The sequence below is a fragment of the Truepera radiovictrix DSM 17093 genome, assembly GCF_000092425.1.
Lineage (GTDB): Bacteria > Deinococcota > Deinococci > Deinococcales > Trueperaceae > Truepera > Truepera radiovictrix.
Window position 1 is genome coordinate 1,636,782 of the sequence record NC_014221.1, and the last position, 456,902, is coordinate 2,093,683.

The window sequence follows — 456,902 nt, forward strand, 5'->3', positions numbered from 1 at the left end:
CGGCGTGGAGGCGTACTGATGGCCCGTCGGCTCCTCGTCGCGGCCCTCAAGTACGGTGCGCTGCTGCTCGGCGCCGCCCTGATGCTGCTCCCCTTTTTGGAGATGTTCGTCGGTGCGCTCCGCACCCCCGCCGAGCGCTTCGCCCGCCCCCCCGTGTTCTGGCCGAGCGATCCGCAGTGGGGGGTCTACGCGCGGGTCTTTAGCGAGTTGCCGATGGGGCGGTGGTACCTCAACAGCCTCATCGTGTCGGTGAGCGTGACGGCGATCCAGCTCCTAACGAGCGCGGCGGCGGGGTTCGCGCTCGCCAAGTACACCTTTCGCGGCCGCGCGCTCCTCTTTCGCACCATCTTGTCGGCGCAGATGTTCCCCTTTTTCCTCTTTCTCATCCCCATGTTTTTCCTGATCCGCTACTGGCCGCTCGCGGGGGGCAACGACCTCTTCGGGGGGGGCGGCAACGGGCTACTGGGCACCTACGCCTCGCTGATCCTGCCCTTTACGATCACCTGGTACGGCATCTTTTTGATGCGGCAGTTTATGGTGACGATCCCCGACGAGCTTCTCGACGCCGCCCGCATCGACGGCTGCTCCGAGTGGCGCATCTTTTCGCACGTCGTCTTGCCCCTCGTTAAACCGGCCCTGGCGACCTTGGGGATCTTCTCGTTTATCTACCAGTGGAACGAGTTTATCTGGACGGTGACGGTAACCCGCACCGCCCCCCAGCTGCAGACGCTGCCCGTGGGGATTTTCCTGATGAGCGGGGCTTACAACACGGTCGCGCAGGAGTCGTTTCGGCAGGCCGCGCTCGCTGTCTCTATCGTCCCGTTGGTGGTGCTCTTCTTGTTGCTGCAGCGCTTTTACGTCAAGGGCGTGGTGATGTCGGGGCTCAAGGGGTAGCTGCGTAGCTGCAGACGCCTGCGCGGCGTACCGGTGGTGCACCATAAAAGCGTGGCCTCCCCGACCCCCGACACCGAGCTCTCCCCCGGGCGGATCCTCCGCTACCTAGGTTCTGTTGACACTTTAACGAGCGTAGATGCTAGAAATAGGTATGAGCACGGTAGAACTCAGGCAAGACCAGTGGCGAAAAATCCTCAAGTTTCTACGCGAGCACCCTCGGGTACATGTGGGCAAAGCGCGTAAGTGCAAACGCTTTATCGAGGCTGTGATGTGGATGGACCGCAGCGGCGCACAGTGGCGCTTGTTGCCAGAGAAGTATGGCAGTTGGAACAGCGTCTACAAACGCTTTGACCGCTGGAGCGAGCGGGGAGTCTGGCATGAGATGTTCGAGCATTTTGCCGCCGACCCCGATATGGAAAGCGTAATGATTGACAGCTCAGTGATTCGCGCACATGCTTGTGCTGCGGGCGCACCCAAAGTAAAAGGGGGCAAGAAGCGCAAGCCCTCGGTTACAGCAGAGGTGGGTTCAGCAGCAAGATTCACGTAACCGTCGATGCTTTGGGCAATCCTTTGCGTCTCTTGCTCACGGCAGGTCAAGCGCACGAGGCACCTCACGCTGAGGCCTTGCTGACGGGGTACGAAGCCGACTTCGTTCTTGGCGACAGAGGCTACGACGCCGAACACATCCGCACCACTATCGCCGAGAACGGAGCACAAGCGGTTATTCCACCCAGGTCAAATCGCAAAGACCCCAGCGCGTATGACCCGGAGCTTTACAAAGAACGCCACCTCATCGAATGTTTCATTGGCAAGCTGAAACACTACAGACGTTGCTTCTCGCGCTTCGACAAGCTCGCTCGCAATTACCTCAGTTTCCTCCATTTTGCCTCTACCCTCATCTGGCTACGGTGAAACGTCAACAGAACCTAGACACCTTCGTCAGCCTGGTCTTCTTCGCCAAGGTCGGCAACGTCGTGTGCGCTCGCGACCGGCTCGCCTGCCTCAAATGGGGTAGCTGCTGCGTTGGGAGCGGCTCGACGGTAGGTAGGTTTAGTGATTTATTTCACGACACTCCTGCTCGTGAAAATTTTGTCTTCTACGCTTCGAGCACCACCGCCTCCGCCGCGGTTGCAACGTAACCGACGTCCCCTTCGCGTAAGGGGCACACCGGGCCCGTGTGGACGGTCAGCACGCACGGCTCTTGGGCGCCGACGAGTTGGCACGTGTAGGTGAGGTCGTGGCCCTTAAAGGCGCGGCTCAAGACCCGCACGGGGGCGCCGCGGGCACAAAACTGGAGGCATTCGGGGCGCAACGAGAGCAGTACGGGCCCTTGGGCCGGGCGCGAAAGCTCGAGCGGCCCGACCGGCGTGTGCGCCACGCTGCCCTCGGCGATCCCCTGCAGCAGGTTCGTCGCCCCCAGAAAGCTCGCCACGAAGGCGTTGCGCGGGGCGCGGTAGACCGCTTCGGGCGCGCCCATCTGCTCCAAGCGCCCCTGGCGCATGATCGCTAGGCGCTCGGCAAACGTCATCGCCTCCTCCTGGTCGTGGGTCACCAGCAGCGCGCTAGCGCCGCTCGCTTTGAGGATGCGGCGCACCTCGCCCCGGGTCTCCTCGCGCAGCGCGGCGTCGAGGTTGCTAAAGGGCTCGTCTAACAGGAGCACCTCGGGCTCCGGGGCGAGCGCGCGCGCTAGGGCCACGCGCTGCTGCTGCCCGCCGGAGAGCTGGTGTGGGTAGCGGTGGCCGAAGTCCTGCAGGCCGACGAGCGCCAGCACCTCCTCCACGCGCGCCCGGCGCTGCCGCCGCGGGAGTGCGCGGAGACCGAAAGCCACGTTGTGCAACACGCTGAGGTGGGGAAACAGGGCGTAGTCCTGAAACACCACCCCGAGGCGCCGCGCTTCGGGGGGGAGCTGGCGCTCGGGCGTCGCCACGACCGTTCCAGCGACCGCGACCTCCCCCTCGTCGGGCACCTCGAAACCCGCGAGCAGCCGCAGCAGGGTCGTCTTACCGCACCCCGAGGGTCCCAGGAGCGCGACGAGTTCCCCCCGCGCGACCTCGAGGTCGACGCGGTGCAGAGCGGGCGGTTGGGAGGCGCTGTAACGCTTGGAGAGGTGGCGGACGGCGAGCACGGGCGCTTCCATGGGGGGCAGTCTACCAGATATCCGAGTGTTTTGCTGCAGTTTTAAAGATGCGTGCTGCAGCGGCTTCTCGCCACTTCGTCGGCGCAAGAGGGGTTGACACCCCGAGGGAACGGCTGCTAGAGTCCAGGTGCCCAATATCCGACCTTTCTACTCGGGTATTGGCAGATCTGATAACACGCCGCACCGCACGGTGTCGGCGCGAGGAGGACACGCATGCCGCTTTTTCGGGTGACGACCGCCGTAGTGCTCGGGGCGCTGTTGGGCGCCGCGCTGGCCCAGGACCTGACGGTCTACTCGGGCCGCTCGGAGGACTTTATCGCCCCCTTGGTCGAGCGCTTCGAGGCGGAGACGGGGTTACAGGTCGACGTGCGCTACGGCAACACCGCGGAGCTCGCCGCGACGCTCCTCGAAGAGGGGGCCAACTCGCCCGCGGACGTCTTTTTCCCGCAAGATGGCGGCGCGCTCGGGGCGGTCGCGCGCGAGGGGCTCTTCGCCGAACTGCCCGGTGAGCTGTTGGAGCGCGTCGACGCCCGCTTCCGCTCCCCCGAGGGGCTCTGGGTCGGGGTCACGGGCCGCGCCCGCGTGCTCGCGTACAACACCGACAGCGTCAGCGAGGACGAGCTGCCCGCGAGCGTCTTTGAGCTCACCGAGCCCCAGTGGCAGGGGCGCGTCGGTTGGGCGCCGACGAACGCCTCGTTCCAGGCGTTCGTCACCGCCATGCGGCTTTTGGAGGGCGAGGCGCGCACCCGCGAGTGGCTAGAGGGGATGCTCGCCAACGGCGTGCGGGCGTACGAGGGCAACACCCCTATCCTCGAGGCGCTCGGCCGCGGGGAGATCGACGCCGGCATCACCAACCACTACTACCTCTACCGCTTTCTAGAGGAGCAGGGCGAGAGCTTCCCGGTGCGCAACCACCTCTTCGAAGGCGGCGACGTCGGCTCGCTCATCAACGTCGCCGGCGTCGGCGTGCTCGCGAGCAGCGACCAGCGCGAAAACGCCGAGGCGTTCGTGGCCTACCTTTTAGAGGACGACGCGCAGACCTACTTTACCGAGACCGTGTTCGAGTACCCGCTCGTCCCCGGCATCCCGACCAACGAGCTTCTGGTACCGCTCGAGGAGATCGAGACACCCGAGATCGACCTCTCGAACCTCGACGACCTCGAGGCGACCCTGGAGCTCCTCGAGGAGGTCGGTGCCCTTTAAGCGCGGGAGCATCAGGAGCGGGCGGCGTGCCGCCCGCTTTCGCCTTGCGCTGAAGCGGGGCAGCGCTGACGTCGGTACCCACACGGGCGCCCGCGTCAAGTGGGGGGCGTTGTGAACACCCCGTCACCCGTTAGGGCGCGCCTGTGGCCCGCCGGAGCGCGCCGCCCCCCCCTGGTGCTCCTCGTACCGAGCCTGCTCGTCACGGCGCTTATGCTCCTGCCGCTGCTCTACCTGCCGCTGCGCGCCCAGGACGCCTCGGGGGGGATGCTCGCCTACCTCACCCGACCGCGCACCTTGCAGATCCTGTGGAACACGCTGCTGCTGGTGACCAGCGTGTCGGTCGCGAGCCTCGTCATCGCGCTGCCGGTTGCCTGGCTGACGCTGCGCACCGACCTCCCCGGTCGGCGGGTGTGGCTGGTGCTGGCCGCCTTGCCTTTGGTGATCCCCAGCTACGTCGGGTCGTTTGCCTATATCTCGGCGTTCGCCACCGGCGGGCTGCTCGCTTGGCTCCCCGTGAGGCTCCCCGCGCAGGGCTTCTGGGGGGCGTTTACCGTCCTTACACTCTTTAACTACCCCTATCTGCTGCTCGCGCTGCGCGCCGGGATGCAGGGGCTCGACCCGAGCTTGGAGGAGGCGTCGCGCAGCCTCGGGCACACCCGTTGGGGGGTTTTCTGGCGCGTGACGCTGCCGCTGCTGCGCCCAGCCATCGCCGCGGGCACGGTGCTCGTCGCGCTCTACGTGCTCTCGGACTTCGGCGCCGTGGCCATGCTGCGCTACGACACCTTTACCCGCGCCATCTTCGTGCAGTATCAAAACTCGTTTAACCGCGCCAACGCCGCGCTGCTCGCCCTCGTGTTGGTGGCGCTGATGGTGCTGATCCTGGCGGCCGACCAGCTTGTACGCGGCAGCAAGCGCGTCGCCCGCGTCGGGTCGGGGGTGCGGCGCAAAGCGGCGACGGTGCCGCTCGGGCGCTGGAAGCTGCCCGCGCTGCTCCTAATGACGCTGCTCGTCGGTACGGCGCTCGTCGCCCCGCTCTCGGTCGTCGGGGTGTGGTTCTGGCGGGGCGTCGCGGGCGGCCAAGCGCTCACGTTTAGCTGGCCGAGCGTGTGGAACACGGTGGGCGTAAGCGCCGCGAGCGCCCTTTTAAGCGTCGTCGCGGCGCTCCCCATCGCGGTGCTCGCGGTGCGCTACCCGTCGCCCTGGAGCGCGCTCGTCGAGCGGCTCTCGTACGTCGGCTTCGCCCTCCCCGGGGTGGTCGTGGGGCTCGCCTTCGTGTTTTTCGGGGTGCGTTACGTGCCCGCGCTGTACCAGACGCACGCGATGCTGCTCACGGCCTACCTAGTGCTCTTTTTGCCTCAGGCGGTCGCCAATGTGCGCGCCTCGCTCGTGCAGCTAAGCCCCAACCTCGAGGAGGCCGCCCGCAGCCTCGGGCGCAGCCCCTGGCGCACGCTCGTCGAGGTGACGCTGCCGCTCATTCGCGCCGGGCTCTTAAGCGGCGCGACGCTGGTCTTTCTGACCACCATGAAAGAGCTCCCCGTCACCCTGATTTTGCACCCGACGGGTTTTGAGACCCTGGCGACCAACGTGTGGCAAAAGACCTTCGGCGCCTTTTTCGCGCAAGCCGCGCCGTACGCGCTGGCGATCGTCGCCGTGTCGGCGGTGTCGGGGGGGCTGCTGCTCTGGCGTGAAGGGCGGTCGTAGCGCCCCCGTCAGGGGGCGCCGCGCGGCGGGTCGCCCTCGGCGGCGAGCTGCTGCAGCTCGTCGTCGGTAAAGAGCCGCGAACGGATCAAAAAGCGCACCCCTTCAGGCGCTTCGACGGAAAAGCCGCTCCCGCGCCCCTTGACGACGTCCACCGTGAGGTGGGTGTGCTTCCAGTAGGCGTACTGCGAGGCGCTCATGTAAAAGGGGGTGCCCGCGACGGTGCCCAGAAAGACGTCGGAGCCGCCCACCTTGAACTCGCCGCGGGGGTAACACATCGGCGAGGAGCCGTCGCAGCAGCCGCCCGACTGGTGAAACATCAGGGGGCCGTGAAGCGCCTCGAGCCGCCTCAAAAGCGCCGCCGCCTGCGGGGTGATGGCGACGCGCTCCAAGCGTCGGGGGGCGGTTGCACCCTCTGCACTAGCCATAGTCCTCCTTTTCGGCGTCTCGCTTACACGCGCCTAGCCGTTACGGGGTGTGTGGCCCGTAACCCACACACAGGCCACACGCCCGTAGAGGCTAGAAAAAGCCGAGCGGCTGCTCGCTATAGGAGACCAGCAGGTTCTTCGTCTGCTGGTAGTGCGCGAGCATCATCTTGTGGGTTTCGCGCCCGACGCCCGACTGCTTGTAACCGCCGAAGGCCGCGTGTGCGGGGTAGGCGTGGTAGTTGTTCACCCACACGCGCCCCGCCTGGATCCCCCGCCCCATCCGGTAGCAGGTGTTGGCGTCGCGGCTCCACACCCCGGCGCCGAGGCCGTAGAGGGTGTCGTTGGCGATCTCGAGCGCTTCGGCCTCGTCTTCGAAGGCGGTCACCGAGACGACCGGGCCGAAGATCTCCTCCTGGAAGATGCGCATCTGGTTGTGCCCCTCGAAGACGGTGGGTTCGACGTAGTAGCCCCCCTCGAGGTCGCCCTCGAGCGTCGCGCGCTCACCGCCGGCGAGCACCTTGGCGCCCTCTTGTTTGCCGATGTCGAGGTACGAGAGGATCTTCTCGAGCTGGTCGTTCGAAGCCTGCGCGCCGAGCACCGTGTTGGGGTCCAGGGGGTTGCCGGGGCGGATCTTCTCGACGCGCGCCAGCGCCCGCTCCATAAAGGCGTCGTAGATGCTCTTTTGGATGAGCGCCCGCGAGGGGCAGGTGCAGACCTCGCCCTGGTTAAGGGCGAACATCGCAAAGCCCTCCAAGCACTTGTCGAAGAAGGCGTCATCCTCGCGCATGACGTCCTCGAAAAAGATGTTCGGCGACTTGCCGCCGAGCTCCAAGGTCACCGGGATGAGGTTTTCCGAGGCGTACTGCATGATCAAGCGGCCCGTGGTGGTCTCCCCCGTAAAGGCGACCTTGCCGACGCGCGGGGAGCTCGCCAGCGGTTTGCCGGCCTCGACGCCAAAGCCCTGCACGATGTTGAGGACCCCGGCGGGGAGGAGGTCGGCGACGAGTTCGGCGACGTGCATGATGCCCACGGGCGTCTGCTCGGCGGGTTTGATGACGACGCAGTTACCCGCCGCGAGCGCCGGCGCGAGCTTCCAGGCGGCCATCAAGATGGGGAAGTTCCAGGGGATGATCTGCCCGACCACGCCGATCGGTTCGTGGAAGTGGTACGCCACGGTGTCGTCGTCGATCTGGCTGATCCCCCCCTCTTGGGCGCGAATCGCACCGGCGAAGTAGCGGAAGTGGTCGATGGCCAGGGGCAGGTCGGCCGCGAGCGCCTCGCGGATCGGTTTACCGTTGTCCCAGGTCTCGATCTTGGCGAGCGTCTCGAGGTTCTCCTCGAGGCGTTCGGCGATCTTGAGGAGCACCGCAGCGCGTTCGGCGACCGAGGTCTTGCCCCAGGCGCCCTTCGCGGCGTGCGCCGCGTCGAGGGCCCGCTCGACATCCTCGGCGGTCGAACGCGCCACTTCGCAGAACACCTGGCCGGTGATCGGGGTCGGGTTCTCGAAGTACTGGCCCTTCGCGGGGGGGACGAACTCGCCCCCGATAAAGTTGTCGTAACGCTTTTTAAAGGTGACGGGGGGGGAAACGCGGCTCTCGACATCCTGGATCATGGGGACCTCCTTCGGTCCAAAGGCGAGGACTTCTCGGGCGACCCCCTCTCCCAGGGGGCGCCGCTCGCACCTTGTTGCCGGCGTTCGTTTAGACCTTCTAGTATAGCGCCAACGCCGGGCGCGGGTGTAAGGGTCAGACCTGCAACACCACGCGGCCGCTGATCTTGCCGGCGCGCATCTCGTCGAACACCGCGTTGACGTTCTCCAGGGGTTCGGTGCGGATGTTCGCCTTGACCTTGCCCGCGCCGGCGAACTCGAGCGCCTCGTTGAGGTCGCTGCGCGTGCCGACGATCGAGCCGCGGAGCGTGATGCCTTTTAGGACGACGTCGAAGATCGGAACCGGAAAGCTCCCCGGCGGCAGCCCGTTAAAGGCGATCGTCGCGCCGCGGCGCACGGCCCCGAGGATCTGCTCGAAAGCGCGCGCCGACACAGCCGTCACGAGCGCGCCGTGCACCCCGCCGAGGTCGCGTTGAATGCGCTCGGCGGGGTCGGCGTCGCGGGCGTTAACCACGTAGTCGGCGCCGAGGCGCGACGCGAGCTCGAGCTTGTCGTCGGCGACGTCGATGGCTGCGACGTTCATCCCCATCGCTTTGGCGTACTGCACCGCCATGTGCCCGAGCCCCCCGATGCCCGAGACCGCCACCCACTGCCCGGGGCGCACCTCGGTCGCTTTGAGCCCCTTGTAGACGGTGACGCCCGCGCAGAGCACGGGGGCCGCTTCGGGGAAGTCGAGCCCGTCCGGCAAATGCCCCACGTAGTTGGGGTCGGCGAGCACGTACTCGGCGTACCCCCCGTCGACCGAGTAGCCGGCGTTTTGCTGCTGCTCGCAGAGCGTCTCGCGCCCGCTTAGGCAGAACTCGCAGCGGCCGCAGGCGCTGTAGAGCCACGGCACCCCGATGCGCTCCCCCTCGCTGATCCCCTTGACGCCCGCCCCGACGGCGGCGACGTAGCCGACCCCCTCGTGGCCGGGGATCAGCGGCAGTTTGGGTTTGACCGGCCAGTCGCCCTCGGCGGCGTGCAGGTCGGTGTGGCACACCCCCGAGGCGACGACTTTCATCACGATCTGCCCCGGCCCGGGTTCGGGCACCGGCACCTCGTCGATCGTCAGGGGTTGGTGAAAGGCGTGCACGACGGCAGCTTTCATCGTTTGGGGCATCGCGTCCTCCTTCCTAGGGGCTAGGGTGCAGCTCGCGGCCACGCCCGGCAGCGGCCGACGAGCCCGCTCGGCGCTGGCGACCTCCTCTCCGGCAAGCCCAGCCAGGAGCTCCCCAGCGAGGCCCGCTTCACGCTTTGGTGTGAGCTGAAGTGTAGCGCGGCGAGGTTGGTTTTAGGTTGGTGCGCCGAGGCGGCCGCTCGGGAGCGCGGTGTGGTGGTGTAGCTTGGCGAAGCTACACCACGGGGGCGTGTAGCGCCCGGGCGATTACACGGCCCCTCGGCCGCGCGCGGCTGGGCATACTGCGGCCTAGGAGGTGGCATGTGACGGTTGAGGTACAGGCCAAAACGCCAGAGGCGGCGCAGACGGTCTTGAGCCCAGGGGCGCTCGAGTTTTTAAGGGCGCTCCAGCGCGAGTTTGGCACCCGGCGCCGCGAGCTCTTGGCGCGGCGCGCGGCGCGGCAGCGGGCCTTTGACGCGGGGGAAGACCCCGACTTTCTCCCCGAGACGCGCGCGGTGCGAGAGGGCGACTGGCGCGTCGCGGAGGCGCCCGCTGACCTGATGGACCGCCGCGTCGAGATCACCGGCCCCGCCGAACCCAAGATGATCATCAACGCGCTCAACTCGGGCGCAAAGGTCTTCATGGCCGACTTCGAGGACGCGCTGTCGCCGACGTGGCACAACGTCTTAGCGGGGCAGCGGGCGCTCGCCGCGGCGGTGCGGCGGACGCTCGTGCACGAAGCGCAGGGCAAGACCTACCGGCTCGGGGAGGCTTTGGCGACGCTCGTGGTGCGCCCCCGCGGGTGGCACCTCGAGGAGCGGCACGTGCACGTAGACGGCGCGCCGATCTCGGCGAGCCTCTTCGACTTCGGGCTCTTCTTGTTCGGCAACGCCCACGAGCTCCTCGAGCGCGGTTCGGGCCCTTACTTCTACCTGCCCAAGCTCGAGAGCCACCTCGAGGCGCGGCTCTGGAACGACGTCTTCAACTTCGCCCAGGACTACCTAAGAATCCCGCGCGGGACGATTCGGGCGACCGTCCTGATCGAGACGCTCCCCGCCGCCTTCGAGATGGACGAGATCCTCTTCGAACTCAAAGACCACGCCGCGGGGCTTAACGCCGGGCGCTGGGACTACATCTTCTCGTTTATCAAGACCTTCCGCGCGCGCCCCGACAAGCTCTTGCCCGACCGCGCGCAGGTCACCATGACGGTGCCCTTTATGCACGCCTACACGGAGCTGCTCATTAAAACGTGCCACAAGCGCGGGGCGCACGCCATGGGCGGAATGGCGGCCTTTATCCCCAACCGCAAGGACCCCGAGGTCACCGAGCGGGCGCTCGAAAAGGTGCGCGAGGACAAACGCCGCGAGGCTAGGGCGGGGTGCGACGGCACCTGGGTCGCCCACCCCGACCTCATCCCGGTCGCCATGGCCGAGTTCGACGCGGTGCTTGGGGACGCCCCCCACCAGAAGGCGCGCGGACGCGAGGAGGTCGCGGTGCGCGCCGAGGACCTCGTCAACGCCGACGTGCCCGGGGGGGCGGTGACCGAGGCGGGGGTCAGGAACAACATCAACGTGGCGCTGCAGTACCTCAGCGCGTGGCTCTCGGGTACGGGCGCCGCCGCCATCCACAACCTCATGGAGGACGCCGCGACGGCCGAGATCTCGCGCGCGCAGCTCTGGCAGTGGCGCACGCACGGGGCGACGCTCGAGGGAGGCGAGCGGGTCTCCGAGGCGCTCTACCGGCGCCTCAAAGATGAGGAGCTGGCCAGCCTTCAAGGGGCGCACCTCGAAACGGCGGCCGAGCTGCTCGATCACCTCGTGCTAAACCCCGAGTTCGAAACCTTTTTGACCCTGCGCGCTTACGCGCACCTCGACTAGGCCCGTATCCCCCACCCCCCACGCACCTCGCGCCAGGGAGGCGCGAACGCGAAAGGAGAGCCCATGTCGCAGCCCCAAACGACCCAAGACGCCCAAACCCTAGCGAGCCTCTGGTCCACCGACCCGCGCTGGAGCGGGATCGAGCGGCCCTACAGCGCCGAGGAGGTGCTCGCCCTGCGCCCCTCGGTCAAGGTCGAGTACACCCTCGCGCGCCGCGGCGCCGAAAAGCTCTGGGACCTGCTGCACACCGAGCCCTACGTGAACACCTTCGGCGCGCTCACCGGCGCCCAGGCCGTGCAGATGGTCAAAGCGGGCCTTAAAGCCATCTACCTCTCGGGGTGGCAGGTCGCCGCCGACGCCAACCTCGCCGCCCACACCTACCCCGACCAGAGCCTCTACCCCGCCAACAGCGTCCCGGCCGTGGTGCGGCGCCTCAACAACGCCCTCATGCGCGCCGATCAGATCGACAAGCTAGAGGGCAACACCGCGACCGACTACTACGCGCCCATCGTCGCCGACGCCGAGGCGGGTTTTGGCGGCCCCCTCAACGCCTTTGAGCTGATGCGCGCGATGATCGAAGCGGGTGCCGCCGGGGTGCACTTCGAGGACCAGCTCGCGAGCGAGAAAAAGTGCGGCCACCTAGGCGGCAAGGTGCTCGTACCGACCGGCACCTTTATCCGCACGCTGGCCGCCGCGCGCCTCGCCGCGGACGTCATGGACGTGCCGACGGTGCTGATTGCCCGCACCGACGCGCACGCCGCCACGCTCCTGACTTCTGACGTCGACGAGCGCGACCACCCCTTCCTCACCGGCGAACGCACCCCCGAGGGGTACTTCTACGTCCGGCCGGGGCTCGAGGCCTCCGTCGCGCGGGCGCTCGCCTACGCCCCGTACGCCGACCTCATCTGGATGGAGACCTCGACGCCCGACCTGGAAGAAGCGCGGCGGTTCGCCGAGGCGGTCCACGAGCACTTCCCTGGCAAGGGGTTGGCCTACAACTGCTCGCCCTCGTTTAACTGGCGGCGCCACCTCGACGACGCCACCATCGCCGCGTTCCAGCGCGAGCTGGGCGCCATGGGGTACCGCTTCCAGTTCATCACCCTGGCGGGGTGGCACACCCTCAACCTGCGCACCTTCGAGCTCGCGCGTGGCTACGCCGAATCCGGTATGAGCGCCTACGTCGCGCTCCAAGAGGAGGAGTTCGCCCGCGAACGCGACGGCTACACCGCGACGCGCCACCAGCGCGAGGTCGGCACGGGTTACTTCGACCGCGTGCTGCAGACCGCCACCGCCGGGCAAGCGTCGACCGCCGCGCTGGTCGGCTCGACCGAAGCGGAGCAGTTTCACTAGCGCGCCGCTCGAGCCTTCGCCAACGCTCAAAGCCCTCGCAAGGGGGCTTTTTGGCTAGGCCACCCTCTCGGCGGGCGCGGCGCTCGGCGCGCTCGCCAGACCGCCGTGAAAGCGCAGCGCGAGCGCCTCGGGCAGCGCGAGCGTCGGGTTGGCGTGGGGGTTGAGCCAGCGCTCGGCGAGCGCCTCCTGGCCCCGCTCCACGAGGCAGCGCCCCCACACGCGGCCGAGCTGCGCCCGAAAAGCGCGCGGCAGGGTGAGCGCCTCGGCGATCACGTCCCCGGCCGTCTCACCCTGACCGAGGTCGAGCAGCAGCTCGGCCTCGAGCGCCGCGCGCCAGGCGCGCAGACCGGGGTCGGGGGGGAGGGTGCGCAGGCGGGCGAGGTAGGAGGCCGCCTCCGCCGTCTCGCGCCCGCGCAGCAACGCTTCGGTAAGCGCGAGGCGCAAGGTCACCTTGAGGTAGTCGGGGACCGCGTGCTCGAGCCCGCGCAGCACCGCGAGCGCCTGCGGCGCCGGCAGCACGAGCGCGAGGGCGCGGGCGACGTCGAGGTGGAGCGAAGCGTAGCGGTCGGCGCTCCCAGCGAGCGGCGCGACCTCGTCTAAAAGCTCGCGCAACAACCCCTCGGCGCGCTCGGTCGAACGCAGCGGGCTCTGCACCCCCCGAAAGGGTGGGCAGTAGGGGTCGCCGGTGGCCCACACGAAGTAGGCGACCGCGAGGCGGTAGCGCGTCCGGCGCGCCCGGTAGCGTGCCTCCTCGAGCCGGGTGGTCGCCGCCTCGAGGTACCCCCGGTAAAAGGTGTCGGCCGCGGCCGCGAGCTGCAGCGCCTCCCACGGCCGCGCCTGCGCCGACTCGACGACCGCCGCTTCGGACTGCACGCGCGCTTTGGTAAAGGGGTCGGGGGCCGCCGCGAGCGCCGCCGAGAACTGCGCGCGCGCCTCCGTAAAACGGCCGCTAAGGCGCAACGCGGTCCCCAAACGGGCGAGCACCCGCGCGCGCTCCTCGCTAGACACGCTGCTCCCGAGCCGCTGCAGCGCCTCCGAGATGGCGCGCACCCCCCCTACCGGGTCGCCGAGGCGGGTGCGCAGGTCCCCCTCCTGGTAGCGGGCGCGGCCGACCAAAAGCGGGTTGTGAGCGACCTGTGAAAGGCTCTCGAAGGCCTCGTCGAAGCGCCCCGCGTCCTTGGCCACGAGCCCGCGCCAGAGCCGCGCGCGGTCCTCCAAAAGGGGGGGGATGGGTAGCTTGAGCGCCCTCTGCACGTGCGCTTCGGCCTCCGCGTAGGCGCCGCGCCAGCGCGCGAGCGCCGCGCGCACGAGCAGCAGCTCGGCGGCGGCCTCACCCGAGAGCGGGGGCAGCGCCGCGATCAGCGCCGCCGCCTCGGTAAAACGCCCCTCGTCGATGCGGGCTTCGGCCATCTTGACCCGCGCCCACGCGCTCGCTTGCGGGTCGTGAGAGCTCGAAAGCCGCGCCAGCGCGCGCTGCGCCTCGGGGTGGGTGTAGTCGCCCAACACGGCGCGGTAGCGCACGACCGCAAACGCGAGCCCGATCTGCGCCTCGGGAGGCCAGCTTTGCGCCTCCTCCCACAACCCTGGCAGGAGCGCGAGGCGCGAGGGGTCTTCGTTAAGGAGCGCGACGAGCTCGTCGTAAGCGCCCGCCTCTTTGGCGTGGTAGAGCCAGCGGAAGCGGTTGGGACCGCCGCGGTAGAACGCCAACGCGCGCCGGTGCAGCTCCCTAGGGACCGCTTGGGGTAACAGCGAGCGCAGCGTCACCTTGACGAAAGCGCCCTCTAGAGGCTCGATGAGCGCCGCTTCGGCTTGCGTCAGCGCCGTCAGGGGGCGCCCCAGGAGCGTTTCGAGGAGCGCCACGGGAACCGCCGGGTCAGCCTCCGGCGAGAGCGCGGCGAGCGCCTGGAGGAGGGGTTGGAGGGCGGGGTCGCGCTGCAACCGCCCCTCGCCGCCCGCGCCCGCGCGCGAGCGCTCGAGCAGCGCGAGCCGCGACAGCTCGCCGTAGTTGAGCCCCGCGCGGTTGAGCAGGCTCTCCAACAGGTCGCTCGGAGCGCCCGGCAGCCGCTCGCTCAAAAAGCGGCGCGCTTCGCGGCGGCTCGGGGGGCGTAGCGGTTTGTACGGGAGGTGCTGCGGCGGTTCGGAGAGCGCGGCGAGGTAGGGCACCTTGAGCGCCACGAGGAACGGCTCGAGCCACGTGGTGAGCGTCACCTCGGCGCCGTCGGCGCCGCGCAGCGCGACCCCGGCGAGCGTCGCGCGCGCCTCGGCGCGCAGCAGCAGGGGGCGCTGGGCAGCGTTAAGGTGCGCCGCGAGCTCCCGCCGCAGGTGCTCTTGCAGGGCTGCGCTCTGCGCAAAGGGTTGCTGCGGCGAGAGCTGCGCGCTCAGGCGTTTGTAGCTGCCAGTGACGCCGAGGGTCTCGGCGAGGACGAAGAGCGCCGGCGAGAGGTCGCGGGCGAGGTTGAGCACCAAGCTCTCGGGGAGCGCCGCCTGCACCCCCTCGAGCAGGACGCTCTTGCCGGTCGCCGCGCCGCCGACGACGACGAGCTGCGGCCGCGCCCCCGCGCGCACCTCGCGCACGAAGCGCGCAAAGTGCAGGCGTTTGTCACGCCCCAAAAGCCGCTTTGCCCCCGCGCTGCGGAGCGCTTCGGGTTCGTCGGGCGTGGGGAGGCCCGCCTCGGCGTAGAGCTCGCGCAGGAGGTCGAAGAGCCGACGCTTCTCCTCGAACGACCCGAGGTCTTTGTAGAGAATGTTGCGGACGCTCCCCCCGCGCCCGCCGCGCGCCACCACAGCCCGCTCGAGCCAGCGCAGGCTCCCCTTTTTTCCCCAAGCGTCGCGCGTCCCCAGGCGCTCGCGGAGCGGCGCGAGCAGCGCGAGCCAAGGGGTCTCCTCGGCGGGCGCAGGGCGCTTTTGCATCTGCGTGGTCATAGCCGTATCATGGCGGCTTTGTGTAGTGACGTCCTCTGTCTACCTCGAGCGGAGTACACCGCTAGACCGCACGGCGCGTCGCTCTGGCGGCCGATGTGGTACCCAAATACTTAAAGCACCAGTACCCCTTTCTCTACTCATCCCCCCCTCCCCCTGCTTTAATAGGGCGTATGCTACGTTTGGGGTTGGAGCGTGCTCCAACCAGGGCCGACGGGATAAGGAGGAAGTTGTGACGCCAAAACAGCTTGCCAAGTTGCGTGCGCGCAACGAAGCCGACGTCCGGACCATTCGTAGGCTGCTGTGCGAATACCGCCTGACCGGCGACCGCGAGATGGCGGAGTTCGTCGAGCACTACACCCGCTCGCTCGAGCTCGACTTTGAGCTCGCCGCCGCCGAGGGGGAGCACGGGCACCTCCAGCGGATCGCCGAGGACATCGAAGCGCTGCGCGACGACACCGCCCAACGCGTCGAGCGGGCGCGGCTCGGGCGCGCGGCCAGCAGCTCACGGCCGCTCGTCTGCTGACGCCCGCCCCGTAGCCTTCACCCCTGTGCTGTGACGACACGCCCGCGGGGTTCGAGCATTAAGGCTTCGTGAAGCCCAAGATTGTAAGCTGGGCTTTACACACCTCTGCGCCCTGCTGTATACTTAGCGCAAGCTTTGAGGGTAGAGCTCCACACCCGCTGCCCCCCGGTGGAGATCCTCTCAAAGCTTCTTTTTTTGCCCGCCGTGACCAGGTCTTCGCGGGGCGCGCCGCTAAGGCACCCCTAACCGCGCTCACAGCGCCGACGCCACGGCTCAGCACGGGAGTGACACGGCGTTTTTCGGTTGCCCGCAGTTGTTGGTTACCCATCGTGCAGAGCGCCCGCGCGTCGCTGGCACCCTGTAGACGCCCCCCTCGGCTGAAACGAAACGCGAGTAGCTGGGCCCCGCCACCGGAGGAGGCGGCTACTCCTCGGCGTAACCCTGTTTGCGCGCCCACACCACCGCCTCGGCGCGCGAGTGCACCCCGAGTTTGTCTTAGATGCGCGAGATGTAGTTGCGCACGGTCTGCTCAGCCAGGTCGAACTCGGCGGCGATGCGGCGGTTGTCCCAACCGCGGGCGATGCCCACAAGCATCTCGACCTCGCGGGGGGTGAAGTCGGTCGGGGAGGGCGCCCGATCGTTGCCGTCGACGAGCTTTTGCACCACCGCCCGGCTGAAATAGGTGCCGCCCCGAGCGAGCGCCGTCAGCGCCTGGAGCAGCGCCTCGGTGGCCTCGTCTTTGAGGAGGTAGCCGTCGACCCCCGCGCTCACCATCCCGCGCACATAGGTGTCGTCGTCGTAGGCGGTGAGCACGAGCACGCGGGTGCGGGGGGCGCGGGCGCGGACCGCGGCGAGCGTCTCGAGGGGCGAGGGGCCGGGCATGCTGAGGTCCAGGAGCAGCACGTCCGGCTGCTGCGCGGCGCAGAGGCGCTGCGCCTCGAAACCGTCCGTCGCCTCACCGACGAGCTCGATGTGCGCCTCCCCGGCGAGGGTCGCTCGGATGCCGGAGCGCACGAGCGGGTGGTCGTCGGCGAGGAGCACCCGCAGCTTGCGCGGTGCAGGACTGGATGTCGGGGCGCCGTCGCCCGTTTCGCTCACGCTGACCTCCTTGCGCTACTCGCTGCCGCAGCCCGCGCCCCCGCACCCGTCGTCGTACCCGACCCGTAGTCGCCCCTCGCGGCGACGAAGCGTGGCGCTGGGCGCTCACGGTACGGTCTGTCGTCCCCGTATCCCCCGCCCACACACCACGACCCACACCACGGCGGACAACGCGCGCGTCTCGGCGTGATCCAAGCCGTGCGCGAGGCGCTGCTGCAGCGCCTCGAGTTGCGTGCAGGGCGACGCTCTTTAGCGTGCAGCCGACCAAATGATACCCACTCTCGCAAGGGGTGGCAACCGCCGCGAGGCTACGGGAGCGGGCGCACCCGCCCCTGGAGAGCGTGAAGCCGCCCATAGGCGTCGCGCACGCGCAGCCGCCCGTGGGCGTCGACCCCGTCGGCGACGCCGGTGACCTCGCCGCGCGGCGTGCTCACGCAGACCCGCCCCCCCGCGAGGAGGTCAAAGGGGGCGAAGGCGCTCGGGAGGTCGAAGTGCGCGTCGTTAAGGTGCTCTAGGCCGCGCTGCAACCCCTCGAGCACGACCGCGTGCACCGCCTCCAGGTCCCACCCACGTAACCCGACCGCCCCCGGCGGTACGGGGTTGTCGACGTTGAGGCCGACGCCTATGAGCAGGTGCCCGCGCAGCGCCTCGACGAGCAGACCGGCGAGCTTTTGGCGGCGGTAAAAGAGGTCGTTGGGCCACTTGATCTGCACCCGCGCGCCGTAGCGCGGCAGCGTCTGCGCCAGACCGAGCGCCAACACGAGCGCAGCGTACGAGGGGGGGTGGGGTGCCAGGTAGCGCACCGCGAGCGTCTGGTACGACCCTCCAGCGGCGCTCGCCCAGTCGCGCGCGCGCGACCCGCGCCCGCTCTCCTGGACGCGGGCGCGCACCACGAGCCCGTGAACCGCTTCGCCCGCCTCGAGCCGCCGGCGCAGCTCGTCTTGGGTCGAGTCGAGGCGGTCGAAGGCGAGGATGCGTAGCGCCAGCTCCTCCACAGTCTCGTCCACAGCCCCCTTAAGCCGCCCGCTCGCGGCGGATGCTAAAGACGCGGCTCACCCCGCGCTCGGTCGTCACCCCCCAGAGCGCCCCCGCCGTCTCCATCGTCGCTTTCTGGTGGGTGATGAGGATAAACTGCGTCCCGCGGCGCGACAGCTCCGACAAAAAGGTGCAGAAGCGGCGGATGTTGGCCTCGTCGAGGGGGGCGTCGACCTCGTCGAGCACGGCCAGCGGCAGCCCCGCGGGTCCTGAACCCGGTTGCGGAGCGCAGAGGGCGAACAAAAAGGCAAGCGCCCCCATCGTCCGTTCGCCGACCGACAGCAGCGAGAGCGAACGCGTCGTCTTACCGGGGGGTTGCAGCGCGAGCTTGAGCCCGCTCGGCCGACCATCCTCCCAGAGGAGCTCGGTGCTGGCGGCCGCGCCGCGCCCGAAGAGGTGTTCGGCGTAGCGCGCGAAGTCCTCACTGAGCTGCGCCGCGCCCGCTACTAGGCGCGCTCTCACCGTCTCGTCGAGTTCGGCCACGACCGCGTGCAGCTCGCGCACAGCGCGCTCCCCCTCGCCGCGCTGCGCGTCGAGCGCCGTGAGGCGTTCGCGCAGCGCGGCGAGCTCGGTGGCCGCGCGGTGGTTGACCGGCCCGAGCGCTGCGAGGCGCGCTTCGGCCGCCGCGAGGCGCTCGCGCAGCGTCCGCGCGGGCGCCTCCAGAGGCGCGAGGCCGGGCGGAAACGCTGCGAGCTCCGCCTCGGCGGCTTCGAGCGCCGCCTCGCGGCGCGCCACGGTGAGATTGAGCGCCTCGAGCTCACCCCTTTGCGCCGCCTGCTGCTGGCTGAGGTGCTCGAGCGCCCCCTCGGCCTCCCGCTCGCGCGCGCGCGCCGCCGCAAGCGCCACGTGGGGGGCGTCGGGGTCGGTGGGCAGCGCCGCGCGGGCGGCCTCCAAGGCCGCTGCGGCCTCCGCCTCGGCGTCTGCGGCCGCCGCCTGCGCGGCGCGGAGTTCGGCCGCGCGCGCGCGCAGCGCGCCGAGCCGGGCGCGCGTCTCGTCGAAGTGGCGCCGCGCCGCCTCGTAGCTCGAGCGCCGCTCGAGCCACACGGCGAGCGCCCGCTGCGCCTCAGCTACCGCGCGCTGCGCCGCCGAAGCGCCCTCGCGCGCCCCTTGCAGGCGCGCTGTGGCCGCCTCGAGCGCCCCCTCCAGGGCGCCGAGGTCACCCCCCGGCAGCGGCGGCGGCGGCTCGAGCCCACGGGTCGCCGCCTCCAGGGCGCGGCGGCGCCGCTCGAGGTCGGCCTCGAGCGAGGCGCGCGCGGCCGCCGCCTCGCGCAGCTTGGCGTCCTCGGCGCGCGCTGCCTCGAGCGCCCGCTCGGCGCGCTCGCGCGCCTCGCGCAGCGCCCTTAGCGTCCCCTGCTGCGCGACGAGCGCCGCCTCGGCCTCCGCCGCCGCCCCTTCGGCGGCCGCAGCCTCCTCCTCGGCACCTTTGAGCTCAGCCGCCGCCCCCAAGACGAGGCCCGCGGTCTGCGGACGCCCGCCGGAGAGGGCGCCGTAGGCTTCGAGGACGTCCCCTTCGAGGGTGACCATGCGCGGCCGCTGCGGGTAGCGCCGCGCGAGCGCGACCCCCGCGTCGAGGGTCGTCACGAGCAGCGTCGCCCCCAGCAGGTTTTCCACCACCGCCGCGAAACGCGCGTCACAGCGAACGAGCTCGCTGCAGCGGCCGATCACCGCCCCTTCGGCGAGCAGCTCGGGGGCGACGCGGGTGCTGCGCGCCTGGATGAGGTCTAAAGGCAGCACGGTGACCCACCCCCCCGCGCGCCGGACGTGCGCGAGCACCGCCTGCGCGACCTCCGCAGAGGCCACCACGACGTTTTCGGCGCGGCGCCCGAGGGCGCTCGCGAGCGCGACGCGGTAGCGCTCCGGCACCGCGATGAGGTCGGCGACCGACCCGAAGACGCCCGCGATCCCCGACGTCAGGGCGCTCTTGGGGCCCTGGGTGTAGCCGCGGCGCGCCTCGAAAGCGGCGCGCAGCCGCGCGGCGGCCGTGCGCTTCGCCTGGTGCTCGGCGACCGCCGCCGCGTGCCGCCCCTGCAGCGCTACGACCGCCTCCTGGGCGGTGGCGAGCGCGCGCAGCGCGCGTTCGCGCTCGGCCTGCGCCGCTTCGAGGGCCGCCGCGGCGTCGCCCTGCGCCGCCTGCGAGGCCGCCGCGCGCGCCTCGAGGGCGGCCTCGTCGGCGGCGAGCGCCGCGCGCTGCTTTTCGAGCGCCTCGAGCTGCGCTTGGTAGCGCGAGCGCGCCGCGCGCGCGTCGGCGTCGCGGCGCTGCGCCTCGCGGAGCGCCGCCGCTCGGGCAGCGACCTCCTCCTCCAACGTGGCGAGCGCCGCCTGTGTCTCGGCTGCCTGCGCCTCGGCCGTTTGCAGGCGGTCGCGCAGGGTCGCTTCGTCCCCTTCGGGGGGCTCGGGCGGGGTGAGCGCCTCGCCGGCGGTGACGTCGCGCGCGACGCGCGCGGCCTCTTCGGCGAGGGCGGCGCGGCGCGCCCCGAGCGACGCCAGCCGCTCCTCGGCGAGGCGCACGTCGGCGCGCCGCGCCGCGTGCTGCGCGACGGCGGCCCGCAACGCCGCCTCGGCGGCCTCCGACGCCGCGCGCGCCGCGCGGCGCTCAGCCTCGGCCTCGACGAGCGCTTCGCGCCCCGCCGCGACAGCCTCCTCGAGCTCGGCGCGGCGCGCGCGCAACCCCTTAAGCTCCTCCCGAAGCCCCCGCACGCGGCCGTGGGCGAGCGAAAAGCGCACCTGCAAGCGCTCGCGTTCGGCCGCGGCGGCGCTCGCGGCGTCGGCGGCCTCGCGCTCCAGACCCGAGAGGCGCGCCGCGAGCTCGCCGCGCAGATCCCCTAAACGCGCGAGGTGCTCCTGCGCCTCGGCGAGGCGCGCCAGGGTCGTCTCGCGGCGCGCGGCGAGGCGGGCGACACCGACGCTCTCGGCGAGGAAGGCGAGCAGCTTGGGCGGGTCAGCCATGAGCACGCTGCCGACCTCCCCTTGCCCGATGACCGCCAATGCGCCGCGCCCGAGCCCGCTGCCCGCGAGCGCCTCCTCGAGGTCCAAAAAGCGCGCCGCGCGCCCCCCGAGGCGCAGCTGGCTCTCACCGCTACGCAGCAGCGTGCGCGACACGCAGAGCGTCTCGCCCTCGCGCTCGAACTCGAGCTGCACCTCGGCGAACCCCAAGCTGCGTTTGCCCGCCGAACCGTGAAAGATGAGCTCGGTCTTGTCGCCCGCGCGAAACGCCTCCGCCCGCCCCCCACCGGTCGCCCAGCGCAGCGCGTCGATCAGGTTGGATTTGCCCGAACCGTTGGGCCCGACGATCGCCGTGACCCCTTCGGTGAACTCCAAGGTGGTGCGGTCGGCGAAGCTTTTAAAACCCTGCAAGGTGAGCGAGGTCAGGCGCACGGGCCCCAGTGTAACAAGCCGTAGCCCCGACGCGGCCGCCAGGCGCGCCTACGGCGACTGAGGCCGCGGCATTTAGGTGAAAGTATTCACAATACTCTTGCTCGTGAAATCTTTGTTTGATCTCACCCTCTAAAGCGCTTCTCAAAGGAACCTGGTACGCTGGCGCCATGCTTCGGCCCTCTCGATCCAGGCTGCGCCTCGGCGGCGCCCTGCTCCTGCTCCTCGCGGGGTGCGGCGGCGAACTCGACTCCCCGGGGGAGGCGCTGCGCCTCTTTTCGTCCTCGTTAGACCCCGCCTTCGTCGGCGAGGCGTACAGCTTCGACCTCGTCGTCACGGGCGGGCTCGCCCCCTACCGCTTCGAACTCCAAGGGGGCAGCCTCCCCCCCGGCGTGACGCTGCAAAACGGCACGCTGAGCGGGGTGCCGACGCGCGAGGGGCGCTTCGACTTCTCCGTTTCGGTGAGCGACGCGCGGCTCTCGCGCACGGTGCAGGACTTTTCGCTCGAGGTCACCACGCCCCCCCCCGCCGAGCTGGTGCTAAACGTCCCGCCGACCGAGGTGCGCGACGTCGTCACGGTGCCCATTAGCGTCCGCGGGGGGCGCAACCTCCAGGCGCTGCGCACGCAGCTTCGCTGGAACGACGCGCGCTTCGAGCTCGTACCGGGGAGCGTGCGCGCCGCGCGCGGCAACCTCGCGCTCTTGCAGCGCGCGCAGGCGGGGGAGCTGAGCGTGGACGTGGCCTTTTTGGGGCCCGCTCTCACCGGCGACGCGCAGCTCTTTACCTTCGACCTCCGGCCCGTTCAGCCGAGCACCCTGCGGCTCACGGCCCGCACCGAGTACCGCACCCGGGACGGCGAACACGGGTTTTCGGCAGCCGAGGCCGGTACCGAACCGGTGGAGGAGGCAGAGGTGGAGGAGGCGGAACAAGGGGCGCCCGAACCGGAGCCCGACCCCACGGAGGAAGACGACACCACCGGCGGCAGCGACCCCGAGGATGGGGGGGGCTTATGACGCGCGCCCATTGGGGAGCGTTCACACCGCACGGGAGCTTCGGCTGGCTGAGCGTCCTTTTGCTGCTCGGCTTGGCCCTCAGCGCCTCTGCAACCGCGACGACCTTTCGCGAGCGGTCGCTCGACGAGCTTTTTCGCGCCGCGGAGATCGGCTTTTACGGGACGGTCCGCGAGCTCAGCACCGAAAACCGCGGCGGCGACCCCTACACGCTTGTCACTTTCGAGGTCGCGCGCGCCTTTCGGGGGGTGCCCGAAGGGGCGGCCGGGGAGGCGCCGACCGTGCAGCTGGCCTTTTTAGGGGGCACGCTGCCGAACGGGCAGACGCTCTCGGTCGCGGGGATGCCCGAGTTTGCGCTCGGCGACGAGGTGCTCGTGCTCGCCTACGACGCCCCCTACTACTCCCCCATCGTGGGGTTTTCGCAGGGGCTGTGGCGGCGCACGCCCTCGGGGCTCGTCGACCCCTTTAACCGCACGCTCGCGCTTAGCGCCGCGGGCACGCTCGTCCGGGGCGGTGACGACACCGACGTGCAGGCGGTTCTGGCGGCCGTGCAGCGGCGCCTCTCGGGGGCGCCGTGAGGCGGCTTTGGGGCGCGCTCGCCGCCTCCACCCTGATCGTCGGGGGCGCAGCGTTCGCGGTCGACTACCGCCTCAACGCCGAAGGGGGCCCGGGGGACCTCGGTGAACGGGTCGCGCGCGCTTTCGAGCGGTGGGCGGCGGTCGAGGGGGGCGAGGTACGCTTTAACGAGGACCCGGCCGCGCCCGCCGTCATCCGCTACGGCGACGGGACCCGCTTCGGCCCCGACACCCTGTCACTCACCGTGCAGCGCACGCCGGAGACCGAGACGCGGGTGCTCTTAAACCCGACCGCACCCGACGAGCGCGCCCTGCTCCACGAGGTCGGGCTGCTCTTGGGGCTCGCGCCAGCCCCGCTCACCCAGAGCGTGATGAACCCCCTGCTGGGGCCCGGTGCGGGCGCCGAGCTCACCCCCGCCGACGAAGCTGCGCTGCGCGCGCGCGTCGCGTTTGCCCCCGAGGACATCAACCAAGATGGGGTGGTGGACTTTTACGACCTCGCCGCCCTCGCCGCCGCCTACGGCTCGAGGGGGGTGAACTTGCCCGAAGACATCACGGGCGACGGCGTGGTCGACGGCGCCGACCTCGAGCGCCTGCGGGCGGCTTATGTGTTCGGCGCCCCCGCCGAGGTGCCGCCGGAAGCGGCGGTTGAAGGCGACCCGGAGGCGATGACCGGTGGCGCGATGACGGGTGGCGCGATGACGGGCGGGGCGTTGACGGGTGAAGAGGGGCGTGCGGACGTTGCCGGTGGCGGCGAGGCAGACGCCGACGCGCCCGACGACCTCGACGGTGCGGACGACGCGGCGGAGGGCGGCCTCTAGGCGCAGCGAAGCGCGTCTCGCGCACCGGCGCCAAACCCGACTCCGGGAGCTAACGCCGGCAGCGGCGGGAGTGCTATGCTCAGCTCCCAAGGCGCTAGCGCGGGTGCGCGGCACCCGCGCGCTGCACCGCCCGCCGAGCGCCAGTGCCGCGCTCTCAAGGAGACCGCTATGAACCGCCGTTACCGCTCGATGCTCGTGCTCCTTATCCCCCTCCTCCTCCTCGCAGGCTGCCGCAACGAGACCCAAAACCGCATCCGGCGTGAGATCCAAGACTTCACCGGTCAGCGCATGTTTATCACCGTCTACGCCTTTGATGGCACGCCGGTGTACGAGGGGCGCACCAACGGCCAGGTGACGCGCTCGGTCTCGAGCGTCGTTAACGGCGCCCCCACCGAGCTCGCCTCGTACGTCTACTGGTTCGACGAGACGGGGCGATACTTTCAGACCAACATGCCCTATTTGCTCTCCTCAGCGCCCCTCACCCCCGCTCAGGGCGGCGGCGCGTCGACCACGCCGACGGCCCCTTGAGGCGGCGGCGCGTCGCCTTTCACTGCGGGGTCAGGGGCTGCTTGTGAAACTTTTCTTCTTTGTGTGAAGCTTTCGTGGAGGCCTCCCCGCGCCGCTGCGCCCCGAAAGCTTGCTACACTAGCGCCATGAGCCGCTACCGCGTCACCTTCGTGGCCCTTTTGGCCCTCGTTTTAGGTGGATGTACGGTCTACGTCCGCCCCGACACCACCCCCCCCGTACGCCCCGTGCCGGTCAGCGTCGAGGCGATCCGCACCTTTGAACCGACGCGCGGCGCGGGGGCGGTCTACGACCTCGGCAGCACGATCTCCTTTCGCCTGCTCACCACCCAAGACGGCTACGTCACGCTGACCTCGTTCGGCGCGGGCGGGGTGGTGCGCGTGTTCGAGCGCAACGTCTTCGTGCGCGCCAACACCCCGGTCGAACTGCCCGGGGACGTGCGCAGGGTCGCCTACGAGGTCTCGCCGCCGCGCGGCGAACGCACGGTGCGGGCCTCGTTTAGCCCCGAACCCTTCCCCGATGAGCTCCCCGAAGGGGCGCTCGACGAAGCCGAAACGACCTTTTTCGTCCGTTGAAGCTCCCCGGGGCGCGCTTCGCGCTCACCGTGATCCTGTGGGGGACGCTCGTGGGCGCCGCCGTTCGTGCGGCCCCCGCCCCCTACCCCCCGCTCCCCGCAGACCCCACCCTCGAGGCCGAGCTGCTAAACCTCACCAACGCGGCGCGCGCGCGCGAGGGGCTCGGCGCGCTCGTCCCCGACGAGGCGCTCGCGCTCGCCGCGCGCCACCACGCGCTCGAGATGCGCACGCTGGGGTTTTTCGCGCACACCTCGCCGACGCCGGAGAACGCCACCCTAAGCCGGCGGGTCGCTCGCTCCGGGAGCTTTGCCCGCGTGCTCGGCGAAAACCTCGCCTGGATCCGGGGTGGGGCGGTCGCCGCGGAGAGCGTCGCGGGGTGGCTGAGCTCCCCCGGCCACCGCGCGAACCTGCTCAGCCCCGACTTTACCCACGTCGGGTTCGGGAGCGCCGCCGCCGAAGACGGCCGCACCTTCGTCGCGCAGGTGTTCGCCTACCTGCCCGCGCCCCTCGAGGCCGCAGAGGTCGTCGCCACCCCGGAGCAGGTCACCCTCACGGCGGTGCGGTTCGAGCTCACCCGGCCCGCCGAGGTCGCCCTCTTTTACGAGGGTGACCTCGGCGGCGCGCACACCCCGGTGACGGCCCTGGAGGCGGGGGAGCACACCCTCACCACCGAGGCGTTGGGCGCTGGGGAGGCGGTGCACCTCCAGCTCGGCGTACGTGCGCCGGGCGCGAACGGGAGCTTTTCCGCGCAGGACGAGGGCTGGCTCGAGGCGGGCAGGTGGCGGGGGGGCGGGGGCGCGCCGCGCGACGGCGCGCGCCTCCTGCAGGTCACGCAGCGGCGCCAGGAGCGGCGCACCGAGGAGGTGCAGCTGCGCTTCGCGGGGCGCTTGCCGAGAGGGCTCGGTGGGTGGTGGGGGGAGCGGTTTTTCGCGCCCACCCTCGAGGAGACGGCCGTGGGGACGGTGCTGCGCGCGACCGTCCCCACCGCGGACGGCGCCGAAGGGCCGCCCGTTCTGCTTTTAGGGGAGCCGGACGGGGCGGGGACGTACCGGGTCGTGTACGGTTTTCAGCTCCTCCGGGAGGGTGACGCGCCGCGCCTCGTCCCCGCTCCCCCCGACGCGCCGTAGGCGCTACGCCACCGCGTCAAAGGGGGCTACGGGCCGGAGGGTCTCCTCGTCCTCGGGGTGCCCCGCGTGGTAGCGCCCGTCGAAGCACGCCAGACAGGTTGAGGCGAGGCCGATGGCGCGCGCGAGCCCCCCTTCGGAGATAAAGCGCAGCGAGTCCGCCCCGATGCGCTCGCGGATCTCCTCTAGGGTCATGGTGGCGGCCGCGAGCTCTTTGCGCGCCGCCGTGTCGATGCCGTAGTAGCAGGGGTACTTGATGGGGGGCGAGGAGACGCGGAAGTGCACCTCGGTGGCGCCGGCGCTCCGCAGAAGCTGCACGATGCGCCCGCTCGTGGTGCCGCGGACGATGGAGTCGTCGACCAACACCACCCGCTTGCCCGCGACCGAACTCGTGGTGGCGAGCTTGAGGCGGACCTTAAGCTCGCGCAGGCGCTGGGTGGGGTTGATAAAGGTGCGCCCCGCGTAGGGCGACTTGTAGAGCCCCAGGTCGAAGGGGATCCCCGAGGCGCGCGAAAACCCCACCGCCGCCGCCAAACCCGACTCGGGCACCCCGACCACCACGTCGGCCTCGGCGGGGGCTTCGGCGGCCAAAACCTCGCCCATCCGCACCCGCGCGGCGTGCACGTCGACGCCGTCTAGAGCGCCGTCGCCGCGCGCGAAGTAGATCCACTCGAAGGCGCAGGGGGTGGGGTTGGGCGTCAGCACCTGCCGCGAGTGGAGGCCCTGGCTGTCGGCCACCACGAGCTCCCCGGGCCGCACGTCGCGCACGAAGGTCGCGCCGACGACGTGGAGCGCCGAGGGCTCGGAGGCGAAGACGTAACCGCCACCTAGTTCGCCGATCACCAGCGGCCGCACCCCGTTGCGGTCGCGCAACCCCAGGATCCGGTCGCGGTCCATCAAGACGACCGCGAAGCCCCCCTGGAGCTCGCCCATGACCCGCGCGGTGGCGTCCTCCAACGAGAGCCGGCTGTAGCGGGCGATGAGGTTGAGCATCACCTCCGAGTCGTTGGTGGTGTTAAAGATCGCCCCCGCCTCGAGCATCTCCCGGCGGATGCGCCCCGCGTTGGTGAAGTTGCCGTTGTGGGCCAGAGCCAAGATGCCCTTGTTCGAGCGCACCGTCAGGGGCTGCGCGTTAAAGCGCAGCGACGCGCCCGTGGTGGCGTAGCGCGTGTGCCCGAGCCCCACGCGCGCCCCGGGCAGGCGGAGCTTGTCGAGGCGCGCCTCGGTAAAGACCTCCGCCACGAGCCCCATGTCCTTTTCGATAACGAGCTCCTCGCCGTTCGAGACGCAGATGCCGCACGACTCCTGGCCGCGGTGTTGGAGCGCGAAGAGCCCCAGGTGACACAGCGAGGCGACGTCGGCGGGTTCGGGGAGCCGCACGGCGAAGACGCCGCACTCCTCGCGGGGTTTGTCCAGAGCGTGGGGGTGGCTCACGATAGGGCCGCCTCCAGCGGCGCGCGGTAGGCGCGCCCGAGCGCGCTTAAGGGGAGCGTCACGGTCCGCGCGGCGGCGCGCAGCTCGAGCGTCACCGCCTCCCCCCCCACCGCGCCGAGGCGCCGCACGGGGAGCCCGTAACCCGCTAGGTGCGCCGTCACCGCCGCCACGCGCGCCTCGGGCACCGCGAGCAGCACCCGCGAGGCCGCCTCGCCGAAGAGCAGGGCGTCGGGGCGCAAAGGGTCGTCCAGCGCGACCCGCGCCCCCATCCCCCCGGCGAGCGCCATCTCCGCGAGCGCCACGGCGAGGCCGCCCTCCGAGAGGTCGTGGGCGGTGTCGCAGAGGCCCCTTTGGATAAGGCTCGAGACGCCGTCATGGAGGGCCCTGGCGCGCTCGAGGTCGAGCCGCGGCGGGCGCCCGCGCTCGAGCCCGTGGACGCGCGCGAGGTACTCCGAGGCGCCGAGCTCGTCCGTGTTGTCGCCGACTAGGAGCACGGCGTCGCCCGCGCGTTTAAAGGCGAGCGTGGCGCGTTTCGTCACGTCCGGCAGGCGCCCCACGAGCCCCACCGTCGGCGTCGGGTGCACCGCGCGCACCCCCCCTGGCGCCCGGTACTGGTTGTAGAGGCTGACGTTGCCCCCCGTCACGGGGGTCCCGAGCGCGAGGCAGGCGTCGCGCAACCCCTCGACGGCCCGCGCCATCTGGTGGTAGACCTCGGGGCGGGTCGGGTTGCCGAAGTTGAGGTTGTCGGTGATCGCCAGCGGCGTCGCCCCGACGCAGGCGACGTTGCGCGCGGCCTCGGCGACGGCGTGCTTGGCCCCCTCGTAGGGGTCTAGGTAGCAGTAGCGGGGGTTGCAGTCGGTGGTCGCAGCCACGCCCAGGGTGGTCCCCTTGACGCGCAGCACGGCCGCGTCCGCTTCGCCGGGCAGCACCACGGTGTTGGTCATCACCTGGTGGTCGTAGCGCTCGTACACGGGGCGCTTCGAGGCGACCGTGGGGCTCTCTAGGAGCGTCAACCAGGCGCCTTTTAGGTCACTCGGGACGGGCACCTCCAGGGGCACCTCGCGCGCCGCGCGCACCGCCTCGTCCTCGCGGCCCTCGCGCGTGTAGCTCGGCGCCTCGTTGAGCGCCGCGACCGGCAGCTCGCCGACGACGCGGCCGTGCTCGAAAAGGCGCAGAGCGCCGTGCTCGGCGACCTCGCCGATCGCCACCGCGTCGAGCTCCCAGCGCGCCAAGAGCGCGAGCAGCTCGGGTTCCTGGTCGGGGCGCGCGGTGAGCACCATCCGCTCCTGCGACTCCGAGAGCATGACCTCGAGGGGGCTCATCCCCGGTTCGCGGCGCGGCACCCGCTCCAGGTAGAGGTCGACCCCCCGCCCCGCGCGGTAGGCCATCTCGGCGACGCTGCTCGACAACCCCGCCGCGCCCATGTCCTGCACGCCGACCACCAGCCCCGCTTGGATCGCCTCCAAGCACGCCTCCAAGAGGAGCTTCTCCATAAAGGGGTCACCGACTTGCACCGCCGGCCGGTCGGCGTCGCTCGCTGCGGAGAGGTCGGCCGAGGCGAACACAGCCCCGCCGAGGCCGTCGCGACCCGTTTTCGACCCCACGTAGATCAGGCGGTTGCCGACCTCGCCGACGGTGCCCGACTGCAGCGCCTCGTGGCGCAAGAGCCCGAGCGCCATCACGTTGACCAGCGGGTTCTCCGCGTAGGAGGGGTGAAAGACGATCTCGCCGCCGACCGTGGGCACCCCGACCGCGTTGCCGTAGTGGGCGATGCCCTCGACCACGCCGCTCAGCAGGTAGCGGGTGCGGGCGCCCGTCTCGGGGTCGTCGGGGTCGCCGAAGCGCAAGGAATTAAGGACCGCCACCGGGCGCGCGCCCATGGCGAAGATGTCGCGCAAGATCCCGCCGACCCCCGTCGCGGCGCCCTGCACGGGTTCGACGGCGCTCGGGTGGTTGTGCGACTCCATCTTAAAGGCCACCGCCCAGCCCTCGCCCACGTCCACGACGCCCGCGTTCTCCCCCGGCCCCTGCAGCACCTGCGGGCCCTCGGTGGGCAGGCGCTTAAGCAGGGGCCGCGAGTTTTTGTAGCCGCAGTGCTCGCTCCACAGGGCGCCGAAGACGCCCGCCTCGAGCGCGTTCGGTTCGCGCCCCAGGTGCGCGGTGACCCGGTCGAACTCCTCCGGGGAGAGCCCAAAGGTCGCCGCCCGGTCGCGCAGGCTGCGCGCCCCGGGTGGCGCCGAGCGCGTCACGCCGCCCCCGCCAGGGCGCTCAGGAGCGAGGCGAACACCCCGACGCCGTCTTCGGAGCCGAGCAGCGCCTCGACCGCCCGCTCGGGGTGCGGCATGAGCCCGAGGACGTTGCCGCGCTCGTTTGTCACCCCCGCGATCGCGTTCAGGCTGCCGTTGGGGTTGGCCTCTGCGGTGACCTCCCCTGCGGGGGTCGCGTAGCGGAAGACGACCCGCCCCTCACCCTCGAGCCGCTCCAAGGTGGGGACGTCGGCCACGAACCGCCCCTCGCCGTGCGCCACGGGGAGCGCCAAGACCTGCCCCGCGCGGTAGGCGTTTGTAAAGGGGGTGTCGGCGCGTTCGACGCGCACGAAAGCGCGTCTGCAGACGAAGTGCAAGCCCGTGTTGCGCGCGAGCGCCCCCGGCAAGAGGCGCGCTTCGGTGAGCAGCTGAAAACCGTTGCAGATGCCCAAAACAGGGCCGCCGCGCGCCGCGAAGCGCGCGACCTCGCTCATGACGGGGCTAAGGGCCGCCATCGCGCCGCTGCGGAGGTAGTCGCCGTAGGAAAAGCCGCCCGGCAACACCACCGCGTCGCTGCCCTTAAGGTCGGTGTCGGTGTGCCAGACGCGCCGCACCCCGAACCCCAGGTGCTCCAGGGCGAAACAGGTGTCTTCGTCGCAGTTCGAACCGGGAAAGCGCACGACGGCGACCCTAAACGCCGCTGCGGGGCGGGGCTTCGGGGCGGTAGGCGCGGTTGTGGCGGCTGTCATGGCGTGGGTCCAAGGGCCGAGGCGTTCACCCCTGTAGCTTAGCATCCCCCCCGACAGGGGGGGGCTAGCGCACCTTTCACCGGGGCCGCCGCGCCCTACACGGCGCGTGGTACACACCCCAACGTCAGCTAAGCGTAAAATGCCCAGCGACGACGCCCTCGGGGGATCCCCCGAGGGCGCTACCGGGGGCGCGCAACCACGGTGGGGCCTCGGGTGGCGCACCCCTTGGCGGCGGGCACGCCGAGGGGTAGAATGCACCCTTAAGTGTTCGTGAAAGCTCCCTAAAGCTTCATGAACGGGCTACGAAACCGTGGCATTCGCGCGACGACCCGCGGGCGCACCACGCGCTCTCCCGAGGTTTTGGTGCGTAGTTGGAGGGTCTTTTGTCAGACGCCTTGGAAAACGTGATCGAATCGGGTTCGGCGAGGCGCGCGGAGCTCGAGCTTTTAGAACCCCAACCGGACGCACCGAGTAGCCCCTGCAGGGCGGTTCAAGGAGAGAAGCCCAACGGCGCGTCGCGGCGCGGTGACGTCTTCGACAAAGCGTTCGCTTTTACCCGCGCCGACGAGGCCGAGGCGGCGGGGATGCACCCCTACTTCAAACCCATCGCCGAGCAGCACGGCGGCACGGTCGTCGTGGGTGGGCGCGAGATGGTGATCACCGGCTCGAACGACTACCTGGGGCTCACCCAAGACCCGCGGCTTAAAGAGGCCTCGCGGCGGGCGCTCGACACCTTCGGCACCTCGTGCACCGGTTCGCGGTTTTTGACGGGGACGCTGACGCTCCACGAAACGCTCGAAAAGCGCCTCGCCGAGTTTTTACGGGCCGAGTCGGCGCTCACCTTTAGCGCCGGTTTCCTGGGTTCTTTGGCCGTACTCAGCGCGCTCACCGGTCGCCAGGACATCCTCTACTTCGACCGCGAAAACCACGCCTGCTTGTATGACGGCGCGCGCCTCTCCTACGGGACGCTGCGCAAGTACGAGCACGGCAACCTCGCCGACTTAGAGCGGCTGTTGCAGCGCGACCGCGACAAACCCGGCGGCCGCATGATCGTCACCGACGGGGTGTTTTCGATGACCGGGCACGTCGCCGATCTGCCGGGGATCATCGCGATCGCTAGGCGTTACGGCGCGCGGGTCGTGGTCGACGACGCCCACGCGACGGGGGTCTTGGGCCCGACGGGGCGCGGCACCGCCGAGCACTTCGGGCTCGAGCGCGAGGTCGACCTCATCCTCGGGACCTTTTCGAAGTCGTTCGCTTCGGTCGGGGGGTTCGTCACGGGCCCGCGCGCGGTGGTGAACTTTATCAAGCATAAAGCGCGCCCCTTTATCTTTACGGCGGCGCTGCCGGCGATGCAGATGGCGGCCGCCTTGGCGGCGCTTGAAATCATGGACGCCGAACCCGAACACCGGCAGCGGCTCTGGGAGAACGTCGCGGTGCTGCGCACCGGGATGAACGAGCTCGGCTTCGACACCCTCGGCTCACAGACCCCCATCGTACCGGTGCTTATCGGCGACGACGAGCTCACCATGGCGGTCTGGAAGGGGTTGTGGGAGGAGGGCATCTTCACCACCCCGGCGCTGCCGCCGAGCGTGCCGGTCGGGCAGGCGATCATCCGCACCTCGGTTAACGCCAACCATACCCCGGAGCAGCTGGAAAAGCTGCTCACGGCCTTCGGTCGGGTCGGGAAGCGCTTCGGCGTGATCTGAGCGGCCCTCACAGCGCCTTGAGACCGCGACCGAAAGCCCCTCCCCAGAGCCCCGCGACCGGCGGCGAGGGCGCGCGCGTGACGCTGCGGGCGCGCGGGCACACCCACCCCGGGCAGGGGCGGGCGTGAACGTCCGCCCCGTCGTCTCGAGGCGCGACCTGGCGCGCTTTATCGAGCTGCCCTACGCGCTGCACCGCGGCGACCCGAGCTGGGTGCCGCCCCTGCGGCTCACCGAGCGGGCGCGCTTCTCGCGCAAAAACCCCTTTTTCGAGCACGCCACCATGCAGCTCTTTTTGGCCGAGGATCGCGGGCGCACCGTCGGCCGCGTCGCCGCCATCGACGACCGGCTCCACAACGACACCCACGGCGACAACCTCGCCTTCTTCGGCTTTTTCGAGGCGCTCGACGAGACGAGCGCGCTCGCGCTCCTCGCGGCGGTCGAGGCGTGGGCGCGCGCGCGGGGGCGCGCCGCCGTGCGCGGCCCCGCCAACCCCTCGATGAACGACGGCTCGGGGTTTCAGATCGACGCTTTCGGCACCCCCCCGTACGTGATGATGCCCTGGAACCCGCCGGCCTACCCGCGCTACCTGGCGCGGGCCGGTTACACCAAGGTCAAGGACCTCTACGCCTGGCTCTTCGACCACCACAGCGCGGCAGTCTCGCGGCTCGAGCGGCTCGCGGCGCGCGTCCAGAGGCGCTACCCCGTGCGGGTGCGCCCGGTCGACCTCAAACGCTTCGAGGCCGAGCTGGCGATCGTCGAGCGCCTCTACAACGGCGCTTGGGAGGAGAACTGGGGGTTCGTGCGCTACACCGAGGCCGAGTTTCGGGCGCTCGCGCGCGAGCTCAGGCTCATCATCGACCCCGAGATCGCCGTCTTTGCCGAGCTCGCCGGGGAGCCCGTCGGCCTCGCGCTGGCGCTGCCCGACATCAACCAGGTGCTCAAAAAGATGAACGGGCGCATCGTGCCGTTTGGCTTCGTTCACCTTCTGCGGCGCCGCCAGCTCATCGACCAGGCGCGGCTGCCGATCCTGGGGGTCGTCAAGGAGCACCGGCACAAGGGGTTCGAGCTCGTCTTGATCCACGAGATCATCCGGCGTTCGCGCGCGCGCGGCTACCGGCGCGGCGAGTGCTCGTGGATCTTGGAGGACAACGAGGCGATGAACAAGGGGATCGCGGCGGCGGGGGCGGAGCGCTACAAGACCTACCGGCTCTTTCAAAAGGCCCTCTAGGGGGGACGCCGCGCCCGCGTTCCCGGTAAACTCTCCTCGTGCTCTCCCCCCTTGCCTCGCTCAAGCTCGTCTTCGGCGACCTCAGGGCGCTTTTACAGCCCCCCAAGCTCGCGCTCTACCTCGCGGCCGGCCTCGCGCTCCAGGCGGCCTACTGGACCCTCGGGAGCCCGGGGCCGCAGCTCGTGGGGGGCGCGCCGCGCGGGCTCGGCAGCGCGCTGCAGAACGTCGCGTGGGCGCTTGTGCTCCTGCTCGCCCTCCCCGCGCTCCTCATGCGCGCGCTCGGCGACGACCCCAGGCGCGCGGGGCTCACGCGCGGCGACCTGCGCTTTGGCCTCTCGCTGCTCGTGGGCGCGCTCCTCGTGGCGCTCCCCGTGCTCTTCGTCGCCGCCGCGTCGCCCGCGCTGCAGGCGGTCTACCCGTGGGCGGGCGACTGGCCGGGGCGCAGCCCGCTGCACCTGGTCGTCTGGCTGGGGGTGTACGGGCTCTACTACCTCGCGTTCGAGTTTTTCTACCGCGGCTTTATGCTGCGCACCCTCGAGCCCCACTGGGGGCTCCCGGCCGCCATCTGGGCGCAGACGCTCGCCTCGACCCTGGTCCACCTCGGCAAACCCCTCCCCGAAACCTTGGGCGCTATCCCCATGGGGCTCCTTTTCGCGCTGGTCGCCGTGCGCGGCCGCTCGCTCGTTCCGGCTGTCGCCCTGCACCTGTTGATCGGCGCCCTGACCGACACCTTCGCCCTCTGGCACCAGGGCCAGCTCTTCTGGTGAGGGCGCCGTGAAAGTTCTCGTCACGGGCGCGCACGGCTTTATCGGCAGCCACCTCACCCGGCTGCTGCTCGAAGAAGGGTGCGCGGTGCGGGCCCTGGTGAGCCCGTGGGGGCGACCGGACAACCTGAGAAGCGTGCTGGAAAACCCGCGGCTCGAGCTCGTGCGCGCCGACGTCACCGAGCCCCACACCCTCACCGGCAGCTGCCGCGACGTCGAGGTCGTCTTTCACGCCGCCGCGCGGGTCGCAGAGTGGGGGCCGTGGGGGCCCTTCGAACGGGTCAACGTGCGGGGCACCGAGAACCTGCTGCGCGAGGCCGAGCGCGCCCGCGTGCGGCGTTTCGTGCTCGTCTCGAGCGTCGCCGTGCACCGCTACACGGGTTTTCGGCACGCCGACCCACGCGCGCTGCCCCTAGACGGCGACGTCAACGCCTACGCCCGCTCCAAGGCGCTCGCCGAGGCGCTGGTGATGCGCGCAGGGGGGCTCGAGCCCGTCGCCGTGCGCCCCGGCCTGCTCCCTTTCGGCGCGCGCGACCCCAACTTGGCGCGGCAGGTCGCGGCGCTGCGCTGGGGCGGCGTGCCGCTCGTCGGGGGGGGCCGGGCGGTCTTTAACACCGCCTACGTCGGCGACCTCGCGCGCGGCCTGCTGCTCGCGGGAACCGTGGGGGCCGCCGCGGGCCGCGTCTACGTCATCGGCGACGCGGGGATGACCTCGTGGCGCGACTGGTTCGGGACGCTCGCGCACCTCGCCGGCGCCCCGCGGCCCCGGCTGCACCTCCCGGGTGATGCGGCAATGGCGCTCAGCAGCGGGGTCGAAAGGGTGTGGGCGCGCCTCGCCCCGCGCACGCCGCCCCCCCTAAGCCGCTACCTCGCCTACGTGGTGCGCCGCGACGTGCACTTTTCGCTCGCGCACGCCGAGCGCGAGCTCGGCTACCACCCCCGCTGGCGCTGGCCGGAGGCGCTGGAACGCACCCTCGCCGAGATGGGGGCGCTTAGGAGGCGCGAGCAGCGGTGAAACCTCACCTCTTTTTCGCCACCCTCGCCGCCGGCGGCGGGCACGTCGCCACCGCGCGGGCGCTCGCGCAGGCCGTCGAGCGGCACTATCCGGGGCGCTTTACCCCAATCGTCTCGGACTACATGAGCGACCTCGGCTTTCACGCCGAGGACGAGCGCCACAAAGCCCTCTGGCGCTGGATGCTCGCGCACCCCTGGAGCGCGCGTTGGGGGCAACGCCTTATGGACCGGCTGCCGACGCTGACCAACCGGCTCCACCGCCGCACGCTCGACGCCGTCGCGAAGGCCGCCGCCGCGCACCTCGGCGCGCTCCGCCCCGCGCTGGTCGTCGCCAACCACGGCTGGCTCGCCGTCGCGCTGACGCGGGCGCAGCGGCGCTACGGGCTCCGCGCGCGGGTGCTCACCTTCGCCACCGAACCGCTCGACGCCTCGGCGCTCTGGGCCGAAAGGGAGGCCGAGCGCTTCGTGGTGCCCTCCTCGGGGGCGCTCGCGGACCTCGTGCGCTTCGGCGTCCCCGAAGCCCGCATCGACCTCATCGGCTACCCCGTTCAGGACGCTTTCCTGCACCCGCCGGCGCAGGCCCAAGCGCGGCGGGCGCTAGGCCTTGGCGACCGCCTCACCTGCCTCGTCTCGCTGGGCGGGGAGGGGGTCGGCCGGGAGGCGCAGCGGGTCGTCGAGACGCTCGCAACCCACCCCACGGCGCCACAAGTGGTGGTCGTCACGGGCCGCAACGCGGCGCTGCGGGAGCGCCTCGAGGCCCGCGGGGGCGTTCACGTCTTCGGCTTCGTCGACACCATGGCCGAACTCGTCGCGGCCGCCGACGTGGTGGTCGGCAAAGCCGGTCCCGCGTCGGTCATGGAGGCGCTCGCGGTCGGCCGCCCGCTGCTCCTCACCGCCTACGCGGGGCTTAACGAGCAGAAGCTCGTGCGCTTCGTCAAGGCTAGAGGTTTTGGCGACTTCGTCCCGACGCCCGAGGCGCTCGGGCGCTCGCTCGCGCGCTACGCCCAACCCGCGGTGCGCGAGCGCGTCTTTACCGAGAGCCGCCGCTTGGGTTTTGACGCGATGACGCGTCACCTCGCCCACTACCTCGCGGCGGCGGCAACCCAGGGCTTCCCCACGCGACCGGTGCGGGAGCGGGGGCTGGCGTAAAGGTCAAGGCCCCTGTGGGGCGCGCCGCACCCTCAAGGGTGGCGTGAGATGGGCTATACTCATGCGCTATGGCCCCAGGCTTCGACTACCTCATCGTAGGGGCGGGTTTTGCCGGTAGCGTGCTCGCCGAGCGCCTCGCGTCGGTGCGCAACCGCCGCGTGCTCATCATCGACCGCCGCGCGCACCTCGGCGGCAACGCTTTTGACGCCTACGACGAGCACGGCGTCCTCGTTCACCGCTACGGCCCCCACATCTTTCACACCAACTCGGAGCGCGTTTTCGCGTACCTGTCGCGTTTTACCGCCTGGCGCCCCTATCAGCACCGCGTGCGCACGCTCGTCGACGGCCGCCTGCTCCCCTTTCCCATCAACCTAGACACCATTAACGAGCTCTACGGGCTAAGCCTCAGCAGCCTCGAGCTCGAGCAGTTTTTCGCCGAGCGCGCCGAAGCGCGCGAGGTCGTCGCCACCGCCGAAGACGCGGTGGTCACCAAGGTGGGCCGTGAGCTCTTCGAGAAGTTTTTTCGCGGCTACACCCGCAAGCAGTGGGGGCGGGAGCCGAGCGAGCTCGACGCCTCGGTGACCGCGCGCGTCCCCGTACGCTTGAACCGCGACGACCGCTACTTCACCGACACCTACCAGGGCGTCCCCAAAGAGGGCTACACGCGGCTTTTTGAACGTCTGCTCGCGCACCCCAACATCAAGGTGATGCTGCAGACCGACTTTTGCGAGGTCAAGGGGTTGATCCCGTACAAGCACCTCGTCTACACGGGGCCCATCGACAGCTTTTTCGGCTTTTCGCTCGGCCGCCTCCCCTACCGCTCGCTGCGCTTTCACCAAGAGGTCCTCGACACGCCGGAGCAGGGCCTCGTGCAGCCGGTAGCGACCATCAACACCCCCAACGACACGCCCTACACGCGCGCGACCGAGATGCGGCAGCTCACCGGGCAGAAGCACCACAAGTCGGTGGTCATCTTCGAGGAGCCGCAAGCCGAAGGCGACCCCTACTACCCCATCCCCTGCCCCGACAACCAGGCCCTTTACGAGGCGTATCGGCAGCTCGCGAGGGAGCGTAAGGACGTCACCTTCGCGGGGCGGCTGGCGAGCTACCGCTACTACAATATGGATCAGGTGGTCGCACAGGCCCTTAAGCTCGCCGACACGCTGCCGGACGTTTGACGTGGCGCCCCGCGTAACCCCGCTAGCGCGCCGCGCCGCCCCATGGAGAGGCGTCCCGTGAAGAGGCCCATCAAAGGTGCCCCCCTCCGCCGGAGCGCCCCTGGCGGCTACGTGTGGCGAGCGGCCCTCGCCTCGGCCCTCTTCGGGCTTTTGGGGCTCGCTGCGGCGCTCTTTTGGTTCGGCGAACCCGGCGACCTGCGCGCGCTCGGCACGCTGTCGCCGGGGGCGCTGGCCACCTCCCTGGCGCTGCTCGGCCTCTCCTACCTCTGCGGCGGGCTGCGCGTCGCGCTCCTCGCCCGCGTGCTCGGCTACCGGATGCGTTTGCGGAGCGCCGTGCGGGCCCACATCCTAGGCCTCTTTAGCGCGGCGGTGACCCCCTCGGGGAGCGGTAACGCGCCCGCGATCGCGCTCATGCTGATCCGCGACGGCGTCACCAAACCGCACGCTTGGTCGGTCGCCTTTTATACGGGGGTGGTCGACGTGCTGCTTTTCGTCTGGGCGCTGCCGCTCGCCCTCGTTGCGCTCACGAGAAGCCCCTATCTGCCCCCGGGGCTGCTCTGGTGGGGGTTGCTCTTTAGCCCGCTCCTCTTGGGCCTCTGGTACGCTCTGGCGTTTCGCTTGGGCAGCACCCTGGCGCTCCTCGAAAAGCTCTTCTACCTGCGCCCCTTGCGCCGCTACCGGGGGCGGATGCGGCGCTTTCTCGAGGGCTTCGGCGCCGCCGTGATGCTGCTCTCGCGCGAGCTGTCGTGGAACCGGCTGCGGTTTCTGGTCGCGCTGCAGCTCCTTAGCGCCGGGATGCACGGGAGCGTCTTCGCCATCTTTTTGGTGGTCGCCTCGAGCCTCGCGCTGCACGTCGACCCCGCGGCGACGCTCGCGCTCTTTCTGGTCGTATCCGTGGCCTCGTTTCTGGTGCCGACCCCCGGCGGGAGCGGTTTTTTAGAGTTTGCCCTGCTCGGTTTGATCGCCGCGCGGAGCGAAGCGGCGCTCGTCGCCCCCGCGCTCCTCGTCTGGCGCGCGCTGTCGTTTTACCTCGTCTTTATCCTCGGCCCGCTTTTAGGCGGCGCGGCGCTCCTCAAACCCTCCTCCGCCCCTCTCACCCCGCAGCCCACCGCGAGCGACGACTAGCCCCCCGTCAGCACCCCCTGGGCGCTCACGGCGTACAATGGCAGAGCCCTAAACTGCTCTGGGGGGTGCTATGAAACTAGGGACGCTAGGGGGCGAGAGGCTGCTCTTTACGCTGCGGGGGGTCGGGGTCGTTCAGCTCGAGCCCGACACCGACCGGTTCGTGTGGGCGAACGCGACCTTTTGCGAGCTGGTGGGGCGGAGCGAGCGGGAGCTGCAGGGGTGCGTTTACGGCGACCTCGTCCGCCGCGACGACGGTGGGCTCGGCTACAGCGCCGCGCCCACCGTCGGGCGCTGCGTGCGCCAAGACGGCTCGGTGGTGTGGCTCGAGCGGCACGACACGGCCCTCACCGAAGGGGGCGAAGAGGTCACGTTCGCCGTCGTCACCGACGTCACCGAGCACGTCCGCGCCGAGGCCGCGCGGCGCGAGGCGCAAGAGGGGCTAAGTATCGCCCTCGAGGCGGCGCAGATGGGGGTGTGGCACCTCGACCTGACGCGCGACGTGGCGCCGCGGCGCTCGCTGCGTCACGATCAGATCTTCGGTTACGAGACGCTGCAGGAGACGTGGGGCGAAGAGGTCGCCAAACGCCACGTCGTCGCGGCCGACCGGCCGATCTTCGACGCGGCTTTCGCCGAAGCGCGTCAGACGGGGCGGCTCGAGTTCGAGGTGCGCATCCAGACGCCGGGGGGCGAGGTGCGCTGGATGGCGGCGCGCGGGCGCTTTTTCTTCGACGAGGCGGGGCGGCCGGTGCGCGGGGCGGGCGTCAACTTCGACATCACCGAGAGCAAGCGGAGTGAGGCGGAGCGGGAGCGGCTGCTGGGGGAGCTCAGGGCGCTTAACGAGACCCTCGAGCAGCAGGTGACGGAACGCACCGAGGCGCTCCGGCGCAGCCAGGCCCGCTTCGCTCAGGCGTTTCACCTGGGTCCCGTCGCGGCGTGCATCACCACCCTGGCGCGGGACGCGCGCCACGAGACCTTTTTGGAGGTCAACGGGATGTTTACCGAGCTCACGGGGTACACCGCCGACGAGGTCCTCGGCCGTACGGCGCACGAGCTCGGCATGTGGTCGTCGCGTGAAGACCAAAGCAAGGTGCACGCGGCGCTCGGTGCGGGGAGCGGGTTTCGCAACCTCGAGCTGCAGGTCGAGACCAAAGCCAACGGCCTGCGCGACGTGCTGCTCTCGGCCGAGACGATCACCTTAGGGGGTGACGCGGGCGACGAGCGGGGGCTGCTCAAACTCTTTTACGACATCACCGAACGCAAAAGGGGTGAGGAGGCGCTTTTTCGGGCGCTGCAGGAGGTGATGTCGGACACGGCTTGGTTTTCAACCCAGGTGATGGAGCGCCTTGCGCAGATCCGCGCGGGTCGCCCCAAAGCCGCGCCGAGCGTGGCGCTCACCGAGCGCGAGCGGCAGGTTTTGGCGCAGCTCGCGCAGGGCAAGAGCAACGAGGCCATCGCCGCCGAACTCGGGCTCGCGCGGCAGACGGTGCGCAACTACATCTCGGTGTTGTACGACAAGATCGGCGTGCATTCGCGCGCCGAAGCGGTGGTGTGGGCCAGGGAGCGGGGGATGACGGGGCTCTAGCGCCGCGCGTTACGACACCACCCGCCCGTCTTTATAAAAGCCCACGTACCAGAGCACCCGCCGGAGCGTGCGGTAGCTGATAAGGGTGCTCAGCGTCGTGCCGTGAAACGCGGCGACCCCGCGCCGCATGGCGCGCTTTGGGAGCGGGCGGCGCTCCGTGCGGCGCTGGTAGCTGCGCAGGTCGCGTAGAGCGCGGGAAAAGGCGCCCCGCGCGCCCCGCCCGAGCGACGCGAGGAGGATAAACCCCGTCACGAAGCGCCCCAAGACGATGTCGTAGTAGCGCCAACCGTGGTAGTAGCGCCAGGCAGTCTGCAGGTCGTTGCGCAGCCCATAGAACACGTGGGGCAGCGAAAACCCCTGCTGCCTCGAGGGCATCTTGTGAAACACGCGCGCCTGGGGCAAAAACTCGATGTCGAAGCCGTGCAAAAACACCTCGGCGGCGACCGGCGCCTCGTTGGCGTAGAGGAAAAAACCCTCGGGGTAGCCGCCGATAGCGCGCAGGAGCGCCGCGCGGATGAAAAAGCCGCACCCGACGAAGCAGTGCCAAGGGCGCGGGCGGGTGCCGGCGCGGCGCGGCAAGTAGGCCATGTCCCAGCGCCGCGCGCTGCCGGGTTCGATGATGTCGGCGGCAATCAGCCCCACCTCGGGCCGCTCGGCAAAGCGCGCGACCGCCGCCCCGATCGCCCCCGGCTCGGGCCAGGCGTCGTCGTCGAGCACCAAGATGATCTCGCCGGCGGCCGCCCGGAAGGGGGCGTTGAGCGCCTCGATACCGAGGTTGTGCGGGTGCGCGAAAAGCTTCACCTCGGGAAAGTCGCGCGCCAGCATCGCCTGCGTGCCATCTTCTGAGGCGTTGTCGGCGACCAGCAGCTCGAGCGTCCCGTAGGGGTCGCGCTGCAGCTGCCTCAACGTAAAAGCGAGGTCGTCGCGGCGGTTGTAGGAGAGGATGCACACGCTAACGAGGGGGCGGCCCATATCTCCGGTACGCTAGCATAGCGCGGCGCGCCCCATCACCTAGCACCCATGGAGGCTTTGATAGACTAGCTGGATATGCACCCGCTCTTTCGGCTCGCCCTGCGCAACCTCTTTCGCTACCGCAGCCGCACGCTCGCCACCACCCTCGGGGTGGCGCTCGGCATCGCGGCGGTGCTCGCCACCCTGTCGATCGGCGACAACGTCGAGGCCAACGTCCGCGGCGCGCTGCAAGCGGCCGCCGGACGCGCCAGCTTGCTCGTCACGCCGGGCGCCGAGGGGCGCGCCGTCTTCCCCGTGGCCGAGGTGCTGCCGAGCGTCCAGGCGACCCCCGGGGTGTCGCGGGCGTACCCGGTGCTCAACGTCCGCGCCGAACCGGTGCGCGACATCCAGGTGCAAGCGGACTCGGTGCTGCCGGGGGTGGACTCGGGGTTTCAGCTCTCGGGCCGCCGCACCGACGCCCCCGAAGACCTCCCCGCCGAGCTCGCCGAGGGGCGGCTGCCGGAGGCGGGTTCGATGGGCGTCGCGCTCGCCGAGGGGTTCGCGCGCAGCCGCAACATTGCCGTGGGTGACCCCATCACCTTCGCCTCGCAAGTCGGCGAGCTGACCTTTACCGTCACGGGCCTTTTAGACGACTCGCTCGGCTACCCGACGACCAACGGCGGGCGCGTCGGCATCGCCGCGCTGGCCGACCTGCAAGAGGCGCTGCGCCTACCTGGGCGGGCGTCGTTTATCGAGGTCATCACCGAACCCGGCGCCAGCACGCAGGTGCAAGAGGCGCTGCGCGCGCGCCTCGGCGAGGCCTACGCCGTCACGCTCCCCGCCGGCAGCGGCAACCTCGCGACGGGGGTGGTCGACACCCTGCAGTCGGGGTTGCAGATCCTCGCCGCGACGCTTATCGCCTTAGGCGGCTTTATGGCCTACAACACCTTTTCGGCGAGCGTCGTCGAGCGGCAGCGCGAGTTTGCCCTCTTGCGCACCGTCTGTTTGACGCGCGCGCAGGTGCAGCGCCTCGCGCTCGCCGAGGCGCTCCTGGTGAGCTTTCTGGGTATCCTCGTGGGGCTGACTATCGGCGTCGCCCTGTCGGCGGCCATCACCTACCTCAACGCGCTCACCCTGGGCTTCGAGTTCCGCACCCTCGTCGTGCCCGTGACGAGCGTCGTCGTCGCCAGCCTCGTCGGCGTGGGCGTGTCGCTACTGGCGGGGCTCCTGCCCGCCCGCACGGCCTCGAACACCCACCCGCTCGCGGCGGTGCGGCAGTCGAGCGAGCTCCCCTCCCTGCGCGCCCCCCTCTGGGGGTGGGGGCTGCTCGCCGCCGGCGTCGGCGCCTCCCTCGCCCCCTGGGAAGGGCGGCTCGCCGTCCTCGGCGCGGCGCTCGCCATGGGGCTCCTTTTTGCGGGCGTGAGCCTCACCGCGCCGGCGCTGCTGCGGCCCACGCTCGCGCTCATGACCCCTTTGCTGCGGCGCCTCTTCGGCGTCTCCGGCGCGCTCGGCTCGAGCTTTGCGCTGCGCAACGCGGCGCGTAACGGGGTGGCGGTCGGCGCGGTGGTCGTGGGGATGGGGCTGACTATCGGCGTCGGCGCGATGGTCGCGGGGATCAACACGGCTATTCGTTCGTGGGTCGACACCACGGTCGTCGGCGACCTTTTCGTCACCGCCCCCGTCAACTTCCCGCAGGACTTTCCCGAGGCGGTGCGCGCGCGCGTCCCGCAGATCGACGAGGTGAGCGGCGTCGGGCTGCGGGTGGTGCGCTTTATGCCCGAAGCGGAGCCCGAGGCGGCGGGCGAAAGCAGGGGGCGCGCGCGCGGCGCTGCGGGCCGCTCGGTGGCGCTCGTTTTGGTCGACCCCGAGCGCTTCAACCCCGAGAGCGGCTTCGGCCGCTTTCAGTTCATCCCCGGTCAGGGGGACGCGGCGAGCGCCTACGCCACCCTTAAAGCCGGCGGCCAGGTCCTCGCCGCGAACACCATGCTCGACCGCTTTGGGGTGTCTCAGGGCGACGAGGTCACCTTGCGCACCAACGAGGGGCTCCGCGACTTTCGCGTCGGCGGGGTGGTCGTGGACTTTACGGGGGGCGGCGAGGCGTTCGTCGCCAGCCTCGCCGACGCCGAGCTCTTCGGCGGCGGCACCCCCGACCTCTTCGTCATGACGCTCGTCCCCGGCACCGACCCCGAAGCGGCGCGCGAGGCGCTCGTGGCCGCTTTTCCCGAGCTCTACCTCGACGTGACGTTGAACCAGAACTACCGCCAGCGCATCCTCACGCTCACCCAACAAACCTTTTCCACCACCAACGGCCTCCTGGCGCTCGCCATCTTTATCGCCGCTTTGGGGGTGGCCAACACCCTGGGGATGAACCTCGCGACCCGTCAGCACGAGATCGCCGTGTTACGCACCCTCGGGCTGAGCCGCCGTGGCGTCGGCCGCCTCGTCACCGCCGAGGGGATCGTGATCGTCACCTTGGGAACCGTTTTGGGCGTCCTCGCGGGTGTGCTCCTGTCGTCGGTGATCACCGCCGGTGCGGGCGCCCTGACGGGATTTCGCATCGAACCGGTCTACCCCTGGCGGCTCATGGCCGTGGCGCTCCTCGCGTCGCCTTTCGTCGGGCTCTTCGCCTCGCTCGCCCCCGCGCGCCGCGCCGCGCGCCTCTCCCCCGTAGCTGCCATGGGCGGCGCCTAGCTCCTCTGCCGCGCCCTCTGTACGCTGCGTAGCCCCTAAGCTACTTCGCCCTCTGGAGTTGACCTGTGAGTAGATCCCTGACCCCCGCCCGACCGCGACGGGAGGCGCGCCCGAGCACCCCCGAAGACCGCACCCCTGCCCTACGCGCCTACGGCCTCTGCAAACGCTACCGCCTCGGCGACGAGACCATTGAAGCGCTCGTCGACCTCGAGCTGAGCGTCTACCCCGGCGAATTCGTCGCCGTGATGGGCCCTTCGGGGAGCGGCAAGAGCACCCTGCTGCACCTTTTGGGGCTCCTCGACGAAGCTGACGCCGGCGAGATCGAGCTGAGCGGGCAGCGCACGGCGGGGCTTTCGGACGACGCGCTGACGAAGCTGCGGCGCGAACGCCTGGGGTTCGTCTTTCAGGGCTTTGAGCTGATCCCCAACCTGAGCGCGCGCGAAAATATCCTCCTCCCGGCCGAGGTCGCCGGTCGGGGCCGCGAGGCCGAAAAGGCCCTGGGGCCCCTCGCGCGCGCCCTCGGCATCCATGAGCGGCTCTCGCACCGACCCGCGCAGCTTTCAGGCGGCCAGCAGCAGCGCGTGGCCCTGGCGCGGGCCTTGATCAACGACCCGGTGGTGATCCTCGCGGATGAGCCGACCGGCAACCTCGACTCGGCGACCGGCGAGGAGGTGCTCGCGCTCTTGCAGCGCGGCGTGCGCGAGCAGGGGTGGACGGTCGTCATGGTCACCCACGACGCCAAAGCGGCGCTGCACGCCGACCGCATCATCTTTTTGCGCGACGGGCGCATCGTCGGGGAGACGCGCACGGCTGACGGGGGGGCGCGCGCGGCCATTGAGCGCTTTGTCGGCGTATGATGGGCTTCTCTAGAACGCACGCCCCGGGCGGACCCGCGCGCGCGCGCAGAGCCGCTCAGCTTCCGGAGGACCCCGACGTGAACGCCCCCCTTCTCCCCGTCTCGCGCCCCTTGGAGCGTTGCAGCCGTGTTTAGGGCCATCGGCGCCTTTGTCAGCCGCTACCCGCGCCGCGTGCTCCTCTTCTGGGCGCTACTCATCGCCCTCTGTTTGCCGCTCGCCGGGCGCGTCGGGGAGGTGCTCACCACCGACGCGGGGATCGCCCCCGGGTCCGAAGCCCAGGAGATCCGGCGCACGTTGCTGCGCGAGTTCGCGGGCAACAACAACCACCAGCTCTTGATCGTCGCCGACGCCGACCCGGAGGCCCCCCCCGAGCAGCGCGAGCTTTTCCGCGAGCGCTTCGCGGCGGCCCTTGCGGAGATCGCCGCGCAGCCCTTTGTCGCCAACATCCTAGACAGCGCCACCCAGGGGCCGCTGCCCCTGCCCGAGCTGGGCGAGGAGAACGCCTCGAGCGCCGCGCTCATCACCCTCAACGCGCAGAACAAAGCCCGCGTCGAGACCATCACCAGCTGGGTGCGCGAGACGCTGCCGGCCTTTGAAATCGAGGGGCTCGAGCTGTTTGTCACCGGCAGCGTCGCCGTCGAGCAGGAGATCAACGCCATCAGCGCGCAAGACACCGCGCGCGCCGAACGCTTCGGGTTGCCCCTAAGCCTCCTCGTCTTGGCCGTCGCCTTCGGCGCGCTCGTCGCCGCCAGCTTGCCCTTGATCGTCGCGGTCATCTCCATTACGCTCTCGCTCGCCGCGCTTTTCGTCATGGGGCAGGTTTTCACCTTCGCGACCTTTGCCCAGATCGTCGTGACGATGCTGGGGTTGTCCACGGGCATCGATTACGCGCTCTTTATGGTCAACCGCTTTCGCGAGGAGCTCGAGCTCGTGGGCGACCCCGTGCGGGCGACGCGGCGCGCGGTCGAAACCGCCGGCAAGGCGCTCACCTTCAGCGGTCTGACGGTGCTCGTGGCGCTCGCCGCGCTGCTCGTCCCCCCGCTGCAGTTCGTGCAGTCGATCGGCGTCGCCAGCATGGTGGTCATGCTCTTTAGCGTGCTCGCCTCCCTCACCGCGCTCCCCGCCGCGCTCACGCTGCTCGGCCCGCGGGTGAACGCCCTGCGGCTCACCCGCCTGGTCCCCGGGAGCCGCAGCCGCCACTTCTGGCGGCGCCGCGCGGAGGCCGTCACCAGGCGCCCGCTGCTGTGGACGCTCGTCGGCGTCGCCGTGCTCGTCACCCTGGCGCTCCCCGCGCTGCGGATGCAGGTCTCGTTCGCGGGGGTTCGCGGGCTCACCCAGGAGACCGACACGCGGCGCGCCCAGATGGTGCTTGAAGACCTCGGGCTCGACAGCCTGCTGCAGTCGTTCGACGTGCTCATCGACTTCGGTGAGCGGGGCTTTTTCCATCCGTCGTCGGTGCGCGCGACCTCCGAGTTCTCGCGCCGCGCGAACGGCCTCCCGCTGGTGTCGCAGGTGCTCGCCCCCACGGAGACGGGCGGGTTCCCGCCGCTGCTGCTGTCGGGTTACTACGCCACCCAGGAGACCGCCCTAGCGAGCCCGCTCGCCGACCTCGTCAGGGCGACCGTGAGCTTAAACGGCCGCTACGCCCTGCTGCGCGTCTTTCCCGAGAGCGGGATCACGCCCCTGCAGGCGCAGACGCTCGAGACGCGCCTGCGGGATCTCGTGCGCCAGAGCGACCTCGACGCGACCATCGGCGGGGGCTTTGTCATCGAACGCGAGTGGGCCAGCGTCCTCTACCGCTCGTTCCCGTGGGCGGTGGCGCTCGTCTACCTAGCGACTTTCGTCCTGCTGGGGCTCGCCTTCCGGTCGATCGTCATCCCCTTGAAAAGCATCTTGACAAACACGCTGACCGTCAGCGCGGCCTTCGGGGTGATCACCGCGGTCTTTCAGTTCGGGTGGGGCGCCCCTTTGATCGGCCTCGGCGGGGGCTTCGGCTTCGTCGAGACGAGCGTACCCATCTTTATCTTCGCCATCGTCTTCGGCCTCAGCATCGACTACGAGGTCTTTTTGGTCTCGCGGATGGTCGAAAACCACGAACGCGGGCTAAATGACCGCGACGCCATCGTCCACGCCGTGAGCGCGACCGGCGGGGTGATCACCAGCGCCGCCCTCATCATGGGGGTCGTTTTCGCGGCGTTTTTGTTCTCCAACGTCGTGCTCATTAAAACGCTCTCGCTGGGGCTCACCGCGGCGGTCTTGTTTGACGCCACGCTCGTGCGCCTCGTGGTGGTGCCCACGGTCATGCTCCTCGCGGGCCGGTGGAACTGGTGGCTGCCCAGGGGCTTTGCGCACCTCGCGCGGCGGCGGCCCGACTTGGGGCACGACTGACCCGCCGAGCCACGCGCGGGCGGCTACCTGTCGACGCGCGGCGGCCCCTTCGACGCGTAGCGGGGTACACTAAGGGTCTAGTACACCGGGTCTGCAGAAAGACCTTAGCAGCTACGCTCGAGGTGGGCCGAGGAGCCCACCACAGGGGGAGGTGACGGGATGACCCCGTTTGTAGAGGCGCTGCAGGGGCGTTTGCCGGGCAAGGTGCGCGCCGACAGCGCCGCTTTGGACACCTTTCAGACAGACGGGCTCACCGCCTTTCACGAGCGGCCGCTCGCGGTGGTGTTCGCCGAAACCCAAGCGGACGTCGTTCAGGCGGTGCGGCTCTGCTTCGAGAGCGGCGTGCCCTTCGTCGCGCGCGGCTCCGGCACGTCGCTCTCGGGCGGGGCGGTGCCCGTAGCGGGGGGGGTGGTGATCGCGCTCAACAAACTCAACCGCATCCTCGCCCTCGACCCGCGCGCGCGCACCTGCGTGGTGGAACCGGGGGTCATCAACGCGCAGGTGAGCCGGGCCGCCGCCCCCTACGGCCTGCACTACGCCCCCGACCCCTCCTCGGGGCCGGTCTGCACGATCGGCGGCAACGTGGCGTTTAACTCGGGCGGGGCGCACTGCCTCAAGTACGGGATGACCGCCAATCACGTCCTGGGGCTCAAGGTGGTGCTGCCAGACGGCGAGGTGGTGCACTTGGGCGGGGCGTCGCTCGAGCCCGCCGGGGCCGACCTCGCGGGCTTTTTCGTCGGCTCCGAGGGGCTTTTCGGGATCGCTCTAGAGGTCACGCTGCGCCTACTGCCCAAAGTCGAGCGCTACGCGACCTTTCTGGCGGCCTACAAGAGCCTCGAGGCGGCCGGGGAGGCGGTCGCCCAGATCGTCGCCGCGGGGCTCTTGCCGGGGGCGATGGAGATCATGGACCGGCTCGCCATGGACGCCGCCGAGGCGGCGGTGCACGCGGGCTACCCCGCCGACGCGCAGGGGTTGCTCATCGTCGAGTTGGAGGGCCCCGCCGAGGAGGTCGCCGCCGAGACGCCGCGCCTACTAGCGCTCCTTAAAGCCTCCGGCGCGTACCGCACCGAGGTCGCTAGAGACGAGCGCGAGCGCGCGCTCTTCTGGAAGGGGCGCAAAAGCGCCTTTTCGGCGGTCGGCCGGCTCAGCCCCGAGTACCTGGTGCAAGACGGCGTGGTACCCAGAACCCGCCTCGGCGAGGCGCTCGCCGCCATTCACGCGCTGAGCCGCCGCTACGGGCTCCGCGTCGCCAACGTCTTTCACGCGGGCGACGGCAACCTGCACCCGCTGATCCTCTTCGACGCGCAGGCGGGCGAAGCGGCGCGCGCCGAGGCCCTCGCGGGCGAGATCCTGCGGCTCTGTATCCAGATGGGGGGGTCGATCACCGGCGAGCACGGCGTGGGGCTCGAAAAGCGCGCCTACTTGGGCGAGCAGTACGCCGAGGCCGACATGGACGCTATGCTGCGCCTACGCCGCGCAATCGACCCGCGCGGCGTAGCCAACCCCGGCAAGATGCTCCCCGGCGGCCCCGGACCGGCGCCTATCGGCGAGCCGCCCGCGCGCGCATGACCCAGCCCACCCAGCACGAGGTGGTGAGCGCGCACCTGCGCGAGCACGCGCAGGCGCTGCGGGAGGCCGTGCTGGGGCGCCCCACCGTGCGCGTCGTCGGCGGCGGCACCAAGGGGGCGCTCTCGGGTGACGGCACGCTCTCAACAGGGTCGCTCTCGGGGGTGCTCGAGTACGACCCGCAGGAGTACACCCTGAGCGCGCTCGCGGGCACGCCGCTGCGCGAGATCGCCGCGCAGCTCGCCGAGCGGGGCCAGTACCTCCCCTTCGACCCGCCCTTCGCGGCGGCCGGCGCCACGGTGGGCGGCACCGTCGCGGCCGGGCTCTCCGGCCCTGGCCGCTTCCGCTACGGCGGCGTGCGCGACTTTATCCTCGGCGTGACCTTTGTAAGCGGCAGCGGCGAGCTCCTCACGGGGGGCGGCAAGGTGGTCAAAAACGCCGCCGGTTTCGACCTCCCCAAACTCATGGTCGGCTCGCTCGGGCAGTTCGGGGTGCTCGTGGCGGCGACCTTCAAGGTCTTCCCGCAACCCGAACGCTACGCCACCCTGGCGCTGGAGACGGCGCATCTAGACGAGGGCGTCGCCCTGATGGAGCGCCTCGCGCGTTCGAGCTTCGAACCGCACGCCCTCGAGCTCGAACCCGCGCCGAGCGGCGGGGCGCGCTTGTGGGTCCGCCTGGGGGGGCGCGCCGAGGCGCTCCCCGCGCGCGTAGCGAGGCTGCAGGCGTTTACGCGCACGGGCGACGTGCAGCCCCGTCAGAGCGAGGTGCTCACGGACGAGGCCGAGGCGGCCTTCTGGGAGGAGGCGCGGGCGTTCGCCTGGGTGCCGGCGGAGCACGCGCTCGTCAAGGTCGCCCTCAGCCCGGCCGAGCTCGCGGGGCTCGAGGGGGCCCTCGTGGGGCTCGAGGAGGCCGTAGGCGCCCCCTTGAGGCGGCGCTACGGCGTCGGCGGCAACGTCCTCTACGTGGGGTGGCCGGCGTCTGCGCCCCCCGCGGCGCTAGCGGGGGCGCTGCAGCGCCTCAAGCTCCCCGGCCTCGCCCTGACGGGGCGCTGGCCCACACCGCTTTTAGGCCACCACCCGGGCGGCGCCCTGTTCGAGCGCGTCCGCTCGGTCTTCGACCCCCAAGGCCGCTTCCGCCTCACGGCACCCAGGGAGAGCCATGCAGCATAAGATACCCACCCACGAACTCGGCCCCTTGGCCGAACCGATGGCGGCGGCCGTCGAGGCGTGCGTCCACTGCGGCTTCTGCCTGCCGACCTGCCCGAGCTACGTCGTCACCGGCGAGGAGATGCACTCCCCGCGCGGGCGCATCCTGCTGATGAAAGAGACCCTCGAGGGCACCCTCCCCTTGGCCGAGGCGACCCCCTACTTAGACACCTGTCTGGGGTGTTTGGCGTGCGTCACGGCGTGCCCCTCGGGGGTTAAGTACGGCGAGCTGATCACCCCGTTTCGGCTCGAGACCGAAACGCAGCGCGCCCGTCCGGTCGGCGAGCGGGCGCTTAGGCGCCTCGTGTTGGAGACGCTCCCCTACCCCGAGCGCTTCCGCGCCGCCGCCACGGCGGGGCGCGCGGCGCGGCCCCTACAGAGGCTTTTGCCGGAGCGCCTCGCGAGGATGCTCGAGCTCTTGCCCGAGCGCCTAGAAGCGGCCCCCCCGCTGCCCGCGTTCGCCCCCGCGCAGGGGCGGCGGCGGGCGCGGGTCGCCCTCCTGGCGGGCTGCGCGCAGGGGGTGCTCTCGCCCGAGATCGGTTGGGCGGCGCTGCGCGTGCTCACCCGTAACGGCGTCGAGGTGCTCGTCCCCGAGGGGCAGTCGTGCTGCGGCGCGCTGGCCGCCCACACGGGCGTCAAGGCGCAGGCGCAGCGGTTCGCGCGGAACAACCTGCGGGCGTTCCCCGATGACGTCGACGCGATCATCACGACGGCGGCAGGGTGCGGCTCGGGGATGCACGAGTACCCGCTCTGGCTCAGGGGCGAACCGGAGGAGGGGGCGGCGCGGGCGTTTGCGGAGCGCGTGGAGGACGTGAGCGTCTTTTTGCACCGGCTCGGCCTGCAGAGCCCTCCGCCGCTCCCCGAACCGCTGCGCGCGGCTTACCACGACGCCTGTCACCTCGCGCACGCGCAGCGGGTGACGGCGCCGCCGCGCGCGCTGCTCGCGCAGCTGGGCGGGCTGACGCTGCTCGAGCTGCCCGAGAGCGAGCTCTGCTGCGGTTCGGCGGGGACTTATAACTTGGAGCACCCCGAGATCGCCCGGCAGCTCGGCGCGCGCAAAGCCGAGCACATCCTCGACGCGGGCGCGCAGCTCGTCGTAAGCGGCAACATCGGCTGCATCACGCAGCTCCAGAGCCACCTGCGGGCGCAGGGGGCGGCGGTGCCGGTGCTGCACACGGTGCAGCTTTTAGACCTCGCCTACCGCGGCGCGTAGTGGGGGGTGTGGTTTGTGGCTTGTAGCCCGTGGTCACCCCACGAGCCACAAACCACACGCCACAAACCACGAGCCACGCGCCGTCACGCGATCCCCGTCGGCGTCAGGGCGACCTCGAGCCGGCCCAGGGCGTAGTCCGCCAAGAGCGCCAGGAGCGCGACCGGCACCGCCCCCTGCAGGACGTAGGCGAGGTTGCCGGTTGTGAGCCCCGCGATGATCGGCACCCCGAGCCCCCCCGCACCGATGATCGGCGCGACCGTCGCCGTGCCGACTGTGTAGACCGTGCTGGTCCGCACCCCCGCCAAGATGACGCGCGTCGCGAGGGGCAGCTCGAGCCGCCAGAGCCGCTCCCAGGCGTTCATCCCCATCCCCGAGGCGGCCTCCTTGAGGGTCGCCGGCACCGCCTCGAAGCCGGCGATGGCGTTGCGCGTCACCGGCAGGAGCCCGTAGGCCACCAGCGCGATCAGCGTTGGGCGGAGGCCGAAGCCGAAGGCGGGGAGCGCGAGGGCGAGCACCGCAATGGGCGGAAAGGTCTGCCCGACCGACAACAGCGACGAGGCGAGCGGCAAAAAGGCGCGCCCCTGCGGGCGGGTGAGCCACACCGCGAGCGGCAGGCTGATAAGGAGGATGAGCGCGAGCGAGAGCCCCACGATCTCGAGGTGCTGCAGGCTCAGCTCGAGCAGACTCGCGCGCTCGAACATCACCGACCGCTGCCCCGGGAAGAGCGCCCGCAGCGCCCGCTGCCACCACACCTGCTGGGCGAAAAGGGCGAGCAGCCCGACAAACGCGAGCGCCGCGAAGGCGACCCCGCGCCAGGCGCGCGCCTTCGGGCGCCGCGCGCCCGCCGTGCGCGCGCCCGTCGTCGCGGCGCTCACGCCACCTCCCGGGCGCTCGGGGCGGCCTCCGAGACGCTCGCCTCGGGTTCGTCGACCATCTCCCCCGTCACCGCCAGGATGCTCGGCAAGTTGAGCAGCCCGATGGGCCTCCCCGCGCCGTCGACCACGGGCAGTTCGGCGACCCCCTGCCCGAGCATCTTGGCGAGCGCCCCGCGCACGTCGTCGCCCTCGCGGACGCTGTAGCTCTCGGCGCTCACCTCGGTGTAGGCGCTCTCGACGTCGGCGTCGCCCGCAAACGCCCGCCGGTCGAGCCACCCCGCCAAGCGGCCCTCGCGCGTCACATACACCGTCCGGTGCCGCGCCAGGGCCTCGCGCGCCGCCTCGCGCGAGGCGCCCAGGTCGAGCGTCGGCACCGCGCGCATGAGTTCGTGCGCGCGCACCCGCGAGAGCCGTTTGAGCGCCCGGTCGGCCCCCACGAACTGCCGCACGAAGCGGCTTTTGGGCGCCGACAGCACCTCCTCGGGGGTGCCGAACTGCTCGACCACGCCGACGTTCATCACGCACACGCGGTCGCCGAGCTTGATCGCCTCGTCGATGTCGTGCGTCACCATCACGATGGTCTTTTGCAGCTGTGCCTGCAGCTTTAAAAACTCGTCTTGCAGCCGCTCGCGCGTCAGCGGGTCGACCGCTCCGAAGGGCTCGTCCATGAGCAGCACGGGCGGGTCGACCGCGAGCGCGCGCGCCACCCCGACGCGCTGCGCTTGCCCCCCGGAGAGCTCTCTGGGGTAGGCCGCCGCGTAGCGCTCGGGGGGGAGCCCCACGAGCTCCAAAAGCTCGTCGGCGCGCGCCGCGCTCCTCGCCTTCGGCCAACCCAGCAGCCGCGGCACCACCTGGATGTTCTCGCGCACGCTCATGTGCGGAAACAGCCCGATGCTCTGGATCACGTAACCGATGCCGCGCCGCAGCTCCTGGGGGTTGACCTGCGTGACGTCGCGCCCGCCGATATAGATGCGGCCGCTCGAGGGTTCGATAAGCCGGTTGATCATCTTCAGGGTGGTCGTCTTGCCGCACCCCGAGGGGCCGATAAGCACCACGAGCTCGCCCTCGGGGATCTCGAGGGTGGTCTCCTGCACGGCCACGGTCTCCCCGTAGCGTTTGCTCACCCGCTCGAGGCGGATCATCGCGTCGGCCATCCGGCCCTCCTTAAGGTGTCGGGGCGAGGCGTCGGGGCGCCTCACGGCCGCACCCCGCGCGAGGTGAGGAGCACCCCAACCCCCCGAAGCAGCGCGTCGGCGGCGAGCGCCAAGAGAATAATCGGCAGCGCCCCCAAAAGGATCAAGTCGGGGACCTGCTGCGCGATGCCGCGTTCGATAAAGGTGCCGAGCCCCCCCGCCCCGATCAGAAAGGCCACCGTGGTGATACCGACCGTCAACACCGCCGAGGCGCGCACCCCCTCAATGATCAGCGGGAGCGCGAGGGGGAGCTCGACGCGGCGCAGGATCTGGCCACCACTCATCCCCATCCCCCGCCCCGCCTCGACGGCCGCGCGCGGCACCTCTTTAAGGCCCGTATAGGTGTTGCGGACGATCGGCAAAAAGGCGTAGAGCGTCAGGGCGATCAGCGCGGGCGCGGTGCCGATGCCGCGCACGCCGAGGTTGGAAAGCGGCGCCGACAACGACCCCGGCAGGCTGAAGCCGCCGAGGTTGAGGCTCAGGGCCGCGACGAAGAGGTCGTTGAGGACGACCGCCACCATCACCGTCAGCAGCGCAGCGGGGGGGGCGGCGACGAGGAGCGCGAGGAGCACCAAAACGCCTCGCTGCGCGCGCTGCGCGAGCCACAGCAGCGCGCCACTCGCGAGGAGGCCACCCCCACCCCAGAGGAGCGCCTCCCCGATCGTCAAGGCGCTCCCGAGGCGCGCGAGCGGGAGCAGCATGAGGCCGAAGAGCGCCAGCGAGGGGAGCGTCTGCAAAAACGCGGCCGTCGGCAGCACCACGCGCGCAGCCAGAGGCGAGCGCGCCGCCCAGATGGCCGCCGGGATCCCGATCAGCGCAGCGAGGAGCACGCTCGTCCCGGACAGGGCGAGGTGCCGCAGGACCTCCGCGCGAAAGTCACCCCCTTGGCTCGTCAGCTCGCGCGCCAAAGCGACCTCGTTAAGCAGCCCCGCGAGGAGGATGCCGAGCGCACCGCCCAAGCCCGGGACGAAGACGAGGGGGCGCCAGCGGCTCCCTGCGGGGAGCTCCTCCAGTGCGCTAAAGGCGCCGACCACGTAGGCGAGCAGGGTGACCCACACCCCCCCCTGGAGGGAGACGCGGGCGCGCTCCGGGTCGGGCGCCTCGGCCAGGAGCGCCGCCGTCCCCGCGCTCGTCAGCAAGAGCGCCGCGAAAAGCGCCGCGGAGGCGAGCAGGGCGAGCGCCCACGCGCGCCCCCGAAAGCGCACGAGGCCCGCGAGCGCGAGCAGCCCCCAACTGGCGAGCAGCACGGGTGCCCAGGGGGTCTCCAGCGCGAAAGCGCCGTAGGCGTCGCCGGCGACTAGGCGGTTGGGTTTGAGGAGCAGCCAGCTCGGTACGGTGAGCGCGAACACCCCCAGCGCGGCGGCGAGCAGGGCGACGGGGTTGACTTTGGACACGGTCACGGCGGCCTCCGGTTCCGGCGGGGTCTACGGGGTGGGCGTGCGGGGCGAAACCTAGCGGCGCCCCGAAACGTAGCGACCAGGAGCTCAGCGGCCTCTTGGAAGGTGCGGGGCGACCTACGGAAGCGCGTGGCCGACCGGACCTGCCAAGAGAAACGCGCAGCGCGGGCCGCTGCCCCCGCTGCGCATCCAAGTGTGCCCTTGGCCGCCGCTACTCGAGGAAGCCCGCGCCCGTGAGAAAGTCCTGCGCCACGTCGGCGGGGTTTTCGCCGTCGACCGCGACGCGCCCGTTGAGCTCCTGGAGCGTGGCTTCGTCTAGAGCGGCGAAGACCGGGTCGAGGATCTCGGGAAGCTGCGGGTAGGCCTCGACGACCTCCGTGCGCACCGCCGGGAAGGGTTGGTAGATGGCGACCGCGTTCTCGGGGTCAGAGAGCGTGACCATCCCGAGCGCGCCGATGATGCCGTCCGTGCCGTAGGCCATCGCCGCGTTCACGCCGTCGGTGCCGTTAGCCGCCGCGGTCACCGTCTGGGTGGTGTTGCCGCCCGCGAGGATGACGAGCTGGTCGCCTGAGACGTTAAAGCCGTAGGTCGCCTCGAACGCGGGGAGCGCGTCGGGGCGGTCGACGAACTCCTGGCTGGCGGCGAGCCGGAAGGCGCCACCCTCGTTGATGTAGTCGGCGAGGTCAGCCATGCTCTCTAGACCGTGCTCGTCGGCGAGCGCCTGCGGCACGGCGATCGCCCAGGTGTTGTTGGCGGGCGAGCGGCCGAGGTAGGTCACGCCGTTTTCCGCGTCGAGCTCCCTAAGCGTCTCGTAGAGCTCGTCGGGGCGCGTCGCGAGGTCCTCGTCGAGCCCGGCGTCGGGGAAAAAGGTCAGCGCGGTACCGGTGTACTCGGGGTACATGTCGATCTCACCGGCGAGGAGCGCCTCACGCACGACCGAGGTGGTGCCGAACCCCGAGCGGTCGACGACCTCGATGCCATTACTCTCGAGCATGAGCCGCATGATCTGGGCCAGCACCGACCCTTCGGTGTCGACCTTCGAGCCGATGGTGACGGGCTCCCCTTGAGCTGCGCCAAAGCTTAGAAGCGCGAGAAGAAGCGAGAGCACAAGCCTTTTCATGGTGGCCTCCTTGAGCCTACGGCAGCTTGCCGCGACCGTCGCCCTACCGAACCCGACGTGAGGGCCCCGGTGGGGGCACGTCCCCGGTAAGCGGCAGCGTGCGTAGAACAACCCCGAGTAAAGCACATCCGCCCCGCGCGCAGTGTCGGTCAACCCACGAACGGCGCTACAAGGGGTGGTACAAGGGGTACAGACGGGGGGAGCGTACAACCGTCCCAGGACAGCGCCCACGCCCCCCGAAGCCTTAGAGTGAGGCATGGCCGAACTGCTCACCCACGACCACCCGCTGCCCGAGGGCGCGTGCGTGCGCGTCCTGACGCTCAACCGCCCGGAGCGCCGCAACGCGCTCTCGCCCGCGCTGCAAGAGGCGCTCCTAGCGGCCCTCGAGGCGGCCGAAGCGGCCGCTCACGTGCGGGCGCTCGTGCTGACGGGCGCCGGCGACGCCTTCTGCTCCGGGCTCGACCTGGGCGCGCTCAAGGACTTAAGCCGCCGGAGCACGGAGGAAAACCGCCGCGATTCGGCGCGCTTCGCCCGGCTTTTGGAGCGCCTCTACACCCACCCCAAACCGGTCGTCGCGGCGCTCAACGGCCCCGCGGTCGCGGGCGGCGCGGGGCTGGTCAACGCCTGCGACCTCGCGGTGATGGGTGCAGGCGCCCGCATCGGCTACACAGAGGCGCGTATCGGCTTCGTCGCGGCCCTCGTCGGGGTTTTTCTGGTGCGTCAGGTCGGCGAAAAGCGCGCCAAAGACCTTCTGCTCTCGGCGCGCCTCGTCGGCGCCGAGGAGGCCGAACGCATGGGGCTCGTCAACGAGGTGTGCGCCGCCGAGGCGGTGCTGCCGCGGGCGCTCGAGCGCGCCGCGGCGCTCGCCGCCAACGCCCCGTCGTCGCTGGCGATGACCAAGCTGCTGCTCGCCGGGGTGCCGAGTCTAGGGCTCGCCGAAGGGTTGCGCTACGCGGGCGAGCTCAACGCCCTCGCGCGGACCACCGACGACCTCAAAGAGGGGGTCGCGGCGTTTTTGGAGAAGCGCGCCCCGCGCTGGGGGCGTCCCCAAGGCGCGACCCGAGGCTAGGCTCCCGCACGGCGCAGCCCTAAGCCCTTGAAGTTCGCCACCGCACCGCGTAGGCTGACGCATGAGGTCTTCTATGTGTAAGTTACACACACCTAGTCGGAGCGGCCGCCCCAGGGTGCTGCTCCTCTGCGGCGGCCGCTCCGACGAACACGAGGTGTCGCTCGCCTCGGCGCGCTCCGTGTTGGCGGCGGCGGGGTCAGCGTTCGCCGTGACGCCCCTGGTGATCGGCCGCGACGGGCGGCTTCTGCCGGAGGCGGCCTCGCGGCGCGTTCTCTGCACACCGGTACCGGACACCCCACCGGACGCGCTCACGGCGACCGGCGCGCTCGAGCTGAGCGCCCTCGAGCCGGGCGCGTTCGACGTCGTCTTCCCGCTGCTGCACGGCCCTTTCGGCGAAGACGGCAGCGTGCAGGGGCTGCTCAAGCTCCTGGGGCTCCCCTTCGTCGGTTCGGACGTTTTGGGGAGCGCTGTGGGGATGGACAAGGGGATGATGAAGGCGGTTTTCGCCGCGCACGGGCTGCCGCAGGTGCCCTACCGGCTCATGACCAGGAGCGCGTGGCGGCGCGACCCCGAAGGGGTCCTGGCGTCCCTTATGGATTTCGGCCTGCCCGTGTTTGTCAAACCCGCTAACCTCGGGTCGTCGGTCGGCATTAGCCGCGCGGACGACCCCGAGGGGCTGCGCGAGGCGCTCGAGACCGCCGCCCGTTACGACCGCCGCGTGCTCGTCGAACGGGGCCTCGCCCGCGCGCGCGAGCTCGAGGTCGGCGTCTTGGGCAACGACGCCCCCCGGGCGAGCGTCGTCGGCGAGATCCGCTACGAGAGCCTCTTTTACGACTACAGCACCAAGTACACGGAGGGCGAGGCGGAGCCCCTGATCCCCGCCCCCATCCCGCCCGAGCTCGCCGCGCGCTGCCAAGCGCTCGCGCTTGAAGCGTTTCGGGCGGTCGACGCCGCCGGCCTCGCCCGCGTCGACTTCTTCCTCGCCGGCGGCGAGCTCTACCTCAACGAGATCAACACCATGCCCGGCTTTACCCGCACGAGCATGTTCCCCAAACTGTGGGAGGCGAGCGGGGTGCCCTACGACGCGCTCATCACGCAGCTCATCGCGCTGGCGCTCGAAGCGCGCTAGGGCGCGTCGACGTGGCGGTGACGAACGCGTGACAAAAGTGCGCTATACTCTCCCTAGACGCCTTTGACACCCCCCGGCCCCCTTTCGTAGAGGAGAACGACCGCCAAACACGCCCGGTTTACCTCGAGCGCTCCCCCCGGCCGCTTCGACCCGCTCGACCCCTTCGGCGAGGACGACGCGCTCGCGAGCGCCCCACGAGACACGTCCGCTACGAGCGCCATCGCCAACGTCTACGCGACCCGGGTGCTCATCCTCAACGCCTCGTACGAACCGCTGCACGTGTGTTCGGTCAAACGGGCCGTGGCCCTTCTCATGCACGACGTCGCCGAGCGCGTCGAGGACTCCGACAAGGTCCTGCGTTCGCCCAGCCAGGTCTTTCCGGTGCCGAGCGTCGTGCGGCTTAAAAAGTTCGTCAAACGCCCCCCGCGCCACCGCGTCGCTTTCAACCGCAAAAACGTCTTTCGCCGCGACGACCACACCTGCCAGTACTGCCTGTCGCGCGAGAGCGACCTGACCCTAGACCACGTGCTGCCGCGCAGCCGCGGCGGCGCGACGAACTGGGAGAACGTGGTCGCCTGCTGCCGCCGCTGCAACGCGCGTAAGCGCGACCGCACCCCCGAAGAGGCGCAGATGACCCTCAAGCGCCGCCCCTACGCGCCGCGCTTTATGTTCTCGTCGGCCTACGGCATCCTGCCCAACATCGACCCCATCTGGGAGAAGTACCTGCCTAAAGGGAGCTGAGCCCCGGGTTTGGGCAAAGGCTCGTAGCCCGTCGGCATGTTCCAGCCGCTCTCATCCGCGCGCGTTATGCTACGCCATGAACGCTGCGCGCCCTTTGTACCTCGCCACCCTCGCCGCTCTTCTCAGCGCGTGCGCTACCGTCACCGCCCCCCGCATCACCACCTTCGAGGCCTTTCCCCGCACCATCAGCGCCCCCGGGCAGCGCGTCACCCTGAGCTGGACGCTCGAGGCCGAAAGCGCTACCATCGTCACCTTGAGCGCCGAGCCGGAGGGCGGCGAAGCGAGCACCACCGAGGTCAGCGGCCAGACGCTCGTCACCGTGACGCCGACCGCCACGACCACCTACACGCTGCGCGCCCAGAGCGTGGGCGGCAGCGACAGCCGCACGGTCACCGTCACGCTGGTGCCCGAGACCGACTAGACCCCAAGCGACCGGCCGAGAGCGCCACCACGCACCCCGAGGCGCACGATGCCCAAACCGCAGGACCCACCCCCCACCCCGCCGCGGCTGCCGCCGCCCGCCGACACCCTCGCGGTCGCCGCGGGCGGCGCGCTCGGGGCGCTGTTGCGTTACGCCTTCGTGCTCGCTTTCCCAGCGCACGCGGGCGCCTTTCCCAAGGTCACCTTTTACGAAAACCTCGCGGGCGCCTTTGTCCTGGCCTTCGTCCTCACCGCGCTGCTCGAGCGCTGGCCGCAGCTCGGGCGCCTGCGCGCGGCGCTCTGCACCGGCGTGCTCGGCTCTTTTACCACCTTCTCGACCTTTAGCTTAGAGCTCCTAGCGCTCGGCTCGAGCGGTGGGCGGCAGACCGCCTCGCTCTACGCGGTGCTTAGCGTGACGGGCGGGCTCTGCGCCGCCGCCTCGGGGCTGTGGCTCGCGCGGCGCTACGTGGTGGGTCGGCGGTGAAACCGGCCTTTTTCGTTGCTTTCGCGCTCGCGGGCGCGCTGGGGGTCACCGCCCGCTACCTGCTCGACGTCACCCTCACGACGCGCCTGCGCACCCCCTACTGGAACTGGGGGGTCTTGAGCGTGAACCTCTCGGGAGCGTTTTTGCTGGGGCTGCTCGTAGACCTCAGCGCGCGCCACCCCCTCCTTGAAGGGTACCGCGTCCTGCTCGGCAGCGGCTTTTTGGGGGCGTACACGACCTTTTCCACCTGGATGTACGACACCGTGCGGCTGCTGGAGCGCGAACGTTGGCGCGCCGCCTACTTTAGCGCCGCCCTCGTGCCGCTGCTGGGGGTGGCGCTGATCGCGCTCGGGTTTGCGCTCGCGGCGCAGGGTTCGGGTTGGGCGGGTCTCGGTTAGATGGGCCGAGCGCTTTACCCCCGGCCCACGAGGGCGCTACACTAGGGTCGGGCGCTCCGGCTCGAGCGCCCGACAAACGGTCGTGGCGATGGGTCCCGCCCTCAACCGCCCCTCGAGGCTGATGGTCCCTACGTCGTTGGCGTAGGGGCCTTTCGTTTGCCCGCGTGCGGCCCCTAGCGCCAGGTGAGGAGAACAGGATGCGACATGACGTTACCTTCGGCGCTCTCGAGCCAGAGCTACCCCGGCAGACGGGGCATCACGCGGTAGCGGCGCCGGGAGGCCCGACGTGCTAGCGAGCGCGCTGCTCATCTTGCTGGGCGGCTTTTTCTTCGGGCAGCTCGTCAAACGCCTCGGCGCCCCCCCGCTCGTCGGGATGATCGCCGCGGGGGTGCTCCTCGGCCCGCAGGGGCTCGACCTGTTGGGCAGCGCGGTGCTGGGGAGCGCCGAGGCGCTGCGCACGGTCGCGGTGATGGTCATCTTGATGAAAGCGGGCCTGGGGCTCGACCGGCAGAAGCTCAAGGAGCAGGGCACGGTCGCCGCGCGGCTGGGGTTTTTACCGGCGGCCTGTGAGGCGGTGGTGGTGGCGCTGGCCGCGCGCTACCTCTTCGGCTTCGACCTGCTCACCGGTCTGCTCTTAGGCGTCATCTTGAGCGCCGAGTCGCCGGCGGTCATCGTCCCCGGCATGCTGCGCCTCAAAAGCCTCGGTTGGGGCGTGCAGAAGGGCGTCCCCGACGCGATCATGACCGGCAGCGCGCTCTCGGACGTGCTGGTGCTGCTGCTCTTTAGCCTGCTGCTGGGCTTTGCGGGGGGTGAGGGGGCGCACGGCCTGACGCTCGGCGCCTTGACGCTCACGCCGCTTCAAGCCCTGCCGCTGCGGGTACTTGTCGAGATCCTCTTGGGGCTCGCCGTGGGGTGGCTTGCGGCGCGGCTCACCGTGCACCTCTTGGTCAAACAGAACTGGACCGAGAGCGCCGTGCAGGACGTGATCGTGACCGCGAGCTTGGCGCTCGCGCTGGTGCTCGGGGCGACCGCGTGGCCCGTCTACTCGGGGTACCTGGCCGTCATGGCGATGGGTTTTTTTCTGGTGCTCTATAGCGCCCCCTTTGCGCGGCGCGTCCGCGGGGAGTTCGACGGGCTCTGGACGGTCGCCGAGATCGTGCTCTTCGTGCTCTTGGGGGCGACCGTCGACCTCTCGGTGCTGGGCAGCGTGCTGCTGCCGGGGCTCGCCCTTTTAGCCGTCGGCCTGCTGGTCGGGCGGATGCTCGGGTGGCTGCTCTCGACCTGGGGGAGCAACTGGACCTGGGGGGAGCGGCTCTTTCTGCTCCCCGGCAACATGGCCAAAGCGACCGTGCAGGCGGCGATCGGCGCCCTGCCGCTCGCCGCGGGCGTCGCGGGCGGCGAGGTGATCCTCGCGCTCTCGGCGCTCGCCATCCTCGTCACCGCCCCCTTGGGGGCGTGGCTCACCCAGCTGACGGCACCTTTGCTGCTCCAAAAGGGCGAGGTCGACCCGACGAAGGTCGCCGTCGCCACGCAGGCGCTCATCTTGGCCGCCGTGGACACCTCGAGCTTGGCCGACGAGGTGCTGCGCAAGGCGGCGGCGCTCGCGCGCCAGAGCGACGGCAAGGTCACCGTGCTGCACGTCGCCGAAGACACCTCACCGGCAGCGCTCGAGGCGCTTAGCGCGCGCGTCACGCAGAACCTCCTCGACGTCCGGCACCGCTTCGTCACCGCTGCGGGCCCCACCGCCGAGGCGATCTTGCGCGAGGCGGAGGCCCTTAACGCCACCGAGGTCGTGGTCGGCAAACGCGGCCACCGCCCCGCGTGGCAGGTCCCCATCGGTTCGGTGTCGCAGGCGCTTTTGGAGCGCAGCACGCTCCCCTTGATCGTCGTCGAGGGGGCCGCGGAGGCGCCGCGGCGGGTCGGCGTCTTTCGCGCGCGCCGAGGGCGCCCCTAGGGCCTCGGAGGGCCGCGCTCGCCCCCCAGGGGTGGGCGCACGATACCTTGACATCTGAGCAGATGTTCATACAATGGTGTCATGACCTGCCCGACCTGCGCCCCCGACGCCCCCTACCCGGAGGCCGATGATGTGAGCGGCTCCACGAACCGTCCCCGCCGACCCCGGAGCCGGCATCGTCTCGCGACGTGCGCACAGGGCGACGCTGCTACCCGTGAGAGCGCCGCCGAGCAGCTGACCCCCGCCACGCCTTGGTACCGGACGGGCGCGGGGGGGCACGCGCTCTGCGTAGGGGTGCTCTTCGCGATGGCCGTCGCCCTCTCGCTCGCCCTCCCGGAGAGGGCCCCTTGGGCCTACGCGCTCACGACGCTCGTCGGGGCTTGGCCGCTCGCCCGCAAGGCGGCCTCGGGCGCCCTGGCGGGCCGCCCCTTCGGCATGAGCACCTTGGTGAGCCTCGCCGCCCTCGGCGCGCTGCTCATCGGCGAAGCGGCCGAGGGGGCCCTGGTCGTCACCCTCTTTCTCCTCGGCGAACGCTTGGAGGGCGTCGCGGCGGCGCGCGCGCGGCGGAGCGTGAGCGCCCTCGCCGCGCTCACCCCGAAGACGGCGCGGGTGCTCGAGGCGGGGGGCGTGCGGGTGCTCAGCGCGGCCTCGTTGCGGCCGGGGCAGCGGGTGCGGGTCGCCCCCGGCGAGCGCATCCCCGCCGACGGGGTGGTGCTCGAGGGGGCGTCGACCGTCGACGAGAGCCCCCTCACCGGGGAGAGCGTGCCGCGCTCTCGGGGGGTGGGTGAGGCGGTCTTCGCGGGGAGCGTGAACGGCGAGGGCGCCCTGACCGTCGCGGTGACGCGGCCCGGCGACGACAACCTCCTCGCGCGCACCCAGCGCCTGGTCGACGAGGCGCAGCGGCGCCGCTCGCGATCGGAGCGCCTTATTGACCGCTTTAGCCGCCGCTACACCCCCGGCGTGCTCGCCGCCGCACTCCTCGCGGCCCTCCTCCCCCCGCTCGTGGCGGGGGCGGCTTGGGAGACCTCGCTCTACCGCGCGCTCGCGCTCTTGCTGATCGGCTGCCCCTGCGCGCTGGTGCTGGGCGTCCCGGCGGCGATGACGAGCGCCCTCGCCGCGGGCGCCCGCCGCGGCCTGCTCGTCAAGGGCGGCGCGGTCTTCGAGGCTTTAGCGCGCGTGCGCACCGTCGCTCTCGACAAGACCGGCACGCTCAGCCAAGCGCGGCTCGAGGTCACGGACGTCGTCCCCTTGGGGCGCTCGGCCGAGGCGGTGCTCGAGCTCGCCGGGGCCGTCGAGGCGACCTCCGCCCACCCGCTCGCCCAGGCCATCACGGCGCACGCCCGCGCGGCGGGGCTCTCGCTCCCGGAGGTGAGCGCGGCGCAGGCGCTGCCCGGGAGGGCGGTCGCGGGGACCGTGGGGGACGTTCGGGTCGTGGTCGCCTCGCCGCGCTACGCGGCGCTCCTCACCCCGCTCGGTGGCGCGGTGAGGGCGCGCGTCGCGGCGCTCGAGGCGGCCGGCAAGACGGTCGCCGTCACCCTCGTCGGTGGCGAGGTCGCGGGGCTCATCGCGCTGCGCGACGCGGTGCGCCCCGAGGCGCGGCGCGCTACCGAGGCGCTGCGGGCGCTCGGCCTGAGGGTGGTGGTGCTCACCGGCGACAACCGCCGCGCGGCGGCGGCGCTCGCGGCCCCCCTCGGGCTCGAGGTCCGCGCCGAGCTCCTCCCCGAAGCCAAGCTCCGCTTGGTCGAGCGGCTCGGGCCGGGCGTCATGATGGTCGGCGACGGCATCAACGACGCCCCCGCCCTCGCCCGGGCGGACGTCGGCGTCGCCATGGGCGGCGGGACGGACGTCGCGCTCGAGACCGCCGACGCCGCCCTGCTGCGCGCCGAGCTCACCGGCGTCGCCGACCTCGTCGCGCTCGCGCGCCGGGCGCTGCGCACCGTCCGCGCAAACATCGCCATCGCTCTGGGGCTTAAAGCGCTCTTTTTGGCGACCACCCTCCTGGGCGTGACCGGCCTGTGGGCCGCCATCCTCGCCGATACCGGTGCGACCGCTCTGGTCACGGCCAACGCCCTGCGGCTCCTGCGCCCTACAACTGCCCCCCGCCCCGGCGGCCGTTAGGATAGAGGGGTGAACGCCCCCACCGAACCGGAAACCCTTGCGGACGCCTGCGACGTGCGGTGCGTGCATCCGGAGGCGGTCGCGCGGGCGCGCGCCGCGCAGCCCGCGGCGGCGCGCGTCGAGGCCGCGGCGCTCCTCCTTAAAGCGGTCGGCGACCCCACGCGCCTAAGGCTCCTGAGCGCCCTCGCCACCACCGAGCTCTGCGTCTGCGACCTCGCCGCGGTGCTCGGCCTGAGCGAGTCGGCCGTCAGCCACCAGCTCCGGGTGCTGCGCGTCAGCCGCCTCGTGAGCTACCGCAAGGCGGGCCGCGTCGCCTACTACCGCCTCGCCGACCACCACGTTCAGAACCTCCTCGAGGACGTTCTCGCGCACGCCGGTGAGGTCGCGCCCACGTAAGCCGCCGCTGACAAAATCCAGGTCTACGCGCTAGGTCTACTCGCCTCGCTGCACGCCGTCCGGCGGGAGCTCGAGCGCGTCCGCTAACGCGACGTGTCCTAAAAAGGTCGCCGGTGCGCGGCCGTTGACGAGCAGCGTCACCTCGCGCACCCCCTGGCGCGCGGCGGTGCGGCGCAGCGAGGCGATAAGCTGCGCTTCGGCCTCGGCCGAGAGGTCGGGGGGAGCGCTGAGCGGAAAGTCGAGCACGGCGTGCGTCGGGACGGGGAGGAACACGCGCGGCGCGCCGAGCGCCTCCGGCCACCCCCCTTCGTCGCGGAGCCACGCGCGCAGCGCCCGCAGGGTTGCGGCGAGCTGCGCCCCCGGCTCCGGGTAGCTCTGCAGCGACACCGTCTCGCGCACCTCGCCCGTCGCCGTGACCCCGACGAGCGTCGCCTCGAAGGGCGACGCGGGCGCCGCTACCAGGGGGACCTGCGGCGGCGGGGCGAGGGGGGGCGGGCTGCTGCGCACGAACGCGACGATGCCAGCGAGCAGCACGAGCGCCCCCAAAAGCGTCGGGAGGGGTTGGGGGCGGGTCACGGCAGCGTAGCGAGCCCCGTCTCGGCGGCGAGGACCGCCGCGAGGCTCTCGGCGAGCGCTGCGACGAGGCCCGGGGTCGTGGGCACCGCCGTACTCAGTTCCAGCATGACCCCCCGCCCCGCCGCCCCCGACAGCGCGAAGAGGGGCGCCTCCACAAGGCGCGGCTGCAGCCCGGTGCGCGCCTTGAGGGCCGTCCCGAGAAGGCGCGCGACCCGCTCGCCCAAGGCGAGGTCCAGAGGGAGCGCCGCGAGGCGTTCGCGCCCCGCCTCGCTTAAAGGCGCCTCGGCCCCCGCGCGCAAGGGCGCCTGCAGCAGAGCGCTGGGCGTCTCCGGCGCGAGGTAGTAGAGGTTGACGCGCCCTGGCCCCAAGGGTGCGCGGCTCAACGTGACGAAAAGGGGCGCCCCGACCCCCGAGCGCGCCCGCACCTCGGGGGGCGCGGGGTCTTGCGTCCACGTCAGCTCCGCGTTCACCCCGCGCGCCCCGAGGAGGCGCTGCAGCTCCCCGGCGAGCGCCGCCGTCTGGCCCGAGGGGTCGAGGATGAGCGTCGGGGCCTCCGCGTTCACCTCCCCCCCCCGATCCCCGCGCGCGAAGAGGTCGAGCACGACCCGCTGCCCCGCCCCTGCGGGTTCGCTAAAGAGGCTGTAGTCCTGCCCCGCACGCAAGGTGAGGTTAAAGTCCAGATAACCGACGTCGGGGACGAGCGCTGCGTCGCTAAAGTGCGTCCCGCTAAAGCGCCCCGTCGCCACCCCGTCGCCGAGCAGCGCCCGCGGAAAGCGGAGGCGCAGCACGCGCAACGAGGGTTCGTAGAGCGGCTCGACGGCCACGGGCGCGCTAAACTCGAGCACGAAGCGCTCGGCCCGTCCCCACACACCGGGGGAGCGCACCGCCGTAAGCTGTGGTCGCGGAAACACGACCGTCACCACCTGCGTCGCCCCCCCCGCGACCTGAGCGGTGTGCCCCCCGAGCGCGGCGACCACCCCTTTAACCGGCAGGTAGGGCTCCCCCGCCACAACCACGGCTCCCGGCCCGGGCGCCTCGCGGCCGTCGACCCAGAGCGCCCCCTGCGCCGCCGCTGCCGCTTCGGGCGCCCCGAAGGCCCGCAAGCTGAGAAAGCGGCCGCCAAACTCGAGGCTGAAAAGCCCCCCTTCGGCGTCGAAGCGCCAAGATGCGCCCAACGCCGCCGCGAGCGCCGCGGCGGGGGCGTAGGTCGTCCCCGGTACGAGCTCGGTCGTCGCACCGGCGACCTCGTAGCCGTTGAGGATGAGCTGCGTGGCGCGCGGCCCCTCGGCCTCCGCGGGCGTTTGGGCGAGCGCACGCGGCGCGGCGACCGTGAGCGCGCCAAAGACCCCCAAAGCGAGCAGGAGCCGCCGCGCGACGGCTAGCGACGGCGGCACGGGGCGCCTCTTGACAGGGAGCACCAACGCCTCCACCCCGTCGCCGCGCTCACCGTTTGAGCGCCCGCTCGATCTGGCGCTGCGCGTCGCGTTTGGCGGCGTCTTGGCGTTTGTCGAAACGCTTTTTGCCACGCCCCAGGGCCACCTCGAGCTTCGCCCAGCCGTTTTTGAAGTAGAGCTTCGTCGGCACCAGCGTGAGCCCCTTGCGCTCCAGGGCGCGCTGGACCTCGGCGATCTCGCGCGCTCTAAGGAGCAGCTTGCGGGGGCGCCGCGGTTCGTGGTTGTTGTAGCTCGCCTCTTTGTAAGGGGGGATGTAGAGGCCCTCGAGCCACACCTCCCCCCCGCGGACGCGGGCATACGCCTCCCCCAACGTCACCCCCCCTTGGCGCAGCGCTTTGACCTCGCTACCTGTAAGCACGAGCCCCGCTTCAAAACGTTCTAAAAGCTCGTAATCGAAGCTTGCACGGCGGTTCTGGATCATCGTTCACCTGCTTTCGGCCCCTGACGGCCGTACCGAGAGCGTTCCCTGCTACGCGCTTTGCGCCGGCAGCCCCACGAGGGGCGGGGCGCCCTGCCCGCCTAGGGGCAGCGAGATGGCTTCTCGCCGAGCGTCCTCCGGCCCTACGCGCCCTCGGGTTCGTCAAACCGGGCATCACTCATATCACTCAGTTGTACCGCGCCGCGCGCTGCAAAGCGCCACCCTCCCCGACAGCCACCCCGCTGCAGCCTTCCTGCGGCTGTCGTCATTTAGTGCAAATTTTCACAACACTCTGGCTCGTGATTTTCTTATCTACTAAAGGAGAGGCACCGCGCCCCCCGAGGCGCCCCCACCTTAGTCGAGAAACCCCGCCACGTCGCGCGGGTCGACGTCGATCCGTACGCGGGCGGCGCCCTGGTACGCCAGCGCCGGAGCGAGGGCGCTCGTCAGCCGCTCCGGCTCGGTGCGCACGAAGAGGTGGTAGCTGTAGAGGTTTTTAACGCGCGCCACGGGCGCCGGGCTCGGACCGAGGAGCTCGTCAGCGGCGACGCCGGCGGTGCGCAGCGCCCCGGCGAGCCAGGCCGCTTCGCGCTCCGCGACCGCGCTCTGGCGCGCGCTGATCTGGACTTTGGCGAGCGCCGCGAAGGGCGGGTAGCGAAAGCGCCGGCGCCGCGCCAGGAGCGCCTCCAAAAACGCCTCGTCCGCCCCTTGGGTGTAGGCCTGCAAGAGCGGGTGGTCGCTCTGAAACGTCTGGATGAGCGTGAGTGGGCGCCGAGCTGGCGCCAGCTCGGCGAGGTTGAGGAGCAAGCGGTACGCCTCCTCCTCGGCGCGAAAGTCCCCCATGTTCAAAAACGCGTCGAGCAGCGTGACGGCGACCAGGGAGACGTTCGGCAGCGGCGGGGCGCGCAGCGCGGCGGTCGTCGCCACGAGCACCCCCGGCGCGCCGGCGAGCAGCGCCGAGAGGTCGTCGCGCTTGTCGGCGTCAAAGCGGCGGATGAGAAACCCCGGCAGCAGCTTGGCGACCTCCGCAGCGACCCACTGCGTCCCCGCCGCGCGCGTCGGGCTTAGCGCGGGGCTACCGCACGACGGGCACGTGTCGGGGGCGCGCTCGGCGTGCGCGCACTGGTGGCAGCGCAGCACGTAGCGTTCGCGGTGGTAGCGCAGCGGCAGGTCGCAGTTGGGGCACATCGCGAGAAAGTCGCACGCGGCGCAGCGCAGCGCCGCCGAAAAACCGCGGCGCGGAGCGAGCAAGACCGCTTGGCGCTCGCGCTCGGCGACCTGCTTGAGGACCCGCACCAGGTCGGTCGAGAGCGGCCAGCCGCCCCCTTCGCGCAGGTCGACGAGGTGCACCCGCGGCGGCCCCTTGGGGAGCGTCAGGCGCGCCTGCGCGGCGGTCTTGAGGTGCGTCTCCGGCGAGGCGAGGGCGTCGGCGAGCACCAAGGGCACCGCGGCGGCCTCAGCCAGAAAGCGCGCGGCGGTCGGCACGAAGGCGCGGCAACCGCTCGCGAGCTTGTACGCGCCGCTGCTCTCCTCGAGCACCACCACCCGCGCGAGGTGGCGCAGCGGCGCGAAAAGCGCGACGTAGGTGCCCAACAGCACCACCGGTTCACCGCGCGCGCACGCCTCCCAGACGCGCGCACGCTGCGCGTCTGGGAGCTCCCCGGAGAGCGTCAGGACGGGTAGGTAAGCGCCCAAACACGCCCCGGCAGCGTGCAGTAGCGCCCCTTCGGGCGCCAGCACGAGCACGCTGCCACCCGCCGCGAGGTCGGCCCGGAGCTGCGGGACGAGGCGCCGCAGCCGCGCCTCGCGGCTGCCCCCCGAGACGCTCACGAGCGGATCGCTCGGCAGCGTCTCGGCGCCGAGCGGTGCGCTCGGCGCCTCGGCGGCGACGGCGTACGGGAGCGGCGGCGGGGGCGCCGGGAGCGCTCGGTAGCCCGCGTACCCCTTTTTGACAAGCGCGCGCACCGCGCTCTCGGGGGCGTCCGCGTCGCGCGCCAGGGCGGCGGCGCTCTCAGCGGCCCCCAGCGCCCACAGGGCGGCGAGCGCGCGCCGCTGCGCCTCGCGCGGCTTACCGGCGAGCTCGGCGTCCGCGCGCTTGAGGGGGACGAGCCGCTGCACCTGCGGCGGGCTGACCCGGACGCGCTCCTCCAAAAGCCCCCCGCGGCGCAGCGCCTCGAGCGTGTGCGGCGGCACCCCCCGCGCGTCGCACCACGCCTCCGTGAGCCCCGCTACCCCCCCCGCGACGGGGGCGAGCAACCTCACCTCGTGCTGCAACGCCTCGTGCAGGCCCGTCGGTAAAAAGTTGGCGAGCACCGTCCCGAGGGGTGCGCAGGTGTGCTCGGCGAGGCGCGTCAAGACCGCTAGCGCCACCTCGGTGACGAAGGGGTGCGGCTCCAAGGCGCCGATCAGCTCGCGCAGCTCGAGCCCCGCCCCCCCGCGCAGCGCTTCGTAAGCGACGACGAGGCCGACGCGCACCCCCCCCTGCCAGGGCACCGCGACCCGGCTCCCGAGCGCCGGCAGCGGCGCGCCGTGCGGCGGCAAAAAGGAAAAGGGCGGCAAGGGTAGCGGCAGCGCGACGCGCAGCGCCACCTCGGCGCGCACTGCGGAAGCGGCCTGCGGGAGCGTGTTGCGGGGGGGAGCGGGCACCACGCCATGATACCGCCCCCGCGCTAGCGGCGGGCGCTGGGGCGTTAGAGTAGACGCATGGCCCCCTCCAAACCCACCCCAAGCTCGGCTCACGGCTCAGCGGACGCATCGGCTTACAAGGACGCGGGCGTCGACCTCGGCGCGAGCGCCGAGGCGCTGCAGCGTATGGCGAGCGCCGTGCGGGCGACCTACACCCCCGCCGTGCTCGCCGGCCTCGGCGCGTTCGGCGGCGCCTTCGACGCGCTTTCCCTTAAAGAGCTGCGCGCACCCGTGCTGGTCGCCTCGACCGACGGCGTCGGGACGAAGACGGAGGTCGCGCGCGCGCTCGGGCGCTTCGACACCGTCGGCGCCGACCTCGTCAACCACTGCGTCAACGACATCTTGGTCGGGGGCGCGCGGCCGCTCTTTTTCCTCGACTACGTCGCCTCGGCGCGGCTCGAGCCCGCGACCATCGCCGCGCTCGTCGGGGGCGTCGCGGCGGCCTGTCGCGCGCACGCCATCCCCCTCCTGGGCGGCGAGACCGCCGAGATGCCGGGGGTCTACGAGGCGGGCGCGTTCGACCTCGTGGGGACGATTATCGGCGTCGCCGAAAGGGACGCGGTGCTCACGGGCGAGCGCGTCCAGGCGGGCGACGTCGTCTTCGGGCTCGCCTCGGGCGGGCTGCAGACGAACGGCTTTAGCCTCGCGCGCAAGGTTCTCGGGGGTAGCCTCCACGAAGCTTTTGGCGCGAGCACCGTCGGCGCGGCGCTGCTCGCGCCGCACCGCTCGTTTTTCGGGGCGGTGTGGCCGCTTCTAGAGGCGGGGCTGGTGCGCGCGTGCGCCCACATCACGGGGGGTGGGCTGCTGGAGAACCTCCCGCGCGCCCTCCCCGCGGGCTTGGGGGCGCACCTCACCCCGACGTGGCCCGTACCGGAGATTTTCACGCTCATTCAAAAGCGCGGGGGGGTCGGCGCGGCGGAGATGTACCGGGTCTTTAACATGGGGGTCGGTTTCGCCCTTATCACCGCGCCACAGGACGCGGCGGCGGTGCGCGCGCGCCTCCCCGAGGCGTTCGTCATCGGGGAGGTCGTACCGGGCTCGGGGGTGCGTATCGAGGGGGTCGCCGAGAGTTAGACCTGCGCCGCTTTGGCCACGCGGGGGCGCGGCACCGGCAGCGCCCCCGCTTGCGGCGGGGCCGGCAAAAAGACGGTGAAGACGGTTCCCTCCCCCACCTTCGACTCGACCGTCACCTCGCCGCCATGCTGCTCGACGATCCACTTGACGATGGCGAGCCCCAGACCACTGCCGTTGCCGCGGGTGCTGCGGGCGCCGTCGACGCGGTAAAAGCGGTCGAAGAGCTTCGGGAGCGCGCCCTCGGGGATACCGGGGCCGTTGTCGAGCACCTCGAGCCGCGCCCGGCGACCCTCTAACGTGAGCGACACGTCGACCTGCGTCGCGCCGGCGTTGAGCGCGTTTTGCACGAGGTTTAAAAGCACCTGTTTAAGGCGCCCCGCGTCGCCCTCGATCTCTAAAAGGGGCTGTGGCGAAAAGGTGCGCAAGCTCGCGCCGCCCAAAACCGGCGCGAGCTCCTTTTTCACCTCCTCGACGACCTCGACGAGGTTAAAGGGGACGCGGTCGACCGAAAAACCGGCGTCGGCTCGAGCGAGCTCCAAAAGGTCGTTTACAAGCTTGCTCATCCGCGCCGCCTCGCTCCGGATGATCTTTAACGACTCCTCCTGTTCGGGGGTCGGGTTGGTCCGCCGCAACAGGTACGAGGCGTGCCCGGCGATCGCCGTAACGGGCGTACGCAGCTCGTGGCTGGCGTCGGCGGTAAAGCGGCGCTGGGTCTCGAAGGTCTCCTGCAGGCGCCCGAGCATCCGGTTGAGCGTCAGGGCAAGCTCGCCGACCTCGTCGCGGGTCGGGGGGGCGGGGACGCGCTGCGAGAGGTCGTGGCTGCTAATCCGCGAAGCGGCCTGGGTGACCTGCTTGAGGGGCGCTAGCACGCGCTGCGCCAAAAACCACACCCCGAGCGCAAAGCCGACAAACGCCACCACGATCGTCTGGATGAGGTTGATGCGGAGCTGCGACAGGGTGTCGGTCGACACGGGCAGCGCCACCATCATCGCGGCGGGGACCTCTAAGTTGCTCAGGTTAAAACGCTCCAAACGCCCCTCGACGTACCACGTCCGCCCCCGAACGTCGCGCACCACCTGGCTTAGGGGTTCACCGCTAAGGAGCCGCTGCAGGTCCGCGTCGCCGAGGTACTCGCTCAGCGCCTCGCCGCCGGCATCTTTGACGACGTACATCTGCGGAACCCGCTCGAAGGCGAAAAAGGGCGTCGAGCGCGCCGAGAGCTGCGGCTCGGGGAGGTAGATGTTGACAAACAGCTGGGTGTCGCCCGAGAGGTTTTGCACCCAACCGCCGCGCGTCGAGGAGTCCAAGGCGGGGTTTTGGCGCATCGCCTCGAGCGCGTTGCTGTACTCCTGCTCCGCGCGGCTCGCCACCGTCTCGAGGATCGAGCGCTGCGTGAGCCCGTAGACCACGACCGCGACGACGATCAAGACGAGCGCCAGAAAGGCCGTAAAGACGAGCGTCAAGCGCAGCTGCAGCGACACCCCCCGCAGGCCCCGCACCCCCTTTCGGGGGCGGCTCGGTGGTTCTTGACCCGGAACGTGTGGCGCTGTCGAGATCTGCATATGTGATGAGCTCACCCCGGTAGACGAGTCTGGGTGCGTTGCGGACAAAAGCGGCGCGGAGACCGCGACGCACCCGTATCCAAAGTAGCCAAGGCGCGCTGCGCGCGTCTACGCCACGCGCGACACGGGCGCAGCTGCCCTTAGGGTGACGCAGGCGCTAGTGAGAGAGGTGACAGCGCGCTGACGAAGCGGGGCGCTACTCCTCGCGCAAAACGTACCCGACGCCGCGGACGGTGTGGATTAAACGGCGCTCGCCGTCGTGCTCGAGCTTGCGCCGCAGGTACCCGACGTAGACATCGACGACGTTACTCCCCCCGGTGTATTCGGGCCAGACCTTCTCCTCGATCTCGAAGCGGTTAAAGACCTTTCCAGGGCTGCGGGCAAAAAGCTCCAGGAGCTCAAACTCCTTGGCCGAGAGCTCGATGCGGCGCCCGTCGCGAAAGACCTCGCGCCCATCTAGGTTCATCACGAGGTCGGCGACGCGCACCTCACCCGTGACCGCGGGGTTGACGCGCCTTAAGTGCGCGCGCACCCGCGCCAAAAGCTCCTCGATGGAGAACGGTTTGACGAGGTAGTCGTCGGCGCCCGAGTCGAGGCCCAAGACCTTGTCGTCGACGCTGTCTTTAGCGGTCAGGATGATAATCGGCGTGTTCGAGGTTTTGCGCACCCGCCGCGCGACCTCGAGCCCGTCTAGAACGGGGAGCATGAGGTCGAGCACGACGAGGTCGGGGTTGAGTTCGCGAAACTTGGAGAGCCCCGTGACCCCGTCGTAGGTCACGACCGTCTCGTACGACTCGGCTTGCAGCTCGAGGTCGATAAACTTGGCGATCTCTTTTTCGTCCTCGATGATGAGGACAAGGGGTTTGCGGTCCATAGCGAGAAGTATGAGGGGGGCCTAGGTGAGAGACCTAATGAGAAGATGAGAATAGGCCGCGACTTTTTCTCAACTTTTTCTCAGATTATGCCTCGGGGGTGGCCTAGGCCTAGGTCACCGTCACGGTCTCCTGAACGCGGATGTCGTTTTCCAAGATGCTCCGCGCCCACGCCTGCGCCCCTGGGAGCGAGTGGTCGCGGTAGTTGCCGCACGCGCGCTCGCTGCACCCAGGGATCTCCCCCTGGTGAGCGACGACGGCGTGCAGCGCGCGCGTCAGCGCCTGAGCGATGTCGGCCTCCGCCGGTTGGCCGAGCACCGTGAGGTAAAAGCCCGTGCGGCAGCCCATCGGGCTCGCGTCGACGAGCTGCACCCCTTCAAGGCCCTCGAGCGCGCCCCGCAAGTAGCCCGCGAGCAGGTGCTCGAGGGTGTGCAGCGCGGCCGTGGGCAGCTCCGCGCGGTTGGGTTGCACGAGGCGCAGGTCAAACTTGGTGACCGTGTCGCCGCGCGGCCCTCGGTAGCGCCCCGCGAGGCGCACGTAGGGCGCGCGCACCTTCGTGTGGTCGAGGTCGAACGAGGCGACGCGCTTGGCCTCGAGCGGCGCCTCGGCGGAAGCCGTTGCGAGCGTGTGGTGAGACTCCATGACCCCAGCCTAACGCCAAGCCCTCCTTTTGGGCGCGGCGTCACGACACAGGCCGAGCCGACGCTGCACCGAGCGCCACCCGGCTCGGCAACCCAGCAACCGTGATGTAAGGCGCGATTGCGGGCACAGCTACATACCCCGCCGCGCGAGGCCGGTAGCTTAGAAATGTTAGAAGCACGCTACCCGCAAGCAGTGCAAAGGGGGGAAATACAATGGCTGACAAACGCTCCGTTCACGTCTACGGCGATGATCCCGAACGCAACGCGACCGAGCGCGATACGCGCGCGGTCGGTCAGGAGGTCATCGGTGGCGTCGGGGCGGAACCGGCAGCGCCCGTCGACGCGCCCTACACCTCGCCCGACGTCGCGCCGGAGAGACCGCTCACAGACACCTACGACGCCCAAGGTGGGCCGCGCCGCGACGCCGCGCCCGCTAGCCGCCCGGGTTGGCTCTGGCCGGTCCTCATCATCGCCCTCATCATCTTGCTGCTTCTCATCATCTTTTAAGGAGGCGCCGTGACCTGGATAGCCGTGACCGACCAGGAGGGACGTCGGGTCAGGACCAAACTGCTCTCTGAAAGCGAAGACGGGCTGCAGCTCGGCCTCGAGGACGGCCGCAGGCTCATCGTGCCGCAGGAGCTGCTCGTCAAGGAGAGAAACGGCGACTACCTCCTGCTCGCCGATTGGTCGGAGCTCGAGGCGCAGCTCGAGGGGTTGCGCGCGGACGCGCCAGCTGCCGCGAGCGAACCGCGCGAGGGCGAGAGGACCGAGGTCGGGGCCGGCGAAACCCAGGTTCTGCAGCTCGCCGCCGAGGTGCTCAAGGTCGGTAAGCGCCAGGTCGAACGGGGGCGCGTGCGCATCCGGACGCGCGTCGTCGAGACCGAAGAGACCGTCGACGAACCCCTCGTGCGGGAAGAGGTCGACGTCGAACGGGTCCAGGTCGAGCGCCTCGTCGAACAACCCGAAGGCGTCCGCCAAGAGGGGGACGTCACCGTCATCCCGCTCTACGAAGAGGTCTTGGTCCTCGAAAAGCGCCTCATGCTCACCGAGGAGCTGCGCGTGCGGAAAAAGCGCACAGAACGGCGCAACCCCCAACGGGTCACGCTGCGGCGCGAGGAGGCGGTCGTCGAGCGTCTGGACGCGCGTGGGGAACCCGTGGAGGGGGGGGAGCCAGATATGTAAGTCCAAGCCTCGTAGCGCTCCCGCCCCTGCAGCGTGGGAGCACACCGCGCATCAGCGCCGCAAATGAAAGCAAGCTTACGAACGCCCGACAAAGGGGTAGCGTACAACGAAGTAAGCCGTTCCGCTGACCCCAGGTCAGCACCCAACACGGAAGGGGAGCAACATGGCAAACAACGTAATCGGACTTTTTGACAACGAAAACGTCGCCGACCAGGTCGTCAGCGACCTCAAAGCTGCGGGCTTTAGCAGCAGCGTCATCCACCGCTACGTCGGCGGCGACCAGGGCATCCACGACGAACTCCTGCGCGAGGGTATCCCCGACGACGAAGCGCGCTACTACGTCGACGGGCTCAACCAAGGGGGCGCGCTCGTCTCGGTGCACGCCGAAGAGGCGGAGACCGACAAAGCCGTCGACATCATGAACCGCTACGCCAACCTGGGCGAGGACACCAGCGCCGACTACGCTGCCGGCACGGCGCCCGCTTACGACACCGCGGCGAGCACGGCCGACACGGAAGACCGCACGGCTTACCGCGACGATCGCAGCTACCGCGATGAGCGCGCCGCAACCGGCAGGGTCGACGGTGACGAGCGCCTCGAGGTCGTCGAAGAGCAGCTCCGCATCGGCAAGCGCCAGGTTCAGCGCGGCGGGGTGCGCGTGCGCCGCGTCGTCACCGAAACGCCCATCGAGGAGCAGGTGACGCTGCGTGACGAGACCATCAACGTCGAACGGCAGCGGGTCGACCGTCCGGTGAGCGGCCGCGCCGACGACCTCTTTACCGAGCGCACGATCGAGGTGACCGAAACCGACGAAGAGGCCGTCATCGCCAAAGAGGCGCGCGTGGTCGAGGAGATCGCGGTCGGCAAGACCGTCGAGGAGAAGACTGAAACCGTGCGCGACACCGTGCGCCGCGCCGACGTTGAGGTCGAGCAGATCCCGGGTGGGGGGACCTCCGAGGTCTACGACGAGACCGGCCCGGCCTACACCTACGGCCAGACGCTCGCCAGCGACAAGCGCTACACCGGCCGCGAGTGGAACGACATCGAAGCCGACGCCCGCCGCGACTGGGAGACCAACTACCGCGAGCACGGCCGCTGGGAAGACTTTAGGGACAGCGTTCGCAACTCCTGGGAACGCGCCCGCGGCCGCCGCTAGCGGCTTGCGTCTACACGCCGACCCCCTGCCACGAGCGGGGGGTTTTTTGTGGCCTCCAGCGCCGGCTGCGCTCGGCGCGACCCGGGCTGTTGTCGCCGGCGCGCCGAAGCCCTCTTCCTATTTTTGTAACCGGGCAGTACACTGATGAGGGTCTAACCTATTTCAGCTGAGGAGCCCTATTTTGGTAGAGCGTGTCGCTGTATTTATCGACGGCAGCAACCTGTATAACGGCATGCGCGACAACCTGACCGGGACGCGGGTCAACTTGCAGGAGTTCGTCGCGCAGCTCGTCTGCAAACGCCACCTCGTCCGCACCTACTACTACAACGCCCCGCTTACCGACGACTACGATACCGAGAGGCGCGAGGGGCAGCAGCGCTTTTTCGAGTCCCTCAGCCGCATCCCTTACGTCACGGTGCGTCTGGGGCGGTTGCACCGCCGCTTCGACGGCACTTTAGTCGAAAAAGGGGTCGACGTCGCCATCGCCGTCGAGTCGCTGTCGCTCGCCTACGAAAACGCTTACGACACCGTGCTGCTCGTCTCCGGCGACGGCGACTACGTGCAGCTCGTCGAAGCCATTAAACGCAAGGGCAAACACGTCGAGTGCGCGATGTTTCGCAACCAGTCAGCTGGCGTGCTCATCGAGTACGCCGACGTGTTCCACCCGCTCGACGACCTCAACTGGTCGAAGATCCTCTTTTAAGTATCTCCTGGTTGAGCTTTAGATCAACCCGAGCGGAGCGAGTCAGGAAGAGAGTACGTCTCGGCGGTAATGGAGAGCTTCAGCGTTCTTTGCTGAAGCTCGAAATGTTAGCCGGGAGGTACTTAGCTGCTCTCAAGGGCGAGGGCCTCCTCCCCCAGGCGCGCCGCTAGAAGCGCCGCCAACCCCGCTTCGTCGAGGACGGGGACCCCGAGCGCGCGCGCCTTGTCGAGCTTTGAACCGGGGTCCTCACCCGCGACGACAAACGAGGTCTTTTTGGAGACCGACGAGGCGACCCGCGCCCCGAGCGCCTCGAGCCGCTCCTTGAGGCGGTCGCGCGGCTCGCTCAGCGTCCCGGTGAGCACGAAGGTCAACCCTTTAAGCCGGTCGCTGCGCGGCGCCGCCGCACCCCCGCCGACCCCCCGCGCGCGCAGCTCGCCGATGAGCGCGCGCAGCGCCGGCTGCTGCAGCGCGTCGTGGACTGCTCTGGCGGTCGTCTCACCGACCTCGGGGAGCGCCGCGAGGTCGGCGGTGTCGGCCGCCTGCAGCGCCTCGAGCGACCCGAAAGCCCGCGCCAAGAGCTGCGCGGTGCGCGCCCCGACGTGCGGCAACCCGAGAGCGACCAGCAGTCGCTCCAGGGGTTGCGTCTTTGAGCGCGCGATCGCCGCCACCAGGTTCTGCGCCGAACGCTCGCCAAACCCCTCCAGGGGCGTCAGCTGTTCGGGCGTGAGGTCGTAGAGGTCGGGGATCGTCCGGATAAGCCCTTTGTCCAGAAGCTTTTGCAACGTCTTGGTCGACAAGCCGGCGATGTCCATGGCGCCCCGCGAGGCGTAGTGGCTGAGGCGGGCCAGCACCTGAGCGGGGCACGCCAGGTTGACGCAGCGCACGTTGGCGCCGTCTTCGATAAGGGCCTCGCCGCACGCCGGGCACGTCTCCGGAAAGACGTACGGGGGCAGCTCGGCGGTGCGCGCTTCGGTGAGCACCCGGATGACCTCGGGGATGATCCCCCCCGACTTGTGCACCATCACCCGGTCGCCGACGCGCAGGTCCAGAGCGGCGATAAACCCCGGGTTGTGCAGCGTCGCGCGGCTGACCTCGGTGCCCTCGATAAGGCGCGGCTCGAGCTCGGCCACTGGGGTGATCTTGCCCGTGCGCCCGACCCCCAAGCTGACGCCCAAAAGGGTCGTCTCGACCTCCTCGGCGGGGAACTTGTAGGCCACGGCCCACCGCGGCGCGCGCGCGGTGCTGCCGAGCTCGTCGTGCAGAGCGAGCTCGTCGACTTTAACGACCACCCCGTCGGCTTCGTAGTCGAGCGTGCTGCGCAGCGCCGTCCAACGCGCGATGAGGGGTTCTAACGCGGCGATCCCGCGCGCGCGCGCGCGCAAGGGGTTGGTGCGAAACCCCGCCGCGGCGAGCCAGTCGAGCAGCTCCGACTGGGTACGCACGCCTAACGCGCGCGGCTCGGCGACGCCATAAAAAAACACCTGCAGCTTGCGCCCCGCGCTGACCCGTGGATCGAGCTGCCGGATGGTACCGGAGGCGGCGTTACGGGGGTTTTTAAAGGGGGGCTCGCCCGCCGCAGCGCGCTCTTCGTTGATGCGCCGGAACTCGGCGCGCGACAAGTAGAGCTCACCGCGCACCTCGAGCACCTCCGGCACCCGCCCCCCGCCCGGGAGCGCCTCCGGTAACCGCTGCGGCAGTCCCGGCACCCCGAGCACGTTAAAGGTCACGTCCTCCCCCGTGACCCCGTCACCCCGCGTCGCCGCCCACACGAGCACGCCCCCCTCGTAAAGGAGGTTGATCGACAGGCCGTCGATCTTCAGCTCGGCGAGGTAAGCGATCTCCTCGTCGGTGGCGAGCACGCGCTTAAGGCGCGCCTCGAACTCCTCGAGGCCGGCGAGGTCGAAGGCGTTGTCCAGCGACAGCATCGGGTGCGGGTGGCGCACGGCGGCGAACGACGCCTGCGGCGGCGCGCCGACGCGCTGCGTGGGGGAGTCGGGGGTGCGCAGCTCGGGGTGGGTCTCCTCGAGGCGCTTAAGTTCGTGAAACAGCCGGTCCCACTCGGCGTCGGAGAGCTCCGGGTCCTGAAGCACGTAGTAGCGGTAGTTCGCCTCGCGTAGCGTGGCGCGTAGCGCTGCGGCCCGCGCGGCGAGGGCGCGAAGGTCACTCACCCGCCGAGTATACCGCCACCCGCCCGCGCCCCTGACGGCTCTCGGGGGCGCTACCAGGGTGCTATACTCGCTCTCGGGTCACCCCCACTACGTTTCAGGAGGACGCATGCGTAAAGTTGGTCTGCTACTCGCCCTGCTCGCGCTGCCTTTGGCAGCCGCCCAAGACTACGTCTTCGGCATCACCTTCGACGCGGGCGGCAAGTTCGACGGCTCGTTTAACGAGGGCACCTGGAACGGCCTCACGCAGGCCGTGAGCGAGCTCGAGGAGGACGAGGGGCTCGTGATCGACGTGCTCGAGTTTGAAGGTACCCCCGACACGGCCGCCGAGGGCTTGCGCAACATCGCCGCGCAGGGCGCCGAACTCATCCTCTCCCCCGGCTTTTTGCAGGCCGACGCCGTCGCCGCAGCCTCGAGCGAGTTTCCCGACACCTTCTTTGTGCTTATCGACGCCGAGGTCGACAACCCGAACGTCCGCAGCGTGCTCTTTAAGGAGCACGAGGGGAGCTACCTGGTCGGCTACTTAGCGGGCATGATGACCCAGACCGGTACGGTCGGCTTCGTGGGGGGGATGGACATCCCGCTAATCCGCGCCTTCGACCTCGGTTATCAGGAAGGCGTTCGCGCCGCCTGCCCGGAGTGCCGCATCGTGTCGAACTACGTCGGTTCGACCCCCGCCGCCTGGAACGACCCCGCGCGCGCGCGCGAGCTCGCCACCACCCAGCAGGCGCAGGGGGCCGACATCATCTACGCCGCCGCCGGCGCCTCCGGCAACGGGGTCATCGACTTCGTCACCCAGACCATGTGCTACCAGCCGCAGGGGGAGCTGCGCGCGTCGCCGCTCGCCGAGGTGCTCGCCGAGATCGAGGTCTCCTCGGCCTACGCCCAGCGCTGCGGCGAGGGGAGCCAGCCGCTCTTCTTTATCGGCGTCGACTCGAACCAGAACTTCCGCGGCGACACCGACGACAACCCCGAGACCCTCAACCACGGCCTCACCAGCATGCTTAAGCGCGTCGACGTGGCCGCTTACAACGCGGTCTACGACGTCGTCGAAGACACCTTCGAGGGGGGCACGCAGGTCCTGGGCTTGGCCGAGGACGGAGTCGGTTACGCGCTCGACGAATTTAACGAAGCGCTCATCCCGCAGAGCGTCATCGACGAGCTCGAGAGCGTCCGGCAGCGCATCATCGAGGGTGAGGTCGTCGTACCGGACTTCCGCGAGCAGTAACCACGCTTGCCCAGTGAGGAGCCCTCGCCCAGCGGGGCTCCTCTTTTCGTACACCTCGTTTGTGTACACCTCTTCGTACACCGCGGATTTTTGTGCGCGTCGTTCGTGCACGCGCGCCTCACACCCCCACGCCACACCCATACGTCACACCCCTACGTCGCTCTCGCACCCACACGCGCCGCACCCGACAACCAGCCGCCGCTGCGGCCTAGGGGGCCCCCGCCGCCTCGCACTCGCCCCGCGCCGAGCGCGCCGAAGCCGCTGCTCTCAAGCACCGCCCGACCACCTCGTGAGGGCGCCGCGGGCGCAGCCGCCATTTCGCCTTCAAGTCGCCTTGCGCCGCGTGATATAATGACCTCTTGCGGTGAGAGGGACCTGATCGCGGCTTGGCTGGGCAACTGGCTTTGCTGAGGAAAGTCCGGGCTCCGCAGGGCAGGGTGCCAGGTAACACCTGGGCGCGTAAGGCGACGGCAAGTGCAACAGAGAGCAGACCGCCCGGATGGGGAGCACCCACGGATCGGCGCGACGCGTGTCGCGAACGTGCTCACGTAGCGCGTCGATGTCGGGATGCTACCTTCCGGGTAAGGGTGAAACGGTGCGGTAAGAGCGCACCAGTGCCTTTGGTAACAAGGGCAGCTAGGTAAACCCCACCCGGTGCAAGGTCCGATAGGGAGAAAGAGCTTGCCCGGCTCGTTAACATCTCCGGGTTGACCGCTCGAGGCGTCTGGCGACAGACGTCCCAGATAGATGATCAGGCGCCCGCAGCCAAGATGTGAGGTTTTTTACATCCTGGCTGCGCGGCCGACAGAACCCGGCTTATCCCCTCTCCCGCACCCTATTTTTGCCCGTTCTTGAGGCGGTCTCAAGCGGCTGCGCGCGGCGCGTGCTACGCTGAGGTCGCCTTTTTTGTCGGCGCGCCCCTCGGCGCGCGACGCGTCACCGACCCCAAGCCAACAGAGCCCCCGAAGGCGTCAGTGGGACGCGCGTGGAAGACTTGCGCCCGCTGACCCCTTTTTGGTGGGTAGCGGTGGGAGAGTGTGGGAATTCGTGGTAGAAGTGTGATACACTGCCCCGCAGCATAAGGCGTGTACATCGGCACCTCGGCAGCTAGCGCCGAGACGGCGTTTAACAGAAGGTGGGGGATAGGTGGAGAATGCCCTTCGGCGAGTTTCAGTATTCGGTGGACGACAAAGGACGGGTGATCGTCCCGCCACCGTTTCGCGAATTCGTCGAAGACGGCATGGTCGTCACGCGGGGGATGGAGGGGTGCTTGTACGTCTTTCCGCTCGCCGCGTGGCGCCGCATCGAGGAGAAGCTGACCAACTTGCCCCTGACCGACCACGCCTCGCGCAACTTCGTCCGTTTTTTCTACTCGGGGGCGGCCAAGGCCAAGATCGACGGGGCGGGCCGCATCACCATCCCCACCACCTTGCGCACCTTCGCTGGGCTCGACGGCAGCGTCGTCGTCGCGGGGGCGCCCAACCGCCTCGAGATCTGGAACGAGGCGCGCTGGCTCACCAACCTCACCGAGGTCCAGAGCCAACCCCCCGCCCCCGAGCTGCTGCGGGAGCTCGTCGGATGACCCGGATCCCTGGCGCCGCGCCACACGCGCCCGTCATGCTGGCCGAGTGCCTCGCCCACCTCGCCGTCAAACCGCAGGCGTGGTACCTCGACGGCACCTTCGGCGCCGGCGGCCACACCCGCGCCCTGCTCGAGGCGGGGGGCAACGTCTTGGCGCTCGACCGCGACCCCAGCGTGACGCGCTTTCTCCCCGAGGACGCGCTCGCGAGCGGGCGCCTCAGGTTCGTCGAGGGCAACTTCGACGCCTTGGACCGCCACGCGGCGGCCGCCGGCGTCGGCCCCCTCGCCGGGGTGCTGCTCGACCTCGGCGTCTCGTCGATGCAGCTCGACGAAGCCGAACGCGGCTTCTCCTTTCGCCACCCGGGGCCGCTCGACATGCGCATGGGGCCCACCGGCCTCTGCGCCGCCGACCTCGTCAACAGCGCCTCCCAAGAGGAGCTCGCCAGCGTGATCTTCCGCTACGGCGAGGAGCGCTACAGCCGCCGCATCGCGCGGCGCATCGTCGAAGCGCGCGCCAAAGCCCCCATCACCACCACCGACGAGCTCGCCGAGATCATCGCGCGCGCCTACCCACCGGGGCCGCGGCGCGACCATCCGGCGCGGCGCACCTTTCAGGCGCTGCGCGTCGCTGTCAACGACGAGTTGGGCGCTCTGGAGCGCGCGCTCGCGGCGGCCGAACGGGCGCTCGCACCCGGCGGCCGGTTGGTGGTGCTGACCTACCACTCGCTCGAGGACCGCATCGTCAAACGCGCGTTTAAAAGCAGCGCGCTCCTGACGCCGCTCACCAAAAAGCCGCTCACGGCGAGCCCCGAGGAGGTGGCCGCCAACCCGCGGGCGCGCGCCGCCAAGCTGCGCGCCGCCGAGCGCGTACCAAACGGCGCCGCTGCGACCGACGCGGGCTCCGGCGCGAACGCCGCGGACGACGCGGCCCGTGCCGGGCGCTTTACGCGGGGGGCGCTTGCGCCCCCCCACGCGACCCCTGACTCGACGTTGATAACGCTCTGGGAGGACCGATGACCCGACTCAGCCAGCGTCTTTTCATGCTCTACCTCGCGCTCTTGCTCGCGCTCGCCGCCCTCGGCGCCCACAACCAGGTGCGCCGCAACCTCCACGCCGACTTGCTCAGCGACAAAGCGGCGCTGCAAGACCAGCTGGGCAGCCTCCGCCGCAACGCCGCCGAAGTCACCGGCGCGCTCGCCGTCCGCGCGTGGGCGCACGCGCGCGGGATGGTCCCCGCCCCCGAAGTCGCTAACGTCACCCACATCGCGCCAGCCGCCCCGCCGGAAGCGGCGGCGCAGCCGAGCGGGCTGGAGGTCTACACCGTATGGCGTTAAGACACGTTACCGGCAGGTTCGCCTCGAGCGCAGCGCCCCGAGAACGCGTGCGCCGCCAAGAGGCCCCTTCGGCCGCCGCGGTCTACCCTACCGCCGGCGCGCCGCGGCGCGACGCGCGGACGCCGCAAACGCGGCGCAGCGCAGTGGCCCCGGCGCACCTGCAACTGCATAAACGCCTCCTGCTCTCGGCCGCCCTCGTCGTACCGCTCTCGGCGGCCGTCGTGGGCTTTTCGAGCCTCGGCCTGCGGCTGGGCGCACCGCCCAGCGTCCTCCGCGAGGCGCCGCAGCGCGGCCGCATCCTCGCCGCTGACGGCACCGTGCTCGCCGAAGGGGACGCCGAAGCGCGGCGCTACCCCGAGGGGCGCCTCGCCGCGCAGCTTATCGGCTTTAGCGGCGCGCGCCAACCGGGGGGCAACTTCGGCCTCGAGGGGCTTGAATTCACCCTCGACGCGCGGTTGCAAGCCGGTGAAGACGTGCGGCTCACCATCGACCCCGAGCTGCAGGCGATCGCTCAGGGCGAGCTCGCCCGCGCCGCCCGCGAGCACGGCGCCGAAAACGGCGCGATGGTCCTGCTCGAGGCCGGCAGCGGCCGCGTCCTGGCTGCCGCCTCGTACCCGCAGTTCGACCCCAACACCCACCGCAACTTGCGCGACCGCACCGGCGTCGCCAACCGCGCCTTTTTGCAGCAGGTCGAACCGGGGTCGGTGATGAAACCCTTTCTGATCGCGGCGCTTATGCAGGCCGGACGCCTAGAGGCCGACGAGGTGCTCGAGGTCGAGAGCACCATCCGCGTCGGCAACCAGACGTTTCGCGACGTCGCGCCACACGACCTCGAGCTCTCCATCGCCGAGATGCTGCGCTACTCGTCGAACGTCGGCATGATCAAACTCGGCGAACGCTTCTCCTCCGCCGAGCTCGCCGCGTGGTACCGGCACTTCGGCTTCGGCAAAGACGTCGGCCTCAAACACCTCTTTACCCAGACCGGTCAGATCAACGACCCAGCCACCTGGGTGCCGCAAGACCACGCCTCGGCGACCATCGGCCAGAGCGTCTCCGCGACCGCGCTGCAGCTCGCCGCCGCCTACAGCGTGTTCGCCAACGACGGGGTCTTCGTACCGCCGCAGATCGTCGAGAGCGAGGTGCTCTACGAAGACGGGGTGCGCGTCGGCGCCGAGCGCCTCCTCTCCCCCGAGGTCGCCGAGGCGGTCACCGAGATGCTCGTCTACACCGTTGAAAACGGTTCGCTCACGGTCGCCAAGATCCCCGGCGTCACGGTCGCGGGCAAGTCCGGTTCGGCCGACCTCTTCGACACCGACAAGGGCGTCTACATCAACGCCGGAACGCTCTCGTTCGCGGGGTTTTTCCCCGCTGATGACCCCAAAGTCACGGCGGTCGTCTATTTGCAACGCGTCGACCCCAACCGGGGCTCGCTCAGCGCGCTTGTCGCGGCGCCCGTCTTTCGCCGCGTAGGGAGCGAGGTCGTCGCGCACTGGGGGGTACCCGAAACGGCCGCGCCGAGCACCCTAGCCACCGCAGAGGGCGCGCTCACCGCCACCACGACGGGTCTTCAGCGCACCCGTTAGGCGGGTATAGTGGGCGCTATGCAAAGGCCCTCCTACCCAGAGCGACACGCCCCTCGTGGAGCGCGAACGTGAGGTCGCTCCCCGCAACCCTACTCGCCGAACTGAGCGGGGTGCCGGCGACCGAAGCGCGGGCGCTGCCAAGCGCCCGCGGCGTCGCCTTTCACAGCGCGCGGGTGCGCCCGGGCGACGCCTTTTTCGCCCTCCCCGGCGCCTCGAGCCACGGCCTTAGGTACGCCGACGCGGCTTTGCAGGCGGGGGCGGCGTTTATCGTCTCCGACCGGCCGCACCCGCGCGGGCTCACCGTCCCCGACCCCGCGCGGCTCCTTTTACAGCTCGGCCGCGTCGCGCGCGCGGCGCTGCAGGGGCCCGTCATCGGCGTCACGGGGTCGGCGGGCAAGACGAGCACGCGCGCGCTGCTCGCCGCCGCGCTCGGGGCGCACGCGACGCGCGGCAACTTCAACACGCCCCTGGCGCTCGCGCAGACGCTCGTCGAGGCGTGGCTGGAAGATCGCACGGGGGCTCACGACCGGCTCGTGCTCGAGCTCGGCATCGACCACACCGGCGAGATGGACGAGCTCGTCGAGCTTACCCGCCCGACGCTGGGCGTCGTGACCCTTATCGCCCCCGCCCACCTCGACGGCTTGGGCAGCGTCGAGGGGGTCGCGCGCGAAAAGTTCAAACTGCTTACAGGCGTGCGCCACGCCTGGGTGAGCGCGCAGGCCTATCCCTTCCTCACCCCCGCCCAGCGCGCGGCCTTGCAGGGGCGGCTGACGGTGTACGGCCTAGACGGCCGAGAAACCCCCACAGGAGGTGAGGCCAAACGCGTTACGGGACACTTCGCCTCCGCAGCGGGCGGCGGGGCGCTCCACGCCCTTGGCCTGCGCGTCCCGCTCGCGCTGCCGAGCCCGGCGCTCGCCGAGAACGCCCTCTGCGCGCTCGCGGTCGCCGCGCACCTCGGCGTCGACCCCGCAGCGGCGGCCGCGCGGCTGCAGGGCGCGGTGCTCGAGCCCGGCCGTCTGCAGCGCCACCAGCTCGGCGCGCTCACGCTCCTCGACGACGCCTACAACAGCAACCCGGCGTCGGTGCGCGCGGCCCTGACGGCGCTCGCGGCGCTGCCGCGGCCGCACACCGCCGTTTTGGGCGACATGCTCGAGCTCGGCGCGGCCTCGGCCGAGCTCCACCGCGCGCTCGCCGAGGACACCGCGGCGCTCGACGCCGTCGTCGCCGTCGGCCCCGCCATGCGCGCGCTCGCCGAGGCCGATCCGCGCGCGGTCTACCTCGAAGCGTTCGACCTCGAGGCCCTCCTAGCGCTCGTCCCAGAACGGGGGACGCTGCTCGTCAAGGGGTCGCGGGGGGTGCGGCTCGAGCGGCTGACGGAGGCGCTGCTTAGGCGTTACGCCGAGCAGCACGACAAGCCGCCCGAACACCCCGAAGGGGCGCGCGGATGACCGTCCTCGTCGCCGCGCTGCTCTCACTCTTCGCCGTCGGCACCTTTGTCCAGCTCGCCAAACGCCGCGGTTGGGGCAAGGCGGTACGCCAAGACGGGCCCACCACGCACCACACCAAAGCCGGTACGCCGACGATGGGCGGCGCGGCTTTTCTGCTCGCGGCCCTTTTCACCTGGCTCCTCTTCGGCCCGACCGAGAGGAGCGCCGCGGTCGCCCTGCTCACCGCGGCCGCCGCCCTGTTGGGGCTCTACGACGACCTCGCGGCGCTGCGGCGCAAACGGGCGGTACCAGCTGTTCGCACCGTCCCCGCGCCCGACGAAGCGCCCCCGCAGCGGGTGAGCGTCCACGCCGAACCCCAAGAGGGCGCGGCGAACGCGCGCCCCGCGCCCGACGCGCCCGACCTCACGACGGGCGTGCTGGCCCGCTACCGCCTGCTGATCCAGAGCGCTGCGGCGCTCGTCTTCGCGCTCTACGCGGTGCGTAGCGGCCAGGAGCTCTTCGGCGCGCCCGTGCTCGACCTTTTAGGCTTCGCCTTTATCGTCGTCGGGAGCATCAACGCCTTTAACTTTACCGACGGGCTCGACGGCCTCGCCGCCGGCGTCACCGCCCTCGTGCTGCTGCCCTTCGTGGGCGCCCCCTTCGTGGGGGCGCTCCTGGGGGCGCTGTTGGGCTTTTTATGGTTTAACGCCCGTCCGGCGCGCGTCTTTATGGGCGGCGTCGGCTCCGAGGCGCTCGGCGCGGCGGTCGCGGGCACCGCCATCTTGGCCGGTTGGGCGTGGTGGCTGCCGCTACTCGCCCTCATCCCGGTGCTCGAGGTCCTCTCGGTGATCGCCCAGGTGAGCTACTTCCGGCTGACCAAGGCGCGGCGCGGCGAGGGCCAGCGGCTTTTCAAGATGAGCCCTTTGCACCACCACTTCGAGCTCTCGGGGTGGTCGGAGGGGCAGATCGTGGTGCGGATGTGGCTCGTGACGGCGGTGTGCGTGGCGCTCGCCTGGAGCCTGCGCGGCGGGGCGGCGTGAACGTCCTCGTCTACGGCCTCGGGCGCAGCGGGGGCGCGGTCGCGCGGCTTCTGCGCCGCCAAGGGCACGCGGTGTGGACCTTCGACGCGCAGCACCCGCAGGGTGAGGACCTCGCGGCGCTCGGCTGTCGCGCTACGAGCGCGCCCCTAGAGGTCCCGGCCGAGCTCTGCATCGCCGCCCCCGGCGTGCCCTGGGACGCCCCCGACCTCGCCGCGCTGCGCGCGCGCGGGGTCGAGACCATCGGTGAGGTCGAGTGGGTCTACCGCACGGTCGACGCCCCCATCCTGGGCATCACCGGTACGGCGGGGAAGACGACCGTGACGCGCTGGCTCTCGCACACGCTGACCCTTGCCGGCCTCGACGCCCCCGCCGGCGGCAACGTCGACCCCGCGCTCGCGGCCGTCGCCGCACCCGGCCGGGTGCTGGTGACCGAGCTCTCGTCGTTTCAGCTCGAGCGCTGTCCGAGCCTGCACCCCCGCGTCGCCGTGGTGCTCAACCTGGGCCGCGACCACCTCGACCGCCACGGCTCGCTGGCGGCCTACCACGCGGCCAAAAAACGCCTGATCGCCCACCTCACCCCGGAGGACACCTTCGTCTACAACCACGACGACCCCTTGGTGCGCGCCTGGGCCGAGGCGTCGCCCGCGCGCACGTGGGGGTTTTCGGCCGCGCCCACGCCCGGGAGCGCCGCCCACCTCGCCGACGGGATGCTCACGCTCCACGGCCGGCCGCTTGTAGCGGTGCGCGCGCTGCAGCTCACGGGCCAGCACCACCGGCTCAACGCGCTCGCCGTCGCCCTCGCGGCCGCCGCCTGGGGACTAGGCGACGAGGCGATCCGCGCGGGGCTCGAGAGCTTTTCGGGGGTGCCGGGGCGCTACAGCGTGGTCGGCGAGGTGGCGGGCGTGCGCTTCGTCGAGGACTCCATCGCCACGCGCACCCTGGCCGTCCAGGCGGCGCTCGCCGCGACCCCCGCCCCCGTGGTGTGGCTTCTAGGTGGGCAGGACAAGGGCGCGAGCTTCGCCGAGTTGGAGGCTTTGGTGCGCGACAGGGTCGTGCTCGCCCTCTGCTTCGGCGAGGCGGGCCCGGCGTTCGCCGCGCAGCTGTCGGCTTGGACCGAAACCCACGTCATCCCGGACCGTGACGGCGAGGCGGCGCTGCGACGCGCCACCGCGCTCGCCGCCGAACGCTTGAGGGGCTCCGGCGGCACCGTGCTGCTCGCGCCGCTCGCCGCCTCGTTCGATCAGTTTGGCAACTACCAAGCGCGCGCCGAGGCCTTTCGGCGCGCCGTGACCGCGCTGCACACGCCCAAGGAGGCGCTATGGACTGGCTTCTCTTCCTCGCGCAGCTGAGCCTCGGGGTGCTCGGGGTGCTCGGCGTCGCCACGAGCTCGCCGGAGACCTGGCCCGAGCACCTCGTGCGCGTCACCATCGCGCTCGCGCTCACCGTCGTGGTCTCGCGCGTGTCGCCGCAGCGCGTCGTCAAGGTGAGCCCCTTTTTCTACGTCGGGGTGCTCGCGCTGCTCGCGCTGGTGCTCGTCATCGGCATCTCCCCCGAGGGGAGCGATTCGCGGCGCTGGCTGCTCATCGGCAACTTTACGCTGCAACCCTCTGAACTCATGAAAGTCGCCGTGATCGCCTATCTCACCGCGTTTTTCCACAACCACCTGGGCAACTGGCAGATCTGGCGCCCGATGCTCGTCATGGGGCTCGCAGTCGGCCTCATCATCGCCGAACCAAACGTCAGCACGGCGGTCTTTATCTTTCTGCTGGGGCTTTCGGTGATGGTCGCCGCGGGCACCACCATCGTCCGTCTGGTCAGCATCGGCGCCGCGGCGGGCCTTATCGCCGCGCTCATCGCCGGCCCCTACCTCCGCCAGTTCCCCTACATCAGCGCGCGCATCACCGGTTTTCGCGACCTCTGGGGGGCGCGCGCCGATACCCTCGGCGACACCTACCAAGCCGACCGCGCCCAACGCATCATCAGCGAGGCGGGGCTTTTCGGCCTCGGCTCGGGGCAGCCGGTCAGCATCCCGGCGGCGAGCACCGACATGATCGCCGTGTCGCTCGCGCACGCGCTCGGGCTGATCGGCGTGCTCACGCTTATCGCGCTCTACCTCTTTATCGTGCTGCGCGGGCTCGAGATCGCCGCGAGCCTCAAAGGCCCGGGGGCGCTCCTCGCCGCCGGGGCGAGCGCCTACGTGGGCGGCCAGGCCGCCCTCAACCTCCTCGTCGCCGCCGGGTTGCTGCCGGTCACGGGGGTGCCGCTGCCCTTCGTCTCAGACGGCTTTAACAGCCTGCTCTCGGTCGGCATGGCGATGGGGCTTATGCAGAGCGCCTACCGCGAAGCGCGCCGCAGCGCCCCCGCAGCCGCGGCGAAAGGTCCCGCTCTTAGCGGATGAAACCCGTGCTGCTCGCTACCGGCGGGACCGGAGGCCACATCTACCCGGCGCTGGCGCTCGCGCGCGCGCTCGCCGCTTGCGGCTACGAGGTCGCGTTTATCGGGCAGCAGGGGGGGCTCGAGGCCAAGCTCGTCCCCGATGCGGGCTTCGCCTTTTGGGGGGTGCGCGCCGGCAAGTACGACCGCAGCCGCCCCGACCCGCGCCAAGCCGTCCGGGCGGCGCTCGGTTTAAGCGACGCGCTCGCCGCTCTGCGCCGCCTCCGCCCCGCGCTCGTGGTCGGTTTCGGCGGCTTCGCCGCCTTTCCGGGGCTCGCGGCGGCGCGCCTGTCGGGCGTCCCCTGGGCGCTCCACGAACAGAACGCCTATCCGGGCCTCGTCACGCGCCTTTTCGCCCGCGGCGCGCGCTTTATCGGGGTCGCGCAGCCGGGCGTTGCCGCGCACCTGCCGCGCGCGGCGCGCGAGCGCGTCGTCACGGTCGGTATGCCGGTGCGCGAAGAGCGGCTGCCTAAGAGCGAGGCGCGCCGCCGCCTCGGCCTCCCGGAAGCGGTGACGCTGACGCTCGTCCTCGGGGGGAGCCAGGGCTCCGCGCTCCTCAACCGCGCGGTCCCCGAAGCGTTCGCGGCGCTCGGCGCGCAAGCCCCCCACTGGGTGCTGCATAGCAGCGGCGCGGCGCACCTGGAGACGGTACGGGCGCACCTGCAAAGCTGCCTCAGCCCGAGCCAGCGGGAACGCTACCGGGTAGCACCCTACCTCGACACCGTGTTAGCGTGGTCTGCAGCCGACCTCGGCGTGACGCGCGCGGGCACGGGGACGCTCGCCGAAGCCGCCTTTCACGGGGTACCGCTCCTCATGGTCCCCTTGAGCACGGCCGCCGACAACCACCAACTCCACAACGCGCGGGCGGTGGCGCGCGACCGCGCGGGCACCGTGGTTGAGGAACGCGACCTCCAACCGGTGACCCTAGCCGCCGCGTGGCGCCACCTGCTCGAGCCAGAGACTAGGGCGCGCGCCGCGGCGGCCGCCCGCGAGCGCTCCCCCGCCGGGGCTACCGCGCGCCTTTGCGAGCGGGTGGTGCAGGAGCTCAACCCCCCACGAGCGCCGAGGTCACCGCGCACACTGGGGGAGCAGGAGACCGCATGAAACCGCATCTTCACTTTATGGGCATCGCGGGCGTCGGGATGAGCGGGCTCGCCCGCTGGTACCTCGCCGACGGCTACCGCGTGTCGGGCTGCGACGCGCTTGAGAGCCCCGAGCTGCACACGCTGCGGCGCCAGGGGATCGAGGCGCACCTCGGCCACGACCCAGCCCACGTCGCACACGCCGACCTGCTCGTCACGAGCACCGCGATCCCCGAAGCGCACCCCGAGGTGCAAGCCGCGCGCGCGCAGGGCAAACGGACGCTGCGGCGCATCGAGCTCCTCGCCGAGCTCTTAAACCGCCGGCGCAGCGTCGCCGTGACCGGCACGCACGGTAAAAGCACCACCACGGGGATGATCGCCACCTTGTTTTTAAAAGCGGGCTGCGACCCCTCGGTCTTGGTCGGTGGGCACCTCGCCGCGCTCGGCTCGAACGTCCGCTACGGCCACGGGGCGTGGATAATCGCCGAGGTCGACGAGTCCGACCCCGGCTTCGCCGCCCTCCCCTCGGAGCTCGCCGTCGTCACCAACTTAGAGGACGACCACATCGCCGGCGACTTTAGCGAGCGGCGCAACTACCACGCCTCACTCGAGGCGCTCGAGGCGGCCACCGCGAGCTTCGCCGCGCGCTCAGAGCGCGTCCTCTTCTGCGCCGATTGGCCGTCGCTGGGGCCCCTGTTGGGCGGGCTGCCGAACGCGGTCACCTACGGGCTCAGCGAGGGGGCGAGCTACCGCGCGTCGGTGTGCGCGCTCTCGGCCGCGGGCAGCCACTTTACCTTTCACGCCCCCCACACCCCACCCGTCGAGGTGCGGCTCCTCGTGCCGGGGCGCCACAACGTCCAAAACGCCGCAGCGGCGCTCGCCGCGGCCCACCTAGCGGGGCTCGACCTCAAGGCGGCGGCCGAGCACCTGAGCACCTTCGGTGGCGTCGGCCGCCGCTGGCAGCGGCGCGGCAGCGTGCGCGGCGCGCTCGTGATCGACGACTACGCCCACCACCCGACCGAGGTGCGGGTCACCCTCGAGGCCGCGCGCCACACCGGTCGGCGGGTGCGGGCGGTGCTGCAACCGCACCGCTGGGTCCGCACCGCCCGCCACTGGCCCGCCCTGGCCGACGCCGCCGCTTTGGCCGACGAGGTGCTCGTCTTGGAGGTCTACGGGGCGGGCGAGGCGGCCATCCCCGGCGTCTCGGCGCGGCGCATCGTCGAGCGCCTTCAAGCGGCGGGCACACCCGCGAGCTTTCATAGCGCCGCCTCGGCGCAGAGCTACTTAGCCGAGAGCTTAGAGCAGAACGACCTGGTGATCACCCTGGGGGCGGGCGACGTCTGGGAGGTCGCCGAGGGGGTCGTCGCGCTCGCCGGGGGGGACGATGGCAGCGCCTAAGGTGGTGCCGCTCGCACCGCTCACCACCTTGGGCGTCGGGGGGCCGGCGGAGCTGTGGGTGGTCGAGTCGCACGCCGAGCTCGTCGAGGCTACCCGCGAACCCTTCCGCGTCCTCGGGGGGGGGTCCAACCTGCTCATCGCCGACGCCGGGGTTCCCGAGCGGGTCATCAAGCTCGGCCGCGCGTACAACGACGTGCGCGCCTTCGGCCCCGCAGCGGCGAGCGCCGCGGGGATCTGGTTGGGCGGCGCGACGCCGCTCCCGGGGCTCGTGCGCCGCGCCGCCGCGCTCGGGCTCTCGGGGCTCGAGGGGCTCTTGGGCGTCCCCGCGACCCTAGGCGGCGCCGTGGTGATGAACGCGGGCACCCGCTTTGGCGAGATGGCCGACACCCTGCAGGAGGTCGAGGTGCTCTTAGAGGGGCGACTCGAGCGCCTCAGCGCCGCCGAGCTCGGCCTCGGTTACCGCACGAGCGCCTTGCCACCAAAGGCGGTGCTCACCCGCGCGCGCCTGCGCCTTAGCCCCTCGAGCCAGACGCGCGTCAGGGCGCGCCTCGCCGAAGTCGACGCCGCGCGGCGGGGGCAACCCAAGGCGAAGTCGGCGGGGTGCGCCTTTAAAAACCCCCCCGGCGACAGCGCGGGGCGGCTTATCGACGCCCTCGGCCTCAAGGGGTTGCGCGTCGGCGGGGCGATGATCTCGCCCGAACACGGCAACTTCGTCGTCAACCTCGGGGGGGCGACCGCAGGGGACGTCGTGGCGCTTTTGGAGCGGGTGCGGGAGCGCTCGAGCGTACCCTTGGAGACCGAGTGGGAGCTCTGGGGGTTCGGGCCGCGCGAGGAGGCGCTATGCGCCGCCCCCTAGTGCTGCTGCTCCTTTTGTGTACCGCGCTGCTCGTCGGCTCACGCTTCTACCCACGCGTCCGCTACGTCGACGTCGCCGGTGCCGCGCACTACACCGCCGCCGAGCTCGCCGCGCTGGCGGGTCTAAAACCCGGCCAACCGCTCTTGTGGGTCAGCACCTGGAGCCTCGCGGGGCTGACGCGCGACCCCTGGGTCGAGAGCGCCCGCGTCGTACGCCGCTGGCCCGAGCGCGTGCTGCTCGAGGTGACCGAACGCACCCCCGCCTTTCGGTACGGCGAGAGGGTCTACGCCCTAGATGGTACAGTCTTACCCGGTGCAGACCCGCTGGCGGCGCCCGTGACCCTGACGGGGTGGGGCGCGAGCCGCTTAGAGGAGGCCACAGAGCTTTTGCGCCTCCTCGCCGACTTTCAACCGGAGGTGTTAAGCTATTCGCCGAGCGGCTTTACGGTTTTTTTCGCCGATTCCACCCTCTACACCCCCGACGTCGCGTCTTTGCGAGCACACTGGTCGGGGTTTGTGGAACACCGGGGTTTCAGCGTCGCCGTCTACCCTTGGGGAGTGAGCGTACAACCATGATAGAGGGCGCCATGCGCGTACAGGGTCAACGGAAACAGGAGCAGCTAGGGCAGTGGGCGTGACAGACGAACGGATCGTCGTCGGGTTAGACATCGGCACCACAAAGATCTGCACGGTGATCGGTGAGGTCGCCTCCGACGGCGTGCTCGACATTATCGGCGAGGGCACGGTGCCCTCAGACGGCCTGCGCAAGGGGGTCGTGGTCAACCTCGAGCGCACCATCGCGTCGGTGCGGCAGTCGGTCGCCGCCGCCGAACGCGTCGCCGGCGTCGAGGTCAAAGACGCCTGGATCGGCGTCGCCGGCACGCACCTGCGCGCCTTTACGAGCCACGGGATGGCGGCCATCCGGCGCGGCCAGCAGATTAGCGAGGCCGACGTCGAACGCACCATCGAAAACGCGCGCGCCGTGCCCCTAGAGGCCAACATGGACGTCATCCACGTGATCCCGCAGGAGTACGTGGTCGACGGCCAAGACGGCATCAAAGACCCGGTCGGGATGAGCGGCGTGCGTTTAGAGGTCGACGTGCACATTATCGCCGGGGCGCAGGGGCCGCTGCAGAACCTAAGCCGCTGCGCCCGCGACGCCCACGTCGAGGTGAGCGGGATGGTGGTGCAGGCGCTCGCCTCGGGCCTCGCCGTGTTGGACCGCAACGAGCGCGAGCTCACCACGGTGTTGATCGATATCGGCGGCGGCACCACCGACGTCGGCGTCTTTCGCCGCGGCACGCTGACCGACTCGGCGGTGATCCCGTTGGGCGGCGACCACATCACCCAAGACATCTCGCAACTGCTGCGCATCCCCCCCGACGAAGCCGAGCGGGTCAAGAAAAAGTACGGCGTCGCGGTACCTGAGCTCGCCGACCGCGAGGTCGCTCTGGAGGTGTCGCACCCGAACTACACCGCCTCGCTCTCGACCTTTGAACTCGCGCAGGTGATCCGCCCGCGGGTGGTGGAGATTTTAGACTTCGTCAAACGCTCGGTCGAACAGCGCCTGGGCGCGATGGAGCTGCTCGCCGGCAACGTCGTCATCACCGGCGGGGCGTCGCTCATGCCCGGGATCGAACAGGTCGCCACCGAACGCTTTCGCCTCCCCGTACGGATCGGCAAACCCGTGGAGGTCTCGGGTTTGGTCGACGTCGTCGCGAGCCCTGCGCACGCGACCGCCGTCGGTTTGGTACGCTACGGCGTCCTGCAGGGGCACGCGCTCGCCCCCTCGGGGAACCGGCCGCGGCTGATGCAGAGCGCGGGGCAGTCGGTGGGGGGCTGGTTCCAAAATATCCGCAACTTTTTGAAGGATTTCTTTTAACCGTGATACGTAAACACCCAACGTTGAGGGAGCACACCATGGTCGCGAGCACGTCGGAAAACGCCGTCATTCGGGTTATCGGTCTAGGCGGTGGGGGGAACAACGCGGTCAACCGGATGATCGAGGCCAAGCTCGAAGGGGTGCAGTTTATCGCTGCAAACACCGACGCGCAGGTTCTGGCCACCTCACTCGCGGAAAACCGCATCCAGATGGGCGATCACCTGACCAAGGGGCTCGGCGCGGGGGCAAACCCGGAGATCGGTGAGAAAGCGGCCCTAGAGGACCGCGACCGCATCGCCGAACAGCTGCGCGGCTCCGACCTCGTCTTTATCACCGCCGGGATGGGCGGCGGTACGGGGACCGGCAGCGCCCCCGTGGTCGCCGAGATCTCGCGCGAGCAGGGCGCCTTGACCATCGCGGTGGTCACCACCCCGTTTCAGTTCGAGGGCCCCAACCGGATGCGCCAAGCCGAAGAGGGGTTGCGCAAGCTCGAGGACAAGGTCGACGCGCTGATCGTCGTTGAAAACCAGCGCCTCTTGTCCGCTCTAGACCGCAAGGTCAAACTCGGGGACGCCTTTCGCGTCGCCGACCGGGTGCTCTACTACGGCGTCAAAGGCATCAGCGACGTGATCAACAAACCGGGGATGATCAACGTCGACTTCGCCGACGTGCGCGCGCTCCTCTCGGGTGCCGGGACGGTCCTTATGGGCATCGGCTCGGGGCGCGGCGAGGGCCTGGTCGAGGAGGCCGCGAACAGCGCCACGCACTCGCCGCTGCTCGCGCGCGGGGTCGAGGGGGCGCACCAGCTGCTTATCAACATCACCGGCTCGGAGGAGCTGACGCTCTTCGACGCCCACGAGATCGTCGAAAAGATCAGCGAGGCGACCGAGGTCGAGGATCCGAACGTGCTCTTTGGCGTCGCCTACGACGAAGCGGCTGGCGACGAGGTGCGCGTCACGGTGATCGCGGCCGGTTTCGACCACGCCCCGCAACCCAAGATCTTGCGCCCGACGCAGTTTCGCGCGGCGGTCGGGGGCGGTCGGAGCTATGACCCCTCGAACTACGACATCCCCGCCTTTTTGCGTTACAACCCCGACGATCAGTAGGCGTCGCGAGGCGCCGAGCGGCCGCGCGTTACCGTGAACACGCCTTTAATGTCCGACGAGATCCTCTTTGAGGGGCGCGTTATCCGCGTCGCCAAACGCAGCGGGCGTTGGGAGGTCGTCTTTCACGCCCCCGCCGTCTGCGTGCTCGCGCTGCGCGGCGAGCGCGGCCGCGAGGAGGTGCTGCTCGTCGAACAGCTGCGACCGGCCGTCGGGCAGGTGACCTGGGAGCTGCCCGCTGGGCTCGTCGACCCCGGCGAGACTCCAGCGGCGGCGGCGCGGCGCGAGCTCGCTGAGGAGGTCGGGCTCGCCGGCACGCTCACCCAGCTCGCCGAGGTGTACTCGAGCCCCGGTTTTACCGACGAAAAGGTGACGCTCTTTATGGCCACCGACCTCCATACGGTCGCGCGCGCGGGGGGTGACGAGGGGGAGGAGGTCGCCTTCGCGTGGCGCCCGCTGCGCGAGACCTGGGCGCGCGTCGCCGCGGGTGAGGTCGCGAGCAGCGCCCCTACGCTCCTCGGGCTCACCTACGCCCTCGGCCGTGCGGGGGCGCTCGCGGAGCCCTCGTGACGCGCCCTCTAGACGCCACGGCGCGCGGCGCCGCGCCCCGCGTCGTCAGTTCCCCCTTGGCGCTCGAGCTTCGCGGCGTGGTGCTCTGCATCGGCAACTTCGACGGGGTGCACCTGGGCCACCAGCTCCTGTTGCGGCGCCTTCAGGAGGCCGCTACAAGCTTGCGGGCGCCGAGCGTGGTGCTCACCTTTTTCCCCCCGGCCAAGGTCTTTTTCCAGGGCAAACCCTACCTCACGAGCGCCGAAGAGAAGCTCTTCTTGCTCCGCCGCTTCTCCCCCACAGCGGTCGTCATGACCCCCTTTGACCACGACTACGCGCGGACCCCCAAAGAGGCCTTTTTGGAGCAGCTGCAACACCTCGCGCCAAAGCTGCTGATCGTCGGCGAGGACTTTCACTTCGGTTACAAACGCAGCGGCGGTTTGGACGACCTGCAGCACGTGACCGAAAGGCTCGAGGTCTTTTCGCTGCGGCGCCTCGAAGAGGAGCCCATCAAGTCGTCGCATATCCGCGAGCTCCTGCGCACGGGGGAGGTCGAGCAGGCGCGGCGGTTTCTGGGCTACAGCTACCTCGCTATCGGCGAGGTCACCGCGGGCGACCGGCGCGGGCGCACGGTGGGCTTCCCCACGGCCAACCTCCAGCTCGCACCGGAAAAAGCCCTGCCCATCGGCGTCTTCGCCGTTTGGGTCGAGACGCCCTACGGCACCTTCGGCGGGATGGCCAACGTCGGCCCACGCCCCTCCTACCCCGACGCGCCCCCCTCTTTGGAGGTGCACCTCTTCGACTTTGACGGCGACCTCTACGGCAAGACGATCCGCGTGTCGTTCGAACGCTTTTTGCGCGCGCAGCGGCGCTTCGCGGGGCTTGACGACCTCAAAGCGCAGCTCGCAGCTGACGAACAGCGGGCGAGGGCCGCTTTGCAAGCGCTCGGCGACCCCACCCACCTCTCTAGCCCCAAGCGCTAGCGCCCCCACCACACCCACCAAAAGGTGGCTAGAGGGGGCGCGTCAGAGCACCCCCTCAGTCCACGTGAAACCGCTGCCGGTAGCGTCTCCTGCAGCGTGTAGGGCGGCCGTGCGAGGCGGCCAGGCTTCCTAAAGCTGCACCACCGCAGGAACCTGCCGAGGCTGGACCTTATACTGACCCATGCTCATCTACGGCAAACAGGCAGTTGCGGAGGCGCTGCGCGAGGGCGGCGTGCTGCGCCTTTTCGTCGCCCACGGCGTGCAGCCGGGGACCGTCAAACAGTTTGAGGCCCTCGCGCGCAAAGCCGGCGTCACGCTCGAGCGTGTCCCCCGCACCCAACTCGACCAAGCGCTCAAAACCACCCGGCATCAGGGCGTCGTCGCCGAGCTCCCCGAGCTCAGCTACGCCGACCCCGAAGCGCCTTTTACGCGCGCCGCGCGCCGCGGCGAAAAGCCCCTCCTGGTGCTTTTAGACGGCATCACCGACCCGCACAACTACGGCGCCATCATCCGCAGCGCCGAGGTCTTGGGGGCGCACGGCGTCGTCACCGAGGAGCGGCGCAGCGCCCCCCTCTCGGCCGTGGTCGCCAAGGTCTCGGCGGGGGCGAGCAGCCACCTGCCGCTCGTACAGGTGAAGAACCTGCCGCGCTACATGGAGGCGTTAAAGGCGCGCGGCGTCTGGCTCTACGGCGCCTCGGGGGACGCGGCCGCACTGCCGCAGCAGCTCGATTGGGACCGCCCCGCCGCGCTCGTGATCGGCGCCGAGGGCGCGGGTATGCGGCGCCTCGTGCGCGAGACGTGCGACGAGCTCGTCGCCATCCCGATGCGCGGCCAGGTGGCGTCGCTAAACGCCTCGGTCGCGGCGGGCATCTTGCTCTACGCGGCGCTCAGCTCGAGGTCCACTTGACGCCCTGACGCCTTGGGCAGGGCGGCGCGCGCCTGCGGGGTATAACGGGGCATGGCGAAAAAACTCAAGGCCAAAAGCCTCTTCGACCTCACCTTTGTCTCCGACGCGCGGCTTAGCCCCAACGGCCGACGGGCGGTAGCGGTGCACACGACCATCCAGACACCGCCCAAGGACCGAGAGGAGGCCGCTCCCGACGCCAACGCCGAAGCGGCACCCCGCTACGTCAGTCACCTCTTCCTCTACGACACCGCCGCAGCGGGACGCGCGCAGCAGCTCACCCAGGCGGGCGACGCCAACACGCACCCGCGCTTTAGCCCCAAAGGTGACGCCGTCGCCTTTTTGTCTAAGCGCGGGTCGCCGGGCGAGGCGGAGGGGGCGCAGCTCCACCTGCTGCCCCTTGCTGGCGGCGAGGCGCGGCGGCTCACCGACCTGCCAGCCGGCGTCACGGAGTTCTGCTGGCACCCTGGCGGCGAGCTGCTCGCGCTCGTCTCGCAAGGGGAGCGCGACACGGCCAAGGGCCGACCCAGGGTCATCGACCGGATGTTTTACAAGGGCGACGGCGTCGGTTTTCGGCCCTCGGGGAGCGCGCAGATCTACCTCTGCGACCTGAGCGGCGAGGTCACGAAGCTGACCAAGCTGCAGAGCAGCCCTAGCGGGCTCGTCTTCACGCCAGACGGCGCGGCGCTGCTCTTTACCGCCGCCGAGGACGAACGCGCGGCGGACGCCTGGCAGAGCCTCCTCTGGACGCTCCCCTTAGAGGACGCCAAGGGGGGTGGTTACAAGGGGGGCAGACCCACCCCCGTGGTGAGCAACCTCACCCGCGTCGCCGCGCCGAGCCCGAGCCCCGACGGCCGCTTCGTCGCCCTGCTCTCCCCTACCGATCAACGCAACTTCGGCACCCCGACGGGCCTATGGGTCGCGCCGCTAGCGGGCGGCGAGGCGCAGCTACTAACGGGGGACTTCGAGGCCACCTCGAGCGTCGCCGGCGACAGCCGCTACGGGGCCCTCCCCGAAACCCCCTGCTGGGACGGCGAGAGCGTCCTGGTCAACCTCAACCGCGAGGGGCGCAGCGGTTTGGCGCGCGTGTCGCTCTCAGGCCGCGTGCGCGCGCTGCACCGCGAGGGGCGCGCCGTCACCGGTTTTCACGCCCTCGGCGGCCGGGTGATCTTTACCGCCGAAACCCCCACCGAACCCGGTGAGCTGTTTTTTCGCGACGCGCGCGGCCAGGAGACGCGGCTCAGCGACGTCAACCGCGCCTTTACCGACGCGTACCGGCTGAGCGCGCCGAGCCCGGTGCAGCACGCCCGCGCCAAGGGGGGGCCCAGGGTCGCGTACTGGACCCTCGAGCCGCACAAGCCGCGCAAGGACCGCGCCTCGGTGCTGCAGGTGCACGGCGGCCCCCACACGAACTACGGCTACGGCTTTATGTTCGAATTTCAGCTGCTCGCCGCGCGCGGGTACCGGGTCGTCTACGGCAACCCGCGCGGCTCGTCGAGCTACGGCGCGGCCTTCGCCACCGCCCTCCAGGGGCGTTACGGGAGCGTCGACGCCGACGACGTGCTCGCGGTCGCCGACGCCGCGCAGCGAAGCCACGCCGACCCCGAAGCGCCCCTGCACCTCACCGGCGGCTCGTACGGCGGCTTTATGACCAACTGGCTGCTCGGCCACACGAACCGCTTCCGCTCGGCGGTGACGCAGCGCTCGATCAGCAACTGGACGTCGTTTTACGGCACCTCCGACATCGGCTACCAGTTTGCCCCCGTGGAGGTCGGGGGGGCCCCCTGGGAGAAGCTGCAGGCGCTCTGGGACCAGAGCCCCCTCAAGTACGTCGCCAACATCCAGACGCCCCTGCTGATCCTCCACGCCGAAGCCGATCACCGCTGCCCCATCGAACAGGCCGAGCAGCTCTACATCGCCCTCAAAGCGCTCGGTAAACCGACGCGCTTTATCCGTTTCCCCGACGAAGGGCACGAGCTGTCGCGCTCGGGGCGCCCCGACCGCCGCGTCGCGCGGCTTGAAGCCCTCCTCGAGTGGTTTGAAAGCCATCCCTAGGGGGGTGGCGGCTGGCGCGGTGACGCAAGGCCGCAGCGGGGTGTGACGGTTTTTTTAACGCGCTTTAACGAGACCGCTACACTACCCGCTATGGAACCCAAACTCCGCCGCGGAACCGCTGGGGCGCGCCCCGCACCCCACCCCGCCCCGAGCGCCCCCCGCACCCCGCCGCGCAGCGCCTGGCGCCCTCCCGCCCAGTCCGCACCGAGCCTGCCGCTCATCGTCGAGGCGCCGCAACGGCGGCGCGTCACGATGTTCTCGAAAAACCTCCTCGGCGGGGGCGCGGAGCGGGTCGCGGTAAACCTCCTGCAGGCGCTGCCGCGCGAGCTCTTCGACCTCGAGCTCGTCCTCGTCGAGGCGTGGGGGGCGTTTTTGGACCGCGTCCCCAGCGACGTGCCGCTCACCGACCTCGCCAAGGGCAAAGCCGTCTCGAAAGCGATCGTGCCGCTCGCCCGTCACCTGCAAAAGCACCGCCCCGACGTGCTGTTGTCGCACCTCGCGCACGCGAATGTCGCGGCGGTGTTGGCGCGCGAGCTCGCGCGCGTGCCGACCAAGGTAGTCTTGGTCGAACACAACGACCTCTCGAGCTTGGCGCACAAGCAGCGCTCGCTGCCGAGTCGGCTGCTGCAGCGCTTTAAGGCGGACGTCTACGGGCGCGCCGACGCGGTGATCGGCGTTTCCCGGGGCGTCTGCAGCTACGTCGAGCGCAGCTTCGGGGTCGCCGACGAACGCCTGCACACGATCTACAACCCCGTCGTCAGCGATGAGCTCATCGCCAAGTCGTACGAGCCCGTCACCCACCCCTTTTTCGCGGCGGGCGGCCCGCCCGTACTGCTCGCGGCGGGCCGGATGAGCGAGGAGAAAAACTACCCGCTGCTCCTAAGGGCCTTTCGGGCGCTCCGGCAGCGGCGCGCGTGCAAGCTCATCATCCTGGGTCAGGGGCGCCTCAAAGCGGCGCTCGAGGCCGAGGCGCGGGCGCTCGGGCTAGAAAGCGAGGTCGCTTTCCCGGGTTTTGTCGCCAACCCGTACGCCTACATGCGCCGCGCGAGCGCGCTCGTCGTCTCCTCCGACCGCGAGGGGCTGCCGACGGTGCTCATCGAGGCGATGGCGTGCGGCTGTCCGGTGGTCTCCACCGACTGCCCAAGCGGGCCGCGCGAGATCCTCGAGGGGGGGCGTTGGGGGCCCTTGGTGGCGGTCGGCGACGCCGAGGCGCTCGCCGAGGCGACCCTAAGGACGCTCGCGGACCCCGTACCCGCAGAGGCGCTCGAGCGGCGCGCGGCGGCCTTTTCGTTCGACAACGCCATCACCGCCTACACCGCCCTCCTGCGGGCGCTGTGAGGTGCGCGTGAGCGGGCTTTACGGGGGCGCCTCGGGCCTCTTTTGGCAGCTCCCTTATGGCCTGCGCCGCAACGCCGCGCGCGTCGCCTTCCCGCGCCGCTACGCGGCGCTGCAGCGGCTGCGCTCGCCCGAAGCGGGGGGGGCGTTGGCGCCCTTTTTCAGGCACCGCTGCCTCTTTATCCACGTGCCGAAAGCCGCGGGGCTCTCGGTCGGCAAGGGGCTCTTCGGCGCGGCGACCGGCCACCACCGCACGGTCGCCGGGTATCAGCTGCTCCTTAGCCGCAGCGAGTTCGAGGCCTTTTTCAAGTTCGCCTTCGTGCGCAACCCCTGGGACCGCCTCGCCTCCGCCTTTTTCTTCCTTAAAAGCGGGGGGCTCCACGACACCGACGCGCGCTGGGCGGCCGAGCACCTCGCCCCCTACGCCACCTTCGAGGCGTTCGTCACGGGTTGGGTCAACCGTCACAACGTCCACAGCTGGGTGCACTTTAGGCCGCAGCACCACTACCTCTGCCTCCCCGGACGACGGGAGCTGCTGCTTGACTTCGTGGGCTTTTTTGAAAACCTGGCGAGCGACTACGAGCTCATCCGTGCGCGCCTCGGCACCGGCGAGCCGCTGCCGGCCGAGAACGTCACCCGCGCGCGCCGCGACTTCCGCGAGCTCTACACCCCCGAGATGCGCGAGATCGTCGCGCGGGTCTACCGCGAGGACATCGCGCTGTTGGGCTACACCTTCGACAACAGCTCGCTCGCGGCGCAGCTCGCTCGGCGCCCCGCGCTTTAGGGATCCCCTTGGAGCGCCTCCGCTTCCCCGTAGAGGGTCGCTACGAGCGTGCGGGGGCCGCCGCGGTTGCGGTGCTCACAGAGGTAGAGCCCCTGCCACGTGCCCAGCGCCAGGCGCCCCTCAGAGACCGGCAGCAGGAGCGAAAACCCCATGAGCGAGCCCTTGAGGTGCGCGGGCATGTCGTCGGGGCCCTCGAGGGTGTGCTCGAAATAGGGCGCTTCGGGGACCAACACGTTGAGGTGCCGCTCGAAGTCGCCGCGCACCTCCGGCGAGGCGTTTTCGTTGACCGTCAAACTCGCCGAGGTGTGCTGGATAAAGAGGTGCAACAGCCCGACGCGCAGCGCCCTGAGCTCGGGGAGCTGCGCGAGAACCTCGTCGGTGATCAGGTGAACCCCACGGGGCTTGGGGGCGAGCGCGAAGCGCTTTTGCGTCCAGGTCATAGCCGAGGCTAGCACGGCGGCGCGCTGCGGGCTAGAGCTTGCGCAGATGCACCGCCTGCACGCGGTGGTCCGCCCCTTTGCGCAGGATGAGCCGCGCGCGCTCACGGGTCGGGGCGATGTTTTCGCGCAAGTTCACCAGGTTGATCTCGCGCCAGATGCTCGAGGCGACCTCCCGCGCACGCTCATCCGAAAGCGACGCGAGGTGGTGAAAGTACGATTCGGGGCGCCTAAAGGCCGTCTCTTTAAGTTTCAAAAAGCGCTCGGTGTACCAGCTGTGTAAGAGCGCCTCGTCGGCGTCGACGTAGATGGAGAAGTCGAAAAAGTCGGAGACGAAGGCCCGCTCCGCCCCGCCCCGCTGCAGCACGTTAAGCCCCTCCAGGATCAAGATGTCGGGTTTTGACACGGTGATCACCTCGTCGGGCACGATGTCGTAGCTGAGGTGTGAATAGACGGGCGCAGTGACCCCCTCGCGGCCCGACTTGATGTCGGCCACGAAGCGGAGCAGACGGCGCTGGTCATAGGACTCCGGAAACCCCTTGCGGCGCATGAGGCCGCGCGCCTCGAGCACGCGGTTGGGGTAGAGAAAGCCGTCGGTGGTCACCAGGTCGACCTTGGGGTGGTCGGGCCAGCGCGACAGCAGCGCCTGCAGCACGCGCGCGGTGGTGCTCTTGCCGACCGCCACGCTGCCCGCGATACCGATGACGAAGGGCACCATCGCCGCCGGTTTGCCCAAAAACGCGTCGGTGACCCGAAAGAGCTCCTGCGCTTTGGCGACGTAGAGGTTGAGAAGCCGCGACAGCGGCAGGTAGACCTCGGCGACCTCGTCTAAAGAGAGCGCCTCGTTGAGGCCGCGTAGCTGCGCGACGTCCTCGGCCGAGAGCGTCAGCGGGGTCGCGTTACGCAGCTCGGACCAAGCCGCGCGGTCGAAGTGCAGGTAGGGGGAGACGGGCATAACCAAGCCAGCTTATTATGAGGCGCGCCACCTAGAGGCTGTTTGGACGTTTGCAGGTTCTGCGAACGTCTTATCCCCTTCGGCTTCCGCGTGAGCCGCCGGGGGGCTGGTAGCCTGTAGCTCGTGGCCTGTGGACCACGAGCTGCACGTCAGTAGGTGACCGGCTCAGCCCGGGCGCCCAGCTCATAGGGGCGCTGCCCTCGCGCAGCATCCCCACCGGGGGACGCCTCTAGTGAGGCTGAGTGCTCATAGGGGCGCTGCCCCGCCTCTAGTGAGGCTGAGTGCTCACAGGGGCGCTGCCCTCGCGGGGCGCCCCCTTCGCGTAGCACTCCCTCCGCAACAGCAGGTCCATTGGGCCAGGGCGCCGCCTCCTATGCTGGCGGACGCTTCGCTCGGCACGTCGTGACGCTCCGGGGAGCAAGGGCGCCTCTCGTGAGGTTGAGTGTGGCGCTGAGCTCAGGCTACGCGCTTGCTGGACGCCAGACCAGCGGTTTGACCGAGCACGCAGGTCAACAGAACCTATCGCCCCTAAGGCGCGCCAGCAGCGTTCGGCCCTGCGACTCGAACGCCACGTCGGCGTGCGCGCGCGCCCACACCACGGTTGAGAGCGCGTGGAGCGCCGCGAGGCGCGCCACAAGGGCCTCCTCGAGCGCCGTCAGGGAACGGCCATAGCCCACGAAAAAGCTCCGGGCCAAGTCGGGGCGCGCCCACCACGCCGTGCACCAGAGCTTTAGCACGTCTGTAAGCCAGAGGTCGGCTTTGGCGTGCTCGAAGTCGATGACGTAGAGCGCGCCGCCCGAAACGAGCCAGTTGCGCGGGGTAAAGTCGCCGTGGGTGGGCACGCGCGGGATCGCCGCCGCGCGCGCGAGCCCGGCGGCCTCGGCGGCTTGCGCGCGCACCCAGTCCACCAGCTCCGCCTCCACGAGCCCGTGCGCGCGCTCGCACCACGCCTGGGCGCGCCGGCGCAGCGCCTCGGCGAGCGGCATGGGGTCGTGCTCCACCAAGGGCTGGGCGTGCAGCGCGCGCAAAAAGGCCCCGGCCTGGCGGTAGAGCGACGCCTCCTCGTCCGGCGTGAGCGCCGCGCTCTGCACGAGGGCACCGGGCCTGGCCCCCAAGAGGAGCGCGGCCGGCGCCTCGCACACGGCGATCAGCTCAGGAACCCACTTCTGAAGCCCCGGCAGGTACGCGCGGTAGGCGCGTTCCTCCTGGCGGAACTTGCGCGGCTGGTGGTAGGCTTTGAGGAACGCGCGCCGCCCGCTCGCCTCGAGCACCCACACGCTGGACTCGGCGTGGTCCCACCCGCAAAAGCGCGCCCGCAGCCCCTGGCCGAGGTGAGCAGCGGCAAACGCCTCTAAAGCGGGTGGCAAGCAACGAGCGGGCACCCTTCCAGCTTACCCGCCGGCCGGCCCCTCGGCTGCCGTTCGCCGTCCCCCATTTGCAAGCCAGCGTTTGAAGCGCGCCCTGGCGCCGTGTTAGAGTAGAACGTTAGGTGCAGCTTAACAGCTGCACCTAAGTACGGGGAGCGCGGTCCCCCCACCCTATCGGGGTGCGGCTGCTCTCTGCCAGAAAGAGGCTATCTATGGCGTTAACGAAAGAGCGAAAAACGGAGCTTGTGAGCGAGTTCGGCGGCAGCGCGCAGAACACGGGGTCGACCGAGGTGCAGATCGCGCTCCTTACCGAGCGGATCAACAGCTTAAGCGAACACCTCAAGGTCAACCGCAAAGACCACCACAGCCGCCGCGGGCTCCTCATGATGGTCGGACGCCGCAAGCGTCTCCTTAAATACCTTGAGCAACGCGACTTCGAGGGGTACAAGGCGCTCATCGGGCGCCTCGGGCTGCGCCGCTAGGTTGCGACACCTCCGGACGCGCCACAAGCAGCCGTCTAGAGGTCGCTAGGCTGTCGTGGGCGAGGCCGCTGGGGTCTCGCCCCGCTTTTTTTCATCTCGTTCATCTCGCGCCCCACACTGGCCAACACCTGCTGCCAGGGGTTTTTAGACGCTATAAATAAAGACGCCACAACGCGCGGCGCGTCACAGGAGCGCCCGAGGGACAAACGAGGAACTTTGCCGGACCCGCCCCGCATCACGGCTGCCGGCACAACACGACGAGGAGACGATGTGAACATCCCCACCGCCAAACGCTACAGCACCCTCTTGGGAGGGCGCGAACTCATCATCGAGACGGGCAAATACGCCAAGCTCGTCGCGGGGAGCGTCACCGTGCGCTACGGCGACACGGTGGTGCTGGTGACCGCGCACATGTCGGACACCGCCGCCGACACCGACTTTTTACCCCTCACCGTCGAGTACGAAGAGCGCCACTACGCCATCGGTAAGATCCCGGGCTCGTTTCAGCGCCGCGAGGGGCGTCCCGGGACCCAAGCGACGCTCAACGCCCGCATCACCGACCGGCAGATCCGCCCGCTCTTCCCCAAGGGGTTGCGCAACGAGGTGCAGGTGATCATCACCGTGCTCTCGGCCGACCGCGAAAACGACCCCGCGATGATCGCCGCCATCGGCGCCTCGGCGGCGCTCTCGATCTCCAACATCCCCTGGGACGGCCCGACGGCGTGCGTCAGCGTCGGGTATGTGGACGGCCAGTACGTCCTCTACCCGAGCCTGCAGACGCTCGCCGACTCGCAGCTCGAGCTGACCGTGGCCGCCTCCGAAGACGCCGTGTTGATGGTCGAAGCGAGCGCCGACGAACTCCCCGAAGACACTATGGTCGGCGCGATCACCTTTGCCCAGCGCGAGATGCAGGGCGTGATCGAGCTCATCAAGCGGATGCGCGCGGAGATCGGTCAGGAAAAGCTCCCCGTCGAACCCCCGCTGAGCCCCTCGGAGGAGGACAAGGAGCGCCTGTACCAAGAGGCGGTCGCCGCGGGTCTTAAAGAGGTGCTCTTAACCCCCAGCAAAAAGGAGCGCAGCGCCAAGACAAAAGCCCTTCGCGACGCGCTCATCAGCAAGCACGTGCCGGAGGTCGCGAACGAGGAGGACGCGCGGCGCGTCGCGCTCCTTAAGGAGGCCTTTGCGAGCGCGGTGCAGCGCGAGTCGCGGCGGATGATCCTCGAGGAGGATCTGCGCGCCGACGGTCGGGCGCCAGAAGACATCCGCCCCATCTGGATCGAGGTCGGCGTGCTCCCCAAGACGCACGGCAGCGCCGTCTTTACCCGCGGCGAGACGCAGGTGCTGGGCGTCACCACGCTCGGCACCGGCAAAGACGACCGCTTGATCGACGACCTGGGGCTCGAGACCAGCGAGACGTTTATGCTGCACTACAACTTCCCGCCCTTCTCGACGGGGGAGGTCAAGCGGCTCCGGGGCGTGTCGCGGCGCGAGCTCGGCCACGGCAACTTAGCGCGGCGCGCGCTCGAGCGGATGATGCCCTCGCAAGACACCTTCGGCTACGTCGTGCGGGTCGTCGCCGAGACGTTAGAGAGCAACGGTTCGTCGTCGATGGCCTCGGTCTGCGCCGCGACGCTCTCGATGATGGACGCGGGCGTACCCCTCAAAAAGCCGGTCGCCGGTATCGCCATGGGGCTCATTAAAGAGGGCGACACCTACAAGATCCTCTCCGACATCCTGGGCTCCGAAGACGCGCTCGGCGACATGGACTTCAAGGTCACCGGTACCCACGACGGGGTCACGGCGCTGCAGATGGACATCAAGATTAAGGGCATCACCCCCGAGATCATGCGCGCGGCGCTCGAGCAGGCGCGGGTGGGGCGGCGCCACATCCTGAACCTCATGGACGAGGTTTTAAGCGCGCCGCGGAGCGAAGTCTCCAAAAACGCGCCGCGCATCCTCACGGTGCAGATCCCGGTCGACAAGATCGGCGCCGTGATCGGGCCCGGCGGCAAGCAGATCCGCGAGCTCGAGGCCCTGGGGGTGCAGATCGACATCGAAGAGAGCGGCCTCGTCAAGATCTACTCGGAGGAGGCGAGCGCCGCCGAAGCGGTCAGGGAGCAGATCGAAGCGCTCACCGCTACCCCCGAAGTCGGTAAGACCTACGACGGTCGGGTCGCCAAGATCACCGAGTTCGGCGCCTTCGTCACCCTCTTCCCCGGGACCGACGGGCTGCTGCACATCTCGCAGATCGCCGAGGAGCGGGTGCACAACATCGAGGACTACCTCAAGGTGGGCGACACGCTCAAGGTCAAAATCGCCGGCATCGACAGCCGCGGCAAGCTCGACCTCGTGCGCCCCGAACTCGAGGGCAAAGTGCCCCCCCGCGCGGGTCGCACCGGGAGTCCGCGCGGAGGCCGTCCCGACGGCCGTAACGGCGGTGGGCGCCGCTAAGGGCGCCCACCCACCGCGTCACGTCGCGTGACCCGCAGGCCGCCCCACCCCCCTCGAGTGGGGCGACCTGCCGTCACGACCTTAGCGACATCACCTTGCCGGGCGGCTGTGAGCGCTTTAGGCAACCCCGCAGCGCGCGAACGCGCGGCGCGGGCTCGAGGGGCCGTAACACCCTACGGTATCCAAAGGAGCACGATGAACCGAACCCGTAAACACCCCGCCGGCGCGAAGGGAAGCGCCGGGCGGAGCACCGACAAAGAAGCCGCGCAGAGCGCCCCCAAAGCGCTCCGCATCATCCCCTTGGGGGGCATGGGCGAGATCGGCAAAAACATGTTCGCCGTCGAGTACGAAGATGAGATCCTGCTCATCGACGGCGGCCTCGCGTTTCCCGACGCCGACATGCTGGGCGTCGACATCCTGGTACCCAAGATCGACTACGTGGTCGAAAACGCCGCGCGCGTCAAGGGCTGGGTGCTGACCCACGGTCACGAGGACCACATCGGCGGCATCCCCTACATGCTCAAACTGCTCCCCAAGATCCCCATGTACGGCGCCAAGCTGACCCTGGGGCTACTGCGCGGCAAGTTCGAGGAGTTCAAGCTCAAAGAGAGCGACGCCGATCTGCGCGAGATCTCGACCGATGAGCGCATCAAGATCTCCAAGTACTTTACCGTCGACTTTTTCCGGATGACGCACTCCATCCCCGACAACTCGGGGCTGATTATCCACACCCCCTTGGGCCGCGTCGTGCACTCGGGCGACTTCAAGCTCGACTACAACCCCGCCGACGGCAAGACGAGCCACCTGCACAAGCTCGCCCAAGCCGGGCAAGAGGGGGTCTTGGCGCTCATCTCGGATTCGACCAACGCCGAACGCCCCGGTTACACCCCGAGCGAGCGCGACGTGATGAACGGCTTTGAGCAGCTCGTCAAAGACGCCAAGGGCCGGGTGATCGTCACCACCTTCGCCTCGCACATCCACAGGTTGCAGAACTTTATCCGCGTCGCCGAACGCTACGACCGCCGGGTGATCGTCGAGGGGCGCTCGATGGTCAAAAACACCCGCATCGCGCAGGAGCTCGGCTACCTAGAGACCAAACACCCCCTAGCCAGCCCCGACGACCTCGCCGAACTCGCCGACGACAAGATCCTGTTTCTCTGCACCGGCTCTCAGGGGCAGCCGATGGCCGCCCTTTCGCGGCTCGCCGCGGGCACCCACAAGAAGATCAGCCTCAAACCGGGCGACACCGTGATCCTGTCATCGAACCCCATCCCCGGCAACGAGGAGGCGGTCGGGCGGGTCATCAACCAGCTCTACGCGCGCGGGGTCAACGTCTTCTACCCCCCCACCTACCGCGTGCACGCTTCGGGGCACGCCTCGCAAGAGGAGCTCAAGCTCATCTTGGACCTCACGAGACCCAAGTTCTTTATCCCGTGGCACGGCGAGGTGCGGCACCAGCTCAACCACCAAAAGCTCGCCGCGGGGATGGCGACGCCGCCCCTAAAGAGCGTCATCGCGGAAAACGGCGACATCTTGGAGCTCACCCGCAACGACCTCAAAAAGGTCGGGCAGGTCGACGCCGGCGTGCTCTACATCGACGCGGTCGGCAAGAGCAGCGAGGAGATCACCGAACCGATCATCCGCGACCGGCAGACGCTCTCCTCGGAGGGCGTGGTGGTCATCATGGCGCTCGCCGGGCGCAACCCCTCGGTCGAGGTCATCACCCGCGGGGTGTCGCAAAACCACCGCGAGCTCAACAGCGAGATCGAAAAGATCGCGCTCGAGAACCTTAAGCGCGGCGTCCGCGAAAAGCGCACCCTGTCCGACATCCGCGACGACATCTTCTACCCCGTGCGCCGCTATTTGCGCAAGACCACGGGCCGAAACCCGCTCATCGTACCGACGGTGATCGAGGGCTAAGCTGGCTCAAGGGCGACGACACGGGAGGCGGCGCGTCCGCCTCCCGTTTTTTCGCGTGCCCCGTTTGAGCTTAAGAGCAGCAGGCGTCCTCGAAGCGCCCCCTTGCGCCGTAAGGCGGGGCACGTCCAGGCTCCGCACTCAGCCGCCCTTTGAGCTCGTGGAGGTCCCGCCTGAGGACCGCCGCCACGAGGTTAGCGCCCTCCTCGGGGAGGGTACCGCGCTCGCGCTCGAGCGCTTTCAGGGCGCCCTCGAGCCGCCACACCTCGCGCCTAAGCGCGAGGCGCCTCCAGAGGTTGATCGGTCGCGGCGATAGCCTCATCGGTCGTCCCGTTTTCCCGTCACCGTCAGGCATCTCCCCCTTCCCGTACACCTCGCGCTTAGCGCCCGGACATCCGGTTCAGGTGTTCGGGATAGCGGTCCCCTTGCACGCTCACCGTTGCAAGCGCGCCCTCTAAAGCCTCTACGTCCTCGGGCGTCAAGGGCACGTCGAGCGCGCCGAGGTTTTCGTCGAGGCGCTCGAGCTTCCGCGTCCCCGGGATCGGCACGATCCACGGCCGCTGCGCCAGGACCCACGCCAGGGCGATCTGGGCCGGCGTGGCCCCCTTCTCCCGCCCGAACTGCGCGAGCAGCGCGATCAGCGCCCGGTTGGCCTTACGCGCTTCCGGGGAAAAGCGCGGGAGCTGGTTGCGGATGTCAGCGGCGTCAAAGGTCGTGGTCTCGTCGATCTTACCCGTCAGGTAACCCCGCCCCAGCGGGCTATAGGCCACCAAACCGATACCGAGCGCCTCACAGGTCGGGAGCACGTCCGCTTCTACCTCGCGCCACCACAAGGAGTACTCACTCTGCACCGCGGTGACCGGCTGCACGGCGTGGGCGCGCCGGATGGTCTCGGCGCTCGCTTCGGAGAGGCCGAAGTGCTTGACCCACCCGGCCTCGATCAGCTCCTTAACGGCCCCCGCGACGTCCTCGATGGGCACCTCGGGGTCGACGCGGTGCTGATAGAAGAGGTCGATGGCGTCGACCCGGAGCCGCTTCAGCGACGCTTCGGCGACCCGCCTAATCCTCTCCGGCCGGCTGTCGAGCCCGACCTCGGGGCTCGGCCCCGTCTCGGGGTCGTGTTTGAAACCGAACTTGGTGGCGATGACGACCTCGCCCCGGAAGGGCTCGAGCGCTTTGCCCACGAGCGCTTCGTTGGTAAAGGGGCCGTAGACCTCGGCGGTGTCGAAAAAGGTGACGCCGCGCTCGACGGCCGCGCGCAACAAGGCGATCATCTCCCCCTCGTCGGGCAGGACGTCGACGTGATGGGTCATCCGCATGCAGCCGAGGCCGAGGGCTGAAACCTCCAGGTTGTTACCGAGTTGCCGCGTTTGCATCGTCTCTCCTAACGGCGTTGACGCCATAGACCTTGTGAACGACAACCTTGTGAACGACCGGCGCGCGGCGCTACCGGTGGCCGACGACCGCGTGCGGCACGTACGGCTCCTCGAGGTACGTGACCTCCTCCGGGGTCAGCTTGACCGCGAGCGCACCGACCGCGTCCTCGAGGTGGCTGAGCTTCGTCGCCCCGACGACGGGGGCCGCTACCGGTTCTTTGTGCAAAAGCCAGGCGAGGGCGATTTGCGCGCGCGGCACCCCGTGCCCCGCGGCGACCTCTGCGACCCGCGCCACGACCTGTCGGTCGGCGTCTTCGGTGGCGCCGTACTTGCTTTTGGCGATCTCGTCAGTTGCGGCGCGGAGCGAACTGTCCGCGCTCCAGTCGCGGGCCAGGCGGCCGGAGGCGAGCGGGCTGTAGGGCGTCACCCCGATCCCCTCGGCGCGGCAGAGGGGCAGCATCTCCCGCTCCTCTTCGCGGTAGAGCAGGTTGAGGTGGTTTTGCATGGAGATAAAGCGGGTGAGGCCGCGCTTTTCGGCGACGTAAAGCGCCCGCTGAAACTGCCACGCCCACATGGCCGACGCCCCGATGTAGCGGGCCTGACCCGCTCGCACCACGTCGTGAAGCGCCGCCATCGTCTCCTCGATGGGGGTCTCGTCGTCCCAGCGGTGGATGATGTAGAGGTCGACGTAGTCCGTCCCGAGCCGCTCGAGGCTCCTTTCGATCTCGCTTAAGATCGCCTTGCGCGACAACCCGCCGCCGTTGGGCCCGTCGCGCATCCTGCCGTGCACCTTGGTAGCGATCACGACCTCGTCGCGCTTGGCGAAGTCTTTAAGGGCGCGCCCCAAGATCTCCTCGCTCACCCCGAGGGAGTAGACGTTGGCGGTGTCGAAAAAGTTGACGCCGAGCTCGAGCGCTTTACGGATGACCGGCCGGCTGCTCTGCTCGTCGAGCACCCACTTGTGTAGCCAACGCGTGGCGTCCCCAAAGCCCATGCACCCGAGGCAGATGCGCGACACCTCTAGGCCGCTACGGCCGAGTTTCGTGTAGTCCACGCGCGCTTCCCCTTTCATCACCAGCTACGGCCATGGCTGCTGTGAGCCAGTTGACTCGTAGCGAAAACGGCTCACGTGTCGCGCCTCGCTCTTCCCAGCCGCTTCACGACCTCCGGGTCGCGGTGGTCGAAGAAGCTGCTGGTCTTGGTGTCGAGCGTCCCGATCGCCGCCATGGCTTCCGGGTCCAGGTCGAAGTCGAACACGTCGAAGTTCTCCTCGATGCGTTCCTTGCGGACCGACTTGGGGATCGCCACGACCCCGCGCTGGGTCAGCCAACGCAGAATGGTCTGCGCCACGGTTTTGTGATACTTGCTCGCAACGGAGCGCAACACCTCGTTGTTGAACACGTCGTGCTTGCCCTCGGCGAAGGGTGCCCAGGCCTCGAGCTGTACCCCGTTGTCCCGCAAAAACTGCTGCGTTTCGACCTGCTGATGAAAGGGGTGCGTCTCAATCTGGTTTACCGCCGGGACGATCTCGTGGTGTATGATCAAGTCCATCAACCGATCAGGGTAGAAGTTGCTGACCCCAATGGCGCGTACCCTACCCTCCCGGTAAAGCTCCTCCATCGCCCGCCAGGAACCGTAGACGTCCCCGAAGGGCTGGTGGATGAGATACAGGTCGAGATACGCTAAGCCCAGACGCTGCAGCGACCGTTCAAACGCCGCCTTGGTACGCTCATACCCAGCATCTTGAATCCAGAGCTTGGTGGTGACGAACAGCTCGTCTCGGGCTACGCCACTGCGTTTGATGGCGTTACCGACCGCCGCCTCGTTGCCGTATGCGGCGGCGGTGTCGATCAGGCGGTAGCCTGTGCGTAGTGCCGCATAGACGCTCCTTTCGCACACCTCGGCGTCCGGTATCTGAAAAACACCGAAGCCCAACAAAGGCATCTCCACACCGTTATTGAGGGTTACCGACGGGGTCGTTGACACGTCCACATCTCCTTGTCGAACCTGTTGGAGCGCCGTTGGCCTCGCGAGGTCGGCAGGACTTTTGGCGCTGTGCAGCCCCGCCCGGGCGGCTCTAGACTGACTGCGCTCAGCAAGATTACCGCGATACCGCAGCCCCCTCCCCTTGCGCTTCCGGCCTCGTCAACTGCGCCTTCGACGCTCTTAACGCGTCGCGAACCGAACGGGCAGCTTCACCGACGGCGCGCGCCCGCTCGAGGTCGCCCGCCTCGACCGCCCGCCAATAGGCGATCTTGGCGTCGATGTAGCGCCGGCGCAGCTCGAGGTTGCGGGCCTCCTCCTCGAGCCGCTGCTTGTAGCTCTCGAAGAGCTCGAGCTGCGCCGGCGCCGCACCCCTGCCCCCTTCGCGGCGGCGCAAGTAGGCGCGCATGTCCTCGATCGACATGCCCATGGCGCTCAGGCAAGCCACCGAGACCGCGTGGTCGATGTCGGCCTCCGTGTACCGGCGGTGCTTGCTGCTCGGGTCGCGGCCGACGGGCCCCATGAGGCCGATCGCCTCGTAGTAGCGCAGCGTGCTCTCGGGCAGCCCGCTCAGGCGAGCCGCCTCCCGGATCGAATAGCTCGGGTCCCTCGTCGGCGTGCTCATGCGCCCAGGGTAGCGAACTTAAAGCGCTTGAAGTCAAGACCCCCGGAGACCTGGGGAGCGCTCAGGCGTCCTCGAGCGCGACCTCGTACGCCCCATCGCGCTCGCGCAAAAAGGCCTCGAAAGCCGACAACGGCAGCGGCTCCGGCAGCGGATAGCGCACCTCGGTGAGCGCTTTAAGCTCCGTGTAGTAGCGGACGTAGGTCGCGAAGTCGCGCGGGTACGCCGCTGGGTCGCCGCCGAGAAAACGCCCCTCACGGCGGGCGTGGTCAAGGAGCGCCCGCCACCTCTCGGGGGAAACGAGCCCCACCGACTCCGTCCCGTGCGAAAAGAGCGTCAGGTGGATGTCGTCGAAGGGGTCGCGCGCGCTCAGGTAGCGCTCGAGCGCGCGCGCCGAGGGCTCTTTGTTAAAGACCAGCCAGAAGGGTACCGAACCCGTGCGCAGCGCCCAGTAGGGGGAGTGCAGCGCAAACGACTCCACCAGGAGCCGGTTCGTCGGGACCCCCCAGGCGCGGTAGCGCTCGCGGTAGAAGTCGGCGACGAGTGGGCTTAAGTGCTCGGGCTCCTCAAAGATAAGGCGCTTGACGCGGAAACCGTGCTCGCGGGCAAAGCGCAGCACGTCCTCGCGCAAGGTCGGCTCGAAGCCCCACTCGGCTTCCGGGCGCACGCCGTCGGGTTCGGGCGCGTCCCAGCTGCGGCGGTGCGACTCGTAGCGCGCCAGAAAGTCCTCGACGCGCGCGCTCCCCGTCCGGTACTCCTCCGGCGGGAGGCCGCCCAAGCCGCCGTGCTGAAAGATGTGGCGCTCGCCGACCCGCACCGTCGGCCACGGGAGCGTGCACTCGACCAGTAGGAGCGTGCCGCCGGGTTCTAGCGCCGCCTTTAAAAAACCCTCAAAGGCCCTTCCTAGCGCGAGGCGTTTAAGCCGAAAGAGCGTCATGTACTGCACCATCAGGCGGTCTTGGTTGCCGTCTTGCATGTGGTGCAGCTGCACCTCGGGGTTGGCCTCAAGCAGCGGCCCGGCGACCTCGCGACCGAAGGCCAGGTCGTCTTTGGGCTCGTCCGGATGGACGCCGGAGCGGCTGACGGGCACCAAGAAGGTCTGCGGCAACCAGGGGATCCCCAAAGCCGCGTAGAGGTGCGTCGCCGCGCCGTTCGAGGAGCCGATGGCGACGGCCGGAAACCGCCGCTGCGGAAACTCCGAGACCATCCACCGCGCGACGTCCTCGGCGCGCACCGTGCGGAGCTTTCTGGGCGGGAGCGACTCCGTCCACCCGCTGAGGGCGTAGAGCTTGTCGCGCACCCCGGCGGGCAGCTTGTTGATCCCGCCGACGACCGGCTCTAGCGCGTGCGCGAGCCACTTCGGTCCCATACCCATCATCGGCATGTCCTGGCCGCGCAAGTAGCGCGCGGTGGACTGGAACATCGCCGAGGCGGAGTCGAAGCCGGCGAGGTACGGTGGGCGCTTCACACCCCACCGCCATCGTCCGCACGAGGCACGCTGCCACGGCTTGTCAAAAAAGGCTGAACACGTAACATCCTGCCCTCCTACCTCAACCATGCCCGAGGTGCAGGGACGCTTCTGCGGAGTGTCCTACAGACCCCAGAGCGGGGGCGTGCAAAGCCCCCCACACGCGCCAACGGCCTGTGGGCTAGGCCCCGCTAGCTGCCCAGAGCGTTTGCAGCCGCCGCAGCACCTCCAAGACGCCCTCGCGCGCGGGCGCGATGAGGTCCGCCGGGGTCAGCTGCGCCGCTAGCGCGCGACCGGCGGCGTCGACGCCGGAAACGCGTAAGGGGGTGCCGCGCCCGTAGAGCGCCACGGCGCCCGCGAGCGGCAACGCGTAGAGCGCCGACACCTCCCCCGGGTGGGGCGTGTAGCTCGCTAGCGGGGCGTCGCGGCGCAGGAGGTAGGTCTCCTGAAACTCGCGGTCGGTGGCGTGCGGGTAGGTGCGCGCGGCGCTTAGGCAACCCAAGTAGCGCAGCTCCCCGAGCGACACGGTGAGCCCCAGCTCCTCCTCGACCTCGCGCAGCCCCGCCGCCACCCCCTCCCCCGAACGCAGGTGCCCGCCGACCGCCACGTCGAGTTTGCCCGGCTCGAGGTCTTTGTGGGGGCTCCGGCGCTGCATGAGAACGTGCGGCTCCCCCGAGTGCACGCTCAGGATCCAGAGGTGAAACGTCCGGTGCCAGAGGCCTTCGCGGTGTACGAGTGCGCGCGGCTTGCGCGCGCCGGTCGGTCTGCCAAAAGCGTCGAGGACGTCGAGGAGTTCGGCGGATTCGGGGGTGCTAGGCGCGTCCATGGGCACGCCACTATACCGGTTCTCGTCGCACAGCTCTGGTTTCGGGAAGAAGCCTGTACCGGATGACCCCGCGTAGGGGCCAGCACGGCGTAAACTAAAGGAACGTGAAGCGAACGCCACTCCCCCCCCCGACGCCTGCAGCGCCGCGGCTCTGCGCCCCCCCTTTGGCGGCGCCTCCCTTGGGGCACCGCGCCCGACGGTTGCGGCTTTGCTGGCGACGCTGGTCGAGGTATGTAGGGCTCGCCGCCCTCCTGCTCCTTAGCGCCTGCGGCGTCAGCGAACCACCGGGGCTCGCCCACGCCCGCGATTTCGCCCTCGTCATCCCCATCTACAACGACGCCGGGCTCGCCCACGCCCGCTCGACGCTGCGGCCACACATCGGGCGCTCGGACGCCTTCATGATCGTTTCGGGCAACAACGAGGGGGAGGCCAACGTCGCGTGGCTGAACCGCGCGGGGGGCTTTTTGCGCGACACCTACCCCGAGGCGCGCCTCTTTGCCGCCACGAGCGGGTTGGAGAACGTCGCGCGCGTGGCAGCGGGGCTCTCGGAGCTTTTCGAGGGCGTCGTCTACGTCTACGAACCCAACTTCCCCAACCAACCCGAGTTCAGCTGGGAGTTTGCAGCCACCCTCGAGCAGTTTGCGGCGGCGGCCGAAAAGGTGCGCGCGGCGGGCTTTCGCATGGTCGGCAAACCGACCGGGCGGCCGATTCTGCAGGCGAACCTGCAGCGCTACAGCTGGAACTACGGCGAGCTCGCCAAGACGGCCGACGAGCTCTTTATCCAGACCCAGACCTACTGCCGCGACAGCGTGCGGACCTTTTCGCGGGCGCTCGACACGGTGATCGCGCAGTACGGCCCCCTCGGGGACACCCTGCGCTGGGTGCCGCAGGTGACCGTCGACCCCGAAGCGCCCAACGGCACCTCGGTGGCCCAGGCGCGCGCCTGCGTCCGGGCGGCGCAGGCGCGCGGGCTACCCGGCGCGACGCTCTGGTGGTCGCCCACGTACGCGGCGCGCGCGGTCGACTTTCTAGAGGCCCTCAACGCCGACGCGGCGGCCCTTCCAGCGCGATGACGTTGGGGTTGGGCGGCTCCGGCGCGCGCCCCAAGGGGAGCGTAAAGAGCATCTCGAGCGAGAAGTAGGCGCGCAGAAGCCGAAACGCGGCGTATAGGGGGGTAAAGGGCAGCAGGTCGAAGCGGCGGTAGGCGAGCAGCACCCCGACGCTCACCAAAAAAGGCAGGCCGACGATCACCGCGAGCACCGCCGCGCCACCCCGTAAAAAGAGGGCGGAGGGCTCGAGCAGCGCCACCGCGCCGGCGTAGACGAGCACGGGCACCATGAGCGAGCGCCGCACGGTCTGCACGAGCGCCCACGGGAGGCTAAAAACCCCCCGCACCCCCTGGCGCCGCCGGATCGCCGAGCGGTTGCGCGCCGCCACGTGAAAGGTCGAGCGAAACCACCTGAGGCGCTGTTCGCGCAGCGCCGAGAGCGACCCCGGCACCTCCGAAAAGACGTGGATCCTGGGGTCGTTGACCAGGCGGTACCCGAGGCGTCCGATGCGCAGCACGATGTCGGTATCCTCACCGTTGATCCCCTCGGCAAAGCCGCCGACGCGGTCCAAGCAGCTCCGGCGGTAGGCCGAGAAAACCCCCGTCATGCTCAAAATCCCGTCGATCGCCCCCATCCCGAGGCGCACGAAGCCCTGGTTCAAGTAGACCTCGGCGGCGCGCAGCTTGCCTAAAAGCGTCCCCCCCGTAAGCGGCAGCGGCAACCCGCTCACCGCCCCAACCGCGGGGTCGGCGAAGTGCAGCACCGTCTGCGTCAGCAGCGTCGGGGCGACTTGCGTGTCGGCGTCCACGCGCACCACGAGGTCCTCTTCGATGTGTTTGAGGCCGGCGTTGAGCGCTTTGGACTTGCCCGGTTCGCGGCAGACGAGCACGTGCCCCTTGAGCGCGCGGCAGCGTTTGAGCTCCGCCTCGGCGAGCGCGCGGGTGAGGTCGCGCGAACCGTTGTCGACCAAGTAGAGCGTGCAGACGCGGCCGTAGCGCTCGGCGGCGCGGTCGAGCGAGCGGATGCAGGCGGCGACGTTGTCGGCTTCGTTGAGTGCAGGCACCAGAAAGGCGACCGAAAAGCGCGCCCCCTCACCCTTGGCGCGCAGCGAGAGAAACTCGGTGACGGCGAGCGTGGCGACAAAGAGCGGAAAAAAGAGCACCACCCCGGGCCCCAAGCCCCCCAAGAGCCCGACCCCGCGCAACCCCTCGAGCACGGTCCCGAGGTAGCGGCTCGAGAGGGCCGCGAGCGCCCCGCTCAGAAGGGCCGCGGACGCAAAGCGCAACGCAAAACGCCTCGGGCGCCGCCGCACCGCCCCAACCCACACGTCTTGCGGGAGCGCACCTTGGCGTAGCAGCGCCCAGGCGAACAGGACGAGCGCGGCAAAACCCACGGCCACGTTGGCGAACACCACCGTCAGCGGCGGCCCCAAAGCGCCCCGAAGCGCGCCGAAGAGGAGGTCGAGGGTTAGGGTGGCGACGCCGAAGCCCAGGGTGAGGGTGACGAGCAGTTTGAAGCGGCGCCCCCACGAACCGGCTACAAACAGGACGAAGGTCCAGAAAAACGCGAGGAAAAAGGGGCGTAAGCGGAGCGAAAAGGACGCCTCCGGTACCCCCAAGAGTGCCGCGAGCAGCGCGCGGTAGCGCGGCGCCGCGTCGGGTAAAAACGCGAGCAGGGCGGTTGACACGAGCGCGAACACCCCTAAAAAGGCGGGGGTCAACCACGCCGGGCGCTTGACCGAAAAGTGCGAGGGGTGGCTGTCGGCGGTGTAGAGCTCGAAGTCGGCGAGCAGCGCCGCCTCATCGCCCTCGCCCCCCCTCGCTGCTCGCCGCGTCCGCTCAGCTCGAGCCGCCGCCCGCGGCTTTATCGACCACACGGTTGCACCCGTCGTGGCTGCATCGTGACGTGTATCATGATTCAACTCCCACCGAGGCGTGAACCCCACGCCTCAAGTTAGGCTGCGTGACGGCGCGCCGCCCCCTACGCGCGTAGAGACCCATACACGCCGCACCCCGAGATCTGGGCGCGGCGCAAGCCCCCGAACCCTCACTATACCGCGCCCCCTTTTACCTCGTGCCGGAGCGCCTTGAAAGGGGGGCAGCGCTTTCGGTAGACTTTTTGTAGCCTCTGGCTTCGCGCGCCCGTAGCTCAGCTGGATAGAGCGGGGGACTCCTAAGCCCTAGGCCATCCGTTCGAATCGGATCGGGCGCACCAAAAAGCGGCACCCATGCGGGGTGCCGCTTTTTTTAGGCGAGCTGCGGGGCGTGACCTACTGGCCCTGACCGAGCGAGTAGCCGGGTTCACCGTCAAAGGTGTAGAGGTGCTCGGTCTTGATAAAGTCGAGCCCTTCGTCGGCGAGGCGGCCTAGCAGCGACGCCACCGTCTGGTGCGTCAGCGTCTGCCCCTCGGGGACGAGGAAGCGGCAGCGCCAGTGGTCGGTGCAGAAGGTCTCGGGGAGCCCTTCGGGCCAGACCTTGACGCCGCGGTTGGTGATCATCGCGAGCGGCACCTCCCCCGCCGCCGAACGCAGCCGCTCGGCGAGCACCTCGGGGTTGCGCTCTGCGTCGCGCCACGCCACGAACACGTCGACCCCGACGAGCCGCTTTTCGGCCTCCGGCCGCGCGGCGGGTTGCGGCAGGGCGAACGGTTCGCGCGCGGCGTACGAAACCCGCTCGAGGCGCTCGGGGACCTCGCCCAGTCGGGCGATGACCGCGTCCGCAAAGGCGCTCGTCCCCACGCGCTCGCGGCTCACCCCCTCTTTAAAGATGTCGTAGGTGTGCACGCCGTCCTCGAGGGTGCGGAGCCAGGCGTTGTGCACGCGCTCGGCGACGTCGCCCTGGCCGATATGCACGAGCATCATCACCGCGCCCAGAAGCAGCCCCGAGGGGTTGGCGACGTCTTGGCCCGCGCGGCGCGGCGCGGAGCCGTGGATGGCCTCGAACATGGCGCCGTGCTCCCCGATGTTGGCCGAGCCCGCGAGCCCCACCGAGCCAGCGATCTGCGCCGCCACGTCCGAAAGGATGTCGCCGTAGAGGTTGGGCAGAACCACCACGTCGAAGGCTTCGGGGGTGTCGGCGAGCTTGGCCGCCCCGATGTCGACGATCCAGTGCTCGTTCTCGATGTCGGGGTAGTCGGCCGCCACCTCCTCGAACACCTTGTGAAAGAGCCCGTCGGTCAGCTTCATGATGTTGTCTTTCGTGAAGCAGGTGACCTTTTTGCGGCCGTTCGCTTTGGCGTACTCGAAGGCGTAGCGCACGACCTTCTCGGTGCCGGGGCGCGAGATGAGCTTGAGGCACTGGTAGACCTCGTCGGTCTGGCGGTGCTCAATGCCGGCGTAGAGGTCCTCTTCGTTTTCGCGGACGATCACCACGTCCATGACGGGGTGCTTGGTCGCTACGAAGGGGCTGTACGAGCGGCAGGGGCGGACATTGGCGTAGAGCCCTAGCCCTTTGCGGATGGTGACGTTGAGGCTTTTAAAGCCGCCCCCCTGCGGGGTGGTGATAGGCGCCTTTAAAAACACCTTGGTGCTGCGCAGCGAGTCCCACGCGCTCGGCTCGATCCCTGCGGTGTGACCGCGGGCGTAGACGCGCTCGCCGATCTCGATGACGTGCGGTTCGATCTGCGCCCCCGCTGCCTCGAGGATGCGCAGGGTGGCCGTCATGATCTCCGGGCCGATGCCGTCGCCGTAGGCTACGGTGATGGCGGTCTTCGTCCCCGCCGCGGGGGCTTCGCTCAGCTTCTGTACCACGTATAACCTCCTTGGGGCAGTGTAGGGGGGGAGTAGCGGCGCGCGCTGCAGTTGCCGAAACGGTGCGCGCCACCGTACACTGCACATACTGTCGCCCGATACAGCCTAACGCAAACTGTCCCCTGACCCCCAACCCTATTCGGCGGCGCGCTCGCGCCCCTCGCCGAGGCGCGCGAGCGCGCGGCTGATGTCCGCCGTCCACGCGTCGATAATCTCCCAATCGCGGTAGTCGCCCTCGAGGGCGAGCAGCTGCGGGTTGCGGCGCCGGTCCTCGCGGGAGAGCCGGGCGTGCTCGAGCTTACCGCCAAAACAGATGACGCCGCGCGGCTTGAGGGCGCGGCTAATCGGCCGGAGCTTGGTGGGCAGCCACACGCGGCTCGAGAGCCCCAACGTCATCAGCACGCCGCTCGAAAAGAGCCACAAGGGGCGCGCGCCGAGCACGTCGAACTCGCGCGCCAAAAACGCCTCCGCCTCGGGGAGCCAGTTCTCCTCGTAGACGGCGCTGCCGAGCACGACCGCCTCGAAGGGCGCGAGGTCGGCCACCTCACTAAGCGGCGCCACCGTCGGTCGGTGCCCTGACGCCTCGAGGCGCTCGCCGATCTCCTCGGCGATCTCCACCGTGCCGCGGTGCCTGCTCGCGTAGCCCACGAGCACCGACGCCGCGTAACCGGTTGCGTCCGCTCGGTCTTGCCTCGTCATCGAACCCCCTAAAACGCCCTTTAAAGTCCGGGTGTCCGAAACGCCCGTCGCAAAGACCCTGAAAGGGCGACGCCTCACGTAACAGCCTAACGCAAAGGTTTTGCGGGCGTCACTACCCTCGGCGGCTTGGCGTCCGCGCGACACGCCGCTGACGCGGCGGGCGTAGACTAGCAGGCTGGAGGTTTTTGGTGCGCACCACGACGCGAACAGGCCTAACCCGCAACATCACCCTTCTCGCCGGCCCGCTGATTCTGCAAAACCTCTCGTACACGCTGCTGGGCGTCACGGACACCTTTTTTGTCTCACGCATCTCGACCGCAGCGGTCGGCGCGGTGGGGCTCGCGGGGGTGCTCTTCTTCGCGCTCATGCTGCTCTTTCGCTCGACCGCCGCGAGCAGCGTGATCTTCGTCGGGCGGGCGCACGGCGCGCGCGACCGGCGCGGGGTCGGGGACGCGGTGTGGAGCGTTCTCTGGGTCGTCGCTTTGCTCAGCCTTCTGGCCTTCGCCCTGCCCTGGGTGTTTACCTTTCTCTTCCGCTTCGCCGCCCCAGCAGGCAGCCCGGAGGTGCTCGAGCTCGGCACGCGGTACCTCCAGATCCGCGCCTTCGAGGTTCCCTTGGCGATGTTTAACGCCCTCGTGTGGGGCTTTTTGGTGGGCCGCGGCGACTCGCGCACGCCGATGCTGCTCGCGTGGCTGCAGGTCGGCCTCAACATCGTGCTCGACTGGCTGCTGGTGCTCGGCAACCTGGGGTTCCCGGCGTGGGGGGTCGCGGGGGCGGCCGTCGCGACCGTCCTGGCCAACGCGGCGGTGACGCTTTTAAGCGCTTGGATCTTGTGGCGCCCGGACTCGCACGTGCGCTTCCGGACGCGCCGCGTGCGCCCGCCCCGGCTCGCCGAGCTGCGCCGCGTGCTCGCGACGAGCCTGCCTCTAGGCGTCGGCGACTTCGTCGACGTGGCCTCCTTTACGGTCTTTTTCGCCCTCATCGGGCGGCTCGGCACCGAGATCTTGGCCGCCAACAACATCGCGCTGCAGTTTATGAGCCTCTCGTTTACGCTGGGGATCGCCGTGGCGCAGGCGAGCTCGAGCCTTGTCGCGCAAGCTCTCGGCGCAGAGGACCCGAAGCGGGCCGAGCGGGTGGGCTACCGCGCGATGGGGCTCGGCATGGCGCTCATGGGGCTCGTCGGGCTCGGTTACCTGGTCGCGCCGGAACGGCTCATGGGGACCTTTAGCGGCGACCCCAGGGTGATCGAAGCCGGTACCGCGATCTTGCAGCTCGTCGCGCTCTACCAGATCTTCGACGCGGCCGCCATCGTCCTCGGCGGGGCGCTCAACGGCGCGGGCGACACCACCTACACGATGCTCGCGCGGCTCGTGTGCGCGTGGGGGATTTTTCTGCCGCTCGCCTACCTCTTCGCCTTCCCCTTGGGAGGGGGCGTCCGCGGGGCGTGGGCGGGGGCGATGGCGTACCTTGTCGCGCTCGCGCTCGCGTACCTCGTGCGCTTCCGCTCGGGGCGTTGGAAAACGCTCAAGGTGGCGCCCGACGTCGCCCCTTCGGTCGTCTAGAGCGCCAGCCACCCATTCGGCTGGGTTCGGTTGACGCTCCGTCCAACGGGTGGTGCGTCCAACGGGTGGTTTGGCGTCCGGCGAGCCAGTAGCCTTGGCGGGTAGCACCTGGTTGGAGACGCTCACACCGATAAAAAGCTGCTCTGCACGCACGTTCTGAGAGGGGCAGCGACGTTTTGTGACACGGCTACCCGTAGCTCGTGATCTGCAAGCTACGGGCCACCAGCCCCTTCCGAAACGGTTCCCGCGGGATCAAGGGGACAATGGAAGCTAACCTAGAGGTCCACCCCAGAAAAGGTGTCGCACGCGCTCGGGTCCCCCGTCTCGAAGCCCCTCCCAAACCAGCGCATGCGCTGCGCCGAGGAGCCGTGGGTAAAGGTCTCCGTATTCACCTGCCCGGTGGCCTGGCGCTGCAGACGGTCGTCACCGACCGCCGCCGCCGCGCTTAGACCCTCCTCGAGGTCGCCGCGTTCCAGACCGCCGCGCTCGGCGACCGACCGGCCATAGACGCCGGCGTAGCAGTCGGCTTGCAGCTCGAGGGCGACCGACAGGCGGTTGGCGTAGCGCGGCTCCGCCCGCTGCAGCTGCCGCACCTCCGCGGCGGTCCCCAACAGGTTCTGCACGTGGTGGCCGACCTCGTGCGCGAGCACGTACGCTTGCGCGAAGTCGCCGGCCGCACCGTAGCGGTCGCGCAGCACGTCGTAAAACGCGAGGTCGAGGTAGACCCGGCCGTCTAAAGGGCAGTAGAAGGGCCCGGAGGAGGCGGGCGCGTACCCGCAGCCCGAGGTGATTGCACCTTCGTAGAGCACGAGCACAGCGTCCTCGTAGACGAGGTCGTTTTCCGCGAAGATAGCAGCCCACATCGCCTGCGACTCGTCGAGCACCGCCGACATGAAGTGCGCGCGCTCGTCGTCGGTGGCCTCAGCCCCCGGCACCGACCAGGACGCCGCCGCGGTGCCGAGCGGCGAGGACACCCCCAAGAGGCTAAAGAGGTCGGTGCCGAGAAAAAGGCTCAAGGCGAGCAGCAAGAGCGTCCCCCCGACCCCCAAGGGCACCCCCGCACCCCCTGCGCGCCGAGCGCGGCGGTCTTCGACGTTCTTGCTGAGTCCTCGGTTCTCCCACTTCATGTGCTCCCCCTTTAGGCGGCCCCGCAGGCGGGGCCACACCGGCTCGAGCCGAGTTTATAGGGCTCCAGGGGTGACGTGAAGGGGTACGTGCGGCACTCGGGAGGTGCTGCCGCGTCCCAAACTGCCGCCCCACCGAGGCGGCGGCCCCTCCAAAAGCGCGTCGCCGCTAGCCGTAGTGGTTGCCGTTACGCGTCGCCGCCAGCACGTCCTTGAGGGGCGCTTTGGCGAGGCCGATAACGGTGTCGGCGGCGCCGTAGTAGACCCACACCTCGGCCTCGTCGCCCGTGCCCCGGACGAACGCCCCGCAGGTAAAGACGATGTTGTAGCCGTTGCCGTGCCGCTCGTAGGGCTCTAGGGGCGCGAAGACCGGGTATCGCCCCCGCGCGATCACCTTGTGGGGCTGCTCGAGGTCTAGTAGCGCCACCCCTAGGCGGTAGGTCGGGATGCGCGCAACCTCCTTGACGCCGTGGTAGATCATCAGCCAGCCCTCGGGGGTCTCGATGGGCACCGCCCCGCCGCCGATACGCACGCTGTCCCACCAGGTACCGCCGCGCTGGCGCATCACCAAGGCCGGTTTGCCCCAGTAGTGCAGATCCGGCGAGTGCAGCGTCCAGATGGTCCCCGAGTCGGGGCGGTGGAGCATCACCCACTCGCCGCCGATACGGCGGGGGAAGAGCGCGGCGTTTTTGTTCGACGGCGGCACGACGATCCCCAAACGCTCGACCCGCTTCCAGTCTTTGGTCACGGCCAGCGCGATGCTCGGCCCGGCGGTGCCCGCCGCCACATACGCGATGACCCAGGCGCCCAGCTCCGGCGCGTAGGTGATGCGCGGGTCTTCGCAGCCGAACTCGGCGTGGGGGCTGTCCGTGTCCTCGGGTGACAGCAAGGGGGTGGGCTCGAGCCGCCAGTTCGTCTCGCCGTCGGCGCTGCGGGCGACGTGGAGCCGCGAGACCCCGTCGACCCCCTCGACCCGCACGAGCATCAGCACCTCGCCCGCAACTTCAGCGACCCCGGGGTTGTAGGCGCCGATCGCCGGCAGGGGCAGGTCATCGACGGCGAGGATCGGGTTGTGGCACGAGCGTATGAAAAGGTCATGCATGGCGTCTCTCCTCTCGCTGCCCGTGTGGGGTCACCTCAACCCTACCCCTAGCGCCATGCGGTGCAGCTATCAGAGGTCACACGTTCATAACACGTCGTAACGCGTCGTGGTGCGTCGTACAGGCGCGTCGGTCATCATGGAGCGCGCGTCTCGCTGGCCGTCGGCCGTGGTGCACCGTAGCGGACGCGCTCCCAAAGAAGTTTAGGCTCGAGCTGCTACGGGCGCCGCCAGCGGCGTCACCTCCAAGGCGCGCGCCCCGACGTGCGCCTGCAGGTGCGCGACGAACGCCTCGACGCTCACCCCCTTCTGCTCGGGCTCTTTGCGGCTCCTAAACGAGAGCGCGCCCGCCTCGACCTCCTTGTCGCCGACGATGACGGTGTAGGGCACCTTGAGGAGTTCGGCGTCCCGGACCTTGGCGTTCATGCGCTCGCCGCGCAGGTCCGCCTCGGCGCGCAACCCCGCCTCGGCCAGGCGCGCCTTGAGGCTCTGCGCGTAGGCGTTGTGCCGGTCGGCGATCGGCACCACGCGCACCTGCTCGGGGGCGAGCCAGAGGGGGAAGTCGCCGGCGAAGTGCTCGAGCAAAAACCCCACCAGGCGTTCGTGCGTCGAGAGCGGCGCGCGGTGCAAGCACAAGGGGGTCTTGCGCGAACCGTCCTCGGCGACGTACTCGAGCCCGAAGCGCGCCGGTACGGCGAAGTCGACCTGATTGGTGGCCAAGGTAAACTCGCGCCCGATGACGCTATAGATCTGCACGTCGATCTTGGGGCCATAAAAGGCCGCTTCGTCCTCGACCTCGATGAAGTTGATCCCGCCGCGCTCGAGCGCCCCGCGCACCATCGCCTCGGTCTGCTCCCACAGCTCGGGGTTGTTGACGTACTTTTTCCCGAGCCCCGCACGGCTATGCTTTGAAAGGCGCATGACGTAGTCGCGGATGCCGAAGAGGCGGAAGTACTCGAGGTAGAGCGCGATGACGCCCATAAACTCGTCCTCGAACTGCTCGGGGGTGCAGTAGATGTGCGCGTCGTTCATCTGCATCGAACGCACCCGCATGAGCCCCATGAGCGCGCCGTGGTCTTCGTAGCGGTAGCAGGTGCCGTACTCGGCGAGGCGCAACGGCAGCTCGCGGTAGGAGCGGGGGCGCGCGGCGAAGATCTTGTGGTGAAAGGGGCAGTTCATCGGTTTGAGGTAGTAGCGCACGTTGTCGAGCTCCATAGGCGGGAACATCGACTCGGCGTAGTAAGGCAGGTGCCCCGAGCGCGTAAAGAGCTGCTCTTTGGTGACGTGCGGGGTTCTGACCTGCTGGTAGCCCGCGCGGCGCTCCATCTCCTTGGCGAGCTTTTCGATCTCCTCGACGATCACCGCGCCGCGCGGCAGCCATAGGGGGAGGCCGGGGCCGATGTCGTCGTCGAGGGTAAAGATCTCGAGCTCCGCACCGAGCTTGCGGTGGTCGCGCTTTTTGGCCTCTTCCAGGCGCCAGAGGTGGTCTTCGAGCTCCTCTTTGGTGCGAAACGCCACCCCGTAGACGCGCTGGAGCATGGGGCGGGTCTCGTCGCCGCGCCAGTAGGCGCCGGCGACCGACATGAGCTTGAAGTGCTGAGGGAGGTCGCCGGTATTCGGCACGTGCGGCCCGCGGCAGAGGTCGGTGAAACCGTCCGCGCCGCCCTGCTCGTAAAAGGTGATGGGGACGTCCTCGGGGAGGTTCTGGATGAGCTCGAGCTTGTAGGGGTCGCGCCCCTCGAAGCGCGCCAACGCCTCCGCGCGCGGCAGCGCAAAGCGTCGCAGGGGCAGCTTGGCCCGGATGATCTCACGCATCCGCGCCTCGATCCTCTCCAGATCGTCCGGGGTGAGGGTACGCGGCAGGTCGAAGTCGTAGTAAAAGCCGTTGTCGATCACCGGTCCGACACCCATCTTTATGCGCTCCGGCGCGTAGCCTTCGGCGACGAACAAATCGCGCACCGCTTGGGCCATGACGTGCGCCAAGGTGTGCCGCATGAGCCGCACCACCGCCTCGTCCTTTTTGGTCAGGATGGCCACCTCGGCGCCGTCGGGCAGCTCGCTCAGTAGGTCGGTCAGCTGACCGCCCACGGTCGCGCCCAGAGCCGCTTTGGCGAGGCCGGGGCCGATCGCTTGGGCCACGTCGCGCGCGGTCGCGCCCGCGGGGAGCTCCAGGCGTTTGCCGTCGGGTAGGGTTACAAACATAGTCACCTCGAAGTCGTCGCTGTAGAGGCCTCGGCACCGGGTCGCGCCGGGCCAGTTCTGTGCGTGGCTACCGGTATCGTCTCAGCCAGTTTCATCTCGGCAAATGCGTGCAGGTGTTGGGGGCGCGAGGGCAGCTTTGCGCACGTCGTAACGAGCCGAGCAGGCAGTACCCGCTCACTGTAACAGGTTCGCTAGGCGTGCCGCCAAAAGGCCGCGTAACGCTCAGGACGTTCGTCCGAAGGGGCCGCAGACGCCTCCGCGCAAGGTCAGGACGTGCGGCGGGGCGCTGGAGGGTGCGGCCATGGGTTCAAGGTAGCACAAGCGCCCACCGCTCGCGGAGCGTCAAACGCCTGAACGTCGGTGGCACCGCGTTCGCTCCCTGCCCCAGCTACGGGGCGACGCGGGGGGCGAACGCAAACGGCAGCAGCGTAGCGCCCCGCTCGCTCAGCGCCCCCTCGACCGCCGCGCGCCGCCCTTCGGTGCAGAGAAAGAGCAAGCAGCCGCCCCCGCCCGCACCGCACGCTTTTGAGCCCAGTGCGCCGGCTCGGTGCCCCGCCTCGAAGAGCTCGTCGAGCCGCGGCGGGACGAGGCGCGCATCAAGACGGCGCGCCGCCTCGCGGTTTTCCGTCAGCACCTCCGCCAATGCCTCGAGGTCACCCGCCAGGAGCGCGTCGCGCGCGGCGTAGGCGCTGTCGCGCAGTCCCCGCACGGTCTTTCCGACCTCCCCTTCGCCGCGCCGGTAGCGTTCCCACACCCTTTCGTGAGCGTCACCCGAGGACGACGAGACGCCCGAGTAGGCGAGCACGCAGCGCGCCTCGAGGGCGCGCAGGGTCGCTTCGGGAAGCTCCAAGGGCTCGACCTCCGCCGACGCCTCCGCCCCCGAAAAGCGCAACAAGTGCACGCCGCCTAGAGCGGCCGCGTACTGGTCCTGCTTCCCGCCCGCCTCCCCGAGCAGCTTCTCCAGACGAAACGCCCGCTCGGCCAGTTCGGTTGGGGGTGGGGTGTCGCCGATGAGCCCATGCGTCAGCCGCAGCCACGCCACGTTGATCGCCCCCGAGGTGCCGAGGTGGGCGTCTGGCGGCAGCGCCAGGTCGTACTCGAGGCGCAAGCCCCCTTCGTCCCAACGCGCGCGCCCCTCGACGTAGCGCGTGATGGCGGCGTTGACGACCGCGCCCCCTTCGCGCGCGGCGAACGCGGGTACGTCGGACCACCCGCCGGCGAAGTCGATCCGCGTCGGCACCCGTACCGTGACCTGCCAGCGCGGCTCATGTCCCCTGTCGGTGCTGCGTTCCATGGCGGCATTGTAGGGCACCCGTAGGGCTCTGCGGCCGAGCTCCCCCTCACGCACCGCATAGACCGCGTGGTGACCCTGACGCCCCCTACCGGCCCCCGAAACGCCCGTCGACGGCTCGAGCCTTCGAGCGGCCGCCCAGAGCGCAGGGAGGTCCCGAAGGTATAAAGGTATACTGCGCCCGTGCATCTGGTTGCCCTCATCACCCAGGACTACGCGCTGCGCCAGGCGCTCGCGCAGTTTCGCAAACCCAGCCTCGGAGTGCTTTTGCACCCCGTCACGCCGACCGAGTTCGGGGCGCTCGCGAGCGCCCTTGCGCCGCTCGACTTTCGCGGCGCTTTGGTGCTCGACCCCAACTTTCACGAGGCGGCCTTTCGGGTCGCGCTGCGCTCGTCGCTGATCGCCCAAGAGACCGGCGCTGCGGACGCCTTGACCGTCTCCTACGGCGGGCTCATCGCCGAGTACACCCTCGGACGCGCGGCGCTCGCCGCCCTCCAGAGCAAAGGGTGGGACGCGCGCGGCGCGCGGGTCGTGGTGGTGGGTTCGGGGGCGCTCGCGCGGGCCGTCTGCCGCGAACTCTCGAGCCTCGGCGCGGCGCACCTGACGCTGCTCGCACCCGACATCCCGACCGCCGAACGCACCCTCGGGGTGCTCGCCGCGAGCACCGAGTGCTCGCCGCGCTCCTACCGCGACCCCCTGCTCGGCAGCCACCTGATGCGCGCTGACCTGCTCGTGCGGCTCGAGCCGACGTTTGAGGTCGACGACACGCACCTCGGACCGCACCTAAGCGTCCTCGACTTTTCACCGGAGCCCATGAGCCGCCTTCGCCAGGTCGCGCGCGACGCGGGCGCGATCGCTCTGAGGAGCCGCGACGTCGAAGCGCAGCAGATCGCTCTGGGGCTCGAAAACATCTTGGGGACGCGGGTCAACCCGAGCGACTTTCTCGGGGTGCTGCACTCGCTGTAGCCTGCCGGCGCCCTGCGGCGGCCCCAGGCGGCTCTCACAAACAGCTGGTATCGCTCTATGCGTGTGGAGAACTCCGTATCGCTTCGTCCAACGACCACCGGGCTGTCCAGGTGACCGCGCGCGTGCGTAACGCCCTCCGACGCGGGGGGGGGCGCGCGCTCGTCTGGCTCCTCGCGCTCGCCGCGGGCGCGGGGGCGTGGGCGCAACCCCTCTTCGCGCTGCCGGGAGCCACGGCGCACGAAGCGCAAGGGAGCGTCACCGTGACCTACGCGGGGCGCACCCTGGCCTACACGCCCGGCTTGGGGTGGCTCGGCGAGGGTCTCGCGGCCTCCGCCGCAGCGCCCGTGCTCGACCAAGGCGCCGTCTACCTGCCGGCGGAGGCGCTCGCGGCGCTCGGGGTGACGCTGCCGCGCCTGACGGGGGTGCGCTCGAGTAGCGGCAGCGCGGTGCGCATCGTCTTCGACCTCGAGGGGTTGAGCGAGGGCGCGCTCGAACGGGTGCGGCGCACCGGCGCGGTCGGCCCGCAGGAGCCGCTCACCCTCTTTCTGCCACCCCTGCTGCTCCCCCGCGACCTGCCCACCCAGGTCGCAGGGATCGCGCTCGCCGTCCGTGCGGAAGCCAAAGGGACGCGGCTCGAGCTGCGCGGTCCCGCCTTCTCTTTCGAGGCGTTTGCGCTGCGCGAACCGAGCCGCGTGGTCGTCGACCTGAGCGCCGATATCGCAGCCGATATCGCAGCCGGGGTCGACGTCGGTGACGAAGCCAAAGTCGAAGCCGACGTCAAAACCCCTGCCGCAGCCGACGCCCAGCTCGACCTGCGCGAGCGCCTCCTCTTAGGCCTCACCCCCGAGGCGCCGAGCGCGACGCGCACGCTCGCTCCAGGGGTGACGCTGCGGCGCTTTAGCCACCCCACGGTCGCCGGTACGAGCCGCGTCGACCTCGTCGAGATCGCCCCCGGCAGCGGGCGCTTCGAGGTCGTGCAGGCGCCCGCGGGGGCGCAGGTGCTGAGCGACCTCGCGGCGGGGGCGCTCGTCGGCCTTAACGCGAGCTACTTCAACACCCAAACGGGCCAGACCATCGGTTTTCTGAAGTCAGCGGGGGAAACGCGCTCGCTGCCGACGCGCAACCGCGCGGCCATCGGCTTCGGCTTCGGCCGCCCCCTCATCGGTCGGCTGCAGGCCGAGCTGCGCTTTTCGCTTAACGGCCACCCCTACCGCCTCCCGCAGACGGGCAAGGTGGCGCTCTTTACCACGCCGGGCGAGACCGTCGGGAGTCCGCGGTGGGGAGCGCTCGTGGTGCGCGGGGAGCGGGTTTTAGAGAACAAGGTCGGGCCACGCACCGTGCCGCCGGGGGGGTTTGTCCTGTCGTACGCGCCGGAGGAGCGCCCCCTGGCCCTCCTCGACGCGGGCGACCGTTTAAGCTTCGAGCTGCGGCTGACGCCGCGGGCGTTCGCCTTTGCGCCCGAGGCGGTCGAGGCCGGGCCGCTCCTCGTGCAAGGGGGGAAACCCGCTTACACCCCCGAGCTCGAGGCGTTCGACCCCCTCGACCCCAACAGCAACGTCAACCGCCGCACCACCCGCGCCGCGGTCGGCGTCCGCGACGACGGCACCGTGCTGCTACTCACCGCTACCGAGCTCACCGCCGCCGAGCTCGTACCGCTCTTTCTCTCGCTCGGCGCCGAGAGCGCCTTGCAGATGGATTCGGGTGGCTCGAGCACGCTCTTTGCCGCCGGCGAGGTGATCAACCGCCCCGCCTTTTCCCAGCGCCCCATCGCCTCCGCCATCGTCTTTTCGCCTGCCGCGACCCCGGTCGCCGCGCGTGACGAAACGGCGCGCGAAAGGCACGCGGACTAGGTTCTGTTGCCCTTCGTGCGCCGTCCAACCGCTCTATCGCCCAACCGGCGAGTAGCCTGCGGCTGGTAGCTTGTGGTTCACGGGCCATGCGTGACGAAGCCCCTGCCAACCCTATGCGCCCACCGGAGAGGAGAAGCCGTCAACGGCCTCACGATAGCCGGCACCGGGTCCGGTAGAGTAAGGGGGTGCTGAACAACGCCAAGCGGTCTTGGGGCCGGCTCGCAGCGCGGGTGCTGCCGCGGCTACTGTTACCGTGGCTGCTCGGATGCGGCGCCGCGTTCGCACAGTTCGAGGTGGAAGTCGAGGTGGTCTTCGGCTTCGAGGGTGAGATCGTCGCCGACGCCTGGAACCCCGTACGCGTGAGTTTGCGCGACGCGCCCGACGCCGAGCTGCTCCTTGAGCTCGACCGCGGCACGCTGCGCGGCGGCGAACGCTGGCTGCGTTTTCGCGCCCCCTTAGCGGGCGGCGGTGGACGCCGCACCTTTGAAGAGGTCATCTTCATCCCCGCCTGGCAGCAGTTCGTGTGGTCGGTGCGCACCCCCGACCGGGTGCTCGCGAGCGGGAGCGTCGAGCGGCGGCGCCTCGACCCGCGCCCCCTGCACCTGGTGCTGTCGCGCACCCTGGGCGCCGAACGCGACCTCTTCGACGCCGACGCGCGGGTGCTCGAGGTCTACGGGGCGCTGCCGGAGCGCGCGAGCGCCTTTGACGGGGTGGCCACCGTGGTCGTCGGCGACACCTTGACCCCCTCCTCGCCCGCCGCGCTCGCCGCTGCCGCCGCCGGCGGCAGCACCGTACTGCTCTTAGAGCCCACCGGCAACGCCCCGCTCCCCGAGGGCTACGACGCCCTCTTCGGGGCGCCCCTGCAGCGCCTAGGGGCGGGGTGGCTCGCGCGGAGCGAACGCGAGGAGGCCGCGGCGCTCCTCGCGGGCTTGCCGCGCCTCGAGCGGCGGACGCTCGAAGCCGCCCTGCTCACCCCCGACCTCGCCGCTCCCCCCCCGCACCTGCCCCCCAGCACGCTCCTCTGGGCGCTCTTCGGCTACGCCCTCGCCGCCCTTTTGCTGGTGCGCTACGGGCGCCTACCGGGCCTCTGGAGCGCGCTGCTGCTCGCCACCGTGGGGAGCTTGGCGGGCTTTTGGGCGCTGCGCGGCGAGGAAGTGGTGCAGGAGCAGGCGCGCACGCTCGTGCTCGCCGGCGGCCCCCTGGCGCAACGGCTCGAGGGGCGCGGCCTCTTTTCGCCCGCGCGGCGCGACCTGACGCTAGACACCGAACGTTACGGCCTCCTCTACCCGCTCGACGAGGTGGCTTCGCCGCGCACGGTGCCCCCGAGCGCCGTGCCCACGCTGAGCCCCTCGGGGCTCAGGCTGTCTCTCGGACGCTACGAGGCGCTCCTCCTCGCGCGCCGCCCCGAGCTCGAAGACGCCCGCTTCTACTGGCGCGGAGATGAACTCATCAACGCCGGCAGCCGCGCTCTTGAAGACCTCTTTATCCTCGGCCGCGGCCAGCAGAAGGCGCTCGCGGCGGACTCGAGCCTCCGCCCCGAACTCGGCGACAACCTCCCCCCCGACGCCTACACCCCGCTCTTACCCCACCTCCCCCGCGGCAGCGCGCTCGCCCGCGACGGCGACCTCGTCCTCGTGGCGCTCCCTACGGTTAGCGGCTCCAGCCGCCGGCCTAGCGGCCGTGACCGCTCGGTTAGCGGCTCCAGCCGCCGGCCTAGCGGCCGTGACCGCTCGGTTAGCGGCTCCAGCCGCCGGCCTAGCGGCCGTGAGTACGAAGTTGCGCGTAGCGACCGCTCGGTTAGCGGCTCTAGCCGCCGGCCTAGCGGCCGTGACCGCTCGGTTAGCGGCTCTAACCACCGGCCTAGCGGCCGTGACCGAAAGAGGCTGCCGTGAACGCGCAGCAGGCGCCCGGAACGGGTCTTGGCGACCTGCTAACGCGCGGCGATACGCTGCAGCTGCTCATGGCCTTTTTCGGCCTCCTGCTCTTTGCCGTCGCCATCACCTGGCCGACCGCGCCGGGGCCCAACGACAGCTGGTACACCCTCGTTCAGGTAAAAGCCGGCGCGCTGCTGCTGTTGAGCGTCGGTTACGGCGGGAGCGTCGCGCTGGCGCCCCGAGCGGCAAGCTGCGCCGCGCTGGGCGTTCCGCTCGTCTTTTGGGCGCTGGGGCTCCCCTTCGAGCTCACCACCTACGCCGCCACGCACCCCGAAGCGCCCCTCTGGTGGTCGCTCGTCACGAGGCCGCTAGGGGTGCTCGGCTACTTCGGCGTCGGCCTCGTCTGCGGGCGCGCGCTGGCGCGGGCGCGGGCGGCGCTGCCGCTCATCCCCCCCCTCGTTTTGGTCGGCACGATCAGCTTCGACGTCTGGCTCGGACGCGCCGTGCTGAGCCCGGTCGCGGTCGCGGGGGGGGTCTCGCTCCCGCACGTCGGCGCCATGGCCCTGCTCGGCGGCCTGACGCTCGTTCTGCTGACGCGCGCGCCGGCGCACCCGGCGGGGCATAATGAGATCCATGCAGATTAGACCGAGCCAGCGGCAGACGCCGGGGCCCTACCCCCCGCGCGGTGGACCCCTCCTGCACGAGCAGCTCGCGCAGCGGCGGCGCGCTGGCGCGCGCCTCCTGCGGGGGGGTGGCCTCGCGCTCGCCACCTCGCTCGTCGCCTGGGCGCTCGCCGCGCCGCTGCCCTATCACCTCTTGGCGCTCGCGCTCGCGTTCGCGCTCGGGTACCTCTGGCGCCCCAAACGCACGGACGAGCGCGCCCACGCCTGGGCCCTCAGCTGGATCGACGCGCAGTCGGGGCTCGCCTACCGCACGGCGCTCGAGCTCCCCCCCCAGGAGGACCCTTACGGCCTCGGGGCAGCGGTGCGGCGCCGCGCCGAAGCGAGCGCCAAACGCCTCGCGCCCCCCCCGACGCAGCCCTGGTGGCTCCCACTCGTGGTGCTCGCCACGCTCTTCGCGCTCCTGCCCGCCTTACCGGTGCCCAACCTCGGGGCGCCACTCAGAACCCCCTTCGGCACCCCCTCTACCCCTCATGGAGGCGGTGACACCCCTGCCCCACCCCCGCCGGAGCCTTCGACCGCCGCAGAACCCTCGGAGGAGGCGTCCGCTGCAACCCCCTCCGGTCGCGCCGCGGGCGATCCGGTTGCGGAGGAGACGCCTTCAGAAGCTCGCGTCGGGGCAGGTGCGGGCGGCAGCGGCGAGGCGGGCGCCCCGTCCGGCGAGGTGGGTGAGGCGGCAGCGCTCGAGCGCTACCTCAGCTCGCTCGCCGAGCTCGAGGCGGCCGAAGGTGCCCCCCAGACGCGCCCAACGAGCCCCTTCGGCAGCCTCGGCGCGCCCCCCGACGACCTCTCCCCCGAGATGCGCTTCGGCGACGCCGAGACCCTCGACGGCCGTGACCTAGCGGACGCGCAGCGCGGCACGGAAACCGCCCCGCCCGAGGAGGCGGCCTCGGAACCGTCGGCTGGCGATACCGGCGGCGACGAGGCGGAAGGCGGCGGGGCAAGGGACGACGCCGGACAGGCGGGCAGCGCGGAGAGCGCGGCCGGGGAGGCAGAAGACGGCTCAGGCTCGGGCGAGGGGTCTGCCCCCCAAGACGCCCCCGCAGCGCCACCTCCGGGGGGGGCGGGGGCCGAGGGCGCACCCTCGCCAGAGGCCGGTGAGGAGGCGGGGCTGCAGGGCGACGAAGCTACGGGCGACGAGGCGGTCGGTGAGGGCGCGGCGGGGAGCCCTAGCGCCCCCGAAGAGAGCGGCGCGGAGATCGGCGGGGGCGGCAGCGCAGAGACCGCCGGCGACGCGCCGAGCGACGCCGCGCAGGGCGCCGCGCAGGGGGGTGGAGGCGAGGACGCGGCCGGCGAACCCCAGGACCGACTCGGCGATCCCCCCCAAGGACCCCTCCAACGCCTCCCCGGCGTGCGCGGCGAGGACGGCCCCAGCCAGCGCGGCGAGGTGCTGCAACCCGGCACGGAGAACTTCGTACTACCTAGCTCCAGAGAGCCCGCCGAGTACGCGCGCGCCGCCGAGGAGGCGATCCGCGAAGGGCGGTTGCCCCTGGAGTACCAGGACATCGTGCGCGAGTACTTCCGCTAAGGGTCCCGGCTAGCAACTGCTAACGGCCATACATGCGGTTTGAGGCTTTTTGAGATGGCTTACACAGCGTCTACGTAGCTGGGCACCTCTACGACGAACACTACACCGCCACCCTCTCGAAGCATGGCAGCAGCGGCCGACGCCTCTGGCAACAGCGCGCTGCGGTAGATTTATAGCGACGTCGCCACCGACAGCAGCGGCAACATCTATGTAGGTGGCTATGGCTTCGATGGTCTCGACGCCGACTACCTGGTGAGGAAGTACACCCCGGCAGGTCGCGCCGCGTGGACGAGCACGGCCGAACTGAACGTGACCAACAAGCGCGTGAACGCTGGTGAGATCTACGCCGCCGGTGTCACCGACGGCAAAGTCAACGGTAAAAACTTCGGCAACGACGACGCCTCCTCGCTCCGCCTCGACAGTCAAGGCAAACGGGTCTGGGCGCGCTAGGCGGTTAGAGCCCCCAAAAGCCCCGACACCCCGCCGGGGCTTTTGACGTGTTACGCGAGCCGCGCCGCCCCCCTCGTCACCTGCGTGAGCGCCTCCCGCAGCGCCCCCTCGTCCTCGGCGAAGAGCGTCACGCGCAGCTTAAGCCCCGCCGCCGTGTACGCCGGTTCCCCCTTGACGAGCCCCGGCCAGTCGTTTAAAAGGCGGTGCACCGCGTCGAGGTCGCTAAAGGGCGCGCAGACCGTGCGCGAGACCGTCTCGCGAACCTCGGCGCACCCGGCCTCGTCGAGCGCTCTAGCGAGGCTTCCGCCGTACGCCCGCACGAGCCCGCCGGCGCCCAACTTGGTCCCGCCGTAGTAGCGCGTCACGACGGCGAGCACGTGGTCCAGACCGCGCTTTTGCAAAACCTCGAGCATCGGCCGCCCCGCTGTGCCCCCCGGCTCGCCGTCGTCCGAAAAGCGCACCTCCGGGCCGACGCGGTACGCATAGGGGTTGTGAGTCGCCTCGGCGTGCTCGGCGCGCACGGCCGCGAGGTGCTCGAGCGCCTCCGCCACGCTCGCTACCGGCGTCACAAAGGCGATAAACGCGCTTCCCTTGACGAGCTCCTCGCGCCTCCAGGCTCTCGCTACCGTCAGGTAACCCACCCCGCTACTCTACCCTTTGCCCAGCGCGTTTTCAGCTCGTGCTACACTCGCCCCATGCGCCCGCTTCGCCCTCAAACCGCGCGATGTCGCCCGGCCCAGCCCGCGACCTTTCGCCCTGCGTTTTGAGGCGCCGGTCGCGGGCACCATCGCCGACGCGCGCACCCTAAGGTCAGCTATCCCGACGCGTCCGCAGACGACGATGCCCGCACGACCATAACTCCGCGATGAGGACAGTTTTTTCATGCCTGCAACCCCCCTACAGCTCTACAACACCCTGACCCGCCGCAAAGAGCCCTTCGAACCAATCACCCCCGGTCACGTCGGGATGTACCTGTGCGGCCCCACGGTCTACTCGGAGCCCCACCTGGGGCACGCGCGCGGGCCCATCTTGTTCGACGTGCTGCGCCGTTACCTCGAGTACCTCGGTCTGCGCGTGCGCCTAGTCACCAACATCACCGACGTCGGGCACTTAACGGACGACGCCGACGACGGCGAGGACAAGCTCCTAAAGCGCGCCAAGCTCGAGCAGCTAGAGCCGATGGAGATCGCCGACAAGTACTTCTGGGCCTACTTCGACGCCATGGCCAAGCTCGGCGTGCGCCGCCCCGACATCACGCCGCGCGCCACGGGGCACATCACCGAGCAGATCGCGATGACGCAGACCCTCTTGGAGCGCGGGCTCGCGTACGAGCGGGGCGGCAACGTCTACTTCGACGTCTCGGCGTGGGAGACTTACGGCGAGCTCTCGGGGCGCAACGTGGACGACCTCGTCGAGGGCACCCGCATCGCCACCCGGAGCGACAAGGACGACCCGCGCGACTTCGCCCTCTGGAAGCGCGCCGAGGGCGGGCACCTGATGCGCTGGCCGTCGCCGTGGGGCGAAGGGTACCCGGGTTGGCACATCGAGTGCTCGGTGATGAGCACCAAATACCTGGGCGACGCGTTCGACATTCACGGCGGCGGCTTGGACCTCATCTTTCCGCACCACGAGTGCGAGCTCGCCCAGGCGAAAGCGGCGGGCAAACCCTTTGCGCGCGTGTGGCTGCACTTCAACATGGTGACGCTAGAGGGCGAGAAGATGGCGAAGTCCAAGGGGCACTTCGTCACGCTCGAGGAGCTCTTTAGGCGCTTCGACCCCATCGCCGTGCGCTTTCACCTGTTGGGCACGCACTACCGCTCGGTCTCGGACTTTTCCGAGGCGAGCTTGCGGGCCTCCGCGCAGGGGCTCCGGCGGTTGCGGGAGGGTTACGCGGCGCTCGCGCGGGCGGTCGAGGACGGAGGTGACGAGGACGCGGACCCGAGCCCCTACCGCGAGCGCTTCGAGGCGGCGATGAACGACGACCTCAACACGGCGCAGGCGCTCGCGGTGCTCTACGACGCCCTTCGCGAAACGAACGCGGCGCTCGCGCGGGGCGCCGACCAGGCGACGCTGCGCGCCGCCAAACGCTTTTTTGACGACGCCGCGGGGGGCGTCTTGGGGATCCTCGGGGGTGCGGCGGAGACGCAGGGCGACGCCGAACTCGTCAGCGGCCTCGTGGAGCTCATCAGCGCGCAGCGGCAAGAGGCGCGGCTGCGGCGCGACTTCGCCACCGCGGACGCCATCCGCGAGCGCTTGGCGGCGCTCGGCATCGTCCTCGAGGACACCCCGGACGGCGTGCGCTGGAAGCGGGGGGTGCCCAAAACCGAGGCGGAGACGCTGTAGCAAACCCGAAGCCACCGGCCAAGCCAAAAACTTTATAGGGGGCGCGCGCAGCGGGCGGTAGAGTGCCCGCGTGCCCCCGACGCCCTCCCCCCTGCTCGCCCTCGCGTTTACCCCGGGCCTGGGCCCGCGCAAGCTCAAGGCGCTCCTGGAGCACTTCGGCGACGCCGCCTCGTTGGCTGACGCCTCCGCCGGGGCGCTCAGGGAGGTCGAGGGGGTCGGCCCGAAGCTCGCCCAGACGATCGTGGCGTTTCGCGCCGAGGGGGAGCGCAGAGCCGCCGAGGAGCGCGCCCGCGCCGAGCGGCTGGGAGTGCAGCTCCTCACGTTAGATGACCCCGACTACCCGGCGAGCCTGCGGGGGATTTACGACCCGCCACCCGTGCTCTACGTCCGCGGGACCCTGCCCGCGCACCTGCAGGGCGACCTGGACGCGGTGCGCGCGGTGGCCGTGGTCGGCACGCGGCGCGCGAGCCCCTTTGCCCTCGAGCTGAGCCGCGAGATCGCGCGCGAGCTGGCCCGAGCCGGCGTCGTGGTGGTCTCGGGGCTCGCGCTCGGGGTCGACACCGCCGCGCACGAGGGCGCGCTCGAGGCTGCGCCCGGCGCGACGGTCGCCGTGCTGGGCTCCGGCGTCGACCGGCCCTACCCGGCCCAGAACGCGCGCTTGGCGCGGCGCATCGCCGACGGTGGCGGGGCGGTGGTGAGCGAGTACCGCCTCGGCACGCCGCCCCGCGCCGAACACTTCCCGGGGCGCAACCGCATCATCAGCGGGCTCGCGCGCGGGGTGCTCGTCGTCGAGGGGGGGGTCACGTCGGGTGCTCTCATCACCGCCGAGTTCGCGCTCGAGGAGGGCCGCACCGTCTTCGCCGTCCCCGGCCGCGCCCGCGACCCGCGCGCCGCGGGGCCGCTCGAGCTCCTCAAGCAGGGCGCCGTGCTGACCGAGCGCGCCGACGACATCTTGAGCGAGCTCGGGTGGCGTCGGGCGCCGAGCGCGCCCCCGAAGCGCGACGCGCCGGAGCTCACCGGCCTCCCCCAGGAGCTCCTCACCGCCATCCGCCAGGGGGGCGAACCGCTCCTCGACGACCTCGTCACGGCGACCGGCAGAGCCGCCCCCGAGCTGCTGAGCGCGCTGATGACGCTCGAGCTTAAGGGCCTCGTCCGCAGCCTCCCGAGCGGGCGTTACGCGGCGCTGTAGCGCCCTTAACCGCAGAACACCGCGCTCGCGCGCGCTGCCAGCGTCACCTCGAGCACCCCTTCGACCGCGACCTCGGCGCCGTCAAACAGCGACCTCAGGCGCGTTGCGGGTCGCCCCAGCGCGTCCAGCGGCAGCGCCACACGCGTCTGCGGTCCCCGGTTGAGCACCACCACGACGAGCTCCTCACCGAGGATGCGGGCGAACGCGTAGACGTCCCCGCGCGCGTAGAGCTCGGCGAAACCGCCCTCCTGCAGCGCCCTGCTCCCGCGGCGCAGCGCGATCAGCCGCCGGTAGTGCGCCCGCAACCTTTCGTCCCACGCCGCGTCCCAGGGAAACGGCCGGCGGTTGTCGGGGTCGTGACTACCCTCCAAACCGACCTCGTCGCCGTAGTAGAGGCACGGCACGCCGATGTAGGTCAGTAGCGCCGTCGCGGCGAGCCGGTGCAGGGCGGTGTCGCCGCCCAGCTCGGTCTGCAGGCGCGGGATGTCGTGGCTGCTCAGGAGGTTGAGCTGCGAGAGCTGGTGCTCGAAGGGCAGCTTCGCGCGCGCGCGGGCGAGCATCGCCCCGAGGTCGGCGGCGTCGACGCGCACCGGGTGGGCGCGGTGGTCGCGCCCCGTCAAAAAGGCGCGCAGCGGCGCCGTGAACCCGTAGTAGTTCATCGCGCCGTCCTCCTGGTCGCCCTGGAGCCAAGGGGTCGCCTCGAAAAAGTGCTCCCCCAACACGTACGCCTCGGGGTTCTCCTCGCGCACCGCCCGGCGGAAGGCGCGCAGGTAGCGGGCGTTGTTGCGCGCCCCCGGGCCCTCCCCGATCATGTGCGCGACGTCGAAGCGCCACCCGTCGATGCGGTAGGGCGGCCGCAGCCAGACGCGCAACAGGGCGTTCTGGTCACTGTACACGCGGCGCTGCACCTCGGGGTGGGCGAAGTTGAGGACGGGCAGCGTCGCGACGCCGAGCCAGCCGTGGTAGGGGTCGTCCGAGCGCACGACGCCCTCGGCCTCCAGAACGTCCTCTCCCCCCTCCGCACCATCTTTTACGAAGGTGTAAAAGCCGCGCGTCGGGGCCTCCGGGTGGCCGTAGGCGCCCGGCTCGAGCGCCTCGCCGTAGCGGTCGAACCAGGGGTGGCGCTCGGAGGTGTGGTTGACGACCGCGTCGAGCACGACGCGCATCCCGCGAGCGCGCAGCGCCGCGCAGAGCGAGGCGAAGGCGTCGTTGCCGCCGAGGTGCGGGTCGACCTGGAGGTAGTCGACGGTGTCGTACTTGTGCGAGCTCGGCGAGGTGAAGATGGGGTTTAGGTAGAGCGCCGTGACGCCCAGGTCCTGCAGGTAGGGCAGCTTGGCGGTGATCCCCTGGAGGTCGCCGCCGTAGAACTCCCGCGCCCCTTGCCCCCGGACGGGCCGCTCGTCCCAGGTTTTGGCCACGACGGGTTTGCCCTCGTAGCGATAAGCGCCGCTCGAGACGTTGTTGCTGGGGTCGCCGTCGCAGAAGCGGTCGGGGAAGATCTGGTAAAAGACCGCCGACCACACCCAACGTGCGGGGACGTAGCGCGGGTTCCAGCGGAAGTGCAGGTCGCGCTCGGGAGCGTGCGGCGTCACACCCGCCTCGCTCACCCAGAGCTGCGCGCTCTCCAGCACGACCTTAAAGGCGTAGCGCGTCACGGGGTCGGCGGGGTTGAGGCGCAAGGGGCCGGACCACCGCTCCCAGGGGCCGTGCGCGCCGACGGGCTCGAGCTTCGAGAGCAGCTCCTCGTTGTTGGGCTCGCTGCGGACGTACACGCAGACGGGCTGCAAGGCGCGGGGCAGGCGGAGCGAGACGGTCGCGCGCCCCTCGTGCAAGCAGCGGTCGGCGAGGGGGTAGTGCAGCACGTGTGGGGCGAGCGCGTGAGGCGTCGGGTGCGGCGGGTGCATGCGCCGCACCCTAACACGCCGCCACCTACGCGCTCACCCTCAGGGCGCCACGACCCGTGATGACCCGTGATGGCCCGTTACGACCACACGGCCAACACCCGCGCCGGCCCCCCCGACGCGCCCGCGACGGCAGGTGCGCCGACGAAGACGGTCGCGCCCAGCGGCGGCAGGCGGCCGAGGTTGGCGAGGTTCTCCAGGCCCCACAGCCCGGCGCCGAGCACCGCGACGTGCGCGTCGAAGCGCGTCGCCGCGCCGATATCGAGCGAGGGGGTGTCGACGCCGACCCCGACGATGCGGCGCTCGCTGACGAGAAACGCGGCCGCTTCGGGGGAGAAGCCCGGGAAGTGCAGCGTGCCCTCGGCGTCGGCGTTTAAAAACGCTCTGGCGTCGCCCGCGCGGGCGTCCCACCCCGAGTAGAGAAAGACCGCCGCGCCGTCTGGCAGGGGGCCGTGCTCGGCCTCCCAAGCGGTGAGGTCGTCGACCCCTAGGGCGGTGTCGGGATCCGCGGCCGCCCGCTCACGGAGGTCGATGACGGCGACCGGCGCAAGCAGGCTCTCGGGCTCGAGCCCGTCGGCCGCGACCCCGTTCGCGATAAAGTGCGCGGGCGCGTCGAGGTGCGTACCGGTGTGCTCGGCGAGGTCCCAGCGGTTGGCGAAAAAGCCGTCGGCTTCCACGTCGAAGAGCTTCGTCACGCGCATGGGTTCGTAGGCGGGAAACACCGGAAAGCGCGGCGAGAGGGGGTGCGTGAGGTCCTGCACGTGGGCAACACGCAGGTTGGCAAAACGCAGCGTGCGGGCCGCTTGCGCGCGGGTCGCTGCCGGAAACGCCCCGGCGAGCGCCGCCCCCGCCCCGAGCTTGAAGAGGTCGCGGCGGCTCAGCGCCTGGTGAACGTGCCGTAAAACGCCGGGTGGACACATACCAACCTCTTAGCGGCCCCGCCCCCGTAACGCGCGCCACCCGCCAAACGGGCGCCCCTCGCCGCGCCGACCGGACGGGTCCTGCCCAAAAGTATAGGGGCTGGCGCGGCCGCCTACGCGAACGCTTTGCGGTAGGCGTCCAAAGCGGGTGCGCCGCCCAAATGCACGTAGAGCACCCGGCTCCCCGGGGGGATCTCCCCCGAACGGGCCAACCCAATAAGCCCCGCTAGCGACTTGCCCTCGTAGACCGGGTCGGTGATCATCGCCTCGAGCTCGGCACCCATGCGAATCGCCGCTAGCGCCCCCTCGTCCGGGACGCCGCAAAGGGGCCCGGCAAAGCGCAGCTCGAGGACGTTCGTCCTCGTCTCCCGCCCCACCCGCTGGGCGGTCTGGCGGGCGATCTTCGCGACGGCGGCGCGGGTCATCCCGGGGTTGGCGGCGGCGCCGAGGCCGACAGCCTGCGAGGGCCACACCCCCGACGCCGGCGCTCCCCTACACTAAGGTCATGGTTGACTCGGTGCGCCCCCTCGAGGCCCTCGCCCACTGCCCGCTCTTCGCCAAACTCCCCGAGGACGACCTCGCGGCGCTCGCCGCGATCGCGCAAGAGCGCCGCTACCCCAAGGGGGCGGTGCTCTTCTGGGTGAGCGAAAAGCCCGAAGGGCTCCACATCGTCACCTCGGGTTGCGTCAAGACCTTTATCCTGTCGCCGCAGAGCGGCCGCGAGGTGATCTTGGCGCTCGAGCGCCCCTTCGCCGCCGTCGCCGACCTCGCGCCGCTCGACGAGGGGCTCTCCCCCGCCAGCGCGCAGGCGATCGAGCCCACCACCACGCTGCTCCTCGAACAGCACGCGCTGATGGCGGTGCTGCACGAACGGCCCGCGATCGCCCTGCACCTGTTGCGGCGGGTGGGGCGGCGGCTGCGCCGGCTCGTGTGGCTCGTCGAGCAGCTCTCGTTTCAGGAGGTCGTCCACCGCTTGGCGGGATACCTGCTCGAGCGGGCCGAGCAGGGGGTGCCGTTTGCGCTCGAGACGAACGTCAGCATCGCCGCGCAGCTCGGCACGGTGCCGGAGCTCGTCAGCCGCAACCTCACGCGGTTGCAGCAGACCGGCGCGGTGCAGCTCGAGCGGCGCACCGTCGAGCGCGTCGACGCGGCCGCGCTGCGCGAGTTGGCGCGCTCGGCGAGCCGGTAGCGGCGGCCACCTAGGTCATGGCGCCCACCCGACGCGGCACGTACCTTAAAGACGGTTCGCCCAGCACGCGCGCGGCGGACCCGAAAGGAGACCCATGCCTCACATCATCACCGAGCCGTGCATCGGCGTCAAAGACAAGTCCTGCGTCGACGTCTGCCCCGTCGAGTGCATCTACGAGGCCGAAGACCAGCTCTACATCCACCCCGACGAGTGCATCGACTGCGGCGCCTGCGTCCCCGCCTGCCCGGTGAGCGCCATCTACCCCGAGGAGGACGTGCCGAGCGAGTGGGCGTCTTATATCCAGAAAAACTACGACCTCGCCGGGGTGTAGCGGCGCGGCCACACCCAGCACCTCGCGTCCGCGTGGGCAGCGCTGCCCACGCGTTTTTAGCGCCTTGGCTCCTCGCCCGGCGCGTGACAGGTCGGCGCGCACGTGTTATGACGGCCTGATGGAGACCTCGGCCCACCCCAACCAACCCCTCTGGGACGACCACCCCTGGACGCCCCTCCCCCCCTTGGAGGGCGAGGTCACAGCCGAGGTCTGCGTCGTCGGTTTGGGCGGCTCCGGCTTAAGCTGCCTGCTCACGCTCCTCGAGCACGGCGTGAGCGCCGTCGGGCTCGACGCGCTCGCCGTGGGGGGCGGCGCCGCGGGGCGCAACGGCGGCTTTTTGCTGGCCGGGCTCGCGCCCTTTTACCACGACGCCGTCGCCCGCTTCGGCCGGGAGCGCGCAAAGGCGCTCTACACCCTTACGCTCACCGAGCTCGACCACATAGAGGCGCTCACCCCCGAGCTGGTCCACCGCCCGGGAAGCCTGCGGATCGCCCTCTCCCCCGAAGAAGAACACGACTGCGAGCGCCAGTACGCGGCGATGCGCGCCGACGCCCTGCCGGTCGCGCGGTACCGAGGCCCCGAGGGGCGGGGGCTCCTCTTCTCCACCGACGGCGTCGTGAACCCCCTCGCGCGCTGCCGCGCGCTCGCCCGCCGGGCGCAGGCGCAGGGCGCGGCGCTGTTCGAAAGGAGCCCCGCCCTCGGCCTCTCGGGCACCCTGGTGCGCACCCCCAAGGGGCGGGTGCGGTGCAACGGGGTCGTGGTGGCCATCGACGGGCGGCTCGAGCGGCTCCTCCCCGAGCTCGCCGGCACGGTCCGCACCGCGCGGCTCCAGATGCTCGCCACGGCGCCGACGCACGAGGTTCACTTCCCCCGGCCCGTCTACGCCCGTTGGGGCTACGAGTACTGGCAGCAGCGCCCCGACGGGCGCGTCGCGCTAGGTGGCTTCCGGGACGCGGGCGGCGAGGCCGAGTGGGAGCCCTCGCCGACCGTGCAGGCTCGGCTCGAGCGCTTTTTGCGCGAGCAGCTGGGCGTCCGGGCGCCCATCACCCACCGCTGGGCCGCACCGGTCGGTTACACCACCTCGGGGCTGCCGGTGCTGCGCGAGGTGCGGCCGCGCGTGTGGGCCATAGGCGGCTACAGCGGTACGGGCAACGTCATCGGGGCCCTTTTGGGGCGCCTCGCGGCGCGCCTCGCCCTCGCCCAACCGGCGCCCGAAGCGGCCCTCTTTTAAGCCCGCGCGACCGGCCAGAGCGCGGCGGCCGCCGCGACGACGTGCATGAGCTCGAGCACCACGATCATCCCCACGGGCGCGCCCGGAATGGAGAAGGGCGTAAAGAACATCAGCGTAAAAACGAGCGCCGCGACCGTCCAGAAGACGCGTTTGGGGCGCGGCGTCGCCCAGAGGACCAAGCAAAACATCAGCGCCGCCCCCAACACCCCGATGAGGGTAAAGACGATCACGGGAACCACACTAAAGGGCGCATTGGCGCGCGGCACGAGCACGCTCTGCGGAAACGCCCCGAAGGCGGCGCTGGCGTAAAAGAGGAGCGCGTTCGCGGCGGCCCCCAAGGGGGCGGCGACGAGCGTGTCGCGTAACAGGCGGCGTCTTTTGGGGCGGGCCGTGGCGTACATCGCGCTCCTTTCTGTAGCAGGTGTCAGCTCGTCAGCTAAACTCTCACATCGACAAGCGCCTTGAAGCAAGCGCCGCGACGATACCGGTAGCAACGGTCGTAACGTTTGGTAGCGCTCCTAGAGCGCGTTGGCCCCCCAAGGAGGTGCCGTGTGAGGGGCACGTGGTCGAACAAGACGATAAGGGTACGGCGTCTATTGTACCGCATCCTCGAGCCGCTCGCAGCCCCCCGCAGGGCGACGTGTATTCCGGATAGAGACCTGTGACGTGCCTGCTCTACACATGGGCGCGCATCTGTTGTCTACGGTTGTGTACCGGGCTGTATAGTAGGTTGCGTACTTGGGCCCCGTACTTGGCGGCACACGGCGGCGCAGCGCCCGTTCTCGCGCCCGCCGAACGGGTCACGCTGCGCCCTTCTGGGCTGTCGCGCCGTCACCGGGCCGTCAGCTACGCGCGCCGCACCGAACGAGAGCGGCCTCTGAGCCCACCCGTCTGCGGGTCAGGGACCAGCGCGGAGCGCTCTACCCCAGCTCCCCCAAGACGCCCAACGCCTCGTCGTCCGAGACGCGCGTGTCGCACTCCTTTTTGCGCGTCGCCCAGGCTGGAAAGGGAAAGTTGAGCATCATCGGCTGCGGCACGTCGGGTTGGTGCACGATCATCGTGCCAGGCGCCAAGATGGTCGCGCGGCCCAGGTACGAGCGCGGCATAAAGCGGTACTCGGCGCGTTCGCTCTCGGCCGCGTCCAAGCGCCCGACGACGCGCACGGCGGCATTACCCACCACGCGGCGCTCGACCTCGCTGGCGGTCTGCTGCGCTCCGATCAGGCTGATGCCCAAACTGCGCCCGCGCTCGGCGATGTCTAAAAGCACGTCCTTGATGGGCGAGTCGCCCTCGGCGGGGGCGTACTTGTTGAGCTCATCCAACACCACGAAGACCTGACCGCGGCCGCTGCGCGCCTCTTGCGCCTCGAAGACGCTGCGCAGCAGCACCCCCACGACGAACATCTGCGCCAGGGGCGCGAGGTCGTGAATGTCGACGACGTGCACCTGCTCGGGGCTCCCCAAGATATCAAGGCGCGCGCGCGCCGCCTCCCGGGCCGAGAGGTCGCCGCGCACGAGCGCCCGCAGGTGCTTGGCGGCCCCGCGCAAACGGCGGACGAAGGCCTCGCGGGTCGCCCTGGCCTGGTTCGCCGTCCAGCGGCGGTCGCCCCCCTTGCCGTCGTCCCCCTCGGCGTCTTTGAGGAGCAGCTTGTACTCTAGGTACGACACCAGGTCGTCGAACGTTTTCAGGCGCGCTCTAGGGCCCAGGCTCTCTACCGACACCTCCTCGTCGGGGTCGATGCGCCCGCGCCCGTAGAGGTCGCGCGACCCCTCGGGCACGAAGCCCGCGTCCTCGTCCTCGACCTCGAGGTGCGGGCCCCGCTGCGCCTGCGCGAGCGCGTAGAGCCGCTCCTCGACGTGCGCGACCAAAAAGCCCAGGTTGGTCATGGCGTCCTTGTCGGCCAACACGAAAGGCAGCATCCGCTCGCGCGCGAAGTCGTGCAGCGTCCAGAGGTACGGCGCGACCCCCTCGCGGGTCTTCGTGCTCGCCTGCAGGGTGCGCCCTTCGGCGGCGGGGGCGTGCAGACCGACGCTCTCAAACGGGCGCGTGGGGAGCCCCAGGAGGTCGTAACGGGTGCGCGCCGAGCGGTGCTTTTCCTGCCACTTGCGCTCGGCCTCGGCGAACGTGCGGTTTTTCTGGTCCAAAAAGAGCAGGTCTTCGCCCTTGACGTTGAAGATGAGCGCTTTGGAGCCGTTCGGGTTCTCGAGCAAGCTCGCCCCCGTCTTGGGGTGGCGCGCGTGAAAGATGCTAAAGAGCAGAAAGAGCGCGTAGGAGGTTTTCGTGGCGATCCCCGAGATCCCCGAGATGTTGATGTGCGCGCCCTTTTGGCCGCTGATAAAGTCGTAGTTGAGGTACCCCGGCTCGCCGTTACGCAACACGCCTGCGGGCAGGGGCGCCTCCATGCTGTCGACGTAGAGCGCCTTTTCGAGCGCCGCTCCGGTCGCCGCGAAGACGCGGTCGCCGGGCGTCGGGGGGATGTAGTCCTCGGGTTCGACGCGGGTCACGAGCACGTGCGCGGCGTAGGCGACGTTGGCGGGCAGGAGCCCCTCGGTGACGAGTTCGGTGTCACCGTCGAACTGCACCCCCTCGAAACGCCGCCGCACCTCGTCGACGACACCGTAAAAGCGCACCGTGTCGCCCGCCTCGGCGGGGTCGGCGACGGCGACGTAGACGAGGTCGTCGAGCTGCACCTTGACCCCCTCGGCGACGCCGAACCAAAACGCCAAGGGGGTCGCGTCCTCGGTGCCCAAAACCATCCCGATGGGCGCCGTGTCCGGCGCGCTGCGGTCGTGGCTCACGCTTCGCCCCTCCTCACGGTGCGTGGTGCTCGCCGCGCCCCCTCCTGGGCTACCCCTTCTTGCTGTGCCAGGTGCCGCATCACCCGGCGGCGGATCACCTGCGCGCTCCCCATCCGCCTCGCGAGCTCGCGTTCAAGCGCGCGGATGGGCAGCAGCTGCTGCGGCGCGCGCGGGTCCTGGTGCTGGCGGCTCGCAAAGCGCGGCAGCGTCAAGCAGCTCCAATCGGCGAGGTTCTGCGCCCACGCGAGGCGGCCCTCGGCGTTCGGCCCCGCGTAGGCTTGCAAGCGCACCATGCCGGCGAGGCTGTAGAGCCAGGGGCGCGGGTCGCGCAGGCGCACGAACCACTCGAAGTAGCTGTGTTCGGGGTCTTGGGTCCGCACCAGGTAGAGGGGTGAGCGCTCGCCCTGCTCGAGCGCGCGCACCACGTCGAGCTCCCGTTCGCCGACTTTGGGTTCGAAGATGGTCTTGAGGTACCCCACCACGTTCGGCTCGCCGCCCACGAGCGGGCGCGGCCCGTCGCAGATCACGAGCGCCTCGGGGGAGCGCGACAGGAGCCGCGAGGCGAGCTTTCTCTCGGCGGCGAGCATCTCCTGCTGCACGCGCCGGATCACCGCGTCCGAATCGCGCTCGTCGGTCTCCAGCACGGCGTACTCGAGCTGGCCCAAGCACGAACGCGTTGCGGCGATCACGAAGGGCGCGGTGCTCTGCCCGCTGCTTAGGGCGCACACCCGTTTGACGAAAAGGGTCTCGGGGTCGCACAAAAACGCCGCCGCGCGGTCCCCGCGCGCGCAGCACGAGACCACCCCGACACCGTAGGAGCCGAGCGCCCCGAAAGCGACCTGCGCCGACCCCTCCTCGAGCAAGACGCGCGCCTCGACGCGGCGGCTGCCGTCTAGAAAGAAGAGGTCGCGCCAAAGGGTCTCGGCGCGCGCCGGGCGGATGGGGCGCCACGCGTCGCACTCGCAGCGCACGTCCACCCCTGCGCGCGCCTCCGGGGAGCTTTCGGCGTGATAGGCGGTGTTGTACTCCATCGCCCAAGGGTCGAGCCTGAGTCGCATGGGTTAGCTTACCGTAGCTGCCCGCGCGGGTGACACCCCGTAGCGGGGCCGACGCCTACTCCTCGCGGGCGGGCTCGAGCCGCAGCGTCCCCACGGCCCCCTCCGCCACCGCCGCGCGGTCGGTGAGCATCGGCAGGTATTCGACGTCGCGCCACTTTGAGAGCAGGTTCCGGTAAAAGGGCGAGAAGACGTTGCCCGACTGCCCGGTGGGGTGCATGAAGCGGCTGCGCTCCAGGTCTGACAGGTCGTAGAGCGCTCGGTACCCCGGCCCCGAGGTCTGCGCCGCCCCCTCGCGCGCGAGCGCGTAGCGCGCGGCGTTCACCGTAAACGCGTCGCCACCATTTGGGATGCGGAGGTTGAAAAGGCGGCCGAGGGGGGTGTTGGCGAACACCAGGTGATCGTGGTCGGCGTAGTGCACCTCGCCCCAACGCCAGCGGTCCGGGTCGGCGCCGTAGCGCTCGCGTAGCCGCACCGACGCCTCGGTGAGGGCGCGCGCGGCGAGCTCGTCGCACGTCTCGCGCCGCGGCGTGCGCACGTCGTCGCACCAGCGCTCGCTACGCGCCAGCACGTGGCGCATCAAGAGCGGCCGGAACTCCCAGAAGTCCTCGAAGAGCGCCCCCAGCTCGTCCTCGAAGACGAGGCGCGTCAGGGAGCGGTACCACTCGGAAAAGACCAGCGGTTCGGGGCGCTCGGCGGCCATCTCGCCGTCCCACCTTAAGAGCAGCTCCTGCAGCGCCCGCGCCCCCGCGTCCTCGACGGGGGCGGTCAGGAGCACCGGTAAAAACTCCGCCGCCATGCGCGAGTGGACGTCCGCCTGCACCGCGCGAAAGCTCCCGAGGGTGTGCTGCGGCTGCCCCGCGAGCAGCAGCTCGATGCGCTCGGCGCGGTACGGCTCCGCCCAATCGTGGGTGATGAAGTGCGGGTAGTCGTCGCCTACGAGCTTGTGGTTGGCGGTCATCAGCTGCCCCGAGGGGGGATTCAGGGCGTGCGGCAGCTCCTCGAAGGGGATGAAGCCCGTCCAGTCGTAGTCTCCCGTCCAACCCGGCACCGGCACCAGCCCGTCGCCCGAGGCCCGGATCGGCACCCGGCCGGGGGCGTACAAGCCTATGTTGCCCTCGATGTCGGCGTAGACGATGTTCTGCTGCGGCGCGTGAAAGTCGCGCAGCGCCTCGACGAAATCCTCCCAGGTGCGCGCGCGGTTGAGCGCCAGCCCCGCCTGAAACGTCCGGTCATCCTCGCGGAGCGCGGTCCAGGCGAGCGTCAGCACGTACGCCTCGCCGGAAAACGCCGCGACCTCCTCGGCGGCCCCTACCACGTCGGAGATAACGGGCCCGTGGCGGCTCTCGCGCACCCGCACGACGACGTCCTCTTGGCCGCGCACGCGGATCACCTCGAGCCGCTCCTCGAAGGGTTCAAAGCCGCCTGGCGTCTCGTAGCGCGTCGGGTCATCCGGGTCGAGGCGCTCGATAAAGAGGTCTTGAACGTCCGGCCCGGTGTTCGTAAAGCCCCAGGCGATGCGGTCGGTGCGCCCCAACACCACGAAGGGCAGCCCCGGCAGGGTGGCCCCGATCACCTCCAGGTCTGGCGCGGAGAGGTGCGCGAAGTACCAGAGCGCGGGGGCCTGCAACCCCAAATGCGGGTCGTTGGCCAGCAGCGGCGCCCCCGTCGCGGTGCGCGCACCCGAGAGCACCCAGTTGTTCGACCCCGCCCCCGGCGGCAGCGGTTTGAGCGAAACGGCCCAGAGGCGGTCTAAGGGCAGCTCGCGGTAGAGCGCGGAAAAGTCCGGCAGCGCGACCGGCGCGTCGCCGGGGTAGGGCGGCCACAGCTCGGCGACGCGCTCCGGCGGCAGCAGGCGCAGGAGCCGCGCCCGCAAGAGCTCGTCGTCCCAGTTGCCGCCCAGGTCCCAGGCCATCATCTTCATCCAGACGAGCGAGTCCGCGGGCGCCCAGGGCTCGGGCTCGTAGCCCAGGATCAAAAACTCCGGCGGCAGCGCCCCGCGCCGCGTCGTCAAAAAGGCGTTGACCCCTTCCGTGTAGGCCCCCAGCGCCCCCCGCGCCTGCGCCGAGAGGTTCGGCAGCGTGCGCTCGGCGACCCGGTAGACCCCGAGCGTCCGCAAAAAACGGTCGGTGTCCACGGTCGCTTCGCCCAGCACCTCGGAGAGCCGCCCCGCCCCGACGCGCCGCTGAAAATCCATCTGAAAAAGCCGGTCCTGCGCGTGCACGAAACCGAGGGCAAAGAGCGCGTCCTCGGTGCTCTGCGCGTAGATGTGCGGCACCGCGTACCGGTCGCGCACCACCTCGACGGGTGCGCGGAGCCCGGGCAGCGTCAGCGTCCCGCGCACCTGCGGGAGCGAGGTGCGCAGGTAGAAAAACGCCCCCAACAGGAGCAGCAAGAGCAGCGCCAGCGTCCAGGTAACGACGCGCACAAACCAGCGCGCAGCGGAGGGTGAGGAGGGTGACGTCTTCACGTTTGCGTGACAGTTTAACGCACGTCACCCCCGACGCGAGGTGCCGCCTGACCACACCGCCGTCACGGCGACGCGCCCTAGCGAACGCCGCGCAAACTTGCCATCAAAAATCATACGCGTTAGTTTATGTAGACAGTTTACGATAGACCCAACCCCAGGGGTCACCCTCGAGGCGTGTGGTTTTGTCGTGACGTCTTCTCATCGCTTTGTGAGGTCTAGGATGAAAAGCCCAACGTCGGAGTCGCGGTCGGTGTTACGCGGTGGAAAGCGTTTCGCCGTTCGTGGTGGCGAACGCTCTAGAGCGCCCGGGCGGGTAGCGCCCCCAGGCCCGCACCCACGGACCCGGAGAGGGCCGTGACGCGCTACATGGCCCACAGTCCCAGCGAAGAGAATCCGCGCTGGCAAACGCTTAAAGCTCATGCTGAAGGTGTGAGCGCGCGGCTCGAGCATCACCTGCGCTACCTCTTCGAGAGCGTTCCGGAACTGAGGCCCTACGCCAAGCTGACGGCCTACCTGCACGACCTCGGCAAATATCGTGATGGCTTTCAGGAGCACCGCTTGGGTTGGAACCCACACACTCAGCGACCGGAGGCGTTTCCACGACGGGCGCTTGAACATAGCGACGCCGGGGCGAAGTTCGTGCAAGCGCTGCTAGAGATGGACAGGGAAACCGCCTCGGAAGTGCCCTTCGTCATCGCCAGCCACCACGGGCGCTTGCACGACGTCGACGCGCTGCTCAGGCGGCTACAAGGCACTGACCTCGCCGAAGTCGAAACGCTCATGGAACGCGCTATCGCTGAGCTGCCGGAACTCGAGGCGCTACTCGATGAACCGCTGCCCGACTTGCCGCTCGACAAGACCGCTCGAGCCTTTCTCATCCGCTTTTTGCTCAGCGCTCTGGTCGATGCCGACCGCCTCGACACCGAAGCGCACGGCAACCCGAGCAAAGCCGAACTGAGAAACCAGCACGCCGCCGAGCAGGACGAAATGAGGCAGCTGCTGGAGCGCGTGCGAGCTGACCAGGACGAAAAGGCTGCTGAGGACGGAAAAGACCCGCAGCCCATCAACGCGCTGCGCCGGGAGATGTACGCTTCAGCCCTCGGCAACGCGGCGCTTCCCCCTGGGTTTTTCCGCCTCACCATGCCCACGGGGGGCGGCAAAACGCTCACCTCGCTCGCGTTTGCCCTCGAGCACGCTAGGCAGCACGGGCTGAGGCGCGTCATCTACGCCGTGCCCTTTACGACCATTATCGACCAGACCGCCAAGGTCTTTCGGGAGGTGCTCGAGCGGTGTGACTTCAAGGTCTTAGAGCACCACAGCAACTTGGAGGTCAAGGAGCCGAAAGAAGGCGAGGAAAACCAGACCACCGCCCCCGACCTCGCCACCGAAAACTGGGACGCGCCCGTCATTGTCACGACGACCGTCCGGCTCTTTCAGGAGACCCTCTTCGGCACGCGCACCGCGCAGCTGCGGCGACTGCACAACGTTTCAGGGAGCGTCATCGTCCTGGACGAAGCCCAAACCCTCCCCGCCAACCTGCTCCAGCCCACGCTCGACGCCCTGAGTTTCCTCGTCAAGTACGCGCGCTGCAGCGTCGTGCTGTGCACTGCCACCCAGCCCGCGCTGGACGAGCGCCTGGGCTTCCCGGCTTTAAAAGGCATCCGCGAGCTGGTGCCGGACGCCGCCCGCTACTTCAATGCTCTAAAGCGCGTGGAGTACGCATTTCGCATTGCCGAGCCAACACCTTGGGTTGAGCTTGCCGATGAGCTGAAGAAAAAAGAGCAAGTGCTGTGCATCGTCAACACCCGCCAGCACGCCAGCGACCTCTACACCCTGCTCGGCGAAGATGAGGCGAACTTTCACCTCTCGACCCACCTCTGCCCCGCCCACCGCCAACGTGAGCTAGCAGTGATCAAGCAGCGCCTCGGCTTGGGCAAGCCCTGCCGCGTCGTCTCGACGCAGCTCATCGAAGCTGGCATCAACGTGGACTTTCCAACCGTCTACCGCGCGCTGGGGCCGCTCGAGGCGATCGTGCAGGCCGCAGGCCGCTGCAACCGCGAGGGCTTGTTGAAAGACGAAAACGACAACCCTACCTTGGGCCAGGTCATCGTCTTCTTGCCCGAAGATCACCGAACGCCGCCAGGGGATTACGAGGTGCGAACGACGCTGACCCAGAACGAGCTAACGGGAACCGACCTGCACGACCCGACGGTGTTCACAACTTACTTCCGAGAGGTCTACAGCCGCATCAGCCAGGCCCCCGAGGTCGAGGTGGCAGGCGGCAGGCGCCCCTTTCAAAAGGCGCACGCCGAGCTCTATTTCGCACAGGTTGCTAAAGCCTACCGGATGATCGAGGGCGAGACGCTTCCGGTCATCATCCGAGGCTACGACCCGGTGCGTGTGACGGCGCTCCTTGGGACGCTCCGCGACAGCCAAAATCGCGAGGAGCGCCAGCGCGCGTGGCGGGCGCTGCAGCAGTACACCGTCAACTTGCAGGTGTATCAGGCGAAGGGGCTCGAGCCTTTTCTCGGCAAGGTCGCCGAGCTGGAAGAGCGCGCCCGGTGGCGCAAGGTGGAGCCGCCCTATCTGCGCGAGTGGCCCGCGAGTTCCAGGTATCACGACAAGCTCGGCATCGTGCCGGAATTCAACACCGACCTCCTCACGAGCTTCTGAAAGGAGAGAGCATGTGTTAACGCTCAAAGTCTGGGGCGACTACGCCTGCTTCACCCGCCCCGAGAACAAAGCCGAACGCGTCTCCTACGACGTGATGACCCCCTCGGCGGCGAGGGGCGTGCTCGAGGCCGTCTTCTGGAAACCCGAGTTCACGTGGCGGGTGCGGGAGATCATCGCCCTAAAGCCCGTCAAGCGCCTGAGCATCCTGCGCAACGAGGTCAACACGCTGGCGTCCGAACGCGCGGCGAAGGGTTGGGCGGCGAATGGCGGCGGCTTCGATGCCGAGAGCGACCGCGCGCAGCGGCACGCGCTCGTTCTCAGAGACGTGGCCTACCTCATCCGCGCCGAGATGGTGCTCAGGCCGCATGCGACCGATCCGCTCACCAAGTACACCGAGATCTTCGAGCGCCGCGCCGAGAAGGGACAGGCGTTCGCGCAGCCCTACCTGGGAACGCGCGAGTTCAGCGCCTTTTTTAGCCTGCCTGACGGCAGCGAAACGCCTGCCAACCTGGTGCGTCAGTTAGGCGGCGAGTACGCCGAGCGAGCAGGCGAGCTGAGCCTGGGGCGGATGCTCTTCGACCTCGAGTTTCAGGAGGCTGCCAAGGGCCGCCTCACCTACCGCCAGCACAGCCCAGAGGGCGGGCGCTGGGTCGCGGGGGACGCCGTCCCGCGCTTTTTCGACGCCAAGCTGACCGATGGGGGCGTTCTGCGCGTGCCGCCCGAACTTTACGGGGAGACGTCATGAACCTGCTCAGCCAACTGCGCGATTACGAGCTGCGGATGCGCGCCGAGAGCGAACGTGACGAGACCGCGAGCGACGTGCTCCCCTTTATGTACGCCATGCAAAAGGTGCGCTGGGAGATCCGGCTGCGCGAGGACGGCAGCTTTCGGGACGTCCTGCCCCGCAGCGGGGGCGAGGCGCGGGGCAAGGACCTTGGTCTGCCGCTCGCCGCGCCCAACATCGTCCGCACCGTCGGCATCAAACCACGCCTCTTAATGGACAACGCCGAATACGCGCTGGGATTACCCAAGAAGGCGAACGATAAAAACACCCTAAAGCGCCACGAGGCGTTTAAAGCCCTCGTGCAAGCCTGCGCCGACGCCACCGGCGAACCGAGCGTCCGCGCCGTCGCCACCTTTTTGAAGGGCCACGACCCAGAGGCGTTTCGAGCGATGCTCGAGCAGCGCCACCCCACCTTTGAAGCTGACAGCAACGTGATGTTCACAGTTGAAGGTGTAAACCCGCTCGAGCTGCCTAGCGTGCAAGCCTTTTGGGCCGCGCAATTCGCCCAGGACGACGAGGACGGGGAGGGCCTCACCGCCGAGTGCCTCATTACGGGCGACATCGGCCCGGTGATGGAGCGCGAACCCGTCAAGATCAAGGGCATTCAGGGCGGGCAGACGAGCGGTATGAACCTGATTAGCGCCAACGCTCAAGCCTTCGAGTCCTATGGGCTGAAGGCTTCGCAGATCGCCCCCGTGAGGCTCGAGGTCGCCGAGCAATATGCCAACGGCTTAAACCGCCTCTTGGCCGACCCCAACACCAGCCTCAAAGTCGGGGGCATCACCTACGCCTTCTGGACGGGAGCGGGCGCGGTGCCCTTAGTGGGCGAAAGCCTGCGTGAGCCGCCGACGGGCCTACGCTTGCGGTTTAAGGCGCAGAAGACTCGAGGCAGGCAGGCGCACACCGAAGAGGTCCGCGCGGCACTCTGGAGCCTTTTCACCGGCAAACAGCACGACCTCAAACCCGGCGCGGCCTTCTTCGCTGTAGGCATGACGCCGAGCGGCAGCCGCATCGCCGTGCGCACGCACTTAACGAGCACCGTGCAGGAGGTCGTTGACCGGCTCGCTGCCTACTTCGCCGCGCAAGCGCTCGCCCCTCTAAGCGAAAACGACCGCGACGCCTACGACCTGCGCACCTTGGTGAGCGCCATGTACCGCGACGTGAACAAGGAGCACACCGCCCCCGACGTCGACGCGCTCGTGCAGTTCGCCCTGGCGGGTCGCCCGCTGCCCTATGCATTCCTGGTGCGCCTAGCGGGGCGCAGCCGCGCTGAGCGGCGCGTCACCCGCCCCCGCGCCGTGCTGACCAAGATGGTGCTGCTTTCTCGCAACTGGAAGGAGTTAGCGATGGACAAAGACACGCTCGAGGCCCTCAACCCGAATCAGCAGGAGCCCGCCTACCATTTGGGCCGCCTGCTCGCGGTGCTTGACGACATTCAGTACGCGGTGATGCCCAAGGCGAACACCACCCTGGTCGACCGCTTCTACGGCTCGATGAGCACCACCCCCTACGCCGTCGTCGGGCGCTTGATGCAAGCCTCCCAAGCGCATCTGCAAAAGCTCCGTAAGGAGAAGGAAGGGGCGTACATCAGCAAGCAACGCGAGCTAGAGAACGTCATGCGTCACTTGACGGACATCCCGGCAAAACCCCTCAGCACCGCCCAGCAAGCCCTCTTCGCGCTCGGCTACTACCACCAGCGCGCCCATATCAGCGCCAGCATAGGAGAGCGCACGGCCGCCAAGAGAGAACGTGAGGCGCAAGCCAAAGCCGAGCCCGCCACCCAACCCGCCCTGCTCACCGACGAAGGAGACGCCCAATGACCGCAACCATCCAGCTCCCTACCGACGCCGCCAACCGCCACGACTTCGTGCTGCTCTTCGACGTGACCAACGGCAACCCCAACGGCGACCCGGACGCGGGCAACCTGCCGCGCGTCGACCCGGAAACGGGCCTAGGCATCGTCACGGACGTGGCCCTCAAGCGCAAGGTGCGCAACTACGTGGACGCGCTCAAGGGTACCGAGGAGCGCTACAAGATCTACGTGCAGCAGGGCGCGATTCTCAACAACCAGCACGCGCGCGCCTACAGCGCGCTCGGCAAAGACCCCAAGAAAGCCAACCAAGCGGACATCGGCGCGGCCAAGGCGTGGATGTGCGAGAACTTTTACGACATCCGCACCTTCGGCGCGGTCATGAGCACCGACGTGAACGCGGGCCAGGTGCGCGGGCCGGTGCAGCTCACCTTTGGCCGCAGCGTCGACCCGATTTTGGGCCTCGACGCCGCCATCACCCGTGTCGCGCTGACCAAACCCGACCCCAAGCAAGCCGCCGAGGACGAAACCGCCCGCAGCGGCACGATGGGGCGGAAAGCGTACATCCCCTACGGCCTCTACGTCGCACACGGCTTCTTCGTTCCGAGCTTCGCCAAAGCGACGGGCTTTGACGATAACGACCTAACGCTTCTTTGGCAGGCGCTCGTCAACATGTGGGACTTAGACCGCTCGGCCTCGAGAGGTCTCACGGGCTGCCGCGGGCTCTACGTCTTCAGCCATAGCAGCCCCCTTGGCAACGCACCTGCACACAAGCTTTTGGAGCGGGTGCAAGTGCGGCGCAAAGACGGGGTAGAAGCGCCAAGGGCTTTTTCGGATTACACCGTCACCGTCAACCAGGATGACTTGCCAGACGAGGTGCAGCTTCACGTCTTGGCCGAGGGCTGATCCAGCACAACGCTGCTTAACGCTACCTGAGGAGGTTCTATGCCACGCACGCCACCTACAGCCGAGCTGCCAAGGCTCGAGCTTAAGCCCCCTGAGCAGTGGACGCTACACCTCAAGACCATCACCCCCATGTTCGGCGGCAGCGCCGAGACCCGCCAGGTAGACCCCGAGCACCCCGTGCGCGCCGCCAGCGTGCGCGGGCATCTGCGCTTTTGGTGGCGAGCGACGGCGGGGGCGCAGTACGAAAGCGCCGACAAGCTCTTTAAAGCCGAGTCCGAGATTTGGGGCCGAGTGCCGCAGCCTCTAAAAGATAAAGACGGCAAGCCAAAGATAGACCCGCACGCGCACGGCAAGGTGCGGGTGGAGGTGGCGGTCACGAACCCAGGACAAAGCATCAAGCCTTCTTCCTTGGGAAGAGCCAAGGGCAGCCCCGCTCAGAACGGCCCCTTAGAGGGCTATTTCGTTCATCCATTTCGCGAAAACAAGAAGGACAACTTTCCGGAAGCGCCAGGACTGACGGACGTGTCTTTCTCGGTGCACTTGACCTTCAAGGACGCGCTGAGCGAGGCGCAGATGCAGCAGGTGAAGGCTGCCGTAAGGGCTTGGATTGCCTTTGGTGGTGTCGGTGCTCGCACGCGTCGCGGTTGTGGCGCTCTGACGGTGATGGCTGACCAAGCCGAATGGCTAGCGAGCGACCCAGAGCAGTTAAGTGAGTGGTTCGCGGGACAACGCGAGGAGAGGGTCAACCACAGCGTGCTGTTGGGTGCTAGGGTCTTCCTCTCGCGTCCGAAGGAAATAGCAATGGAGGAGGTGTGGCGCGACCTAGGACGTTTTTGGGCGCGGTTTCGCAAGGGCCACTTCACTGAGAAGCGCCCATCGTATAGCCCTATGAGCGGCGGGGCGTGGGAAGACCACAGCACGCTCAAGCGCGTTAGAAGGGGTGAGACAATACGTCTTGCCAAACCCTACTTGGGCCTGCCCATCGTCTATCAAGCCTTTCCCAACGCTTTTGCAGGGACACTCGAGGCCATCACCAGCCACGGCACGCGTATGGCCTCACCCGTCATCCTTAAACCCTGTGCCTTTCAGGACGGCGTTCGGGGGCTGGTGCTCGTCATGAGCGCGCCAATACCCGAGCGCATCTCGGTCAAGGGACAGGAGCACACCCTTGAGGTTCCACAAAATGACCCCGTCCTGCGGACACTGCAAGCACGAACACCGCTCGAGGCGGTAGGGATCGCCGCGAAAAAGAGCGGCTATAGCCTTGAGGTCACCCTGTGACCCGCCACCTCATCTCACTTTCCATCGGCCCGGTGCAGGACTTCATCGCGGCAGCGCGCCGGACGGCCGACCTCTACGCGGGGTCGCAGCTTCTTATGGAAGTGGTAGGCGCAGCGGCAGAGGAATTTGCAGAGGAAGAGCGCATCTATCCCGCCGACACGCACTCCGGCGGCGCGAACAAGATTTTGGCCGTCGTCACGGGCGACCCGGCGCGGCGCACTGAGAATGCTGAAAAGCGCGCCAGGGAGCGGCTGCAAGAGCTTTGGAACAAGACCATCGCACCGCTTGGGGGCCACATCGACAGGGAGCGTGCGGAGAAACAGCTAGCGAGCCTGCTTGAAATCTACGCCGCCTGGACGCCGCTCCTTGAGGGTGCAGACGGCTACGCCAGGGCGCGGCAGCGGGTTGAACGGCTGCTCGCGGGGCGCAAGGCGCTGCGCGACTTTCCGGCGACGCAGCAAAACGACGAGGGCGTTCCCAAGTCGCCGCTCGACCCAGCCTTCGCGGCGGTGCTGAGGCTCGAGCGCGGACAGGTTCCCGAAACGCTGCAAGAGCGCTACGGCTTTAAGCCCACCGAAGTGTTGGACGCCGTATCGCTCCTCAAACGGCTCTACGGGCGCGGCGAACTCAAGAAGGTCTTAAACACGCACACGCTGGCCCACCGCGCCAAACACCCGGACGCTCCCAACAGTGACGAGGACGATTTCGTTCCCGATTACGCCTACTTCGCCATTTTGATTGCTGACGGCGACAACATGGGCAAGCTGCTGAGCGCCCGCGAGTCTGAGGAGGCGCACCACGAGCTGTCGCGCCGCCTTGACGACTTTGCCGAGCGAGCGCGGGACATCGTAAAGGAACATAGCGGCATGGCGGTCTTTGCCGGTGGCGACGACGTGCTCGCGCTCTTGCCCGTGACGACTGCGCTGGCGTGCGGCCAGGAGCTATCTGAAACCTTCAAGCACACGGTGCGCGGCACGCTCTCCACCGGCATCGCCATCGTCCACTACCGCGAACCGCTCAGCATCTCGCTAAACCACGCTCGAGCCGCCGAAAAGCGCGCCAAGGCCGTAGACGGCAAGGACGCCGTGTGCGTCGCGCTGCACACGCGCGGAGGCGCGCCCTTGTGGGTGGCGCAGAAGTGGGATAAAGCCGAGGCCATCCAAACCTGGCAGAGCGCAACCTTGCCCCGCGGCCTGCCGCACGAGCTGTTTGAACTGGCCCGCGAGTGGCCCGAGGACGTGGGCGCTGACATCCTCACCGCCGAAGCGAAGCGCATCGCCAAACGCAAATCCGACCAAGATGCCCAGGCAATCCCCGAAGCGGAGCTCAACAAGTGGGACTTTCGGCGCATCGATGAGCTTCAGAACTTCGCTCGCCAGCTCATCCTCGCCCGGTTCTTAAGCGGCAAGGGAGACCGCGCATGAGCGACACCGTTTTAGAACTCTCGACCCTCGCGCCGCTGCTCTTGCGCGATGGGCGGCCCTTCGCGGGAGGCGGCGAGGAAACGCGGGCGCAGAGCCTACCTGCGCCGCTGCCACACACGCTGGCGGGCTTTCTTCGGACGCAGCTCGGCAACGCTAGGCCGGGTTGGCAGTGGCAGTCGCTCAAGGGGCTCAGCGATGACCAACTTCACGCGCGCTTGCAAGAGCTGCACGCCACCCCCATTCGCTCAGTCTTGGTGCGCGACGACGCCTTTATGTTCCCCGCCCCGCTGAATGCGGTGGTCGATAAGGCGGGTAAGGTCTACCGCTCGAGCCCGCACGATCTTAAAGACGGCGAAGGCACGAACCTTCCCGGCTTGCGCCCACTCCTGCTTGAAGGCGCGCCGGACGAGGACTTTAAACCCGAAGGCGGCTACCATTACTGGCCGCTCGAGGCCATGCGGCGCTGGCTGCTTGGGGGCGTTCCTGAGAAGCTCGAGAAAATCGGCGGCCCACCTACCGATGAGCGCGTTCACGTCGCCATCGACCCGGAGAGCAGGACTGGCGACGAAGGAAAGCTGTTCACGGTCACGTACCGCAGTTTTGAAGAACGCGATGAAGATGGCCGGTTTCACCGCTGGGGCATCCGCGTCAAGCTCGACCTCAAAAGTGGCTTTGCCCCAGTTGGGCACCTGGGCGGCGAGCGGCGGCCGGTGGCGCTCAGCGCGCTTGGCAACAACGGGAAGTGGCCCAACAAAGGGTTGTTCCAAGAGGTTACCGACAAACTTCTTGACCCCAAGCAGACGAGGCTTCTCTTCATCTTAACCAGCCCTGCGCTCTTTGACCACGGTTGGCGGCCCGCCTGGCTCACCGAGGACACCGGCCCGCACACCCCCGCCGGGGTGAGCGCGCTGCGCGGCAAGGCCGAACTGGTCGGCGCTGCCGTGGGCCGGCGCATTCCGGTAAGCGGCTGGAACCTGCGCGAGAACAGACCCAAAGCGGTGCGCTGGGCGGTACCGGCGGGCAGCGTGTACTTTCTTAAGCTCACGGCGGACGTCGACCGCGAGAAACTCTTGGACGCCTGGCTCAAACCTCTAAGCGACCATCAAAACGACCAGCGCGACGGCTTTGGCTGTGCGCTGTGGGGAGTGTGGTAAGTGTGGCAATGAACGCGACGTTACTCATCTGGCAAGCCCTCACTCCGGTGCACTCGGGTACGGGGCAGGCGAGCGCCGGGGTGATCGACCTGCCGATCGCCCGCGAGACGGCAACTGGATTTCCCATCGTCCCCGCGAGCAGCATCAAGGGGGTGTTGCGGGATGGGCGCACCGACGAGGAGACAAACCAGCGCTACGGCTCACTGGACGCGGCCGCCAAGCTCACCTTCACTGATGCTAGGCTGCTCTGTTTGCCGGTGCGCTCCTACCGGGGCACCTTCGCCTTTGTGACCTGCCCGCTCATCATCAACCGCCTCAGGCGCGATGCGGGGGCTTTGGGGCTGGGCCTCGAGCTGCCTGACCTGCCTGAAACCCTCGACAAAGCCCACGTCACGGGGAACACGCTTCAACACGGTGGCAAGGTCTTATTCGAAGACATCGACCTAAGCGCCTTCGAGTGCCCGAACGCCAAAGCGCTTGCCAACGCGCTAGCCCAATATGCAGGGCTAGGCGAGAGCTTTAAGAGCCGCCTCGCCGTCGTTCCCAACGACATCTTCACCTTCTTCAGCGAGACGGCCACCGAGGTCGCGGCGCACATCGCCCTGGAAAGCGAAACCAAAACCGTCAAAGGCGGCGCGCTCTGGTACGAAGAGGCGCTGCCCGCCGAGAGCTTGCTCTCGAGCTTCGTTTTGAAAGAGCTTGACAAAAACGGTAAGCCCGTAAACTTCGACGCCAAAAAGCGTTCACCCCTCCAAATCGGCGGCAAAGGGAGCGTCGGCAAGGGGCTCTTGCGAGTCGTAGAGGCTAGCGGTGGCTAAGCTGCAGACGCGCGCTCAGGCGGACTTGAAACGGGCTGCCGAGGCTATCAGTTCACTGCAGCGCCAAAGTGACGGCGTGAAGAAGAACTACTTAAGCCGCGTCAAGCAGTTTCCGGCGCTGGTGATGACCGTGGGGCTGGCGCAGGCGCTGGCCTTTAGCGCTGAAAAAGCTGGGAAGGACAGCGACTTGGGTAAGGCGCACCAGAAGGTGCTCGAGCACACCGCCGCCATCCTTGGCGTATCCGACGCGCTTGCTGCCGCGCAAAATGCCGACGCCGCCCAGTACATGCACATGACCCGCCGCGTGCTCGCCGCCTGGGTCTACTACCGCCGCTTGGCCGTGAGCCTGCTTGACCCAGAGGGCAAGTTGGCTGCCGAAGGGGAGGATGAGGCGTGAGGCGGCTTGCTGGCTTTCCCCTCAAAGGGGCGTCGCACGCCGGGCACGCCATTCACCGCCTGTTGCCCCAAAAGGAGAGAGGGGGCGAAGACGCGCAGAAGGAGCGGCTAAAGACCATCGTCGCTCTGCCGATTTCCGACGCTTACGCCATCGCCTTCAAGCTTTGGCAAGAGCAGCTAGAAGAGCATGCTGCGAACGTTGCAGAGGCCGAAAAAGCCCTAAATGAACCGGTACCTGAGGAGCAGCGCACCGCCTGCGTCAAGCTGAGCGCCACCACCCGCGGCCCGCTCGCCATTGGTCTGGGCAACCCCAGCCCGTATGAAGTGGGCCTCACGCTCCACCACACCTACGGTGTCCCTTATCTGCCGGGCACAGCGCTCAAAGGGCTGGCGCGGCGGGCAGCGCTAAAGCAGGGTATGAGCGAAGCAGATGCGGCGTTTCGGGTGCTCTTTGGCGATACCAAGAGCGCGGGCTACGTGACCTTTTGGGATGGGTGGTTGGACGCGGGCTGCGAGAAGCCGCTGCAACTTGACACCATCACCGTGCACCACCCTGAGTACTATCAAGGCGGCAAGGCGTGGCCGACCGACTTTGACGACCCCAACCCGGTTGCGTTCTTGAGCGTGCGCGTGGGTGTGCGCTTTCAGCTGCGGCTGACTGGGCCAGGCGAATGGGTGACGCTCGCTGCGCAGCTCCTCGAGTGGGGGCTAACGCACCTGGGCTTAGGCGGTAAGACGAACGCGGGGTATGGGGACTTTGAGGTCAGGCGCGAGAAGTCCGAGGCTGAGCTTGCCGCCGAAAAGCGCCGCGAGGAGGAGGCGCGCGTGCTGCGGGCGCATCAGGACCGGTTTGAGACCTATCAGGGGCGCATCAACCGCTTGAGGATGAATAACCCCATGGGCGAGGTCAGCAACATCGTCAATGAGACGCAGAACCTGCCCGAACCCTTGCGGCGTCAGCTGTTAGAGGCGCTGCTTGAAAAGCTCGAGTCCGATAGCCGTACCCGCAACAGCGGCAAACTCCTCAAGAAGGTTCGAGACGCGCTCGAGGCTCTCTCATGATCATCCTCTCTTCGCTCGGCACGGGCCGATACCGCGAAGCTCGCTATCAGTCCGAGCATCATGCCGAGGACGTAACCACAGGACTTTTTGCGACCGTCCTACACAAATGGCACCCGGAAGCCAAGATCAAAATTCTTGCGACCAAAGCCGCACGTGAGAGTGAGAACGGTCGCTATCTTCAGGAGCATCACCCTGACTTTGAGTTGGTGGACATTCCCGAAGGGCGGAATGAAGCTGAGGCGTGGGCGCTCTTTGAAACGCTGGCTGACCCGGCGGTGTTGCCCGAAGGCGAACGGGTCATCTTCGACATCACCCATGGCTTACGCTCGCTGCCGATGCTGGGCTTTCTGGCGCTCTCCTACTTACGCGTGGTTCGGAACATCACGATTGAGAAGGTCTACTACGGGGCGTTAGAACTCACACCGAAGGGCGGAGAGAAACCCCTTACACCCGTCGTTGACCTGACCCCGCTGGTCAATCTGCTCGACTGGGCGCAGGCGGCCAAGCGCTTCCAGGATACGGGCGACGCGCGGCTTTTCAAAGCACTGCTTCGCGACAAAGAGCACCACGGCCTTAATTCCCTAGCAGATAAGTTGACGCAGTTTTCAGAAGCGATGGTGTACAACCGGACGCGTGAAGCAAGTCATGTTGTCAATCAGCTCAAAGGGGATGTCTCGAAGTCCAGAAAAGCCGTCATGACGCATAAACAAACGCCCTTTAATCTTGTTTTTGACCAAATAGATGGCGCGATCCGTGAGCTTTGCACTGAGGATGTGTCTGACGGACAAAGCTTGCTAATCGCCCATTATGGTCAGATTCAATGGTACTTGCAGAGGAAGCACTACGCCCAAGCCATTGCGCTGGCGCGTGAATGGCTGGTGTCGTTTTGGCTTTGGAAGGCTCACGGTCATTTTGACCATGAGCACAATGAGTTGATTTCTCGGGAGGTGGCAGAGGACTGGCTTAAAGAGAAGGCCAATGCTGACAAGCTGCGGAAGATGTCCTGGCAGGAAGCGCTCGACGCGGTTTCAAACAAGCCAAAAAACCGCGATATCGCGTGGTATCCGCTCATCAAGCTGTGGGGCGAATTGGCGGATGTGCGCAACGATTTTGCCCATTTCGGCTTTCGGTCAAATCCAAAGTCAACCACGACGCTTCAACGAGATATTTCGGAACTCATCGCTCGCATCCCCGCCGCCGTCCGCCCCCTCGGCCTCGAGCTCAACCCCCACACCCAAGGGAACGCATCATGAGCCAACGCATCATCTCCACCGTCGGCACCAGTCTGCTCACCAACGCCCGCCGTCTGGGTTTCAACCCGGACGACCCGCCGGCGCTGCATGCGCTGCTGCGGCAGCGCCCTCAAGAAGCCTGCGCCGAATCCAACGCGCTCTCTCGCCTGGCCCAAGCGGGCGACGAGCTGGTCTTCTTGCATTCCGACACCGAGGAAGGAGAGCGCTGCTCGCGGGTGCTGGCCGACTTTTTCACCGAACGCGGCTACAGGGCGCGGGGCGAGCGCGTCGCGGGGCTCAGCTACAACGAAAAGGGGTTTGTCCAGCGCGGTTTGAGGCGGTTCGTACGCTTGCTGGCCGAGGAGCTTCGGGAGGCGCAGCGCCGCGGCTTGACCCCTAGCATCAACGCCACGGGCGGTTTCAAAGCCGAAATCGCCTACGCCACGGCGGTCGGGCTGGTCTTTCAGACACCGGTCAGCTATATTCACGAGAAGTTCGGCGACATCGTCACCCTGCCCGCAACCCCCATTGCGTGGGACTACGCACTCTTCTCTTGGTACCGCGACTTTTTCGAGTGGGTCGACGCGGAGCCGCGCGCGACGCGCGAGGTGCAAAGGCGCCTGCGCGCCATGCCCGACGCGGTGGCCTTGCTCCTGGACGACGCCGAGGACGGCCACACCTACCTCTCGCCGCTGGGCGAAGCGTACCTGGAGGCGTTCAAGGGGCAGCAGGAGAGCCGCCGCCCGCTTCGGTTGTCGGCGAGCGCGGAGAAGACGTACCGCAACTTAGACCTCAGCGCGCAAGACCGCTACCGTCAGGTGCTCGAGCGCCTCCGCCTCGGCGAGGGGGGGGACTGGCAACGCAGCGCCGAGACGGTGCGGAATGGCATCTACAAGTTTCCGAAAGGCCACACGGCCGAGCGGGTATTTTTTAGCGAGCAGGACGGGGTGCTCTACGTGCTCGAGCTCTGCGGCCACGACGACGAGCGGCGTTACCAACACCTGATTGCGAGAATTGACTGGGATGACTACGACCAAGACGCCTTCACCGAGCTCCCCTGACGACCCCGTCCCCATCTCCGCGCTGCAGCACTACCTCTACTGCCCGCGCCAGTGCGCCCTCATCCATGTCGAGCAGACCTTTGAAGAGAACCTCTACACCCTGCGCGGTCGGCGCGTCCACGAACAGGCGCATGAGAGCGGCGGTGAAGTGGTCGCGGGGGTCAGGCTCGAGCGCGCCCTCCCCCTCTATTCGGAGAGCTTGGGCCTCATCGGCAAGGCAGACGTGGTGGAGTTTTTACCAGATGGTGCGCCCTACCCCGTCGAGTACAAGGCGGGGGCGCGCAAAAAACGCAACGCCGACGACGTGCAGCTCTGCGCGCAAGCGATGTGCTTGGAGGAGATGCTGGGCGTGAGCATCCCCGAGGGCAGCCTCTTTTACGACCGCTCGAAGCGGCGGCGGGTGGTGGCCTTTACCGAGGCGCTGCGGGAGACAGTGCAAAGCGCGGTGCAGCGGGTGCGCGAACTTTTTGAAGAGGCGACGCTCCCCGCACCCCCCGCCGACGAGCGCTGCAAGGCCTGCTCGCTCTTAGACGCCTGCATGCCCTACGAGGTCCAGCACCTTCACCAACGCGGCGTCCCCGACCCCTTCACGGTGGAGGACGCGTGACGGAGCTGCTCAACACCCTCTACGTCCAGACGCAGGGGAGCTACTTGAGGCTCGAGCACGACACCCTCAAGCTCGACATCGAGGGTAAAACGGCCGCGCAGATCCCTTTGCACCACCTGGGCGGCTTGGTGGTGTTCGGCAACGTGCTCCTCAGCCCCTTCCTCCTCCACCGCTGCGCCGAGGACGGGCGGAGCGTGGTGTGGCTCTCGCAAAACGGGCGCTTCAAAGCGCGGCTTTCGGCCCCCACGAGCGGCAACGTGCTGCTGCGCCGCGCGCAGCACGCCACCCTCGACTGCCCTGAGAGGACGCTTCAGCTCGCGCGCCGCATGGTTGCGGGCAAGCTGCAAAACGCCCGCACGGTGCTCCTGCGCGCGGCGCGGGAGGCGAGCAGCCCCGAGAGCGAAGGCACCTTGCGCGGCGCCGCCGCTCTGCACGCACAAGCCATCCTGGGTCTGCCGCGGCTGCGCTACCTAGACGAAGTGCGCGGTGCGGAGGGCGACGCAGCAGGGGCCTACTTCGCAGCGTTTAATGCGATGATCCGCACCCAAAAGGCGGACTTCACCTTTACCGGACGCTCCCGCCGCCCACCGCGCGACCGCGTGAACGCGCTTTTGTCCTTTCTTTACGGGATGCTCCGCAACGAGTGCGCGTCGGCGCTAGAGGGCGTCGGGCTTGACCCGCAGGTGGGCTTTTTGCACGCCCTGCGCCCCGGCCGCCCCACTCTGGCTCTCGACCTGATGGAGGAGCTGCGCGCGCCCTTGGCCGACCGCTTCGCCCTGACGCTCATCAACTTGGGCCAGATTAAACCCCAGGACTTCACGTCGCGGCCTGGCGGCGCAGTAGAGCTCAACGAAACCGGTCGCAAAACCGTCATCACGGCCTATCAGAAGCGCAAGCAAGAAACCCTTACCCATCCCCTTCTCAAAAAGCCGGTTCCAGTCGGCCTCATCCCGCACGTGCAAGCGCGGCTCTTGGCGCGGCATCTGCGCGGCGACTTGCTCGAGTACCCACCCTTTTTCTACCGCTAGGAGGCCAAAACCGCCGTGAACGTGCTCGTCACCTACGACGTCAACACCGAAACCCAAGCGGGGCGCCGCCGACTTCACAAGGTCGCAAAGACCTGCAAGAACTTCGGCCAGCGCGTGCAGTACTCCGTCTTCGAGTGCCGCGTGAACGCCGCTCAGTACGAAGACTTAGTCGCTAAGCTCAAAAGGATCATCAACCCCAAGAGTGACAGCTTGCGCGTTTACAAGCTGCGCGGGGAGCGGGAGGAGTTCCTCGAGACCTTCGGCCTCGACCGCCATGTAGACTTTGACGAGCCTCTCGTCCTCTAGCCGCGCGAACCCCAAGCGAGTGCCCAACCCCTGGGGGGTTCGCGCAAGCCGCTTTTTGCGTGAGCGGCGAGAACTTTGATAACTAAGAAGCTGTGCCAAAGGCTGCGCGAAGCGCGTTGCGGACAGGTTCGCGCAAAGCGGTGCTGGAGAAACGTCTCTGACGCGTGCTATGCTGCGACCGTTGCAGCCGTCCTTCGGGGCGGCTGAGGATTGAAACGTTGGGCCGCTGCGAGCCCTCAAGGGGGCGTCTGGTTGCAGCCGTCCTTCGGGGCGGCTGAGGATTGAAACGGGGCGCTAACAGCCACACGGGCGAGTTCGACACGGTTGCAGCCGTCCTTCGGGGCGGCTGAGGATTGAAACTTGCTGACCCTGCACCTCCGCGGGCAGGGAATTGAGTTGCAGCCGTCCTTCGGGGCGGCTGAGGATTGAAACCCGAGATGTGGCCTTGGAGGCGTGGCTGAGGGGTTGCAGCCGTCCTTCGGGGCGGCTGAGGATTGAAACAAGCTCCAGCGGTGCGCGCCCTCACGCGGGGGGAACGGTTGCAGCCGTCCTTCGGGGCGGCTGAGGATTGAAACTGATCAAATTCGCGGGGGGTAAATTCGCGGGGGGGTTGCAGCCGTCCTTCGGGGCGGCTGAGGATTGAAACTGCTGCCCAAGGAGGCAATCATGACGGACGAGATAGTTGCAGCCGTCCTTCGGGGCGGCTGAGGATTGAAACGGTCGCGCGCGCTGGAGCGTCAACCGGCTGTCCAGTTGCAGCCGTCCTTCGGGGCGGCTGAGGATTGAAACGAATCCAATGTCAGGGACGACATAGAGGAAATAAGTTGCAGCCGTCCTTCGGGGCGGCTGAGGATTGAAACGCTTTGCAGAAGCTTGTCTATCAGCATGTCAAGGTTGCAGCCGTCCTTCGGGGCGGCTGAGGATTGAAACAGAAGCCTGAGACTGGATAATCTCCCCTATCTCGTCAGTTGCAGCCGTCCTTCGGGGCGGCTGAGGATTGAAACGTGGGATCGGCGGCCAAGGGGGTGCGCTCGGCGAGTTGCAGCCGTCCTTCGGGGCGGCTGAGGATTGAAACTGTCGACATCGCCACCCACCCAGCCTTCGTCTACGAGTTGCAGCCGTCCTTCGGGGCGGCTGAGGATTGAAACACCAGAGGGAGGTGTGCAGGTATCACGTCACGGACAGTTGCAGCCGTCCTTCGGGGCGGCTGAGGATTGAAACTGTTGCAACGGTCCCCGGTGGGCGGGGCGGGGTGGGTTGCAGCCGTCCTTCGGGGCGGCTGAGGATTGAAACTTGACTCTCTCCCGCACCCCGACCTCAGCTGCATAGTTGCAGCCGTCCTTCGGGGCGGCTGAGGATTGAAACACCATCACCCAACACACCCTGACAATGACCGCAATGTTGCAGCCGTCCTTCGGGGCGGCTGAGGATTGAAACACCGTCCGCCTCGACGTCTCCGCACCGGTGCACTAGTTGCAGCCGTCCTTCGGGGCGGCTGAGGATTGAAACTTTGCGTCCTACCAAGAGCTGTCGATCGAGGGGGTGTTGCAGCCGTCCTTCGGGGCGGCTGAGGATTGAAACAGCGGGCTAAAAGCCGAAAGCGCGAGTTTTATGGGGGGTTGCAGCCGTCCTTCGGGGCGGCTGAGGATTGAAACTCCGTATCCACGGAAAACTGGCGCCGCAGTGCCTCCCCGTTGCAGCCGTCCTTCGGGGCGGCTGAGGATTGAAACAAACGGCGCCGCGGCTTGCGGGCGCCGCCGGATCGTTGCAGCCGCCCTTCGGGGCGGCTGAGGATTGAAACCTGGTGCGCCAGGTCTTTCCAGACGCGCCGGCTGTTGTTGCAGCCGCCCTTCGGGGCGGCTGAGGATTGAAACTGCTCGAGCGCGAAGGTGTTGGCGTCGAGCACGTGTTGCAGCCGCCCTTCGGGGCGGCTGAGGATTGAAACAAAGCAACAAATGGGTCGTCGTTCCCATGACAAACAGCAGACATTGTTACAATGGCCTCTCGGCGCGACGTGGAGGGGGTGCTGTCTGATGTGCGGCATCCTTTTCCAGACTAGACGCTTCTAGCGTGCAGTCGAGAGCGACGCACCCGTCGGTGCAGCTTGGCTGTTCATTTTCGTGCAAGCGGCGCATTTTGAGCAAAAGTAGTGATGTTCTAAGAGCGAGTAGATTCCAAGGAGGGGACACTTGACGCCTATTACGAAAACGGCACCGACCATTCAAACGGGGACGCGCTTGGTGGGCAAACCGCAACACGAGCACCTGCGGTGGTTTGCCGAAGGGGTTGAAAGCGTGCTACGTGCGCACGGCCACACCTTGCTCGGCGAGGACGAGGGCACGCCGCGGCTCGTCATCAACTTCACCGACGCAAAACGCCCACGCTCGTTCCGCCGCAAGTCGCAAGGGACGTTTGTCGTATCGGTCGTCGAGGTGGGAAAAGAGCCGGAAAACATCCTCCAGGCGGCGTACCCAGTGCTCGTTCGTTCGCTCTCGAACCTGCTCATCTATATGACCAAGCGCGCTGATGGCGGGTGGCGCACCTATTTCGTCACCATGGAGCAGGGCTGCTACGCGGTCGATCATCGGGGTGACGACAAGGCTTACTTTGAGCAGATCTATACCCGCCTCGAGCCGCTGGCGACCTCGCACCTGGTCATCAACAACATCTTCGTCCCCGACTTGCCGCCCACGCTTTGGCAGGGCAACGAGCAAACTGACGCCCTGCGCGAAGCGGGGCGGCGGCTTGATCAGATGAACCTGCTGCCGACGCCCTTCCCGATCCACGAGTACCTCTCCGAGCGGAGCCTCGCGCACGTGAAGAAGCTTTTTGGTATCGGCGGGCTCAGCTACGGTAACTTGAGCGTCCGGCACGACGAACGCTCCTTCTGGATGAGCGCGAGCGGCGTCAACAAGGGTGAGCTCGAGGTCGTCGGACGCGACATCTTGCTCATCAACGACTTTGACGAGGCGAAAAACGCCATGCGCATCTCCGTCTCCCCCGAGGTCGAACCGCGCCGCGCATCGGTCGACGCTATTGAGCACTGGAAGCTCTACATGGAGCACCCGCGCATCGGCGCCATCATCCACGTGCACGCCTGGATGGAGGGTATCAGCAGCACGACGGTCAACTACCCGTGCGGTACGGCCGAGCTCGCGACCGAGGTCGCCGAGCTCGCTCGGCGCCAACCGGACCCGGCGCGCGCCGTGATCGGCCTTAAAAATCACGGTCTGACCATTACCGGGCTCAGCTTGGATGATATCTTCGAGCGCATCTCGGGCCGCTTGCTCCCCCAAGTCCCGATGACGTAGCGGTCGGCGCGTGTCCTCTAGCCTCTCAGCACGCACCGTTTTAATCACTGGCGCCTCGAGCGGCATCGGCCTCGAGGCCGCTCGCCTCTTTGCCCAGAGCGGGGCAGCGCTCTTTCTCGTCGGCCGCGACCCCGCGCGCCTTCAGCGCGTCGCTACGGAGACGGGTGCGCAGGCGATACGCGCTGATCTCACCCAAGCCGAGGAGCTTAGACGCGTTGCCGACACCGTCGCGCAGCGCTCGGGGCGGCTCGACGTCCTCGTCAACTGCGCCGGTCGGCTCGAGGTCGGCCCGACGCGTGAGCTGGGCGCGGCGACCGCCGAGGCGCTCATGCGGGTCAACTTCTTCGCGCCAGTCGCTCTTACCGACGCGTGTTTGCCGCTCCTGCGCGCGGGGGTGCGGGCGTCGGTCGTCAACGTCGCCTCGATCGCCGGTCGCGTCTCGCCGCCCTTTATGGCGGCCTACGCCGCCAGCAAACACGCGCTGGTGGCCTACACGCGCACGTTGCGCCAGGAGCTGCGCTCTGAAGGGATCCACGTTGGCCTCGTGCTACCGGCACCGGTGGCGACGCCGATGTTGCAAGCGTCTTTCGGCGGCCCCTACTACCCGCGCCCGCCGGGGCTCCCCGTGGTGACGGCGACGGAGGCGGCGCAGGCGATCTTGGCGTGCGCCGAAAGACGCTACGCCGAGCGCACCGTGCCGCGGTGGCTAGGTGGCGTCATCGGGTTGCAAGCGGCGTTTCCCGGCCTCACCGAGCTGCTCTACCGCGCGATGGGGGTACCTGGACGCGGCTAGAACCCGCATGCCCTACTAACCCGCACGCAACGGCTAGCGTTGGTGCTGGCAGCCACAAGCCACGAGCTACAGGCCACGAGCCCCTCTGCGCTACACCAAGCCTATCGGCCACCGGGCGTTGAAGTGCAGACATAACCGTTGCAGTTTCTATGCGCCGGGTGGGGGAGCTCAGCCGGTCGACCTCACTGCCGGTCAGTTGGCCGCTGCCAAAAGGCGATGCGGCCTTGCGCATAGCGCTGGGCTGGCGCGAGCTTTTTCGTGTCGACGCCGTCGACGAGGGGCTGCACTACCGGCAGCCTTTAGCGAGGTAGAAGCCAACGCCCCTAAGTGACCTGACTAGCGCAGACACCCCCGACTTAGACCGTACCCGAACTGGGCGCGGCAGCAGCTCTGGCGCTGCGTAGGCGGCGACGCGTGGGGCGTGGGGCTTCGTCAACCAAGATTACATGCTGGGGGGACGTTCGCGCCGCGCCCGAGCGCTCCGGCTAAGGGGCGTTTGGGTTATCGTAGAGGGATGAAGCTAGGGTCTGTCTGACAGAAGGGCTGACTGATGTTTTAGGGTAAAGGCATGGCACGGACGGACTTAAGCGAGAAACAGTGGCGAGCGTTAAAAGCGCATTTACCTGCGAATCCCCAACGCGGCCACGCCTACGTTGACCATCGCCGAGTTATCAACGGCATTTTGTGGCGGCTCAAGACTGGAGCACCTTGGCGAGATGTTCCTGAGCGCTACGGAGCCTGGCAAACCTGCTGGGACCGGTTCACGAGGTGGGAACGTAGCGGTGACTGGCAGCGCATCCTACAAGCCCTTCAAGCGCATGCCGACGCCACAGGCGATATTGACTGGGACGGAGCGGCCTTGGACAGCAGTCACATCAAAGCCCACCGGAGCGCTGCAGGTGCGAGAAAGCGGCCCGCCGAGGGCGAAAAAAGGGGGGCTTGACAGATGAGTGGTTAGGCCACTCGCGTGGCGGGCATACCAGCAAAGTTCATGTCTGTGCTGATGGGAAGGTTCGCCCCCTGTCCCTTGTCGTGACCGCCGGGCAACGCAACGATGCCGCTTGGTTGGAGCGGGTGCTCGACGAGATACACGTACCACGTTTAGGTAGAGGGCGACCCCGAAAGCGCCCCTCACAGCTCCGCTTGGACCGGGCTTACAGCTTTAAGAAGCAGCGCCAAGGGTTGAGGCGACGGAACATTCGCTGTATCAGCCCTGAGCGAGAAGACGCCAAAAAGCACCGGCTCGCCAAGGGCTCCAAAGGTGGGCGTCCACCTGCTTTTGATACCAAGGCGTACAAGGGGCGCAACGTCATTGAGCGCTGCATCAACCGACTTAAAGACTTTCGTGCTGTAGCAACCCGCTATGACAAGCGGGGTCGGAACTACCTCGCGGGCGTGCTTGTCGCCTCCATTATCCTCTGGCTCTAATCAGTCAGACAGACCCTAGCACTCTTTGTCGACGACGAGGTCTTGGGTGAGCTGCGCGACATGAAACGCGTCGGCGACGGTGACTACGAGCTCTCCCTCACGTGGCCCCATCGGCGCGTCGCCATCCCCAACGGACCGGTTGCCGAGGCGAGCCTTCGGCCCGTCGATAACCCGCAGACCGTAGAGCTCCGCTTTGAAAACCCCGTGGTGCGCCTTGAAGAGATGCGGGCCGTCTACCCGAGCCCCAACATCCGCGTACACCTCCACGCCACGACCCCTCACGAGAGCGCGGCGCTAGAGGAGCTCATCGCTAGGTACGGCGAACACCCATCGCCGCAACCGTAGCGGTTGCACTGTACTATCGACCAACAGCACCGTGCGGGCGGCCCCGGCGCCCCGAACGTCTGCGCGCCCCGCAGCTAGGCGCTTCGCGGGCGCAACCTCGCCCCGAGCGCGCATCCTTGCACCGCAAGGACGCGCCCCTTTTGAGTAAGATATAAAGAGAGCGGTGCCCGCGCGCCGGGCCGGAAACGATGTTGAGGGCAGCGTCGCGCAGGGGTGTTTGGCGTAGTGCCCTCCATCTTGGCTCCCTCTGACCTCGTCTCTCCGTACCGACCGCCGAAGTAGCGCCGGCCGCCGCCTCGCGCGGGCGTCCCAACCGGTGCTGCGCGCAGCGGGTGTGCGGCGGCGGGCCGCCCCACGGATGTGCCCATCGGTTGGAGGCGCGGCCAAAGGTGCGCTCGGCAGGGTGACCGCTCGCGGCAAGGCCACCACGGGTGCGGCCATCTGAGCAGCGGATCTGACTAGCGACGCTTGAATGCTTGCCGTCTAGCGGTAGGCGTTTGAGAGATGAGAGAGGTGTAGCGATGCATCACGCGTCCCAACCGGGGACACCCACAAGGGGGTGGCGACCAGCGCGTCAGGCGCTCGCGCAGGTCGCCCTTTTGGCGCTCGTCTGGTGGGCGCTCACGGGCGGTGAGGCGCGGAGCTGGTACTTCGGCGTGCCGGTCGTGCTGCTCGCCGTCTGGGCTAGCCGTACGCTCTTTCCGGGCGTCGGGACGCCCGTACGCTGGCGCGGCGCGCTCCTTTTCGCGCTGGTCTTTCTCTGGGGTTCGCTGCGCGGCGGCGTCGACGTGGCGTGGCGGGCGTTTGACCCGCGCATGCCGCTCGAGCCCGCCTTTCTCGCCTATCCGCTGCGGCTCCCCCCCGGCCCCGCACGGGTGCTCTTGGCCAACGCCACGAGCTTGATGCCGGGGACACTCAGCGCCGAGCTGACGCCGACACACCTGCGCGTACACGCGCTGACGGGCGACCTGCAGACCGAAGCGGCGTTAGAGGGGCTCGAGCGGGTCGTCGGCGGCGTGTTCGGCTACGCGCTCCCCCGCCGGAGGGGCGCGTGACCGAACTCTACCTCGCCGCCACGCTCTTTTTGCTCGCGAACATCTTCGCAGGGCTTGTGCGCGTGCTGCGCGGGCCGACGCCCGCCGACCGGATGATGGCGTCGCAGCTTTTCGGCACCACAGGGGTCGCCATGCTGCTGCTTTTAGCCGAAGGCCTAGCGTCGCCGGCGTTGCGCGACGTCGCGCTGCTCTTTGCGCTCCTCGGCGCGCTCGCGCTCGTCGCCTTTGTCCGGCGGGCGTGGATCCACAAGGCCCCCTCCGACGGCCCCGAAAGGAGCACGCCGTGAACCTAGCGACCCTGCTGAACTGGGGTTCTGCCACACTCATCGTGGTGGGCTGCTTGTTTTTTCTCGCCGGTACCGTTGGGCTGCTGCGTTTTCCCGACGTCTACAGCCGCCTGCACGCGCTCACCAAAGCCGACAACGTCGGGCTCGGCCTCGTCGCGCTAGGGCTCACCCTGCAGGCCGAGTCGTTCGCGGCGGGGGCGAAGATCCTGGCGATTTGGCTGCTCGTCTTGCCCGCGAGCGCGACCGCCGCGCACCTCATCGCCGAAGCGGCGGTCCGCGCGCGCATCCCCCACTGGAGGCGACCATCACCGCGCTGATCTGGACCTTTGACGTACTCTTGGCGCTCTCCCTGCCACTGTTGGCGTGGCAGGCGCTCGCCACCCGCGACCTCTTTAAAGCCGTGGTGCTCTTTATCGCGTTTGGGCTTCTCGCCTCGCTCGCTTGGGTGCGCCTCGGCGCGCCCGACGTCGCGCTCGCCGAGGCGGCGATCGGCGCGGGCCTCACGGGCGCGCTGCTGCTCGACACCCTGGGCCGCATCGGTCCGAAAGAGGAACCCCGTGGCGAGTCCTAAACCCAGCGCGAGACCAAAGCCTGCTTATGTGGTCAAGCAGCACCGCTCGCACCACGGCCACAAGACGCTCTTGCGCCGCTTCGTCATCGGCTTTTTGGCGACGGCAACGACGCTCTCGCTCGCCTGGGCGGTGCTCGAGCTCCCCACGCCACCCGTTGACCTCGCCGCGCAGGTGCGCGCGGCGCTCCCCGAGAGCGGCGTGACCCAACCCATCACGGCGGTGCTGCTCAACTTCCGCAGCTACGACACCCTGCTCGAGGTCGCGGTGCTGCTCATCGCGCTGATTAGCGTCTGGGCGCTGCGGCTCGAGGCCCCCCAAGCCGAGGGGCCGGTCGCCGCGACGACGCCCGTGCTCACCTCGCTGGTGCGGTTTTTGACCCCCATGATGATCCTCGTCGCGGGCTACTTGCTGTGGGCCGGTTCGACGCGGCCGGGGGGCGCCTTCCAGGGGGGGGCGGTGTTGGGGGCGTTGGGCGAACTTCTCCTCTTGGCGGCGCTTTTTCACGGGGCGCTGCGGCGCACGTGGCCGCTCCGCACCCTGCTCACCCTCGGCTTCGGCGTCTTTTTGGGGGTGGGCGTGCTGTCGTTTTTCGTCGGCGGGACCCTGCTCGAGTACCCCGAGGGCTGGGCCTACCCCGCGATCCTCGCCATCGAAACCCTTTTAACCGTCTCCATCGGCCTCACGCTCGCGCTGCTCTTTTTGGGCGCCGACCCGGTCCACGTCCGCGAGGACGATCCCCGGGAGCAGCCCAGCGCACCCCGCGAGGCGCTGGCCTTTGAAACCGAAAGAGCGGTGCCGGAGGAGGCGCTGTGACGATCTCGACCCTTTACGCGCTCTCGAGCACGGCGCTTATCGGCATCTGCTTGTACGGCGTCTTTACGCGCGCGCACCTGATCCGCAAGGTGTTGGCGCTCAACATCTTGGGCAGCAGCATCTTTTTGCTGCTCGTGAGCTTTGCGCGGCGCAGCGGCGCCGAACCCGATCCCGTACCGCACGCGATGGTCCTTACCGGCATCGTGGTCGCGGTGAGCGCGACCGCCTTTACGCTGGCGATGGTGCGCCGCCTCTTTCAGGAGACGGGGTACGCCTACCTCCCCGAAGACGCGCCTCAGACCGCTACGCAGCCCCCCCATGATGAGGATCACCGAGACGATGCTGCCTAAACACCCATCACGACTCCCCTCGCGACGTCGCGCCGCTACCTGCCGCCGGAGCCCGACGTGACGCCCGTCGACGCCTCCTTGTGGCCCTTTGACCTCATCATCTGGCCCATCGTGCTGCCGTTAATCGGCGCTACGCTCTCGTTCGTGCTGCCGCGCCTCGCGGTGCCCCTAGGGGTCAGCACGGCGTTCGTCACCCTGCTGAGCGTCGCCGCGCTGCTTTTAGAGGTCTGGGCGGTGGGTGCCGAGAGCTACGCCCTGGGCGGTTGGGCCGCGCCGCTAGGCATCGCCCTCTACGCGGACGGGCTCAGCGTAGTGATGCTCCTCATGGCGGGCGCCGTGGGGGCGCTTATTAGCGTCTACGCGGCGGGCTACTTTAAGCTGGGCGCGCTCGACATCGCCATCTTCTGGCCGCTCTGGCTCTTTTTGTGGGCCGCCCTCAACGCGATCTTCCTGTCCAACGACATCTTCAACCTCTACGTGGGGCTCGAGCTGATGGGCATCTCCGCGGTCGGGCTCGTGGTGGTCGCCGGGGGGCGCACCGCCGTGGTCGCGGGTACGCGCTACTTGTTGGTGTCGCTCATCGGTTCGCTCGCCTACCTGTTGGGCGTCGCGCTGCTCTACGGCGCGTTCGGCACCCTGGACCTCGATACCCTAGCGGCGTCGATCACACCGGTGCCGGCCGCGTGGGCGGCGGTGGCGCTCATCACGGTCGGCATGGCGCTTAAAACCGCCCTCTTTCCGCTCCACTTCTGGCTGCCGCCGACGCACGCGAGCGCGCCCGCGCCGGTGAGCGCGCTGCTCTCGGGGCTCGTCGCCAAGGCGTCGTTTTATCTGCTGCTGCGCCTGTGGTTTTCCGTCTTCCCCGCCGCGCTCACCCCGGCGGTGGTGCACCTCATCGGCCTTTTGGGGGCTTTCGGCATCCTCTGGGGTTCCGCGCTGGCGCTCCGCCAGAGCCGCCTAAAGCTGCTGATCGCCTACTCGACGGTCGCCCAGATCGGCTACTTGTTCGTGCTCTTCCCGCTCGCCGGCCCCAACGGTTGGGGGAGCGAGGCGTGGAGCGGCGGGGTCATCCAGGCGTTTTCGCACGCTTTCGCCAAGGCCGCGATGTTCCTCTCGGCCGGCACGCTCGCCTACGCGGTGGGTGACGACGGCATCGAGTCGTTGGGCGGGGTGACCAAGCACCTGCCGCTGTCGGTCGTCGCGTTCGGTCTAGCGGGGGTGTCGCTCATCGGGCTGCCGCCGAGCGGCGGGTTTACGGCGAAGTGGCTGCTGCTGCTCGCCGCCTTTGGAACCGGGCAGTGGTGGCACGCCCTCGCCATCTTGGTGGGCAGCCTGCTCGCTGCGGGGTACGTCTTTAGGGTCGTGCAGGTCGCGCTTAGCGGGGGGCAGGGGCGCGCCGCGCGCCTCACCCCGCGGCGGCTCGAGGTCGCCTCGCTCACGCTCGCGCTCATCGCCCTGCTGCTCGGCTTCGCCTCGGCGCCGCTGTTGCAGCTTCTTAGCATCGGGGTCCCCGCATGACGCGCGCGGCGGTAGCGCTGAGCACGCAGCACGAGGTGGCGCGGTGAACGCCGACCCCTTCATGCCCCTTTTCGTCCTCCTCAGCTCGCTCGTCCCGAGCCTCGTCATCTTCGGCTTGAGCGACCGCCAAGCGGGGCTCCGGCGCTGGCTCTACCTGGGCGCGGAGGTCGTTAAACTCCTGCTGGTCGTGGTGATGGCGGAGCGGGCCGCCGCGGGCGCGGTCTACGAGTTTAGCGTGCCGCTCCTGCCCGGCGCCGAGCTCGTGCTGCGCGCGGGCCCCTTGGCGCTCCTTTTCCTCGTCCTCTCGGCGGGGCTCTGGCTCCTCACCACGATCTACGCCAACGGCTACATGGCGGGCACCCCCCATCAGAGCCGTTTCTACGGTTTTTTCGGGCTGTGCGTCACGGCGACTGCCGGCGTCGCCATGGCGGGCAACCTGCTCACCTTCTTCTTCTTCTACGAGCTCCTGACGCTCGTGACCTACCCGCTCGTGGTCCACACTCAGAGCGAGGCGGCGCTGCGAGCGGGCCGCACCTATTTGCGCTACGCCATCGCCGGCGGCACCGCCCTGCTCGCCGGGGTGATCTGGCTCTACGTGCTCGCGGGCGCGGTACCCTTTACCGAGGGGGGGGCGCTCGCCGCGGCCGGCCTCGGCGAGCAGCGGGCCGCGCTCACCGCGATCTTCGTGCTTTTGATCCTCGGTCTGGGGGTCAAGTCGGCGCTGGTGCCGCTGCACGGCTGGCTCCCCGCCGCCATGGTCGCCCCCGCCCCCGTGAGCGCCCTGCTGCACGCGGTGGCGGTCGTCAAAGCGGGCGCGTTTGGCGTGCTGCGCGTCGTCTACGAGGTCTTCGGCGTCTCCTTGGCGCAGGAGCTGGGTGTTCTGGGGCCGCTCGCGGTGGCCGCTGCCATCACCATCCTCTACGGTTCTTGGATGGCGCTCCAGCAAGACGAACTCAAAAAGCGGCTCGCCTACTCCACCGTGAGCCAGCTCGCCTACATCACGCTGGGGGTCTCTATCGCGGGGGCGGAGGCGACCGCGGGCGGGATCGTCCACCTCGTGCACCACGGCGTGATGAAGATCACCCTCTTTTTCTGCGCGGGGGTGATCGCCAAGACCCTCGGGCTCACCCGGATCAGCGAGCTCGACGGCGTCGCGCGGCGCCTCCCCGCCACGATGGTCGCCTTTAGCGTCGCCGCGCTCGGCATGATGGGGCTACCGCCGCTCGCCGGTTTCGTCACCAAGTGGTACCTGGGCCTCGGCGCGGCCGAAAACGGCGAGCTCTGGCCGCTCGCCGTGCTCGTGCTGAGCACAGTCCTCAACGCCGCCTACTTTTTGCCGATCATCTACCGCGCTTGGTTCAAGGCGCCCCCCGGGCCGTTTACCGAAAAGCTGCCGCCCTCGCGCTTCGAAACGCGTTGGGTGCTCCTGCTCCCACCCCTCGTGACCGCCTCGCTGACGGTGCTCGTCGGGCTCTTGGCGACGACCGAGCTCGGGGCGCTGCAGTGGGTTTCGGTGATCGCCGAACGCGAACTCCCCTACGCACCGGAGGACATCATCCCGTGAACGGCGCTCTCGTCAGTCTCCCCTTCCCTGCCTTGCTGCCTTGGTCGGTGGCCTGGCTCGTCGTACTCGCGCCCCCCCTGCTGCTCGCCCCCCTCGTGCTCATCCCGCGCGTGCGCCCCGCCGCGCTCCGGCTCGCCCCTTGGGCGCCCCTGGGCGCGCTCGCCGCAGCGCTGCTCGCCCCCCTGGGCGAGGTCGCGCGGCTCCCTTTGCTCCTCACCACGCACGTCGGCCTGACCCCCCTCACCCAGGCGTTTCTCCTCTTCACCGCCCCCCTGTGGCTGCTCGCGGGCCTCTACGGGCGCCGCTACCTCGCCGATGACCCCGCGGCGGCCCCGTTCTGGGGCGCCTTTTTGCTCACGCTGACGGGCAACCTGGGCGTGTTGATCGCGCGCGACGTGGTCACCTTCTACCTCTTTTTCACCCTCATGAGCTTTGCCGCCTACCCCCTCGTCGTGCACGAAAGGACGCCTCGAGCGCGGCGGGCGGCGCGCATCTACCTGAGCCTGGTGATCGTCGGCGAGGCGTTTTTGCTCCCCGCGACCATCCTTATCGCCTCAGCGGGCGGCGTGATGCTGGGGGCGGTCCCTGATGTCGTCGCCGAGGCGCCGCGGCGCGACCTGATCATCGCGCTCGCGCTCGCCGGCTTCGGGGTCAAAGCGGGGGCGCTGCCGCTGCACCTCTGGCTACCGCTCGCGCACCCCGCCGCACCGACCCCGGCGAGCGCGGTGCTAAGCGGCACGATGATCAAGACGGGGCTCCTCGGCTGGGCGGTCTTTCTGCCGCTCGGTACGGCGCTCCCGGGATGGGGGCGTTTGGTGATGGTCATGGGCGTCGCCGCAGCGCTCTACGGGGCGCTCGTCGGCGTAACGCAAAAGCACCCCAAGACGGTGTTGGCGTACTCGAGCATCAGCCAGATGGGCCTGATGACGGTCGCGCTCGGGCTCGCGCTCTACGCGCCGGTCGCGACCGAGGCCGCGCGCACGGCCCTCGTGGTCTACGCCGCGCACCACGCGTTCGCCAAAGTCGGGCTCTTTTTGGGCGTGGGCGTCGCGCCCAAAGCGCGCGGGCGCGCCCAAAAGCTCGTCGTCGGCGCCGGCCTCGTGCTCGCCGCGCTCGCCCTCACGGGCGCCCCGCTGACGAGCGGCGCGGTCGCCAAGGGCTACCTCACGGCCGCAACGGGCGCCCTCTCGCCCGACGAACCGCTCCCTTTAGAGCCGCTTTTGCAGCTCGCCGCTATCGGCACGACCCTCCTGATGGCGCGTTTTTTGGTGACCGTGTGGCCGCGCGGGGCGGGACCAGCGGCCCCCATACCGCTCGGGCTCCTGCTGCCGTGGTTGGTGACGCTGCTCGCCGTCGCGTTCGGCGTGCTCGCGCTACCCGAGGGGCCGGCGTACCTCATCTACAGCGCCGGCGCGCTGAGCGCCCTTTCGCCCGCGCTCATCGGCGCGCTCCTGGCGCTTCTCGTCTGGCTGCTCTACCGCTACGGGTTTTTGGACGCGCGCCCCGGGATCCCCGAGGGCGACCTCGTCGCCCCCCTGGCGGCGCTTTCGGGGGGGCTGCAGCGCGCTTGGGCTCGCCTCGTCCCCTTTTGGCGACACCTCACGACCCCCGAAGCGGGGGCGCGCCCCAAAGGCAGCTTGGGGGCGCGGCTCACGGCGCTCGAGAACCTCCTCGGTTGGACCGCCGCCGGCGGGCTCTTTCTCTTTCTCGTGACGACCCTGCTGGCGCTCCAGGTGCGCTAGCCCTAGCAGGTACGGTAGCACTAGAACGCGCGGCCGCTACGGCCTAACGCGGCGGACGATGTGAGCGCGCCCGCAGGTCCTTAGAGTGAGGCCATGACGACGGAGCAGATCACCCTCTTCGTGTCCCGCTTGCTCCGCAACGAGGTCTCCCGCGCGGAGCTGGGGGCGCTCTCCCCCGACGAGCTCACCGCCATCAACTTGCACCTCTACAGGATCCGCCACGACCCGACGCGCCACCACAGCTTCGCCGGACCCGTCACCTTCGGCTCGATCGGTGTCGCGCACCCCCCCGGACGGGAGGGAACGGCCAGTGCTGAGCCGAGGGCGCCGCGGCGCACCTTCTCCGAAGCGGAGATCTTAGCCGAGCTGGGCGTCCCCTCCTAACGGCGCGAGCTGCGGTAGGAGGCGGCGCAGGGAGAAGCGCACGCGGCCCAAATCCTGCGACGACGCCAGGCACACCACACCTACGGGCTCCGCGCGCTCCGGCGCGAGCATCAGCAGCGTGCCCCCTTCGAACTCGAGGAGCGTCTGCGTCGGCCTGTCGGCGCCCAAGAGCTCGGCGAGCAGGCCGCTGGCGGCGAGCGTGCTCGCGAGCAGCGCGGTGGGCACGGCGCACGCGTCCTCCGGCGCGCGCGCCAAAAGCTCCCCCGAGGCGCTCAGGAGCGCAACCCCCTTGACGCCACCTAGCTCGAGGATCGCCGCGACCAACGCCTGCGGCGTCATCCCGGCGCCGACGGCCTCCACCGCTACCACCCCGCCACAGGCGCGTAAGGGGGGACGCCACACCGGAGGCGGCGAGCTGGGTTGAGAGAGCAGCGCATACGCGACAGTGTAGCGAGGCGCCGGGCGCGCGCGCGTAGAAAATTCGTCATCAGCGCGCGCTAGCCGGGGCAAAGGGCCGCCACGCGCGAGGCGACCCCGCGCCGCACACCCGTGCGGCCAGGCAGGGGCATTTGCTATGCTCGACGGCGATGAGTCCACTTCACATCCACGCCGAAGCGGGGGACGTCGCACCCTTTGTGCTCCTACCGGGCGACCCGAACCGTGCGCGGCTCATCGCCGAGACCTTTTTCGAGGCGCCGCGCCCCTACACCACCTACCGGCAGCTCCTCGGCTTTAGCGGCCGCTACAAAGGGCTCCCGGTGTCGGTCCAGGCGACCGGGATGGGGTGCCCGAGCCTCGCTATCGTGGTCGAAGAGCTCTGTCAGTTGGGCGTCCACACCCTCGTGCGCGTCGGCACGGCGGGTATCATCGGCGAGGGCATCGCGCCGGGCGACCTCATCGTAGCGAGCGCGTCCGTACCGCAAGAGGGCACCACCCGGATGTACCTGGGCGGCGACCCCTACGCCCCCTGCGCCTCGTTCGCCCTCACGCGCGCGCTCGCCGACGCGGCGGGTCCGGGGGTGCACGTCGGGCTCATCCAGACCGAGGACGCCTTTTACGCCACCCAACCGAGCGGCGTCGCGCGGCTACGCGAGCGGGGGGTTTTGGCCGTCGAGATGGAGGCTTCGGCGCTCTTTACGCTCGGCAAGCTGCGGCGCGTCGAGACCGGGTGCGTGCTGGTCGCCTCTAACCACATCGGCGACCCGCAGTTCGTCGACCCGGACTTTTTGCGGGAGCGCGTGCTCACGATGACCGAAGCGGCGCTCGAGGCGGGTGTTCACTTGGCCCGCCAGAAGGGGGAGCTATGAAGCAACACGAAACCGCCACGAACGTCGCGGTGATCGGCGCCGGTACGATGGGCGCCGGGATCGCCCAGGTGTGCGCCGCCGCGGGCCACACCGTGACGCTCGTCGACGTGAGCGCCGAGGCTTTAGAGCGCGGCCGTAAGAGCGTCGCAAAGGGCCTGGAGAAGCTCGTTCACAAGGGGCGCCTCGGTGAGGCCGAACGCGACGCGAGCTTGGAGCGCCTGACCTTTACCGGCGACCTCGCCGCCGTGGGCGGCGCCGCGGTGGTCATCGAGGCGGTGTTTGAAGCCATCGCGGTCAAGCGCGAGGTGTGGGAAAAGCTCTCCGAGGTCGCCACCCCAGAGGCGCTCTTGGCGAGCAACACCTCGAGCCTGTCGCTTACCGAGATCGCCGCCGGCGTCGCCCATCCGGAGCGTTTTTGCGGGCTGCACTTCTTTAACCCCGTACCGGTGCTGCCGCTCGTCGAGGTGGTGCGGGCGCTGCAGACGGGGGCGGGGACGCTCGAGCGGGCCGAAGCCTTCGTCCGGGGGCTCGGCAAGACGCCCATCGTCTGCGACGACCGGCCCGGCTTTATCGTCAACCGCCTGCTGATCCCCTACCTCAACGACGCCGTGCACGCGCTCGCCGAAGGGGTCGCCTCCGCCGAGGCGATCGACAGCGCGATGAAGCTCGGCGCAAACATGCCCATCGGCCCCCTTGCGCTCCTCGACCTCGTCGGCCTCGACGTCGCGCTCGCCGCCGCCGAATCCCTGCATAGCGAGTTTGGCGACCCGAAGTTTCGCCCGCACCCGCTGCTGCGGCAGATGGTGCGCGCCGGCAAGCTCGGGCGCAAAACCGGCGAGGGCTTTTTCCAGTACAGCTAACGCCAACCGCCAGCCACACGTTCTAGCCCAGAGACGAGGAGACCTTATGTCCGACCTCAGCCACCAAGATCATCAAGACCACGACCACCAACACGGCGGCGCGCTCGACGTCAGCGACATCACCTCGGAGCTCACGACGCTGAGCTACGAGGTGCAAGAGCGCATCGCTCTCATCACCATCGAACGCCCGGAGGCGCTCAACGCCCTCAACGCCGACCTGCTCTACGAGCTCGGGGTGGCTTTCGAGCTCGCCGAGGCCGACCTCGACGTGCGGGCGCTCGTCATCACGGGGAGCGGGCGCGCGTTCGTCGCGGGCGCCGACATCAAGAACTTGCAGCGGCTCTCGGACACCTTTAGCGGACGCGAGGCGGCCCTAGCGGGGCAGGACGTGATGAACACGCTCGCCTCGCTCCCCATCCCGACGATCGCCGCGATTAACGGCTTCGCGCTGGGCGGCGGGCTCGAGCTCGCCCTCGCCGCCGACTTGCGCGTCGCGAGCCGGGGCGCCAAACTCGGCCTGCCCGAGGTGGGGCTGGGGCTCATCCCCGGCTACGGCGGCACCCAGCGGCTGCCGCGCCTCATCGGTCAGGGGCGCGCTCTAGACCTCATCCTGACGGGGCGGCACGTCGGCGCCGAGGAGGCGCTCAGCTTGGGTCTTGTCAACCGCGTGGTCGACGACGCGCTAGAGGGCGCCTTGGAGCTCGCCCGCTTGACCCTCAAAAACGCCCCCATCGCCCTCGGGCTCGCCAAGGAGGCGGTGGTGCGGGGCATCGACATGACCATCAACCAAGGGCTCGAGGTCGAAGCCGACCTCTTCGGTATGGCCGCCTCGACCGAGGACGCCACCGAAGGCACGACCGCCTTTTTGGAAAAGCGCGCGGCGGAGTTTAAGGGGCAGTAGGCAGGGGAGCGCCCCTCCGGACGCTGTGTCCAGCCGATGACCCAGCGTCCAGCAAGCGTGATCCGTGGCGCGTGGCCCATAGCTCATGGTCCACAGGCCACGCGCCACGGGCCACCGGCCCCTTCGGTCAGGGCTCGTCGCGCCCCTTGACCTCGGCGGGCGGATGGGTCGCCTCGACCGCCGTAAAGGGCTCTAGAATCTTGTAGGTGTGCGCGGCGCCCTTCGGGACGAGCCACGAGTCGCCGGGCTCGAGGCGGATGGTCTGCCCCTCGAGGTGCAGCTCGGCCCGCCCGCTGATCACAAAGCCGACGGTCTCGTAGTCGCGGCGCACCTCCGGTTTGGGTTCACCCGGGGGCTGGTCGCGCCAAAGGCGCATCGAGAGCCCCTTGCCGGAGACCAGGTACACCTGTCCCATCTCCCCTTGCGGGGAGGCTTCGGCGCTCACCTTTTTGATCGTGGTGTCTGCCATGCTGCCTCCTTCCCCCCTAGGGTGGCCCAGCGCACCCCAAAGGACCGTAGGCTGCCGCGCATGTTCGCGCGACCTAACGGGCCACGCGCTCGAGGTGCGCCAACACCTCGGGGTCGATGCGGCCGGGTTCTACAAGGCGCTCCTCGAGGTTTTCAACCCCCGCGAACGCCTGCAGGGCCGCCTCCGCGCGTTCGTCCCAGGTCTCTGCGGCGCGCTCTAAGTAACCCGCACGCACCAAGCCCTCCTGGACCCGCTTAGCGAGCGCCGCGTCGATCTCTAGAAGCGCCTCGGGTTTGGGCCGCTCGAAGAGCAACCGGTGCAACCCCAAAAGCCGCCGCAGCTCCTCGACGGGGTGCGCGTGGTCGTCGACGCGCAGGTCGAGGTAGCGGTCGTTAAACCCGCCGTAGCCCCCCTCCTGGCGCACCACCAGCAGCGCCGCCGACTGCCGCCCGCGCTTGTCGCCACCCGCCGCGTCGCCGGCGGCGAGCGCCGCCACCAGCCGCTCGGCCAACGGCCCCGTAGTCTCCTGAAAGGTCGTCACGAGCGCCCCTATGACCTCGGGGCCGGTCAGCAGGTTGCCCTGCGCGGCGTAGTTCTCGCCGCACTGCCCGCCCGCCCAGGGGTGGCACGCGTCGCCGGTAAAGGTGAAGCTGTGGCCGTGGGCGTCAACCAGGCCGTACTGGCGCTGGGCGTGCTGCGGGTCGGTTTCGGCGAACGCTTGGTGGATGAGCTCGAGCGAGATCCCCCCCCGCAGCGCCATGATGGTGCGCGGCCCGAAGGTCGTGTTGGCGTACGACTGGGTGGCGACCGCCCCCACGCCGGCCTCGGCGTAGGGCACAACCGCCCCGACGGCCAAAAACTTGGAGGCGGTCGCGACGCCCAGGTCACCCGTTTCGGGGTCGCGCGCGACGATGGAAAAGGTAGAGACGCTCCTCATGGCGGCAGCCTAGCACTTTGGCGCAGGCGCAAAAACCGCGCTGGCGACGGTTTGAGAGCCAGAAGTCAGGAGTCAGGAGACAGCATGGGCTACCTGGCCACTGACTTCTGGCTACTGACTTCTGGCTACTGACTTCTGGCTTCTGGGCCACCCCACCGTGGTTTAATGCCCCGTGCCGTTTCGCCTGAAACTCACCCTGATCGTCTTCGGCCTGCTCGCGCTGAGCGTGGCCGTGCTGCCCCTCATCCTGCCCATCCCCGAGCTCGACACCGTCCCCGCTCGGCAGCTCGCGGGCGACGAGGGGGCGTTTGTGACGGTAGACGGCCTCGAGGTCTTTTACGAAGAGGCGGGGAGCGGGGGGACGCCCCTGCTCCTGCTGCACGGCTTCGGCGCCTCGACGTTCTCGTGGCGCGAGGTGCTCGCCCCCCTCGGGGCAGAGCGGCGCACGGTCGCTTTCGACCGCCCCGCGTTCGGGCTCACCGAGCGCCCCGCGGTGCCGCCGGGGGCGACGGGGCTCGAGAACCCCTACACGCCGGAGGCGCAGGTCGCGCTAACTGTCGGCCTGCTCGACGCGCTCGGGCTCGAGCGGGCGGTGCTCGTCGGCAACTCCTCCGGCGGCACGCTCGCCTTGCAGGTGGCGCTCGCGCACCCCGAGCGCGTCGCGGGGCTCGTGCTGGTGGGGGCTGCCGTCTACGAGGGGGGCGGCGCGCCGGCGTGGGTGCGGCCCCTGTTGCACACCCCGCAGATGAACCGTCTGGGTCCCCTCATCATGCGGCAGTTCGGCGAGGGGCCGGGACTCGAGTTTCTGCGCCGCTCCTACGCCGACCCCGAGCGCGTCACCGAAGAGGTCATAGCCGGCTACCGCCGACCGCTGCGCGCCGACGGGTGGGACGTCGCCCTCTGGGAGCTGACCAAGGCGAGCCGCACCCCCGACCTCGCGCCCCGCTTGGGCGAGGTGCGCGTCCCGACCCTCGTCGTGAGCGGCGCGGCCGACGCCATCGTCCCCCCCGAACAGAGCCAGCGGCTGGCGCAGGAGATCCCGGGGGCCGAACTCGCGCTTCTAGAGGGCTGTGGTCACCTGCCGCAGGAGGAGTGCCCCGAGGCGTTCGTCGCGGCCGTCACGGCGTGGCTGGAGGGTGGTAGTCAGTAGCCAGTAGTCAGTAGCCAGTGGCGAGTGGTCGGTAGTCAGAAGCCAGTGGTCAGGCGTCAGAAGACCAAACGCCCCGATGCTGGCTGCTGACCCCTGGCTTCTGGTTGCCCGGACTTCTGTATAGTGAGCCTATGGTTGCGGCCCCCCACGAGCCCCGCCCCACCGCCCCCGTCACCTCCTTACCGCTGCTCGCCGCTTACGGCGTCACCAAGCGCTTCCCCGGCGTCGTCGCCAACGACCGCGTCTCGCTCGAGCTGCACGCGGGCGAGGTGCACGCGCTGTTGGGCGAGAACGGGGCCGGCAAAACGACGCTGATCAGCATGCTCTACGGGTTTTATCCCCCCGACGAGGGCGCGCTCTACCTCTCGGGCGAACCCGTAAGGTTACGCTCGCCGCGCGACGCGCTCGCGCGCGGCGTCGGGCTCGTGGCGCAGCACTTTCTGCTGGTGCCGCGCCACACGGTCGCCGAAAACGTCGCCCTGGGGCTGCCGGGGACGCCCTTTTGGGGGCCGACGCGGCGGCTGCGGGCGCGCATCCGCGAGCTGAGCGCGCGCTACGGGCTCCAGGTCGACCCCGACGCGTATGTTCAGGACCTCTCGGCCGGGGAGCAGCAGCGCGTGGAGATCATCAAGGCGCTCGTGCGCGGGGCGCGCGTGCTCATCCTGGATGAGCCCACGGGGGTCTTGACCCCCGGCGAGGCCGAGGGGCTTTTCGAGGTGATGGCGGCGATGAAGCGCGAGGGGCACGCGGTCGTCTTTATCACCCACAAGCTCGGCGAGGTGATGCGCGCCGCCGACCGCGTCACCGTGCTGCGCAAGGGGCGGGTCGTGGGGCACGCGCGCACCGCTGAGACGAGCGCCGCGGCGCTGGCGCGGCTCATGGTCGGCCGCGAGGTCAGCTTGCCGCCGCTGCGCGCCGCGGCGCCGCCGGGGGAGCGGCTGCTCGAGGTGCGCGGCCTCTGCGCGCGGGGTGAGCGCGGCGAGGCGGCGCTCAAAGGGGTGTCTTTTGACCTGCACGCGGGCGAGATGCTCGGCGTCGCGGGGGTCGCGGGGAACGGGCAGCTCGAGCTCATCGAGGTCCTGACGGGGCTCCGCCCCGCGACCGCAGGGGTCCTTAAGCTGCGCGGCCGCGACCTGACGCCTCTAAGCCCGCGCGAACGCTTCGAGGCGGGCGTCGCCCACATCCCCGAGGAGCGCCTGGGGACCGGCGTGGTGCCGAACCTCAGCGTCGCCGAAAACTTGAGCCTCCGCCACTACCGCGCCCCCCCCTTCGCCAAGGGGCCGCTTTTAGACCGTGCCGCGATGGCCGCCTTTGCCGCGCGGGCGGTCGAGGCCTACCGCGTCGCTACCCCCTCGACCGAGACGCCCGTGCGGCTGCTGTCGGGGGGCAACATTCAGAAGCTCATCCTCGCCCGCGAGCTGCACGGCGACCCGACCGTGATCGTCGCGGCGCACCCGACCTACGGGCTCGACGTGGGCGCGACCGAGCTCACCCACACGCTGCTTTCAGAGAGCCGCGCGCGCGGCGCGGGGGTGCTGCTCGTCTCCGAAGACTTAGACGAGCTGCTGCGCCTGTGCGACCGCATCCTGGTGCTCTTCGCCGGCGAGGTGATGGGCGTCGTCGGCGCCGCGGACGCCCAGCGCGACCTTCTCGGGCTCATGATGGCCGGAGCGGCGCGCGCATGAAGCGCTACCGGCTCGAGCCGCGCCCCGCGCCCCCCCCCGGCCTCGTGCTCGCGGTGTCGTGCGGCGCGGTCGTCGCGGCGCTCGTCGTCACCGGCTTTATCTTTCTGGGCTTCGGCCACAACCCCATCACCGCCTACGCGCAGCTCTTCGCGGCCACCTTGGGCGACCTGCGCGGGGTCTCCGAGGTGCTGCGCAAGACCGTCCCGCTGCTTCTTTGCGGCGTCGGCCTGGTGCTCGCGTTTCGCCTGCAGTTCTGGAACATCGGCGCCGAGGGGCAGATCCTCGCGGGCGCGGCCGGCGCCGCGGGGGTCGCCCTCTTCGTCCCCGGTCTGGGCCCCGCGACGCTCCCCGCGATGTTCGCCGCCGGCTTCGTCGCCGGCGCGGCCTGGGGCTTTCTGCCCGCGATCCTTAAAGCGCGGCTCGGCGTGAGCGAGATCATCACCACCTTGATGATGAACTACATCGCCTTCTACCTCGTGCAGTACCTTATCCTCGGGCCGTGGCGGGGGCAGGAGGCGCGCGGGTTCGCCTACACCGACCGCTTCCCGCCGGAGGCGGCCCTGCCGCTCCTGCCGGGCACCCGCCTCCCCTGGCCGACGCTCGTGGTCGCGGTGGCGCTGGTGCTCTTCGTCGCCTTTCTCTTAAGCCGCACGCGCCTCGGCTTCGAGGTGCGCGTGATCGGCCAGAGCGCCCACGCGGCGCGCTACGCGGGGATGGGGTTTACCAGGGTCACGCTCCTCGTGATGGGCCTCTCGGCGGGGGCCGCGGGGCTCGCGGGGGTCGGCGAGGTCGCCGGCGTGCACCTGCGCCTTTTAGACCCCGCGCAGATCTCGCTCGGTTACGGCTACACCGCCATCATCGTCGCGCTGCTCGCCCGCGGCCACCCCCTGGCGACGCTGCTCACCGCGACCTTTTTGGGGCTCGTGTTCGCCATGGGCGACACCATGCGCGTGGTCTTGGGCCTCCCCTTTCAGATGACGGGGGTGATCAGCGGCCTGGTGCTCTTTTTCATCATCGCCGCCGAACCGGTGCTGCGCTACCGGCTGCGCCGCGCCCCCGCAGCGCCGCTCCAGGCGCCCGAAGCCGCAACGCCCGAACCCGCCAAGGAGGTAGCTCGTGGAGCTCGAGAGCTGGCTGATTAGCGCGACCGCCCGCTCGCTCGCCTTCGCCACGCCCCTGCTGCTAGCGGCCCTCGGCGAGATCGTCGCCGAGCGCGCGGGGGTGGTCAACCTGGGGGTCGAGGGGATGATGGTCCTGGGCGCCCTTACCGGCTTCGTCGCCGCGCAGTTGGGGGGCGACCCCACCCTGGGGGTCCTCGCCGCGGGGCTCACGGGCGGGCTCGCGGCGCTCGTGCACGCGTTTCTCGCCATCACCTTGCGCGCCAACCAGTACGTCTCGGGCCTCGCGCTCACCATCTTCGGGCTGGGGCTCTCGGGGGTCGTCGGCCGCGCGTGGCAGGGTCAGCCGCTCCGCAACCCCTTCCGCGCCCTCGACGTGCCGCCTCTCGCCGAGCTGCCCGTCCTCGGCCCCGCCCTCTTTCAGGGGCAGCACCTCATGACCTACGCCGCCATCCTCGCCGCGCTCCTGCTCTGGGTGCTGCTCTTCAAGACCCGGCTGGGCCTCAGCGTGCGCTCGGTCGGGGAGTCGCCGGCGGCCGCCGACGCGCTCGGCGTCGGGGTCTACGGGCTCCGCTACGGCTGCGTGGTCTTCGGCGGGGTGATGGCGGGCGTGGCCGGCAGCTACCTCTCGCTCGCCTACCGCCCCTCGTGGTCGGAGGGGATGAGTGCCGGGATGGGGTGGATCGCCCTGGCGATCGCTATTTTCGCCGCGTGGAACCCCCTCAAGGCGCTGTGGGGGGCTTTTCTCTTCGGTGCCTGCTTTCACCTCGCCTTTCGCCTCCAAGGGGTGTTGCCCGCCGAGTTTCTGCGGCTTTTGCCCTACGTCGCCACCATCGTCGCCCTGACGCTCGCCTCGCTCGGCCGCTCCCGCGCTCGGCGGGGGGCGCCGGCGGCGCTCGGCACCCCCTACACGCGCGGCGAGCGTTGAGCCCCGCGCGGCTCGAGCGCCCACCTGAGAGACCTGGAATCATGGAGCGGGTATCATCGGGTCGGCGGCGCGCTCACGTCGACACGCGCTCCTTGCGCGCTCCGAGAGGATAGCGACGCGCAGGGCCGCTGATCGCGCCGGCTGTACCGCCGTGGACTGGCGACGCGTCGGTCTTCGGCGTCGTTAAAGGAGGTTGGGGATGAAGCGTTGGTGGCTCGGAGCGTTGATGATGGGCAGCGTCGCGTGGGCGCAGCTCGAGGAGGTGCAGGCGGGTTTTATCTACGTGGGGCCGGTCGGCGACTTCGGCTGGACCTACTCGCACGATAGAGGGAGAAGAGCGGTCGACGAACGCTTCGACTGGCTCACGACCACCTTCGTCGAATCGGTACCCGAAGGGGACGCGGAGACGTTTATCGACCAGCTCGTGCGCGGGGGCGCGAACGTGATCTTTACGACCTCGTTCGGCTACGGCGAGGCGACTTTGGCCGCCGCGCAGCGCTACCCCGAGGTGCTCTTCGGCCACGCGACCGGCTTTCAGACCGCGCCCAACGTGATGGTCTACATCGCCGAGTTCTACCAGGTCTACTACCTCAACGGCCTCATGGCCGGGGCGCTCACCGAGACGAACAAGATCGGCTACGTCGCAGCGTTTCCCATCCCCGAGGTCAAGCGCCACATCAACGCCTTTACCCTCGGGGTGCGCGAGGTCAACCCCGAGGCCGAGGTCGAGGTGCGCTGGCTCTACAACTGGTTCGACCCGGCGGGCGCCGCCGAGGCCACCCAGGCCTTGATCGCCGAAGGCGCGGACGTGTTCGCCTTCTCCGAAGACACCCCGACGGTCATCCAGACGGCGGCCGAACGGGGTTTCCCCAGCTTCTCGCACTACTCGGCGATGTACGACTTCGCCCCCGAGCACGTCGTCTCCGGGCAGATCGCCAACTGGGAGGTGATCTACGCCGACTTTCTGGAAAAAGTCCACACGGGCGAGTACACCGCGCAGAACTTAGAGGACGTCAACTACTGGTGGCTCCTGGACGACGGCGCCGTGATCATGGGCGCGGACGAGGAGACACCCATCAACCCGGTTTTCGAGGAGCGCCTGCGCGCCGTCACCGTGCGCGACCCCGAACTCGGCGAGGTGTCGGTGTACGACCTCGTGATGGCCCGCCACGACGCGATGAGAGAGGGCGGCCCGGAGGCCTTCGACCCCTTTACCGGCCCCGTGCGCGACCGGCGCGGCAACGTGGTCATCGAGGAGGGCGTGACCCCCGACCAGGAGACCTTGGAGACCCTCGAGTGGGCCGTCGAAGGGGTGTCGGCCTCGAGCCCGTGGGACAACGAACCTTAAGCCTCCCCCGCGCGCAGGCGCGCGACGCCGCGAAGCCCCCGGTCGGGGGCTTTCGCTTTGGGAGCCTTAGGCGCCGGGCGCCGCCTCGAAGAGCGGCAGCCGCGCCATCCCCGGCACCGTCACGAGGCCCTGGTCGGTGATGCGCAGCTCGGGGATGACCGAGAGCGGGATGAGGTTAAAGCCCATGTAGGGGAGCGTGCAGCCGAGCTCACGCCAGGCGCGTTTGAGCTCCGCGGTCGCCGCCGCCACCTCGGGCGCGCGCCCTTCGGAGAGGAGCCCCGCGATGGGCAGCGCCACCTGCGCGAGCACCTGCCCGTCTCGCACCACCACCACGCCCCCCCGGAGCGCGCGCACGGTCTCGACTGCAAGGCGCATGTCGCTCTCTTCGCGCCCCGCCACGATGAGGTTATGCGCGTCGTGGCCGACGCTGCTCGCCACCGCCCCCGAGGTGAGCCCGAAATCTTTCAGCAGGCCGTGGGCGACGGCGCCCGAACGCCCGTGCCGCTCCAAGACGCTCACGAAGCAGAGGTCCTCGGCGTCAAAGTGCGCCGCCCAGCTCGCCCGCACGGGTAGCTCGACGCGCTCGTGAAAGAGGGTGATCCCCGGCAGCGCCGTGCGGATGACGTTGGCGGTGCAGGGGACGCGCGGCAGCTCCGGGGTCAGGGTGTAGGCCGCGGGCAACCGCACGGTCTCAAAGGCGGCCTTGGGGTAGGTGTAGCGCGCCGAGAGGGCCGCGTCGAGCGCGGGCGTGACGCGCCCCGCCTCGACGACCAGCTCCCCGCCGTACCAGGTGTTCTGGGGCTCGAGCGCGTCGTTTAAGAGCACCACGTCCGCCCGCCGCCCGTGCCCGAGGCCGCCTAACTCGCTGTCTAAAGCGTAGCGCGTGGCGGCGTGCAGCGACCCCATGCTCCAGGCGAGCGCAGGCTCGAGCCCCGCCCGGACCGCCTCGCGCACCACCCAGTCGAGGCCGAACAAGAAGAGGTCGTCAGCGTCGCGGTCGTCGGTGCAGAGGCAGACGCGTTTGGCGCAGGCGCCGCGTTCGGTGACCGTCTTGATGGCCTCGGGGAGGCTGTGCCAGGGGGTCGTCGGCGGGCCGCCGCGCAAAAAGAGCCACATCCCGGCCTCGAGGAGGTCGTCGGCGATAGAGCCGTCGATGGCCTCGTGGGTGTCGGTAATCCCGCTCGCCGCGTAGGCCGCGACGAACTCGCGCCCGTAGACGTGCCCCGAGACCGGTTTGCCGCGCCTTAGGGCCTCGCGGAGGATGGCGTGGCTCCGAGAGTCGCCCTGGGCCACCTGAACGAAGTCCATCTTCTCCCCCAAGGCCGCCGCCTCGGGCCAGGTGTCGAACACGCGGGCGATCTTCTCCGGCGTGAGGTCGCCGCCCGCCGTCTCGAACGCCGGGGAGGTCGCCGGGACGGTGCTCGGCACGGTCAAAAAGACGTTCAGGGCCGCTCGGCGCGCGTCCCCTAGCATCCACTCGACACCCGATAGGTCACAGACGTTGGCGATCTCGTGCGAGTCGCAAAAAACCGTCGTGGTGCCGCTTAGGAGGGCCGCCTCGGCGTAGGCGCAGGCGGTCATCATGCTCGACTCGATGTGCACGTGCGGGTCGACCAAGCCCGGCGCCAAGATGCCGCCCTGCGCGTCGTAGGTGGGCGCGTCTAGAAGGGCGGCGCGGGCGCTGCCGGCGGGTTTGACCGCCGCGATGCGCCCCCGGTAGAACCACACCTCGCGGTCTTCTAAGAGGCGCTCGGTGTAGCTCGAGAGCAGCCGCGCGCCCGTGATGACCCGCTCCGGCGCCACGCGTCCGGAGGCGACCGCCGCGAGCTCGCGGGTCAGGTCAGCGAGCGGGGGAACCGAGAGGCGGTTCAACGCGCGTCCCAAAGGGTTCTCCAACCGTTCGGCGCGTCGTCACGCCGGCAGGTACACACCTGCTGCTTAGGCGAGCCATCATGGCGCATCGGTTCCTCCTCAAGCCCCTACCCCGAACGCGGCGTGCACCGCGTCCTGAAAGTATAGGACGCGGTGCACGTGGGGTAAAGCCGAGCCGCCCCGGGAGGCCGTTTGAGCGCCGCTTGAACGGTTGGGCGCCTACACCCGCACCCGCTTCCCGCCGTCTTTAGCACGCGACTTCCAGATGAGCCGGATGGGCACCTCTTTAAAGCCTAAGTCCTCGCGGATGCGGTTTAAGATGTACTGCTCGTAGGCGCGCGTCACGAACTGCTCGTTGTTGACCGAGATGACGAACGTGGGCGGCGCCACGTCCGCCTGGGTGCCGTAGAGGAGCTTGAGGGGCCGCCCCTTGAAGTTGGGGGGCGCTTGGCGCTGGGTCCAGACCTCGAGCCAACCGTTGACCTCGCTCGTGGGGACGCGGAAGCGGGCGGTGTCGTAGACGCGGATCACGGCCGCCAAGAGGTCGTGCAGGCCGTAGGCGTTTAAAGCGCTCGTGTAGACCTTGGGCGCGAAGTCGAGGTGTCCGAGCACCTGGGCGATGTTCTTCTCGAACTCCCGCAGGGCCTCGTCGGGCACCAGGTCCCACTTGTTGATGGTCAAGACCACGGGCTTACCCGCCTGGAGCGCCAGGTTGGCGAGGCGCAGCTCGTGGTCGCCGAGTTCGAAGGGGTCGACGACGAGCACCGCGACGTCCGAACGCATCAGCGCCTCCTCGCTGCGGAGCTTTGAGTAGTACTCGACGTCCCCGTCCGGTTTGCGGCGGATGCCGGCGGTGTCGATGAGCACAAACGGGCGCCCGCCGAAGTCGAAGCGCACGTCCACGCTGTCGCGGGTCGTACCGGGGACGTCCGCGACGATCACGCGCTCATCGCCGACGAGCGCGTTTAACAGGCTCGACTTGCCCACGTTCGGGCGGCCGATGATGGCGACCCGCACCTCCTCGGCCTCGGCCTCGTCGGCGTCCTCGGGCAGGCGCTCGAAGATGGTGTCCAAGAGCTCATAGGTGCCGCGCGCGTGCTCGGCGGAGATCGCCAGGGGCTCCCCGAAGCCGAGGCCGTAGAGCTCGTAAAACTCGGGGGACTCCTCGTGGCGCGGGTCGTCGAGCTTGGTCGCCAAGAGCAGCGTGGGTTTACCCACGTTGCGCAGCCACGCCGCGACCTCGTAGTCGGCCGCGCTTAGGGGCGCGCGCCCGTCGACGCAGAAGAGCACGAGCGCCGCGTCCGCCAGGGCGGCCTCGATGCGGCGCTTGATGGGCTCTTGCCACTCGTCGTTCGACCAGAGGCCGCCGGTGTCCAAAAGCGTAAAGCTGCGGCCCAAGTCGTCCTCCACGCGGGCCTCTTTGACGTCGCGGGTGACGCCGGGCATGTCGGCCACGATGGCCTCGCGCCGCCCGACGAGGCGGTTAAAGAGGCTCGACTTGCCCACGTTCGGGCGGCCGACGATGGCGACCTTAGCCACGCGCGCCCCCCGCAGCTTCCGCCGCGGTAGCGGCGCACCCCAGACGCTCGCCGACCCGGACGCCATAGCCGCCGGCCCACGCGCGCGCGTCCATCTTGCCCCGGCCGGCGGGCTGCACCGCGCGCAGGAGCACCGCGCCCTCCCCCGCTGCGACCGTCACGCCCTCGGCGCCGACGGCGAGGACGGTACCCGGTGCCCCACGCGCGGCCGCCGGAGCGCTCACGGGCGACATCTCGAGGATCTTCAGCGTGCCGCCGCGATGGGGCGTCCAGGAGCCCGGCCAGGCGAAGACGCCGCGGTAGCGGTTGTAGATGGCCGCTGCGGCGTCCTCCCAACGGACGCGGCCGTCCGCTTTCGTGAGGAGCGGGGCGTAGGTCGCTCGCGCCTCGTCTTGCGGCGCGCTCGGCAGGGTGCCCGCTTCAAGGGCCGCGAGCGCCTCCGTGAGCGCGTCTGCTCCCAGCTCGGCGAGGCGCGTAAAGAGCGTCACGGCGGTGTCGTCCGGCGCGACGCCGAGGCGCCGCTGCAACCGCACCGGCCCCGTGTCGAGCCCCGCTTCGGTCTGCATGATGCTGACGCCCGTCTCCGTCTCTCCCTCTATCAGCGCCCACTGGATGGGGGCCGCGCCGCGGTACTTGGGCAGCAAGGAGGCGTGGACGTTGAGAAACCCGTGCTTGGGCGCGTCCAGCAGGGCTTGCGGCAGGATCTTGCCGTAGGCGGCGGTGACGGCCACGTCGAGCCCTAGCCCGCGCACGAGCTCCAGAAACGCCGCGTTCCCCTTCAGGCGCGCGGGTTGCTCGAGCCGGAGCCCCAGCTCGCGCGCGCGCTGCGCTACGGGCGGCGGGGTCAGCTTGTAGCCGCGCCCGGCAGGTTTGTCGGGTTGCGCCACGACCAGAGCGACCTCGTGGCGCTGAAGAAGCGCCTCCAGGGTCGGCAGGGCGAACGCGGGCGAACCGAACAGGGCGACCCTCACACCGGCGCCCCCTTTTCCCGCAGCTCTTTGAGGTACGCCTTGGCTTGGCGCTGCAGCTCGGCGAGCTCGCGGCGGTGCGCCTCCATAAAGGCGCGCCTCTCGGCCTCGGGGAGGCGGTCGAAAAAGAGCACCCCGTCTAGGTGGTCGAGCTCGTGCTGAATGACGTGCGCGAAGTGCCCCTCGGCCTCGCGCTCGTGCCAGGCGCCCTGGAGGTCCTGGTAGCGCACCCGCACGGTGCGGTCGCGCTTCATCTTCTCGATAAACAGCCCCGGCACGCTGAGGCAGCCGTCGACGCCGTACTGCGTGCCGCTGCGCGCGATGATCTCGGGGTTGACCATGACGTGCTCGGCGACGACGCCCCAGCGCTCGCGCTTCTCGTCGGGGCTTAGAGCCTCCGCCTCCGCCTCGCCCTCCTGCCCCGCGGCCTCCTCGGCGGCGCGCGGGGCGAGTTCGAGCGCCACGAAAAGGCGTTTCGAGAGCCCGATCTGCGGCGCCGCCAGACCGACCCCGTTGGCCTCGAACATGGTTTCGATCATGTCTTTCGCGAGCGTCTCCAGCTCGCCGTCAAAGTGCGTCACCGGGCGCGCGACCTTGCGCAGCACCGGGTCGCCAAAGTAGCGGATGTGGTATTTCACGCGTCCCTTTCTCCTGCTAGCCGCGCGCCTCGAGCCCTCTTGCGGCGCGCGCTTTAGGCGTATCTTACGCGCTTTGCCCCCTCTGGGCTGTTTCGCTCGGGGCGTTACGGCGCCCGCTCCGGTGGGGGGCCGCTCGGCGCTTTTGCGGCGAGCGCGACCTCGAGGCGCGGCAGCTCCAACGCCGTGACCCCCTCGGGGAGCTCGAGCGCGACCTCGAGGGTGTGCTGCCCCGGCCCCACGTCCTGCGGCACGACGGCCGTGGCGCGCACCCGCTCGAGCGCCGCGAGCTCCGCTTCGGAGCCCGCCAAGAGCGCCTCGGGCTGACTCAGGGTCGCCGAACGCACCTCGAGCGAGGGTAGGGAGAGGGGACGCAGCACGACCGGGACGCGGCGCGTGTAGAGCACCGGCGCCGCGTCGACGCTGAGCTCGACCTCGGCGGGCTGCACCTGCACCTCGGGGACCGGCAGCCCCGCCTCGTCGACGGCGTAGACGGGTACGGTGGAGACCGCTCCCCCCGGGCGCAGGGGGGCCAAAACCCGCGCGACCTGCGCCACCTGCGATTCGGGGCCCGACACGACCACGGCGCTCGGCAGGGCCCGCGCCTCTAGCTGCACGTCGTCGGGGGGCTCCCCGACGAGGGCGACCTCGACCGGTACGGGCTGCTCGACGAGCGTCTCGACGCTCCCCCAGATCTCGCTCGGGCGGACGCTGATAAGGTTGATCCCCTGCGGCGGAAAGACCCGTACGGTCTGCTCAAACGCCCCCGTCACGCCGCGCAGGTCGAGCACCGCGTCGACGCCGCTAGGGTTGAGTGCCCCGACGCGGTGCGCGGGTCCCGACAGACGCACCTCAACGGCGTCGGGCACCCCCGAGACGACCTGTTGGCTCCCAAGCCCCTCGACCTTTAGGGGGGCGCGCAACGTCCGCTGGCCGATCACGGTGTCGTCCATGCTGATAAACAGCCAGAGCACCACGGCGAGCAGCAGCGCGCCGAGCTTGAGCCGCCAGTTGTGGCGCAAGCGCCGCCAGAGACCAGCGAACCCCTCCGGCAGCGCCTGCAGCGCGGCTCGAGCGCGCCGCCACACCGCCCCGCCGGGGGAACCGGGTTTGTCCGCGTTATCCAAGTCGTCCCAACACCTTTACATGACACCTAATACATGACACCTGGCGCGCGTGGCACCTAGCGCAGCCGCGCTCCACCGATAGCCCCAGCATACGGCACACGCGGCGACGAGGCGAACACGCAGCGCGCGCATCACGTCGGGTAGACCTCGCGCAGCGCCCGCAGCACCTCGGCGGGGGCGATGTCGCTGCGCAGCACCCCGTTTTTGGCGTACGAGACCGTCCCCCGCTCCTCGCTGACCACGATCGCGAGCGCGTCGGTCACCTCGGAGAGCCCGAGCGCGGCGCGGTGGCGGGTGCCGTGCTTGGCCGACCACCCCTCGTGCTGCTCCGAAAGCGGGAAGATCGCCCCGGCGTAGGTGATGCGGTCGCCTTTGATGAGCACGCCGCCGTCGTGGAGCGGCCCCCTCGAGTCGAAGATCGTCTGCAGCAGGGCGGCCGAAACGGGCGACTCGAGCTTCGAGCCCGCGCGGCCGTACTCGAACAAGGGCACGCGCCCCTCGATGGCGATGAGCGCCCCCTTGCGCTGCGCCGCGAGCTCGCGCACCGCCGTCATGATCTCGGGGACGGGGTCGTTCACCACCGTGCGGCTCACGCGCCCGCGCCCGACGCGCTCGAGCGCCGCCCGGAGCTCCGGTTGAAACACCACCACCACCGCCAAAAACGCCGCCGGTGCGGCGCGGTCGAAAAGCCAGCGCGTCGCCCCGAGGTCGAGCTGCGTCGACAGCAGCCAGAGCGCGAGGATCGCTACAAGCCCGCGCAGCACGTTCCACGCCCGCGAGTCGCTCAAAAACTTGTAGACGTGGTAGAGCAGCGCTGCGAGGATAAGGATATCCAGCAGGTCGAGCAGGCGAAAGGTAAAGTCCAACACGACCTCCAAGCGAGTAGCGAGCGGCACGTCGCAGCGCCGTCGCGACCGTGCGAGGCGCGCCGTCGCCACGACCCGCAGACCCATCATCAAGATGTGCTTCGTGTTCGAAAGAGCGTCACGCTAGGGCTGGCGGCGCAGCCTTGACGACGCGTACACCGCAGCATCTAGGCAAGGGGACGACGTCACAGAACGCCACGGCCAGCGGGGGCGCGCACCTCGTATGTGCTCAACGTAGCACGTCGGCGTTGTGCGCTCAACGTAGCACGTCAGCGCGGGGTCGGCCAAGCGCAAGCGCCCGCCTCACGGCTGGGTCTCCCCGCGCTTAGCGTCGCCACCCAACGACGGAGCGCTTCACAAGCGAGCGTTTGCGCAAAAGCGCCGCCGACCGGATGAGAGCTGCTACACTTGGCCTATGGAACACCTCGACAACACCCCTGAAACCAGCCTCGAGGAGATGACAGCGCAACTTCACGCCCTCAGGGGGTATCTTTGACCTCGCTCGCAAAGAGGCCAGGCTCGCCGAGCTCGAGCCGCAGCTAAGCGACCCCAAGCTCTGGGACGACCCCGAAGCGGCGCGCACGCTGACGCAGGAGGCGGCGCGGTTGCGGCGCGTCCTCGAAACGTTTCACCGCCTAGAGGGCGACCTCGAGGGGCTGCGCGAGCTCCAGGAGCTCGCCACAACCCCCGAAGAGCAACAGGACCTGGAGGCCGAGCGCGCTGCGCTGCAGAGGACGCTCGACGCGCTCTACCGCGAGACGCTCTTTTCCGGCCCACACGACGACCGCGCGGCGATCCTCACGATCAAACCGGGGGCGGGCGGCACCGAGTCCTCGGACTGGGCGGGGATGCTCTGGCGGATGTACCGCCGCTTCGCCGAGCGGCAGGGCTTTGAGGTCGAACTGCTCGACGCCACCCCCAGCGACGCCGCCCCCAACGGCATCGACTACGCGCAGCTGATCATCCGCGGGGAGCGCGCGTACGGCCTTTTGCAGGTCGAGTCCGGGGTGCACCGGCTCGTGCGGGTCTCACCCTTTGACGCCCAGGGGCGGCGGCACACCTCGTTCGCTTCGGTCGAGGTCATGCCCGAGATCGACGACGCCGTCGAGATCACTATCGACCCCAAGGATGTGCGCGTCGACGTCTACCGTTCGTCGGGTCCGGGGGGGCAGTCGGTCAACACCACCGACTCGGCGGTGCGCGTGGTCTACAAGGGGGGCACCCCGGAGGAGATCGTGGTGACCTGTCAAGACGGCAAGTCGCAGATCAAAAACCGCGAAAAGGCGATGACGGTGCTTCGCTCGCGCCTTTTCGAACGCGAGGAGCGCCGGCGCCTCGAGGAACAGATGCGCGCGCGCGGCGAACAAAAGGCCATCGAGTGGGGTTCGCAGATCCGCAGCTACGTGCTCGACAAGCGCTACGTCAAAGACCACCGCACGGGCGAGATGCGCCACGACCCCGACGACGTCTTAGACGGCGACATCGAAGGGCTCATCTGGTCGGGTCTGGAGCACCGCGCCCGCACGCAAAGCGAGCCGCAGCGCGCCTAGCGTCTCCTAGAGTCTGTCAACGCCTTACCGCTTCGGCGCCTAAGCCGTTAAAAGGGCCTGTGGCGCGTGGTCGGTCGCTCGTGGTCTATAGCTTGCGATCCACGACCGGCCTCCTGGACGCTTCGAGCGAAAGGGCGACCGAAAGGCGACAGGGCCTAGCGGCTCCGCGGGGGGAGGGTGCTCCGGCGCGGGCGGGGCTCGAGCAAGTTGGGTTCGCTCGGGTCGGCGAGCTCTTCGGCCAAGGGCCCCTCGAGCGCCGCGTCGGGCGACACGTCGGCGTCTTGAACGCGCGCCTTGAGCGCCGCCAGGGGCGGCTCCTTAAGCGGCGCGCTGGCCGCTCCCGAAGAGGGTGCGCGCTCGAGCACGACGGTGCTCTTCGGCTCGGGCATGCTCACCCCGGCCTCGTCGAAGGTCTCTTTAATGAGCTTGATCGCCTCGCTGCGCACCTTGAAAAAGTCCGCCTCGCGCTGGTCGACCCACCCCGAGCAGACGAGGATGACGCTAGAGTCACCCAGATCGCGGATCCTGAGCTGGGGTTCGGGGTCCGCTAAAACCCCCGGCAGCGCCCGCAGCGCAGCGGCGCCGAGCCGCTGCGCGGCGCGCAGATCCTCGTCGGTGCCGACGCCGACCTCGAAGGTAAAGCGCCGCCGCGGGTTGCGGGTGTAGTTGATCATCACCGACGAAAACACCGTGCTGTTGGGGATGCGCGCGTGGTTGCCGTCTAGGGTCATGAGCACCATCTCACGCGAGGTGAGGCGCACGACCCGCCCCTCGACCTCGCCGAGCTGCAACAGGTCGCCGATGGCAAACGGTTGGCGCAGCGACAGCAGCACCCCGGCGAGGTAGTTCTCGACGATGTCGCGGAAAGCGAAGCCGACCGCCAGCCCCGCGAGCCCCGCCGTCCCCAACACGGCCGTGACGATCGCCGTCGCACCGAGCAGGTCAAGGGCGATAAGCAGCCCCACGAGCACGAGCGCGGCGCGCGCGAGCTGCAGGGCGAGCCCGCGCAAGAGTGGGTTGAGGCCGGTGCGGGCAAAAAGCGCCTCCCAGCGCCCGATAAGCGCCGCTAGCAGCCAGAAAAACGCCACCACGCCGACGGCGACCAACAAAAGCGGTGAGTAGCGCACCGCGGTCGCGGCGTACTCGCGGAGCCGCACGAGCGCGGGGGCGAGGGTGCGCCCCAAGTCGGCCTCGAGCTCGAGCGCGTCGACGACGTACACCACCCCGTCCATCCCGGCGGCGATCTCGAGGGCGTCTTGGCGCGCCCCTGCGCCTAGCACCCGACCCGTGAGCCGCACCACCCCGCTCGTCACCGCCACTGAAACCTCTGAGAGCACGGGGATGTTGGCGTAGACCTCCCTAAGGCGCGCTTGCAGCGCCGCGTCGCTCGCCTCGGCCTCCGCTGCGGCTGGCGTGGGCGTCGCCGACGGGTTCGGGGCAGCTGCGCGCGCGCCCGAAGCGGTTCCCCCGACGAGGAGCGTTACGAGTAGCACCAAGGGCAGCGCCCCGAAGCGCCGCACGAGCCGCCGAGGCGCTAGCACGCTGTATGCCGGAGGCGGTACACTGGTCGCGTTGTGCGCATCCTTGCCATCGCCGATGAGGTCTCCCCCTTTATCTACTCCGAAAACTTCCCCCACAACCTGCCCCCTTTTGACCTCGTCCTCTCCGCCGGGGACATGCCCGGGCACGTCCTCGAGTTTATCGCGACCCGCCTCAAGACCCAGCCCGTCTACGTCCTCGGCAACCACCACGAAGGCTACTTGCGCGACAACATCACCGGCGAGACGCGGCTGCCGGGCGGGTGCATCAACGCCCACGGGCGCGTCATCGAGCTTGACGGGGTGCTGATCGCGGGCATCGAGGGGAGCGCGCGCTACCGCCCCGGCCCCCACCAGTACACCGAGTGGCAGATGCACGTGTTGACGCGCAAGCTCACCCCGCAGCTCCTCTGGAACCGCTACCGTTACGGCCGTGCGGTCGACATCCTGCTCACCCACGCCGCCCCCAAAGGGCCGCACGAAGGCCCCGACTACCCCCACCGCGGTGTGGGGGCGTTTAACCGCTTCGTCGAGCTCTGGAAACCCAAGCTGCACGTTCACGGCCACGTTCACCTAAGCGGCGCCAACGCCCCCCGCGAGTACGTCACCGAGAGCGGCGTTCGCGTCGTCAACGCGTTCGGCTTTGCGCTGATCGACCTCGAGCTGCCGTAGCGCCGCGCCTCTACCGCCACGCCGTGTCGCCACACGCGCACCGCTGCTCACACGGGGGCGAACATGACGTCCCGCGACCCCCGCTGCGACAGCCAGTCCATCACCCTGAACTGCATAACGTCACGCAAAAAGGCAACATCCTGCACTGCCACACCCGTTTCGCCCAAAAAGGTCACGTGTTCACATGCAAAACGTGAAGAAATGGTGAGGCACCCTGCACCTCGGCGCGTGGTTCAAAAGACACTCGGCTGACGAAGGGGCTGTATAGTGGCGCTGTGGACGCGCCTAGCGCGCACCACGGGGCTTGTTACTCCCGCCCGCGCAAAGCGCGTGGGCTATAAGCAGAAAGGAGGGTGCGGTGAGCTACCACGCTCAGCGGCGCGCGAGACAGGACGCCGAAAGGGCTCGGAGCCGGGCCTTTTGGCATCAGGTCGCGCACAGCCTCCGGGGAATTCCTAACGAACTCCTTCCCTTTAGCGCCGTTCAACACCTTCACCCAGCATCGGAACGTTACAGCGGCGTCAAACCGATTCCCATCCAACAGATCGTGGGCTCCGTCGACCGCTACCGCGACTTCGATCACTACTTCTTGCCGCGCGCGAGCCACACCCTCGAGCGCTGGATCGGCATCCGCCAGGCGGGGCTCGAGGGCAAAGAGCTGCCGCCCATTCAGGTCTACAAGGTCGGCGAGCTGTACTTCGTTAAAGACGGCCACCACCGCGTCTCGGTCGCCCGCAACGCCGGGCAAAAGTTTATCGACGCCGAGATCATCGAGCTGAGCGTCACCGTCCCCCCCGACTCGGACGACAGCGTCAAAGACCTCATCATCAAGGGGGAGTACGCGGACTTTTTGGAGCGGACCAACCTCAACAGGGTGCGCCCCGACCACTACCCCATCATCTTTACCGTCACGGGGCGCTACGACGTGCTCTTAGACCATATCGCCACCCGGCAGTACTATCTGGGGCTCAAGTTCGGGCGCGAGGTGCCCTGGGAGGAGGCGGTGGGCTCGTGGTACGACCGGCTCTACAAGCGCGTAGTCGACGAGTCGCGCGAGCACGGTGTACTCAAGCGCTTTCCCGGCCGCACCGAGGCCGACCTCTACTTGTGGATCATGGACCACCGCTACTACCTCACGCAGCGCTACGGTCAAGACGTCGGCTCTGAGCGGGCGGCGGTCGACTTTGCGCAGCACCACGCCCCCACGCTGCCCGTGCGCGCGTGGCAGCGGGCGCTCACCCTCTGGCGCGGCGGCAAGACGCACGGCTGAGCCGCCCGCACACCTATCCCCTTACACCGACCGCTCTTTTAACTTTTAAAGGGCGGTTTTTGCGTGCAGGTCCAAGGCGCGTGCTGCCCACGCGTTTTGCAGCGCGCCCCAAACCGGCCCCGGGCGTGCTATGACAGAAGCATGGACGACACGGCATGGCACGCCTTTTTGACGTCGCGCGGCGGACAGCTTCAAGGGGGGCGCGTGCAGGCGTTTGCAGGGCTCCCCGAAGAGGTCGAGGCGCTTGGCAGCGCGGGCCTCGTGCCGCTTTTCGGCAGCACCCCGCTGCGCCTCACGGGGGCGGACCGGCTCGAGTTCCTCCACGGGCAGGTGAGCAACGAGGTCAAGCGGCTCGGTGTCGGCGACGCTCGAGCCGCGCTCATGCTCAACGTCCGCGGGCACGCGCTCGCGCTCATGCGCCTCTACCGCCGTGAGGACGACCTCTTCGTCGCGGTCGAGGGGGGCGCCGGCGAAAGGGTCGAGGCGCAGCTAGGGGCGCACATCATCTTCGATCAGGTCGAGCTCCACAACCTCACCGGCACCCTGCAGAGCCTGACGCTGCAGGGCGAAGCGGCGGGCGAGGTTCTCCAGAGGGCGCTTCACGCGGAGCTTCCGGAGGCAGACCGGTTCGTCCAGGTGCCCTTTGAGGGCGCCAAGGTGCTCGTCAGCCGCGTTGCGCGGAGCGCCCCAGGTGGGTTCGACCTGCACGTGTTGACGCAAGACGCGCGGGCGCTCGTCGAGGCCTTGGAGGGGGCGGGCGCCAAGCTCGTGGGGGAGCGGGCGCTCGCGGCGGCGCGCGTCGCGGCGGGGATCGCCGAGGCGGCGCTCGAGGGGGGCGAGGGGGTGTTGCCGCAAGAAGCGGGCCTTGAGTACGCCGTCTCCTACCGCAAGGGCTGCTACCTGGGCCAAGAGATCATGGCGCGCATCGAAGCGCGCGGCAACGTGCGGCGGCGGCTCGTGGGGTTGCGGCTCGAGAGCGTCCCCCCCGAAGGCGCGCGCGAGCTCCTCGCCGAGGGCAAGGTGGTCGGCCGTTTGGGCACCGTCGCCGAACACCCGCAGCTAGGCACGGTCGCGCTCGCGAGCGTGCGCCACGAGGTCGGCGCGGGCGCGCCGCTCCTGGTCGGCGGCGTCAGCGCCACCGTCGCGCCGCTGCCCTTTGAGACCGCGGCGCAGTACACATCCCGCTAGGGGCGCCCGTAGGGGCAAAAGTCCCTATAATGGCCCCATGAAAAGCAAACGAGACTGGCTCGAGACGAGCTACCGCGCCGCCACGGCGCGCTTTCCCGAACGCTCGTACCCGTTTCGGACGCTCTCGAATATCGAGGTCGCACCCGTCTACACCCACGAGGACCTTCAGGACTTCGACCCCGCCGAAAAGCTCGGCTACCCCGGCGAGTTCCCCTACACCCGCGGCGTTCAAGCGTCGATGTACCGCGGCAAGCTCTGGACCATGCGGCAGTTTGCCGGTTTCGGCTCCGCCGAGCAGACGAACGCCCGCTTTAAGAAGCTCCTGGAGGCCGGCCAGACGGGCCTCTCGACGGCTTTCGACCTGCCGACTTTGATGGGTTACGACGCCGACCACCCCATGGCGAAAGGCGAGGTCGGCAAGATGGGGGTCGCGGTGTCGTCGCTGGCCGACATGGAGCGCCTCTTTGACGGCATCGACCTCGAGCGCGTGACCACCTCGATGACCATCAACAGCCCCGCCAACGCGATCTGGGCGATGTACCTCGCCAACGCCGAAAAGCGCGGCTTTAAGCTCCACAAGCTCGGCGGCACCATCCAAAACGACATCCTCAAGGAGTTTATCGCCCAGAAAGAGTACATCTTCCCGCCCGCGCCCTCGGTAAAGCTGGTGATCGATACCTTCGAGTGGGGGCCCAAGCACGTGCCCAAGTGGAACGTCATCTCGGTCTCGGGCTACCACATCCGCGAGGCGGGTTCGACGGCCGTGCAGGAGCTCGCTTTTACCCTCGCCGACGGCATCCACTACGTCCGCAAAGCGTTAGAGCGCGGCCTCGACATCGACGAGTTCGCCCCCCGCATCTCGTTCTTTTTCAACGTCCACAACGACTTTTTCGAGGAGATCGCTAAGTTTCGCGCGGCGCGCCGCATCTGGGCGAAGCAGATGCGAGACGTCTACGGCGCCAAAAACCCCAAGTCGTGGATGCTGCGCACGCACGCGCAGACGGCCGGGGTGTCGCTGACCGCGCAGCAGCCCCTGGTCAACATCGCCCGCGTCGCCATCCAGGCGCTCGCCGGGGTCTTGGGCGGCACCAACAGCCTGCACACCGACGCGTATGACGAGGCGCTCGCCTTGCCGACCGAGGAGGCGGCGACCATCGCGCTGCGCACGCAGCAGGTGATCGCCTACGAAACGGGCGTCGCGAACACCGTCGACCCCTTGGCCGGGTCGTACTACCTCGAATCGCTCACCGACGAGATGGAGCGGCAGTGCCTGGAGATCTTCGAGCAGATCGACGCTCTGGGCGGGGTCGAGCGCGCCATCGACGCCGGTTACTTCGCCGCCGAGATCGGCGAGGCCAGTTATCAACAGCAGCGCGAGTTCGACAGCAAAGAGCGCCTGACGGTCGGGGTCAACGCCTTCGTCTCCGAAAGCCCCGAAACGCCCCTTTTGCCCTTTGACCCCGAGGTCGAGCGGGTGCAGCAAGAACGCCTCGAGCGCGTCCGGCGCGAGCGCAACCCGCAAGCCGCCGAGAGCGCGTTAGAGGCGCTGCGCGACGCCGCCAAAGCGGGCCGCAACACCATGCCCGCCTTTATGGCCTGCGCCCACGCCTACTGCACCCTGGGCGAGCAGATGGACGTGCTGCGCGAGGTGTACGGGGTGTATGAAGAGCCGGTGATGGTGTAGCGCCAGCGGCGTGGGCCCCCTTGCCGGCCCGCGCCTCACCCAACAGCCGTGCTCGAGCTGCACCGTCAGCGTCGGCGCCGACCGCAAAAGCTCAGCTTAGAACCCGCGCCTTCTTAACGGATGCGTGCTGCTAGCAGCCCTGCACCGGGCAGGGCACCGGCGGCGGAGCTACGGGTACACAGTGCATGAACACAGAGGGGGCGGCCCACCCGGCTGCGTTATAGTAGCGCCATGGAACAGCGCAGGATTCGCGTACTTATCGCTAAACCCGGTCTCGACGGGCACGACCGCGGCGCCAAGGTGATCGCTAGGGCCCTGCGCGACGCTGGGATGGAGGTGATCTACACGGGGCTGCGCCAAACGAGCGACATGATCGTCAGCGCGGCGGTGCAAGAAGACGTCGACGTCGTCGGGCTCTCGATCCTCTCGGGCGCCCACCTGCACTACTTCAAAGAGGTCACCGACAAGCTCAAAGAGCGCGGCGCCGACGACATCTTGGTCTTTGGGGGCGGCATCGTCCCCGACGAGGACATCCCGAAGCTCAAAGCGATGGGGGTCGCTGAGATCTTCACCCCGGGCACCAGCACCCAGGAGGTCGTGCAGTTTCTGCGCGAGCGGCTGCCCGAGCGCAAGGCGCAGGAGGTCTAGCCTCGCTACGGGTTCCTGACCGCCCTCACGCGCGTCCCCGAACCCCTCGGCGCTGGGCAAAACCACAATTTTTCACAGCCTTAAGTGAGCCTTGGTGTAATCTTTACGGGAACCTATGCTAGAGTGAGGGTACCTACACCCTCGCAGCGTTGGAGGTTCCATTGCGTCACGCACAGGTTGACCTCTGCGAGCACCGTTTGGCAACCGCAGCTTGGCGGCTACGCGCGGTAGCCATGGTTCGTGTGTCCCCCTACCCGCGCGCCGATTTATGAGCGGCGCGCCCCCCAAACGCACTGCGCCCACACCCACAGAAGAGGGTCAGGGGGCGCTCGTCGCGGGGCTGCTCGAGCTCGCCCACGCCCTCGGCGATCCGGCGCGAGACCTCGCCATCTTGGGCGAGGGCAACGTCAGCGCGGCCTGTGGCGACGGCACCTTCTGGGTCAAGGCCTCCGGTAGCAGCCTCCGCACGCTCCGCCCGCCCGAACTCTCCCGCGTGCGCCTGGAAGCGGTGCTAAACCTGCTAGCGCGCGCGCCCCTAAGCGAGGAGGCGGTCGCAGCGGGGCTTTTCGAGGCGCTTACCGACCCCACCCACGCCAAACCGTCGGTCGAGACCTTTCTCCACGCCCTCTGCCTGGGGGCCGGCGCCGCTTGGGTCGGCCACACCCATCCGGTCGCCGCCAACGCGCTGCTCTGCAGCCGCCTGGGCGCCGAACCCTTTTTCGGGCACGTCTTCCCCGACGCCGTGGTGGTGTGCGGCCCCGAACCCGCTGCTTTGCCCTACATCGACCCCGGTCTGGAGCTCGCTATCGCCCTTAGGGAGGAGCTAACGCGCTACAGGGCGCGCCACGAAACGCTCCCCAAACTGCTGCTCCTCGAAAACCACGGGATCGTCGCGCTGGGCGCCTCCGCCAAGGAGGTGCTCAACATCACCCTGATGGCCGACAAGTGGGCGCGCGTGCTGCTAGGCACCTACGCCCTCGGCGGGCCACGCTTTTTGCCCCCCGAGGAGGTGCGGCGCATCGACCGTCGCCTCGACGAGCACTACCGCCGCAACCGCCTCGCCCGCGAAGGGGAGCAGGGGTGAAAGGGGAACGGGGCGCCAACCCTAGCCGCGCCGACTTTATCGCGGTCGACCTCGGCGCCTCGAGCGGCCGCGTGCTGCTGGGCGGGTTCGATGGGGAGCGCTGGGCGCTCCGCGAGCTGCACCGCTTCCCCAACGAACCGGTGCGGCTCGCCGGGTCGCTGCACTGGAACGTCCTCACGCTCTGGGCGGAGGTGCAGCGGGCGCTCGCGGCGTACGCCCGCGAGCGCCGCGCGCCCGTGATGGGTATCGGGGTCGACACCTGGGGGGTCGACTTCGGCCTCCTGGACCGCCGCGACCACCTGCTCGGCGTCCCCTACCACTACCGCGACGCGCGCACCGACGGGCAGATGGAGCGGGTGTGGACGACCTTGCCCAAAGCGACCCTCTACGCCCGCACCGGGTTGCAATTCATGCAGATCAACACCCTCTACCAGCTTTGCAGCATGCGCGGCGACCCGCAGCTAGAGGTCGCCGAAACGCTGCTCATGATGCCCGACCTCTTTCACTTCTGGCTGAGCGGTGAAAAGCGCGGCGAGTACACCGTCGCCTCGACGAGCCAGCTGCTCGACGCGCGGACGCGCACCTGGGCGCCCGACCTCCTGAGCGCCCTCGGGCTGCCGAGCCACCTCCTGCCGCCCCTGGTTCCCCCCGGCACGGTGCTCGGCACCCTGCGCGCGAGCGTCGCCGCCGAGACGCGGCTTCCGGCCGCAACGCCGGTCATCGCCCCCGCAGCTCACGACACCGCGAGCGCCGTCGCCGCGACCGCCGGGCTGGACGAGGGCGCTTTTATCAGCTCGGGCACCTGGAGCCTAGTGGGCGCCGAGGTCCCCGAACCCGTGTTGAGCGCGCGCGCGCTCGAGCGCGACTTCACCAACGAGGGCGGCGTCGGGGGGACGATCCGGCTCCTGAAAAACGTCGCGGGGTTGTGGCTGCTCGAGGCGTGCAAACGCCAGTGGGAGCGAGAGGGGGCGGCGCTCAGCTGGCCCGCGCTCCTCGAGGCCGCCGTCGCCGCCCCGCCCTTTCGCAGCTTCGTCAACCCCGGCGCCGAGACCTTCCTCAGCCCGGACGGGATGCCTGAGGCCATCCGGGCCTTTTGCCGCCGGAGCGGCCAACCCGAACCGGGGAGCGTCGGCGAGATCGTGCGCTGCTGCCTCGAGAGCCTCGCCCTCAAGTACCGCACCGTATTAGACGACCTCGAGGCGCTGACCGGCCGCCGCTTTCGCGTCGTGCGGATCGTCGGCGGGGGCAGCCAGAACGCGCTCCTCAACCAGTTCACCGCCGACGCCTGCGCGCGCCCCGTCGTGGCCGGCCCCGTGGAGGCGACCGCGCTCGGCAACCTCACGGTGCAGGCAGTGGCGTGCGGCCTGCTGCCGGACCTTGAGGCCGGGCGCAAAGCGGTCGCCGCCTCGGCCGAGCTGCGCACGTTTGAGCCCAAGCACACTGACGCTTGGGAGGCGGCGCTGGCGCGTTTTAAAAGCCTGAGCGGCACCTCACCCTAAAGGCGCGGTAGACTGCGCCATGCTTAGCGACCAGGAGATGGAACACCTCAAGTCGCTCGCCCGCCTCGAGCTGGACGCGCGCGAGACGGCGGCGCTGCGCGACGACCTCAACGCGCTGCTCGGCTTTTTCGAGCGGCTCTCCGAACTCGACACCGATGGCGTCGCCGAGATGCAGCGTCCCGTCGAGCACACGAACGTCTTTCGGGAGGATGAGCCACGCCCCGGCTTGACGCAAGCGGAGGCTCTAGCGCTCGCCGTCGAGGCGCAAGATGGGTTTTTCCGGGTGCCGCGCACGGTCGACACCGGGGAGTAGGGGGACTTGGCTCTCTAAAGCCCCTCTTTAGGTTCCTCTGCCTCGCGTTCACTTGGGGCGTGCTAGCGTGTCGTTACACCACGCGGCCCGCAGGTCACGCTTTGTCTTTACCCTAGCTGCGCGCCGCTTTGGGGGAACCGATGAACCGACGACGGCACCCACAGAGCTTCGCTCTTTTCACGCTCCTGCTCGTGCTGCTCGGCGCGTGCGCGCCGGCCGTGCGCTACTTGCCACCCGACAGGCCCATCGTCTACGACGTCCCCTACGACACCCTGTTCGACGCCACGCTCCAGGAGCTGACGGCCGCCTACACGTCGGCGGGCGTCGCCCGGCGCACCTTCGCCATCGAGGAGGCCGACCGCGACACCGGCCTCATCCGGGCGGTGCGGCGCGAACCGACCACGCGGGCCAACGTGCGCTACCGCTCGCCGGACACAAACCCCCGCTTCGGCTTTAGCTTGCTCGTACCGCTGCCCATCACGCCAGCCGAAGAGACCACCATCACCGTGGTCGTGCGTCCCGAGGGCGAGGGGTCGTCCCTGATCTACTCGACGCAGGGGCCCGACGGCCGCATCTCGCGCGACGCTGAAGCAGTGATGCAGCGCGTCATCACCCGCCTAGACGAGCGCTTCGCCTCCGAAGCGGGCCTCGTCGTGCGGCAGCGGCAGCTGCCTTAGTCGCTTGTGGCTCGTGGCGAGTGGCCTGTAGCGTGTGCAAAAACCCCACACGCTACGGGCCACGAGCTATTCCAGCCGCGCCCCCCCCACGTACGGCTGCAGCGGTTCGGGGACGCTCACCGTACCGTCTTCGTGCTGAGCGTTTTCGAGGAGCGCCGCGAAAAGCCGCACCATCCCAAACGCGCTGCCGTTGAGGGTGTGCACCAGCTCGGGTTTGCCCCGGCCCTGCGCCCCACCCTCGCGAAAGCGCGTGCCGAGCCGCCGCGCCTGAAAGTCGGTGATGTTCGAAACCGAGGAGACCTCGAGCCACCGCCCTTGCCCCGCGCTCCAGACCTCGAGGTCGTACTTTTTGGCCTGGGTAAAGCCCATGTCGCCGGTACACATCAGCAGGCGGCGGTAGGGCATGCCGAGGGTCTCCAGGAGGCTCTCGGCAAACGCCGCCATCTCCTCGAGCGCTTCAAAGCTCCTGTCCGGGTGGGTAAACTGCACCATCTCGACCTTGTCGAACTGGTGCACGCGGTTGACCCCGCGCACGTGCGCACCGTACGAACCCGCCTCGCGGCGGAAGCAGGGGGTCTGCGCGGCGTAGCGCAGGGGCAGCTCGGCGGCGTCGAGGATCTCGCCGCGGTGCAGGTTGGTGAGCGCCAGCTCGGAGGTCGGGATGAGGTAAAAGCCGTCTCTAAGCTCGTACATCTGCCCCTCTTTGTCGGGCAGCTGCCCCGTCGCCGTCGCGCTCTCGGCGTTGACCAGTAGAGGCACCGCGACCTCGGTGTACCCTGCCGCGACAAGGGCGTTTAAGCAGTACGTGTTGAGCGCCCGCAGGAGCCGCGCGCCCGGCCCCTTGAAAACCGGGAACCCCGCCCCCGTCGTCTTGACCCCCGCCTCCAGGTCGAGCCACCCCCGCGCGGCAGCGAGCTCCCAGTGCGGCTTCGGCTCGAAGTCGAAGGTAGGCTTGTCGCCCCGTTCGTGCACCACCACGTTGTCGTGCTCGGAAACGCCGTAGGGCACGCTCTCGTGCGGCAGATTGGGGAGCTCTAAAAGCGCCCCCTGGAGCTGCGCCTCTAGGCTGCGGCTGCGCTCCTCCAAACGCTTGACCTCGTCGCTCAAGGTGCTCATGGCGCGGATCAGCTCCTCAGCGCTCTCACCGCGGCGCTTGAGCTCGCCGATGCGTTTGGACGAGGCGTTGCGCTCGGCTTGCTTGGCCTCCAGGTCGCTCCGCAGCAGGCGGTACTCCTCATCCAACAGCAGCACCTGGTCGAGCGCCCGCTCGGCTTCGGGTAACCCTTTGTCGCGGATGGCTTTGCGCACCCTGGTCTCGTGTTCGCGGATGAAACGGGGATCGAGCATGGCGTTTAGCCTACCCGAAACGGCCGTAGCGCGTCCTTATCAGCGGGCGACGAAGAGCCCCGAGCTGCGGGTGATGCGCACCCCACCCGAGGCCGCGATGCGCCGCGCCACCTCCTGCCGAAACGCGCTCAGCTTCGCTTCGTCCTGGCGCGGCGCCTCCGGCAGCAGCGAGAGGGCGTAGGCGACGAGCGGTTCGGCCTCGGTCACGTAGAGGTCGCTCCGCGGGGCGTGGTGCAAGGTGACGTCGGCGAAAAAGGGGTGCAGGGCCGCCGCACCGGTCTCGAGGTCGAAGGTCGCGAGGTGGGTGCGCCTGGAAAAAGCCGACACGACGCCCTCCGGCGTGAGAGCACGCGTCAGCGCGTCGAGCTCGAGCAGGTGCTCGCGGCCGTTCGTCGCGGCGAACAGGGTGCCGCCCGGCCGCAACACCCGCCGCACCTCGGTCAGAGCGCGCGGCAAGTCGGGGACGTGGTAGAGCATGTGGTTGGCGATCACGGCGTCAAAGGCGGCGTCCGCGAAGGGCAGGGCTTGGGCCGCGGCGACGGCGAAGGTGACGGGGTGCGGCGTGGCCCCCAGGGTCGCCTCGGCCGCCGCCACCATCCCCGGCGAGGCGTCGGTGAGGGTGAGGTCCCACCCCTCCGGGACGCGCTCGGCGTTCTCCCGCCAGAGCTTGGCGTGACCGCAGCCGAGCTCGAGCACCCGCGCCGCTCCGGGCGGCGCGGCCTCGCGCACGACGCGGTCGAACACCCAGCGGTACCAGTTCACCTGGGCCGCACCGAAGCGCGCGTGGAGCGCGACGCGCGCGTCTAGGTTGGCGGCGGCTTCGTACTGCTCACGCAGCGCCTCCTGCATCCCTCAGGCTACAACGCACCGCTCTACAACGCACTGCCCACGACGCGCCGCCGCGCCACCGGCGCGCAGGCGCTGCAAGGATATGCGTTTTTAGCCCCCGCCTTGCAACTTCTTAAAGCCGCGCGATAGATTGGGGGCGGCTACGACACACCACTTGCGGAGGTCAACGTGAAAACGCTCAAACCGGTGCTCCTGACGCTGCTCTTGCTTTTAGGGGCAGCCTTTGCCCAGTCGGACACCCTGACGATCGCCCAAGGGGTCGACGCGACTACCCTGGACCCCAACGACCAGGAGGAGACGCCCACGCAGAACATCGTCGCCAACATCTTCGACCCCCTGCTGTGGCGCGCCCCCGACGGGAGCATCGAACCGTGGCTGGCGACCTCCGTGGAGGCCGTGGACGACCTCACCTGGGAGATCACGCTGCGCGACGACGTGGTGTTTCACGACGGCGAACCCCTGACCGCCGAGGTCGTCGCCTGGAACTTTGAGCGCGCCCTCGACCAGGAGAACCCCATCCGCTTCCTGTCGAACTTTACGCCGCTGACTGGCGTCGAGGTCACGGGCGAGCACACCCTGCGGGTGACGACCGAAACGCCGTACCCGGTGTTCATCACCCACCTGACGCGCTTTTTCATCGTTTCAAGAACCAACTACGAGGAGAACGGCGCCGCTTTCGCCGCCGAGAACCCCGTCGGCACCGGCCCCTACCGCTTTGTTCGGTGGCAGCGCGACCAGCGGCTCGAGTTAGAAGCCTTCCCTGACTACTGGCAGGGCCCGCCGAGCATCCAGAACGTCGTCTTTAGACCCATCCCCGAGGACTCGTCGCGCATCTCCGAGCTCGTCACCGGCGGGGTGCAGATCGCCACCAACGTGCTCCCCGAAGCTGTGCCTTTGATCGAGGGCAGCGGTCAGGCGGAGATCCGCACGGTGCCGTCGATTCGCAACATCTTCATCGTCTTTACCGCCACCGAAGAGGGCCCCCTGGCCGACCCGCGCGTGCGCCGCGCGCTCAACCTGGCGGTCAACGTCGACGAGATTATCCAGACGCTCTTCGACGGCAACGCCACCCCGACCGCCACGCCCCTGAACAACTACATGTTCGGCTACGCCGAGGACTTAGACACGCGCGAGTACGACCCGGAGGCGGCGCGGCAGCTGCTCGCCGAAGCGGGTTTTGAAAACGGCTTCACCTTCACCCTGGGTAGCCCCAGCGGGCGCTACCTCAACGACCGCTTAGTCGCCGAAGCGGTCGCCGGACAGCTCGCGCAGGTCGGCGTCACGGCGGAGCTTCAGGTGCAGGAGTGGAGCTCGTACGTCGGGCAGGTCTTAGAGCGCCAGGTGCCCACCGATGCCTACCTCATCGGCTGGGGGAACTCCAACTTCGACGCCGACCGGACGCTCTTCACCATGCTCTACGGCGGTACGGTCGAGGGCGGCCCCGACCGCTCGGTGTTCTCGTACTTCACCAACGAAGCGTTCGACGAGCTCGTTTTGCAGGCGCGCGAGACGCTAGACGAAGAGGAGCGCTTCGAGCTCTACCGGCAGGCGCAGGAGATCGTCCTCGAAGAAGCCCCCTGGCTTTTCCTCTACCAACAGGGCGACGTCTACGGGGTCGCCACGAACCTCAACTGGGAACCGCTCTCCAACGAACTCATCTGGGCGTACAGCGCTAGCTTCGAGTAGGTTTTACGGGGGGTGAGCCCGCTCACCCCCACCTCTGGAGACCCCCGTTGCTGACCTATCTCATCCAGCGCCTCCTGCTCGTTGTGGTCGTTATCTGGGGCGCGGCCACGTTGGCCTTTACGCTGCTCTACCTCTCCGGCGACCCTACCAATTTGCTCTTGCCGCTCGACGCCGCGCCGGAGGTGCGCGAGGCGTTTCGGCGCGCGCAGGGCTACGACCAGCCGCTTCTGGTCCAGTACGGCCGCTACCTGGGTGACCTGCTGCGGGGCGACTTCGGCACCAGCTTGCGCAACAACCAACCCGCGCTGCGGCTCGTGCTGGAGAGCTTTCCGCCGACCTTGCGGCTCGCTGGGTTGTCGCTCCTTGTCGCGGTGCTCATCGCCGTACCCGCCGGGGTGATCGCGGCCAACCGCCGGGGGAGCTTGGCGGAGTTCTCCATCATGACGGGGGCGCTTCTAGGCCAAGCCATGCCGGTCTTTTGGCTCGCGCTCATGCTGATCTTGGTCTTCGGGCTGAACCTGCGCTGGCTGCCCATCTCGGGGAGCGGCACCTGGCGGCACTACGTCCTGCCGGTCGCGACGCTCGCCACCTTTAGCGCGGCCTCCATCGCCCGCTTGACGCGCGGCGGCGTGCTCTCCGAGCTGCGCAGCGACCACGTGCGCACGGCCCGCGCCAAGGGGATGCCGCACCGCGGCGTGCTCTACAAACACGCCCTGCGCAACGCCGCCATCCCGGTCGTCACGGTCATCGGCCTGCAGCTCGGTACGCTCGTCTCGGGCGCCATCATCACCGAGACCATCTTCGCCTGGCCGGGGATCGGGCGCTTCGTCCTCGTGGCCGTGTCACAGCGCGACTTTCCGGTGGTGCAGGCGAGCGTGGTGGTGTTCGCCTTCCTCTTGGCGCTCATCAACCTCGCCGTAGACCTCCTTTACGCCGTGCTCGACCCGAGAATCCGCTATGGCTAGCGCCCTGCCGCAGCTGCCGCAGCCCGCGCTGGCGGCCCGCGGGCGCTGGCGCGGCCTCCTCCGGCGCACCCTGACGCGCCCCTCAGCGCTCTTCGCGCTCCTTCTCATCGCGCTCTTTCTCGTCGCGGCGGCCTTTGCCCCGCTCCTGGCACCCTATGACCCCAACGCGCAGAGCCTGGGCGCGCGCCTCGCCCCGCCGGGTTCCGAGGGCCACCTCTTGGGCACCGACCGGCTCGGGCGCGACGTCTTCTCGCGCATCCTCTTCGGCGCGCGGCTCTCGCTCTTTATCTCCACGGCGGGGGTCGCGTTGGGGCTCGCCATCGGCCTGCCTCTGGGGCTCCTAGCGGGCTACGCGGGCCGCTGGCTCGACGAAGTCATCATGCGCCTGGGCGACATTCAGCTCTCGATCCCCTTTATCCTGCTGGTGATCGCCTTTATCGCCGCGCTGGGGACGAGCCTGACCAACACGGTGCTCATTTTGGGCCTCACCTCGTGGGTCACCTACGCGCGCATCGTGCGCGGCGAGGTGCTGCGGGTGCGCGAGCTCGACTACGTGCAGGCCGCCGGGGCGCTCGGGGCGGGAGCGCCGCGGCGGGTCTTCAAGCACATCCTGCCGAACATCTTGGGGCCGCTCTTGGTCATCGTGACGCTCGAGTTCGCCCGCCTCATCATCGCCGAGGCGGCGCTGTCGTTCCTGGGGCTCTCCGGCGTCCCCGCGCAGGTGCCCTCGTGGGGGCAGATGCTCTCCGAGGGACGCGAGGTGCTCTTTTTCGGCGGCTGGTGGGTGGCGACCTTCCCGGGTGCCGCGATCACCCTCGTGGTGCTGGCGGTCAACCTCTTCGGCGACGTGCTCGCCGAGGTGCTCGACCCGCGGCAGCGGTCGTAGACAGCAGGTGCGTCAACAGTTCCCAAGCTGCAGAGGTATCATCCTTGGAACGCACGTGCTAGACGGCCCTGCATCAACGTAGCGCGTTGCAGACCAGGTGATACCTGCCCCTAGACTCGAGGACCCCATGACTACCTTTTTCGGCACCTTCCTCTTCCCCGACACCGGCGAGCGCGTCCGGGGCCGGCTGCACACGCGCGCGGGCTGCATCGCCGGCTTCGACGCCGCGGAGGCGCAACCGGGCGACACCCATCTGCCGGGCACCGTGACGCCCGGGCTCATCGACGCGCACGTCCACGTGCTCTTAGATGGCGGTTCCGACCCCATCGGCACGCTGCAGCGCGCGGGGCTCGTCGAGCGCGTGCTGCACGCGCAGCGCCACCTGCAGCAGCAGCTCCGAGCGGGCGTGACCACCGTGCGCGACCTCGGCGGCCCCGACGGCGTCGCCCTCGCCCTCAGCAGGGCGGTCGCGGCGGGGGAGCTTCGAGGCCCCCACATCGTCTCGTCGGGGCGCAACATCACCATGACGGGGGGGCACGGGCACGCCCTGGGCGTCGAGGCCGACGGCGAGGCCGCCGTGCGGGCGGCGGCGCGGTGCGAACTCAAGGCGGGGGCGCAGGTGCTCAAGTTCATGGCGACGGGCGGCGTGCTCACCCCGGGGGTGCGGGCGGGCGCCGAGGCGTTTACCGTAGCGGAGCTGCGCGCGGGGGTCGAAGAGGCGCACAAGGCGGGCAAACGCACCGCCGCGCACGCGCAGGGGCTCGCAGGCATCAAAAACGCGCTCCATGCGGGGGTCGACACGGTCGAACACGGCGCCTTCGACGCGTGGGACGACGAGGCGCTCGAGCTCCTGCTGGACGCCAGCCACCCCCGCTGGCTGGTGCCGACGCTCGCCGCCCCCGCGGGCATCCTCGCCGGCAAGGGCGCGCTGCCGGCGTGGATGGTGGAGAAAACCGAACCCATCGCCGAGCGTCACCGCGCAAACACCGCCACCGCCCACCGCGCGGGGGTGCGCGTCGCCGCCGGCACGGACGCCGGCACCCCCTTCAACCCGCACGGCAACCTGCCGCTCGAGCTCGAGCTGCTCGCGCAGGTCGGGCTCTCCCCGTTGGCGGTGTTGCGGGCCGCCACGGTGGTCGCGGCGGACGCGCTCGACCTCGCGGGAGAGGTCGGCACCCTCCAACCGGGCGCTTGGGCCGACCTCGTGGCGTGGGACGGGGACCCGCTAGCGGACGTACGGGTCTTCAGGCGGCCGCGCGCCGTCATCGTCCGGGGGGCGGCCCTGACGAACGCCTGAGCTGCGTCACCTGCGCGAGCCAGCGCAGCAAAAGCGGCACCACGGGGTTGTCGCGGGCGTTGATGAGGTCTAGGTGCGCGTAGTCGGGGACGATGTAGCTCGAAAAGAGCGCCCCCGAGCGCAGGTTGCCGTAGGCCGAAAAGCCGTCTAGCGAACTTACCAGCCCCCGCTCCGCGCCGACCGCGAGCGTCGGCACCGAGACCTCGCTGTGGGGGACGAAGCCCTCGGCGCCGCGCAGGTCTAGCGGCAGGGCGCTCATGTCGATAAGGAGCCGCAGCGGAAAGTACCACTCGTTGACGTTGGTCTCCGGCAAGCTCGCGCTCCTAGCGAGCGCGTGAAGGTCGGTGTGCGCGCCCCGAGCGTCCCAGTCCACATACGCGTACCCGTCTGCCACCCCGGCGACCGTCCGGTTGCGCCGCCCGCGCCAACCGTCGAGCAAAAAGGCGACGAGGTTCCCTCCGTAGCGCGCCCCGACCGGTTCCCCCACCGACGAGCTGAACACGGGCGAGAGCACGAAGTCGCGGTCGTTTTGCAGCCCGAAAGCGGCGAGGTTGGTCACGGCGAAGGGGTAGAACCCGCCGGGCGAGAGGGCGGCTGGCTCGAGCGCCGCCAAGAGCCCCGCCACCTCCCGCTTGGCGAAGTAGGCCGGCCCCGCGCCGAAGGGCAGGTAGGGCGGCCCGCGGCCCGCCTCGAAGCCCTCGGCGCTCGGCAGCAGCTCCCAGTTGCCGAGCGCCACGGCGTCGGCGAAGCCGAAGGCGCCGGTGCGCCCGAGGGTGCCGTCCAGAAGCAGCAGGGCGTCGAGCCACGCGTCGCCGACGCCGTCCTCGAAGCGAAACGCCGCGTAGAGGCTCACCAAACTCGCCCCGAGCGAGTGCCCGCCCAAGACCACCGTCTCGGCGACCTCGTGCGCGCGCCGCACCATCTCGTGCAGGTCGCGCAGGTGCGCCTCTAACCCCCAGCGGCGCATGAAGCCGACCTCCTCGGGGGGGAGCGGGTTAAAACCCGCCGGCGTCCCCGCGTCGCGCACGTAGTAGCGGTGCGCGAAGCTCGGGTCGCCGGTCCGGAGGCTTTTGAGCATCATGGTGCGGTCCTCGAGCGCGTTCGCGCGCCGGTCGACCGCCCAGACCTCGAGCCCCTCGCGGCTCGCGACAAAAAGCCGCGCGAGCGCGTCGAGGTTCGCCGCGCCGCCGAAAAGCCCCGGCACGAGGATCACCACCGTCTCGGTCGGGGCGTCCGTGTGGTAGCGGAGGTAGAAGGAGCGGTTGAGCCGCGCCGGCGTCCCCGGCACCGCGAACCCCGGCACCGTCACGTACTGGGTGGCGACCTCGTGGGGCGCCAGCAGGTGCGGTGTGGGTGGCAGCGTGAGCGGCGCGCGCAGGTCGGGGATGGGCAGACAGCCCGTGAGTAGCAGCAGGACCGCCCCCACCAGAGCCCTCAACTGGTACACGAGGTGAGTTTACTTAGTTGCGGAGGACGCGCCGTGAAGGGGAGCTGAGAAGTCGCCCCCCTTCACGCTAGCGCCCCTAGCGAAAGCGCCTCAGGTACTCGCGCGCGATGATGAGGTGCTGAATCTCGTCGGTGCCCTCGCCGATGCGGGTGAGCCGCGCGTCGCGCCACAGCCTTTCGACCTCGTACTCGCGGATGTAGCCGTAACCGCCCAGGATCTGGATGGCGTGGTCGCACGCCCGCACCCCCGCGACGCTACCCTTGAGTTTGGCTTGGGCCGCCGCCATCGTAAAGGGCCGTCCGGCGTCCTTGAGCGCGGCCGCTTTGAGGACCAAGAGGCGGGCCGCCTCGAGCTCGGTCGCCATCTCGGCGATCTTGAAGCTGACCCCCTGGTTGTGCGCGATCGGTCTGCCGAACTGCTCGCGCTCGAGGGCGTACTTGGCGGCGATCTCCAAGGCGGCGCGGCCGAGCCCGATGCCCATCGCCCCGATGCCGATGCGCCCGCCGTCGAGCACCGCCATCACGTCGCGGAACGCTTCGCCCCGCACCCCCAAGAGGTTCTCGGCGGGGACCACGAGGTCTTCAAAGGTGAGCGGTGTGGTGTCCGACGCGTGCAACCCGAGCTTCTCCTCGGGTTTGCCGCGCACGAGCCCCGGCGCGTCGCCGGGCACCACGAAGGCGCTGATACCGTCGGCGGCGCTCTTACCGGGGCGGGGGTCGTCGGTGCGGGCCAAGATGACGTAGGTGCCGCCGACCGTGCCCTGCGTGATAAAGATCTTTGAACCGCTTATCACGAAGTGGTCGCCGCGGTCCTCGGCGCGGGTGCGCATCCCGGCGGCGTCCGAACCCGAACCCGGTTCGGTCAGCCCCCACGCCCCGAGCTTTTCGGCCGTCGCGAGCGCGGGCAAGTAGGCGCGCTTTTGCGCCTCGTTCCCCGCCAAGACGATGTGCCCCGTGCAGAGCGAGTTGTGCGAGGCGACCGTGAGGCACAGCGACCCGTCGACGGCGGCGATCTCCTCGATAATCAGCGCCATCGTCGCGGTGTCGAGTTCGGCCCCGCCGTACGCTTCGGGCACCTGCATCCCCATCACACCGAGCTCGCCGAGCTGCTTGACGAGCGCCATGGGGAAAACGCCCGTCTCGTCGCGCTCACGCGCCCCGGGGGCGACCTCGCTCCTTAAAAAGTCTTTCAGAGGACCCAGAATCGCCTTCTGGTCGGCGCTCAAGTCGAACCAGAGGGCGTCCTCCAGCGCCGGTAGTGTTGTTGCCATACGTGAGTCTAGCAGAGCGCCGCAGCGCCGAGCCGCTCATAGCCGCGTTGTACTCGCTGCGCTCGGCGCGGCACCTCCAAAACGCGCGAAGCGGGTTCGGGGTGAGAACCTGATAGACTCCCTTATGGCTGGGTATTGGGTCCGCGGTATTCGAGGGGCGACGACGGTCGAGCGCGACGAACCGGAGCTCATCTTGGAGGCGACGTGCGAGCTTTTAGAGGCGATGCTGCGCGAAAACGACATCACCGACTTCGAGGTCATCGCCGCCATCTTCTTTACCACCACCCACGACCTGACGAGCACCTTCCCCGCCGAGGCCGCGCGGCGGCTCGGGATGAACTTGGTGCCTTTAATCTGCAACCTAGAGATCCCGGTGCCGAACCGCCTGCCGCGGGCGGTGCGGGTGATGATGCAGGTCAACACGCAAAAGAGCCAGCGCGAGATGAAGCACGTGTACCTGCGGGGCGCCGTGAGCCTGCGCCCCGACCTGGTGAGCGCGCAGTAGCGTCGGCGCCCGCATCGGGACGACGCTACAGCAGGTCCACCACCATCTCGTGCCACGCGGGTTCGGCGCCGACGTTCCCCTGACGGTCGCGGATAAACCCGTTGTGGTAGAGGTAGCGCCCGTAGGTGGCCCACGTGCCCAGGTCGATGCGCCCCCACGGCCCGGCGCCGCAGTAGGTGCGGCTGGCTTCGCGTTGGCTCCGCTCGAGCAGCACCCTGTCCCCTAGCCCCGCCTCGGCGAGGAGCGCCGCCGCCTGCTGCGGTTCGGCGGCGGCGAGCTCAAAGCCGCGCCGTGTCGCCCGCAAAAACGCCTCGAGCAGCCCCCGCTGCGCCAGCACGGTCTGAGCTCGAGCGAAGAGGACGGGGGTGTAGAGGTTCGGGATCCCGTAGTCGACGAGCCGAAAGAGGCGCAGCGGCGTACCCCGCAGCGCGGCCTCGACCCCTTCCCACGCGGGAAAGACCCAGGTGCAGTCGGCCTGCCCCGTAAGGAGCGCGTCCGGCACCGTCGGTTTGGGCAGCACCCGCTCCTCGACCTCACCGCGCCCCCCGTCGTTACGCACCATCTGGCGCACGACGTGCATCTCGAAGCGGGCGCCGTAGGAGGCGTAGCGCTTGCCGTCGAGCTCGGCGGGGCGCGTGATGCCGCTTTGCTCGAGCACGGCCAGGGCCGAAGGGTTGGTGGCGTTGACCGCGGCGAGCGCGACCAGGGGCGTCTCGGAGTCGGCGTAGGCGATCACCGTCTCCTGTGGGCCGAGGCCGAGGGTGGCCTCACCGGCGAGGACCCGCCGCGCAGCGGTCGGGTGGTCGGTGTAGGGGAGCTGCTTAAGCGCTAGCCCCTCCTCGCTATAAAACCCGAGGCGCTGCGCGAGCACAAACCCCGTGTGGTTGGTGTTCAAAAACCAGTCCGGTGCGAGCGTGATGGTCTCTAGCTTTGTGGGCTTTAGCGTGTTCATGGCGGCCCCCTTTGCGCTCAGCCAGGCGGCCGCCGGTCACGCTCCCTACGCCGGTATGACCCGGTTCAGGTTCGAGGGTTGAGCGCACCCGCTCTCTCAGCCTTGCGGCACCCCTGGTGAGGGGTCTAGTGTAGCACGCTCACTCCCACTCCCGCACCGGGATCAGCTCGCCGCCATCTACGGTGGCCGTTTTGACGCGGTGGCTTCGCGTGAGCGTCACCTCGAGCACCGCCTGGTCGAGCGTCTTAGAGCCGATCAAGGTCTTGCGGACGAAGTAGCCGCCCCCCTGGAGGCTCAGCTCGCTCGTCTTCGAGAGCCGCACGGGGATCACCTCGCCCGTCTTGTCGGTACGCACGCGCGCGAGGAGAAAGTTGCCCTCGTGCTTGAAGTTGGGGTTGCCGCGCCGGAAGAACATGCCCTAGTTTAGCCCATCCCCGACAGGCTCTCGCGCACCGTCAGCTCGGGCGTGAGCACCACGCGCGTGTTGGCCGCGCCGCTTAGACCCGCGATAAGAGTCGCCACCGCGCGCTGGCCGATCTCGCGTTTGGGCACCCGCACCGTCGCGAGCGGGGGGCTCAGCCACGCGGCCATGGGGATGTCGTCGTGGCCGACCACCGCGACCTCTTCGGGCACCCGCACCCCAGCGACCTGCAGCGCTCTTAAGGCGCCCGCCGCCATGATGTCGTTAAAGCACACCAGAGCGTCGAAGGGGGTGCGGCTAAGCAGCTCGAGCGTCGCCGCGAAGCTCGCCTCGGGGCTTGTGTCGGCGATGACGACGCGCGCGGGGTCGAAGAGCCCGCGCTCCCGCTCGGAGCGCACGAACGCCTCGCGGCGCACCGTGCTGCTCGCGTACAGGTCCGGCCCCGCGAGCAGGGCGACGCGCCGCCGCTCCGCGTCGTGCAGCGCCCCGAGCGCCAGCTGCACCCCCGCGGCGTCGTCGACGACGATGCTGCTCGCGACCTCCAAGGGCACCTCGCGGCCGATCACCACGGCGGCCTTGTAGCGCCCCAAGAGCTCGGCGAGCGCCCCATCTGGCAGCCGCGGCGTGTCCACGATGACCCCGTCGGCGCCCCGCTCCTCGAGCGAGCGCAAGGCCGCCCCCTCGCGCCCCGCGTCCTGGAAAACGTTGCACAAAAAGAGGTTGTAACCCGCCTCCCAGGCCGCCAGCTCGGCCCCCTGCGCGATGTCGGCGTAGTAGGGGTTGTCGAGCGCGGGGACGACGAGCCCCAAGGTGAGGCTCGAGTTGGTCGCCAAACTCCGCGCGACCCCGCTCCGGCGGTAGTTGAGCTCGCGTATCGCCTGCTCGACCCGCCGCCGCGTCCTCTCGCTCGTGCGGCCCGTGCCGTTGAGCACGCGCGAGACCGTCTGCTTCGACACCCCCGCGAGGCGCGCCACATCGGCCATGGTCGCTCTGGAACCCGCTCTCGGCGTCCTGGTACCTCCTCTAGCCATCCTCCCCCTCACCACGTCGGGGCTAGGGCTTTTGGCGAAGCTTCCGGTAAATTGACAAGCCCCGAGCCTGGGTGCTAGCGTAAGGGTATCAAAAAAGTGACCGGTAACTCAAACGGTAGCCAACCCAGACGAGCGCTGCGGGTCCCCCCCGAGGGTGCTCGCCAAAGGATGACGCGATGACGATTTTTTACGGCGGCGACTACAACCCCGAGCAGTGGCCCGAAGCGACCTGGCACGAGGACGTGACGCTGATGCAGGAGGCGGGGGTGAACCTCGTGAGCGTCGCCATCTTCGCCTGGTCGAAGCTCGAGCCCGAACCGGGCCGCTTCGACTTCGGGTGGCTCGACCGGCTTCTAGACCTCCTGCACGAGCACGGCATCGGCGTCTGCCTCGCGACCGCGACCGCCGCCCCCCCGCCGTGGCTCGCGCACCAACACCCCGAGAGTCTCCCCGTGACCGCCACGGGGGTGCGCTTGGGGGTCGGCTCGAGGCAGCAGTATAGCCCGTCTAGCCCCGCGTACAAGGAGGCCGCCGCGCGGCTCGTGCGCGCGATCGCGGAGCGCTACAAGGGTCACCCCGCCCTCAAGCTCTGGCACGTGAATAACGAGTACGGCTGCCACGTCTACGAGTCGTTCGACGAGGACTCGGCGGCGGCCTTTCGGGCGTGGTTAAGAGCGCGCTACGGCACCCTGGAGGCGCTCAACGCCGCCTGGGGCACCGCTTTCTGGAGCCAGCTCTATCACCATTGGGAGGAGATCACCCCGCCGCGCGCCGCGCCGACCTTTCTCAACCCGACCCAGCAGCTCGACTGGCGGCGCTTTTGCAGCGACGCGCTGTTGGCGCTCTACAAGATGGAGCGCGACATCCTCCGCGAGGTGACGCCGGAGGTGCCCATCACCACGAACTTTATCGGGGTGCATAAACCCATCGACGCCTGGCGCTGGGCCGAAGCGCTCGACCTCGTCGCCAACGACGCCTACCCCGACCCGAGCGACCCCGAAGCGCCCATCCACGCCGCTTTCGCGAGCGACGTGATGCGCTCGCTTAAGGGGGGCGCCCCCTGGCTCCTCATGGAGCAAGCCCCCAACCAGGTGCAGTGGCGGCCGCGCAACGCCCTTAAAGCCCCCGGTGTGATGCGCCTCTGGAGCCTTCAGGCGCTCGCGCGCGGCGCGCGCGGCGTGATGTTCTTTCAGTGGCGGCAGTCAAAAGCCGGGGCGGAAAAGTTCCATAGCGGCATGGTCCCCCACGGCGGCACCGAGACGCGCACCTGGCACGAGGTCAAAGCGCTCGGCCAGGAGCTCAAGGGCCTCGGCGAGCTGCTCGAGAGCACCCTTCGCAGCGACGTCGCCGTGGTGCTCGACTGGGACACCTGGTGGGCTTTAGAGCTCGACGCCAAACCCTCGGACGGGGTGCGCTACTTAGAGACGCTCTACGCCCCTTACGCCGAGCTGTGGCGGCGCAACATCGGCGTCACCTTCGTCCGCCCGGACGCCGACCTGAGCCCCTACAAGCTGGTCGTCGCACCCAACCTCTACCTCGTTACCGACGAGGCGGCAGCCAACTTGGAGAGCTACGTCCGCGGGGGCGGGGTGCTCGTCATGGGCTTTTTTAGCGGCATCGTCGACGAACACGACCAGGTGCGGCTGGGGGGCTACCCGGCGCCCTTTCGCCAGCTCCTGGGGTTGCGCGTCGAGGAGTTTGACGCGCTGCCCGCGGGCGCGCGCCTCAGCGTGCGGCTGCCCGCGGGCGACGTGAGCGCCGAGACCTGGGCCGACGTCATCCACCTCGAGGGCGCCGAGGCGCTCGGCACCTTCGGGGCGGGGTTCTATGCGGGGGGCCCTGCCGTGACCCGCCACCGCTTCGGGCGCGGGGTGAGCTTTTATATCGGCACGCGCTTGGCGGCCGAAGGGCTCGCCTGGGTGCTCGCAGAGGCGTGCCGCGAGGCCGGCGTCGCGCCCGTCCTCGAGACGCCCCCCGGCGTCGAGGCGGTCGCGCGCACCCGAGGGGGGGCGCGTTACCTCGCGCTCTTCAACCATAGCGACGAAACGGTCACGGTGGCGCTGCCGGAGCGCTTTACCGCCCTCGGCAGCGGCGCGTTGCAAGAAGGGACGCTCGAGCTCGCTGCGCGCGACGCCGTCTTTTTGCGGGCGCGCAGCGCTACGCACGCGCAGGAGCCCGCCGAGCGCGAAAGGAGCCCGGTATGACCTAAAGCCGCGTCTCACAGCGCCCCCCTCTACCCCTAGGTCTTTACCCGTTAGGTCCCCAGCCGTCGCGCAACCCTTCACCGCACGCTAAACGCTAAGAAAGAGGTCAGGATGAAACGTACCCTCGCCACCGCCACCCTGCTCGCCGGCACCCTCCTCGGCGCCGCGAGCGCTCAGGACGCGCCGAGCGGCGCGATCACCGTCACCGCCTGGGACATCGCCGCCGAAGCCTTGGAGGCGCTCGTCCCCGGGTTCAACGAGCAGTACCCCGACGTGCAAGTGACCGTTGAAAACCTCGGTAACCAGCAGGTCTTCGACCGCGGCCTCGCGGGGTGCGCGGCGGGCGGCGCCGACCTGCCGGACGTCTACGCCGTCGAGAACAACGAGGCCGAAGTCTTCTGGAACCGCTTCCCGGACTGCTTTTTAGACCTCACCGCGCTGGGCGCCGACGAGCTGCGGGACGACTTCCCGGACTTTAAGTGGACGGAACTCACCGTCGGCGAGCGCGTCTACGCCATCCCCTGGGACTCGGGTCCGGTGGTGACCTTTTACCGGCGTGACCTCTACGAAGAGGCGGGCATCAACCCGGACGAGATCGAGACCTGGGACGACTTCATCGAAGCCGGTCAGGCTTTAGACGAGGCGACCGGGGCAAAGATGCTCTGGTTCGACTTCTCCGACGACGGCGTGTGGCGCCAGCTCGCCAACCAAAACGGCTGCTTCTACTTCGACCCCGAGGGCACCGAGGTGACCGTCAACCAACCCGGCTGCGTCGACGCGATGGAGACGATGAAGGCGCTTTACGACGCCGGCATCGTGGCGATCGTCGACTGGAACGGCGCCATTCAGGAGATCCGCAACGGCACGCTCGCGGGCGCGGTCTTCGGCGCTTGGTACGTCGGCACGATCCAATCGAACGCCCCCGACCAAGAGGGCAACTGGGGCGTCTACGAGATGCCCGCTTCGGAGCCCGGCGGGGTGCGCGCCGCCAACCTGGGCGGTTCGGCCCTGGCGATCCCGGCCTCGAGCCAGAACCCCGAAGCGGCGATGGCCTTTATTCGGTACGCGCTAGCGACCACCGAGGGCCAGGTCAGCATGCTGCGCAACCAGGGGCTCGTCCCCTCGTACCTCCCCGCTCTGGAGGACCCCTACGTCCAGGAGCCGGTTCCTTACTGGGGCGACCAACCCATCTGGCAGGACATCCTGGCGACCCTGGGTGAAATCCCGCAGGCGCGCGGGACCCAGTACTTCCAGGAAGCGCGGCAGATCGTCACCAACACCCTGTCGCAGTACCTGACACAAAACGCCTACGAGGACGCCCAAGCCGCCATGGACGACGCGGCGCAGCAGATCTCGGCCGCGGTCGGCCTGCCGATCGCCGGGCAGTAACGCCCCCCGGACGCCTAGACGCTACGAGAACGACACGCCAAGAGGCGGCGCGCGCCGCCTCTTGGCCTTGACCCACCCCCTCGACGCGCCGCTGAGATGGCACGGAGCGCGGCACCCCGGAGCGCGCTAGGCGTCCCAAGTCACCCTGACACGTACCTGCCACGGAGTCCCCATGCAGCGTAACCGGCTCGTCCCCTACTCTTTTCTGCTCCCCTATCTTGCGGTCTTTGTACTCTTTTGGGCGTGGCCCATCCTCTACTCGTTCTACCTGTCGTTTTTGGACACGCGCGGCTTCCCCTGGTCGCTCCAACCGGGCGTCAACTGGGGCCGCATCTTAAGCGACCCCTTTTTTAGGCAAGCGCTACGCAACACCCTGCTCATCCTGCTCGTGCAGGTGCCCATCATGCTCACCCTGGCGACCGGCCTCGCGGTCGGGCTCAACTCGCCCCTTTTAAAGCTCCGCGGCTTTTACCGCTTCGCTTTCTTCGCGCCCGTGGTGGTCGGCGCGGTCGCCTACTCGGCGGTCTTCCGGCTGCTCTTTAACACCCAAAACGGCGCGGTCAACGTCGCCCTGACCGGTTTGGGGCTGCCGCGCGTCGACTGGCTCAACGCCCCCGTCCCCGCGCTCGTGCTCATCATCCTGACTGTCACCTGGCGCTGGACCGGCTACAACGCCATCATCATCCTAGCGGGGTTGCAAAACGTCCCCGGTGAGCTCTACGAAGCCGCCAAGATCGACGGCGCCAACCCCTGGCAGCAGTTCTGGGGCATCACCTTACCCCTGCTGCGCCCCATTTTGCTCTTCGCCCTCGTCTTGTCGGTAATCGGCACCCTGCAGCTCTTTACCGAACCCTTTTTGATCACCGGCGGCGGCCCCGGCAACGCCACCTTGACCCTCGGGGTCTACCTCTACCAGCAGGGCTTCCGCTCGTTCAACTTCGGCTACGCCTCGGCCATCGGCTACGCGATCGCGCTTTTAGCGGTGCTCTTTTCGCTCATCCAGCTGCGCCTTTTCGGGAGGGACGCGTGAACCGCGGCCGCTTCTGGGGGCGCCTATGGCTGCACGTGCTGATGACCCCCCTCGCCCTGCTCTGGCTCGCCCCCCTCTGGCTGATGTTGGTCTTTTCGACCGTCCCCGAGCGCGAGATCTTTAGCGTGCCCGTGCCGCTCATCCCGGGGGACCACTTTTTGGAGAACTTCCGCGACCTCCAAGCCGACACGAACTTTTTGCGGACGCTCTGGAATAGCGTCGCGGTCTCCGGCATCTACACGCTGTTGTCGCTTTTGCTAACCAGCATGGCGGGCTACGCCTTCGCCCGCTTTCGCTTTTTCGGGCGCGGCGCGGTCTTTACGCTGGTGATCGCCACCTTGACCATCCCCTACTTCGTCGTGGTGATCCCGCAGTACATCCTCGTGGCGCGCGAATTTGGTCTCACCAACTCGTACGTCGGGGTGGTGCTCCCGCTGCTGGCGAGCTCGCTCGGCATCTTTTTTATGCGGCAAAACTTCCTGTCGCTGCCCCAGAGCCTCCTAGACGCCGCCCGGGTCGACGGCGCGGGCGAATACCGCATCTTTTTCCAGATCGCGCTGCCTTTAGTCTCCTCGGCGATGGCGGCCCTTGGCATCATCCTCTTTCTCACCGCCTGGAACGACTACCTCTGGCCGCTTTTGATCCTCACCCAGCGCGACATGTACACCGCACCGGTCGCCTTGGGGACGCTTTTGGGGCTCACGCGCGTGTCGTGGGGCGGCATCATGGTCGGGGCGGTCCTGATGACCGTGCCCTTTTTGGTGCTCTTCCTCTTTTTGCAGCGCTTTTTCGTCGCGGGGATCACGGCGGGGGCGGTCAAGGACTAGCGCGCCGCGCTCCCTAAAGGTAGGGACCGCGGCGCTCGGCGGACGGTCTTCGGCGCCGCGGGTTAAGATGGGCCGTGTCAGCGTCTTAGCCCATAGCCGCAGGTGTCGTCTGGTCGGGGGGTACGGAGCTGCGCGAAGCGGCGCCCTGGTTATGAAAAGCGCCTCCCGACACGCACCTTCCGAGAGGCTACCGGTAGCCAAGAGACGTGCTACCGGCCGCACGGGCGAACGCACAACGACGCTCCCGCGCCCGGGCGTTCGCCACCACCTTCAAGACGCGATGGCGAGGTGACCGTTGAAACGCATTCGCTACCGAGACCAACACGGCGTGAGCTGGGGCGACTTAAGGGGGGGCACCGTCTACCCGACCGACATGTGGGGCAAGCGCAGCGGCGGCGCGACCACGCTCTCCGAGGTCACGCTGCTCGCCCCCTGCGAACCCAAAAACATCGTTTGTGTCGGCAAAAACTACGCCAAGCACATCGCCGAGATGGGCGGCAGCGCCGACGACCTGCCCAAAGAGCCGGGGCTCTTTCTCAAGGGGCTGAGCGCGCTCTCCAACCCCGGCGACCCCATCGTCTACCCGAGCTGGACCCAGGAGCTGCACTACGAAGGCGAGCTCGCCGTCGTCATCGGGCAGCGCCTGCGCAACGTGAGCGAGAGCGAGGCGCTAGACGCCGTTCTCGGTTACACCTGCGCCCTTGACGTCACCGCGCGCGACAAGCAGCGCAGCGACCTGCAGTGGGTGCGGGGCAAGTCGGCCGACGGCTTCTGCCCGGTCGGGCCGTGGCTCGAGACCGACCTAGACCCCCACGACGTGCGCGTGCAGACCCTCGTCAACGGCGAGCTGAAGCAAGACGGCCACACGCGCGACCTCATCTTCGGCGTGCCGGTGATCCTGGCCTATATCAGCAGCTTTATGACCCTAGAGCCGGGCGACCTCGTGCTGACCGGCACCCCCGACGGCGTGGGGCCCCTAAAGGTCGGCGACGAGGTCACGGTGCGCGTCGAGGGCGTCGGCGACCTCACCAACACCGTGGAGGCAGACCGATGAAAGCGCCAGGAGAAGGCGGCGCCGCAGACCATCGCCCCGTCACCGTGCCGCGCGTGCAGGAGCTCGGCGGCGTCTTTTTGCTCGACACCCAGCACATGGGCTACCACGGCACCGTCGGGGTGTTCGTGCTGCCGGGGCCGGGGGGCACCTTCGCGCTCATCGAGTCGGGGCCGGGGTCGACCTTGGAGACCGTGTTGACGGGGATCCGCGAGGCGGGGTTTGAACCCGAAAAGCTCGCCGCCGTGCTCGTCACCCACATCCACCTCGACCACGCGGGCGCCGCCGGGGCGCTCGCGCGGCGCTTCGACGCCGAGGTGTACGTCCACGAAAACGGCGCGGGGCACCTCCTCGAGCCGGAGCGGCTCCTGGCGAGCGCCGCGCGCATCTACGGCGACCAGATGGAGGCGCTCTGGGGCGTGATGGAGGGGACTCCGCAGGGGCTCTTGCGGCCGGTGCGCGACGGCGAACCCTTGGAGATCCTCGGGCACCGCCTCGACGTCCTCTACACCCCCGGCCACGCCTCGCACCACGTGAGCTACCTCCTCGACAAGGCGCTCCTCTTTACCGGCGACGCCGCCGGCGTGCGGCTGCCGGGTTCGTCGGTGGTGCGCCCCGCGCTCCCCCCGCCCGAGGTGGATTTGGAGAGCTGGTCGCGCTCGATCCAGGCGATGCGGCAGCTGCACCCGCAGGCGCTCCTCTTGACGCACTTCGGGCGGGTCGACGACCCGGAGGCACACTTTCGCGAGCTCGAGCACTGGCACCAGGTGTGGTCCGAGAGCGTTTTGGAAGGGATGCGCGCGGGCGAGGACGACGCGGCCTTAGCGGCGCGGATTAACCGCCTGAGCCGCGACGCCCTCGCCGCCGACGGCGCGTCGGCGGACACTATTGAGCGCCACCGCGTCACCAGCAACGACGAGATGACGGTGATGGGCCTCAAGCGCTACTGGCAGAAAAAGCACCCGGAGCGGCTCTCCTAGGGGTCGCGTAACGGTGTGGTGGGGGCACCGGGTTTGACGCGGCGCACCGGCCGTCAGGTTTACGGCAGCCAACGCCGCGCCGCCCAGCGCCGCGTCAGCGCGACGAGGGCCGTCACGAGAAAGAGCGCGCCCACGAGCAGCACCCCGAGCGCCGCCGCTTGGTTGGTGTAGCCGCCCTGCTCGAGCCCGAACACCAACCAACCGAGCGTCTCGGTCCCTGAGCCCGCGAGGAGGGCCGAGAGCGTCAGCTCGGCAAACGCCTGCAAAAAGACGAGCAGCGCGGCCGCTACGAGCGACGGGGCCATCAGGGGCGCCAGCACGAAGCGGAAGGTCTGGCCCAAGCTCGCCCCGTCGACGCGCGCCGCCTCCTCCAAGCTGGGGTCGAGCTGCCGCCAAGCGGCGCCGATGGGCTGCAGCGCAAAGGCCAAAAAGCGCCCCACGTAGGCGATGAGCAGAAGCCAAAGCGTGCCGTAGAGGCTGACGCCGGGGAGCGGTGAGGGGAGCCAGACGAGAATCAGCGCGAGCGCGAAGATCAGCCCTGGCAGCGCGTAGGGCAGCTCGACGACGAGGCGCAGCGCGACGACGCTGCGGCCCCGCAGCCGCTGCAGCAAGTAGCCGAGGAGAAACGCGAGGCACGCGGCGATCACGGCTGCCCCCGCGCTCAGCACGAGGCTGTGCACCGCCGCGCGGCGCGCGCGGTCGAGCTCCCAGATAAAACGGAGGTGATCGGTCGTCAGGTTGTCCCACGCCAGCGGCAGCCCGTAGGCGCGCAGGAGCGCGGTCGCCGTCATGGCCGCGAGCGGCCCCACGACGAGCAGCAAAGTCAGCAGCAGCAGGAGGGCGCTAACAAACAGGCGCCACCGACCGAGCGGGGTCGCCCGCAGCTCCCGTTCGCCACCCAGCGCGCGGGTCTCGCTCCGCGCCACCACGCGCCCCTGAAGCCATAGCGCCATAAGCGCCGGGAGGCCAAAAAGCAGCGCCAGGGCCGCCGCGCGCCCCAAACCGCCGCTTGAAAACGCCAGCACCTCCTGGTAGAGCAAGGTCGGCAGGGTGCTGTAGCGCGCGGGGATCGCCAGCAGCGCCGGGATCCCGAAGTTGCCGAGCGCCCCCAAAAAACAGAGCAGCGTCGCCGCCGAGAGGTGCGGGCGCAGCAGCGGCAGCAGGACGAAGCGCCAACGCTGCGGCGCCGAAGCGCCGTCGAGAGCGGCCGCCTCCAGAGCGTCGCGGCCGATCCCACGAAGGCCAGCCGAAAGCGTGAGGAGCGCGACGGGCAACACGAAAAGCGCGAGGAGCAGGGTGACGCCACCCGGACCGTGAAGGCTCCAAAGGCGGCCCTGGAGCCCCAACGCGCTCCGCACCCCCCCCTGCAGGTAGCCGACCGGCCCCGCCCACTGCAGCCACGCTAGCGCCAGCACCTGCGGCGGGATCACCAGCGGCGTGAGAAACGCCAGCTGCACGGCGCGGCGCCCCCACAAGTCGGTGGTGAGCAGCAGCGCGAGCAGCAGACCGCCCGTGACGGCGAGCGCGGTCGCCCCGCTCGAGACGAGCAGGCTGTGCCCGAGCGCCCCCCGCACCCGCTCGGAGCCGAGCCAACGCAGGTTCCCTAGCGAGAGCTGCCCCTCGACCGACAGGGCGCGCCAGAAGAGCTCCGCGAGCGGGTAGAGGTTCGTGAGCAGCAAAACGCCCCCGACGAGGGCGACGTAGGGCACCAGGGGGTGCCGCAAGCGCGGCGGCCGGGGGCGGCACGTTAGAGGTTGCGAGCGTTGCATGGGGCGACCTTAGGGGGCGCTGCTGAGACGGGGCGGCGGCTTAACGGGCGCTTCGAGGCGAAGACAGCGGGCGGCACCCTTTGGCGCCGCCCGGGTCGCTCACTCGCCGAAAAGGGTGCGAAAGCGCTCCTTGTCGGCGTCGCGGGTCTCGGCGAGTTCGGCGGGGTCGGCGCTCAAGACCACGAGCTCACCGAGGGGCGGGAAGCCCGCGGGCGCCGCGACGTCGCGGCGCAGCGGTTGGTAACCGATCTCGGCGGCCACCTCCTGGCCCCGTTGCGAGAGGAGAAAGTCGACGAACGCCTCCGCCGCCTCGCGGTTCGGCGTGCCCGCGACGATGCCGACGGGCTCGGTGATCACCGGCACCCCCTCCTCCGGGTAGACGACCTCGACCGGCGACCCCTCCTCGCGGGCGCGGATGGCGAGAAAGTCCACCACCACGCCGTAGGGGTTTTCCCCCGAGGCGACGTTGCGGGCGACCGCGCCGTTGCCCTGCGTCAGGACGGTGCCGTTCTCCTCGAGCGCCTCGTACCACGCGAAGCCGATGCCGGGGGTTCGCACGAAGACCCCGAGGTTGTAGGCTGCCGCCCCCGAGTACGACGGGCTCGGCATGATGAGCTGGCCCGCGGGCACCTCCGTGAGCTCGGCCCACGACGTCACCGGCTCGGCCAGGGTGGGGTTATACGCGATCACGGTCGCGAGCACCTTGGTCCCGAAGTAGGTGCAGTCGGGGTCGTAAAAAGCGTCGTCGATCGCCGCGGCTTCCGGCGAGCAGTAGGGCGCGAGCAGGTCGCGCGCTTTAAGCAGCTCGAAGGTCGGCGCGTCGGCGACGAGGAGCACGTCGGCTTGGGGGGCGCCGGACTCGGCCTCGAGCAGAAAGCGGCTGATGACCTCCTCCGTACCGGAGCGAAAGAGGCGCACCTCGACGTCGGGGTAGCGCTCCCGAAACGCCTCGACGGTCCGCGCGGCGTCCTCGTCGGGTTGCGAGGTGTAGAGCCGCAAGGTGCCGCTCGGTTGCGCCAGCGCGGCGCCGGCGAAGAGCACAACAGCAAAGGTGAGTAAGCGCATGGTTCCTCCCACCGCGAGGCTACGGCGCTTTCGTCAGGGTGCGGTCAGCTCGGGGACGCCGCCGCGCGAGGGCCGCTAGTCGCCCTCCCCCGCAAAGGCCGCCTCGAGCGCCGCCGCTGCGGGTTCGCCCGCCGCCGTCGTGACCCCCTCGGCCCAGCGCGTCACGGTCTGAAGGTTCGCTTCGAGCCACGTCCGCGCGACCTCCGCCGGGTCGCGGTTTTGCCGGCCGTAGCCGTCGATCCACGCGCCTTGGTCCTCGAGCGAGATGCGAAACTGCGCCAAGAGGCGCGCCAGGTTCGGGTTCTCCTCCAGAAAGCGGGTGTTGGCGACCGTCGCCACGAACCCCTCGCCGCCCCAGATGTCCTCGGGGTCGTCGAGGTAGGCGATGTCGAAAGCGTTATTCATCCAGTGGGGGCGCCACCCCGAAAAGACGATCCAGTCGCCCCGCGAGGTCGCGCGCTCGACCATCTGCAGCATGCCCTGCTCGGAGCTCTCGACGAGCTGCCAACCCGAGAGCCCGTAGGTGTCCGTCTCGATCGCCCGGCGCATGATCTCGTTGCCGTCGTTGCCGGGTTCGATACCGTAGTAGCGCCGCCCGAAGGCGCCCGCGTGCGCGGCGAGGTCGGCGAGCGAGGTCACGCCGGCCTCGTAGACGTACGTCGGCACCGCCGAGCGGTAGAGCGTGCCCTCTAGGTTGCGGGCGCTCATCGTCACCGTGCCCTCCTCGAGGTACGGCGTGATCATGCTCTCCATGCTCGGCAGCCAGACCTCGACGAACACGTCGAGGTCGCCCGTCGCGACCCCCCGGAACACCAGCGGCAAGCTGAGCGAATGCATGGTGGTCTCGTAACCCAGCGCCTCGACGACGCTCGCGACCACGTGGGTTTTCACCACCGCTTCGGGCCACTCGACGTAACCGAAAGCGACCTCCTGAGCCGCTCCTGAAGTCCAAGAAAGGGCCGCCAAAAGGCCCAGCACAGCGCGTTTCATAGGTTTCAGCCTTCCTTCCTAGGCCAGTATAGCCTTGCGTTAAGGCGGTTGCGGCGGTGCAGCGCTAAGGCAGCTGCAGACCAAACCGCACGCCGCAGCCGTGTTAAGCTAGCCCGTGCAGGTTTGTCGTCTTCTGGCTCAGCACCCATACCCTCGGCGCCATGATGGCTAAGCCGATCGTCTTAGAGGGGGTCTCTAAGCTCTACGCGCCGCGGCCCGCGCAGGCCCTCAGGCGTTTCTACAGCTCGGGGCGCCTGCAACCGGGGGAGCACCTCGGCGTCCTAGGCGTCTCGCTCCACGTCGAACCGGGCGAGACGTTCGTCCTGATGGGGCACTCGGGCTCCGGCAAGTCGACCTTGCTGCGCCTTTTAAACGGCCTCTACCGCCCCACCGCCGGGCGCGTGACGGTGATGGGGACCGACCTCGGGCAGCTTAACCGAACGCAGCTCGTGCGCTTGCGCCGCCGCGTGTTCTGCGGGATGGTCTTTCAGGGGTTTGCGCTGCTGCCCCACCGCAGCGCGCTCGAGAACGTCGCGTTCGGTCTCGAGCTCCAGGGGGTGCCGCGGCCGGTGCGGCTAGAGCGCGCCCGCGAGGCGCTCGCTTTGGTCGGCCTAGGAGAGCGCGAGCGGGCGCTGCCCGCCGCGCTCTCCGGCGGGCAGCAGCAGCGCCTCGGGCTCGCCCGCGCGCTCGTCATGGACGGCGACGTACTGCTCATGGACGAACCCTTTAGCGCGCTCGACCCCGTCACCCGCCGCGAACTCCAGGGCGAGCTGCTGCGGCTGCGCGCGCGCGTGCGCAAGACCATCGTCTTCGTCACCCACGACCTGAGCGAAGCGCTCCGCTTAGGCGACCGCATCGCGCTCCTCAAGGAGGGGCGGGTGCAGCAGATCGGCCGCCCCGAGGAGATCGTGGCGAAACCGGCCAACGCCTACGTCGCCGACTTCGTCGCGGGGGCCGACCGGCAGGCGGTGCTGCGCGCGCGCAGCATCATGACCCCTCCGGAGGCGGTGGGCGGCGCCGCGCTCGCCGGAGCCCGCACCGTCGCCGCCGACGCCCCCCTCTCGGAGGTCGCCCGCTTGGCCGCGACGGGCGGCGTCCTCTCGGTCGTCGGCGACGCCGGGCAGCCGCTCGGCGTGATCACGCAGCGCGACGTGCTGCTCGCGCTCGCGGGGGGCGCGTGAGCGCCCCTTGGCCCAGAGTGCCGCTCGGGGCGTGGGTGGAGGTGGGGGTGCGCTACCTCGAGCGCACCTTCGCCCCGAGCTTCGGCGCCTTTAGCAGCGGCGCCGACGCCCTCGTCGGCGGGCTCGGCGCGCTCCTCGCGGCCCCGCCCGCGTGGCTGCTCATCGCCGCGGTCGCCGCCGCGCTCTGGCGCTTGAGCGGCCTCCGGACGAGCCTGCTGTGCGCGCTCGCGCTCCTCTTGGTCGTCAACCTGGGGCTCTGGGACGCGTTTATCCTGACGCTGACGCTGGTGCTCGCTGCTGAAGCGCTCGTGGTGCTCCTCGGGGTGCCGCTAGGAATCCTGATGGCTTTGAGCGACGCCGCGCAGCGGGCGCTCACCCCGCTGCTCGACGCGATGCAGACGATGCCCTCGTTTGTCTACCTGATCCCGGCGGTGACCTTTTTCGGGTTGGGGTTGGTGCCGGGGGTCGTCGCGACGGTCGTCTTCGCTCTGCCGCCGCTCGTGCGGCTCACCAACCTGGGGCTGCGGCAGGTCCCTAAAGACATCGTCGAGGCCGCCGAGGCGTTCGGGGGGACGCGCTGGCAGCGGCTACGCAAGGTCGAGCTGCCCGCCGCGCGGCCCATGCTGCTCGCGGGGGTCAACCAGTCGATCATGCTCTCGCTCTCGATGGTGGTGATCGCCGCGCTGATCGGCGCCGGCGGGCTCGGCCAGGAGGTCATCCGCGGTATGAACACGCTCGACATCGCCCTCGGTTTCGAGGCGGGGCTGGCGATCGTTATCATGGCCGTGGTGCTCGACCGCCTCACCCAACCCCGCCGACACCCTCGCGGGCAGCTCTTTAGCGGGCGGTCGGCGCGGCGCGCTTGGGGGGGGCGCGGCACCAAACCGGAGGCGCCGTAAGGGGCGTGGAGGTGGCGCGTGGCGGGTGGCCTGTAGACCACGAGCTACGAGCCACCCGCCACACACCTCCTAGAACTCGAGCACGTGCTCCTTGCCGTCGTCCTCAAAGCGCACCCGCACGGCGCCGCCGCGCACCTCCGCTGCGACCTCGCGCCCGTCCAGCGTGACCCGCTCCGGAGCGTCGGGGGCGAGACGCTCGAGCACCACCGTCCGCGGGTGCGGCGTAAAGCCCCCCTCGCGCGCGCCGAGCGTCACGCGAACGCCCCCCGAGGTGTCCCCGCGCGGGCTCACGCGCACGGGCGTCCTGGCGACCTCGCCGCGCTCGAAGCCGAAGCCGTCGCCCGCGTCCTCGACGAGGGTAAAGCCCCCCTCGGCGCCGTAGACGCGCAGCGTCAGCTCCGTCAGCGGCGCTGATGTCGAAGCGCGGACGTTGCCCAAAGGCAGCACCGACCCGCCGCGCACGAACACCGGCAGGCGCTCCAAGGGCGCCTCGACGACGCTGTGCCCCGCGCGCACGCGCGCCCCCGTCCAGAAGTCGTACCAGGCGCCCTCGGGGAGGTAGAGGGCGCGCTGCCGCACGCCGGGGCGGGTCACGGGGGCGACCAGGAGCTGCGGTCCCACCATCGCCTGGTCGCCGATGTGCCGCGCCGTCTCGTCGTCCGGAAAGTCGTACACCAGGGGCCGAAAGAGCGGCGCGCCGCGTTCAAACGCCTCGAAAGCCAGCGTGTAGAGGTACGGCAGCAGCCGGTAGCGCAGCCGGATGGCGTCCCGGGCCACGGCCTCGACCTCGGGCCCGAACGACCAGGGCTCCTGGTCGCGGGTGCCGGCGCAGGTGTGGGTGCGCATAAAGGGGTAGAGGGCGCCGAGCGCTATCCAACGGGCGTAGAGCTCGGGGTTGCTGTTCTCGAAAAAGCCGCCGATGTCGACCCCGCTCCAGGCCACCCCCAACAGGCTCATGCTGGCCAGTTGCGCCACGCTCATCTCGAGGTGCTCCCACCACGACGAGTTGTCGCCCATCCACGAGGCGGCGTAGCGCTGGGTACCGACGAAGGCGCTCCGGGTCAGCACCCAGGGGCGCGCGTCCGGGCGACCGCGTTTAAGGCCCTCATAGGTCGCCCGCGACATCAGGTGCCCGTAAAGGTTATGCACCTCCGCGTGAACCGTCCTCTCCCCGGCCTCGCCCTGCGGGTTGCCGAGCGGCATCGGCGCCTGCTGCGAGATCCCCTCGCTAAAGGGCCGGTCGAAGATGGCCGGTTCGTTCATGTCCGTCCAGATGCCCGCCACGCCGGTGTCAACGTGGCTCTCCTTAAGCTGATCGCCCCACCAGCGGCGCACCGCCTCGCGCGTAAAGTCGGGGAACAGGGCCGCGTCGGGCCAGCAGTAGCCGGTAAAGCGCGAACCGTCGGGGTTTTTGATGAAGACGTCCTTGGCCACCCCGTCGTCGGCGGCCGCGTAGCCCGCCCCTAGGTCCTCCTTGACGCCGGGGTCGAGGATGGTGACGGCCCGCACGCCCTGACGTTTAAGGTCGTCCAGCAGTTTTTTGGGCTCCGGGAAGCGCTCCGGGTCCCAGGTGAAGTCGCGGTAGCCGCGCATGTAGTCGATGTCGAAGTGCAGCACGTCGAGCGGGATGTCGCGCTCGCGAAAGGCGCGCACGAGCTCGCGCATCTCCCCCTCGGTCTTGTACCCCCAGCGCGACTGGTGGTAGCCCAGCGCCCAGAGGGGCGGCAGCAGCGGGCGGCCGGTGAGGCGGGTGAGCTGCTCGACGACCGCCGCCGGGGTCGGGCCGGTGAAGAGGTAGTAGTCGAGCTCGCCGCCGTGCACCGTCACGCGCAGGGTGTCCCAATCGGTGTAGCCCACGTCGAACTGGCTGTAGTAGGTGACGTTGACGAACATCCCCCAGGCGAGGCCGCGGCGCACCGCCACGAAAGCGGGGTGCGCCTGGTAGAGGTTCGATTGGTGCCGCCCGTGCCCCCAGTCGGGGTCGAAGGTCCAGTTGGTAAAGAGCCGCCCGCGCCGCTCGAGCATCCCCGTGCGCTGCCCGAAGCCGTAGTACGACTCGTCCGGCAGGAGGCGTTTGAAAAGCTGCAGCTCGAGGCTCGCGGGCCCCTCCGGCAAGGCGTCGCCCTCGCGGACCCGCATGGTCGAGGCGTCCAAGCTGGCCGCCGCCCAACCGGTCGGCGCGGCGTCCTCGGCGAAGCGCGCGCCGTCCTTTTCAAAGCTCAGGGTGCCGTCGCGGGCGAGGTGGGCCGTGACGAAAGGCAGCGCCAAGCGAAAGCCCTCAGCCGTCTCGGAGACAGCGAAGTCGGGCGCCTCAAAGGCGTCGTCGGGCTCCGTGACCGCCCACGAGCGGCGCGGGGCGAAGCGCGCTTGCGGGGTGAAGCGCACCCGCAGAATGCCGTCGGCGACGCTGCGGAGCTCGAGGCGGCCGCGCCCGAAGGCCGCCCGAAAGACGCGCCCCGATGCCTCGTGGGACTCGAGCGCACCGGGCCGGGTGAGCGCGTCCGTGTGGATGTTGTACTCGAGGGTGTCCATGAGGGCGACGCTATCACACCGCCCGAGCGTGTCACACTCGGGGGACGCGCCGCGCAGAGGGCCGGACGCGTCGACCTCGGCGGGTACGTGTGGGTGCCCCTGTCGGAGGCCTAGCGGTCGGCGCTGCACGGGCGGCTAAAACCGAACCACGTTGGGCTCGAGGGTCCCCCCGGTGACCTCGAGCACCAGAAACTCGCGCGCAGCGAGCGCGTCCACCATCGCAAAGCCGTGCTCTCGGTCGACGTGCACCCCCTTGGGCATCACCGTGTGCCCGTAGACGCCGAAGCGGTGGCCCGTCTGGCGGGCCAGCTCGGGTTTGTCGCGCCACCAGCGCTTGGTGTCGGGGTCGCCGTAGAAAAAGTCGTCGTAGTGGCTCATCCCCGGGAGCGGCCCGGCGTGCGCGAAGTGCACGTCGGCGAGCGCGAGGGTGCGGGGGAAAGTCGCGAACCAGGCGGCTAATTCGTCCGGCAGCGGCAACCCGCCCACCTCGGGACAGAACTCGCGGTGCTCGAGGCCGCCGCGCGTACCGAGCACGTAGCGCCCCGTGATGACCGCCTCGTCGTGGTTGCCCAAGATGACGCGGACGTGCCCCGCGGAGCGCTCGGCGTAGGCTTTGAAGCGGTGCAGTTCGCGGATCTGCGTGCGGGCCGCGCGCCTTAAGTGCTTGGGGTCGGACGCGTCGAAGCGCTCGGTCCCCGCCGCCAGGGCGTAGCTCTCGGCGTCCTTGTAGTGCACCAAGTCGCCGCTCAGCACGACCTGCAGACCCCCTCGGCGCACCGCCGGCGTGGGCTCGCAGGTCGCGTCGGCGGCGCCAGCAGCGCGCAGCGCCGCCCAGACCCTAGCCCACTGACCGTGAACGTCCCCCAGAGCCACGATGCGCAGGGGCGACGCCATCCCCGCTTACGCCGCCTCGTCCGGGTTGGAGCGGTCGAGCAGGAGGCTGCGGAGCTGCGCGTAGAACTCCCTGGCGGTCGCCGGGTCGTTGCCGTAACCGCCGTAGCGCACCACGAGCTCGGCGACCGCGCGGCCCTTCCCTTCCGCCCTCAAGCGGTCGATCAACCGGTCGATGGCCCTTTGGCCGGCGGGTTTTTCGCGCGGCGCCTCCGGCACCCTCGGCGCATCCGCCCGCGGGGGGGCGGGGGCTGCGGACGCCTCGCTCGCGTCGCTCAAGGTAGCGAGGTCCGGTTCAAAGAGGATCTCGCCCGCTTCGGGGTTGTAGTCGACCCACGGGCGGTGCGCGGGCGACACGGGTGGGCGCATCCCGAGCGCCTCGGCGGCGTAGACGAAGGCGCTCTCGGCGGTGCTCTCCGGGTCCCCCTGCGGCGCGCGCGCGGCGACCGCCGAACGGTGCAGCGTCCAACCCGCGACTTGGCAGCTCAGCGTGCAGGCGATCGCCCCCTCCCCGACACCCGCAAAGGCGTTCGACCAACCCGCCGCCCCGAACACCGCGTCGAGCCGCTCCCGCACCGCCCCCAACCGTAGCTGCGGCCGCACCTGCGCGCTCAGCCGGTCGGGCGACAGGCGCACCACGCGCCACTCGAGCGCCTGCAGCGGAAAGGGGGCGGCGAGCCTTTCGAGAGCTTCAGCAGGGTTCACGGAGCTGAGTATAGCGCCTCGCGGTGCGCGCCCGTAGGCCATTTGTCGCTTTTCGAGGGCCCGGGTGCTGCGCGCGAGGCGGCCGGTGGGCTTTCGAGGCTCAGAAAAAAGCCACCGCTGGGCCGCATATAATACGCTGATGTGCGCTACGCCCTCTTTCTCTCCGGAAGGCATCCCATGTTGAGTGACCGACCCGCACCGAGCCGCAGCACGCCGGCGCGCGCCAAGCGCCCCGGGTGGGCTCGGTTGGCCGTTGCCTGCTTCTGGCTCTCCGTCGCCGCCCCGCTAGCGTTCGCGGAGGTCGCGACCGCCACCCTCCAACCCCCTTTCGGCAGCCCGCTCACCCTGCTCGAGCCAGCCGAGCCCCCACCAGACGACCCCCAACCGGACGCGGCGCAACCGAACGAAGGCCAGCAAAATGCCACGGAGCCGGGCACGACGGACCCAGAGGGGGCGGCCCGAGGGCCCGCCGAAAACGCTCCCGAGGCGCAGGGTGCGACGGGTCAAGGGGGGGCTCCTGAGGAAGCCCCCACCGACGCCCCCCAGACGCCTGAGGCCCCCGACGCGGGCGCTCCAACGCCGACGCCCCCGACGCCTTTAGACGGTGCGGATGGCGCTACGGGCGCCGAGCCCACCGACGACGGCGCTCCGGACGCCACGCCCGAGGGCGCCGAGCCCACCGAGGCGGGCGCCACCGGAGCGCTCGACGTCGCGCTGCGGGGGGGCGGGGTCGAGGCGCGCGCCGGCAACCGGACGCTCTGGCGCCTCGAGTTCCCCGCGGGCAGCGGCAGCACGACCGAACCGCTCCTCACCGACGACCGCCTCTACCTAGGGCACGGCAACAGCTTGCTCGAGCTCGACCCGCAGAGCGGCGTGGTGCAGCGGCGCTGGCCCCTTTCGGGGCCCCTCGAGCGCGTCGAAGCGCTCGACGCCGAGACGGTCGCCGCCACCGTGCGCCACGCGTCGGGGCCGACCGAGCGCTTTTTGCTGCGAGACGGCGCCCTGCAGGAGGCGGTCCACTTCGGGCTCGAACCGGAGATGTTCGGCTACCTCCGCGCCGAAGCGCAGGTCCCCGACCCCGCCGCCCGGCTCGAGCGCGACCCCACCAACCCTTGGCTCTACCTCGCGGTCGGTCTGGAGGAGGCGAACCAGGAGGCGGCGCGCGAGCTCTTGAGACAGGGTGTCGAGGCGGGCGCGACCTTTTACGACCTCGCCGGGCTCGCCCAGGCGTTGGAGGAAAACGGCCACACCGACCTCGCCGAAACCGCTCTCGACGCCGCCCTCGCCGACTTCGCCGCGCGCGGCTACGACCCGCGCCTGCTTACCGACCCGGCGCTCGAGGCGGTCTACAACTTCCCCCTGACGCCGCTGCGGCGCGCCCTCGACGCCGGCGACGCGGCGAGCGCGGCCTTTTGGGCGCCCTACCTGGCGCTCGCCGCCCCCAACGTGCCGGGAGCGAACGAGGCCTTTTCGCGCTACGCCGCGATGCTCGGCGCCGACGCCCCCGCGGAGGAGGTCGCGCAGTGGCGCGCGCTCGCGCTCCCGCGCGCGAGCGGGAGCGTGGGGGGGCTCGACCGGATCGCGAGCGCCCTGGGCCGCGTCGGGTGGTACGCCGACCTCGCCATCTTGGTCGCGATCTTGGGGCTGCACCTGACGCTCATCGCCAAGTACTGGCGGCCGCAGAGCGACGACCTCAAACGCATCCACGCGCAGCGCGGGTACGTCACCCCCGTCGCGCGCCTTTTCGCCCTGCGCTACTACACGGTCTCCGAAAAGCTGGTGCTCGTCGTGATGTTCGCGGCCGTCCTGGCGCTCGCCGCGCTCGCGGACTGGTACGGCAACGCCGCGGCGCCGCCGACCGCCGTTCGCTCGGGGACGCTCGTGAGCCGCGAAGCGCAGGACTACCTGGCGGCCGCCGAGCTCACCGGCCCGCGCGGGGCCTTTATCCGCGGGTACGCCGCGCACATGGGCGGCGACGAGGGGGCGCGGGCGCTCTACGAGGCCGCCGGCGCTTTCCCCCCGGCGCTCAACAACCTGGGCGCTCTAACGGGTGATCCCGGCCTCTTTGAACGGGCGCTCGAGCTCGAGCCCGGCAGCTTGGAGGCGCGTTACAACCTCGGTGAGGCGCCGGAGGCCTTCCCCTTCCACGCGCGCTATCGCCCCGACGAACCGGTCCTCGCGGTGCCGACCGAGACGGACTTTCAAAACGCGCTCGCCGGGCCCTGGCGCGCCGCGCTCGCCGAAGCCTTCACCAACCCCTTGCGCACGCTCCAGCACCCCGCACCTTTTGGCTTTAACCAAGAGCTGTGGACCGTTTTCAGGGTGCTCTTGCTGCTGCTCACGCTGCTGACGATCGCTTTTCTCTTCGTGCCGCGCCCCCGCAGCGCCCGCAACGCGCCGCGCACCCTCCTCTACCACGTCCTCGCGCTCTTGATCCCCGGCAGCGGCCTCGCCGACGAGGCGTGGGGGCTGCTGCTCATCCTCCCCTGGGCGCTCGTCGGCCTCGACGTCATCACCCAGCGCGCCGGCTGGCCCTTCGGCCTCGGGCTCAGCCTGAACGCGGGGTACGCGGTGCTGGGCGCGATCTACCTGGTCAACACGGTCGCCTTCTTTGTAGAGCTGGCTTCGTACCGGCAGCGGATGCGCGAACGTGCCGCCCCGCGCGTCGTGGTCAAGGAGGCGTGAGCACCCCGCGAGCGTAAGGGGAGGCGCGGTGTCCCCCGCTAGGGTGCGTTAAGGTGCTCTAAACGCACCCCAAAGGAGGCTCACATGCCTAAAGCCGAGTTTCGCGGCGTCACCCTCGCCGAGAGCGCGCACACCGAGGTGGTCGAGGGCAACCACTACTTCCCGCGTGAAGCGGTCGCCATGGCGCTCCTTGAGCCCAGCGCGACCCGCTACACCTGTCCCTGGAAGGGCGAGGCCGAGTACTTTCACCTCACGGTCGCGGGCGAGCGCGTCGACGACGCGGCGTGGTCGTACCCGCACCCCAAAGCGGCCGCTAAGAGAATCGCCAATCACCTCGCCTTCGACACGAGCAAGGGGATCCGCGTCGCATAGGTTTGCTAGGTTGTGTTGCATCGTCCCCTCGGCTTCCGCGTGGAGCGTTCTAAAAGGGGTTGGTAGCCGGTAGCCTGGCCCGTGGTTCACGGGCCAGGCTACACCCTCTCTGGACGCTCACGTACGGGTCGGGCAGCGCACGAAAGCCCAAGAGCCAGCTTGTGCACGCCCGGCTATGCGAGCCACGCCTCCTCTTTAAACATGCGCGCGACGCGCGCCTCGAGGCGGCGCAGATCCCGCTCGCTCACCTCGGTGTCTTGGCCGCGGTCGAGCAGATGCAGCACCAAGCGGTCCGCGACAAGCTCCACCCCCGCCGTTCCCGGGATGAGGTTCGCCGCCCAGACGAACGCGATGCGCGCGACTTGGGTGCGTAGCCGCAGCTCCAGGGTAAGAAACCCCGGCGTCACCGACATCTTGGGGCTGAGGGCGTGGCGCGCCACGTCGAGACCGCTCACGAGCGACCCCCACAGGAAAAAGGGGATAAACTGCAGCACCCCGAGGGGCCGCAGCCGGCCGTAACCCAGCGCCGGGGGGAGGAGCAGGAGGCTCGCGGCGGTCGCGAGGAGCGCAAACAGCAGCACGAGGGGGAGGTCCTCGAGCGCCCCTTCGCTCAGCACCCACCAGAGAAAGACGAAGCCGCCTAGACGCAGCGGCGCCGCCCTCAAAAGGCGCCACGTCATCCGCGCACCTCAAAAAAGCGCAGCAGCGCACCGTAGGGCAGCGTCCCGAAGAGGGCGGCGAGGAGCGCGAGCCCCAGCGGGATCAGCTCCAGGCGCTTCGGCACGCGCCCCGTCGGTCGCCCCCCCCCGCCCGCGCGCCGCCCGACGAGCGGCCGCAGCGCCAGGGCCAAGTAGACCGCCGCTAAGAGCGACCCGGCGCGGAGCACCCACCCCCACCACGCCTGGTCGCTGGCGAGCGCCGCCGCTAAGAGCAGCTCCTTGGAGAGGTAGCCGGCGCTCGGCGGCAAGCCGAGCAGCGTCCAGATGCCGAGCAGCAGCGCGAGCGCCGAGAGCGGCCGCTGCCGCGCCGCGCCCGCCAGTTCGGCCAGCGTCGTACCGCCGCGCAGCAGCGTCAGCGCGCCGGCCACCATAAAGAGCGCCGCTTTGGCGAGCGCGTGGGCGAGCACGTGCATCAGCCCCGCCGTGGGGGCCCCCAAGGGGAAGCCCAAAAAGAGGTAGCCGAGCTGCGCCACCGTCGAGTAGGCGATAAGCCGTTTGAGCTGGGTCTGGCGAATGGCCCTCAGCGACCCCCAGAGGATCGCCACCGCCCCCAGAGCGCCGAGCACCTGCCACGCCAGCGCGGGCAGGTGCTCAGGGAAGACCCCGAACCAGAGCCGCAGCACGAGGTAGAAGGGCGCTTTGACGACGAGCGCCGACAGAAGCGCGCTCACGGGCGCCGCGGCGCTCGCGTGCGCGGGGGGTAGCCAGACGTGAAAGGGCCAGAGCGCCGCCTTGACGAGCAACCCGACCGTCATCAGCGCGAGCGCCACCCACGTCGCGGCGCCCGGCACCAGCAGGGGCGGCAGCGCCTCCATGGCGAGGGTGCCGTAGCGGGCGTACAGGAGCGCGACGCCAAAGAGGTAGAAAAGCGACCCGGTGAGCGCCATGAGCAGGTAGCGCATCCCCGCCGCGAGCGACACCGCGCTGCCCGTTAGGATCACGAGCCCCACCGCGGCGAGCGTCATCAGCTCGAGCGTGACGTAGAGGTTGAAGAGGTCGGCGGAGAGGTAAAGGGCGTTCATCGCCCCCCAGAGCAGGAGCCAGAGCGGCCAGAAGCTGTCGGCCTCGAGCCACCCCCGCGCCCCCCCAGCCGAGCCCCGGTGCGACCAGTAAAGGAGCGCGTAGAGGCTCACGGCAGTCCCGACGACCGCGTTAAGGAGCAGCATCGCGGCGCTGAGGCCGTCGGCGCGCAGCTCGATACCGAGGGGGGCGGCCCAACCGGAGACCGCGTAGCGCTGCACCCCCCCTTGCAGCACGCGCTGCGCGAGCGCGAGCGCGGTAGCGAGCACACCTGCTGCCCCCAAGAGCCCGATGACCGACGCGCCGCGGCGCCCGAACGCCGCGGCGAGCAGCCCCGCCACGACCGGCACGAGCACCCCGAGGGCGAGCGGAGAAGGTGGCGTCACCTTAGTCCCGGTCCTCGGGCAGCTCGGTGCGGCCGGTCTGGGCGTGCAGGCGCCGCACCAGGGCGAGCGCAAAGGCCGTCGCGCTGACCGCGACCACGATCCCGGTCAGCACCAGCGCGTGCGCCACGGGGTCGGGCAGCCCCTGCGGCGCGCGGCGCGCTTCGCTCACCAGAAACAAGAACACCGCGCTCCCCATGACATTCAGAGCGAGCACCTTGCGCAGCAGGTGCGGCTGGCTGAGCAGGGTGTAGAGCCCGCCGGCAAAGAGCAGCGCGCTCGCCGCGAGGTAGAGCGTCAGGGGCGTCACGCCTCCCCCTCCGCTTCGGCCCGCCGCGGCGCGCGCACGACCAACACGCGCTTGATCGGCGGCCGCGCCGCGACCACCAAGAGCATCAGCGTCCCCCCGACCGAAAAGGCCAGCAGCGTCTCGAGCAGCAGGATAAAGGTCGCCGTCCCCTGCGCCGGAAAGCTGAGGAGCGCTGCACCCTGCGCGAGGCGCAGCGTCCCGAAAAGGGCAAAAGCGGCGGGCCCCAAAAGCAGCCACGCGTAGAGCGCCGCGCGGTTTAGCCCCCTTAGGGCCGTGAGGCCGGAGAGCTGCAGCAAAAGCCCCGCCGCCCCCAAGACGACCCCCGCCTGAAACGCCCCCCCCGGCGCCGCCTTGCCGAGCCACAGCAAGTAGCCGCCCACGATGATCATCACCGGGACGAGCAGGCGCACCGTGAGCGCCAAGGGGGCGCTCGCGGGGGCCTCGCGGGGCAGCGCGCGCAGGTCGCGCGAGCGCCCGAGCGCGAGCGCGGCGAGCGCGGCGAGCAGCAAGACCACCACCTCGAGCCAGGTGTCGTACCCCCGGAAGTTCATCAGCACCGCCGTCACCGGGTGCTCCACGCCGCTCGCGGCCAGGTGGCGCAGCACCTCGTCGCGCAACCCGGCCGCCTCCACGGGCAGCTCAGCCATCGCCGCCAGCAGCGCCGCGCCGACCCCAGCGGCGAGCGCCAGCTTCGGCCACCGCGCCCAGCTCACCGGCGCGGCGCCTTTCGTCGCGGCTCAGCGTGCGCGTCGCGGCCGAGCTGCGCCGCCGCATCGAGGAGCAGCACGCCCGTCAGCCCCGCCCCGACGGCGGCCTCCGCGAGGGCGATGTCGGGCGCCCCCAAACGCACCCAGGCGAGCGCCATCACGAGCCCGTAGGCGATAAAGAGCACGACCGCCGTAAAGAGCTCGCGCCCCCGCAGCGCCCCCCAGGCCAGCATCAACAGCCCCACGACGATGAGGACGTCGAACACCCACTCAACCATGGGGCGCCTCACCGTAAGGCGTGCCGCTGTAGGACGTGCCACCGTAGGACGTGCCGCTGTAGGGCGCGCCACCGTGGGGCGTGCCAACATAGGGCGCCCCCTCGCGGAGGGCCGCCTCACGCCGCCGCGCGCTCTGCGCGATGAGGTAGCTGTTGGTCGCCCCGGCGAGGAGCGACAGCAGCCAGATAAAGATGAGCTTGAAAACGAGCGCCAGCGTCGGCGCGCGCAAACATAGCCCCAGAACGATCAGTCCCAGTCCCAGCGTGTCCGCTTTGGTGAGCGCGTGCAGGCGGCTGTAGGCGTCGGGAAAGCGCAGCAACCCCAGGGTGCCCGTCCAGAAAAACCCCGCGCCCAGCGCCACGCACACGGCGGCGGCGGCGTCGAGCGCGCTCACAGCGTCCCCCCCGAGGTGCCGCTCTGCGCCGCCGGCAGCGTGCGCGCGTGCTTGACAAAGGCCGTGACCGCGAGCACCGCTAGAAGCGCAAAGACGAGCGCGACGTTGCGCAAGGGCGGGCTCGAGGCCACCTCCGCCAAGAGCAGCAAGATGGCGACGCCCGCCGTGCCGAAGAGCTGCGCCGCTAGCATCCGGTCGATCGCCGAGGGGCCGTGGAGCACCCGCAGCAGTCCGATCAAGATGTCGCCGAAGAGCAAAAGCGCAACCACCAAAAAGAAGGTCGTCACAGCCGCGCACCACCTCTGACGCTAACGTCGATGAGCATAGAAGCCTCCTTATAAAAACCTAGGGCCCACAATCGGCTGCCCCCCATAGCCGCCGCTTGGCCCTAACCGCTGATGCGTCACGGGATGTCGAACCCGCCCGGGCACCCCGGCCCGGTAACACGTTTGTCGTCAGTCTACCCCGCCCGCCCCCCAAGCGGCGTGCCCACGCGCTTTGCAACGCACGGTAAAACGCGCAGTAAGCTGCGAGGGTGAACGGTTACCTACTCGTCTTCGCCGCAGCCGTCCTGTGGGGGCTCATCGGCGTGTTTTCACAGGGCATTCTAGACGCCGGGGTCGGGGCGCTCGAGATCGCCTTCTGGCGAGCGGCGCTCGCCGGGGCGCTCTTCGCCGCGCACGCCCGCCTGACCGGGCAGCTCAAGCTCGCCGGGGCGCGCGACTTCGGGGCGCTAGCGGCCTTCGCGGGGGTCGGCGTGACGCTCTTTTACGCCGCGTACACCCTGGCGGTGCAAACCGGCGGCGTGAGCCTGGCCTCGCTCCTCCTCTACAGCGCCCCTGCCTTCGTCGCCCTCGCGGCGTGGGCGCTCCTCGGCGAGGCGCTCACCCTTAGCAAACTCGGGCTCTTGGCGCTGACGCTCGTCGGCGTCGCGCTCGTGTCCCAAGGGGGCGGCGAGGGGGTGCGGGTGGGGCCAGCGTCGCTCTTCTGGGGGCTTGTCGCGGCGCTCGCCTACGCCTCGTACTACATCTTCGGCAAGTGGGTGCTCGCGCGCTACGCGCCCGTGACGATCTACGCCGTCGTCTTGCCCATCGGCGCGCTCGGGCTGCTGCCCTTGGTGACCTTCGCCCCCAAAACCCCGAGCGTTTGGGGGCTCTTGCTGCTCCTCGCGGCCGTCTCGACCTACGCCGCGTACGGGCTCTACTACACCGGCCTCAAACGGGTCGAAGCCTCGAGGGCGGTCCTGGTCGCCAGCGTCGAACCCGTCGTCGCCGCGCTCTTGGCCGCCCTGCTCTTCGGGGAGCGCTTGGGCGCGTGGGGTCTCTTGGGGGGTGCGGCGATCCTCGGCGCGGCGGTGCTCGCGAGCTTGCCGGCTCGCGCCGCCCGCAGCCCCCAACCCGGGGACCTCGCTTGACCCTGGGCGGAGCGCGTGTTAGAGTCTGCAAGGTTATTGCCCGCGCTGCATTTGTATAGAGGGGCGCGAGCACACCACGACACCGCCATGCCGAACCCTACCCGCCGCGTCCGACGTTAGCGACCGCTCCAGAGGAGCGGAGGCCGTCGCGCGCCCTTTCGGGTGAGGGTTTTTTGCTGTTGTCGTGCCCCGCTCCCCCGCCCGCAAACCACACCCGACCCACTTAAGGAGCCCCATGTCAGCGCAACAGGCAGCTCACGGCGCACGAAATCGCGCCGCCACCCCCATCAAAAAAGCCCAAAAGGTCGTGCTCGCCTACTCCGGCGGCCTGGACACCTCGGTCATCTTGGCGTGGCTTCGCGAGGTCTACGGCGCGGAGGTCGTCGCCTTCACCGCCGACATCGGCCAGGGCGAAGAGGTCGCCGAGGCGAAGGAGAAGGCCCTCCGAACGGGCGCCGTGCAAGCTTATGCGGTCGACCTGCAGCGCGAGTTCGTCCAAGACTTTGTCTTTCCGGTGCTGCGCTCGGGCGCCCTCTACGAGGGCTACTATCTGCTCGGCACCTCGTTCGCGCGCCCCCTCATCGCCAAAAAGATGGTCGAGATCGCCGAGGCCGAGGGCGCGGACGCGGTCGCCCACGGCGCCACGGGTAAGGGCAACGACCAGGTCCGCTTCGAGCTCTCGGCGTACGCGCTCAAACCCGACATCACGGTGATCGCGCCGTGGCGCGAGTGGACCCTACGGGGCCGCGAGGACTGCGTGCGCTACGCCCGCGAGCGGGGCATCCCGGTGGGCGTCACGAAGGAAAAACCCTACTCGGTGGACGCCAACCTCTACCACATCTCCTACGAGGGGGGCATCTTGGAGGACCCCTGGGCCGCCCCGCCCAAGGACATGTGGCGCCTCACGACCGACCCGATCGCGGCGCCGGACACCCCCGAGACGGTCGAGGTGACCTTCGAGGCGGGCGACCCGGTGGCGATCAACGGCGAGCGCTTGGACCCCGTGGCGCTCTTACGCCGAGCGAACGACTTGGGCGGCAAACACGGCGTCGGCCGCGTCGACATCGTGGAGAACCGCTTTGTCGGGATGAAGTCGCGCGGCTGCTACGAGACGCCGGGGGGCACGCTGCTCTTTCACGCGCACCGGGCGGTCGAGTCGCTGACCCTAGACCGCCAGGTGATGCAGCTGCGCGACGAACTCATGCCCAAGTACGCGGGGATGGTCTACAACGGTTTTTGGTTCGCGCCGGAGCGCGTGGCGCTGCAGGGGTTCATCGACGAGATCCAGAAGCCGGTGACGGGCACCGCGCGCTTAGAGCTCTACAAGGGCAGCGTCACCATCACCGGCCGCAAGTCGCCCAACTCGTTCTACCGCCAAGACGTGGTCACCTTTGAAGAGGACGCGGTGTACGACCAGGCCGACGCGGACGGGTTTATCAAACTCAACGCCCTGAGGCTGCGCATCGCCGCCCAACTCGCCGCGAAGACCACCGCCGCGCCCCTCAAGATCCCGCAGTACACCGAATGATGGCCACGCTCACCTCAGCGCCCACGGCGAAGCTGCGCGCCGCTACGCACGCTGATGTCGGCGCGTTGGCGGCGCTCTACCGGAGCGCTTGGGAGGACGAGACGGAGGACGAGGCGACGGTCGCGAGCTGGCTCGAGCGGGGCGGGGCGCTGCTCTTTGCCGCAGGTGACACCGTCGTCTGCGCGCTGCGCTGGCGCGAAGCGCCCTACGGCTGGGAGGTCGGGCGGCTCGCCACGCTCCCCGCGTACCGCGCCCAGGGTTTCGGGCGCTGGCTGATGACGCGGCTCGAAGCCCTCGCCATCCAACACAGCGTCCCCGAGCTGCGGCTCACGCTGAGCGACGCGCAGCGCGAGCTCCTGCCCTACTACACGCGCATGGGCTACCGCCCGTGCCGTCCGGAGGACCCCCTGACGCTCTGCAAACGCGTCGGGGGGGTGTGGCAGCGGCAGGGATGACGATGACGAGGTGGTGTTATGGCGTCTCGCCGCGCTCGAGCGCTTCTACATCGGCCAGATCCTTTTTTCTGCCGCTCGCGCGCTTGTTCCGCAAAAGCGCCTCACGGTCTAGAAAAGGTAGCGGTAAACCGTCTACGGTCTGTGTCACGCGGTTTTCCCAGGCCTCGGAAAACCCGACGCCGCTGATCTCGGTGAGGAGGTCGATGCGCCGCGGCGGAAGCCCGAGCTGGATCACGAGACCGGGTTTCACAAGGTCTTCTCGGGAAACGCCCAGCGCAGCGGTAGGAGCACCGAAGCGCTGCAGAGCACGCCACACGCGCTCAGCGTTCTCTTCACGCGACTCGAGCCAGATATCGATGTCACCCGTTGCGCGAGGTATGCCGTGAAGCGCAAGCGCGTAGGCACCGACGACCAAAAATCGTGCCTCTTCCGCGAGCAGCGCCTCGAGAAAGTCCCGAAAGTCTTCATTCAGGACGTTCACGTAACGCGCGTGACGGTGACCGGGAGGTGAGCGCGGTCGTAAGTCGGCAAGGAACCCGCCGCGAGCCCCCAGGCCGTCAGGGCGAGCGGCCACATCATCGCGAGCCGCGCTTCGGGCGACGTCGCACCGCTGAGGTCCTCGTTCTCCCCCCCCAACGGAACGACCCGCACGGCGAGCGCTGCTCTCGCCTCCCCTCGGGCGCGCCTCGCAGCGTCGCAAACGTCCACTTCACCGTTCATGGGTTTAGTCTACAAGGCGTAAGGGAGTAGCGCGGTGGCTTCTAAAACTGGGGAACAGAAACGCATGTGGGGCGGGCGCTTCTCTGAAAGCACCGATGAGCTGGTGCAGCGCTTTAACGCCTCCGTAGACTTCGACCGGCGCCTTGCGCTGCACGACCTTGCGGGCTCGGTCGCCCACGCCACCATGCTGGGCGAGACGGGTATCCTGACCCAGGACGAGGCGGCGCAGATCATCGCGGGGCTCAAGAACCTGAAGCAGGAGGTCGAGGCGGGGACGTTCGAATGGCGCGTTGACCTCGAGGACGTCCATATGAACCTCGAGCACGCCCTGACGGAGCGCATCGGCCCCATCGGCGGCAAGCTCCACACCGCCCGGAGCCGCAACGACCAGGTCGCTACCGACTTCCGGCTCTGGCTGAGAGACGAGACGCACGCGCTCATCGGCCTTTTGCGCGAGGTGCAGGGCGCTCTCGTCGCGGCCGCCGAGCGCCACTTGGGGCTCATCATGCCGGGCTACACCCACCTGCAGGTCGCGCAACCGGTGCTCTTTAGCCACCACCTGCTCGCCTACTATGAGATGTTCGCGCGCGACGAGGGGCGGCTCACAGACTCCCTCAAACGCCTCAACATCTCGCCGCTGGGCGCCGGGGCGCTCGCCGGTACGGGCTTCCCCATCGACCGCGCGCGCACCGCCCAGCTGTTGGGGTTTGAGGGCGTCGCCCGCAACTCGCTCGACGCGGTGTCCGACCGCGACTTCGCCGTCGAGTTTCTGGCGGCCGCCAGCCTCATCATGATGCACCTCTCGAGGCTCTCGGAGGAGCTCATCTTGTGGTCGAGCCAGGAGTTCGGCTTCGTAACGCTCCCCGACTCGCACACAACGGGGTCGTCGATCATGCCGCAGAAAAAGAACCCCGACGTCTCCGAGCTCACGCGCGGCAAGACGGGGCGCGTCTACGGGCACCTGCTGGGGCTCTTGACGACCCTTAAAGGCTTGCCGCTGGCCTACAACAAGGACCTGCAGGAGGACAAAGAGGGGGTGTTCGACACCGCCGACACGCTGCGCGTGTGCCTTACGCTCACCGCCGACCTGCTGCCCAAACTCGTCCCCAACGCCTCACGCATGCGTGAGGCGGCGGGCCGCGCCTACTCGAACGCGACCGACCTGGCCGACTACCTGGCGCGCCAGGGTCTGCCCTTCCGCGAGGCGCACGAGGTCGTGGGCAAGCTCGTCGCGCGCGCCCTACGCGAGGGCAAAGACCTCCAGGAGCTCACGCTCGCCGAGATGCGAGCGGCGTGCGCGCTTATCGGCGAGGAGGTCTTCGAGGTGCTCCGACTGGAGAGCGTCGTCAATGCCCGCTCGAGCTACGGCGGCACCGCGCTTGACGCGGTGCGGGCGCAGCTCGCGGCCGCCAAGGCGCGGCTGGAGGGGCAGGGATGACGGCGGTCGCCGCGCAACCTCCCGCGCCCGCCGCGCTGACGGTGCGCCCCGCGCGCGCGGAGGACGTCACGGCTATTTTCGAGACCATCGGCTACTGGGCGGCGCAGGGGAAGATGCTCGTGCGGCCCATGCAGAACATTTTCGAGAACCTGCGCGACTTTTTCGTCGCGGAGGTCGGCGGAGAGTTCGCCGGCTGCGGCGCGCTGCATATCCTCTGGGGGGACATCGCCGAGGTGCGCGGGCTCGCGGTGCGCCCCGAGGTGCAGGCCAAGGGGGTCGGGCGGGCGCTCGTCGCGGCGTGCGAGGCCGAGGCGCGCCGCCTAGGCATCCCCGTGCTGTTCGCCTGGACCTACTCGGTGGGCTTTTTCGAGCGCTGCGGCTTTCACCTCATCGACAAGTCCAAAGAGCTGCACCCGCGCGTCTGGTCGGAGTGCCTACGCTGCCCCTTTTTCGTGGGGTGCAACGAAAACGGCATGCTTAAGCACCTAGAGGGGGTGCCCATGCCCCGCAACCTCCCCGAACCGCCCCCGACGCAGGTGCCGCCCGGCATCCGTTAGGCTCGGCCCGTGACCTGTGCTCTCACCCGTGGCCCGCGGCGCGCGGTTTGGGGCGCACCTAGACCACGCGGTTTTTGCCCGCGCGCTTGGCCCTATAGAGGTTGTCGTCGGCGAGCGCGAGGAGCTTTTCGTGGTCTTTGACGCTGAGGTCATCCGCGAGCCCGATGCTGACCGTGACCTGCAGCTCGGGGTGCAGCTCCCACCAGGGATACTGTTCGATCGCCTCGCGGATGCGCTCGCACACCGCGCGCGCCCCCTGGAGGTCGGTCTGCGGCATCACCAACACGAACTCCTCGCCGCCGTAGCGCGCCACGATGTCGACGGTGCGGGTAAAGCGGGCGAAGACCTCCGCCGCCGCGCGCAGCACCCCGTCGCCTATCTGGTGCGACAGCGTGTCGTTAACCCCCTTGAAGTTGTCGAGGTCGATGAGCGCCACGCTTAGCGGGTGGCGGTAGCGCTGGGCCGCCGCGAACGCCTCGCGCAGGACCTCTTCGAGGTGGCGCCGGTTGTAGAGGCCCGTCAGGGCGTCCTCGCGGGTCTGCTGCTCGAGCCGTTCGGCCTGCTCGCGCAGCTGCGCGAGCAGCGCCGCCTTCTCCTCTAGGGTGCGCTCGAGCGCCGCGTTCATCTCGGCGAGCTCGACGTTGCGCAAGCGCTCGATCTCGGCGTCGCGGGCGAGCTTTTCGAGCTCAAACTGAGCCGTCAGGCGCCTCGTTTTGTCGGCCGCACGCTCCCCGAGGAGCGCTTTTTCGAGCTCGTGCCCCCGCTTGTAGTGCTCGAGCGCCTCCTCGAGGCGACCCTGGCGCTCGTAGACCTCGGAGAGGGCCGCGTAGACCCCCCTTTCGAGGCGGCGCAACCTCAGCTCCTGGGCGAGCTCCAGAGCCCGCCTCAGATGCGCGTGGGCGGCGACGAGGTCGCCGTGCGCGGCGAGCGAACGCCCGAGGTTGAGGCGCAGCTCGGTCTCAGCGGCGCGGTTTTGGGTGCGCTGCGCCAATTCGAGCCCCTGCGCGTAGCGCGCCAGCGAGGCCTCCTTGTCCCCCTGGCGGCAGAGCAGCTGCGCCAACCTGGCGAGGATGAAGACGCGCGTCTCGACCTCGCCGATGGCCTCGCTGAGCGCGAGCGCCCGCTCGGCGTAGGCGCGCGCCTGCGCGTCGTCGCGGGCGGCCATCGCGATCCCCGCGAGCGTGTCGAGGGCGTTGACCTGCTCGCGTTTGCGCCCTAGCGTTTCGGTGAGCCGCAGCACCTCGAGGGCGTAGCGCGTCGCCCGCGCGAAGTCGCCGAGTTCGCGCAGCGTCTCCGCGAGGTTGGCGAGCAGCGTCAGGCGCGCACCGGCGTTGCCGAGCCTCTCAGCGCGCCTAAGCCCCTCGAGGTAGGCTTCGAGCGCGCGGTCGTCGGCGCCGCTCGCCGCGTGGTAGCTCCCCAGGTTGTTGAGCGCCGAAACCTGTCCCATCACGTCGCCCAAACGCTCCTTGAGTTCAAGCGCCTCCTGGTTGGCCCGCAACGACGCGGTGTAGTTGCCGTAGTAGGACTCGACGATCGCCCACATGAGAAGCCCCTGGGCACGCCCCTCGAGGTCGCCGAGCGCGGCGTAGCGCTCTAGGCTCTCGCCGACGAGGGTGCGCGCCTCCGCAAACGCGCCGCGGTCGATGTGCGCCCCCGCCGCAAAGAGCAGCGCGTCGGTCTCGCCCAAACGGTCGCCGAGCGCGGCGAAGCGCTCGCGGCTCCGGTCGTGCGCCGCGAGCGCCGCCTCAAAGTCCCCCAGACGGGTGTGCAAAAACCCCCGCACGAAGTCGGCGCGGGCGGCGGCGTGGCGCAGCCCGGCGGTGTCGGCGGCCTGCGCAGCCCGCTCGAGGAACGCCTGCGCTTGGGTGAACTCGAGGCGGTCGACCGCACAGAACGCGAGCGTCAGCCCGCTGTACGCGAGCCCTCTGGGGTAACCCAGGTGCTCCGAGCGCGCGCACGCCTCTTGCGCGAGCGCCCACGCGCCATCGGGATCGACGCGCCTAAGCGACCAGGCGCGTTCGTTAAGCCGGTCGATGGGCGCTTCGGGGGGCTCTTCGGGGGATGAGGTCATATCACACAGTTCACCGGGCGCTGCGCCCGTCTTCTCTAGCGTCATCTCGCCACCGCCTTTAACCTCCGCTGCACCTCGCGGTGCACTGGCGGTATTATGGCCGCGCGGGTCTTGCAAGATTCTTACACCCCTTTAAAGCGCGGTTCAATCCCAAGTTACGGCACAACCGGACGCGCGTGGCGGGGGTGGGTCTTAAGCACCAACACCCGCGCAGCTTCGGGGAGCGGGTCGCGGGTCGCAACCAAGCGACCCCCACGACGCCCCCGGTTCGCGCCGCCAGAGCGCCAAAAACGCCACGGGGTACACCATGCCGACGATACCGACAACGCCCGCACACGCCGACTTGCAGGGGAAGAGCACGCGCAAAGCCGTCTGTGTCGTCTATACGGGCGGCACCATCGGGATGATCGGCGCCGCTTTCGGTGCGAGCGGCTACCGACCGGCCCCCGGCGACCTCGAGGCGCGCCTCACCGCGCTTCCGGAGCTGAGCGCCCCCGAGATGCCGCGCGTGGTGTTTCGCGAGCTCTCACCGCTTTTAGACTCCGCCGAACTCGCGCCGCGCGACTGGGAGCGTATCGGCCGCGAGATCGCGGCGCACGACGCAGCCTGCGACGGGTTTGTCGTGCTGCACGGCACCGACACGATGGCCTACACCGCCTCCGCCCTCTCCTTTATGCTCGAGGGGCTCGCCAAACCGGTGATCCTCACCGGCTCGCAGCTGCCCTTCGCGCACCTGCGCAGCGACGCCCGCGACAACCTCATCACCGCCCTGCTGCTCGCCGCCCACACCCCTTTGTGCGAGGTCGGCATCTACTTTCGCGGCGTGCTGCTCCGCGGCAACCGCGCGCGCAAGGTCTCCTCGAGCGGCTTCGGCGCCTTTGCGTCGCCCAACGCGCCGCCGCTCGCCACCGTCGGCGTTGAGGTCGCGCTGCACCCCGCCGCGCGCCGCACCCCCTACCTCGCCGGCCCCTTGCGTTTGCAGCGCCTCGCCGACGTTCAGGTCGGCGCGCTGCGCCTTTTCCCGGGTATCGATCAGCGCTTTCTCCACAACGTGCTGCAAGAGCCCCTGCAGGGGCTCGTCCTCGAAACCTACGGCAGCGGCAACGCGCCCCGCGACCCCGGCTTTCTGCGCGTTTTGGCGCGCGCCACAGAGCGCGGGGTGGTCATCGTCAACTGCACGCAGTGCTTTAGCGGCGGGGTCGATATGGAAAGCTACGCGACGGGGCAGGCGCTGCGCGACGCCGGGCTGACGAGCGGCGCCGACCTCACCCCCGAAGCGGCGCTGACCAAGCTCGTCTACCTCTTTAGCAAAGGCCACACCCCGGAGGAGGTGCGCGCGCTCATCACGACCGACCTGCGCGGGGAGCTGACGCCGAGGAGCGGACGCGTCACGTAGGTCTGGCGTGACCCGCGACCACCCCCGAGCCCGGCGCCCCCCCCTAGCCGCCCCCGCCGTCGTCGACGGACGACCACACGACCCGTTCGTCCTCGAGCCGGAAGTAGGTCACCGCCGCGTTGTTGTCGTAGTCGAGCTCTTCAATCCGCCTCTCGGGGTTCGTCGTCACGACCACGGCGTAGGAGCCGCTCGGCGCGTCCGTGAGGTCGAGGTCTTGCTCCAAGAGGAGGGAGAGGTACTCGTCACCCCAACCGACCGAGATCCCCTGCACGTCCTCGCGGCACCCCGCGTAGACGGGCCCACCCGGCACCTCGATAAGGCCGCTTTCGAGGTGCGTGAGGTTGCTCGCCATGTGCTTGATGTCCATGAGGCAAAAGCCGACCTTGGCGTTTTCGGCGATCAGCTCCACGAGCTCGCCCCCCTCGCCGACGCGCCAGAGCCCGTAGTGCGCGAAGCCGTCGAAGTGCAGGTGCCCGTGGCGGTGCTCGTAATTGAAGGTGCCGACCCACCGCCCCTGCTCGGCGCGCAGCTCGGGGAACGTGCCCCCCGTTTGCGCCCCGCCGGTCTGCAAGGCCGCGGGCGACGCACCGGCGCTCGCGGCCTCCCCCACGCGGCGGTAGACGTACTGGTAGACCTCGAGCTCGCCGGTCTCGGGGTTGCGCGCGCCGCGCGTCTCCAAGGGCCCTAGCCCCGCGTTCCAGATGAGCGTCGTAAACTTGAGGCGTAAGTTCCCCTCGGCGCGGCTGCCAACTGTCGAGAGGTCGCTGGGCTCGAGCGGCACGAGGTCGGGCAAAAGGCGTTCGGGGAGCGTTTCGCGCGTGTAACTCGGTGCGGCCCCGGTCGCGGCGACGTGCTGCAACCCCGCGCGGTTGCGCGCCTCGATCTCGGCGAGGTTCCACGACGCCATCGGCAACGCCCCCTCGGCGCGCCCCCGCTCCTCATGGGTCATCGTTAGCGGGCCGAGCAACACGTAGGCGACGAGCACCCCCACAGCCCCCCGGCGAACAGTCCGTCGCAAGCGTCACCTCCACCGTTTCATCAAGGTAGTTTATAACGGTTCCGGGCGCCTTTGCACATGTGCAGTAACAGTCGCATCTGGGTAGCAGCAGGCAGCTACCCACGCGTCGGCTACGGGCGCTCGCACATGCGCCACCCGGCGGCGCAACGCGCCGACACGACCGCGCAGCCGTCGCCGGGGGCTTCAAAGCGTGTATTCTGGAGCATGGACTACGTGGACCTGGCGGAACAGCGGAAGTTCGACGAAGCGGCGATGCAGAAGATCCCCGTGTTCTCCTCCGACAAGCTGCTCTTCGATCAGTACTGCTTGCTGCCGGGGCAACAGCAGCGCACGCACACGCACGAGGCCGAGGACAAGGTGTACGTCGTCCTTCAAGGGGAGGCGCTCTTCGACATCGGCGGCGAACGGGAGATGCTCGCCGAGGGAACGGCGGTGATCGCCCGCGCCGGGGTGCCGCACGGCGTGCGCAACGAATCCGACTCGGCGCTCGTGCTCCTCGTGGCGATGGCGCCCAAACCCGCTAACGCTTCATGAGCCTACCGCACCCGCTTAAAGACCTCCCGCTCGACCACATCGGCGTCGCCACCCCCGACCTCGACGCCGCGAGCGCCCCCTTTGAGCTGCTGGGCCTCCCCCGCGACGGCGACGACGAAGAGCTGTCCCACCAAGGGGTGCGCGTGCGCGCCTTTCGGAGCGGTGAGAGCCTCGTCGAGCTGCTCGAGCCCACCACGCCGGAGAGCCCCATCCGCAGCTTTTTGGAGCGGCGCGGGCCGGGGTTGCACCACCTCGCGCTGCGCGTCACCCGGCTCGAGGCGGAGGTCGCGCGGCTCAAGGCGGCCGGCGCGCGCTTTGTCTCGGACGCGCCCCGCGGGGGCCGACACGGTACCCGCGTCGTCTTTTTGCACCCGAAGTGGGCGGGCGGGGTGCTCGTCGAGTTGGTCGAACACCCCACCCACACCCCTTGAACCGCCCCCTCTGGTGGCTCGCCGCCCTTGCGTGGGCGGGTCTCACCTTCTGGTTCTCGAGCTCCCCCGACGCCCAGGGGGCCGCCGGTTGGCTCGACCTCTCGCCGCCGCGCGACAAGCTCTTTCACGCCGCTAACTTCGGCGTTTTGGGGCTGCTGATCTTGTTCGCGAGCGGCCGCCCCCTGCTCGCCGTGCTCCTCGCCTCGCTCTACGGCGCCGTCGATGAGCTGCACCAGGCCACCGTCCCCGGGCGGAGCGCCGACGTCGCCGACTGGGTCGCCGACACGCTCGGGGCAGCTTTCGCCGTGACGCTCGCGGTGCTCTGGCAGCGGCAGCGCGCGCGCGATAGACTAGCGCGGTGAACCGCTCTTGCGAACATCGGGCCCACAAAGGGCAGAGCGCGTGAAGCTCGCGCTCGTCGGCGCGGGCAAGATGGGGGGCGCCGTGCTCACGGGGGCGCTGCGCGCGGGCGTCTTGGACGCGGCCGAGGTCGGTATCTACCATCCGGACGAGGCGCGGCGCACCGCGCTCGCCGCGCAGTACGGCGTCACCCCCTTTACCGACGACGACATCCACGCCGCCGAAAGGGTGCTCATCGCCGTCAAACCGCAGTCGTTCGACGAGGTCGCGCCCCTAATCGCGCAGCGCAGCGCCGCCTACATCTCGCTGATGGCCGGGGTCAGCGCCGAGACGATCGCCCGGCGGGTCGGGTCGGCGCGGGTGGTGCGCGCCATGCCCAACTTGGGCGCGCGCGTCGGGCTCTCGGCGACCGCGCTCGCGCACCTGCCGCAGGCCGAGGGCGAGGACGTCGCCTTTGCCGAACGGCTGTTCTGCGCGGTGGGCACGGTTTACCGCATCCCCGAGCGGCTGTTCGACGCCTTTACCGGCCTCGCGGGCTCCGGCCCCGCCTTCGCGGCGGTCTTCGCCGAGGCGCTCGCCGACGGCGGCGTGCGGGTCGGCTTTTCGCGCGAGGTGGCGCAGGGTCTCGCCAAACAGGTGCTGTTGGCGAGCGCTACCCTGCTAGGCGCCGAGAGCCCCGGCAACCTTAAAGACGAGGTCGCGAGCGCGGGCGGTACGGCGATCGCCGGGGTGATGGCCCTAGAGCAGCACGGGTTGCGCTACGCGGCGATGCAGGCCGTCGAGATGGCCGCCAAGCGCGCGGCCGAGCTGAGCCGCGCCGACGAGCGCTAACGCGGCGCGCAAACGGCCTGGGGGGTCCCCAGGCCGCCTCGAGCCCCGAGCGGGGGACGCGCTACAGCGCTACAGGATGCCCCCGCCCAAAAAGAGCCGCACCGTCGAAAAGATCAAGACGATGATGTTGAAGTTGCGCCCGCCGCGGCGCACGTCGAACTGCCCGATGATGAGGCCGACCAAAGCGATAGGGATCGCCAACCAGTTGAGCCACCCCAAAAGCGGGAAAAAGCCGATCAGCGCGACGATCAGCGCAATGATACCAACCAGGATCGAGATGACGTTCATGCTACCTCCACGGCTAGTTTAAGCGCTCCGGCGCCGCAGCGGCCCGCTTCGCACGCCACACACCCGTGGCGGCGCGCGCCGCCACGGGTGCTTAGACGCCAAGCCCTACCGGCTCGAGCCACGACCGTTTGAGCGCGTCAAAGGTCCCCGCCGCCAAGCTCTCCCGGATCTGCGCCATGAGCCGCGCCATAAAGCGCAGGTTGTGCAGCGTTGCGAGGCGCTGCCCGAGCTGCTCGTCGGCCTTAAAGAGGTGGCGCACGTACGCCCGCGAAAAACGCGTGCAGGTGTAGCAGTCGCATCCCTCCTCCAGGGGCCGCGGGTCGCGGGCGTAGCGGGCGTTGCGGATATTCAGGCGGAACCTGGGCAGCGGCTGCTCCCCGTCGAAGCGCGCGAGCACCCCGCCGTTACGGGCGTTGCGCGTCGGCGAGACGCAGTCGAAGGTGTCGCAACCGCGCTCAACCGCCCCGAAGATGTCCTCGACCTCGCCGATCCCCAGAAGGTGGCGGGGTTTTTCGCGCGGGAGCTCCGGCGTGGTCCACTCCAACACCTGCCGCATCTGCGCTTTCGTCTTGCCCAAGTTGCCGCCGATGGCGAGGCCGTGAAAGTCCATCCCCGCGACCGTGCGGGCGCTCGCCTTGCGCACCCTCTCGAACGCCCCCCCCTGCACGATGCCGTAGAGCGCTTGCGGGTAGGGGTGCACGGCGGGGTGGTCCTGAAAAAAGCGCAGCGACCGCTCCGCCCAGCGGTGGGTGCGCTCAGCACTCCTAGCCGTATACGCCTCGTCGTGTAGCGGGCTCGTGCACTCGTCAAAAGCGAGGATAATGTCCGCCCCCAACGCGCGCTGCACGGCGATCGAGGTCTCCGGGGTAAAGGTGTGCAACGTGCCGTCGATGTGGCTTTTAAAGCGCACGCCGTCTTCTGAAACCTTCATAAGGGGTCTAGCGGTCCTCACGGGGGCGCCGGCCAGGACCCCTCCGGCTTCGCCCGGGAAGATGTTGGCGACCTTGCCGACGCCGTGCTCGAGCCCCGCACCGAGCGAAAACACCTGGAAGCCCCCCGAGTCGGTCATTACGGGTGCGCCCCAGCCCATAAAGCGGTGCACCCCCCCGAAAGCGGCGACGAGGTCGTGGCCGGGGCGCAGGTAGAGGTGATAGGTGTTGGTGAAGATCACCTGCGCGCCCGTGGCGAGGACCTCTTCGGGGGTGAGCGTCTTGACCGCCGCCTGGGTGCCGACGGCGACGAACGCGGGGGTGTCGATCGTCCCGTGCGGCGTCACGAGGCGACCGAGCCGCGCGGCGCCGCGTTCTTGCGTGATGGTGAACGAAAAGTCGGGGTAGGTCATGGGAAGGTCACGAGTGCCCGACCATGAGCCATGGGAAAGGGCTTGACCCCCATGCTCACGGCTTGTAGCCCCCCCACTATACCCCTACGCCCTTCTTAAACGCCGCCACCTTAGCATGCTAAGCTCAGCTGGTGCCGCTACCGCCCCTTTCCGAACTGGTCCCACCCCCCCGCTTCGGCCACACCCGCTTTGCCGACTACGAACCGCAGCACCCCAGCCAGACGGCCGCGCTCGTGCAGGTGCAAGCTTTCGTCGACGAGATCGCCGAACCGCAAACGGGCGCGTTTCGCTGGCCTTGGCAGCGCCGCGCGCAGCCCCAGGGGCGCGGGCTCTACCTAGACGGCGGCTTCGGGGTCGGCAAGACGCACCTGCTGGCGGCGGCGTATCACGCCTCAAAGCTGTCTAAAAAGGCGTACCTGTCTTTTCAGGAGCTCGTCTACGTCATCGGGGTGCGCGGGACCGCGCGGGCCAAGGCCGAGCTCGGCGACCTGCAGCTTCTATGCATCGACGAGTTCGAGCTCGACGACCCCGGCAACACGCTCATCGTCAAGACCTTTTTGGCGCACCTTTTCGAGCAGGGCGGCGCGGTGATCACCACCTCGAACACGCCACCGGAGGCGCAGGGTCAGGGCCGCTTCAACGCGGGCGACTTTCAGCGCGAGATCCAGAGCGTCGCCGAACGCTTCGAGGTGCTGCCCATCGAGGGCCCCGACTTTCGCCACCGCGACCACCTGGCAGGGCTCCTCTCGGCCTCGGAGCTCGAGCACCGCTTCAAGACCGAAGGGGCGCCGGAACCCAAAGAGCGGCTTGCGTGGCCCGCCTTTTTGGAGCTGCTCGGCAAACACCACCCCATCCGCTACCGCGAGCTTCTGGGCGCCGTCGGCACGCTCTACCTCGAGGACGCGCAGACCCTAGCGACGCAGAACGACGCGCTGCGCTTCGTGCACTTTATCGACAAGCTCTACGACCTCAAGAAGGGCCTGCGCCTTTCCGGTACGGTCGCGCTTCGTGACCTCTTCGACCCGTCGTACCGCGAGAGCGCCTACGCCAAAAAGCACCACCGCTGTTTGTCGCGGCTTTCAGAACTGCTCGAGGAGCGCTTTTAGGGTCTTTAGCGGGCCTCGACCTTACGGCTCGACAAACGCGACCTCTACGGGTTCACCGGACGCGCCGTTGGGTGGGGCGCCGCTTTCGGGTTCGTAGTAGAGGTGCGGCCCTAGCGGCAGCCCCCCAGGTTCGCTGAGCGTCAAGGTCATCGTGTGCCTGAAGGTCTGCGGCTCGCCCCGCCGCATCGTGACGCCCCTGACTTCGGTGAGGTAGCTCGAGCCGTCTAGGAGTTGGTAACTAGGGGACAGGGAGTGCGTATAGGGGTGACAAAGACCTTCGCGGTTGTTTGGCCCACCTTCGGCACGGGCAAAACAAACACCGTGTTGGTGTTTAGGAGAGTGACTTCAGGGAAGTTGCTCTCTGCGTCCAACACCAGCGTCGCTGCGACATCAACCGTAAGCGGTTCTCCTAAGCCTATCTCACTCGGCTGGACGACCATACGCGTGGGGTTGGTGGGAACGTGATAGATGATGTCATGAACGCTGCGTATCTCGCTCGTACATGCGCTTACCAGGGGGGTTATGAGTCCAAAAAGGCGTCGCTTCATGACTGAGCCCTACCTAACCCGTCATGACGCAGGATGGACAAAACGCTCAAAAACCGCTCACGGCCTCGGCTTCGAAAAAGGAGACGCGAGCAGGTTCGCCACTTACGCTGACGGCGGGAACGCTCACTTCCGGCTCTACAAAAAGGTGAGGTGTGAGAACGAGCTCTCCAGGTTCACTGAGCGTAAAGGTCATTGAGTGTCTAAACGTTTGCGGCTCCCCCCTTGTCATGACGGCCTCGTCTGTCTCCGTGAGATAGGAGCCCTCCAGTAAGCGGTAAGTCGCGGGCAATGGGTTGACATGTGGGTCACAGAACCCAGCTTCGCTGGGTGGCTCGTTGGCGACGTCAGTGAAGCACACACCGATGCGGACGAGAGAGAGATCGAGGTGAGCGAATCAGCTCTTGGGGTCTAACGCCAACGTCCCGGTGACCTCAACCTGCACCGGCTCTCCAACCTCGGCACGAGCGGGTTGCACCGTAACCCTCATGGGATCGGTAGGTACGGGATGCAGCTTATCGTAGAGGCCGCGGCTCTCGTTGGGACAGGCGCTTAGTAGGGGCGCCAAGAGCAGGAGCAAAAACCGTTTCACCGCTCACACCACCCTTTTCACCGCTCGGAGGGCTCTCTCGAGTTTCCGTAGGCTTAGAGGCTCAGTATTGCACGGCGTCACGCTCCCGCACCGCTAAAGGCTATAGTGACCTCAGCAAAAGGAGGGCACCATGAACCCACTTAAAGCGCTTCACACCTTCGGCCAGTCGCCCTGGCTCGACGACCTGCGCCGCAAGCTGGTGCGGGGCGGAGAGCTGCAGCGGCTCATCGACGAGGACGGCGTGCGCGGGCTCACCTCGAACCCCGCGATTTTTGAAAAAGCCATCGCCCAGAGCAGCGACTACGACGACGCTATTCGCGAGCTGAGCGCGCAGGGCAGAAGCGTCACGGAGATCTACGAAGCGCTCACCATCGAGGACGTGCAGGCCGCCGCCGACCTTTTCAGGCCCCTTTACGACGAGAGCGGCGGCGAGCACGGCTTCGTCTCCTACGAGGTGTCGCCGCACCTCGCGCTCGACACCGAGGGGACGCTAGCCGAGGCCAGAGACCTCTGGAAACGCATTGCGCGGCCCAACGTGATGATCAAGGTGCCCGCGACCGAACCGGGGCTCCCCGCCATCCGCACGCTTATTAGCGAGGGGATCAACGTCAACGTGACGCTGATCTTCGGGCTGCCGCGCTACCGCAAGGTCGCCGAGGCGTACCTTGCGGGGCTCCAGGACCGCGCCGAGCGGGGCGAGAGCGTCGCCGGCATCGCTTCGGTCGCGTCGTTTTTCCTGAGCCGCATCGACGTCCTTTTCGACCCCATGCTCCAAGAGATCGCCTCGGAGGGGGGCGAGCGCGGCGAGCGGGCGCGTAGGATCGTCGGCGAGGTCGCCATCGCCAGCGCCAAGGTCGCCTACGAGATGTACGGCGAGCTCTTCGGGGCGCCGTTTGAGGCGCTGCGCGCTCAGGGCGCCAAACCGCAGCGCCTCTTGTGGGCCAGCACCGGCACCAAAAACCCCGAGTACAGCCGCGTGAAGTACGTCGAGCCGCTCATTGGCCCGGACACCATCAACACCATGCCGCAAGAGACGCTTGAAGCCTACCGCGAGGAGGGCCAGCCCGCCGCCCGCTTGACCGAGGGGCTCGACGAGGCGCACCGCGTGTTGGACGACCTCAAAGCGCTCGGTCTAAGCTTGGACGAGGGGGCGCAGCGGCTCGAGGACGAGGGCATCACGAAGTTCACCGGCCCCTTCGACAGCCTCATGGAGACGCTCGCCAAAGCGCGGGAGGAGGCGCTGGCGAAGGTGTAAGTGCTGGGCCCCGTCGGTTCGTGGATTGTCGCTCGTAGTGAGGGGTGCTCCCCGGGCTACGGGCCACGAACCTTAAAGGGCGGAAATACCCGGCCTCGACGTCCTCAGGGACGTCCCACCGCGCGTGCGCGCTGCCGCTGACAGCCCCCGCGCGGCGTTTTAGCATGGACGTCGGAGGCCCCTTGAAACGCACGATGATCCTCACACTCACCCTGCTCGCGGCCTGTGCGCCGGCGGCGCGCCCCGAGAACAACGTCCGGCCGACCCTCGTCTCCGCGACCGCGCCCCAACAGGTCGGCGGCCGGCTCGTACTGCAGGGCCGCTACTTCGGCGACGGCGCGGGAGGCGCCGCCGAAGGCTCTTACGTCCTCGTCGCGGCCGACGCGAGCGGCGCGGGGGGCGCGCGGGCGCAGGTCGAGAGCTGGGCGCCTGACCGCATCACCCTGCTCGTCCCCGAGGGGGTGGGCTACGGGTACGTCTTCGTGGTCGTAGACGGCGTGCAGAGCAACGGGTTGCCGGTGAATGCGCCTTAGCGGCAATGAGTGCTGAGCAACGAGCCACGAGTTGCTGTCCGACACTCATGGCTCGTTGCTCGTTACTCATGGCTCATGGCCCCCTAACTCATTGCTCCTTTTTGTCCCGTGCTACACTCTCTAGTCATGAAGCTAAGGGCCGTTAAGGGCACGTTCGACATCCTCCCCGAAGACCAGCGTTTGAGGCGCCACGTCCTCAGCACCGCTGAGCGCGTCCTCGAGCACGCGGGCGTCTTGGAGCTGACGCCGCCCATCTTCGAGCACACCGAGGTCTTTACCAAGTCGGTCGGCGCGTCCTCCGATCTGGTCGTGCAGCACGAGATGTACACCTTTACCGACCGCGGCGAGCGCTCGCTGACGCTGCGCCCGGAGTTTACCGCCGGGGTGCTGCGCGCGTACATCGAGAACGGCCTGATCGTCTGGCCCACACCCGTCAAGCTCTGGAGCTACGGCCCCATCTTCCGCGCCGAGAACCCCCAACGGGGCCGGTTTCGGCAGTTTCATCAGGTGAACTGCGAGTTTTTAGGGCTCGACACCCCGCTCTTGGACGCCGAAGCCATCGCGCTGCTCTACACGGTGCTGAGCGCGTGCGGCCTAGAGGGGCTTACCGTGCGACTCGGTTCGGTCGGCGACCCGGAGGACGCAGCAGCCTATAACGCCTACTTGCGGCGCGAGTTGGGGGCGCGCCAGAGCGAACTCTCCGAGACCAGCCGCGAGCGTTTGCGTCTCAACCCCATGCGCGTTTTAGACAGCAAGGACGCGGGCGACCAGGCGGTCATCGCCACCCTCAAGCGGCCGCTCGACTTTCTCAACCCGGACGCCAGGGCGCACTTCGAGGGCGTGCAGGCGTTTTTAACGACCTGGGGGATCCCTTTTGAGGTCGACGACAGCATCGTGCGCGGGCTCGACTACTATCGCCGCACCGCCTTTGAAATCCACGCCGCGGGCATCGGCGCGCAGTCGGCGCTCTGCGGCGGGGGGCGCTACGACGGCCTCGTCGCCGCCCTGGGCGGCCCCGAGACCCCCGGCGTCGGCTGGGCGTTCGGCCTCGAGCGGGTCTTAGACGCGCTCCGCGAGGCCGGGGTGCGCGCGCCCGAGGCGGCGCGTCCGGCGCTCTTTTTAGTGCCGATGGACGACGAGGCGGTCGCCGAGGTGGCCGCGCTCGCTTTCAGGCTCCGCCAAAACCTCACGGTGCTCCACGCCTACGCCAAGCGCAACCTCGGCAAGGGCTTTAAGGAGGCCGAGCGCGCGGGGGCGCGGTTTGCGGGGCTGCGCGGCGCGCGCGAGCGCGAGCGCGGCGTCTACGCGCTTAAAGACCTCGCCACGGGCGAGCAGCTCGAGCTCCCCGAAGGCGAGCTCGCGGGGTTTTTGCACGAACGCCTCGAGCGCCCCTTGGCGAGCTCCCTATGACCCGAGCGCACACCTCCCCCCCTTCCGCCGCCCGCACCCCCTGCGGGACCCTCCGCGAGGCGCACGTCGGGCAGGACGTTACCCTCAAGGGGTGGGTCAACCGCCGCCGCGACCTCGGCGGGCTCGTGTTCTTCGACCTGCGCGACCGCAGCGGTTTGGTGCAGGTCGTCGTGGAACCAGGCAGCGGCGCGTTCGGAACCGCCGAGCGGCTGCGGAGCGAGTTCGTCGTCGAGGTCACGGGCCGGGTGCGCGCGCGCCCCGAGGGGCAGCGCAGCGACCGCCTACAGACCGGCGCGGTCGAGGTCGTAGCGCGCGGCGTCACGGTGCTCTCCGAGGCCAAGACACCCCCCTTTCTGGTCGACGGCTCCGTCGACGCGGGCGAGGTCAGCGAGGAGCTGCGCCTCAAGTACCGCTACCTCGACCTGAGGCGCCCCGAGGCCCTAAGGCCCCTTCTGGTCCGCCATAAAGTCATCAAAGCCATCTGGGACTTTCTGGACGCCGAGGGCTTCGTGCAGGTCGAGACGCCCCTCTTGACCCTCTCGACCCCCGAGGGGGCGCGCGACTTCGTCGTACCCTCGCGGACGCAGCCGGGGAGCTTCTACGCGCTCCCGCAGTCGCCGCAGCTCTTTAAGCAGCTCCTGATGATGGCGGGCGTCGAGCGCTACTTCCAGATCGCCCGCTGCTTTCGCGACGAGGACCTGCGCGCCGACCGCCAACCCGACTTTACCCAGCTCGACCTCGAGATGTCGTTCGTCACCCAAGACGAGCTTTTAGACCTCAACGAGAGGCTCATGCGCGCGGTTGCCAAAGCGGCGCTCGGCATCGACCTCACCCTCCCCTTTACGCGCCTCACCTACGAGGACGCGATGAACCGCTTTGGTTCGGACAAACCCGACGTGCGGTTTGCGCTCGAGCTACAAGACCTCTCCGAGACCTTCGCAGAGACCGACTTTCGCGGCTTTCGCGGGGTTCTAGAGGCGGGCGGGCGCGTCAAAGCGCTCCCGCTTACCGCGGAGCACGCTGCCGAGCTTAGCCGCAAACGCTTGGGCGAGCTCGAGGCGCACGCCAAAACGCACGGCGCCAAGGGTATGGCGTGGCTGCGACGCGAAGGCGACGGTTTCGCGGGCCCTATCGCCAAGTTTTTGTCGGCCGCGGAGACGGCCGAGCTCGCGGCGCACGCCCCTGAGACCGGCGACCTGCTGCTGATCGTCGCGGACGCGTGGCGCGTCGCCTGCGAGGCGCTCGGCGCGGTACGCGCTAGACTCGGCCACGAGCTGGGGCTCATCCCAGGGGGTACCTACCGCTTCCTCTGGGTCGTCGACTTCCCGCTGTTAGAACGCGACGATGAGACGGGCGGCTACACCTACATGCACCACCCCTTCACCCGCCCCCGCGAGGAGGACCTGCCGCTACTGGAGACCGACCCCGGACGGGTGCGGGCGTGGGCGTACGACCTCGTCTTAAACGGCTTCGAGGTCGGCGGCGGGTCGCTGCGCATCTACGACCAGGCGACGCAGCTCAAGATGTTCGCCGCGCTCGGCATCTCCGAACGGGAGGCGCGCGAGCGCTTCGGCTTCTTCGTCGACGCCCTCGCCTACGGGGCGCCGCCGCACGGCGGGGTGGCCTGGGGTTTGGACCGCTTGGTCATGCTCTTCGCGGGGGCGCAGAGCCTGCGCGACGTGATCGCTTTTCCCAAAAACCAGCGCGGCGGCGACCCCCTCACCGGCGCCCCCGCCCCCTTAAGCGCGGCGCAGCTCGCCGAGCTGTCGCTGTCGGTGACGGCTGCGGACGGGACCACAGCCGAGGCTCGAGGCGGCGGCGGCGCGTGATCCCGCTCGTCCTGCTGGACCTCGACGGCACGGTTATCGGCTCGAGCGGGCAAGCCGCGCCGTGCGTCTGGGAGGCGGTCGAGCGGGTTCAGGAGGCGGGGATGCGCCTCGCGGTCTGCACCGGCCGCCCCCGCGTGGGGGTCGCCAAACGGATCGCCGAGCGCTTGGGGCCGTCGACCCCGCACATCTTTCAAAACGGCGCCATGACCGTCTACGCCGACGGCGAGGTGGTGCAGCTCCACGCCCTCAAGGAGGCGAGCACGCGCGCTCTCATTGCCCACGCGCGAGCGTACAACCTGGTGCTCGAGGTCTACACCCCGACCTCGCTCTACGTCGAGCGCCGCACCCCCCTCTCCGAAGCGCACGCCGCCATGCTCGGCACGACCGCCATCGTCCGCAACCTCGAGGAGGTCGCCGAGAACGAACCCGTGGTGCGCGCGCAGTGGGTGGTGCCCCCCGAAAAGGAGGGGCTGGCCACCTCGTGCGCGGTCGAGGGGGTGCAGCTCGCCACCGCCGTCTCCCCCGCCCTCAAGAACACGCTCTTTATCTCCATTACCAAACACGGCGTCTCAAAGGGCTCGGCGGTGCGCTCGCTCATCGCCAGCCTCAAACTCAAACCGGAGAACGTCATGGCGGTCGGCGACTCCATCGGCGACCTACCGATGCTCGAGGCCGTCGGGCACCCCGTGGTGATGGCCGAGGCGCCCAGCGCGCTGCGCGAGCGCTTCTTTAGCGTCGGCAAGGTCGACGAGTGCGGCGTGGTGGAGGCGCTCGAGCGGGCGCTCGAGCTTAAAACCGTCTAGCCGCGGCCGAAACGGCAGACCCGCCGAACGCGTTAGACTGCTCCTTATGACGGCTACCCCCCCCGTTGTCCCCATCGAAAAGCTCAAGCACCACATCGGCGAGACCGTCACCCTAGAGGGCTGGGTCGCCGGGTCGCGCTCGAGCGGCAAGATCGCCTTTTTGCGCCTGCGCGACGGCTCCGGCTTCGTCCAGGGTGTGATCGCCAAGAGCGACGTCGACGAAGCGACCTTCGCGCTCGCCCGCAAGCTCACCCAGGAGTCGAGCGTGCGCGTCACCGGCGCCGTCCGCGCCGACGAGCGCGCCCCCTCCGGCGTCGAACTGGGCGTGACGGGGCTCGCGCTCGTGCACGAGGCGACCGAGTACCCCATCACCCCCAAAGCCCACGGCGTGGACTTTTTGATGGAGCACCGCCACCTCTACCTGCGCCACCCCAAACCCTGGGCAGTCATGCGCATCCGCGACGAACTCGTACGCGCGGTGCACGACTTTTTCGCCGAGCGCGGCTTTCTCCGCTTCGACGCGCCCGTCTTTACCCCCAACGCCGCCGAGGGCACCACCAACCTCTTCGAGATCGACCTCTTCGGCGAGGACAAGGCCTACTTGTCGCAGTCGGGGCAGCTCTACGCCGAGGCGGGGGCGCTGGCTTTGGGCAAGGTCTACACCTTCGGGCCGACCTTTCGCGCCGAAAAGTCGAAGACGCGCAAGCACCTCCTCGAGTTCTGGATGGTCGAGCCCGAGGTCGCCTACTTAGAGCACGAGGGCAACGTGAAGCTGCAGGAGGACTTCGTGGCCTACCTCGTGGGGCGCACCCTGGAGACCCGCCGCACCGAGCTCGAGATCTTGGAGCGCGACGTGAGCCGCCTAGAGCCCAGCGCGCAGGGGAATTTTCCGCGCCTCAGCTACGACGAAGCGCTCGCCAAACTCGCCGAGCACGGGGAAAAGCTCCCCTGGGGCGAGGACCTCGGCGCGCCGCACGAGACCATCCTGGGCAGCCTCTTCGACCGCCCGGTCTTTATCGAGGCGTGGCCGACGCAGGCCAAAGCCTTTTACATGCAGCCCTATGAGGACGACCCCACCCGCGTCAAGTGCAGTGACCTCATCGCGCCGGACGGTTACGGCGAACTCATCGGCGGCTCGGAGCGCATCCACGACTATGACCTTCTCAAGCGCCGCATCGAGGAGCATGGGCTGCCCTTAGAGGCGTTCGCGTGGTACTTGGACCTGCGCCGCTACGGCAGCGTGCCGCACTCGGGGTTCGGTTTAGGCTTCGAGCGCACGCTCGCCTGGATCACGGGCGCGCAGCACCTGCGCGAGGTGATCCCTTTTCCGCGGCTTTTGACGCGGATGTACCCATAAACCAAACCACGACCACCCCTACTAAAGGCTAGGCAGGGGTGGTCGTTACGCTTACGTGAATTCGAGCGCGCTCTTTACCAAACGAAATCTTTAACGATGGGAGCGTCTGTATAACAGATCCTACCAAAGGGATCGTTAGGCCCTATGTTGTAGTCTTCATGACACCACAAACTTGCGGGTACACCGTTAACCTCACCGTTTCGCGTAGCAAGGCTGTCGGGATCATCTCGCACTTTTGTGATCGTAACGTTCGAACCGGCTGCACTTTCGAAGGTCTTCGATGTGCCTACAGGACCACTTCTTATCCCGACGATGTCGATGTCTGCGTAGACAAGCTGAGACCTGTAAAACTCTGCCAGTTTAGGGCTAGCCAAAAACGCCTCTTCGGACAGGTTGTTATCTGCGAGGTAGGTTTTGAGGCTGTCCTCACCTGTGAGGAATAGGGTGAGGGGGTAGTCATCGCGCCCAAGCTCGCTCACGATGCCGGAAGCTTTGACAGCTTGGGCCTCAAAGTCTCCCCTGGACGCCTCTCTGTTGATCGTCTCTTCTACAGAGAACATGGGGATATCCACCTCAGGTTTAGCGTTGCAAGCGACAACATTTAAGCTTAGGGCGAGTAGGCTCACGGCAAGCAAAAAATATTTATACACTTTCTCTCCTAACGGTAGCGTGTGTTGATGGCCTGGATGTCTCGGGAACTTAAAGTATCACCGCCTACAATCCCGTCATAGCTGCCGATAATAGTAAACATAGGTTCTAGTGTGCTTCTTACAAAGTCGGAAGAACCGTTGCGGCGGTAATGCATGACTGAAGCATAATCGTAGGTTGTGCGAGACTCGTGTTCAAACTTCCTTTCAAACTGTCCTCTACCCTTACTTGTCAGGTTGCTCCAGTTCACCACGATAAAAGCGTCTCTATCGGTGCGCTGGTGTTCGTGCATAAGTCCTAAAGCGTGCCCAAACTCGTGCATGATAGTTCTTGGGGTGAAACATCCAGGACCCAGATTAAGGTTTTGCGGCTGACTGCTGCTGCGACCAGGAACGGCGTAGCAACCGTCGTTGCGGTTGGTCAGCATGACTCGGTCCCCTGTAGTCCGGTATCCGACTCGGATGTTTGTTCGTCTATCAAGGTCAGCAAGTGTATTTTTAATGAGGGTCTGCTGCGACGAAGTGAAAATTCGCAGCGAATTCGTATCGACCCAGAGAATATGATCGGGCCAGCCACCACCCCAGCGCTCACCGCAGATAACTAAAAACCCGCTCGCGCAGTACGGTTTATACATCGCGCCTTGAGGTGATAAGGTATTAGATGCTCCGCTCAGTTGGGCTTCGTATGCCGCGAAATCAGCCTGAAGCTGTGTAGTGGTTCCTAAGATAACATCGGCGTCGAAAACGATACCCTTATAGGCGGTGTACGTATACGTTTCACCGTTGCTAAAGGTATGAGTGCGAATTTGTACCTGATCGGGTCCCATGCTGCTCTGTGTCGAGATAGCTTGGTCCCGGTCTAGGGCTTCCAAGGCCTCCGCAAGGGTGGCATAATGAGGGTCTTTGGAGAAATCTTCCACCACCTCAACCGTTTCAGCCCCTGGCATAAAAGTTTCAAAACCCCTAACACTATACGCAGGCATAGCAGAAACTTTCGGTGAAGGGTTACTACAGCCCGTCCAAACAAATAGACCTAGAAGCGCCCACAAAACTTGAAGTTTCATTCTGCCCCCCTACGCTCGTAGCTATGAAGTGCATCTAGACCTTAGTTACAAGATTATCTATAGCCAAATCAATGATGGCCTTACAAAAACTGCTAGCAAGCCTTCAAGTTTCAAAAGTCGAAAATTCATCGTTAGCCGTATCGTTGGAATATTAGAGCTTTGCAGAGCCTTTGTCAAGAGTTTCGTGCGGGACATGAAGCGATGGCAGGCATTGTGTACGTCGGCAGCCCCGTGTGCCCCGACGACACAGTGAGCGTGACGCTGCCGCCCTCGCCATACGGGTAGCAGATGTTGCCTCCTGAACCCGGCGGCTCAGCATCCTAAACTTTGATGCTTAGGCGCTCCGCCGTCTCCTCCCACGCCGCCATCGCCGCCAAAAGCGCCGCCTCGGCCTCCGCGTGACGCGTACCGAGCTCGAAGAGCGCCTCCGGCGAGACCCCTCGGGGTGCTCGAGACCCTTGGCTGCCTCCGCAAGCCCTTGCGATTCTAACCAAGGTTGACCATAATAGCTTTAGAGGTGTTCAAGATGCCGATGACGAACGTTGCAGAGGCCAAAGCGCAACTGTCTTCGCTGATCGAAAAGGCGCTGGCCGGTGAAGAGGTGATCATCAGCAAGCACGGGAAGCCGATGGTCAGGCTCGTCCCCTACGAACGGGATGCGAGCCCCCGTGACATGAGCGTCCGCATCTGGGAGGGTGAGGTGCGCCTTGCGGACGACTTCGACGAGCTGCCGGCGGAGTTGATGACGGCGTTTAGCGGTGACGCTCATTAGCAGGTGTCATCCGGTCGGCAGCGCTCCCCATCACAAAAGCTTGACCGGCAAGCACGCGCCGAGCCGATACCGGGAAGCAAGTCACAAAACTGCCGCATGAAGCTCCTACTTGATACGCATGTCCTCATCTGGGTGTTTGATGGTAGCGCGGACCTAGCCACAACGGCCAAAGAGGTGATCGCAGATGGAAGAAACGAGGTGTTCGTCAGTGCCGTCACGGCGTGGGAAATTGCGATCAAACGCAGCTTGGGCAAGCTCGAGCTACGCGGTGATTATCAGCGCGGCCTGACGCTCTACCGCTTTACCCCCCTAGCCATCAGCACCGAACACGCGCTCGCAACCGAGACCTTGCCGCCCCACCACGCCGACCCCTTCGACCGGCTTCTCATCGCTCAGGCGACCCTAGAGGGCCTGACCATCATCTCCCGTGACGCGCGGTTTGCCGACTACGGCGTAGAACTCATCAAGGCGTAGCGCGCAGGCTCAGCGCTTAAGCCTTGACGCGCAAAAGCTCCGCCGTCTCCTCCCACGCCGCCATCGCCGCCAAAAGCGCCGCCTCGGCCTCCGCGTGGCGCGTGCCGAGCTCAACCAGCGCCTCCGGCGAGAGCCCTTCGGGGTGCTCGAGCCTACCCGCGAGTTCCGCGAGCTCCGCCTCGAGCTCGCCAACGCGCGCTTCTAGGGCCTCGAGGTCGCGCTCCAGCTGCCACTTGGAGGGGGTCTTAGCGCCGCTCTGCTTGGGCGGCGCCGGCGCCTTGGCCTCGGGTGCGGCGGCTGCCTGGGGCGCCGCGCGCTCCTGGCGTTTGCGGGTGTAGAAGTCCCAATCACCCTCAAACGCCGTAAAGCGGCCCTCACGCACCTCCCACACGAGGTTCGTGGTCGCGGCGACGAAACGCCGGTCGTGCGAGACGACGAGCAGGGTGCCCTCAAACGCGGCCAGGGCGGCCTCGAGCGCCTCGATCATCTCGAGGTCTAGGTGGTTGGTCGGTTCGTCGAGCACCAGGAAGTTGTATGCGCCCAGGGTGAGCTTGAGGAGCGCCAAACGCGCCCGCTCGCCGCCGGAGAGGTCCGCCACGCGCTTAAACTGCGCTTCATAGGGGAACAGAAAGCGCCCCAGGAGGTTGTGCGCCTCGCGGTCGCCGACGAGCTTGATCACTTCGTCTAAGAGCGTCGCCTCGGGGTCGGCGCCGCGCAGCTCCTGGTCGTAGTAGCCGACGCGCACGCGGGCGCCGAAACGCAAGAGGGCGCGCGGGTCGTCGCTCTCGAGTTCGCCCAAAAGAAGCTTTAGCAGCGTGGACTTGCCCGCCCCGTTGGGGCCGACCAGCGCGACGCGCTCCCCGTAGCGGAGGGTAAAGCCGACGCCTTCAAAGAGCGTCTTGCCCTGGAACGCCTTGGAGAGGCTCTGCGCCTGCAAGACGATCTCGCCGGAGGGCTCGCTAGGGAAGGCGAAGCGGACGGTGCGCCCCTCGGGGTCGGCATCGGGCAGCATCTCGGCGGCGTAGCGCTCCGCGCGGCGCTCCATGGCCTTCGCGCGGCGGTGGAGCTTTTCGCTCTGCCCCGCCCAGCGCTTCATCTGCGTGGCGGCGGCCTCCAAGCGGGCGTGCTCTTTGTGTTGGTTCGCCCTTGTCGCCGCCTCGATACGCGCCTGTTCGGCTCGCGCCGCGCGGTAGCGGCTCGGGATGGCGTCCAGGGTGCGCAGCGTCCCGAGGGCGATCTCGGCCGTCGAGGTGCTCGCGGCGTCCAAAAAGGCGCGGTCGTGCGACACGAGCACGACCGCGCCGGGGTAACGGCCCAAGTAGCTCTCCAACCAGGCGCGCATCTCCATGTCGAGGTGGTTCGTCGGCTCGTCTAAAAGCAGCACGTCGGGCTGCGCCATCAGGAGGCGCGCCAGACCCAGGCGCGTCTTCTCGCCGCCGGAGAGGTGCGCCGCGACCTCCGCTTCGCGGCCGCGAAAACCGAGGGCGTAGAGGACGGCGTCGCGGCGGGCGCGGCGCTCGTAGCCGCCACGGCGCGCGAAGACCTCGTGCACCCCCTCCCACCGCGCATAGACCTCGGGGTCGTCCAGACCCTCGGCCTCGAGCGCCGCCAGGCGCCCCTCCAGCGCATCGAGGTCCGCAAAGGCGCGCTCGGCGAGCTCGAGCACGCTCACGCCGGGGGGAATCTCGGGGTCTTGCTCCAGCATCGCCACGGTGACGCCCTCGCGCCGGAAGACCGCGCCGCCGTCGGGCGCCTCGAGCCCCATGAGAAGCCGCAAGATGGTGGACTTACCCGCCCCGTTGCGGCCGATTAAAGCGACCCGCGAGGCGTCTCGCAGCTCGAGCGTCACGCCGTCTAAGACGACCTGTTCGCCGTAGAACTTGTCCACCCCCTGAAGCGCCGCGAGCAGCATAGGGGTCACTATAACGCTTTGCCGGGGGCGCTGAAACTCAAACCTCAAGCGCCGCACGCCCTTGGCCGCTTCCGGCGAGCGCGTCGGCGACCCCGTTCGCCCAAGCCGTGATGGCTTCCCAGTCACGAAAGTCCCCCCGCACGCCCCGCAGCGACGGATAGCGCCACCAATCCCCGACGCTTAAGCGTCTCGGCTCGAGGCGGCCCCCGAAGACCGCGTGGCCCTGCGGTTGGAGCTCGGCGAAGAGCGAGGTCAGCAGCCGTGGGTGCGTCCAGCCCTGCATCGTCTCGGTCGGTGCGGCGCCCGCCGTGCCGCTCGAAAAACACCAGAGCGGCCGCTGCGCCAACTCGGGCGCAAAGCGTCGGACGAAGTCGCTCGCCTCTACAAGCCAGTCGCCCTCATAGACGGCGCTGCCGAGCACCACCGCGCGGTAGGGCGCGAGCGCCTCCACCGCTTCGGCGGGGCAACAGTGAACCGCCAACCCGCGCGCCTCCAACACTCGAGCGACAGCCTCCGCGATCTCCCGCGTCGCCCCGTAACGACTTGCGTAGGCGACCAGCACCGGCTCTTTCATCCTGCCTCCTAACGGCGCTAGCAGGTACGTAAAGACGGTACCAGCAGCGATCCGCGAACCTGCTGCACAAAGCTCCTCACCCCGCGCTCCCATCCTCAACTCTAGCCCCCCCCCGCCCCCGCGCGCCGTCGGCGCGTCTCGGGCCCCGTGTAGGACTTTGGCCGACATCAGCCGGAAACACCGCCCCACACGAGGTGCGAACGCCGAAGCGAACACCGAGGGCAGGAGCGCCCTCGGTGTCGTAACGGTGTGGGGGCCGTGGCGGCTACTCACGCCGCCCATGGCCCTTGGTCACGAGAACGTCAGTCGACCGGCGCGACGTTCTCGATCAGGTACATGTTGTCGTTGAAGTCGCAGTTGGCCAGCGGAGTCTCCATGCAGTCGCCAGTCGAGACGTAGTCTTGCGCGGCGATGTAGGTCCCCGGGATGACCTCACCTTCGCGGTCTTTGGCGGGCCAGAGGCGGAACCCGAAGCGGCCGCCACCCGCCCCCAGGCTCGGGTCGGTGCTGTAGTTCGCCGAACGCATCTCAAAGGGGCCACTCGGCTCGAACTCGGCGCGCGCGACCTCGTCTGTGCCCTCGGCGAGCGGGAAGATCGTCTGGCTGTAGGCACCGTCGTTGCGGAACGAGACGAGCGGCGTCGAGGCGCCCTGTTCAAAGGCCTCAAAGGTGTCCCCTTGAGTGCAGCAAGAGTGAAAGGCCGCGATCTGCGTGACGCGCACGGGCAGGCTCGCGTCCAGCGGTCTCCAGTACGCCGAACGCACCTCGTCGCCGGCCAAGGGCGCGTCGGGCCCCGTGCTCGTCAACCCGCCCCGCGCATCGGTACCGAGCTCGGTCGTGTAGCCAAAGCCGCGGACGATCCCCTCGAGGAAGATCTCGCGGTTCCCTTCGGGGCGCAGCTGATAGATCCCCGCCAGCTCGATCTGGGTGCTCGCGCCGCGCGCGTCTTGGAGCTCCAGATAGCTTTCGATGATGCCCATCTCGTCGCCGGCGTGGATGAACTGCACGGTCAGGTCGTAGCTCTCCCCCGGATCCAAGACGAGCTCGCTCTCGCCGCCCGGTAAGGTAAAGTCAGCCGGTGAGGAGAGGGTCAGGGTGAGCTCCAAGGGGGCCTCGCCGGTGTTCTCGAGCTGCAACACGCCGGTGTCGACGTACACCAAATCAGCCCACGGCTCGGCCTCGGCGTCACAACCCGGGTCGTCCGGCGGCCAGCACAAGTTGCCGCTCGTGTCGTTGATGCGGTGCAGCACCAAGCGGTCATCGAAGGGGATCTCCAGGGGGTTGCGAACCGTCAGCGTCCCAACGTCACCGAGCGCCTCGTCGGTCGTCGAGAAGGTGCTCGTAAAGGCCTCGAAGGGGGTACCGACCTCATCGCGCAAAGCGCTCGTGACGCTGAAGCGGTAGGTCGTCGCGGGTTGCAGGGGCGCTTCTGGGCTCACGACGAGGGTGCTCCCGCCGTCCTCCAGGGTGCGCGTCGCGGCGACCGGAGCGCCGCTCTCTTCGGTCAGCGTCACCGACGCTTCCGAGAGCGTGGTCAGGTCGACCGCTCCCCCCGGCAGGTTGAGCTCGGCGCGCAGCGCGGCGTCTAGCGGCACTTGCGACGCGCCGTTGGGCGGGTCTATGGTGACGACTTGCGGCGCGTCGGCGGTCAGCTCGAGCGGGTCTAAAAGCGTGCACGCCGAGAGCCCAGCGAGCACCAAAGAGGCCGCGGCGAGGCGCTTCACGCCACCACCCGTACGCCTGAAGCGTCGGCCGCCAAAGCACTTTTCAAGCCGTCGGCGCATGTCGTTGGCGAAAATCGGGAGATCGTTGCACGCTCACAAAAGACCATAAAAGACCATCCTCTGAAGTCGAAACTCGGCTTAAGGGGTATGGCGGTTACGTTGGCTTGGGGTGAGTCAACTCTGCACAACTCTGACGAACGCAACACCACCTGCAGACGTTTCCTACCCTAGTCCCGACCCCTATGAGACTTGTGTGATGGCGCCCACGCTTTTCCCGCACCCACGGCTTCGTTCACGCCTTTGGCAACCACCCGCCAGCGGGTTCTCACCGCATCCCCACGAACCAACCCCAAACGATGGGGGTGCGGGTCGCGAAGGGCAGACCGACGCGACGGGTCACGGCGCCGACGACGCAACGCTGGCAAGTCGCGCAGCTGGCAAGTGGTGCAGCCGGCTCGCCGCGGCGTGCAGCTCACTCGATGAGCCCGTGCTGCAACGCGTAGCGCACCAACTCGGCGCGCGTCTTGAGGCCCAGCTTCTCCGCCGCGCGCTCGCGGTAGGTCGCCACCGTCTTGTCGCTGATGCCGAGCTCTTCGGCGATCTCCTTGTAGGTGCACCCCTGCGCGATACGCGCGAGGACGCTCCGCTCCCGTTCGGTCAGCCTTACGTGGCGGTAGGGGCCGCTCTCGGAGAGGTCGCGGGCGAGCTCGGCGAGCAGCCTCGCGGGCGCGTAGTACTCCCCCCGCGACACCGCTCTGATGGCGTCTAGCAGCTGCGTCTCAAGGGCGCTTTTGGGGACGTAGCCGTTGCCGCCCGCCTCGAGAAAGCCCCGCACGTACTCCGGGTCCTCGTGCATCGACAGCGCGATAAGCCGCACGCTCGGCAGGCGCGCCTTGAGCGACCTGGCGGTCTCGATCCCGTTCATCCCGGGGAGGGTGAGGTCCAAGAGGACGATGTCGGGCGCGAGCTCGGGGACGCGCTCGAGCGCCGCCTCGCCGCTGTCGGCCTCCCCGACGACGAGGGCGCCGCCGTGCGCCTCGAGGAGCAGGCGGATCCCCGAACGCACCACCGCGTGGTCATCGACGAGAAACAGACGAGGTTGTGCCACGTCCCTCCCTACGCTCTACCGTACCCCATCGCAGCCGGGTTCTGGTGACTTAATCCCTTTGGGCTTCCGCATAGCCGTCGAGGGGGTCGTGGCCTGTAGCCTGTAGCTTGTGGCCCGTGGATCACGACGAGGCACGCGCGCTTGCCAGGCGTCAGACCAACGGTCGGACTGAGCATCACGAACCTAGACGTCGCACCTCACCCCCTCCGCCCTAGACCACCTGACGTACCGGGAGGCGCGGCGGGTAGACGGGCAGCTCGAGCAGCGTCCCCCCCTCCCCCGACAGCGCCGCCGCCACGAACGCCCGCGCCAAGGCGTCGGGGTGGATGAGGTGCCGCGCCGCCTCCTCCGAGAGCCGCGCGCGGTTGGTGCGCGTGTCGACGGTGCCCATCGGGAAGATGATCCCGACTCCCACATGGCTGCCCTGCAGCTCCGCGTCGAGCGCGCGCAAAAAGCTCGCCACGGCGCCCTTGGCCGCCGCGAAGAGGCTGCGGCCCGCCGCCCGCTCCCCGTACGCCTCCCCCGCGGCGATGCCGGCGATAAAGGCCTCCTCGCGCCTCCTCAGGGCGGGCAACACGGCCTTGACGGTGTAAAAGAGCGTCTGCACGTTCGTCGCAAAAGCGCGCTCAAAGTCGGCCTCGTGCACCTCGTCGACGCGCCCCATCACCACCTCGCCGACGAGGTGCACGAGGCCGTCGACGCGCCCGAACTGCGCTTCAGCCTGTGCGACGACCGCTTGGGCGCTCCCAAAGCTGCTGAGGTCGGCTTCGAAAGCGGGGGTGTTAAAGCTGTGGGCCCGCCCCGTGACGCGCACCGCCTCGCGGTCGATGAGCACGAGCTGCGCGCCCTCGCGGCGAAAGGCAGCTTCGACCGCCCCAGCCACGGTCCCCCCCGCGCCGGTTATCAAGATCACCTTGTCTCGCAGTGTGCGCATGCCGCACCTCCTTATGCTCATGCATGAGTTCACCCAATGCCGATGCTGAAACCGTGCCTAGCGCCGAGCGGTGACACCTCGAGAGGGGAGGTGACCCCAGCTTCAGCCGCTTGACGTACCTGTAGCCACGCCTCATGCTAACGGGCGACCGGGGGGCTGGGGTGCGCGAAACCTTGACGCGGTTGTCGGGAAAAAGCTGACGCAGCCGCGCGTGCGCTACGAGGCTCTGAGGGGCGCTTGTGAGGATTTGACGCCTCACGAACGCGCGGTCGGGGCGCGCACCGCCTTTTCACCGTCCTCGGCGCGTCGCCCGCTCACCCCACAAAGACGCCCGCACGTCGACGTTGTAAACCACCTCCTCGACCTGCCACCGCGCCCAGGGCGCGCCGTCACCGAACCAGGTGAGCGCGCTCTTTGTCAGCACCGTGCGGCCCGCGAGCGCCTCCCAAACGAGCGCTTCGCATAGCCAGAGGGTTTTTGCGGCGTCCGCAGCCCCTTTGTAGCGCATCGCCTCCAAGAGGTGCAACAGGCCCGTCTCAGGATGAAAACGCGCCACGAAGCGCTCCTCGAGCCCGCCGAAGGGCACCACCAAGAGCGCCGTGGCCTCGTCGACCGCCTCCCAACGCACGCGCGGGTCGGTAATGAAAAGCGCGGGGAACCAGACGGCTTCGGCCCACCCCCCCAAGTTGGCGGCCTGGTCCACTTTGGGCCCCTCTACGACGCCAAAGGGCAGCTCGAGCCGGCTCGTGCCATCTACGTAGCGCTCCCTGAGGCGCACCACGGGGCGGCCGAAGAGCGTCACCTCGAGGTCGTGCCGGTAGCCCCGCCCCACGGCGTGGGTGAAGCGGAAGCGCGCTGGGAAGACGAGGCCGCCCAGGCGCAGCTTGGCCCGGCCCGTGACGACCGCCGAGGTGATCACCGGCACCCGCTCCCCGTAGAGGCGCCGGTAGAAGCGCGCTACGGGGGCGGGCAGCCCTTCCGGCAAGGGGACGGTGCCGAGCGCCGGCTCCGCCTCGGGGTAGGGCGGGAAGGGGGCGGGTCTGACCCGCAAACCGAGCGCACCGGCGGCGAGCGGGAGCGCGGCTACGCCGAGCGCGGTGAGGAGGCCCTTACGCGGCACGGCGCGCCCCTATCGGGTGCCGGGGGCGCTCAGCGCGGCGGCGATCTCCCGCGCCCAGCCGCGAACCGCCTCCCAATCCCGAAAGTCGCCCTCGGGCGCCCCCACGACGCGCGCGATGAGCCGCTCGCCCCACCCCAAACCCCGCCGCTCGAGCTTGCCGACAAACACGCGGTGGTCGCGCACAAAGACCCCCTCGAGGGGCGCAGCGAGCCGCGCCGGGTCGTTGTCGGGTTGCGGGTCCGCCCCCAAGGGGCCGCTGCTAAAGACCCACACGGGCCGCGCGGAGAGCGCCTCGTGCTGCGCTTCGGCGAAGCGTTTGGCCTCCGGCAGCCAAGCCCCCATATAGATGGCGCTGCCCAGGACCACCGCGTCATACGGCGTTACGCTCACGTCACCCGCTGCCCCCTTGACCTCGGCGGTGTGCCCCGCCAGAGCAAGCTCTTCCGCCACGACCTCGGCGATCTCCTGCGTGCTGCCGTGCTTGCTGGCGACAACCACCAAAACCTTCATGTGCGCCTCCTGCTGGGCTCGGGCTGCTTTGCAGCCTCGGCGTTGCCGAACAAAAGCCCCGTAAAGACGATGCCGGCCCACGCCCAGTGCTCATGGGTGAGACGCTCGAGCCCCTTGAGAACCCCAAACGTCGGCCTCGACCATAGGGCCCAGATGATCAACAGCGGGAACAGACCCAGAACGCTGAAGAGAATCAGCCCTGGAATGAGAAAGTCGGCAAAAAGGCTGCCCTCAAGCAGGCTAACGGGCATCCCTAACCCGCCTCCCGACGGGTCGGCGAGGAGGCTGTAGCCGCCAAAGAGGGCGTTCGCACTTAGCAAGAGCAGCAGCGCCATGAGCACGTAGACGCTAGCAGGGCGAGCCTTAGCGGCAGGTGCGCGGTTAGTGTTAGCCATAACCATCCTCGTTCTCGTGGGCAGCACCGTCTCGCAGCGTCTCTAAGGGGTGCCGCACGGCTGTGCTCCACTTCGGTAGAGCACAGGAGAGCGGAAGCGCGCTCGAAGGCGTCAGCACGATGTTCCAGAGGAGCCTCTACCGACTGTAGAACACGCTTTAAAAGGGCGCGAGAAGGTGGAGCTGCGGCGGAGGCGCAGCAGCCCCTCGTCGGTAGGGTGTTGGGGCGACGAGAGGGGGTGGAGCTTGACGACCACCCTCACCGCCGACACCTTCATAGACCGTACCCTCACGGCGTGCTCAACTAGGTTTTGAAACGCGTCCCCCTTTCCGAACTAGCGAGGTCGCGCGTGCGCCGCCGACCCCAGGCGAAATAGGCGAGGGGACCGACGACGTTGACAAAGACCGCCACGCTCCAAAAGCTCCGCCGCCCCCGGATCTGCGCCGCACGGCGGTGCGAAAGGTCCCAGAGGGCCGAGCTCAGCAGCGCGAGCTGCACGCCAGCCCCCAGGATCGTCGCGGTCTGCTCGCCGAGCGAGAGGTCTCGCCAGCTTTTGCGTCCTTTGGCAGGTATCATCTGGTCAGCGACGCTCTCACGTTAAAAAGAGACGTTCTGCTCGCACATTCTAAGATGAAATCCCGCTACCCCGTTGGGGTGAGACCGGCAGCGACGTTTCGTAAAACTGCCCTACCCGTCATCACTCACCTCCCCGTCGGGTTTAGGGGTGCTCAAGGGCGCGCTGAGCGGTTCTGCGGCGCCCGCTTGCGTCCCCTCGGTCCCGACGACACCTAGCGTCTCACCAACCTTGACCACGAACGTGTCCGCCAACTTGTCGTGCCAACCTTGGCGGTTGGCGTCAAAAAGCGCCCAGAGCCAACCGAGCCCGAAGGCGAGCCCGTTAAGCACGTAACCGAGGTAGCGCAGCACGGCGTCGGCGTCCGTGAGCGCACCCCCGTCCACCTTGACCACCCGCAGGTTAAGCAGCATCTTGCCGGGTGTCTGGCCCTGATGGCGCGTCAGGAAGTACCACTGGTAGGCTAGGCCGAGAGCGAAACCGAGGGCGCCGCCGAGGCGCGAGTCGGAGCGGAAGAGAAGGCCGCTGACGACACCCAAGAGGAGGCCGTCGAGGATCAGCGCGATCAGGCGCTCCCCAATCCCAGCTAGGGTCTGTCTGACAGAAGGGCTGACTGATGTTTTAGGGTAAAGGCATGGCACGGACGGACTTAAGCGAGAAACAGTGGCGAGCGTTAAAAGCGCATTTACCTGCGAATCCCCAACGCGGCCACGCCTACGTTGACCATCGCCGAGTTATCAACGGCATTTTGTGGCGGCTCAAGACTGGAGCACCTTGGCGAGATGTTCCTGAGCGCTACGGAGCCTGGCAAACCTGCTGGGACCGGTTCACGAGGTGGGAACGTAGCGGTGACTGGCAGCGCATCCTACAAGCCCTTCAAGCGCATGCCGACGCCACAGGCGATATTGACTGGGACGGAGCGGCCTTGGACAGCAGTCACATCAAAGCCCACCGGAGCGCTGCAGGTGCGAGAAAGCGGCCCGCCGAGGGCGAAAAAAGGGGGGCTTGACAGATGAGTGGTTAGGCCACTCGCGTGGCGGGCATACCAGCAAAGTTCATGTCTGTGCTGATGGGAAGGTTCGCCCCCTGTCCCTTGTCGTGACCGCCGGGCAACGCAACGATGCCGCTTGGTTGGAGCGGGTGCTCGACGAGATACACGTACCACGTTTAGGTAGAGGGCGACCCCGAAAGCGCCCCTCACAGCTCCGCTTGGACCGGGCTTACAGCTTTAAGAAGCAGCGCCAAGGGTTGAGGCGACGGAACATTCGCTGTATCAGCCCTGAGCGAGAAGACGCCAAAAAGCACCGGCTCGCCAAGGGCTCCAAAGGTGGGCGTCCACCTGCTTTTGATACCAAGGCGTACAAGGGGCGCAACGTCATTGAGCGCTGCATCAACCGACTTAAAGACTTTCGTGCTGTAGCAACCCGCTATGACAAGCGGGGTCGGAACTACCTCGCGGGCGTGCTTGTCGCCTCCATTATCCTCTGGCTCTAATCAGTCAGACAGACCCTAGGTCGGTTCGCGTTGTGGCGGTCGTCATGATGTGTCCCCTTTTGTCGAAACGAGGTTACAGCTTACGTTTTAGGTCTCAGCCGCCTCGCTCCACGGTGATGGCGCCCACCCCGCCGCGGACGCGCAGGTCCACGCGGTGCTCGGCGGTGTCGTAGTCCGGCGACCGGTAGAGGTCGCCGTCGCGAACAAAGTCCCCCCGCACGCTCACCGCCCCGATACCCCGCGACACCTCGAGCCGCACCGCCACCCCCTCGGGGATGCGCACCGTCGCCGCCCCGACGCCCGTATCGAGCGCCGCCTCGTAGCGCCCGCGGCGCGGCAGCGTCAGCACCGTCTCCCCCACCCCGGTCGAGACCTCGAGCCCGGAGAGCTGCGCCTCCCTTAGCTCGAGGACGGCGCGCCCGACCCCCGTATCCAGGCTGAGCCTCACCGGCACGGACGGGTTGAGGGACAGCCGCCACGGCTGCCCGCCCCCCCGGACGCTCAGGCCGCGCTGCGCAGCGCTCTGCAGCGTAAAGACGGCTACCCCGCCGCGCTCCGCAAAGCGCTGCGTGACGCGCTCGTTGGGCCCGAGCGGCAACGTACCCGAGACCAAAAGACCGGGTTCGGCGGCGGTGTCGAGGTGCAAGGCGCTCACCCCGGTCTGAAGGTGCACCTCCGCCGAGCGCGCCCCCCCGAGCGGTTGCGCGACGCGCTCGAGGGTCGCGGCGCGCCCGAGCCACGCCGCGCCACCCCCGCTCGCGAGCACCGCCCCTAGCGCGAGCGCGCCGAGCACCACGGCGAGGCGGTAGCGCCCCCCCAGCAAGAGGTCCACCCCGGCGGCGATCAGCGCGAGCGGCCAGAGGTTGAGGAGCGCCCACCCGTCCACGCGCAACCAGCCCACACCGTTTAAGAAGAGGAGCAACCCCAGGCCGATGAGCACGAGCGGCAGGGGCCGCTGACGAACGCGCGACGTCACGGTCTACACCCCCTTGGACCCCGGCCCCTCGGTCGGGGGCGGGAGGCGTCGCCCGCGCCAGAGGAGGAGGGCGCCGAGGGCGATGAGTAGAAGCGGCAGCGCGGGGCCGCCCCCACCGCTGGCGAGCAGCACGAAGAGCGCCAGCGCGAGCAAGCCGAGCGCCGGGAAGAGCGCCCAGCGCTGTTTGCCCTCCCCCTCCGGCAGCCTGTAGAGCACCCCGAAGGTCGCCGCGAGGCCGAGGAAGAGCGCGGCGCCCGCGTCCACCCCCAGCGCTGCCCCGAGAGCCGAAGCGTCAAGCCACGCGACGACACCCAGCGTCAGGAGCACACCAGCCGGGATGAGCGCCCACCAGCGCCGCCGATCGTCGCGGTAGAGCGCGGCAAACCCCACCCCGATGAGCCCCAGGAAAAGGCCACCCGACGCCGCTCCTGGGACGAGCGTCGCGAGACCGAGGGCGAAGAGGGCAAACGCCGGCAACAGCGCCCACCAACGGGTGCGGTCCTCGCGGTAGACGAGCCAGAACGCCGCCCCGAGCCCGAGGAAGAGAAGCGCCCAGAGCCAAGCGCTCGCCCAAGCGAGCAGACCGAGGTTGGCCGCGAGAAAGAGGACGCCGACGCCGATGAGCAGTGCGGCGAGGCGCCGTGAGTGGGTGGGTGACCGGGGGGCGTGCATGATGTCCTCCGAAAAAATCCCGTAGCGCAGCGTTGGCTAGCGCGTAGGGGGTTCGCCGCGTTCCGCCGCCTCGCGGACGACCTCGAGCTTGACCTTACCGACGAGCGCCGCGAGCGCCCCCAAAGCGGCCAGCAGGGGCGCGGCCAGCGTGAGGATGCCCCCCGCCACCACCCCTAGGGTCAGCGGCACGCTGAGGAGCTCCTTGCCACCCCGCTTGATCAACACCCGCTTGGCGCTGTTTTCCTGTAACAGCGCCTCTATGCGTTCCACCAGCCCGCGCCCCGCGACCTCGACCTCCTCGACCCACGTGCGCTTCTTCGCCCCTGCAGCGCCGGTCGTCTGGGTGGTGGCCTGGGTCGTAGCCCCCGTGCTGCTCTGCTTGGTGTCCTGTGCGGTGCTCTGCGTGGTACCCGGTGTTCCGGTCTCGTTGGCCCTCCCCGTCGTTTCGTCCGCCTGCGTGTTCACCGTCGCCTCCTCTGCCTTCGTCCGACCCCGCCGCTGGCGCTACGGCGTCCCCTGGTCGATGATGCGCGCGACCGCCGAGAGCTCGAGCCCGATCAAATAGAGCACGTCGTCGAGAGTAAAAAATCCCGACAGCTGGCCGTAGCGGTCCACCACCGGAAAGCGCCGCACGCCGCGGTCTTTCATGATCTCGAGCGCCTCGAAGAGCCCGAGCTCCTCCTCTAACACCGTCGGGCGGGGGGTCATCACCTCCTCGACGGCAGTCGTTTTCGGATCGCGCCCGGCGGCGACGACCCTGAGCGCGATGTCGCGGTCCGTGAGGATGCCGCAGGGCTTCCCCCCTTCGACGACCACCAGGCAACCGACGTTGCGCGCCCTTAAAAGCTCCGCCGCCTCGAGGACGCTCGCGCGCAACCCCGTCGTCACGACCTCCTCGCGGGCAAAATTAAGCAAACTCATCGTCCGCACCTCCTTAAGCCACGCTACGGCTTCCGGGGGGCGGCCGCATCCTCAGGGATGCCGACGGGGTGTCGGAGTTTTACCGACGCCCTGCGCGCGGGCTCAGGACGCGGGCAGCAGCACCGCCGAACCCTCGAGGGTCCCCGCCCGCAGCGCCTCGAGCGCTTCGTTGGCCTGCGCCAGCGCGAACGCCTGCACGTGGGGGCGTAAGGCGAGGGTGGGGAGGAGGGCGAAAAACGCGCGCGCGTCGTCGCGCGTCAAGTTGGCGACCGAGCGCACGGTGCGCTCCTCCCAGAGGAGCCGGTAGGGAAAGCTCGGGATGTCGCTCATGTGGATGCCGCCACAGACCACCGTGCCCCCCTTGCGCACCGCCGCTAGCGCGCGCACCACGAGCGGCCCGGCGGGCGCGAAGATGATCGCGGCGTCGAGCGGCTCCGGCGGCGCCTCGTCCGAACCCCCCGCCCAGGCCGCCCCGAGAGAGAGCGCGAAGCGCTGCCCCGCGGCGTCGCCGGGCCGGGTAAAGGCGTAGACCTCCCCCCCTTGGGCGCGCACGACTTGGGTGAGGATGTGCGCGGCGGAGCCGAAGCCGTAGAGCCCCAGGCGCTCTGCGGGACCCGCCAAGCGGAGCGCGCGGTAACCGATGAGCCCCGCGCAGAGTAGCGGCGCGGCCTCGAGGTCCGTAAAGCCCTCGGGCAGCGGAAAGCAGAAACGGTGGTCGGCGAGCGCGTACTCGGCGTAGCCGCCGTCTATGTCGTAACCGGTAAAGCGCGCGCGGTCACAGAGATTCTCCTGCCCCGCGCGGCAGTAGCGGCAGCCCCCGCAGGTCCACCCGAGCCAGGGCACCCCGACGCGCGCGCCGAGCTCGAGCCCGCGCACCTCCTCGCCGCACGCGCTGACCTCGCCGACGATCTGGTGGCCGAGCACGAGCGGCAGCTTAGGACGCGGCAGCTCCCCGTCAAGGATGTGCAGATCGGTGCGGCACACCCCGCAGGCGCGCACCTTGAGGAGCACCTGGTGGGGCCCCGGCTGCGGGCGCGGCCGCTCTTGCAGCGCGAGTGGCGCGCGCGGCCGCTCGAGCACGGCCGCGCGCATGGTCTTTTCCACGAGACCCTTTTACCTTACGCCCCGTCCTCGGGGTGCCGGATCATCAGGTAGGGCTTTTTGGCCCGCCGCAGCGCCCCCTCGGCGACCGAGCCGAACACGAAGCGGTTAAACCCGCGCCGCCCGTGCGTCCCCATCACCACCAGGTCGTGCGCGTCTTCGGCCTTGTGAATCGCCTCCACGGGGTGCTGCCGCTCGGCGAGCTGCACCTGGCAGGGGACCCCCGCCTCCTGCGCGAGCACCTGCGCGCGCGCGAGCGCCTCCTCGGCGGCGCGCTTGAGGTCCTCGTAGAGCTGCGGTTCGTAGGCGAGCGCCCCGGGGGTGGCGTACATCGGCAGCGCGGGGTCCTCCAGGGCGTACAAAAAGGTGACGGTCGCGCCCAAGGCTTTGGCGAGCGTCAGGCCCTGCCGGATCGCCGCCTCGCTGCACGCACTCCCGTCGGTCGGCATCAGCATGCGCTTCATCGCTTCTCCTCTCTTGAGCTCACGTAATGCTTAGGCACAGCTTAGGGAGCCCCCAGGGGGGCGTCAAGCCGGAAAGCCCGACGCCGCTGTCGGGGTTTTTACGACGCCTGTTGACAGGAGGCTTCGGGGCGCGCTTCGGGGCACGTCACGTCCGCGCGTCACGGCCCCCGAGCGGCAGCCGCGCGCTCAAGGTGGTCCCGCGCCCGGGAGCGCTCTCGAGGCGCAAGGAGCCGCCCAAAAGCTCGAGCCGCTCGCGCATCCCCAGCAGGCCGACGTGCCCGTCCGTGGGGGGGCGGCTGGTGTCGAAGCCGACGCCGTCGTCCTCGACGGTGAGCTGCACCCGCGCGCGCGTCGCGGTGAGCACCACCGACGCGTGCGCCGCGCGCGCGTGCCGCACGACGTTGTTGAGCGCCTCCTGGAGCACGCGGTAGACCACGATCTCCTGCTGGCGCGTGAGGCGCTCCGGCAGGTGCACGAGCAGGTCGACCCTCACCCCCGAGCTCTCGGCGAGCTCGCGGACGAAGCGCCGCGCGGCCGCCTCGAGCCCCAACTCGTCTAAGAGCGCCGGGCGCAGGTCGCGCGAGATGCGCCGCACGTCCTCCAAGGTCTCGGCGACGAGCCGCCTAAGCGCCCCGAGCGCCTCCGGGGTGGGGTTGTCGAGCGCGGCGTTGAGCCCCAGACCGAGCGCCGTCAGGGCTTGGCCGACCCCGTCGTGCAGGTCGCGCGAGATGCGCGCCCGCTCCTCCTCTTGGGCGCTCAACAGGGCCTCGAGCGCCCGCTGCCGCGCGGTCACGTCCATCACCAGAGCGGCCCCCCGCGTGGCGCGCCCCGCCTCGTCGGTGAGCAGCACGCTCGACCACTCGCAGAGCAGCAGGCGCCCGTCTTTGGTGCGGTTCCGGAAGGTGCCGCGCTCCCCCGTGGGCGCCACTTGGCCGGCCAGGAGCGCCCGCAACGCGGGGTCGTCGTCGACGAGCAGCTGCTCGGCGCGCAGCTTGCCGACGGCCTCGTCGGCGGTGTAGCCGAAAAGCCGCTCCGCCGCCGGGTTCCAAGCCAGCAGCAGACCGTCCGGCAAGCGCCACTCGAGCACCGCCAGGGGGGTCTTTTCGACGTGGAGCGCGGCGCGTTGGGCGCTCTCGCGCAGCGCCTGCTGCGCCCGCACCCGCTCGCTGATGTCGAGCGCGACGGCGACGAACACGCCCGCATCCTCCGCCTCGAGGCAGGTCTCGGGGTGCGCGCCCTCGGGGCGGTACTGCAGGTGCACCTCGACGGGGTAGGTACTCCCGTCCTTGCGGCGGTGCAGCGTCTGCAGCTGCGCGCTGCGCCGCGCGCCCGCGCGCAGAGGGGCGAGCAGCGCCCTTAGCTCCGCGTGGCTTAGGGGCGTGAGGTCTAGGAGCGTGCGCACCCGCAGCTCTTCGGTGGTGTAGCCGAGGTTGCGGCGCGCCCCCTCGTTGACGAAAGTAAAGCGCAGCGAGCGGGCGTCGAAGAGGTAGATCTCGTTTAACGACGCCTCGAGCACCCCCCCCAGACGCGCGAGCTCCGCCGCCGAGCGTTTGCGCTCGCGCAGGTCGCGTATCGCCGCCACCACCAGGTCGCCTTCGGCGGCCCTAAGGGGCGTCAAGCTGATCTCGACGGGGATCTCCGCGCCGCTTTTATGCCGCGCGAAGAGGTCCAGACCGCTCCCCATCGGCCGCGCCCGCGGGCTCGCGAAAAAGGCCGCCTGGTCGCGCGCGTGCTGCGCGCGGTAGCGCTCGGGAATCAGGCAGTCCAGGGGGTGGCCGAGGAGCTCCTCGCGGGCGTAGCCCAACAGCGCCTCCAAGCGGGCGTTCACGCGGCGGATGCGCCCGCGCGCGTCGACCACCAAGAGCGCGTCGAGGGGCGACTCGAGGAGCGCGTCGAAGTGCGCCCCCGCCCACGTGCGCCCCTCCGTTTCCGAAGCAGCTGCGCGTTCACCCTCCACCCTCCTAGCCTAACGGAAGCGCTGGACAAGGGTTGCGTCGCGCAGCGCCGAGCCGCTGCGCACCCCCGACACACCGCACCTCAACCGGTCACCCCGTGTCCCCCGACGATCTCATCAGTGTAGGTGTTGAGCCGCCCGATGATGGCGAGCGCCGCCTCCTCGCCGACCCCGTGCGCGCGCAGCGTCTCGAGCAAGATCCCGACAAAGCGTGCGAAGTGCTCCCGCGAGATCCCCCGGCCGTGGTGCGCGTACGCGAGCGGCACCCCGGTGTAGCGCACCGGACCGCCCAGGGCCGCGCTAAAAAACTCGCGCTGCATCCGGCGGAGCTTGTCCATCTCCACGCCGACGAAAAAGGGGTGCAACCCGGGGTCGGCGAGCACGCGGTCGTAGAACTCCTCGACCATCCCCTCGATCGCGCGCTCGCCGCCGAGCTCGTCGTAAAGGCTCCGGCTGCTCATCTCCCGCAACCTCCCGCCTAGCGCTCCTGCTGGCGCGCCAGCAGCGCCGCCGCGATCTCCGCCCCCCACGCCCGGATGGCGTCCCAGTCGCGCAGGTCGGCCGAGGCGCTTCGCAGCGCGGGGTTGACGAGCCAGTCGTCGAGCGACAGCTTCTCCCCCTCGACGCGGCCCGCAAACCGCCGCACGCCGCGCGGTTGGATAAGCGCCACAAGCGGCGCCAAGGGCTCCGGGGGGGCGGTGTCGGCCGCGCTCGCCTCCGTCCCCGCCTCCGTTGATCCCGACGAAAAGAGCCACACGGGCTTCTGGGCGAGCTCGCTCTGAAAGCTCTCTAAGAGCTCGGTCGCCTCCGGCAGCCACGCCCCGAAGTACACGCCGCTGCCGAGCACCACGGCGTCATAGGGGCGCACCCGCGTCACCTCGTCGGCGGGGTACACGTCAACCTCGAGGCCGCGCGCGCGCAAGGCGTCGGCGACGACTTCGGCGATCTCCCGCACCCCGCCGTAGCGGCTCGCGTAGGCCACCAGCACCCGCGGCGCCATCAGACCCGCTCCTCTGCGCGCGCGCGCTCCGCGTCTAAGACGACCGGCAGGGTCCGCAGCACCGAGTCGGGGGTGAGGCTGATCGAGTCGATCCCGCGAGCGACCAGGAACGCGGCGAAGTCCGGGTAGTCCGAGGGGGCTTGGCCGCAGATGCCGACCTTGCGCCCGGCGGCGTGCGCCGCCTCGATAAGGAGCGCGCAGGCGTGCTCGACCGCCGGGTTCCGCTCGTCGAAGAGCGGCGCGACCCGCTCGCTGTCGCGGTCTAAACCCAAGGTGAGCTGCGTGAGGTCGTTTGAACCGATGGAGAAGCCGTCGAAGAGCGCGGCGAAGTCGCGCGCCCCCCAGATGTTCGACGGCAGCTCGGCCATCACGTAGACCTCCAGACCACCCTCGCCGCGCCGCAGACCGCCCTCCTCCATGACCTCGAGCACCCGCCGCCCCTCCTCGGGGGTGCGGCAAAAGGGCACCATCACCTTGAGGTTATCCAGCCCGAAGGTCTCACGGACCCGGCGCACGGCGGCGAGCTCGAGCATGAAACCCTCCTTGTAGTCGGGGTGGTAGTAGCGGCTCGCCCCGCGCCAGCCGAGCATCGGGTTCTCCTCCTTGGGTTCGAAGAGCTCGCCGCCCAACAGGTGTGCGTACTCGTTCGTCTTAAAGTCCGAAAAGCGTAAGATCACCTCGCGCGGGTAAAAGGCCGCCGCGAGCGTGCCGATCCCCTGGGCGAGCTTGTCGACGAAAAACTCGGGTTTGCTCGAGTAACCCTGCGTCAGCGCGTCGACCTGGTGTTTGACGCGCGTCGGCAACCCGTCGTAGCGGGTGAGCGCCAGGGGGTGGACGCCGACCCAGCTCGCGAAGATAAACTCCATGCGCGCGAGCCCCACCCCGGCGACCGGCAGCTGCGCGGTGCGAAAGGCCAGCTCGGGGTTGCCCAGGTTGACCATCATCCGGGTGCGGGGCTGCTCTAAAGCCGCTAGGTCGACCTCCTCGACGCTGTAGGGGAGTTCGCCCTCGTAGAGGCGCCCGAGCTCCCCCTCGACGGTCGAGAGCGTCACCGGCGCGCCGTCCGGCACCGCCTCCAAGGCGCCCGCGGCGCCCACCAGCGCCGGGATGCCGAGCTCGCGCGCCACGATGGCCGCGTGCGACACCCGCCCGCCGCGCTCGGTGACGATGCCCGCAGCGAGCTTCATGATGGGTTCCCAGTCGGGGTCGGTGATCTCGGTGACCAAGACCTCGCCCGGTTTAAAGGCGGCCATCCCGCGCGGGTCGTCGATGACGCGCGTGCGCCCCGTCGCCACCGCCTGCCCGACCGCTAGGCCCTCGACCAAGACGCGGCCTCGCTCCTTGAGGTCGTAGACCTTGTAGGTCAGCCCGCTGTCCTGGCTGTGGACCGTCTCGGGCCGCGCCTGCACGATGTAGAGCTCACCCGTCAGACCGTCTTTGGCCCACTCGATGTCCATGGGGGTGTCCGCGCCGCGCTTTTTCGAGTAGTGCCGCTCGATCATGGTCGCCCAGCGGGCGAGCTCGAGCACGTCGTCGTCACCTACCGAGAAGCGGGCGCGGTCCTCGGGGTCGGTCGGCCGGTTCGTTAGGCGGTGCGCGCTCTCGTCGTAGGTGAGGCGAAACTCCTTGGCGCCGAGCTTTTTCCACACCAAGGGGCGGTAGCCCGCCTCAAGGCGCTCTTTATGCACGTAAAAGGCGTCGGGCACCACCCGCCCCTGGACGATGTTCTCACCCAGGCCCCAGATCGCGTTGACGAACACCACGTTCCGGAAACCCGTCTCGGTGTCTAAGGTAAAGATCACCCCGCTGCTCGCGAGGTCGCTGCGGACCATGTGCTGCACGCCGACCGAGAGCGCCACCTGGAGGTGATCGAAACCCATGTCCTCGCGGTAGCCGATCGCCCGGGTGGTGAACAAGCTGGCGAAGGCGCGCCGGACGGTCGCTAGCAGTTCGGCCTCGCCGTGAACCATGAGAAAGCTTTCCTGCTGCCCCGCAAACGAGGCGTTGGGCAGGTCCTCGGCGGTGGCCGACGAGCGCACCGCCACGTAAGCCTCCGGCACCCCCACCTCGGCCGAGAGCACGCGGTAGGCCGCCGCGATCTCCGCTTGGAGTGCCGCCGGAAAACGCCCCGCGAGGATCAGGTTGCGGATCTTTTGCGCGCGCGCGCTCATGTCCGCCACGTCACCCCGCCCGAGCCCTTTCAAAAGGTCGCGGATGGGCGCCTCGAGGTCGTTTTCGGCCAGAAACGCTCGGTACCCCTCGGCGGTGACCGAAAAGCCGTCCGGTACGCGGATGCCAAGGCTCGCGAGCTCCCTTAACATCTCACCTAACGAGGCGTTTTTGCCCCCGACGAGGGGGACGTCGTCGATGCTGGTCTCTTTAAAGGGACGCACGTAACGCATCTGCGGCTCCTTCCGTAGGGCCGGGAACGTTCGGCGGGGAACGCGCGCAGCCCACCTCACCCCCAGCCTAGAGGCGCACGGGGCGCGCGCCATCGGCGACTCTCCCACCCCAGGGTCGGGGTTTCTCCGACAGGCACACACACCATGGCGCAGCGCGCAGAAAAGCGCCAGAGCGGCCGGTAGAGTAGCTGCATGGACCTGGCTTTTAACGGACGTTTGGCGGTCGTGACGGGGGCGGACTCGGGGATCGGGTTGAGCACCGCGCAGCTTCTGGCAGCGGAGGGCGCGCGCGTGCTGATGAGCGACACCGACGAAAGGGCGCTCGAGCGGGCCGCCGCGCAGGTCAGGGAAGCCGTTCCCGGCGCCGAGGTCTTCGCCGTCGCGGCCGACCTCACGAAGCCCCAGGAGGTCGCGGCCCTTCTCAAGGCGGCGGACGAACGGGGCGGGGCGGCGGCGCTCGCGCACCTCGCGGGGGCGCGGGGGGCGGCGGGCGACTTTCTCGAGCTGAGCGACGCGGACTGGCTCGAAACGCTCGACGTCGACCTTCTGGGGGCGGTGCGCGTCTGCCGCGCCTTGATCCCCGGGATGCGCGCGCGCGGCTACGGGCGCATCGTGCTCACCGCTTCGGAGAACGCCCTGCAGCCTTACACCGAGGAGACCCCCTACAACGCCGCAAAGGCCGCCATCATCAACCTCGCCAAGGGGCTCTCCAAGGCCTACGGCAAGGATGGCGTACACGTCAACGTCGTCTCACCCGCCTATATCGAGACGCCCATGACCGACGCGATGATGGCCGAGCGCGCCAAGGAGCTCGGGGTGAGCGTCGAGGAGGCCGTCGCGAGCTTTTTGGCCGAAGAGCGCCCCGGCATCACCTTAAAGCGGCGCGGCCGCCCCGAAGAGGTCGCGCGCGTCGTCGCCTTTTTGTGCTCCGACCTAGCGAGCTTTGTGGACGGGTCCAACTACCGCGTCGATGGGGGCGCCGTTCAGACGGCGTTCGGTTAGGCGTCTTGCTAAGCACATCGAGGTCGGGGCGCGACCTGCTGCGATGTACGGGGACAGGGTCAGTCGCTTCGCCCGACGGGTGTGCAGCCCGCCCCGGAGCAGCGCAACGGCGGCTCGGGATCACCGACCCCACGAACCGGATCCAGAGGTCGTCATAGACGCGTCCGGTAGGTCCCGGCGCCTGGAACGCTGCCCTGCGCCCCCCCAAGCCACCACCGTCTCACGGGTGCTTTACCCCGCGGCGGTTTTGCCTCGGGGGGTGCGGGCTGCTATAATGGGGCGTACTAATCGCAAAGCCCAGCGGGCGAGGTCCGTGGTGACACGTCTAGGTCGGTCTGCAGGGGCCACAAGGGCACACTCACCGCGTCGAAGCGGGGCGCTGGTCACGCTCGGCGCACCTACGCAGCGCTCGCCCGAACGGGCCGCTACGGGTCAGCGTAGCAGAAAGGATGTCTTTTAGATCCAACCCTCGTGGGGATCCCTCGAACCTTTGGCGCCCCCTAAGCCCAAACCCCAACGCCGAAACGAGGTCTGCATGAAAAAACCGCTTCTTCTCGGTACGTCCGCCCTCCTCCTCGCCGGTAGCTCGGCGCTCGCGCAGCAAGACGTGACCATCCGCTGGATGGCGGGCAACACGGCCATCGCCATGGAGACCACCCAGGCGATGGCGCAGATGTACATGGACGCCAACCCGCACACCATCGGCGGCGAGGAGTACAACGTCACCGTCGAGGTCATCCAGGGGCCCGAGTCGGCCTCGGACCGCTACGCTCTGTACCTGCAGTTCTTTCAGGCGCAGTCGGCCGAAGCGGACATCCTAGAGATCGACGTCATCTGGCCCGGCGACCTTGCCGAGCACCTCGTCGACCTCTACGAGTACGAGGGCGTTGCGGAGGACGTCCAGGCGCACTTCCCGGCGATCGTCGAGAACAACACCGTCGACGGCCGTTTGGTGGGCATACCCGCCTTTACCGACGCGGGGCTCTTGTACTACCGCTCGGATCTGCTGGAGGAATACGGCTTCGACGGCCCCCCCGAAACCTGGGCCGAGCTCGAGGAGATGGCCCGCACCATCGTGGAGGGTGAGAGCGCGGACAACCCCGACTTTACTGGCTTCGTCTGGCAGGGTCAGGCGTACGAAGGGCTGACCTGTAACGCGCTCGAGTGGATCGCCTCGTTTGGCGGCGGCACCATCGTCAGCCAAGAGGGGCAGATCGAGGTCTTTAACGACCAAGCCATCGCCGCGCTGGAAACGGCCGCCGGTTGGGTCGGCACCATCTCGCCGCAGGCGGTCACGGGCTTTCAAGAGGAGGACGCGAGGCGCATCTTCACCGCCGGCAACGCCGTGTTTATGCGCAACTGGCCGTATGCGTACGCCCTCTTGGTCGACGCCGAGGGCGACGTCACGACCGAGAACGTCGGCATCACCACGCTGCCCGCCGGCGAAGAGGGCGGCACCCCCGCGGCCACCTTGGGCGGCTGGCAGTACGGCGTCAACCGCTACAGCAACAACCCCGAAGTCGCGGTCGACGTCGCCCGCTTTATGGCGTCGCGCGAGGGCCAGCTCTACCGCGCCCTCAACGAGGGGTTGCTCCCCACCATCGAAGCGCTCTACGAAGACGAGGAGCTGCTCGGTTCCCCCTACGCGTGGTTTGCCGACCTGCTGCCGGTCTTCCAGTCGGCCGTCGCGCGCCCCTCGACGCCGACCGCGCCGCGCTACAACGAGGTCTCGCGCGCTTTCTTTACCGCCGTGCACGGCGTCTTGATGGGCACGACCGACGCCGAAACGGCGCTCGGCGAGCTTGAATTCACCCTCGAAGAGCTCACCGGCCTGCCGGTCGCCGGCGGCGCGCAAGAGGTCGCCTCGAGGTAAGCGCTCCCTACCCCTAGCGAACCGGGTCAGTCCACTGGCCCGGTTTTTTTTGCGGCGAGCGAGGCCCCGCGCGGCCCGTGCGGGGAGCGGCAAACCGCTACCGCTTCTTTAGCGGGCGCACTCCGAGCCGCTGCCGCGCCCTCTCACGCACGCGCGCGACCGGCCAACTGCCTAGACCGCCACGCGGCAGCGCTCCACGACCTCGGCGAAGCGCTCGGCGGCGAAGCGCACCCCCGCCTCGGTGACGCCGCGGCCCAAGGAGAAGCGGACGCTCGCTTTGGCCTCCGCGCGGCTTAGACCCATCGCCAAGAGCACGTGCGACGGCTCGAGCGACCCCGCAGCGCACGCCGACCCCGCGCTCGCGGCCACCCCGGCGCCGTCGAGCCCCATGAGCAGGTCTTCACCGTCGACCCCCGCGACGCGCACGTTGAGGTGTTTCGGACCGCGCGGCGCCCCCGCGGCGTTGCGCTGCACGCCCGGGTGCTGCAGCAACAACCCCTCCAGAAGGTCGCGCAGCGCGCCGAGGGCGCGCGCGTCGTCGGCGGCGCGCTCCTTAGCGAGCGTCGCCGCTTCGCCGAAACCGACGATGGCGGGAACATTCAGCGTCCCCGCGCGCAGCCCGCGCTCCTGCTCGCCCCCCACGAGCAGAGGGGGCAGCTCGAGGCCGCTGCGCACGAAAAGGGCGCCCACGCCTTTGGGTCCGTAGGCTTTGTGCGCCGAGATTGCGAGCATGTCTACGCCCAAAGCACCCACGTCTACGGGTAGCGACCCGAACGCCTGCACCGCGTCGCAGAAGAGGCGCGCGCCCGCGCGGTGAGCGAGCTCGCTCACCGCGGGGATGTCGGTGAGGACACCCGTTTCGTTGTTGACGAGCATGAGCGCCACCAAAGCGGTGTCGTCTCGTAGCGCGGCCGCGACGGCCTCGGGGAGGATCTCGCCGCGCGCGTTCGGCGTGAGGTAGGTGACCGGCCACCCCTGCGCCTCGAGCAGCCGGCAGGTCGCGAGCACCGCCGAGTGCTCGAGCGCGCTCGTAATGATGTGTTTGCCGGGGTGCAGCGCGGCGAAGCTGCGCAGGGCGTGGTTGTCGGCCTCGGTCGCGCCCGAGGTAAAGGTCAGGGTGCGGGGTGGGGCGCCGATCGCCGCCGCGACCCGCTCGCGCGCCTCTTCGACCGCGCGGCGCGCGCGCTGACCGTAGGCGTGCAGCGACGACGGGTTACCGAAGTCCTCGGCGAGCGCCCGCTGCATCGCCGCCAACACGGCCGGGTCGAGCGGCGTGGTCGCTGCGTAGTCGAGGTAGACGTTCACGGGGTGATTGTAACGCGCTGCCGCAGGGCTCAGGCGCTCACCGCCGACGTCGCGCGAAGACGCGGCCCGCCCCTACGCAGCGCAGCGGCCGCAGGACAACCGAGTGCCTCCCGGCCACCACCGCGAGCTGCGGCGCTTTTTACCGAAGCTCCCCGTGACCGCCGAGGCGCCCTCGCGCTGCGCGATCCGCTCGGGTCGCTCTAAAGCTCAACCAGGAGAGGCTTAGTTGGGGGCTTCGCTAAAGCGTTCGGGGAGCGGCTCGAGCTGCAAAAGCTGCCGCTCGGCCACGAGGTCGCCGATGGTGGTGCTGCCGAGCACCTCGCGCACGGCGCGGTCGACCCGCTCCCAGAGCGACTGCGTCGAGCAGTTGCCGGTGTACTCGCAGCAGGCTTCGTCCTCGATGCAAGCGACCGGGGCGAGGCTCCCTTCCATCAGCTCGACGACCTCGAGGGCGGTCACCTCGTGCATGGGGCGCGCCATGCGGTAGCCGCCATAGGCGCCCCGCACCGACTCGACGATCCCCGCGCGGCGCAGCACCGCGACGATCTGCTCGAGGTAGTGCTGGCTGATGCCCTGCCGCTCAGACACCACTTTGAGGCTCGTCGTCTCGCCCGACAGCGCGATCTCGACAAGGGCCCGCATGCCGTACTGTGCTCGCGTCGAAATCCACATAACCCGCTCTCCCATCCCCCAACGCGCTACCACAAAGAGCCGAGCGCGCACCTGTAGGGGCACTTTAGTATACCGGCGCAGCCCACGCAGCGTCAAGAAATCGGAACGATTCCGAAGTTTTGGGTATGCCGGAGCTGCAAGGAGAGGTGGGCGAGCGAGAGCAGATGCGCGGGGCGAAACGGTTTGCGCAGGCTCGGAAAAGGCGCCGCGCCCCCGCGCGCCGTGAGGTAGATGACCGGCGTCCCCGAGGCGCTCAGCGGGTGGCAGAGCGACGGGTGATCTTCCGTGTCAAGGTCCCAGACGATGAGGTCCGGAGCGAAGCGCTGCAGGGCGCGTAGCGCCAGAGCCGGCGTAGAGACGGCCTGAACGCTAAAACCATCCCGTTCGAAACCTTGGGCCAGGATCCCCCGTAACCACCCCTCTTGTTCGATGATCAGGACGCGACGCACACTTTGGAGTCTAAGGGGGTGTCAGCGGGTTGTCTGTGCGCCTTGAGCTCAGCGCGCGCTAAAGGGGGGGTACGGTAAAGAGCGCGCCGCTGAGGCCTACGCTATACTGGCTTGCCGCTCAAACCGGCGGCGCGCCCTTGGCGCCATCTCCCCTTGGAGCTCCCTATGACACGACGTGTAACCCTCGGCACGCTGCTCGTGATCCCGGCCCTGACGCTAGCGGGTTGCCAGCGCCCCGCAACCGTCCCCGAAGCGGGTGTGCTCACCTTTAACCGCGACGCTTTGGTCTTTAACGCGGGCGGCTTGTTACCTAATGACACGCGCGCGCTCGAGCTGCGCAATACGGGTCGCGGTCCGCTCGAGGCGACCCTGACGGTGACCGGCGAGGACGCCGCGCGTTTTACGGCCGACCTCACCGGGCCGCTGCGCCTCGAGGCGGGCGAAAGCCGCACCTTGAACGTAACCTTTACCCCCGACGGCACTTTAGGGCCGCAGCGCGCCGCGCTGCGCTTTGACGTCACGCACGGCGCGGCGGAGCTTGACGAGGTCTACCTGGGCGGGCTCAGCGTCGAGGGCCAGGAGGGGACGCGTGAACCCTCGCTGCAGTGGATCTTCGACACCTACGGCTTCGCCATCGACACGGGCGACCCCGACCCGAGCACCTCGTCACTCACCAGCGAGGTGGTCAACGCCCCCGTCGGCGACGAAGTCTGGGCGCAGACGTTCCGCGCCGCCGACCCCGCCGAGCCCGTCTCGGTCGAGGTCATCGCGGCGTTCGGGGTGCCCGACGTCGAACCCGTCTTTACCTTCGGCTTTTACGACGCGAGCGCCGCCGAGCCCCCCTTGCAGACGCTTCTCAGCCTGCCCATCACCCCGACCTTGAACGGGCAGCGCCTAGAACCCGTCATCCGCCCCGAGGCGGCCGCGACCGACGTCGAGGCGGGGCGCGTCGTGCGCTTCTGGGCGCCCGCGGGGCCGTTCGGCTTCTTTTCCTTCTGGCCCACGACCCGCTTTTTCGACGAGCGCACCGTCTACACCGAGGACGCGCGCAACACCTTCCGGGGCGCCGCGCCCCACCACGTGCGCACCTACCCGCTCAGGACGCGCGCGGGCGAAACCGTCGCGAACGCCTTTGTCCTCGCCGTCGACGAGTCCACGCGGCTGTTTGACTTTAACGACGCGGTGCTCATCATTCGCAACGTGCAGCCGGTCGCGGCCACCCAAGCGGTCGCGGAGTAGCTGGGGGCGCCCGTAGCCGGCGGCGTGTGGTCCAGTCCCCACGCGCTACGGACCCGAGTCAGGGCACCTTGCGCAAGCGCACCGCGTGCGCCCACGCGCCCACAGCCGTGTGGGTCGTCTCGGAGAGCTCCGCGAACCACGCCTCGCCGCCCTCGGGATGGGGTGTCGCCCTTAGGTGCCACGCGCGCCCGCGGTAGCGAAAGCGCGCGGAGAGCGTCGCGGGTTCCGGGCAGACGCAGCTCATGAGCGGCGCGAACGCCCCCTCTGGTTGACCCTGCGGGTTGAGGTACACCTGCGTCTCGTTGCCCAGAACCTCGCCCTCATAGGGGACGGGGGGGTCGTCGCCGAAGGTCAGGGTGCCCGTGACGCGGTAGCGGGTTTGGTCGACGAAGTGGGCCTCCGCGACCACGCGGAGCGGTACCACCGCCCCGTTGCCGAGCGCCCTGCGGGGCTCGAGCGTCTGTGGGTCGCGCAGCGTCACGGTGCGCGAGCGTCGCTCGAACGAGACCGCGTACTGCCCCTCTGGCGCGAAGCCGACGGCCTCATACGCGTCACCCGTGACGTGCGCGAGCAGCACCCCGGCGCCGAGGTCCCACAGCGCGAGCCCGTCCTCACCGAAGCCGCCCAGGAGCCGGGTGTTGTCGGCGCTCGCGTGGAGGCTTTCGAGAAAGGCGGCGCGGGGCGGCAGCGGGAGGCGGGCGAGCGTCTCGCCGGTGACGCCGCTCATGAGCTCCAAGCGGTCCTCGTAGTGCACGCCGATGACCGGCGCGCCGCCCAGCCACATGTGCGCGTCGACCTGGCGGCCGCCCGGGGTCGCGCGGGCGAGGGCGCTGCTGAGGCGGCCGCTCGCGACCTCCCAGACCCGCACGCGAGCAGCCGTGTAGGCGTCGGTGCCGATCGCCGCGACGAGGCCCCCATCCGGGCTAAAGCTCCTAAGGCGCTAGCCCGCAAGCATGGCCCAAAGACCGCGAAAACCCTATGCCTACAGGGTTCTTGCTCAAAACGCCTACCATCAAAAACAGTCAGGCTAGCGGCCAATTCAGCGCCGCATAGCGTGTTCAGAGTGTAGCAGAGCACAGCTTGTCAGCGAAGCTGACTAGCGCTAGTAGCGCTCTGCGCTACAAGCACCAACGCCACAACAGAAGCGTGAGGCATCATGCCGCCGCATGACACGACTTCTTGGTACTATGGCAGCATGCCACCACTGAGACAGGGAGCGGCAGACACTTGGACCTATCAGGAGTACCGTCGTGATTCGAGTACTCGCCATCCTCATTGCTGCGCTGTGTGTCACTCCGCATTTAGCAGTAGCAGAACAGGAATATGAAAACACGTGTGACGGAGCATATGAGTACGTGCTTGATTGGTTCGAATCTCAGGAAGACACCTTCGCGACCGACGCAACGCCTGAGCCAACGCTTGGCGATGTAATGCGATGGAATGTCGAGTACCTCCAAGCGCATGAGCCGCCTAATCTGTTCGAGCCGTACGTAGGCGCGGCGATTGAGTTCTTCACGTTCATCGCCGTAGACACTGCAACACCGCCCCCTGACGATGTGACGCTTTGGACGGTAGTTGAGAAGCTAGAGAACGAGGCAGAAAAGCTCGTTGTGGAATGTGGCAACAATCATCCGCTCGTTACAGAGTATGTAAATGCCGTACTTGCCACACCTACGGCTGAGTAGGATTGAAGAGCCGCGCATCCCGCGCGAACAGGCGACCTTCAAGAAGGCGGGCCGCATATCCCGCAATCAGCAGCCCACGCTAGACCTAGGCGAGATGTGAGCACCGCGACCCGACACGAGGCGAAAGCACCATGATCGAAACCGAATCAACGGTCACATGCCCTCACTGCGGCCATCAGCACACCGAGCAAATGTCTGAGGAATCGTGCCAGTTCTTCTACAAGTGCAAGAACTGCGGTACGGTGCTCCGACCGAAAGAGGGCGATTGCTGCGTGTTTTGCTCGTACGGCACGGTGCCATGCCCACCGATTCAACGAGGTGATGAGCAGTGCTGTTGAGCGGTAATCAGCAGAAGCGATACCAACAGCAACGCCTCTGTACGGGCATCGTGACCGCGAAATCATCGTGCTTGAAGCCTTTCAGGCTTCTAGCGCTAGCAGCCCTTTGGGCTGCAAGTTTGGAATGGAGGTGAAAAACAATGAAGTTGGAGAAGGAACACTACCCGATGCGAGAAGTTAGCAGGCTATTAGGAATCACGAATCACAAGCTGTGGAGACTGCGTAAGGTGCTGAACTTTGACGTGCATACGCGTGGTGTTGACAGGCGCGAGAAGTGGGTAAGCGCGGAGACTGTCAAGATGCTAGACGAATACCCGCATAAGTTTGACTAGAACCGAAAGGATAATTATAACATGACCACGACAACCAAGAACAAGAACACATCTCTCGTGTTCACAAGGGATATTTCACCAAGGCCAGCGAATTGGCTACTGCAACCCTTGGTGTTGCAAGGCGGATTGCATCTCTGGTATGGCGATACGAGGGGCAGTCACGCTGGCATTGACCTCGCATTCGCGCTCACAAACGGGCTGCGCTTCCATGACCTCGACGTTGCAAAGGCGAACGTGGTGTACGTCACCGCGAACGACGTAGCAGATCGCGTAGAGCATTGGAAGAACACCTATGACGCGCATGACACACCGTGGATAGTTGATCTACAGATCACGAATGAAGAGCAGATGCAAGAGCTTACTGAATTCGTGAAGGCCAACAACGTTGAGCTTGTGATGTTCGACCACCTAGCTACACGCAGCAATGACGTGAACCTCAACAGTCCTGCTGATATTGACGCGAAGATCAATCCGCCGCTGTTGAAGTTGATAGAAGATACCGCTGTGATTCTTCTTCATCAGACGCAACAAGGGGCGCAGACACACAAGCTTAGACCGCTGATGGATGCTGCTGACATGACTGTCGGCGTATCGCGACGCAGTGTCGACAGGGGTAGCGACATCGTTACGTTGAGCTTTATGAAGAGCTTCAGATCGCAGATGGCGCAAGCGCTTACCTACGGCAACGACACGCTGTCGAGACGTGCGTAGTCCCTCTTGAAGCGCTGTGCAAGCGTATATGAATGAAGCGTTTATTTGACTTGAAGCCGCAGGCTTCTAGCGCTAGCACAGCATCGCTGTGCAAGCCTGTGAGAGAGCAGCATGTCTACGGGTGGCATGAGTCCTAATCGAGATTGGCAACGCTCACAGGTGATTCTACGGCCTCTCAGGGCCATTTGAAGCCGACTTTTACGAGTTGTGGCACATGAACAGAAAGAGCAGCTATGAAGGAATTAGAGGCAAGGCGATACAGCCTTGGTGAAGCGTTAGCGTTACATCTTGAAGAGCAACCCAACTTGCAGAGCGAAGCGCTGCGACTTGAAGCAACCAAGCACATTCCTGCAGTGCAGAGCACTGCTAGCGCTAGCAATGCGAAGCATTGCAAGGATGAGCTTGAACAGCAAAGCTGTTCTAGCGCAAGCAATCCTTCGGATTGCAAGCAACTGAGTTGGGAAGTCGGCGTCAAGTACGAACCGAGATTGCTAGGACTTGTGCGACGTATCGAAGCAATCAAGCGAAAGAACTTTGAGCTAAGGGGCAAACGCAAGCTTCGCTATCGGTATGCCCAGGAATGTTGGTATGGGTATGGTGGTAAGCCGTCGATAAAGGAAGAGTTGTGCGGCATCGTGGGTTGGGATGGCGACACGGAGCATGAAGCGTTGCGTAGCGCTGTGGCCTACGATATCTGCTACAGCAAGCTCTTTAGAATGCTGAGCCGCTGAGATGCCGAACACGAATAGTGAATACAATGACTACATCAAGACGTGGAAGGCAGGAGAGCGCATGAACGCTAAGGGCACGCAAGACTTCATAGTCGAAGACCTGTTATTCGTAAAAACGCAGGCGATGATCTACGCGCCAACAGGGCACATCAAGACGTTTACGTCGCGAGACGTGGTGTGTCACGTGGCGACAGGACTCGATTTCAACGGCAAGAAAGTCAAGCAGACGAACGTGCTCTACGTCGCCGCTGAGGGTGCGGACGAATTTGAGAAGCGCTTGATTGCGTGGGAAGACTACTACGGAATCAGCACGAGGGATCATCTCGAATTTGTGGATGTGCCGTTGCAGTTGCACGACGAGGGGCACATGAGGTTTGTGAGGAAGTGGCTCATTGCACATAATGGCGGCTTGGTCGTATTTGACACTGCCGAGAAATGCACGATTGGCACCGATGAGAACGCACCAACACAAGTGAATCTACGCGTGAACGCGCCGCTCGAAAGAATCAAGCAGGAGACGGGCGCTACCACGTTGCTTGTGCATCACCAAGGCACGGGTAAGTACCCGAGGCCGCGCGGCTGTACCGCGTGGGAGACACCGAACGATACGCTGATGCGCGTGCAGACGACGTTTCTGGACTGGCAGACGCGTAATACGCCAATTGAGTCGGTATTGCAGATTGAAAAGCAGCGAGGGATGCCGCCGTTTGGACTGAAGTTCAAGCCAATACGCGTAGACGTGCCGAGATACCACGAAGACGCAACGACGCTGATACTCCTACCTCAGGGTATGGCAGACGTGAAGGCGCAGTCTGAACGCAAGCAGAGCAAGCGCAAGCAGATGAGGAAGATTCCGTATCTCTTCAGGCTTGTGGCGTTGCTTGAAAAGCGAGGCGATTTGACAGCGAAAGAAGTGGCGGACGTACTGCATGATGGCAAGCTCACCACCGCTAAGCCCGCGCTGAGTAAGGCGAAGGGCAAGACTATTGTGAATGTGGGCGGCAAGTGGGGCGTACGCGCAAGTGACGTGGTGCCGCAGACAGCGCAGCCTGAAACTACTGACGCTGGCGTTAGAGAGTTGGCAGGCGTGGCCTAAGCAGAGTTGCATGTAAAGTTGCATCGGAGTTGCCATGCAACTCGTAATGCAACTCCCATTTTGGTTGATTCTGCGGGCAAAACGGGCCAAAGTTGCAAGTTGCATTCGCCGTATATATATCTAACGATATATATAATGCAACTCTCGCACTCGTTCGCGTTGCGTGTTGCTGCTAGTGCCACCGAGATTGCTAGTGCAGGGTTTACCCTGTGCTAGTAATCGAATGGCTACTAGCAGTTAGGCGAGCGTAGCGTAGCCTTACTGCGTAGTGCGCAATCTCAATTTTGAGTGTGACTGTACGCAATCAGTGAGGGGCGCTAAAGCAGCGCGCCCCCCACCGCCTTGCACATCTTCGATGTGCTGCGCTCCTACCCCCCTGCCGCTTACTCGCTTCGCTCGTTTGTACAATTTCTTGGTACGTAATCAGCAATCAACACGTAGGCAATCGTAATAGCATCATCAGCCCCCGATGATAGGAGTCAGCCATATAGGGGGTTGTTGTTGTCACTACGTTCATCCGAGCACACGTTATATGGGTTGTTGGTTGTGTCAGTAGCAGTGTCTACAGGTGGGGTATGGACCAATCATCACACCCCCTGTAGGCACCACATCTATTTATATGGAGGTTTGTAAGACATGTATGAGTCTATTCCGCATGAGCTACGTACGCTGAATCAGTGGGTAGCATGGCAAAGGCAGATTGATGGTACGAGGGTGAAGAAGGTACCGCTTGATCCAAAGATGATGAGAAGCGCAAGCGTGGTTGACCCTGATACGTGGTCGTCATTCGATGCCGCGTGCCGTCGTGAGCATAGCGATGGTATTGGATTTGTGCTGACGGCTGATGATGGCATCGTAGGAATTGACCTTGATAACTGCATTGTCGATGGCTTTGTCACTACAGCAGCGTTCAAGATCGTTGACCACTTCAATAGCTATACCGAAGTGTCGCCGTCTGGTACGGGCTTGCATATCTTCATCAGGGCGAACCTCAATAGAGCTTGGAAGCGCACCAACGGTAGTAGGTCCGTTGAAATCTATGGTGATCGCCGCTATTTGACGATGACAGGCGACCGAGCGCCGCTCTCCCGATTGGCGATTCACGACAGGCAAGACGAGTTGAACGCGTTTCTTGCGAAGTATGACCGCGCGTCGTCACCGCCACGCACCATCGCCAGGACGGCACCACAACGCGATGATGAAGACGTGTTGCAGCGTGCGGCCAACGCGAGGAATGGCGAGAGGTTCCGTAAGCTGTGGAGTGGTGACACGTCAGCGTACGGCCACGACCACAACCGCGCTGACCTTGCGCTGTGCAACATGCTTTGGTATTGGAGCGGTGACGAGGCGCAAGTCGATAGGCTGTTTCGCCGCTCAGGGTTGATGCGTGATAAGTGGGATTCGGCAAGAGGGGCGTCTACGTACGGCGAAAATCTCATACTTAAGGCGATGAGCTAGACAGCATATGCTAGCAAATCCTGAGAATTTCTAGCATCGGCGCTGATAGGCGGAATTGCAGCGCGATTATTGAGACGTGGTGCGTTGTGATTGCAGGTGCCGCGTTGGAGCGAAATCGACGGGCCGTACCCCTACTCCGCAGCGTGAGGAAACGCGGCCCAACCTCACCACCTGTAGACACGATTCATTGCGGTTTGCGTTTTTACGATTATACGTAAAACCTGACAAAACCTCACTATTGACCATGCTACAAGTAAGGCCGAGAGTCAGTAAGCAGCGTGTGGAACACAGCTAACCGACACTCAACCTTGCAAGTGTCAGAACCAATTTCACGGTTTGTGTGTTCAGCTTGTGAACTTGTCTACCGTGCGTTTCGCATCAGATTTGCGAGCGGACTCGCGACCGCGTGCGCGTTCTGAAGGTCCGTCGTATTGAGCGCGACGTACCGCATGGTCATGTTCAGGCTCGTATGCCCCAACATGCGTTGCAGTGTGAGCGGGTCCATACCATTTCGAAGCATCGTGATTGCCGCGCTGTGCCTGAGCCGATGTGGGTAGCAGTCGTCAACAGCAGCCCGATTGCCTATGCGCTCAATGAGCTTATGCAATGACCGAGGCGTGAAGCGCTCTGAGCGTTCGGTATGGAACACGTACGGCCCTTCCGAGGCGCGACCCTTCAATAGCCACTTGGAAACCAGCTTGCCTGTTTGTGGCGAGTGGGGCACAACGCGCTCTTTGTTGCCCTTGCCCATCACCTTGATAAGGCACTGATCTAGCAAGCAGTCGGAGAGTTTGAGCGTACACAGTTCGCTTGCTCGAATCGCGGTATCAAGTAGTAGCGCGACGATGGCCGCGTCCCTGATGCTCGACTGTGACGCCTTCAAGAGCCGACGTAGCTCAGCATCGGTAAAGGGTTGCCGTTGTGTCTGTGGCGGCTTTGGCTTGCGGACGCGCTCAGCGACGTTCTTCTCGGTGAACTCTTCCTCGTGTAGCCAACGCGTGAAGGCAAGCAGCGATTGCACTTTGTTGGTGACAGTCCATCCTGAAAGGCCGCTCGATTGCAGATACACCACGTACTCACGTATGAGCGTGGGATTCCATGTCTCAGGCTCAGCAGAGTGCGAACACGCCTCTAGCCATCGTGTGAAGCTCTTCAGGCTTGTTTCGTGCCACTCTAGCGACCGCGTAGTGAGGCCGTCGGCTTGTCGGGAAAGCAGGAACGCACGCACGTAACGATTCATAACTCACCTACCGTCAGTGACGACAGCAGGCGTTCTGAGTCATGCTGAAGGCTTGTGCCCAGTTCTTGTGAGCACTGACAATCCGCCGCGCCTCAGCACGGCAAAAAGCCTATTGTTACGCGGTATCGGTGCCGAATGCGGGACTCGAACCCACACACCCTTGCGGGCACCAGCTCACCGCGCCGTAGCCCGCCTCGAGGGCGTGGCGGGGGCCGCGCAGGACGCCTAGGCGCGCGCCGGTCGCGACGTCAAAGAGGCTCACCTCGCTCAGGCTCTCGTCGGGGTGCTTGTAGCGCGGCCAAGCGCTCAAGACCGCGAGCACCGTCTCGTCGGGCGAGAGCGCAAGGCTCCGCACGCGGCACGTGGGGCAAGCCGGGGTGTTGGGCGGCAGGTCGTGCACCACCGCGCCGCTTGAGACCTCCCAGACGCGCACCCCCCCGGGACCGTCGTCATGGGGGTCGGGGATCACGGCCGCGACGCGGTCGCCGGCTCGCGTCAAGGTCACCGCGTCCACCCGGACACCGGCCTCGAGCGTGCCCAGAGGGCGCGCTGAAACCGTATCCCAAAACTGCACGGCGTGAAAGAAGTCGCCGTTGCCCATCGCGAGGAGCGAGGCGTCGGCGCTCAAGGACACCTCCGGCGAGGCGACGCGCAGGTCGAGCTCGGTCTCGTACGCGCCGCGGAAGATGCGGGGGTCCGAGCCGAACTCGAGGGCGGCCGGCGGCGGGGCGCGCAGGCACCCCGAAAGGGCTCCTAACAGGAGCAGACCCGAGTAGAGCGTGCGCCGCATGCGGCCTCCCGATCTCCTGCAGCGCCGCTGCAGGGGGCAGTTGCTAGAGTGTAGCAGAGCGCGCGTGCGCACGAGCGACGCTGCGCGCTCCGCGCATAAACATAAAAAGACCCCCACGCCGAGCGTGGGGGCTCGCGGCCGGGGGCGGCGCTACGCCCAGCGGATCGCGTAGGCGTCGAAGGGGCTCACCAGGTGCTCGTTGAGCGGGTAGACGCGGACGCCGTAGACGAGCTGGCCGCTCACCTCGGGGTGGAAGCAGGCGCGGTAGAGGCGGCCGCCGTCGTCGAAGGTCTGGGCGCACTCGAGCCGCACGTGGTGCAGCCCCCGCTCCAGGCGGTCGGCCTCGGCGCTGTAGACGAGCTCGACGCAGAGCGCTTCGTCGGCGAGGTCGCGCGGGTGCAACGTCACCTCGATCTCCAAAGGCTCCCCCACGCGGGCGCTGCGCGTCGTGAGCGGTTTGGCGCTGACGTAGAGGTTGTGCCAGGCGTTCTGCACCCGGTGCCGCCACGCCGCGAGCTCGGCGGCGACCGCGAAGTTGTTCGCGCCAAAGCGCCGCGCGCGCTCCGAGGCGGGCGCGTAGAAGGTCTCGACGTACTCCTTGACCATGCGCCGCGCGTTAAAGGCCGGGGAAATGGTGGCGATCGCGTTTTTCGCGCGCTCGAGCCACCGCTGCGGCACCCCTGCAGCGTCGCGGTCGTAGTAGAGCGGGATCACCTCGTGCTCTAACAGGTCGTAAAGGGCGTCCGCGTCGGCTTCGTCGGCGAGCTCCGAGGCGGCGGCGCTGTCGCCGGTGCCGATCGCCCAGCCGTTCTCGCCGTCAAACCCTTCGGGCCACCAGCCGTCCAAGATGGAGAGGTTCAACACGCCGTTCATCGCGGCCTTTTGCCCGCTCGTCCCGCTCGCCTCGAGGGGCCGGCGGGGGTTGTTGAGCCAGACGTCGACCCCACGCGTCATCGCCCGGCCGACCGCCATGTCGTAGTCCTCGATAAAGAGGATTTTGCCGAGAAAGCGCGGGTCTTGCGACAGCGACTGAATGGTGGTGATGAGCGCTTGCCCCGGTTTGTCGGCGGGGTGCGCTTTGCCCGCGAAGACGAGCTGCACCGGCCGGTCGGGGTCTCCCAGGATGCGCGCCAAGCGGTCGAGGTCGCGGAAGATCAACGTCGCGCGCTTGTAGGTCGCAAAGCGCCGCGCAAAGCCGATGGTCAGGGTGTTGGTGCTAAAGAGCGTTTCGGCGACCCGCAGCGCGGCCTTGGTGGCGCCGTGGCGGGTGCGCTGTTTGGCGAGGCGGGCGCGGAAAAAGTCGATGCTATCGGCTTTGAGCGTCTGGCGCACGGCCCACAGCTCGGCGCTGTCTAACTCCCGCACCTTGGCCCACATCTCGGCGTCGTCGAAGCGCTCTTGCCACCCTTCGGGGAGCACCTTGCCGACGAGCTCGCGGATCTCGGGGGCGACCCACGTCGGGGCGTGTACCCCATTGGTGATGTGCGTGATCGGCACCTCTTCGGTCGGCACCTCCGGCCAGAGGTCGCGCCAGATCTCGCGCGAGGTCTCGCCGTGGAGTTTGGCGACGCCGTTGCGCCCGCTTGAAAAGCGCAGCGCCAGCGCGGGCATGCTAAACACCGGCCCCCAACCGTGATCGTGGCGGCCGAGCTCGTGAAACTGACCCTGGCTGAGCCCCAAAGCGCCCCAGAACCCGCTGAAAAACTGGTTGATCAGGTCGAAGGGGAAGGTGTCGTTGCCCGCCGCGACGGGGGTGTGCACCGTAAAGAGGGTCCCCGCCGCGACGACCTCGCGCGCTTGGTCGAACGGCAGCCCCGACTCGACGAGCTCGCGGCAGCGCTCGAGGGGCATAAAGGCGCTGTGCCCCTCGTTCATGTGCCACGCCGTCGGCGAGATGCCGAGCGCGCGTAACAGCCGCACGCCGCCGATACCCAGCAGGATCTCCTGCGCGATGCGGGTGCGCTGGTCGCCGCCATAGAGCCGCGAGAAGATGCCCCTGTCTTCGGGGCTGTTTTCGGGCACGTCGGTGTCGAGCAAGTAGACCGAGACGGTGCCGACCGCCAGGTGCCAGGCGCGCAAAAAGACCTCGCGCCCCTGGAGCGCGACGCTCACGCGCGCCTCGTCGCCCGCCGCCGTCTTGGCGAGCGTAAAGGGCATGTCGCTCGGGCTGAGGCGCTCGTAGTACGCCTCTTGCTCGCCGGTCTGCGCGACGCGTTGGTGAAAGTACCCCTCGGGGAACCACGGGCCGACGGCGACGAGGGGGACACCTAGATCCGAGGCCGCTTTCGTGTGGTCGCCGGCCAGCACGCCGAGCCCCCCCGAGTAGAGGGCGACCGCTTCGTGCCACCCGTACTCCATACAGAAGTAGGCGTAGACGTCTTCGGGGCGACCGCTCGAGCGCTCGCGAAACCAGGTCCTCTGCCGCTTCAAGTAGCGCTCGAACCCCGCGATCACCTCGTCGTAGAGCGCCAAGTACCCCTCGTCTCGGGCGGCCGCCTCGAGCTTCGCTTGCGAGATGTCGCGGAGCATCGCGGGCGGGCTGTGGCCGACAGCTTCCCAGAGCTCGCGGTCGAGGTGGCGGAAGAGGCGCCGAGCGTCGGGGTGCCAGGTCCAGTAGAGGTTGCGCGAGAGGTCCTCGAGGCGTCCGATACGCTCGGGGATGTCGGGGAGGACGGTCAAGTGTCCAAGAACGTTCATGAAACTCCTTTAGCGCCGAGCGCAGCGCGAGGTCGAGACGAAGCGGTGCCGCCGCGTGAGTCGATGACGTCGCGGCAGCGGGGACGCTCGGCGGCCACGGGTGTGCGCTTTTGGGTTCGGCCTGTTGACCGACGGGGTTCGGGGGTTGCGAAGGCGCGCGGCGCGCCCGAACCCCAAGGGCTACACCCGCCCAAATGTACCACTAAACCCCCTCGCGGCGGCGTGACGCCGCGCGCCGCCACCAACCCCGCTTCTCAGCGTAGCGGCAGCTATAGTGTCGCTATGACGCACGTGTTTTCGACGCGACCGAGAGCCCCTCACGGCGTGCGCGCCTTAGGCGTGCTCGTCGCGCTCCTGTGCCTTTTAGGGGCGGCCCGCGCGCAGACCTTGGGCGGCGCCCTAAGCGTCGCCAGCACCGGCGCGCTCGAGCCCGAGCTGCAGCTGCGCGACCTCGCCCTAGAGGGCGTCACCCTCGACCTGCGCGCGGCGCTCCCTGTGGGAGGCGCCCCCTCTGGGGGCGCCTTGGCGCGCACACGCACCTCGTTCGGGCCGCTCGGGACGGTCGCTTTGATCGGCCGCGCCGACGCGAGCGCCGCGGGCGCCTTCGACTTCGGGGTGTCGGCGACGGGCGCCTTGGCGCAGTGGGGTTTCGACGGGGCCCTGGGGGTGTTTAACCGCAACCCCGGCGCTTTTGCCCCCTTCGGCGCTTTCGACCTCGCCGCGCGGCCCTTTCTAGCGCCCACGGGGGGCGTCGGCGCGCTCCTCACGGTCGGGCTCACGCGGCGCGTGACGCGCACCACCCTACTCGAGCTGAAGCCGACGGCCTACCTCGCCGCCGCGGGGGCCGGTGGGCGGCTCGAGGGGGCGCTGCAGCTGCGGCGGCTGGTCGCTAACGACACCGGCGCGGTGATCCTCCTCGCCGCCGCCCCCCCCGAGGGGGGAACGTTCGGCGCAGCGGGGTTCGAGTACCGCCTCAGCCGCGCGGGGCTGCCGCCACTCAGCGCCGCGCTCCTCGTGGGCGTCGGGGAGGCAGGCGTCCGGCCGGGGCTGCGCGCCGCGGTCTCCGGTGAAGCGCGGGGGCTGCGCTACCGCGCCGCACTCTCGGCCGAACCCTACCGCACCGAGGCCCCCCCGTACCGCGCCGCCGTGGGCGTCAACGCGGCCCTCGGCGGCGGCACTGCGGGGCTTGAGCTCGGCGCCGCACCCGGCAACCCCTTCGGCGTCCCGCCGCTGCTGCTCCGGGCGACCTACGCCTTCGACCTCTAGGCCGCCCCGACTACCGACTTCTGACTACTGACTACTGACTACTGACTGCTCCCCCCGGTCTCCCCCAAAGGCGTCAACGCCCGCGTCTGCAGGTCGAGCTCGAACACCCCCGCGTGCGGCAGCTCGAAGGTGAATTCAAGGGCGCTGCCCCCCCGGGTGAGCGTGACGCGGTGCGTCCCCGGCCGGAGGTTGGGGGCGAAGTTGCGGGGGCGCGCCACCCCGTCGATGGCCACCTCGAAGCCGGGGAGCGGCGTCCAGAAGACGAGGTTGCTGTAGCGCGGCTCGAGGTGCACCTCGGGAACGCGCGTGACGAAAAAGTTGCGCACCGCCACCGACTGCGTCTCGCTGCGAAACCCCGGGCGCACGAGCCGCAGCGTCCGCACCCCCGGCGCCGCCTCCACCGTGAGCGGGGTGCGCCCCATCAGGCGACCATCGACGAACACGTCGGCCGCAGGGGTGCTGCGCACGAGGATGCTGCCGCCGCGGATCTCGGTCAGGGAGAAGTTTAAGAATTCGGCCTGCTCCGGCCCCAGCGTGAGGGTGTCGCTCTGGGGCACGAACCCGGGCGCTCGCACCTCGACCTCGTAGGCGCCGGGGGCGAGCTGCAAGGGACCCAAGCTCGCCGTCTCCCCCACCAAGATGCCGTTAATGTACACCTCGGCGCCGCGCGGCTGGCTGGTGACGAACAGGCTCGCCGTGCCCCGCGCGGGCGCCTGCCCGGGCGCGACAAAGGCGCCGACGCTGCGCGTCAGGGGGGCAACGGCGCTCATCACGTTGCTCGGGTCAAGCGGCTGGCTGAACACGTCCGACGAACGCTGTGTGCGCGCGTCGGTCACCAGGAGGTTGACCGAGTAGGGCCCCTCGCGCAGACCGCCACTCGGCGCCAGGATCTCCCCCGACACGCTGTAGCGCCCGCCGCCCAGTTCGGCGATCGCCGCGGCGACCTCGGGTGTGAGGTGGCTCGTCAAGGGGGGCGGCGCGGTGTCGCTGGCGAGCACCGGCAACCCCGTGCGCGCCTCGAGCTGCTGGCGAAAGGCCTCCATAAAGCGCTCCACGAGAGGCGTCGGCACCGCGCCCTGGGTCCCGAAAGTCGGCACCACGATGCCGGCGCGCGCGTTCGGGAGCGCCCCCAAAAGCAGCGCCGCAACCAAAGGCGCCAAAAAACGAACGATAGGCACGCGCCTAGTATAGCCTCAGGGGCTGCGGGGTGGGGTGCTAGAATGGGGGTTCTGTGCGGCTTTTGCTCCTTAGCGACCTCCACGCCAACCTCACCGCTTTAGAGGCCGTGCTGCGGCACGCGGAGCGGCAAGGGTGGGAACGCGCGCTCTTTTTGGGCGACGCCGTCGGTTACTACCCCGACCCCGAAGCGGTGATCACGCGCCTGCGCGAGCTGCCCCTCGAGGCCGCCCTGCTCGGCAACCACGACGCGCTGCTGCTGCGCACCCCACAGGGAACCGAGGCGCACGAACAACACGAACGCAACGTGGTCACCGACGTGCTTAGGCGCCAACGCGCGGAGCTCTCGGAAGGGGCGCTGCGCTTTCTCAAGGCGCTGCAACCGGCCGTCACGAGAGCGGCGTGGGAAGCGGTCCACGGCGCGCGCTCCGAACCCTGGCGCTACCTGAGCAGCTTGCGCCACGCCGAACGGGAGCTCCCCGCCCTAAACCGCGACCTCCTCTTTTTCGGCCACACCCACGTGCCCGCCGTGTACGCCTTTACCGAACAGGGCACCCTCGCGCTCTCGCGCAGCGTCCCCTTGAGCGTCCGCCCCGAAACCCCTACGACCTACCGCCTCCCCCCCAACGCCCGCGTGCTCGTCAACCCCGGTTCGGTCGGCCAACCCCGCGACGGCGTCCCCTTGGCCTCGTACATGATCTTCGACGACGAAGCGCGGCGTTTGACCCACTACCGGGTCGCCTTTGACCTCGCGCGCGTGAGGCGGCGGGTGCTCGAGGCCGGCTACCCCGAAGCGCTCGCCGCGCGCTTGGAGCGGGGGCAGTGAGCGTGGCCCCCGAGCACCCTTTGGCCGTCTTCGGCCACGAGGAGGCAAAACGCGTCCTGCGGACGCTGCGCGCCCACACCCTGCTCTTTACCGGGCCCCCCAGGGTCGGTCGGCGGCGCGTCGCGCGCTGGTACGCCGCGCTGCTCAACTGCCGCGCCCCGCAGCGCGGGGAGCCGTGCGGCGCGTGCGAGAGCTGCCGCCTCTTCGCCGCCACGCCGGAGGGTCCAGCGCACCCCGACTACCGCGAGGTCGCCCCCGAACGGGAGACCAAAGCGGGCCGCCGCAGCCGCCGCCCGCAGATCCGCATCGGCGACCTCGTCGCCCGCGACGACGCCCCCAACCCCTTGGGCCCCTGGCTCGAGGCCCGCCCCCGCTTCCGCACCCGCGTCGGCGTCATCGACGGCGCCGAGTCGTTGAGCGAGGGCGCCGCCAACGCCTTTCTCAAGTTTCTCGAGGAGCCCCCCTCGTACGCGGTCGTCATCCTGATCGCGCCGAGCGTGCAGAGCGTCTTGCCGACGCTCGTCTCGCGGAGCGCGCCCGTGCGCTTCGGCGCGGTCCACGTGCCCGCCAAACTCCCCGAGCCCCACCCCGCCGCCCGCTTGGGCCGCGCGGGCGAGCTTTTAGAGGCCGCCGCCCACCCCGACGCCTTTAGCGCGCAGCTAGCGGTGGTCGACCGCTACCTGTTGGGGTTAGGCAAGGGCCTCGAGGAGGCGCTCGAGCGGGCCGACGCGCTTGAAAAAGCCTGGTCCGAACGCGCGGAGGTCGCCGAGCTCCTGCGCGCCCGTTTGAGCGCGTGGCCGCCGGAGCGTTACGCGCGCGCGCTGCACGCTCTTGGGCGCTGCGAGGAGGCGCTCGCGGCCTACGCCGCGCCGAGCGTGGCGGTGCAGGTGTTGACGCTAGAGCTTCGGGAGCTCGTGCGGGGTGCGCGGGGGCGTTAGGTCCAGCTCTCTAGAGCGCCCAACTCAGCCAAAATCTCCTGCTCCGAATAGGTGCGCTCCGAGTAGGTGCGCCCGGGGCCCTCGGAGATGACCATCGAACCGTAGAACACGGGGCCCGTCCCCCCGAGGCAGCTGCGGCGGTGGCGCGCCCTGAAAAGGTGCAAGTTGATGGCGGTGAGGTCCTCTGGGGAGAGCGCCGCGAGCTCCTCACGGCTGACGCTCTGGTGACGCAGGCGGTAGACGAAGAGCCGAATCTGCTCGGGGGTCATACCTAAAGTTTAGCAACACGCGGGGGTGCGGGCTTTGTAGCGCACCCCGCGGATGGGTCGGGGTGTCGCGAACGCCCGCTATCGCGTACACTCGAGCACATCCGCACCGAGGGGGCCGAGAGGAGACCCGTGACCCGAGCCAGAATGCAGCGCCTGTTCGGCGCCGACGGCAAGTGTTTCGACGTCGCCATCGACCACGGCTTCTTTAACGAACGCACCTTTCTCCCCGGTATCGAGGACCTGGCGGGGGCCGTCCGGACGGTCGTGGCGGCCGGACCCGACGCCGTGCAGCTCTCCGTCGGGCAGGCGCCGCTCTTGCAGGAGGTGCCCGGCAAGGCCAAACCCGCCCTCGTCCTGCGCGCGGACGTCGCCAACGTCTACGGCCGCGAGCTGCCGCGCTACCGTTTCAGCCAGCTCATCGGGGCGGCCGTCGAGCAGGCGCTGCGGCTCGACGCCGCCTGCTTGTGCGTCAACCTCTTCTCGCTGCCCGACGCCCCCGAGGTGCACGCGCAGTGCGTGGCGAACCTCTGCGCGCTCAAACCCGAGGCCGAGCGTTACGGGATGCCGCTCATGGTCGAACCGCTGGTGATGAAGCTCGGGGGGATGGGCGGCGAGGTCAACGCCGCTAGGCGTCCCGGCGCTGCCGGTAACCTGTACGCCGTAGACGGCGACCTGGAGAAAATCCTGCCGCTGGTCCGGCAGGCCGTGGAGCTGGGCGCCGACGTCATCAAAGCCGACCCGTGCGACGACCTCAGCGAGTACCACCGCGTCGTAGAGGTGGCCGGCCGCGTGCCGGTGCTCGTGCGCGGGGGCGGCCGGGCGCCCGACGAGGAGATCTTGGCGCGCACCCACGCGGTGATGCAGCAAGGGGCAAAAGGCATCGTCTACGGCCGCAACGTCGTGCAGCACCCCCGTCCCGCCGCCATGACGCGCGCCCTGATGGCTGTCGTGCACGAGGGCGCGGACCCCGGCGCGGCCCTTACGCTCCTCCGGGGGGCCGCGTGAGCCGCCCCTTGCGCTTCGGCGTGATCGGCCTCGGGCTGATGGGGCGCGAGTTCGCCAGCGCCGCCGCGCGCTGGTGCCACCTCGAGGACCTGGGCGTCCACCCGGTCATCACCGCCGCGTGCGATACGAACCCCGGGGCGCTCGAGTGGTTCCGCCGCCACGTGCCGACGCTGCGCCTGGTGACGCCCGACTACCGCGAGCTGCTGGCGCACCCCGAGGTGGACGCGGTCTACTGCGCGGTGCCGCACCACCTGCACGAGCAGCTCTACTGCGACATCATCCGATCGGGCAAGCACCTCTTGGGCGAAAAGCCCTTCGGCATCGACAAAGAGGCGAACGCGCGCATAGGTGAGGCCATCGCCGCGCACCCGGAGGTGCTGGTGCGCTGCTCGTCGGAGTTCCCCTTCTTCCCCGGCGCGCAGGCGGTCTTTGGGGCGGTGCGCTCGGGGAGGTTGGGGCGAATCATCGAGCTCGAGGCCGGCTTTTTGCACTCGAGCGACCTCGACCCCGACAAACCCCTCAACTGGAAGCGGATGGCGCGCTTTAACGGCCTTTACGGCTGCCTGGGCGACCTCGGCTTGCACGTGCTGCACCTCCCGCTGCGCCTCGGTTGGCGTTTCGAGAACGTCCACGCGCTCCTCTCCAACCTCGTCCCCGAACGCCCCGACGGCCGCGGCGGGCGCGCCCCCTGCGACACCCCGGACAACGCCACGCTCGCCTGCGACGCCTACGCGGACGGCCCGGAGGGTAGGGTGACCTTCCCCGCCCTGTTGCACACCAAACGCATCGCCCCCGGCGAGACCAACACCTGGTTTATCCGCGTGCACGGGATGCGGGGCTCCGCCGAGTTCTCGACGAAGTACCCCAAGACCTTCCGCTTCATGACCTATAAGGGGGGCGCGCAGGTGTGGGGGCACCAGGACCTCGGTTTTGAGAGCGTCTACAAGACCATCACCGGGAGCATCTTCGAGTTCGGCTTCACCGACGCCGTGCTGCAGATGTGGGCCGCCTTCTGCGACGAGGTCGCCCACGGCCGCGAAAGGATGCGCGGGGGCTTCTGGTGCGCCACCCCCGAGGAGGCCGCCGAGAGCCACCGCCTCTTCACCGCCGCCCTGGCGTCGCAGCGCGCGAGGACGCCGTGAGCGCTTCGGGCACACCGGAGGCGCGGCCGCCCAAACGGGTCGTCGTCGCCGGGCACGTCTGCCTCGACCTCATCCCGAGCTTTGAGGCCACGGGCGAGGGGGCGCGGCTCGAGCCCGGCAGCCTGCTCGAGGTGGGCGCGGCGACGCTCGCCCCCGGCGGCGGGGTCGCCAACGTCGGCGGGGCGCTCCTCAAGCTGGGGGTCCCCGCGCGGCTTATCGGCAAGGTCGGCGACGACGCCTTCGGCGGACTTCTAGCGGGGCTCTTGGGGACGCCGAACCTCATCCGCGCCCCCGGGGAGAGCACCTCCTACACGGTGGTGCTCTCCCTCCCCGGCAGCGACCGCATCTTTTTACATCATTCCGGCTGCAATGACACCTTTACCCCCGAGGATATCGACTTCAGCGCGCTCGCGGAAGCCGACCTCCTCTACTTTGGCTACCCGCCCCTGATGCGGCGCCTCTACGAGGACGGCGGAGAAGCGTTTGCCGCCTTTTTGGAGCGGGTCAAAGGGCTCGGCCTCACCACCGCCCTCGACCTCGCCATGCCCGACCCGCAGGGGCGCTCGGGCCGCGCCGACTGGCCCGCCTTTTTAGCGCGAGTGCTGCCCTTTGTCGACCTCTTTATGCCGTCTCTGACCGAGGTCGCCTGGATGCTCGGGGAAGAGCCCTCGCCGGCGGACCCGGCCTCGCTGGAGCGGTTCGCGCGGGGGCTTTTGGCGTGCGGCGCGCGCGCCGTCGGGCTCAAGTTGGGCGAGCGCGGCCTCTACCTCAGGACCGCCGACGCGCCGCTAGCGCTCGGGCGCGCTGCCCCCGACGACCTCACCCGCTGGGCGGGGCGCGAGCTGCTCTCGCCGGTCTTCGAGGCCGCCGTGCGGGGCACGACCGGCGCCGGCGACGCCACCGTGGCGGGCTTTCTAGCGGGGTTCGTGCGCGGGGAGACCCCGGAGCGCTGCCTCGAGCTCGCCTGCGCGGTCGGCGCCGCCAGCGTCGAGGCCGCCGACGCGGTGAGCGGCGTGCCCAGTTGGGCGGGGCTCGGTGAGCGCTTGGCGCGCGGGTGGCGCCGCGCGGCGCCGCACCCGGGCGCTGCTTACGGGGACCCCGCGTACTGGCGCGCTGGACCGAACGGGGTGTGGCGGGGGCGGCGCGACCCGAGCTGAACTCAGCCGCGCGGCCAGATGGGGCGCAGCTCCCGCGCCTCGAGGGTTACGCGACCAGAACAAGGCGACGAGCACATAGTGCTGAGCAGAAGAAGTTGAAGCGCCTGCAGATCGCGCCGGCCTGCTCCAACTTGCCCGTCGACCGCGGGTGCGGATACTCGCACTGGACACGCCAAAGACCTACAAAGACATCAACGTGATGCGCGCCCTGGGGGTACCTTATAATCTTGGATACCTGACGTTTACCCGTATGGGCGGTGTGACGGATCCGTTCGAGGCCAGGCAGCTCTCGTGGAGGAGTCTTGTGATGACAACACTGACTCGTGAGCAAATCTCGCACCTGGTCCAGTTCATCCAACCGGCAACGACCCTTGCCACGCTGCCGGGCGCGGCCAACCTGAGCGGCGCGGGAAAGCGGCCGCCGAAACGGACGCGCGTTGGGTATGGATAATCCCCACGACCGTCATCAAGGCGCAGAGGAGGGTTGGCTTTTGCTCGCGGCTGGGCTTAGCTCACGCACCGAGAAGCTCGGCGCCGTGCTGGAAGCAGTCCTGTGCCAACCCAACCCGGTCGTGGACTTCCGGGACATCTTTGGCCGACACGGCCGGAAGGAGCTGCTGTTGTCCGATGGGTTGCAACCCAGTCTAGCGGGGCAGAAGACCATCTCGCGCAGCCTCGTCCGGATGCTGGCACAGCTATTCAGATAGAAGGTCCTTATGACGCGCACAGGCCATGAACAGCCGCGAGCGGCAACCACTTTCGACCTTCCGCCTCTGCCTTTGGCAGCTTGGCAGGACACAAAGACGACCCTGCACCTGTACGCTCAGATCGTCGGCAAAATCCGCATGGCGCTCCACCCCAAGCTCAACCACTGGTGGCACGTGACGCTCTACCTCTCGCCGAGGGGGCTCACCACCCACGCCATACCCACCGGAGACGGCCTCATTGAGCTCGAGTTTGACCTCCTGGACCACAACCTGATGATTCGCAGCAGCGACGGGCGGCACAAGGTGGTGGCGCTTTACGATGGCCTCAGCGTTGCCCAGTTCTACCACTCCGTGCTGGGAAGTTTAGCGCAGCTCGGGGTGGAGGTGGCGATCCTCGCCAAGCCTTACGATCCGCCGCGTGTCGGTAGTGACCTACCCTTCAAGGAGGACGAAGTTCACGCCCGCTACGACGCGGCTTATGTGACGCGCTTCTGGCGCATCCTCTCCTGGGTGCATGTCATTCTCCTGGAGTTTAAAGGTCGCTTCTACGGTAAAAGCACCCCCGTGCACCTCTTCTGGCACTCCTTAGACCTTGCCTATACGCGCTTCTCAGGACGTGAAGCGCCCATGCAGGGCGGCTCCCCCTCCGACCGCGAGGCGTACTCGCACGAGGTCATCTCCTTCGGCTTCTGGGCGGGCGATGAGAGCGTTTCCGCCCCCACCTTCTACGGCTACACCTACCCAGAGCCGAACGGCTTAAGGGGCGCGCCCCTCCTCCCTAAGCAAGCCCGGTGGGTAGACGCAGGGGGTGGTGTGATGGCGCTCCTTGACTACGACGACGTGCGCCGGTCGGAAGACCCGAGACAGACGCTCCTGAGTTTTCTGGAAAGCACTTATTTGGCGGGCGCAAAGCGCGCGGGTTGGGACGTCGAGGCGTTCAACCACGACTACGTGGACTACGTGCCGCTCGAGCTCCCTTAAAAGGGACGGGAAGCTGGACGCTAACCCAAGGCCCAACCATCACGAATATATCCAGGCGCAACGCTTCGAAGCGCACCTCGGCGAGCACAAGGCCGTCGCCGATTACCACCTGAAAAACGACGTCGTCATCTTTACACACACGGAGGTTCCGCCCGTTCTGGAGGGCCGAGGTGTGGCGAGCCGACTTATCCAAGCGGCGCTTGATGAAGCAAAGCGAGAGGGCCTTCCGGTCGTTCCCCTCTGCCCCTTCGTCGCCGGGTTCATTCGCCGGCATCCCCTACTACGTGCGCATCGCCCGCGGGAGCGCGCTCGCGATGCGCGAGAGCGAGTTCGTCCAGGCCGCCAGGGCAGCGGGCGCGCCGACGTGGTGGATTTTAGCGCGCCACGTGCTGCCCAACGCGCTCAGCCCCCTCGTGTGGCGGCGACTTTGGACGTCGGCTTTATGATCATGGCCGCCGCGGGGATGAGCTTCCTGGGGCTCGGAGCGCAGCCGCCGACCCCCGAGTGGGGGGTCATGCTCTCGGACGGCCGGCAGTACCTGCGGGTCGCGCCGTGGGTCTCGCTCCTGCCCGGCGCCATGATCTTCCTCGTGGTGCTCACGCTGAACCTCTTGGGCGACCGGCTGCGCGACCTCCTCGACCCGCGGGCGCTGGGGCGCTAAAGGCTGCTTTGGGTCGCTAAACCCGTTGGTGCAACCGCGACCCGCGGCGCCGGGGCCAATGGTCAAGGCGTGAGAACGTAGGCGAAGCCGCCCGCCGCTACGGGCACGCGGAGCTCCCCCTCGGTGCCCGTCACGGTCTCGGCGAGCCGACCGTCGCGACTGTACACGTAGGCGGTCGCCGCCCCCTCACCAAAGCGTACGACCGCCACGCGCCGCGTCGGCGCCCAGCTGTGCAGGAGCGTCACCCCGAGTGCCGCGCCGCGCAGCTCGAGCCGCGCCACCTCCGGCCGCAAGAGCACCGCGTCGAGCTGAGCCGGAACGCCGCCAACTTGTTCCACCGTGATGTCGGCCAGCCCCGCGCCGAGCGCCACCGCGTAGGGCGCGCGCGCCACGGACACGAACCCCTCGTTCTCCGACAGCCCGGGCTCCCCGGCGCCGCCGTGCCAGACGGTGCCGAAAGACCCCCCCGCGGCGCTCAGGCGCGTGCCGACGGCGAAGCGGTTGACCGGCTGCTGGAGAAAGACGGGCAGCGCGACGTAGCGACCGCCGCGCTCCAGCGTGGCGCCGAGGGTGACGCGGGCGCCCGGCTCGAGCGTCAGGTAGCTCCCGCCGCTCCACAGCGCCTCCCCGTTCCAGGCGCTCTCGGGGGTCTGGACGGCGGCGTCGCCGGCGACGGTGCCGACTTCAGCCTCGAGCAGCGCCCACGCGTCGTGGTGGACGCGCCGGAGGGTGCGGGCCCGCGCCCGCAGCTCGGGGTGGGCGTCGAGCGCGAGCATGCTCAAAAGGCCGTGGATGGTGCTCTCGGCGCCCGCGTTGCGGTTGATGCGGCCGTCGGGCTCGAGGCCGTCGAAGGTGCGCCCGGTTTGGGGGTCGTACATGGGCTCGCCCGCGCGGTTGTTGCCGAAAAACCAGGCCCCCGCGACGCCGGCGAGCTGCTCGAAGACCGCTTCATCGGTCGCGCGCGCCACCGCCAGGAGGTTTTGCAGCACGGCGTCGGCGCCGTAGGCGATCTGCACCGTGTCGCTGGGCGTCGGCGTCCATGCCTGGTCGGCGCCGCCATAGGTGAGTAGCAGCGGGACGAAGGTGCTCGCCTCGTGCCGCGCAAGCGCCGTAAACCGCGGTTCCTCTAATACCTCGCCGGCGACCGCGAGCGCCCCCGCCATCTGCGCCCCCCAACCGTGCCACAACGAGCGCGAGCGCGCCCAGGGGAGCGTGGCGCCGAAGGGCCAGGCGGTCGTCTCCTGCGTCTGCATCAGCGCGACCCCCTCGGCGAGCGCGCGCAGCGCCCTCTCGGCCCGCTCCCCGCCGCCCGCGCGCGCGTAAGCGGCGAGCCCGTAGATGGCCTCGCTCGCCGAGTCGGCGCCGTAGTTGATCAGCCACGTCGGCGTCGGAAAGCCGTGGAGCGCTTCGGTCGTCGGGTAGTGGACGAGCACCTGCCGCTCGAGCGCGCCAAGCGCGAGCAGCAGCCGCTCCTCCAAAAAGGCCGCGAACGCCGGGTCGTCGTCTCGGAACGCCTCGTAGCCCTCGCCGAGGGCCCAGAGGGTCCGCGCGAGCCAGAACGAGGGGCCCGAGTCGGAGGGGTCGGGCAGTTCGACCGGTTCGGCGCTCGGGTTGAGCCGGCCGTCCGGCTGCATCCAGAGCACGGGGTTCCCCTCGCGCGGCCCCGGCGTTAGGGTCTGCATGTAGGCGACCGCGCGCAGGAGGTCGAAGGCGTGGTCGCGGGCGCGCGCGTCCCCGAGCTGCCGCCACGCGCGCACGTAGACCACGGCGGCGCGGGTGAGGTCGTCGGTGTTGTAGGCGCCCTGGCTCCAGGTGTCGGTGTCGGAGTCGTACGCGCCGCCGCCGACCCAGCGGTACGCACCCGCCTCCGTGGGCTCGGCGTAGGTCCAGAGCACCCGCAGGGGCCGTTCGGGGCGGTAGGTCGTGTGCCCCTCCTGTTCGGGCGGCGTGAGGGTGTCGGTCAGAAAGTCGAGGTGGCTGAGGTTCGTGAGCGGCGCGGCGAGGGCGCTCCCCAGGGCGAAGAGCGCGGCGAGCGCTAGGCCCCTCAACCAGGACGGCCGCCGCGACCGAAGCGGCAACGCGAATGACGACACGAGCGACATGGCGGACGACCAACGATCCAACGAACGCACCTTCATCACTTCCTCCCCGGTCGGTGAGACCGACCTCCACCCGCAGCGACCCATGGCCGCGCCCGGGCGTGCTAGCCGTGCTCGAGGGTCCACGCAAGCAGCTCGTTAAGGTCCGCCGTCGCCAACCCGACGACCCGGTCGGCGCCGCCGTAGAAGAGGTACACGGTGCCGTTCACGACCGGGTTGGCGCAGCCGAAGACCACGTTGGGCACGTCGCCGCGGCGCTCCCACGGGGCGTTGGGCTCTAGAACCGTCTCCTTGGGCCGCTTCAGGACGCGGCGCGGGTCCTCGAGGTCGAGGAGCGCGGTCCCCATGCAGTAGACGTGCTCGTCGTCGTAGCCGTGGTAGATCATCAGCCACCCCGCCTCGGTCTCGATGGGCGGCCCCCCCGCCCCGACGCGCTTGCCGTCCCAGAGCCCGGGCCGTGGCCGCAGGATCTCGGCGTGGTCCCCCCAGACCTTGAGATCGTCGCTAAAGGCCAGCCAGATGCTCGGCGGGCGGCGGTGAAACGAGACGTAGCGGCCGCACACTTTACGCGGGAAGAGGGCGTGGTCCTTGTTGTCCTCGCCGCGCACCAAGGGCCCCAGCCGCTCCCAGGTGATGAGGTTGTCCGAGACGGCGAACATGGGCGTGATGCCTTTGGGCGTCTCGCCGACCTTCGGAAAGGGGCTCGAGCGGTCGAAGGCGGTGTAGGCCATGTAGAAGCGCCCGTCGAGCGCGGTCACCCGCGGGTCCTCGACGCCGCGCGCGTCGAGGTCGCCGCTCGGGCAGAGCACGGGCCGCTGCAGCCGGTTCCAGTTGACGCCGTCTTCGGAGACCGCGTAGCCGATGCGCGAGACGTAGTCGTGGCCCTGCGCGCGGTAGTGCATGTGAAAGAGGCCGTTGTGGTAGATCACCGCGGGGTTAAAGACGTTGAGCGCTTCCCAAGCGTTGTCGGGGTTCGGGGTGAGGACGGGGACGTGGTGGCGTTTAAACTTCACGGGGGGCTCCTGGGGGCGAGGTAGGGTGGGCTCCCGAACTCTTGCGCACGACGAGCGAGACGGGCAGCGCAAGGGACGCCGCCGCCCCGCCGCCGAGCAGCTCGAGCAGCGCGGCGGCGGCGAGGAAGCCGAGCCGCTGGCGGGGGACGTGGAGGCTCGAGAGGGGGGGCGTGGTGTAGCGCGACAGCTCGAGGTCGTCGAAGCCGACCACGGCGACGTCCTCGGGGACGCGCAGGCCGCGCTCACAAAGGGCGCGGAGCGCGCCGTAGGCGGCGGTGTCGTTGGCGGCGAAGATGGCGTCGGGGCGGGCGCGCGCGAGGAGCTTCCGGGCGGCGAGGTAGCCGCCTTCTAGGCCCAAGCGTCCCGCGGCGATGAGCTCGGGGCGCACCGCCAGGCCCGCCTCGGCGAGCGCCCGCTCGTAGCCGCGCCGCCTTTCGAGGAAGTTGGGGTCAAAGGGCGTCTCGGCAATAAAGGCGACCGCGCGGCGGCCGCTGGCCAACAGGTGCTGCGTCGCTACGTACCCGCCCGCTTCGTGCTGCACGGTGACGCTGGGGACACCCGGGGCACCCCAGCCCGCGCTGTCGGCGAGCACCAAAGGCGTCCCCGTGCGGTGCAGCGCCCTTAAAAAGGGGACGCTCAGGTCGCACCCGAGCGCGATGACGCCGTCCGCGCGCCCCCCCTGGAGGACGCGGCGGCGCGCGCGCTCCGCGCGCACCCGCGTGACGAGCAGGCTTAGGTCGTGGGCCTCGAGGCACGCCTCGATGCCGCCCACGACCTCGGCGTAAAAGGCGTCTAACAGGGCGGGGCCGTGGTTGCCCGAGACGAGCACCGCGACGGTGTGCGTCCGGCCCAGCTTGAGCGTCTGCCCCGCCGGGTTCGGGGCGTAACCGAGCTGCCGCGCGGTCGCGGCGACGTGCGCGCGCGTTGCCGGGTTCACGTCGGCGTAGCCGCGCAGGGCGCGCGACACCGTGGAGATGGAGACGCCGGCGGCGGCGGCGACCTCGCGGATGGTGACGCGCCGGCGTCTGGGGGGCGCCGCGGTGGGTTTGGGTGCCAAGTCGTCCACGCTCCAGAGGCCCCCCCCACACGCTGCGCTGCGCCAAACCGCTGCGCAGCTCGCCGAGACGTCACTTAAAGGCGCGTCACCTAAAGGCGTGTCACTTAAAGACAAAGGCGATCCCCGCCGTGAAGTTGCGCCGAAAGAGCCAGAAGACGATCAACACCGGTAACGTCAGCAGCGTGCTCGCCGCGTAGATGGGCCCCGGGTAGGGTGCGTACGACCCCTGCAGGCTAGCTAGGAGCACCGAGAGCGTCATCTTCGAGCGGTCGCTCACCACCATGAGGTCCCACAAGAGCTGGCCCCAGCGGTCCATAAAGAGAAAGAGCGTGATCACCGAGGTAATAGGCAGCGATACCGGTACGATGATGCGAAAGACGATCTGCGCCTCTGAAGCGCCGTCGATGCGCGCCGCCTCGATCATCTCGCTGCTCACCCCCTTGAAAAACGAGGTGTACATAAAGATGGCCCACACGCTCATGGCGGTCGGGATGATCATCCCCGCGTAGGTGTTGTAGAGCCCGGCGTAGCGGACGATGAGAAAGGTCGGCACCAGGAGGAGGATGCCGGGGAAGAACATGTGAAACAAGATGACGTTGTTGATGGCCGCGCGCCCCCGAAAGGGGATGTGCGAGAGCGCGTAGCCGACCAGCCCCGCCGAGGTGACCATCAGGAGCACGCTCGCCACGGTGACGAAAAACGAGTTGAAGAGCGCCCGCAGCCACGGGTCGCGCGCCCCCGCCTCGAAGAGCAGCCACCGGTACGAGCGCAACGTGAGCGCGGTCGGGAAGACGCGCCGGTCGACCTGGTCCCACGGGGCGAGCGACTGGAGCAGGAGGTAGAGAAAGGGAAACACCGCCACCGTCACGCCGACAATGAGCACGGCGGCGATCAGCAGGCGCCGCACGAGCGTGCCCACCCCCAAAGCGGCCGCGCGCCGCGCGCGCGCGGGGCGCCCGACCGCGCTACTGCCAGCCATAGCGCCCCCCCCACCACTCCATAAGCCGCCGCACGAGAAAGACGGCGACAAAGACCTGCACGGCGTTGAGAAGCGCCACCGAGGAGGCGTAGCCGGCGCGCAGGCTGCTAAAGAGCTGGTAGTAGATCTCGAGCGTCCAGGTGTGCGTCGCGAGCTGCGGCCCGCCGTTCGTGAGGATAAAGGGCTCGGTAAAGACCGAGAACATCGCCCCGACCGAGAGGATGAGGACGGTGTAGAGCGACGGGTAGAGCATCGGGAAGGTGATCTGCCAGAAGTTGACCCAGGGCGTCGCGCCGTCCAGATTAGCCGCCTCGTAGAGCTCGTGGGGGATGCTCTGGAGCCCCGCCAAAAAGATGAGCGCGTCGTAGCCGGAGAACTTCCAGGCCATCATGAGGCTGATGGTGACCACCGCTAGCGTCGGGTTGCCGAGCCAGTCGGGGTCGGCGCGAAACACCGTGCGCACAAACGAGCTAAAGGGCCCGAAGTAGTCGAGCACCCCGCGCACCACCAACGCCGCCGCCACCCCCGAGGCCAAGTACGGCAGAAAAAAGGCGATGGCGAGCGCTCCTTGAAAGCGTTTGACGCTGTTGATGACCAGCGCGATGACGAGCGCGGCGGCGACCGTGACGGGGATAAAGATCGCCATGAAGCGAAAGGGGGTGAGCATGGCCGCGTGCACGCGCGGGCTGCGCAGCGCCTCGGCGAAGTTCTGCAGCCCCAAAAACTCGCGGCTGGGCGAGATCAGGTCCCACGAGAGCGTCGAGAGCCACACCCCCCAGCCGAGCGGTACGACGAAAAAGACGAGCGTGAAGAGGAGGTAGGGGGACGCCAGCAGCCACCCCCACCTCGAGAAGTAGCGCTGCATCCCCACGGCTTACTCCCCCAACAGCGCCTGCATGGCGGCCTTCGCGTCCTCCCACGCCTGTTCGGGCGTCTTGTCGCCTCTGACTGCCGGCGCCAGCCCCTGCTCCGAGAGCGCCGTCTGAATGTCGGCGAAGTTCTGGTTGACAATAGGCGGCACCGCGTAGGGGATCGCTTCGGCGTACTGGACCAAGGCCGGGTTCTCCTCCAAAAAGGCGGCGAAGGTCTCGTTGGAGCCGAGGTCGTCGCGCGTCGGCGGCAGGTTCGTGGTCTCGAACCAGGCGAGGTCGTTCGCGGGGTCCGAGAAGACCCAGCGCACGAACTCCCAGGCGGCCTCGCGCGCCTCCTCGGGGGCGTTTTGGTAGATCACCAACCCCTTGGCGTCGGCGAAGGTGTAGACGGGTTCGCCCGCGGGCATCTCGTCCGGGACGGGCGGGTCGGTGAGGACGAAGTTCTCGCCGAGCTGCAGCTCGGGGAAGTTTTCGCGCCAGTTCGCAAACGTCCAAGGGCCTAACTGCGACCAGATGCTGTTGCCGACCTCGAAGGGGGTGGTGACCTCGCGGGTAAGAAGGCAGCCCGCTTCGTTGAGGCGCCGGTAAAAGTCAAACACCGCCACGGCCGCCTCGTCGTCGGCGACGATCTCGTTGCCCACGATAAAGGGGGCGCCGTTTGAGGCCGCGTCGTAGAGGATGAAAAAGTCGAACCAGCGCTGCCACCAGACGTTCGAGAGGAGGTCGGCGCGGGCCAAGAGGAAGCGGTTGGGGTTCTGCTCGCGCAGCGTCGCGCACACCTCCAAGATCTCGCTGTAGGTGCGCGGCGGCGTCTCGACGCCGAGCTCTTGAAGCGCGTCGATGCGCCAACCGAAGAGCATGGCGTTGGTGTAGATGGGCAGGATGTAGAAGTTGCCGTCCGGAAACGCCCAGGTCTCGATGGCGGTCGCCATGTTGCGGGCCGCTAGGAGCTCCTCCCAACCGGGCAGGGTGTTGAGCGGCACGACCGCCGAGGCGTTGTAGAGCTGCGCGCCAAAACCGATAAAGATGTTTTCCGAGATCGTCGGGCCGGTGCCGCCCGCGAGCGAGGCGAGGATCGCGGCCTCCGAGGTCGGGCTCTCGGGGATGGGGGTGACGGTGATCGTGACGTCCGGGTTGACCTCCCGGTAGGCCTGCGCCATCTCCTCCCAAAACTGCGTCTGAGACGGGTTGGGCGCCGACCAGAAGCGCACCTCTTGGGCGCTCGCGAGTGACAGCGCGAGGGCGCCGAGCAGCAAACAGCGTCGCATGGTCTCCTCCAAAGGCTCGTGTAGCTCGGTGGGTTAAAGGCGGCCGGACACGCCCCCTTTCCGAAGGCCACGGGCGCCCGCGGCGCGCAGACCGTGCTACGGGGCGCGGCGGCGCTTCTAGAGATACCGAAAACGTTTTTGTAACGGGACGCTAGCACGAAGCGCGCGCCCTGTCAACCCCAGACGGGGCGTGCGGGCGCGCGCCGTGGGGGCAAAAACGGGTATCGTGGACGGCATGAAGGTGCGAGACCCCGTGACCCCCGAGCGCCCGGACGCCCTCGTGATCGGCGGCGGGGCGGCGGGCGTCTTCGGCGCTCTCGCCCTCGCCGAGGCGCGCCCGGGGGCGCGCGTGGTGGTGCTCGAGCGCGCCCGCGAGGCTCTGGGCAAGGTGCGTATCTCGGGCGGGGGGCGCTGCAACGTCACGCACCACCTCTTCGACCCGGCGCTGCTAGCGCAGGGGTACCCGCGGGGCGCGAAGGCGCTGCGCGGCCCCTTAAGCCGCTTCGGCCCGCGCGAGACGGTCGCCTGGTTCGCCGCGCGGGGGGTGGCGCTCAAGACCGAACCCGACGGCCGCATGTTCCCCGTCACCGACCGCTCGCAGACCATCGTGGCGTGCCTTTTGGAGGCCGCGCGCAACGCGGGCGTCGAGGTCCGCACGCAGACCGCCGTCACCGCAGTGGCGCAAGCGCCCGGCGGCTTCCGTGTGACGCTCAAGGGGGGTGAAGGGATCCACAGCCCCCTCCTCCTGCTAGCCACGGGCAGCAGCCCGCAGGGGCACCGGTGGGCCGAAGCGCTCGGCCACACCGTCGTCCCCCCCGTCCCGTCGCTCTTTACCTTCAACGTAACCGACCCGCACCTAGCGCCCCTCGCGGGCGTCTCGGTGCCGGACGCGCGGGTGCGCCTGGAGGGGACGAAGCTCGAGCAGCGCGGCCCGCTGCTGCTCACCCACTGGGGGTTTTCGGGTCCGGCGGTGCTCAAGCTCTCGGCTTGGGGCGCGCGCGAGCTGCACGCGCGCGGCTACCAGGTGGCGCTGCGCGTCGCCTGGGTGCCCGAACACCCCGAAGCGTTGCGCGAGCGGCTGCGCGCCTTTAAAGCGGACGCGCCCCGCAAGCTGGTCCGCGCGCACACCCCCCTGCCGCTGCCGGCGCGGCTCTGGGCGGCGCTCACGGCGCGGGCCGGGGTCGAGGAGACGCGGCGCTGGGCGGAGCTCTCCAACCGCGACCTCGGCCGCTTGGCCGACGAGCTCGGCGCGGGCCGCTTCTGGGTCACCGGCAAGGGGGTCTTTAAAGAGGAGTTCGTGACCTGCGGCGGCGTCGCCCTGGGGGAGGTGGACTTCAAGACGATGGCCTCGCGCCGCGTCCCCGGCCTCTACCTGGCGGGCGAGGTGTTGGACATCGACGGCGTCACCGGCGGGTTCAACTTTCAGAACGCGTGGACGACCGGGTACCTCGCGGGGCGGGCGATGGCAGAAGCGCTCGCTGAGGGCGGGGCGAACGTCGGTGCTGTCACATCCTGGTCCACCTCCTCTCAAGCCCTCTGATAGGCTGTCCCGATCATCGGGCGTTAGCTGCCAAAACCTCGAGGAGTCACGATGAACCAGCGATACCTAGGCCGCACCGGTCTCAAAGTCAGCGAACTCTGCTTGGGCGCGATGACCTTTGGGCGCGAGCACGAGGCGACCGAAGCCGAAAGCCACGCGATGCTAGACCGCTTCGTGGCGGCGGGCGGCACCTTTATCGACACCGCGAACGTCTACAGCCAAGGCGTGTCCGAGGAGATCCTCGGGCGCTGGCTCGCGCATCAGGCTCGAGAGGGCCTGGTGATCGCCACCAAGGTGCGCTTTCCGATGGGCGACGGCCCCAACGAGGTAGGGTTAAGCCGCAAGCACATCCTGGCGTCGGTAGAGGCGAGCCTGCGCCGCCTCAACACGGACTACATCGACCTCTACCAGGTTCACTGCTGGGACGAGAGGACGCCCCTGGAGGAGACGCTCTCGACCCTCAACACCTTGGTTGAACGCGGCTGGGTGCGCTACCTAGGCGTCAGCAACTTTAGCGGGTGGCAGCTGCAAAAGGCTCTCGACCTCGCGCGCGCGCGCGGTTGGGAGCCGTTCGTCTGTCTTCAGCCGCAGTACAACCTGCTCTGCCGCTCGACCGAATGGGAGCTTTTGCCGGTCGCGCGCCGCGAAGGCTTGGGCGTCATTCCCTGGAGCCCGCTGCGCGGCGGCTGGCTTTCAGGCAAGTTCCGGCGGGGGATGGCGGCGCCCGTAGCGGGAAGTCGCATCGAGCGCGCCGAGAAGGAGGGTTGGAGCGAGTCGTGGAGTGCCTACAACAACGAGCACACGTGGGGCGTCATCGACGCGCTCGTAGCGGTTGCCGAAGAGGTCGGACGGACCCCCGCGCAGGTCGCCATCAACTGGCTTTTGCAGCGACCCGGCGTGACCGCACCTATCATCGGCGCGCGCACCATGGAGCAGCTCGAGGCGAATCTGGGCGCCGTGGGGTGGCGCCTAAGCCCGGAGCAGATGGCGCGGCTCGACGCGGCGAGCGCGGTGACGCCCCCCTACCCGTACGACGTTATCGCGGGGGCGCAGGCGCGGCGGTAGGCGACGCGTAGCGCGTAGGTGCGCCCCCTCAAGCGTACACGGTGCTCCGCTGCCGCCTCGAAGCGCTTCGCACCGCCTGCACCCCCCCTAGAACCGGCGCGGACGCTACAGGTTGCGTCTGCGCCGGCCTCTTTCACGAGAGCGGTGAACGAAGGGTAGCGCAAACGCTCTCGGTTCACGCGGGGGTCTACGAAACCCGTTCCTCGGTACGCTCACGTAAGCGGGTGACGTAAGCGACGTAGGCGGCTCGAGCCGCTCGGTTGTGAGCCCTAACGACCGTCTCGACTTGGTCGGGATCGCGGCTGCGGAGCGCTTGGAACATCCTCCAGTGCTCCCGCTGCGACGCTTCGCGGCGGCGCAAAAAGACGTCTTTGAGGTAGAGGCGGCGCAGCCTATCCCAGTGGTCAAGCACTTTACCGATCAGCGGCCCCGTCAAACGGGTGCCCGCGCGGTCGCAGATAAACCGGTGAAGGCGGACGTTTTTCTCGGCGAAACTGTCGATGTCGCACCCTTCATCGTCCATGTCGTGCAGGAGCGCTTCCATCTCGACAAAGTCGGCGTCGGTAAAGTTCTGACAGGCGGCTCTGCCGCTAATCACCTCGAGCGCTTCGAGCAGGTCGAAGATCTCCACGATGGAGTCGAGCCGGACCTCGGCGACCCTCGCCCCGACATAGGGCTGTATCTCGACGTAGCCGTCGGCTTTCAGCTGCTGCAAAGCCTCCCGCACGGGGATGGGGCTCACACCGAACTCGGCGGCGAGGTCGTCGATGATTAGACGCGTGCCCGGCTGCCGCTCCCCCTCGAGGATGCTAGCGCGCAGCGTTTCGTAGACGACGTCTTTTTTACTCTTAAAGGCCGCTCTGGGCTTTACCGAACGCGTCACGCTTCTCATCATAAGGTCTTTTGCCCCCGCGGATTGCGCGCCACCGCTCGAACCCTCCCCTTCGCCTAGAGAACTACCTAGAAGACGTGTTCGGCAAAACGCGCTTTCGTCAAGGCGAGCACCTCGTCCCCCGGCAGATCCCAAAGGTCGCGGTTAAAGATCTCGACCTCGATGGGTCCCGTGTACCCCGCCTCGTCGACCGCCCGCCTCAGGCGCCTCAGCTCGATCACCCCGTCCCCCATCATGCCCCGGCCCATGAGGACGTCGGGGGGCGGGGCCAACCAGTCGTTGACGTGGAACCCCAGGGTGTAGGGGGCCGCGCGCGCGATCTCCCGGTAGACCTGCGGATCCCACCAGACGTGATAGACGTCGATGACGACGCCTACCTGCTGCGCTCCCAAGCTTTCGGCCCCTAAGCTTTCGGCAAGGTCGTTGGCTTGGCCCAAACTCACGATCACGGAGCGGTCCCCCGCAAACATCGGGTGCAGCGGTTCGATGCCGAGCTTGACGCCGTGCTCCGCCGCGAAGGGGATCAGCTCGGCGATGCCGTCGGCGACCATCTGCCGCGCTGAGGCGAGGTCCCGCCCCCCACCCTCCGGCAGCCCCCCACAGACCAGTACCAGAATGTCGGTACCGAGCGCGGCGGCCTCCTCGATGGCGCGCCGGTTCTCATCTAGGTTGGCCCGTCGCCCCGCCGCGGTCGCAGCGGGGAAAAACCCCCCTCGACAGAGGCTCGAGACGCTGAGCCCCAGCTCGCGAACGAGCTCCGCGCTCGCCTTCAGGCCGTACGCGGCCACCTTCTCACGCCACAGGCCGATGGCCGCGACGCCTGCTCGCGCGCAGCCCTCCGCCGCCTCCTTAACTCCCCAGCGCTGCGTCGTCGCTTGATTGAGGCTGAGCCGCGCGAGACCGGCGTTCACGAAACCCCCGCTAGCGCCAAAAAGGTGCGCATGCGCGCGCTCGCCTCTTCGGGGTCGCGCAGGAGCCCCGCCTTGTCGGCGAGCACGAAGAGTTCGCAGAGGTGGAGAACGGAGCGAGCGTTCTCCAACCCACCCACCATGCGGAAGTGCGTCTGGTGCCCGTTGAGGTAGGCTAAAAAGACGATACCCGTCTTGTAGTAGTAAGTTGGCGACCCGAAGATGTGTCTGGACAGCGGCACGGTTGGTGCGAGGAGCCGCCAATAGCGCTCGTGGTCGCCCGCGTCGAGCGCCCCAATCGCCGCTGAGGCCGCCGGCGCGACCGCGTCGAAGATACCCAAGAGGGCGTGGCTATAGCCCTCTTCGTCCCCGAAGATCAGCTCGTCGTAGTGAAAGTCGTCGCCGCTATACATCTTGACGTCCGCGGGCAGGCGGCGGCGCAGCGCGACCTCGCGCTCTTTGCTGAGCAAGGACAGCTTGACGCCGTCAATTTTGGCGGCGTGGTGCTGGATTAGGTTCAAACAGATCTCGGTGGCCTCATCGAGGTCTGCCGATCCCCAGTACCCTCGCAGTGCTGGGTCGAACGCTTCCCCCAACCAGTGCAGCACCACGGGACCTTTAAGCTGCGATAGGACGCGGTCGTAGACCCGCAGGTAGTCGTCCGCACATGTTGCGGCGGCAGCCAGGTGCCGACTGGCCATCAGCACGACGCCGCCACCTTGCGCCTCGATAGCACCGCCCTGCTCGAGGTAAGCGTCTTCAACCTCCGCTAACGAGACCTCGGCGCCCGGCGGGAGCTGGTCGGTGCCGGCCCCGCAGACGACCCTCGCACCCCGACCCCGTGCGTCGGCGAGCGTGTGCCGAATCAGCTCGCGGGTGGCTTTGTAGTCCAGCCCCATGCCGCGCTGAGCGGTGTCCATCGCTTCGGCCACCCCCAAGCCGAGGTCCCAGAGGTAGTGCCTAAAGGCCAGCGTGGCCCCCCAGTCAAGGTGGGTACCTGCGAGGTTGTCCGCCAAGGGATCGCAGACAACGTGCGCTGCAGCGTAGACCACGCGGCTCCTCAGCGGCGTTTTGGGCGCCTCGAAGCGCGCGGCCGGACCGGGGGTGTAGGCGAGCAGCCGCCCGTCCGCTTGGGGTAGGCGCAGCTGCTGGCTGAGGCGCGCCCCCGTCACGCGCCCAACTCCGGCACCTCGAGCCAGCGTCGCTCCGCCCACGACCGCAGCCCCAGCTCGGCGAGCTGCACACCTTTGGCGCCCGCCATAAAGTCCCACGGGAAGGGCTCACCGCACACCACATGTTTTAAAAACAGCTCCCACTGCGCCTTAAAGCCGTTGTCAAAGTCGGTGTTGTCGGGCACCTCCTGCCAGTCGCCATAGAAGTCGAAGGGGTTGGGCACGTCCGGGTTCCAGGTCGGTTTGGGCGTGGTCACGCGGTGCTGAACCTTGCAGGTGCGCAACCCCGCGACCGCGCTGCCATGGGTGCCGTCGACTTGGAGCCAGAGGAGTTCGTCGCGATAGACGCGCACGCACCACGACGAGTTGAGCTGCACGATGACGCCCCCCTCGAGCTCGAAGGTGCCGTAAGCGGCGTCGTCCGCCGTGGCCCGGTAGCGCCGCCCCGCCTCGTCGACGCGTTCGGGGAGGTGGGTCGCGCCGAGCGCGGAAACCGCCCTAATCCGGCCGAAGAGGTTTTCGAGCACGTACTGCCAGTGGCAGAACATGTCGATGATGATGCCGCCCCCCTCCTCTGCACGGTAGTTCCAGGAGGGGCGCTGCGCGCTCTGCCAGTCGCCTTCAAAGACCCAATAACCAAACTCGCCGCGCACCGAGAGGATGCGCCCGAAAAAACCTGCGTCGACGAGCCTTTTGAGCTTGAGCAGCCCCGGGAGAAACAGCTTGTCCTGCACCACGCCGTTTTTAACCCCCGCCGCCTGTGCCAAACGGGCGAGCTCGAGCGCTTCACCGGCGTCTGCAGCGATCGGTTTTTCGCAGTAGAGGTGCTTAGCAGCCGTGATCGCCTTGCGCACCGAAGCGGCGCGCTCGGAGGTCACTTGGGCGTCGAAGTAGACCTCGGCTGCCGGGTCGGCGAGGGCAGCGTCTAAGTCGGTCGACCATTCGCTCAGACCAAACTCCGCCGCAAGCGCCCTTAACTTAGGCTCGCTGCGGCCAATCAGGACCGGCTCCGGCCAGATCACGTCGCCACTGGGGAGCGGCACCCCCCCCTGCTCGCGGATGGCGAGGACCGAGCGGATGAGGTGTTGGTTGCGCCCCATGCGCCCCGTGACGCCGTTCATCAGAATTTTTACGACCCTCTGCGACATAGGCTCCTCCCAGCGTCTTGCAGCGTTACAGCGCTCTGAACATATCGCTTTTATATATTATATACAAACACTGCCCTCCCCTTTTGGGGATTTCGCGGCTACACCTCGGCGACCGTCTCCAAAAGTTCGGCGACGGGTTCGTAGACGACGAAGCCCAGGCCCGGCTCCGTCGGCAGAAGAAGCTGGTCGCCCTGTTGTGCAAAGGCGTCTCCCAAGCTGTCCGCCAAAAATTGAGGTCCATTGAGCGCACAAGGATAGGCGATCCCCGCCCAACTGTAGAGCTGCACCGCCGCCGCCAACGCGAAGTCGGGGTCGGTCAGCCCCGAACCGAGCACCATCAGCCCGCACTGCCAAAGCGCCTCGACGATCCCTTTCGAGGGCCACAAGCCGGCGTTGCGGGCGGGCTTGAGCGCTACCCCGTCGAGCATTTCCAGGGCGATAAACTCGCGCAGCTCGACCGGCGAGAGCACCCCTTCGTCCATCAGGATGGGCAGCGCCCCCTGCGCCTTGAGCCGCTGGTACCCCCGGAGCTGGGTCGGCGGCAGCGGCGACTCGAGGACGTCCACCCCGGCGTCGGCGAGTTTGGGCGCCAGCTTCAGGGCTTCCGCTTCGCTGTAGGCGGTGTTGGCGTCGGCCCACACAAAGCCGTCCGGCGAGGCCGTTCGGACGGTGCGGGCGAGTTCGAGGTCGTACGCCGCGCTCTGCGGCGCACCCACCTTGATGTTGAAGTTGCGGTAACCGCGCGCGCGACCCGCCTCGAGCTGCCTCTCGGCCGCCTCCAAGTCCGCCGAGGCCACCGTCCAACTCAGCGTTAGCGACGAGCGCTTCGCCCCCCCGAGAAGTTCCGCTGCGGAGACGCCGCGGCGTTTGCCGACCAGGTCGAAACACGCTAGGTCGAGCGCGGCTTTGCAGAGCGGTTGTCCGACCGAAAAGGCGGGGCGGATAGCCCGGTTCATGCGCGCGTGCACGTCTTCGAGGTCCTCGGGGTCCGCGCCGAGCAGCGCCTCGGCGAGGTAGAGGCGCAGGGTCGTCTCCACGGTTTCCGGGGTCTCGTAGCACCACGTCGGCATGGGGACGGCTTGCCCCCAACCCGAGAAGCCTTCGTCGTCGGTCAGGCGCACCAGCACCGAGGGCCGCCGGACGACCCCGTCGCGCCCAGGCTTGAGGAACTTAAAGCTTCCGGCGACGGCGTAGTCGTAGCGGCCGACGTCTACGCGCACGATGGCGCTCATAACCCCTCCTTGCGATCTTCTCGAGCCACCCAGCTCCCAAACGCCCACGCGTCAGGCGAGCAGGTCACGGCATCGGGTGCTTGGTGCCGTGACCTGCAAGCTAGCGCGGCGTGACCACGTTACGCCCCTCTAGCACCCAGGAGCACTACTCGAAAAACCACTGAAACGGATTCGCCGGCGCCGGGTTGGGGTAGAAGCCGCCGGTCTGCGGGATGCTGTCCGGGACGTTGCGCAGGTTGTTCCGCGCGATGCCGACCGCTAGGGGTCGAGTCGAGACGCCGATCACAGCAAAGCGGTCGGCGGCGATCTCGAGGATCTCTAACATCAGCTCGCTCTGCTCGTCTAAGTCGCCGGTAGCCCGGAGCTGCTCGTAGAGCTCCATCTGCCGCCGCTCGGGTTCCTCCGGTTCTTCGGCGATCTCGAGGGTAGGGTTGATATACCACGCAGCCCACGCCGGTGCCTGCGCTGAGGCCAGCTCAGAGGGGAAGTAGTAACGCGGCCGGATAAGCGCCTCTAGACCACCGCCGTCGCCGTCCCAGACGGACACGTCGACATCGTTCGCTTCGATGCGCTGCCACAACAGGCTGCGGTCGATAGGTCTCACTTGTAGATCGATCCCGACTGCCCGCCAGTGCTCCTGAATGACGCCTAGAGTGTCGACATGCGTCTGCGACCCCACCGCCGCCTCCCCAATGATGGTGATGCGGTTGCCATCGGGCCCTAGGCGGAAGCCCTGCGCGTCCCGCTCGGGATAGTGCCGGTCGAGGATCTCGTTCGCGAGTTCGGGGTCGTACTCGAGGTACTGCGTCGCCAAACGCTCGTGGAAGTACGGCGTGTCCGCCTGCGGCGCCGCCTGCCACGGCTCGCCCTGCCCGATAAAGACGAGGTCGATGATCTCCTGGCGGTTGATGGCGTGCGACAGAGCGACCCTGAAGTCTTTGTTCTGAAAGATTTCGCGCTTGACTGGGTCTCGGTGCGTCAGGTTAAAGGGCACGACTAGGGTGTTCATAAAGGCGCTCGGCCCCTCGATAAAGCGGTAGTCGCCGCGCTCTTGGTTGTCGAAAAGTACTGCCCGATAAGACGGGTCGGCGATGTGCCGGTCGAGAAAGTCGATCTCGCCGTTTGCCACGCGGAGCAAGATGAGTTCGGCGTCTTCGACGATGTCGTAGACGACGCTGTCGATGTAAGGCAGCTGGTTGCCCTCCTCGTCGACCTTCCAGTAGTAGGGGTTGCGCTGGGCGGTAAAGCGGGTACCCGCGTAGGGACTTGTGGGCACCCAGGCGTTCAGCATGGGCCGATTCGGATCCTGCCAATGCTCGACGGTGTAGTCAGGCGAGTTACCCCTAATCTGAAAGAGGTCCACCCAAGTGTTCACGCCCGCTTGTTGAACCAGTGCGTCGATCCCATCAGGGTTGTAGTCGATGTGGAACTGCTCCATGTAGTGGCGCGGGTAGGAGACGGGAATGACCCCAAAGCCCCCAGCCATCTCGAGGAGAAAGAGGCCGTTGGGCTGCTCGAAGCGGAACACTACCGTGGTGTCGTCGATGACCTCCACGGTTCCCGGTACGTTGTCTTCACCCGTGGTGAACCACGTCGGCGGGGCGGGTGTCAGCTCCTCGTTCATGACCACGGCTTCATACCAGAACATGATGTCGTGAGCGGTGAAGGGATGTCCGTCAGACCATCGCATCCCCTCACGCAGGTGAAAGGTGAACTCGGTCGCATCCTCGTTCGCTTCATAGGACTCAGCAACGTTGGGGACGATGTCGCTCCAGTCGGGCGTCCAGCGTAAGAGCCCTTCATAGCCGATGGTGCGCCGAATGTGGTTGGCGTCGCTGGCGCCTAGGAGCACCGTGCGCCAAGTGCCACCGTAGGTGCCGATGCGTTCGACGACGGGGACGACCAGGGGATTGTCGGGCAGACGCTCCTCGACGGGCGGCAGCTCGCCGGCGCTCACCCGTTCGGCGAGCTGCGGGGCTTCATTAAACTGAGCGGGCTGACCCCAAACAGGGCTGCTTAGCGCCAAAACTAGCGCAGCGACCCACCAAAGGGGCACACGCAGGGCGGATCGTGGGGCTTTTTTCTTCTGCTGAACGTTCATACCTGCTCCTCGGCGTCGGTTATGAAAGCTACGAAGTCGCGTAAACCGTCTAGACATGGATTTGCGCCTTTAAAACCCCCTTTCGCTTGCGGAAAGCAGGCGTGGGCTCCACCTTCTCGCACGCTGTTAGCTTCGCGTTGACGTTCTATAATATATCATATACCTAGGCGGATGAGAAGCCCTGCTACGCCGCCCTCGGAGAGCGCCGAGGCTCGGGATAGCCCTCGCCCCATCCAGAAACGCGTCGCAGAAAACAACGGCTCTTAGGCGTCGCAGCCCTCTCGCTCGAGCAGGCAGCCTCGTCACGACCGCCGACGAAGATCCAGCTCACAAGACGTGTTCTGAAAGCGGAGGCGAAAGTGGTCGCGGCCCAAGGGCGCCTGGCAGTAGGGGTTATCGAAACGCGGGTAGTTCCCCAAAGGCACCCTTTGTCCCCCAACCCTGAAGGGTCCAGTCCAGCCGAAGCGCACCTCGCCCAGGGTCGGCGAAGCGTACCGCACCGTCAGCCCATCGCACTGGATGGGCGCAGCGCATAGCGCTTCGACGAAGCGCTCAAAGCTGCCGTGCTGGCTTTCGCTACCTACTTCGCAGAGCCAGACGTTGTCGCGCGCCTCCGCACGCAGCTCGACCCCGGCGTAGGGGCCCCTCTCCGCCCAACACGCCGGGTGCTGCGAAAAGAGCGCGACGTACCCCCGGCCCTTACGCCCGAAGGTCCAGTGACCTCGCTGCACCGTCTCGTCGAAGTGCGCGCGCGGGAAGTAGGCGTGCGAGAAGGGATGTGGATCCCCCGCGGGCACGTGGTGCAGGCACACCAGTACGTTCTCGTGCTGCGCGGCCCTGGGCAGCCAGCGGTTGCCCGCCCAGAAGTTGGGGCGCGCGTCGTGCTCCCCCGACTCGTCGTCCGTACCGGGATGGTTGGTAAACACCACCGCGTCGGGGCCCAGCATGGCGTGCCAGACGTGCTGCTGATAACCGGGTTTACCGGGCCGAAAGTCCTGTGCGCAGCTCAGCTGCGCGTGAGGCGTCCGGAAGGTGACGAGGTTGACCTCGCTCAAGGCCGTGTTGAGCGCCTCCCCATCGAACGTACCCCCCGCCTCCTCGATGAGCGCGCGGCTCGCCTCGAGCAGCCCGTCGGCGTGGGCGATAAATTCCATTAGCCAGGGGTCGTCGGCGATCTCGGCGACCCGCAGCGACGCCTCGCGCACCGCAGGGTGGCGCGCCGTCTGGCAGGCCCAGAAGAACAGGTTGTCGTCCAGGCTGCTGTGCTGCAGGCCGTAGCGCGGCGCGTCTAGAACGTTAAGGCCATGGCGTTCCCGGCACCGCACCGCCTCCGGTTCGTCGTGGGCGATAGCGACGACGATTGGAGGCGGGCGGTAGTCGCTGGTGGCCAAGCCGATCAGTGCGAGGTTCGTCCCGATGTGGTAGAGCCCTTCACCCAGGTGGAGGTCGCCTTGACCGAAGACCAGCCAGGCGATGGCCGTCGTCGGCGCGGTGCGCCCGCCCTTGATCCAAGCGGCGTAGGTCCGCCCGTGCGTGCTCCCCATCACCCCCCCCAAACTATGCAGGGCGAGCTCGAAGAGCAGCAGATCTACGGCCCTCCCAGCGCGCTGCCGGAGCTCGGGGTCGGCCGCGAAGTCGTAGAGGTTGAGGAGCGCTAAGAGGTCCTCCTCGAAGTAGCAGTTCGAGAGCCACTCCGAAAAACCAAAGCGCGCGCGCTGGTCGAGCCACCTGTGCGCCAGCTCGGCGCCGTGATCGGCGTGCCAGCGCCCCGTCTGACCGCTGTTGGGGAGCACCGCGTCGCCGAAGAGCTGTCCAGCGAGCACCTCACAGCTGTGAAAGAGGATCTGATGGTTTTCGGTATGAAAACACATACCGCGAACGCCGGGCTGGTCGTACCAGTAGCAGAAGTTACGCGCTGCCGCCTCGAGCGCCGCGCGCGCTTCCGGCGCGAGCAGCGGGTGCGCGGGGTAGCGGCACAGCAGGCGCAAAACGCCGGCGAGCGCGAAGTCGGCGCAGTCGCGCCGCGCGCCGATCAGCTCGCATGACGCGCGTAGCATCCTAGCGTCGGGGGGCACACCCTGCTCGAGGCGGGCGAGCTGGTGAAAGACCTCCGCACGCCCGTTGCCGAGCGGCCGCTCGGTGGCCGCCTCAGCCTCGAGGTAGTGCCTGCACCGCTCGCTATAAGCGCGGTTCGCCTCGGCCGCGCGCCCGGTTAGGGTTTCTGTCACGGCGTTTACTCCGTAACCCCGCGCGCAACCGCCACTTCGGGAAGATCGTAGAAGTCACCCACCGCGACCCAGTACAGGTTCGCGTAACCCGTGAGATCTGAAGTGTAGAGCACGTGCTGGCCGTCGGGGGCAAAGCGCGGGTGCGGGTGGGCGTGCTGGTCGTTGAAGGTGCTGCGGTGCATCGCCAGCAGGCGCGGACCGACAAAGCGCTCCCCCTCGCGCTTGAACAGCATGATAAAGGGCACGGCGTTCGGCACCGAGGGCTGCGTCCCGTCGCCGACGACGAGGTCTAGACCGTTGCTCTGAAAGTGCCAGGAGTGAAAGGGGAAGTCGAACTCCTCTCGCCCGGTGTTGTCCGGGCGGATCGCCCCGAAAAAACCCCGCCGGGGGCCCGTCCTGGGAAAGCCGTGGTACCCGAGGTAGCGCCCGTCTTGGTGCCAGTACTCATGTCCGACGGCCACGCCGTCGTCTTGAGGACGAATTTTCCAGAGTTGGCCGCGCACCATGTCTAGCCCCCAGATGCGGTGATCGACGCGGGCCCAAGGGCCTTCGTGACAAAACGTCAGGAGGTGCGGCTGGGTTGGGCTCGGGTTGACGTGCCCCAGGTAGCAGCGGTCCTCGTGCAGCGTCTCGGCTTCGCCGGTCGCCACCGCGATACGAACGACCCGGGTCAGCGGTCGCTTCTCGAAGAACTCGACGAACCGCGAGTAGCTGTAGGGGACGCTCGCCTCGCCGGCGAAAGCGGCGCGCTCCGTAAGGGTGCCACAGACATAGGCGCCGTCGGCGGTCGGGGCGAAGCGCTCGCCCAGGACGAAGTCCCGCGGGGCGCGGAAGAGCTCGCGCAGCCCCAGCGTGCGCAGCTCGAGCTCGTACAAGCGCTCAGCGTCCCCGAAGTAGTGCGCCCGGTTCGCTTGGCTGTAGCAACCACCGGGACGGCTGGCGAGGTCTAAGTCGGTGAGCTGGGTGATGCGGTGCTCGGCGAGGTCATAGTGAAACAAGTTGGAGCGCCCCTCGCGGTCGGAGGTAAAGATGAACGAGCGGTCGCCCGTCCAGCAGGGGTCGGTGAAGTAGAGGTGGTTGGAGTGCCCCTTATAGCGGGTCAGCTGGGTGACCTCTCGCCCACTATGCGGGTCCCTGTAGCGAAAGGGTTCGTCGTTCCAGATGCGGCCAACGCTCATGCTCGGCTCCTCATATAGATGGAGACAAACGCTTTGGGAGCGACAAGGCGCAGGGGGCGACCCGTCACCACTTCACCAAGTCTCCGATGTTGACCGGCAGCCCAGTTGCCAAGGACTGATTCGCCGCCACACCGGTAAGGACGCTCCTCGCCCCGTCGAGGTAGCCTGCAGCGCGCCCTAGGGGGTCGTCGCTCGCGCCGAAAAAGAGATCGTCCAACAGCCGGACGTCGCCGCCGCCGTGACCGCCGCGCCCCTCTTCGAAGGGGACCGCTTGGGCTCGCTCCCAGTGCTTTTGCAGCAGCAGCGTCGGCCGCTCCGCGCGCTCCCCTCGACCGTAGGAGGGGTCGACCTCCACGTGGTGCTGCTCTAACGTCTTGTGGTCGCCGACGCTCCCCGAGACGTAGGAACGCTCCACCACATCGACCTCCAGGCGGCCCTTGGTGCCGTTCAACATCACGCGGTAACCTTCCCAGGGACAGTGTGCGTTGAGCGAATAGCTCATGACGGCGCCGCCTTCGTAACGCACCAATACGGCCATCGTGTCCTCGATGGAGATACCGTCGCCGAAAACGCTCTGATCGCGAAAGTAACCGTCTTCGTGTTCCGCGTCTAGGTAGAGCGCCCTGAGCTCAGGGTCGGCCGCTAGGTCGATCGCAAAGGGGTCGCACTTGGCCGCTTCGGAGCCGTACGCACGGCTGTAAAAGTGCTCTACGCCCCTGGCTTCGGCGTTGTCGCGGCCGTAAAAGCGCAGGCCGCCCATGGCGAAGACCATCTCGGGGACGTCGCCCAACCACCAGTTCACCAGGTCGAAGTGGTGGCTGGCCTTGTGCACCATCAGCCCGCCCGAGTTGCGCTTGTCGCGGTGCCAGCGCCGAAAGTAGTCCGCGCCGTGTCGGGTATCTAACAGCCACTCGAAGTGCACGGACAACACCTCGCCAATCTCACCCGACTGGATGAGCTCTTTGACCTTGGCGTTGCGCGGGCTGTAGCGGTAATTAAAGGTCACCGTCAGCGCTCTACCGGTGCGCCGCACCGCGCCGATAATGGCTTGGCATTTTTCAGCAGTCGTCGTCATCGGTTTTTCAGTGATCGCGTCGCTTCCGGCCTCGAGTGCCCGGATGATGTAGTGGTGGTGCGTCCGGTCGATGCTCGTGACGATCACGGTGTCCGGCCGCACCTCGGCGAGCAAGCGGTCAAAGTCCCTGGGGTGATACGCCGGTGGCGTTTGACCCGTCTTGTCCCGGACCTGCCGCTGATAAAACGCCATGCGCGTACCGTTAGGATCGCAAAAAGCGACCACCTCGCCCACCTCGGCGTGCCGATCAAGCAGCGAGCCGATGTACATCCCAGCCCTGGCGCCGGTACCGACCAGCGCGTAGCGTCTCTTCGAGGTCTGCACGTTAACCTCCGGCGGGTACAGTTTGTGGCAGCCAGCCGCCATACTTGGGGTGATCTTCGCCGATGGGCAGCGTTACGTCTTGGCCCGTCTGCGCCGAGTCGTACATGGCGGTCACCAGCTCGAGCGAGGCTCGCGCGTCCGCCAAGGTGACGGGCAGCGCACTGCCCTGCCGCAAGGCCCTCACGAAACGGAAAAACTGCCCTTCGTAGCGCTCGGGGAGCGGCTCAAAACGCGCTAGGGCCGCCCCGATCCGCGCGTCCACCTCGGGCGTGTCGCCGACAAAGCGCCACGGCTCGGCCGAGTTGTTGTAGGGCTCGGTGTTGCTCTCGGCCACGAGGTTCTCGAAACAAAAGCGGTGCCGCGTGATCTCCTGCGGCGAACCGAGGGTCACCGAGAGCGAGGCGAGCGAACCGTCAGAGAACTCGAGCGACACCGACGCGCAGTCCTCGACCTCGATGGGGTTCACGCGCGTAGCGGTGCGCGCAAACACGCTTTTGGTGGAACCCAAGATATAGGTCAGCATGTCGTGGGCGTGAATGGCGTGGCTGAGTAGCGCGCCCCCGAGTTCGGTCTGCCACTTGCCCCGCCAGGGCACGTCGTAGTAGCTAGCGCGCCGACGCCAGGCGGTTTCGACGGTGCTCAGGTACGCTCTCCCCGCGACGCCTTGAGCGACCAGGTGCTTGAGTTTTTGCAGACCGCGCCCAAAGCGGTACTGAAAGATGGGCATGACCCGCCCCTGTGACGCGGCCTCGGCGGCGATCAGCGCGTCGGCCTCCCGGAGCGACCCGACGAGGGGCTTTTCGCATACCACGTGCTTGCCCGCTGCCAGCACCTGCTGGATCTGCTCGAAATGCCCCTGCGGCGGCGTGCAGAGGTCGATGACGTCCAGATCCTCCATACGGCAGAGGTCGGCGAGGTCCCGCGTCACCCGTGGCACGCGGTAGGTCTCGGCGAGCCCCTGAGCCTTGGCGAGGTCGAGATCGCACACCGCAACGACCTCAATCTCTTCCGAAAGCTTGAGGTAGGCGTCTAGGTGCGCCTTCCCGATCCCCCCACCAACTACGGCGACCCTGAGCTTGTCCATGTCGCGTCCTCTCAGCTAGAATTTATATATAATATACACCATGGCTATGGATCCCACCTGCTCCCACTACCTAAGGGCAGGTCAAGGTCGGGGCGCCTTCGCCACGCCGGAGGTTGACGCTCGCACCCACCACACCCTGCACCCTAGCTGCGCCGACTATGCTTGAACGCTCGAGCCAGCAGCGTGAAGGGGTCACCCCCGAAGGGCCCATCAACGCCGCACTAGTCGGCGTGTCGGGCTTCGGCCGGGTTCACTATGGCGACCTCTTGCGTCAGCAGGAGCGCGGGCGCGTGCGCCTCATCGGCGCTACCGTCATCAACCAAGCCGAAGAGGTAGAGACCTGCAGGCACCTCCAGGCGCTCGGCTGCAGGCTTTACGACGACGCCGAGACGATGTTCAGGGAGCTGAGGGGTGAGATCGACCTCTGTTGCATCCCGACCGGCATCCACCAGCACGCGCCGATGACGGTCGCGGCTCTGCGCGCGGGCGCAAACGTGCTGGTCGAAAAACCGGCGGCGGCCACCCTCGGCGACGTCTACGCGATGCGGGCCGCCGAACGGGAGACGGGGGGCTTCGTCGCGGTCGGCTTTCAGAGCATGTACGCGCCCGAAACGCTCGTGATGAAGCGCGCCATCCTAGCGGGTGACATCGGTAAGCTCAGGGCTATCAAGTGCCGCGCCCTGTGGCCGCGCCTGGACAGCTACTACACCCGCAACGCGTGGGCGGGCCGCCTCAAGCTGGGGGAGCGGTGGGTGCTCGACTCGCCGTTCAACAACGCCGTGGCGCACCAGCTCAACATGATCTGTTTTCTGGCGGGTACGGAGCTGCACCGCTCGGCGCGGCTGCAGCGCGTCGAGGCTGAGCTCCTCCGCGCTCACGCCATCGAAAGCGCCGACACCGCCTCGCTGCGCCTCCTCACCGAAGACGGCGTCACGCTGCACTTCGTGGTCACCCACTGCTCCGAAACCGTGCTGGATCCGGAGATCGTGGTGCGGGGCGACCGGGGCTCTATCCACTGGACCTTTGACGAGATGCGCCTGCAAAAGCGTGACGGTAGCCTCGTGCAGCTGCCCTGCTTGGGGGGCACCCCGCTCAGGGACGCCATGCAGGAGGCGGTGCGGGCGCGCGTTCGCGACCCCGAGGTGTTCGTCTGCGACCTCGGCGTCGCGGGGACGCACACCCTGGCGGTCAACGGCGCTCACTTGGCTTGCCCCGTACACGCTATTCCCGAGCGCTTCGTCGAGCGCTACCCTGCAGAGGGCGCTATCAAGACCGTGGTCAGAGGCATCGAAGGCGCGGTCGCCCGCGCCTTCGACGAGGAGCGGCTTTTTAGCGAGCTGGGGGTGCCCTGGGCGCGCCCGGGCGGCGTCGCCTCCCTCACCGACCCCCAAGCGGTCGCCGCGGCGTTTCGGTGAGCTGGCCGTGCACCCCCCCTCCTTGCTGCACCCCTCCTCTCTAAGGTTAGGCGCGCCGTGAACGACGCCCGTTTCCGTCATCCCCCGATGGATAACCGCATCATCCCCTTTTGGTTTTGGAACGGGGCACTCGACGATGCCGAGCTCGTCCGGCACATTGCGGCGATGGCCGAAGGGGGTGTGGGTGGCTTTTTCATCTGCGCACGGCAGGGTTTAGGGGTTCCGTATCTCTCCGAAGCGTGGTTTGAGCGCGTCGTGCTCGCGGTTCAGGAGGCAGCGGCGCGCGGCCTTTCGGTGTGGCTCTACGACGAGTACCCTTACCCGAGCGGCGTGGCCGGCGGCGAGGTGCTGCTCGAGCACCCGGACGCTAAACACACGCTGCTCCGCGTCCACGAACGCACGGTTTCGGGCCCGCAACCTTTGCGACTCGAGCTCCCGTGGGGGCGGGTACTCGCCGCCAAAGCCGTGCCGATAAAGGAGACAGGCCGCTTAGGCTGGGACGAAGCCACCGATCTACGCCAGCACATCGGCACCTTGCAAACGGAGAGCGTTTTTCAAAAAACCGGCCTCACGGCCTACAACCAGAAGCGTTTTTTCACCTACCGTCCGACGAAGGTGTTGAGCTGGACGGTGCCTCACGGGCGCTGGCGGGTCGTCACGGCTCTCGAGGAGGAGCTGAGCGACTTCAAGTATTACGGCACCTACGTCGATCCGTGCCACGAGGGCGCGGTGGAGACGTTTCTAAAACTCACCCACCGGCGCTACGCAGAGGTCCTCGGCGCGCACTTCGGCGGCACCATCAAGGGATTTTTCACCGACGAGACCGGCTTTTTGGGCGCCCTACCCTGGACGCGGCGGCTGGCGCCGTTTTTTCGGGAGCACTGGGGGTACGCGCTCCACGAGCACCTGCCGGCACTCCTCGACGCCAAACACCCTGAGGCCGCGCGGGTTCGCTACCACTACTTTCAGAGCCTCCACCTGCTGCTTCAGGAGTCTTATCACCGGCGGCTGCGGGCTTGGGGCGACACGCACGGCCTCCTCTACGTCGCCGAGACGCCCGCCGCGCGGATGGCCACGGTGCGCCACAGCACCCTTCCGGGCGGCGACAGCGCCCACGAAAAGGCGGGGCGGCCCCTCGCGGAGGTCCTCAGCGCGGTCGCGCTCAGCCTGCGCCACAACCCCAAGATGGTGAGTTCGCTCGCCCGGCAGCTCGGGGCAAAGCGCGCCCTTACCGAATGCTTTCACAGCGTCGGCTGGTCGATGACGTTGCAAGACGCCAAGTGGATGCTCGACCGCTTGGCCGCCCTGGGGATCAACGTCTTTAACGTCCACGCGTTTTTCTATACCCTAGACGGGCTCACCAAGTACGACGCGCCGCCCTCGCTGTTTCTCCAGAACCCCTACTGGCCCCACTTCCGCCAGTTCGCCGACTACGCCGCCCGCCTCGCCTACGCGCTGAGCCAAGGGGAGGCCGAGGTTCGCGTCGCCCTGCTCGACCCCGTCAGCAGCTTGTGGGCGCACCTCGGCAACCCCTTTCACGCTTTCGAGTACGTAGGCGACGACGAAGTGGAGCGGGAGCGGCTCGAGCAGCTCAAAGGGGATTGGGCCTATCTAGGGGTGACCTTGCTCACACACCACGTCGACTTCGACCACCTCGACCCCGAGCTCTTGGGGGAGGCGGAGGTGAGCGGGGGGAGCCTCCACCTCGGCAACGCGCGTTATACGGTCCTCGTCTTGCCCCCCATGACCAACCTCGAGGGGGCCGCCTGGCGCACCCTTCAGCGCTTTTTGCGGGCGGGCGGCACCGTTATCGCCCTCGGGTTGCTCCCCTCCGAGGTGATCGACGAAGGACAAGGGATTGAAGAGGAGATGCTCGCGCTCTTCGGTTTGGACGCGTCGCCGCAGACGGCCTACTGGCAGGGCGCCCCCTATCCAACGCGGAGCCAGAGGGGGCGTCAGGGCGCCCTGTTCATCCCGAGCTCCGGCTCTTTGGTCCGGACGGGGGCAGGAGACGTTCTTTGTAACCTGCTCGAGCAGCACGTCCCGACGCGCTTTCGGCTCGAACCTTTAGACGGTCTGGACAACTCCTTTCTCCTGCATCACCGCGCCCTACCGGACGGCCGCCAGCTGCTGTTCGTGGCGCATCAAGAGGCCACCGAGCGTAACGTGCGGCTGCACGTCATGCTGGAGGCGTCCGCCTGGCAGGTCGAAGAGCTCGACCTAGCCTCGGGGGAGGTAACGCCAGTGGCGACAGAGGAGGCCGGCCGCAGCGTACCCCTCACGTTCGCTCCGTATCAGGCGCGGCTCCTGCGCTTTTGCAGCGCAACGTGTAAAGCTGAGCGCACCGAGTCCACGGGGGTCAAGGGGGCGTCCGCGGTAGACGCCCAACCCTGGGCGCTCGAGTTAGGGCCAGCAGACACCTGGTCGATCACCGCGCTTGCGCCGAACGTGCTGCGCCTCGGCACCTTCGAGCTGGCCCTCGAGCCCGGGGGGCCGGACGAAGCGAACGGCGCAGCGCCGCCTCCCCCCAAGCACCTGACCTGGCACCGGGTGACGACCAAAACCCTGATCGACCAGGGTGCCGACCTTGCCGGCACCTACGGTGAGCGGCTCCCCGTGGCGTTTCACCAGATGTTCGGCACGCCCATGAAGACGGGGCTCGCTTACCCACTCACCTGCTGGTACCGCTGCACGTTCTACGTCGATGAGGCGCCCACCGACGCCGCCTTGCTGATGGACGAGAGCGCCATCTCAGGGGCCTTTACCCTCCTCCTCAACGGTCAACGGCTGGACCGCACCGTCTTTGCACCGCACACGCACTACGACCACCACAACCGGCGCTGCGCGGTCGCGCCGCTCCTCGTCCGGGGGAGCAACACCCTGCTGCTGCGCCTCGAGGCGCGACGCGACTGGGACGGGCTCGTCGAACCCCTCTACGTGACGGGGAGCTTCGGGGTCTACCTGGACGGTCCTCACGCCCCGAGGATCGGTCGGGCGCCGGAGCGGGCTGAGACCTGCAAGGGTGGCTTCAAGGGGTTTCCCTACTTCGCGGGCACGCTCAGCTTGACGCGGCAGGTCAGCTTGGAGCGTCTCCCCGACCGAGGCGCGTTCACGCTCGAGCTGCCGCGGTGGTGTGAGCCTTATCACGAGGTCGCCGAGGTGCTGGTGAACGGTCGTTCTCTCGGCGTCCGCTGCTGGTCGCCGTACCGCTTCACGGGCAGCACGGCGCTCCTCAAAACGGGCGTCAACTGGGTCGAGCTGAGGCTGACCAACACGCTCGTCGGGATGCTCGAGGGTAGCTACTTCGACCACGAAACCCACCGCGTGGTGCCCTACAGCGGGTAACTTCAGGAGGCCGGTGGTGCATTGTTCGGCGAACTCACCGAGAGCCACCTCGAAAGGCCGATGAACAGCGTGCAGCTCGTGTTTTTCCAAGCGTACTCCGACCCCCACCTGGTGAGCACGCAACGTCACCCCCGCCTCCCCACCGAAGGCCCCTGGACGGTGCGTCCACACGACGCGTTCTGCTTTGAAGCCCTCCGGCGAGGTCGAAGAGGCGTTCGTCACCTGGCTCGCGGTCGAGGTCGGGGAGGTGTAGCGCTCACCGTGAATGAGCACCACACCTTGTGGCTAAGGGTGTGGCTGACGGTCGAGGAGCCAGCAGGCGTCCACTTGAACCTCACGACGCTCGAGGCGGAAAGCCAGACGCATGGCGAGTCGAGCACACGGCGCGGTGAGAGTTAGCAGGCGTGGGGCTTCAGGCGAGCCGCTGCGCGCAGGCCTGCGCCAGCAAGCAGAGCTCGGCGGCCTTAAAGGCGTGCGCTTGGGTCATGGCGTTTTCCGTGCGGTGTAAGCAGTCGAGGATGAGCTGGCCGAAAAAGGGGAAGCCGACCTTCCCGGCGAGAGGCAGGTGCGTTTCGCCCTCGTGGGTGACCAGGTAGAGCTGGTCGCCCCCTCCCCCACGGGCCACGTCGGTGTACTTGCGCAGCTCGAGGTAACCGTCGGTGCCGAGGATAAACGTGCGCCCGTCGCCCCACGTCGAGAGGCCGTCCGGGGTCAACCAGTCGACACGGAAGTAGTTCGAGCAGCCGTTGTCGGCCACCAAGCTGGCCTCGCCGAAGTCCTCGAGCTCGGGGTACTCGGGGTGGTGGTAGTTGGCGACGGCGGCGCTCCGCACGGTGGCGTCCTGCGCGCCGCTATAGGTGAGAAACTGCTCGATCTGGTGGCTGCCGATGTCGGCCAAGATGCCCCCGTACTTCTCGCGCTCGAAAAACCAGGCCGGGCGGGCGGCGGCGTTCAGGCGGTGCGGCCCCAAACCCAGCACCTGAACCACGCGGCCGATCACCCCCTCTTGGACGAGCTCACCGGCGAACACCGCGCACTCGACGTGGAGGCGCTCGCTGTAGTAGACCATGTACTTGCGCCCCGTCTCCTGCACCTTGCGGCGGGCGGCCTCCAGCTGCTCGAGGCTCGTAAAGGGCGTTTTGTCGGTGAAGTAGTCCTTGCCGGCGTCCATCACCTTGAGCCCCAGAGGCCCGCGCTCGCAAGGCACCGCCGCGGCGGCGACGAGTCGGATCTCGGGGTCGTCCAGGATCTCGTCCGCAGCCCGCGCCACCTTGACCTCGGGGAAGGCTTCGCGAAAGCGCGCGACCCTATCGGGGTCGGGATCGAACACGTAGCGGAGCTCGCCGCCCGCCTCGATAAGGCCGTTGCACTGACCGTAGATGTGCCCGTGGTCGAGGTGCATGGCGGCGAACGGAAAGTCGCCCTTGGCGACCACGGGGTTCGGTTTGCCTTTGGGAGCGTACGTCATACCTTGAACGGTCACGCTAAAACCTCCTCTGGTCAGGGCTATGGTCGGGGGAGCCCGGCGGCTTCGTAGATCATCCTGACGGCCGCTAGGCTGCGCCGACCTTCGGCGCCGCCAATCTCGGGCGGGCGGTCCTGGCGGATGCTGTCGGCAAAGTCGGCGACGACGCGCAGGTGCCCCGTCGCGGCGATCCCCCTGGGGTCGCCTCCGGAGCCCGCACTTTGGGTCTTGGACACGGGGGGCGCGGCGACGCGCGCCGCTTCGGGGCGCGCGAGCTGCCAGCGCGTCAGGCTCTCCCCCTCGATCTGGATCCCCCCGCCCGTCCCGTAGAGCTCCAAGCGGTGGGCAAACCCCGGCGCGGCGGTCGTGGTCGCCGTGATCGTCGCGAGCGCGCCGCCCGGAAAACGCAAGGTCGCCGCCAGGGTGTCCTCGACCTCGATGGCGCGCGCCAGCGTGCCCGCGTAGGCCTGGGCCTCCAGCGGGTCCCCCATGAGCCAGACGAGCAGGTCCACGAGGTGGATCCCCTGGTTCATCAGCACCCCGCCGCCGTCGAGCGCCCAGGTGCCGCGCCACGCCGCCCCATCAAAGTACCTCTGCGGCCGGTAGTAGGGCAGGGTCACGAGCCCCAAGCTCAGCGTGCCGAGGTCCCCCGCGAGGACCGCCTCGCGCACCCGCCTAAAGAGGGGTTCGGTGCGGCGCTGGAGCACGACGCCCAGCTTGACCCCCGCGCGATTGCACGCTTTGATCATGGCGTCGGCGTCCTCCAGGGTGAGCGCCATGGGCTTCTCCACCAGCACGTGCTTGCCCGCCCTCGCCGCCGCTACGGCCTGCTCGGCGTGCTGGCCGCTCGGCGTCGCGAGGCACACGGCGTCGACCTCGGGGTGCTCGAGCAGGTCCTCCAAGCTGAGGCAGGGCACCCCGAAGCGCTGGCTCAGCGCCTCAAAGCGCGCGGGGTCGTAGTGGCCCACGGCGACGAGGCGCGCCCCCGGCGCTTCCTCGATGGCCCTGCGGTGGTAGTCCGCGACCATCCCGGTCCCCAAGATCGCAAACCCTATCTCGCCGGCCACGGTCACCTCAGCGCCCCCACGGCGCCGGAGGTGAGGTCTTGAAGGAGCGCCGCGTACGCGGACCGGTCGAGCGGCAGGGTGACCTCGCGGCGGGTGTAGCTCGAGTACGTCATGGCGTTGGCGAGCTCGAGCGAGGTGCGGCCCTCCGCCCCGTCGCAGACGAGCGGCGCGCCCTGCACGATGGCCGCGTGGAGGTTGCGGTAGACGGCCGCGTGGTCGCCGGCGCCCGCCTCCAGCGCGACGCGCTCGAGCCCGAAGGTCGGGGCGCCGAAGGGGTCGTCGCTCTCCTGCACAAACGTGCGGAAGTCCGTTTCGCAGCGGCTGAAGGTCAAGGCGCCCGGGGAGGGGCTGAGGGTCCCGCCCGTACCGACGAGCTCGAGCCGCTCCGGTCGCCCGGCCTCGGCCGTGCTGATGTGCACCGACCCCAAGAGGCCCTCCGGCCACTCGAGCATCGCCTGCACGGTGTCCTCCGTCTCGATAGCGTGCAGCGTCGTGCGGGTCCAGGCGACGACCCGCGCGGGTGCCCCGAGCAGGTAGCAGAGCAGGTCGAGGTTGTGGGGCGCTTGGTTCATGAGCACTCCGCCGCCTTCGCCCGCCCACGTCCCGCGCCACGTGGCGGCTCTAAAGTAGCGCGCCGTGCGCGGCCAGGCGACCGTTAGGTCCACGTGCTGCAGCTTGCCGAGGCGCCCCGCTCCGATCAGGCGGCGCGCCGCGCGCACCTCGGGGCGGAAGCGGTGCTGGAAACTCACCGCTAAAAGGCGCCCGGCGCGCGCCGCCGCCCCAATCATGGCGTCGGCTTCGCCCGCGTGAACGGCCATCGGTTTCTCCACGAGCACGTGCGCGCCCGCCTCCAGACAGGCGGTGGCGAGCGCCGCGTGAAAGGGGTGCGGGGTGAGGATCACGGCCACGTCCGGCGCCGTCTCGCGCAGCATGGTGGCGACGTCGGGGAAAAAGGGGCAGCCGAGCGCGGCGGCGCGCTCGCGGCCGACGTCGGCGCTTAGGTCAGACACCCCGACGAGGTGGACGGACGCCAGCTCGAGGGCCGGCCGGTGCATCCCCAGCACCCCCGCACCGACGCCGATGATCACGTGTTTCAGGGGCTTAGCCATCTCGTCGCTCGCTCTCTGCCCCGCCACTACGCGGACGCCGCCCACCGGTCCCGGATAAAGGCGCCGTTGTGCCCTAGCGCCTCGCGGCTCGGGCGCGCTTTGCTAAAGTCTTCGACCACCAGCCAGCCGTCATAGCCGACCGCGCGCAAGGCGGTAAAGAGCGCCGAAAAATCGACCACACCGTCCTCCAAAGGCGCCCACGCCGCCCGCCACACGCCGCCCCCCTCGGGCCGCTCGTAGCGGGCGTTCTTGAGATGCACGTGGGCCAAGTAGGGGCCAAGGAGCTCGAGGCCCAGGCGAGGGTCCTCGAAGCCTTCGAACACCATGTTACCGGGGTCGTAGATGACGCCAATATGCGCCGGGTCGCAGGCGCTGACAAGGCGGTGCGCGAGCGACGCGCTCGGGCAGATCGTCCGGTGATGGAGCTCGATAAGCGCCCGCACGCCGTAGCGCTTGGCCAAGGTTTCGACCCCCTCCAGGTAGGCTCTGGCGCGCGCGAAGCTCTCGGCGTAGCTCCCGTCAGGCGCCCCCGCGCCCACCCGGAGCTGCGGCGAGCCGGCCTGACGGGCAAAGCGCATGGCGGCCTCTGTCGCCTCTAAGTCCCCAACCTCGAGATACGTCCCGAGGTTGGGGATGGCGAGGCCCGCTTCAGCGGCGAGCCTCCGCGCCCGCTCGGCCTCCGCCGGGGTGGGTTCCAAGGTGCAGCGGTTGTTGCCCCAAAACGAGGGCACGTCACCCCGCAGCGCCTCGGGCGTCCCCTTGACCCGCCACTCGACCCCGTCGTAACCGGTCTCGCGGAGCGCCCGAGCGGCCTCCTCGGGGGTAAGGTCGGGGAGCATGACCGTAAAAACACCGAGCTTCACACCAGCCTCCTCTTAACCGTCTGATGAGCGTACCTGTAGCAGCGCCTCGTAGCGCAGCGGCGTTACGTACCCCTCGAGCTCGGCAATGCGGCGCGCTTGGAGCGCACCCGCGGAGTGCACCTAAGAACGTGAACGGGGTCGGGGAGAAGCCCACGCGCTCGACGGCTGTCTCGCAATCGTTTCGTGGCGGATCGTTTCGGACGGCATCAACCGGCGGGCCTAGCCGCTGGGCTCACCTTCGGCTGCTCGGCCGTGACGCCTTTTAGCTCGAGCTCTTCGGAAAAGTGACAGGCGGCGAGGTGGCCCGGCCTGACCTCCCTTAGGGGGGGCACCTCGAGCTTGCAGCGCTCCTGCGCATACGGGCAGCGGGGGTGAAAGGTGCAGCCGGAGGGGGGGTTGGCTGGATCGGCGATCTCACCCGCTAGCCGGATGCGCCGCCCTTTGCCCCGCAGGCGCGGGTCCGGCTTCGGCACCGCCGAGAGCAGCGCCTCGGTGTAGGGGTGCTGCGGGGTTCGGTAGAGCGCGTCGGTGCTGGCGAGCTCGACCATCTTGCCCACGTACATGACCGCGACCCGGTCGCAGAGGTGCTCCACGACGCTGAGGTCGTGCGCCACGAACAGATAGGTGAGGTTGAACTCCGCTTGCAGATCGGCCAGCAAGTTGAGGATCTGCGCCCTCACCGACACGTCCAAAGCGGACACCGCCTCATCGGCGACCACGAGGCGCGGGTTTAGGGCGAGCGCCCGCGCGATGCCGATGCGCTGCCGCTCGCCGCCGCTAAAGGCGTGAGGGTAGCGGCGGAGGTATTCGGGCCTGAGGCCCACCTTGCGCAACAGCTCGCGCACCCGCCCCTCTAACTCGCGGCCGCTCGCCACCCTGTTGACCCGAAGCGGCTCGCCGACGATCTCCTGAACCGTCAGCCGCGGGTTGAGCGACGACTGAGGGTCTTGAAAGACCATGCGGATGTCGCGGCGGTAGGGCTTGAGCTCTCGGTGTTTCAGCTTCGCCAGGTCGACAGGGCGCCCCTTGGCCCCGTGGTAGAGGATCTCCCCGGCGGTCGGCTCGTAGACGCGTAGGATCGTTCTCCCCAGGGTCGACTTACCGCAACCCGACTCACCGACGAGCCCGAGCGTCTCACCCTGAAAGATGGTGAACGAGATGTCGTCGACGGCCTTTACATAACCGACCGTGCGGCGAAAAAACCCCCGCTGGATGGGAAAGTGCATCTTGAGGTCCTTGACCTCGAGCAGCGGTTTGGCTTGCGGGGCGAGCGCTGGCTGAGGCGTGACGCGAACTGCAGCTTGGCTCATCTCGCCACCCCCCCTTGCGCCTCACGCACCTTCTCGATGTCGCTGTAGAGCAAGCAGTACACGTCCCGGTCTTCGGCGATCCTTTCGCGTGGGGGCACCAAACGGTCGCAGGTGCCGGGCATAAAGCTGTCGCAGCGGGTATGAAACGGACACCCCGAGGGCCGCGCAAAGGGGTGCGGGACCATGCCCCGGATTGAATCCAGGCGGTCTCTAGCCCCAAGCCCCATCTTGGGAACCGAGCGCAGCAGCGCGCGGGTGTAGGGATGCTTCGGGTCATGAAAGATCGCGTCGACGTCGCCTCGTTCGGCGACGGTCCCCAAATACATCACCACGACGTCGTCGGCGATCTCGGCGACCACCCCGAGGTCGTGGGTGATAAACATCACCGACATCCCCAGGTCCTGTTGCAGCTCCCGGATGAGGTCTAAGATGTTGGCTTGCGTCGTGACGTCGAGCGCGGTCGTGGGCTCGTCGGCGATGAGCAGGTCCGGCTCGCAGGCGAGTGCCATGGCGATCATCGCGCGCTGCCGCATCCCGCCCGACAGCTGGAAGGGATAGGCGCCGAGGCGCGTTTCGGGCTTGGGGATGCCGACGCGGCGCAAGACCTCGACGGCGCGCTCACGGGCCCCCTGCTTGTCTACCGGAAGATGCAACAAGATAGCCTCCATGATCTGATTGCCAATGGTGTGGACCGGCGACAGCGAGGTCATCGGCTCCTGAAAGATCATGGCGATGTCCTTGCCCCTGATGCGGCGGATCTCCTTGCCGCGCGGGTCCATCTTCGTGATGTTGAGCGTTTCGACCTCGCCATCACGCGAACCTTGGCAGCGGTCTTTGCGACGGCGGTGGTAGAGGATCTCGCCCGCGACGATGCGACCGGGCGCGTCGACGAGCTGCAAGATCGAGCGCGCGGTGATGCTCTTGCCTGAACCCGATTCGCCCACGACGCAGAGCGTCTTACCCCGTGGGATGACGAAGTCCACCCCGTTCACCGCCCGCACGGTCCCTTCATCGGTGAAAAAGTGGGTTTTGAGGCCCTTGATCTCAACCAGCGCGTCCGTCATCACGTGACCTTTCGCGTTTGTGGCCAAAGGCGCGCTTAGGCATAGGGGTCCGCCGCGTCTCGGAGGCCGTCGCCGAGAAAGTTAAGGGACAACACTGCAACCACCACGGCGATGCCGGGGGTCAAGAGCCACGGGGCCGTCGCCACCGAGCGGATGTTTTGCGCCTCTTGCAAGAGCACCCCCCACGAGACGATGGGGGCCCTTAAGCCGATGCCGAGAAACGACAGTGCGGTTTCAGCAAGGATCATGCCGGGGATCGACAGCGTTACCACCGCGATGATGTGGCTCATAAAATTGGGCACCATGTGGCGCATGACGATGCGGAGGTCGCTCATCCCGTCGAGGCGCGCCGCCGTGACGAAGTCCTCGGTTTTGAGCGAGAGAAACCTCCCGCGCACCACGCGGGCCAGACCGGTCCAGCCGATCACCGAGAGGATCACGGTGATCAGGAAGTAGACCTGCAAGGGCGGTATGGTCAGCGGGATAGCGGCTGCTAGCCCCATCCAGAGTGGGATGCTAGGGATGGACTCGAGAAACTCCCCCACGCGCTGCTGCAGGTTGTCCACCCAGCCGCCGTAGTAACCCGCGAGCCCGCCTAACAACACACCTAGAAAGAGGCTCAGCGCTACCCCAACCAGGCCGATTGACATCGAGATGCGGCTGCCGTAGATAATGCGCGACAAGACGTCGCGTCCGAGCCGGTCGGCGCCCAAGAGGTACATCGTTCCCCCCGGCTCCAACGGGCCGATCAACCGGCGTTCCATCGGGATGAGCCCGAACAGCCGGTAGGGCGCGCCGCGCACGAAAAACCCCACGGGCACCGTGACGGACTCGTCCACGACGAAGGTGCGGCGCAGGGCCACGGGGTCGATCTCCGTCGTATATCCGTAGACGTGTGGCCGAAAGCGCGTCCCTTCTGCGGTGCGCTCGATAAAGCGCAGAGGCTGCGGCGGCGCGTAAGTATGCTGCGTGCTGGTCGCGTTGGCGGGGAAAGGGGCCAAGAAGTCGGCGAAGACCGCCACCAGATAGATAAGCAGGGTCACTACCCCACCGACGACGGCCAGCTTATGCTTGCGGAACTTCCACCACATGAGCTGCCACTGGCCGGCCACCTCGACGCGCGCCTCCTCGGGCGGCGCGGCTGCAGCGATCCCCTCGGTGTCGAACGCCGACTCGCCGCGGCGCGGCTGCGTCGGCGCGTCGATACCTTGCAGCGTCTCCGCGGTGACCGAGGTTCTGCGCGCGTCCACCCCCTCGAGCGCTCCACTTTCCTGAGGTACCTTGCTGCTGTTGTCCATCACACAACTCCTAGCGGTAGCGGATTCTGGGGTCGAGCCAGGCCAGCGCGATGTCTGAAAGCAGGGTGCTGATGACGTTGAGGACGCTGAGCATCAAGATAAACGAACCCGCCAAGTACATGTCCTGCGCAGTGAGCGCGCGCAGCAAGAGGGGCCCCGTGGTGGGCAAACTCAGCACGATCTCGACGATGGCGGCGCCGGAGATAAGGCTCACCAAGATGTTGTTTTGAGCGCTGACGAAAAAGTTGAGGGCGACGCGAACCGGGTACTTGAGCAACAACCTGCGCTCGGACAGCCCCTTGGCTCGAGCAGTGACGACGTACGGTTTCACGAGCTCATCGAGCAAGTTCGCCCGCAGGAGGCGAATCAAACTCGCCGTTCCGGAGGTGCCCAGGACGACCATGGGGATCCACAGGTGGTTCAAGAGGTCTACGAACTTGGCCCAACTCCAGGGCGCGTCCACGTACTGCGGTGAAAAAAGTCCGCCGACGCTCTGGCCAAAGTAGGCGAACGCGATGTACATAAAGACCAGCGCCAGCAGAAAGTTCGGGGTTGCCAGACCGATAAAGCCGATGAAAGTCGCGAAGTAGTCACCCAGCGAGTACTTCCTGACCGCCGAATAGATACCGATGGGAAAGGAGACGAGCCAGATAAACACGAGGGTCGCGAGCGACAGCAAGAAGGTGAGCCCGAGCCTCTCCCAGATGAGCGTGTTGACCGGACGGTTCCACTCGAACGATTGGCCGAAGTCGCCGCGTAAGAGGATGCCCGAAATCCACTTGTAGTACTGCACGTAGAAGGGTTCACCGAGGCCGTAGCGCTCCCTAAGCGCTGCGAGCGTAGCGCTGTCGACGGTTTCCCCTTGCGCCGCCATCCCCGCAACCATCGACGTCAGATAGTCGCCCGGCGGCAGCTGAATAACGAAAAAAGCCACGACCGAAATCGCAAACAGCGTCGGAATCATGTAGAGAATGCGTCGCACGATATACGCAAGCACCTTGATTACCTCCAGGCACGCAGTTTTAAGCTTACAGATATATTATATCATATCTATGAGGCAGCGGTGCACAGGAAGGGACAACACACTGAGCGCCAGAGTACAAAGCTCCGTTGAGTGGATAATGGTTGCGCGCTAAGAGGTACGGTCATCGCCTGAAGTAGCTTGAGCGATGGCGCCGTCCCCACTCTTGATCCGCAATGTCAGCGCACCGCCCGCAGCACCTTGAACGCCCCCTCCTCGGCGCGTTCCCACCACGCCCAAGCGGCGAGGTCGCGCTCGTAGGGCAGGGCGCGGTTGGCGACCAGGCTCAGCGTGCCGCCCGGCTCGAGCCGCGCGTGCGCCGCCGCCAAAAACGCCCGCGGCACCTCCAGAGCGACGCGTTTCCCGACGTGAAAGGGCGGGTTGGTGAGCACCGCGTCGAAGCGCTCCCCCTGCAGCTCCGAGTCGACGTCCGAGTGCAGCGCGCGCACGTCCGCGCCGTAGCGCTCGGCGTTGCGGTGGGTGCTGCGCACCGCCAAGAGGTCGTCGTCGACGGCGGTGACCTCGGCGCCCGCGAGGGCCGCTGTGAGCGCCAGGAGGCCGTAGCCGCAGCCGAGGTCGAGCACCCGCCGGCCGGCGAGCGCGGGCCAGTCCACCGCCGCTAGAAGCCGCGCCGTACCGGGGTCGAGCTTGCCCGCGGCGAAGACGCCGGGATCTGCCGTGAGCATGAGGCCCGCCGCCTCGAAGGGTTCGGGTTCGGCGCCACGGGGTTCGGGCGCCTCGCGCCGCTTGCGCGCGCGCAGGAGCCGCCACCCCCCCGCTTTGGCGAGCACCTCGGCCTCGCCGAAGAGCGCGGCGGCCTCCTTTTCGTAGCGCTTGGCCCCCTGGTCTTTGTGCATGGCAAAAAGGGCGACGCCGCCTTCTACGAGCGCCGCGTGCGCGCCCCGCAGCTCGGCGCGCACGCGCGCGCCCCCCCGGTCGGTCGCGGGCACCGCGCAGACCAGCTCGGCGGCCGCCGGCGGCGCGTCCCAGAGCGCGCCCGCCGAGAGTTGCACATTCGCTTCGGTCCCCAAGCGTTCGAGCGCCCAGGCGGCGCAGCGCAGCGCGGCGCGGGAGGTCTCGAGCACCACCGCCGCCTCTACTTCGCCGCGGGCGGCGAGGGCCAACGCGCCGCCGCTCCCCGTCGCGTCCAAAAGGCGCGGCGCGCTAAGGTCGGCGGCTCGCAGCATCAGCTGCACCCCCGGGTGCAGCTCGGGGTAGCCCCGCACCCCCGCTTTGGTGGCGTAGCGAACGCCGCTCGGCAGGGTGCGCGGCTCCAACTGGTGGTAGCGGGCGAGCGCGTCGGCGAGCGTCACCCCGTCAGTTTACCGCCCCGTAGACCCCGCCAGACCAGGCCTCGCCCCCCCGGGGTGCTACGCTACGGGCATGGTCATCCTAGGCATCGACACCTCCTGCGACGACACGGGCGTCGGCCTCGTCGAGGACGGGGTCGTGCGCGCCAACGTCGTCGCGTCGCAGACGGCGCTGCACGCGCCCTTCGGCGGGGTGATGCCCGAACAGGCGAGCCGCGAGCACCTAGCCGTCATCGGGAGCGTGGTGGATAGGGCCCTCGCGGAAGCTGGTCTCGGCCTGGAGGCCGTGGGCGCGGTCGCCGCCACCTACGGCCCCGGCCTCGTCGGGGCGCTGTTGGTCGGCTTAAGCTACGCTAAAGCGCTCGCCTGGGCGCGCGGCGTCCCCTTTATCCCCGTGCACCACCTCGAGGGTCACATCGCCTCGGCCCTGGGCGCGCCCGATAGCGCTAGGGGGCGCGCCGAGCCCCCCTTTCTCTGCCTCATCGCTTCAGGCGGCCACACCAGCCTCTTCGAGGTGCGCGCGTGGGGCGAGATCCGCGAGCTCGGCCGCACCCGCGACGACGCCGCCGGCGAGGCGTTCGACAAAGCGGCGCGGCTCTTGGGGCTTGGCTACCCCGGCGGGCGCGCCCTCAGCCAGCTCGCCGAGACGGGCGACCCGGAGGCGTTCCCCTTCCCGCTGCCGCTTAAAGGTCAAGCGGGGTTCGACTTCTCCTTTAGCGGCTTGAAAACGGCCGTGGCGCGGCTTGTCGCGGCGTCGCCCGACCTCAACAAAGCCGACCTCGCGGCCAGCTTTGAACGCGTCGTCGTCGAGAGCCTCGTCAGCACGGCGCTGCGCGCGGCCGACGCCACCGGGCACACCACCCTCGTCGTCGCGGGGGGGGTCGCGGCCAACCGGCGCCTGCGCGAGCGCCTGCAGGACACCCCCTTGCGGGTGCATGTCCCGCCCCTAAGCCTCGCGACCGACAACGGCGCGATGATCGCCCTCGCCGCCCACGCGCGCCTTAAGAGCGGCTTTAGGCCCACGAGCGCGAGCCTCGAGGCGGACGCCGTACCCTACGTCCCCTTAAGCGAGACCTCGTGGCGCGAGGCCGCGGTCCCCGCCTCGAGCGCCCGCTCGTAGGCGCGCGCGTAGAGCGGCAGCACGCGGTCTTCGCTAAAGACCGTCACGGCCCGCTCCCGCGCCGCCGCCGCCATCCGGCGGTGGAGCGCCCCATCCGAGAGCAGCATCAGCGCCGCGGCGGCCATCGCGTCTACGTCCCTGGGCGCGCACAAGTACCCCGTCTCGCCGTCCACGACGACCTCCGGGATGCCGCCCAAGCGGCTCGCCACGACCGGCACGCCGGAGGCCATCGCCTCGAGGGCGGCTAGCCCGAACGACTCCTGCACGCTCGGCAGCAAAAAGAGGTCGCACACCGCGAGCAGCGGCTCGATGCGCGGAAACGACCCCAGAAAGGCGACCCGGCCGCTGACCCCGAGCTCGGCGGCGAGCTCGACCGCTTTGGGCCGGTCGGGGCCGTCGCCGATCATCAAAAGCCGCGCCTGCAGCCGCTCGGAGACCCGCGCAAAGGTCCGCACGACGTCCTCGACCCGTTTGACGGGGCGAAAGTTCGAGACGTGCACCAAGAGCTTCTCGTCGGGGTGCGCGTAACGCTGGCGCAGCTCGGGGTCGGCCCGCGGCGAGAAGCGCCGGTGATCGACCGCGTTCGGGATCACCGTGACGTCGCGGCGCACCCCCATCTCGCAGCAGGTGTAATCGGCGAGGTACTGGCTCACGGCCGTCACCACGTCCGAGCGCTCGATGGAAAACTGCGTGGTGCGCAAGTAGGCGCGGTCGAGCCCGACCAAGGTGACGTCGGTGCCGTGGAGCGTGGTGACCACCGCCGGCGGGCGCGCGACGCGCGCCATGTCCCGCGCCATGATCGCCGCCGCCGCGTGCGGGATGGCGTAGTGCGCGTGGATCACCTCGATGCCGTACTCCTCGATGACCTCGACGAGCTTAGAGGCCTCGGCGAGCGTCGTCAGGGGCGCCTCGAAGAGCGGGTAGGCCATGCTGCCGACCTGGTGAAAGTAGACGTTCGGGTGCCCCGTCTCGGTGAGGCGAAAGGGGACGTTGCTGGCCACGAAGTGCACCGTGTGGCCGCGCCGCGCGAAGCCGAGCCCGACCTCGGTCGCCACGACCCCGCTCCCACCCGCGCCGCTATGCAGCAGCACGGCGATGTTCATCGTTTCATCCCTGCCTCCTGTGCCGGTACGCCAGACGTGCGAAGAGCGTTACCCAGGCAGTCTAAAGCGGCGCGCCCGAGCTACCGAGTCGCGCGCCTTACCAGCGCGCACGTCGCCACGACGGGGTAGCCAGCGGTTCGGGGTGCGCGCGTGCGGGACCGGAGCGGCGCTAGGGCTCGAGCCCCAGTCGGGGCCCCACCGAGCAGCTCTTTGCAGCACGCGGATCGGGCTAAACTTGCAAGCATGGCCCCGCTCTACCCGCTCTACCTCCTCGCCCTCGGCGCATTTTTGGGCCTCTCGCTCCGCCAAAAGCGCCCCTCGAACCACCGCGACTGGAACCCCGACATGGCGCGCCCCCCCGAAGGGGAGGTGGTAGGCGACACGCTCAGGCTGCACAACGTCCGCAACATCCGTTACGGCCCCCCCGGCAGCCCCTTCGAGGCCGTGTGGGAGACGCGCACCTACGACCTGAGCCGCGTGCGGCGCGTCTGGTTCGTGGTGGAGTCGTTTAGCCGCTTCGAGGTCATCGCCCACACGCTCATCTCGTTTGAGTTTGAGGGCGCGTACCTCGCTTTCTCCGCCGAGGCGCGGCTCCACGGCGGCGAGCGCTACAACCTCGTGCGCGGGCTCTTTAACGCCTACGAACTCCTCTACGCCTTCGGCGACGAACGCGACTTTATCCTGCGCCGCACCCTCTATCAAGACCACGACGTCTACCTCTACCCGCTTGACTTCTCCCCGCAGGAGACGCGCGCGCTCCTTTTAGACATCCTCGCCGAAGCCAACCGGCTCGCCCGCACCCCGCGCTTTTACAACTCCCTTACGCGCAACTGCACGAACCTTTTGGGCGTCCACGCCAACCGCGTCCGCCCCGGTTCGTTCGCCTGGTGGCGCCCGTCGCAGGTTCTGCCGGGGCTCTCGGACCGGCTCCTCTACCGCAAGGGGTGGATCGACACCGACAGGCCCTGGGAGGGTCTGCGCGAACACCACAACGTTAGAGCGGTGACGCAGCGCCTGCGCGACGACCCGGAGGTGTCCGAGAGGATGCGCGACGGGCTCCGGCCGGGGGCCCGCGCTACTTAATCCCTACCGCCCCACTCACGGCACCGCCAGAGGCCACGCTTAAGTGCTCGGGTTTGTCCACGTCCGCCCCGATGCTCGCGTGCTCGGTGACCACGGCGCGCACGGTGCACCCCAACACCCGCTCGGCGCGCGCTTCGATAGCCGGGAGGTCCAAGCGGCCGAGCAGCAGCCGGAAGATCACGTCGACCCCCAACAGCTGCGCCAACACGAGCGGGTTTTTGCGCCCCGCGTAGGCGCGGCCGATAAAGGGCTCGAGCGCCGCGACGGCGGCGGGTTTGAGGAGCATCAGATTCCCCCCCGTAAAGCGCCCCTCTTTAAGCCGGACGAAGGTGCGGCGCTGAGCCGGGAACTGCGCCCTCGCCGACGCCTCGGCGATGATGGGATAGACCAGCTCGGCGTCCGGCGCGCTCGCCAAAAACGCCGTGAGCGCCTCCGGGTTGAGCCACGGCAGGTCGGCGGTCAAGACCAAGATGCGCTCCGGACGCCCCTTGAGGGCCGCTTGAACACCCCGCTGGAAGCTCTCGAGAAACGTCGCGCCGGGCTCTAACCCCTTGACCGCCGGCGTCGGGGAGGTCCCGACGTAGAGCACCGCGCCCACCGCGGGGGTCGCCTGCAGCGCCTCGAGGACGTAACAGGCGAGCGGTTTGCCGCCGAAGGGGACGAGCGCTTTGGCGCGCACGCCGGCGGCGCGCGCGAGCGCGTCCCCCTCACCACCACCGAGGACGACGGCGGTGACGGGGGAGGTGGCGGGGTCTACTAGCGGTGGGTGCGGCGCAGGGGACGGCATGGCGCATTCTACGCGCCGCGGCGCGCCCGTTGTCAAAGGCTCTCCGTCAAGGGCTCTTCGTCAAAGGCTAGAGGGTGCCCTTAAGGACGAAACACGAAAAGCGGGAAGGGTAGACCTTCCCGCACGATCTCGTAGGACGCGTACTCGTAGGACGCGTAGGGGCGCGAGCGGCGCCTAGCCCACCGCGCTAGCGCTGCGTCTGGGTGATCTGCACCCGCGTCGTCTCGCCGGCGCGCACCTCGACGTCGCTGACGTAGGTGCTGTAGCCCGGGGCGGTGACGGTGAGCTGATGGATCCCCGGCTCGAGCTCCTCCAGGGTCAGACGCCCCGTACCGCTCGGCAGCGTCCCGACCCGCCGCCCGTCCAGAAAGACCACCGCGCCGCCGACGTTGCCCTGCAGCTCCAAGGCGCCGACTTGGGCGCGCAGCTCCGCCGAGACCCGCTGCGTCCCCCCCGGGTTGACGGTGAACGACACCGTCACCTCGTCAAACCCTGCGGAGACGAAGCGCGCCTGATGGGTGCCCTCGGGGAGCGTCACCGCCCCCGTGGGCGTGGTGCCGATGCGCTGGCCGTTGACGTACACCTCGGCGCCCTGCGGGTCGCTCTCGAAGACGACGCGGCCCGTGCGCTGCTGCGCGCGCAGGTTCGCCCGCACCTCGCGCGTCTCGCCGCCCGTCACGGTGATCGTCGCCTCGTAGGTCTCATAGCCCTCGTACACGACGTTGACGAGCCGGTTACCGGCTTCGGCGCCGTAACGCAGCGGGGTGTACCCGACGAAGCGGTCGTCGATAAAGACCTGCGCCCCCGAGGGCTCCGAGGTGATCGACAGGGTGCCGTAGCGCGGCGCGGCGGCGGCCCGACCGACGTAGAAGAGCGCCGTGTCCGAGACCCACGCCTCTTGCGGCAGAGGCCGGACGATGACCGAGAGCGACTCCGCGAAGCCCGACTCGCCGATGGTCGACGACGCGAAGTTCGGGTCGGCCTCGAAGCTCGCCAGCGTCGAGGTGTCTAGAGGCGTCTCGCTCGCCACCGCGATCACCTTGTCGAGCCCCTCGGGGCCCGCCACGCGAAACTCGTAGCGCGCGCCCTGCGGCGGGAACAACCTGGTCTCACCCGCGCGGACGAAGTTGTTCCGCCCCGCCTCGTCGTAGTTGTTCGGCAGAATCTGCCGCACCACGCCGTCGCTTCGCACGTTAAAGAGGTAGACGTAGGCGTCTTCGGAGACGCGGACGCCGATCGTCATCGCTTCACCGATCTCGTAGACCGGCGCTGCCTCGCCGGAGGCGTCGCGGTCCACGAAAACCTCGACCTCGAACGCGGGGAGCGGGTTTACGACGATCGCTTGGGGGCTAATCACGACCTCTTCGACCGGCTGCGCCGCCGCTAGGGGGAGCGCCAGAAAAAGCCCGCCGAAAAGACCTAATAGGGTACGTTTCATCACCCCCTCCTTTCTTCGGCTGAGCCTAGCATGCACGCGCGAAAAGCTCAGGTGTGTGGGCCGTAAAGCCTTTTTCATGATGTAACGTCCCCCGAGCGCCCAACGCCGCGTTGACGCCCCTTTCATGGGGGCTTTAACTCTAGCTGTCAAGCTGACGCCTACGGTAAGGTAGCGCTTGACCCAGCGGCGCTGGGCGCCGCGCCGCCACGAGCCCTACACACCAAGGAGAGACGATGCCGCACACCCCCTTACGCCCACCCACCGCGCGCCGCGCCCTGCAGGGCGCCCTCGCCGCGCTCCTGGTTGGCGCTGCGAGCGCCCAGGACCTGAGCGCCGACGAGGTGCTCGAGAACCTCGAGGCCCGCACCCAGGCGCTGCAAGACGCTAGCTTTTTGCTCACTGGGACGATCTTCGACGCCGACGGCCAGGAGATCATCTTGGAGGTCGAAACCGACTTTATCCCGGACGAGGAGCTTGTGCGCGCCTACTTCATCCAACCGGACGCTTTGGCCGACAACTTCGTCATCGTCGACGGCGACACGGTCTACAACTACCTCTTCGTCACCAACCAGGTCACCATCTTAAACGCCAACGACCCGGACGCTTTGGGCGGGCTCTTGCCGGAGGTCGAGGACGAGCTCGAGGGGGGCGTCAACCTCACCCCCGACCTGGGGCGCTTTTTCAGTGGCGACACCTGGGAGGCGAGCGTTGAGGGCTACGAAGAGAGCCCGGACGGCCCCGTCTACCGGTTGCGCTTTACCAACCGCGACGAGGGCGCCAACATCGCCTACGTCACGGCGACCATTCTGGACGGCGAGTGGCTGCCGCAGAGCGTAACCATCGTCCAAGCGAACGAGGCCCCCTTGGCCGAACTCTTCTTCGAGGACTACCTCCTCGACAGCGGCCTAGACCCCGAGGAGCTGCGCTTCATCCCACCCGACGCCGAGCGGATCGACGAAAGATAAGCTATGAGCAACGAGCCATGAGTGATGGACTTCTACTCATGGCTCGTTGCTCATCACTTCAAGTTTCCCACCATCTTCTCCGGCACCACGATCTCGTCGAACTCGGCTTCCGTGAGGTGCCCGAGTTTGACCGCCGCCTCTTTGAGCGTGAGGTTCTCAGCGTGCGCGGTCTTGGCGATCTGCGCCGCTTTGTAGTAGCCGATGCGGGTGTTTAGGGCGGTGACCAGCATGAGCGAGTTGGTGAGGTGCTGGCGGATGCGCGTCTCGTTCGGTTCGATGCCGAGCGCGCAGTGCTCGTTAAACGACTCGCAGGCGTCGCCCAGAAGCCGCGCCGCGAGGAGCAGGTTAAAGATCATCACCGGTTTAAAGACGTTGAGCTGAAAGTGGCCGTGCGTCCCGGCAACCGTCACCGCCGCGTCGCAGCCGATGACCTGGGCGCAGACCATGGTCATCGCCTCGGCCTGGGTCGGGTTGACCTTGCCCGGCATGATGGAGCTGCCCGGTTCGTTTTCGGGGATGAGGATTTCGCCGATGCCGCAACGCGGCCCCGAAGCGAGCAGCCGGACGTTGTTGGCAATATGCATGAGGCTGACCGCGAGCCGTTTGAGCGCGCCCGAGGTCTCGACCACCGCGTCGTGGGCCGAGAGCGCCTCGAACTTGTTCTCCGCCGTGACGAAGGGGTGCCCGGTGAGGTCGGCGATCCGCTGCGCCACCCGTTCGGCGAACCCTTCTGGAGCGTTTAACCCCGTACCGACCGCCGTACCGCCGAGGGCGAGCTCGGCGAGGTGCGGCAGGGTGTTCTGGAGTGCCTCGAGACTCTTTTTGAGCTGCGCCGCGTAGCCCGAGAGCTCCTGGCCCAAGGTCAGCGGGGTCGCGTCCATGAGGTGCGTGCGGCCGATTTTGACGACCCGCATAAAGTCGCGCGCCTTGCGCTCAAAGGTCGCCTGCAACGCCTCAACCTTGGGCAGGGTCGTTTCGACGAGGAGCGTGTAAGCCGCGATGTGCATCGCCGTCGGGAAGGTGTCATTAGACGACTGCGACTTGTTGACGTCGTCGTTGGGGTGAACGGGCGTCTGCGAGCCGATCTCGCCGCCTAGAAGCTCGATGGCGCGGTTTGAGATGACCTCGTTGACGTTCATGTTCGACTGCGTCCCCGAACCCGTCTGCCACACCACGAGCGGGAACTGCTCGTCGTGCTCGCCTGCAAGGATCTCGTCGCACACGCGCGCGATCACGTCGGCCTTGTCCTGCGGCAGCACGCCCAGCTCGGCGTTGGTCAGCGCGGCGGCCTTTTTAAGGACGGCGAAGGCGCGGATGACCTCTAGCGGCATCCGCTGCCCGCCGATCCGAAAGTTTTGCAAGCTGCGTTGGGTCTGGGCCCCCCAGTACTTGTCCGCGGGGACCTGAAGCTCGCCCATGGTGTCTTTTTCGGTGCGGTACGCTTGGCTCATGAAGGCCACTTTAACGTAGCCGGGCGCGCCCCATCGGGCCTCCGCGCGAGGTCAAGGACACGGGGCGCACCCCCAAAGCGCCGCGCTCAGCCCTCACCCTCCCGGATGAGCTCGAGCCCGCCGTCGTAGAGCCGCTGCGCCCCCTCTGGCGTCAGCCCAAAGGTCGCGTCGCCCTCCGGGTGCACCGCGCCGAGCTGCAGGTTCAAGGCGTAAGCCGGACGCGCTAGCCCGGTCTGAGAGAAGTAGATAGCGGCCTCGCCGCGGTCTTCGCAGGTCTCCCCAGTGCACTCAAAGACCCGTCCGCGGCTCGCGAACTCGTCGAAGGGCAGCGAGCCTTTGCTCATCACGTCGGCCTCGGTGATGGTGAGGTAGCCGCGCCGCACCCCTCCGCCCTCCCGCAGGGTCCAGCGCCACCGCCCCCGGTAGGGCACCTCGGCCGCCGTGATGGTCCGCGTCACGCTCGCCGTCGCGGTGGTGCCCGCCGCGTCCTCCGCCGTCACCGTCACCGTGCGCTCGCCCGGTTCGAAGTGGTGGCAGAGGAGCGTGTTCTCCCCTTCGTGCCGCCCCGCGCGCTCGTCGAAGTCGCCGCACGAGGAGAAGGTGTAGCGCACGGGGCCGGCGAACCCCGTCGCCGTAGCGGTGTAGCGCACCGTCCAACCCGAGGGACCGCCGGGGGTAGCACGCAACGTGACCTGCGGTCTCACCGAAGCGGCGGGGGCCGACCCGACGGGGTCGGCGGAGCAAGCCGAGAGCAGAAGGGCGCCGCCTACGTACCACCAACCTAGAGAAAGCCATCGCGTCATGGCGACACGCTAGCGCGCGGGGGTTGCGGTCACCTTGCGCGGGGGTTGCGGTTACCAGAGCACCGACACCCCATACGCTCCAAGCCCCCCGTCGCGGCTTAGCAGCGTGAGGTCGTCGCTAAGCGCTTGGGCGACCAGAAGGCGATCGAAGGGGTCTTTGTGGTAAAAAGGGAGCGTCCTCACACCGTCGAGATGCTTAGGGGCAATACCCAACAGCTCGAAGCGGTTGGCGTAGACGCCTATCTCCACCAACTCCCCGATGGTGTGCCCTTCGTGCACCGTGAGCTTACCCAAGCTCACCTTGATGGCGATTTCCCAAAGGCTAGCCGCACTGACGAAAATCGTGTTTTCCAGGCTTTCAATGAGCTCGTAGCAGGTCTTGCTCAGCGCAGCGTCACCGCCTACGTACCAGAGGAACGTATGGGTATCGAGCAGTACCCTCATTCCCAATACTCTCGGAAGTCCTCCAAGGGCTCATCGAAATCTTTGGACATGGTGAACCACCCCCGAGCCCTGCCGAAGCCCCCACGCCGCTCGGAGGTGCCCGCAAGCGGCTTGACCTCGAGCCGCCAAACGCTTCCGTCGTCGAGGCGCACCATAAACGCGCCCTCAGCGAGCAGCTCTTCAAGCCGCTCTTTAGCCTCTTTTAACGGCACCGTCGTCATACCACCAGCTTACTCCCCGCGCCTACTAGGCTCGTGCCACGGCACCCCCTCCGCGATCACACGCGCGCGAAAGCTAGCGTCGGCGTCGCGCAAGTCGACGAGGTCGATGGTGTAGGGGATGGTCGTCTCCTCGAGCGCTTCACGAATCGCCGCGAGCGTCCCCTCGGGGAGCGGGGCGAGCGGCCACACCGCCACGTCGATATCCGAAGCGCTGCGCGCCTGCCCCGACGCCCTCGAGCCGAACAGGTAGACGCGCGCCGGGCACCCCGCGAGGCCCGCCAAAATGATCCGCCGCACCCGCTCAAGGTCAGCCGCGATCCCCCCTTCAGACGCCCGCACGCCGCGCCTCTGCCGAGTGCTCTAGGGCCCGCTGGGGGTCCCGCTCCAGGGCGAACGACAGCGCCCCCCCGAGACCGTTTTTCCAGTTCGTCCAGTTGTGGCCCGCGCTCCGCTCCACGTAGCGGTGCTCATAGCCCTTGTCCCGCAAAAGGGCGGCGAGCTCGCGGTTGACCCCCGTCAGCCACTCCAGGGTGCCCGTTTCGGTGTAGAAGCGCAGCGGCAGCCGCTCGCGGGCGCGGAGCTCCGCGAGCACCCAAGAGCGTTTGGAGGCGTAGAAGCGCCGGTCGTCCGGCGTCCCCAAAAAGGCCCCTGAAAACGCCACTACCGTGCGGAAGCGCGCCGGGTCATCGAGCGCCAGCAGCGTGCTCGCGAGCCCGCCCAAGCTCGCCCCTAGCGCGACCCGTTCGCCGGTCGCGGCGACCGTGCGTTCAACCTCGGGGAGCACCTCCTGCAGGACGAACGCGCGGTAGGCGTCGTTAAAACCGTACTCGGCGGTGCGCTCGACGGGTTCGATAAACGCCACGTGGGCGGGGCGGGCGCGCCGCTGACGGATGAGGTGCTCGAGCACCAGATGGAGCTTGGCGTAGCGGTAGAAGGCGACGCCGTCTTGGACGTAGACGACGGGGAGCGCCTCGCCCCCAAAGCCCTTGGGGGTGTAGAGGGTGACGCGCCGCGTCCCCTCCAAACGGGGCGTCTCGAAACGCAGCCGCTGCGCCTCGCCGGTCGGCAACGGCTCCGGTTCGGCGAGAGCGTCGGGGCGGTAGTCGGGGCCGGTCACGGCGCTCACCTCGGGGTACCAGGGGTTTTCGGCGCGACGCGGGTTCTTGGGGTCGGCCCGCATCGCACCCTGCGCGTCCAGAAAAGCGTACTCGAAGTACACGTCGTCGGGGAGCTCGAGCGTAAAGGAGCGGACCTTGCGCGCGTCCACCGGATGCGGGTTGCGGTCCATGTCGGTAAGGTCGGAGACGATGTGCGTCGCCCACTCGGGGACGTCGAGGCGGAGCTTCATAGGGCTAGTTTAGCCGGCCGCCCCCCGGGCGCGCCGCGCCCGGCTAAACTGAGGAGCATGCACCCTTTTGACCGCCTTACCCTCGAGACCCTGCGCGCGAAAAGCTGTTTGAAGTGGACGCACTACAGCGCGCTGCAAGGAGCGCGCGACGTGCTCCCATTATGGGTCGCCGACATGGACTTTCCGCCCGCGCAGGCGATCATCGGCGCGCTCGAGGCGCGCGCTCGGAGCGGCAACCTCGGGTATCCGGCGGGCTACCCGGGCGGCGAGCCGGGGTTGCAGGCAGCGGTCGCGGCTTGGCTCGACGCGCGCCACGGCTGGCGGGTCGCCGAGAGCGACATCTGGCCGCTTCACGGCGTCATCCCCGGCCTCTACCTCGGGGTGCGCGCGCTCGCCTCGAGCGGCGAGGCGGTGGTGCTGCAACCCCCCCTCTACCCGCCCTTTATGGCGGCCGTCGCGGACACGGGGCGCGAGACGCAGCACAACCCGCTCGTCTGGACGGGAACGCAATGGGCGTTCGATCTCGACCAGCTCGACGCCCTGATCCGCCCCCACACCCGCGCGCTCGTGCTCTGCAACCCGCACAACCCGACCGGGCGCGTGTTCTCCCGCGAGGAGCTGGCGGCGCTCGCCGAGCTCGTGCTGCGCCACCGCCTCTGGGTGATCTCGGATGAGCTGCATAGCGACCTCGTCTACCCGGGGGCGCAGCACGTGCCCTTCGCCTCACTCGGCGACGAGGTCGCCGAGCGCACCGTGACGCTTCTCGGGCCGACGAAGAGCTTTAACCTCGCGGGCCTCAAAGTCGGCTTCGTTATCACCCAGAACGCCGCGCTGCGCAAACGCTTGGAGCGCCTGGGGGCTGGGCTCGTCACCCCGCCCAACGTCATGGCGCAGGCCGCGGCGAGAGCCGCCTACACGCAAGGGGCGGGGTGGCTGGAGGACACCCTGGCGTATTTGCAGCGCAACCGCGACCTTGTCACGCGTTTTGTCGAGGCGTACCTGCCGGGGAGCGCCTACGCCCCCCCCGAGGGCACCTACCTCGCGTGGCTCGATCTGCGCGGTCTGGGGCTGGGAGAAACGCTCTACGAGCGGCTTTTGGCGTGCGGCGTCGGGCTCAGCGAGGGGCGCCACAACGGCCCCGGCGGGGAGGGCTTCGCGCGGCTCAACTTCGCGACGACCACCACGATCCTCGAGGAGGCCCTGGAGCGCCTCAGAGGGGGGTTGAGGCTTGGCTGAACCCTTCGACCCCGCCCCCGAAGCCCTGCTGAGCTGCACGCGCTGTCCGCGCCTGGTCGCGCACCGCGAGGCGGTCGCGCGCGTCAAACGGCGGGCCTACCGGCTCGAGCCCTACTGGGGCCGCCCCGTACCGGGGTTCGGTGACCCAGAAGCGCGCATCGTGCTGCTCGGGCTCGCACCGGGGGCGCACGGGAGCAACCGCACCGGACGGATGTTTACGGGCGACGGCTCGGGGGCGTTTCTCTACCCCGCCCTGTGGCGCGCGGGGCTCGCCAACCAACCCCGCGCGGCGCACCGAGACGACGGGCTGGTGCTAAGGGGCGTCTTCATCACGGCCGCCGCGCGCTGCGTCCCGCCGGACAACAAACCGACGCGGGAGGAGTTACAAAGCTGCCGGGGCTGGCTCGCGCGCGACTTCGCGGGGCTCCCGAACGTCAAGGTCGTCGTGGCGCTCGGCCGCGTCGCCCACGAGAGCTACCTCGAGCTCATCAGCCGCGGCCAGCGGCTCGTCAAGGCCCGCTATGGCTTCGCGCACGGCGCGCTGCACACCTTTGCGGGGGCACCGCCCCTCCTCGACGCCTACCACGTGAGCCTGCAGAACACCAACACGGGCCGGCTCACGCCTGAGATGTTCGACGCGGTGTTGGCGCGGGCCAAAGAGCTCGCGGGGGGTGACTAGGGGGGTTCCAGGCGTACCCGCGACGCGCCAGCCGATCCCTAAGCACTTCATGAGAGGAGCTTAAAGAAAACTCACGTACATGAAGACTGCGGCCTCTAGGCTACGCCATATGTCCTACACCCCCTCACCCGCTCCGACGTTGAAGACGTCTCGCCAAGCGAGGCGTTCGTCCCCGCCACAACACGGCCACCCCCCCAAGCAGCACTGGGAGCCCGCCACCGCACACGCTGAGCTGTCTGCAGCAAGCGCCGCAGCTCAACAGCCCACAGCGGCAGGGGCGCACCGGGTACAAGGCGCTCGAGGCGTCGCGTCGGCCTCCACCACGGCGTCCCCACAGCCATTCAGGGCGTTTTACGCCCTCGTGCAGGCCGACCTCTTTCGCGCGACGGGCCGCTTGGGTGCGGGCGCGCTGCTTGGCGCCTTTTTCGGCCATGCGGGCTTTAAGTACTGCGCCCTCATGCGCACCTGCACCTTCCTTCACAGCCGCAAGAGCCTGCGCTACACCCTCTATCCGGTGGCGCGTTTGGTGATGAAGCAGTTTTCCTACCGCTACGGGATCCAGATCCCCCCGCAGATGGACATCGGCCCGGGGCTTTTCATCGGGCACGTCGGAGGCATCGTCGTCAACGGACGGACCAAGATCGGCAAGAACTGCAACCTGTCGCAAAACGTCACCATCGGGCAGACCAACCGGGGGGCCAAGCAGGGCTGCCCAGTGATCGGCGACAACGTCTACATCGGTCCGGGCGCCGTCATCGTCGGGCGCGTCCGGGTCGGCAACAACGTCGCCATCGGCGCCAACTGCGTCGTGACCAAAGACGTCCCCGACAACGCGGTCGTCGTCGGCATCCCCGGCCGGGTGATCTCCGACGAAGGGTCGGCGGGCTACGTCAACCGCACCGAGTACGAAGCGCGCCTCTTCCCGGACGCCCAAGCCCAGTAAGGCCCGTCGCGGGCGGTGTTAGCGTGGGTGTAGAGTGGGCAGGTGCCCCTGCCGACGCTCCACCTCCCCCCCGAGCTCGCCCCCGCCCTCTCGGCGGGGCACCCCTGGGTGTACCGCAACCACCTCCCCAAACATCACCTCACAGGGGGCGAGTGGGTGCGCGTCCGCGCCGGCGGCGCCGAGGCGTACGGGCTCTACGACGCCGAGAGCGCCATCGCCCTGCGCCTCTTCGGCCCCACGCCGCCGCGCCCCGGCATGGTCGGGGAGCGCGTCACGCGGGCGCTCGAGCTCCGGGAGGCGCTCTTCGGCCCCCCGCACCACCCCGCCTCCGAAACGACCGCCTACCGGCTCCTCTACGGCGAGGGGGACTTCGTGCCGGGCGTGAGCGCCGACCTCTACGAACGCTTCGTCATGGTGCGCACCTACGCCCCGAGCGTCACGGCCCTCGTGCCTGAGGTCGTGCGGGCGCTCACGCAGCGGCTCAAGCTCCGGGGCGTCGTGGTGCGCGAGGGGGGGACGCTGCGGGCGCTCTGGGGGCGCCTCCCGCCGCCGGAGCTGACGGTGCTCGAGCACGGCCTGAAGCTGCTCGCCAACCTACACGAGGGGCAAAAGGGCGGGCTCTTTTTAGACCACCGCGACAACCGCCTCACGCTCAGCCGCTTTACGGCGGGCAAGACGGTGCTCAACCTCTTCGCCTACACGGGCGCCTTCTCGCTCTACGCCGTGCGGGGCGGGGCGGCGCACGTCACGAGCGTCGACCTCGCCCCGCGCGCGACCGAGGACGCGCGGCGCAACTTCGCGCTCAATGGCTTTGCGCCGGACGCGCACCGCTTTCTCACCGCCGACGTCTTTGCGCTGCTCGCCGACTACGCGCGCGGAGAGCGGCGCTTCGACGTCGTCATCCTCGACCCGCCGGCGCTCGCCAAGCGCAGAGGGAGCCGCTACAGCGCCCTACGCGCCTACGAAAAGCTCAACGCGCTCGCCCTGCGCTGCACCCAACCGGGCGGCCTGCTCGCGACCGCGAGCTGCACCGCGCAGGTCTCCCCCGAGGCGTTTCGCGACGCGCTCTCGAGCGCCGCCGCGCACGCCGGCGTGCGCCTGCAGCTCCTCCACGAAGCCGGTCAGCCGCCCGACCACCCCGTACCGGCGTCGTTTCCGGAGGGGCGCTACCTCAAATTCGTCATCGGCAGGGTGCTGCCAAGGTAGAGGCGATCCTCGTTGCTCATCACTCGCTGCTCATTACTCGCTGCTCATTACTCGTTGCTCATTGCTCATTACTCATGACTCCTCACCCACCTGCCGCTCTAGCCACGCCAGCACGTCCCGCTGCACCGCCTCCTTGCCGTAGTCGTTGAAAAGCTCGTGAAAGGCGCCGTCGTAGAGTTTGAGCGTTTTGTCGCTCGAGCCCACCCGTTCGAAAAAGCGCTGCGTCCCCGAGACCGCCGCGATCCGGTCGCCGGTTCCGTGCATGAGCAACAGGGGCAGCCGGATGCTCGGCGCGCGCTCCAACACGTAAGGCCCCGCCTGGAGGAGTTCGGCGCCGAGGCGCGCTTTGACCTTGCCGTGGTAGACCAAGGGGTCGTTGCGGTAGCGCGCGACGACGCGCTTGTCGCGCGCCAAGGCGTCCGTGTCGAGGTGCTGGACCGGCAGCTTGGGGGCGAGGCGGCTCACCGCCCCGGCGGCGCGCGTGAGAAACCAGGGCACCTGGGTCGCGTTCTCGATAAAAGCGGCGCTCACCGCGACCCCTTCGACCTTCTCGGGGTGCTCGAGCACGAGCTGCAGCGCGATCATCCCCCCCATGCTGTGGCCCAACAAAAACCGCGGCGGGCGCGGGTCCTTTTCACGCACGCGCTCGATAAACCGCGCCAAGTCGTCGACGTAGGCGCGGAACACGGCGACGTTCGCCCGCTCCCCCTCGCTCCGGCCGTGCCCGCGGTGGTCGAGCGCATAGACCGCGTAGCCCCGCCCCGTCAGGGTGCTAGCTAGCGCCTCGTAACGCCCCGAGTGCTCCGCGTACCCGTGCGACACGATAATGGCGGCGCGCGCGTCGGTTTCCGGCAACCAGCACCGGACGAAGAGGGTTAGGCCGTCGTGCGTTTTTAAAGACCCTGTCTGAACCGCTCCCAAGTCGCCCTCCTGCGTCCCGCGCGTCAACCTTCCGTGCGTTCAACCCGTGTATGCGATGTGATGAGGAGCAGTCTACCTCACGAAACGCCCCGTGAATAGGCGGCAAAGACGCCAGCGGCTCTTTCCGCCCTAGAGGCGCGCCACCTCCGCCACCTACGGGCGCGGTATGCTTAGCGGGTGACGGCCAACGCCCTACCGACGGCCCACCCCCTCGTTACGGTCGGCGCGCTCGCCGTCTCGCCGCGTGAACGGGTGCTCCTGGTGCGCACCCACAAGTGGCGGGGTTTGTGGGGCGTGCCGGGGGGCAAGGTCGCCTACGGCGAAACGCTCGCCCAGGCGCTGCGGCGCGAGTTTCGGGAGGAGACCGGTCTAGAGCTCACCGACCTCTACTGGGGTCCCGTGCAGGAGGCCGTGAGGAGCCCCGAGTTCTACCGCGAGGCACACTTTGTCCTGCTCAACTTCGTCGCGCGCTGCACGGACGAAACGGTCACGCTCAACGAGGAGGCGCAGGCACACGCGTGGGTGACGCCCGAGGCGGCGCTAAGGTGCGCGCTCAACACCCCCACGCGGGTGCTCGTGAGGTTTTACTTAGAGCGCCGCCACGCGCTCGAGGCTCTGGAGGATCCGTCATGCCCGTAGCCCTCGTCACGGGGTCAGCCAAGGGTATCGGGCGCGCCCTCGCGCTCGCGCTCGCGGGCGCCGGCTACGACGTCGCGGTGCACTACCGCGCGTCGGAGAGCGAGGCGCAAGGGGTCGTGCGCGAGGCGCGAGGCAGGGGCGTGCGGGCGCAAGCGTTTCAGGCCGACGTCACCCGTCCGGAGGAGGCTGCGCGGCTCGTCGGTGACGTGCACCGCACCCTGGGGGGGCTCGACGTGCTCATCAACAACGTCGGCAACTACCACCAGGGGCCCTTAGACGCGCTCGACGTCGCGACCTGGCACGCGATGTTCGACGGCAACCTGCACTGCACCTTCTACCTCTGCCGCGCCGCCATCCCCCTCATGCGAGCCGCCGGTGGGGGCCGCATCCTCAACCTGGGCTTCGCCGGCGCCGAACTCCTCAAAGCGCGCCCGAGCATCGTCGCCTATAGCGCCGCCAAAACGGGCGTCATCCTGCTCAGCAAAGCGCTCGCCAAAACCTATGCGGGCGACAACATCACCGTCAACGTGCTGAGCCCGGGGGTGATGGACAACAGCGTCAGCGTACCCGACACCCCGCTGCCGATGGGGCGCCCCGGCGCCTTGGACGAGCTCGCGGCGGCGGCGCTCTTTCTCGTCTCGGAAAGCGCGCGCTACATCACGGGCGTCACGCTCGAGGTCGCGGGGGGGTGGAACCTTTAGCTCTTGCCCCATGTGACCCGAAGTCGCGCCCTTGGGGCGCCGAATCGTTAAGGTGGGCACCATGACGCCGCCCCTACGCCCCATCACGCAAGAGATCGCGGTGACCTTTCGCTACCCGGTCCACTTCACCCGCGGCCTCTTCAGGCCGGAAAACCCGCTGCTCGCCCAGACGCTCGCGCGCGCGGACGAAGCGGGCCCCAAAAAGGTGCTGGCCGTGGTCGACGAGGGGGTCGCGCGGCACCACCCCGAGCTGACGCGCCACCTCAGCGCCTACCTGGCGGCGCACCCCGGCCTCGAGCTCGTCGCCGCGCCCCTCGTGGTCCCGGGCGGCGAGGCCGTCAAAAACAGCCCCGAGACCGTCCACGCCCTGCAGCGCGCGGTGCACACCCACGGCATCGACCGCCACAGCTACCTCCTCGCGGTCGGCGGCGGGGCGGTGCTCGACATGGCGGGTTACGCCGCCGCGACCGCGCACCGCGGCGTGCGTCTGGTGCGGGTGCCGACCACCGTGCTGGCGCAGAACGACTCGGCGGTCGGGGTCAAAAACGGCGTCAACGCCTTTTGCAAAAAGAACTTCCTGGGCACCTTCGCCCCCCCTTACGCGGTGCTCTGCGACCTGGACGTGTTGACCACCCTCGAGCAGCGCGACTGGGTGGGCGGGCTCGCCGAGGCGGTCAAGGTCGCGCTGCTCAAAGACGCCCGCTTCTTCGACTTTTTGGAGGCGCACGCTGCGGCGCTTAGAGACCGCGACGCGGAGGCGATGGCCTGGGCCATCTACCGCTGCGCCGAGCTGCACCTAGAGCACATCGCCACCGCGGGCGACCCCTTCGAGTTCGGCTCCTCGAGGCCGCTGGACTTCGGCCACTGGGCGGCGCACAAGCTCGAGGCCGTGACCGACTACCGGCTGCGCCACGGCGAGGCGGTCGCCATCGGCATCGCGCTAGACGCCACCTACGCGCACCTCTCGGGCAGGCTCCCCCGGGGCGACTGGCAGCGCATCCTGGCGCTCTTTGACGCCTTGGGGCTCGCGACCTACACCCCGGAGCTGGAGACCGGGGCGCTGCTGACGGGTCTGGAGGAGTTTCGCGAGCACCTCGGCGGACGGCTCACCATCATGCTCCTCGACAGCATCGGCCGTGGGGTCGAGGTGCACGACATGGACCACGCCACCATCCGGCGCGCCGCCCAGCTGCTGGGGGCGCGCGCGAAGGGAGAGACATGGACGCAAGACGCGACGTTCGCAGCAGCTGCCCGCTGAGCCAACGCGAACTCATCGACACCTACTTTATGGAGCACCGCAACCAGGTGCTCGCTATCGCCGCCTTTTTGGACCGCATGGACCGTTCGCGCACCAAAGATGCCCAAGACGAGTTTCGCTTCGTCGCGCTGCAGCGCGCCCTTCGTGAACTCACCAGCGGCGAGTTTGGCCGCACCGAGCGCGTGCAGCTGCTCCTCAGCGACCTCGACACGAGCCTGCTCGAGGAGCGCGACCAACAGGGCGCCTACGGCGCGCCCAAACGGCAGGGGGTGACGCCGTGAGGTACATCGACATGCACGCGCACATGATTTCGCGCACCACCGATGACTACCAGCAGATGGCCCTGACGGGTTGCTTGGCCGTTACCGAGCCGGCCTTCTGGGCGGGGTACGACCGCCGCAGCGCCGAGGTCTTCGCCGACTACTTCGACCACCTCACCACCTTTGAACCCGCCCGCGCCGCCGAGTACGGCATCGCCCACTACTGCTGGCTCTGCCTCAACCCCAAAGAGGGTGAGGACCGAGCGCTCGCCAAAGCGGTACTCGCCATCATCCCCGAGTTTTTGGGGCGCGAGACGGTCTTGGGAATCGGCGAGATCGGGCTCAACCGCGTGACGCGCAACGAGCTCGCGACGTTTAAAGACCACGTGGAGCTGGCCTTGGAGCACGACCAGATGATCCACATCCACACGCCGCACCTCGAGGACAAGTACAAGGGCACCAAGGTCATCGTCGAGACCCTCGCCGCGGACCCCCGCATCGACCCCGCGCGGGTGATGGTCGACCACGCCGAAGAGCACACCGTGGGGATGATTCTAGACAACGGCTTTTGGACCGGTATGACGCTCTACCCCAAGACCAAAGCCTCACCGAACCGCGCGATTGACATGCTCGAGATGTACGGCAGCGAGCGGATCATCGTCGCTTCGGCGTGCGACTGGGGCCCCTCGGACCCCGTAGCGGTGCCCAACTTCGTCCTGGAGATGCGCCGGCGGGGCCACGACGAGGCGACGATCGAGAAGGTCGTCTTGCACAACCCGGCTAAGTTTTTGGGGCAGTCGCCCAAGTTTAAGCTCGAGCTGCCGTCCGCGTCTGCACCCGAGACGGGGGAGCCGCTAAGCAGCCACGCATAGCTACCCGCGCCGCATGGTCGAGCTAGCCCCTTGGCTCAAGGTTCGCTTTGGCGCCGAAGCGCCGCCGTTCTAGGAGCTTGCGCCACAAAACGGCTACCGCGCTGGTAACGCGACACACTGGTGGGGTTGTAACGACAGGAGACGGCGGCTTCACTTCGGCGCCCTTCTCGCGTTGCTTTTGCTGTCAGGAGGTGCCTCGAGGGCGCAGATAGAGCGTCCGTGGCGAGCCGCGCACCGTTTGCCACTAAACAACCACCGACTAAAGTCGGAGGGTTTGAAAGAGCGACTGAAAGTCGGGATACGGGTCATAGACCCGTCAGTCCTCTGTCCTGAAGTTGTCCTCTCGGGTCGGCTCGAAGTGATGCTCCAGGTAGCTCTTGATCATCTCTTCCGTGACTTGCCCCACCGTCGCACAGAAGTACCCTCTAGCCCAAAAGTGCCGCCCCCAATAACGTGCTTTTAGCTTCGGATACTCCTCGAATAGCTTGCTCGCACTTCGCCCTTTGATCCGCCGCATGATCTCACTCGGCGCCATTGTCGGCGGCGCACTCACCAGAATATGCACGTGGTCGCTACTCACCACTCCGCTCAGAATCCGTATCTCGAACGCCTCGCAGGTTTGCCGCACCAACTCCCTAACACGCTCGGCTATGTCCCCTTTCAGCACCTTGTAGCGGTACTTCGTGACCCACACAAAGTGGTACTCGATGTTGAAGACGGTATGGCTGCCATAGCGATACTCCATCCGCCAAGGCTAGCAGATGAAATCTGACCGCCTAAAGGCGGTGGTTTCAACCTTACGCTTGGAATAATGAACGAAGCCCTTAGCGAAAGCGGAGACCGATGAAGCTAGCTCCTTTTCACCTCACCTACTGCACCAACATCCACCCCGCCAAGGGCTTTCCCGCCGTCTGGGAGAGCCTAAAGCGCCACACGCTGCCGCTCAAAGCGTCGCTCTCCCCGGACGCGCCCTTTGGTGTCGGGCTGCGGCTCTCCGGCGACGAGAGCCGCGAGCTCTTGGAAGGTGACACTTTGAAAGCGTTCAAGGCGTGGCTGCTCGAAAACGGGCTCTACGTCTTTACCATGAACGGGTTTCCCTACGGCCCCTTTCACGGGGAGGCGGTCAAAGAGCAGGTGCACGCCCCCGACTGGCGCACCGAGGAGCGCGTAGCCTACACGCTGCGCTTGGTGCGCATCTTAGCGGCGCTGCTGCCGGAGGGCGTCACGGGCGGCATCTCGACGAGCCCGCTCTCGTACAAACCGTGGGTGAACCTGCGTGACGAAGCGGTGTGGCGCCCCATAACGGAAAACGTCGTGCGGGTCGCCGAGGCGCTCTTTGCGCTGCGGCGCGAGCGTGGGGTGCTGATCCACCTCGACCTCGAGCCCGAACCCGATGGCCTCTTGGAAAACAGCGACGAGCTCATCGCCTTTTTCAGCGACTGGCTGCTGCCCCGCGGCGCCCCGCTGCTCGCAGCGCGCGTCGGCATCACCGAGGCGGAAGCTCGGGACGCGCTCCTAGAGCACGTGCAGGTCTGCTTCGACACCTGCCACGTGGCGCTCGCCTATGAGCGCCCCGCCGAGGTGCTGGCGCGCCTCCGCGCTCACGGCATCCGCATCGGCAAGGTGCAGGTGAGTTCGGCGCTGAGGCTCACGCCGGAGGACCCCGAAGGGCTCCGGCGCACCCTCGCCCCCTTCGACGAACCCGTCTATTTGCACCAGGTCGTGCAGCGCAACGCAGGCGGCACGCTGACGAGGTACCCCGACCTGCCCGCGGCGCTCGCGGCCCCCTTGGCGGCGGACGCCGCGGAGTGGCGCGTGCACTTTCACGTGCCGGTCTTTTTGGCGCGCACGGAGCACGATCACGTCGCCACCACCCAAGAGACCATCTTGGAGACGTTCGCCGCGCTCCGCGAGAGGGCGCTTACCGAGCACCTCGAGGTCGAGACCTACACCTGGAGCGTGCTGCCGAAGGCGCTCCGGCGCGACCTCACGGCGCTGATCGCGCGCGAGCTCGAGTGGGTCAAAGGGGCGCTCTAGCAAGGCACCGCCGCTTTGGGCGTGGCGCTAAGCGGCAGGCGGTCGCACCGGCGGCCCCGAGGGCGCGTGTGTCATGCTGGGGGGGTGTCCGCCGAACTCTTCGCCGCACCCGTGCCCTTTGAGGAGGGCATCTACCGCGCGCTGACGCGCGTCCCCCCCCTGCCGCTCGCGCAGCGGAGCAACTTCTGGCCCGCTACCGCCGCCCTCTACGAGCCGCTGTGGCGGCACCGCTCGATCGGCCTGCTTACGCGCGGGGGCTTCTCGACGGAGCGCGAACTCGCCCTTATGCTCTCGTGGCTTCGCCCCCGCCCCGGCGAGACCGTCCTCGACGCCGCCGCCTCGGCGGGGCTCTACGCCCGCACCCTGCTCCGGCACGAACCCGGTCTCACCGTTCACGCCCTCGACCTGAGCTTGCCGTTTTTGCAGCGCGCCAAAACCTACGCCGAGCGCGACGGCATCGCCCCCACCCTGGTGCACGCCGACGTGCGCGCCCTCCCCTACCGCGACGGCGTCTTCGACGCGGTCGTGTGCGGCGGCTCGCCGAACGAGTTCACGGAGCTGCCGGCGGCGCTTGCGGAGTTCGCCCGGGTGTTAAAGCCGGGCGGTCGGCTGTGGCTCATGTACCTCTCACGGGCCGAGACGCTCCCCGGCCGCCTCGGCCAGGGGCTGCTGCGCCTCACGGGGCTCCGCTTCCCCGAACCCGAGGCGCTCGAGGCGGCGGCAAAGGCGGTGGGGCTCGAGCCGCAAAGGGCCCAGCACCGCGGTCGCGTCGCCCTCACGCTCTTTCGGCGCACCTGAAAAGCCACCACGACTGTAAGCTTTGTTGCAATGAAACGCCCCTAGGCGTCATACGGTTTAGATGTGTAGAATGAATGGGAAATTTCATTTAGGGAGGAAACATGGATATCGTCAGCATCTTACTGTGGATCGTCTTCGGGGCGCTCGCCGGCTGGATCGCCAGCCTCATCATGAAAACGAACCGGGAGCAGGGCCTCCTGACCGATATCATCGTGGGCATCGTGGGTGCCTTTATCGGTGGGTTTATCTTTAACCTTTTCGGCGCGACCGGCGTCACCGGCTTTAACATCGGCAGCTTGCTCGTCGCCATTATCGGCGCCGTTGTCCTGCTCGCTATCGTCAAGGCAGTACGAAGGGCCTAACAGCTTTGACATCCCTTAAAAAGGCGGGTTATCCCGCCTTTTTTCATGGCTCGCAGGGGGTTCCGCCAAGCCCATCGGTACTCAGCTGCTACCCGTTTGAGAGAGCTCTGACGCCCGCTGGAGAGCCTACCGCGTAGGGCATGCGAACCCGAGTCACCCTACGTATCCACTCGCACATGTCCGCCCTACAACGCCAGAGCGTGAGTGTTGGGATAGCCGACCTGCTCAACCCCAACGCGCGGCAAAGGGGAGCGAACTGATAGCAGTAAAATAGCAGTACGCCCACCCAAAAAGAGAACCCGCCTTCTTGGGCGGGTTTTACGTTTGCCGTCTCTGACGGCTTTTTCGTGGTAGCGATGGAGAGACTTGAACTCTCGACCTCACGATTATGAGTCGTGCGCTCTAACCAGCTGAGCTACATCGCCGCGCCGTGCGCTGCAGGCTTAGGGAGTATACCTTATAGCCAAGGGCTTCGGCAAGGGCTCGTCCTCGTGGGCAACGTGTGGCACGCCCCGTAGCACCACCAGGTATCCTCACTAGCGGCGCTGTCTCCCACGGGTGAGCGGGTGTATCGTAGACACAGCTGGTGGTAAAGGAGAAAACGTGATCGAAGGACTTTATCGGCGTGGGCTTCTAGGCATCGCTGACACCCCCGCGGTCGCCGACTTTGTCAAGAGTCAGGGGTGGAAGCTCGGCGTAGGGCGCTTCGTTGCGGGGGAAACGTTAGAGGACGTGCTAAGAGCGGTGCGGGCGCTTCATCAGGAGGGGCTCAGCAGCATCCTGGACCTTCTGGGGGAGTTTATCGACACCGAGGCGGGCGCCGAGGCGATGACAAACGAGGTTCTGCGGACGCTCGACACGCTCGCCCAGGAGGACACCGAGCGCTACATGAGCGTCAAACCGACGCAGCTCGGGCTCGGCGTCTCCTTCGAGCTGGCGCTCTACAACGCCCGCCGCGTCGCCGAGCGAGCGGCGGAAGTGGGTGCGAGGGTCTGTCTAGACATGGAGAACGTCCCTTACGTCGACGGTACGCTCAACCTCTTGCGTACGCTCTACGGGGAGGGGCACCACCACCTGTCGACCGTCTTGCAAAGCTACCTCTACAGGAGCATGGGCGACCTCGAGGCCCTCTTGACGCTCGAGCCTAAACCCGCTATCCGCATCGTCAAGGGCGCCTACCGCGAGAGCGAGGCGGTCGCCTTTCAGGACAAGCGCCAGGTCGACGACAACTACCGCGAGATGCTCTACCGCGGCCTCGAGGCGGGGGCGCACATCGGCGTCGCCACACACGACGAGAGCATCATCCGCGAAACCGAAGCGTTCGTGCGGGGCGCCAAGGCGAAAAACTACGAGTTCCAGCTGCTGTACGGGGTCAAGCCGAGCTTGCAGCGCGCGCTCGCCGCGCGCGGACACAAGGTGCGTATCTACATCCCCTACGGCGAGGACTGGTACGGTTACTTCAGCCGCCGCCTGGCCGAGCGGCCCGCGAACCTCGCTTTCGTCCTGCGCGGCCTGCTCGGCTAAAGGACCCGCGCAGGCCCTCACGCGTAGATGGCGCGGCGCGTCACCGCTGACTAACCAAAGGAGCACGATGCAACTCTTTGAACCCTACAAGATCGAGCCCTATTCGGACTTTTCCCAGCCCGACACGGTCGCAGCTTACAAAGCGGCGCTCGAACGGGTGCGGGCGCAGCTCGGCCGGGACTACCCGCTCGTCATCGGCGGTGAGCAAGTCACCACCGAGCACGGCTTTTTGGCGTCTCTCAACCCCTGCAACACGCGCGAGGTCGTCGGGCGCAGCGCCAAGGCCAAGCGCAAGGAGGTCGAGCGGGCGATGGACGCGGCGTGGAAAGCCTACGGGAGCTGGTCGCGGCTCCCCATGGAGCACCGCGCGCGCGCGCTGATGAAGCTCGCCGCGGTGATGCGCCGCCGCAAGTTCGAGCTCGCGGCCTGGGAGACCTTTGAAGCCGGCAAGAACTACCGCGAGGCCGAGGCCGACGTCGCCGAGGCCATCGACTTCTGCGAGTACTACGCCCGCGAGGCGCTCAAGCTCGCCGCACCCCTGCCTACGCACGACTACCCCGGCGAGGAGAACACCTCGTTTTTGATCCCGATGGGCGTGGGCGTCGTCATCCCGCCGTGGAACTTTCTCCTGGCCATCCTCGTCGGCACCACGGTCGGCCCGGTGGTCGTGGGCAACACGGTGATCGTCAAACCGTCGCCCGACACCCCGATTATCGCGCAGCAGTTTATGGCGTGCGTGGAGGAGGCGGGCTTTCCGCCGGGGGTCATCAACCTCGTCACGGGCGCGGACGCTGACATCGGCGACCTCTTGGTGGACCACCCGCGAACGCGCTTTATCAACTTTACGGGCTCGCTCGCGACGGGCCTGCGCATCCACGAGCGCGCCGCCAAGGTGCAGCCCGGGCAGAAGTGGCTCAAGAAAGTCTACGCCGAGCTCGGCGGTAAAGACGCCCTCATCGTCGACGAGACCGCCGACCTCGACCTGGCCGCCGAGGCCGCCGTGGCGAGCGGGTTCGGTTTTCAAGGGCAGAAGTGCTCGGCGATGAGCCGGCTTATCGTGGTCGACGAGGTCTACGACGCGCTCTTGGAGCGGTTCGTGGCGCGCACACAGCAGCTCACCTTGGGTCCCGCCGAGGAGAACGCCGACGTCTGCGCCGTCATCAACCAAAAAGCCGTCGACAAGATCATGGGCTACATCGACAACGGCAAGGTCGAGGCGCGCCTGGTGCTCGGCGGCGAGCGCGGTCCCGAGGAGGGGTTTTACATCCAACCCACCGTGTTCGCCGACGTGCCGCAGAGCGCGTCGATCGCCTGCGAGGAGATCTTCGGCCCCGTCGTGGCCGTGATGCGCGCGCGCGACTTCGACCACGCCCTTGAGATCGCCAACGCCACCGTCTACGGCCTCACGGGTGGGGTGTTTAGCCGCAGCCGCGAGCGGCTCGAGCGCGCCCGGCGCGAGTTTCACGTCGGCAACCTCTACTTCAACCGCAAGATCACGGGCGCGCTGGTCGGCATTCAGCCCTTCGGTGGCTTTAACCTCTCGGGGTCGAACGCCAAAGCGGGGGGGCCGGACTACCTGCGGCTCTTTATGGAGATGAAAACCGTCACGGAGCGGTTTTAGTCCCTCTTGCGACTATCGGACGGGGTGGCCTGGCAGCCGCCCCTTTGTTTAGGGTGATGCGAATAGGCGCTCGAGCTGCGAAGCATACCCTTGCGGAGCGGATCGCTGGCGCGTTGCAGAGCGTTCCGGGTGTCACGGCCGTCGCGCTCGGTGGGTCGTTGGCACGGGGCCAGGCTCAGCCGGACAGCGATATCGACCTCGGCATCTATTACCGCGCTGAGCATCCCCCCGACATCCAGGACTTTAGGAGAGTCGCCCGCGTGCTCGGTGACGCCAGCGCAGGCGAGACGGTGACCGACTACGGCGCTTGGGGCGCGTGGGTCAACGGCGGGGCGTGGTTGGAGATTGCAGGAGAGCGGGTCGACTGGATCTACCGGGAGCTAGGCCACGTCGAAGCGGTTGTCGAGCGGTGCCAGCGGGGCCACCCCGAAAGGCAGACGCACGGCGGGCACCCGCACGGATTTCACTCGCACATTTATTTGGGCGAGGTGTTTTACAGCCGAATCCTCAGCGACCCAGCCGGTGAGCTTGCGCGCCTCAAGGCGCGCGTGCGCGACTACCCAGCGAAGCTCCAAGAGGCGCTCATCAAGACCTATCTGTGGGAAGCCGAGTTCGCGCTGCTGATTAGCGAAAAGCCTGCCGCCAGAGGTGAAAGCAGCTACGTCGCGGGGTGCTTTTTCGAGTGCGTTTACGCGCTTGTCCAGGTGCTCTTCGCGCTCAACGAGCGCTACTTCGTCAACGAAAAAGGGGCGGTCGACGCGACGCGCACGTTGGGGCGTTGTCCGGCGGGTTTCGCGGATGACGTCGCCGATATCATGGGCTCGGTAGGAAGCACCGCAGCGGCGCTCGAGCGTAACCGCCAGCGCCTCCAGACCCTCTTGACCCAGGTCGCGGCACTGACGGCGCCCTGAGCCGTGGCACCGCTACGGCTCAGGGCGCCGCGAGCCCCAAGTACGCCTCCATCACCCGCGGGTCATTGAGGAGCTCGCGCGCCTCCCCCTCCAGGACCACCTCGCCGGCCTCGAGGACGAACCCGCGGTCGGCGAGCTCCAAAGCCGCGCGGGCGTTCTGCTCGACCAAGAGGATCGTCGTCCCGGCCGCCTTGAGGCGCGCAAAGATCTCGAAGAGCTCGCGGACGATAAGGGGCGCTAGCCCGAGCGAGGGTTCGTCGAGCATCAGCAGCTGCGGTTTGCTCATGAGCGCGCGGCCGACGGCCAGCATCTGCTGCTCGCCCCCCGACATGGTGCCCGCGAGCTGGCGGCGGCGCTCGAGCAGGCGCGGAAAGAGCGCGTAGACCTCCTCGAGGTCGCGCCCTAGCGTGCGCGCCGACGCGCGCCGCGCAAAGGCCCCGAGGCGCAGGTTGTCCTCGACGCTCATCGAGGCGAACAGCTCGCGCTTTTCGGGCACCAACGTCAGCCCCTCCCCCACCAACTGCTCGGGCGACCGGCCGCGCGTCGGCGCGCCGCGGTAGCGCACCACCCCGCTATGGGGTAGGAGGTTGAGGAGCGCCAAGAGCGTCGTCGTCTTGCCCGCGCCGTTGGGGCCGATCAGCGTCACGACCTCCCCCTGGGCGACCGTAAAGCTCACCTCTGAAACGGCCTGGGCCGCCCCGTAGCGGACGCCTAGACCCTCGACCGACAGCATCACGCGCGCACCGCGTCGCGCTTCTCGAGCGCGCTCCCCAAGTACGCTTCGATCACCTTCGGGTTCGCCCGCACCTCGGCCGGCGTCCCCTCGGCTAGCAGCTCACCGTAATGCATCACCACCACGCGGTCGACCAAGTTCATCACCAGCTCCATGTCGTGATCGACGAAGAGCACCGTCACCCCGTCCGCTTTGAGGCGGCGCACCAGCGCTGCGAGCTCCGCTTTTTCGGCTTTGCGCAGCCCCGCCGCGGGTTCGTCGAGGAGCAGCATCTCGGGGTCAGCGGCGAGCGCGCGGGCGATCTCCAGGAGGCGCTGCTTGCCCAAGGGGAGGTCGCTGGGGCGCGCGAAGGCGGCCTCGGTCAGGCCGACGCGCGCGAGCTGCTTGTAGGCTTCGGCCTGCGCGCGGCGCTCCTCGGCGCGATCAAAGCGCAGCGCCGAAGCGAGCATCCCCGCCGAGGTGCGCGCGTAGGTGCCGAGGGCGACGTTGTCCAGCACCGTCATGTCGTTGAAAAGGTGGGGGTGCTGAAAGGTGCGCGCGAGCCCCTTGCGGGCGACGCGGTAGGGCGCGAGGCCGCTGACGCGCTCGCCGCGGTAGCGCACCGTACCGGAGGTAGGGGCGAAGGCGCCGGTGATGAGGTTGAACGAGGTCGACTTGCCCGCCCCGTTGGGGCCGATGAGCCCTAAAATCTCGCCGCGGCGCACGGTAAAGGAGAGGTCGCGCACCGCGACGAGGCCGCCGAAGTGCTTGGTGAGCGCCGCGACCTCCAAAAGCGCCTCGCCCGCCGCGCCCCCCCCGCGCGACGCCGTTAGCCCCGCCCCCGTCGGCGGAGCGCGGCGGGGCGGGGGCAGGAGGCGCTCGACGAACCCCCAGAGCCCTTTGGGTGCAAAGAGCAAGATCGCTACCAAGATGAGGCCCAGCGCCACCACCTCGTAGTTGCCGCTGCGGCCCAAAAGCAGGGGCAAAACGCCCTGGAGCCAGTCCTCGAGCCAGGTAATAAGCCCCGCCCCCAACAGCACCCCCGGCAGCGCCGCGATCCCCCCGACGACCCCCATGATGAGGTAGGTGATCGACGCGTCCAGGCTAAAGGGGGTCGGGTTGACGAAGCGCAAAAAGTGCGCGTAGAGCCACCCCGCCGCGCCCGCCAAAAGCCCCGCGACGACGAACACCTGCAGCCGCAAGAGGGGCGGGTTGACGCCGAACGAGGCGGCGGCAACAGCGTCGCCGCGAAGCGCCCGGAGCGCCCGACCGGTGCGGCTGCGCGTGAGGTTGTGCGCCCCCACAAGGGCTAGCGCGACAAAGCCCCAGGCGAGGTAGTAAAAGGCGCCGGAGCTGCGCAGCTCGAGCCCGAAGACCGACGCGGGCGGCACCCCCGAGATGCCGGTGTGCCCCCCCGTCACGGCCACGAGGTTGCCGAAGACGATGGTGATGGCCATCTGCCAGGCGATGGTCGCGAGCGGCAGGTAGTGCCCTTTAAGCCGCACGGTGAGCGCCCCCAGGATGAGCGCCGCCCCCCCCGAGAGGGCGAGCCCCGCGAGCAGCCCGAGCCACGGCGACACGCCGTGGCGGGTCGTCAAGATCGCTGTCGCGTAGGCCGCGACCCCCATAAAGGCCGCCTGGCCGAACGAGGTCATGCGGGCGAGACCGGTGAGCAGGTAGAGCCCCAGCACCACCATCACGGCGATCGCGACGAGGTTAAGGAGCGTCAAAGAAAAGGTCGGCAGCCAAGACGGTAGCAGCGCCATGACAAAGGCCGCGAGGGCGACGAGAGCGCCCCGCACCACCCCTTGCGCGCCAGGGCGGGCGGGACGGGGCGCTTCGGCTGGCCCTTTCATTCCTCCTCCTCCCCGAGGTGCGTCGCCTTGAGGCTCAAGTAGACCAGCGCGGGGAGGATGAGCGCGAAGACGATCGCGTCTTTGTAGGCGCTCGCGGCAAACGAGCTGTACGCCTCGACCACCCCGACGGCGAGCGCCCCGAGGAGCGCCAAGGGGTAGCTCGCGAGCCCGCCCAGGATGGCCGCCACGAACCCCTTAAGGCCCAGCAAAAAGCCCATGTAGTAAGCGGCGTTGGTCAGGGGCGCGACCAGCATCCCGCTCACGCCGCCCACGAGCGCCGCGCACACGAACGCCACGCGCCCCGCCTCGGCGGGGCTCACCCCGACGAGCCGCGCCCCCAAACGGTTGACCGCCGACGCGCGCAGCGCCTTGCCGTGGAGCGTGCGGGTAAAAAAGGCGAAGAGCGCGCCCACCATGAGAAGAGCGAAGGCGAGGATGAAGAGCGCTTGGTAGCTCACCGGCACAGTGCCCAGCTGCACGCTGCCGCGCAGCAGCGCCGGCGGGCGGAACTGTTCGGGGCCGAAAAAGACGAGCCCGAGCCCCTGAAAGACGAGGTGCAAGCCCACCGCCAGGATGAGGTAGGTCAGCACCGACGCGCGCGGGATGGGCTCGTAGACGAGCCGGAAGGTCGCCGGGCCCATCGGCACGACGATTCCCAGCGCGATGAGCCAGAGCGCCCACGTCGGCAGCCCCGCCGCGCCCCAGAAGGTGAGCCCCACCAGGAGCGCCGCGAGCGCCGCGAGCGCGAGCAGGGTGCGCGGCCTGCGCAGCTCGAGCAGCGCCCACGCGGCGAGCATGGCGAGCGTCAGCCAGAGCGTCCCCGGCACCTCGCCGCGCAGCAGCAGGACAAACGAGAGCGGCGCGAACATGATGATCTCGCCGATAAAGACGGCGATCACGCGGGTGACGGCGAAGACCAGCACCAGGGCGAGCGCCACCAGGCCGTAGATCACGCCGTTGGTGAGCCCGTCCGAGAGCAAAAAGGAGAAGATCGTCCAGTCCATGAGGGAAGGGGCCGAGGGGGGAGCCTCAGCCCGGGGTCGCTACTCGTCGAAGGTGCTCACGAGCTGCCAGGTGCCGTTTTCGATCCTCACCATCACCGCGCTCGTCTCGAGCGTGAGCCCCAGGTGGTCCTCAGGCGACATGGTGAAGACGCCGTGGGTCGCAACAAGCCCAGAGGTCGCCTCGAGCTCGTCACGCAGCGCGCGGCGGAAACCCTCCAGGTCGGCGGGGTCGGCGCCGCCCTCGAGAGCGCGCGTCAGAGCCCCCTCGAGCAGCAACCAAGCGTCGTAGGCGTGAGCGCCGAAGGTCGAGTAGGAGCCCTCGCCGTACTCGGCTTCGTAGAGCGCGATGTACTCCAGGGCCACCTCGCGGCTCGGGAAGCCTTCGGGCAGCTGCTCAGCCACCAGGATGGGGCCGGCTGGCAGGAGCGTCCCCTCGACGTCGTCGCCGCCCAAGCTCAAAAAGTCGGGGTTGGCGACCCCGTGGGTCTGGTAGATGAGCCCACCGTAACCGCGCTCCAAAAGGGTGCGCTGCGGCAAGACCGCCGGCGTCCCCGAAGCGCCCACCAAGACCGCGTCGGGTTGAGCGGAGATGATCCGCAGCACCTGCCCCGTCACCGAGGTGTCCTCGCGGGCGTAGCGCTCGCTCGCGACGATCTCCAGGCCGTTCGCCTCGGCGACCGCCGAGAAGTCGTTGAACCACCCCTCGCCGTAGGCGTCGTTAAAGCCGATAAACCCGACCGTCCCCACCTCGCGCGCGACCATGTCGCGGACGATCGCCTCGGCCATGATCTCGTCTGTTTGCGGCGTTTTAAAGACCCACTCGCGCGGCCCCTCGACGGGTTCGACGATGGTCTTCGAGGCGCCGAGTGAGATCATCGGCACTTGCGCCTCGCCGACGACGTCGACCATGCCCAGCGACGCGGGGGTCGTGGTGGTGCCGATGATCGCCAGGACGTTCTGCTCTTCGATCAGCGAGCGGGTGTTGCGCACCGCCTGGGTGGTGTCCGAAGCGTCGTCGAGGATGATAAAGCGCACCTCGCGCCCGGCGACCCCGCCCGCTTCGTTGATAACCCCCTCGAGGAGCGTCAGGGTGTTGCGCTCCGGAATCCCGAGTGACGCCGCCGGCCCCGTCGCCGAGACGACCACGCCGATAGGGAGCGGCGCCTCCTGGGCGGCGCCGGAGGCCGCCAACAGGAGCCCTGAAGCCAAGAGCCACTTACCTACGCGCATACGCTTCCTCCCTCGAGGGGCAGCGCCCCGTGGGCGCTGCATGAGTTTTCACGCTGGCTTATAGTCTATCCCGAACGAACGCTTGTTCGCAAGTGTGGTGCGGGGTGGGCGCTTTGCAGCAGAACCTACCGTGCGACGACGGGCCGAGCTCGCAGCGCGGGTTCGCGCACCGCCGTCCCCGCGAAGGGCGTCCCCTCCTCGAACCACGACGCGGGCGCCGCGTGGCCCCAGAGGGTCTGGCGCTGCGGGTCGTCGAGGGTCCAGCGCAGGGGCTCCAAGTCGGGGTCGACGGTGAGGTAGTCCGAGGCGAAGAGCTCGACGCGGTGCCCGTCGGGGTCGCGCAGGTAGAGGAAAAAAGCGTTCGAGATGCCGTGGCGGCCGGGGCCGCGCTCGAGCTTGTCGACGTGCCCGGTGGTGGCGAGCACGTCGCAGGCGTGCAGGATGCTCATGACCGAGGCCGTCCACACCCCGACGTGGTGCAGCCGCGGGCCGCGCCCGTTGGTGAGCGCGACGTCGTGGACGTTGCCCTTGCGGTGCATCCAGACCGCCCAGAGCCTCGGGTCCGGGCCTTCGGTCTCGGTGTACTCGGTCGTGCGAAACCCCAGCTCGGCGTAGAACTCGTGGGTCTGCTGCAGCTCGGCGGCAAACAGGTTGAGGTGATCCAGGCGCATGATCTGCGCGCCGCGGTACAGGCCGTAGCGCTGGAGCAGCCGTTCGGCCCCGTCCATGCGGGCGTAAAACTCCAAGGGCACGCCGAAGGGGTCGCGCACCGCGAGCGTGCGGCCCTGCGCGTGGCGCTCGGTCCAGGAGGCGGGGAGCCCGCGCGCCGCGAAAAAGGCCTCGAGGGCGTCCAGGTCCCCCTCGCTGGCGACCTTGAAGCCGAGCGCGTGGGCTTCGGGGCTAGCGCGCTGCACCAAGACGATGCTGTGGTGGCTCCGCTCCTCGAGCCCGCGCAGATAGACCGCCTCCCCCGTGGCTTCCGTTTCGGTGAGGCCGAGCGCGTCCACGTAAAAGTCGCGCGAACGCGCCAGGTCGGTGACGCCCAACGTGACGTAGGCGCAGCGGACGATGTTGAAGGGCGGCTCCCCCGCCGCTCGCACGGGCATGCTAGTCCGCCGCCACCGCGTCCGGCACCTGCGCGCGGCTCTGGGCCAAAAACGCCTTTACGCGCGCCACATAGGGCGCCTTGTCGTACACGCCGTAGAGGGCGCACTGCGTGCGGACGGGGTCGCCGAAGAAAAACTTTTCGTAGAGGTTCTGCCGCGCCCCGAAGCTTGAGAGCGTCATGTCCCAAGCGAGCCGAAAGAGCCGGATGCGCTCCTCGGCGGTGGCGTTTGCGGCGACCAAGAACTTGGCGATGTTCTCCCCCATCGGCCCCGTGCGGTCGGCCTGGGTCGGGATCATGATCATCCCCGAGGCGCCCAGGAGCTGCAGCAGCTCGACCATGCGCGGGTAGAGCTGCGGGTAGAGGTTGCGCGCGGCGTCCAAGGGGCCGCGCGCCGGGGTCATGGTGCCGTAGCGGTCCACGCTCGCCCCCTCCTCCGCCGCGACCTTGAGCGCTTTCATCACCTCGAGGTTGATGATGATCTCCGCGACTTTTTGCTGGACGTGCTGGAAGCCCTCGGAGCCGATGGTGTCGACGATGGCCTGCGCGACCCCCAAAAAGGCCTCGGTCTTGGCGATCTTGACGTTGACGACCTGGTGGGCCATGTGCAGCACCGCGCCCGTATCGGCGTAGGCGCGGTTGGCGAGCTTGACGTCGTTGATGAGAAACACCCGGTCCCAGGGTACGAGCACGTCGTCGAAAAAGACCATCGCGTCGAGCTCGTCGAAGCGCGACCCCAAGGGGTGGTCGTCGCCGCGCCCGATGTCTAGCGGCTCGCGCGTCTGGAAGCTCATCCCCGGCGTGTTCGTGGGGAGCGCAAACGCCAGCGCGTAGCGCCTCAGCTCCTCTTGCTCTTTCAGCACCGTCGAGGGGAAGATAAGGATCTCGTCGGCAATCGGCAAGGTCGCCATCATCCGCGCGCCGCGCACGACGATGCCCTCACGGGTCTCCTTGACGAGACCGAGTGCGATATAGGGGTCGTCGAGCTGGTCGGCCCGCGCCGAGCGGTTGACCTGCGGGTTCGTCAGCGCGTGCGTCAAGCAGAGGTCATGCTCGCGCACGTACTCGAAGTAGCGGCGCATGTTCGCGCCGAAGCGCGGGTCGCACGCGTCAAAGTACGCCGACGCTTTGGCCGCCGCCATCAGGTTGACGTTCATGTAGTCGGGTGCGCGCCCCATAAAGCCCAATGAGGCGTCCGCCCAGACCTTGTGCATGGCCGCGCGGCGCCTGAGGTCCTCCTTGGTCTTGGGCTCCAAAAAACTCATCCCCACGCGCTCGCCCGTCGTGGGGCTCGGAAAGGTCATCACGTCACGCAGCTCGGGTTCGTGCTGCAGGTCGTAAAGCCGCGCCACCGAGCGCACCGCGTTTTTCGTGTAGGGGTGCGTCGTCGGGTCGGCGACGCGCTCGCCGTCGATGTAGAGGTTCGGCGGGTTGCGCCTGAGCCCCTCTAGGTACTGCTCACCGGTTCTAGCGGGCATGGTCGCTCCTTTCTGGGGCGCTCAGCTCGAGCGCCATCCTGTACTCGTGTAATCCCGGCGCGAAGGCGTCTTCGGTGACCGTTTGCGTGACGAAGCCGAAGCGCCGAAAAAACCCCTCGGCGCGCTGGCTCGTGTTGACCCACAGGGCTCTGGCTTCGGGGTAGTGGGCGCGCAGGTACGCGAGCCGCGCCTCAAAAAGCCGCCGCCCGAGCCCCTGGCGGTGGTGCGCGCGCGCCACCATCCCCCAGCTGAGCCCCGCCTGGTCACCCTTGACGGAGACGCCCCCGCACGCGACGACCTCGCCGGCGACCTCGAGCACGAAGTACGCGTGCGCCGCGGGCGCTCCTCCGAGCCCCTCTAGAAAGGCCGCGTACTCGGCGCGCTCCGAGGGGGCGAAGAAGTCCGGGGTGTTGTCGTCAAAGAGGCGCAGGCAACCGGCGCGGTCATCGGGCGTGTAGGAGCGAAACGTCGGGCGCTCGAGCTGGGGACGCTCTACCGTCGCCATCCTCCCCTCCTACGCGCCCAGCTTCGGGATCGGGTGCTCGCCCAACGCGACCGCGACGTTTTTGGTCTCCATGTAGAAGTCAAACGAGTAGTCGCCGCCGTCGCGGCCGATCCCCGAGCGCTTGGTGCCGCCAAAGGGCGTGCTTAAGTGCCGGACGTTTTGCGAGTTCACCCAGACCATACCCGCCTCGAGCCCGTGCGCGAAGCGGTGCGCCCGCGCCACGTCCCGCGTCCAGAGGTACGCCGCCAACCCATAGCGCACCCCGTTGGCGAGCCGCAGCGCCTCCGCTTCGTCGTCAAAGGGGATCGCCGTCAAGACGGGGCCGAAGATCTCCTCTTGGGAGATGCGCATGTCGTTGCGGGCGCCCGTAAAGAGGGTCGCGGTCACGAAGTTGCCCGCCGGGTTCTCGCCGCCGGCCGCTACCGTCGCGCCCTCCTCGCGGGCCGCCGCGACGTAGCTCATGACCTTCTCGACGTGCTTGGGGTGAATGAGGGGGCCGATATCGGTCGCCGGGTCGAAGGGGTCGCCTGTGCGGACGCGCTTCGCGCGCTCGGCGAGCTCGGCGGTGAACGCGTCGTACACGCTCCGCTCGACCAAGAGGCGGCTACTTGAGGTGCAGCGCTCGCCGTTGAGCGAGTAGATCATAAAGACCGCGGCGTCAAGCGCGCGCTCCAAGTCCGCGTCGGCAAACACGACGACCGGATTTTTGCCCCCCAGCTCGAAGTGCACGCGCTTAAGGGTCGGCGCGCCCTGGGCCATGATGTGGCTCCCGGTGGCCGACTCGCCCACGAAAGCGATCGCCCGAACTGCCTCGTGCTCGGTCACAGCTCTCCCCGCCGTCTCGCCGAAGCCGTGGACGGTGTTGAGCACCCCCTCGGGCAGACCCGCCTCGAGGCACAGCTCGGCGAGCCGCGTCGCCGTCAAGGGGCTCCACTCGGCGGGCTTATGCACCACCGTGCACCCCGCGGCCAGCGCGGGCGCGATCTTCCAGGTCGAGAGCATAAAGGGCGTGTTCCACGGGGTAATGACCCCGACCGGGCCGATCGCTTGGCGCAGGGTGTAGTTCAAAAACCCGTCGGCGGGCAGGCTGCGCCCGTCGGCGGCGCTCTCGCAGCGGTCGGCGAAGAAGCGGAAGTTCTCCGCCGCGCGCGCCGCGGCGCTCTTCATAAAGCGCACCGTCTGGCCGGTGTCGAGCACCTCCAGTAGGGCGATCTCCTCGGCGTGCGCCTCGATAAGGTCGGCAATGCGGTGCAGCAGGCGCTTGCGCGCCTTGGCGGGCACGCCCCGCCAGGTCTCGAAGGCGGTCTCGGCGGCGCGCGCCGCACGGTCCACCTCCTCGGGCCCGCCCGCGGCCGCGCGGGCGATGACGGTGTCGTCAATCGGCGTGATGACCTCGAAGGTCTCGCCGGAAGCTGAGCCCTCCCAGCGCCCGCCGATGAGGTGCCGGAGCTCGCGCAGGCGCTCGGCGTAGCGCAGCGCGCGCTCGCGGTTGGCCTGCGCTTGGCTGATCGTTTGGCTGCTCACGCTGCCTCCAAACGGGGGTAAAAGGTCTCGGTGCGCCCGTCCTCGCACCACAGCAGCGCCACGCGCTCCCCTTCGCCCCAGACGACCGCGTGCTGCTCGTAACGGCGCCCGAGCGCGCGCGCCTCGTCCGCGGTGAGGTCGAAGACCACGAACCCCGGCTCCTCCCACGAACCGTCGCGCGAGGCGCCGCTACTCGGGCCGTACTCGAGCCCGCGCGATTGCAGCTCCTCCTCCAGCGCCGCGTTGCGCTGCCGGTTCTCCTCGTCAGGCAGCGCCACGCTGCGCGGGTTGTAGGCCGTGACGAGGACGAAGGGGCGCCCCCCGAAGAGCCTCTCCCCCGTCGGCGTGGGGCTCAGCGCGAAGGCGACGCCCACCGCGCGGTAGACGGCGTCCGCGTACACGTCAGCGTAGTTTTCCAGCGTTTCGCTCATAGCTTCACCCTCGCCTCTTGGCCCCGCACCGGTTCGGCGTCCTCGGTCTCTAGGGCCACGTCGTTTTCGAGCGCCCCCAGACCGTCGATCTCGAGCCGCATGGTGTCGCCCACGCGGACGTGCGAGATACCCTTGGGGGTCCCCGTCAGGATGACGTCGCCCGCCTCGAGGGTCATAAAGCGGCTCACGAAGGCGATGATCTCGGGGATCTTAAAGATCATGTCGCGGGTGTTGCCCTCCTGGCGCTTTTCGCCGTTTACAAAAGCGCGCAGACCGAGGTCGTCGGGGTTTGCGACCTCGTCGGCGGTGACGTAAAAGGGGCCGAGCGGCCCGAAGGTGTCCCAACCCTTGCCGCGAATCGGCGGGCGGAAGGTGTTGGTCACGTAGTCACGCACCACGAGGTCGTTGGCGATGGTGTAACCGCCGACGATGTCGTAGGCGTCTCGCTCCTTGACCCGCCGCGCGGTGCGGCCGATGATGAGGGCGAGCTCGACCTCGTAGTGCATGTACTGCGCCCCCTGCGGGTAGATGACGGTGCCCTTGTGGGGCAGGAGGCTGGTGTTGGGCTTCCAGAAGAGCGCGGGCTCCTCGGGCTTGTTGAGCTCGAGCTCCGCGGCGTGGTCGGCGTAGTTGAGCGCCAGCCCGAGCACCTTGCCGGGGGTGACGGGGAGCCTCCAGGTGACGCTCTCGGGGTCGTGCGCTTCGCCCGCGTGGTCGACGAGCACGCCGCCCTGAAGGGTGCCCTCGAGGGCGCGCCCGCGCGCGATAAAGCGCGCCCGCTTCACGCGCGCACCCCCGCTAAAACGCCGTACTTGGCGAGCGTCGCGCGCAGCTTCGCCTCGTTTTCAGGCATCATGGGGCCCAAGGGCAGACGCCAGAGGGCCTCGCAGAGCCCCATCATCGCCAGGGCCGTTTTAAGCGGCACGGGGTTGACCTCGATAAAGAGCACGTCGTTAAGTTCAAGCATCTTGTAGTGCAGCTCCCGCGCCTCGTCCCAGCGCCCCGCGGCGGCGTGCTCGTACATAGCGGCGATCTCGCGCGGCGCTACCATCCCCGTCGCGCTGATGTGCCCGCTGCCGCCCAGCGTGAGCATGGGGTAGGTCAAGGTCTCCATCCCGCAGTACACGGCGAAGTCGCGCCCGGCGTGGACGAAGGTGTAGGAGACGTCGTCGAGGTTTTTGGTCGACTGCTTGACGCCGACGATGTTGGGGCACGCCTCGCGCAGCCGCCCGATGGTCGCGGGTTCGATGTTGACCGCCGTGCGGCCGGGGATGTTGTAGAGGATCACCGGCGTCGACGGCACGCTCTCGGCGACCCGCTTGAAGTAGGCGAAGAGGCTGTTCTGGTTCGGGCGGATGTAGTACGGGCTGATGACCAGCACAGCGTCCGCGCCAAGTTTTACGGCGTGCTCGGTGAGCATCAGGGTTTCGTCTAAGTTCGTCGTGCCGGTGCCGGGGACGACCGGCACGCGCCCGCCAACTTCTTTAATGACGAACTCCATGATGAACTTGCGCTCGTCGAGGCTGAGCGACGAGGGCTCCCCCGTCGTACCGGTGCAGGAGAGGCCGTGCGAGCCGTTCCGAAGTTGAAAGTTGATGCACTCCCTTAAGGCCGCCTCATCGATGCAGGCGTCCGCGCCGGTAAAGGGGGTGACGAGGGGGACGATCGAGCCTCTAGGTACGTTCATCCAACCAACCTTTCTGCGTGGGCGCCGCCCTTGGGAGGGACGCTTCGGGTGCAGGAAAACGTTCGGGTCGTGCGGTCGCTTGTCGTCATCTTAGAACGAACGCTCGTTCGGGTCAAAGGGGGGTGGGTTGTATACGCTTCGCGGCAGCTCTTGTGCAGGTGCGGCGACGTTCGCGCGAAACCTTGACAGCGACCCGAGCATCTCGTAGCGTGGAGCTAACAAGTGTTCGTTAGGAGCGCCTCGTGAGCCAAAGCCGTCCAGCTAGAGGATTTGCCGAGCACGTCGGGCTCGAGGTCCTCGCCGCCGGTGAGGGCCGCGCGCACGTGCGGGCCACCGTCACGGCCGCGCACCTCAACCTCCACGGCACCGCCCACGGGGGGTTTCTCTACACGCTGGCCGACGAGGCCTTCGCGCTCGCCTCGAACAGCCGCGGGGCGGCGGTGGCGCTGTCGGTGCGGATGGACTACCTCAGCGCCGTGCGCGCGGGCGACGTGCTCGAGGCCCTGGCCAGCGAAGAGCACCTCGGCCGCCGCGTCGCCACCTACCGCGTCGAGGTCACGAAAGCGGGCGAGAAGGTCGCGCTCTTTACGGGGACGGTGTTTCGCCTCTCCCCGCGGCAAGGGCGCGCGTAGCGCACCGCGTCACCCGTGCGCGAGGCGCCTAAGCGTCCTGAGCGTCCGAGACAACACCGCCTGGGTAACGCAGCGAGGCTGCGGGCGCGCTACAATCCAGAGCACGTCACCCATAGCGCCACGAACGGGACGCGGCCACCTAGCCCGCTCATCGAGGCCGAAGCCCGTCCAAAAACCCACCCGAGGAGGCCTATGTTCAACCCTGAGATCGAGACCCTGCCTCACGCCAAACTCCGCGCGCTGCAAAACGAACGGCTCAGAAACGTGTTAGAGCGCGTTTACGAAAACGTCCCCTTCTACCGGCGCATGTTCGACGAGCAGGGGTTAAAGCCCCACCACATCAAAGGGGTCGACGACCTAGAGGAGCTCCCCTTTACCCGCAAGCAGCACCTGCGCGAGGGTTACCCCTTCGGGCTCTTCGCCGTGCCGCAGAGCGAGATCGTGCGGCTGCACGCGTCGAGCGGGACCACCGGCAAACCGACCATCGTCGGCTACACGCGCCACGACCTCGGGGTGTTCGCCGAGGTCGTGGCGCGCAGCATGGCCGCTGCGGGCGCGCGGCCGGGGATGATCTTCCACAACGCCTACGGCTACGGCCTCTTTACGGGCGGGTTGGGGCTGCACTACGGCGGCGAGCGCCTCGGCGTCACCGTCGTCCCCGTCTCCGGCGGGATGACCGAGAGGCAGGTCACGCTCATTCGCGACCTCAAACCGCAGGTCATCGCCTGCACCCCGAGCTACGCGCAGACGCTCGCCGAGGCGCTCACCGAGGCGGGCGTCGCGCCCGAGGAGACGAGCCTCAAGTACGCGATTCTAGGCGCCGAACCCTGGACCGAAGCGATCCGCCGCGACGTCGAGGCGGGTCTGGGCGTCAAGGCGACCAACATCTACGGGCTTTCCGAGATTATCGGCCCCGGCGTCTCGAATGAGGACGTGCATGAGCAAGACGGCGCTTACATCTGGGAGGACCACTTCTACCCCGAGATCGTCCACCCCGAGACGGGCGAACGGCTCCCCGAGGGCGAAGCGGGGGTGTTGGTGCTCACCACGCTGACCAAAGAGGCGCTCCCTCTAATCCGCTACTGGACGGGCGACATCACCACCCTCACGCGCGAGGTCGGGCCGTCGGGGCGCACCCACGCGCGCATGGGGATGATCCGCGGCCGGAGCGACGACATGCTCATCATCCGGGGCGTCAACCTCTACCCGACGCAGATCGAGGAGATCTTGGCCGACTTTCCCGAGGTCGCGCTGCACTACCAGCTCGCGCTCTCGCGGCCGCACACCTTAGACGAGCTCGAGCTGCGCCTCGAGCTCACCCAGGAGGCGTTTCACCACCTCGGGTGCGACCTCACCCGCGAGGAGAGCGCGCAGGTCGTGCGGGAGGTCTGCCGCCGGGTGCAGGGGCGCATCAAGGACACGGTCGGCATCACCGCCAGGGTGACGCTCTTGGCCCCCGGGACGGCGCCGCGGAGCGCGGGCGGCAAGCTGCGGCGCATCGTCGACGAGCGGTCGCTCTCGTGAGCAAGGTGGCGTCGCCGCACCGCCGAGCCGCGTGCCCGCTCGAGCGCAGCGGCCGAACGCTCCCGCTGCGCGAGGTCTACGACAACGTGATCGGGGTGCTCGGGGGGGCGCAACCGTGAACCCCATCCCCGAGGGGTACCGCGCGACCTTCGAGCTGACCGTCACCGACGCCATGACGGTCGACTTTGAGCAGCCCGAACCCGAGCTCGGCAAGCTCCACCCGGTCTACGCGACCTACTGGTTGACCAAGCACGTCGAGCTCGTCAGCCGCAAGATCATCCTCCCCTTTTTGGAGCCCGGCGACGCGGGGATCGGCTTCGAGGTCGCCGTCACGCACGTCGCCTCGGCGCTCCCGGGGATGACGGTCCGGCTCGAGGCCACTTTCGTGCGCCAGGAGAAAAACCGCGTCTACGCCCGGGTACGCGCCTGGAACGAGCTCGGCGACCTCATCGGGGAGGGCACCACGACGCAGGTGATCGTCCCGCAAGCGAAGCTCGAGGCCGGTTTCGCGGCGCTCCGCGAGCGGTGGCGGGCGCGCAAAGAGGCCACGGCGTAAAGCACTGCGTAAACAGCCCGAGGGGAACGAACGGGCGTTCGTTCGGTGATAGAGTAGCGGTATGAGCCAAACGGGTCACGCAACACAAGTCGCCACCCTGCCCTCCTTTATCGCCGGTCACTGGCAGACGGGCCGCGGCGAGGGGGCGCTGATTCGGGACGCCGTCTACGGCGTCCCAATCGCGCGCATCTCGGTCGAGGGGCTCGAGCTAGAGGCCGCTTTCGACTACGCCCGCCGCGAGAGCGGGCCCCGCCTGCGACAGCTCACCCTGCACGAGCGCGCCCGCGTGCTTAAACGCGTCGCGCAGCACCTCATGAGCGTCAAAGAGGCGTTTTACGAGCTCTCGTACCGCTCGGGCACCACCCGCGCGGACGCCTGGATCGACATCGAGGGGGGGATCGGCACGCTCTTCTCGTACTCGAGCCTGGCGCGCCGCGAGCTCCCCGACGAGCGCTTCTGGGTCGAGGACAACCCCATCCCCTTGGCCAAAGACGGTTCGTTCGTGGCGCAGCACCTGCTGGTCCCCAAAGAGGGCGTGGCGCTCCACATCAACGCCTACAACTTCCCCTGCTGGGGGATGCTGGAGAAGTTCGCCCCGACCTTTTTGGCAGGCGTCCCGGCTATTATCAAACCCGCGCCGCAGACGGCCTACCTAGCTGAAGCGATGGTCCGCGAGATGCTCCCTTTACTCCCCGAAGGGTCGCTGCAACTCATCAGCGGGGGCGACGTCGACCTCTTGGGCTTCGTCCGGGAGCAGGACGCCGTGACCTTTACGGGCTCAGCCGAAACGGGCCAAAAGCTCAAAGGCCACCCGAACGTGCTGGCGAGAAACGTCCCCTTTACCCTCGAGGCCGACTCCTTAAACTGCTGCATCCTGGGCCAGAGCGTCACCCCCGACGCGGAGGAGTTCGGGCTCTTCGTCAAGGAGGTGGTGCGCGAGATGACCGTCAAAGCGGGGCAGAAGTGCACCGCCATTCGCCGCGTGCTCGTCCCGGAGGCGCAGTTAGGGGCCGTCCAGGAGGCGCTCGCCGCGCGCCTCGCCAAGACGGTCGTCGGCGACCCCCAACGCGAGGGGGTGCGCATGGGCCCCCTGGTGAGCGCCGAGCAGCGCGAGGCGGTGCGCGAGACCGTCGCGCGGCTTCAGGGGAGCTGCGCCGTCGTCTGGGGGGGCGATGGGGTCCGGCTCGAGGGGGGCGACGCGGCCAAAGGGGGCTTTTTCCCGCCGACCCTGCTGCGCTGCGACGCGCCCCTTGAGGCGCGCGAGCCGCACGAGTTGGAGGCCTTTGGTCCGGTGAGCACGCTGCTCCCCTACCGCAGCCTGGAAGAGGCGTGCGAGATCGCTCGGCGCGGGCGCGGCAGCTTGGTCAGCAGCGTCGTGACGCGCGACCCCGGCGAGGCCCGCACGCTCGTCTTCGGGCTCGCCCCGCTGCACGGGCGCGTGTTGGTCCTCAACCGCGACAACGCCAAGAGCTCGACGGGTCACGGCTCCCCGCTGCCCCAACTGACCCACGGCGGGCCGGGGCGCGCGGGCGGCGGCGAGGAGCTGGGGGGCGTGCGCGCCATCAAGCACTTTATGCAGCGCACCGCCGTACAGGCCGACCCGAGCACCCTGATGGCGCTCACCAACCTTTACGTCCCGGGCGCTAAAACCCACCAGACGCCCATCCACCCCTTCCGCAAGACGTTTGACGAGCTCACCGTCGGCGAGAGCTACACCACCCGCCGCCGCACCGTGACAGAAGCCGACATCGTCCTCTTCGCCGCGCTCTCCGGCGACCACTTCTACGCCCACACGGACGAGCTCGCGGCCCGAGATTCGCTCTTCGGCAAGCGCGTCGCGCACGGCTACTTCTTGATCGCCGCCGCCGCCGGGCTCTTCGTCGACCCGGCGCCCGGCCCCGTGCTCGCGAATTATGGCTTAGAGGACCTGCGCTTTATCACCCCGGTCGGCATCGGCGACACCATCCAGGCCACCCTGACGGTCAAGCAGAAGACCGCGCGCGAGCGCCGCGAGGGCGAAGCGCGCGCGACGGGGGTGGTGGCGTGGGACGTCCTGCTCACCAACCAGCTGGACGAAACCGTCGCGCGCTACACCGTGCTGACGCTCGTCGCGCGCGACGAGGGGGAACGGGGGGCAGAGGCTTAGGGCGAGCGTCGGCCCGACCGCGCCGTTCTAGGTTAGGCTGTCGCCGTGACCCCTGCCGCTGCCCCCCCAGCACCCCCCGCCGTGGCGCCTGACCCTGCCGCACCCTCGGCGCTGCGCGTCCGCCCCGCCACCGCGGCGGACCTACCCTGCATCGCGCGGATCTACAACGAGGGCATCCGGTCGGGCCGCGCGACCTTCGAGACCCGCGAGCGCTCCCCAGGTGAGCTGAGCGCCTGGTTGGAGCGGCCGCAGCACCCCGTGCTGGTCGCCGAGCGCGGGGGTAACGCCGGGGGCTGGACGGTCGTGGGGTGGATCGCGGCGGCGCCCTACCGGCCCAGGGCCTGCTATGGCGGCGTCGCCGAGTTCTCAGTTTACGTGGGCGCCGAAGCGCGCGGACGCGGCGTCGGAAGCGCCCTGATGGCCGCTTTTGTGCGAGCGTGCGAGGACGCCGGCCTCTGGAAGCTCGTCGCCCGCGTTTTCGTCGATAACGCCGCCTCGAGGGCGCTCCTTTACCGCCACGGCTTCCGCGAGGTCGGGGTGTACGAAAAGCACGCGCAGCTCCGGGGGGTGTGGCGCGACGTGGTCATCGTCGAGCGGCTGCTCGGGCGCAACCTGAGCTAGCCCACGGGTCCCGTTCTCAGCCGACGTCTAGAGATAGTAACCCGAAGACCACGAGCTACTGGCCACGAGCCACAAGCTACGACCTGCACACCGCACGCCTACGGGAGGCGCAGGCGCCTAAAGAGCGGCGCGGGTTCAGTCCTGAGGCACCTCGAGCGCCAGGCGCTGCTCGTAGACCTCGCGCATCCCGAGCTCCGGCTCCCGCTGCGCGGCGACCTCGTCGGGGGTGTACGCCTCGAACCCTTCGGGCAACCTCTCGGCGTTGCCCCACGCGACGCTGATGTAGTTGAGGAGGTCGGCGATCGCCTCGTCGGAGAGCCCCCGCCAACCGGGCATCACGCCGTTGTAGCGCTCGCCCAAGACCTCGATCTCCCCCTGCACCCCGTAGAGCATCATGTTGATGAGGTACGCGCGCCCCCCCTCGGCGGCCTCGAGGTTAGGCACGTGCCGCACCAGGGGTGGAAAGACGCCGGGGACGCCCTCGCCGGACGCGAGGTGACAGCTTGCGCAGTTCGCGAGGTAGAGGCTTTCACCCTCCCCTGTGTCGATGTCGACGTGCGAGCTGGGCGCCGCTTGGGCGCTCGCCACGAGCGCGAGCAGAGCGAGGGAAACGGTTCGGGCTACGCGTTGACGCGCGACGTGAAGCATCTCGGCTCCTCCAAAACAGGCGTTGGCTCGAGCCTACCCCGAAACCGAGCGCGCAACGTGCGCGTGGCCTCTTGACAGACGCAGCGCGGCTTACCCGAAGCGCCCGGTGATGTAGGCCTCCGTGCGCGGGTCCGACGGGTTGGTAAAGAGCTTGTCGGTGTCGTCGAACTCGATCAGACTCGTCTGCCCCTCTTTCGAGGTGACCGACTCGTCGAGCAGGAAAAAGGCGGTTTTATCCGAGACCCGCGCCGCTTGCTGCATGTTGTGCGTCACGATGATCACGGTGACGTACTCTTTAAGCGAGCTCATGAGGTCCTCGATGCGCTGCGTCGACTGCGGGTCGAGCGCCGAGGTCGGCTCGTCCATGAGGAGCACCTCGGGTTCGACGGCCAAGGAGCGCGCGATGCAAAGCCGCTGCTGCTGCCCCCCCGAAAGGCCCGTCGCCGGGGTTTTGAGGCGGTCTTTGACCTCGTCCCAGAGGGCGGCCTGCTTGAGCGAGCGCTCGACGACCTCGTCGAGCCGCGATTTTCTACGCTCCCCCGCGAGCTTGAGCCCCGCGACCACGTTGTCGTAGATGCTCATCGTCGGAAACGGGTTGGGTTTTTGAAACACCATCCCGATGCGGCGCCTTACGTCGACCGCGTCGACCCCCTTGCCGTAGATGTTCTCACCGTGGTAGTTGACCGTACCCTCGATGCGCGCGCTCGGGGTAAGGTCGTGCATGCGGTTTAACGAGCGCAGAAAGGTCGTCTTGCCGCACCCCGAGGGGCCGATAAGGGCGGTGACGGTGTTCGGCTGGATCTGCATGGTGACGAAGCGCACCACGTGGGTATGGCCGAAGTAGATGTTAAGGTTTTCAATCCGCAACAGGTCGCTCCGCGCGGCGGGCGCCTCCTGGGTCTGCGTTTGTGGGGAGACGTAAACCGTCATTTCAGCACTCCTCTACCGACGACGAAGCGCGTCACCAAGGTGGTGACGAACACGAAAAACACGAGAAACAGGGCGGTCGCCCACGCCGTTTGCTGCAACCCGGGGTTGGGGTCGCGCGCGTAGCGGAAGATTAGAAGCGGCAGCGCGGCCATGGGCCTATTCGGGTCGGTGTTGAGGAAGTTGTTACCGAACGCCGTGAAAAGGAGCGGCGCCGCCTCGCCCGCGACGCGCGCGATGGCGAGCAGCGTCCCCGTCACGATGCCGTTAAGAGCCGCCGGCAGCACCACCGAGAGGGTCGTGCGCCACTTCGGCAACCCGAGGGCATAGGCCGCCTCGCGGACGCTCTGCGGTACGAGCTTCATGATCTCCTCGGTCGTGCGCACGACGTAAGGGATCATGATAAAGCCGAGCGCCACCCCGCCAGCCCACGCGCTGTAACCGCCCCCGACGACCAGCAGGCCGTAGGCGACGAGCCCCATGACGATCGCGGGCACCCCCAAGAGGACGTCCGAGAGCACGCGCACGGGCCTTACGAGCGGGTGCCGCGGAAACTCCGCGAGGAAGATACCCGCGCCGATGCCGAGCGTCGCGCCGATCACGGTGGCGATGAGCAGCAGGATGCCGGTACCCAAAATCGCGTGCCCGATGCGCCCGATCAGGTTGCCCCCGCTCGGAAAGCGGAAGAGCTCGAACGAAAAGGCCGAAAACCCCTGCGCGATGAGGTAGTAGAAGATAAACATCAAAGGGGCCAGCACGATCGCCGCGAAGAGCGTGATCACGACCGCGGCAGCGCCGTTGGCGAAGCGGCGCCGCTTTTTACGCGGGTAGCTTAGAGACGCCAAGCTCACGCCAGCACCCCTTTCGGGCTCAGCTTGTAGATGATAAAGCGCGCGATGAGGTTCACCAGCAGGGTGGCGAAAAAGAGGTAGAGGCCGATGGCGATCAGGCTCGAGCGCATCAGCGGGTCGAGCGCCTCGGGAAACTGCGAGGCGATAATCGAGGGCATCGTCGCGGCCGGGTCGAAGAGCGAGGTCAAGATGCGGGTGTTGTTGCCGATCACCATGGTGACCGCGATCGTCTCACCGAGCGCGCGCCCCAAGCTCAGGATGATCCCGCCGAAGATGCCCGCGCGGGCGTAGGGGAGCACCGCGTCGCGCAGCACCTCCCACTTGGTCGCGCCGAGCGCGTAGGCCGCCTCGCGCTGGTCTCGGGGCACGAGCCGGATGACGTCGCGCGCGACCGCAGCCGTGTAGGGGATGATCATGATCGCAAGGATAATGATCGCCGCGAGCACGCCGTAGCCCATGGGGGCGCCTCGCAGAAAGGGGATCTCGCGCAGTCCGGGCGTCCGGAGGACGAAGACCTGAAACTCGCGGACCAAGGGCACCAACACCGTCACCCCCCAGAAGCCGTAGACCACGCTGGGGATCGCCGCGAGCAGCTCGACGAGGTAGCTCACCGGCTCAGCGAGCCACCGCGGCGCGTACTCGGTGATAAAGAGCGCCGCTGCGACCGCGAAGGGGACCGACAACAACAGCGCCCCGAGGCTCGTCACCAGCGTCCCGACCAGAAAGGCGAGCGCCCCGAACTCCCTGGCGGGGGGGTTCCAGACGTTGGAAACAAGAAAGTTAAAAACGCCAAAATTTTCAAACGCTAGCTGCGCGTTGTCGACGAGCACCCAGACGATCAGTACGGAGATCGCCATTACACCGAGCGCGAGCAGCAGGATCAAAAACGCAAAGATGCGGTCGCCGGAGAGAACCGACGCGCTCTGTAAGGGCCGCCTTCTGGTCGCTACCCCCACCTGGGGCGCGATACTGGGCCGAACCTCACTCACGGTAAAACCTCGCTAACACTACAACCTCACTTGTGTTTGGGATCGGGTCGCGCCCTCGCCCCGAGCGCAGCACCCGCTCCATCATAGCCGCGCCGCGCCGAGGCGGGGTAAGCCGGTTGTCATCCAACGGAGCGGGGTCAAAGAATGCGAAAAGGGTCGGCCCGCAGGCCAACCCACAGGGGCTTAAGCGCGTTTAGTTACCCGAGAGCGGCTGACCGCCGTAGTTGACGCCGTCTAGAAGCTCGAGCGCGCGCTCCTGCGGAAAACCGGTGATCTGGCCGTAGTTGAGCGGGTTGTTAAAGCGCTGACCGTCGGTGATCATCCAGCGAATGAGGTCCAGGGTCTGCTGCGCCCGCTCGCGGCTGCGCCCCGCGTAGTTCTGGTCTTCGTACATGACCACCCAGGTAAAGCCCGCAACGGGCCACGCGTCGGGGTTTTCGGAGTTGGTAAAGGTCGCGCGGAGGTCGGCGGGCATCTCGACGTCGGCGGCAGCGGCGACCGCGTCGAGGGTCGCTTCGACGGTGTTGCCCGCGGCGTTGATCATGTTCGCGTAGGTCACGTTGTTTTCGATCGCGTACTCGAGCGCGACGTAGCCGATGGCGCCGGGGGTCTGCGCGATGATGTTGGTGACCCCCGCGTTGCCGTCACCGCCGATCCCCGTCGGCCACGAGACGCTCGTCTGCGGCCCCGTGCTGACCTCGCTCGCCCACTGCTCCGAGACCTTGGCGAGGTAGTCGACGAAGATCGCCGTCGTCCCCGAACCGTCCGAGCGGTGCGCGACGGTGATCGGCAGGTCGGGGAGCTCCGCGCCGGGGTTGAGTTCGGCGATCGCCGGGTCCGACCACTCGGTGATGTTACCGAGGAAGATGTCGGCGACCACCTCGCCGGAGAGGGTCAGCCCCCCCTCGGGCTCTTCGGCCAACGGCGCGAAGTTGTAACCCAAGACGACCGCGCCGCTCGCGGTGGGGATGTGGAGGATCGTCCCCGGCGCGTCGGCCAACTCTTCGTCGCTAAACGCGGCGTCGGTACCGGCAAAGTCGACCGTCTGGTCGAGCAGCGCCGAACGCCCCCCGCCCGAGCCGATGGCCTGGTAGTTGACCTGAATGCCGAACTCCTCGTTGTACGCGGCAAACATCTCTTGGTAGAGCGGGTCGGGGAACGACGCGCCCGCACCGTTAAGGTCTTGGGCGAAGGCGGCACCCAGCGAGAGCGAAGCGAGCAGTGCGAGTTTTTTCATGGTTCGGTCTAACCTCCGGAATGAAGCGTACTGGGAGAACGTCAAGGCTTTGTCAGGCGGAGGGCAGATGCGCGTGGCGCGCGCCTGACGGCCTTTCGCTGAGCGCGCCGGGCTGTAACGACAGCTCGCGCAGCAGGCGTTCGGCGAGCGGCCGCTCGGCTTCGGGGCGAGCCGCGAGCCAAGCGACTGTCCAGTTTGAAAAGAGGTCGCTGACGCGCGCGGGGCGCCCGAGCGCCCCCTCGAGGCTCGCCCGCAGCGACGCGGCGAGCTGCGCCGCGCGCGCTTGGCGCCAGGGCCAGGGGGCGAGCGCCGTCAGGAGGTCGTCGACGGCTTCTTCGAGGAGGGGCGCAGCCACCCACACCCGAGAGGAGCTCGAAAGGGGCGACGGCTCACGCCAAGGGCTCAAACTGACCTCGAAAGCGGAGCGCACCCACGCCGCCCAAGCCGAAAAACCTTTTCGCGCCCCCGGCAGCTGCCCAAGCATGTAGCGCAGCCCTCTACCCTGGTGCTCGGCTACCGTTGCAACCGTCGCGTCTACACCTCTCATACCCACCTCCGTGGACATGTGGGGACGACCTTCCTGGAAGGTCCCCCAACAGGGTAAAGAGCGGATGTCACAGCGGTATCAGGCGTCAGCTCACGGTGAAGAGCAGGTATCATCTGGTTGGCTGTGCTCTCACCTTGATAACTTGATAAGAGGACCAGAAGTCGCCCTGCGCGCACGTTCCGAAAGGCTAGCGGTAGCGACCCCCCGTGGGACTTGCTGCGCGTATCTCCCGACTAACACGGCAAGGGTTGGCAAAGCCAACCCTTTTCGTCATCGCCCAGAGGCACTCTTCCCCACTCACCCTCGTGCTGCGCCATCCGCACGGGTTGCCCTAAAGAGCAACCCATACACACTGATACGGCTCGCATGCGTTCTCTAGGGGGCACAAGACACCTGTTCAGGAATGCACGCCGACCCGTCCTCGTTTTCGCGCGCTCCTTTCGGCCTTGACCCCTGCGCTTCGCCCAGTCGTCAAAGCAATTGAAAGGCGTCGTCAGGCGTCGCGGAGCGACCGGCACCGTGCCCGAGCGTCACCCAAAGCTTTCACGGCACCCGCTACCTCAGGTGATCGCCCCCCGAACCCTTGCCGATACCCATTCGGAAAAGAGGACGAGCCCAAAGATGGCGATAAAGATGACGCTCGCCTGCGCCCACGCGAGCGCGTTGACAGAAGCGTTGAGCTGCAACCCGATACCGCCCGCCCCGACGAGGCCCAAAAAGGTCGACTCGCGGATGTTGATGTCCCAACGAAACACCGAGATCCCCGTCCACGCGGGCAACACCTGCGGCACCACGCCGTAGGTCAGGACCTGCAGGCCGCTCCCCCCCGTCGCCCGCACCGCCTCGACCGGTTTGGGGTTGATCTCCTCGATGGCTTCAAAGAGCAACTTCGCGATAAACCCGACTGAACGTAGCGCGATCGCGATCACCCCGGCGAACACCCCCGGCCCGACCAAGTAGACCAAAAAGACCGCCCAGATAAGCGAGTGCACGCTGCGGCTCACTACGATGATGAGCAGCGCCGCGGCGCGCAGCAGCGGGTGCGGGGTCGTGTTGCGCGCCGCCATAAAGGCCACCGGGGTAGCCACGAGAAGCGCCAACAGCGTCCCTAGCGTGGCGATGTTGAGCGTGTCCCAAAGCGGCCGCAGGAGCGTGGGCGCGTACGACCAACGGGGCGGCAGCATGCGCGAGAAAAGATCGCCCGCTTGCCGCGGCGCGTCCTGCACGAACAGCCAGGTCGTTTGCGCCGCGATGAGGCGCCAGCAGAGCGCTAAGACGAGCACCCCGAGCGCCCAACCCAGAGCGTAACGCAGTCGCTCTTGCGGGGTGTGGCGGTGCCACACGCGCCGCGGGCCCTCTGGGGTCACGCGCGTCGTCACCGGCATCAACTCACCCGCTTCCGGACGGCCCCGGCGAGCAGCTCGAGCGCCAGCACCACGGCGATAATTAGAATGAGCACCGCCCCGGCCGTGTCGAAGTCGTAACGCGACATGGCGGTCGTCAGGGTCGCCCCGATGCCGCCCGCGCCAACGATTCCCAAAATGGTCGATTCGCGGAAGTTGATGTCGAGCCGGTAGACGAAAAGCCCCACGAAGCGCGGCGCGACCTGCGGCAGCACACCGTAGAGGATGAGCTGCGCCCACGACGCGCCGCTCGCGCGCACCGCCTCGAGCGGCGCGCGGTCGATGTCCTCGAGGTCCTCAGCCAGGAGCTTGGCGATAAACCCCGTGGTCGCCAGAACGAGCGTCAAAAGACCCGCAAACGGTCCGAAACCCATCATCACCACGAAGACGATGGCGATAACGACCTCTGGAAAGGTGCGGACGAGGGTGACATAAGCGCGGCAGAGCAGGTAGACGGGCAGGGGGGCGAGGTTGCGCGCGGCGCCCAAAGCTACGGGGACGGCTAAAGCGACGCCCGCAACGGTCGCCACCACCGACATGGTGAGGCTTTCTAAAAGCCCGATCTGAATATCCGTCCAACGCGAGGTGAAGTCGGGCCGCAGAAACTCGCCGAACAGCCGCGCGCTGCGTTCGGCCCCCTGCGCGACCCGCGCCCAGTCCACCGGTACGCTGAGCACCCCCGCGACGAGGTAGGCAAGCCCAGCCACGAGGAGCCCGTAGCGCAGGTAGGGGTTACGGATCAGCGGGGGCGGCGTCCAGCGCCTGGACGCGGGGGCGCTCACCGCGGCGCCCCCGAACCCACCGTCGCAACCGGACGCGCGGCCGTCGCCGCGGGCGCGCCTCCGGTCGGCCGCGTCTCAGGCGCCGCCGCTTCGCCCCAATCCTCCTCGCCGTAGATGCGCGTCAGCACCGCCGTCGAAAGGCGCTCCGGCGCCCCGTCGAAGACGATCTCGCCGGAGCGGAGTCCGACGACGCGCTCCGCAAACGCTTTGGCGAGGGCGACATCGTGAATGTTGATGATCGCGCTTAAACCCCGCTCTTTCGCCAGCTCGGTAATGAGCCGCATGATCTGCCGCGCCGTTTTGGGGTCTAAGCTCGCCGTCGGTTCGTCGACCAGCAAGACGTCGGGGTCTTGAAGCAGCGCCCGGGCGATGCCGACCCGCTGACGCTGACCGCCCGAGAGGGCGTCGGCGCGCTTGTCGACAAACGCCTCCAACCCGACGCGTTGAAGAAGCCGAAAAGCCTCGTCGACGTCGCGCTGCGGAAACCTCCTGAGCGCGCTCGCCCAAAACCCCACGTAGCCGAGCCGCCCGGAGAGCACGTTTTCCATCACCGTAAGCCGCTCTAAAAGCGCGTACTCCTGAAAGATCATCCCCAACTTGCGCCGCGCGCGGCGGAGCCCAGCGGGACCCAAGCGGGTCAGGTCGGTGCCGTTAAGCCTTATGGCGCCGCCCGAAGGCTCGACGAGCCGGTTGACGCAGCGGATAAGGGTGGACTTACCCGCCCCCGAAGGGCCGATCAGCGCGAGCACTTGGCCTCTAGGGAGCTGCAGGGTGATCCCTTGAAGCGCCCGGTCGCCCGTCGGGTAGATTTTGGTGAGACCATCGATTTCCAGCATCACAACCTCTTCGGTACAAACCGGCCCAGTCATCGCGACTGGGCCGGAGAACGCCTCTATCTACGTTCGTCCTCAAGGCGCCGTGTAGTTGACGCCGGTGACCTCGTCGATCTGCCGGATGACGGCCCAGGTCTCCTCGTACGAGATCTCGATAAACTGCGCCTCGCCGCTTCGGCTAAACTCCTCCTGGAGCGGTGTCCCCTCCCAGTCGTAGGAGAAAAACGCCTCGCGGACCCTTTCGGCCAGCTCGGGCTCTAGGTTGTAGACGTGGCCGTAGGCGGTCGTCGGAAAGGTCTCCGAGGTGTAGATCACGCGAAAGTCGTCGGCCGCGACGACGCCGCGCTCGATCATGCGCGCTTTGACGGAGTTGGCGATCGAAGCCGCTTCGTAGTCGCGGTTGGCCACCCCCAGGATGGACACGTCGTGCCCCCCCGAGAAGAGCGGCTCGATGTCCTCGCCGACCACAAGCCCGAACTCGCCCTGCAAAATGGCGCTCGGCGCTTTGAACCCCGAGTTCGAGGTCTCTTCGGTAAAGGTCAGGGTGCGACCCCTAAGGTCGGCGACCTCCTGGATGTCGCTGTCCGCCGGAACGATGATCTCCATTTCGTAACCGTAGGACCCGTCCTCCGCCGCCATCATGGCGAAGGGGCGAAACCCCGCGACGTTGACCGCGAAGGGGACGCCGCCGGTGTTAAACCCGGCGACGTGCAAACGCCCCGCGCGCATCGCCTCGAGCTGCGCGGCGTTCGAGTCGACCGGAAAAAACTGCACGCGCCGCCCCGTGACCTCTTCCATGTGCGCGAGAAAATCCGCCCAGACGTCGGCGTACACCGCGGGGTCCTCGACGGGCGTGTAGGAAAAGATGAGGGTGTCGGGGTCGACGAGTTCGGCGGGATCGGTGGGCACGTCCGCCAACAGGTCGCCGTCCTCGTCGCAAAAGCGGACGTCCAGGATGCCGCGCGGGCATTCGGGCGCTTGCGCCGCCAGACCCAAAGGGGCGAGTAGCGGGAGCAGCAGGCTCGTCAGGCGTTGCACGTTCATCTTGACCTCCAAGCGAGGGGCGCGAAAACCTCCCCGTGTTTTCCGACCCTAAAGGGTGGATGTCAGACCCTTGTCAGAACCCGGCACCTGACACCCCCCTGACGAGGGGGCGGTTAGACTTGGGAGGTTTGCACTTTAGAGCGCGCCAATCTCGATGCCAAATGCGGTAGTCTCTAGAGAGCCTTTAAGAGAACCTCAAGGAGGAAAGATGCTTAAACGCACCCTAGCCGTAGGTCTGACGCTCGCCCTGACCCCTGCTCTGGCCCAAGGCGACCGCCCCGATTCGCTCGTGCTCGGTATGGTGCCCTCGCGTGAAGCCGACCGCATCGTCGACTCGCTCGACCCGATCGCCGAGATGCTCACCGAGCGCATCGGCATCCCGGTCGAGACCTTTGTGTCGACCAACTTTACGGGGCTCGTCGAAGCGATGGGCACGGGCCGCGTCGACATCGGCTTTTTCGGCCCCGCCGCCCTCGTGCAAGCCATGGACCGCCACGGCGCCGAGGTGATCCTCGCGTCGGTGCGTAACGGCGAGACGACCTACCTGTCGCAGTTTAGCGTCCGCTGCGATTCGGGTATCGAGGACTTTAGCGACCTCGTGGGCCGCACCATCGCCTTCGTCGACCCCGCTTCGGCTTCGGGCTACCAGTTCCCCTTCGTCTACCTCAACTCCCAGCACGGCATCAACCCCGACACGGACATGCAGGCGATCTTCGCCGGGTCGCACGACGCGGCGATCCTCGCGGTCTATAACGGCGACGTCGACGTGGCGGTGTCGTTTAACGACGCCCGCACCGCTATCGAGGGCGACTTTCCCGACGTGATGGAACAGGTGTGCGTGCTCGGGTACACCGACCCCATCCCCAACGACGGCGTCGTGGTGCGCGCCGGGCTCGACCCGGAGCTGACCCAAGAGATCGCCCAAGCGCTCATTGACATCGCCGACACCGAGGAGGGCGAGGCGCTCACCAGCGAGCTCTTTAACGTCACCGCCTTTGCCCCGGTAGAGGCTTCGGCGTTCGACATCGTTCGCGAGACCTCGGCGTTCTTCGACCAGTAAGCGCAGCGTTGACGCACGTTACGCGACCTCGAGCCCGGCTCGAGGTCCTCTTTTTGCCCCCTCGGGGCCCTCGCTCGAGCCCCCCAAGCGAGCGGGTAAACTAACGGTATGATCCAGTTTAACGAGGTCGGGGTCGTCTACCCGAACGGCTTTAGAGCCCTCAAGGGGATCTCGCTAGAGATCCCCAAAGGCCAGTTCGTCGTGGTCGTCGGGCTCTCCGGCGCGGGCAAGTCGACCCTGATCCGCACCATCAACAACCTCGTCGTCCCCTCCTCGGGCGAGGTGCTGATTAACGGGCGCTCGATCACCAAGGCCAAGGGGCGCGAGCTGCGCGCCATGCGCACGCCCATCGGGATGATCTTTCAGACCTTTAACTTGGTCAAGCGCTCGACGGTGCTGCGCAACGTCCTCTCCGGCCGCCTCGGGCAAGCCAACCCCGCACTGAGCCTTTTAGGCATCTTTTCGGAAGCCGACATCGCTCTGGCGCACGACTGCCTGCGGCGCGTCGGCATTCCCGATAAGGCCTTTGTCCGCGCCGACGCCCTCTCGGGCGGTCAGCAGCAGCGGGTCGGTATCGCCCGCGCCCTGGCCCAAGACCCCGAGATCATGCTCGCCGACGAGCCCGTCGCGAGCCTCGACCCGCCGACCTCGCACGCGGTGATGAGCGACCTTAAACGCATCTCCCGCGAGGACGGCATCACCACGCTCGTCAACCTGCACTTTATCGACATGGCGCGCGATTACGCCGACCGCATCATCGGTATGCGGGGCGGCGAGGTGGTCTTCGACGGCACCCCGGCAGAGGCCACGAACCGCGTCTTCGAGGAGATCTACGGGCGCCCCATCGACAAGGAACGGGACCTCCGTGGCGCTGCCTGAGGCTAAGCCGCCCCCCCCCGCGCTGCCGCAGCGCCCGCTCGCACCGCGCCTGCTGTCGTGGGGCGTGTGGCTCGCGTTCGCCTTGCTCCTTTACGTCTCGGCCGTGCAGACGGGGTTTCGCCTAGACGACCTCTGGGGGAGCACGGTCGACTTCGTGCTCTTTTTCCGCAACTTCTGGCCGCCCGACTGGCGCGCGCTCTCCGACATCGGGCGCCCCCTCGTTCAGACGCTGCAGATGGCCTGGTTAGGGACGGTGTTCGGTGTCCTTTTGGGGCTCCCGTGGCTTTTCTGGTCGTCGCGCAACACCTCGCCCAGCGGGTTGCTCCTGTGGTTCTCGCGCACCCTGATGACGGTGCTGCGGAGCATCCCCGACCTCGTCTACGCCGCCGTTTTGGTGGGCGTGCTGGCCCTGGGGCCGCTGCCGGGGGTGGTGGCGCTAACCATCTTTACGCTCTCCATCCTCGCCAAGCTCGGTAGCGAGTACGTCGAGGCGGTCGACCCCGGCCCCTTGGAGGCGCTCCGCGCGAGCGGCGCGAGCGGCACGCACGTCATCGTCTACGGGGTGGTGCCCCAGGTCGCGGCGAGCTTGGTCTCCTACATCCTCTACATCTTCGAGGTCAACGTGCGCGCCTCGACGGTGCTGGGGTTTGTCGGCGCGGGTGGCGTGGGTCAGCTCCTTAATACCTATACCGCCCTCTTTCAGTACCGGCGCCTGACGGTCTTGCTGCTGGTGACCTTTGTGGTGGTGGCGATCATCGACGCGGCCTCCGCGTGGGTGCGCTCGAGGCTCACCTGATGGCCGCGCCAAGCCGCAAGCGCGCGCGTGATCTCAGCGCCATCCCCCCGACCCCGCCGCACGCGCGCCGCACAAAAGCCTTTCAGTACGCCCTCGGCTTTTTCCTCGTCGCCGTGACGCTGCTCTGCTTGCTGACGCTGCAAAACGTCTCGTGGGAGCGCGTCATCAGCGGCGCGCAACGCAACCTCGCGCCGCTCGCACGGGGCTTCGCCAACCCCTCGCAGGAGATCTTCGGCCGCGCCTTTGAGGCGATGATGGAGACGCTCTACATGGCGGTCATCGGCACCGTCATCGGCGGCGTCTTGTCGGTGCCGCTCGCGTTTATCTCCGCGGCTAACCTCATGGGAGGGGGTCGCGGCGCGCTGCCGGGGCGGGGCATCTTGGCCGGGGTGCGGGTCTTTCCAGAGCTCCTTTTCGCCATCATCTTCGTCGCCGCCATCGGCCCGGGCGCGGTCGCGGGAATCATGGCCCTGGGCGTCAACTCGGTAGGCTTTTTGGGCAAGATGTTTAGCGACATCATCGAGTCGATCGACCCCGGCCCCGGCGAGGCGCTGCGGGCGACGGGGGCGGGGCCGGTGCACACCTTCGTCTACGCCGTGCTCCCGCAAGTCATGCCGGAGTTCGCCTCGAACGTCCTGTACCGCTTCGAGATCAACCTGCGCGCCGCCTCGGTGTTGGGGCTCGTGGGGGCGGGGGGTATCGGCGGCCTCCTCAGCCAGCGCATCCAGTTTCGGCGCTGGGAGGAGATCTCGATGATCCTCCTCGTGATCATCGCGTTCGTGGTGGTCGTCGACATCGTGAGCTCTTATGTGCGGCGGAGGTTGGTGTAGGATTAGGCTACAGGATTACGCTGTACCCGACCCCACCGCGCAGCTCCGGCGTGGGTCAAAACGCCTGCGCGACGGTCACGGACCAAGGTGCCGAGGTGTAAGGCTCGCCTATGCCGTTTTTTATCGTTGAAGTCTCCCGCAAAGGGGCGCTCACGGTGACCCACACCTTCGCCGACGCCCCCCTCGCCGAGGCGTACACCTACCACCACGCGCAGGCGAAGCTGCGCGAACTGCGGCGCGCCGCCCGCCCCGAAGACGGGGTGTACTTCCACCTCGTCTTCGGCGAAACGCCGGAGGCGGCCCTTCGGCGCCTGCGCGCGTCGCTCGGTCGCTAGCTCGCGACCCCGCCCCAGCTCAGTCCCGAGTCGGTCGTGACATCTGCCAAGCCGTGCAAAAGGCGGAGGGTGTACCCTCCGCCCAACCGCTAGGGGCCTTGACGCCTGCAGCAGCCTTTAGTAGGCGTGTTTGTCGTCACACACCACGCTAGTTTCAACCCCCCAGCGCTGCGCCGCGCTGCACACCACGGGGCCGCGGTGCACGGTGATGCTGTTAAGCGTCGGGGTGCCGTTCTGGTTCTGCGCCGCCGCGACGACCCCAGCGCGGCGCCCCCCCCACACCATCACCGTGTAGGGGTAGGTCGCCTCGAAGGTGCGCCCCGAAGCGAGCGCCTCCTCCGGGTTCGGCGGGAGCGTACCGAGCACCTCGTAGCGCCCCGTAAACGCCTCCCCCCTAGGGCCATTCCAGTTGATGAGGTACGGGATGGGACCGCCGAAGGTGTAGTAGAACCCCCCTAGAACGGCGAGCGTAAAGAAGGCGATGAGCACGTGCGCCAAGCGAACTTCAAAGGGGTGACGTTGATAAGGTTTAAACATAAACTCCTCTACGCGACATGGACTTGGCGGCTCGAGCAGCGAGGGTGCGCGGGTCCGCGGCGGCGTCTGTTGTCATAGGAACCCGGCCCCCAAGGGGCGCCGAGCGTGGTGATGCCCCTATTGTAAGCTAGTTGCGCCTCCGAGCAAAAGGGCGGCGGGTGTCTCGGGTTGCCCCCTGCGACGTTACGCGTGACGGTCTCACCGTGAGGGGCCGCCGACGCACCTGCCGAGGCGTTCGCGGGTGGTTTCGCGCAGCCGCCTGCAGCAGCGCGCGCCGCGTCGTTACCGCTGCAACGCGCCCTCCGGCACACAGCGGTTAGGGTGAGGCGGCGAGGACAGCTAGACGATGCCAGAGAAGCGGAGCGAGCGCGAAAGGGAATCAGCACGGGGCGTGCGAGCGGCGTGCGGTGCGGGCGGCCACACCCCTACCTGTCCGGTTCACGCCTCGGTGAACCTGCTGCAGGAGAAGTGGACGCTCCACATCATTCGGTCACTTTTGGCCGGCGACAAAGGCTTTAACGAGCTAGGCCGCGACATCGGCGGGTGCAACCCGACGACCTTGGCGCAGCGCCTCGAGCGTTTGGAGGCGTGCGGGATCCTCTCCAAAACGGTCACGTCGACCTCCCCCCCGCGCACCCGCTACGCCCTCACCGAAGCGGGCCGCGACCTACAGGAGGTCATCCGCGCGATCAGCCAGTGGGGTGAGCGCCACCTGCGGCGCTAGGCGTGCGCTCCGTCCAGATCACGTGCTAGGCAGCGGCGGGCCCAGCCGCACGCGCAGCAGCCCCCCTAGAGCAGCTAGGCGGAGCGCTCTACCTGCGCCGCTTGTTCTGCCTGCTTAGCCTGAATCGCGGTCAGCGCGATGGTAAAGACGATGTCGTCGACGAGCGCCCCCCTGGAGAGGTCGTTCACGGGTTTTTTAAGGCCCTGCAGCATCGGCCCGATGCTGATGACATCTGCCGAGCGCTGCACCGCCTTGTAGGTGGTGTTGCCCGTGTTTAAGTCCGGAAAGATAAAGACCGTCGCGCGCCCCGCCACCTTGGAGCCGGGCGCCTTGCTCCGCGCCACCGTCTCTATCGCGGCGGCGTCGTACTGCAAAGGGCCGTCGATGAGCAGGTCGGGCCGCCGTGCCTGGGCGATGCGGGTCGCCTCGCGCACCTTTTCGACGTCGGAGCCCGCCCCCGAGGTGCCGGTGCTATACGACAGCATGGCGACGCGCGGCGGAATACCGAAAGCGGCCGCCGAGTCGGCGCTCTGCAAGGCGATGTCGGCGAGCTCCTCGGCCGTCGGGTTGGGGTTGATGGCGCAGTCGCCGTAGACCAACACCTGCTCCGGCAAGCACATGAAAAAGACCGACGACACGACCCGCACCCCGGGCGCCGTTTTAATCAACTGCAGCGCGGGGCGAATCGTGTTGGCGGTGGTGTGGACCGCGCCGGAGACGAGCCCGTCGACCTCACCCTGCTGCAGCATCATGGTGCCGAGCACGACGTTGTCCTGCAGGGCCTCCTCGGCCATGGGGGCGTTCATCCCCTTGTGCTTGCGCAGCGCGACGAGCGGCTCGATAAAGCGCCCTATGTGCTCCTCGGGGCGGAGGATCTCGAGCCCCTCGGGGAGGGTCAGGCCGTGGCGCGCGGCGACCGCGTGGATCTCGTCGGGGTCGCCTAGGAGCACGCAGCGGGCGATCTTGCGCTCTAGACAGATGGTCGCCGCGCGCAGGGTGCGCGGTTCGTCCCCCTCGGGCAAGATGATGCGTTTGTTGGCCGCGCGCGCGCGCTCGACGAGGAGGTAGCGAAAGGCCGGCGGGCTGAGGCGCCGTCCTTCGGCGGCCCCGCGCGTGCGGCGCTCTAATGCCTCGACGTCTAGGTGCGCCGCGACGTGCTCGACAAGGCGCGCGATGCGTTCGGTGTCGTCCAGGGGGATCTCGAGGTCCATCCCGCGCACCCGCAGCGCCGCCCCGAACGAGTCGTCGGCGACGAGCAGCAGCGGCAGACCGGTGGCGAACCCTTGCGCGCACAGCGCGAGCAGGTCGTCGCTCGGCCGGCGCCCGTTGGTGAGCAAAAGCGCGGCGATCGGGCGGCCGCTTAGAGCTGCCATGGCGGCGGCCATCACCAGGTCGTCGCGGTCGCCGGAGGTGATAAAGAGCGTGCCGGGCAACAGGCGTTTGGCGGCGTTGAGCATGGTGCTCGCCCCGAGGGCGACCTCGGTGACGCGGCGCCCCAAGTCGCCCTCGCGCAGCACCTCCGCCCCTAAAAACGCCTGCACGTCGCGGACGCGCGGCGCGAGCAGGTCGCGGTCCCAGGGGACGGCGCCGTAGAGCCGAAAGCCCTCCCCCTTTAAAACGGGCGCTTCGGCGCGCAGCTGCGCCTCGAAGGCGCCAGGGTCGCGCTGCGGTTCGCTGCCGAGCCGCATAAAGGTGTGCGCTTCGGGGGGGGCGCCGACTTGGTTGAGGATGCAACCGATCACCCGCCCCCCCTCGGTGCCGCCAAAGTCCTGCGCGGCGAGCTCGAGCGTGTCGGAGAGCTCCGCGGGCGTGCTCGAGCCCGGCGCGGCGACCAGGAGGACCTTGGCGTCTAAGCTGCGGGCGATGCCGGCGTTGAGCGCGCCCGCGTAGGGCTGCTCGGGGGTCGCGACGAGCCCCTCGACGACCACCACGTCGGCGCGCGACGCGGCTGCCTCGAAGCGGGCCACGACCTCCTCGAGGAGCACCTCGCGCTGAGCGTGGGCGAAGCGCTCCTCGGCGACGCTCGCGGGCACGGGCTCGGGGGGGGAAAACCCCGCGACGCGCTCGACGAGGCGGCTCGAGCGCTCGGGTTCGGGTGCGCGCCCGGAGGCGCGCGCCGACATCTGCGCCACCGGTTTGCAAAACCCGACCCGCACCCCGCGGCGATCCAAGGCGTGTACGAGCCCGACAGCGACGCTCGTAAGCCCCACGCGCTGCCCCGTCGGAACGACCAAGATTGCCTGTGCCACAACGTCCTCCCGCCTAACGCTACCACCCGCCGAGCGCCCCTTTTGGTCGCCGGCGCGCTTGACCCGGCGCGCCTCGCGCCCGTAACGGCGCTAAAGGATCGCGGCACGCACCCGCCGCGCCTCATCGATCGTGCGCCACTTTGCAGTAAGATTTTTCACATCGCGCTACGCTCGCTAGGAGCTGCCATGTCCGTTGCACCCACATCCCCCCCCTCGAGCGATGACACCTCCCGGCGACGCACCTTTTGGTGGGGCGTTGTCGTCGCGGTGCTGCTGCTCGCCTTCTGCCTCGGTTTGCCGCAGTTTCACTACGCGGCGGCGCTCATGGTCGCGGTGATCTTTCGCTACCGTGACGAGCCCATGGGAGCGCTCCCCGCTTGGCTGACGGCGTCGCGGCGCTAGGACCTGCGCGCGACGCTTTAGCGGGTTTTCGCTCAGCCCCTAACCCACCGTGGGCCGCCCCGCGAAAATCAAACTAGCGTGGGGGCCTGGCGGCTTATAGCGCGAGAGTTTGTAGGAAGGGACTGACGGGTTCTACGCCGCAGCAAGGAGCTTCACTCGGCCCACGCCGCAAAGATGCCCGTGGCACGTGGAGGCTCCCTATACCCACCGGCGCGCTACACCGAGCACGGACTTACGCCGCCCCTTTGACCCTTTTGGAGGCGTTGCACGCTCGGTAGTACAGATCGGCGAGCTCGAGGTTGAGCCGCACGAGGTCACGGTCGCGCAGATCGGCTTCCAGCTTGGCCTTGTAGGCGCCGACGCACTCGGCGAGGCGCTGGCTGTCGCGGCGCGCAGCGTTCGGCCCCCCCAAGCGGCGCTCGAGCTGCGCGATGAGCGCCTGCGCCGCGCCGCGGTGCCGTTCGCGTTGCGCTTTAGAGAGCTTCATAGGCGTCCCTCATGAGTCGCGTGAAGTCTATCACACAAGCTTGTCGTCGGGGTGCGCCGAGGTTTCACCAAGCCTTAACCTCGCCGCCTTTTTTTGTTACGCGGAGCTGCGCTTAGGGCTCTAGCGGGGCGTCGCAGCCCCCCTTGTCGCCCGCAGGGACGCCCCCAAGGGCTGAGCCGGGCGGCATAGGCCTCACCGGCCCGCTCCCTGCAGGCTCGGTTACGCGCGGCGCGGCGGGCTGGGGCGTGGGCCGCGTCGTGCGGCGAAAGCGCCAGGTAAGGAGCAGCGCTGCGCTCAAAAGCCCCATGACGAGCCCCAACCAGAGCCCCTGCCCCCCGAGGCCGCCGCGAAACGCGAGCAGCACCCCGGTGCTCAGCCCTACCCCCCAGTACGACGCGAGCGAGATGAGCATCGGCACCCGCGTGTCCTTGAGCCCGCGCAGCGCCCCCGCCGCGCTGACCTGCAACCCGTCGAACACCTGAAAGGCGGCAGCGAAAGCGAGAAAGCGCGTGGCGGTGCGCACGATGTCGGCGTTTGCGGGGTCGCCGACGTCGAGGTAGAGCCCCACGACGCGCTCCGGGATGAGCCAGAAGGTCAGCGCGGTGAGGAGCATGAAAGCGGCGCTCAGCGCGATACCGACCCCCCCCGCCCGCCGCACCGCCCCCCGTTCGCGGCGGCCCGCCGCCTGGCCGACGCGCACGGCGGTCGCCGTGGCGAGCCCCACGGGCACCATGAACGTAAAGCTCGCGCTCTGCAGGGCGATCTGGTGCGCGGCGAGCGCGACCGTACCGAAAAGCCCCATCAGCACGGCGGTCGCCGAGAAGAGCCCGGTCTCGAAACCCAAGGTGAGGCCGATCGGCCAACCGACGCGCAAAAGCTCGCGGAGCGTCCTGGGCTCGAGCCGCCGCAGGCGCCACAGCTGCACCCACGGCAGCGCTCGGTGCACGTAAAAGGCCGCCGCGGCGCACATCGACCAGTAGACCAACGCGCTCGCCCAGCCGCTGCCGACGAGCCCGAGGGCGGGCAGCCCGAAGTGACCGAAGATGAGCGCGTAGTTGGCGACGACGTTGAGCGCGACGCCCAAAAGCGCGATCACCATCACCGGGCGCGGGCGCGCTAGCCCCTCCAAAAGCCCGCGCAACCCGGTGAGCCAGAGCGCGGGCAGGTAGCCCCACGCGATAGCGTGCAGGTAGCGCGTCGCGAGCGCCGCCGTCGCCTCCTCTTGCCCCAAAAGGCGCAGCAAGGGCCCGACCTGCCAAAAGAGCAGCCAAGCCGGGACGCTCAACCCCACGGCCAACACGAGCGACGCGCGCAGCGCGCGCCCGACCTCGGCGCGATCCCCCGCGCCATAGGCTTGTGACACGGTCGGCCCGACCGCGAACATCACCCCCATGCCGACAATGAGCGCGAAGGTGTAGACGCTCCCGCCCAAGGCGATCCCCGCGAGCGCCCCCTCGCCGAGGCGGCCGACCATCAGGGTGTCGACGAACGACATGGACATCTGCGCGAGCTGCGCCAGGATGAGGGGGAGCGCGAGCAGCAGCGTGGCGCGCAGCTCGAGCGCGAGGCTAGTGGAGGTGACGGGGGGAGCGCGGCGCATAACGGCTCAACTCTACGCGCAAAGCGCCCCGTGCGCGGGTGCGGCGCGCGACCAGAGGAGCACTGTTCGGCACGCCCCTGTTCCCCCGAACCCCCCCCCGATAGGGTAAAGCATGGCAACGATCGGCTACCACGCCTCGCACGAACAGTACCCCCCGAGCCAGCTCCTAAGGTACGCTCAGGCAGCCGAGCGGGCTGGGTTCACAGCGGCCATGTGTTCGGATCACTTCTACCCCTGGAGCGAGCGGCAGGGCCAGAGCGGCTTCGCCTGGTCGTGGCTGGGCGCGGCGCTGCAGGCGACCGAGCTGCCCTTTGGCGTCGTGAACGCGCCGGGCGGCCGCTACCACCCGGCCATCGTCGCGCAGGCGGCGGCGACGCTCGCCGAGATGTTCCCGGGGCGCTTCTGGCTCGCTCTGGGCAGCGGGCAGAACCTCAACGAACACCCGCTCGCGCAACCTTGGCCGAGCAAAGCCGAGCGCAACGAGCGCCTTTTGGAGGCCGCCGAGGTCATGCGCGCGCTCTGGCGCGGTGAACGGGTCACCCACCGCGGCCACTTCGGGCTTAACGGCGCGCAGCTCTACACCCGGCCAGCGGAGCCGCCCAAGCTCGTCGGCGCGGCGATCACCCCCGAGACGGCCGCGTGGGTCGGGTCTTGGGCGGACGCGCTCATCACGGTCAACAAACCGACCGACGAGCTTAGGGAGGTCGTAGACGCCTTTCAGGGGGGTGCGGGGCGCGGCAAACCGATGCTCTTACAGCTGCAGCTCGCCTACGCGCCCACCGAACAGGAGGCCGAGCGGGCCGCGTTTGAGGCGTGGCGGACGAACATCTTCGACAGCCCCGTGCTCGCCAACCTGCCGAACCCCGAAGCTTTCGACGCCGCCGCCGCGTTTGTCAAACCGAGCGACCTGCGCGGCCCGGTGCGCGTCTCGGCCGACCTCGAGCAGCACCTCGACCGGCTGCACGAGCTTTTGGCGCTGGGCTTTTCGGAGGTCTATCTACATAACGTCCACCCCGACCAGCACCGCTTCGTGCGCGACTTCGGCGCGCGGGTGCTGCCGCGCTTACCCAAGTAACGCGCCGGGGCGGCTCATAACGCCGCTCTGGGGGGTGAGCCGGTATAATGGGCCGTTACGTAGGAGGCCACGTGCAGAGCCACACCCAGTCACCGACCAATGCGCCGAGCGCCAGCGACCGCAGCCAAGCGGGCACCAGCCCAGACGCGCTACGGCGCAAGTTCCTCGAGTTCTTCCGCAGCAAAGGGCACCTCATCTACCCGTCGGCGCCCCTTAAGAGCGACGACCCGGGTTTGCTGTTCAACGTCGCCGGGATGCAGCAGTTCAAACCCTACTTCCAGGGCGCGACGCCCAAGTTTCCGGGTGTCGAGGGGGTCTGGCCGCGCGTCGCGACGAGCCAGAAGTGCATGCGCGCCGGCGGCAAGGACTCGGACATCGAGAACGTCGGGCGCACGCGGCGGCACCACACGTTTTTCGAGATGCTCGGCAACTTCTCCTTCGGCGACTACTTCAAGCGCGAGGCGATCGGGTGGGCGTGGGAGTTTCTCACCGCACCCGAGTGGCTCGGCCTCGACCCCGAGAGGCTTTACGCCACGGTCTACCTGGACGACGACGAAGCCTACAACATCTGGAAAGACGAGGTCGGGTTGCCCGAGGCGCGCCTGTCGCGCTTCGGTGAGGGCGAGAACTTCTGGCCCGCCAACGCCATTAAAGACGAGCGTTCGGGCCCCTGCGGGCCCTGCTCGGAGATCTTTTACGACCGCGGCCCCGCGTACGGCTCGCCGGACGAGACCGGCCCCAACACCGGCTCCGGCGACCGCTTTGTCGAGATCTGGAACCTCGTCTTCACCCAGTTCAACCTCGAAAACGGCGTGCTGACGCCCTTGCCGCAGCAGAACATCGACACGGGCGCCGGTTTAGAGCGCTTCGCGGCGGTCATCGCGGACGTCAAAGACGCCTACGCCACCGAGCTCTTTCAACCGATCATCCGGCGCCTAGAGCGGCTCTCCGGCGTCCCCTACCGTGACCTCGAGAGCGTTCACCACCGCATCATCGCCGACCACGTGCGCTCGGTGAGCATGTGCATCGCTGACGGTATCCTGCCCGCCAATGACGGCGCGGGGTACGTCATCAAGATGCTCCTGCGCCGCGCGTCGCGCCAGGCGTACCTGCTCGGACTGCGCGAACCGGTTTTGCACCAGCTCGTGAGCGGCGTCGTCGAGGCCATGGGTGAGGCCTACCCCGAGGTCAAAGACGCGCAGGCGCGCATCGAGGGGATCGTGCGCGCCGAAGAGGAGAGCTTTTTGCGCACCTTAGAGAGCGGGATCGCCCGCGTCTCCGGGCTTTTGGACGAGCTAGGCGGCGACACCCTGCCCGGCGACGTGGCCTTCGACCTCTGGCAGACCTACGGCTTCCCCTTGGACCTCACCGAGGAGATGGCCCAGGAGCGTGGCGTGCGGGTCGACCGCGAGGGGTACGCGCACGCGCGCGAAGCGGCGCGCAGCCTGTCCCGAGCGGCGCGCGGTGAGGGCGCGCTGTTCGGGGGCACCGACGTCTTCGGGCAGCTTGCCGAGGCGCACGGTGAGACGGCGTTCGTGGGTTACAGCGCCCGCGACGCCGAAGCGGCGGTGCGCGCGCTCGTGCAGGGGGGCGAGGCCGTCTCCGAGGCGGGCGAAGGGACGCATGTCCAGGTCGTCTTGGACACCACCCCCTTCTACGCCGAGGGGGGCGGACAGGTCGGCGACGCGGGCGTGCTCGAGTGGCGTGGCGGCGACCATGAGGGCAAAGCCTTGGTCACCACCACGACCAAGACCAAAGGCGGCGTGGTCGTCCACCACGCGCGCGTGCTGCGCGGCACGCTCAAAACCGGCCAACGCGTGCGCGCCGCGGTGGACCCGAGCCGCACAGAGACCGAAAAGCACCACACCGCCACGCACCTCCTGCACGCGGCGCTGCGGAGCGTCTTGGGGACGCACGTGGCGCAGGCGGGCTCGCTGGTGGCGCCCGAGCGGCTGCGCTTTGACTTCTCGCACCCGCAACCGCTCTCCGAAAGCGAGCTGCGGCGCCTCGAGGCCCTCGTCAACCGCTGGATCCAGGCTGACTTCACCGTCTCGTGGCGGGTCGTACCGTTAGAGGAGGCGCGCGCCGCGGGCGCCATGATGCTCTTCGGCGAGAAGTACGGCGCGAACGTGCGGATGGTCTCGGTAACGCCCGAGCGTGACCCTAAGAGCAGCGTCTCCACCGAGCTCTGCGGCGGCACCCACGTCGCGCGCACGGGGACGCTCGGGGTGTTTGTGATCACGGGTGAGGAGGCGGTCTCGGCGGGGGTGCGGCGCGTCGAAGCCCTGGTTGGCGAGGCGGCGCTAAGCTACCTCGCCGACCTGCGCGCGACGCTTGCGGCGGCCGCTAAAAGCCTCGGGGTCACACCCGGCGAGCTGGGGCCCCGGTTGGAGAGGCTGCAGAGCGACCTTAAAGCGGCGCAGCGCACGGCGGCCGAGCTCCGCGACCGCCTCGCTGCGGCGCAGACCGCGGGCGAATCGGGGCTCGAGGTAAGCGAGGCGGGCGGTTTCAGCTACGCCGTTGCGCAGTTGGGCGGCCTCGACGCAAGCGCCCTGCGCGGGGCGGCCGACCGGCTCCTGGCGCGCTCGGGCGCCGACCTCGTGGTCGTCGGCAGCGGCCCGCTGCTCGTCGTCAAGGCGAGCGACGCGGCGCAGGCGCGCGGCGCGCACGCGGGTCGGCTCGTCGGCGAGATCGCGCGGCGGGCGGGCGGCGGCGGCGGCGGGCGGCCCAACCTGGCCCAAGCGGGCGTCAAAGACCCCGCGCAGCTCGGCCGAGCGCTCGCCGCTTTGCCTGACATCCTCGAGCATCTGGCGGGGGGCGCTTAGCATCTCGCCGCTACCCAAACTTATCGCCCTCGACCTCGACGGGACGCTGCTGACCTCGGACAAGACCCTCTCGCCGCGCACCGTCCAGGCGGTCGAGCGCGTCACGCGGGCGGGGACCAAGGTGGTGCTCTGCACGGGTCGCCCCCCCCGCACCGCGCGGCCCTTCGCCGAGCGGCTGAAGCTCGTTGAGCTCGCCATCGTCTACAACGGCGGCGCGATCTACGACTTTGCGCGGGACACGGCGCTCTGCCGCTATGACTTTCCCGTAGCGGTCGCGCACGAGGCCATCGAGCGCCTCCGCGCGCGCTACCCGGACGTCATGTGCGGCGCCGAGACCGCCTACGGCTGGTTTGTCGACACCGCGCGCTACGAGATCGTGCGGCGCGGCCGGGTCCCCTACGAGACCGAACCCGACGGCGTCGGCGAGGTCGAACGCTTTTTACGTGAGAGCGTCACCAAGCTGCTCTTCTGGCACCCGACCGCGAGCGCCGAAACGCTCGCCGCGGCGCTTGACGGCGTCTCGGTCCACTGCACCTGGAGCATGCCGGGGCTTTTGGAAGTGATCGCCCCGGAGGTCAACAAACAGGTCGCCCTGGCGCGCGTCGCCGCCGACTTGGGCCTTCAGGCGCGCGAGGTCGCGGCCTTCGGCGACCAGAACAACGACAAGGAGATGCTCGCTTGGGCGGGCCTGGGCGTGGCGATGGGTAACGGCAGCGAGAGCGTGCGCGCGCTCGCCGACCTCGTCGCCCCCAGCAACGACGAGGACGGCGTAGCGCAGGTGCTCGAGGCGTGGCTCTAGGGGCGCTGCGGTGAGCGAGGTGGTGCTCGCCCTCGACGTCGGCGAGCGCCGCATCGGCGTGGCGCGCGGCGAGGTCGGTTCGCCCTTCGCCTTCGGGCGGGGCGTCATCGCGCGCCGGAGCCTCCGAGCGGACGTCGCGGCGGTTCGAGCGCTCGCCGACGCCGAGGGGGCGGCGCGCGTCGTCGTGGGTCTGCCGCGCCGCCTACGGGGCGGCGACTCGGCGCAGACCTCCCGGGTGCGCGCCTTTGCGGCGCAGCTTCAGGCCGCGGGGCTCGAGGTGGTGTTCGAGGACGAGCGCTTTACGAGCCGGATCGCCACGCAGAGCCTGGTGAAAAGCGGCCTCAAACGGGGCCAGCGGCAGGAAAAGGGGCGCGTCGACGAGGGGGCGGCGGTCTTGATCCTTGAAACCTACCTCGCGAAAGCGCGCGCGCCTCGCGCCCCCGCTAGCGACGCACCGGATCACGACCCCTCATGAGGCGCGGGGTAAGCTAGGGGCGTGGAAGCGTCCCTCCCCGACCCCCAGTCACGACCTCAGGGGCCGCCGCGCTGGCTCAAGCTGCTCGGCGGCCTTCTCCTCCTGGCCGCGCTCGCTTTCGGTCTCCTAGCGTGGTGGGCAGGGAGGCTCCTCGCCCCCGCCGCGCCGGGAGCGACCCACGAGACGGAGCTCGAGGTGCTCCCCGGTTGGGGCGCCTATGAGGTCGCGAGCGCCCTCGAAGGTGCCGGCCTCGTCCGCAGCGGCCGCGTTTTCAGCCTCTACCTGCGCGCCGCCGGGCTCGACCGCAGCGTCGGCGAAGGGCTCTACAGCTTGAGCCCCAGCCTCAGCACCCCCGAGATCGCCCGCCGCCTCGCCGCAGGGGGCCGCGTGCGCACCGTCACGGTGGTTATCCCCGAGGGGTTTCGCGCCGCGCAAGTCGCCGAACGCCTCGCCGCGCTCGAGCTCGGCGGCCCCGAACTCGGCGCGCTGATTGCCGACCCCGGCGACCTGCGCCCCGCGTTCGTCCCCGAAGGGGTGGGGCTCGAGGGCTACCTCTTCCCCGCCTCCTACGAGCTGCCCCTCCAGGCCACCGCCGAGGGCGTGCTGCGCGCCATGCTGAGCCGCTTCGAGCGCGTCCTGACCCCCGAACGGCGCGCCAAGCTCGAAGCCCTCGGTTTGAGCGTCCACGAGTGGGTCACGCTCGCCAGCATGATCCAGGCCGAGGCGGGCCACTACGATGAAATGCCGATCATCGCGGGGGTGTTTTTAAACCGGCTCGAGCTCGGGATGCCGCTCCAGTCCGACCCCACCGTGGCTTACGGGCTGGGTAAACGCCTCCCCGAACTCAGCGCGTTAGAGGGCGACCTGCAGCGCGACCACCCCTGGAACACATACACCCGCACGGGCCTCCCCGTAGGCCCCATCGGCAACCCCGGCGAGCACGCCCTAGAGGTCGTCTTTCACGCCCAACGGACGAACGAGGACGGCGAGCCGTACCTCTACTTTCTGCACGGCCTCGGCGGCGAGTTTCGGCCCAACCTGACGCTAGAGGACCACAACCGTGACATCGAGCTCTTTTTGCGCCCGTAGCGTTCGGGTGCGGCGGGGGGGGGCGCGGTGACCCTGCGCCCGTTCGTCCTCTTCCTCGCCCTGCGCCACATCCGCCGCCGCGCCCTGCAGAGCGCCCTGACGGTGTTGGGGGTCGCCGTCGGGGTGATGGTGCTCGTCACGGCGTTGTCCTTGACAAACGGTTTTATCGACGAGCTGATCTCGAGCACCCTGCAAGCGACCCCCCACGTGTCGCTCTACCCAGCGGGCGGCGGCACGCTCCCCGACGACGGGAGGCTCTTGGCGGCCATCGAAGCGCACCCCGAGGTCGTCGCGGCCGCGCCCTACGTCTCCGCGCAGGCGCTCATCGCCCGCCGCGCCGACGCGCAGGCCGGGATCCCGGGCCGCCAGGGCTACACCCAGGTCCTCGGCATCGACCCCGAACGCCAGCAGGCGGTGCTCGACCTGGAGGTCCTCTCCGCGGAGGCGTCGGCGCTCGAGGCGGGCGGCATCATCTTGGGGAGCAGCCTCGCCAACAGCCTCGGCGTCTGGGCGGGCGACGAGGTGCTCCTAGTGGACTTTAACCGCAGCCGCACCGCCTTTCCGGTGGCGGGTACGTTTCGCGTCGGCAACGAGATCATCGACGCGGCGGTGTCGTACACCTCGGTGCAAGCGCTGCAGGACTATCTGGGCGCGCCGGGGGAGCTGAGCGGTTTTCACGTCCGCCTCGCCGACCCCGACCGCGCGCTCGCGGTCGCCCAAACGCTCGCCGACACCACCGGGCTCCTCGCCACCCCCTGGCAGCACCTGTTCGGCAACCTCGTCGAACAGCTCGAGCTGCAGAAAACCTTGATCAGCGTGGTGGTCTTTTTGATCGTGTTGGTCGCCGCTATGGGGATCGCCAACATCTTGATCCTGACGGTCGCCGAAAAAACCGAGGAAATCGCCCTTTTGCGGGCGGTCGGCGCCTCGCAGCGGCAGATCTTGGCCGTTTTCACCACCGAAGGGCTGCTGTTGGGGGGCGTGGGCACGCTGCTGGGGGCACTTTTGGGGCTCGGCCTCTCCTTGTACTTCAAGTTCCAACCCTACCCGCTCCCCGGCGACCTCTACTTCATCACCCAGCTCCCCGTCGCGCTGCAGGCGTGGGACTTCGTCTGGGTCTGCACCCTGTCGCTGGTCACGAGCGTCGTCGCCGGCCTTCTCCCCGCGCGGCGCGCGGGGAGGCTCGACCCCGCCGAGATCTTGCGCTAAGCTCACCTTCGGTTAGGTAGACTAGCCTGATGACGCTCCCCTACCCCGTAAGGCCCCGCCGATGACCGTCACACCGGAACCGCCCCTAGACACCGCCCAACCGCTGCGCGACGTCACCCTAAAGGGCGTCGACTTCACCCTCTTGGGCACCGCCCACGTCTCCCGGACGAGCGCCGACGAGGTCGAGCGCCTCATCCAGACGGGCGACTTCGACGCCGTCGCGGTCGAGCTCGACGCGGGCCGTTTCGGCGCCATCAGCGACCCCGACCGCTGGGCCAAAACCGACCTGTTTGAGGTGTTTCGCGAGGGCAAAGCCGCGATGATGGCCGCGAGCCTCGCCCTGGGCGCCTTTCAGCAGCGCCTCGCCGAGCAGTCGGGGGTCGAACCGGGCGAGGAGATGCGCCGCGCGGTGCGGCTCGCCCGAGCGCGCGGCTTGCCGCTGCTACTTATCGACCGCGACCTCGGCGTGACCCTGCGCCGCGTCTACGGCAACGTGCCCTGGTGGCAGCGCCTGGTGCTCATCGGCGGCCTTCTGGGGAGCGTCTTGAGCCGCGACGAGGTGACCCCCGAAGAGGTCGAGAAGCTTAAAGAGGGGGACGTCTTGGAGGCCACCTTCGCGGAGTTCGCGGAGGACTCGGCGGCGCTCTTTGAACCCCTCATCCGCGAGCGCGACCGCTACATGGCGGCGCGGCTTCGCGAGGAGGTGTGGCGGGATGGCGAGCCGCGCTTTAAGCGGGTGCTCGTGGTGATCGGCGCGGGGCACCTCAAGGGGGTCGCGGAGCACCTGGCGGCGCCCCCGGCGACCCCGCCGGCGCTCGAGCGCGCCGCCCTCGAGGCGCTCCCCAAGGGGACGCCGTGGCACAAGCTCCTGCCCTGGGCGCTCGTGGGGCTTATCGTGCTGGGCTTTGCCATCGGGTTTTCGCGCGACCAAGCGCTGGGTTGGCAGCTCCTGCGCGAATGGGTCCTCATCAACGGCGGGCTCTCGGCGCTCGGGGCGCTCGTCGCGACCGCGCACCCCCTAACGGTCCTCACCTCGTTCGTGGCCGCGCCGCTCACCTCGCTCAACCCCCTGGTCGGCGTGGGCTTCGTCGCAGCGGGCGTCGAGCTCTGGCTCCGCAAACCCCAGATGGGTGACTTCGCCGCCCTGCGCCGCGACGTCACGACCGCGCGCGGCTGGTGGCGCAACCGGGTCGCGCGCACCCTGTTGGTCTTTTTCCTAGCGACGCTCGGCTCGGTTCTCGGCACCTACTTGGCGGGCTTTCGGATCCTCGAGCGCTTGTTATAGCAGGTAGCATCTGGTCACGAACGCTCCGCACCTAAACCGTCTAGTCAAGCGCTCACCTTCTTGGATACTACCTGCCTATTCCCATAACGGCTTAAACTCGCCTTGTGCCTGACACGCCCGAAGACGCCTACCCCTATGAGCGCGCCTGGCGCTACGCCCTCTGGCTCCTGGGGCGCCAAGCCTACACGGGCGCGCAGCTCCAAGAGCGGCTCCGGCGCAAGGGCGCGACGCCCGAGACGGTCGAGCGGGTGCTCGCCAAGCTCGTCGACCTCGAGTTTGTAGACGACGCCCTCTACGCCGAGGCGTACGTGCGCTCCCGCAGCCGCAACAAGGGGGCGCTGCGGTTGCGGCAGGAGCTGTTTCACAAGGGGGTGAACGAGGAGCTGGTCGAGAAGGCGCTCGGGGCGTTGGACGAGCGCGCACAGGTCGAGGCCGCTTCAGCGCTCGTCGAGAAGAACCTCTGGCGCTGGAAGGGCGAGCCCCGGGAACGCTACGCCAAAGCCTACGCCTTTTTGGTGCGGCGCGGGTTTCCGGCGGACGTGGTAAGAGCGGCGCTCGAACACCTGCCGCCCACGCAGGACATTTAACTCTGCTCGGCGCGCCCTTGGGCCGTTACCATAGCGGCGTTTGGCAGTTGACCACTCGGAGGAAAGATGCTCGCACTATACAACCTGCACAACTTCTACGGCGAGTTTTTGCAGCTCGTCCCCATCGTCGTGCTCATCTGGTTCGCCGTCCGCCGCCGCACGCCGCTGCAGCGCGTCGCCCCGGTGCTGCTCGACATAAACGTGCTCATCGGCTTTCTCCTCTACCTCACCTCGGGGATCCGGGTTTCGGTCTGGCACCCGGTCTTTATGCTGGCGGCCATCGGGCTCGCTCACGGCGTCGCTAGGAGCACCAATCGCAAACTCGTCATCGGGGCGTGGGTCGGGGTGCTCGTGCTGGTCGCGCTCGGCGTTCAGATCGCCGGTGGCCGCTTCCTGACGCGCCCGCTCTTGCCCGCGCTCTAGGGTGCTCCGCTAAGCGTGTGAGCGCGTGTCAAAAGCGGGGCAACCGGACGACCCCACGCCCGCCCTACTGACCCAGAGCCCCTGCGATCCAGGGGCTCGGTCGGTTTCGGTTTGAGCGTCCGCCTAACTTCGCTGCGCGCGCGGGAGCTACCCCCGTCGGTCGCGCTGCAGAGCGTGCGCTTGACGCTCTCGGCAGGCCTACGCTAAAGTAGGATCTTGACGTCGGGGCGTAGCGCAGCCTGGTAGCGCACATCGTTCGGGACGATGGGGTCGGAGGTTCAAATCCTCTCGCCCCGACCAAGGGCACCACCAAGGGTGGTGCTTTTTTCTTTTAGGGGTGGTCGATGACCGCTAGCGTGCACCTCGAGACGCACACCCTTTGACCCGCTTCATCCACGATCTCAACCGTCCAGACCTGCGTGCTGCGCCCCTTGTGCACGGGCGTCGCGGTCGCCGTGACCGACCCCGAACGCTTGCCGCGCAGGTGGTTGGCGTTGATCTCCAACCCGACGACCGCTTTGCCCTCTGGGACACTGACCGCCCCCCCGACCGAAGCGACGGTTTCGGCGAGCGCGACCGACGCCCCGCCGTGCAGCAGTCCGTAGGGTTGATGTACGGCAGGGCCGACCGGCATGGTGGCGACCACACGTTCGGGGGTGGCCTCTAAGATATCGATCCCGAGCGTCTGCATCAGGGTGTTCGGCAGGGTTCCCGTAAAGCGGCTCATGCGCCACTCTAGCACCCGAAAACCACAAACGGGTGCGAAAATGTTAGAATGACCCGTTTGCGAGGGCGTTTTTATACCCCCGCACGCGCTCTACTGAGCTGACTTAAACCGCCTTGCGGCGCGCTACAACATCGCAAGAGGAGCCCTAGCGCCACGCAAGCGGCGCCAAAAGCCGAACCCGCTCGGCCATGGAGGTTTGTTTGAACGAGGGACAGGTCGTACCCGTCGTCATCACCGACGAGATCAAAACGAGTTTTATCAACTACGCGATGTCGGTCATCGTCGACCGCGCGCTACCAGACGTACGCGACGGCCTGAAACCCGTGCAGCGGCGCATTCTCTACGCCATGCAGGAGCTCGGCCTCTTTCCGCGCAACAAGTACGTCAAATCCGCCGGGGTCGTCGGTGAGGTCATCAAAAAGTATCACCCGCACGGCGACACCGCCATCTACGACGCGATGGTCCGCATGGCGCAGGACTGGAACGTGCGCTACACCTTGGTCGACGGTCAGGGCAACTTCGGTTCGATCGACGGCGACCCCGCCGCCGCCTACCGCTACACCGAAGCGCGCATGACGAGCGTCGCCGAGGCGATCCTCGCCGACATCGACAAAGAGACGGTCGACTTCAAGGAGAACTTCGACGGCACCACCGTCGAACCGGAGGTGCTCCCCTCGGCCGTACCCAACATGCTCGTCAACGGCGCTTCGGGGATCGCCGTGGGGATGGCGACGAACATCCCGCCGCACAACCTTGGGGAGGTGGTCGACGGGCTTCTGGCGATGCTGGACAACCCCGAGATCACCCTCGACGAGCTCATGGAGCACATCAAGGGCCCGGACTTCCCGACGGGCGGGGTGATGAGCCGCACGGGGATCCGCCAAGCGTTCGAGACGGGCCGCGGCAGCATCCGGCTGCGCGCCAAGGTGCGCTTCGAGGAGCGGGGCCGCGGCACCTCGATCGTCGTCACCGAGATCCCCTATCAGGTCAACAAGACCTCGCTCATCCAGACCGCCGCGGGGCTCGTGCGCAGCAAGCGCATCGAGGACATCGCCAACATCCGCGACGAGTCCGACCGCCAGGGGATGCGCATCGTCTTCGAGCTCAAGCGCGGCGCGCACCCCGAGCTGGTGCTCAATCAGCTCTACAAGTACACCCAGCTGCAGAGCACCTTTAGCGTCAACAACCTAGCCATCGTCGACCGCTCGCCGCGCGTGCTCCCCCTCAAGGACGCGCTCGCCCTCTTTCTCGACCACCGCGCCGACGTGGTGCGCCGCCGCACGACGTTCGAGCTGCGCAAAGCGCGCGAACGGGCGCACATCTTAGAGGGCTACCTCATCGCGCTAGAGCGGCTCGACGAGGTGATCGCGCTCATTCGCGGCTCCGCCGACGGCCCGACGGCGCGCGAGGGGCTCGTGGCCGAGTTTGGCCTCACCGAGGTGCAAGCGCAAGCTGTCTTGGACATGCGCCTGCAACGCCTCACCGGGCTAGAGCGTGAAAAGCTGCAGGGCGAGTACCGCGAGCTGCAAGCGGAGATCGCCCGCCTCGAGGCGATCTTGGGCGACGCGAACGAGCTGCGCAAGGTGATCAAGCGCGAGCTGCGCGAGGTCAAGAAAAACTTCGCCGATGCGCGCCGCACGCAGATTAGCGACAACGACAGCGACATCTCCAAAGAGGACCTCATCGCCGAAGAGCACATGGTCGTGACCCTGACGCGGGGCGGCTACATCAAACGCACGCCGCTCGCGGCCTACCGCGCCCAAGCGCGCGGCGGGCGCGGCGTCAACGCGCAAAAGGCCAAAGAGGACGACATCAACTCGATGCTGATCGTCGGCAACACGCACGACTATCTGCTCTTCTTTACCGACCGCGGCCGCGTCTACCGCGAGAAGATCTACGACCTCCCCGAGGCCGAACGGGCGGCGCGCGGCAGCCACCTGCGCAACATCTTGCCGCTCGCGGAGGACGAACGGGTCGCCACGGTGCTCTCGGTCCGCGACTTTAACGCCGAAGGGTACTTCGTCTTCGCCACCCGCCAGGGGATGATCAAAAAGACCGCCATCCGCGAGTACGGCAACCTCAACGCCTCGGGGCTGATCGCCATCAACCTCATCGAGGGTGACGAGCTGGTCTCGGTGCGCCACGGCTGGGACGGCGCACACGTCGTGTTAGCGACCCGCGAGGGGCAGGCCATCCGCTTCCCCGAAGCCGACGTGCGCGACACCGGGCGGGCGACCCAAGGGGTGCGCGGCATCCGCCTCAAACCGAACGACGCCCTTGTGAGCCTCTCGGTCATCGCCGGCGAGCATCTCGGCGACGCCGAACTCCTCGCCGTCACGGAGTGCGGGTACGGCAAGCGCACCCCTTTAAGCGACTACCCCGTGCAGGGCCGCGGCGGCCAAGGGGTCATCACGCTGCGCGTGACCCCCAAGACCGGCCCGCTCGTCTCGCTCGACTACGTGCGCGGCGATGAGGAGCTTTTGGTGCTCTCCGAGGGGGGGGTCTTGATCCGCACGCGCGTCGGCGAGGTGAGCCGCTACGGCAGGCCGTCGCAAGGCGTCACCATCATGCGCCTCGGCGACGGCGACCGCGTCGTCTCGGTGATGGTGATGCTCGCCGAAGAGACGCTCGGAAGGGCTGCTGACACCGACGACACCTCGCTGCTCAACTAGCACCCCCCAACCAAGGCGCTTTTTGCGCCAGAACCCCCTCGCCCGCGCGGCCGAGGGGGTTTTCTACGAGATGAACTGACCCTGAGCCAACGCGCCGGTTCCCCCTCGAGCCCCCCTAGTGGCGGCTGCACCGGGCGACGGCGCGGGTAAGGGTCAGGGTTGGCTGTGTGGTGGTGAGCAGCACGCGGCGCTACGCCACCGGTAGTACAACCGCTTGCGCCGAACCGAACGCTCGTTCATACTGTGAGAACGTCGTCTTGTCACGTCCTTGTCAGGCGCGCTTTAAGCGCCGACGTCACCGCACTATAGGCCCTATCGTAGGAGCGCGAACGCCATAGGTCGGTGAAACGCGTCACACGGTTTGCTCGTTCGAGCGGCAACCACCCGCCGCTCACCTGGAGGAGACGCCATGGTGATTGGACAAACAGCGCTGCGCTCGCCCGCCTTTAGCGAGCGCCTCAGTGCGCTCTTAAGGGAGCTGCAAGCGCGCGGCTGCACGGTCTGGCTCGAGGGTATGACCTTGCGCTTCGACGTCCCCGAGGGCCAGCTCGCGTGGGTGCGAGCGGGGGGCGTGAGCGAGCTGCTCGGGCGCTACGGCGACGTGGTGCTCTGGCTGCCCGAGGAGCTGCCGAGCGACCTCCGGGAAGCGCAGCTCGGTTTTCAACCCGTCTGGCCGCGCGCGCCTGCCGCGGAGGGGCCAGCAGCACGCACCCTGCAGCGCCCCCAGCGATGGCCGCGCTTTGGCGCGCGCCCGCAAAACAAGTCTCACCGCTAAAGCGGCAAAACGCCACACCAAGCAGCGCGCCGCACCGCCCAGGTTCGGCGCGTTTGCCGTGGGGTTTGCGCCCCTAGGCCGCGCCGTTGACGCCTCTACGCCGCAGACGTTAGGATGCGCCGAGCAAACGTGCACATAACCCCCATCCCGCTCGCCTCGAGGCGCGCCCTTATGGTGGCGCGGGGGTCGCTACGCACGTCGGCCAAGCCACGTCGGCAAAGGAGGAAGCCGTGAAGGGTTTGCTTGCGGTTTCGAGGGGTATCGACGCCCTAACGACCGCGGTCGGTCGGGTGATGTTTTGGCTTACGTTGGTGATGGTGCTGATCGGCGCTTTTAACGTCATCACGCGCTACGTCGGGCGCGCCTTTAACCTCTCGCTCGGCGGCACGCGCTACATCGTCTTGCAAACCTACGCCTACAACCTCGTCTTCTTGCTCGGCGCCGCGCACGTCTTTAACCGCGACGGCCACGTCCGGGTCGACATCCTCTACGCCAACCGCAGCCCCCGCACAAAGGCGTGGATCGACATCCTCGGCACGCTCTTTTTCCTCTTCCCCTTCTGCGTGCTGGGTTTCTACCTGAGCTGGGGCTACGTCATGCGCTCGTGGCAGCAAAATGAGGTCAACATCAACGCCGGTGGGTTACCGGTCTATCCCATCAAAACGGTGATCCTCGTCGCTTTTGCGCTGTTGGTGCTGCAGGGCGTGAGCGAGATCATCAAGCGCGTCGCCGTGCTGCGCGGCTACCCGCCGCCGGCGACCGCGGCCCCCGCCGACGTGCCCCACTCGGGCGCGCTGGGCGCGGATCACCCCACCGAGCTGCTGCCACCCGAGCGTCCAGAGACGTCTACGAGGCGTGAGCGCTAATGGCCTACCTCAGCTTGTGGATGTTCGGCGCCGCTATCTTGCTCCTGCTCATCGGCTACCCGGTCGCCTTCTCCTTGGGCGGCACCGCCGTGCTCTTTACGCTTATCGGCTCCGACCTGCTCCCCTCGTGGGGGGTGCCGCTCCCCTGGGAGCCGATGTTCCCGCTTGCGCGCCTTAACATCTTGCCCAACCGCATCTACGGCACCATCATGGACAACTACACCCTGGTGGCGGTGCCCTTTTTCGTCTTTATGGGGGTGATGCTCGAAAAGTCCGGCCTCGCCGAGGAGCTCCTCGAGACCATGGGCACCCTTTTCGGCTCCCTGCGGGGGGGGCTAGCGATCTCGGTCGTGGCCGTCGGGGCGCTGCTCGCCGCCTCGACCGGGGTGGTCGGCGCTTCGGTCGTCACCATGGGGGTGCTCGCGCTCCCCGTGATGCTCAAGTACAACTACAGCAAATCCCTCTCGACGGGCGTCATCGCCTCGTCGGGGACGCTCGGGCAGATCATCCCGCCCTCTATCGTGCTCGTCATCTTGGGTGACCAGATCGGCGTCTCCGTCGGGCAGCTTTTTTTGGGGGCGCTCATCCCCGGCTTTTTGCTCGCCGGGCTCTTTATCCTCTGGGTGGTGTTCGTCGCCATCACGCGCCCGCAAGACGCCCCCGCCATGCCGCCCGAAGCGCGCACGCTGCGCGGCGGGGCGCTCGCTCTCAAGGTGCTTAAAAGCCTTATCCCCCCCCTTTTTCTCATCCTCTTGGTGCTCGGCACCATCTTTTTCGGCTTGGCCACACCTACCGAGGCGGGCGCCATGGGCGCGCTCGGCGCCATGCTCTTAGCCGCCATCAATCGCCGCTTGACCCTGCGCAACCTGCTCGACACGATGAGCCAGACGGTCACGCTCACCAGCATGGTCTTTATCATCCTCGTCGGGGCGACCGCCTTTAGCATGGTCTTTACCGCGCTGCGCGGCGATCAGGTGATCGACAACTTTTTGCTCAACCTCCCCGGCGGGCAGTGGGGCTTTTTGTTCTTCACCATGTTGGTGATTTTTCTGCTGGGGTTTTTCATCGACTTTATCGAGATCACCTTTATCGTGGTCCCCTTTATCGCGCCGATCGCGCTGCAGTACTTCGGTCCGGAGATGATGCTGTGGTTTGGCATCCTGGTCGCCATGAACCTGCAGTCGTCGTTTCTCACCCCGCCCTTTGGCTTCGCCCTCTTCTACCTCAAGGGGGTCGCACCGCCCAGCATCAAGTCGGGCCACATCTACCAGGGCATCATCCCCTTTATCGTGCTGCAGCTCCTGATGCTCGTGCTCCTCGTCCTCTTCCCACGCCTCGTGACGTGGCTCCCCTCGCTCGCGCGGCCGACGGGCTAACGCTGCACCCTAGTCACGTCAAACGCCGAGCTTTTTTGCTCGGCGTTTCAACGTGCCAAAGCCCTCCGCGCCGCCAGCTAGCCGCCGGCCTCCTCCTGGGCGCTTTGGTCGTAGATAAAGTTCTGGAAGGCGTACTCCGCTTGGCGGTGCCACTCGCGGATGTTATCGCGAAACGCGGTAAAGCTTTCAAGCGTGCGCGCGTAGAACTCGTTGCCCGAGGCGTTCTGGTCGTGCACCTCGTCCATGTGGCCCCGCAGCGCCGTGAGGATCTCCGGCGAGAAGGTGCGCAGCTGCGTCCCCGAGTCGACGAGGCGCTGCAGCGCGGGGCCGTTTTCGGCCTCGTAGCGCGCGAGCATCAGCTCGTTAGCGGCGTGCGCCGCGGTTCGGAAGGCCTCCTGGATTTCGGGCGGAAACGCGTTGTAGGTGTCGAGGTTGACGTAGAGGCAGAGCGTCGCCGACGGCTCCTGCCAACCGGGGCCGTAGTAGAAGGGCGCGGCTTGGTTAAGCCCCAAGATCTCGTCGTCGTAGGGGCCGACCCACTCGGTCGCGTCGATCACGCCGGTGTCGAGGGCCAGAAAGATCTCCCCCCCCGGCAGATTCTGCACGTTGGCGCCGGCGCGCGTCATCACCTCGCCGCCGAAGCCGGGGATGCGCATCGTCAGCCCGCGCAGGTCTTGGGGGGTGTTGATCTCGCGGCGGAACCAGCCGCCCATCTGCGTGCCGGTGTTGCCCGCGGCGAAGGCGATGAGGTTGTCCTGGGCGTTGAGCTCGTTCCACAGCTCTTGGGCGCCGCCCGCCATAAGCCACGCATTATGCTGCTGCGCCGTGAGCCCAAAGGGCACGGCGGTAAAAAAGGCGTGCGCGGGGTTGCGCCCGACGTAGTAGTACGCGGCCGAGTGACCGAGCGCAAAGGCCCCCGAGGAGACGGCGTCGTAGACCTCAAACCCCCCGACCTGCGCGCCCGCCGGGTAGACGGTAATCTGCACGTCGCCGCCGGTCAGCTCGTCGAGCACCCGCGCGATCTCCTCGCCACCACCATAGATGATGTCTAACGAGGCGGGAAACGAGCTCACCATCTCGAGCCGAAAGGTGCTCGCCTGCGCGCGCGCGAACATGAGCGGCGAAAAGGCCCCGCTCGCTGCGACCACACCCGCTTTTTTAAGGAACTCCCGACGCTTCATCCTGTCCTCCTGAGGTTTGGCCACCCTGCCTAGAACCGCCTCGAAAGCCGCTACCGCAACCCCTTCCCCACGAGGCTACGCTAGCCCGAGGCCGCAGGGCTCCCCCTGCGCAACCGCTACGCTTTGAGACGCGTTCTAAACACGTGCAGTATACTCAGCGGCTCTAGCGCTAGCAAGCTGTACGCGAGGGCGCAAGGACAACCCGCCCCGGCGCACCCCGAACCCCCTGCGCAGCCAGCACCGTCCCCACAATCGTAGTTCTGTCGGCACCCTCCCTAACCCGCCCGGGCGCCTGGGGATGCTAAGCTGAAAAGACGAGGAGGTTAACTATGCGTTTTGGACCGTTAGGCGTCTGGGAAATTCTGATCATCTTGCTCGTGATCTTGCTCGTCTTCGGGCCGCGCCGGTTGCCGGAGATGGCGCGCGGTTTGGGGCAGTCGGTACGCGAGTTTCGCAAGGGCATCCGCGACATAAAAGACGACATCGCGAAAGAGGAGGAGCGCCCGAACGCTGTCACGGTCGCCCCATCGACCGCTCAGCAGAGCTCCCCCCCGCCGAGCGCGCACGCGCCCAGCACCCACGTAGGGCCCGAGAGCGCAACCCAGGTGCACGAGGTGCGCACCGAGCCGGCAGCCGTTCAGAGCGCTCAGACGCGCGCCGACGACGCGGACGCCCCCCGACCCAAGTCCACCTAGACCGGCTTGAAGACCCCTCTCTCAACGCCAAGTGCAACGTCGGGAGGGTGGCCGTGGCGCCCTCCCGCTAGGGTTTTATGACGCTGATCGAACACTTCGAGGAGCTAAGGACGCGCCTATTTATCGCGCTCGGCGCGTGGGTCGTCGGGATGGGGGTGGCGTTCGTCTTCCGTACGGAGCTGCTCGCTTGGCTGCAGGCGCCTCTGCCCGAGGGCCTGACGCTGACCGCTTTCGGCATTCTGGAGCCCTTTATCGTCAGCATGCAGATCTCCGCCTTTTTCGGGCTGGCGCTCGCCGCCCCCGTGATCGTCGGGCAGATCTGGGGGTTTATCGCCCCCGGCCTCTACCCCGAAGAGCGCCGCTGGGCGGTACCCTTTGTGCTCCTGACCGCGCTCGCCTTTAGCGCCGGGATCCTTTTCGCCTACTACATCGTGCTGCCCTTTGCGCTCCCGATTATCGTCGGCTTTTTGGTCGGCGAGGTGCAGCTCTTGCCGGGCATCGGCGACTACATCTCGAAGATCCTCGTCTACATGGCGGTCTTCGGTTTGATCTTCGAGATGCCCGTGGTGAGCTTTCTTTTCGCGCGCCTCGGCCTCTTGAGGGCGCCTCTGCTGCAGCACTACCGCCGCTACGCGATCGTCATCAGCTTCGTTGCAGCGGCGCTCATCACCCCGACCGCCGACCCCATCAACTTGCTCCTGGTCGCCCTGCCGCTCGTTATACTCTACGAGGTGAGCATCCTCGTGGTGCGAATTTTCCAGCGGAAGGTGCCCTTTGCAAGAGACCATCCAGAACCTACGCGCCCGCATTGACGCGCTCAACCTGCAGCTGTTAGCGCTCCTGTCCGAGCGCGCGGCGGTCGCCGAAGAGATCGGCAGACTGCAGACCGCGCTCGGGATGCCGCACTACGACCCCGTGCGCGAGGCGCAGATGCTCGAGGCGCTCACCGCGGCCAACCGTGGCCCCTTTTCGGACGAGACCGTCAAGGGGCTTTTCAAGGCCATCTTCCAAGCGAGCATGCAGCTCGAGCAGGAGAGCGACAAGGTCAAGTACCTCACCTCGCGCCAGACCCGCCGCGAGGACACGGTCGTAAAGCTTGGCGACGTGGTTTTGGGCAGCCACCACGCCCCCGTGCTCGTCGCGGGCCCCTGCTCGATCGAGTCGCACGAACAGGTCGAGGCGGCAGCGGCGTTTGTCGCCTCGCGCGGGGTCAAGCTCTTTCGCGGCGGCGCCTTTAAACCGCGCACCGACCCCTACTCGTTTCAGGGTCTCGGCGAACAGGGTTTACGGCTCGGCCGCGAGGCGTGCGACCGGCACGGGCTCCTCTTTATCTCCGAGATCATGGACGCCTGCGACCTGCCGCTTTTCCTCGAGTACGCCGACGTGCTGCAGATCGGCGCGCGCAACATGCAGAACTTTACGCTGCTCCGCGCCGTAGGCCGCGCCAACAAACCCGTGCTCTTAAAGCGCGGCCTCTCGGCCACCATCGAAGAGTGGTTGATGGCCGCCGAGTACCTGCTCAGCGAGGGCAACACCAACGTCATCCTCTGCGAGCGCGGCATCCGCACCTTCGAGCGCTACACCCGCAACACCCTAGACGTCTCGGCGGTCGCGCTCGCCAAACAGGAGACCCACCTCCCCGTGCTCGTCGACGTCACCCACTCGGGGGGCCGCCGCGACCTGCTCGTCCCGCTGACCAAAGCGGGGCTCGCAGTCGGCGCCGACGGCATCATGGTCGAGGTGCACCCGAACCCCGCCGTGGCGCTCTCGGACAACAAGCAGCAGATGGACTTTGACGCCTTCGACCGCTACCTAGAGGAGACGGGCTACCACAAAAAGCTCTCGCAGAAGCGGCACGAGGTGTACGGGTTTTAGATCGTCAGAAGTCAGGAGTCAGTAGCCAGTAGGCACAAGTCAGGGTGGGCGACGCGTTCGTGCTGAGCCCGAGCCCTGACTTCCGAACACTGAATACTGACCCCTGAATTCTTACCCCTCGCTACTGACCCACCCCCCGACGTCTCGCCGCGCACCCCGAGCGCGCGGCCCAAGGGTAGACTGAGGCGACGTGCTTAACCGCCTGCTCAGCTTGATCGTCAAGGCGACGAACATCACACCGAGCTACACGCCGGAGCACTGCCTCGTCGTGACCAAAGCGGTCGGGGGGTGCACGGTCTGCGAGGAGACGTGCCCGCACCAGGCGATCACCATCGGGCGCGCGGTCGAGATCGACGAGATCGACTGCACCGGCTGTGGGCTCTGCGTGCAGGCGTGCCCCTCGCAGGCGCTCTCGAGCAGCGTCGCCTATAGCCGCGGCGCGCCCCTTAAGTGCTCGCAAGTCAAGGGCGACGCGCAGAGCGTTCAGTGCCTGACCCGCCTTCAACCCTCCGACGTGCTGGCCCTAGCGGGGCGCAAAGACCGCGTCACGCTCGTGCGCGGCGCGTGCGAGGGGTGTGCGATCGGTAGCCCCGAGGTACCGGCGCGCCTAGCGCAGCTGCTTCAGGACGCGGCGGCGCTCGCGGCGGTGCGGGGGCGCACGCTGCACACCGAGGTGCTCGTCCGCGAGCGCTACGACACCACCGACAACCCCGAAACCCTCAGCCGCCGCGAGCTGCTGCGCGGCGGCCTGCGCAGCTCCAAGCGCTTCTCGGCCGACCTGTTGGCCCCTTTGGAGGCGCTCGGCGAGGCGCAAGCCGAGGAGAAGGGGGTGCCGCTCGAGCTCGAAAAGCGCTTTTTGCTCCTCCGAGCGGCTCAACCCGAAGCGGAGGCGCGCGTCCCCTGGACCCTGCCGCGCGTTCACGACGGCTGCATCATGTGCCCGGTCTGCACCAACGTCTGCCCGACGGGCGCCTTTAAACGCGAGCTGAGCCCCGTTCAGATGGGCGGCGGCGGGGTGCTCAAGCTCGAGCCCGAGCGCTGCAACGGCTGCAACGCCTGCGTCACCTCCTGCCCCGTCCGGGTGATCACCCTCGACGGCGAGGTGACCTGGGGGGAGCTCTCCGGCGGCACCCAAGAGGTCTACCGCAAAGCCGGAGGGGCCCTGACGGGTTCGGTCGCCCGCCGGTAGCGCCCCCCACCGAACGCTCGCGGGCGCCTCACCAAGCCGACGGTGCAGCGCCTCGTACCGTCGCGCCTCAGCAAGCGCTCGCGGGCGCCTCGCCCGGGTAGGTGTCGTACACTAACCTATGGCCACCGACGACTGGGTTTACGAAGCGGTCGCGTCTACCCCCCACGGCGCGTCACTGCGCGAGGTGCAGCGCTACATCGACGAGCGCCACCACGAGGAGCTGTCGGTCAAGGTGCTCGGCGACGCGCTCGACCGCCTCGTGCAGCAGGGGCGGCTCGAGGTCGACAACGAACGCTACTTCGTCGTCCGCAAAACCAACAAAGAGGACGCCATGAGGCGCCTTTTCGGCGACACCTAGCGCTTTACCGGCGGCCAGACGGCCTGCAGCCACGCGGCGAGCAGCGCCGCCCCCAGGAGCGCCGTCGAGAACCCCAAAGCGCCTACCGGGCCGCCGAGGCGGTCCCCGGCAAAGCCGCTCACGCTCGGGCCGAGCGCCTGTCCGAGGGCGAAGACCGCCGTCGACACCCCCATCGCCCCCGCCCAAGCGCCCGGCGGCAAGAGCTTGCTAAAGGCGGCGGTCACGGCCGTGATCACCCCCAGAAAGCTCACCCCGAACGCGAACGCCGAGACCCACGGCCAGGCCGTCAGAACCGGGTAGAGGCTCGCGAGCGTCAGCACCAGGAGCACGTGCGTCATCCCCGCGCCGCCCCCCACGCGGTCGATCCACCGGCCCCACATAAGCCCCGTACACGACGCGCTCAGGCCCAAAAGCGCCCAGAAGGGGGCGAGCGGCACCCCGAGGGCGGTCGTAACGAAGGTCATGTAACCGATGTAGCCCGCACCGTAAAGGCCATAAGCGGCGAGCAAGGGCGCGATGGGGCGCAGGCTACCGGAGGCGCCGACGGTGCGCGGGGCGGGTTCTTGAAGCGCGCGCACGGGCGCTGTCGCCGCCCCACCGAGAAGCAGCGACAGTCCGCCTAGGAGCGCCCACGTCTCGCGCCAAGGAAGGGCCGCGAGCATCGCGAGCGGCGACAGCGCGATACCGACCCCCACCCCGCCGAAGTAGAGGCCGGTCGCAAGACCCCGCGAGGAGCGCCTCGGGGTGCTCGCGAGTACGAGCGCCGCCCCGCCCACGAAGACCCACGCGCCCAAGACCCCCTGCACCAGCCGTAGCGCCAGCAGCGCTCCGAAACTCGTACCGAGCGCCAGCAGCGCGAGCGCGAACGCCTGGAGGGCGAGCGCGGCGTAGAAGCCACGCCGGTAACCGACGGCGTAGAGCAGCCGGTGGCTGACGAGCGCCCCCACGAAGTAGCCCAGGGTGTTGGCGCTCCCCAAAAGCCCCGCCTGCGCGTAGGAGAGGCCCAGGGCGCGCTGCATCTCGGGTAAAACGAGCGCGTAGGCAAAACGCCCCACCCCGAGCGCCGCCGCCGGCCCCAGACCGAGGAGCGCCCCGACGATCAAAGGGCGCCCCGCCCCCCTTAGCACGCGGCGCGAGCGAGCGTCACAGCGGGTAACGCACGGTGAGCTCCGCGAGAGCGTAGAGCCCCAGGGCGAAGAGCGCGCGCAGGAGGTGGTTGCGCCACACGACGCGGCCGATGACCACCCGCGCGTTGACGAGCGAGGCGAGAGACGCCCCGACAAGACCTAGCGCCAGGATGGGGCGGTTATAGGGGATGGCCGACACGAACGCCGCCGCCGCCACCGCGAGCGTCAGGGCGGCCGCCATGAAAAGCCCCGCTACCCAGGGCTTGCGGCGGCTTACAAGCCACGCTCCGAAAACGTTGACGACCGCGTAGGCGGCGCTCAGCAGTGCGACGAGAAGGGCCCAAAAGAGCGCCACGCCCTAGGGTCCTCCCGCGTCGGGCGCTGCGAGGAGGTGCAGCGGCGCGTCCTGCGCGAGCGCCTGCACCGAGACGACGGTGAGCGGTTTGTAGGCGAGCTTTTGCACCTTGGCGACGAGCCACGCGTCCGCACCCGAGGTCTCGTCGGCGACCATAACGAGGCGCCCGACGCTGCCCTTACGACCGAGAAAGCGCGCCGCGCCCAACACCTCGAGGTCGGTATCGACCAGCCCTCCGTCGACCCGCCGCCCCTCCTCGCGTAAGAGCGCCGGCGAGAGCTGGTGCTGCGAGACGATGTGAAGGTAGGCGCCCTCCGAGGGGAGCGCGTGGGCTGCGGCGCGCTCGGCCAGCGCGCTACTCAGCAGCCACGGCTGGCCGAGCACACCGAGCGTCTCCCCCTCGGAGGGGCGCACGCGCCACTTGACCTCCGGCAATCGGGGCGCTCTCGCGCGGCTGCGGTAGCGCTCCCAGGTGCGGCGCACCAAGGCGGGGTCGTGGGTCAGCTTGAGGAGCGTACTTACCGCGAGGCTTTCAAGCGGCACCTCCAAAGTGGCGGGCACCCCGACAACGGGCGGCAGCCCGTAGAGGCGCGTCGCGAGCGCTTCGGGGAAGTCGGCGATAAAGGGGTCTTGCCCCCCGCCCCGCGTCGAGCCCCCGCTCGGATTCAGCTGCGGGGCGAGCAGGGCGTCGGCCTCTAGCGCGAGAGCCTGGGCGGCCGCCAGGCGAAAGGCGAGCCCCGGCACGGCGCCCAGCTGCGCGTCCCCCAAGCGTCCCCGCACCGCCTCGGCGGTCGGATAGACGACCTCTAACCCCGCGCCGGCGACGAGCTTGCTCCAAAAGTCGCCGTAGCGGGGCCAGAGCAGCTGAGTGACGAAACCAACACGCATAACGCATTAGTCTAGCATGAGCTTTTTTGGGGGTCCGCGCCCCCTAGAGGCCGCGCGACCTGTGTCAGAACCTCACCGCGCGCCCCGCGGCCGCTGCAGCGACCGCGCCGAGCGTCAGGGCCAAACTGCCTAGGTTCTCGCGCCCCGAGCTGGGCGGCTCCTGCTCGGTCGCCACGGCCTCGGCGAAGGCTACGAGCACGCCGCGCCGCCCCGGGTGCGCCACCTCAGGGAGCGTCACGCGGCGCCCGCGCAGCGTCACCGCCTCCCCCCCTAGGTCGCGCCCGTTGCGGCTCGTCCAGGTGAGCCGCCCCCGGCTCCCCTCGAGGCGCCACACGCCGGCCCAGTTTGTTCTGGGATTGCTGAGCCAGCTCCCGCGGTAGCTCATCACGGCGCCCCCGCGAAGCTGCACCGTCACCGCCGCGACGGCCGGATGGGCGAAGGGGCTGCCGGGGGGGTTCCAAGCGGTGCAGCTCACCGCCCCCGCCTCTTGGCGGAGCGTAAAGCGCAGGAGGTCGAAGTGGTGAATCGCCATGTCGAGCAGCAGCGGGTCGCGCAGCGCGAAGTAGGGGTGCCCCGCCGGCAGGAGGCGGGGCATGGGAAAGCGAAAGTCGACGTAGACGCTGCCGAGCGCGCCGAGCGCCCCTTCTGCCAGGAGCGCGCGCACGGCCAGGGGCGCCGGGAAAAAGCGGTAGTTTTGGCTCACCATCAGCACGCGCCCTTGCGCCTCGGCGGCCGCGACCACCGCGCGCGCCGCCTCGAGCGTCTCGGCGAGCGGCTTTTCGACGAGCACGTGCTTGCCCGCCGCGAGCGCCTCCAAAGCGAGCGGTGCGTGCGCGGCGGCGGGCGCCGTGACGAGCACCGCCTCGGCGTCCGTCGCCGCGAGGGCGTCCCCGAGCGACGCGAAGGCGGCGGCCACGGGGAGGGCGTAGCGCGCCCTCGCCGCCTCCAAGGCGGCCGGCCGGGGGTCGACGACGCCGACGACGCGCACCTCCGGCACCGAGGTCGTGTGCCGCACCCAATCGAGCCCCCAACCGCCAAACCCTGCGTGAATAAGACGAAGCGCCATCTTGTCACCCTCTCCGGACGAACGCCCACAACCGCTCGTCTGCCGGGTGTCACCTTAACCCTTCGGAGCGCTACGCCGAGAGCGCCGCGCGCCTCCCCCCCAGACGCGCCAAGAGCGCCTCCGCGAGCGCCAACGCCGCCCCTTTGTCCAGCATCTGGTTGCCGTTGCCGCACTTGGGGGACAGCACGCAGCGCGGGCAACCCGACGTGCAGGGACAGCGCGCCAGGAGGTCGCGGGCGGCCCTCAGCCAGGCGTCAAACTGCGCCGCCCCCTCGCGCGCGTAGCCGACGCCCCCCGGGTACCCGTCGTAGATGAATACAAGCGGCTCACCCGTCGCCGGGTACAGGGGGTAGGACACCCCACCCACGTCGGCGCGTTCGCAGAGGACAAAGGCGGGCAACAGGCCGATCAGCGTGTGCTCGAGGGCGTGCATGGCAGCCGGTAGGAGGCCCGGGGGCACGGCAGCGGCGGCCTCGCGCACGGAGAACCAGAGCGCTTGGGTGGTGTAGGCGAGCTCGGGGAGGTCCAAGGGGCGCTCGTCTAAGGTGGCGTCGCTGTAGAGGCGTTTGCGCACGTATGAGGTGACGCGGGTCGTCACGCGGACGCGCCCCGTGCGGATGGGGTCGGCGAGCGCCAGGGCGCCGATCCCCGACGCGTCAGCTCCCAGAGCGTCGACGCCCAACACGTCGATCTCGGTCACCGCGCGCACTTGGGTGTAGTAGTCCCCTAGGTGCGGCAGCAAAAAGGCCTCGCCTCGGTCTAGGTCGAGGTTGCGCACCACGTAGTCCTCGCCCTGGTGCAGGTAGACCGCTCCCGGGTGGAGCTCGCGCAGCGCGGTCTCTAGGTCGGCGACGCCCAGGCGCTTGCCGCTCCGGTCTTTCAGGACGACCCGCCCGCCCCCCGTACCGCGCACGCTGAGTTTGGCGTGCGGGTAACCGCCGCGGTAGTACCAGCGGCCGCGCGCGCGCACGAAGTTGGGGAGCGCCGCCGGGTCGGCGCCGTGCCGGGCGGCCGCGCGCGCCTCCGATTCCTCCAGGGGGTGCTCGAAGGCGGCGCAGGCGAGGTGCCTGGGAAAGAGCTCGCTGTTAAAGGCGTCGGCGACGGCGTGCTCCGCCCGCCCTTCGGTGATCATCTCGGGGTGCGTCAGGTAAAACTCGTCCAAGGGGTCGTTGCCGGGGATAAAGAGCGTGAGCGCCCGCCTGCCGGCGCGGCCCGCCCGCCCGGCGCGCTGCCAAAAGGCCGTCAGCGACCCCGGGTAACCGACCAAGACCACCGCGTCGACCCCGCCGACGTCGACGCCGAGCTCGAGCGCGCTGGTCGCCGCCAAGACGAGCAGGTCGCCGCGCTTAAAGCGCGCCTCGAGCGCGCGCCGGTCCTCGGCGGTGTAGCCCGCGCGGTACGCGGCGATGCACCCCGCCTCCGCCTCGGTGAGCCCCCCCGCGACGTAGCGGCGGAGCAGCTCGGCCGAGCGGCGCGAGTTGCAGAAAAAGATGCTCTTTAACCCCGCGCGCACGAAGTGCGCGGCGAGGTCGGCGGCCTCGCTGTGGACGCTGCGCCGCCGCCCCTCGGCGCCGGCTTCGCCCGGCAGGTCTGGGGGACGCCAGAAGAGGAGTTCTCGGGGGGCCGCTGGCGCCCCGTCGTCGGTGACCGCCGCGAAGGCCTCGCCGGTGAGGTTTTCGGCGTGCGCCGCCGGGTTACCGACCGTCGCGCTCGCCGCCACGAAGCGCGGCGCGGCGCCGTAGCGCCGCGCGAGCCGCAGGAGCCGCCGGAGGATGTTGGCGACGTGCGTCCCCATCACCCCGCGGTAGGCGTGCAGCTCATCGATAACGATGAGTTCAAGCGCCCCCAAGAAGTGCGCCCAGAGCCCGTGGTGCGGCAAGATACCGTAGTGCAGCATGTCGGGGTTCGTCAGCAAGCAGCGCGCGCCCTCGCGCAGAGCGCGCCGGCGCGGGGCGGGGGTGTCGCCATCGAACGCCGCGATGGCCTCCCCGAGCCCCAGGGGTTCGGCCCTCGCCCGCAACTTCTCCAACTGGTCGTGCGCGAGCGCTTTGGTGGGAAAGAGCAGGAGCGCCGTGCGGCCGCGTCCAAGCGCCGCTAGCGTCGGCAGCTGGTAGCAGAGCGACTTCCCCGACGCCGTCGGCGTCGCCACCACCACGTTGTGCCCCGCCTCGGTGAGCTCGAGCGCCGCCGCTTGGTGGGTGTAGGGCGTGAGCGAAAGCGCCGCTAGGAGCTCTCCGTAGCGTCCCCCGAGGGGCGAGGGCGCGGGGGTCGCGGCGCGCTCCGGCAAAAAGCCGGAGAAGACGATCTGCCCTTTGTACCCCTCTTGGGCGGTGAGCCAACCGTGATAGGAGCGGCCGTCGAGGGCCTTTGGAGCGCGCACCCCCCTAGCCTACCGCTCCTGCGCCACGCGCGCCGCACGCAGCCTACGCGCCACCCGCGTCGGCGCCTAGAGCAGCCCCACGAAACGCCCGGTCTCACCTCGAGGGCGTGCAGGGCGACGCTTGATAAGAGGGCGCTCGACGAAAGAACGCCCCTTCGCACGGTGCACGGTGACGCAGCAGCCGACCGGAGGCTAGCTGCCAGACGAACCGGGACGTGCTTAGGGGTTATCGCGACTCGGCGAGCTGGGACCCGAAAACGAGGGTCGTAGCGCGTTCTAGCTGGCGCAGAGGCTACGGGCGGCGCGGACACCCCCGCCGGCCTCAACGCTACCCGCTTGGGCGGGCGCAGATGTTAGACTCTCCTTAGACCGATGTAAACCGCGGCACCCCACAACCCTGTCGGGGCGAGCAGGACAGCGCGTCGCAGTGCCGCGGCGATGACCTTTCGGGGATGCGGTTTCTCACGCTCGGCGATGGTGTCCACGGCGGTACGCCACGGCCGCGCAGCTCCCAACAGCGGGATTAAGGGGTAAGGCATGCTAGACTCCCGTGTGCCGTTTCACTCACTCATCCGGAGCCCATGAACGTCTTTGTCGCGCTGCTCTACACCCTCGTGCTGCCCTATATCGGCCTGATGCTGCTCGTTATCGTCGGCCTGTTGCGTCGCCGCGCGCCCGAGCGCAGCGCGAAAACGCCCTCGGTGAGCGTTATCATCCCCGCGCACAACGAAGAGGCCAGGCTGCCGGCGACGCTGCACTCGCTCGCCGCGCAGCGCTACGGGGGGGCGCTCGAGTTCGTCATCGTCAACGACCGCTCCACCGACGCCACCGACGCCATCATCCGCGCCTTTAGCGAGCGCGACCCGCGCTTTCGGCTCGTCAGCGTCACCGCGCCGAGCCGCCGCCTGTCGCCCAAAGTCAACGCGGTCAACACCGGGATCGCCGCCTCCACGGGTGAAATCATCCTCACGAGCGACGCCGACTGCCAGTTTTCACCCGACTGGGTCGCGGGGATGGTGTCGCACTTCGCGCCAGACGTCGCGATGGTCCTCGGGTACGTCGAGAGCACGCGGCCGGGCGACGGCGCGGGGTTGGTGCAGCGGCTCGAGTCGGCCGACTGGCTCTCCTTGATGCTCACCTCGATGGCGCTCACCCACTTCGGGTGGAAGGTCGCCAGCAGCGCCAACAACCAGGGCTACCGCCGCAGCGCCTTCGAAGCCATCGGCGGCTTCGGCGCTTCGGGGCGCGCCCCCTCGGGCGACGAGGACCTCTTGACGCAGCGCATGGGCCGTTTGCAAGCGGGGCGGATCGTCTTCGCGTCGGCGCCGGAGACGCGGGTGCTCACCCGGCCGATGGCGAACGCTTGGGCGCTGCTGAGTCAGCGCCGGCGCTGGGTCAGCCGCTACCGCCACCTCATCCACTACCACCCGCTCTTTTGGCTCGCGATCGTGCTCCTCGGCGCGCAGAGCGTCGCGCTCTCGGCGAGCGTCCTCGCCACCCCTTTGCTGCCCGCCCTGGCGCCCTACGTCTTCGGCCTCTGGGCGCTCAAGCTCGGCGTCGAACTCACGGGGATGCACCTCGGCGAGGCGCTGATGGACCGGCGCGACCTCGGCGGCCTCACCACCCTCCTGTGGGCGCTTTTGCACCCCTTTTACGTCGCCGTCGTCGCCCTCTGGGCGCTTTTCAAGACGGGCGAGTGGCGCGCGGGCGCACAACCCTATCACCGCCGCTTCGTCAAACGGCAGCTGCGCGAGCTGCGCCGCGGTTGGCGGCGGCGGCTGCGCGGGGAGGCACTCTAGCGCGCCCTGGCCGAGCGCGCGCCGCCGCCAAGCCCTCCAGCGCCTAAAGGCGGGCCCCGAGATGCTAGACTAGCCCAACAGTAGGCGCCTCAAGCGCCTAGGTGGAGGACACCCATGAAAGTATTGATTCTAGGCGGAGACGGATTTTGTGGTTGGCCGACCGCCCTGCACCTCTCCAACCTCGGCCACGACGTCGTCATCGTCGACAACCTGTCGCGGCGGAACATCGACAACGAGTTAGAAGCCGGTTCGCTGACCCCCATCGCCCCGATGGGCACGCGCATCGCGGCCTGGCGCGAGCTGACGGGCCGCGAGTTGGGGTTTTACAACCTCGACCTCGCGCGCGACTACGAGCGCTTTTTGCGGGTGCTGCAAGACGAGCGGCCGGACGCGCTGGTGCACTTCGCCGAGCAGCGCGCCGCCCCCTACTCGATGAAGTCGCCGCGCCACAAGCGCTACACGGTCGACAACAACGTCAACGCTACCCACAACGTGCTCTGCGCCGTCGTCGAGTCGGGGCTCGACGTGCACGTCGCGCACCTAGGCACCATGGGCGTCTACGGCTACGGCACGGCGGGGATGAAGATCCCCGAGGGTTACCTCGACGTCGAGGTCGTCACCGACGAGGGCGAGCGCCTCATGCAGCAGATCCTCTACCCCTCGAACCCGGGGAGCATCTACCACATGACCAAGACGCTCGACCAGCTCATGTTCGCCTACTACAACAAGAACGACGGCGTGCGCGTCACGGACTTGCACCAGGGGATCGTGTGGGGGACCAACACCCAAGAGACGAGCCGCGACGAGCGCCTCATTAACCGCTTCGACTACGACGGCGACTACGGCACCGTCTTGAACCGCTTTTTGATGCAAGCGGCTGTCGGCTACCCCTTAACCGTCCACGGCACGGGCGGCCAGACGCGCGCGTTTATCCACATCCAAGACACGGTGCGGTGCGTGCAGCTCGCGCTCGAGAACCCCCCCGCCAAGGGCGAGCGGGTCCGCATCCTCAACCAGATGACCGAGACCCACAAGGTGCGCGACCTCGCCCACATGATCGCAGCGCTCACGGGCGCGGAGGTCGCGATGGTCCCGAACCCGCGCAAAGAGGCGGCCGAAAACGACCTGCACGTCAAAAACGACCTCTTCTTGGACATGGGCCTCAACCCCACGACGCTCTCAGACGGCCTGCTTCTAGAGGTCACCGAGGTCGCCAAGCGCTACGCGCACCGCGCCGACCTGTCGAAGATCCCCTCGAGGTCGCTATGGACCAAAGAGCAGCGCGCGGGGGTGCCGGAAGAGAAGACAGAAGTCAGGAGCCAGTAGCCAGCCCCCAGGCGTCCGCAGTCGGTAGAAAAGCCTCCTGACTTCTGGCGCCTGCACGCTGGTCTCCCCTCAGGCGCAGCGCTTATTTCACCGAGACCTTTTTGCCCAACATCGACGGCAACGTCACCCGACTCACGCGCACCTTGGAGCAGTTGCGGGCGCATGCTCGGATGACGTTGCCGTCGAGCATAACGCCTTATCTGGCTCGTCGGCAAAACGCGCAACCATCTCGCTCCATAGGCTTTGTTCACTCCAACGGCCGAAGCATGTGCAGACGCTGTTCCAGTTTCCTTAGCGCCAGCTCGCCACAGCCATTGGACACCTAAAGGAGTCGTCCATTGAGATGCCAAAGGAGGTAGCGGCGAGTGAACAAGTATTCCTCGAAAAGTCTAGCCTTTTCGATCCTCCTAGAGTCGGGTTTGGCGGCGTGCAGTAACGGAAGCCCCGATGTTGATACAGTTACCTATGCACACTCAACAGATACGCATCTTTGTCTCGACGTAGCGGTAGCTGCGCCTAGCATCATGGATCTTGGGACTGAAACAACAACTCGCGTAGAGGTCGGCAATCGGTGCGACGAAGCGACCACCTACGAAAGTTCCGGTCCGCCTTACTCCTTGGCACTCGTTCGTGATGATAACGAGGTAGTCTGGTACACACCATCGGAGCCTGTTCCGTCTATCCTTTTTGAGTACACCGTAGAGGCGAATGAAACAACGCCTTACGAGGTGCCTGTGCTGCTCTCAGCCGACAGTGTGCCCCCCGGTAACTACAGCATGATCGCCAACCTTTTCGTTCATCAGATGGAACCGGGCGCAACGCAGTACGAAAAACCTCTAAGGCTCGAGTCCGAACCCCAGACCGTCACTGTAGCGCCCTAAGTTTCCGGCTCGTCAAAGCGCCGAGCCCCCGAGGTATGAGCTTGGCGTTTTTTTGCTTGCACGCCACACTTCAGAGCTGAACGGGGTACGCTAGGCTCGTGCGCATCGCTTATTTCACCGAGACCTTCTTGCCCAAAATCGACGGCATCGTCACCCGGCTCACGCGCACGTTAGAGCAGCTGCGGGCGCTCGGGCACGAGGCGCTGGTCTTCGCGCCGCACAAACCCCCCGAGACCTACGCCGGGTTTCGGGTCGTGCGGGTGCCGGGGGTGCCCTTTCGCCCCTGGTACCCCGAGCTGATGCTAGGACTCCCGCGCCCGCGTCTGGGCCGCGAACTCGACGCTTTCGCCCCCGACATCGTGCACGTCGTCAACCCGGTCATCTTGGGTCTTTGGGGCACAGCCATCGCCAAACAGCGCAACCTGCCCCTGCTAGCGTCGTTTCACACCGACTTACCGCAGTACGTCACGCACCTCAAGCTGGGGTTTTTAAAACCGCTCTCGCACACCTGGATCCGCGA

419 protein-coding genes, 3 tRNA genes, 1 other RNA gene, 4 pseudogenes, 1 CRISPR repeat array and 2 riboswitches (2 of these 430 cut by a window edge) are annotated in these 456,902 nt (G+C 68.5%); of the genes and pseudogenes, 240 read left to right on the forward strand and 187 right to left on the reverse strand.

All coding sequences use genetic code 11. The features are described 5' to 3' along the window. The 3 genes and pseudogenes from TRAD_RS07585 to TRAD_RS15695 form a co-directional block, all read left to right on the forward strand. Positions 1-19: the final stretch of a carbohydrate ABC transporter permease gene (locus tag TRAD_RS07585; protein WP_013178018.1), read on the forward strand. It extends 908 nt beyond the left edge of the window; 19 of the gene's 927 nt are visible here — the last part of the coding sequence; its start codon lies beyond the left edge, outside the window; the stop codon is at positions 17-19. Next, positions 19-894, forward strand: coding sequence for a carbohydrate ABC transporter permease (locus tag TRAD_RS07590; protein ID WP_013178019.1), 876 nt, complete (start codon positions 19-21; stop codon positions 892-894). Before TRAD_RS07585 ends, TRAD_RS07590 begins: the two co-directional genes overlap by 1 nt. A 151-nt stretch (positions 895-1,045) precedes the next feature. Continuing rightward, positions 1,046-1,806, forward strand: a pseudogene (locus TRAD_RS15695) (IS5 family transposase). Between the two features lie 184 nt (positions 1,807-1,990). Here TRAD_RS15695 and TRAD_RS07595 read toward each other — a convergent pair. After that, positions 1,991-3,031 (reverse strand): ABC transporter ATP-binding protein, encoded by a 1,041-nt coding sequence (locus tag TRAD_RS07595; protein WP_013178020.1) that lies wholly within the window; start codon positions 3,029-3,031, stop codon positions 1,991-1,993. Positions 3,032-3,244: 213 nt separating this feature from the next. Between TRAD_RS07595 and TRAD_RS07600 the strand changes: the two genes are divergently transcribed. Next, positions 3,245-4,234, forward strand: a complete 990-nt coding sequence (locus tag TRAD_RS07600; RefSeq protein WP_013178021.1) for an iron ABC transporter substrate-binding protein — start codon at positions 3,245-3,247, stop codon at positions 4,232-4,234. A gap of 111 nt (positions 4,235-4,345) precedes the next feature. Further along, a complete protein-coding gene (locus tag TRAD_RS07605) occupies positions 4,346-5,935 on the forward strand; it encodes an ABC transporter permease (RefSeq protein ID WP_013178023.1) in 1,590 nt (529 codons plus the stop codon). An 8-nt stretch (positions 5,936-5,943) separates the two neighbouring features. Here TRAD_RS07605 and TRAD_RS07610 read toward each other — a convergent pair whose 3' ends face one another. From TRAD_RS07610 to adhP, 3 genes are all read right to left on the reverse strand, one after another. Next, positions 5,944-6,360 (reverse strand): DUF779 domain-containing protein, encoded by a 417-nt coding sequence (locus TRAD_RS07610; RefSeq protein ID WP_013178024.1) that lies wholly within the window; start codon positions 6,358-6,360, stop codon positions 5,944-5,946. 91 nt (positions 6,361-6,451) lie between these two features. Beyond that, positions 6,452-7,972 (reverse strand): aldehyde dehydrogenase, encoded by a 1,521-nt coding sequence (adh, locus tag TRAD_RS07615; RefSeq protein WP_013178025.1) that lies wholly within the window; start codon positions 7,970-7,972, stop codon positions 6,452-6,454. A gap of 133 nt (positions 7,973-8,105) precedes the next feature. Next, positions 8,106-9,128 carry an alcohol dehydrogenase AdhP gene (adhP, locus tag TRAD_RS07620; RefSeq protein ID WP_013178026.1) on the reverse strand — a complete coding sequence of 341 codons (1,023 nt, stop codon included), beginning with the start codon at positions 9,126-9,128 and terminating at the stop codon, positions 8,106-8,108. A 320-nt stretch (positions 9,129-9,448) separates the two neighbouring features. On the opposite strand from adhP, the gene aceB reads away from it, so the two are divergent. Next, on the forward strand, positions 9,449-11,002 hold the full coding sequence (gene aceB, locus TRAD_RS07625; protein WP_013178027.1) for a malate synthase A: 1,554 nt from the start codon (positions 9,449-9,451) through the stop codon (positions 11,000-11,002). A gap of 63 nt (positions 11,003-11,065) precedes the next feature. Continuing rightward, positions 11,066-12,352: an isocitrate lyase gene (gene aceA / locus TRAD_RS07630; RefSeq protein ID WP_013178028.1), complete on the forward strand. Its 1,287-nt coding sequence runs from the start codon at positions 11,066-11,068 to the stop codon at positions 12,350-12,352. A gap of 54 nt (positions 12,353-12,406) precedes the next feature. Here aceA and TRAD_RS07635 read toward each other — a convergent pair whose 3' ends face one another. Next, positions 12,407-15,274 carry a tetratricopeptide repeat protein gene (locus tag TRAD_RS07635; protein ID WP_013178029.1) on the reverse strand — a complete coding sequence of 956 codons (2,868 nt, stop codon included), beginning with the start codon at positions 15,272-15,274 and terminating at the stop codon, positions 12,407-12,409. A 229-nt stretch (positions 15,275-15,503) separates the two neighbouring features. Between TRAD_RS07635 and TRAD_RS07640 the strand changes: the two genes are divergently transcribed. After that, positions 15,504-15,797, forward strand: a complete 294-nt coding sequence (locus TRAD_RS07640) for a hypothetical protein (protein WP_013178030.1) — start codon at positions 15,504-15,506, stop codon at positions 15,795-15,797. Between the two features lie 495 nt (positions 15,798-16,292). Here TRAD_RS07640 and TRAD_RS07645 read toward each other — a convergent pair whose 3' ends face one another. The 3 genes from TRAD_RS07645 to smc form a co-directional block, all read right to left on the reverse strand. After that, positions 16,293-16,895 (reverse strand): response regulator transcription factor, encoded by a 603-nt coding sequence (locus tag TRAD_RS07645; RefSeq protein ID WP_013178031.1) that lies wholly within the window; start codon positions 16,893-16,895, stop codon positions 16,293-16,295. A gap of 308 nt (positions 16,896-17,203) precedes the next feature. Beyond that, entirely contained in the window at positions 17,204-17,902 is a 699-nt protein-coding gene (locus TRAD_RS15205; protein ID WP_013178032.1) for a biotin--[acetyl-CoA-carboxylase] ligase, read from the reverse strand. 7 nt (positions 17,903-17,909) lie between these two features. Beyond that, the gene (gene smc, locus TRAD_RS07655; protein WP_013178033.1) at positions 17,910-21,305 is read right to left on the reverse strand and encodes a chromosome segregation protein SMC; all 3,396 of its coding nucleotides are present in this window, start codon (positions 21,303-21,305) and stop codon (positions 17,910-17,912) included. A gap of 167 nt (positions 21,306-21,472) precedes the next feature. Here smc and TRAD_RS15210 point away from each other — a divergent pair, with 167 nt between their 5' ends. The 6 genes from TRAD_RS15210 (at position 21,473) to TRAD_RS15215 (ending at position 25,935) form a co-directional block, all read left to right on the forward strand. Then, a complete protein-coding gene (locus TRAD_RS15210; protein ID WP_013178034.1) occupies positions 21,473-22,315 on the forward strand; it encodes a putative Ig domain-containing protein in 843 nt (280 codons plus the stop codon). Further along, on the forward strand, positions 22,312-22,890 hold the full coding sequence (locus TRAD_RS07665; protein ID WP_013178035.1) for a hypothetical protein: 579 nt from the start codon (positions 22,312-22,314) through the stop codon (positions 22,888-22,890). Before TRAD_RS15210 ends, TRAD_RS07665 begins: the two co-directional genes overlap by 4 nt. Further along, positions 22,887-23,708: a hypothetical protein gene (locus TRAD_RS07670; RefSeq protein ID WP_013178036.1), complete on the forward strand. Its 822-nt coding sequence runs from the start codon at positions 22,887-22,889 to the stop codon at positions 23,706-23,708. The genes TRAD_RS07665 and TRAD_RS07670 overlap by 4 nt, the downstream gene beginning before the upstream one ends. Positions 23,709-23,876: 168 nt before the next feature. After that, entirely contained in the window at positions 23,877-24,236 is a 360-nt protein-coding gene (locus TRAD_RS07675) for a hypothetical protein (protein WP_013178037.1), read from the forward strand. Positions 24,237-24,361: 125 nt separating this feature from the next. Continuing rightward, entirely contained in the window at positions 24,362-24,808 is a 447-nt protein-coding gene (locus TRAD_RS07680; protein ID WP_013178038.1) for a DUF4384 domain-containing protein, read from the forward strand. Next, positions 24,805-25,935, forward strand: coding sequence for a CAP domain-containing protein (locus tag TRAD_RS15215; protein ID WP_013178039.1), 1,131 nt, complete (start codon positions 24,805-24,807; stop codon positions 25,933-25,935). The genes TRAD_RS07680 and TRAD_RS15215 overlap by 4 nt, the downstream gene beginning before the upstream one ends. Before the next feature lie 3 nt (positions 25,936-25,938). On the opposite strand, the gene purF is transcribed toward TRAD_RS15215, so the two are convergent. Genes purF through purQ form a run of 3 tightly spaced genes read right to left on the reverse strand, consistent with a single transcriptional unit; the run spans position 25,939 to position 30,361 of the window. After that, a complete protein-coding gene (gene purF, locus TRAD_RS07690; protein ID WP_013178040.1) occupies positions 25,939-27,366 on the reverse strand; it encodes an amidophosphoribosyltransferase in 1,428 nt (475 codons plus the stop codon). Further along, a complete protein-coding gene (gene purL, locus TRAD_RS07695) occupies positions 27,363-29,615 on the reverse strand; it encodes a phosphoribosylformylglycinamidine synthase subunit PurL (protein ID WP_013178041.1) in 2,253 nt (750 codons plus the stop codon). The genes purF and purL overlap by 4 nt, the downstream gene beginning before the upstream one ends. Beyond that, positions 29,612-30,361, reverse strand: a complete 750-nt coding sequence (gene purQ / locus TRAD_RS07700; protein ID WP_049773016.1) for a phosphoribosylformylglycinamidine synthase subunit PurQ — start codon at positions 30,359-30,361, stop codon at positions 29,612-29,614. The genes purL and purQ overlap by 4 nt, the downstream gene beginning before the upstream one ends. Before the next feature lie 383 nt (positions 30,362-30,744). Here purQ and TRAD_RS07705 point away from each other — a divergent pair, with 383 nt between their 5' ends. The 8 genes from TRAD_RS07705 to TRAD_RS15225 all read left to right on the forward strand — a co-directional run bounded on the left by TRAD_RS07705 (position 30,745) and on the right by TRAD_RS15225 (position 40,110). After that, positions 30,745-32,070, forward strand: a complete 1,326-nt coding sequence (locus TRAD_RS07705) for an aminotransferase class I/II-fold pyridoxal phosphate-dependent enzyme (RefSeq protein WP_013178043.1) — start codon at positions 30,745-30,747, stop codon at positions 32,068-32,070. A 124-nt stretch (positions 32,071-32,194) separates the two neighbouring features. Beyond that, a complete protein-coding gene (locus TRAD_RS16325) occupies positions 32,195-33,298 on the forward strand; it encodes a hypothetical protein (protein WP_013178044.1) in 1,104 nt (367 codons plus the stop codon). Positions 33,299-33,336: 38 nt separating this feature from the next. Continuing rightward, positions 33,337-34,065, forward strand: coding sequence for a CPBP family intramembrane glutamic endopeptidase (locus TRAD_RS15220; protein WP_013178045.1), 729 nt, complete (start codon positions 33,337-33,339; stop codon positions 34,063-34,065). A gap of 7 nt (positions 34,066-34,072) precedes the next feature. Next, the gene (locus tag TRAD_RS07720; protein WP_013178046.1) at positions 34,073-35,077 is read left to right on the forward strand and encodes an NAD-dependent epimerase/dehydratase family protein; all 1,005 of its coding nucleotides are present in this window, start codon (positions 34,073-34,075) and stop codon (positions 35,075-35,077) included. Next, positions 35,074-36,225, forward strand: coding sequence for a glycosyltransferase (locus TRAD_RS07725; RefSeq protein ID WP_013178047.1), 1,152 nt, complete (start codon positions 35,074-35,076; stop codon positions 36,223-36,225). Before TRAD_RS07720 ends, TRAD_RS07725 begins: the two co-directional genes overlap by 4 nt. Positions 36,226-36,293: 68 nt before the next feature. Continuing rightward, entirely contained in the window at positions 36,294-37,403 is a 1,110-nt protein-coding gene (gene glf, locus TRAD_RS07730; RefSeq protein WP_013178048.1) for a UDP-galactopyranose mutase, read from the forward strand. 57 nt (positions 37,404-37,460) lie between these two features. Then, a complete protein-coding gene (locus tag TRAD_RS07735) occupies positions 37,461-38,528 on the forward strand; it encodes a lysylphosphatidylglycerol synthase transmembrane domain-containing protein (RefSeq protein WP_013178049.1) in 1,068 nt (355 codons plus the stop codon). Positions 38,529-38,598: 70 nt separating this feature from the next. Beyond that, a complete protein-coding gene (locus TRAD_RS15225; protein WP_013178050.1) occupies positions 38,599-40,110 on the forward strand; it encodes a PAS domain S-box protein in 1,512 nt (503 codons plus the stop codon). Between the two features lie 9 nt (positions 40,111-40,119). On the opposite strand, the gene TRAD_RS15230 is transcribed toward TRAD_RS15225, so the two are convergent. Next, complete coding sequence (locus TRAD_RS15230; RefSeq protein ID WP_013178051.1) at positions 40,120-41,082, reverse strand: glycosyltransferase family 2 protein; 963 nt, start codon at positions 41,080-41,082, stop codon at positions 40,120-40,122. 75 nt (positions 41,083-41,157) lie between these two features. On the opposite strand from TRAD_RS15230, the gene TRAD_RS07750 reads away from it, so the two are divergent. From TRAD_RS07750 to TRAD_RS07775, 6 genes are all read left to right on the forward strand, one after another. Beyond that, positions 41,158-43,752, forward strand: coding sequence for an ABC transporter permease (locus tag TRAD_RS07750; protein WP_013178052.1), 2,595 nt, complete (start codon positions 41,158-41,160; stop codon positions 43,750-43,752). Positions 43,753-43,817: 65 nt separating this feature from the next. Then, on the forward strand, positions 43,818-44,609 hold the full coding sequence (locus tag TRAD_RS07755) for an ABC transporter ATP-binding protein (RefSeq protein WP_013178053.1): 792 nt from the start codon (positions 43,818-43,820) through the stop codon (positions 44,607-44,609). A gap of 126 nt (positions 44,610-44,735) precedes the next feature. Continuing rightward, positions 44,736-46,997 carry an MMPL family transporter gene (locus tag TRAD_RS07760; RefSeq protein WP_013178054.1) on the forward strand — a complete coding sequence of 754 codons (2,262 nt, stop codon included), beginning with the start codon at positions 44,736-44,738 and terminating at the stop codon, positions 46,995-46,997. A 159-nt stretch (positions 46,998-47,156) separates the two neighbouring features. Continuing rightward, the gene (locus tag TRAD_RS07765; protein ID WP_013178055.1) at positions 47,157-48,566 is read left to right on the forward strand and encodes an FAD-binding oxidoreductase; all 1,410 of its coding nucleotides are present in this window, start codon (positions 47,157-47,159) and stop codon (positions 48,564-48,566) included. After that, complete coding sequence (locus TRAD_RS07770) at positions 48,563-49,732, forward strand: FAD-binding protein (protein ID WP_013178056.1); 1,170 nt, start codon at positions 48,563-48,565, stop codon at positions 49,730-49,732. Before TRAD_RS07765 ends, TRAD_RS07770 begins: the two co-directional genes overlap by 4 nt. Then, on the forward strand, positions 49,722-50,981 hold the full coding sequence (locus TRAD_RS07775; RefSeq protein ID WP_013178057.1) for a (Fe-S)-binding protein: 1,260 nt from the start codon (positions 49,722-49,724) through the stop codon (positions 50,979-50,981). Before TRAD_RS07770 ends, TRAD_RS07775 begins: the two co-directional genes overlap by 11 nt. 83 nt (positions 50,982-51,064) lie before the next feature. Here the strand turns inward: TRAD_RS07775 and TRAD_RS07780 are convergent, their stop codons facing one another. The 4 genes from TRAD_RS07780 to TRAD_RS07795 all read right to left on the reverse strand — a co-directional run bounded on the left by TRAD_RS07780 (position 51,065) and on the right by TRAD_RS07795 (position 55,566). After that, positions 51,065-51,856, reverse strand: a complete 792-nt coding sequence (locus TRAD_RS07780) for an ABC transporter permease (RefSeq protein ID WP_013178058.1) — start codon at positions 51,854-51,856, stop codon at positions 51,065-51,067. Then, complete coding sequence (locus tag TRAD_RS07785) at positions 51,853-53,010, reverse strand: ABC transporter ATP-binding protein (RefSeq protein WP_013178059.1); 1,158 nt, start codon at positions 53,008-53,010, stop codon at positions 51,853-51,855. The genes TRAD_RS07780 and TRAD_RS07785 overlap by 4 nt, the downstream gene beginning before the upstream one ends. Positions 53,011-53,051: 41 nt before the next feature. Continuing rightward, complete coding sequence (locus TRAD_RS07790) at positions 53,052-54,449, reverse strand: ABC transporter permease (protein WP_013178060.1); 1,398 nt, start codon at positions 54,447-54,449, stop codon at positions 53,052-53,054. Positions 54,450-54,657: 208 nt separating this feature from the next. Continuing rightward, the gene (locus TRAD_RS07795) at positions 54,658-55,566 is read right to left on the reverse strand and encodes an ABC transporter substrate-binding protein (protein WP_013178061.1); all 909 of its coding nucleotides are present in this window, start codon (positions 55,564-55,566) and stop codon (positions 54,658-54,660) included. Positions 55,567-55,822: 256 nt separating this feature from the next. On the opposite strand from TRAD_RS07795, the gene TRAD_RS07800 reads away from it, so the two are divergent. The 9 genes from TRAD_RS07800 (at position 55,823) to TRAD_RS07840 (ending at position 64,275) form a co-directional block, all read left to right on the forward strand. Then, complete coding sequence (locus TRAD_RS07800) at positions 55,823-56,635, forward strand: enoyl-CoA hydratase/isomerase family protein (RefSeq protein WP_013178062.1); 813 nt, start codon at positions 55,823-55,825, stop codon at positions 56,633-56,635. Positions 56,636-56,708: 73 nt separating this feature from the next. Continuing rightward, positions 56,709-57,764, forward strand: a complete 1,056-nt coding sequence (locus tag TRAD_RS07805; RefSeq protein WP_013178063.1) for a D-alanine--D-alanine ligase family protein — start codon at positions 56,709-56,711, stop codon at positions 57,762-57,764. 243 nt (positions 57,765-58,007) lie between these two features. Continuing rightward, entirely contained in the window at positions 58,008-58,505 is a 498-nt protein-coding gene (locus TRAD_RS07810) for an HNH endonuclease (RefSeq protein ID WP_013178064.1), read from the forward strand. Between the two features lie 76 nt (positions 58,506-58,581). Then, positions 58,582-58,926, forward strand: a complete 345-nt coding sequence (locus tag TRAD_RS07815) for a hypothetical protein (protein WP_013178065.1) — start codon at positions 58,582-58,584, stop codon at positions 58,924-58,926. A 48-nt stretch (positions 58,927-58,974) separates the two neighbouring features. Then, positions 58,975-59,409 carry a fluoride efflux transporter FluC gene (locus tag TRAD_RS07820; RefSeq protein WP_013178066.1) on the forward strand — a complete coding sequence of 145 codons (435 nt, stop codon included), beginning with the start codon at positions 58,975-58,977 and terminating at the stop codon, positions 59,407-59,409. Then, a complete protein-coding gene (locus TRAD_RS07825) occupies positions 59,406-59,807 on the forward strand; it encodes a fluoride efflux transporter FluC (protein WP_013178067.1) in 402 nt (133 codons plus the stop codon). Before TRAD_RS07820 ends, TRAD_RS07825 begins: the two co-directional genes overlap by 4 nt. 75 nt (positions 59,808-59,882) lie before the next feature. Continuing rightward, a riboswitch (Fluoride riboswitch) is annotated at positions 59,883-59,945 on the forward strand. Positions 59,946-60,093: 148 nt separating this feature from the next. Continuing rightward, positions 60,094-61,761, forward strand: coding sequence for a cation:proton antiporter (locus tag TRAD_RS07830; protein WP_013178068.1), 1,668 nt, complete (start codon positions 60,094-60,096; stop codon positions 61,759-61,761). An 81-nt stretch (positions 61,762-61,842) separates the two neighbouring features. After that, positions 61,843-63,879: a heavy metal translocating P-type ATPase gene (locus TRAD_RS07835; protein WP_148221204.1), complete on the forward strand. Its 2,037-nt coding sequence runs from the start codon at positions 61,843-61,845 to the stop codon at positions 63,877-63,879. 9 nt (positions 63,880-63,888) lie between these two features. Beyond that, positions 63,889-64,275: an ArsR/SmtB family transcription factor gene (locus tag TRAD_RS07840; RefSeq protein ID WP_013178070.1), complete on the forward strand. Its 387-nt coding sequence runs from the start codon at positions 63,889-63,891 to the stop codon at positions 64,273-64,275. A 36-nt stretch (positions 64,276-64,311) separates the two neighbouring features. Here TRAD_RS07840 and TRAD_RS07845 read toward each other — a convergent pair whose 3' ends face one another. The 4 genes from TRAD_RS07845 to priA form a co-directional block, all read right to left on the reverse strand. Continuing rightward, complete coding sequence (locus tag TRAD_RS07845; RefSeq protein ID WP_013178071.1) at positions 64,312-64,851, reverse strand: phosphopeptide-binding protein; 540 nt, start codon at positions 64,849-64,851, stop codon at positions 64,312-64,314. Further along, positions 64,848-66,245, reverse strand: coding sequence for a hypothetical protein (locus TRAD_RS07850; protein ID WP_148221205.1), 1,398 nt, complete (start codon positions 66,243-66,245; stop codon positions 64,848-64,850). Before TRAD_RS07850 ends, TRAD_RS07845 begins: the two co-directional genes overlap by 4 nt. Positions 66,246-66,294: 49 nt before the next feature. After that, positions 66,295-66,726: an SsrA-binding protein SmpB gene (gene smpB / locus TRAD_RS07855; protein ID WP_013178073.1), complete on the reverse strand. Its 432-nt coding sequence runs from the start codon at positions 66,724-66,726 to the stop codon at positions 66,295-66,297. 351 nt (positions 66,727-67,077) lie between these two features. After that, entirely contained in the window at positions 67,078-69,369 is a 2,292-nt protein-coding gene (gene priA, locus TRAD_RS07860) for a replication restart helicase PriA (protein ID WP_049773020.1), read from the reverse strand. A gap of 57 nt (positions 69,370-69,426) precedes the next feature. Between priA and purM the strand changes: the two genes are divergently transcribed. Then, positions 69,427-70,482: a phosphoribosylformylglycinamidine cyclo-ligase gene (gene purM / locus TRAD_RS07865; RefSeq protein ID WP_013178075.1), complete on the forward strand. Its 1,056-nt coding sequence runs from the start codon at positions 69,427-69,429 to the stop codon at positions 70,480-70,482. Here the strand turns inward: purM and TRAD_RS15235 are convergent. The 3 genes from TRAD_RS15235 to TRAD_RS07880 all read right to left on the reverse strand — a co-directional run bounded on the left by TRAD_RS15235 (position 70,479) and on the right by TRAD_RS07880 (position 73,558). Further along, the gene (locus tag TRAD_RS15235; RefSeq protein ID WP_148221206.1) at positions 70,479-71,981 is read right to left on the reverse strand and encodes a sensor histidine kinase; all 1,503 of its coding nucleotides are present in this window, start codon (positions 71,979-71,981) and stop codon (positions 70,479-70,481) included. The two genes, purM and TRAD_RS15235, sit on opposite strands and share 4 nt — an antisense overlap. A gap of 259 nt (positions 71,982-72,240) precedes the next feature. Next, positions 72,241-72,918, reverse strand: coding sequence for a response regulator transcription factor (locus TRAD_RS07875; protein WP_013178077.1), 678 nt, complete (start codon positions 72,916-72,918; stop codon positions 72,241-72,243). A gap of 109 nt (positions 72,919-73,027) precedes the next feature. Further along, positions 73,028-73,558: an S-ribosylhomocysteine lyase gene (locus TRAD_RS07880; RefSeq protein ID WP_013178078.1), complete on the reverse strand. Its 531-nt coding sequence runs from the start codon at positions 73,556-73,558 to the stop codon at positions 73,028-73,030. A 212-nt stretch (positions 73,559-73,770) separates the two neighbouring features. Here TRAD_RS07880 and TRAD_RS07885 point away from each other — a divergent pair, with 212 nt between their 5' ends. The 4 genes from TRAD_RS07885 to TRAD_RS07900 all read left to right on the forward strand — a co-directional run bounded on the left by TRAD_RS07885 (position 73,771) and on the right by TRAD_RS07900 (position 76,598). Then, on the forward strand, positions 73,771-74,064 hold the full coding sequence (locus TRAD_RS07885; RefSeq protein WP_013178079.1) for a hypothetical protein: 294 nt from the start codon (positions 73,771-73,773) through the stop codon (positions 74,062-74,064). A 9-nt stretch (positions 74,065-74,073) separates the two neighbouring features. Beyond that, entirely contained in the window at positions 74,074-74,739 is a 666-nt protein-coding gene (locus TRAD_RS16515; RefSeq protein ID WP_013178080.1) for a YsnF/AvaK domain-containing protein, read from the forward strand. Positions 74,740-74,902: 163 nt separating this feature from the next. After that, the gene (locus TRAD_RS15240; protein WP_013178081.1) at positions 74,903-75,895 is read left to right on the forward strand and encodes a YsnF/AvaK domain-containing protein; all 993 of its coding nucleotides are present in this window, start codon (positions 74,903-74,905) and stop codon (positions 75,893-75,895) included. A 181-nt stretch (positions 75,896-76,076) separates the two neighbouring features. Continuing rightward, positions 76,077-76,598, forward strand: coding sequence for a LabA-like NYN domain-containing protein (locus TRAD_RS07900; protein WP_013178082.1), 522 nt, complete (start codon positions 76,077-76,079; stop codon positions 76,596-76,598). A gap of 122 nt (positions 76,599-76,720) precedes the next feature. Here the strand turns inward: TRAD_RS07900 and ligA are convergent, their stop codons facing one another. Then, on the reverse strand, positions 76,721-78,766 hold the full coding sequence (gene ligA / locus TRAD_RS07905) for an NAD-dependent DNA ligase LigA (protein ID WP_013178083.1): 2,046 nt from the start codon (positions 78,764-78,766) through the stop codon (positions 76,721-76,723). A 106-nt stretch (positions 78,767-78,872) separates the two neighbouring features. On the opposite strand from ligA, the gene TRAD_RS07910 reads away from it, so the two are divergent. The 22 genes from TRAD_RS07910 to TRAD_RS08010 all read left to right on the forward strand — a co-directional run bounded on the left by TRAD_RS07910 (position 78,873) and on the right by TRAD_RS08010 (position 102,319). Beyond that, positions 78,873-79,991: a BMP family lipoprotein gene (locus TRAD_RS07910; RefSeq protein WP_013178084.1), complete on the forward strand. Its 1,119-nt coding sequence runs from the start codon at positions 78,873-78,875 to the stop codon at positions 79,989-79,991. A gap of 362 nt (positions 79,992-80,353) precedes the next feature. Then, positions 80,354-80,826: RNase P RNA component class A (gene rnpB, locus TRAD_RS15535), an RNA gene on the forward strand. A gap of 318 nt (positions 80,827-81,144) precedes the next feature. Then, positions 81,145-81,573, forward strand: coding sequence for a division/cell wall cluster transcriptional repressor MraZ (gene mraZ, locus TRAD_RS07915; RefSeq protein WP_013178085.1), 429 nt, complete (start codon positions 81,145-81,147; stop codon positions 81,571-81,573). Further along, on the forward strand, positions 81,570-82,589 hold the full coding sequence (gene rsmH / locus TRAD_RS07920; RefSeq protein ID WP_013178086.1) for a 16S rRNA (cytosine(1402)-N(4))-methyltransferase RsmH: 1,020 nt from the start codon (positions 81,570-81,572) through the stop codon (positions 82,587-82,589). Before mraZ ends, rsmH begins: the two co-directional genes overlap by 4 nt. Further along, positions 82,586-82,906 carry a hypothetical protein gene (locus TRAD_RS07925; RefSeq protein ID WP_013178087.1) on the forward strand — a complete coding sequence of 107 codons (321 nt, stop codon included), beginning with the start codon at positions 82,586-82,588 and terminating at the stop codon, positions 82,904-82,906. The genes rsmH and TRAD_RS07925 overlap by 4 nt, the downstream gene beginning before the upstream one ends. Beyond that, a complete protein-coding gene (locus TRAD_RS07930; RefSeq protein WP_013178088.1) occupies positions 82,897-84,489 on the forward strand; it encodes a peptidoglycan D,D-transpeptidase FtsI family protein in 1,593 nt (530 codons plus the stop codon). Before TRAD_RS07925 ends, TRAD_RS07930 begins: the two co-directional genes overlap by 10 nt. A gap of 68 nt (positions 84,490-84,557) precedes the next feature. Beyond that, positions 84,558-85,937 carry a UDP-N-acetylmuramoyl-tripeptide--D-alanyl-D-alanine ligase gene (locus TRAD_RS07935; protein ID WP_013178089.1) on the forward strand — a complete coding sequence of 460 codons (1,380 nt, stop codon included), beginning with the start codon at positions 84,558-84,560 and terminating at the stop codon, positions 85,935-85,937. Then, positions 85,934-86,956 (forward strand): phospho-N-acetylmuramoyl-pentapeptide-transferase, encoded by a 1,023-nt coding sequence (locus TRAD_RS07940; RefSeq protein WP_013178090.1) that lies wholly within the window; start codon positions 85,934-85,936, stop codon positions 86,954-86,956. The genes TRAD_RS07935 and TRAD_RS07940 overlap by 4 nt, the downstream gene beginning before the upstream one ends. Next, entirely contained in the window at positions 86,953-88,305 is a 1,353-nt protein-coding gene (murD, locus tag TRAD_RS07945; protein ID WP_013178091.1) for a UDP-N-acetylmuramoyl-L-alanine--D-glutamate ligase, read from the forward strand. Before TRAD_RS07940 ends, murD begins: the two co-directional genes overlap by 4 nt. Next, a complete protein-coding gene (locus TRAD_RS07950; protein WP_013178092.1) occupies positions 88,275-89,354 on the forward strand; it encodes an FtsW/RodA/SpoVE family cell cycle protein in 1,080 nt (359 codons plus the stop codon). The genes murD and TRAD_RS07950 overlap by 31 nt, the downstream gene beginning before the upstream one ends. After that, positions 89,351-90,493, forward strand: coding sequence for an undecaprenyldiphospho-muramoylpentapeptide beta-N-acetylglucosaminyltransferase (murG, locus tag TRAD_RS07955; RefSeq protein WP_013178093.1), 1,143 nt, complete (start codon positions 89,351-89,353; stop codon positions 90,491-90,493). Before TRAD_RS07950 ends, murG begins: the two co-directional genes overlap by 4 nt. Then, positions 90,490-91,869, forward strand: a complete 1,380-nt coding sequence (gene murC, locus TRAD_RS07960) for a UDP-N-acetylmuramate--L-alanine ligase (RefSeq protein WP_013178094.1) — start codon at positions 90,490-90,492, stop codon at positions 91,867-91,869. The genes murG and murC overlap by 4 nt, the downstream gene beginning before the upstream one ends. After that, positions 91,856-92,725 (forward strand): UDP-N-acetylmuramate dehydrogenase, encoded by an 870-nt coding sequence (locus TRAD_RS07965; protein WP_013178095.1) that lies wholly within the window; start codon positions 91,856-91,858, stop codon positions 92,723-92,725. Before murC ends, TRAD_RS07965 begins: the two co-directional genes overlap by 14 nt. After that, complete coding sequence (locus TRAD_RS07970) at positions 92,710-93,300, forward strand: cell division protein FtsQ/DivIB (RefSeq protein ID WP_013178096.1); 591 nt, start codon at positions 92,710-92,712, stop codon at positions 93,298-93,300. Before TRAD_RS07965 ends, TRAD_RS07970 begins: the two co-directional genes overlap by 16 nt. 52 nt (positions 93,301-93,352) lie before the next feature. After that, the gene (gene ftsA, locus TRAD_RS07975) at positions 93,353-94,606 is read left to right on the forward strand and encodes a cell division protein FtsA (RefSeq protein ID WP_013178097.1); all 1,254 of its coding nucleotides are present in this window, start codon (positions 93,353-93,355) and stop codon (positions 94,604-94,606) included. Positions 94,607-94,644: 38 nt separating this feature from the next. Next, positions 94,645-95,712: a cell division protein FtsZ gene (ftsZ, locus tag TRAD_RS07980; protein WP_013178098.1), complete on the forward strand. Its 1,068-nt coding sequence runs from the start codon at positions 94,645-94,647 to the stop codon at positions 95,710-95,712. Between the two features lie 33 nt (positions 95,713-95,745). Further along, positions 95,746-96,279: an NUDIX domain-containing protein gene (locus tag TRAD_RS07985; protein ID WP_245523507.1), complete on the forward strand. Its 534-nt coding sequence runs from the start codon at positions 95,746-95,748 to the stop codon at positions 96,277-96,279. Then, positions 96,276-97,241, forward strand: coding sequence for a riboflavin biosynthesis protein RibF (gene ribF / locus TRAD_RS07990; protein WP_013178100.1), 966 nt, complete (start codon positions 96,276-96,278; stop codon positions 97,239-97,241). Before TRAD_RS07985 ends, ribF begins: the two co-directional genes overlap by 4 nt. A 181-nt stretch (positions 97,242-97,422) precedes the next feature. Further along, on the forward strand, positions 97,423-98,148 hold the full coding sequence (gene rlmB, locus TRAD_RS07995; protein ID WP_013178101.1) for a 23S rRNA (guanosine(2251)-2'-O)-methyltransferase RlmB: 726 nt from the start codon (positions 97,423-97,425) through the stop codon (positions 98,146-98,148). A 51-nt stretch (positions 98,149-98,199) separates the two neighbouring features. After that, on the forward strand, positions 98,200-100,200 hold the full coding sequence (locus TRAD_RS08000) for a S9 family peptidase (protein ID WP_013178102.1): 2,001 nt from the start codon (positions 98,200-98,202) through the stop codon (positions 100,198-100,200). A 90-nt stretch (positions 100,201-100,290) separates the two neighbouring features. Beyond that, positions 100,291-101,538: a glycosyltransferase gene (locus TRAD_RS08005; RefSeq protein ID WP_013178103.1), complete on the forward strand. Its 1,248-nt coding sequence runs from the start codon at positions 100,291-100,293 to the stop codon at positions 101,536-101,538. A gap of 7 nt (positions 101,539-101,545) precedes the next feature. After that, positions 101,546-102,319: a sulfotransferase family 2 domain-containing protein gene (locus TRAD_RS08010; protein WP_013178104.1), complete on the forward strand. Its 774-nt coding sequence runs from the start codon at positions 101,546-101,548 to the stop codon at positions 102,317-102,319. On the opposite strand, the gene TRAD_RS08015 is transcribed toward TRAD_RS08010, so the two are convergent. The 3 genes from TRAD_RS08015 to TRAD_RS15245 form a co-directional block, all read right to left on the reverse strand. After that, positions 102,316-102,759: a secondary thiamine-phosphate synthase enzyme YjbQ gene (locus tag TRAD_RS08015; RefSeq protein WP_013178105.1), complete on the reverse strand. Its 444-nt coding sequence runs from the start codon at positions 102,757-102,759 to the stop codon at positions 102,316-102,318. The genes TRAD_RS08010 and TRAD_RS08015 overlap by 4 nt on opposite strands. Before the next feature lie 31 nt (positions 102,760-102,790). Further along, positions 102,791-103,711 carry a type I pantothenate kinase gene (gene coaA / locus TRAD_RS08020; RefSeq protein WP_013178106.1) on the reverse strand — a complete coding sequence of 307 codons (921 nt, stop codon included), beginning with the start codon at positions 103,709-103,711 and terminating at the stop codon, positions 102,791-102,793. A 509-nt stretch (positions 103,712-104,220) separates the two neighbouring features. After that, complete coding sequence (locus tag TRAD_RS15245; protein WP_013178107.1) at positions 104,221-105,093, reverse strand: aminoglycoside phosphotransferase family protein; 873 nt, start codon at positions 105,091-105,093, stop codon at positions 104,221-104,223. A gap of 197 nt (positions 105,094-105,290) precedes the next feature. Between TRAD_RS15245 and rpsO the strand changes: the two genes are divergently transcribed. From rpsO to TRAD_RS08040, 3 genes are all read left to right on the forward strand, one after another. Further along, positions 105,291-105,560: a 30S ribosomal protein S15 gene (gene rpsO, locus TRAD_RS08030; RefSeq protein WP_013178108.1), complete on the forward strand. Its 270-nt coding sequence runs from the start codon at positions 105,291-105,293 to the stop codon at positions 105,558-105,560. Positions 105,561-105,830: 270 nt separating this feature from the next. Further along, positions 105,831-108,011 (forward strand): polyribonucleotide nucleotidyltransferase, encoded by a 2,181-nt coding sequence (pnp, locus tag TRAD_RS08035; protein WP_013178109.1) that lies wholly within the window; start codon positions 105,831-105,833, stop codon positions 108,009-108,011. A gap of 195 nt (positions 108,012-108,206) precedes the next feature. Continuing rightward, positions 108,207-109,931 carry a ribonuclease J gene (locus tag TRAD_RS08040; RefSeq protein WP_013178110.1) on the forward strand — a complete coding sequence of 575 codons (1,725 nt, stop codon included), beginning with the start codon at positions 108,207-108,209 and terminating at the stop codon, positions 109,929-109,931. Positions 109,932-110,001: 70 nt separating this feature from the next. On the opposite strand, the gene TRAD_RS08045 is transcribed toward TRAD_RS08040, so the two are convergent. From TRAD_RS08045 to TRAD_RS08075, 7 genes are all read right to left on the reverse strand, one after another. Beyond that, positions 110,002-110,250 carry a hypothetical protein gene (locus TRAD_RS08045; protein ID WP_013178111.1) on the reverse strand — a complete coding sequence of 83 codons (249 nt, stop codon included), beginning with the start codon at positions 110,248-110,250 and terminating at the stop codon, positions 110,002-110,004. Positions 110,251-110,308: 58 nt separating this feature from the next. After that, positions 110,309-111,304, reverse strand: coding sequence for an aldo/keto reductase (locus TRAD_RS08050; RefSeq protein WP_013178112.1), 996 nt, complete (start codon positions 111,302-111,304; stop codon positions 110,309-110,311). Positions 111,305-111,374: 70 nt separating this feature from the next. Beyond that, a complete protein-coding gene (locus TRAD_RS08055; RefSeq protein ID WP_041947797.1) occupies positions 111,375-112,358 on the reverse strand; it encodes an aldo/keto reductase in 984 nt (327 codons plus the stop codon). A 71-nt stretch (positions 112,359-112,429) separates the two neighbouring features. Continuing rightward, entirely contained in the window at positions 112,430-113,290 is an 861-nt protein-coding gene (locus tag TRAD_RS08060) for an aldo/keto reductase (protein WP_013178114.1), read from the reverse strand. Positions 113,291-113,405: 115 nt separating this feature from the next. Further along, on the reverse strand, positions 113,406-113,912 hold the full coding sequence (locus tag TRAD_RS08065; RefSeq protein ID WP_013178115.1) for a MerR family transcriptional regulator: 507 nt from the start codon (positions 113,910-113,912) through the stop codon (positions 113,406-113,408). A 61-nt stretch (positions 113,913-113,973) separates the two neighbouring features. After that, positions 113,974-115,377: a hypothetical protein gene (locus TRAD_RS08070; RefSeq protein WP_013178116.1), complete on the reverse strand. Its 1,404-nt coding sequence runs from the start codon at positions 115,375-115,377 to the stop codon at positions 113,974-113,976. Between the two features lie 181 nt (positions 115,378-115,558). After that, positions 115,559-116,203: an NUDIX hydrolase gene (locus tag TRAD_RS08075; protein ID WP_013178117.1), complete on the reverse strand. Its 645-nt coding sequence runs from the start codon at positions 116,201-116,203 to the stop codon at positions 115,559-115,561. Between the two features lie 104 nt (positions 116,204-116,307). Between TRAD_RS08075 and TRAD_RS08080 the strand changes: the two genes are divergently transcribed. Further along, positions 116,308-117,276, forward strand: a complete 969-nt coding sequence (locus TRAD_RS08080; RefSeq protein WP_148221209.1) for a hypothetical protein — start codon at positions 116,308-116,310, stop codon at positions 117,274-117,276. Here TRAD_RS08080 and TRAD_RS08085 read toward each other — a convergent pair. Further along, complete coding sequence (locus TRAD_RS08085) at positions 117,242-119,128, reverse strand: glycosyltransferase family 2 protein (protein WP_013178119.1); 1,887 nt, start codon at positions 119,126-119,128, stop codon at positions 117,242-117,244. The two genes, TRAD_RS08080 and TRAD_RS08085, sit on opposite strands and share 35 nt — an antisense overlap. A 261-nt stretch (positions 119,129-119,389) precedes the next feature. Between TRAD_RS08085 and TRAD_RS08090 the strand changes: the two genes are divergently transcribed. After that, positions 119,390-119,466 (forward strand) — tRNA-Arg (locus TRAD_RS08090). 55 nt (positions 119,467-119,521) lie between these two features. On the opposite strand, the gene TRAD_RS08095 is transcribed toward TRAD_RS08090, so the two are convergent. Together TRAD_RS08095 and TRAD_RS15250 are read right to left on the reverse strand one after the other, a co-directional pair. After that, on the reverse strand, positions 119,522-120,913 hold the full coding sequence (locus TRAD_RS08095) for an NADP-dependent isocitrate dehydrogenase (protein ID WP_049773188.1): 1,392 nt from the start codon (positions 120,911-120,913) through the stop codon (positions 119,522-119,524). A 222-nt stretch (positions 120,914-121,135) separates the two neighbouring features. Beyond that, positions 121,136-121,699 carry a flavodoxin domain-containing protein gene (locus tag TRAD_RS15250; protein WP_013178121.1) on the reverse strand — a complete coding sequence of 188 codons (564 nt, stop codon included), beginning with the start codon at positions 121,697-121,699 and terminating at the stop codon, positions 121,136-121,138. 188 nt (positions 121,700-121,887) lie between these two features. Between TRAD_RS15250 and TRAD_RS08105 the strand changes: the two genes are divergently transcribed. Then, a complete protein-coding gene (locus TRAD_RS08105; RefSeq protein ID WP_013178122.1) occupies positions 121,888-123,261 on the forward strand; it encodes an MATE family efflux transporter in 1,374 nt (457 codons plus the stop codon). Between the two features lie 275 nt (positions 123,262-123,536). Here the strand turns inward: TRAD_RS08105 and ypfJ are convergent, their stop codons facing one another. From ypfJ to TRAD_RS08125, 4 genes are all read right to left on the reverse strand, one after another. Further along, entirely contained in the window at positions 123,537-124,388 is an 852-nt protein-coding gene (ypfJ, locus tag TRAD_RS08110) for a KPN_02809 family neutral zinc metallopeptidase (RefSeq protein WP_013178123.1), read from the reverse strand. A 166-nt stretch (positions 124,389-124,554) separates the two neighbouring features. After that, entirely contained in the window at positions 124,555-125,487 is a 933-nt protein-coding gene (locus tag TRAD_RS08115) for a glycoside hydrolase family 130 protein (protein WP_013178124.1), read from the reverse strand. Between the two features lie 201 nt (positions 125,488-125,688). Next, a complete protein-coding gene (thrS, locus tag TRAD_RS08120; protein WP_013178125.1) occupies positions 125,689-127,686 on the reverse strand; it encodes a threonine--tRNA ligase in 1,998 nt (665 codons plus the stop codon). Positions 127,687-128,074: 388 nt separating this feature from the next. Further along, complete coding sequence (locus TRAD_RS08125; protein WP_148221210.1) at positions 128,075-128,980, reverse strand: GHMP family kinase ATP-binding protein; 906 nt, start codon at positions 128,978-128,980, stop codon at positions 128,075-128,077. Positions 128,981-129,160: 180 nt separating this feature from the next. Between TRAD_RS08125 and TRAD_RS08130 the strand changes: the two genes are divergently transcribed. The 6 genes from TRAD_RS08130 (at position 129,161) to TRAD_RS08155 (ending at position 136,325) form a co-directional block, all read left to right on the forward strand. Continuing rightward, complete coding sequence (locus tag TRAD_RS08130; protein ID WP_013178127.1) at positions 129,161-129,943, forward strand: NAD(P)-dependent oxidoreductase; 783 nt, start codon at positions 129,161-129,163, stop codon at positions 129,941-129,943. A gap of 122 nt (positions 129,944-130,065) precedes the next feature. After that, complete coding sequence (locus tag TRAD_RS08135; RefSeq protein ID WP_185095150.1) at positions 130,066-131,793, forward strand: phosphodiester glycosidase family protein; 1,728 nt, start codon at positions 130,066-130,068, stop codon at positions 131,791-131,793. Between the two features lie 185 nt (positions 131,794-131,978). Continuing rightward, on the forward strand, positions 131,979-133,685 hold the full coding sequence (locus TRAD_RS08140; protein ID WP_013178129.1) for a hypothetical protein: 1,707 nt from the start codon (positions 131,979-131,981) through the stop codon (positions 133,683-133,685). Beyond that, on the forward strand, positions 133,682-134,311 hold the full coding sequence (locus tag TRAD_RS08145) for a hypothetical protein (protein WP_013178130.1): 630 nt from the start codon (positions 133,682-133,684) through the stop codon (positions 134,309-134,311). The genes TRAD_RS08140 and TRAD_RS08145 overlap by 4 nt, the downstream gene beginning before the upstream one ends. Beyond that, the gene (locus TRAD_RS08150; protein ID WP_041947200.1) at positions 134,301-135,875 is read left to right on the forward strand and encodes a hypothetical protein; all 1,575 of its coding nucleotides are present in this window, start codon (positions 134,301-134,303) and stop codon (positions 135,873-135,875) included. The genes TRAD_RS08145 and TRAD_RS08150 overlap by 11 nt, the downstream gene beginning before the upstream one ends. A gap of 252 nt (positions 135,876-136,127) precedes the next feature. Further along, positions 136,128-136,325 carry a hypothetical protein gene (locus TRAD_RS08155; protein ID WP_013178132.1) on the forward strand — a complete coding sequence of 66 codons (198 nt, stop codon included), beginning with the start codon at positions 136,128-136,130 and terminating at the stop codon, positions 136,323-136,325. A gap of 50 nt (positions 136,326-136,375) precedes the next feature. Here TRAD_RS08155 and TRAD_RS08160 read toward each other — a convergent pair whose 3' ends face one another. Next, positions 136,376-136,966 (reverse strand): IMPACT family protein, encoded by a 591-nt coding sequence (locus TRAD_RS08160; protein WP_013178133.1) that lies wholly within the window; start codon positions 136,964-136,966, stop codon positions 136,376-136,378. Positions 136,967-137,207: 241 nt separating this feature from the next. Between TRAD_RS08160 and cysS the strand changes: the two genes are divergently transcribed. Beyond that, positions 137,208-138,668, forward strand: coding sequence for a cysteine--tRNA ligase (gene cysS, locus TRAD_RS08165; RefSeq protein WP_013178134.1), 1,461 nt, complete (start codon positions 137,208-137,210; stop codon positions 138,666-138,668). A 70-nt stretch (positions 138,669-138,738) separates the two neighbouring features. After that, positions 138,739-139,857: a DNA-processing protein DprA gene (dprA, locus tag TRAD_RS08170; RefSeq protein ID WP_013178135.1), complete on the forward strand. Its 1,119-nt coding sequence runs from the start codon at positions 138,739-138,741 to the stop codon at positions 139,855-139,857. Between the two features lie 5 nt (positions 139,858-139,862). Here the strand turns inward: dprA and malZ are convergent, their stop codons facing one another. The 3 genes from malZ to TRAD_RS08185 form a co-directional block, all read right to left on the reverse strand. Next, a complete protein-coding gene (gene malZ / locus TRAD_RS08175; RefSeq protein WP_013178136.1) occupies positions 139,863-141,761 on the reverse strand; it encodes a maltodextrin glucosidase in 1,899 nt (632 codons plus the stop codon). Positions 141,762-141,838: 77 nt separating this feature from the next. Beyond that, positions 141,839-142,678, reverse strand: coding sequence for a cyclase family protein (locus TRAD_RS08180; RefSeq protein WP_013178137.1), 840 nt, complete (start codon positions 142,676-142,678; stop codon positions 141,839-141,841). A gap of 113 nt (positions 142,679-142,791) precedes the next feature. After that, the gene (locus TRAD_RS08185) at positions 142,792-143,151 is read right to left on the reverse strand and encodes a PALP domain-containing protein (RefSeq protein WP_041947201.1); all 360 of its coding nucleotides are present in this window, start codon (positions 143,149-143,151) and stop codon (positions 142,792-142,794) included. A gap of 32 nt (positions 143,152-143,183) precedes the next feature. On the opposite strand from TRAD_RS08185, the gene TRAD_RS08190 reads away from it, so the two are divergent. The 3 genes from TRAD_RS08190 (at position 143,184) to TRAD_RS08200 (ending at position 145,429) form a co-directional block, all read left to right on the forward strand. Next, positions 143,184-143,867, forward strand: a complete 684-nt coding sequence (locus TRAD_RS08190; protein ID WP_013178138.1) for a Crp/Fnr family transcriptional regulator — start codon at positions 143,184-143,186, stop codon at positions 143,865-143,867. Positions 143,868-143,961: 94 nt separating this feature from the next. Continuing rightward, on the forward strand, positions 143,962-144,198 hold the full coding sequence (locus tag TRAD_RS08195; RefSeq protein WP_013178139.1) for a ferredoxin: 237 nt from the start codon (positions 143,962-143,964) through the stop codon (positions 144,196-144,198). 118 nt (positions 144,199-144,316) lie between these two features. Beyond that, entirely contained in the window at positions 144,317-145,429 is a 1,113-nt protein-coding gene (locus tag TRAD_RS08200) for an NAD(P)/FAD-dependent oxidoreductase (protein WP_013178140.1), read from the forward strand. Here the strand turns inward: TRAD_RS08200 and TRAD_RS15255 are convergent. From TRAD_RS15255 to TRAD_RS08220, 4 genes are all read right to left on the reverse strand, one after another. Then, positions 145,426-145,830 (reverse strand): DUF6069 family protein, encoded by a 405-nt coding sequence (locus TRAD_RS15255; RefSeq protein ID WP_013178141.1) that lies wholly within the window; start codon positions 145,828-145,830, stop codon positions 145,426-145,428. The genes TRAD_RS08200 and TRAD_RS15255 overlap by 4 nt on opposite strands. A gap of 519 nt (positions 145,831-146,349) precedes the next feature. Beyond that, positions 146,350-148,185, reverse strand: a complete 1,836-nt coding sequence (locus tag TRAD_RS08210; protein ID WP_041947808.1) for an ATP-binding protein — start codon at positions 148,183-148,185, stop codon at positions 146,350-146,352. Between the two features lie 38 nt (positions 148,186-148,223). Next, entirely contained in the window at positions 148,224-149,285 is a 1,062-nt protein-coding gene (locus tag TRAD_RS08215) for a hypothetical protein (protein WP_013178143.1), read from the reverse strand. A gap of 55 nt (positions 149,286-149,340) precedes the next feature. After that, a complete protein-coding gene (locus TRAD_RS08220; protein WP_221401582.1) occupies positions 149,341-151,752 on the reverse strand; it encodes a penicillin acylase family protein in 2,412 nt (803 codons plus the stop codon). 366 nt (positions 151,753-152,118) lie between these two features. Between TRAD_RS08220 and TRAD_RS08225 the strand changes: the two genes are divergently transcribed. The 29 genes from TRAD_RS08225 (at position 152,119) to TRAD_RS08360 (ending at position 182,456) form a co-directional block, all read left to right on the forward strand. After that, positions 152,119-154,425, forward strand: coding sequence for a CRISPR-associated endonuclease Cas3'' (locus TRAD_RS08225; RefSeq protein ID WP_148221211.1), 2,307 nt, complete (start codon positions 152,119-152,121; stop codon positions 154,423-154,425). A gap of 13 nt (positions 154,426-154,438) precedes the next feature. Beyond that, positions 154,439-155,170 carry a type I-C CRISPR-associated protein Cas5c gene (gene cas5c, locus TRAD_RS08230; RefSeq protein WP_013178146.1) on the forward strand — a complete coding sequence of 244 codons (732 nt, stop codon included), beginning with the start codon at positions 154,439-154,441 and terminating at the stop codon, positions 155,168-155,170. Beyond that, positions 155,167-157,029: a type I-C CRISPR-associated protein Cas8c/Csd1 gene (gene cas8c / locus TRAD_RS08235; RefSeq protein WP_013178147.1), complete on the forward strand. Its 1,863-nt coding sequence runs from the start codon at positions 155,167-155,169 to the stop codon at positions 157,027-157,029. Before cas5c ends, cas8c begins: the two co-directional genes overlap by 4 nt. Further along, complete coding sequence (gene cas7c / locus TRAD_RS08240; protein WP_013178148.1) at positions 157,026-157,925, forward strand: type I-C CRISPR-associated protein Cas7/Csd2; 900 nt, start codon at positions 157,026-157,028, stop codon at positions 157,923-157,925. The genes cas8c and cas7c overlap by 4 nt, the downstream gene beginning before the upstream one ends. Before the next feature lie 39 nt (positions 157,926-157,964). Beyond that, positions 157,965-159,206, forward strand: a complete 1,242-nt coding sequence (gene cmr1, locus TRAD_RS08245; RefSeq protein ID WP_013178149.1) for a type III-B CRISPR module RAMP protein Cmr1 — start codon at positions 157,965-157,967, stop codon at positions 159,204-159,206. Continuing rightward, positions 159,203-160,630, forward strand: a complete 1,428-nt coding sequence (cas10, locus tag TRAD_RS08250; RefSeq protein WP_013178150.1) for a type III-B CRISPR-associated protein Cas10/Cmr2 — start codon at positions 159,203-159,205, stop codon at positions 160,628-160,630. The genes cmr1 and cas10 overlap by 4 nt, the downstream gene beginning before the upstream one ends. Continuing rightward, the gene (locus TRAD_RS08255) at positions 160,627-161,784 is read left to right on the forward strand and encodes a type III-B CRISPR module-associated protein Cmr3 (protein WP_013178151.1); all 1,158 of its coding nucleotides are present in this window, start codon (positions 160,627-160,629) and stop codon (positions 161,782-161,784) included. Before cas10 ends, TRAD_RS08255 begins: the two co-directional genes overlap by 4 nt. 8 nt (positions 161,785-161,792) lie before the next feature. Beyond that, positions 161,793-162,602 carry a type III-B CRISPR module RAMP protein Cmr4 gene (cmr4, locus tag TRAD_RS08260; RefSeq protein ID WP_041947203.1) on the forward strand — a complete coding sequence of 270 codons (810 nt, stop codon included), beginning with the start codon at positions 161,793-161,795 and terminating at the stop codon, positions 162,600-162,602. Continuing rightward, a complete protein-coding gene (cmr5, locus tag TRAD_RS08265) occupies positions 162,595-162,999 on the forward strand; it encodes a type III-B CRISPR module-associated protein Cmr5 (protein WP_013178153.1) in 405 nt (134 codons plus the stop codon). The genes cmr4 and cmr5 overlap by 8 nt, the downstream gene beginning before the upstream one ends. Next, positions 162,996-164,060, forward strand: a complete 1,065-nt coding sequence (gene cmr6 / locus TRAD_RS08270; RefSeq protein WP_013178154.1) for a type III-B CRISPR module RAMP protein Cmr6 — start codon at positions 162,996-162,998, stop codon at positions 164,058-164,060. The genes cmr5 and cmr6 overlap by 4 nt, the downstream gene beginning before the upstream one ends. After that, positions 164,057-165,313: a TIGR02221 family CRISPR-associated protein gene (gene csx2 / locus TRAD_RS08275; protein ID WP_013178155.1), complete on the forward strand. Its 1,257-nt coding sequence runs from the start codon at positions 164,057-164,059 to the stop codon at positions 165,311-165,313. The genes cmr6 and csx2 overlap by 4 nt, the downstream gene beginning before the upstream one ends. Further along, positions 165,310-166,353, forward strand: a complete 1,044-nt coding sequence (locus tag TRAD_RS08280) for a putative CRISPR-associated protein (protein WP_013178156.1) — start codon at positions 165,310-165,312, stop codon at positions 166,351-166,353. The genes csx2 and TRAD_RS08280 overlap by 4 nt, the downstream gene beginning before the upstream one ends. Beyond that, entirely contained in the window at positions 166,316-166,960 is a 645-nt protein-coding gene (gene cas4, locus TRAD_RS08285) for a CRISPR-associated protein Cas4 (protein ID WP_013178157.1), read from the forward strand. Before TRAD_RS08280 ends, cas4 begins: the two co-directional genes overlap by 38 nt. Then, positions 166,957-167,988 (forward strand): type I-C CRISPR-associated endonuclease Cas1c, encoded by a 1,032-nt coding sequence (gene cas1c, locus TRAD_RS08290; RefSeq protein ID WP_013178158.1) that lies wholly within the window; start codon positions 166,957-166,959, stop codon positions 167,986-167,988. The genes cas4 and cas1c overlap by 4 nt, the downstream gene beginning before the upstream one ends. Before the next feature lie 15 nt (positions 167,989-168,003). After that, on the forward strand, positions 168,004-168,294 hold the full coding sequence (cas2, locus tag TRAD_RS08295; RefSeq protein ID WP_013178159.1) for a CRISPR-associated endonuclease Cas2: 291 nt from the start codon (positions 168,004-168,006) through the stop codon (positions 168,292-168,294). 180 nt (positions 168,295-168,474) lie between these two features. Next, positions 168,475-170,239: a CRISPR direct-repeat array (repeat unit 37 nt; unit sequence GTTGCAGCCGTCCTTCGGGGCGGCTGAGGATTGAAAC). A gap of 244 nt (positions 170,240-170,483) precedes the next feature. Continuing rightward, on the forward strand, positions 170,484-171,605 hold the full coding sequence (locus TRAD_RS08300; protein WP_013178160.1) for a class II aldolase/adducin family protein: 1,122 nt from the start codon (positions 170,484-170,486) through the stop codon (positions 171,603-171,605). A 10-nt stretch (positions 171,606-171,615) separates the two neighbouring features. Next, the gene (locus tag TRAD_RS08305; RefSeq protein WP_013178161.1) at positions 171,616-172,398 is read left to right on the forward strand and encodes an SDR family NAD(P)-dependent oxidoreductase; all 783 of its coding nucleotides are present in this window, start codon (positions 171,616-171,618) and stop codon (positions 172,396-172,398) included. Positions 172,399-172,966: 568 nt separating this feature from the next. After that, positions 172,967-173,826, forward strand: a protein-coding gene (locus tag TRAD_RS15700) for an IS5 family transposase (protein WP_148221177.1) whose coding sequence is annotated in 2 segments (ribosomal slippage) — positions 172,967-173,321 and positions 173,321-173,826 — 861 coding nt in all. Because the reading frame shifts where the segments join, the coding sequence is not laid out codon by codon here. 60 nt (positions 173,827-173,886) lie between these two features. Continuing rightward, complete coding sequence (locus TRAD_RS08310; RefSeq protein WP_013178162.1) at positions 173,887-174,171, forward strand: hypothetical protein; 285 nt, start codon at positions 173,887-173,889, stop codon at positions 174,169-174,171. 521 nt (positions 174,172-174,692) lie between these two features. Continuing rightward, positions 174,693-175,226 (forward strand): Na+/H+ antiporter subunit E, encoded by a 534-nt coding sequence (locus TRAD_RS08315; RefSeq protein ID WP_013178163.1) that lies wholly within the window; start codon positions 174,693-174,695, stop codon positions 175,224-175,226. After that, the gene (locus TRAD_RS08320) at positions 175,223-175,513 is read left to right on the forward strand and encodes an MrpF/PhaF family protein (protein WP_013178164.1); all 291 of its coding nucleotides are present in this window, start codon (positions 175,223-175,225) and stop codon (positions 175,511-175,513) included. Before TRAD_RS08315 ends, TRAD_RS08320 begins: the two co-directional genes overlap by 4 nt. Further along, positions 175,510-175,830, forward strand: coding sequence for a monovalent cation/H(+) antiporter subunit G (gene mnhG, locus TRAD_RS08325; RefSeq protein WP_013178165.1), 321 nt, complete (start codon positions 175,510-175,512; stop codon positions 175,828-175,830). The genes TRAD_RS08320 and mnhG (TRAD_RS08325) overlap by 4 nt, the downstream gene beginning before the upstream one ends. Positions 175,831-175,850: 20 nt before the next feature. Beyond that, the gene (locus TRAD_RS08330) at positions 175,851-176,084 is read left to right on the forward strand and encodes a Na(+)/H(+) antiporter subunit B (RefSeq protein ID WP_013178166.1); all 234 of its coding nucleotides are present in this window, start codon (positions 175,851-175,853) and stop codon (positions 176,082-176,084) included. 28 nt (positions 176,085-176,112) lie between these two features. Further along, positions 176,113-176,898 carry a Na(+)/H(+) antiporter subunit B gene (locus tag TRAD_RS08335; RefSeq protein WP_013178167.1) on the forward strand — a complete coding sequence of 262 codons (786 nt, stop codon included), beginning with the start codon at positions 176,113-176,115 and terminating at the stop codon, positions 176,896-176,898. After that, on the forward strand, positions 176,895-177,248 hold the full coding sequence (locus TRAD_RS08340) for a sodium:proton antiporter (RefSeq protein WP_013178168.1): 354 nt from the start codon (positions 176,895-176,897) through the stop codon (positions 177,246-177,248). The genes TRAD_RS08335 and TRAD_RS08340 overlap by 4 nt, the downstream gene beginning before the upstream one ends. A gap of 57 nt (positions 177,249-177,305) precedes the next feature. After that, positions 177,306-178,766, forward strand: a complete 1,461-nt coding sequence (locus TRAD_RS08345) for a complex I subunit 5 family protein (protein ID WP_013178169.1) — start codon at positions 177,306-177,308, stop codon at positions 178,764-178,766. A 43-nt stretch (positions 178,767-178,809) separates the two neighbouring features. Further along, positions 178,810-180,330, forward strand: a complete 1,521-nt coding sequence (locus TRAD_RS08350) for a proton-conducting transporter transmembrane domain-containing protein (protein ID WP_013178170.1) — start codon at positions 178,810-178,812, stop codon at positions 180,328-180,330. A gap of 47 nt (positions 180,331-180,377) precedes the next feature. Further along, the gene (locus tag TRAD_RS08355; protein WP_148221212.1) at positions 180,378-182,072 is read left to right on the forward strand and encodes a complex I subunit 5 family protein; all 1,695 of its coding nucleotides are present in this window, start codon (positions 180,378-180,380) and stop codon (positions 182,070-182,072) included. A gap of 93 nt (positions 182,073-182,165) precedes the next feature. Further along, entirely contained in the window at positions 182,166-182,456 is a 291-nt protein-coding gene (locus tag TRAD_RS08360; protein WP_013178172.1) for a hypothetical protein, read from the forward strand. Here TRAD_RS08360 and TRAD_RS08365 read toward each other — a convergent pair. Then, a complete protein-coding gene (locus tag TRAD_RS08365) occupies positions 182,430-182,858 on the reverse strand; it encodes a roadblock/LC7 domain-containing protein (RefSeq protein WP_148221213.1) in 429 nt (142 codons plus the stop codon). The two genes, TRAD_RS08360 and TRAD_RS08365, sit on opposite strands and share 27 nt — an antisense overlap. 185 nt (positions 182,859-183,043) lie before the next feature. On the opposite strand from TRAD_RS08365, the gene TRAD_RS08370 reads away from it, so the two are divergent. From TRAD_RS08370 to TRAD_RS08380, 3 genes are read left to right on the forward strand one after another with little or no spacing between them, the layout of a single operon-like run. Beyond that, entirely contained in the window at positions 183,044-183,763 is a 720-nt protein-coding gene (locus TRAD_RS08370) for a phosphorylase family protein (RefSeq protein WP_013178174.1), read from the forward strand. Continuing rightward, on the forward strand, positions 183,760-184,623 hold the full coding sequence (locus tag TRAD_RS08375) for a 3-hydroxyacyl-CoA dehydrogenase family protein (RefSeq protein WP_013178175.1): 864 nt from the start codon (positions 183,760-183,762) through the stop codon (positions 184,621-184,623). The genes TRAD_RS08370 and TRAD_RS08375 overlap by 4 nt, the downstream gene beginning before the upstream one ends. A gap of 46 nt (positions 184,624-184,669) precedes the next feature. Continuing rightward, the gene (locus TRAD_RS08380) at positions 184,670-185,524 is read left to right on the forward strand and encodes an enoyl-CoA hydratase/isomerase family protein (RefSeq protein ID WP_013178176.1); all 855 of its coding nucleotides are present in this window, start codon (positions 184,670-184,672) and stop codon (positions 185,522-185,524) included. 127 nt (positions 185,525-185,651) lie between these two features. Here TRAD_RS08380 and TRAD_RS08385 read toward each other — a convergent pair whose 3' ends face one another. Then, complete coding sequence (locus TRAD_RS08385; RefSeq protein WP_013178177.1) at positions 185,652-185,993, reverse strand: cupin domain-containing protein; 342 nt, start codon at positions 185,991-185,993, stop codon at positions 185,652-185,654. A gap of 73 nt (positions 185,994-186,066) precedes the next feature. Then, positions 186,067-186,930, reverse strand: a complete 864-nt coding sequence (locus tag TRAD_RS08390) for a DUF1028 domain-containing protein (protein ID WP_013178178.1) — start codon at positions 186,928-186,930, stop codon at positions 186,067-186,069. A gap of 172 nt (positions 186,931-187,102) precedes the next feature. On the opposite strand from TRAD_RS08390, the gene TRAD_RS08395 reads away from it, so the two are divergent. The 5 genes from TRAD_RS08395 (at position 187,103) to TRAD_RS08415 (ending at position 193,159) form a co-directional block, all read left to right on the forward strand. Then, the gene (locus TRAD_RS08395) at positions 187,103-188,080 is read left to right on the forward strand and encodes an alpha/beta fold hydrolase (RefSeq protein WP_013178179.1); all 978 of its coding nucleotides are present in this window, start codon (positions 187,103-187,105) and stop codon (positions 188,078-188,080) included. 131 nt (positions 188,081-188,211) lie between these two features. Continuing rightward, the gene (locus TRAD_RS08400) at positions 188,212-189,765 is read left to right on the forward strand and encodes an ABC transporter ATP-binding protein (protein ID WP_013178180.1); all 1,554 of its coding nucleotides are present in this window, start codon (positions 188,212-188,214) and stop codon (positions 189,763-189,765) included. Then, a complete protein-coding gene (locus TRAD_RS08405; RefSeq protein ID WP_013178181.1) occupies positions 189,762-190,907 on the forward strand; it encodes an ABC transporter permease in 1,146 nt (381 codons plus the stop codon). Before TRAD_RS08400 ends, TRAD_RS08405 begins: the two co-directional genes overlap by 4 nt. Beyond that, positions 190,882-191,811: an ABC transporter permease gene (locus TRAD_RS08410; protein ID WP_013178182.1), complete on the forward strand. Its 930-nt coding sequence runs from the start codon at positions 190,882-190,884 to the stop codon at positions 191,809-191,811. Before TRAD_RS08405 ends, TRAD_RS08410 begins: the two co-directional genes overlap by 26 nt. A 199-nt stretch (positions 191,812-192,010) precedes the next feature. Continuing rightward, entirely contained in the window at positions 192,011-193,159 is a 1,149-nt protein-coding gene (locus TRAD_RS08415) for a BMP family ABC transporter substrate-binding protein (RefSeq protein ID WP_013178183.1), read from the forward strand. A 66-nt stretch (positions 193,160-193,225) separates the two neighbouring features. Here the strand turns inward: TRAD_RS08415 and TRAD_RS08420 are convergent, their stop codons facing one another. The 6 genes from TRAD_RS08420 to cdaA all read right to left on the reverse strand — a co-directional run bounded on the left by TRAD_RS08420 (position 193,226) and on the right by cdaA (position 200,195). After that, positions 193,226-195,043: an adenine deaminase gene (locus TRAD_RS08420; protein WP_013178184.1), complete on the reverse strand. Its 1,818-nt coding sequence runs from the start codon at positions 195,041-195,043 to the stop codon at positions 193,226-193,228. Between the two features lie 207 nt (positions 195,044-195,250). Then, positions 195,251-196,570: a ribosome biogenesis GTPase Der gene (der, locus tag TRAD_RS08425; RefSeq protein WP_013178185.1), complete on the reverse strand. Its 1,320-nt coding sequence runs from the start codon at positions 196,568-196,570 to the stop codon at positions 195,251-195,253. Further along, positions 196,563-197,540 carry a methionyl-tRNA formyltransferase gene (gene fmt / locus TRAD_RS08430; RefSeq protein WP_013178186.1) on the reverse strand — a complete coding sequence of 326 codons (978 nt, stop codon included), beginning with the start codon at positions 197,538-197,540 and terminating at the stop codon, positions 196,563-196,565. Before fmt ends, der begins: the two co-directional genes overlap by 8 nt. Continuing rightward, positions 197,537-198,175, reverse strand: coding sequence for a peptide deformylase (locus TRAD_RS08435; RefSeq protein WP_013178187.1), 639 nt, complete (start codon positions 198,173-198,175; stop codon positions 197,537-197,539). Before TRAD_RS08435 ends, fmt begins: the two co-directional genes overlap by 4 nt. Positions 198,176-198,279: 104 nt before the next feature. Next, positions 198,280-199,299: a CdaR family protein gene (locus TRAD_RS08440; protein ID WP_041947206.1), complete on the reverse strand. Its 1,020-nt coding sequence runs from the start codon at positions 199,297-199,299 to the stop codon at positions 198,280-198,282. Between the two features lie 131 nt (positions 199,300-199,430). Further along, complete coding sequence (cdaA, locus tag TRAD_RS08445) at positions 199,431-200,195, reverse strand: diadenylate cyclase CdaA (protein ID WP_221401583.1); 765 nt, start codon at positions 200,193-200,195, stop codon at positions 199,431-199,433. A 385-nt stretch (positions 200,196-200,580) separates the two neighbouring features. Here cdaA and prfB point away from each other — a divergent pair. Next, positions 200,581-201,715 (forward strand): peptide chain release factor 2 gene (prfB, locus tag TRAD_RS08450; RefSeq protein ID WP_013178190.1). Its coding sequence is split into 2 segments (ribosomal slippage): positions 200,581-200,658 and positions 200,660-201,715, totalling 1,134 coding nucleotides; the frame shifts between segments, so codons are not numbered across the junction. Positions 201,716-201,870: 155 nt separating this feature from the next. On the opposite strand, the gene TRAD_RS08455 is transcribed toward prfB, so the two are convergent. Continuing rightward, positions 201,871-203,256: a mechanosensitive ion channel family protein gene (locus TRAD_RS08455; protein ID WP_185095151.1), complete on the reverse strand. Its 1,386-nt coding sequence runs from the start codon at positions 203,254-203,256 to the stop codon at positions 201,871-201,873. 33 nt (positions 203,257-203,289) lie between these two features. On the opposite strand from TRAD_RS08455, the gene TRAD_RS08460 reads away from it, so the two are divergent. From TRAD_RS08460 to TRAD_RS08500, 9 genes are all read left to right on the forward strand, one after another. Next, on the forward strand, positions 203,290-203,925 hold the full coding sequence (locus TRAD_RS08460; protein WP_013178192.1) for a metallophosphoesterase: 636 nt from the start codon (positions 203,290-203,292) through the stop codon (positions 203,923-203,925). A gap of 358 nt (positions 203,926-204,283) precedes the next feature. After that, on the forward strand, positions 204,284-205,195 hold the full coding sequence (locus TRAD_RS08465; protein WP_013178193.1) for a DUF4032 domain-containing protein: 912 nt from the start codon (positions 204,284-204,286) through the stop codon (positions 205,193-205,195). A gap of 141 nt (positions 205,196-205,336) precedes the next feature. After that, positions 205,337-206,383, forward strand: a complete 1,047-nt coding sequence (ygfZ, locus tag TRAD_RS08470; RefSeq protein ID WP_013178194.1) for a CAF17-like 4Fe-4S cluster assembly/insertion protein YgfZ — start codon at positions 205,337-205,339, stop codon at positions 206,381-206,383. A 37-nt stretch (positions 206,384-206,420) separates the two neighbouring features. Further along, positions 206,421-208,067, forward strand: coding sequence for an acyl-CoA mutase large subunit family protein (locus TRAD_RS08475; RefSeq protein ID WP_013178195.1), 1,647 nt, complete (start codon positions 206,421-206,423; stop codon positions 208,065-208,067). Between the two features lie 231 nt (positions 208,068-208,298). After that, positions 208,299-208,715, forward strand: coding sequence for a cobalamin B12-binding domain-containing protein (locus tag TRAD_RS08480; protein ID WP_013178196.1), 417 nt, complete (start codon positions 208,299-208,301; stop codon positions 208,713-208,715). 268 nt (positions 208,716-208,983) lie between these two features. Beyond that, positions 208,984-209,799: a class II aldolase/adducin family protein gene (locus TRAD_RS08485; protein WP_013178197.1), complete on the forward strand. Its 816-nt coding sequence runs from the start codon at positions 208,984-208,986 to the stop codon at positions 209,797-209,799. Beyond that, the gene (locus TRAD_RS08490) at positions 209,796-211,298 is read left to right on the forward strand and encodes a rhamnulokinase (RefSeq protein ID WP_013178198.1); all 1,503 of its coding nucleotides are present in this window, start codon (positions 209,796-209,798) and stop codon (positions 211,296-211,298) included. Before TRAD_RS08485 ends, TRAD_RS08490 begins: the two co-directional genes overlap by 4 nt. 19 nt (positions 211,299-211,317) lie before the next feature. Then, on the forward strand, positions 211,318-211,611 hold the full coding sequence (gatC, locus tag TRAD_RS08495) for an Asp-tRNA(Asn)/Glu-tRNA(Gln) amidotransferase subunit GatC (protein ID WP_013178199.1): 294 nt from the start codon (positions 211,318-211,320) through the stop codon (positions 211,609-211,611). Between the two features lie 140 nt (positions 211,612-211,751). After that, a complete protein-coding gene (locus TRAD_RS08500; protein ID WP_013178200.1) occupies positions 211,752-212,288 on the forward strand; it encodes a hypothetical protein in 537 nt (178 codons plus the stop codon). A gap of 66 nt (positions 212,289-212,354) precedes the next feature. Here TRAD_RS08500 and serS read toward each other — a convergent pair whose 3' ends face one another. Both serS and TRAD_RS08510 read right to left on the reverse strand, forming a co-directional pair. Continuing rightward, positions 212,355-213,635 (reverse strand): serine--tRNA ligase, encoded by a 1,281-nt coding sequence (gene serS, locus TRAD_RS08505; protein ID WP_013178201.1) that lies wholly within the window; start codon positions 213,633-213,635, stop codon positions 212,355-212,357. A 39-nt stretch (positions 213,636-213,674) separates the two neighbouring features. Then, on the reverse strand, positions 213,675-214,484 hold the full coding sequence (locus TRAD_RS08510) for a class I SAM-dependent methyltransferase (RefSeq protein ID WP_013178202.1): 810 nt from the start codon (positions 214,482-214,484) through the stop codon (positions 213,675-213,677). 168 nt (positions 214,485-214,652) lie between these two features. Between TRAD_RS08510 and TRAD_RS08515 the strand changes: the two genes are divergently transcribed. The 4 genes from TRAD_RS08515 (at position 214,653) to TRAD_RS08530 (ending at position 219,318) form a co-directional block, all read left to right on the forward strand. Further along, entirely contained in the window at positions 214,653-216,170 is a 1,518-nt protein-coding gene (locus tag TRAD_RS08515; RefSeq protein ID WP_013178203.1) for an ABC transporter substrate-binding protein, read from the forward strand. Positions 216,171-216,217: 47 nt separating this feature from the next. Next, positions 216,218-217,135, forward strand: a complete 918-nt coding sequence (locus tag TRAD_RS08520) for an ABC transporter permease (protein WP_013178204.1) — start codon at positions 216,218-216,220, stop codon at positions 217,133-217,135. Next, entirely contained in the window at positions 217,128-218,021 is an 894-nt protein-coding gene (locus TRAD_RS08525) for an ABC transporter permease (RefSeq protein ID WP_013178205.1), read from the forward strand. Before TRAD_RS08520 ends, TRAD_RS08525 begins: the two co-directional genes overlap by 8 nt. Positions 218,022-218,148: 127 nt before the next feature. Beyond that, positions 218,149-219,318: a metal-dependent hydrolase family protein gene (locus tag TRAD_RS08530; protein WP_013178206.1), complete on the forward strand. Its 1,170-nt coding sequence runs from the start codon at positions 218,149-218,151 to the stop codon at positions 219,316-219,318. Here TRAD_RS08530 and TRAD_RS08535 read toward each other — a convergent pair. Continuing rightward, on the reverse strand, positions 219,284-220,765 hold the full coding sequence (locus tag TRAD_RS08535) for an alpha/beta fold hydrolase (RefSeq protein WP_041947208.1): 1,482 nt from the start codon (positions 220,763-220,765) through the stop codon (positions 219,284-219,286). The two genes, TRAD_RS08530 and TRAD_RS08535, sit on opposite strands and share 35 nt — an antisense overlap. A gap of 76 nt (positions 220,766-220,841) precedes the next feature. Continuing rightward, the gene (locus tag TRAD_RS08540) at positions 220,842-222,035 is read right to left on the reverse strand and encodes an acyl-CoA dehydrogenase family protein (protein WP_013178208.1); all 1,194 of its coding nucleotides are present in this window, start codon (positions 222,033-222,035) and stop codon (positions 220,842-220,844) included. Between the two features lie 124 nt (positions 222,036-222,159). Here TRAD_RS08540 and aroH point away from each other — a divergent pair, with 124 nt between their 5' ends. After that, entirely contained in the window at positions 222,160-222,540 is a 381-nt protein-coding gene (gene aroH / locus TRAD_RS08545) for a chorismate mutase (RefSeq protein WP_013178209.1), read from the forward strand. Between the two features lie 25 nt (positions 222,541-222,565). Here the strand turns inward: aroH and TRAD_RS08550 are convergent, their stop codons facing one another. The 3 genes from TRAD_RS08550 to TRAD_RS08560 all read right to left on the reverse strand — a co-directional run bounded on the left by TRAD_RS08550 (position 222,566) and on the right by TRAD_RS08560 (position 224,944). Continuing rightward, complete coding sequence (locus TRAD_RS08550; protein ID WP_013178210.1) at positions 222,566-223,492, reverse strand: ABC transporter substrate-binding protein; 927 nt, start codon at positions 223,490-223,492, stop codon at positions 222,566-222,568. A 24-nt stretch (positions 223,493-223,516) separates the two neighbouring features. Then, positions 223,517-223,617: riboswitch (TPP riboswitch) on the reverse strand. 14 nt (positions 223,618-223,631) lie between these two features. After that, positions 223,632-223,907 (reverse strand): hypothetical protein, encoded by a 276-nt coding sequence (locus tag TRAD_RS08555; RefSeq protein ID WP_013178211.1) that lies wholly within the window; start codon positions 223,905-223,907, stop codon positions 223,632-223,634. Positions 223,908-223,915: 8 nt separating this feature from the next. Next, positions 223,916-224,944 carry a LacI family DNA-binding transcriptional regulator gene (locus tag TRAD_RS08560; protein ID WP_083770766.1) on the reverse strand — a complete coding sequence of 343 codons (1,029 nt, stop codon included), beginning with the start codon at positions 224,942-224,944 and terminating at the stop codon, positions 223,916-223,918. 176 nt (positions 224,945-225,120) lie between these two features. Here TRAD_RS08560 and TRAD_RS08565 point away from each other — a divergent pair, with 176 nt between their 5' ends. The 6 genes from TRAD_RS08565 to TRAD_RS08590 all read left to right on the forward strand — a co-directional run bounded on the left by TRAD_RS08565 (position 225,121) and on the right by TRAD_RS08590 (position 232,425). Further along, on the forward strand, positions 225,121-227,148 hold the full coding sequence (locus TRAD_RS08565; RefSeq protein ID WP_013178213.1) for a beta-galactosidase: 2,028 nt from the start codon (positions 225,121-225,123) through the stop codon (positions 227,146-227,148). Positions 227,149-227,259: 111 nt separating this feature from the next. Continuing rightward, complete coding sequence (locus TRAD_RS08570) at positions 227,260-228,537, forward strand: ABC transporter substrate-binding protein (RefSeq protein ID WP_013178214.1); 1,278 nt, start codon at positions 227,260-227,262, stop codon at positions 228,535-228,537. Between the two features lie 172 nt (positions 228,538-228,709). After that, on the forward strand, positions 228,710-229,567 hold the full coding sequence (locus TRAD_RS08575) for a carbohydrate ABC transporter permease (protein WP_013178215.1): 858 nt from the start codon (positions 228,710-228,712) through the stop codon (positions 229,565-229,567). A 41-nt stretch (positions 229,568-229,608) separates the two neighbouring features. After that, positions 229,609-230,394, forward strand: a complete 786-nt coding sequence (locus TRAD_RS08580) for a carbohydrate ABC transporter permease (protein ID WP_049773190.1) — start codon at positions 229,609-229,611, stop codon at positions 230,392-230,394. Positions 230,395-230,689: 295 nt separating this feature from the next. Continuing rightward, the gene (locus TRAD_RS08585; RefSeq protein ID WP_013178217.1) at positions 230,690-231,448 is read left to right on the forward strand and encodes a fumarylacetoacetate hydrolase family protein; all 759 of its coding nucleotides are present in this window, start codon (positions 230,690-230,692) and stop codon (positions 231,446-231,448) included. Next, entirely contained in the window at positions 231,445-232,425 is a 981-nt protein-coding gene (locus tag TRAD_RS08590) for an MBL fold metallo-hydrolase (RefSeq protein WP_013178218.1), read from the forward strand. Before TRAD_RS08585 ends, TRAD_RS08590 begins: the two co-directional genes overlap by 4 nt. 59 nt (positions 232,426-232,484) lie before the next feature. Here TRAD_RS08590 and TRAD_RS08595 read toward each other — a convergent pair whose 3' ends face one another. From TRAD_RS08595 to TRAD_RS08605, 3 genes are all read right to left on the reverse strand, one after another. Continuing rightward, on the reverse strand, positions 232,485-234,194 hold the full coding sequence (locus TRAD_RS08595) for an ABC transporter permease (protein ID WP_013178219.1): 1,710 nt from the start codon (positions 234,192-234,194) through the stop codon (positions 232,485-232,487). 99 nt (positions 234,195-234,293) lie between these two features. Next, positions 234,294-235,259: an ABC transporter substrate-binding protein gene (locus TRAD_RS08600; RefSeq protein WP_013178220.1), complete on the reverse strand. Its 966-nt coding sequence runs from the start codon at positions 235,257-235,259 to the stop codon at positions 234,294-234,296. 75 nt (positions 235,260-235,334) lie between these two features. After that, the gene (locus TRAD_RS08605; protein ID WP_013178221.1) at positions 235,335-236,249 is read right to left on the reverse strand and encodes an ABC transporter substrate-binding protein; all 915 of its coding nucleotides are present in this window, start codon (positions 236,247-236,249) and stop codon (positions 235,335-235,337) included. Between the two features lie 161 nt (positions 236,250-236,410). Here TRAD_RS08605 and TRAD_RS08610 point away from each other — a divergent pair, with 161 nt between their 5' ends. Both TRAD_RS08610 and TRAD_RS08615 read left to right on the forward strand, forming a co-directional pair. Further along, positions 236,411-237,430 (forward strand): ATP-binding cassette domain-containing protein, encoded by a 1,020-nt coding sequence (locus TRAD_RS08610; RefSeq protein ID WP_013178222.1) that lies wholly within the window; start codon positions 236,411-236,413, stop codon positions 237,428-237,430. After that, positions 237,427-238,329, forward strand: a complete 903-nt coding sequence (locus tag TRAD_RS08615; protein ID WP_013178223.1) for an ABC transporter permease — start codon at positions 237,427-237,429, stop codon at positions 238,327-238,329. The genes TRAD_RS08610 and TRAD_RS08615 overlap by 4 nt, the downstream gene beginning before the upstream one ends. A gap of 69 nt (positions 238,330-238,398) precedes the next feature. Here TRAD_RS08615 and TRAD_RS08620 read toward each other — a convergent pair whose 3' ends face one another. The 3 genes from TRAD_RS08620 to TRAD_RS08630 all read right to left on the reverse strand — a co-directional run bounded on the left by TRAD_RS08620 (position 238,399) and on the right by TRAD_RS08630 (position 242,457). Then, positions 238,399-240,861, reverse strand: coding sequence for a glycoside hydrolase family 31 protein (locus tag TRAD_RS08620; protein WP_013178224.1), 2,463 nt, complete (start codon positions 240,859-240,861; stop codon positions 238,399-238,401). 135 nt (positions 240,862-240,996) lie between these two features. Further along, positions 240,997-241,755, reverse strand: coding sequence for a metallophosphoesterase (locus TRAD_RS08625; protein ID WP_013178225.1), 759 nt, complete (start codon positions 241,753-241,755; stop codon positions 240,997-240,999). A gap of 6 nt (positions 241,756-241,761) precedes the next feature. After that, complete coding sequence (locus TRAD_RS08630; RefSeq protein WP_013178226.1) at positions 241,762-242,457, reverse strand: hypothetical protein; 696 nt, start codon at positions 242,455-242,457, stop codon at positions 241,762-241,764. 177 nt (positions 242,458-242,634) lie between these two features. On the opposite strand from TRAD_RS08630, the gene TRAD_RS08635 reads away from it, so the two are divergent. Together TRAD_RS08635 and TRAD_RS08640 are read left to right on the forward strand one after the other, a co-directional pair. Next, entirely contained in the window at positions 242,635-245,142 is a 2,508-nt protein-coding gene (locus TRAD_RS08635; RefSeq protein WP_013178227.1) for a hypothetical protein, read from the forward strand. 84 nt (positions 245,143-245,226) lie between these two features. Continuing rightward, the gene (locus TRAD_RS08640) at positions 245,227-245,514 is read left to right on the forward strand and encodes a DUF427 domain-containing protein (protein ID WP_013178228.1); all 288 of its coding nucleotides are present in this window, start codon (positions 245,227-245,229) and stop codon (positions 245,512-245,514) included. 173 nt (positions 245,515-245,687) lie between these two features. Here TRAD_RS08640 and TRAD_RS08645 read toward each other — a convergent pair whose 3' ends face one another. From TRAD_RS08645 to TRAD_RS08675, 7 genes and pseudogenes are all read right to left on the reverse strand, one after another. Further along, positions 245,688-246,194, reverse strand: coding sequence for a Na+/H+ antiporter subunit E (locus TRAD_RS08645; RefSeq protein ID WP_013178229.1), 507 nt, complete (start codon positions 246,192-246,194; stop codon positions 245,688-245,690). Next, positions 246,191-247,639 (reverse strand): complex I subunit 5 family protein, encoded by a 1,449-nt coding sequence (locus TRAD_RS08650; RefSeq protein ID WP_013178230.1) that lies wholly within the window; start codon positions 247,637-247,639, stop codon positions 246,191-246,193. The genes TRAD_RS08645 and TRAD_RS08650 overlap by 4 nt, the downstream gene beginning before the upstream one ends. Position 247,640: 1 nt before the next feature. Next, entirely contained in the window at positions 247,641-247,946 is a 306-nt protein-coding gene (locus TRAD_RS08655) for a sodium:proton antiporter (RefSeq protein ID WP_013178231.1), read from the reverse strand. Beyond that, the gene (locus TRAD_RS08660) at positions 247,943-248,659 is read right to left on the reverse strand and encodes a Na(+)/H(+) antiporter subunit B (protein WP_013178232.1); all 717 of its coding nucleotides are present in this window, start codon (positions 248,657-248,659) and stop codon (positions 247,943-247,945) included. Before TRAD_RS08660 ends, TRAD_RS08655 begins: the two co-directional genes overlap by 4 nt. Continuing rightward, the gene (locus tag TRAD_RS08665) at positions 248,656-248,931 is read right to left on the reverse strand and encodes a Na(+)/H(+) antiporter subunit B (protein ID WP_013178233.1); all 276 of its coding nucleotides are present in this window, start codon (positions 248,929-248,931) and stop codon (positions 248,656-248,658) included. Before TRAD_RS08665 ends, TRAD_RS08660 begins: the two co-directional genes overlap by 4 nt. 118 nt (positions 248,932-249,049) lie before the next feature. Then, positions 249,050-249,325, reverse strand: a pseudogene (gene mnhG, locus TRAD_RS08670) (monovalent cation/H(+) antiporter subunit G); the annotation flags it as partial. Next, positions 249,322-249,612 (reverse strand): MrpF/PhaF family protein, encoded by a 291-nt coding sequence (locus TRAD_RS08675; RefSeq protein WP_013178235.1) that lies wholly within the window; start codon positions 249,610-249,612, stop codon positions 249,322-249,324. The pseudogene mnhG (TRAD_RS08670) and the gene TRAD_RS08675, both read right to left, overlap by 4 nt. A gap of 248 nt (positions 249,613-249,860) precedes the next feature. Here TRAD_RS08675 and TRAD_RS08680 point away from each other — a divergent pair, with 248 nt between their 5' ends. The 3 genes from TRAD_RS08680 to TRAD_RS08690 all read left to right on the forward strand — a co-directional run bounded on the left by TRAD_RS08680 (position 249,861) and on the right by TRAD_RS08690 (position 252,722). Continuing rightward, entirely contained in the window at positions 249,861-250,739 is an 879-nt protein-coding gene (locus TRAD_RS08680) for a DMT family transporter (protein WP_013178236.1), read from the forward strand. 235 nt (positions 250,740-250,974) lie between these two features. Further along, a complete protein-coding gene (locus TRAD_RS08685; RefSeq protein WP_013178237.1) occupies positions 250,975-252,267 on the forward strand; it encodes an argininosuccinate synthase in 1,293 nt (430 codons plus the stop codon). Then, positions 252,267-252,722 carry a GNAT family N-acetyltransferase gene (locus TRAD_RS08690; RefSeq protein WP_013178238.1) on the forward strand — a complete coding sequence of 152 codons (456 nt, stop codon included), beginning with the start codon at positions 252,267-252,269 and terminating at the stop codon, positions 252,720-252,722. The genes TRAD_RS08685 and TRAD_RS08690 overlap by 1 nt, the downstream gene beginning before the upstream one ends. A gap of 16 nt (positions 252,723-252,738) precedes the next feature. On the opposite strand, the gene TRAD_RS08695 is transcribed toward TRAD_RS08690, so the two are convergent. Together TRAD_RS08695 and TRAD_RS08700 are read right to left on the reverse strand one after the other, a co-directional pair. Continuing rightward, positions 252,739-253,137 (reverse strand): hypothetical protein, encoded by a 399-nt coding sequence (locus tag TRAD_RS08695; protein WP_221401584.1) that lies wholly within the window; start codon positions 253,135-253,137, stop codon positions 252,739-252,741. A gap of 62 nt (positions 253,138-253,199) precedes the next feature. After that, positions 253,200-253,442, reverse strand: coding sequence for a hypothetical protein (locus TRAD_RS08700; RefSeq protein ID WP_013178240.1), 243 nt, complete (start codon positions 253,440-253,442; stop codon positions 253,200-253,202). 64 nt (positions 253,443-253,506) lie between these two features. Between TRAD_RS08700 and argH the strand changes: the two genes are divergently transcribed. Continuing rightward, on the forward strand, positions 253,507-254,880 hold the full coding sequence (gene argH, locus TRAD_RS08705) for an argininosuccinate lyase (protein ID WP_041947210.1): 1,374 nt from the start codon (positions 253,507-253,509) through the stop codon (positions 254,878-254,880). Continuing rightward, positions 254,877-255,437: an N-acetyltransferase gene (locus tag TRAD_RS08710; RefSeq protein ID WP_013178242.1), complete on the forward strand. Its 561-nt coding sequence runs from the start codon at positions 254,877-254,879 to the stop codon at positions 255,435-255,437. Before argH ends, TRAD_RS08710 begins: the two co-directional genes overlap by 4 nt. A 58-nt stretch (positions 255,438-255,495) precedes the next feature. On the opposite strand, the gene TRAD_RS15260 is transcribed toward TRAD_RS08710, so the two are convergent. Further along, positions 255,496-257,508, reverse strand: coding sequence for a GGDEF domain-containing protein (locus TRAD_RS15260; RefSeq protein WP_049773044.1), 2,013 nt, complete (start codon positions 257,506-257,508; stop codon positions 255,496-255,498). A 307-nt stretch (positions 257,509-257,815) separates the two neighbouring features. Between TRAD_RS15260 and ansA the strand changes: the two genes are divergently transcribed. Then, entirely contained in the window at positions 257,816-258,904 is a 1,089-nt protein-coding gene (gene ansA, locus TRAD_RS08725) for an asparaginase (RefSeq protein ID WP_013178244.1), read from the forward strand. Between the two features lie 43 nt (positions 258,905-258,947). On the opposite strand, the gene TRAD_RS08730 is transcribed toward ansA, so the two are convergent. Beyond that, positions 258,948-259,889, reverse strand: coding sequence for a lysyl oxidase family protein (locus TRAD_RS08730; protein WP_013178245.1), 942 nt, complete (start codon positions 259,887-259,889; stop codon positions 258,948-258,950). 237 nt (positions 259,890-260,126) lie between these two features. Between TRAD_RS08730 and TRAD_RS08735 the strand changes: the two genes are divergently transcribed. The 4 genes from TRAD_RS08735 to proC are packed head-to-tail and all read left to right on the forward strand — an operon-like array spanning position 260,127 to position 262,078. Beyond that, positions 260,127-260,456 carry a cupin domain-containing protein gene (locus TRAD_RS08735; protein ID WP_013178246.1) on the forward strand — a complete coding sequence of 110 codons (330 nt, stop codon included), beginning with the start codon at positions 260,127-260,129 and terminating at the stop codon, positions 260,454-260,456. Beyond that, positions 260,453-260,887: a methylmalonyl-CoA epimerase gene (gene mce, locus TRAD_RS08740; protein WP_013178247.1), complete on the forward strand. Its 435-nt coding sequence runs from the start codon at positions 260,453-260,455 to the stop codon at positions 260,885-260,887. Before TRAD_RS08735 ends, mce begins: the two co-directional genes overlap by 4 nt. Continuing rightward, entirely contained in the window at positions 260,884-261,249 is a 366-nt protein-coding gene (locus tag TRAD_RS08745; protein ID WP_013178248.1) for a VanZ family protein, read from the forward strand. Before mce ends, TRAD_RS08745 begins: the two co-directional genes overlap by 4 nt. Positions 261,250-261,289: 40 nt before the next feature. Continuing rightward, positions 261,290-262,078 carry a pyrroline-5-carboxylate reductase gene (gene proC, locus TRAD_RS08750; protein ID WP_013178249.1) on the forward strand — a complete coding sequence of 263 codons (789 nt, stop codon included), beginning with the start codon at positions 261,290-261,292 and terminating at the stop codon, positions 262,076-262,078. Positions 262,079-262,147: 69 nt separating this feature from the next. On the opposite strand, the gene TRAD_RS08755 is transcribed toward proC, so the two are convergent. Continuing rightward, positions 262,148-262,366, reverse strand: a complete 219-nt coding sequence (locus TRAD_RS08755; protein ID WP_013178250.1) for a hypothetical protein — start codon at positions 262,364-262,366, stop codon at positions 262,148-262,150. A gap of 91 nt (positions 262,367-262,457) precedes the next feature. After that, positions 262,458-263,708, reverse strand: coding sequence for a tRNA guanosine(34) transglycosylase Tgt (tgt, locus tag TRAD_RS08760; protein ID WP_013178251.1), 1,251 nt, complete (start codon positions 263,706-263,708; stop codon positions 262,458-262,460). 131 nt (positions 263,709-263,839) lie between these two features. On the opposite strand from tgt, the gene zapE reads away from it, so the two are divergent. After that, positions 263,840-264,814, forward strand: coding sequence for a cell division protein ZapE (gene zapE / locus TRAD_RS08765; RefSeq protein ID WP_013178252.1), 975 nt, complete (start codon positions 263,840-263,842; stop codon positions 264,812-264,814). A gap of 21 nt (positions 264,815-264,835) precedes the next feature. Here zapE and TRAD_RS16335 read toward each other — a convergent pair whose 3' ends face one another. After that, a complete protein-coding gene (locus tag TRAD_RS16335) occupies positions 264,836-265,000 on the reverse strand; it encodes a hypothetical protein (protein ID WP_013178253.1) in 165 nt (54 codons plus the stop codon). Positions 265,001-266,081: 1,081 nt separating this feature from the next. Here TRAD_RS16335 and tal point away from each other — a divergent pair. The 6 genes from tal (at position 266,082) to asnS (ending at position 273,138) form a co-directional block, all read left to right on the forward strand. Beyond that, entirely contained in the window at positions 266,082-267,206 is a 1,125-nt protein-coding gene (tal, locus tag TRAD_RS08770; RefSeq protein WP_013178254.1) for a transaldolase, read from the forward strand. 182 nt (positions 267,207-267,388) lie between these two features. After that, positions 267,389-267,739, forward strand: a complete 351-nt coding sequence (locus tag TRAD_RS16340) for a hypothetical protein (RefSeq protein WP_049773046.1) — start codon at positions 267,389-267,391, stop codon at positions 267,737-267,739. 126 nt (positions 267,740-267,865) lie between these two features. Beyond that, the gene (gene hisS, locus TRAD_RS08780) at positions 267,866-269,149 is read left to right on the forward strand and encodes a histidine--tRNA ligase (protein WP_013178256.1); all 1,284 of its coding nucleotides are present in this window, start codon (positions 267,866-267,868) and stop codon (positions 269,147-269,149) included. Beyond that, a complete protein-coding gene (gene aspS / locus TRAD_RS08785; RefSeq protein ID WP_013178257.1) occupies positions 269,146-270,978 on the forward strand; it encodes an aspartate--tRNA ligase in 1,833 nt (610 codons plus the stop codon). Before hisS ends, aspS begins: the two co-directional genes overlap by 4 nt. Beyond that, positions 270,975-271,781, forward strand: coding sequence for an HAD-IIB family hydrolase (locus TRAD_RS08790; protein ID WP_013178258.1), 807 nt, complete (start codon positions 270,975-270,977; stop codon positions 271,779-271,781). The genes aspS and TRAD_RS08790 overlap by 4 nt, the downstream gene beginning before the upstream one ends. 46 nt (positions 271,782-271,827) lie before the next feature. Beyond that, positions 271,828-273,138 (forward strand): asparagine--tRNA ligase, encoded by a 1,311-nt coding sequence (gene asnS / locus TRAD_RS08795; protein WP_013178259.1) that lies wholly within the window; start codon positions 271,828-271,830, stop codon positions 273,136-273,138. A 74-nt stretch (positions 273,139-273,212) separates the two neighbouring features. Here asnS and TRAD_RS16045 read toward each other — a convergent pair whose 3' ends face one another. The 3 genes from TRAD_RS16045 to TRAD_RS16345 form a co-directional block, all read right to left on the reverse strand. Further along, positions 273,213-273,788, reverse strand: a complete 576-nt coding sequence (locus tag TRAD_RS16045) for a hypothetical protein (RefSeq protein WP_013178260.1) — start codon at positions 273,786-273,788, stop codon at positions 273,213-273,215. An 8-nt stretch (positions 273,789-273,796) separates the two neighbouring features. Beyond that, positions 273,797-274,849, reverse strand: a complete 1,053-nt coding sequence (locus tag TRAD_RS15705; protein WP_013178261.1) for a M12 family metallopeptidase — start codon at positions 274,847-274,849, stop codon at positions 273,797-273,799. A gap of 320 nt (positions 274,850-275,169) precedes the next feature. After that, entirely contained in the window at positions 275,170-275,343 is a 174-nt protein-coding gene (locus TRAD_RS16345) for a hypothetical protein (protein WP_185095152.1), read from the reverse strand. A 32-nt stretch (positions 275,344-275,375) separates the two neighbouring features. On the opposite strand from TRAD_RS16345, the gene TRAD_RS08800 reads away from it, so the two are divergent. Continuing rightward, entirely contained in the window at positions 275,376-275,621 is a 246-nt protein-coding gene (locus TRAD_RS08800) for a type II toxin-antitoxin system Phd/YefM family antitoxin (protein WP_013178262.1), read from the forward strand. 96 nt (positions 275,622-275,717) lie between these two features. Beyond that, complete coding sequence (locus tag TRAD_RS08805) at positions 275,718-276,095, forward strand: type II toxin-antitoxin system VapC family toxin (protein WP_013178263.1); 378 nt, start codon at positions 275,718-275,720, stop codon at positions 276,093-276,095. A gap of 16 nt (positions 276,096-276,111) precedes the next feature. Here the strand turns inward: TRAD_RS08805 and abc-f are convergent, their stop codons facing one another. The 10 genes from abc-f to TRAD_RS08855 all read right to left on the reverse strand — a co-directional run bounded on the left by abc-f (position 276,112) and on the right by TRAD_RS08855 (position 285,586). After that, positions 276,112-278,007 (reverse strand): ribosomal protection-like ABC-F family protein, encoded by a 1,896-nt coding sequence (gene abc-f / locus TRAD_RS08810; protein ID WP_013178264.1) that lies wholly within the window; start codon positions 278,005-278,007, stop codon positions 276,112-276,114. Between the two features lie 37 nt (positions 278,008-278,044). Further along, a complete protein-coding gene (locus TRAD_RS08815) occupies positions 278,045-278,581 on the reverse strand; it encodes a flavodoxin domain-containing protein (RefSeq protein ID WP_013178265.1) in 537 nt (178 codons plus the stop codon). 302 nt (positions 278,582-278,883) lie between these two features. Beyond that, positions 278,884-280,305: an Ig-like domain-containing domain gene (locus tag TRAD_RS08820; RefSeq protein ID WP_013178266.1), complete on the reverse strand. Its 1,422-nt coding sequence runs from the start codon at positions 280,303-280,305 to the stop codon at positions 278,884-278,886. A 472-nt stretch (positions 280,306-280,777) separates the two neighbouring features. Then, positions 280,778-281,413: a response regulator gene (locus tag TRAD_RS08825; RefSeq protein ID WP_013178267.1), complete on the reverse strand. Its 636-nt coding sequence runs from the start codon at positions 281,411-281,413 to the stop codon at positions 280,778-280,780. A 211-nt stretch (positions 281,414-281,624) separates the two neighbouring features. Further along, the gene (locus TRAD_RS08830) at positions 281,625-282,347 is read right to left on the reverse strand and encodes an SDR family oxidoreductase (protein WP_013178268.1); all 723 of its coding nucleotides are present in this window, start codon (positions 282,345-282,347) and stop codon (positions 281,625-281,627) included. Positions 282,348-282,636: 289 nt separating this feature from the next. Next, positions 282,637-283,467 (reverse strand): DUF6544 family protein, encoded by an 831-nt coding sequence (locus TRAD_RS08835; RefSeq protein ID WP_013178269.1) that lies wholly within the window; start codon positions 283,465-283,467, stop codon positions 282,637-282,639. A 9-nt stretch (positions 283,468-283,476) separates the two neighbouring features. After that, on the reverse strand, positions 283,477-283,977 hold the full coding sequence (locus TRAD_RS08840; protein WP_013178270.1) for a flavodoxin domain-containing protein: 501 nt from the start codon (positions 283,975-283,977) through the stop codon (positions 283,477-283,479). Then, the gene (locus TRAD_RS15265) at positions 283,974-284,372 is read right to left on the reverse strand and encodes a hypothetical protein (RefSeq protein ID WP_013178271.1); all 399 of its coding nucleotides are present in this window, start codon (positions 284,370-284,372) and stop codon (positions 283,974-283,976) included. Before TRAD_RS15265 ends, TRAD_RS08840 begins: the two co-directional genes overlap by 4 nt. Positions 284,373-284,674: 302 nt before the next feature. Next, a complete protein-coding gene (locus tag TRAD_RS08850; protein ID WP_013178272.1) occupies positions 284,675-284,947 on the reverse strand; it encodes a PLDc N-terminal domain-containing protein in 273 nt (90 codons plus the stop codon). 111 nt (positions 284,948-285,058) lie between these two features. Next, positions 285,059-285,586, reverse strand: coding sequence for an RDD family protein (locus TRAD_RS08855; RefSeq protein WP_013178273.1), 528 nt, complete (start codon positions 285,584-285,586; stop codon positions 285,059-285,061). On the opposite strand from TRAD_RS08855, the gene TRAD_RS15710 reads away from it, so the two are divergent. Then, a protein-coding gene (locus TRAD_RS15710) for an IS5 family transposase (RefSeq protein ID WP_148221177.1) occupies positions 285,580-286,439 on the forward strand; the annotation gives its coding sequence in 2 pieces (ribosomal slippage) (positions 285,580-285,934 and positions 285,934-286,439; 861 coding nt in all). The genes TRAD_RS08855 and TRAD_RS15710 overlap by 7 nt on opposite strands. Before the next feature lie 94 nt (positions 286,440-286,533). Here the strand turns inward: TRAD_RS15710 and TRAD_RS08860 are convergent. The 10 genes from TRAD_RS08860 to ppsA all read right to left on the reverse strand — a co-directional run bounded on the left by TRAD_RS08860 (position 286,534) and on the right by ppsA (position 295,929). Further along, positions 286,534-287,415 carry a LiaF domain-containing protein gene (locus tag TRAD_RS08860; protein WP_013178274.1) on the reverse strand — a complete coding sequence of 294 codons (882 nt, stop codon included), beginning with the start codon at positions 287,413-287,415 and terminating at the stop codon, positions 286,534-286,536. Positions 287,416-287,418: 3 nt separating this feature from the next. Next, positions 287,419-288,087: a hypothetical protein gene (locus TRAD_RS08865; RefSeq protein WP_013178275.1), complete on the reverse strand. Its 669-nt coding sequence runs from the start codon at positions 288,085-288,087 to the stop codon at positions 287,419-287,421. Between the two features lie 36 nt (positions 288,088-288,123). Further along, positions 288,124-288,552, reverse strand: coding sequence for a DUF4342 domain-containing protein (locus TRAD_RS16520; RefSeq protein ID WP_013178276.1), 429 nt, complete (start codon positions 288,550-288,552; stop codon positions 288,124-288,126). 39 nt (positions 288,553-288,591) lie between these two features. Continuing rightward, positions 288,592-289,008 (reverse strand): CBS domain-containing protein, encoded by a 417-nt coding sequence (locus TRAD_RS08875; RefSeq protein WP_013178277.1) that lies wholly within the window; start codon positions 289,006-289,008, stop codon positions 288,592-288,594. A 102-nt stretch (positions 289,009-289,110) separates the two neighbouring features. After that, complete coding sequence (locus TRAD_RS08880; RefSeq protein ID WP_013178278.1) at positions 289,111-290,100, reverse strand: zinc-dependent alcohol dehydrogenase family protein; 990 nt, start codon at positions 290,098-290,100, stop codon at positions 289,111-289,113. A 26-nt stretch (positions 290,101-290,126) separates the two neighbouring features. Continuing rightward, a complete protein-coding gene (locus TRAD_RS08885) occupies positions 290,127-290,573 on the reverse strand; it encodes a universal stress protein (RefSeq protein WP_013178279.1) in 447 nt (148 codons plus the stop codon). Between the two features lie 145 nt (positions 290,574-290,718). Next, positions 290,719-292,530 carry a sensor histidine kinase gene (locus TRAD_RS15270; RefSeq protein WP_013178280.1) on the reverse strand — a complete coding sequence of 604 codons (1,812 nt, stop codon included), beginning with the start codon at positions 292,528-292,530 and terminating at the stop codon, positions 290,719-290,721. 80 nt (positions 292,531-292,610) lie between these two features. Then, complete coding sequence (locus tag TRAD_RS08895; protein WP_013178281.1) at positions 292,611-292,988, reverse strand: group I truncated hemoglobin; 378 nt, start codon at positions 292,986-292,988, stop codon at positions 292,611-292,613. Positions 292,989-293,005: 17 nt separating this feature from the next. Then, on the reverse strand, positions 293,006-293,527 hold the full coding sequence (locus tag TRAD_RS08900) for a flavodoxin domain-containing protein (RefSeq protein WP_013178282.1): 522 nt from the start codon (positions 293,525-293,527) through the stop codon (positions 293,006-293,008). Then, entirely contained in the window at positions 293,527-295,929 is a 2,403-nt protein-coding gene (ppsA, locus tag TRAD_RS08905) for a phosphoenolpyruvate synthase (protein ID WP_013178283.1), read from the reverse strand. The genes TRAD_RS08900 and ppsA overlap by 1 nt, the downstream gene beginning before the upstream one ends. 192 nt (positions 295,930-296,121) lie before the next feature. On the opposite strand from ppsA, the gene TRAD_RS08910 reads away from it, so the two are divergent. Together TRAD_RS08910 and TRAD_RS08915 are read left to right on the forward strand one after the other, a co-directional pair. Then, the gene (locus TRAD_RS08910; protein WP_013178284.1) at positions 296,122-296,931 is read left to right on the forward strand and encodes an SDR family NAD(P)-dependent oxidoreductase; all 810 of its coding nucleotides are present in this window, start codon (positions 296,122-296,124) and stop codon (positions 296,929-296,931) included. 535 nt (positions 296,932-297,466) lie between these two features. After that, positions 297,467-298,804: an ABC transporter substrate-binding protein gene (locus tag TRAD_RS08915; protein WP_013178285.1), complete on the forward strand. Its 1,338-nt coding sequence runs from the start codon at positions 297,467-297,469 to the stop codon at positions 298,802-298,804. Between the two features lie 171 nt (positions 298,805-298,975). Here TRAD_RS08915 and TRAD_RS08920 read toward each other — a convergent pair whose 3' ends face one another. The 3 genes from TRAD_RS08920 to TRAD_RS08930 form a co-directional block, all read right to left on the reverse strand. Next, positions 298,976-300,109 (reverse strand): cysteine desulfurase family protein, encoded by a 1,134-nt coding sequence (locus TRAD_RS08920; protein WP_013178286.1) that lies wholly within the window; start codon positions 300,107-300,109, stop codon positions 298,976-298,978. Between the two features lie 222 nt (positions 300,110-300,331). Continuing rightward, positions 300,332-300,781: an RrF2 family transcriptional regulator gene (locus TRAD_RS08925; protein ID WP_013178287.1), complete on the reverse strand. Its 450-nt coding sequence runs from the start codon at positions 300,779-300,781 to the stop codon at positions 300,332-300,334. 92 nt (positions 300,782-300,873) lie between these two features. Then, on the reverse strand, positions 300,874-301,230 hold the full coding sequence (locus tag TRAD_RS08930; protein WP_013178288.1) for a response regulator transcription factor: 357 nt from the start codon (positions 301,228-301,230) through the stop codon (positions 300,874-300,876). 165 nt (positions 301,231-301,395) lie between these two features. On the opposite strand from TRAD_RS08930, the gene TRAD_RS08935 reads away from it, so the two are divergent. Beyond that, complete coding sequence (locus tag TRAD_RS08935) at positions 301,396-302,469, forward strand: hypothetical protein (protein ID WP_013178289.1); 1,074 nt, start codon at positions 301,396-301,398, stop codon at positions 302,467-302,469. A gap of 58 nt (positions 302,470-302,527) precedes the next feature. Here TRAD_RS08935 and TRAD_RS08940 read toward each other — a convergent pair whose 3' ends face one another. Continuing rightward, the gene (locus tag TRAD_RS08940) at positions 302,528-303,337 is read right to left on the reverse strand and encodes a WD40 repeat domain-containing protein (RefSeq protein ID WP_013178290.1); all 810 of its coding nucleotides are present in this window, start codon (positions 303,335-303,337) and stop codon (positions 302,528-302,530) included. A 382-nt stretch (positions 303,338-303,719) separates the two neighbouring features. Between TRAD_RS08940 and TRAD_RS16055 the strand changes: the two genes are divergently transcribed. The 6 genes from TRAD_RS16055 (at position 303,720) to TRAD_RS16065 (ending at position 308,820) form a co-directional block, all read left to right on the forward strand. Beyond that, positions 303,720-304,154: a hypothetical protein gene (locus tag TRAD_RS16055; protein WP_148221217.1), complete on the forward strand. Its 435-nt coding sequence runs from the start codon at positions 303,720-303,722 to the stop codon at positions 304,152-304,154. A 131-nt stretch (positions 304,155-304,285) separates the two neighbouring features. Continuing rightward, the gene (locus tag TRAD_RS16730; protein ID WP_083770771.1) at positions 304,286-304,492 is read left to right on the forward strand and encodes a GDCCVxC domain-containing (seleno)protein; all 207 of its coding nucleotides are present in this window, start codon (positions 304,286-304,288) and stop codon (positions 304,490-304,492) included. A gap of 353 nt (positions 304,493-304,845) precedes the next feature. Further along, entirely contained in the window at positions 304,846-305,535 is a 690-nt protein-coding gene (locus tag TRAD_RS08945; RefSeq protein WP_013178292.1) for an AAA family ATPase, read from the forward strand. Between the two features lie 233 nt (positions 305,536-305,768). After that, positions 305,769-306,266 (forward strand): hypothetical protein, encoded by a 498-nt coding sequence (locus tag TRAD_RS16060; protein ID WP_148221218.1) that lies wholly within the window; start codon positions 305,769-305,771, stop codon positions 306,264-306,266. A gap of 1 nt (position 306,267) precedes the next feature. Beyond that, on the forward strand, positions 306,268-307,362 hold the full coding sequence (locus TRAD_RS08950; protein ID WP_041947217.1) for an AAA family ATPase: 1,095 nt from the start codon (positions 306,268-306,270) through the stop codon (positions 307,360-307,362). 759 nt (positions 307,363-308,121) lie between these two features. Beyond that, entirely contained in the window at positions 308,122-308,820 is a 699-nt protein-coding gene (locus tag TRAD_RS16065) for a phage NrS-1 polymerase family protein (RefSeq protein ID WP_185095154.1), read from the forward strand. Between the two features lie 361 nt (positions 308,821-309,181). On the opposite strand, the gene TRAD_RS08960 is transcribed toward TRAD_RS16065, so the two are convergent. From TRAD_RS08960 to glgP, 3 genes are all read right to left on the reverse strand, one after another. After that, positions 309,182-310,060: a tyrosine-type recombinase/integrase gene (locus tag TRAD_RS08960; RefSeq protein ID WP_013178294.1), complete on the reverse strand. Its 879-nt coding sequence runs from the start codon at positions 310,058-310,060 to the stop codon at positions 309,182-309,184. Positions 310,061-310,175: 115 nt separating this feature from the next. Beyond that, the gene (locus TRAD_RS08965; protein WP_013178295.1) at positions 310,176-310,850 is read right to left on the reverse strand and encodes a WD40 repeat domain-containing protein; all 675 of its coding nucleotides are present in this window, start codon (positions 310,848-310,850) and stop codon (positions 310,176-310,178) included. Positions 310,851-311,000: 150 nt separating this feature from the next. After that, on the reverse strand, positions 311,001-313,547 hold the full coding sequence (glgP, locus tag TRAD_RS08970) for an alpha-glucan family phosphorylase (protein WP_013178296.1): 2,547 nt from the start codon (positions 313,545-313,547) through the stop codon (positions 311,001-311,003). 282 nt (positions 313,548-313,829) lie between these two features. Here glgP and TRAD_RS08975 point away from each other — a divergent pair, with 282 nt between their 5' ends. Beyond that, complete coding sequence (locus tag TRAD_RS08975) at positions 313,830-314,813, forward strand: hypothetical protein (protein WP_013178297.1); 984 nt, start codon at positions 313,830-313,832, stop codon at positions 314,811-314,813. Between the two features lie 38 nt (positions 314,814-314,851). Here TRAD_RS08975 and TRAD_RS08980 read toward each other — a convergent pair whose 3' ends face one another. Beyond that, complete coding sequence (locus tag TRAD_RS08980; protein ID WP_013178298.1) at positions 314,852-315,991, reverse strand: PEGA domain-containing protein; 1,140 nt, start codon at positions 315,989-315,991, stop codon at positions 314,852-314,854. 53 nt (positions 315,992-316,044) lie between these two features. On the opposite strand from TRAD_RS08980, the gene TRAD_RS08985 reads away from it, so the two are divergent. Together TRAD_RS08985 and TRAD_RS08990 are read left to right on the forward strand one after the other, a co-directional pair. Beyond that, the gene (locus TRAD_RS08985; protein WP_013178299.1) at positions 316,045-316,815 is read left to right on the forward strand and encodes a metallophosphoesterase family protein; all 771 of its coding nucleotides are present in this window, start codon (positions 316,045-316,047) and stop codon (positions 316,813-316,815) included. After that, positions 316,812-317,753 carry a DNA polymerase III subunit delta' gene (locus TRAD_RS08990; RefSeq protein WP_013178300.1) on the forward strand — a complete coding sequence of 314 codons (942 nt, stop codon included), beginning with the start codon at positions 316,812-316,814 and terminating at the stop codon, positions 317,751-317,753. The genes TRAD_RS08985 and TRAD_RS08990 overlap by 4 nt, the downstream gene beginning before the upstream one ends. On the opposite strand, the gene TRAD_RS08995 is transcribed toward TRAD_RS08990, so the two are convergent. Then, positions 317,750-318,022 carry a hypothetical protein gene (locus TRAD_RS08995; RefSeq protein ID WP_013178301.1) on the reverse strand — a complete coding sequence of 91 codons (273 nt, stop codon included), beginning with the start codon at positions 318,020-318,022 and terminating at the stop codon, positions 317,750-317,752. The genes TRAD_RS08990 and TRAD_RS08995 overlap by 4 nt on opposite strands. 129 nt (positions 318,023-318,151) lie before the next feature. Here TRAD_RS08995 and TRAD_RS09000 point away from each other — a divergent pair, with 129 nt between their 5' ends. The 8 genes and pseudogenes from TRAD_RS09000 to TRAD_RS16630 all read left to right on the forward strand — a co-directional run bounded on the left by TRAD_RS09000 (position 318,152) and on the right by TRAD_RS16630 (position 323,675). Next, entirely contained in the window at positions 318,152-319,027 is an 876-nt protein-coding gene (locus TRAD_RS09000) for a class I fructose-bisphosphate aldolase (protein ID WP_013178302.1), read from the forward strand. Next, a complete protein-coding gene (locus TRAD_RS09005; protein ID WP_013178303.1) occupies positions 319,024-320,169 on the forward strand; it encodes a Gfo/Idh/MocA family protein in 1,146 nt (381 codons plus the stop codon). The genes TRAD_RS09000 and TRAD_RS09005 overlap by 4 nt, the downstream gene beginning before the upstream one ends. Beyond that, the gene (locus TRAD_RS09010) at positions 320,166-321,326 is read left to right on the forward strand and encodes a carbohydrate kinase family protein (RefSeq protein ID WP_013178304.1); all 1,161 of its coding nucleotides are present in this window, start codon (positions 320,166-320,168) and stop codon (positions 321,324-321,326) included. The genes TRAD_RS09005 and TRAD_RS09010 overlap by 4 nt, the downstream gene beginning before the upstream one ends. A 443-nt stretch (positions 321,327-321,769) precedes the next feature. Then, entirely contained in the window at positions 321,770-322,033 is a 264-nt protein-coding gene (locus TRAD_RS09020; RefSeq protein WP_148221220.1) for a hypothetical protein, read from the forward strand. A 9-nt stretch (positions 322,034-322,042) separates the two neighbouring features. Continuing rightward, positions 322,043-323,014, forward strand: a complete 972-nt coding sequence (locus tag TRAD_RS09025) for a DUF5996 family protein (protein ID WP_013178306.1) — start codon at positions 322,043-322,045, stop codon at positions 323,012-323,014. Between the two features lie 109 nt (positions 323,015-323,123). Next, a pseudogene (locus TRAD_RS16805) lies at positions 323,124-323,231 on the forward strand (N-acetyltransferase); the annotation flags it as partial. A 97-nt stretch (positions 323,232-323,328) separates the two neighbouring features. Further along, entirely contained in the window at positions 323,329-323,460 is a 132-nt protein-coding gene (locus TRAD_RS16810) for an ABC transporter permease subunit (protein WP_425358648.1), read from the forward strand. Further along, positions 323,430-323,675, forward strand: a complete 246-nt coding sequence (locus TRAD_RS16630; protein ID WP_245523509.1) for an ABC transporter permease subunit — start codon at positions 323,430-323,432, stop codon at positions 323,673-323,675. The genes TRAD_RS16810 and TRAD_RS16630 overlap by 31 nt, the downstream gene beginning before the upstream one ends. A 62-nt stretch (positions 323,676-323,737) precedes the next feature. Here TRAD_RS16630 and TRAD_RS09035 read toward each other — a convergent pair whose 3' ends face one another. The 6 genes from TRAD_RS09035 to TRAD_RS09060 all read right to left on the reverse strand — a co-directional run bounded on the left by TRAD_RS09035 (position 323,738) and on the right by TRAD_RS09060 (position 330,963). Next, a complete protein-coding gene (locus TRAD_RS09035) occupies positions 323,738-325,723 on the reverse strand; it encodes a hypothetical protein (RefSeq protein WP_041947221.1) in 1,986 nt (661 codons plus the stop codon). Positions 325,724-325,878: 155 nt separating this feature from the next. After that, the gene (locus TRAD_RS09040; protein WP_013178308.1) at positions 325,879-326,787 is read right to left on the reverse strand and encodes a glycoside hydrolase family 130 protein; all 909 of its coding nucleotides are present in this window, start codon (positions 326,785-326,787) and stop codon (positions 325,879-325,881) included. After that, positions 326,777-327,853, reverse strand: coding sequence for a LacI family DNA-binding transcriptional regulator (locus TRAD_RS09045; RefSeq protein ID WP_013178309.1), 1,077 nt, complete (start codon positions 327,851-327,853; stop codon positions 326,777-326,779). Before TRAD_RS09045 ends, TRAD_RS09040 begins: the two co-directional genes overlap by 11 nt. Positions 327,854-327,944: 91 nt before the next feature. Continuing rightward, complete coding sequence (locus tag TRAD_RS09050) at positions 327,945-328,823, reverse strand: carbohydrate ABC transporter permease (protein WP_013178310.1); 879 nt, start codon at positions 328,821-328,823, stop codon at positions 327,945-327,947. Then, positions 328,810-329,688: a carbohydrate ABC transporter permease gene (locus TRAD_RS09055; RefSeq protein WP_041947222.1), complete on the reverse strand. Its 879-nt coding sequence runs from the start codon at positions 329,686-329,688 to the stop codon at positions 328,810-328,812. The genes TRAD_RS09050 and TRAD_RS09055 overlap by 14 nt, the downstream gene beginning before the upstream one ends. Before the next feature lie 9 nt (positions 329,689-329,697). Next, positions 329,698-330,963: an extracellular solute-binding protein gene (locus TRAD_RS09060; RefSeq protein WP_013178312.1), complete on the reverse strand. Its 1,266-nt coding sequence runs from the start codon at positions 330,961-330,963 to the stop codon at positions 329,698-329,700. Positions 330,964-331,198: 235 nt separating this feature from the next. Between TRAD_RS09060 and TRAD_RS09065 the strand changes: the two genes are divergently transcribed. Then, positions 331,199-332,503, forward strand: a complete 1,305-nt coding sequence (locus tag TRAD_RS09065; RefSeq protein WP_049773055.1) for a BaiN/RdsA family NAD(P)/FAD-dependent oxidoreductase — start codon at positions 331,199-331,201, stop codon at positions 332,501-332,503. Positions 332,504-332,554: 51 nt separating this feature from the next. After that, positions 332,555-333,568, forward strand: coding sequence for an aldo/keto reductase (locus TRAD_RS09070; RefSeq protein ID WP_013178314.1), 1,014 nt, complete (start codon positions 332,555-332,557; stop codon positions 333,566-333,568). A 187-nt stretch (positions 333,569-333,755) separates the two neighbouring features. Here the strand turns inward: TRAD_RS09070 and TRAD_RS15280 are convergent, their stop codons facing one another. The 10 genes from TRAD_RS15280 to TRAD_RS09120 form a co-directional block, all read right to left on the reverse strand. Continuing rightward, complete coding sequence (locus TRAD_RS15280) at positions 333,756-334,451, reverse strand: GntR family transcriptional regulator (protein ID WP_049773056.1); 696 nt, start codon at positions 334,449-334,451, stop codon at positions 333,756-333,758. Positions 334,452-334,528: 77 nt separating this feature from the next. Continuing rightward, a complete protein-coding gene (locus tag TRAD_RS09080) occupies positions 334,529-335,371 on the reverse strand; it encodes a sugar phosphate isomerase/epimerase family protein (protein ID WP_013178316.1) in 843 nt (280 codons plus the stop codon). After that, positions 335,368-336,540: a dihydrodipicolinate synthase family protein gene (locus TRAD_RS09085; RefSeq protein ID WP_013178317.1), complete on the reverse strand. Its 1,173-nt coding sequence runs from the start codon at positions 336,538-336,540 to the stop codon at positions 335,368-335,370. The genes TRAD_RS09080 and TRAD_RS09085 overlap by 4 nt, the downstream gene beginning before the upstream one ends. Then, entirely contained in the window at positions 336,537-337,688 is a 1,152-nt protein-coding gene (locus tag TRAD_RS09090; RefSeq protein ID WP_013178318.1) for a Gfo/Idh/MocA family protein, read from the reverse strand. The genes TRAD_RS09085 and TRAD_RS09090 overlap by 4 nt, the downstream gene beginning before the upstream one ends. 98 nt (positions 337,689-337,786) lie before the next feature. Then, positions 337,787-338,920, reverse strand: a complete 1,134-nt coding sequence (locus TRAD_RS09095; RefSeq protein ID WP_013178319.1) for a mandelate racemase/muconate lactonizing enzyme family protein — start codon at positions 338,918-338,920, stop codon at positions 337,787-337,789. 145 nt (positions 338,921-339,065) lie between these two features. Continuing rightward, entirely contained in the window at positions 339,066-341,021 is a 1,956-nt protein-coding gene (locus tag TRAD_RS09100; protein WP_013178320.1) for an ABC transporter substrate-binding protein, read from the reverse strand. Positions 341,022-341,323: 302 nt separating this feature from the next. Continuing rightward, a complete protein-coding gene (locus tag TRAD_RS09105; protein ID WP_013178321.1) occupies positions 341,324-343,249 on the reverse strand; it encodes a hypothetical protein in 1,926 nt (641 codons plus the stop codon). A 5-nt stretch (positions 343,250-343,254) separates the two neighbouring features. Further along, positions 343,255-344,427 carry an oligogalacturonate lyase family protein gene (locus TRAD_RS09110; RefSeq protein ID WP_013178322.1) on the reverse strand — a complete coding sequence of 391 codons (1,173 nt, stop codon included), beginning with the start codon at positions 344,425-344,427 and terminating at the stop codon, positions 343,255-343,257. A 64-nt stretch (positions 344,428-344,491) separates the two neighbouring features. Beyond that, positions 344,492-345,868 carry a Gfo/Idh/MocA family protein gene (locus TRAD_RS09115; protein WP_049773061.1) on the reverse strand — a complete coding sequence of 459 codons (1,377 nt, stop codon included), beginning with the start codon at positions 345,866-345,868 and terminating at the stop codon, positions 344,492-344,494. Then, entirely contained in the window at positions 345,828-346,910 is a 1,083-nt protein-coding gene (locus TRAD_RS09120; RefSeq protein WP_013178324.1) for a Gfo/Idh/MocA family protein, read from the reverse strand. Before TRAD_RS09120 ends, TRAD_RS09115 begins: the two co-directional genes overlap by 41 nt. A gap of 158 nt (positions 346,911-347,068) precedes the next feature. Here TRAD_RS09120 and TRAD_RS09125 point away from each other — a divergent pair, with 158 nt between their 5' ends. Both TRAD_RS09125 and TRAD_RS15285 read left to right on the forward strand, forming a co-directional pair. After that, on the forward strand, positions 347,069-348,325 hold the full coding sequence (locus tag TRAD_RS09125) for a Gfo/Idh/MocA family protein (protein ID WP_013178325.1): 1,257 nt from the start codon (positions 347,069-347,071) through the stop codon (positions 348,323-348,325). A gap of 57 nt (positions 348,326-348,382) precedes the next feature. Next, positions 348,383-351,670, forward strand: coding sequence for a glycosyl hydrolase (locus TRAD_RS15285; RefSeq protein WP_013178326.1), 3,288 nt, complete (start codon positions 348,383-348,385; stop codon positions 351,668-351,670). A 412-nt stretch (positions 351,671-352,082) separates the two neighbouring features. On the opposite strand, the gene TRAD_RS09135 is transcribed toward TRAD_RS15285, so the two are convergent. The 9 genes from TRAD_RS09135 to TRAD_RS09175 form a co-directional block, all read right to left on the reverse strand. Further along, positions 352,083-353,138 carry a Gfo/Idh/MocA family protein gene (locus tag TRAD_RS09135; protein WP_041947224.1) on the reverse strand — a complete coding sequence of 352 codons (1,056 nt, stop codon included), beginning with the start codon at positions 353,136-353,138 and terminating at the stop codon, positions 352,083-352,085. Between the two features lie 38 nt (positions 353,139-353,176). After that, the gene (locus tag TRAD_RS09140) at positions 353,177-354,208 is read right to left on the reverse strand and encodes a Gfo/Idh/MocA family protein (protein WP_221401588.1); all 1,032 of its coding nucleotides are present in this window, start codon (positions 354,206-354,208) and stop codon (positions 353,177-353,179) included. Next, positions 354,205-355,311, reverse strand: a complete 1,107-nt coding sequence (locus TRAD_RS09145; protein ID WP_041947225.1) for a Gfo/Idh/MocA family protein — start codon at positions 355,309-355,311, stop codon at positions 354,205-354,207. Before TRAD_RS09145 ends, TRAD_RS09140 begins: the two co-directional genes overlap by 4 nt. A gap of 26 nt (positions 355,312-355,337) precedes the next feature. Continuing rightward, the gene (locus TRAD_RS09150; RefSeq protein ID WP_013178330.1) at positions 355,338-356,174 is read right to left on the reverse strand and encodes a sugar phosphate isomerase/epimerase family protein; all 837 of its coding nucleotides are present in this window, start codon (positions 356,172-356,174) and stop codon (positions 355,338-355,340) included. A gap of 206 nt (positions 356,175-356,380) precedes the next feature. Beyond that, complete coding sequence (locus tag TRAD_RS09155) at positions 356,381-357,484, reverse strand: ABC transporter ATP-binding protein (RefSeq protein ID WP_013178331.1); 1,104 nt, start codon at positions 357,482-357,484, stop codon at positions 356,381-356,383. Then, positions 357,481-358,548: an ABC transporter ATP-binding protein gene (locus TRAD_RS09160; protein WP_013178332.1), complete on the reverse strand. Its 1,068-nt coding sequence runs from the start codon at positions 358,546-358,548 to the stop codon at positions 357,481-357,483. The genes TRAD_RS09155 and TRAD_RS09160 overlap by 4 nt, the downstream gene beginning before the upstream one ends. A 35-nt stretch (positions 358,549-358,583) precedes the next feature. Then, on the reverse strand, positions 358,584-359,846 hold the full coding sequence (locus tag TRAD_RS09165; protein WP_013178333.1) for an ABC transporter permease: 1,263 nt from the start codon (positions 359,844-359,846) through the stop codon (positions 358,584-358,586). A 10-nt stretch (positions 359,847-359,856) separates the two neighbouring features. Continuing rightward, on the reverse strand, positions 359,857-360,843 hold the full coding sequence (locus TRAD_RS09170; protein ID WP_013178334.1) for an ABC transporter permease: 987 nt from the start codon (positions 360,841-360,843) through the stop codon (positions 359,857-359,859). A 203-nt stretch (positions 360,844-361,046) separates the two neighbouring features. Continuing rightward, entirely contained in the window at positions 361,047-362,180 is a 1,134-nt protein-coding gene (locus TRAD_RS09175; RefSeq protein WP_013178335.1) for a methyltransferase, read from the reverse strand. A gap of 70 nt (positions 362,181-362,250) precedes the next feature. Between TRAD_RS09175 and tsaD the strand changes: the two genes are divergently transcribed. Next, positions 362,251-363,297: a tRNA (adenosine(37)-N6)-threonylcarbamoyltransferase complex transferase subunit TsaD gene (gene tsaD, locus TRAD_RS09180; protein WP_013178336.1), complete on the forward strand. Its 1,047-nt coding sequence runs from the start codon at positions 362,251-362,253 to the stop codon at positions 363,295-363,297. On the opposite strand, the gene bshA is transcribed toward tsaD, so the two are convergent. Continuing rightward, positions 363,231-364,400 carry an N-acetyl-alpha-D-glucosaminyl L-malate synthase BshA gene (gene bshA / locus TRAD_RS09185; protein ID WP_013178337.1) on the reverse strand — a complete coding sequence of 390 codons (1,170 nt, stop codon included), beginning with the start codon at positions 364,398-364,400 and terminating at the stop codon, positions 363,231-363,233. The two genes, tsaD and bshA, sit on opposite strands and share 67 nt — an antisense overlap. A gap of 243 nt (positions 364,401-364,643) precedes the next feature. Between bshA and TRAD_RS09190 the strand changes: the two genes are divergently transcribed. Then, entirely contained in the window at positions 364,644-365,483 is an 840-nt protein-coding gene (locus TRAD_RS09190) for an Lnb N-terminal periplasmic domain-containing protein (protein ID WP_013178338.1), read from the forward strand. Here TRAD_RS09190 and TRAD_RS09195 read toward each other — a convergent pair. Both TRAD_RS09195 and TRAD_RS09200 read right to left on the reverse strand, forming a co-directional pair. After that, on the reverse strand, positions 365,476-366,270 hold the full coding sequence (locus TRAD_RS09195; protein WP_013178339.1) for an NTP transferase domain-containing protein: 795 nt from the start codon (positions 366,268-366,270) through the stop codon (positions 365,476-365,478). The genes TRAD_RS09190 and TRAD_RS09195 overlap by 8 nt on opposite strands. A gap of 187 nt (positions 366,271-366,457) precedes the next feature. After that, entirely contained in the window at positions 366,458-367,708 is a 1,251-nt protein-coding gene (locus TRAD_RS09200; RefSeq protein ID WP_013178340.1) for a PEGA domain-containing protein, read from the reverse strand. 233 nt (positions 367,709-367,941) lie between these two features. Between TRAD_RS09200 and TRAD_RS15290 the strand changes: the two genes are divergently transcribed. Continuing rightward, on the forward strand, positions 367,942-368,673 hold the full coding sequence (locus TRAD_RS15290; protein ID WP_013178341.1) for an outer membrane lipoprotein carrier protein LolA: 732 nt from the start codon (positions 367,942-367,944) through the stop codon (positions 368,671-368,673). A 53-nt stretch (positions 368,674-368,726) separates the two neighbouring features. On the opposite strand, the gene fumC is transcribed toward TRAD_RS15290, so the two are convergent. From fumC to TRAD_RS09235, 6 genes are all read right to left on the reverse strand, one after another. Next, on the reverse strand, positions 368,727-370,124 hold the full coding sequence (gene fumC / locus TRAD_RS09210) for a class II fumarate hydratase (protein ID WP_013178342.1): 1,398 nt from the start codon (positions 370,122-370,124) through the stop codon (positions 368,727-368,729). Between the two features lie 86 nt (positions 370,125-370,210). Continuing rightward, on the reverse strand, positions 370,211-370,927 hold the full coding sequence (locus tag TRAD_RS09215) for a PKD domain-containing protein (RefSeq protein ID WP_013178343.1): 717 nt from the start codon (positions 370,925-370,927) through the stop codon (positions 370,211-370,213). Positions 370,928-370,978: 51 nt separating this feature from the next. Beyond that, a complete protein-coding gene (locus TRAD_RS09220) occupies positions 370,979-371,371 on the reverse strand; it encodes a type II toxin-antitoxin system VapC family toxin (protein ID WP_013178344.1) in 393 nt (130 codons plus the stop codon). Beyond that, positions 371,368-371,592, reverse strand: a complete 225-nt coding sequence (locus TRAD_RS09225; RefSeq protein ID WP_013178345.1) for a DUF2281 domain-containing protein — start codon at positions 371,590-371,592, stop codon at positions 371,368-371,370. The genes TRAD_RS09220 and TRAD_RS09225 overlap by 4 nt, the downstream gene beginning before the upstream one ends. Positions 371,593-371,601: 9 nt before the next feature. Continuing rightward, positions 371,602-371,931, reverse strand: coding sequence for a type VII toxin-antitoxin system MntA family adenylyltransferase antitoxin (gene mntA, locus TRAD_RS09230; protein ID WP_013178346.1), 330 nt, complete (start codon positions 371,929-371,931; stop codon positions 371,602-371,604). Next, positions 371,918-372,940, reverse strand: coding sequence for an alpha/beta hydrolase (locus TRAD_RS09235; protein WP_013178347.1), 1,023 nt, complete (start codon positions 372,938-372,940; stop codon positions 371,918-371,920). The genes mntA and TRAD_RS09235 overlap by 14 nt, the downstream gene beginning before the upstream one ends. Before the next feature lie 57 nt (positions 372,941-372,997). Here TRAD_RS09235 and TRAD_RS09240 point away from each other — a divergent pair, with 57 nt between their 5' ends. The 4 genes from TRAD_RS09240 to TRAD_RS09255 all read left to right on the forward strand — a co-directional run bounded on the left by TRAD_RS09240 (position 372,998) and on the right by TRAD_RS09255 (position 377,004). Further along, the gene (locus TRAD_RS09240) at positions 372,998-374,176 is read left to right on the forward strand and encodes a MalY/PatB family protein (RefSeq protein WP_013178348.1); all 1,179 of its coding nucleotides are present in this window, start codon (positions 372,998-373,000) and stop codon (positions 374,174-374,176) included. Beyond that, positions 374,169-374,855: a uracil-DNA glycosylase gene (locus tag TRAD_RS09245; protein ID WP_013178349.1), complete on the forward strand. Its 687-nt coding sequence runs from the start codon at positions 374,169-374,171 to the stop codon at positions 374,853-374,855. Before TRAD_RS09240 ends, TRAD_RS09245 begins: the two co-directional genes overlap by 8 nt. 361 nt (positions 374,856-375,216) lie before the next feature. After that, complete coding sequence (locus TRAD_RS09250) at positions 375,217-375,798, forward strand: serine O-acetyltransferase (protein ID WP_013178350.1); 582 nt, start codon at positions 375,217-375,219, stop codon at positions 375,796-375,798. A gap of 42 nt (positions 375,799-375,840) precedes the next feature. Then, positions 375,841-377,004, forward strand: a complete 1,164-nt coding sequence (locus TRAD_RS09255) for a class I SAM-dependent rRNA methyltransferase (protein WP_013178351.1) — start codon at positions 375,841-375,843, stop codon at positions 377,002-377,004. 72 nt (positions 377,005-377,076) lie between these two features. Here TRAD_RS09255 and TRAD_RS09260 read toward each other — a convergent pair whose 3' ends face one another. Continuing rightward, positions 377,077-377,952 carry an alpha/beta fold hydrolase gene (locus tag TRAD_RS09260; RefSeq protein ID WP_049773066.1) on the reverse strand — a complete coding sequence of 292 codons (876 nt, stop codon included), beginning with the start codon at positions 377,950-377,952 and terminating at the stop codon, positions 377,077-377,079. 150 nt (positions 377,953-378,102) lie between these two features. On the opposite strand from TRAD_RS09260, the gene TRAD_RS09265 reads away from it, so the two are divergent. The 5 genes from TRAD_RS09265 (at position 378,103) to TRAD_RS09285 (ending at position 381,655) form a co-directional block, all read left to right on the forward strand. Next, positions 378,103-378,564, forward strand: a complete 462-nt coding sequence (locus TRAD_RS09265; RefSeq protein ID WP_013178353.1) for an NUDIX domain-containing protein — start codon at positions 378,103-378,105, stop codon at positions 378,562-378,564. Beyond that, the gene (gene tmpR, locus TRAD_RS09270; protein ID WP_013178354.1) at positions 378,555-379,265 is read left to right on the forward strand and encodes a bifunctional dihydropteridine reductase/dihydrofolate reductase TmpR; all 711 of its coding nucleotides are present in this window, start codon (positions 378,555-378,557) and stop codon (positions 379,263-379,265) included. The genes TRAD_RS09265 and tmpR overlap by 10 nt, the downstream gene beginning before the upstream one ends. A gap of 61 nt (positions 379,266-379,326) precedes the next feature. Next, on the forward strand, positions 379,327-380,523 hold the full coding sequence (locus TRAD_RS09275) for a 3-dehydroquinate synthase (RefSeq protein ID WP_013178355.1): 1,197 nt from the start codon (positions 379,327-379,329) through the stop codon (positions 380,521-380,523). Next, positions 380,484-380,804, forward strand: coding sequence for a hypothetical protein (locus TRAD_RS09280; protein WP_013178356.1), 321 nt, complete (start codon positions 380,484-380,486; stop codon positions 380,802-380,804). Before TRAD_RS09275 ends, TRAD_RS09280 begins: the two co-directional genes overlap by 40 nt. Then, positions 380,801-381,655: a TatD family hydrolase gene (locus tag TRAD_RS09285; protein WP_041947227.1), complete on the forward strand. Its 855-nt coding sequence runs from the start codon at positions 380,801-380,803 to the stop codon at positions 381,653-381,655. Before TRAD_RS09280 ends, TRAD_RS09285 begins: the two co-directional genes overlap by 4 nt. A gap of 316 nt (positions 381,656-381,971) precedes the next feature. Here the strand turns inward: TRAD_RS09285 and tnpA are convergent, their stop codons facing one another. Further along, positions 381,972-382,400: an IS200/IS605 family transposase gene (gene tnpA, locus TRAD_RS09290; protein ID WP_013177059.1), complete on the reverse strand. Its 429-nt coding sequence runs from the start codon at positions 382,398-382,400 to the stop codon at positions 381,972-381,974. A gap of 98 nt (positions 382,401-382,498) precedes the next feature. Here tnpA and eboE point away from each other — a divergent pair, with 98 nt between their 5' ends. From eboE to TRAD_RS09305, 3 genes are all read left to right on the forward strand, one after another. Next, complete coding sequence (eboE, locus tag TRAD_RS09295) at positions 382,499-383,692, forward strand: metabolite traffic protein EboE (protein ID WP_013178358.1); 1,194 nt, start codon at positions 382,499-382,501, stop codon at positions 383,690-383,692. An 84-nt stretch (positions 383,693-383,776) separates the two neighbouring features. After that, positions 383,777-384,490: a class I SAM-dependent methyltransferase gene (locus TRAD_RS09300; RefSeq protein ID WP_049773069.1), complete on the forward strand. Its 714-nt coding sequence runs from the start codon at positions 383,777-383,779 to the stop codon at positions 384,488-384,490. 101 nt (positions 384,491-384,591) lie between these two features. Then, complete coding sequence (locus TRAD_RS09305; RefSeq protein ID WP_013178360.1) at positions 384,592-384,852, forward strand: GlsB/YeaQ/YmgE family stress response membrane protein; 261 nt, start codon at positions 384,592-384,594, stop codon at positions 384,850-384,852. A 348-nt stretch (positions 384,853-385,200) separates the two neighbouring features. Here TRAD_RS09305 and TRAD_RS09310 read toward each other — a convergent pair. Beyond that, positions 385,201-385,277 (reverse strand) — tRNA-Met (locus tag TRAD_RS09310). 178 nt (positions 385,278-385,455) lie between these two features. Here TRAD_RS09310 and TRAD_RS09315 point away from each other — a divergent pair. The 3 genes from TRAD_RS09315 to TRAD_RS09325 all read left to right on the forward strand — a co-directional run bounded on the left by TRAD_RS09315 (position 385,456) and on the right by TRAD_RS09325 (position 388,908). Beyond that, positions 385,456-386,376, forward strand: coding sequence for a proline dehydrogenase family protein (locus tag TRAD_RS09315; RefSeq protein ID WP_013178361.1), 921 nt, complete (start codon positions 385,456-385,458; stop codon positions 386,374-386,376). Positions 386,377-386,443: 67 nt separating this feature from the next. Next, positions 386,444-387,997 carry an L-glutamate gamma-semialdehyde dehydrogenase gene (pruA, locus tag TRAD_RS09320; protein ID WP_013178362.1) on the forward strand — a complete coding sequence of 518 codons (1,554 nt, stop codon included), beginning with the start codon at positions 386,444-386,446 and terminating at the stop codon, positions 387,995-387,997. 56 nt (positions 387,998-388,053) lie between these two features. Beyond that, positions 388,054-388,908 (forward strand): nucleotidyltransferase domain-containing protein, encoded by an 855-nt coding sequence (locus tag TRAD_RS09325; RefSeq protein WP_013178363.1) that lies wholly within the window; start codon positions 388,054-388,056, stop codon positions 388,906-388,908. A 19-nt stretch (positions 388,909-388,927) separates the two neighbouring features. Here the strand turns inward: TRAD_RS09325 and TRAD_RS09330 are convergent, their stop codons facing one another. The 11 genes from TRAD_RS09330 to dapA form a co-directional block, all read right to left on the reverse strand. Then, positions 388,928-389,641, reverse strand: coding sequence for an ABC transporter ATP-binding protein (locus tag TRAD_RS09330; protein ID WP_013178364.1), 714 nt, complete (start codon positions 389,639-389,641; stop codon positions 388,928-388,930). Further along, a complete protein-coding gene (locus TRAD_RS09335) occupies positions 389,641-391,476 on the reverse strand; it encodes a branched-chain amino acid ABC transporter ATP-binding protein/permease (protein ID WP_013178365.1) in 1,836 nt (611 codons plus the stop codon). The genes TRAD_RS09330 and TRAD_RS09335 overlap by 1 nt, the downstream gene beginning before the upstream one ends. Then, complete coding sequence (locus TRAD_RS09340; protein WP_013178366.1) at positions 391,473-392,480, reverse strand: branched-chain amino acid ABC transporter permease; 1,008 nt, start codon at positions 392,478-392,480, stop codon at positions 391,473-391,475. The genes TRAD_RS09335 and TRAD_RS09340 overlap by 4 nt, the downstream gene beginning before the upstream one ends. Before the next feature lie 39 nt (positions 392,481-392,519). Next, positions 392,520-393,710 carry an ABC transporter substrate-binding protein gene (locus TRAD_RS09345; protein WP_013178367.1) on the reverse strand — a complete coding sequence of 397 codons (1,191 nt, stop codon included), beginning with the start codon at positions 393,708-393,710 and terminating at the stop codon, positions 392,520-392,522. A gap of 125 nt (positions 393,711-393,835) precedes the next feature. Further along, the gene (gene hpaD, locus TRAD_RS09350; protein ID WP_013178368.1) at positions 393,836-394,816 is read right to left on the reverse strand and encodes a 3,4-dihydroxyphenylacetate 2,3-dioxygenase; all 981 of its coding nucleotides are present in this window, start codon (positions 394,814-394,816) and stop codon (positions 393,836-393,838) included. A 1-nt stretch (position 394,817) separates the two neighbouring features. Next, entirely contained in the window at positions 394,818-396,293 is a 1,476-nt protein-coding gene (gene hpaB, locus TRAD_RS09355) for a 4-hydroxyphenylacetate 3-monooxygenase, oxygenase component (RefSeq protein ID WP_013178369.1), read from the reverse strand. Further along, the gene (locus TRAD_RS09360) at positions 396,283-396,798 is read right to left on the reverse strand and encodes a GNAT family N-acetyltransferase (protein WP_013178370.1); all 516 of its coding nucleotides are present in this window, start codon (positions 396,796-396,798) and stop codon (positions 396,283-396,285) included. The genes hpaB and TRAD_RS09360 overlap by 11 nt, the downstream gene beginning before the upstream one ends. 9 nt (positions 396,799-396,807) lie before the next feature. Further along, complete coding sequence (gene hpaE, locus TRAD_RS09365) at positions 396,808-398,322, reverse strand: 5-carboxymethyl-2-hydroxymuconate semialdehyde dehydrogenase (RefSeq protein WP_013178371.1); 1,515 nt, start codon at positions 398,320-398,322, stop codon at positions 396,808-396,810. Then, positions 398,319-398,753: a DUF3293 domain-containing protein gene (locus tag TRAD_RS09370; protein WP_013178372.1), complete on the reverse strand. Its 435-nt coding sequence runs from the start codon at positions 398,751-398,753 to the stop codon at positions 398,319-398,321. The genes hpaE and TRAD_RS09370 overlap by 4 nt, the downstream gene beginning before the upstream one ends. Continuing rightward, on the reverse strand, positions 398,750-399,538 hold the full coding sequence (locus TRAD_RS09375) for a fumarylacetoacetate hydrolase family protein (RefSeq protein ID WP_013178373.1): 789 nt from the start codon (positions 399,536-399,538) through the stop codon (positions 398,750-398,752). Before TRAD_RS09375 ends, TRAD_RS09370 begins: the two co-directional genes overlap by 4 nt. Then, the gene (gene dapA, locus TRAD_RS09380; RefSeq protein ID WP_013178374.1) at positions 399,535-400,440 is read right to left on the reverse strand and encodes a 4-hydroxy-tetrahydrodipicolinate synthase; all 906 of its coding nucleotides are present in this window, start codon (positions 400,438-400,440) and stop codon (positions 399,535-399,537) included. Before dapA ends, TRAD_RS09375 begins: the two co-directional genes overlap by 4 nt. Before the next feature lie 242 nt (positions 400,441-400,682). Between dapA and paaI the strand changes: the two genes are divergently transcribed. The 5 genes from paaI to TRAD_RS09405 all read left to right on the forward strand — a co-directional run bounded on the left by paaI (position 400,683) and on the right by TRAD_RS09405 (position 405,919). After that, a complete protein-coding gene (paaI, locus tag TRAD_RS09385; RefSeq protein WP_013178375.1) occupies positions 400,683-401,072 on the forward strand; it encodes a hydroxyphenylacetyl-CoA thioesterase PaaI in 390 nt (129 codons plus the stop codon). 192 nt (positions 401,073-401,264) lie between these two features. After that, a complete protein-coding gene (locus tag TRAD_RS09390; RefSeq protein ID WP_013178376.1) occupies positions 401,265-402,596 on the forward strand; it encodes a phenylacetate--CoA ligase family protein in 1,332 nt (443 codons plus the stop codon). A gap of 115 nt (positions 402,597-402,711) precedes the next feature. Continuing rightward, entirely contained in the window at positions 402,712-403,152 is a 441-nt protein-coding gene (locus TRAD_RS09395; RefSeq protein ID WP_013178378.1) for a thioesterase family protein, read from the forward strand. Between the two features lie 61 nt (positions 403,153-403,213). Further along, positions 403,214-405,298 (forward strand): phenylacetic acid degradation bifunctional protein PaaZ, encoded by a 2,085-nt coding sequence (gene paaZ, locus TRAD_RS09400; RefSeq protein ID WP_013178379.1) that lies wholly within the window; start codon positions 403,214-403,216, stop codon positions 405,296-405,298. A gap of 45 nt (positions 405,299-405,343) precedes the next feature. Further along, a complete protein-coding gene (locus TRAD_RS09405; RefSeq protein ID WP_221401591.1) occupies positions 405,344-405,919 on the forward strand; it encodes an arsinothricin resistance N-acetyltransferase ArsN1 family A in 576 nt (191 codons plus the stop codon). Between the two features lie 135 nt (positions 405,920-406,054). Here TRAD_RS09405 and TRAD_RS09410 read toward each other — a convergent pair whose 3' ends face one another. The 10 genes from TRAD_RS09410 to phnD all read right to left on the reverse strand — a co-directional run bounded on the left by TRAD_RS09410 (position 406,055) and on the right by phnD (position 415,180). After that, positions 406,055-406,567, reverse strand: a complete 513-nt coding sequence (locus TRAD_RS09410; RefSeq protein ID WP_013178381.1) for a c-type cytochrome — start codon at positions 406,565-406,567, stop codon at positions 406,055-406,057. A gap of 90 nt (positions 406,568-406,657) precedes the next feature. Next, positions 406,658-407,497: a phosphate ABC transporter ATP-binding protein PstB gene (pstB, locus tag TRAD_RS09415; RefSeq protein WP_013178382.1), complete on the reverse strand. Its 840-nt coding sequence runs from the start codon at positions 407,495-407,497 to the stop codon at positions 406,658-406,660. Then, positions 407,494-408,345, reverse strand: coding sequence for a phosphate ABC transporter permease PstA (gene pstA / locus TRAD_RS09420; RefSeq protein WP_013178383.1), 852 nt, complete (start codon positions 408,343-408,345; stop codon positions 407,494-407,496). The genes pstB and pstA overlap by 4 nt, the downstream gene beginning before the upstream one ends. Then, entirely contained in the window at positions 408,342-409,334 is a 993-nt protein-coding gene (gene pstC / locus TRAD_RS09425; RefSeq protein WP_013178384.1) for a phosphate ABC transporter permease subunit PstC, read from the reverse strand. Before pstC ends, pstA begins: the two co-directional genes overlap by 4 nt. A gap of 193 nt (positions 409,335-409,527) precedes the next feature. Further along, the gene (pstS, locus tag TRAD_RS09430; RefSeq protein WP_013178385.1) at positions 409,528-410,571 is read right to left on the reverse strand and encodes a phosphate ABC transporter substrate-binding protein PstS; all 1,044 of its coding nucleotides are present in this window, start codon (positions 410,569-410,571) and stop codon (positions 409,528-409,530) included. Positions 410,572-410,623: 52 nt separating this feature from the next. Then, the gene (locus TRAD_RS09435) at positions 410,624-410,926 is read right to left on the reverse strand and encodes a hypothetical protein (RefSeq protein WP_148221222.1); all 303 of its coding nucleotides are present in this window, start codon (positions 410,924-410,926) and stop codon (positions 410,624-410,626) included. A 752-nt stretch (positions 410,927-411,678) separates the two neighbouring features. Next, the gene (gene phnE, locus TRAD_RS09440) at positions 411,679-412,503 is read right to left on the reverse strand and encodes a phosphonate ABC transporter, permease protein PhnE (RefSeq protein ID WP_013178387.1); all 825 of its coding nucleotides are present in this window, start codon (positions 412,501-412,503) and stop codon (positions 411,679-411,681) included. Further along, entirely contained in the window at positions 412,503-413,303 is an 801-nt protein-coding gene (gene phnE, locus TRAD_RS09445) for a phosphonate ABC transporter, permease protein PhnE (RefSeq protein WP_013178388.1), read from the reverse strand. The genes phnE (TRAD_RS09440) and phnE (TRAD_RS09445) overlap by 1 nt, the downstream gene beginning before the upstream one ends. Then, positions 413,300-414,139, reverse strand: coding sequence for a phosphonate ABC transporter ATP-binding protein (gene phnC / locus TRAD_RS09450; protein ID WP_013178389.1), 840 nt, complete (start codon positions 414,137-414,139; stop codon positions 413,300-413,302). The genes phnE (TRAD_RS09445) and phnC (TRAD_RS09450) overlap by 4 nt, the downstream gene beginning before the upstream one ends. Positions 414,140-414,211: 72 nt before the next feature. Continuing rightward, positions 414,212-415,180 (reverse strand): phosphate/phosphite/phosphonate ABC transporter substrate-binding protein, encoded by a 969-nt coding sequence (gene phnD / locus TRAD_RS09455; protein WP_013178390.1) that lies wholly within the window; start codon positions 415,178-415,180, stop codon positions 414,212-414,214. A gap of 208 nt (positions 415,181-415,388) precedes the next feature. Between phnD and TRAD_RS09460 the strand changes: the two genes are divergently transcribed. From TRAD_RS09460 to TRAD_RS09480, 5 genes are all read left to right on the forward strand, one after another. Further along, on the forward strand, positions 415,389-416,240 hold the full coding sequence (locus TRAD_RS09460; protein ID WP_013178391.1) for a phosphate/phosphite/phosphonate ABC transporter substrate-binding protein: 852 nt from the start codon (positions 415,389-415,391) through the stop codon (positions 416,238-416,240). Positions 416,241-416,348: 108 nt separating this feature from the next. Then, on the forward strand, positions 416,349-417,119 hold the full coding sequence (phnC, locus tag TRAD_RS09465; RefSeq protein ID WP_013178392.1) for a phosphonate ABC transporter ATP-binding protein: 771 nt from the start codon (positions 416,349-416,351) through the stop codon (positions 417,117-417,119). Then, positions 417,106-417,915 carry a phosphonate ABC transporter, permease protein PhnE gene (gene phnE / locus TRAD_RS09470; RefSeq protein WP_013178393.1) on the forward strand — a complete coding sequence of 270 codons (810 nt, stop codon included), beginning with the start codon at positions 417,106-417,108 and terminating at the stop codon, positions 417,913-417,915. The genes phnC (TRAD_RS09465) and phnE (TRAD_RS09470) overlap by 14 nt, the downstream gene beginning before the upstream one ends. Beyond that, a complete protein-coding gene (gene phnE, locus TRAD_RS09475; RefSeq protein ID WP_013178394.1) occupies positions 417,915-418,745 on the forward strand; it encodes a phosphonate ABC transporter, permease protein PhnE in 831 nt (276 codons plus the stop codon). Before phnE (TRAD_RS09470) ends, phnE (TRAD_RS09475) begins: the two co-directional genes overlap by 1 nt. A gap of 110 nt (positions 418,746-418,855) precedes the next feature. Further along, the gene (locus TRAD_RS09480; protein WP_013178395.1) at positions 418,856-419,080 is read left to right on the forward strand and encodes a hypothetical protein; all 225 of its coding nucleotides are present in this window, start codon (positions 418,856-418,858) and stop codon (positions 419,078-419,080) included. Between the two features lie 117 nt (positions 419,081-419,197). Here TRAD_RS09480 and TRAD_RS09485 read toward each other — a convergent pair whose 3' ends face one another. Then, positions 419,198-419,617, reverse strand: coding sequence for a hypothetical protein (locus TRAD_RS09485; RefSeq protein WP_013178396.1), 420 nt, complete (start codon positions 419,615-419,617; stop codon positions 419,198-419,200). Positions 419,618-419,963: 346 nt separating this feature from the next. Between TRAD_RS09485 and TRAD_RS09490 the strand changes: the two genes are divergently transcribed. Continuing rightward, complete coding sequence (locus TRAD_RS09490; protein ID WP_013178397.1) at positions 419,964-420,341, forward strand: winged helix-turn-helix transcriptional regulator; 378 nt, start codon at positions 419,964-419,966, stop codon at positions 420,339-420,341. Positions 420,342-420,415: 74 nt separating this feature from the next. On the opposite strand, the gene pta is transcribed toward TRAD_RS09490, so the two are convergent. After that, entirely contained in the window at positions 420,416-422,590 is a 2,175-nt protein-coding gene (pta, locus tag TRAD_RS09495; protein WP_013178398.1) for a phosphate acetyltransferase, read from the reverse strand. A 186-nt stretch (positions 422,591-422,776) separates the two neighbouring features. Here pta and TRAD_RS16070 point away from each other — a divergent pair, with 186 nt between their 5' ends. Further along, positions 422,777-422,992 carry a hypothetical protein gene (locus TRAD_RS16070; protein ID WP_013178399.1) on the forward strand — a complete coding sequence of 72 codons (216 nt, stop codon included), beginning with the start codon at positions 422,777-422,779 and terminating at the stop codon, positions 422,990-422,992. A 232-nt stretch (positions 422,993-423,224) separates the two neighbouring features. On the opposite strand, the gene TRAD_RS09500 is transcribed toward TRAD_RS16070, so the two are convergent. Further along, a complete protein-coding gene (locus TRAD_RS09500; protein ID WP_013178400.1) occupies positions 423,225-423,479 on the reverse strand; it encodes a hypothetical protein in 255 nt (84 codons plus the stop codon). A 112-nt stretch (positions 423,480-423,591) separates the two neighbouring features. After that, positions 423,592-425,079 carry an MATE family efflux transporter gene (locus TRAD_RS09505; protein WP_013178401.1) on the reverse strand — a complete coding sequence of 496 codons (1,488 nt, stop codon included), beginning with the start codon at positions 425,077-425,079 and terminating at the stop codon, positions 423,592-423,594. Positions 425,080-425,191: 112 nt separating this feature from the next. Here TRAD_RS09505 and TRAD_RS09510 point away from each other — a divergent pair, with 112 nt between their 5' ends. From TRAD_RS09510 to TRAD_RS09555, 10 genes are all read left to right on the forward strand, one after another. Next, on the forward strand, positions 425,192-426,154 hold the full coding sequence (locus TRAD_RS09510) for a TIGR03885 family FMN-dependent LLM class oxidoreductase (RefSeq protein ID WP_013178402.1): 963 nt from the start codon (positions 425,192-425,194) through the stop codon (positions 426,152-426,154). Positions 426,155-426,225: 71 nt separating this feature from the next. Further along, complete coding sequence (gene alaS / locus TRAD_RS09515) at positions 426,226-428,979, forward strand: alanine--tRNA ligase (protein ID WP_013178403.1); 2,754 nt, start codon at positions 426,226-426,228, stop codon at positions 428,977-428,979. A 22-nt stretch (positions 428,980-429,001) separates the two neighbouring features. Then, positions 429,002-429,778, forward strand: coding sequence for a Cof-type HAD-IIB family hydrolase (locus tag TRAD_RS16350; protein ID WP_281054503.1), 777 nt, complete (start codon positions 429,002-429,004; stop codon positions 429,776-429,778). A 10-nt stretch (positions 429,779-429,788) separates the two neighbouring features. Continuing rightward, positions 429,789-430,253, forward strand: a complete 465-nt coding sequence (ruvX, locus tag TRAD_RS09525) for a Holliday junction resolvase RuvX (protein WP_013178404.1) — start codon at positions 429,789-429,791, stop codon at positions 430,251-430,253. Between the two features lie 21 nt (positions 430,254-430,274). Next, positions 430,275-431,342 (forward strand): endolytic transglycosylase MltG, encoded by a 1,068-nt coding sequence (mltG, locus tag TRAD_RS09530; protein ID WP_013178405.1) that lies wholly within the window; start codon positions 430,275-430,277, stop codon positions 431,340-431,342. A gap of 27 nt (positions 431,343-431,369) precedes the next feature. Next, a complete protein-coding gene (locus TRAD_RS09535; RefSeq protein ID WP_013178406.1) occupies positions 431,370-432,551 on the forward strand; it encodes an ABC transporter permease in 1,182 nt (393 codons plus the stop codon). 61 nt (positions 432,552-432,612) lie between these two features. Next, a complete protein-coding gene (locus TRAD_RS09540; RefSeq protein ID WP_013178407.1) occupies positions 432,613-433,836 on the forward strand; it encodes a TraB/GumN family protein in 1,224 nt (407 codons plus the stop codon). 104 nt (positions 433,837-433,940) lie between these two features. Then, positions 433,941-434,423, forward strand: coding sequence for a regulatory protein RecX (locus TRAD_RS09545; RefSeq protein WP_013178408.1), 483 nt, complete (start codon positions 433,941-433,943; stop codon positions 434,421-434,423). A gap of 66 nt (positions 434,424-434,489) precedes the next feature. Beyond that, on the forward strand, positions 434,490-434,846 hold the full coding sequence (locus TRAD_RS09550) for a hypothetical protein (RefSeq protein ID WP_013178409.1): 357 nt from the start codon (positions 434,490-434,492) through the stop codon (positions 434,844-434,846). A 223-nt stretch (positions 434,847-435,069) separates the two neighbouring features. Beyond that, positions 435,070-435,146: transfer RNA gene (locus TRAD_RS09555), tRNA-Pro, on the forward strand. Between the two features lie 31 nt (positions 435,147-435,177). Here TRAD_RS09555 and TRAD_RS09560 read toward each other — a convergent pair. Continuing rightward, positions 435,178-435,573, reverse strand: coding sequence for a hotdog fold thioesterase (locus TRAD_RS09560; RefSeq protein WP_013178410.1), 396 nt, complete (start codon positions 435,571-435,573; stop codon positions 435,178-435,180). A gap of 188 nt (positions 435,574-435,761) precedes the next feature. On the opposite strand from TRAD_RS09560, the gene gyrA reads away from it, so the two are divergent. From gyrA to TRAD_RS09580, 4 genes are all read left to right on the forward strand, one after another. Then, positions 435,762-438,245: a DNA gyrase subunit A gene (gene gyrA, locus TRAD_RS09565; RefSeq protein WP_013178411.1), complete on the forward strand. Its 2,484-nt coding sequence runs from the start codon at positions 435,762-435,764 to the stop codon at positions 438,243-438,245. 409 nt (positions 438,246-438,654) lie between these two features. Next, the gene (locus TRAD_RS09570; protein ID WP_013178412.1) at positions 438,655-439,020 is read left to right on the forward strand and encodes a hypothetical protein; all 366 of its coding nucleotides are present in this window, start codon (positions 438,655-438,657) and stop codon (positions 439,018-439,020) included. Positions 439,021-439,250: 230 nt separating this feature from the next. Then, positions 439,251-439,886 carry a TRAP transporter small permease subunit gene (locus tag TRAD_RS09575; protein ID WP_013178413.1) on the forward strand — a complete coding sequence of 212 codons (636 nt, stop codon included), beginning with the start codon at positions 439,251-439,253 and terminating at the stop codon, positions 439,884-439,886. Beyond that, complete coding sequence (locus TRAD_RS09580) at positions 439,886-441,262, forward strand: TRAP transporter large permease (protein WP_013178414.1); 1,377 nt, start codon at positions 439,886-439,888, stop codon at positions 441,260-441,262. Before TRAD_RS09575 ends, TRAD_RS09580 begins: the two co-directional genes overlap by 1 nt. 77 nt (positions 441,263-441,339) lie before the next feature. Here the strand turns inward: TRAD_RS09580 and TRAD_RS09585 are convergent, their stop codons facing one another. Beyond that, positions 441,340-442,443 (reverse strand): TRAP transporter substrate-binding protein, encoded by a 1,104-nt coding sequence (locus TRAD_RS09585; protein ID WP_013178415.1) that lies wholly within the window; start codon positions 442,441-442,443, stop codon positions 441,340-441,342. Between the two features lie 329 nt (positions 442,444-442,772). Between TRAD_RS09585 and TRAD_RS16815 the strand changes: the two are divergent. The 5 genes and pseudogenes from TRAD_RS16815 to TRAD_RS09610 form a co-directional block, all read left to right on the forward strand. Then, positions 442,773-442,905, forward strand: a pseudogene (locus TRAD_RS16815) (Sec-independent protein translocase subunit TatA/TatB); the annotation flags it as partial. Between the two features lie 310 nt (positions 442,906-443,215). Further along, positions 443,216-443,950 (forward strand): twin-arginine translocase subunit TatC, encoded by a 735-nt coding sequence (gene tatC / locus TRAD_RS09595; RefSeq protein WP_013178417.1) that lies wholly within the window; start codon positions 443,216-443,218, stop codon positions 443,948-443,950. Beyond that, positions 443,913-445,013, forward strand: coding sequence for a bifunctional 3-deoxy-7-phosphoheptulonate synthase/chorismate mutase (locus tag TRAD_RS09600; protein ID WP_013178418.1), 1,101 nt, complete (start codon positions 443,913-443,915; stop codon positions 445,011-445,013). Before tatC ends, TRAD_RS09600 begins: the two co-directional genes overlap by 38 nt. A gap of 190 nt (positions 445,014-445,203) precedes the next feature. After that, entirely contained in the window at positions 445,204-446,202 is a 999-nt protein-coding gene (locus TRAD_RS09605; protein WP_013178419.1) for a 4Fe-4S binding protein, read from the forward strand. Between the two features lie 118 nt (positions 446,203-446,320). Continuing rightward, complete coding sequence (locus TRAD_RS09610; RefSeq protein WP_013178420.1) at positions 446,321-446,560, forward strand: hypothetical protein; 240 nt, start codon at positions 446,321-446,323, stop codon at positions 446,558-446,560. On the opposite strand, the gene TRAD_RS09615 is transcribed toward TRAD_RS09610, so the two are convergent. From TRAD_RS09615 to TRAD_RS09635, 5 genes are all read right to left on the reverse strand, one after another. Beyond that, complete coding sequence (locus tag TRAD_RS09615; protein ID WP_041947231.1) at positions 446,557-447,663, reverse strand: YbfB/YjiJ family MFS transporter; 1,107 nt, start codon at positions 447,661-447,663, stop codon at positions 446,557-446,559. The two genes, TRAD_RS09610 and TRAD_RS09615, sit on opposite strands and share 4 nt — an antisense overlap. 40 nt (positions 447,664-447,703) lie before the next feature. Continuing rightward, a complete protein-coding gene (locus TRAD_RS09620) occupies positions 447,704-448,042 on the reverse strand; it encodes a hypothetical protein (RefSeq protein WP_013178422.1) in 339 nt (112 codons plus the stop codon). Between the two features lie 3 nt (positions 448,043-448,045). Further along, positions 448,046-448,930 carry a hypothetical protein gene (locus tag TRAD_RS09625; RefSeq protein WP_013178423.1) on the reverse strand — a complete coding sequence of 295 codons (885 nt, stop codon included), beginning with the start codon at positions 448,928-448,930 and terminating at the stop codon, positions 448,046-448,048. A gap of 64 nt (positions 448,931-448,994) precedes the next feature. Then, a complete protein-coding gene (locus TRAD_RS09630) occupies positions 448,995-449,996 on the reverse strand; it encodes a Gfo/Idh/MocA family protein (protein ID WP_013178424.1) in 1,002 nt (333 codons plus the stop codon). Positions 449,997-450,066: 70 nt separating this feature from the next. Then, entirely contained in the window at positions 450,067-452,376 is a 2,310-nt protein-coding gene (locus TRAD_RS09635) for a DEAD/DEAH box helicase (protein ID WP_013178425.1), read from the reverse strand. A gap of 581 nt (positions 452,377-452,957) precedes the next feature. On the opposite strand from TRAD_RS09635, the gene TRAD_RS15300 reads away from it, so the two are divergent. The 4 genes from TRAD_RS15300 to TRAD_RS09650 all read left to right on the forward strand — a co-directional run. After that, positions 452,958-454,175 (forward strand): glycosyltransferase, encoded by a 1,218-nt coding sequence (locus TRAD_RS15300; protein WP_013178426.1) that lies wholly within the window; start codon positions 452,958-452,960, stop codon positions 454,173-454,175. Positions 454,176-454,289: 114 nt separating this feature from the next. Then, positions 454,290-455,501 (forward strand): NAD-dependent epimerase/dehydratase family protein, encoded by a 1,212-nt coding sequence (locus TRAD_RS09645; protein ID WP_013178427.1) that lies wholly within the window; start codon positions 454,290-454,292, stop codon positions 455,499-455,501. A 734-nt stretch (positions 455,502-456,235) separates the two neighbouring features. Further along, complete coding sequence (locus TRAD_RS16355; protein WP_013178428.1) at positions 456,236-456,382, forward strand: hypothetical protein; 147 nt, start codon at positions 456,236-456,238, stop codon at positions 456,380-456,382. A 98-nt stretch (positions 456,383-456,480) separates the two neighbouring features. Next, positions 456,481-456,902: the start of a glycosyltransferase gene (locus TRAD_RS09650; RefSeq protein WP_013178429.1), read on the forward strand. Its footprint extends 724 nt past the window's final position; 422 of the gene's 1,146 nt are visible here — the first part of the coding sequence; the start codon lies at positions 456,481-456,483; its stop codon lies beyond the right edge, outside the window.

Excerpts from the sequence above, each read along its gene's own strand:
- ypfJ (WP_013178123.1), bottom strand. The coding sequence starts at position 124,388 with ATGAAGTGGGAGAACCGAGGACTCAGCAAGAACGTCGAAGACCGCCGC.
- phnD (WP_013178390.1), bottom strand. The coding sequence starts at position 415,180 with ATGAACGTGCAACGCCTGACGAGCCTGCTGCTCCCGCTACTCGCCCCT.
- TRAD_RS16070 (WP_013178399.1), top strand. The coding sequence starts at position 422,777 with ATGTCCGTTGCACCCACATCCCCCCCCTCGAGCGATGACACCTCCCGG.
- TRAD_RS08485 (WP_013178197.1), top strand. The coding sequence starts at position 208,984 with ATGAGCGGCGCGCCCCCCAAACGCACTGCGCCCACACCCACAGAAGAG.
- TRAD_RS09330 (WP_013178364.1), bottom strand. The coding sequence starts at position 389,641 with ATGCTGTCGGTCGAGGGTCTAGGCGTCCGCTACGGGGCGGCCCAGGCC.
- TRAD_RS08625 (WP_013178225.1), bottom strand. The coding sequence starts at position 241,755 with ATGGCGTCGCCCCTGCGCATCGTGGCTCTGGGGGACGTTCACGGTCAG.
- TRAD_RS08800 (WP_013178262.1), top strand. The coding sequence starts at position 275,376 with ATGCCGATGACGAACGTTGCAGAGGCCAAAGCGCAACTGTCTTCGCTG.
- TRAD_RS09215 (WP_013178343.1), bottom strand. The coding sequence starts at position 370,927 with ATGACGCGATGGCTTTCTCTAGGTTGGTGGTACGTAGGCGGCGCCCTT.
- TRAD_RS08375 (WP_013178175.1), top strand. The coding sequence starts at position 183,760 with ATGAAGCAACACGAAACCGCCACGAACGTCGCGGTGATCGGCGCCGGT.
- TRAD_RS07970 (WP_013178096.1), top strand. The coding sequence starts at position 92,710 with ATGCGCCGCCCCCTAGTGCTGCTGCTCCTTTTGTGTACCGCGCTGCTC.
- TRAD_RS09090 (WP_013178318.1), bottom strand. The coding sequence starts at position 337,688 with ATGTCGCAGAGGGTCGTAAAAATTCTGATGAACGGCGTCACGGGGCGC.
- TRAD_RS15230 (WP_013178051.1), bottom strand. The coding sequence starts at position 41,082 with ATGGGCCGCCCCCTCGTTAGCGTGTGCATCCTCTCCTACAACCGCCGC.
- TRAD_RS07600 (WP_013178021.1), top strand. The coding sequence starts at position 3,245 with ATGCCGCTTTTTCGGGTGACGACCGCCGTAGTGCTCGGGGCGCTGTTG.
- gatC (WP_013178199.1), top strand. The coding sequence starts at position 211,318 with ATGCTTAGCGACCAGGAGATGGAACACCTCAAGTCGCTCGCCCGCCTC.
- cmr1 (WP_013178149.1), top strand. The coding sequence starts at position 157,965 with ATGCCACGCACGCCACCTACAGCCGAGCTGCCAAGGCTCGAGCTTAAG.
- TRAD_RS15240 (WP_013178081.1), top strand. The coding sequence starts at position 74,903 with ATGGCAAACAACGTAATCGGACTTTTTGACAACGAAAACGTCGCCGAC.
- TRAD_RS08945 (WP_013178292.1), top strand. The coding sequence starts at position 304,846 with ATGACCACGACAACCAAGAACAAGAACACATCTCTCGTGTTCACAAGG.
- cmr4 (WP_041947203.1), top strand. The coding sequence starts at position 161,793 with ATGAACGCGACGTTACTCATCTGGCAAGCCCTCACTCCGGTGCACTCG.
- TRAD_RS08480 (WP_013178196.1), top strand. The coding sequence starts at position 208,299 with ATGGAACAGCGCAGGATTCGCGTACTTATCGCTAAACCCGGTCTCGAC.
- tatC (WP_013178417.1), top strand. The coding sequence starts at position 443,216 with ATGACGCTGATCGAACACTTCGAGGAGCTAAGGACGCGCCTATTTATC.
- TRAD_RS09240 (WP_013178348.1), top strand. The coding sequence starts at position 372,998 with ATGCACCCTTTTGACCGCCTTACCCTCGAGACCCTGCGCGCGAAAAGC.
- ansA (WP_013178244.1), top strand. The coding sequence starts at position 257,816 with ATGCCGACGATACCGACAACGCCCGCACACGCCGACTTGCAGGGGAAG.
- TRAD_RS09050 (WP_013178310.1), bottom strand. The coding sequence starts at position 328,823 with ATGGCTGGCAGTAGCGCGGTCGGGCGCCCCGCGCGCGCGCGGCGCGCG.
- ygfZ (WP_013178194.1), top strand. The coding sequence starts at position 205,337 with ATGGACGACACGGCATGGCACGCCTTTTTGACGTCGCGCGGCGGACAG.
- csx2 (WP_013178155.1), top strand. The coding sequence starts at position 164,057 with ATGATCATCCTCTCTTCGCTCGGCACGGGCCGATACCGCGAAGCTCGC.
- TRAD_RS07680 (WP_013178038.1), top strand. The coding sequence starts at position 24,362 with ATGAGCCGCTACCGCGTCACCTTCGTGGCCCTTTTGGCCCTCGTTTTA.
- TRAD_RS15210 (WP_013178034.1), top strand. The coding sequence starts at position 21,473 with ATGCTTCGGCCCTCTCGATCCAGGCTGCGCCTCGGCGGCGCCCTGCTC.
- TRAD_RS07880 (WP_013178078.1), bottom strand. The coding sequence starts at position 73,558 with ATGGAGTCTCACCACACGCTCGCAACGGCTTCCGCCGAGGCGCCGCTC.
- TRAD_RS08600 (WP_013178220.1), bottom strand. The coding sequence starts at position 235,259 with ATGCGCTTACTCACCTTTGCTGTTGTGCTCTTCGCCGGCGCCGCGCTG.
- TRAD_RS08050 (WP_013178112.1), bottom strand. The coding sequence starts at position 111,304 with ATGCAAACGCGGCAACTCGGTAACAACCTGGAGGTTTCAGCCCTCGGC.
- phnC (WP_013178392.1), top strand. The coding sequence starts at position 416,349 with ATGATCCAGTTTAACGAGGTCGGGGTCGTCTACCCGAACGGCTTTAGA.
- TRAD_RS08400 (WP_013178180.1), top strand. The coding sequence starts at position 188,212 with ATGGTTGCGGCCCCCCACGAGCCCCGCCCCACCGCCCCCGTCACCTCC.
- TRAD_RS08065 (WP_013178115.1), bottom strand. The coding sequence starts at position 113,912 with ATGAGCACGCCGACGAGGGACCCGAGCTATTCGATCCGGGAGGCGGCT.
- TRAD_RS07590 (WP_013178019.1), top strand. The coding sequence starts at position 19 with ATGGCCCGTCGGCTCCTCGTCGCGGCCCTCAAGTACGGTGCGCTGCTG.
- TRAD_RS09360 (WP_013178370.1), bottom strand. The coding sequence starts at position 396,798 with ATGGCGACGGTAGAGCGTCCCCAGCTCGAGCGCCCGACGTTTCGCTCC.
- TRAD_RS08255 (WP_013178151.1), top strand. The coding sequence starts at position 160,627 with ATGAGCGACACCGTTTTAGAACTCTCGACCCTCGCGCCGCTGCTCTTG.
- TRAD_RS08565 (WP_013178213.1), top strand. The coding sequence starts at position 225,121 with ATGACGATTTTTTACGGCGGCGACTACAACCCCGAGCAGTGGCCCGAA.
- TRAD_RS08595 (WP_013178219.1), bottom strand. The coding sequence starts at position 234,194 with ATGCAACGCTCGCAACCTCTAACGTGCCGCCCCCGGCCGCCGCGCTTG.
- TRAD_RS08805 (WP_013178263.1), top strand. The coding sequence starts at position 275,718 with ATGAAGCTCCTACTTGATACGCATGTCCTCATCTGGGTGTTTGATGGT.
- TRAD_RS15255 (WP_013178141.1), bottom strand. The coding sequence starts at position 145,830 with ATGTACGCCACGGCCCGCCCCAAAAGACGCCGCCTGTTACGCGACACG.
- TRAD_RS08610 (WP_013178222.1), top strand. The coding sequence starts at position 236,411 with ATGATGGCTAAGCCGATCGTCTTAGAGGGGGTCTCTAAGCTCTACGCG.
- TRAD_RS09115 (WP_049773061.1), bottom strand. The coding sequence starts at position 345,868 with ATGGCGGCTGGCTGCCACAAACTGTACCCGCCGGAGGTTAACGTGCAG.
- TRAD_RS07925 (WP_013178087.1), top strand. The coding sequence starts at position 82,586 with ATGACCCGACTCAGCCAGCGTCTTTTCATGCTCTACCTCGCGCTCTTG.
- pstS (WP_013178385.1), bottom strand. The coding sequence starts at position 410,571 with ATGAAAAAACTCGCACTGCTCGCTTCGCTCTCGCTGGGTGCCGCCTTC.
- hpaB (WP_013178369.1), bottom strand. The coding sequence starts at position 396,293 with ATGCCCGCTAGAACCGGTGAGCAGTACCTAGAGGGGCTCAGGCGCAAC.
- tal (WP_013178254.1), top strand. The coding sequence starts at position 266,082 with ATGAACCCACTTAAAGCGCTTCACACCTTCGGCCAGTCGCCCTGGCTC.
- serS (WP_013178201.1), bottom strand. The coding sequence starts at position 213,635 with ATGCTCGATCCCCGTTTCATCCGCGAACACGAGACCAGGGTGCGCAAA.
- TRAD_RS09560 (WP_013178410.1), bottom strand. The coding sequence starts at position 435,573 with ATGAGCCGCTTTACGGGAACCCTGCCGAACACCCTGATGCAGACGCTC.
- TRAD_RS09540 (WP_013178407.1), top strand. The coding sequence starts at position 432,613 with ATGACCGTCACACCGGAACCGCCCCTAGACACCGCCCAACCGCTGCGC.
- TRAD_RS08590 (WP_013178218.1), top strand. The coding sequence starts at position 231,445 with ATGAAAGCGCCAGGAGAAGGCGGCGCCGCAGACCATCGCCCCGTCACC.
- TRAD_RS07805 (WP_013178063.1), top strand. The coding sequence starts at position 56,709 with ATGTGTAAGTTACACACACCTAGTCGGAGCGGCCGCCCCAGGGTGCTG.
- TRAD_RS09345 (WP_013178367.1), bottom strand. The coding sequence starts at position 393,710 with ATGCGCGTAGGTAAGTGGCTCTTGGCTTCAGGGCTCCTGTTGGCGGCC.
- TRAD_RS15300 (WP_013178426.1), top strand. The coding sequence starts at position 452,958 with ATGAACGTCTTTGTCGCGCTGCTCTACACCCTCGTGCTGCCCTATATC.
- TRAD_RS09055 (WP_041947222.1), bottom strand. The coding sequence starts at position 329,688 with ATGCAGCGCTACTTCTCGAGGTGGGGGTGGCTGCTGGCGTCCCCCTAC.
- TRAD_RS16060 (WP_148221218.1), top strand. The coding sequence starts at position 305,769 with ATGAAGGAATTAGAGGCAAGGCGATACAGCCTTGGTGAAGCGTTAGCG.
- TRAD_RS09510 (WP_013178402.1), top strand. The coding sequence starts at position 425,192 with ATGGCAACGATCGGCTACCACGCCTCGCACGAACAGTACCCCCCGAGC.
- TRAD_RS09610 (WP_013178420.1), top strand. The coding sequence starts at position 446,321 with ATGGCCACCGACGACTGGGTTTACGAAGCGGTCGCGTCTACCCCCCAC.
- TRAD_RS08560 (WP_083770766.1), bottom strand. The coding sequence starts at position 224,944 with ATGGCTAGAGGAGGTACCAGGACGCCGAGAGCGGGTTCCAGAGCGACC.
- mraZ (WP_013178085.1), top strand. The coding sequence starts at position 81,145 with ATGCCCTTCGGCGAGTTTCAGTATTCGGTGGACGACAAAGGACGGGTG.
- eboE (WP_013178358.1), top strand. The coding sequence starts at position 382,499 with ATGAAGCTAGCTCCTTTTCACCTCACCTACTGCACCAACATCCACCCC.
- TRAD_RS08685 (WP_013178237.1), top strand. The coding sequence starts at position 250,975 with ATGTCAGCGCAACAGGCAGCTCACGGCGCACGAAATCGCGCCGCCACC.
- tnpA (WP_013177059.1), bottom strand. The coding sequence starts at position 382,400 with ATGGAGTATCGCTATGGCAGCCATACCGTCTTCAACATCGAGTACCAC.
- tmpR (WP_013178354.1), top strand. The coding sequence starts at position 378,555 with ATGCCCGTAGCCCTCGTCACGGGGTCAGCCAAGGGTATCGGGCGCGCC.
- TRAD_RS08280 (WP_013178156.1), top strand. The coding sequence starts at position 165,310 with ATGAGCCAACGCATCATCTCCACCGTCGGCACCAGTCTGCTCACCAAC.
- purQ (WP_049773016.1), bottom strand. The coding sequence starts at position 30,361 with ATGACAGCCGCCACAACCGCGCCTACCGCCCCGAAGCCCCGCCCCGCA.
- hisS (WP_013178256.1), top strand. The coding sequence starts at position 267,866 with ATGAAGCTAAGGGCCGTTAAGGGCACGTTCGACATCCTCCCCGAAGAC.
- malZ (WP_013178136.1), bottom strand. The coding sequence starts at position 141,761 with ATGCACCCGCCGCACCCGACGCCTCACGCGCTCGCCCCACACGTGCTG.
- TRAD_RS09135 (WP_041947224.1), bottom strand. The coding sequence starts at position 353,138 with ATGACGTACGCTCCCAAAGGCAAACCGAACCCCGTGGTCGCCAAGGGC.
- TRAD_RS09335 (WP_013178365.1), bottom strand. The coding sequence starts at position 391,476 with ATGAAAGGGCCAGCCGAAGCGCCCCGTCCCGCCCGCCCTGGCGCGCAA.
- TRAD_RS07885 (WP_013178079.1), top strand. The coding sequence starts at position 73,771 with ATGGCTGACAAACGCTCCGTTCACGTCTACGGCGATGATCCCGAACGC.
- TRAD_RS09125 (WP_013178325.1), top strand. The coding sequence starts at position 347,069 with ATGCTTGAACGCTCGAGCCAGCAGCGTGAAGGGGTCACCCCCGAAGGG.
- asnS (WP_013178259.1), top strand. The coding sequence starts at position 271,828 with ATGACGGCTACCCCCCCCGTTGTCCCCATCGAAAAGCTCAAGCACCAC.
- dapA (WP_013178374.1), bottom strand. The coding sequence starts at position 400,440 with ATGAACGTACCTAGAGGCTCGATCGTCCCCCTCGTCACCCCCTTTACC.
- glgP (WP_013178296.1), bottom strand. The coding sequence starts at position 313,547 with ATGAACGTTCTTGGACACTTGACCGTCCTCCCCGACATCCCCGAGCGT.
- TRAD_RS09110 (WP_013178322.1), bottom strand. The coding sequence starts at position 344,427 with ATGAGCGTTGGCCGCATCTGGAACGACGAACCCTTTCGCTACAGGGAC.
- TRAD_RS08690 (WP_013178238.1), top strand. The coding sequence starts at position 252,267 with ATGGCCACGCTCACCTCAGCGCCCACGGCGAAGCTGCGCGCCGCTACG.
- TRAD_RS08815 (WP_013178265.1), bottom strand. The coding sequence starts at position 278,581 with ATGAAAGAGCCGGTGCTGGTCGCCTACGCAAGTCGTTACGGGGCGACG.
- TRAD_RS09160 (WP_013178332.1), bottom strand. The coding sequence starts at position 358,548 with ATGACGGACGCGCTGGTTGAGATCAAGGGCCTCAAAACCCACTTTTTC.
- TRAD_RS09190 (WP_013178338.1), top strand. The coding sequence starts at position 364,644 with ATGGCCCCGCTCTACCCGCTCTACCTCCTCGCCCTCGGCGCATTTTTG.
- TRAD_RS08415 (WP_013178183.1), top strand. The coding sequence starts at position 192,011 with ATGAAGCGTTGGTGGCTCGGAGCGTTGATGATGGGCAGCGTCGCGTGG.
- TRAD_RS07675 (WP_013178037.1), top strand. The coding sequence starts at position 23,877 with ATGAACCGCCGTTACCGCTCGATGCTCGTGCTCCTTATCCCCCTCCTC.
- TRAD_RS07770 (WP_013178056.1), top strand. The coding sequence starts at position 48,563 with ATGACCCAGCCCACCCAGCACGAGGTGGTGAGCGCGCACCTGCGCGAG.
- TRAD_RS07635 (WP_013178029.1), bottom strand. The coding sequence starts at position 15,274 with ATGACCACGCAGATGCAAAAGCGCCCTGCGCCCGCCGAGGAGACCCCT.
- TRAD_RS08580 (WP_049773190.1), top strand. The coding sequence starts at position 229,609 with ATGACCCCCCTCGCCCTGCTCTGGCTCGCCCCCCTCTGGCTGATGTTG.
- TRAD_RS08910 (WP_013178284.1), top strand. The coding sequence starts at position 296,122 with ATGGACCTGGCTTTTAACGGACGTTTGGCGGTCGTGACGGGGGCGGAC.
- TRAD_RS09220 (WP_013178344.1), bottom strand. The coding sequence starts at position 371,371 with ATGAGGGTACTGCTCGATACCCATACGTTCCTCTGGTACGTAGGCGGT.
- murC (WP_013178094.1), top strand. The coding sequence starts at position 90,490 with ATGAAACCGCATCTTCACTTTATGGGCATCGCGGGCGTCGGGATGAGC.
- ppsA (WP_013178283.1), bottom strand. The coding sequence starts at position 295,929 with ATGCGTTACGTGCGTCCCTTTAAAGAGACCAGCATCGACGACGTCCCC.
- TRAD_RS16730 (WP_083770771.1), top strand. The coding sequence starts at position 304,286 with ATGATCGAAACCGAATCAACGGTCACATGCCCTCACTGCGGCCATCAG.
- TRAD_RS09410 (WP_013178381.1), bottom strand. The coding sequence starts at position 406,567 with ATGCTTCACGTCGCGCGTCAACGCGTAGCCCGAACCGTTTCCCTCGCT.
- TRAD_RS15705 (WP_013178261.1), bottom strand. The coding sequence starts at position 274,849 with ATGAAACTTCAAGTTTTGTGGGCGCTTCTAGGTCTATTTGTTTGGACG.
- TRAD_RS08925 (WP_013178287.1), bottom strand. The coding sequence starts at position 300,781 with ATGTGGATTTCGACGCGAGCACAGTACGGCATGCGGGCCCTTGTCGAG.
- mce (WP_013178247.1), top strand. The coding sequence starts at position 260,453 with ATGAGCCTACCGCACCCGCTTAAAGACCTCCCGCTCGACCACATCGGC.
- pruA (WP_013178362.1), top strand. The coding sequence starts at position 386,444 with ATGCAACTCTTTGAACCCTACAAGATCGAGCCCTATTCGGACTTTTCC.
- TRAD_RS07950 (WP_013178092.1), top strand. The coding sequence starts at position 88,275 with ATGGACTGGCTTCTCTTCCTCGCGCAGCTGAGCCTCGGGGTGCTCGGG.
- tgt (WP_013178251.1), bottom strand. The coding sequence starts at position 263,708 with ATGACCTACCCCGACTTTTCGTTCACCATCACGCAAGAACGCGGCGCC.
- TRAD_RS09060 (WP_013178312.1), bottom strand. The coding sequence starts at position 330,963 with ATGCGACGCTGTTTGCTGCTCGGCGCCCTCGCGCTGTCACTCGCGAGC.
- TRAD_RS08895 (WP_013178281.1), bottom strand. The coding sequence starts at position 292,988 with ATGAGCAGCCGGAGCCTTTACGACGAGCTCGGCGGCGAGCGCGCGATC.
- TRAD_RS08735 (WP_013178246.1), top strand. The coding sequence starts at position 260,127 with ATGGACTACGTGGACCTGGCGGAACAGCGGAAGTTCGACGAAGCGGCG.
- TRAD_RS08200 (WP_013178140.1), top strand. The coding sequence starts at position 144,317 with ATGGAGACCTCGGCCCACCCCAACCAACCCCTCTGGGACGACCACCCC.
- TRAD_RS09225 (WP_013178345.1), bottom strand. The coding sequence starts at position 371,592 with ATGACGACGGTGCCGTTAAAAGAGGCTAAAGAGCGGCTTGAAGAGCTG.
- TRAD_RS08995 (WP_013178301.1), bottom strand. The coding sequence starts at position 318,022 with ATGACCCCCGAGCAGATTCGGCTCTTCGTCTACCGCCTGCGTCACCAG.
- TRAD_RS08840 (WP_013178270.1), bottom strand. The coding sequence starts at position 283,977 with ATGAAGGTTTTGGTGGTTGTCGCCAGCAAGCACGGCAGCACGCAGGAG.
- fumC (WP_013178342.1), bottom strand. The coding sequence starts at position 370,124 with ATGAGCCAAGCGTACCGCACCGAAAAAGACACCATGGGCGAGCTTCAG.
- TRAD_RS08575 (WP_013178215.1), top strand. The coding sequence starts at position 228,710 with ATGCAGCGTAACCGGCTCGTCCCCTACTCTTTTCTGCTCCCCTATCTT.
- TRAD_RS08635 (WP_013178227.1), top strand. The coding sequence starts at position 242,635 with ATGTTGAGTGACCGACCCGCACCGAGCCGCAGCACGCCGGCGCGCGCC.
- TRAD_RS07815 (WP_013178065.1), top strand. The coding sequence starts at position 58,582 with ATGAACGCTGCGCGCCCTTTGTACCTCGCCACCCTCGCCGCTCTTCTC.
- hpaD (WP_013178368.1), bottom strand. The coding sequence starts at position 394,816 with ATGCCCGTGCGAGCGGCGGGGGAGCCGCCCTTCAACATCGTCCGCTGC.
- TRAD_RS09280 (WP_013178356.1), top strand. The coding sequence starts at position 380,484 with ATGGACGCAAGACGCGACGTTCGCAGCAGCTGCCCGCTGAGCCAACGC.
- aspS (WP_013178257.1), top strand. The coding sequence starts at position 269,146 with ATGACCCGAGCGCACACCTCCCCCCCTTCCGCCGCCCGCACCCCCTGC.
- TRAD_RS07775 (WP_013178057.1), top strand. The coding sequence starts at position 49,722 with ATGCAGCATAAGATACCCACCCACGAACTCGGCCCCTTGGCCGAACCG.
- TRAD_RS07795 (WP_013178061.1), bottom strand. The coding sequence starts at position 55,566 with ATGAAAAGGCTTGTGCTCTCGCTTCTTCTCGCGCTTCTAAGCTTTGGC.
- TRAD_RS09550 (WP_013178409.1), top strand. The coding sequence starts at position 434,490 with ATGCTCGCACTATACAACCTGCACAACTTCTACGGCGAGTTTTTGCAG.
- adhP (WP_013178026.1), bottom strand. The coding sequence starts at position 9,128 with ATGCCCCAAACGATGAAAGCTGCCGTCGTGCACGCCTTTCACCAACCC.
- phnE (WP_013178394.1), top strand. The coding sequence starts at position 417,915 with ATGGCCGCGCCAAGCCGCAAGCGCGCGCGTGATCTCAGCGCCATCCCC.
- rlmB (WP_013178101.1), top strand. The coding sequence starts at position 97,423 with ATGCTCATCTACGGCAAACAGGCAGTTGCGGAGGCGCTGCGCGAGGGC.
- TRAD_RS09165 (WP_013178333.1), bottom strand. The coding sequence starts at position 359,846 with ATGGACAACAGCAGCAAGGTACCTCAGGAAAGTGGAGCGCTCGAGGGG.
- TRAD_RS07765 (WP_013178055.1), top strand. The coding sequence starts at position 47,157 with ATGACCCCGTTTGTAGAGGCGCTGCAGGGGCGTTTGCCGGGCAAGGTG.
- cas8c (WP_013178147.1), top strand. The coding sequence starts at position 155,167 with ATGAACCTGCTCAGCCAACTGCGCGATTACGAGCTGCGGATGCGCGCC.
- TRAD_RS08380 (WP_013178176.1), top strand. The coding sequence starts at position 184,670 with ATGTCCGACCTCAGCCACCAAGATCATCAAGACCACGACCACCAACAC.
- TRAD_RS09120 (WP_013178324.1), bottom strand. The coding sequence starts at position 346,910 with ATGGACAAGCTCAGGGTCGCCGTAGTTGGTGGGGGGATCGGGAAGGCG.
- TRAD_RS08005 (WP_013178103.1), top strand. The coding sequence starts at position 100,291 with ATGGAACCCAAACTCCGCCGCGGAACCGCTGGGGCGCGCCCCGCACCC.
- TRAD_RS07800 (WP_013178062.1), top strand. The coding sequence starts at position 55,823 with ATGGCCGAACTGCTCACCCACGACCACCCGCTGCCCGAGGGCGCGTGC.
- TRAD_RS08195 (WP_013178139.1), top strand. The coding sequence starts at position 143,962 with ATGCCTCACATCATCACCGAGCCGTGCATCGGCGTCAAAGACAAGTCC.
- TRAD_RS09195 (WP_013178339.1), bottom strand. The coding sequence starts at position 366,270 with ATGCCGTCCCCTGCGCCGCACCCACCGCTAGTAGACCCCGCCACCTCC.
- TRAD_RS07820 (WP_013178066.1), top strand. The coding sequence starts at position 58,975 with ATGCCCAAACCGCAGGACCCACCCCCCACCCCGCCGCGGCTGCCGCCG.
- TRAD_RS09070 (WP_013178314.1), top strand. The coding sequence starts at position 332,555 with ATGAACCAGCGATACCTAGGCCGCACCGGTCTCAAAGTCAGCGAACTC.
- TRAD_RS09020 (WP_148221220.1), top strand. The coding sequence starts at position 321,770 with ATGGATAATCCCCACGACCGTCATCAAGGCGCAGAGGAGGGTTGGCTT.
- paaZ (WP_013178379.1), top strand. The coding sequence starts at position 403,214 with ATGAGCCAAACGGGTCACGCAACACAAGTCGCCACCCTGCCCTCCTTT.
- TRAD_RS09500 (WP_013178400.1), bottom strand. The coding sequence starts at position 423,479 with ATGAAGCTCTCTAAAGCGCAACGCGAACGGCACCGCGGCGCGGCGCAG.
- TRAD_RS07910 (WP_013178084.1), top strand. The coding sequence starts at position 78,873 with ATGCGTAAAGTTGGTCTGCTACTCGCCCTGCTCGCGCTGCCTTTGGCA.
- TRAD_RS08875 (WP_013178277.1), bottom strand. The coding sequence starts at position 289,008 with ATGAGTTTGCTTAATTTTGCCCGCGAGGAGGTCGTGACGACGGGGTTG.
- TRAD_RS08700 (WP_013178240.1), bottom strand. The coding sequence starts at position 253,442 with ATGAACGGTGAAGTGGACGTTTGCGACGCTGCGAGGCGCGCCCGAGGG.
- TRAD_RS09580 (WP_013178414.1), top strand. The coding sequence starts at position 439,886 with ATGGCCTACCTCAGCTTGTGGATGTTCGGCGCCGCTATCTTGCTCCTG.
- TRAD_RS08950 (WP_041947217.1), top strand. The coding sequence starts at position 306,268 with ATGCCGAACACGAATAGTGAATACAATGACTACATCAAGACGTGGAAG.
- TRAD_RS09460 (WP_013178391.1), top strand. The coding sequence starts at position 415,389 with ATGCTTAAACGCACCCTAGCCGTAGGTCTGACGCTCGCCCTGACCCCT.
- TRAD_RS09340 (WP_013178366.1), bottom strand. The coding sequence starts at position 392,480 with ATGGACTGGACGATCTTCTCCTTTTTGCTCTCGGACGGGCTCACCAAC.
- TRAD_RS09570 (WP_013178412.1), top strand. The coding sequence starts at position 438,655 with ATGGTGATTGGACAAACAGCGCTGCGCTCGCCCGCCTTTAGCGAGCGC.
- TRAD_RS07940 (WP_013178090.1), top strand. The coding sequence starts at position 85,934 with ATGACCGTCCTCGTCGCCGCGCTGCTCTCACTCTTCGCCGTCGGCACC.
- TRAD_RS08665 (WP_013178233.1), bottom strand. The coding sequence starts at position 248,931 with ATGGTTGAGTGGGTGTTCGACGTCCTCATCGTCGTGGGGCTGTTGATG.
- TRAD_RS08530 (WP_013178206.1), top strand. The coding sequence starts at position 218,149 with ATGACTACCTTTTTCGGCACCTTCCTCTTCCCCGACACCGGCGAGCGC.
- tsaD (WP_013178336.1), top strand. The coding sequence starts at position 362,251 with ATGGTCATCCTAGGCATCGACACCTCCTGCGACGACACGGGCGTCGGC.
- TRAD_RS08000 (WP_013178102.1), top strand. The coding sequence starts at position 98,200 with ATGGCGAAAAAACTCAAGGCCAAAAGCCTCTTCGACCTCACCTTTGTC.
- TRAD_RS08370 (WP_013178174.1), top strand. The coding sequence starts at position 183,044 with ATGAGTCCACTTCACATCCACGCCGAAGCGGGGGACGTCGCACCCTTT.
- thrS (WP_013178125.1), bottom strand. The coding sequence starts at position 127,686 with ATGTTTGTAACCCTACCCGACGGCAAACGCCTGGAGCTCCCCGCGGGC.
- cas7c (WP_013178148.1), top strand. The coding sequence starts at position 157,026 with ATGACCGCAACCATCCAGCTCCCTACCGACGCCGCCAACCGCCACGAC.
- TRAD_RS09490 (WP_013178397.1), top strand. The coding sequence starts at position 419,964 with ATGCCAGAGAAGCGGAGCGAGCGCGAAAGGGAATCAGCACGGGGCGTG.
- TRAD_RS07610 (WP_013178024.1), bottom strand. The coding sequence starts at position 6,360 with ATGGCTAGTGCAGAGGGTGCAACCGCCCCCCGACGCTTGGAGCGCGTC.
- TRAD_RS08500 (WP_013178200.1), top strand. The coding sequence starts at position 211,752 with ATGAACCGACGACGGCACCCACAGAGCTTCGCTCTTTTCACGCTCCTG.
- TRAD_RS08570 (WP_013178214.1), top strand. The coding sequence starts at position 227,260 with ATGAAACGTACCCTCGCCACCGCCACCCTGCTCGCCGGCACCCTCCTC.
- argH (WP_041947210.1), top strand. The coding sequence starts at position 253,507 with ATGTGGGGCGGGCGCTTCTCTGAAAGCACCGATGAGCTGGTGCAGCGC.
- TRAD_RS08555 (WP_013178211.1), bottom strand. The coding sequence starts at position 223,907 with ATGTTCTTCCGGCGCGGCAACCCCAACTTCAAGCACGAGGGCAACTTT.
- TRAD_RS08915 (WP_013178285.1), top strand. The coding sequence starts at position 297,467 with ATGAAAAAACCGCTTCTTCTCGGTACGTCCGCCCTCCTCCTCGCCGGT.
- TRAD_RS09325 (WP_013178363.1), top strand. The coding sequence starts at position 388,054 with ATGCGAATAGGCGCTCGAGCTGCGAAGCATACCCTTGCGGAGCGGATC.
- pstB (WP_013178382.1), bottom strand. The coding sequence starts at position 407,497 with ATGACGGTTTACGTCTCCCCACAAACGCAGACCCAGGAGGCGCCCGCC.
- TRAD_RS08640 (WP_013178228.1), top strand. The coding sequence starts at position 245,227 with ATGCCTAAAGCCGAGTTTCGCGGCGTCACCCTCGCCGAGAGCGCGCAC.
- aceA (WP_013178028.1), top strand. The coding sequence starts at position 11,066 with ATGTCGCAGCCCCAAACGACCCAAGACGCCCAAACCCTAGCGAGCCTC.
- TRAD_RS09235 (WP_013178347.1), bottom strand. The coding sequence starts at position 372,940 with ATGAAGCTCCGCCTCGACGTCCCCGAGTGGGCGACGCACATCGTCTCC.
- TRAD_RS08015 (WP_013178105.1), bottom strand. The coding sequence starts at position 102,759 with ATGACCTGGACGCAAAAGCGCTTCGCGCTCGCCCCCAAGCCCCGTGGG.
- TRAD_RS09630 (WP_013178424.1), bottom strand. The coding sequence starts at position 449,996 with ATGGCGCTTCGTCTTATTCACGCAGGGTTTGGCGGTTGGGGGCTCGAT.
- TRAD_RS16810 (WP_425358648.1), top strand. The coding sequence starts at position 323,329 with ATGCGCGAGAGCGAGTTCGTCCAGGCCGCCAGGGCAGCGGGCGCGCCG.
- TRAD_RS08605 (WP_013178221.1), bottom strand. The coding sequence starts at position 236,249 with ATGAAACGCGCTGTGCTGGGCCTTTTGGCGGCCCTTTCTTGGACTTCA.
- TRAD_RS09305 (WP_013178360.1), top strand. The coding sequence starts at position 384,592 with ATGGATATCGTCAGCATCTTACTGTGGATCGTCTTCGGGGCGCTCGCC.
- TRAD_RS08385 (WP_013178177.1), bottom strand. The coding sequence starts at position 185,993 with ATGGCAGACACCACGATCAAAAAGGTGAGCGCCGAAGCCTCCCCGCAA.
- phnE (WP_013178387.1), bottom strand. The coding sequence starts at position 412,503 with ATGCCGGTGACGACGCGCGTGACCCCAGAGGGCCCGCGGCGCGTGTGG.
- TRAD_RS09390 (WP_013178376.1), top strand. The coding sequence starts at position 401,265 with ATGTTCAACCCTGAGATCGAGACCCTGCCTCACGCCAAACTCCGCGCG.
- ftsZ (WP_013178098.1), top strand. The coding sequence starts at position 94,645 with ATGGTCGCGAGCACGTCGGAAAACGCCGTCATTCGGGTTATCGGTCTA.
- TRAD_RS08975 (WP_013178297.1), top strand. The coding sequence starts at position 313,830 with ATGACGCACGTGTTTTCGACGCGACCGAGAGCCCCTCACGGCGTGCGC.
- TRAD_RS08755 (WP_013178250.1), bottom strand. The coding sequence starts at position 262,366 with ATGAACGTCATCTCGATCCTGGTTGGTATCATTGCGCTGATCGTCGCG.
- TRAD_RS08525 (WP_013178205.1), top strand. The coding sequence starts at position 217,128 with ATGGCTAGCGCCCTGCCGCAGCTGCCGCAGCCCGCGCTGGCGGCCCGC.
- coaA (WP_013178106.1), bottom strand. The coding sequence starts at position 103,711 with ATGCCCGTCTCCCCCTACCTGCACTTCGACCGCGCGGCTTGGTCCGAG.
- TRAD_RS08210 (WP_041947808.1), bottom strand. The coding sequence starts at position 148,185 with ATGGTTTTGGGCACCGAGGACGCGACCCCCTTGGCGTTTTGGTTCGGC.
- TRAD_RS15290 (WP_013178341.1), top strand. The coding sequence starts at position 367,942 with ATGCCGCACACCCCCTTACGCCCACCCACCGCGCGCCGCGCCCTGCAG.
- TRAD_RS08360 (WP_013178172.1), top strand. The coding sequence starts at position 182,166 with ATGACGACGGAGCAGATCACCCTCTTCGTGTCCCGCTTGCTCCGCAAC.
- TRAD_RS08885 (WP_013178279.1), bottom strand. The coding sequence starts at position 290,573 with ATGAAGCGCATGCTGATGCCGACCGACGGGAGTGCGTGCAGCGAGGCG.
- abc-f (WP_013178264.1), bottom strand. The coding sequence starts at position 278,007 with ATGCTGCTCGCGGCGCTTCAGGGGGTGGACAAGTTCTACGGCGAACAG.
- purM (WP_013178075.1), top strand. The coding sequence starts at position 69,427 with ATGGCCCCCTCCAAACCCACCCCAAGCTCGGCTCACGGCTCAGCGGAC.
- TRAD_RS09025 (WP_013178306.1), top strand. The coding sequence starts at position 322,043 with ATGACGCGCACAGGCCATGAACAGCCGCGAGCGGCAACCACTTTCGAC.
- TRAD_RS08620 (WP_013178224.1), bottom strand. The coding sequence starts at position 240,861 with ATGGACACCCTCGAGTACAACATCCACACGGACGCGCTCACCCGGCCC.
- TRAD_RS07665 (WP_013178035.1), top strand. The coding sequence starts at position 22,312 with ATGACGCGCGCCCATTGGGGAGCGTTCACACCGCACGGGAGCTTCGGC.
- TRAD_RS08830 (WP_013178268.1), bottom strand. The coding sequence starts at position 282,347 with ATGCGCACACTGCGAGACAAGGTGATCTTGATAACCGGCGCGGGGGGG.
- TRAD_RS15265 (WP_013178271.1), bottom strand. The coding sequence starts at position 284,372 with ATGGCTAACACTAACCGCGCACCTGCCGCTAAGGCTCGCCCTGCTAGC.
- glf (WP_013178048.1), top strand. The coding sequence starts at position 36,294 with ATGGCCCCAGGCTTCGACTACCTCATCGTAGGGGCGGGTTTTGCCGGT.
- TRAD_RS08040 (WP_013178110.1), top strand. The coding sequence starts at position 108,207 with ATGAACCGAACCCGTAAACACCCCGCCGGCGCGAAGGGAAGCGCCGGG.
- TRAD_RS08390 (WP_013178178.1), bottom strand. The coding sequence starts at position 186,930 with ATGAGGAGCGTCTCTACCTTTTCCATCGTCGCGCGCGACCCCGAAACG.
- smpB (WP_013178073.1), bottom strand. The coding sequence starts at position 66,726 with ATGATCCAGAACCGCCGTGCAAGCTTCGATTACGAGCTTTTAGAACGT.
- TRAD_RS08045 (WP_013178111.1), bottom strand. The coding sequence starts at position 110,250 with ATGAGGCTATCGCCGCGACCGATCAACCTCTGGAGGCGCCTCGCGCTT.
- TRAD_RS08540 (WP_013178208.1), bottom strand. The coding sequence starts at position 222,035 with ATGGCAACAACACTACCGGCGCTGGAGGACGCCCTCTGGTTCGACTTG.
- TRAD_RS08550 (WP_013178210.1), bottom strand. The coding sequence starts at position 223,492 with ATGAACACGCTAAAGCCCACAAAGCTAGAGACCATCACGCTCGCACCG.
- TRAD_RS07875 (WP_013178077.1), bottom strand. The coding sequence starts at position 72,918 with ATGGACCGCAAACCCCTTGTCCTCATCATCGAGGACGAAAAAGAGATC.
- TRAD_RS08965 (WP_013178295.1), bottom strand. The coding sequence starts at position 310,850 with ATGCGGCGCACGCTCTACTCGGGTCTGCTCCTGTTAGGAGCCCTTTCG.
- TRAD_RS09100 (WP_013178320.1), bottom strand. The coding sequence starts at position 341,021 with ATGAACGTTCAGCAGAAGAAAAAAGCCCCACGATCCGCCCTGCGTGTG.
- TRAD_RS09275 (WP_013178355.1), top strand. The coding sequence starts at position 379,327 with ATGACGCCGCCCCTACGCCCCATCACGCAAGAGATCGCGGTGACCTTT.
- TRAD_RS09095 (WP_013178319.1), bottom strand. The coding sequence starts at position 338,920 with ATGAGCGCCATCGTGCGCGTAGACGTCGGCCGCTACGACTACGCCGTC.
- TRAD_RS09625 (WP_013178423.1), bottom strand. The coding sequence starts at position 448,930 with ATGCGTGTTGGTTTCGTCACTCAGCTGCTCTGGCCCCGCTACGGCGAC.
- TRAD_RS08710 (WP_013178242.1), top strand. The coding sequence starts at position 254,877 with ATGACGGCGGTCGCCGCGCAACCTCCCGCGCCCGCCGCGCTGACGGTG.
- TRAD_RS07785 (WP_013178059.1), bottom strand. The coding sequence starts at position 53,010 with ATGGCCGACGCGATGATCCGCCTCGAGCGGGTGAGCAAACGCTACGGG.
- TRAD_RS08180 (WP_013178137.1), bottom strand. The coding sequence starts at position 142,678 with ATGTGTCCACCCGGCGTTTTACGGCACGTTCACCAGGCGCTGAGCCGC.
- bshA (WP_013178337.1), bottom strand. The coding sequence starts at position 364,400 with ATGAACATCGCCGTGCTGCTGCATAGCGGCGCGGGTGGGAGCGGGGTC.
- adh (WP_013178025.1), bottom strand. The coding sequence starts at position 7,972 with ATGATCCAGGATGTCGAGAGCCGCGTTTCCCCCCCCGTCACCTTTAAA.
- TRAD_RS08315 (WP_013178163.1), top strand. The coding sequence starts at position 174,693 with ATGCATCACGCGTCCCAACCGGGGACACCCACAAGGGGGTGGCGACCA.
- TRAD_RS08645 (WP_013178229.1), bottom strand. The coding sequence starts at position 246,194 with ATGACGTGGCGCCTTTTGAGGGCGGCGCCGCTGCGTCTAGGCGGCTTC.
- TRAD_RS09645 (WP_013178427.1), top strand. The coding sequence starts at position 454,290 with ATGAAAGTATTGATTCTAGGCGGAGACGGATTTTGTGGTTGGCCGACC.
- TRAD_RS08115 (WP_013178124.1), bottom strand. The coding sequence starts at position 125,487 with ATGCATGACCTTTTCATACGCTCGTGCCACAACCCGATCCTCGCCGTC.
- TRAD_RS08850 (WP_013178272.1), bottom strand. The coding sequence starts at position 284,947 with ATGATACCTGCCAAAGGACGCAAAAGCTGGCGAGACCTCTCGCTCGGC.
- TRAD_RS08960 (WP_013178294.1), bottom strand. The coding sequence starts at position 310,060 with ATGAATCGTTACGTGCGTGCGTTCCTGCTTTCCCGACAAGCCGACGGC.
- TRAD_RS07965 (WP_013178095.1), top strand. The coding sequence starts at position 91,856 with ATGGCAGCGCCTAAGGTGGTGCCGCTCGCACCGCTCACCACCTTGGGC.
- TRAD_RS08095 (WP_049773188.1), bottom strand. The coding sequence starts at position 120,913 with ATGACGGCCACCCTGCGCATCCTCGAGGCAGCGGGGGCGCAGATCGAA.
- TRAD_RS08215 (WP_013178143.1), bottom strand. The coding sequence starts at position 149,285 with ATGCGACTCAGGCTCGACCCTTGGGCGATGGAGTACAACACCGCCTAT.
- TRAD_RS09585 (WP_013178415.1), bottom strand. The coding sequence starts at position 442,443 with ATGAAGCGTCGGGAGTTCCTTAAAAAAGCGGGTGTGGTCGCAGCGAGC.
- TRAD_RS09155 (WP_013178331.1), bottom strand. The coding sequence starts at position 357,484 with ATGAGCCAAGCTGCAGTTCGCGTCACGCCTCAGCCAGCGCTCGCCCCG.
- TRAD_RS15260 (WP_049773044.1), bottom strand. The coding sequence starts at position 257,508 with ATGACCTCATCCCCCGAAGAGCCCCCCGAAGCGCCCATCGACCGGCTT.
- TRAD_RS07595 (WP_013178020.1), bottom strand. The coding sequence starts at position 3,031 with ATGGAAGCGCCCGTGCTCGCCGTCCGCCACCTCTCCAAGCGTTACAGC.
- rpsO (WP_013178108.1), top strand. The coding sequence starts at position 105,291 with ATGGCGTTAACGAAAGAGCGAAAAACGGAGCTTGTGAGCGAGTTCGGC.
- TRAD_RS09145 (WP_041947225.1), bottom strand. The coding sequence starts at position 355,311 with ATGGCTAAGCCCCTGAAACACGTGATCATCGGCGTCGGTGCGGGGGTG.
- phnC (WP_013178389.1), bottom strand. The coding sequence starts at position 414,139 with ATGCTGGAAATCGATGGTCTCACCAAAATCTACCCGACGGGCGACCGG.
- TRAD_RS16335 (WP_013178253.1), bottom strand. The coding sequence starts at position 265,000 with ATGCGGCGGGGCGAGCCGCAGACCTTCAGGCACACGATGACCTTGACG.
- TRAD_RS09370 (WP_013178372.1), bottom strand. The coding sequence starts at position 398,753 with ATGAGCGAAACGCTGGAAAACTACGCTGACGTGTACGCGGACGCCGTC.
- TRAD_RS15250 (WP_013178121.1), bottom strand. The coding sequence starts at position 121,699 with ATGACGAGGCAAGACCGAGCGGACGCAACCGGTTACGCGGCGTCGGTG.
- rsmH (WP_013178086.1), top strand. The coding sequence starts at position 81,570 with ATGACCCGGATCCCTGGCGCCGCGCCACACGCGCCCGTCATGCTGGCC.
- TRAD_RS08125 (WP_148221210.1), bottom strand. The coding sequence starts at position 128,980 with ATGGAACGCAGCACCGACAGGGGACATGAGCCGCGCTGGCAGGTCACG.
- TRAD_RS08900 (WP_013178282.1), bottom strand. The coding sequence starts at position 293,527 with ATGGCGCCGCGGGTGCTGGTGGCCTACGCGAGCCGCTACGGCGGGGTG.
- TRAD_RS07750 (WP_013178052.1), top strand. The coding sequence starts at position 41,158 with ATGCACCCGCTCTTTCGGCTCGCCCTGCGCAACCTCTTTCGCTACCGC.
- TRAD_RS08190 (WP_013178138.1), top strand. The coding sequence starts at position 143,184 with ATGGTTGACTCGGTGCGCCCCCTCGAGGCCCTCGCCCACTGCCCGCTC.
- TRAD_RS08880 (WP_013178278.1), bottom strand. The coding sequence starts at position 290,100 with ATGCGCGCGGCCGTGCTCGAGCGGCCGCGCGCGCCACTCGCGCTGCAA.
- TRAD_RS09065 (WP_049773055.1), top strand. The coding sequence starts at position 331,199 with ATGAAGGTGCGAGACCCCGTGACCCCCGAGCGCCCGGACGCCCTCGTG.
- aroH (WP_013178209.1), top strand. The coding sequence starts at position 222,160 with ATGGCTGGGTATTGGGTCCGCGGTATTCGAGGGGCGACGACGGTCGAG.
- TRAD_RS08310 (WP_013178162.1), top strand. The coding sequence starts at position 173,887 with ATGAAACGCGTCGGCGACGGTGACTACGAGCTCTCCCTCACGTGGCCC.
- TRAD_RS08510 (WP_013178202.1), bottom strand. The coding sequence starts at position 214,484 with ATGCAGGAGGCGCTGCGTGAGCAGTACGAAGCCGCCGCCAACCTAGAC.
- TRAD_RS08225 (WP_148221211.1), top strand. The coding sequence starts at position 152,119 with ATGGCCCACAGTCCCAGCGAAGAGAATCCGCGCTGGCAAACGCTTAAA.
- TRAD_RS08405 (WP_013178181.1), top strand. The coding sequence starts at position 189,762 with ATGAAGCGCTACCGGCTCGAGCCGCGCCCCGCGCCCCCCCCCGGCCTC.
- TRAD_RS09480 (WP_013178395.1), top strand. The coding sequence starts at position 418,856 with ATGCCGTTTTTTATCGTTGAAGTCTCCCGCAAAGGGGCGCTCACGGTG.
- TRAD_RS08150 (WP_041947200.1), top strand. The coding sequence starts at position 134,301 with ATGCAGATTAGACCGAGCCAGCGGCAGACGCCGGGGCCCTACCCCCCG.
- TRAD_RS07930 (WP_013178088.1), top strand. The coding sequence starts at position 82,897 with ATGGCGTTAAGACACGTTACCGGCAGGTTCGCCTCGAGCGCAGCGCCC.
- cas4 (WP_013178157.1), top strand. The coding sequence starts at position 166,316 with ATGACTACGACCAAGACGCCTTCACCGAGCTCCCCTGACGACCCCGTC.
- TRAD_RS08935 (WP_013178289.1), top strand. The coding sequence starts at position 301,396 with ATGACACGACGTGTAACCCTCGGCACGCTGCTCGTGATCCCGGCCCTG.
- TRAD_RS07835 (WP_148221204.1), top strand. The coding sequence starts at position 61,843 with ATGACCTGCCCGACCTGCGCCCCCGACGCCCCCTACCCGGAGGCCGAT.
- TRAD_RS08075 (WP_013178117.1), bottom strand. The coding sequence starts at position 116,203 with ATGGACGCGCCTAGCACCCCCGAATCCGCCGAACTCCTCGACGTCCTC.
- cysS (WP_013178134.1), top strand. The coding sequence starts at position 137,208 with ATGCCTGCAACCCCCCTACAGCTCTACAACACCCTGACCCGCCGCAAA.
- TRAD_RS15225 (WP_013178050.1), top strand. The coding sequence starts at position 38,599 with ATGAAACTAGGGACGCTAGGGGGCGAGAGGCTGCTCTTTACGCTGCGG.
- TRAD_RS08865 (WP_013178275.1), bottom strand. The coding sequence starts at position 288,087 with ATGCACGCCCCCCGGTCACCCACCCACTCACGGCGCCTCGCCGCACTG.
- TRAD_RS09200 (WP_013178340.1), bottom strand. The coding sequence starts at position 367,708 with ATGAAACGTACCCTATTAGGTCTTTTCGGCGGGCTTTTTCTGGCGCTC.
- TRAD_RS09505 (WP_013178401.1), bottom strand. The coding sequence starts at position 425,079 with ATGCGCCGCGCTCCCCCCGTCACCTCCACTAGCCTCGCGCTCGAGCTG.
- murG (WP_013178093.1), top strand. The coding sequence starts at position 89,351 with ATGAAACCCGTGCTGCTCGCTACCGGCGGGACCGGAGGCCACATCTAC.
- TRAD_RS09485 (WP_013178396.1), bottom strand. The coding sequence starts at position 419,617 with ATGTTTAAACCTTATCAACGTCACCCCTTTGAAGTTCGCTTGGCGCAC.
- gyrA (WP_013178411.1), top strand. The coding sequence starts at position 435,762 with ATGGAGGTTTGTTTGAACGAGGGACAGGTCGTACCCGTCGTCATCACC.
- TRAD_RS08475 (WP_013178195.1), top strand. The coding sequence starts at position 206,421 with ATGAAAAGCAAACGAGACTGGCTCGAGACGAGCTACCGCGCCGCCACG.